Source organism: Akkermansiaceae bacterium, assembly GCA_017798145.1.
Lineage (GTDB): Bacteria > Verrucomicrobiota > Verrucomicrobiia > Verrucomicrobiales > Akkermansiaceae > Luteolibacter.
Window position 1 is genome coordinate 2822425 of the sequence record CP059069.1, and the last position, 461373, is coordinate 3283797.

Sequence of the window (461373 nt, forward strand, 5' to 3'; positions counted from 1 at the left end):
CAGAAGCCCAGATCCCGCAGCCTCTCGCAGGCAGGGCCGGTCAGGCGGCTGATGCGGACATCGCAGTTCAATCCCACCTGGTTCAAGGTAAGTGGCTTTTCCGCTGCAAGTTGAGCCGTGGGTGACATCGCGGGAAAACTCGGTTAATTGAGACTGATTTGCAATAGGAAAATCATATTCCTGGAGAGATCCCGAAGGAGAAAGGTTGTGGAATCCGTGGCAGGCGGCTAAGAAACTGCGCCAGATGAAGTATCCGACGAGATTCCAGCAGAAAACCCTGTGGGGTGCGGCAACCGGCCTTTCCATGCTGGTGCTGGGTTCCTTGCTTGTGGGGCTGGTGTGGCTCATCGGGCAGATCTTCGGCTTCCTCCAGCCGGTGCTGGTGCCGCTGGTGGTCGCTGGCATTATCGCCTACCTGCTGGATCCGGTGGTGCGCATCCTGGAAAAGCGCGGCCTGAGCCGGCTTTGGTCGGTGGTGACGGTCTTCATCGGCATACTCATTGCCGTGACATTGCTCGTCGCCGCCGTGCTGCCTGCCATCCAGGGCGGAAGATCGCTTTTCCGGGATATATTTTCCAAGCCCGTCATCAGCGATGTGGTCGCATCCGGGGACACCGCGCCGACGGCACCGGAGGCCGTGGAGAGCGAGGGGGAGGGGAAACCGGAAGCCGACACGGAAACAGCCAAGGATCTGGCTCCCGCACTCGCCCGCTCGCTGGACAATCTGCGCAAGAAATACCGGGACGGCCCGATCGGCTGGGCGCTGACCGAGGTGGAGCCTTCGGGTGAGCCGATCGCATGGGCGAACGGTGCGCCCGCGCCCGAGTCCCTGGAGTTTTTCTGGCGCACGCGGCTGGGGAAAGCATTGGTGACATACAAGGCGGAGATCCTCGCCTGGCTTTCCGTGGGGTCCACGAAGATCCTCGGCTTCCTGGGGCTGGTGCTGGGGATGATCATGGTGCCGGTCTACCTGTTCTTTTTCCTCAAGGACTCCGCCTCGATCCGCGAGCACTGGCACAGGTACGTGCCGCTCAAGGCATCCCGCTTCAAGACCGAGCTGGTCGAGACCCTCCAGGAAATCAACGGCTACCTCGTCTCCTTCTTCCGCGGGCAGGTGCTTGTCGGCATCATCGACGGGATCCTCGTCGGCCTCGCCCTGTTTTTCTTCGACCTGCCCTACGCCCTGCTCATCGGGGTTTTCATGGCGATCCTCGGCATCATCCCCTACATCGGCAACATCCTCTGCCTCATCCCGGCCTGCATCATCGCCTATCTCCATGCGGAGACGGGCAGCGCACCCTTCGGGCTGCAGCCATGGCCCTACGTCGGCTTCGTGGTGCTGATCTTCGCCGGCGTGCAGCAGATCAACTCCCTGATCACCGCACCGAAGATCGTGGGCGACTCGGTCGGGCTGCATCCGCTGACCGTGATCTTCTCGATGCTGTTCTGGTCGCTGATCCTCGGCGGCTTCGTCGGCGCACTGCTTGCGGTCCCGCTTTCCGCTGCGGTGAAAGTCATTTTCCGCAGGTATTTCTGGGACAAGGCGCTGATGGATGCGGAGACCCGCCCATACGGTGCGTGACGAAAACGTTTTTGGAGAAAGACATGTTTCCACACAGGTGCTACATATCCCCCGATGGCCGCTGACAAAGAGGAAAAACCCAACAAGGAGGACGAGGCGATCACCCAGGCATACGCCAAGACCCGCAAGAGCCTGATCGCCCGCCTCGACAACTGGGAGGACCAGAAAACCTGGGACGAATTCTACCAGACCTACTGGAGGCTCATCTATTCCGTCGCGATCAAGGCCGGCTTGCGCCCCGAGGAAGCCTTCGACTGTGTGCAGGAGACGATCCTTTCCATCGCCAAGCAGAGCAAGAAGAAGCTCTACGATCCCGAGCAAGGCTCCTTCAAGACCTGGCTGATGAATATGACCCGCTGGCGCATCAACGACCAGTTCCGCAAGCGCAAGAAGGACACCGCGATGGTGACTGGGGAATGGGCGGACGACCGCAAGACCGCCGTGATCGACCGCATCGAGGATCCCAACGGGGATGTGCTGGAGAGGCTCTGGGAAGTGGAGTGGAAAAAGGGCATCGCCGATGCCGCCCTCGCCCGGGTCAAGGCCCAGGTCTCGCCGAAGCAATACCAGATCTTCGATTTCTACGTCGTCCGCCAGATGGATGCGGACGAGGTGCAGAAAAAGCTCAACGTCAGCATGGCGCAGGTCTATCTCGCCAAGCACCGCGTCGGCGCCGTGCTGAAAAAGGAACTTGCGAAACTGGAAGATGAGACTGAGTGAAATTTTAAGCTCTGAATTTTAAATCCCAAGGAAGACCGCGAATCCATGCCTCTTTTTGAGGTTTGAAATTTAAGGTTTAAAGTTTTCCCCCCTTATGGCCGCGCCGCACAGGACACATCCCAGCATCCCGGACCACGATGTCCTCCGCAAGATCGGCGGCGGGGCATACGGCGAGGTATGGATGGCGCGGGGCGTCACCGGCGCGATGCGCGCCGTCAAGGTCGTCTACCGCGAGGACTTCGATGACGAGCGCACCTTCGAGCGCGAGTTCGAGGGCATCCTGAAATTCGAGCCGATTTCGCGCGACCACCCCGGCCTGGTCAACATCCTCCACGTCGGACGCAGCCCGGACGGCACCTCTTTCTACTACTACGTCATGGAGCTGGGCGACGATGTCCGCACCGGCCAGGAAATCAACCCCATCGAGTACGAGGCGCGCACCCTGCGCGGCGACGGCAGCGCGGCGGTGCGGCTCGACACCGCACTGTGCATCGATGTCGGCGTACGCCTCGCGGAAGCGCTGGGCCACCTCCATGAGCGCAACCTCGCCCACCGAGACGTGAAGCCCTCCAACGTGATTTTCGTCAACGGCAAGGCGAAGCTCGCCGACATCGGGCTGGTCGCCGCGCGCGACCAGCGCACCTTCGTCGGCACCGAGGGCTTCGTGCCGCCGGAGGGGCCGGGCTCCGCGCAGGCGGATGTCTATTCGCTCGGAAAAGTGCTCTACGAGATCGCCACCGGAAAAGACCGCCTGGATTTTCCGGAGCTGCCCGACGAGCCGCCCACCGGCCTGGAGCGCAGGCGCTGGCTCGAACTCAACAGGATCGTCTGCGACATCTGCGAGCCGCGCATCAGCAAGCGCAGGATCACCACCGCTGCGGGGCTTGCCAGCGCCCTCCACAACCTCCAGCGCGGCAAGCGCCGCCGCCGCGGATTCTCCATCTGGGCCACGACCGCCGTGCTCACCGGCTTCGCCGCATGGGCTTCCTGGATCGCGCTCAAGGACAGCTCGCTGATGCCGTGGAACAAGCCGGCACCGCCCGCCGCGGAGGTGGCGGAAGGCCTGATCCGCGTGGTCACCTCCCCGGAAGGCGCGGAGGTCTTCGACTCGGATGAGACGCTCGTCGGCATCACTCCCACCTCCACGATACGCGCCAAGGTCGGCAGCGAGCTCTCCTATGTGATCCGCAAGAAAGGCTACCGAACGCTCGCCATCACCGCCACGGTGACCGAGGAATCGGTGCGCGAACCCATGCTGGTTTACGGCGAGCTCCAGAATTTTTCCCCACCCGTGCCAGGCGAGAAATGGGAAGATCACCTCGGCGTGACCTACCTTCCCGACGGCGAGGGGCACATCAGCTCCGGCTATGTCGGCGAGAGGATCTGGAAGGATTTCCTGACATCCTCCAAGCGCCCCGCCAACGTGGCCGAATATATCAACGTCACCGAAAACGGGAAACCCCACAAGATCGTCCTGACCTCGGGGCCGGAAATCATCGCTTTCTGCGATTGGGTGCGCGCCGGCGGCATACGCGAAGGCTTCCTGACCACGGATCACGAGGTGACCTCGCTCATCGACCGCTCCTTCTCGGATCCCGCCATGGGCGAAAGGGCCATCCGCGAGCAGCTGCGCCCCTTCCGGACCGTCGTGCGCGAATACAGCTATGGCAGCGTCCAGCTCACCACCGACCCTCCCGGCGCGGAGGTGTACATGAACGGGATCGCGGCCGGGGCGACGGAGCACACCCTCCTCATCCCCAAGGTGAAACCGGGCACCGTGGAGCTGCTCATCGTCCTGGAAGGCTACAAGCCCCTCACCCTCCGCGCCGAGGTCACAGCCGGCCAGAACCTGCCGCTTTCCGCAAAACTCGATAAAAACTCCGGCGCCGTTTTCGGCAAGCCCTGGCAGAATGGCATCGGCATGCGCTTCGAGCCGATGGGGCCCGACCTTCTTGTTTCCACATGGGAAACCCGGGCCAGGGACTACTCGGTCTTTGTCAGGAGAGGGGGTGCGGAAGCGCCCCGGCAGCCGGATTTCGACCAGCAGCCGGATCACCCCGTGATCTATGTTTCCCGCGCGGAAGCCGCCGCGTTCTGCGACTGGCTCACGGAGCGGGAGCGCGCCGAGGAACGAATCGCCCAATCCCACCGCTACCGCCTGCCCACCGATGCCGAGTGGAGCCGCATGGCCGGCCTCGAATTCGAGGTCGGCGAGGGCCCGGGCCAGCGCGATGCGAACAAGCCCAAGCTCTATGCGTGGGGGACGAAATGGCCGCCGCCCGAGGCCTTTGCCAACTACGCGGACTCTTCGGCGGCGGAGCTTCCCGGTGTAAGCGTGGAGCGAGTCATCCCCGGCTACGGCGACGGCCACCCCCGCACGGCGCCGGTGGGCTCTTTCCCACCCAATGAGCTCGGGCTTCACGACATCAGCGGAAACGTCCACGAGTGGGTCTCGGATGACATCTCCACCACCGAGACGAGTTCGCTCGGCGTCGTCCGCGGCGGGGGCTGGAACACCTACGTCCGCGAGAACCTCCTCGTCGGCTGGCGCAACCCGGTGCCATCCTCCGTCCACAGTTCGTACTATGGCTTCCGCATCGTCCTCTCGAAAATCGAGCCGGCGGTCAATCCCCTCGATGTGCCGGAAGCCCCCAAAGACTAGGCAGCATACCGCCGCCGATTTCATCCAACAAAACATCCAATGGTCACAATCAACCTCAGCTACCAGGGCGGCCTCCGCTGCTCCGCCACCCACGCCCCTTCCGGAAACACGATCCAGACCGACGCCCCGCTGGACAACAACGGCAAGGGCGAGGCCTTTTCCCCCACCGATCTCGTCGCCACCGCACTCGGCGCATGCATGGCCACCGTCATGGGCATCGTCGCGGAACGGAAGGGCATCCCCCTGGATGGAATGGAGATCGAGGTGCGCAAGCACATGTCGGAGGACGCGCCGCGCCGCATCGCCAGGCTCGAGGTGGACATACTCATGCCGCTCCCGCAAACCCACCCCGAGCGCAAGCTCCTCGAAAGCGCCGCCCGCGGCTGCCCCGTCCACCACTCCCTCCACCCTGACATCGAGATGGCATTCAACTGGATCTGGGCGTGAAATCCTTGCCTTTGCCCCGGAACCGCGCCACGAATCCCCCGAACATGCACAAAGTCCTCATCATCGGAGCCGGCGGGGTCGGAAGCGTCGTCGCCCACAAATGCGCCATGCTCCCGGAAGTATTCGGCGAGATCACCCTCGCATCCCGCACCCTTTCCAAATGCGACGATATCGCCGCATCCGTGAAAGCCCGCACCGGCCGTGACATCATCACCGCCAAGGTGGATGCCGACAACTCCGATGAAACCGCCGCCCTCATCGCAAAAACCGGAGCAAAACTCCTCATCAACGTCGCCCTCCCATACCAGGATCTCAACCTCATGGACGCTTGCCTCAAAGCAGGCATCCACTACATGGACACCGCGAACTACGAGCCGCTCGATGTCGCGAAGTTCGAGTATTCCTGGCAGTGGGCCTATCAGGAAAAGTTCGAAAAGGCCGGTCTTTCCGCGTTGCTCGGCTCGGGCTTCGATCCCGGCGTCACCAACGTCTTCACCGCCTGGGCGCTGAAGCACCATTTCGACGAGATCCACACGCTCGACATCATCGACGTGAACGGCGGAGACCACGGCCGCGCCTTCGCCACGAATTTCAACCCGGAGATCAACATCCGCGAGGTGACCGCCGAGTGCCGCCACTGGGAGGACGGGAAATTCGTCGAGACCGCCCCGATGTCCAAGCACCAGCCCTTCACCTGCCCGGACGGGGTCGGCACCTACGAGATCTACCGTATGTACCATGAGGAGCTCGAATCCCTTGTGAGGCACATCCCCACGATCAAGCGCGCCCAGTTCTGGATGAGCTTTTCGCAAAACTACATCAACCACCTGCAGGTGCTCCAGAACGTCGGCATGACCCGCATCGACGAGGTGGAATACAACGGCGTGAAAATCGTGCCCCTCCAGTTCCTCAAGGCCGTCCTGCCGAACCCCGGCGATCTCGGCGAGACCACGAAAGGCAAGACCTGCATCGGCAATGTCATCACCGGCGTGAAAGGCGGCCAGCCCAAGGCGATCTACATCTACAACATCTGCGATCACGAGAAATGCTTCGCGGAGGTCGGCTCCCAGGCGATCTCCTACACCACCGGGGTTCCGGCAATGATAGGGGCAAAGCAGATGCTCGAAGGCGGATGGGACAAGCCCGGCGTCTGGAACATCGAGCAGCACGACCCAGATGCCTTCATGGCGGATCTCAACGCCTACGGGCTCCCCTGGCAGTTTGTCGAGCTGTCACCGGAAGACGCCGCGGACTTCCTCGTCGCCTAGGCCCAGGTGCGCTCCGCGCTTGCCGGCGCCCTTGCAATTACATGGTATTGCAAAAAATCAGCGACCGCCCCGAAAATTTCTCTTGTAAGTGGAGGTTCGAACGGCGAAGTTGGGGTCGTGCAAATTTTTAAAAACCTTCTGCTTTTCTCCTCATTACTAGTCGGAGCAGGGTTCGTCCATGGACAGAACACCGTGGTTTTCGAGTTCACCACCGATTCCACGGGGAATTACCGCCAGAATCCTGTCGATGTGACTTTCGATGGCGGCACCTTCGACATGGATGTGCGTGACGGCGAGGCGTTCTTCGATGGTTGCCACTCCTTCCTTTTCTATACCCCAAGCCCGATCTGTCCACTCGGCGCGACAGGATACATCTCGCGTGGAATAGACAACGATCCCCTGCTGCGCGGCCGCGGCCCCTACTTCAGCATCACCGGCATCTCCTCGGCATCCGTGCTCAAGCCCTTCGATGCGAATGCGGCACGCCTCAATTCCGCGCCACCCTCTTTGCTGCCCCGCCCGCTCGGTGGCTTCACGGATCTTAGCCTCAGCGTTTTCTACAACCTCCAGACACCCCTCATCCGCCAATACTTCATATCCCGCTATAGTTTCACCCGCGGATACACCGCTGCGGATCGCAGCCTCTTCGACGGCGAAATCGTGCCAGGCACCTACATTTACAACTTCGCCAGCATCATCAATCCTACCAAACCCGTGGTTCTGACCATCAACCAGTTCCCGAAACTGGACGGTTACCGCAAGATCAACAGCCAGAGGCAGGGCTTGCGTTTCCTCAACCTCACCTACGACGATGGCTTCGCCGTCCTCAATCCCTTCGATCTCAATGTGGTCAGCTGGGAGGGCAACGTGAATAACCTCATCGCCCCAGGCGTAGACAACCTTTTCTTCTCGATCAAACCTCTCGCGGATCCCACCGACCCCCTCTCGGATCCCGTGCAATACGACGGCCAAGGCCCGTTTCTCCCTGATGGGTCGCCCAACCCCACGGTGGCGATCTTCCCCAATTTCGTCGGGTCGAGCGCAAGCCGGGTTCTACTGCCGAGCCCCCTCGACACTAGCTACATCATCCCGCCGAATTTCATCGATCCGGGACAAACCGGCATCATCGACCTGGAGCTTGCGATTTTCCGCCCCACCAGCCCTGTCGCCTACGAGAATTCGACACGCCGTTTCAGGCTCCCCGTGAAAGTAATCAACCCGTTTTTCGGCGCGATCGCAGCCGCATTGCCAGCCAACGCGACTGCCGCCGAGCGGGCTGCGGATTACGACTTCGACGGTGACGGATTCAGCAATTTCGCGGAGTGGACCTTCGGATCGAATCCTGCGGACAGGAACAGCACACCGGGATCCCCAGGGGTCAAGGTGGTCAGCAGCACCGGCACTCCGGCCACCCGCATGGCTGCCGATGAGACATCCTCTTCCGCCCTGCAATACTCCGTGACGAAACTTACGAATCCCGTCCCCAAGCTGAAATACACCATCGAATACAGCAAGGACATGAACACCTGGCAAACGGTCTCCGCAGGCAACCCTTCCTGGGTGGTCACGGAAACCGCGAAGGAGCTGAAAGTCACCGGCTCCGGGACGAACCAGGATGTCGGGGGATTCTTCCGCACCAAGGTCGTTCCGCTCAACTGAACAGGGCAAGCCCCCTGGCTTCCTCACAGACAGGCCGCACCCCATAAGGTCGTGCGGCCTTTCTCATTGGCAACTTTCCCTGCGGCGGATCAGCCGAGGTTCGTGTAGACGTCCTGAACGTCATCATCGTCCTCGATCTTGTCGAGCAGGGCCTCCACATCCTCCATCTGCGCTTCGGTCAGCTCGATGGGTTGGGTGGGCAGGCGCTGCAGTCCGGATTTCGTGGTGGCGATTCCCATCGCCTCGACAGCGGCGTTCAGGCTGTTGAAGGAGGTGTAGTCGCCGATCAATGAAACGATCCCTTCGTCCACCGACATTTCCTCAAGACCTGCGTCGATCAGCTCGAACTCGAGCTCCTCGAGATCCTTGCCTTCCGGAACCGGGAACTCAATGACGGTCTTGCGGTTGAACATGAAGTTCAGCGCACCGCTCGGCACGATCTCGCCGCCGTTTTTCCCGAGGATGACCTTGAGGTTGCCTACGGATCGGTTCGTGTTGTCCGTGGCGCACTCGATGTAGAACAGCGCGCCGTGCGGCCCCTTCGCCTCGTAGGCGACCTCGGTGATGTCCGCGGCATCGTGGCCGGATGCCCGCTTGATTGCGTTCTCGATGTTTTCCTTGGAGAGGTTCGCCGCCTTCGCGTTTTGGATCGCGACACGAAGCGAGGCGTTGGATTCCGGATCCGGCCCGCCGGCCTTGGCGGCTAGGGTGATGGATCTGGATAGCTTCGGGAAAACCTTGGACATCGTCGCCCAGCGCGACTCCTTGGCCCGTCTCCTGCACTCGAACGCCCTGCCCATGATGCCGTGGAAATCAGTTGGTCACGCGCATTGGCATGAGCACGTAGAGGAAGGAGCCGTCGATGCGGAGCACCCCGGGGCTCATCTCGTCGATGAGGTCGAGGTAGACGTTGTCGGTGTCCAGCGCGCGCAGCGGCGCCTGGAGGAACTCCGGGTTGAACGCGATCTGCATGTCCGGGCCGGTGTAACCGACCTCAAGGGTTTCCTGCGCCTCTCCGACATCCGGGGAGTTCGCGGTGACCTCGATCTGGTTTTCCGTGAAGATGAGTTTCACCGAGTTCGACTTGTCGGAGGAGAGCAGGGAGACGCGGCGGGTGGTTTCAAGCAGATGCTCGCGGGAGATGATGACGCGCTCGTTGCTGTCGCCCGGGATGACCTGACGGTAGTTCGGGTAGTTGCCCTCGATGAGCTTGGAGGCGAGGAAGGTATCTCCCACGGTGAAGGAGATCTGGCTGTCGCTGAGCTTCACCTCCACCTCGCCGGAATCCCCGAGCAGGCGCTGGATTTCCGCCACCGCCTTGGAAGGTATGATCACATCCGTCTCGTGGGAGGCGGGGAACTCGAGATCCATGTCCGCCATGGCGAGACGGCGGCCGTCCGTGGCGACGAGGGCGAGCTTGCCCTCGCGGAAGGAAGCGAAGATGCCGTTGAGCACGTAGCGCGTCTCATCCGTGGAGATCGCGAACGCGGTCTTCTTCAGGCCGCTTTTCAGATCCGCCTGCGGGATCCTGAAGGTCTTCGCACCGGCAAAGTCAGGGAGCGGCGGGAACTCGGAATCGCTCAGCCCGATGATCTTGAAAGTGGACGGGCCGCTCTTGATCGTGGCGTAGTTTTTCGCATCGACGCTTACCTCGACCTCGCTGGAAGGGAGTTCCTTGACGATGCTCACGAGGCGCTTGGCGGGAAGCGTGGTCGCGCCTTCCTTGTCGATGGATGCCTCTACCGAGCCGGTGATGCCGACATCAAGGTCGGTTGTGGTGAAAACCAGCCGCCCGTCCTTTGCGACAAGCAGGACGTTCGATAGGATGGGAAGGGTGGTGCGGGAGCTGACGACGTGCTGCACTTTCTGCAAACCTTCTAGGAAAACGTCTTTTGAGATCTTGAACTTCATAGGGAAAAGGCACGGATGCGCTTGCCAAGAGTTTCGGTTTCCAGACCTCATTGGCAAGCCCGCAGTCACGGGAAAACCAAGAATATTCCAGCCCCGGCCACAAGATATGGTGGTGGCGCGGAAATCAGGCACATTTTTTGGGTTTCGGGGCTCATGGCGATTGCCGGAAAATTTCGCCTCGCACCAAGGCCGCGACTGAGGATAGTTTCCCCGCATGAACCGCCTGTTGCCAACGGCACTGCTCCTCCTGCTCCTCACCGCGTTCCGCATCATCGGAAGCGCGTTCCCGGAAACGCTGCCCAATTTCCAGCCGCTCGCAGCCCTCTTCTTCTGCGGTGCACTGCTTGCGAAGGACTGGCGCGCATGGGCCATCCCGCTGGGCGCATGGGCGCTGACCTATCCTGCTCCAGCGTTGATTTCAGGGAACCCCACATACCTGACGCTCGGCGTGATCCTCGTCACCGCGTTCGCCTTCTCCGCCACGTTCCTCATCGGGAAAAAACTTTCCGGGACGGGGATGGCAACCTTGCTTGGCGGCTCGGTGGCGGCCGCGCTCGCCTTCCACCTCATCACCAACGGAGCCGCATGGATGGCCAGTCCACTCTACCCGAAAACCCCCACCGGCCTCTGGCAATCCCTCTGGGCAGGCCCGGCGGGAAGCCCCATCCCGTCATGGGTCTTCCTGCGCAACATGACCTGCGCGAACCTCCTTTTCACCGCGATCTTCCTCTCGGCACGTTTCGCACTTCCGCAAGCGCGCATCTCCGCCACGCAGCCTGCAAGCGCAAGATAATCCTTGCCGCCAAGCGCCGCCGCCTTTACCCAGCCACCGTTCCCAGCCAATCCACAGACACACATGTCAGCCCTCGATTTCGCATCCTCGCCCATCAACCAATCGCTCACCCCCGAGGCGAAAATCGGACTCTACACGAAGATGGTGCGGATCCGCCGCTTCGAGCAGGTGTCCCTCGCCCACTACCAGAAGCCGGGCCGGATGGGTGGTTTCCTGCACCTTTACATCGGCCAGGAGTCGGTAGCCGTCGGCACCCTCTCGCTGTGCGGGGAAAACGACCACAACATCACCGCCTACCGCTGCCACGCCCACGCACTGGCCTCCGGCATGAACATGAACGAGTGCATGGCCGAGCTTTTCGGGAAACAGACCGGCTGCTCCAAGGGCAAGGGCGGCTCGATGCATTTCTTCGCTCCCGACAAGAATTTCTGGGGTGGCCACGGCATTGTCGCCGGCCAGACCCCGCTCGGCCTCGGCCTTGCCTATGGTCTGAAATACCTTGGGAGAAAGGGCGCCGCCCTCTGCTATCTCGGCGATGGCGCGGTGAACCAGGGCGCATACCATGAATCGCTCAACCTCGCCGCGCTCTTCGAACTGCCCGTCATCTATGTCATCGAGAACAACGGATACTCCATGGGCACCTCCCAGAAGCGTTCCTCCGCCTTCACCGGCTGCCTCGCCCAGCGAGCCGAAGGCTACGGCATCGAGTGGGATGTCATCGATGGCTCGGATATCTACGAAGTCCGCGCCAAGACCCAGATCGCCATGGAGCGCGCGAAAAACGAGTCCAAGCCGACCATCCTCGAGATCGACACCTACCGCTACTACGGCCACAGCGTCGCCGATGCGAACGCGCAGAAATACCGCACCCCGGAGGAAATCGAGAACTACAAGAAGAACCACGACCCCATCGCCGTGTTCCGCGCGAAGCTCGTCGCCGAAGGCATCCTCACCGATGAGCAGGCGGATGCCATCAGCAAGGCCGCCAACGCCGAGGCCGCCGAGGCGGTGAAATTCGCCGAGGACGCACCCGTCCCGAACGTCGCGGACATCTCCACGGATGTGTATTGGGAAACCGACAACAACACCGAAGCCTCGAAGATCGGCCACCATTTCTTCGCCTGACCCCAGATTTCCCAGAAATTTTCCCCATCCCAAGACATGCGCACACTCACCTACCGCGAAGCCCTCCGTGAAGGACTTGATGAAGAACTCGCCCGCGACGAAAACGTTGTCATCCTGGGGGAGGAAGTCGCCCAATACAACGGCGCCTACAAGGTCACCCAGGGGCTTTGGGAAAAATGGGGCGACAAGCGCGTCGTCGATACCCCGATCTCCGAGGCGGGCTTCATCGGGATGGGCATCGGCGCGTCCATGCTCGGCGTCCGCCCGGTCATGGAGCTGATGTTCTGGTCCTTCCACTCGGTCGCCTTCGATCAGCTCGTCAACAACGCCGCCTGCGTCCGCTACATGTCCGGCGGCCTCATCAACGTGCCCATCGTCGTCCGCGGCCCGGCCAACGGCGGCACCAATGTCGGCGCGACCCACTCCCACATCCCGGAAGGCCTGTTCGCCGCGTTTCCCGGCCTCAAGGTCTGTGCACCGGCCACCCCCGCCGATGCGAAAGGCCTCATCAAGGCGGCGATCCGCGACAACGACCCGGTCTATTTCATGGAGAACACCCTCCTCTACGGAAACTCCGGTGAGGTGCCCGATCCCTCCGAGGGCGATTTCGTCATCCCGCTCGGGAAAGCCGATCTGAAGCGCGAGGGCAAGGATATCACCCTCATCGCCCACGGCCGCTCCGTCCTCCACTGCCTCGAAGCCGCCGAGACGCTCCAGAAAGAGCATGGCATCAGCGCCGAGGTGCTGGACCTCCGCTCCATCCGCCCGCTCGACGTCGATGCGATCCTCACCTCCGTCGCCAAGACCCACCGCGTGGTCCTCGTCGATGAATCAAAACCCTTCGGCGGCGTATCCGCGATGGTTTCCCATCTCATCCAGGAACACGCCTTCGATGAGCTCGATGCCCCGATCAAACGCGTCTGCACCATCGACGCTCCCGCGATCTACTCCCCACACATCGAGAACGAGCAGCTCCCGAACCCGAAGCGGATCGTCGAGAAGGTGCTTACGATCGTGTGATCAGGCCTCCGCCAACTGGGTTGGCGAATAAATCATCTGGAATGTGCGGATTTAGGAAGGCATTCCCCGGCACTTTTTCGTCCGAAAGAAACACCTCCAAACCCACGCATTTGTATTGATGAAATTTCTGCCCTTCTTTCTCGCCGCCGCCCTCACCGCTTCCGCTGCGGAGAAGAAACCGAACATCCTGCTGCTTTTCGCCGATGACCTCGGCTGCTACGCCTCGGCCTATGCGGATCCGTCGCATCCGTCACCAAACGATCTCGTCAGCACCCCCGTTTTCGACCGCATCGCAAAGGAAGGTGCGCGTTTCCAAAACGCTTTCGTCTCCGCTCCTTCGTGCACACCTTCACGCGGTGCGCTCTACACCGGGCGGCACTTCTTCCGCAACGGCTCGTTCTCGCAGCTCCATGGCAGATGGGAAAAGGGAGCCCCCGATCCGAGCGAGGCGATCGTGGGCATGCCGGAAATGCTGGCACGCGGTGGATATCATATCGGCTGGAGCCACAAATGGCACATCCCCGAGCGGCTGATGCGCGGCAAGGAGCGCCAATATTCCCCGCACGGAAACCGGATCAGCACCTTCTCCCAGAACGTCACGAGAAACCCGGGATCGCGCGACGGGATCTTCACGGCCGTGCGCGGCAATTTCCAGGCCTTCCTCGCCGACCGGAAAGACGGCCAGCCGTTCTTCTACTCCTTCAACCCCACCAACACCCACCGCGATTGGGTGCGAGGCTCCGGGAAAAAACTGTGGGGCATCGATCCAGACAAGCTCAAGGGCAAGCTCCCGCCTTTCCTCCCCGACAACGAGGTGGTCCGCGAGGATTACGCCGATTACCTCGGCGAGGTCATGGCTTTCGACCAGGCCTGCGGCGCGATCATCGATGAACTGGAGCGGATGGGCGAGTTGGACAACACCATTGTCGCGATCAGCGGCGACCACGGCATCCCAGGCTTCCCGCGCGGAAAATGCAATGTCCACGATTACGGCTCCCGCGTCCTGCTGTCGATGCGCTGGCCCGAACACATCGCCGCGGGCCGCGTGGTGAAAACCCCGGTATCGCTCATCGATCTTGCGCCGACTTTCCTCGCCGCCGCCGCGACGGAATCCCCCGACGATCCCGACGGCCAGAATCTCCTTCCGGCGCTTTCCCCGGAAGGCACCGAAAAGGATCTGCGCGGCTGGGCGCTCATCGGGCGCGAAGTCCACGTCGGCAGCGCCCGCGAGGGATATCTCCCTTACCCTGTCCGCGCCCTGCGCACGCCGGATTTCCTCTACGTGAAAAATTTCAAGCCCGACCGCTGGCCCATGGGCGATCCGGCGGCAGCGGCGGGCGATGCCATGCCCGACGCCGACACCCTGCGGAACACCCGCGCCGCCTACGCGGACATCGACGCCTCTCCGACCAAGACCTGGCTGATCCACAACCGCGACGCGGAAGGCCTCGATCTCGTACTCCGGCAGGCATGGGAAAAACGCCCGGCGGAAGAGCTCTACGATCTTGGAAAAGACCCCCACCAGATCAACAATCTAGCGGGCGACCCGGGATATGCAGGGACGCTCGGGAAACTCCGCGATCAGCTCATGGCCGAGCTGGCAAAAGACAAGGATCCGCGGCTTACGGATGCCTTCGACAAGCCGCCCTACCTGGACAAGACGCGGAAGTAGCTCACTTCGTTCCGGGAAGCTTGGCGCCGGTTTTTTCGAACCACGCCAGCAAGTCATCGAGAAGCTCGTCGCGCTTGGCGGTGTTTTCGTTGGAGAGGTTGTTCCGCTCGCCGATGTCCTCGCTGAGGTTGTAGAGTTCGACCGCATCGTTGGAGGCGAGTTTTTCGCGCCCGCCGTCGAGCAGCCATTCCTCGTGATAGAGGTGCAGCTTCCAGTCGCCCTTGCGGATCACGCTGACGGGGCGGGTGCGGAAGACTTCGTCACGGCCTCTCGTCACCGGTCTGTCGAGATAGCCGGGGAAATGCCAGAAGATCGCGCCGCGCTCCAGTTCCCCGCCTGCGCAAAGGGCTTTGAGGCTCTCTCCGTCCAGGATCTTCCCTTCGGGGATTTCTGCGCCTGCGGCATCGGCGAAGGTGGGAAAGAGGTCGATGTTCAGGACAGGCACCGAGGTTTTGCTCCCCGGCTTCGTCACCCCGGGCCAGCGGACGATGAAGGGCTCGCGGATGCCGCCTTCGTAGTAGCAGCCTTTGTTGCCCCTCAGAGGTTCCTGGGATGACTGGCCCGTTCCTCCGTTGTCCGAGGTGAAAACCACGATCGTGTTGTCGGCGATGCCGAGCTCATCGAGCTTGTCTAGAAGGATGCCCACTCCCTCATCCAGATCCTTGGTGCAGGCCGCGTAGAGCGGATCGCTGTGTTGCTTGCCGGGTGCCTTTTCCTTGAAATGCCCGAAGGTCTCCTTCTTTGACTCAAGCGCGGTGTGGATCGCGTGGTGAGACATGTATGCGAAGAACGGCTTCCCTGCCTTCGCGCTCTTTTCCATGAACTCCGAAGCCTCGCGCGCCATCGAGAAAATACCCTTCGGATCTTCCTGTATCTTTCCTTTCGAGTCGTTCGGGCTCTTTCCTTTCGCGGAGTCGTAGTAAACCCCGAATCCCTGCTCCGTGGGTTTGCAGCCTTCGGGGCCGGTGAGGTGCCACTTTCCGAAGATCGCAGTTGCATAGCCGGCGGATTGGAGGGCATCCGCCAGCGAGAACTCCTTGGCGGGGATTCCGGATTTGTTAGGCACCGGCACGAGCCGCATCAGGTTCTTCGGCCCGCGATCCGTGCTCTTCACCGCGTATACGTCGTGCCGGGGAGTATATTGGCCGGAGATCAGGCAGGCGCGGGACGGTTGGCAGTTTCCCGCAGCGGAGTAGCCGTCGGTGAAGGTCATCCCGGATTTCGCGAGGGCGTCGATGCGCGGGGTCTCGTAGAAATCGGTGCCTTGGTATCCCACGTCCTTCCAGCCGAGGTCGTCGGCGAAGATGAAGAGGATGTTGGGCTTATCCGCGCAGTTCGCGGCGGAAACCAGGGCGATGGCGAGCAGAATGGTCTTCACGGGTTCGGATGGTTCCAGAGGCGGTGGGGGTCGTCGAGCCGTTTCATCTCGGAAAGTAGCAGGGCTTCCATTTCCGCGAGTTTGGCGGCGTGTTCGGGGCTTTCGGCGAGGTCGGTGAGTTTTGGGTCGCCCTTGCCGTGCTCGGGGAGGAATTCGTTGGGGTTTTCGGCGAGGTTGAAGAGTTGTGTCTCGCGGACTTTGCCATCGAGGACATCATATTTGATGAGTTTCCAATCGCCCTTTTTCACACATCGCATCCCGGGCTTGGTGCCGCCGCAATAGGTTCCGTAGAGGGTTTCGCGGACGGCTTGTTTTTCGCCGGTGAGGACGGTCTTGAAGGATAGCCCCTCGCTAGTTTCCGGGGCGGGGATGCCGGCGAGGTCGCAGAGGGTGGCGAGGGTGTCGAGCAGGTAGATGTTGCCGGGTGCGCGGCCTTGTCTCACCCCGGGGCCCATGACGAGGTAGGGGACGCGGAAGGTGTGCTCGTAGAGGTTCTGTTTCCCCTGCAGGCCGTGGCGGCCGATGGCCATGCCGTGGTCGGCGGTGTAGATGACATAGGTGTTTTCCAGCTCGCCCATGGCCTCCAGCTTGTCGAGCACGCGGCCGATCTGGATGTCGATGTTTTCCGAACAGGCGAACTCGCGGCCGATCTCGTTGCGGATGGTGCGCTCGTCGCGGTTTTCCCAGACACCGGAGACGGAGACCTCATCGCGCAGGCCGGGATGGCCATGGGGGAAGGGGTGTTCCGCCAGCCAATTGACGGGCAGGGCGGGCTGCTTCGAATTCGCGGCGGGGAGGGATTTCTTGTCGGTGTGGTTGGTGGCTCCGTATTTTTCCAGGAGCGGCGGGGTGCCGTCGCGGACATCGTGGGGGTGGGAGAATCCGTAGTAGATGAGGAAAGGTTTTTTGGCCTCCTGTTTCTCGCGGCCGGCGAGGTAGTCCATGACCCGGTCGCCGTGCCACTCGCTGCCGCTCTCGGCGGTGCCGCCGCGCTTGGTGGCGTCGTTGCGGATCTGGAATCTCCTGTTGGCCGGCTCGTAGGAGTTGCCCTGCTTGCAGGTGCGGACAGTCTCGTACCCGGCATTGTTGAAAACGACGGGGAGGGTGGATTCCTCGATGCCCTTCGGGATGAGGCCGTCGGTTTTCTTTTTCCCCGCTGCGCGGGGGATGTGCCAGACGGTGCGGCCGGTCATGATCATGGTGCGCGATGGCATGCAGACGGCTCCGGACCAGGATCCCATCTGGTGGGCGGCATCGAGCACCATGCCCTCGCGGGCGATGCGGTCGATGTTGGGGGTTTCGAGGATGGATTCCGGATCGTAGGCCCTGAGGTCGAAGGGCGACTGATCATCGACGAGGATGAAGAGGAAATTGGGCTTCTCCGGCGCTGCGGAAAGGCCGGGGAGCGAGAGGGCAAGTGAGGCCAGGCAAGCGGGAAGGGTTTTCATGGGAATGGATACTTCGGGGCGGAGGTGGTTTTAGCAAGGTTGTCCGTGGATGCGCTTCCCGGCGTTCCTTTGCTATAACATGGGTTGGAATACACCTATGGTTACGACCGAAAAATCACCTCCATTGGGGAATTCCGCAGGCATCATCCTGCCCAAGGAGCTTTTGGAGAAACTCCTGGTTTCCAAGGGGGGATGTGCTGACCGTCACCGAGACGCCCGTTGGGATCAAACTGAGTCCATTTGACCGGGATTTCGCCACGTCGATGTCGGTGGCCGAGGAGATCATGCGTGAGGAAAGGGATGTGTTGAGGAAACTCGCGCAGTGAAAACTCCGCCCTTGGATTTCGAACCGAAATGGATCACTCCTGCAATTACCCTCGCCGCCGGTGAGATCACGGAGGAGGAGTTCAAGGCCTGGCTACGCGAAACCCCGCCAGTTCCTGAGCGTTTTCCGATCATCCCCCTTTGACAATCCCCCGCCCTCGCCCCACGCTGCCGCCGAAAGCACTTTTCCAGAAATATCATGTCCTACGATCTCATTGTCATTGGTGGCGGCCCGGCCGGTTATGTTGCAGCAATCCGCGCGGCCCAGCACGGGAAAAAAGTCGCCTGCGTCGAAGCGGACCGCGCAGGCGGAACCTGCCTGAACTGGGGCTGCATCCCGACCAAGGCGCTGCTAAAGAACGCCGAGCTCTATCAGACGCTCATGCACAAGGCCGGCGAGATGGGGCTCCAGATCCAGGGGCTTTCCTATGACTGGAGCACTGTCGTCGGGCGTTCGCGCAAGGTTTCCGACAAGCTCGCGGGCGGCATCGAGTTCCTGTTCAAGAAGAACAAGGTCGATTACATCAAGGGTCACGGCTCCATCGAGGGCGAGGGCAAGGTGGGAGTGAAAGCCGCCGACGGCTCCACGCAGACCCTCGAGGGCGCGAACATCATCATCGCCACCGGCTGCAAATCCCGCCCGCTGCCGCCGCTTCCTTTCAACGGGAAATCGGTGATCGGCTCGAAGGAGGCGATGGTGCTCGCCGAGCAGCCGAAGGAGATGATCATCATCGGCGCGGGCGCGATCGGCGTCGAGTTCGCCTACATCTACAACGCCTTCGGCACCAAGGTCACGCTTGTCGAGATGCTGCCCAACGTCCTCCCCGTGGAGGACACGGAGGTCGGCGAGGCGCTTGAGAAATCCCTCACCAAACAGGGCATCCGCTGCCTCGTGAACACGAAGGTCACCGCCACCAAGGATCTCGGCGACCGCGTCGAGATCACCGTCGAGGGGCCGAAGGAGAACGGGACGATTTCCGCCGATGTCTGCCTCGTCGCGATCGGCATCCAGCCCGTCCTTCCCGGCGGCGTCCAGCCGGAGCTCACCGAGCGCGGCTACATCAAGATCGGCGACCGATACGAGACCAATCTCCCGGGCGTCTATGCGATCGGCGATATCAACGGCCCGCCGTGGCTCGCCCACGTCGCTTCCTTCGAGGCGTTCCAGTGCGTCGACGGCCTTTTCGTGGACGGCCACAAGCCGCGCAAGGTCACCAATTTCCCTGGCTGCACCTACTGCCACCCGCAGGTCGCCTCGGTTGGAAAAACGGAACGCGCACTCAAGGAGGAGGGTGTCGAATATGTCGTCGGGAAAATCCCCTTCGTCGCGATCGGCAAGGCGGTCGCCGCGGGCGAGACAGATGGCTTTGCGAAGCTCCTCTACGGCAAGAAGCACGGCGAGTTGCTCGGCGCGCACATCATCGGCGATAACGCCACCGAGCTCATCGCCGAGATGGGGCTGGCCCTCGACCAGGAGCTGACCATCGACGAGATCCACGCGACCATCCACGCCCACCCGACCATGTCGGAGGTGATCCACGAGGCCACCCTCGCGGCGGAAGGCCACGCGATCCATTTCTGATCAGGAGACGATGCCCTCCGCCGTCTCCTGCTTCAGCCGGAGCTGGCCGCAGGCGGCGTCGATGTCGTGGCCTTTCTCGATGCGGAGGGTGGCGGTGACGCCGGCGTTTTTCAGGACATCCTGGAAGGCGCGGCAGTGGGAGAGGGCGGGGCGCTCCCATTCGAGGCCTTCGACGGTGTTGTAGGGGATCAGGTTCACCTTTGCGCCGATATTGCGGGCGTGGCGGGCGAGGATGGCGGCCTGGGTGAGGTCGTCGTTGACGCCCTTGATGAGGATGTATTCGAGGGTGAGTTTTTGTTTTTTGGTGGAGTTCCAATGGGCGAGCGCATCCATCAGCTCGGCCACGGGATATTTTTTATTCACCGGCATGATGCGGTTCCGGACTTCGTCGGTGGCTCCGTGGAAGGAAATGGCGAGGCGGATCTGCTGGGGGTGATCGGCGAGTTTCCTGATCTGCGGGGCGAGGCCGGAGGTGGAGATGGTCAGGTGACGTGCGCCAAGGTGGAGGGTTTCCGGGCCGGTGATGAGGGCGATGGCCTGCATTAGGTTTTCGAAGTTCGCCATCGGTTCGCCCATGCCCATGAAGACGAGGCTGTCCACGCGCTCGCCGGAGATCTGCTCGGCGGCGAGGACTTGGCCTGCGATTTCCGCGGCATCGAGGTTCCGCGTGTAGCCGGCGAGTCCTGAGGCGCAGAATTTGCAGCCGTAGGCGCAGCCGACCTGTGAGGACACGCAGAGGGTGCGGCGGTCGGATTTCTCGCCGTAGAGCGCAGGGTTCGCGGGGATGAGGACGGACTCGATGTAGCGCCCGTCGTGGAGGCGGAAGAGAAACTTCCGCGTGGTGTCCTCGCTGCCCTGGGTCTTGGCGTGGGCGAGGGCGGTGATGCGGAAGGAGGCGGCGAGCTTTTCCCGCAACGGGGCGGGGAGGTTGGTCATTTCATCGTATGATATGACCTTTTTTTTCCACACCCAATCGAGGATCTGCTTCGCCCGGAAGGCTGGCTCTCCCTGCTCTGCAAGCCATGTGGAGAGTGTCTCCGTGGAGACGCCAGGAAGGGCGGGTAGAGGGGCGGCGGTCATGGACACGGGGAAGCCTGTCACCTGCGCAAAGCGGAGTCGAACCGGAAATCGGCGCGGCGGCGGCTTCAGGAGTCCGCGAACCGCGTTTCAACGATCTCCTTCGAGACCATTTTTTCCGCCTCGAACACGAATTTCCCGAGCAGGCTTTTCCCGCCGAGAACGAGCGGCAACCAATGGATGTCGTCCTCCCACATCCTTGCGTATGGGATGTCACCCAGCGGCACCCACAGGGGGGCGGCCTCTTCCGTTTCCGTCGGAGTCCCGGAGAAATCGCCGCCTATGAATACGTGGCAGAGGATGCTCGGGTAATCGGACATCTGGAACCACAGCTCGGCCACCTTGCGCGCTTCCCTGACGGAAATGTGGAGCTCTTCCTCCGTCTCCCGCACCGCGCATTGCAGCGGCGTCTCGCCCGGATCGATCTTGCCGCCGGGGCCGTTTACCTTGCCTGCACCGTGGCCGCGTTTTTTTTCGATGAGCAGGATCTCGCCTCCCCGCACGACGAACATCAGCGTCGCCGCGATCTCGCCCCGCCAGCCTGTCCAATCGAATCCGCTCACAGCCGTGAACCCTGCGTGAAATGCGGGGCTTGTCCAGCCGTGGCTTGCGCGGCATCCGATGCAAAAACGCAATTTGATTAGAGTTATTTGAATGTCACATGACGGTGAACATATGGAGACTCCTGATTTTTCCGATGGTTCACATAATCCGCAACACGTTGATTTTCATGGGATTGCGAATCCTGGATCCGGCATTCCGTAATTTCCGGAAATTCAGCAAAAGCTAAGCAGGCGGGATGAACTGGCCAGGTTTCTGCATTTGGACACTAGTTGTGCGGTTGCACTAGTAATCACCCCCCACCCCCTACCCCCCATGAAACACCTAGCCATCATTACGGCTGCTGTCGCAGCATCCGCCGGATTTGCCTCCGCGCAATCAACGATAGTTCAGACCAAGTCATTCAGCGGAGTGCCCGATTTCTCGGAGCCACTTCTTTTCAATAAATACAACGGCCTGGCGTCGAACCTGCTCAACGTCAACATCAGCTACTCGCTGACCATCGTGGGCGGCCAGTTTGTCATGGACAATGATGCGAACAGCCCTGCGTCCGTCACCGCGAACTTCGGAGCGACGCTTGACGCCACCTCCACCGATGTCCAGCTGCGCGACAACACCTTCAATCTCATCGTTGACGATGTCGCCGCCCTGAACACCGGAACATTCAACCTGGCTCCAAACCAAGGAGACGGACTCAACGATTACGATCCGACCGGCCCGGACGGTGCGATCCTTGTTGGCACGACCCAGACGAAGACCGGAAACGGCGATGTGGCCGCTATGTTCCTCGGCGGTTACGTCGGGACGAACCAGTTCACCGTCAATGCGATCGCCAAGCAGGTCGCCAGCCTGACCTCGAACAGCGGTGTCGAGACGGCGACGACCCCGGTCAGTGCCAGGGGCTTCGTCACCGTGACATACACGGTCGTGCCGGAGCCCAGCTCGTCCGCACTCGCCGGCCTCGCGGCACTCGGCCTGGCTTTCCGCCGCCGCCGCGCATGACGGTAAGGTAATGAATCACCCCCCATGAAGGCCCGTGGCTCCCTGGAGCTGCGGGCTTTTTCATTTTCAGGAAAGTCCGCCGGGGCTTGCGGCGTATACATTCCACCGCCACCCCCGGAATCTAACACCCGCAAAGACCTTGGCCTGCATACTCAGAATCACCGCCCTCATGCTCGCCGCAGCCAGTGCGCGCGGCGATGATTCCTACCGCGATCTGATCGAGCCGCTGCTTGTCAGCTATTGCTTCGATTGCCATGGAGACGGCTCCCGCGAGGGCGACTTCCGCATGGATGCCTTCAAGGATCTGGGAACCCATCTCGCCGATACCAAGCACTGGATCCCGGTCTGGCGGAACCTCCGTTCCCAGATCATGCCGCCCTCCGATGAGGCGCAGCCCTCCGCCGAAGAGAAGAAACAACTCCTCTCATGGATCGAGTCCAGCGTATTCAAGCTCGATCCGGAAAACCCCGATCCCGGCCGCGTCACGATACGCCGCCTGAACCGCAACGAATACCGCTACGCGATCCTAGACCTCCTCGGCGTCGAGTTCGACACCACGGAGGCGTTTCCGCCGGACGACACCGGGTATGGCTTCGACAACATCGGCGATGTCCTTTCCGTTTCCCCGCTGCTCATGGAGAAATATCTCACCGTTGCCGAGGAAATCATGAACCTTGCCCTTCCCGACGATGCCTCCGCGCAGGTGCCGCGCACCGATTTCCTGGCCAGCGATTTCAAGCACCCTTCCATCCCGCCGACATGGGCGCCGTTCTCCGATGCCGCGGAATTCACCCTCCGGGTGCCCGTGGAGTGGCCGGGGAAATACCAGATCACGCTCCAGTATTCGATCCAGGGCGCCACCGAGGCGACCACTCAGGAGGCCATCCTGGAAATCACGGCAAACGGCAAGCCGCTGGAAAAAGCCACCCTAGGATGGGACCAGCGCCGCAGCATAGATCTCGGCGCGGAGGCGAAATTCGACAAGGGCACCCGCGAGATCAAGGTTTCCCTAAAACCCGCACAAGCCCCAGCCGAAGGCGAGGAAGCACTCTACCTCTCCATCCAGCGCCTCATCCTGCAGGGGCCGCTCGACGGATCGCGCAAGGAATACTCCAAAGGCCACCGCATGATCTTCGTCGATGGCCCGCCAGCTGAGAAAGACCCCGCGGCGAAGAACGCCTACGCGCGCAAGATCATGCGCTCGTTCGTCTCACGGGCTTTCCGCCGCCCCATCGTGGAAAGCGACATCGACCGTCTGGTGACCATCGTCAACGAGATCGACAAGCTCCCCGGAAAAACCTTCCAGGACGGCATCAAGCAGGCGATCGCCACCTGCCTCGCCTCCCCCCGTTTCCTCTTCCGCGCCGAGATCCAGCCGGAGCCGAACAACCCGGCAAAGGTCGTCCCGCTCGACGAATACGCCCTCGCCTCGCGCCTCTCGTTTTTTCTCTGGTCCTCCGTCCCCGATGACGAACTGCTTTCCCTCGCCTACAACAAGAAACTCCGGCAGAACCTCCGCCAACAGGTCGGGCGCATGCTCAAGGACCCCCGCTCAGAGAGGCTTACGGAAAACTTTGTCGGCCAGTGGCTGCAGGCGCGGGATGTGACCACGGTCGCCGTTTCCGCACCCACCATCCTGGGCGTGGAAAACAACTTCGAGGCGGCGAAGGCATTCGATCCCCGCCTCCGCGATGACATGCGCAAGGAAACCTACGCGCTCTTCGATTTCATCCTCCGCAACGATCGTCCGGTCGAGGAACTCATTTCCGCACGTTACTCCTTCCTCAATGAGCGGCTCGCGAAATTCTACGGAATCAAGGGCGTGAAGGGCGAGGAATTCAAACCCATCGACCTGACGGAGCACCCGGAGCGCGGCGGCCTGCTGACCCAGGGCACCTTCCTCATCGTCACCTCGAACCCCACCCGCACCTCTCCGGTCAAGCGCGGCCTCTTCGTCCTCGACAACCTGCTCGGCACACCGCCGCCACCGCCGCCACCGGACGTCCCGGAGCTGGAGGATGCCAAGGATGCCGGGAAAAACGGCAAACCCACAATGCGCGAGATGATGGAGATCCACCGCGAAGATCCCGATTGCCGCGGCTGCCATGCCCGCATGGATCCCATCGGGCTGGGGCTGGAAAACTTCGATGCCCTCGGGCGCTTCCGGAAAATGGAGAATGGCAAGCCCATCGACACCGCCGGGGAACTCATCACCGGAGAGGAATTCGCGAATGTCGCCACCCTCAAGGAAATCCTAGCCGACAGGCGCAGGCAGGATCTTTACCGCACCGTTTCGGAGAAACTCCTCACCTACGCCATCGGCCGCGGCGTGGAGTACTATGACTCCACAACCATCACCCTGCTCGTCGATCATTTGGAAAAGCACGATGGCAAGCTCGTTGAACTCATCCACGCCATCACCACCTCCGCACCCTTCCAGATGCGCAGGGGCGATGAGTGATCGGAAGTTTTCACAGGGCTTGCTTGACCGTCGTGCAGGTTGGGGGCTAGAACCGCCCGGTTTTTCGCCAGCCGCCTATGAACATCCACGAATACCAAGCCAAGGAGCTCTTCGACCGTTTCCAAGTCCCCAGCCCGAAAGGGAAAGTCGCATCCAGCCCGGAGGAAGCCGCCGACGCTGCGAAGGAATTCGCCGGGGCGAAGCTGGTCATCAAGGCGCAGGTGCATGCCGGCGGGCGCGGAAAAGGCCATTTCAAGAACGGCTTCCAGGGCGGGGTTCACCTCATCGAAAGCCCGGAGCAGGCGGCGGAGTACGCCGGGAAAATGCTCAACGAGACCCTTGTCACGGTCCAGACGGGCGAGGCGGGTCGGGTTGTGCGGAAAGTGATGATCGCCGAGGCGGTGGACATCACCCATGAGTATTACCTCGCCATCCTGATGGACCGCGCCAGCAACGGCCCGGTCATCGTGGCTTCCACGGAAGGCGGCATGAGCATCGAGGATGTCGCCCACGACACCCCTGAGAAGATTTTCCGCCAGGCGGTCCACCCGCTGCTCGGCCTCCAGGCATACGAGATCCGCAAGATTTCCGCCGAGCTCGGCCTCGAGGGAGACATCGCCAAGCAGTTCGGAAAGCTCCTCAGGAATCTCTACAAGCTCTTCATCGACTGCGATTGCTCGATGCTCGAGATCAATCCTCTCGTCACCACCCCCGACGGCCGGGTGCTGGCGCTCGACGCGAAGTTCGGTTTCGACGACAACGCGCTCTACCGCCATCCGGACATCGTCGCGATGCGCGACAAGGAAGAGGAGGATCCGCGTGAGGTCGCCGCTTCCGAATACGACCTCAACTACATCGGCCTCGACGGCAACATCGCCTGCCTCGTCAACGGAGCCGGACTTGCGATGGCCACCATGGACATCATCAAGCACTACGGCGGCGAGCCGGCCAACTTCCTCGACGTAGGCGGCGGCGCCAGCAAGGAGCAGGTCACCGCAGCGTTCAAGATCATCCTCGGTGATCCGAACGTCAAAGGCATCCTGATCAACATCTTCGGCGGCATCATGGACTGCAATGTCATTGCCGAGGGCGTGATCGCCGCAGCCAAGGAAACCGGCCTTCCCATCCCCCTCGTCGTCCGCCTTGAGGGCAACAACGTCGAGGCAGGCAAGGCCACCCTCGCCGCCTCCGGCCTCGATATCGTAGCCGCCTCCACCATGGCGGACGGAGCGGAGAAGATCGTCAAGGCGGTCGGCTGATCCCTGAAAACCCAAAACTGAAAACTAGCAAACTTTTCCCATGGCCATCCTCATCGACGAAAACACCAAAGTCCTCGTGCAGGGCATCACCGGCAGCTTCGGAGCCCGCCACGCGCAACTTTCCCTCGACTACGGCACCAAGCTTGTCGCTGGTGTCACCCCCGGAAAGGGCGGACAAAAGTTCTCAAGCATCGTGCCGATCTTCGACACCGTCTCCCAGGCGGTGAACGAAACCGGTGCAACCGCCTCCGCCATTTTCGTCCCGCCCCCGTTCGCCGCAGACGCGATCCTTGAAGCGATGGACGCCGGAGTGGAGCTCATCGTCTGCATCACCGAGGGCATTCCGGTCATGGACATGATGAAGGTCAAGGAAGCCCTCAAAGGCTCGAAATCCCGCCTCGTCGGCCCCAATTGCCCGGGTCTCGTAACCCCCGGCCGCGGCGAGAAAAGCCACGGCGGCTGCCGCATCGGCATCGCTCCTGGATACATCCACAAGCGCGGCAATGTCGGTGTCGTCTCCCGCTCCGGAACGCTCACCTACGAGGCGGTTTTCCAGCTCACGCAAATGGGCTACGGCCAGAGTACTTGCGTCGGCATCGGCGGTGACCCGATCAACGGCACCAACCATCTCGACGTGCTGAAAATGTTCAACGAGGATCCCGAAACCGAAGCCATCATCATGATCGGCGAGATCGGCGGCAATGCCGAGGCCGAAGCCGCCCGCTGGGCGAAGGACAACTGCAAGAAGCCGATCGCCGGTTTCATCGCAGGCGCCACCGCACCTCCCGGCCGCCGCATGGGCCACGCCGGAGCCATCGTCGGAGGCGAGGAAGACACCGCCGAAGCAAAGAAGAAGATCCTCGCCGAGTGCGGCATCACCGTCGCGGAAACGCCAAGCGACATGGCCACCGCCCTGATGCAAGCCTGGGGCAAGTGATCTGGCGCCGCAGGCTCTGGACTGCTGGGATCCTTCATTCCCAGCTCTCTGGAGGCGGTGGGATCAGCGGAGACCCCAAGAACAACCGAAGCGCACCCAAAAAGCTGGGGATAAGAACCCCAGCAGTCCAAAGCATCGGGTTACCGATGCGGTCTATGTCTTGAAATCCCTCGTCTGGAACGCGAGCCAGCCGATGGTGAAGAGCGATGCATTGAGCCCGATCAGGAACGCGTAGCTTTCCACGATCTTCGGCCATGAGATGTGCTGCTCCATCAGGAACACCCATGCACTCATCCGCCAGGTGACGAAGTAGCTTTCGTAGGGTTTGAAGAAAGGGAAACCCTGCAGGATCATGTCCACGAACAGGATGGTCAGAGTGATGATCGTCGCGGCGGCGGGTTTGATCCGGAAACAGGAGAACATGAACGCGATCGAGGAAAGCGTGATCATGCTGATGCCGATGCCGCCCGCCGAAAGCGCGAGCCTGCCCGCCCCCTCCCACCAGTCCGGATACGCGGCGAAGACTTTCATCTTCGGCTCCATCACGAACAGCCCGCCTTCCCAGCCCACCGCCGCCACCGCCATCGCGTAGCCGCTGACGCCGACGAAGAACACGAAGCTGAACGTGTAGAGGCAGACGGCCGTGTATTTCACCAGCAGCAGCCGCAGCCGCGTGATGGGCCGGGCGAAGACCATGCGCAGGTTCCCGTCCTCGTTCTCCTTCGCCACGATGTCCCCCGCCACCAGCGCGAAATAGATCGAGCCGAGCAGGAACATGCTCAGCAGCATGATCGTGAACGTGATCGTCAGCGAGCTGTAGTAGGTGCCGAACTCCAGCCCGTTCCGCTCCACCAGGTTGCGCATGTGCCGCTGGCTCGCATCCAGCTTGTAGACGAAAAGGATCACCGCCTCCATCACCACGAACGCGCCGTAGCCCATCCACGTCCGCGGCCGGGCGAAAAGCTTGCGGAGCTCGCCCCTGAGTTGTTGGAGAAATGTCATCCGCCCCTTTCATAAGCCGGAATCGCCGCCGCGCCACAGATTTTCATCGGAAGAATCAGGCAGGGACGGCAATCCTTGCCGTCCATATCAAGCGGAGCTTTGCACGGCAGGCAAGCGGGTGAATGGATCCGGCCGCCATATATGGACTTTTAGGGATAAAAGTCCCTGCCTGAAAAAGAGAACGCCCCGTCCCGCGTGGCAGGATGGGGCGTTTGGGAAAACCGGGATCCGGAAATTACCTGCGGCGGCGGAGCAGGAGAAGAGCGCCGAGACCGCCCAAGACTGCTGCGGAGGGCTCAGGGACGACGGGTGTTACATCGGCGTAGGTCGCACCGACGCGGATTTCATCGTAGCGATTCCCCGCAGTTAGGTTCTGTATGCCGAGTGTGTCGAACTTGCTTTGATCGACAATGCCTGTGGCGGTAGAGGCAACGGCACCCAAAGCAAGGCCAGTGCCTGGAAGATATAGGGTGACGGTGTCGTTATCGAGCGCAGTGGCTCCCCATTGGGCGTGACCTACAATGAAATAAGTGCCTGCAGCTTGGGTTGCTTGGGTGCCCACAACCGTGTTAGCGGGCGTGCCGTTTAGATTGCTGCCAATCGCTAAGTTGTCTTCCCATAGGGCGGCATGGAACAACTCAGTGCTTCCGAGTGCGAAACCAATCCCCTGAGTGGTATCTTCCCCTACTCCGGGAGCATCCAAAGCGCCATTCGACGGACCAATCCCATTGTTGGTCAGAGCCATATAAGTTCGATTGTTGATACTGGTCACCTCAAGAATGAGGCTGAACCACAGGTCACCGCCATTCACCAGAAGACCGCTGAAAGCTGTGCTTGCTGTGATGCCTATTTCGGCTTTTGACCATCCGGAGCCAGCATTCGAGGAATCGCCGGCAGTCGCCAAACCGCCATAAGTCATACCTGTGTTCTTGGTATAGCCACCCCCGGCAGTCCAGTTCCCAGAGAGACCTGTCCCGCCGGGGTTTCCTGTCAGAGAGGTATCGGCATCAGGGAAAGTGAAAGATTCATAAATCACCGCACCCTGGAGGACGGACGGCGCGAGGCCGGTGAGGAGGATTGAAGCGGCTAGAGCCTTTCGGGATGCATTTCTTTTCATAGTAACAGTTTGTTGGGGTCTCGTGATCCGAGGGTATTTCGGGAAACGCCCCGAACGGTGTCCATTAGCGCCCGGGATTCGTTCGGATGCAAAACACTTTCGCCTCGCCAACCACAACACATTCCGACAGGTTCGGTGCATGGGGAATTTGCGAATACTCTCCGCCTCCCAGCAGGTGGCGGAGCACTTGCGCTCGGAACTCCTGTCCGGGAGGTGGACGGGAGCCATGCCGGGCGAGGATAAGCTGATCGCGCAGTTGGGAGCTGGGCGCGCCACGGTGAAGGCGGCCTTGCGCCAGTTGGAAGATGAAGGCCTGTTGATCCCGCAAGGGGCTGGGCGGAGGCGCAGGGTTGTGCTCCCAAAAGTCGTGACGCCAGCTCCCTCGCTGCGGGTGGCCCTACTAAACTACGAGCCGCTTGATGATATCCCCGGATACACAACCGAGCTCATGCATCTTTTGGTGGAGGCGGGCCACAGCGCGTATTTCTCCGGGAAGTCGCTATCGGAACTCAGGATGGACTTGGGGCGCATCGTCCGGCATATGGAGGAAACGGACGCAGATGCCTGGGTTGTTACCTCCGGTTCTCGTGAGCTGCTGGAGTGGCTAGCAAGCGGAAAAACCCCGGCCTTTGCGATGTTCGGACGGCGGGGCGACCTCCCAATGGCGGCAGCCGGCCCCGACAAGCCTCCGGCCTACGTCGCGGTCACGCGGCGGCTGATCGAGCTCGGGCACAGGCGGATCGTGCTAATCGCACGCAAGGAACGGCGTTTTCCGAAGCCGGGGGCGAGCGAGCGCGCTTTTCTCGCCACCCTCAAGGCCAACGGGATCCCGACCGGCACTTACAACCTGCCGGATTGGGAAGAGAACCCGGAGGGATTCCATGAACTTCTGCGGCAGCTCTTCGAACGCACGCCCCCCACCGCACTCTTCATCGACCAAGCGCCGTTCTTTTTCGCCGTGCGGCAGTTCCTGTTGAGCCGGAGCCTGCGGGTGCCGGAGGATGTCTCACTGGTTTGTGCAGACGCCGACCCTTATTTCCACTGGAACAAGCCGAGCATTTCCCACATCCGCTGGGACTCGCGCCCGGTGGTGCGGCGCATCGTGCGCTGGGCGGACAACGTGGCGCGGGGCAAGGCGGATATCCGCCAGAGCCGGACTAGGGCGGAGTTCGTCGAGGGCGGAACGATCGGGCCGGCGAGGAGATGAAAAAACGCCCCGTCCCGCGTGGCAGGATGGGGCGTTTGGGAAATCAGGTTTCCGGAAACTTACCTGCGGCGGCGGAGCAGGAGAAGTGTGCCGAGTCCTCCGAGGAAGGCTGCGGAAGGCTCGGGGATCGGGGACACGTCGGCGTAACTGGCACCGACGCGAATCTCATCGTAGCGGACGTAGTTGGCCCCATTTATAAAACCTAAGAGGTCAAGGCCGCTCTGATCAGCGATTACGCCGCTGGAGATTGAGACGGGAGCGCCGAGTACGAGGTCCGTTCCCGGCATGTAGAGAGAGACAGTATCATTGTCAGTCGAGGTTGCTCCCCATTGAACACGACCTACGAGAAAGTAGGTATTAGACATACTACCAGACAAACCTGTGTTTAGCGTCGTTGTTACATTGTTGTCTGGCGCAAAGTTAAAGTTGCTTCCGACGTTGCCGTTCAAATCATCAGACCAAACGTTGGCATAGAAGGTTTCATTTGCAGCGAGACCAAAGCCGATCCCGACACCGCCCGTGTTGAGATCTCCGTTGGCTGCAGCAAGGCCGATGTCTGTAAGTGCGAAAATGGACCGGTTGTTGTCAGAATTAAACTCCATGATCATGCTGAACCACAGCTCAGCGCTGTTGGCGAGAAGGGCGCTGTATGCTGCACTGGAGGTGGCTCCAATCTGTGCACTTTGCCAGCCACCGTTGACGCGTGAGGAATCACCCGAAGTTTCCAGACTGCCATAGGTCATCGGCGTGCTCTCTATCCAGCCGCCACCAGCAGTCCAATTCCCGGAGAGTCCCGTTCCGCCGGGATTTCCTGTGAGGGAAGTATCCGCATCAGGGAATGTGAAGGATTCATAGATCACCGCCGCTCCCTGTAGGGCGGGCGGCGCGAGGCCGGTGAGAAGGATGGCTGCGGCTAGTGCCGTTCTGGATGCGATTGTTTTCATATCAGATATGCGGTTGGGGGTCGGCCTGATCGAAGGGCTTTCCCGCCTGGCTGCCAATGATCTTCCCTCTTGCCAACCACAACCATTTCCTAGAGGTTCATCCCATGGCCAATTTGCGGATTTTCACGGCCTCCCAGCAAGTGGCGGAGCATCTGCGCTCGGAGATCATTTCCGCGACGTGGGCGGGGGCCATGCCGGGCGAGGACAGCCTGATCGCGCGGCTTGGGGTTGGGCGCGCCACCGTGCAGGCCGCCGTGCGCCAGCTTGAGGGGGAGGGGCTGCTGGTTCCCCAAGGCGCGGGAAAGCGCCGGCTCATCGTCCCGCCGGAAAACCAGGCCCCGCCGGCCATGCGGATCGCGATCCTGCTCTACGATCCGGACGAGAGGAAGGTCGACTACCTGCAGGAACTCAAGCAACTGCTCGGCGAGGCCGGGCACACCGCCTTTTTCGCCCCGAAAACCCTGGTCGAGCTGGGGATGAAGGTGGAAAGGGTGGGAAACCTGGTCAAGGCAACCGGAGCGGATGCATGGGTGGTGGTGGCCGGCTCGCAGCCCGTCTTGGAATGGTTTGCTGCCCAACCCCTTCCGGTGTTCGGGCTTCACGGGCGGATCGTGCACGTGCCGATCGCCAGCACGGGCGTGAAGAGAATACCCGTCCTGAAAACGGTGGTGCGCCGCCTGGTCTCGCTCGGCCACCGGCGGATCGTGATGATCGCGCGCGAGGAGCGCCGCAAGCCCATGCCCGGTTTCGTGGAGCAGGCTTTCCTGGATGAACTCGTGGCGCAGGGCGTGCCCACCGGCCCCTACAACCTTCCGGATTGGGAGGATACGCCGGCGGGATACGGGCGTTTGCTCGATTCGCTTTTCCTCCACACCCCGCCCACCGCCCTCCTGATGGATGGCACCCCGATCACCGTCGCGACCCTGCAACATTTGGCGGAGCGCGGCATCGTTGTGCCCCGGGACGTTTCCCTGATCTGCGGGGATCCCGATCCCGCTTATGCCTTCTGTGATCCGGTCATTTCCCACTTCAGCTACGACAGCCGCCCCATGATACGCCGCATCGTCCGCTGGGCGGAAAATATCGCCCACGGAAAGGACGACCGGCGAAAAAGTGCGACCCTGGCGAAATTCGTCGAAGGCGGGACGATAGGCCCGGCGAAGGGGTGAATGGGGAGAAGGATGCCTCCGGCTCCTTTGCAGAGGACCGGGTAATGGGTTCGCGTGGGTTGTGGAGAGGAGCCGGAGGCGTCCTTCTCCATATTGGTATCAGTTCGGGCTCCCCTGGCCGTTGAGGATTTCCATATAGACATCCTCCAGCGAGCGGCGGACGCGGGCGAAGGAGCGGACGCGGACACCGGATTTGACGAGATTTTCGACTGCGACCGCCGGATCGACATGGGCGGGCAGGGAAATCCTTTCGCCGTCGAGAAACGCCCCGCCAAGGGCTTCGATCACCGGCAGCGCGTGCTGCGGCGGATCGAGTGTGACCTGATAGATCGGGATGTCGTCCGTGAAATTTTTCACCGAACCCTCGAAGACGCGCTTGCCCTCGCGGAGGATGGCGACGCGGTCGCACATGAGCTCGACCTCGGCGAGGAGGTGGGAGTTGAAGAGGACGGTCATGCCGCGCTCCTCGCGGAGGCTGAGGATGAAGTCGCGGAACCACTTGATGCCCTCGGGGTCGAGGCCGTCGGTGGGCTCGTCTAACAGAAGCAATTCAGGCTCCGGCAGCAAAGCCTGTGCGAGGGCGAGGCGCTGGCGCATGCCGTGGCTGTAGGTGCGGACTTTGGAGGTGATGCGTTTCGTGAGGCCGACGCGCTCCACGACCTCCCGCGCCGCCTTTTGATCGAAGCCGCCGGAGTAGCCCATCAGGATGCGGAGGTTTTCCCAGCCGCTCATGTAGTCGTAGAAAGCGGGCGCCTCGAAGATCGCGCCGACCTTCGCCAGCGCCTTGCTGCGGTTCCGCTGGACGGAGACGCCGTCGATGAAAACCTCGCCGCCGTCCGGCGCGACCATGCCGAGGATGATCCCGAGCGAGGTGCTTTTGCCCGCGCCGTTGTGGCCTAAGAGCCCGTAGATCTCGCCCTTTTCCAGGCGGAACGACACGTCTTTCAACGCCGGCTTGCCTCCGAATTTCTTGATGAGCCCGCGCGCTTCCAGCATATCAGTTGTTCCCGCTTCCCGTCACGAAACGGGCTTTGTTAGAGCTGCTTGAATCGGCGTAGAGAAAATTCGTCCCGCCGGGGTGCCAGCTTTCCTTGTCGCTGACGAGTGGCACGGAATGCGGCCTGCCCTCGATGCCGAAAAACGAAACCTCGCTGATGAGCAGGCCGTTCTGTGTCACGTTCCAGTTGTAGCTGGATCCGGATTTTTCGAACTCCTCCTTGTCCGCCGGGCAGCGGAAAACATCCGGGCTGCCTACGTAATCGAGCAGCACGGTTTCCAGCGCCGGCTCCGGGGAGTCCTTGCTTGCGCGCCCCAGCGCAAGAATGGGCAGGCGGTTTTGGTTGTCCGCAAGGTAGCCCTGAAGGCCGATGCCGATTTGCCTGAGATTCCCCAGGCAGGAGGCTTCGCGGCTTTTTCCCATCATGGAAATGGTCAGCGGATAGGCGATCCCGCCGATCACCGCGATGATTGCGATGACGATGAGCATCTCCACGAGGCTGAAGCCAGGGACGGGCGGCATTCCGATACCCGGCCGAACCGGCCATTCCCCAACGCGCCGGGCAGAAGAATGCAGCCCCTCCATGGAAGATTCTGTCATCGCGGCTCTCCGAAATCGTTGCCCCTCAGACCCTGCATCACCTCGTTCATCGCCTGCATGAGCGGCGCGAGGTCGAGCTTCGTGTCGGCGCTGGCCTTGTCGAAATAGGCGCGCATGCCCTCCTGGCTGATTTTTGCGAGCAGATCGCCGTCCATTTCCTCCGCACGCCTCATCTCCTCCTCGGTGCGGCCTTCCTGGATTTCCTTCAAACCCTGCTCGACGAACCGCTTGCGCTGTTTCTCGGGCATCTGGTCCAGCGCCTCCATGAATCGCCCCATCGACTCCACGATGGTCAGGTCGATGAAGAGGTTTTTTTCCTTGGTGCTGAGTTTGCTGAAAAATTGCTCCCCGGTCCGGCTTTCCCGGTTTTTCTGGCGTTCCTTGAAGTCCAGCCGGTTCACCATTTCCGCCACGCGCCGTATCTCCTCCTCACGCCGCTTTGCCTCCGCGCCGGTTCCGGGGTTCTCCGACCAATCCGCCAGTTTCAGCTCCCGGACTTCCCGGTCGAGCCGCTCCGCGGTGATTTTTTTCGAGGAAGCAAAAGACCGCACCGCGAAGACAAGTGCCCAGACCAGCGCCAGCATCGCCAGCCCCTTGAATATGACAGCCTTCTTCGCGTTCACGGGCGGACACTAGACGCAGTCCGGCTCCGCGCAAGTGGCATAGGGAAAATTTCCCCTCGACCGGCCAAGCTTTACGCATTTTCCTGAGCCATGCTTCTTCCCATCGTCCAATACGGCGATCCCATCCTCCGCAAGCAGTGCAAGCCCGTAGGCGACACCGGCCCCGCGCTGCGCGAACTCGTGGGCAACATGCTCGAAACTATGGCGGAGGCGAACGGCGTCGGCCTGGCTGCGCCCCAGATCGGCGAGGATCTGCAGCTCGCCGTGATCGACGTATCACACGATCCGGAATGCGTTTCCTACCTGAAGGTCAACGGCGAGGATGCGGAAATCGCAGACATCATGCCGCTGGTTTTCATCAATCCCACGCTCGAATACGGCCAGGAAAAGGAGATGGAATACGAGGGCTGCCTGAGCATCCGGAACATTCGCTGCGAAGTCAGGCGTCCTGCGGAGGTCAAGGCGACGCTCCCTCAGATCGATGGATCCACCCTCGTCATCGAGACAGACGGCCTGCTGGCCCGCGCCTTGCAACATGAGATCGACCACCTCAACGGCATTCTCTTCGTGGACAGGCTCTCCGCCGTGGGCAAAGTCAGCGTGAGAAACAGGTTGAAGCGCCTCCTTGCCGGGCAGGACTCCTGAGGCGCCCACAGCTTATTTTTTGGAATCACAGTCTTATCAGCTCGACATTCAGCATATTCAAAGCTTTTCTTCGCTTGGATAGTCTTGCACATACCCAAGCATAGCCCCCATACGACCATGAGCACGCCCCGCGGAATTTTCGAAACCTTCCCGAACCAGTCACCACCTCCCGGTGCCCCGCCAAGCTCGCCCTTCGCGATCGCCTCCGAGGCCAGCGCCACCCCGGCTCCCAGTCCTTTTGCGCCAGCCGCGAGCCCTGCAGCCCGGAAAGAATCGCCGTTTTCCGTGGTCGGCGACGAGATCCCGCATGACAGCCAGAAGACGATACGCCTGCCGGAACGCCGCAAGTCCAACGACAGCCCTTTTCAGATCTCCGAGCCGCAAGGCTTCGGCTTCGAGGCGCCCGATGCCGCACCACAGGCATTGAGGGCGACACCCTTCGAAAGAGCCCCAGTCCAACAGCCGGCCCCTCTGCAGGCGTCACCTTTCCAGATGGAGCAGCCGCCAGCCCCGGTTCAGCCGGCAGCGCCCGCCAATCCCTTCGGCGGATGGCCTCAGGCCGGATTCGCCCCACAGAACCCCGTTCCGGCTCAGCAGCCAGCGGCTCCAGCTCCAGCTCCGCAGGCAGCGCCTTCGGGTGATTCCGCGAATTCCGACTCCTATTCCATCAGGCAGCTTGAGCTCCGCGCCATCTTCGGCGTGGATCGGGAAATGACCAAGGAGGAGATCATCCAGCGCTCCCGCTCGCTTCCCGGCATCCGCCAGATCGCGCGCGTGAGCGAGCAGGACATCGCCGCCGTGGACGCGCTCAAGCAGGTGATTTCCAACCTCGGTTTTGGCAACGGATCCCTCAAGCTTTACTCCGGCTCCGTGCCCATCGAGTTCATCCGCGAGGGTGGAATCCTGCTCGCAGTCCAGACCGATGGCGGCTTTGCCCCGGGTGTCCGCGAAACGCTCATGCTTGTCGCCCGCGAGCTGGGCAGATAGATCCGCCAAAGCGCTGCCCAAGAAAAACCCCCTGATCCACGGATCAGGGGGTCTTTGAAAAACAGGGAAGCGGGACGGGCTCCCGCTTCCAGGCCGACCCGGATTAGGGCGCGACGATCTCCAGCAGCTCTACGTCGAAGCAGAGCATCCCACCGGGACGGCCTGAGCCCTCCTGTTTCGGGCCGTAGGCGAGGCCTTCGGGGATCCAGAAGCGGCGTTTCTCGCCGACGACCATGAGCTGTACACCCTCCGTCCAGCCCGGAATGACCCCGCCGAGCGGGAACTCGGCCGGCTCGCCGCGGGTCACGGAGCTATCGAACATTTTGCCGTCGGTTTCCCAGCCGCTGTAATGCACTTTCACTGTGTCGGAGGCCTTCGGGTTCACCTTGCCTTCGCCAGCCTTTAGCACCTTGGAAGCGAGGCCGCTCTCGGTCTTCTTCGCATCCGCCGGTGCGGCTGCCACGTCTTCCGGCACGGGCGGAGCCGGGACGGGTGCCTTGAAAGAGACGAGCTCGATGTCCGCGACGATGAAGCCGCCGGGAATGTTCGCCTCGGGAAGCCAGCAGGTGCGCTGCTCGCCGGGGGTCATCGCGCCGAGGAGTTCACCGAGTTCAGGCGGGAGCTTGTCGAGCGGTGCGCTGGGTGGAGCGGGCTGGGAACGCGTATCCTGCACGGCTTGGCCTTCCATGGTCTTTCCCGTGAAATGGAAGGTAACGATGCTGTCTGCGGCGGGCTTTTCGCCCTCCCCTTTCTTGTTGAGCCTGTAGGCAACTCCCGAAGCGGTTTTTTCCGTGTCCTCCGGAGGTTTCGGAGCGGTCTTGATTCCAAGCAGCTCCACATCGAAAACCAGCATCCCCCCCGGACGCCCGCTACCCTCCACCACCGGGCCATAGGCCAGTTCCTCGGGGATCCAGAAGCGGCGCTTCTCGCCCTCGACCATGAGCTGGAGGCCTTCCGTCCAGCCCTTGATCACGCCTCCCAGCGGGAAGCTCGCGGGTTGCCCGCGCTCCACGGAGCTGTCGAACTGCTTTCCATCCGTGGTCCAGCCGGTGTAGTGGACGGTCACGGTATCGGCGGCCGCAGGCTTCGCGGCGCCGGTCCCGGCTTTGAGGACTTTGGAGGCCAGTCCGCTTGCTGTCTTTTCGGCATCGGCGGGCGGGGCGGCTACATCGGAGGGCACTTCGGGCATCTTGTTTTCTGGTTGGGCAGCATCCGCTGCGGGGGCTTTCGCGTCCGGAGTCTCCTCGGAACGAGCTATGGTGGCGGCCGACGCAAGCAAGGCGGCGGTCATGAGGGGTGTGAGGATACGGACTTTCATGGAAGGCAGGAGCATCCACGTGAAAAGCCGCATGTCAATCATCGGACTCGCATCCCGGCTCCTAGAAAACGCTCTCCGCAAGGATCACGACCTCCCGGAAGGGCAGATCCGCAAGCATCCCATACCCGTCGTGCCGGTAAAGCCGCGCGCGCATCGAGGCCGGGCTGGACATCCCGCAGAGGAAACGTGCCATTTGCCGTGGCGTGCCGAGCGATGCCAGGTTTTCCCGGCGCAGCGAGCGTATCGCCTCAAGCTCCGCATCCTTGGCCTTGCGCGGCTTGCTGCGTTTGAGCTTCACCGGCGGTACGCCCCGGCAGCGGTCGCAATGGCCGCATGGCTCCTCCATCTTTTCGCCGAAGTGCTTGAGCAAAACCCCTGTCAGGCAGCCCTTGCCGGAGGAAAGCGCGAGGACCTGGGAAAGCCTCTTGAGATCGCTTGCCTCCCGCGCCCTGAAGCCCTCCGCCAGCCTTTCCGCGAGGGCGGGCAGATCGCCCGGGGTTTTCTTGATCCGGTATGCCTGCCGCCAGTTCGATTTCTTCAGGGAAACATCCCCGGCGGACTCCAGCTCGGCGATCAATTCCCGCAGTTTTCCCCTGGTTATCCCGATCCGATCCGCCGTCCCCGCGATATTCACCGCATGCCATTTCCACTCCGCATCCAGCCCCTCGAAAACCCCCTCCAGCCTCTTCCTTTCCCGCGCCGTGCGCCCCGCCATGAGTTTCGCCATCGGTCGCGTCAGCCTTATCCGGTAGTTGTCGAAAAAACTGCCGCGCGCCTCCAGGATCCCATCCATTTCCAGATAGGCGAGCGTCGTCGAAATCACAGTCTGGCGGATGTCGCAAGTGGTCGCGAGATCATACAGGGAGACATCGAACTCGCCGCCGATCCTGAGCACCCGGCCTAGCAGGTTCTCCACCGCCCGCCCGCTTGGCGTATCGGAGAAAATGAAATTCTCCAGCACAGTGAGGTCGTCCCCGCAGGCCAGCCACTCGCACACGGCGGGCTTGCCGTCGCGCCCGGCCCGCCCGATCTCCTGGGTGTATCCTTCCTGGCTTTTCGGCATGTTGTAATGGATCACCGTGCGGATGTCCGCCTTGTCCACGCCCATCCCGAAGGCGATCGTCGCCACCACCGCATCGACTTCCCCGCCCATGAACTGCTCCTGGATCTCGCGCCTCAGCTCGCTGCGCAAACCCGCGTGATACGCCCGCGCCGAGTGCCCGTTTTTCGCAAGGAAGGTCGCCACCTCCTCCGCCGTCTCCTGCCGCGTGACATAGACGATGCCAGGTTTCCCCCATTTCCCCAGCCGGTCTAACAGCAATGCCTTCCGCTCCCCAGCCGCACACGGCGTGATGCGCAGGTCGAGGTTCGCGCGATGGAAACTGAGCTTCACCGCATCCGGCCTGGCGATCCCGAACCGCTTCCGTATTTCCGCCTCAACCTTGGGGGTTGCCGTTGCGGTCAGCGCGAGGATGCGCTTCACCTTGAGCTGCCTGCAGGTCTTGCCGAGCTTCAGGTAGTCCGGCCGGAAATTATGCCCCCATTCGGAAATGCAATGCGCCTCGTCCACCGCGATCATCGAGAGAGGCACACCTTTGAGCAGCTTGCGGAACTCCGCGTTGCCCAATTTCTCCGGCGAGACATAAAGCAGTTTCAGCTCCCCGCCCAGCAGCCTGCCTGTCACCTCCCGGTATTCTTCGGCGCCCAACGTCGAGTCCAACCGCGCCGCCGCGATCCCCTTTGCCACCAGCCCGTCCACCTGATCCTTCATCAGCGCCAGCAGCGGGGAAACGACCAGCGCCGTCCCCTCCAGCATCAGCGCCGGGAGCTGGTAGCAGAGGGATTTCCCCCCGCCCGTCGGGAAAACCGCCAGTGCCGCCCGCCCGGCCATGAGGATATCCACGATCTCCTTTTGCCCGCTCCGCAGCCCATCGAACCCGAAAACCTCCAGCAGCACATCCTTCACCGGGGGAATTCTCCTCATCCTCTCCATCTGCGTCCATCCTGTTTATCCGGCGAAATGCTGAGTCCTCCAGTCCGCCTGTGTCCGCTTCGCCCCCGTTGCGGTTAAAATTCTTCCCTCTGCCCCACCTGCAAGCTCAACATGCGAGGCACCGTAACCTTCGTACCCATGAAAACATCCCTGCTTCTCGGCCTCATCTCCGCCGCATCCCTCCTCGCCAGGGAGCCCGCAAAACCATCTGCGGATCTAACAGCCGTCACCACGGAAATGGCCGCCGCCGCCAACGCCTTCCTCTCCTCCCTCGGTGAGGCCCAGGCGAAGAAAGCCCGCTTTCCATTTGAGTCCGACCAGCGCGAGGCATGGGGCTTCGTGCCGCGCGCGCGCAAAGGTGTCCCGCTCGAAGATCTCGATGAAAAACAGACCGCCCACGTCCGCACGCTCCTCAAGACCGCCCTCAGCGATCCCGGCCTTGGCAAGGTCGATGCGATCATGGCGCTCGAAGCCTTCCTTGCGGAGATCGAGAAACGCCCCGACTTCCGCAATCCCAAGGCCTATTTCACCTCCGTCTTCGGTGAGCCAAAAGCCGGCGGAACCTGGGGCTGGCGCTTCGAGGGGCACCACCTATCGCTCAACTACACGATCGCCGACGGCAAGGCCGTTTCCGTCACCCCGTCCTTCTTCGCCACCAACCCCGGCGAGGTCATGATAGACCACCCGATGAAAGGCACCCGCCCCCTCGCCGCCGAGGAAGACCTCGCCCGAGCCCTGGCCACCACCCTCAGGGAAACCGGCAAGCAAGTCGTCTTCTCCGAGAAACCTCCCGGAGAAATCCTCACCGCCGAGGACCGCAAGGCGAAACAGCTCGACCCTGTCGGTGTCATTGCAACGGAAATGACCGCCGCCCAACAGGCCGCGCTCAAGGAACTCATCGCCGAGTTCGCGAACCGCCACCGCAAGGAGCTCGCCGAAGCCGATCTCGCCAAAATCCTGGCCGATATGGATAAGCTCCGCTTCGGCTGGGCCGGCGGCCTCAAGCGCGGCGAGCCCTACTACTACCGCATCCAAGGTACTACGTTCCTAGTGGAAGTCGCAAACGTCCAGAACAACGGCAACCACGTCCACGCCACCTGGCGCGACCAATCCAACGACTTCGGCAACGATCTCCTTGGCGATCACGTCGGACACGACCATTGAGCGCCAATCTCCATTTCCTGCGCGACCTCCCGCCTGCCCGGGAGCCAAATTTCTGGGAGCATTCCCCCGGCCTTTTTCTCGCCTGGAATGAATTCGGAGACCCCTCCGGGAATCCCGTCTTCTACTACCACGGCTGGCCGAGCTCCCGCCTGCAGGCGCGGCTGGCGCACCACCTCGCGGCGGAGCGCGGGCTGCGAGTCATCGCGATGGACAGGCCGGGTCTCGGGAGATCGACGCTTGTCCGTGAACGCAAGCTGGAGGACTGGCCCGATCTCATGGCTCGCTTCGCGGATCATCTGGGGATCGGAAAATTCGGCCAAATCGGTGTCTCCGGAGGTGGCCCGTATGTGCTTGCCTGCGCGGCGATGATCCCTCAGCGGCTGACCGCCTCCGCCGTGCTCGCAGGCATGGTGCCATTGCCCCTGACCGGCATCGGAGCAAAGGGGCTGCACCCGCTCTACCGCGCCCTCATCCCGCTGCGGAAGGCGCCGGCGCCGTTTTTCACCGCAGGCTTCCGCATCGCATCACTGGCAGCGAAATGCAGGCCGGATGCGCTGCCGATGTCCCTGCTCCTGCGCAGCCTCGCGGCGGAAGACAGGGAGATCATCCTCCGTGATCCGGAGATTTGGCCGGTGCTTGCGAAAAGTTTCACCGAGGGCGTCTGCGGCCTCTCCGGCGGGCAGGGCGTGATGACCGATTCGGAAGTCTACCTCCGCAAGCCCGCCATCAAACCCGAGGAAATTCGCCACCCGATCCGCTACTGGCATGGTGCGGATGACAGGAATATCCCCGCCGCCCTTGTGCGCGATCTGGTCTCGAAAATGCCCGCCGCCGCCCTTGATGTCGTCGATGGCCTGGGGCATTTTTCGCTCGCCATGCTCCGCGCCGGATCGGCCCTGGACCACATTGCGGAAACATCCACCCCATGAGCGAAGAACCGGAAGAGGAATGGGTCGATGTCGGCAAATACTCCTCGCTCGATGAGGCGCACGAGCACGCGCTCGTCGCCCTCGCCATGGGGGAGGCGATCCGCGTCGAGCACGGCGACGAGCCGGGCGGATACGATGTGCGGGCCGAGCCATCCGCAGCCCCGAAGGTTTCCGAGGAGCTCAAGGCATACGAAGAGGAATCCCGCACCGGGGAGGCCTTGCCGCTGCTCCCCTCCAACTGGGGTGCCCACCCCGCCGGGGCACTCCATTTCCTCGTTTGGGCCGCCACCCTCCTCCTCGTCTTCCGTTCCCAGTCCATCGATCCGACCATCTCCGACCGCTTCGCCTCCTCGAGCCGGGCTCTCATCGGCAACGGCGAGTGGTGGCGGCCCTTCACCGCGCTCTTCCTCCATGGCGACGGGCCACACATCGCCGGGAACCTGGCCAGCGGCGCGGTGTTCGGGATGCTCGTCTCGAAATCCCTCGGGCCGTGGAAAGGCTGGTCCATGATCCTGCTGGCGGGCACCGCCGGGAATGCGATCACCTCATGGATCCTGTGGCCTGTGGATTTCCGTTCGCTTGGCGCATCGACCGCCGTATTCGGTGCGCTCGGCATCCTGTCCGGGATCGGCATCGTGGAGAATTCCCGCGAAAAAATCCGCATGCCATGGCTCCGGGTCATCGCCCCGTTGCTGGCCGGTTTCGTCCTGCTCGGCTGGCTCGGTGGTGCGGCGCCGGGCGAGGGAGTCGATGTCTTCGGGCATGTCTTCGGCTTCTGCGCCGGAGTGCTCGCCGGAGTGATCTGCCGTTGGGGAGGCTGACCGCACTTACATCCTGAAATCCTCGCCGAGGTAGTGCTTGCGGGCGATGGGGTCGTTGACGAGCTCCGAGGACGGGCCTTCCAGGATGACGCGGCCATCGTGGATGAGGAAGGCGCGGTCCGTGATCGAGAGGGTCTCGCGTACGGAGTGGTCCGTGATGAGGATTGCGAGGCCGTCCTTTTCGCGCAGCTCGCGGACGATGCGCTGGATGTCCTCGACGGCGAGCGGATCGATGCCGGCGAAGGGCTCGTCGAGCATGAGCACACGGGGATCCGAGCAAAGCGAACGGGCGATGGCGAGGCGGCGTTTCTCTCCGCCGGAAAGGGTGATGGCGAGGGATTTGGCGAGCTTGGTGATGCCGAAGCGGGCCAGGAGATCGTGGGCCCGCTCTTTCTGGTCCGAGCGGGAGAGTCCGGGGCGGGTCTCAAGGATGGCGAGGAGGTTGTCGAGGACGGAGAGCTTGCGGAACACGGATTCCTCCTGGGGGAGATAGCCGAGGCCGAGGCGTGCGCGGCGGTGCATGGGCAGCTTGGAAATGTCCTGGCCGTTGAGATGGACGGTGCCGCCCTCCGCCGGGATGAGCCCGGCGATCATGTAGAAGGAGGTGGTTTTCCCCGCGCCGTTGGGCCCCATGAGGCCGACGATTTCCCTGGGGCGCACGGTGACGCAGACGCCATCGACGACGGCGCGCCCGCCGTAGGTTTTACGCAGGCCTTGGGCGGAGAGGACGGCGTTGGCGGTGTCTGTGCAGGTGGAGCCGGGATCGTGGATCATGGATGGAACGTCAAATTCGAAGCTGTATGCCACAAGGAGGGGGCTAGCGGCCTTTCAGGTTCAGGTTGCCGCCCATCTGCCAGTTGCCCTGGGTGGAGAAGGAGCCGTCGTTGAGGAGGCGGAGGGTGAGGTTCGGCTCCATGGCGCGGGCGAAATACGTGCCCTGTTTGACCCATGGGTAGCCGCCATGGATGATGATTTCCCCGCTGGGGATGTCGTAGGTCAGCACCCTGCCGCTGGCTTGGACGGCGTCTTTCCCGCCGACCGATTTCTGGTTGAGGAGTACGGCACCCTCTGCGATGAGCTTTTTCACATCGCCGAAGTTCCCCACGCCGGCTGCTGGCTTCTTCGGGGCTTTTGGATCCGCGGTTTTCTTGTCGAAGAAGACCTTGAGCTGATCCGCTCCCTTGAGATCGAAGCGGGGGTCTTTGACCACGACGTTTTTCAGATAAACCAGGACGCCCTCGTCGGCATCGAAATACATGCCGCCATCGCAGGTGATGAGGGTGTCATCGGGGGATGGCTTGATTTCCAGCGGTGCGGCTTCCGGGGATTTCCCTGGCTCTTCGGCGGCGCTTGTTTCCAGGCCGCTGTTGTTGATGAATGCGGTGGCCGCAGCGCCGGCTTTTTCGCCGCTGCCGATGTCTGCCGCGAGGGTGCCTGCGGAGGCGGCGTTGAGCGCATCCGCCTCAGGTTTCATGGATTTCGCCTGCTCCTTGATGGCTGCCACTTCCTCCTCGGAAACGAAGGGCGGCGGCAGGGCGATGAGCGGGGAGGGAGCGAGGCAGAGAGCGATGAGTGCGGCGCGTGAGAGCGGGTTTGCGTTCATGGTGGTGGTGGGCGGGGCTGAGATCCAGGTGTTTGCCGGGCCGCGGAGGAAGCCCTCGCCATCCTGGAAGGCGTAGGCGAGGCCGCTGCCGCGGGCGATGAGGCGGTCGTTGGTGATTTCCACCTCTTCCTCGGCGGTGAGGAGCGATTTCACCTGATCGAAGAGGGCGCTCCTGAGCTTGACTTTGCCGCGCAGGCTGCGGTCCGGGTTGTAGAAACGGATGAGGACGTTCTCGCCCTTGACCAGCTCGGGGTTGACGAGGGTCATGGTCTCGGTGAGCAGGTCTCCGGAGAGGTTGCGCTGCGAATCGTAGCGGGGGAGTAGGACACCCTTGAGCACGCTACCGTCCGGGAGCAGGGAAACCGGGTTTTTCCTGCCTTCGGGGGAAGGTTCCGCAGCGCAGAGCGCGGGAGCGGCGAGCAGCAGGATGGAAAGGAGGCGCGGCAATGGATGCGGGTGTGTGAGGTTCCGGTGTTAGGGCTTCAGAAGACAATATCCATTGCTGGCGTGCAGACAATCGCAATATCCACCCGTTCGTGGAAGACGTGGCGATCTTCGATCGCCGCCATTTCCCCCATTGCCTTGATACCCTTCATGTAATCAATATTGCTCTCCATCAAATTTTCTTGCGATTGCACAGCGTTGGCATCACTCCGAGAGGAGCAACTCTGGCCTGCATCCCGGACGACTTGGCCAGGGGACTGGAAGCCGAGTCGAAGAAGACCCACTTCACGAAATCGGAGGTCGCCCGCAGGCGCCTGATCGCGGCGGGCTCGCAACCCAATCAAACGGCCTCCGGATTTGATCTGATCGCGGACTTGGCCGGAACTTCGAGGCGGCCAGACCGATGAGCCGTAAGCGTCCTAAATTCATCCCCCTGGCGTTGCTCCGGCGTAGCGGTGGGGGGCGCGGGCGGTCAGGCGACTTGCTCGGCTTCGGCTTTCGTTTCGGCCTTGGCTTTGCGCTCGGCGGCGATTCGGGCCGGGGTTAGCGCGGAGGCTTGCTCGGGGGTGGCATCGTGAGGCAGCCGCTTGAGGACTTCGACAAGGTAATCCTCGGGATCGAGGCCTTGGGCGCGGCAGTTGGCCAGCAGGGTGTAGATTAGGGCGTTGTTTTCCCCGGCCTCGAGACTGCCGAAGAACATCCAGTTTTTCATGCCCAGCTTGGTGGGGCGGATCATGTTCTCGACGAGGTTGGTGTCGAGCTCGAGCGCTCCGTCCTCGAAGCAGACGAGGATCTTGTGCCACTGGTTGAGGGTGTAGTTGATGGCTTGAGCCACATCGCTGCCGGGGAGGTGCCGCTGGCGTTCCGCGAGGACGAAGCGGTGGAGCTTATCGGCGATGGGGGCGGCTGCGGGCGCGGCGTATGAGTTCGCGGCAGGCGGGTGGCGCGGCGGTCTGGCGGGTTTGCTTTTCGATGTGATAGATGCGCTGGATGTATAGCAGGATGGGGACGGTGACTTCGGGTGTGGCTTTGCCGAGGTCGGTGAACTTGCGGCGGGTGTGGGCGAGGCAGCCGGCGTGGCGGAGGCCATGTTTTTTCGCTACGGTGTCGTAAACTCCGTAGCCGTCGGTATGCATGCCGCCTTGGTAGGCTATGGTGTTGGTGACCTCGTCGTAGCCGAGGAAGTCTAACAGGCAGTCGGCTCCGCGCCCGGCGTGCCAGTCGAAGTAACATGTGCCCGTGGCGTTGTCGCGGTATACCCAGAGGCGCCCTTCGCGGGTGGAGCCGTGGCCGGGATCGAGATAGTCGATGGGTGTTTCATCGATCTGCAGTTCGCCGGCGAGAAGGAGTTCGGCTTTGATCGCCCGGCCGATGGGGGCGAGGTGGCGGGCGGTGGCGTGGGTCCAGGTGTTGAGGGTTTGCCGCCTGATGTCGATGTCGTGCCGTCGTCGGAAGCGCTGGGACTGCCGGTAGTGGGGAAGGTGGTCTTCGTATTTGTCGGCGATGATCTGGGCGGCGAGCGCGGGAGCCAAAAGGGTGCCGGGGATGCTGGGAAGCGGGGCGGGTGCGATGAGCGGCGGGCGGGCTTTCTCGGTTTTGTGGACGAACTTTTTGCGAACGGTGCGACGCCAGAACATCTCGGCTTTGGTGACGTCGAGTTCGTCGTGGTGCTCCTCGCCGATCTGCTGCCATGCGTCAGGGTTGGCGAGGACTTCATCGGGGATGATTTCCTTTTCGATGAGGATCAGGAGGTTCCTGGGGAAACGCTCGGCTTTGGTGCGGCGGTTTTTTGGGGCATTTGGTTTTTCCTCCTCCGGTGCGGATGTTTCGCCGCTTGTTTCCGGAAGAGGCTCGGGCTTTCCCAGAACCATTTCATCGAAGAGGAGCTGGAGCTGGGCGGGGTCAAGCTTCTCGCTGCTGGAGCCGAAGAGGCGTTGCTGGAGTCCGGCGATGATCCTGTCTTTGCGGGCGAGTTCGGCTTTGAGGTGGGTGTTTTCGGCCTTGAGTGACGCGATCTCCCTTTCCATTTCACCGAAGCGAAGGAGCAGGGTTTCGAGATCCGTTGGAATGCCATTATCCACTAGATTCCTAGTAGCAATAAGCGTGCCTGAAATGGTCTGGGGGCGGATTTTTTCCGAAGATTATTCCGGGCGCTCATACCATGGCTTGAAGGCGGCTCCGCGAAGATCCACGCCGTTGATGAGAAGCTGCAAAGCCTCGGCGTGGAGCTTGATGCGGCGCTGGCCCGGCTCGCTGGGAACCGGCCAGCTGAAACGGCCTTTCTCCAGTCGTTTGGCCGCGACCCATGTGCCGGTGCCATCGAAATAGAGGATTTTCAGGCGGTTGCGGCGCTTGTTGGTGAAGACGAAAAGGAAGTCCCGTGCTGCCGGAGTGCCCTGGAGATGGTCGGAGGCGAGTTGCTGGAGGCCGTTGAAGGATTTGCGCATGTCGCAGGGATCGAGGGCGAGGAAGACCTTGAGGGAGTTGGCAGTGAGGTTCAGCACGGGCGGCCTCCTTTCGCGGCGAGGTGGTCGCGGAACGCGGCGATGAAGTCGGCGGCGAGCGGGACGGCATCGCGATCTTCGAGCAGAAGCGAGAGACCCTCGGAGAACTCGATGACCAGGCGCGGTCGGAGCTGGCGTGGGAACTCGACTTCGACGAAACGAGCATCGGTGCATTTCAGAGGCTGCGGATAGCCGGGATCGGAACTGGACATGGCGGCCAGTGTGGCAGACCAAGGGGATTACGATAGGGGGTGGATTTTGGGACGCTTACGAAGCATCGCCCTACGGAATTCACGGATATTGTAGAGATGATTCAGTGCTCAAAAACCTACTGGCACTCAACTTCCAGTTCTTCCCGAATCACAAATCTTTATGCGCAATAGTATAATTATGATTCTTCAACATCATTGTCACGCCCCTCGTTTCCGCTTAATAATTCTAGCGATCAGCCATGCCAGTAAAGCAAAAGCTGTAACGACGATAAACACCCAAAATCTTCCGTTGGAACTTTCTTTTGTGGATTTGCCGCTGGGAATCAGGAAATCCTTTGCCTTCCGCACCTTCATTTCCAAGTACTTTTGCTTGAGATATTCCACCGTGTCCCTGTCCTGTTCTTTCTCTTCCCTTTCCAGTTGATCCACTTTGTCGAAAGCAAGCGGTTGGGCGGCAGGGTCGAAATTTGGAATTTGTGCAAGAATCGCATCAGATTCAGCCATTGGTATAAAATATCGTGGAAAGGATCGGCTTGCTGGTTCCAGCGTCTTGGGACTAGCAAGAACTGCATACCGCCCCTTAGCTTCGGTACGTTTGTCAAATATGTCTTCCCTACTGATAATGAGGAGGTGATGAGCATGATATTCCCGCGAAATACTCGAGTCGGCTCGGATTGCCGGTGCTCCCGGAACTAATGCCAGCGAATTGGCGCCTTTCATGTAATTTACATCTATCGCCATTTTTCCAGATTTGATGAGACTGATTCCTATGAAATCGTCCCATACTTTCGGAAAGTCATCACCATTCTTAGGGCTAAACTCATAGGATAACTGCAACGCCAAATCCGAACATACCGCGAAACCGTTCGCTCCTTCTTGTGCGAAGGAGGAAAGCGACATAAATGCCGTGACGAATCCAATTATCAACCAACGATACAATCTCATTTTGACCAGCTTTTGTTATTTCTAAACCGGAAAACCGAGGTTGCGGAAAAGACTTCAATCTCGGGCCTAGTAGGATCTGCCACTCCGCCGCCCCTCATCAGTCCTTTCTCAGCATGATGAATTTCTCCGTCCTGAGTTCCGGGTTGATGCCCGATTTCGTGTGCGGCCACTGCTATGATATAGTTTTTAAGATCCTCCCGTGCCTCATTTCCGATTACGGGATTGGCACCAGCGGCCGCAATTCTGAATGAGTTATCAAACCATTCCCGGCAGTTTTCAACATACACAACCGCCTGTTCAATGCCATTTATTGGTGTGGTCGCGCCATCGGTTGGTATCTCGAATTTGGGATCATCATCCTCATGAATGTTAAATTGGTATGCAGTCGTGAGTGGTGCTATCCAAAAGCTCTTGGTTTCGACAAGTTCCCTAGCATTCGAAGTGACTGACTGAACTTCTGGAAGCAATGGATCATGGACTTTAAAAGGAACCGTTTTCGTTTTGTTATAGGATCCTGAATCGATAATTTCGATGAACGAGGTAGAGAATAGTTTTCTCATGAATCCTTCCTCGGCTACGGCTAGATCGTTGCGGGGAAGTGGCGGTTCTGTCAGCCCGTAACCATCATCGTCGTAGAGCCGGAAGCTTGTCCCGTTGGGAATATTCGCATGATTTCCGGAGATACTCAGGTGATAGGTGCCCGTTAGACCACCTACAAGTTTGGATTCGATAACAGACTGTGTGGCGTTTTGAAAAATAATGCGTGAGTTCTCCAGATTGGCAAAACTCGAGAAGTCTTTTACGGGAGAAATAACGAGCCATGTATCATTGCCGTTCGTATGCGCGAAGCTGTTCGTAATTCCAGGAATTCCTACTTCTGATTCGAAGTAGTTCTCCTTGAAGCCGGATGGGTCGTCGCCGATTGCCAGCATCGAATCATTCTCCACCCACAGCCTTCGCCAGACGGTAAGTGATTCGGATGCTATTATTTCGCCCGTCTGTGCGGATTCTAATCCGATGTATGTTGGAAGCGTAGAATTGGATGTTTGGACTTCGGAGTAACCCTGTGCGTCTTCGACGGAAAGGACTGCTCGGTAATTATCGCCGGGCTGCATGCCGACTCGGTAGTCGAACTCCGCGCGTCCGTTGACGTTAAATGCCTTGTCGGAGGTGTTGTTCCCCCACTTGTTCTGTGTGTTGTCCCAGAAGTGGCCCGATTTGGCGGTGTGAAGGAAGTCGTTGGGATGGTTGTCGTCCCCGGCTTTGCCATTTGTGTCGATGACGGAATTCTCTCCTTCTACATCCATGTCGAAAACCTCGTCCGTGCTGTCGTCGATGTCGAAGGATTTGACGTAGCATTCGATGCCTTTGAGGCCTTCGGTGGCTACGAGACGGAGCTTGTGACGAATTTGGTTGTCGTGAGGGTTCTTGCGGCCGGGGAAGATGCGTTTGCCTTTCTCTGTGTGCGTCCAGGGGTCGATGTGTGTGTCGAGGTTGTCGAATCCTTCGATTTCCTCCCAGACGAGTTTGGGCGCTACAATGGCGACGCGCCGGTTTTCATAATTCGCTTCGAACTCGGGCTGGGTGGCGGCCACGTCCTGCCTGCCTATTCCCGTAAGGGGGGTGTTGGGGTCGTTGGTGCCGGTGGCGGGGTCATAGGACTCGATGAATTTCCCGAGGTAGGCGGTCTGGGGCTGGATCTTGAGCGTGTAGTCGTAGTCCGGCCCTTTGCCGGGGGCGTTTGGGTCATAGCCGCTGCTGCCTTGGGTGCTGCTCTGCCAGTCGATCTGGAAGGTGTAGGTCTCTCCCTTATGGAAGATGCTTCTAGGAAGTTCAAGGTAGGAGCCGTGCCCTCCGGAGCGGTGGGTATGGAAGCGGAATTCGTCCCCGGTCAAGGGGTCGATACGGAATATATTGAGGTTGTAGTCCTCGCTGTCGCTGCCGCTCTGGTCGCCGACGCCAAGCAGTATCGTGACGCGTTTATCGGTAGCCAGGGGCTGTCCGTTGTCCCTGTCGTCAGACGGGTTGGAACCGTTGGTGATTTCCGCCCCGTCGGTAGTGCCGTCGCCGTCCGTGTCGTCGAGAGTGGGATCGGAGGCGAAGCTGAATTCCTGGAAGTTGGTGGCACCGTCGATGTCGGGGTCGCCGCTGCCGCCGTTGTCTCCGGTTGCGACGAGTGGATTCAGGTTGTGAGCGACTTCCCAGCCGTCGGGGAGGAGGTCGCCGTCGGTGTCGGGGTGGGCTATATCGGTTTGGTGGGTGTTCTGCTCGTCGAGGTCGGAGAGGCCGTCGCCATCGGTGTCGCGGACGGTGTTTTCCCAGACGAAGGGGGAGGTGATGAAACCGTATTCACCGTGTTCGCGGGTGTTGTCCTTGTCGAAGTCGTTCCAGATCTCGGTGTTGTTCTCGCTGACGTCCCAGAGGCCATCGTTGTCGATGTCTTCGTGGAAAAGGTCAAGCGACTCGGTTCCGTTGAGAGGACGAGACCAGATGCGGATACGGTCAAAGGTGCCGAGCGCCTGGTTCTGTGGGAGGCTGGGAGCCATGCGCCCGAAGGTATTCCAATCGTAGTTGTAGTCGGTGGGCGAAGTCGGGGCGGTTTTGGTGAGCGGGATGTTGAGCCATGTGACGCTTTGGTTATCGAGGCCGGGCATGATGGTGCCGTCGATGTAGAGGGTGTATTTCCCGGCGGTGCGGACGATGGTGTAGTGGTGCCATTTCCCGTCATCCGCTGTGCCGAGGGGACGGGTGAAGCTTTTCCCGATGATGCTGCTGTGGGGGGCGCCACCGCTGGTGTTCCATGTGTATGCGCCAAGGTAGAATTCCTCTTCGGTGGCGTTTTTTCGTCGGACGGCCAGCGTGTTACTGGCGATGCTGCTTTGCGAGGGCCTGCAATCGCTGAGGCTCCAGAGGCATTTGTGGATCGTGTTGCCGTTTTTTATGCTGTCTTTCTGGAAGCGGTGCCAGAAGGAGAGGGTGAAGGAGTTGGTAATGCCCGTAAAAACCTTGCCGTCGCCGAACACGGACTTGTCGGCGAGCGGGAGGCCGTGGGAAACGAAGCCGCGCCGCGCGAAAAAGGGCTGGCCGCTGAGGGAGAATGGGACGAGGACAGGCCATGCGGGGGTGATGCCAGGTGCGCGATTCTCGGAGCGAGCCTCGTTCTTCCCGAACAGGTTTGCGATGGGCATGGAGGCTTCCTCGAATGTCCAGTTTGCCTTGAGGCCGACCATGAGTCCTGCGGTTTCAAGGCCAAGCCCATCAGGATCGGCTACGGTCCCGGAGTCTTTCGGCGCAGCGTCGATGCCATCGGGGATCCCGTCGCGGTCGGTGTCGGGCGAGAAAGGGTCGAGGGTGAGTTCGTTTTCCTCCCAGTCGCTGAGTGTGTCGCCGTCCGAATCCGTGTCACCGATAACGATGCGCATGAAGACTTTCGCGGGTATGGTGCCGTCGGCGTAAATGTTCTCGGACTCAAAGGTCTGCGCCACGCCGCTGCCCAGAAACACTTCGGAAGCGGGTGACCAGTCCACGAGGTTTTCCGAAATGGCCACCTGGTAGGTTTTTCCGGCGATGGTGGGCCAGGTAAGGGTGACGATGGGCGGGTCGATCACCACCGGCGGCGGGCCCGATGGCGTGATCGGGCCGGGCGAAAAAGGATTTTCGGGTGGGGGCGAAGCCGGGGCTGCGGAGGCCTCGCTTTCCTCGAATGTGCCGGGGGTGTATGAGATTTCTGGGCGTACGAGGCCGACGGGCACGCTGCCGTCATTGGGATCGGTTCCGGCGGTGGACTCTTGGAGGTTCGTCCAGCCGTCCAGATCGGGATCGGCGGCGGGGGCTTGATCGGCGGGCGGATTGGGGCCGATGAGGAAGCCGTATTTCGTTTCCCACAAGTCTGAGAGACCATCAGTATCGGTGTCGATCAGTGCGTGTGCGGCGGGAGAAATCAAAAGCCAGAGTCCGGCTGCCAGAGGGAAAGAGAGGCGCTTCATTGCGCGTCTCCTTCGGCTGGGGTTGGGAGAGGCGTCTCGGCGATGCGGTAGCGGATGATGAGATCCTTTGGCTGGGGCGGGTTGGCGAGGAGTTCGGCTGCCTTGGCTTTGGCGGCGCGCTCGCGCCCAAGGTGGGCGGCGGCTAGTTTCGCTCCCTCGGTGGCATAGATCTTGTGTAGCGAGTCGATGAGAACGAGCGCTTCGGCAGGGAGGTTCTTCTGGTCAGGGATGAATGCGGGGGCAGTTCCGGAAAATTGCGGAGCCTCCTCCGCAGGGAATTCTTCGTTGCCGATCCCCATGATGAAGCAATGGGGTTGCCCGTCGGTTCCGAGGAAAGTGGAGATACCCGAGAAATGGTTGAAATCGACGTTCGACCAGCCAGAGCATTCGATGCTCGCGCCATCTTCCCTGCAGTGAACCCAGCGCACAGATGTCAGTGAACCCGCATAGACACTGGCCGAAAGCAAGGTGAGGTAGGTGGGGGCGGTGGGGGCGGCGTCCTGCGTTTCCCCTGCCGGGACGGCTGGAGCAGGAGACGGTTTGACGGAGATTACGGGCTTCACCGGGTCGTTGGGATCAAGCGCGAGGCGCTGAACCGTGATGTCGCGCCCTCCCTGTCGGGTGACGGTGGTTTCCTCCACGTCCGCCGGGCGTAACGCGACGCGGATTTCGGGGGCTATTGCCTCGCTGCCGTCTGGTGGTTCGGTGAGAAGGGCGGGTTGCTGCTGGGCATTCGTAACTGAAAGCGAGGCGACAAGCGCAATGAGAGGGAGAGGAAACTTTTTCATATTTGCTGGGGTTTCCTTCCAGGTGGACGGGGAGTTAGAAAGTCGTACACAGACGACTGCAACGGCCTTTAGCCGTTCCCCGGAGGCAACGGCCTGGACATTCGCCGCCGCCTCCCCGGCCTTTCGGTCGGTTTGGCGGCATCGTTGCGGTCGATGCCGACCGCTGTGTATGGCTTTCTAAAACCCGTCCCCTAGTGAGGACATCCAGACCATGAAACAAATGCAACGGCCATGGCAAGCAGAAATCACGAATGTAGAAATCACGAACGTAAGAAGACCGCGCAACACGAAGGGTAGAACGGGGGTTGATTTGGCGGCGGGGCGGAGCAATGCTGGCGGGCATGAAACCGAAGCTTGGGGAGATGGCACCGGATTTCCGGGCGACTGTGGTTGACGGGGAAAATGAAACAGAGCTTTCCCTCGCGGATCTTCGCGGGGAGACAGTGGTGCTGGTTTTCTACCCCAAAGACAATACGCCGGGCTGCACGATACAGGCGTGCTCGCTGCGGGATCATTGGGATGAGATCAAGGGCAAGGCGCGGGTTTTCGGAGTGAGCGCGGATAGTGTTGCGAGCCACCGGAAGTTCATTGCGAAGAGGGATTTGCCCTACCCGCTCATCGCGGATGTGGACAAGGCGATCGCGGAGGCATACGGGGTGTGGGTGCAGAAATCGATGATGGGAAAAAAATTCATGGGGGTAGAGCGGAGCACTTTCGTGATCGCCCCGGATGGAAAAATCGCGGCGGTGCTGGAGAAGGTCTCGCCGCTGAAGCACACAGCACTGCTTTCTGAAATCCTCGGATGAGCGCAAAAACGAAGCGAGGGGAGCATCCGCACATCGGGCTAGCCGTGCTGGCGGCGGGCGGGATGGCGCTGGGTCTTTGCGCCGGCCTCCAGTTCCTTGGTCTCGCGGCTCGGCTCGATGGGCTGGCCGGCCGGATGTTTTTGCCAACTGGCATGGCAGAACCTCCGCGCCCGCTGGATCCCATGGTTTCCTGGCTTTTTACGGCGGCCTTCGCCTTCGCCCTGCCCGCCGTGATCCTGAATGTTCCGGGGCTCTGGAGAAGGCTGGTGGTCTGGGGCGTCTGCATCGCCCTCACCATCGCGTGGGGGCCGGTGCTGGTTCTCGCAGCGCACAAGCCGCAGATCGGGGTGGCCTTGGTGGCCGTCCTGTGGTCGGGTTTCTGCGCGATGTTCTACACCACGAACCATGTCCTGCCGGCTGACCGGGAGGAATCAACCATACAACCCAAGGAAGATGGCACGCGCTGATTTCCCCGCGCCGGTCAGGGCGCTTGTCGATGAGCTCAAGCGGCTGCCGGGGATAGGCCCGCGCAGTGCGGAGCGGATGGCGGTGTGGTTGTTGCAGCACAAGAAAGCGGATCCGACCGCGCTGGCCGGGGCGCTGGTCTGCGCCCATGAGGCGATCATCCCCTGCCCGGTGTGCGGTTTCTTCGCCACCCGCGAGGGCTGCGGGATCTGCGACGACACGAAGCGCGACGGCACGCTGCTGTGCGTCATCGAGCAGGCGACGGATGTGTTGCCGCTGGAGCGCGCCGGGGTGTTCAAGGGGCGCTACCACTGCCTCGGCGGGAAGCTCTCGCCGCTGGACCGTGTTTCCCCGGAGGATCTTCACATCCCGGAGCTGATGCGGCGTGTGGAGCAGAGCGACGGGCAGATGGAAATCATCCTCGCGCTCGGCGCGGATGTGGAGGGCGAGGCGACCTCGAACTACCTGGCCGACATGCTGCGGGGAAAATCAGCAAGGGTGACGCGCATCGCGCAGGGGCTTCCTGCGGGGGGCGGGCTGGAGCACGCCGATGAGCTTACGCTGATACGGGCTCTGCAGGGGCGGCGGGATTTCTAGCCTTCGCGGCCGGCGAACAAGCCCCTTGCCCGCGCCGGTGCCCGGCACCGACAAGATCGTGATGTCTTTGAAACCCAATCTTGCGGCCGCCTGCGCCTGTTTGGCCGCGCCCGCATTTTCCTCCGCCGCAGCCATCCCATGTCCGCTCGATGCGCTGGTGGAGACTCCCGGGAACTGGAAGATGAAGCCGACGGTGCATTGGGTCAGGGATCGGGGGGTGCCTGCCTTCTGCCCCACCAGCTCGCGAGTATGCTGCCTATGATGCAGTGGAAAAAGGCGGAAATCGCGCAGGGCGCGGCGGCCAGCATGGTGAAATGGGTGTTTGCGAGGCTGGAGCCGAGGCCGGAGTTCTGCATGCCGACCTCGATGCATACGGTGCGGCATTCCTTTTCAGGGAATCCGAAGAGCCGCGCCCAGAGGTAGCCGAGGCCGAAGCCGAAGGCATGGAGGGCGAAAACGGCTGGCAGAAGAACATTCCAATGCTCGATGATCGAGGGCTTGGTCTTGCCGACGACGGCGGAGACGATGAGCACGATGACCAGCACCGAGACGACGGGTGAAACGTTTTTCACGGGCGCGAGCCATTTGCCGAGATACCTGTTGAGCAGCAGGCCGACAAGGATGGGCAGCAGGACGATGGCAACCATGGATACGATCATCGGCCCGGCCTCGATGCGGAGGATGGCGGAGGCGTAGGCTTTTGTAAGGAACGGGGTGAGGCCGACGGCGAGGAAGGTGGAGCACATGGTCATCAGCACGCTCAGTGCGAGGTTGCCACGGGCGAGGTAGGTGACGACGTTGGAGGCGGTGCCACCGGGGCAGCAGCTCACCAGGATGATGCCGAGTTGAACTGGTCCCGGCAGGCCGGAGAGCGAGGCGACCGTCCAGCCGGCGAGGGGCATGATCACGAATTGCGCGGCGACCCCCAGGGCGATCCAGCGTGGCGTTTTCAGGCACTCGCGGAAGTCTGCGAAGGATAGCGTCATGCCCATCCCGAGCATGATGACGCCGAGCCCTGCGGAAATGAGGGAGATTCCCGTTCCCGGGATATCGCCGAGGAACCAGGTGAAGTGGCCGGGTGCGAACCACGCCCATGCCACGCCTACGAGTGTCCAGAGCCAGAAAAGGTTCACCGCGCGGGATGCCATGCGGCGATTATTGGCGGAGTCCATCCGCGATGGCGACACTAATGCGGAGCCATGCCTGTGGCCGGATTCCTGAGTGTGCAGCATCGCCGGGGAAGCCGGCCACAGGCACGGCTCCCCATCAGCTTGGCTGCGGTGGATGGACGATGATGCGCGCCTCCGGGTTGTTGTGGATGTAGGCGTAGGCCCAGCCGAGCAGCACGGAAAGCTTGTTGCGGAAGCCGATGAGGAAAAGGATATGGACGAGCAGCCAGGCGATCCATGCGATGAAGCCGTTCATGGCGATCTTGCCGCTTTTCATCACCGCCGCGTTTTTCCCGATGATGGCCATCATCCCCTTGTCGGTGTAGCGGAAAAGCGGGCGCAAGCCGTGCTTTTTTTCCGCGAACCTCGTTCTCTCAAGCCGCAGCTCCTCCTTGAGCAATAGCGCGATGTGCGCACCCATCTGCGTGGCGGCGGGCGCGACACCCGGGACGAATCTATCGTCCTTGTCGCGCATGTTGGTCAGATCCCCGGCCACGAAGATGTCCGGATGTCCGGGAATGGAGAGATCGAGGTTTGGGGTCACGCGGCCGGACCGGTCGGTCTCCACGCCGAGATCCTTGGTCAGCGGGTTCGCGGCGATCCCCGCCGCCCAGACGATGGCCTCGGCCTCGATGGGGCTGCCGTTGTTGAGGATCAGCTTGCCTTTCTGCACGTCGGTGACGCGGGTCTCGTTGCGCACCTCGACGCCAAGTTTCTGCAAGCGGGCTTTCGCATAGTCGGATTGCCACGGATCGTAATGCTCCAGGATTTTGGGCGAGTTCTCGATGAGGATCACGCGCAGCTTGCTGGTGTCGATGCGCCGGAAGTTCGATTTCAGCGAGCGGTGGATCAGATCCGCACAAGCCCCAGCCAGCTCCACCCCGGTCGGGCCGCCGCCGACGATGGCTATCGTCATCAGCCGCTCGCGCTCGGCGTAGTCCTTGGTGAGTTCCGCGCGCTCGAGGTTGGAGAGGATCTTGCGCCGGATGTCCTGTGCGTCGGCGAGGGTTTTGAGGCCAAGCGAGTTTTCCTCCCAGTGGTTGTTCCCGAAAAACCCTGTTTTCGCGCCGGCGGCGAGAACGAGGTAATCGAAGCGATGCAGCTCCCCTGATTTTCCGGTGACGGTTTTGTCCGCAGGGGAGATGGCTGTCACCTCGTCCATCAGGACGGTCACGTTCTTCGCGTTGTGGAGGATCTGGCGGATCGAGCGGGCGATGTCCGGCGCGGCCAGCGAGGCGGTTGCGACCTGGTAAAGGAGGGGCTGGAAAAGGTGATGGTTGGTCCGGTCGAGCAGGGTGACCTCGAAGCGCTCGTCGTTGGCGAGCCTGCGCGCGCATTCAAGCCCCGCGAAGCCGCCCCCGATGATGAGCACCTTGCGGGGTGCCGTCTGTCCAGGCGGCTGTGTCGTGCCGGTTTTGTTTGTCATGGCGGAGTCTGGCACCCTTTGACACCCAGGGCAAACCGGGCTTGTGAATTTTTTCACAAGGGGACGACGGCCGCTGATCGGCTCCAGAGCCGGCAAAACCTTTGGGATTTGCCTTCGTGCCGATCAACCCGCGCAATGCATCAAGATCCGACCCATGTGGTAAAATGTGGTAAAATATGGTTCTATGTGGTAAAATGCTTGGTTCGGCGGGTTATTTGCATAGCCTACCCACCCATGAAAGCCCTCCGATACCATTTCCTTCTCGCTTGCCTGCTTTCGACGGCCTTTGCCGCGACTCCGCCGAACATCGTCTTCATCCTCGCCGATGACCTCGGCATCACCGATGTGAACGCCTACGCCCGTCACTTCACCGGCGCGGAAAACAGCAACCTCTTTTACGAGACCCCGAACATCGACCGCCTCGTCGCGGACGGGATCGCCTTTTCCCAGGCCTACTCGAACCAGCTTTGCACGCCCACACGGGCGGCGATCCTCAGCGGGCGGATCGCCTCGACCCTTGGGGTGACCACCGCCACGCCGCCCACCAGGACATGGTTCAACCAAGGCCTGCCGGTGCCGGAAGGCGGGCACCCGCACGACGCCTTCGCACACAAGGACCAGATCAAGATCCCGCAGGCATGGATCAACGGCCACTCGAACACCGCCCTCGACCCAACCCTGGACACGCTGCCGAAGGTGCTGAAAAACCACCATTCCGCCTTCCTCGGGAAATGGCATCTGGGCGGCCACGGTGCAGCGGCTGTGCAACCCGCCGCCCACGGTTTCACCGAGATCGCCTACGCGGACATGGGCGGCTCTACCTATTTCGACTGGGCGAAAGTCTGGGACGAGCGCAAATCGCCCTTTCCCAAAATGCCCGGGAAATACCGGATCGGCAAGGCGGGTGCGCCCACCGACCGCAGCTACCTGACCGATGACCTATCCCTGCGCGCCTGCGATTTCATCCGCTCCCGCGCCGGGAACAAGGAGCCCTTCCTGCTCTACTACTGCCCCTTCGCCGTCCACACGCCCATCGTGGCGCCGGAGGAAACCGTCGCCCATTTCAAGGCCAAGCCGCAGCTCGGCCACCTCGGGCACGGCAACGCCACCTACGCCGCGATGCTCAAACACCTCGACGACTCCATCGGCGAAGTCCGCAAGACCCTTGAGGAAACCGGCATCGCGGAAAACACCCTGATCGTTTTCACATCCGACAATGGCGGTGTCGAATACACCGCTCCCGCCGCCACCGACAACCAGCCCTTCACCGGCGGCAAGGCCTGCCTCTACGAGGGCGGCATCCGGGTGCCGAGCATTTGGTATCTGCCCGGCCGCTTCGAGGGAGGGAAATGGTGCGACCAGGTGGCCGATTGCACCGACTTCCTGCCCACCCTTGCGGCGATCACCGGAAACACCGCTCCGGATGGCATCGATGGGAGAAACATCCTCCCGCTGCTGGAAGATCCCGCCGCAAAAGCCGCGCCGCGCACGCTCTTCTGGCACTACCCGTTCAATGTGATTGTCATCGATCCCAAGCACGGCACGCCGCTCGCCCCGCACTCCGCGATCCGCGAGGGCGATATGAAACTCATCTGGAACTGGCATGGGAAACTCAGCCTCTACGACATCGCCGCAGACCCCTTCGAGACCAAGGATCTCGCCACCGGAAAGGCGGATCTAACCAAGCAGCTCCATGGCAAGCTCAAGGCATGGCTCAGGGAAAACGTCGGCGACCTCTACTGGCCGCAACCCGCTCCAGGCTACGATCCGAAGGCACCCGGCACGGCGTTCCCCTTCGCGGATCTGAGGTGAGCCTGATGGGGAAAAAAGATATCACCCCTCCTTCGGCTTCGTTGCGAATTTCTCGCCGCGCAGCACCCGGACATCGGTGATCCATGCGATCAGCGAGTAGTTCTCGAAATATTTCTCGGAAAGCTCCTCGACGATGGCCTCGCCGGTTTCCACCGAGACGATGGATTCGATTTTGAGGTTCGGCCCCTCCCAGTCGCTGGCGCGGACTCCGCGAGAGCCTTCGCCGTCGGTGCGGGTTACGGTGAAGCCTGTGCAGGAGTGGCGCCGGAGTATGGCGATGACCTTTTCCTTGAGCAGACCCTCGGTGACGACGGTGACGAGTTTCATCGGTGTGGTCGATTTCATGGGCCTGCGAAGTATTGTGCGGTCTTGAGGAAAATGGGGATGCCGATGGAGAGATTGAAGGGGAATGTGACGCCGAGGGCGAGCGTAAGGTAGATGCCGGGGCTAGCCTGCGGAAGTGCGATGCGGACGGCGGCGGGCGCGGCGATGTAGGAGGCGCTGCCGACCATGGCTCCGAAGACCGCACATCCGCCAGGCGTCATGCCGACCCAGCCCGCGGAGATCGTGGCGATGACCCCGTGGAGCAGCGGCAGCAAGCAGCCGACGAGGATGAGGCGCCATCCCGCGCTTTTCAGGTCCTTGATGCGGCCCGCGGCGACGATTCCCAGCTCCAGCAGGAACAGGCAGAGGACGCCCTTGAAGGGGTCGATGAAGAACGGCTTAACGCCCTCGATCTTGTCCGCGCCACAGGCCGCGCCGATGACGAGGCCGCCTATCATCAGGAAGATGCTCTTGCCGGTGATGATCTCGTGGAGGGCGGATTTGATCCCGCCCGCCTTGGTCTGGCGGGCGAGCAGCAGGCCGACGATGATGCCTGGCACCTCAAGCACCGCGACGAGGGCGGGCAGGTATCCGTTCGCAGGGATGCCTGCGAGCTTCACCGCCTCAAGGGCGGCAACGAAGGTGACGGCGGAGACGGAGCCGTAATGGGCGGCGCTTGCGGCGGCATCGATGCGGTTGAGGCGGCCAAGTCTCGTCAGGAAAAGGAAGGCGACGAGCGGCGTGAGGGTGCCGAGGGCGAGGGTCAGCAGCACTGGTCCCACCAGATCCAAGGGCGGTGTCTCGGAAAGGGATACGCCGCCTTTCAGCCCGATTGCGAAAAGGAGGTAGATGGAGAGGCCTTGGTAGATCGCGCTGGGGATTTCCAGATCGCTGCGCACGGCGCGGGCTATGATGCCTAGGAGGAAAGCGAGGACGACGGGTGAGACCAGGTTTTGAATGAGGAGATCCATTTGGCGTGAGGACGATGGCTACGGCCGCAGGCCGGGGACGGGGAATGCTTGCGGCCCGGGAAGGAAAGCCAGGTCAGCTCAGGATATCGAGCAGCTCGCCGATGGTGTGCTTGTTCTCAAGCGGGTGGTGCAGGCGCTTCCTAGGATTGATCGTATAGGTGTTCCTGCGGCCGTCCTTGGTGATCTTGACGGCCTTGTCCTCGACTAGCTCGACGAGGATTCGCTGGACGGCGCGCTGTGTTATGCCCACTTCCTCCGCCAGATCGCGGATCCGCGAATTCGGATCGCGCGAGAGGCAGACGAGGATATGGAAATGGTTGGTCAGGAAGGTCCAATGCGGAGTGTTACCCACTGTCATCCCCGCATTCAATCGTCCTGCTGATTCCATGGCAATAGGCGTGTTGCGTTTTTTTCGCAAAGGCTGATGGGATGACGAACCCTACGGGCGGCGCGCTCAGGGAAGCATGGTCACCTTGCCGGTCGCAAGGGAATAGACCCCGCCGACGATCTTGATCTTGCCTTCCTTTTCGAGGTTCGCGAGCGTTTCGGAACGCTTGCGGATGTCTTCGACGGTGAGTGCGGCGTTCTTCTCGATGACTTCGTTCACGAACTCGGTGTTCTTTGAGCTGCGGTCACCGGCATGACCCTCAACCTTTTCCATGGCCGGCTCGATCTGGGCGAGGAGTTCGGTGAGGTTGCCCATTTTCACATGGTCGCAGGCGCCCTTGACGGCACCGCAGGCATCGTGGCCGACGACCATGATGACCTTCACCCCGCCGACAACGGCCGCGAACTCCATGGAGCCGAGCTGCTCGGTGGTCTCGATGTTCCCGGCAACGCGGCCGACGAAGAGATCGCCGATGCCTTGGTTGAATACCTGCTCGACGGGGACGCGGGAGTCCACGCAGGAGAGGATGTAGGCCTTGGGAAACTGGCCTGCCACGGCCGCATCGCGTCGGGCCTTGACGTTAGGGTCGGCGGTTTTCCCGGCGACGTACGCCTCATTTCCAGCAACGAGTTCCGCGAGGACGGAATCCGGGGTGAGAGTCTTCTGGGACTCCGCATTTGGCTGCATGGTCGGCTCTGCGTGGAGAAGGGCTGCGGAGGCAATTGCGGTGATGGTGATGATTGCTGTTCTAGTTTTCATGGTTTGTTTTCGTGTCGTTTGTTTGCCGCTTTTTCCGGGACGAGGGGATTATTCGCGCGAATTCAGAAACACGCAACTGATTTCGTGCATTATTCTGCATAACTTTTCCGGCTAGGCTGCTGCCATGGGATTTTGCGCCAATGGATGTTGAAGGATCATGCTGGCTCTGTAAGGATTCCAGCCATGCTCCGACCAAGGAAAAAATACACCGTCTGCGATCTACGGAAGCTAAAGGGCAAGCGCTGCCTGACACACATCCATGTGAAATCCCCGGAGGAGGCGGCTGCGGCCGAGGCGGCGGGGATTGACCTGATGAGCTGCAGCTTCGATTCCCCGGAATCCCAGGCGCGCCTGCCGCTTCTTGTGGCCGCCGCGCCGGACAGTTTCCTCTCCTGCGCCACCCCGCACGGCATGGCCTCGCCCGAGGAGGCGATCCGGATCGGCTTCCGTGCATTGGAGGCCGGTGCCAGCTCTGTGTATTGCTCGGCCAGCCCCCTCGTCATCGAGGCGATGGCTCGCGAGCGGATCCCGGTGGTGGGGCATCTGGGCATGGTGCCGAGGCATGTGACATGGACGAACTACCGGGCGATCGGCAAGACGGCGGACGAGGCGAAACAGCTATACTCGCAGATGAAGGACCTGGAGAACGCCGGAGCCTACGCGGCGGAGATCGAGTGCGTGCCTCACCAGCTCGCGAGCTTCCTCTGCTCGCGGACCAAGATGATACTGATGTCGCTCGGATCGGGCAGCGGCTGCGACACTCAGTTTCTGTTTTCCGATGACATCCTCGGGGAATACGAGGAGCGGCTACCTCGCCATGCGAAAGCCTATCGAAATTTCCTGGAGGAAAACCGCAGGTTACAAAAGGAGAGGATCGCCGCCTTCGGGGAATACGCCGCAGATGTGAAGGAAGGGCGTTTCCCGGAGTCGGGGAATCTAGTGGAAATGGATGCGGCTGTGTTGGAGGAGTTGCGGGCTTCAGTGGGGTGAAGTTCGGTGTTCCCTTTTCGGCTGCGCCCTGCTTCCATCCGCGCCGGATGCACATACGATTCACGGAACAGGAGCTGACGACGCTCGTTGAGATGCTCAGCCTGGCGGCGAACGTGGCCTCGTGGAACCAGAAGGAGTCAGCAGACGCGAAGCTTTCCGAATACGAGGCGTTCGAGAGCAAGATGCTGGAGAAGGCCGCCCACAGCGGGTTGGGGGCCATGATCGAGTTCGACCAGGAATCCCAGCGCTTCCGGGTGAGGAAAGAGGTCGAGGAAAAGCTGTTCTACCACGAATGCTACGAGGAGTTCCGCAACGAGAGCTTCTGGGACGAGCTGACCGTGCGCCTGGCAGACCGGGATCTCGCCAAATCCATAGGCCAGAAAGCATGGGAGGCGATGAGCGAGGAGCAGCGCCGGGCGAAGACCGTTTCCTCGGAAAAACGCTATTGGGAGGAGTTTTCAAAGAACGGCATCGAACGGGTGATCGTGATGACCCCGCCGGGCGAGGGCTGAAATCCCGCTGAAATTTGATCTTCCGTTTGACAAAGCAGGCCGAATGCGGCTAATCCTGCCGCCCGCCAAGCCCGTGGCGGTTTGGGAAACGGCAGTGTAGCTCAGTGGTAGAGCAGAGGACTCATAAGCCTTTGGTCGGCGGTTCAAATCCGCCCACTGCCACCATTTCCCGAAGCGGGGGCGATGGTGAGCGCGGCATCAGTTCGCTGCGGAAAGCTTGAGGACGCCGACGTAGGGGAGGTTGCGGTATTTCCCCTTGTAGTCGAGTCCGTAGCCGACGACGAACTCGTCGCCGATGCGGAATCCGACGTAATCCGCCTCCACTTCCTCGGCGCGTTGCTTGTCCTTTGCCAGAAGCACCCCGGTGTGGACGGCGGCTGCGCCTTCCTCTTCGAGACGTTTCGCGACGGCGGCGAGGGTGCGGCCGGTGTCGAGGATGTCGTCGAGCAGCAGGATGTGCTTGCCTTGGACCTCCGGGAAATGGCGATCCAGGAAATCCACCTGCCCGGAGCTTTCGAGGCCGCCGTGGTAGCTCGCGACATTGAGGCACTCGATGGAGAGTTCGCGCTCGATGCGGCGCAGCAGGTCGGCGGCGAAGACCAGGGCGCCCTTCAGCAGGATGATGACAACGATGGGACCTGGCGGGAAATCGCGCTCGATCTCCTTCGCCATGGAATCGAGACGGCGCTCGATGACCTCCTCATCCACCAGGACGCGTTCGATGTCGTTCTTCATGTGAGAGGATTGGCGGCGGGTGGGCTCCCCGCCAAGCGGGAAATCATTTTGCGGAAGTTGACCGCGCCGCAGCCACGGGTTAGCGGCTGTGCGTGGAAGCATGGTCAGGAGCTATCGGGTTGCCTTTGCTGGGCGCGGCGCTGCATCCGGTGCTCGGCGCGATGATCCAGCGGGCGACGAAGCAGGGAGTGAGGTTGTCCGTGGTGCTAGGCTTCGCCAACCTGCTGACGCTGGCGGTTTTCTCCGCCTACCTGAAGCCGGATTTTTCCACCCCGCTCCGCCTCCAGGATGGCCTTGCCGTGCTCAACGGCCTGCTTTTTTTCTGGGGACAGTGGTTTTCCATCCAATCCGTGCGCAAGGGGGATCTCGTGGTCCATTCCTCAACGCTGGGCTTCAAGGTGCTGATCGTGGCCACGCTTTCCGCGAGCGTCGGACTGGAAAAGGCCGGGCCGGGCCTGATCGGCGGGGCCGTGCTCGCGGCCTTCGCCGTTTACCTGGTGGCCGGTGCGACGGCTGAGCGGCTCAAGGCGAACCGCACGACCCTGTGGATGACGCTGGTCGCCTGCGTGTTCTTCGCCACCAACGATTTCCTGACCGGATGGAAGAGCCATGAGATCGGCGGGGCGAGGTGGCTGATCATGATGATGATCACCACGGGGACGCTCTCCATCGGGATGCTGGCGCACAGCTGGCGGGATGTGGGGAAAGTGGTTTCCGACAGGCAAAGCGCGTTGCCGGTGATCGGTGCGGGGCTGGCGCTGGGTGTCCAGGCGCTGCTGGTGAACCTCGCCTTCAGTTGGTTCCGCGAGCCTGCGCTCAGCAACATCGCCTACAGCACGCGCGGTGTGATGGCGGTGTTCTTCGTCTGGGCGATCGTGAAGAAATGCAAGGAGCCGCTGGGTGGCAGGCAGCTGTTAGGGGCTGCGCTGATGGTCGTGGCGCTGACGCTGGTGCTGGTGTGAATCGCCGAGCGAATCCAGCGCTCCGCTATCGCCCTTTCGCCCACGAATCGCGCAGCGCGACGGTGCGGTTGAAGACGGGTTTCACGCCGGGGACGTGATCCTTGGAATCGGTGACGAAGTAGCCGTTGCGCTCAAACTGGAAGGGGGTTCCGGGGGCTTCGTCGGCCAATGAGGCTTCGGCTTTGGCGGTGATGGTTTGCACCGATTCCGGGTTGAGGACGGTCAGGAAACCGCCTTCCGCCGCATCCGGATCCTCGACGGTGAAGAGGCGATCGTAGAGGCGGACTTCCGCATCCACGGCGGTTGCGGCATCGACCCAATGGATCGCCGCCTTGCAGACCACACCTTCCGGGGAGTCTTTTCCGGTGGTGTCCGGCAGGAGCTTCGTGCGGACGAGGGTGATCTCGCCTGCATCGTTTTTCTCGAAGCCTGTGCACTGGATGATGGGGCCGCCTCGGAGGCGGACGTATCTGTCCGGGGCGAGGCGGAAATACTTTTTCTCGGGGATCTCCTGGAAGTCCTCGCGCTCGATGAAGATTTCGGAAGAGAAGGAGACTTCTCTTTCGCCGAAGGATTCGTCCTGCGGGTGGTTGGGGATTGCGGCGGTTGGCGTAGGTTCTTCGGAGAAGTTTTCGATGACAACTTTCAACGGATCCAGAACGGCCATGCGGCGCGGTGCCGTGGCGTTGAGGTGGTCTCGGATGTCGTGCTCAAGCAAGGCGACATCGGTGGTGCCATTGTATTTCGTGATGCCGATGCGCTTGCAGAAATGGCGGATCGCCTCGGGCGGGTAGCCGCGGCGGCGGATGCCGGAGATGGTGGGCAGGCGGGGGTCGTCCCAGCCGGAGACATGGCCTTCCTGGACCAGTTGCAGCAGCTTGCGCTTGCTCATGATCGTGTAGGTCAGGCTGAGGCGGGCGAACTCGATCTGGCGCGGGGTGGAGGGGACGGGGCAGTTCTCGATGAACCAGTCGTAGAGCGGGCGGTGGTTCTCGAACTCGAGGGTGCAGAGCGAGTGGGTGATGTGCTCCAGCGCGTCCTCCAGCGGGTGGGCGAAATCATACATCGGGTAGATGCACCAGTCGCTGCCGGTGTTGTGGTGGTGCGCGTGCATGATGCGATACATGACGGGGTCGCGCATGTTCATGTTTGAGGAGGTCAGGCCGATCTTCGCGCGGAGGACGGCTTCGCCTTCCTTGAATCCTCCGGAGCGCATCTTTTCAAAAAGGGCGAGATTCTCCTCAACGGAGCGGTCACGGTATTTCGAGGGGGTGCCGGGGGTCTGTACGTTGCCGCGGTGGAGCTTGATTTCCTCGGGGCTTTCCTCATCGACGTATGCGAGGCCGTTCTTGATCAGGTGGACGGCGCAATCGTGGAAAAAACCGAAGTAGTCGGATGCGAAATAGAGATCCTTGCCCCAGTCGAAGCCGAGCCATTTCACGTCCTCCTTGATGCTTTCTACGTATTCGGTTTCCTCCTTCTCGGGATTCGTGTCGTCGAAGCGGAGGTGGCATTTCGCACCTGGATGCTCCTGGGCGATGCCGAAGTTCAGGCAGATGGATTTCGCGTGGCCGAGGTGGAGATAGCCGTTCGGCTCCGGCGGGAAACGGGTGATGGTGGTCTCGTGTTTTCCGGAGGAGAGGTCGGCGGCGATGATTTCGCGGATGAAATCGAGTTTGGGTGAGTCGGACATGGGAAGAAGTGGCTGGTGCCGAGTGAGCGGTGATCAGTGGAAGAAATCAACCACGGATGAACGCGGATGAACACGGATCGGATTCTTTGCATGGGGAAAGTTCAAGGTAAGACGAGCCCGCCAAGGCCGGCGCACGATCATTTTGAGAGCTCCGCGAAAGCACCCGGGTGTGTTTGAAAACCGTGCCGGATCAGGGAGTTCATTCCGGGATCACGAAAGCGCCGGGGATGCCGGTGTTGAGGCTGGCGAGTTGCAGGCCGTGCTTTTCGGCGAGGGCGAGGAGGTGGGCGTCGGTGGTGTGTTTGAAACTCTTGCACCAGGCGGGGAAGTCCCGGCGGGAGGAGAGATCGTCGGAGAGGAAGCGGTGGAGTTTTCCCAGATGTTTTATCATTTCTTTCAGGTTCTCAACCGAGGTTTCGACCGAGGCGGCTCCTTCGGAGCGCTGGACTGAGACCCGGACGAACCCTGTTTCCGGCATGGCAGAGGTGTAGATGAGACATTCTTGACTCGCAATCACATACCGCAGCCAGATTGCCGTGCGTTTGTGAAGAGGGTGATCCTTCCAGCCCCTTTGCAAAGCCGAGCGATGCCATTTCCCAAGCCCTCCGCAAAGGGGCTGGAAGCACCCTTCTCCCCATTGGCAGGGAATACGATTTTTTCCTGCCAAATGCAGCTCTCGGGATGCGAAACTCCCATCACCTTGCAAGCTCCTCCAGCAATGCCTGATTCAGTCTGATCCCGGCTTCGAAGTTTTCGATGGGGAAATTCTCGTTGGGCGAGTGGATCTGCGCGTCGGCGAGAGCGAGGCCGAGCAGGAGGGTGTCGGTGCCGAGGATGTCGCGGAACGCCTGGACGATGGGGATGGAGCCGCCTTCGCGGATGAGCATGGGCTCGCCGGGGAAGGTGCGCTTGAGGGCGCGCTGAGCTGCCTTTCCGAAATCGGAATGCGGATCGCAGGCGTAGGGTTTGCCGTCGTGGCCGATCTCGATCTCCAGTTTCACGCCGGGCGGACAGTGTTTTTCGAGGTGGGCTTTCAGTTGGGCGAGAATCGTTTTCGGATTCTGGTCCGGAACGAGGCGCAGGGAGACTTTCACGAAGGCTTCCGCGGGGATCACGGTCTTGGAGCCCTCGCCCTGGTAGCCGCCGCCGATGCCGTTGACCTCGGCGGTGGGACGTGTGCCGACGCGCTCCGCCGAGCTGTAGCCGGGCTCGCCGAAGAGGGAAGGGGAGCCGGTGACTTTGAGGAAATCCTCATCGGCCACGCCGGGAACCTTCGCCCACATTTCGCGCTCCCACGCTTCGATGGGGCGGACATCGTCGTAGAATCCCTCGATGGCGACGGTTCCGTCCGGGAGATGCAATGAGGCGACGAGGCGGGCAATGGCGGTGGCAGGGTTTGCGACGGCTCCGCCGAAGAGACCGGAGTGGAGGTCGCGGGCCGGGCCGGTGAGTTTCACCTCGGCGCAGGCGATGCCGCGAAGGCCGTAGCCGAGGGTGCCGGTGTTCGGCGCGACCATTCCGGTGTCGGAGATCGCGATGATGTCGCACTTGAGTTCCTCGCGGTGCTTCTCAAGGAACGGTGCGAGGTTTCCGGAACCGATTTCTTCTTCGCCTTCGAACAGGAGGATGATGTTGACCGGGAGATCGCCTTTCTCCGCCATCGTTTTTTCGACTCCGAGTATGTGGGCGAGCATCTGGCCCTTGTTGTCGGTGGCTCCGCGCGCCCAGATTTTCCCGTCTCGGATCTCGGGGGCGAAAGGGGGGCTGTCCCAGAGGTTCAGGGGATCGACAGGCTGGACATCGTAGTGGCCGTAGATCAGGACGGTTTTCCTTTCCGGCTTATGGGCGTTGCGTGCGACCACTATGGGGTTGCCCGGGGTTTCGTGGAGCTTGGCATCGAGCCCTGCGGCGGAGAGTTTCCCAATGATCCAATCGGCGCAGGCCAGGACATCGCCCTTGTGCTTCGAATCGGTGGAGACGCTGGGGAAGGAGAGGAAGGTGAAGAGGTCTTTGAGTTCCGGGGTCATGGTGGTCAGAAATTTTTGTCGTAGGGGGTATCGCCGAGCACCCAGTTCTCCGCAAGGACGGAAGATATCCGGAATTGCCTCGGGCCGCCATCAGGATGGGCGCGGATGGCGAGCGTGGCGCGGTGGACTTCTTCTTCGGCGCTGAGGATTTTCCGCATCGCCCTGTCCTGGGGGGAATCGCGCTTCGCGTAGGCGTAGATGATATCCTTCACATCCGGGGAGACCAGCGCGTATGCCTGCCATATCCTGTCATCGGAGTAGATCCCGTTGTAGTAGGTGTCGCTGGCGATGAAAACGCGTACGACGGATTCCGGGGAGGCGCGCCCGAGGATCACGGGCCATTCCGGAACGGATTTGCGGAGATAGGAGCGGAGGTCGATGCGCCATTTCCCGTCCGGGCACGGGACGAGCTGGGCGAGGCGGTTGGTGGTGCGCTCGCCTGTCTGCATGGTCACGACGACTTCGGCGATGGATATGCCGTTGGCGAATTTCTGTCCGAGCCATGACATGTCAACGATGCTGCCCTCGGCTTCAGCGATGGTTCGCAGGTTGCGTGCCGCCTGTGCGGCGTCGGTGCCCTCGCCTAGGATGAAGAGCCGTTCTGCGGAGGCGATGTCTCTGTTGGAAAGTGCGGCAGCCACGATAGCCAGTGCGTCCTCGCGCTCCAGAGCAGGCTGATTGACGGTTTTGCCTTCCGCGAAGGCATCGGCGAGGTATCCGGATGCTTCGCCCATGAGTGCGGCTTCGGCGGCGAGGCGGGATTTTTCCCGGTAGTGCCGGACAAGCAGTATCACCATGGTGGTTAGCAATGCGAAGGCGGCAAGGAGCGTCCACAGGAGGGCGGTGCGGTTCGACTGCGCCTTTTGCTTGCTGCGCTTGCGCAGCCTGCCCCTGCCCCTGACTGCGGACTGCGGCGATCTCGTGACTTTCCCCAGGTTCGGAGCCGCGCCGAAGCTGCGCTCTTCTGCGCTGTTCTTGGCACGGCTGAAATTCCTGTCAGTCATGGGCGGGAGGAGGCCCGGTTCAGCGTGGCGTGAGTGTCACCCGCAGCGGATCGTAATGATCCGACGGGCTGAAGAGCCAGCCGGGGTTGCGGTCCACGACCTCGTATCCCGTCAGCATGAAAACGGGGAGGAACTGGTTGCTGTTCGGGTCGTATCCCGTCTCGCCGGTGTAGTTGCCGCGGATGCGGTATTCGTAGTTGTTGTCGAAGCCATAGCGCGCCCCCGGCGATCCGTTTTCGGGGAGGCGGTCGGGGCTGAGTTTCCTGTCCTCGCGGAAAAGCACGAGCTTTGCGGAGGAGGCGGACTGGCGCGGCTTGCGGAGGTAGCCCCAGAAACGTGTTTTCTCGACGTAGTAGCGGCGCCCGTAGAAGAAATCGCCGGTTGGCTCGTTGGCAATGGCGGCATTGCGCTCCTCAACGCTTGGGCCGCCCATGTTCGGCGGGCCGCCCGTCCCGCCTGTGCCAAGGGAGCCCGCACATTGGCAGAGCACGAGGCAGGTGGCGGAAAGCAAAGCCCATTTCAAGTTCGACATGTGCGTGTTCTTGCCATGTCGCGCAGGATACGGCAAGAGCTTATGGAGAAAGGCGGGCCTTGTGGGCCAGTCTTCCGCAATGGGTTTTTGGGAGGCCCTTCTCCCATGGTTGTCAGCGGGAGAGGATGTCATCCACTCCCCTTGAGCAACCGCGGGCGGCGGCTTCCGCATCGCGGCCAAGGAGCAGGAAATCCCTCTCGCCATGGCTGATGGCGATGTCCTGGGTGCGGATCGCGGAGACGGTGTCCAGGTTTGCGAGGTCGATGATCTCCAGGTAGCCGGGCTGGCCATCGGCGGCGGGGCGGCCGGTGTGGACATCGAGGATGCGCACGGCTGTCCATGGGGGGCCCCGGTGGGCCGTTTCGCCTGGCCATGCGTAGAACTGGGAGAACAGCTCGGTCATGCCGTATTCGTTGAGGATGCGGTGTCCCGGGATGCCGAAGTGGGCGGAGAGACGGGCGCGGACTTCTGCGGGGGCGTAGGATTTCCGCAGGCCTTTGCTGCCGCCGGTTTCGAAAATCCATGAGCCTTCCGGGAGGGTGAGCGGGAGCATTTCCTCGCAGGCTTTCAGGAGGGCGATGGAGGTGCCGAGGAGGGCTGCGGGTTTCTGCGGGCGGAAACCCTCCAACTGGAATTTGCCTTCGGAATCGACCAACCAGAAGCTGGCCGGTAGGACGGCATTCCTGTCGAGAATCCCGAACATGCGGACCAGCGAGGAGTGGGGTGTGTCGGCAGGGCGCTGGGCGAAGAAATATCGGTTATCCAGCGCAGGCAATTTCGCCTCCCGCCAGCCTCCGAGCACCGAGGCTTCGTAGAGATCGAGGCTGCGGAATTCGTGCCTGCCCTTGACCTCCCGGGTGGTGCCCGAGGTGAGGAAATGGCCGGACACTTCGCTTCCGGGAAAGCAGCGGAGCGGTATGTCCGGTAGCTTGAACACATCCGTCGGCAAGGCGGGGATCTCACGCCATGAAGGGACGTTCTGCGGGGATTTCCCGAGGGCTTCGCAGTAGTTCCGGTAAGGTATGTTCGCCGAAAACTGATGGGCGAAGACCTCCAGCGCCATTTCCGCGAAATCGCCCTCGCCGCCGCGCATCCAGTCCAGCAGGCGTGACCGCAGCAGACCCATGGCTCAGTGGCTGGCGTGATGGATCGCGAGGAGCTTGATGAGAAGATCCTCGATGAACTCCAGGGGGATCTGGTTCGGGCCATCGGAGAGGGCGTTGGCGGGATCCGAATGGACTTCCATGAACAGGCCTTCCAGTCCGGTGGCGACGGCCGCGCGGGCGAGGACGGGCGCGAGCTCGCCATCGCCGCCGGTCGCGCCGCCCAGGCCGCCGGGGCGCTGGACGGAATGGGTGGCATCGAAAATGACCGGAATGCCCTCCTTGCGCATCAGGTAGAGCGAGCGCATGTCCACCACGAGGTTGTTGTAGCCGAAGGTCGTGCCGCGCTCGGTGATGAGGAAGCGCTCGCAGCCGAAGCTGCGCATCTTGTCTGCGATGTTCACCGTATCGAGCGGCGCGAGGAACTGGCCCTTCTTCACGTTCACCACGCGGCCTGTCTTTGCGGCGGCCTCGAGGAGGTCGGTCTGGCGGCAGAGAAAGGCGGGGATCTGGAGGAGATCGATGTGCTCGGCTGCGATCTCCGCCTGTTCCGCCGTGTGGATGTCGGTGGTGACCGGGACTTTCAGTTCCCTGGAAATTTCCCCGAGGATGCGGCAGCCCTCATGGATGCCCGGGCCGCGGAATGAATTCACCGAGGTGCGGTTCGCCTTGTCGAAGGAGGCCTTGAAAACGAAGGGGATGCCGGTGCGTTCGGCGATTTCCTTCAGCGAGCGCGCCATCTCCCAGGCGAAGGCCTCGTTTTCCAGGGCGCAGGGGCCCAGGATGAAAAACGGCATGGGGCCGCCGACGGGGACGTTGGCGATCTGGAAGGGCGAAAAGCGTTTCATGATTCGGATTCGTTGAGGGCGGTCTTGTAGAGCGGGATGAGGTTTTTGAGAGCCATTTCGAGCAGCTTCTCCTCGGTTTCGGTCAGGTTTCCGGCGGTTTTCCTTTTCAGCATCCCGAGGGAGTCGATCACGGATTTCGCGGCACGGAGGTTGACGGATTTCTCGCCGGTCTGCGGGCTGGGGATCTGGCCGAGGAAAAGCCCGGCATTCTGCGCCTGCATCAGGACGAAATCGTTGAAGCGGTGATCGGCTTCGGGCAGGTGGGGCATGGATGAGGTTTGCCAGTCCGGGAAGGAAGATGCAAGAGCGGAGACGGCGGCCTATGATCTTGACTCCGCGCGCCGCCAGGCCGCACGCTAAGGACATGCCAAACGCCAAGCACTACGTCGGACTGGACATCGGCGGTTCAACCATCAAGTCGGTCATCATCGATGCGGCGGGCGAGCAGGTGGGCGGGATCGTGGAGGTCAAGAGCCTGGTGAAAAACGGCTTCGGGGCGACCTTCGGGCAGCTGGACATCGCCATCGCCGAGCTTTGCGGAAGTGCCGGGATCACGGCGGGGGACATCGGCGGCATCGGCCTGGATGTGCCCGCGCCATCCTCGGACGGAGTGATCTGGGGCAGGGCGAACCTCGGCGAGGATTGGGTCGGCACCGACATCTGCGCGGAGCTCAGGCGGCGCACCGGCATCCCGGTGCACATGACCAACGATTGCAACGCGGCGGCCATCGGCGAATACGCGATCCGCAACAAGCACATCGGCGGTCTGCTGCTCGTCGCGCCCGGCACCGGCCTGGGCGGGGGCTTCGTGCTCCCGGGCGGCCAGCTCTACGAAGGTGCCAACGGCCTCGCGCTCGAGGTCGGCCACATCTCCGTGCCTCACCGCGAGGACGACGGTAAGCTGCCGGACTGCACCTGTGGACTGACCGGCTGCATGGAGGCATGGGTCTCCCTCGTCGCCCTGCGCAGGCGGCTGGCCATGGAACTCGCAAAGCCGGAATGGGAATTCCACGATCTCAACAGCTCCTCCGGAAGCATCGAGGAAAAGGCCTTCCAGCTCCGCACCCTTGCGGAGGACGGCGATGCCCTCGCGATCCATCTTTTCAGGCAGCAGGGCCACATCCTCGGATACGGCATCGCGGATCTCGTGCGTATCCTGGATCCCGGCCTCGTCGTTCTCGGGGGCGGCCTTGCGGAGGCGAAGTTCCGGGACCGCTTCATGGACTGGGTCAAGGAGGGCTTCTCGGACCGCGCATGGTCGGTCTATCGCCACAGCCCAATCGAGCCGGAGAAGGCGACCACCGTCTTCGAGTGGGCGGAGGGTGGCGATGCCGCCGCATCGATCGGAATGGCCTACACCGCCCGCGAGCTCTTCGCATAAAGCGCCATGTTCCTGGTTTCCATCGAAGCGTTGCAAAACAACGCGCGCATCCTGCGGGAAACGGCCGATGCGGCGGGCTGCAGGGTCGTGCTGGCACAGAAAGGTTTCTCCTGCTGGAAGGCCTATCCCTACATCAGCGGGGATCTCGACGGTTGCTGCGCCTCCGGCCTCTGGGAGGCGACGCTGGCCCGCGACCATTTCGGGAAACACATTGTCACCTATTCGCCCGCCTACGACGAGGCGGACATCGCTGGACTGCTGGAATTCACCCATCATCTCGATTTCAACTCGCTCTCCCAGTGGTTCCGCTTCCGCGAAACGATTTTCGCCCACCCCCGCTTCATCGCCGGGGAAGTGCAGTGCGGCCTGCGGATCAACCCGGAGCACTCCACCGGCCAGACGCCGATCTACGACCCCTGCGTGCCCGGCTCCCGCCTAGGGATCACGGCAGATCAGCTCGAGGGCGCAGACCTAACAGGTATTTCCGGCCTGCATTTCCATACCCTCTGCGAGCAGGACTCCCCGGATCTCGAAAGCACACTCAAGGCCGTCGATGAAAAATTCGGCCACCTCCTGGGCAGCCCGCAGCTCACCTACCTGAACATGGGCGGCGGCCATTGGATTACGAAACCATTCTACGACCGCGATCTCCTCATCCGTCTCGTGAAGGAAACGCAGCAGAAATACGACGTCGAGGTCTGGCTCGAGCCCGGTGAGGCCGCCGCAATCCATTCCGGCGTGCTGCGGGCCACCGTGATGGATGTCTTCGAATCCGCCGGCCACAGGCTCGCAATCCTCGATGTCTCCGCCACAGCCCACATGCCGGATGTCATCGAAATGCCCTACCGGCCGGATGTTTTTCTCGTCGATCCGGCGGTTGCCGAGCCATGCCCTCCGCCAGCAGTCCTTCTGGACGGTGAAAACTATCATCTCGCAGGCAACCCGGATGAACCGCATTTCACCGATACCCCACATCATGTCTTCCGCCTCGGCGGGCCGACATGCCTTGCGGGCGATGTGATCGGCGATTACTCCTTTCCCCGCGCGCTAGTAGCGGGCGACATCCTCGTCTTCGACGACATGGCGCACTACACGATGGTCAAGACCACCACCTTCAACGGCGTGAAACACCCGCCCATCGCCCTGCTCCACCCTGACGGCCGAATCGAGACAATCCGCGAATTCACCTATGCGGATTTCCGCGACAGGCTCTCGTGACATTTCCAAAATCCACCCCACCGTCATCCATGCTCAGGGTCACACTCCTCGCCGCCTTCCTCGCCGCGCCGGTCCAGGCGCAGATTTATGCCGATTTCACCGTCAGCAGCGGCGGCAATCCGCTCGGCACGTTCCGCGTCCTGCTGGAGCACGCGAAAGCCCCGCGAACCTGCGCGAACTTCATTGGCCTCGCATCCGGCAGAAGGCCATGGGTGGATGTGAGAACCGGTGCCGTCCGCACCAACAGGCCCTACTACGACGGCCTGACCTTTCACCGCCTCATCCACAGCTTCGTCATCCAGGGCGGCTCCCCCAACGGCCAGGGCACGGACGGGCCGGGTTACTCCATCCTCGACGAATACCATCCCGACCTCAGGCACTCCTCCCAATACGTCCTCTCCATGGCCAAGGCCGGCTCACCGAACACCGGCGGCTCCCAGTTTTTCATCACGCTGCGCGCTACCCCGGAGCTCGACAACAAGCACTCGGTCTTCGGAACCGTCATTTCCGGCACGGAAATCATCGACGGATTCAAGAATCCCGCGAATTTCCCGGTAGGGGCCGGCGACAAGCCAAGCACCCCCATCACCATGGATTCGGTCGTCATCAGCGGCCCGGGCTACGCGGGCTTCGACATCAGCGCGCCCGGGCTGCGGCTTCCGCATCTCGCCGAGAACAGGATCGCCATCACCCGCGATGCGGCGCTGCAGACGATGACCGCCGTATTCGACCGCAAGCCGCAGACCGAGTACCGTGCATTCGGATCGCCGGATCTGGTCGCATGGGCGGACCACGGGATCGTCCTGAGCATGGATGGGGAAAATGCCTTCCAGCTCACCGTGGATTCCCGTCCGGAGCCAAGCTATTTCCTGAGGGTGCCCGCCGTGAACTACGGCGATGTCCCAAACGCCCCCGCGGATCTGGGTGATGGCGGGAAAACCGTTCGCATCCGCTTCGGCGGCGGCGATTTCCTGGACATCTCCCCCAATGGCAGCGGCGGCGGAACATGGGCTGACAACGCAGGCGGAACAGGGACCATCTCGCAGACATCATGGACCGACAGCGCACCGGACACCGGCGTTTTCTCGGTCAGCAACTCCAGCGCCTTTTTCATCCCGCTCGGGGATTTCAGGACAACGCTCCTCAACTACCCCGGGCCGGGAGAAAACATCAACCTGGCAACCTGGCTCTCCTTCCACACCCCTACATCCGGCTGGACTGAGGAAATCGGCAACGGTCCGGTGAACCGTTTCGCCTTCGAGATCCTTGCGCAGTGAGATGCCCGCCGCAGCCGGGATATATTAGTCGTTGCATGGCCGCGCCCGCGCACCTAGATTGCCCTTGGAACAACCAATTCAAATTATGGGACCTATCGGAATGCCAGAACTGATCATGATCTTTGTCGTGGTCCTGCTCCTGTTCGGGGCGAAGAAACTCCCGGAGCTGGCGCGGGGAGTCGGCAAGAGCATGGGCGAGTTCAAGAAAGCGCGAGAGGAATTCGAGCGTGAGATCACGCGTTCCGAGGACGAGGTCAGGCGCGAGGACAAGCCCAAGGACACCCGGGTGAAGCCCGCCGCCGACAAAGAGACCCACGACGCCTGAACCCTGCGGCCGGATGCCGGAACCGGGGGCTGGGTGATTTCCCGATGGCATGAAAAAGGCCAAAAGCTTCGCGCCTTTCATCACGCTGGTGCTGTCGGCCGCCCTTGTGGCCGCATCGGCGCACTGGATCCGCAAGGCGGAAACCCCTCCCTGGGGTGATGCCAAGGCCGAGTCTAGCGCTGCGGCAGACCAACCGGCAAGGATAAGCCAAGCCCCGCCCGAGGGCGATTTCCAGCCCTTCACCTTCGTAAGCTACAATGTGAAAAACTGGCTCGCCTCCACCCAGACGCCGGAGAAATCGCCGGAGGCCAAGGAGGCGGTGATAAGCCTGCTTGCAAGCGACTCCCCCGATGTGGTCGGCCTCTGCGAGATCGGCGGCATGGAGGATCTGAAGGAGATCCAATCCATGCTTGCGGCGGAGGGCGTGGATCTGCCCCATATCCACCATACCGGCGGGGTCGATCCCGTCCGCCATCTCGCCTTGCTGTCCCGCCTTCCCATCGTCGCCACGGCGAAACCGGATCCCCGCATCCCCGGCACCGGTCGCTCCATGCAACGCGGCATCCTCGATGCCACCGTCCGGATCGCTGGCCGGGACATCCGTTTCATCGGCCTTCACCTGAAGTCCAAGCGCAGCGTCCAGGAATTCGACGAGGCGCTGCTGCGCGTCCAGGAAGCGGGCCATGCCAGGAGGCACATCGATTCCATCCTCGCGGAAAACCCGGATGCGATGCTCGTCGCCTACGGGGATTTCAACGACACCACGCGCAGCCTTTCGACGCGGACGATCTGCGGCGGATATCGCACTCCCGGCTATCTCAGCCCCGTGCACGTGAAGGACAGCCGGGGCGAGACCTGGACGCACCGCTACGCGGTGGAGGACAGCTACACGAGGATCGACTACGTGACGGTGTCCGCCGCACTCAGGCGGCATGTGAAATCCGCCACCTCCCGCATCATCGACGATGGCCCGTGGGAGGCCGCCTCCGACCACCGTCCGGTTCTTGTCCGCTTCGAGTGATTCAATCGCCGATGAAGCCCTCGCTGACCTCCTCGTCCTCGTCGATCGGGATGGCCCGGAGGATTTCATCCGGCTCCCCAAGGATTTCCTCCTCCTCCTCGATGGGGATGGCCTTGAGGACTTCATCGCCCCCGTCTCCCGCTGCCTCATCGCCCTCCGGCACCACGATGACGGCTTTCATCGGCGGGGCGATGATCTCTTTGATGTCATCCTCAAGCGGCTCGAAGAAGCTCCTCACCATCGGCGCGGCCATGCGCCCGCCGGAAACGGTTTGACCCGGCTTGCCCTCATAGAGGACAGCGAAGGCGTAGCGCGGATTGTCATGCGGCAGGAAGCCGGCGAACCACGCGAGCCGCTGGTTGAGCCGCGGCGGCCCCCACTGGGCGGTGCCGGTCTTCCCCGCGAGGGTCGTGTAGGTGAGGTTTCCGCTTCTGCCGGTGCCATAGCCTTTGCCCACCACATCCCTCATCCCGTCGCGGACGATCGCCACGGCCATCTCGTCCACGCCGAGCCAGTTCCTGCGCTCCGGGGTCATCGCCTTGGTCACGCGCCCGCGGGAATCCTGTATTTGGCTGACGAGGGAAAGCTTTGGCAGCGCCCCGCCGTTGCCTATCCCCGCCATCATCTGCGCCACCTGCAGGGGCGAGGCGAGCAGGCTGCCCTGGCCGATGGACATGTTCGCGGTGTCTCCGTCGAGAATGCGGCGGCCTTCGTTCTTGAGCATCCAGTCATTGGTCGGCACCAGCCCCGGGGTCTCGCCGATGAGCGGCAGGCCGCTCCTGTCCCCCATGCCAAGCCGCCGCGCCAGCCCGAGGAAAACCCCCGGCCCGGTGTCGATGCCGACCTGGTAGAACCAGGTGTTGCACGACCGCGCGATCGCCCGCTTCACATCGATGGGCCCTTCCGGGGTTTTCGACCAGTTGCGGAAGGTGTGGTTGCCGATGCGGATCGAGGCGGGGGAATTGACCGTGGAAAACTCCGTGACCGTTCCGGCGTTGAGCGCCGCGAGGGCGACGACGGGCTTGAAGGCGGATGCGGGAGGATAGGCGGATTGGAAGGCACGCCCGAAGAGCGGATTGCCCGGCGCCTCTTGCAGCGCGGTGTATGCCTCGGTGCTGATGCCGGGAATGAAGGCGTTTAGGTCAAAGGTGGGCCGCGAGGCCATCACCAGCACCTCGCCGGTGACGGCGTCGATCACCACGAAGGCTCCGCGCTCGCAGCCCTTGGCGAGGACTTTTTCGGCCAGTTTCTGCCACTTGAGGTTGAGCGTCGTGACTATGGTGCCGCCAGGTACGGGGCGTTTCGACTGTTCCTCGAGGAGCTTGTTTCCGTTCTCATCGAAGAGCAGGCGCTTGGTGCCGGGCTGGCCGGAAAGCTCGCGGTCGAAGATTTTCTCAAGCCCGGCGCGCCCCTCGCTTTCCTCCCAGAGCGGCTCATTGTAATTGATCGGGCCGGTGGGAAGCTTGCCGACCATGCCGGTGTAGCCGAGGATGTGGGCGGCGAGGCCTTTCTCCGGGTAGATCCTGCGGTAAACAGGATGCAGCACCAGACCGGAAACGAGCCGGGATTCGATGGCCTTTGCCTCTTCCGCGCCAAGCTGGCTGCTGACGTAGAGCGGGAGCCAGCGGCGGTGGCGGTAGTGATCGTAGAGCTCGTCATCGCTCTTGTTCGAAAAGCCTTTCACCGCCCCCTCCAATCCGGCGAGGCGGCTGCGCGCCCAATCGACAACGTATTGCCTGTCCACATCCTGGAACTGCTCGAACTGGAGCGCCACCTGGTAGGCCACCTCGTTCTGCACGATGGGCTCGCCGCTGCGATCCACGATCTGACCCCTGGGGGCGGGGATTTTCAGGGTGATCGTCCTCGCGTCCTTGCGGGTGAGGATGGATCCCTCGTCGGCGGAACGGGGGCGTCCCGCATCAGCGGGGGTAGCCGCAGGCAGATCCGATTTCACCGGTTCCACGGCGACCGATTCGAGGTTCTGGGCAGAAACGGAGCAAGCAAACAACAGGCTTGTCATCAGGTGTGCCGTGGCTCCGTGCATTCCGGAGCCTATCCGGCGCTCCTTGCCATGGCAACCTCGCAATGCGCCGGGGACGATTCACCTCCCGGAGGGCGACGGAAGGTTGGGAAGCGCAGATTGCTAAGGATTTGCTGAATGTCGGGAATAATTATTTTCCAGGAAGACCTCGATACAAGGAGAGTGCGATGGATTTCGCAAGTGACTCATTATCAGTGCCCTGTGATATCATCCGTGAAGACTCGGTGGATGAAATCACCTTACGTAATCGCGTAATATGATCAGGAAATATTGAGTTTCAGGGAAATCCAGCCATTTTGGAAACGTGCCTGCGGGCACCCGCTGTCACCCACGGCGGCAAGACTGTTCACCCCCCACCCCCAACAAACGTGCAAGAGATCGTGAAAACGACCACTCCACCCATCCCCGCCCGGGGATGCCTGGGATTGCGAAATTGCAAGGGGATCAGGGGAAGCTGCTGATTTCCCCCCGGAAGCACCGGAATGACCCCGGATGAGCCTATCTCCCCCCTATGGTTCACCCTCCCCCCGATCCGGGGTCATTCCCCTTTCCCGGAGTGCCTGAGGGCCACCCGCTCAGTCCGCGCGGATCTCGCGCCGCCCTGCCTGGATGACATTGAGCAAGTGGTTGGCAATGGCCTCCATGTGGTTGTTCAGGTCGATGAAGATCATTTCCGTCTGCACCGCCGCACCTTCCTGCATCCGCTTCGCCGCTGCCTTGTTGTTGCGCTTGCGCAGTCGGTCCACCCGTCCCTCGATCTCGTGGGCGCGCTCGTAGGTGGTGCCGTCGATGCCGGTGAGCGAGTTCCTGGCGACATCGAGGAGCATCCTCACCTGCGCACCGCTGGAAATGAGCTCCTCGTGCTGGATCTCCGAAAAATCCCGGCCCTTCTCATATTTCCTCTGCACCACCTTGACCATGCGGTAGATCCGGTCGGTGGCCTCCTCAAGCTCGGCGACGACGCGGAGGCTCGAGGTGATGCGCATGGCGTTTCCCGAGCCGATCTCATGGGTGGAGCACTGGATGAGGTAGCTGGTGATGTCATGCAGCATGTCATCGCAGGTGTCCTCCATCGCCTTGAGCTCCGCCACTCGGGCCGAAAGGTCTTCCGTCGGCCGGTTGAAAACCTCCACCATGCCATCGAACATCTCGGAGGTCAGGGCAGCCATCCGCTTGATCGCGCCGTCGGCCTCCGCGAGGCTCAGCTCGCCGATGTCCACGAGGGAGCTGCCGATGTAGCGGAGCTTGGCCACGGTGCCGGCCTTCCCTTCCTTCACCCACCATGTCACCAGGCGGGCGATCTGCGGGACGAACCACACAAGCAGCAGGATGTTGGCGAGGTTGAAGGTGCTGTGGAAAATGGCCGTCGAGAAGGCGATCTCCGAAGATGACATGCTCTTGTTGGCGGAGCGGAGGGCATATGGCAGGTCATCGGCCAGCGACCACACGAGGGAGGTGAACGGATAGAACAGCGCAAGGCACCATATCACGCCGATGACATTGAAGGAGAAGTGCGCCCGCGCCGCGCGTTTGGCGTTCGTGTTCGCGCCTGCGGAGGCGAGCCAGGCGGTGACCGTGGTGCCGATGTTCTCGCCGAGCACGATCGCCGCCGAGCACCGGAAGACCCCCAGCGGATCGACCGCCACATCGCCGAACCAGCCGTTGAGGGCGCAGGTGATGGTGATCGCCATCGCCGCCGATGAGGACTGGACGATCAGGGTAAGGAGTATCCCCGCAACCATGAACAGGATCACCGAGCCGAAGCCGTGGCCGCCGAGCATGCTGATGATGTTCTCGATGGAGTGCGCCATGCCCGGATCGGTCTCAAGCATGGCCTTGAGATCCGGCACGGAATCCTTGAGAAGCCCAAGCCCGAGGAACACCAGGCCGAAGCCGATGGCCGCCTCACCCCAGTTCCTGGCCTTGTCCTTGCCGATGAAAAAGAGCGGCAGGCCGATACCTATCATCGGCAGCGCGATCTTGGAGACGGCGAACTTCCCGATCAGGGCGACGATCCAGGCCGTGGTTGTGGTGCCGAGGTTCGCGCCCATGATGACCCCGATCGCCTGGATGAGCGTCAGCAGCCCGGCGTTGACAAAGGAGACCACGAGCACCGTCGAGGCGGAGGACGACTGGACCAGTGTGGTCGTCACGAAACCGGTCATGACGCCCCGGAAGCGGGTGCTTGTCATCCCGGAAAGCGCCGCCCGCATCCTGTCCCCCGCGACCTTCTGCACCCCTTCCGACATGATTTTCATGCCGTAGAGGAAGATGCCGAGGGATCCGAGAACCTGCAGCAGCGCAACGGCGGACGACCAGATGGATATGGATGAAAGGAACATTCGTGTGACGAATTCGTCACCATCAGGGGCTTTACGGCGAGAAAAAAATCCTAACCGCCCCCGGCCGCAGGCTCAGCCGTCGGTGAGCCGTACGCCGGGGATCAACCGCGCGACAGCTCCACCAGCACCGCTTTCTGGGCATGGAGCCGGTTCTCGGCCTGCTGGAAAATCACATCGGCATGGCGTTCCAGGGTTTCCTCGCTGATTTCCTTGCCCCGGTAGGCGGGCAGGCAATGCAGCACGATGTGGCCTTGCGCCGCGTCGGCAAGGAGGGCGGAATTGAGCTGGAATCCGGAGAATTCCGCCTCCTTTTCCTTCTGGTCCTCCTGCCCCATGGAGAGCCAGACATCGGTGTTGATCACGTCCGCCCCCTTCACCGCCTCGGCGGGATCCTCGCTGATATCCACCAGATCGCAGTCCAGCTGCGCGAGGAAATCCGCAGGCGGATGGCAGGACTTCGGCGAGGCCACATGGAGGCGGAAATTGAGTTTTTTCGCCGCCCACATCCAGGAGCGGGTCATGTTCGAGTAACCATCGCCGATGAAGGCGAAGGTCTTGCCCTCCCAGCCACCCAGCTTTTCCTGCACGGTGAGCAGGTCGGCGAGGATCTGGCAGGGATGCTCGTCGTCGGTCAGTGCGTTGATCGTGGGGATGCCGGAAAACTTCGCGAAATCGACAACGTCGGACTGCGCGAAGGTGCGGATGATCGCTCCGTGCACCATGCGGCCGAGGACGCGGGCGGTGTCCTTGATCGGCTCGCCCCTGCCGAGCTGGATGTCATTTCCGGAGAGAAACATCGGGAAGCCGCCCAATTCGCGCACGCCGACCTCGAAGGAGACGCGCGTACGGGTGGATGATTTGGTGAAAATCATCGCCCATGTCTGGCCTGCCAGTGGCTGGGAGGAATGCCCGCCGCGCTCTGCTTTCAGCCCCGCGGCCTCGTTGACCAGGATCGCGATCTCGGCGGCGCTGAGTTCCTCGATGGAAAGGAGATGTTTCATGGTTCGGTTGGTTCAGTATTGGGAAAGCACATCCCTGACGATGGCGAGCGCCTCATCGACTTCCGCATCTGTCACATTGAGCGGCGGCAGCAGCCGGAAGGTTTCCGGGCCTGCGGGGACGGTGATCAGGCCTTTGGCCATCAAGGACTTGACGAGATTCAGGGCGGCGGTTTCCCCATCCCCGGTCGGGATGAGTTTCGCATCCAGGCCCACGCCGATAAGCAATCCCAGCCCGCGGACTTCCGTGACCACCGGCAGGTCCCATGAGGTGATTGCGGAGCGGATGCGCTCGCCCTGGCGAATCGCGTTCCCGGCCAGATCCTTTTCCCGGATTTCCCGGAGCACTTCCAGCGCCGCCGCGCAGACCAGCGGATTGCCCCCATAGGTCGAGCCATGCGAGCCCGGCCCCATGAGGGAGGAGATCTTTGTGCCTGTTCCATCGGCCGCCCGGTCGCTGAGCCAGAACGCCCCGATGGGCACGCCGCCGCCCATGCCCTTGGCCCAGGAAATCCCGTCCGGGACGATCTCCGGGGCATTGACCCGCCATGCCATCGCCTCGCCGCAGCGGCCGAAGCCGGCCTGCACCTCATCGAACATCAGCAGCAGATCGTGCTTTTTGCAGAGTGCATCGAGCGCCGCGAGGAACTCCGCCGAGGCGACATGCACACCGCCCTCGCCCTGCACCGGCTCTAGCAGGAAGCCGACGGTTTCGTCCCGCACCGCGCTTCCGAGGGCGGCGATGTCGTTGTAAGGCAGATAGCGGAAGCCCGGCAGCATGGGGTCGAAGCCCTGCTGGATCTTCGCCTGGCCTGTCGCGGCCATGCTTCCGAGCGTCCTGCCGTGGAAGGATTGCTGGAAGGTGATGACCTCGAAACGCGGCTTCCCATCGGCCTGCGGCCTGAGATGGCCATAGCGGCGTGCCGACTTGATCAGTCCGTCGTTGGCCTCGGCGCCGGAGTTCGAGAAGAAAATCTTGCCTGGCAGCTTGATGTGCCCCAGGTTCATCTCCTCGGCAAGAAGGCCTTGGTTTTCGGTGAGATACAGGTTGGAGACATGCATCAGCCTGCCTGCCTGGTCGCGGATCGCACCGACGATGCGCGGATGGCAATGACCCAGCGAGCAGACCGCGATGCCCATGCAGAAATCGAGATATCCGCGCCCCTTGTCATCGCGGACACGCGCTCCCTGCCCCTCGACAAGCGTCAGCGGGAAGCGCCCGTAGGTGGCCATGACATGTTCGTTGAAAAGCTCGGTTGTGTTCATTGCTGGTCCCGGGTTTCCACCGGAAAGGGGCGGAGACTAGCGGTGATGGGCAAAATAGCAAACCACTTTCGCTGCGGGTGACTGCGGGCAAAATCGCCCCCTCCGGGGGCTCGTTGCCGCGACCGCAACGGAAACCATCGTTCGGGATTGCGGTGGCGCGGGTTTGTCACCAGCTTCTGCGGCATGCTTGAAAGCCGGGATGCAGCGAAAAGGGAAGCCCCATGGATGGCTGGGCTGCACGCCGCGCGCGCCAACCTGCTCCCCGGCCTCATCCTCCAGGGCATCATGCTCGGCCTGCTGATCGCCTACTACTTCTACCCGCCGACCACCCGCTGGCTCAACCTGCTCGCCGCGCTCAAGGGCGAGTGGGGCTACGCCTACTCCGCCATCGCCTCGGTCATCGCCGGCGCACTGATCCCGGAAACCATGCGCGTCCTCGTCCTCCAGAAAGGCCGGGCGCTCCGCGCAAACGCCGCCAACCTCGTTTTCACCATCCCCTTCTGGTGCATGATGGGTCTCATCGTCGATGCGTTCTACCGGGGCCAGGCGCTCGTCTTCGGCGCGCAGCCCAGCTTCCGGGTGGTCGCCGCTAAAGCCCTTGTCGATCAGCTCCTCTACGCCCCCTTCGTTTCCGTGCCTTTGACCTGCTGGCTCTATGATTGGAAAAACTCCGGCTACCGCCTCCACGGTTTGCGGCGCTTCTTCTCGGCCGCATACTGCCGGGATGTGATGGTTCCCGTGCTCTTTGCGAACTGGAGCGTGTGGATCCCCGTCGTCTGCATCCTCTACTCGCTGCCCTCTCTCCTTCAGATCCCTCTTTTCGCACTTGCGGTTTCTCTCTGGGTCATCATCTACACTTGGATCAGCGAGCAGCGCACGCCGGCGCGGTCGCCCCTTCCCTGACGCAAATCAACGAGATTCATCCGCATTTCCACCGTCAAATGTAACCCCGCAGCGAAAGAAATTGCGCCAAGCCCATGTAGTTCCCACGCTGCCCATACATACTTCGCATTCCCCACCCCTTATTTCCGCAATGAACATGACCCCTCGGATCTTCACCCGGCTCGGCCTGACGGCTCTCCTGGCGTTTTCCCAACCCTGCCTGGCCGCCGAGGAAATCACCTACCCTGGCGAGGCCTTCGCCAAGCTCGACACCTTCGAGGGGCTCAACCTTGAGGATGCGGACAAGCTTTTCGCCAAGGCCGACTACAAGGGCGCCTACGCAGCCTACAAGGCCTACTCCTTCGAGTTCGCGAAGAGCAAAGCCCTGCCCTACGTCCTCCTCCGCATGGGCCGCTGCCTCCACAAGCTGGAGAAGCGCAACGCCGCGATCACCGCCTATCAGGATGTGGTCGATTATTTCCCGGACGATGTCCGCAACGCGGCCGCCGCCCTATATCACATCGGCGAGTGCCATGGCGAAAACGGCGAGGAAGCCAAGCAGACCGCCACCTGGGCGCGCATGGTCAAGGACGACGGTTACGTCACCCAGCCGAATTCCGGCACCGCCCTCACCTTCCTCGGCACGGCCATGGAGAAGCTCGGGAAATTCGACGAGGCCGCGCAATACCACTGGCGCACCGCCGTCGCCTTCCTCAAAACCAACCCCAAGGCCGCCCAATCCGCACGCGCCGCCGTCCTCGCGCACCACGCCCTGCGCAGCCCGAACCATGACAAGCTCGCGGAATTCTACATCGCCGCCAGCGGCTTCGACGGCCAGGGCCGCGATACCGGCAAGCCGGAGGAGGACGCACGCTATTGGTCCGCCGTTTTCGACACGATCCTCAGGGCTTCCGGCGAGTCCCAGCTCCGCGAAAAAGCCGCCGTCTATTGGGGCGCGAAATTCGGAGACCGCCTCCCGGACAACGACCCCCTCCGCAAGCAGTGGGCCGATGTGCAGGCGGTCCACGAAAAGGACCGGGCAAGCTGGCTCGCGCGGATGGAAAAGCAGTTCGCCAGCAAGCCGGCCACACTCGACCGTGTGCTGCAGTGGTGCGAGTGGTTCAAGCCGGATCCCGACATGCGCTCGAAATTTTTCGCGAAGCAGTCCGCACCGTTCCTGGCCGCCCTGAAAACACCGGAGAAAATGGCCCTCATGAACCGGCTGCGCCAGCCGCTCGACATGCACGCGGAGGCGCAGACCGTGATGCGCTCGGTGCGCACCGACGGCATGACCGACGAGGAGTTCAAGGACTACGCGATGTTCCTCGCCAACTACCAGCCGGAGGAAGAGGTGCTGCGCCTCATCTCACGGATGAAGGACAGGCTCTTCGCCACCAAGGCGCGCTACGACTACTACATTTCCCGTAGCTCCCGCAACCCTCCCTACATGGAGAAAGCCCTGGCCGAGATCCCGGAGCTCCTGAAATCCCCGAAATACGCGGAAGGCCTGCCCATCATCCAGGCACGGCTGTTGCAAAACCTCGGCCGCCACGAGGAGGCCATCAAGGCCTACAACGCCGCCAACGTGCAGCCGGAATCGACCTGGGGCGTCGCAGATTCCCAGACAGCGCTCAAGCAATACGACCAGGCGGTCAAGACCGTCAAGGAGCTGGAGGCCGTCGGCGGCGCCGTCGCCGCGAGAGCCAGCCTCAAGGCCGCCGATATCTACCGCATCTCCGGCGACAAGGGCCGCGAGGTCACCCAGCTCCGCCAGGTTCTCAAGCGCTACCCGAAGAGCGGCGAGTCCAGCGAGGCCCACAACCGTCTCGAAAGCTACGGCGTCGCCCTCAGCGGCGGCGAGGCGGAAGCGGAGGACTGAAAACTCACCAACACCAAAGCCCGAATGAAAAACAACTCTGCGATCAAAAACTCCGGCTTAGGCCTCCTATGGGTCTTCGGCTCCCTGGGCATTTCGTCGTTTTCCCCGGCGCAGGAAGAACCCGCCGCCGAGCCCCGCGCCCGCGTCTCCGCCGAGATCGACCGCGAGGCGAAGCATCTCTACGACAAGGCCGTGGAGCTCATGGAATACAAGCAATACGAGCGCGGCCTCGCCATGCTCAACACCGTGGTGCGCGACAACCAGGGCACCCTCCTCGCCCACATGGCTCACATGGCGATGGGCAGGCATTTCCTCGAACAGCGCGACACCAAGGAAGCCCTCGGTCATTTCATGCTGCTCACCCGCCTGCTCGCACCGGTGCCGGGCGAAAAGCAATCGGCGGAAGTCGAGGAGCTTTACCATGAGTCGCTCTTCCAGGCCGGGTTCAGCCAATACCAGGCCGGCCAATATGCCGCCGGTTTCCCGCTCTTCCGACAGCTCACCGAGGTAGCCGGCCGCACGAAATGGGCGAACATGGCCTACTTCTACATCGGCATGAGCCACTACAACCTGAAGAACTGGAACAAGGCCATCGACTCCCTCTCCCTCGTCGGCACCGAGGTCGAGGACGCCTCCGGCGAATCCGGCGACGAGCTGGGCCGCATCGAGATCGGCCAGCGTTTCTACTCCAAGATCGAGGACGCCGACATCCCCATCATGCGCAAGCTCAACATCCCGGTCACCGCCGAGGTGAAGGTCAGCAGCGGCGATTCGGAAACAATCACCGGCGTGGCCGTCCCCGGAAAGCCCAACGAAATGCTCGCTTCCGCGCCCACCATCCTCGGCGATCCCAAGCCCGGCGACGGCGTCCTCCAGATGGTCGGCGGTGACACCCTCACCGTCACCTACATCGACGAGAGCACGCTCGACGGCCAGAAGGGCATCAAGCGCACCGGCCAGGTTCGCGCCGTCAGCACCGGCACGGTCGGGTTTTTCCTCGGAGATTACTCCACCCCGGCCTACATCGCCTACCCCGGCCAGCCGCAGGTCGTCATGCTCCGCGATGCGGATCTCGATAAATCCCCGCAGGCGGAAACCCTCACCCTCACCGTCACCTCCCGCTACAAGGTCGAGGCCAAGGAAGCCGCCGAGTCCGATGAAATGTTAGACATCTTCGCCCTTGAGGATGAGCAAAAGGACGTCTGGAAAGACCGCGACAGCGTCACCGTGCAGCTAACAGAAACTGGCGAAGGCCCACAGATCCGCACCGGAGCATTTGCCGGAAGGATACAGCTCGCACCCATCGCGGATGGCGTTGAGCCGGTTGCCACAGACAACGTCCTGAGCTGCGACGAGCTCGACGAACTTGTCGTCCGCTACACGGATGAAGTGCATCTCTACGGGGATGAACCGCGTGAAAGCGAGGCGAAGATCAAGGTCTCCGGCTCCGTGAACTCCGGCGTCACCGCAGACCAGTACGTCGTTTTCGAGGAGCTCCTGAAAGCCCGCAAAAGCTCGGTCGAGGCGGAAGCGCTCGTCGGCCTCGGAGACATCTACAAGGACATGGGCCTCGACCAGCGCGCCGCCATGCGTGCCAAGGAAGCCCTCGACAAGGTCGATCCAATCATCGTCAACCGCGCCAAGCTCCCCGGTGATCTCGTCGAGGCCGCCTTCAAGCTCAAGTGGGAGGGCGAGCTGCTCAAAGACGATTTCGATGCCGCCACCGCCACCTGCCTCGCCTTCAACCGCCTCTACCCCGAGTCCGTCCTCGCCGACCAGGCGCTCATGACCCTCGGCCGCAGCCTCACCGACAGCGGCGAATACGAACGCGCCGTCGAGGTCTATGGCCGCGTCCTCCAGCTGGAAAATCCCATTTCCGGAGCCGAGGCGCAGTTCCGCATCGGCGAGGCCTTGCAGAAGGAGGCGGAGGAAATCACCGAAGCCTCCGACGAGACAAACAGCAAGTGGGGCAGGGCCGGCCTGAGCAAGGAAACCGCCCTGCAGAACCGCATGAGCGCCTCGATCCAGGCATACCGCAAGACCTACGAGACCTATCCGGAAAGCTCCTTCGCCGCCGAGGCGCTTGGCCGCGTCGTCCGCCACTACGTGGACACCGAGGATTTCGCCCAAGCCGCCGATCTCCTCGAAAGCGTCTTCAACGACTACCCCGACGCCGCCTTCCTCGATGAGATGCTCATGCTCTGGGCCAACGTCGGCTTCCGCATGGGCGACACCGAAACCGCCAAGGCAAAGCTCCAGCAGCTAGTCTTCGACTATCCTTCTAGTGGTTTGGTTGCCGAAGCGCAGAAAAAACTCGCCGGCCTGCAGGCGGAGGCAGGCACGCCAGCAAATACGGAAGGGACAGGGGAATGACGAAACACCCAATGACCAAAACATCCAGGGCTGGTTTGCCAGGAACCGTTGGCCTTGAAGGGCGGGGCTTGGCAGGACTTCGTGCAGCGGCGGCACGGCCCCTCGTTTTCGCGTCGCTATTGCTCACGGCCAACGCATCCTTGGCCGCCGGCTTCGACGAGCAGCGCGCCACCATCTCCGCCTCCCCCGCGACCCAGCCGGAGGCCGCCATCCTATCCCTCCTGAAATCCGGCATCGAGGAAGCCAAGCCGGCCCAAGCCATCGCCGAGGCGGAGAAATGGCTGCGCCAAAACCTTCCGAAAGACGCGATGCTCCTCTTCCACGCCGCACGCGCCGCCGAGCTCAGCGGCGATGCCCCCGGCGCCGCCGCGCTCTACGAACAATTCCTCCGCAAGGCGGATCCAACGGCCACGGAGACCGGCCAGGCCATCATCGCCGTCCACTCGCTTTTCCGCGACCAGCTCAACGATCCCGGCGCCGCCTATTCGTTCAACCGCAGCAACGGCGACCGCCTCGCCACAAACACGACCGCCCGCCAGTTCGACGCATGGTTCCTGAATGAGGCCGCCACCCGCAAGGACGTGATCGCCGTCGCCAACCGCCTCCACGCCATCGCCAAGGCCGGCATCCCCGCCGATCTGTGGGTCACCTCGTACGAGCGCCATTTGCGCTGGCTGCTAGCGGAGTCGGAAGTCTATTGCGAGCAGCCCGGTGTCGCCCCATCCACCGACGAATCCGTTGCCGCCGGCAAGCAGCTCGCCAATGCCGCCATGTCCTTCAACGAGGAGCTTGCCCTGCGCCTCGATTGGGCGGTCTCCGTCCGCGCCTACAACCTCGCAAAAATCGCCGACCAAAACCCCGCACCTCCCCTCGCCGAGGCGAAAGCCCTGCTCGCGAAATTCCCGCACCACGCCGCACTTGTCCAGAACGGCTGGGCTGGCGGTGGCAACGGGCAACACTACCGCAACGACCCCGCGAAATACTGGCCGCACGAATCCGATGCCAAGATGGCTCCCATCGTCGGGGCCGCCGCGAAACTCAACCCCCTCGATCTCGCCGACCTCATGGCCACCTGGCGCAACGGATATTTCAGCGACAGGGTCGTGCGCCCGCTCGCGGTGAAATCGGTGCGCGATTTCCTGGCCGCCAAGCCGGACGCAACCAACTCCCGCACCGGCCTCCTGCTTTCCGAAAAACCATGGAACGAGCTCACCCCCGCCGAGGCCGCCGCACTCGCCCCGAAGTGCGCAGCACTTGCCGATCCGGAAGCGTCCCTCATCCGCGCTGTGGCCGCAGGCGGTGAGGCGAAGGATCTCGAAAAAATGATCGCCGCCCTCCTCGGCCCGGAGTCATGGAGACTGGGAGCCGCCGAGCTGGATGGCCGCTCCGCCGACCAGCTCTGGCACTACGCCGGACGCCCCGGTGCCAACCAGGTGCGCGATGCCAAGATCGCGGAAAGCAAGGCGCTCGCCGCGCAAGTCAAAGCCGCCGCCCTCAAGAAGGATGCCCCCGCGCCGCAGAGGCTCGCTCAGTTCACGAAGCTCTGGGCAGATTACAAATCCCCCCAGCCGAAGATCCCCGCTGTCGTCTCACGCCTCAGGTCCGCCCTGCTCATCACCCCGGAGGCCATGCCGGAATTGCTCAAGGATCGCAGTGTCGACGCCCGGCTCCTTGCCAGGAATGCAATCGCCGAGGGCATCGCCGGGCCGGAAAAAATTTGGACTGATCTCGAGATCGGCAGGATGAACCTTTCCAAATACGAGCCTTGGATCCAGGCGCTCGCCGATCGGCGTGCAGGCCGCAGCTTGAGCGAACTCAAAAAGCGCAATCCTGAGAAATATGTGCCACACCCGCTTGAGCCGGTGTTGCGCGAATCCGTCGCCACCGGGCTCAAGCAGAACAGCCTCGATCCATGGCAGCTGATCGCATGGGTCAACATGCAATACCCGGAGGACAACGCCGCACAGATCTCGCTTGCACAGGAAATCGCGAAATCCCCTGCCTGGAAAACGCTCAACTTCGAGGCCCGCTTCGCCCTGCGCGAGTGGTTCGGGAAATCCGTCGCCTCACCCGGCGAGCTTGGGTGGCTCAGCGCCGCAGACCCGGCGCTGGTTTGCAAGGATCTCCTTGCCCTGACGAAAGAGTCCGATGCTGCCTCCGCCGTCACCGCACTCACCAAGGCGATTGATGGCATCGGGAAATCTCCGATCCGCATGGAGGTGAACGCAGCGCAGCAAATCGCAAGCCTGGACGCAGCCGTTTTCTCCGACCCCAAGGTCTTCGCCTTGATCCTCGGGATTGCGGAATACATCCCGGAAACCAACGAGGGCAATGAGCTGTTCAAGCGCGTCTTCGCACAGGTGCGGGAGCTGCGCGACCCGGTCATGATCCAGCAGACGGCCAGCATCATCTGGCCCTACGTCAGCGAGCGGGAGCCACGTTCTCAGTTCGCGCCCATGACGGAGTTCATCGAATCCCTGATGGATGAGCACCCCAATACGGCCTACGCCCTCGCCCGCAGGGGCGTTGACTCCCTCACCCGCGCCCGCGACAGCTATGGTTTCGAGCCCAGGAAGAATATCACCGGGGTGAAAGCGCAGATGGGCAAGTCGGCCATGCAGCTGGGCTTGGTTACCATCCCGGTCGCGAAGAACCACCCCGCCTATCCGGTTTACCAATCGCAGGGCGATTGGCTGATGGGCAACGAGGACAGCGCATGGGCTCTTCTCGACGAGAACTGGGACTCCTTCCTTCCCGTTTACCGCGAGCTCACCGTCCCCTTCCTGAAGTGGATACTCCAGCGCACGATCTACGGCCGCGACGAGGAGCGGCAGGAAACCCTCATCAAAGCCCTCCTCGGCTGGGCCGGTGAGGCCGGCAGCCCGCTCACCCCGCTTGAAAAAGCGGAGTTCGACATCGCCTACGGTGACATCGCCATGCAGCGCGGCCAGCTCCGCCAAGCTCACGAGATCTACGCCCGTGCCCAGACCAACGAAGCCTATGCGGAGCTTTCCATCCGCCACCAGGCCGCCCTCCGCAAGGCCGCCGCCGAGCGCATCGCCAGGAACTTCGACGGCGCACTCCAGACGCTCAACGACCTCGAGCTCGAGCGCATTCCCGAGATCTGGACCGAGATCCGCTATGCCCGCGCCGAGGTTTATTACGACATGGAGGAATTCGACGACGCCAAGGACGATATCGACTCCATCCTCTCCCGCGAGCCGAACCATGCGGATTCGAAAATCCTGTTGGGTAAAGTCCAGCTCAAGCGCCAGAAACTCATGGAGGCCACCGAGGTCGAGCTTGGCTCCGCCGCCAGCCAGAAGACGCTTTTCCCCGGCGAGAAACTGAAAGTCACCCTCGTCGATCCCACCCTCGCCGTCTCCGGCGCAGGCACCGAGATCGAGGTCGTCGTATGGGCCACCTCCGGCGACAAGGAACAGTTTTTCCTCCGCCAGTTCGGGGACCAGAAAACGAAATTCCGCGGCGAGGTGCCTACCGCCCTCGGCGCCCCCGCGCCCGGCGACAATATCCTCCAGGTCATCGGCGACGACGAGGTCTTCTACGCCTACTCCGAGCGTTTCCGGGAAAAGATGAACAACATCGCGGAGAAACGCGGCGGCCCGATCACGGTTGCCTCGGATGCGATCCTCATGGCCTCCGCGAGAAAACTCCTCACCGAAGCCGAGCAGCGCACCGCCGACATGCAGGCGACGATGGACGCGATCAAGGGCAAGGTGTCCGGCGATGTCACCGCCGCCGCCAGGGCGGAAATGGCGGCCAAGTCGCTGAGCGCCGAGGCGCGCAAGGAAGGCGGCGGCATTTCCGAGGAAGAACTCGGCCGCTACCTGACGGATGTCGCCAAGCCCGGCAACCCCATCCACGTCCGCGTCATCGACCCCGACCGCAGCCGCACCGGGGAAATCGACGAGCTCACGGTCAGCGTCAGCAGTTCCAGCGGCGATTCCGTTTCCCAGGTCACCCTCAGGGAAACGGGCACCCACAGCGGATGGTTCGAGGGCAGCATCCCCACCACCGGCGCGCAGGCACTCGCCTTCGCCAAGGACTCCGAACCGGGCCGCAACCCGAACATGGTCATCAGCCCGGCGGCGGACACCTACCCGGCATGGCGCCCCGTCGCCGGTCAGGAAGCCCCGGATTTCCGCATCGATCTCAACGACAACAGCGCGCTCGGCGAGATGACGATCACCGCCAGGGAAAAGGGAGCCGCCCTGAAATCCTTCATGCTCCAGACCGGCATGAACGACGGCGACATGACAACCGTCGCCGTTTTCCCGAGGGAGATGATCGCCCCGAAAAGCCCATGGGCACCCTCCGTTACCGTGATGAACGACGCGGACTCACATCACAACCGCGACGCCCGGTCGGTTTACGACATCCATGAGATACGCGAGCACATGGAGCGCGGCTGGATCACCCAGAAATTCCCGGCAGGCATCGCCGAAAACGTCGCCGGCCCCTCGCAGGCCATGACCGGATCGATCCCCGGCAAGGTCAAGTGGCAGCGCGAAGGCCGCCACCACAATTCCCACGTGATCTACCGCTTCCGCGGATACTTTTACGAGCGCAGCGATGTGGTTCGGCGCTTCAAGCTTGAGCTCGGCAATTACCAGGTTCCCAAAGGCACCCATCCATCGGTCTCCAATCCCCCCCAATTCATGCTGGCGGTGAACGGCCGCCCGATCACCAACCCGGAAATGCCGAACCGCCTGGAAGGCGAAGCGGAACTCCGCCCCGGCCTCCACTCCTTCGAAATCTGGGCCACCGGATGGGATTGCGCGATCGGGTTCGGGCGCAGCATCAAGCTGCTTGCAAACCTGGAGGACGCCGAAACCCTGGTCGATTGCCCGGACGCGTTCTTCGATCCCACCACTTTCCCCGAGGGCACCCTCGACCAGCGCAACAGCCCGGCCACCATCACCGCAAACGGCGATGGAACCGAATTCAAGGTCGCCTTCGCGCCGGATTCCCGCGCACGCTTGCTGCGCCTGGTGTTCCTCGATAACGAGGGCAAGGTGCCCGCCCTCAACAAGCTGGCCCTCACCAACCCGGAAGGGAAAGCCATCCTGCCGGTTGCAGAGGATTTCGCCGAGCTCAACAAGAACGACACGCTTGAGATGCTCACCGGCGACAAGATCGCCGTCCGCTACGTGGACGACCGTTTTGTCACCAAGGCCAAGGAGCGCCAGGAGCGCTCGCTCAGCGTTTCTTTCACCAACGCCTACGCGGAGTTCGCCGATATGAAGCCGCGCTTCGACAGCCGCCTGGGCGAGGACAAGCCTTACTACGAGAAACTACTACGTTTCCAGTATGACAAGCCCCTCAGCCTCGCCGTCCACGATGCGGACATGGATGTCTCGGTGCAGCCGGACAAGGTCAAGGTGAAGGTCGGTGGCCGCGAGTTCGAGGCCACCGAGACAGGCGACTCCACCGGCGTCTTCGAGCTGGTCGTCACCCCCGTTTCCGGAACGGCGACGGGAAACCAGGTCCAGGTGGCCGAGGGCGGGACCATCACCGCCAGCTACACGGACCAGGAAAACAACCGCCCCGGCGTCCCGACGGAGCGCATCGCCACCATAGCCCATGCCGTTTTCACCGCACCACAGATCAAGCTTTCCCATGCCACCGTAGCACCCGCCGAGGGCGAGGCATGGCGGACCCTCATCCATGGCTTCGAGCGCCGGACTTACATGACTGAAGAGAAACCGGATCTCGCCAGCGAGGCAGTCCGCCCGCGTTGGCTCGTGGAGAACAGGATGGTGGCCTCGTCCCAGCCACCCGAAGGTGGGATCGAGGCGGTGCTTGGCCGCAGGATGTATCTGGAACTCATCGTCCCCCATCTCGCCCTGGGCACTTCATCCGATGTCACGGTCTATGCCCAGGCCGATTCCGGCCGCGCGCGCGCTGCCGCATCAGCCGGAGGCTTCGACATTTCCGTGCCGGGCACCATCGCCCTCACCGCCACGACCGGGCAGCCTTTCGTGACACCCGGGTTATGGAGCGAGGTGCCCTCGCTGGAAATCTACGAGGGCGGCACCGTTGCAAATTCCGCCGAGCCGCAATATGACCGCTTCAAATTGAGCGTTCCGCTCGTCGCCGGCCTGCTGCCGCCCTACGGCGCACTCAGCCACGAGGAACGCAATGAGCTCAGGAAGCAGGCGAAAACCTCCCGCGCCGCAGCCGATGCGCTGGAGCGGGGAACGCAAGGCCTCATCACAAGCGTTGGTGAAAAGATCCATTTCGGTTTCCAATATACGGATGCGGCAGGTGAAAAGCAGTGGCTGACCGCTTCCGCAAAGGTCATCGCGCATCCCGTTTTCGATGTCTTGCAGGAGGATTACCGCTCGCCGATGACCAGCGCCTACGTCGGCGAAAACCTCAACCTCCGCGTCGTCGATCTCGGCGCGGATGTCAGCGATGCGGCCGATACGGTCAGCGTCCTCGTCCAGTCCAAGGCCGGTGAGAAACATCCCGTCGAGCTCCGCGAGAGCGGGCCGCACACCGGCATTTTCAAAGCCGCCTACCAGCTTTCCTATGCCGGTGCGAAGAGGGAAGTGCCCGCCCCAACCGAAGGCGAACCGGCTCCCTACGACGTCCGCCGTGAGGGCTTTCCCGTCGCCTACGGCGATACCGTCGCCGCCCGCTACACGGATGCCAACGGGGTGAAAACCGAAACCGCGATGGTCACCATCAGCAAGGGCGCGGACGGTTCCATCCGGCCTTTCTCCAAAACCTACGACGATGCGGAGATCGCGATGCGCACCCAGTTCTCCCTCGCCGAGGCCTACCTTGAGATGGCCAAGCGCCACCGCCTGCTCGGCCAGACGGAGATGGCGGAAATCGAGTACGCCAGCGCCAAGCAGCTCCTCTCCAAGGCCATGGATCAGTTCACCGATCCGGACACCCGCGCCCATGCCGAGTATCTGTTAGGAAACCTCACCATGGAGGAGGCCGACACCACGGAGGAGGCCGATCTCAAGGAAACCCGCTACCGCGCCGCCCTCTCCCGTTTCCTCAGCGTGACCGGCAGCTACCCGCAGACGCTCCACGCATCCAAGGCGCAATACAGGATCGCCACGCTCTACGAGCGCCTCGGGGAGCCGGATATCGCCGCCCAGGAATACGTCAAGCTCGCCTACAAGTATCCGGACTCCGAATACCTCGCCACCTCCATGGCCCGGCTGGGCAGCCATTTCCTCAAGGCCGCCGCCGCCTACGAGGCGCAGGCCAAGCCGCTGCTCGCCAAGGAGGACGACAAGGACGCGGTGTTCGAGGGCGAGGCCTTGCAGAAAATGGCGGTGCGCGAGTACCTCAAGACCGCCCAGATCTTCGGCCGCCTCCAGGAACGTTTCCCCAGCGACGAACTCGCCGGGCAGGCCGGCCTGCGCTGCGGCCAGGCATACATGCGCGCCGACAAAAAACAGGAAGCCGTCGCCGCCTTCCAGCGCGTCATCGCCGAGGAATCCTACGACGGCCCCGAGATCCGCGCCCAGGCGATCTACTGGACCGGCATGTGCTACCTCGATCTCAGCCAGCAGATGGCCGCCTATTCCTCCTTCAAGCGCCTCACCTACGACTTCCCGGAAAGCAAATGGGCCGCCTACGCCCGCGGCCAGCTTTCCCAGGAAAGCCTGCTCAACCTCGAGAGCAAGCTGGAACTCGAACGATTGGAAAACGAGCAATGATGGGAACCCAAACAACTCCACGCAGGCCAACCACCTCACCCATGCCAGCCCACGGCCATGATCCGAAGATACCGTGCAAGCCGAAAGCTTGCCGCATGATCCGCACAATGCCCCGGCCTGGCGTGCGGAAAACCCTAGGGCTCCTGGCGGCTTCATTGCTCGCCTCCGGCATCGCGGCGGCTTCGCCTCTCGACGACCGGATCGCCGCCTTCAAATCGGCACCCGTCCAGAACGAGTCGGAGGTTGCGGCCATCCTCGACACCGGTCTGAAGGAAAACCGTTCCGCCCTCGCCTTCGCGGCCGCGAAGCCATGGCTCGCGGCGAACCAATCCGATTCCCAGCCACTGCTTTTCGCCGCCGCACAATCCGCGGAGCGGGCGGGCGATTGGCAGGCGGCCGCAAGCTTCTACCGCAAGCTCCTCAAGAATCCCGCGCCCGATGCCGGGATCGCGGCCGAGGCGGTGCCATCCGCTTACCGCCTTCTGATCAATCACCTCGCGGATCCCGAGGCCGCCTACCTTTTCATGAAGGAGGACGGCGCACGGCTGCGTTCCTTCGGGCGGGCACGGCAGTTCGACGAATGGTTCCTCAAACAGGCCGCGGAGCGCGGCGACCTCACCACCTCCGCCAATTTCCTCACGGCGATCTATGAGGACAGCGAAGCGCCCGCCCATCTAGGTGCACTCCTCGCCGAGATTGAGACATTCAACCACGGCGATGAAAAACTCTTCGACGCATTGAAAAAACTTTCCGCCGCAAAACGGACAAGCGCGGAGACGAAAGCCCGCCTTGCCTGGGTGATGGCCACCGTGCCGGCCGCCGCGAAAGTGGCGGAGCTTGTCGGTGCCAAGATCGAAGTGCGCGACGGGATCTACACGGAGCCCCTGAAAGCCGCCGGGGAACTGATCGCACTCATGCCTTACGAAGGCTCCATCCTCGCCGCGAAGGGCTGGATGCATTTCAACGCCGGCGACTCCGGGGTGTTCTCCCGCTTCGTCAACCCGCAGCGCGAGGCCAAGGTCGCGCCCATCCTCGCCGCCCTCGCCGCGATGCCTGTCGAGCAGGGTCGCAAGGTGCTATGGCTGGAGGTCAGGGGCGGGAAGAACCGCAAGGTGAAGGATTTCCTTTTCACGAAGGAAGAGCTTCAGGCGCTCGCGGCAAAGGTGCCGGGCATCATGGATGCCCCGAAGCCGGAGCCCGCCGTAAAGCAACAACCCGTGGTCGCCGACACCACAGGCAGCCGCGAACTACTAGACTTGCCGGAGAATGCCGCCCCGGCCGCCGTGGAGACCGCTTTCAAGGTGGTCATGGATAGGGCGGCAAGCGCGCCAAGCCCGATGGCAGTCAACGGATTGCAAAAGGTCGCCGCGTTGCCGGAATGGTCGCCGCAGGTGCGCGCGATGGTGCTCTCGCTGTTCAGGGAAAACTCCCCGCTCGGCGATTTCCCCACACGGCAGGGCTATGAGCAACTCTCGCTCCGCCTGACCAGGGATTTCCAGGACCAGAAGCAGTGGGGCGCCATCGAGCCCTACGCCGCCGGCCTCTGGCAGGCCGCGCGCAACACCGACGACGACCGCCATTACCGTGGCGCAGACGCCCTCGCGAAATACGCGCAGGCGGCACTGGAAGACGGTGCCCCATCCATCGCCATGACCCTCGCCCGCAGCGGCGTGAAAAGCCGCGCCGGGGTTGTGCTCGCCATGCACACCGCGCCGAACCTCGCACAGATCAACGGGATGCTCCGCCAGGTCGCGGGCAAGGCGGCGGTGGAGGTCGGTGCGGTGGAAATCCCGGTCGATGAAAGCGATCCCGCCTTCCCCATCTATAAATCGAACTCCGAATTCGTGCAGGGCAATACCGACTCCGCATGGGAGCTTTACCTGCAAAATTCCGACAAGCTCCAGCCGGTGCTGCGTGAGCTTTCCGTGGAATACGGTTTCTGGCTGCTCCAGCGCAATACCGAGACGAACCGAACCGACGAGGCCGAGGAGCTGGTGAAGGAGCTGACCATATGGTCGCGCCAGGCGGAAGGCACGTTCAGCATGGAGCAGGAGGCGCGCTTGAAAATCGCATACGCGGATCTCGCATTCCGAAAAGGCGCTTTGCCGACCTCCCGCGCATGGTATCGCAAGGTCGCGGAAGCCGCCGAATACGAGGGCACCGAGATGCAGCTCATCTCCGCGCTCGGCTCGGTCACGGTAGACCGCGTTTCCAAGGATTTCGGCGCAGCCATGACGGAGCTCGACAAGCTCATGCGGATGAAGAACCCGGAATTCCGGATGCGTGTCCGCTACGCCCGCGCGGAGGTTTTCATGGATCAGGAAAGCTATGCGGAGGCGCTCGCCGAGATCGATGACGTCCTGCGCCAGCAGCCGAAACATCCCGATGCCCTCATCCTGCGCGGCAAGATCCAGTATGAGATGCGCAAGCTCGTCGAGGCCAGCGAGATCGAGCTCGGCCCCTCGCAGGACGATACGGTCATCGTCCCCGGTGAGGCGGTCAAAATCAACCTGCGCGACCCCACCCTCAGCGTCTCGGGCATCGGCGCGGATATCGAGGTGGAGATCTGGGCGAAATCCGGCGACAGTGAACGCGTGCTTCTCTATCAGCTCGGCGATAGCAAGGAACGCTTCCGCGCCGAGGTGCCCACCGCCCTCGGCCCGCCGACTCCGGGCGACAAGGTCTTGCAGATCCTCGGCGAGGATGAGATCCGCTTCGGTTACTCCAAGCGCTTCCGCGAGAAAATGGACGATCTTCCCGCCGATCCGGATCTCGCGATCGGCGTTGCATCGGACGCCCACCTTTCGTTTTCCGCAGGCGCCTTCGCCCCGCGCGAAGGCGAGCGCCGCCTCGACATCGAGGAGCTCGGGCTTTCCACCTCGCAGGCCGCTCTCGGCACCCGCGCGGTGCGCCCGGGCAATCCCGTTTACCTCCGCGTCTCCGATCCCGACCGCAGCCTGACCCCCGGCATCGACGAGATCACCGTCAGCCTCCAGGCATCCAGCGGCGATGAGATCCGCCAGCTCGTTCTGAAGGAGACCAACCCCTTCAGCGGCGAGTTCGAGGCCATCGTCCCGACCACCGGCGCGCAGGCGCTGGCCTTCGCATCCGAGAGCGCTCCCGGCCGCGATCCGAACATGGCGATCAGCTCGCAGGACTATCCCGGCTGGCAGGGCGAGGTGGGCGATAAGTTCGCCGCGCGCACCTTCGGGATCGACATGAACGACAATGTACCGCTCGGGAAAATGACCATCGCCACCGGCGGCGAGGGGCAGGGACTGACGCATTTCGTCCTCCAGACATCGATGAACGGCACGGACTGGACAACCCGCTCCCGCTTCCCGAAGGACGCCGCCCCGTGGGATGGACGCCCGCATGTTTCCTCTTTCCCGACCTACCGCGGCGGCATGCCGGTCTCCGATCCGGAAAGCCGCAAGCTGCCGGAGGACTGGGCGGAAATCATGGAGCTCACCTCCGCGCGCGAATCCGTCGCCTATCTGTCCGCAAACGTCACCGGCCTTTCCGCGGAGAACCTTCCCATGGTGGAAACCGGCCACCCCGGATACTCCGGCCTGATCCGTTACCGCGCCCTTTTCTACCAACCCACCGCCGCGATCCGCCGCTTCAAGCTCACCGGCTACCCCGCCGCCAACGCGGAAGGGAAAATCCAGACCATTTTCCTCCTCGATGGGAAACCGGCCGGCGAGGACTCCGAAGACCCGCTATTCATCGAGCGCGAGCTTGCCCCGGGCCTCCACGAGATCCAGGTCTGGCGCCACGAAGGCCGCGACAGCCTTCTCAAGCGCAAGCCCGTCCTGCTTTGCGACGAGCCGGGCAAGGAAGAACTCGTGCCTTGCCCAGATGCGATGTTCGATCCCGGGAAATTTCCCGAAGGCATCCGCGCCATGATCCCACAGCCGGCGGAGATCACGAAATCCGATGCCGGCCTCGATGTCGCCTTCGGGGACAAAACCCAGGCGCGCCTCGTCCGGCTGGTGATCCAGGGCTTCGAGGGCGTAGCCCCGACGATCAGCAAGCTCACCCTGACCAACCGCGAAGGCACCCCCCTCCTGCCTGTCGCGCAGGACTACAAGGCGCTGCGCGAAAACACCCAGCTCGAGGTCTTGCCCGGCGACCAGATCACCGCCCGCTACGAGGATCCCGTCACCGCCACGCCGAGCCGCAACCGCCACGAGCAGCGCCTGACCGTCGCGTTCAACAACGGCGCGATCTCCGCATCTTTCCTCAACTACGAGCTCAACGAGGAGGGCGAGCGCGTGCTCGTGCTTGAGCCGATCCGCCGCTTCCGATTCGACGATGCCATCGGGATCGTCATCGACGATGCGGATCTCGATGGCAGCCCGCAGCGCGACACCATCCAGTTCACCGTCACCTCCAGCGATGGTGCGGTAGCTACTATGGAAGCCGTAGAAACCGAGGAGCATAGCGGCCGGTTCATCGGGCGGGTCTTCCCGGTCGAGGGCGAGCCATCGCGGAATTCCGAGATCAGGATGGCCAAGGGCGGCACGATCACCGCCGTCTATCGGGACATCGAAAACCTCGATCCAGGCATCCCAGCAGACCGCACCGTCACGATCGGCCACGCGCAGTATGCCGTGCCGACCCTCAGCGCCTACGCGGTGGGCGGCGAGGAATTGCCCGCCCCGAAAGCGGAGCCGAAACAGGCCGATGCAACCACCAGGCGCACCCCGGGCCCGGAGATCGTTGTGCCGCGCCGGACTTTGTCCTACACGCATGTGGTCGAGGATATCCACTCCGGCGAGAAAATCGATTCCCTCATCGGCGCACCGCTGCGCTTTGACGTGGTCGTGCCCCACCTCGCCCTCGCGAAGAGCAGCGAGATCCGCGCCTACGTCCAGACGGATGCCGCCCGCAAGGCCGCGAAGCTGGAAGGCACCGGCTTCAACGTCGCCGTTCCCGGCACGCTCAAGCTCACCGGGACTCTCACGGCGGAAGGCGTCGAGGCCCCGCCCGGCTACACGCTCTCCGGCACGCCCACCGCGCCGACCAACGAGCCGCCGCTTGAGGAAGGCCGCTTCTCCTTTTCCGTCCCCCTCATCCTCGGCGATCCGCCGGAGCGCAGCTTCGCCACGAAAGACGCGGAAGATCTCCCGAGCTCCTCCCTCCCCGAAGGCCTCGCGGTCAAGGCCGGCGACATCATCCACGTCGGCTACCCGTGGCAGGACGAGGACAAGGAAGTCCATTGGAAAACCGCCACCTTCACCGTCGGCAGCCACGCTTTCCTCGATGTGATGGAAAACGGCTATGCCGAGATGCTGACCAGCGCCTTCGTCGGCGAGAAAGTCTATCTCCGCCTCATCGCGCCGGGGCTCGACAAGGGCCCGGACCGTGATGTCACCGAGGTTTCGCTGAAAGGCACCGGCGGTGCATCCGCCGGCTACCAGCTAAAGGAAACCGAAGCCCACTCCGGTGTCTTCAAGGGTGTTTTCACCATCAGCTACGCGGATGTGAAACCGCCCGCCAAGCTGCCCCCGGTCGAGCTCAACGGCTTTCCCGTCCGCTACGGGGATGACATCACCGTCTCCTTCGGGGAACAGTCCAGCAAGGTCACCGTGAACAAGGGGGCGGATGGTGCGATCGAGCCGTTCAGCAAGCGCTTCACCGGAGACGAGATGGCCGTGCGCACCGGCTTCACCCTTGCGGAATGCTATTTCGAGCTGGCCAAGAAGCACCGCGAGATGGAGCAGGAAAGCCTCGCCCGCCGCGAGATCGGCCAGGCGCAGAAACTCCTTGCCGAGGCGCTCGCCACCCACCGCGATCCCGAGCTCAAGGCGCAGGCGGAATATCTTTTGGGGAACCTCTCGCAGGAATACGCGGATCTCGCCAAGAACGAGGAATCGAAGCTCCCGCTCTATCAGGATGCGCTTGCCCGTTTCTCGAAAATCCCCGGCGACTACCCGGACACAGAGTTCGCATCCAAGGCCCAGTTCAAGACCGCGCTGGTCTATGAGAAGATGGGCGAGATCGAGAACTCCGTGGAGGAATACGTGAAGCTCGCCTACAAGTATCCCGACGACGAACTGATCCCCACGGTCATGGCTCGCCTCGGCGGATATTTCCAGACCAAGGGCATGGCCTTCAAGAAAATGGGCGATCCGTTCCGCGAGAAGGAGGACGAGGCTTCGCAGGCGGAAGTCCTCAAGTACGACGAGATGAGCTACCCTGAATTCCTCAACGCGGCGATGGTCTTCTCAAAGCTCCAGGAACGTTTCCCGGACGACCCCCTGGCCGGACTCTCCGGCCTCCGGGCGGCACAGAATTTCATGCGCGCCCACCAATATGAAAAAGCCATCCAGGGCTTCCAGCGGGTCGTGGACAAGGAGGATTACGATGACAAGGACGTCCGCTCCCAGGCGCTCTACTGGATGGGGCTCAGCTACGAGCGGACGCCAACGTCTGGCTGGAGAGACAGCGGCCAGAACACCCGCTCCGCCTACGCCCTCTACCGCCGCGTCACCTTCGATTTCCCCGACAGCAAATGGGCGAAATACGCCCGCGGCCGCCTTGCCGATCCGGTCTTTGCCCGCATCATCCAAGAGGAGAACAAGGAGCGCGAACGCATGATCGAGTCCCTCAAGGAAAGCCAAAAGAAACGGAGATGAACGAAATCGAGAAACAGCTCCTGCGCGAAACCGCCGGAAACGCGGAGCCCAAGCTCAGCATACGCAGCTGCGAGGGCATCGACGCCGGCCGCTGGTGGCGCCGCACCCCCCTTTGGCTCTGCGTCACCGGCGCGGACCTCGTCATCCTCGCCGTCGCCCGCCGCCGCCATGCGGAAAAAACCCCGCTCGCCACCTGCACCTCCAGCCATTACAACCATTCCACCGGCGAATTGGTCATCGCCCCCGTGGAAAACCTCCGTTTCAATCGCTTCCGCATGCCTCTCCGCGAGGCGATCCGGCTTTTGGAAATCCTCAACCCGGCCTCATTGGGCCACAAGCTCCAGAACCAATAACCATACCCACACATGTTAGAACAGATACTGAAAGGCGGGCCGCTGATGATCCCGCTGATGCTTTGCAGCATGGTCAGCCTCGCCGTTGTCTATGACCGCTGGATGGCCTTCCGCGAGAACCGCAAGATCGACACGCGGTCGTTGCGCTCCAAGGTTCTCGCCCGCCTCCGCGAAAACAACATCCCTGCCGCGATCACCGAGTGCGAGACCGCACGCGGGCCCATCGCCTCGGTGCTGCTTGCGGGCCTGCGCTCCTACCAGCAGCTCCACGGGAAAAAGGAAAGCTCGGAGACCATGCGCCTTGTCGTCGGGCAGGTGATGGAAGACTACAGCGCCCAGGCGATGAGCGTGGTCAACCGCCGCCTCGATGTCCTCACCATCATCGGGGTCGCCGCACCCCTGCTCGGCATGACCGGCACCGTCACCGGCATGATCGCCTCCTTCGCCGGCCTCGCCGAGGCGGGCAATGTCGGCGGCGGCGGAGCCGTCGCGGACGGCATCGCCGAAGCCCTGGTGACCACCGCCGTCGGCCTCATCGTCGCCCTTACCGCCGTCATCCCCCAAAGCGTCTACAACCGCTGGAGCGACGAGATCGAGCTGGAGATCGAGGAAGCGAACAGCGAGTTCGTGGAGTTCATCCTGACGCATCATTGATGGATCATAAATTTAACCACGGATGACACGGATGACACGGATGACACGGATGACACGGATGACACGGATGATCACGGATGATCACGGATGATCACGGATGATCACGGATCATAAAAGGATTCTGGGTTGTCCTCAAATCTGACATTCAATCCATGCTCACCAACGACAGCGAGATAACCGAACTCATAATCGGCGCAGCGATGAAAATTCTCAACACTCTCAAGTCCGGTCTCGATGAAAAGCTCTATGAACGAGCTCTCATTATAGAGTTAGCCAAGCAAGGCCTCACCTGTGATCAGCAGAAAAACTTCCCTGTTCACTATGATGGACAACACATCGGCACCTTGATCCCAGACCTCGTGGTAAATGAACGGGTCATCGCAGACCCGAAAGTTGTCACCGCCTTCACGGACACCCATATTTCCTAGATGTTAGGCTACTTGAATATCACCGGTCTTAGAACCGCCCTACTCCTCAATTTCAAACACGCCAAACTTCAGATCAAACGCGTCTCTATCTGAACCAACAGTATCCATCCGTGCCCATCCGTGAAATCCGTGGTTAAAAATAACCGCAACCCCAGCCCATGAGAAAGAAATACAGCAAGGAAAAGAAGCATCGCAGCGGCGAGATCCCCACGGGATCTTTCTCCGATATTGCGTTCCTTCTGATCATCTATTTCCTCGTGGCGACGACTCTCGTAAAAGTGAAAACCATCACCGCCGACCTCCCGTCTGGTGAGAAATCCGCACAGACGGAATCCGAAAAAACCCCCATCGTGAACCTGCGCGGCGCTGAAATTTTCCTGAATGACAAGAAGCTAACGATGGACGAGCTGGAGGATCGGCTTGCGGCGCTGGAGCTTGGCGCCAAGGAACCCTCGGATCGGGTTGTGATGCTGGAGTCCGCGAAGGGCACCCCGTACGGAAATTACTTCCAGGCACTCGCCGCGATCAGCGCGAACGAGGGTGTGGTCGCCATCGTGGAGGAGGGGAACTGACCATGAGACGCTCCCGCAAAAAGAGAAGGAAACCAATTCCCGTGCCGATCGCGAGCATGGGCGATATCGCGTTCCTTCTCATCATCTTCTTCCTGGTGTGCAGCGAGGTTTCCAAGGAAAAGAGCAATCTCCAGGTGGAGCTGCCGCTTTCACAGCATGTCGAAAAAATGAAGGCGCAGGTGGTGGCGCGGGTGGCCGTCGATGAAACCGGCGTGATCTATTTCGACGGCGAAGAGGTGGACAGCGCGAAGGACGTGGAGTGGGGCGTGCGGGCTTTGCTGACGAACACCGTCGCCGACGAGCAGAGGCATGTGCAGTTCAAGTGCGACAGCGCCCTGCCCAAGGAAATTTTCGAGCCTGTCATCCAGGCCATCGCCGCGGCCGGCGGCATCATAGAGGCGGTCGGCGAGCTCGACCAATGAACAAGAACCCGAACAATCAATGACAACGACAAAGAGCGAACAAACAACCCCCGCCGAGCTGCTGGAGACCTTCAAGGGACGAAGCCTCAAATCCATCGTGATCTTCACCGTGGCGGTGCACCTCGTGGTGCTGGTCGCGACGAGTGCATCCTACTTTTTCAAATCCGGGGGCGAGGACACCTCGAAGCTCGGCGAGAGCGAGCGGATGGACATCGCGGTGCGCGAGGCCACGGCCTCCCTGCGCGAGATCGCGGAGAAACACGGCGTGAAGGCGCAGGATCTCGGCAGCCGTTTCGCCGACGGGAAACCGAAGCCCGCCGCCTCGCCCGCGCCCGTGGAGGCTCCCGCCGATACGGAACCCGCCGCCCCGGAGCCGGAGAAATCAGCCATCGAGAAGGATATCGAGAAAGTCGAGCCCGGCCCGGCGCTGCCGAGCGTGGAGGACGAGGATCTTTTCAAATAAGCGCCTCGGAAAGCAAGCATGAGCCCCAACATACGAGCAGAGATCCCCGCAGTGAGGGTTGATGAGATCCCTACGGATCCATCCACCTTCAAGGCTCGGCTTGTCAGTGCCGCGGTGCTCATGCTCACCGGGCTTGCCGCCGCCGCATGGGCGTGGGGCCCGGATGTTCTTGCCGCTTTCCTTTCCCGCAACGGCGAGATCGCCATCCTGTTTTCCGGCAACAATACAAGCGCCTCCCTAAATCTCTGCATCCAGTCATTCGGCATTCTCGCCGCCATCTGCGCGGTGGCCGGAGGGATGGGCTTCTGGCGGAACCGCAGCACCTACCACCTGCTCCGCATCGCGCTGCTGGCGGTTTATCTGGTCGTGGCGTTTTACGTTTTCACCGTCTGGCAGGGCGTGTTCGCCATCCTCAGGGAAGAGATCGCTGTCGATGGCTCGAAGCAGGACAAGGCCACCACCATCCTGCTCTGGTGGGGCGCCTGCTGGCCCGCGTTGGCCGTGGCGGGTTATGCCGCATGGTGCCATGTGATGCTCCGCAGCCGCTCGGTGTTCGCCGCCTTTTCCGGGAAGACCGGAGATGCCATGGAGGGCGACCGCTTGCTTGAGGATGTTCGCACCCATGGCCGCGACCCGCGCCACCGCCGCAGCCTCTACGCAAGTATCCTGACCCACCTGCTCATCATCGTCATCATCCCTTACATCCTCAGCCTCGGCGGATGTGTGGAGGCCTACAAGGTGCCTCAGGGCAGCGGAAATCCGGTGGTTGCCATGGTGAAAATGGTGCAGCCGAAGAAGAAAAAGAAGCAGACCCTCACTCTGCGCCCAAACTCAGCGATCATCTTCGACCAGCCGGATCTCGACAACACCGAGGTCGATCAGGTCATGGAGCAGAAAACCCAGGTGACCTACGAGGCATCCGCCAATGCGAAGGCCGGGAAAATGGGCAAGGGCGGCGGCACCAAAGGCGGCTGGCCGGAGGGGATGGAGGATTACAAGATCCGCTTCATCCGCCTTGAGCATTCCGGCGCGGGCTGGGATGACGGCATGGATCAAACCGATGCGGACATCAATTTCCTCCGCGCCTTCGCACAGTCCACAGGCTTCAGGAAAATCGCCAGCAAGGGCGAGAGCCACTCCATCGCCCTCCTGCGGAAGTATCCTGACGACGGCTTCCCTCCCTTCGTCTATCTAACAGGAAACTCCGACATGGGCCGCATCAGCTCCGAGGATGCGAAGACGTTGCGCGAGTATTGCCTGAAAGGAGGGATGCTCATCGCGGATGCGGGCAGTGCGCGTTTCCACCAGTCTTTCCTGCACTTCATGCGCCAGGTGTTCCCGGACAAGCCGCTGCTCGACATCGCCGACGACGACATGATCTATCAGCTCCCCTACGGCTTCCCGGACGGCGCACCCGCCTTCTGGGGCCATGGCGGCAGGCGCGCGCTCGGCGTGAAACACGAAGGCCGCTGGTGCGTCTTCTACCACCCCGGTGATATGAACGACGCATGGAAATCCCAGGGCTACACCGATGTGTCGCCCGAGATGCGCGAGGCCGCCATGAACCTCGGCATCAACCTGGTTTACTACTCCTTCAACCAGTGGAATGACGCGATTTCCAAGAAGAAGAAATGATGAACTGGAACTCCTTCAACATCCTAGGCTACCTCAGCGTGCTCCTCTGGATCGCGATGCCTGTGCTGTGGCTGCTCCACTCCCGGATGCGCCCGCGCCGCTGGCTATGCCACATCGCCCTTCTGTTAGGAATCGCGGCCCTGGTGCTTGCGAAGCTGAATTCCGAAAACCACGTGAACCGCATCCAGCCCGATCGCACCGAGCTGATCGCCGCCAAGGAAGCCGAGCAGGAGGCGAAGCGCCAGGCCGCGATCGACAGCCGTGGCGATGAGGTGGCGGACATCCGCTTCGCCGAGGACGGCGCGGACGATTTCATGGATCGCGCGGGCATGGACGAGGCGGATCTGAAATACATGGACAAGCAACTGGGCAAGCCCGGCGAGCCCGCCTGGAAACAGGGCAAGCGCGAGCGCAGCGGCGGCACGGCGGATGGCGATGATCTCGAAAGCGCGATCGGCGCCAACGAGAAGCGCGAGGATCTCGCCACCGAGGGCTTGGAAGGCGTCGTGGAGGAGGAGCCGATCACGATGAACGCGAAGGATCTCGTTCTGGCCAACCGGCTTGATCTTTTCAACATTAGGGCGATACAGGCCCTGCTGCTCATCGGGATTGCCATCGTCATCGCCGACTACCTCCGCCGCGCGAATTCCTACCGCGAGGCCTACCTGCCGCTGCCGCTTCCCAGCGGTTGGCTGAACTCGCTGACCCCGCAGGAAGCCGTTTTCACAAGGCCGGAGCCTGCCCGCCGCAGCATCATCCAGGAGCTTTCGTGGATGGCGAAACGTGGCGACGCCTTCCTCTACCTCACCGAAGATCCGGCGAAAGCGGCGCAGCTTCCCGACTCGTTCCAAAGCCTCGGGAAAATGGATGTCATCCGCCTCGGCGGGGATATGGAGTTGGGCGACAGCTTTGTTTTCGAGGCGCTCTGGTTCGGACGGAGCTCCTTCGCGGTCGGCTCCGCAACACGCGCCAAGACGATGCTCGGCACTTTCCTCAAAATCCTGGCCGAGCGCCGCGAGACCCGTTCCCGCGTCGCCCAGACCGTCCACATCGTCTGGGATCTCAATGAGCCGGTCCCGGAAAACATTCGCAATGGCTTCGCCACCCTCGGCCGCGATGCCGGCCTGTCTCTCTTCATTTCCAATCCGCCCAGATAAGAAACCTCATCCACCATGAAATCCCTCGCATTCTCCGCCGCCCTTCTAACAGCGATTCTCGCCTTGCCCGCCGCCGCCGAGGAGCGCACCCACACCCAGGAGGAGATGGACGCGCTCCTCAGGGACGGCGACCTTGGCGCCGAGGAAGTGGAGCGCCCGGCAAACCTCCCTGATCTCACCAAGGGCGAGCTCATCCCCCCTGCAAAGAAGAAGGAGCCGAAGCCATGGTATTACGGGCCGACCGGGATCGTGGGATTGATGGTCGGTGATTTCGTAGGGGATCAGATCCAGGTGCAGAGCACGCTCAATGGCTCCCCCGCCCATGGGAAATTCATGTGGGGCGATGTGATCACCGGAATGAACGGGAAAAAGTTCGAGCCCGGCGGGCACCTTGGTATCCTGATTGGCAATGCGATCATCGAGGCCGAGAAAGAGGAGAACGGCGGCAAGATCACCTTCCAGGTTTGGCGCGACAAGAACTACGCCGCGCGCTTCGGCAAGCAGGATGTCGCTGGGGTCGATGTGGACAAGCTCTTCGACGAGGTTCGCGATGACAATTCGCTCTACGACTGGAAGCCCGAGGAGGAGCGCACCAAGGAAGTCACCAAGCTGGGCTTCGACAAGTTTCCCATCGTCCCGGAGACATTCGAGGTGGAGCTGAAGCTGCGCACCATGCCCGCCTACAGCGATACTGCTCCCTACGATTGCCCGAAGACGCAGCAGATCCTCGAGGACGCATGGAAGGTGCTGGAGAAAAAATTCGTCGCAGACCCGAAGGATCCGCGCAGCGGCAAGGGCGGCATCATCGAGGCGATGGCATTGGTCGCATCCGGCAAGCCGGAGCACCGCAAGATCGTGCATGACTGGGTGCGCGGCCCGAACTCGCCATGGCGTCCACCCACGGAGCCCCCCGGAGCGATGTTCGAGCCCGGCTACAAGGGCTACAAGGGCTACCAGAGCTGGCATCATGGTTTCGGCGGGCTCTATTGCGCACTCTATTACGATGCCACCGGCGATGACTTCGTCCTCCCCGCCCTCCGCAAATACGCCATCGACACCGCCATGGGCCAGAGCGGCGGCGGCAGCTGGGGGCACACCTTCGCCTACCCGTCCTTCAACGGCGGCGAGCTGCACAGGATGAACCCCGGATACGGCGCGCTCAACGCCGCCGGGAACCGCTGTTTCTTCCTCATCACACTTGCACAGAAGCTTGGCATCAAGGATCCGGAAATCGATGCCGCCGTGATCCGGGCGCAGAAATTTTTCAGCTCATTCATCGACCAGGGAGCCCTGCCCTACGGCGATCACGGAGCAGCCGGCACCGATGACAGCAACGGCAAGAACACCGGCATCGCCTTCTCCCTGAAACTCCTGGGGGACAAATACGGCGCGAAATATTTCTCGCAGATGTCCACCCACGCCTCCTTCACCCCGCGCGGCGGGCACGCCCACGACTACCACACCCAATGGTCTGCCTGGGGAGCCACGCTGTGCGGCCCCGAGGGGCGCATCGCCGCGGAGCGCAACATGCGCTGGAGCCGCACGCTTGCACGAATGTTCGACGGCAGCTTCGTCTATCACTCGCCCGGCGGCTACAGCGCGCTGCGCGATCCGACCGCCACCCAGGTCTTCAACCAGGCCGTCATTTACAAACAGACCCTCATCACCGGCAAGGACGAGGACAAGGAGCTGTGGACGACCGAGCGCGAGATGAAGCAGTTGCTCACCAGCGCGCGCGGACAGCTCAACGACCCTGCCCTCATCGCGCGTTCCGGAAAGCCATGGCAGGAGCGCAGCACCGATGAGATCTTCGACCTGCTCGACATCTTCTTTCCGAAAGCGCGCGGAGCCTACGCAGATGAACTGGGCAAGCGCTACCAGGCCGGCGAAAAGGAAATCCTGCCCCGACTCGTGGAGTTGCTCGGCAGCGATGAGCCGCGCCTCCGCGAGGGCGCCTGCCGCGGCCTGCTCGCCTGCGGTAATGATGCCGTGTTGGAAAACCTTTCCAAACTCACCAAGCTCCTCGACGACCCCAAGGACTTCGTGCGCATCAGCGCGGTCAATGTGATCTCGAAGAGCACCGAGACCGAGGAAACCCAGCTCGCGATGCTGGAAGCCACGGCCGCGCCGCAGCAGGCGGTCGCGCCAAACAGCGTCCGAAACGCCACCCAAGTTCCGCTTTTCGGCGATGACAGCCCGCTCGCGAAATCGCCCTTCGAGGCCGGCTTCGACGAGGATCTCGTTTACCGCGCCTTGGAAAAACTGATTGAGCTCGATCCCGTCGGCAAGGGTTTCATCGCTTCCAGAAACGGCGTATGGGACAAGGAAACCGTCGTCAGGCTCGCCGGGCCGCTGACCTTCGCGGCCGAGGAGGAACAGATCGGGGACCAGATGTTCGCCAACCGCGCTGCGCCGGCGAGGGAGTTGCTCCGCAAGTTCGGATACCGCGAGGCTTATGAGGCGTCCGCTCACCTGTTGCGCAAAAAGGCGGGCGTACCGCGCGACATCCGCGCCAAGGTCACGTTCAAGGATCCGCTGATCGACCCGCCCATCGTTCTGGGCAGTCCGGGCGCTTTCAGGGACTTTGCGGGCTTCCTCAGAACCGTCCTGACCGACGACCCGAACCTCTCGGTCACGACCAAGGACGAGAGAAACAAATGGGTGGAGGTGACAACCAACCTCGACACGCTCCTTGCCAGGATCGAGGCGGCGAAACCCGTGCCCAATCTACCCAGCATCGCCGATGAGGCGGGCTCGTTTTTTCGGAAAAACCTGGATGCGGCCGACGGCACGGGGGCGAAGCTGAAACTCTGCCGAGCCACCCTCGCCGATCCAGACCGCAAGGATTACTTCCGCAAGATGGCGGCGATGGATTACCTCGCCGAGACCCTCGGGCCGGATGCGTTGGAGGATTTCGCGCCGTATCTGAGCCATCCTTACTGGAGGCTGCGCGAGCACAGCCGCAAGCTAGCCCCCGGACTCGTTGCGGGCAGCGGAAACCTGCTCAACGACCTGTTTGCGAAAACCAAGGATCCGCGCGCCGCCTCCGGCATCCTCGATACGCTCGCGCTCTGCAAGGTGGAGTCCGGCCTTTCCACCGCGAAGCAGGCGATGTCCCACGAAGAGCCGCTTGTCCGCCAATCCGCGATCCGTGCGACCATGGCCCTCGGGGGAAATGCGGTGATCCCGGAAGTCGTCGCCCACCTGAAGGCGTCAACTTCGAAGGAAGACCTGCGCGGCTGCGAGGAAGCGCTCGATCCACTCATCGGCGATCCCGCGTTCGATGCGGCCTTGCGCGACGCTCTGATCGCCATGCTTCCGGATGCCGAGCCATCCGCCCGGCCCATCGCTTACTACCTCATTGCCCGCATCGGCGACGCGCCATCCATCGATGTGCTCAAAAAAGCCGCGCAGACCGACAGCCTAACGGAATTCGAGGAGATTTGCTACGCGCTCTCCTACTCTCCGAGCCGGGCTGCGGACAAGCTCATGCTCGAGCTCGCAGCCACGGACAAGCGCAGCGCGGAGATCGTCGGCGCCCATTCCGTCCGCCGCATGGTCATCGGCCCCAAGGGCTATGGCGATGTCACGGTTGCCGAGAAAATGGATTTCGCCGAGGCGATGCTCAAGCTCGCGCTCGACAGGCAGCTCATCACCCAACTCAGCCACATCCCGGAAGCCCGCGCCATGCGCGCCCTGATGTTCTGCCTTGAAAAGGGAGTGGAAAGCGCCGCCGGGAACCTCATCACCTGCGCCGAGGGCATGGGCAAGCTTTCCCCGGCCGATTCCGAAATCGCCGCCAAGGCGCTTCAGGATGTCATCGAGTACATCGAGGTCACCAGGCTACGGGGAGGCATCCAGGCGCACATGAGCAAGGATGACAAATACGTCGAGTGGAAGGAGCTCCAGGCGCGTGCCGGGAAAGTCCTGCTCAGGATCCACAAACCCGGCGAGGCTCCCATCCCCGAGTTCGACACCCTGGAATTCGAATGAGCGATCGGCGGAGGAAAAGCCCGGCAAGCCAAGCCGGGGACGCCCGACATCAGGTGGCCGCAAGCAGCCTCGCGCCCTCGGCAGGGCGGCTTGCGAAGATTTCCGGAGCGAAGCCGAAGCTCGCCCCGTAGGATTCCGCGAGGGCGGCGGCGATCGCTTCCGCCTTGCCGGCCTCGCAGAGGGTGACGGTGGAGCCCCCGAAGCCGCCGCCAGTCATTCGCGCCCCGATGACCCCATCGATTCCGGAAGCCGTCTCCACGAGATGGTCCAGCTCCGGGCATGAGACCGAGAAGTCGTCGCGAAGGGAGTTGTGGCTTTCATACATGAGGCGTCCGAGTTCCTGGAAATCACCGCCTTTGAGGGCTTCGACCGCGGCCATGGTGCGGGCGATCTCGCCGACGACATGGCGCGAGCGGCGGTAGGTGGTTTCATCCATGTGCCCTTCTGCCGCAACGAGATCCGCCTGGGAAACATCGCGCCAGCTTGGCTTGCCGATGGCGGCCAGCCCGTCCTCGGTGCTTTTCCTGCGGGCTGCATAGCCTCCGTCGGAGAGCTCGTGGGAGACTTTCGTGTTGGAGACGAGGATGGTCAGCGAGGGGTCTGCGAAAGGCACCATTTCCGGCTCGCCGGAGCGGCAGTCGATGAGGATGAGCTGGTCCTCCTTTCCGAAGGCGGATGCGAACTGATCCATGATGCCGCAGGGCACGCCCGCGAAATCATGCTCGGCTTTTTGCGCGAGCAAGGCTTTTTCACGGGTGCCCAAGGTGGTGCCGGTGAGCGCCTCCAGCAGGGTAGCGGCGGCGCACTCAAGCGCGGCGGATGAGGAAAGCCCCGCCCCGCCCGGCAGGCTGGAGACGATGAAGGCATCGAAGCCCGGGATGGCTATGCCGCGCCGGTGGAAACCGTGGATCACGCCACGCAGGTAGTTGGCCCATTTCGGCGAGCCTTTTTGCTGTGCGCCGGATGCCGGGAACACGGCGGGTTCGGAGTCGAAGGCGGTCGCCACCCTTGCCTCGTCGCTCCCGTTCGGCGCGGCGGCGATGAGAACCGTCCGCTCGATGGCGAATGGCAGGACGAAGCCATCGCAGTAATCGATGTGCTCGCCGATGAGGTTCACGCGGCCGGGGGCGGCGGCAAGGATCGTGGCCTCGCAGCCGAAGCGCGAGCGGAGCTCGTTTCTCGCTTCGGAAACGAGCGTGGCGATGGGAGGGTTGGGGGTCAGCATGGGTTCAGCCTGCAAAGGCGGCGTAAATGCCGATGACGACAAGTATCAGAAGGGCGCTGGCGAGTTTCGCCCCCTTCCACGGGGTGAGGTCGATGTCGTTTGAGGTCGAGATCTTCCATGCCTCCGCCCGTGGGGCGACCTTCCCGACGATGAGCAGGAAGATGACGAGGATGGCGAAGACGATACCGATGAAATGGAAGCCGTGGAGGCCTGCGTCCTTCATGGCGGTGTCGAAGGCGGGGACGAAGTATCCGAGCGAGATCATCAGGATCCCGGCGAGCATCGCGATGGAAGCGGCCCATGCGGGGACGCGGGGATGGAGCATCCCGACGACGACGACCGAGAAGATGGGGATGAAGTAGATCGCGTTCATCTTCTGCAGGTATCCGAAGATCGTGTCCTGGCCGGCGAGGAGCGGGGCGCCGACCATCGCGGCGATGGCCACGATCACCACGAACCATTTCGCGGCGCGGACGGTTTGCTTTTCCGTGCCGGATGGATTGAGGACATGCTTGTAGAGGCCGATGGAGAAGAGGGCGGAGGTGCTGTTGAGCGCCGCGTTGAAGGAACTGAGGATGGCTCCGATCATGACCGCCGCGAAAAATCCGGTGAGCGGGCCGGGAAGGAGGTCGCGGACGAGGGTGCCGTATGCCTGGTCGTTGGAAATTCCCTTGCCCGCGTAGAGCTGGAAGGCGACGAGACCCGGGAGAACGAGGTAGAGCGGCCCGAGGAGTTTCAGGGCTCCGGTGAGCAGCACGCCCTTCTGGCCTTCCGCAAGGCTGGATGCGCCGAAGGTGCGCTGGATGATCTGCTGGTTCGTGCACCAGTAGAAGAGGTTTAGCAGGGCGACGCCGGTGAAGAGGGTGGAGAAGGGGACTTCGGAACCCTCGGCACCCATCGAGTTCATGCGTGCGGGCTGGGCTTCCTTGAGCGAGGCCCATCCGGCCGAGATGCCTTCGCCGGCGCCTGCGGCATTGAGGGCGAAATACGCGACGAGCATTCCGCCGACGAGCAGGCCGATGCCGTTGATCGTATCGAGCACGGCGAGCGTGCGCAGGCCGCCGAAGCGGGAGTAGAGCATTCCCATGACACCGATGAGGACGACGGTGCCGCGCAGCAGGGTGGTTTCGTTCTCGATCCCGGTGAGGCCTTTCAGGTCGACGATGCTGATGAGGCCGATCGCGCCCGTGTAGAGGATGAGCGGGATGAGGAGGAAGGTGTAGGCCAGGAGGAAAATGGTGTTGGCGATGGACTGGGTGGTGCGGTCGTAGCGGAGCTCAAGGAACTGCGGGACGGTGGTGATGCCGGTGCGGAGGAAGCGCGGCAGGAAGAAGATCGCCATCAGGACGAGGGCGACGACAGCGACGACCTCCCATGCCATCACGCTCAGGCCGTGGGCGAAGGCGGCGCCGTTCAGGCCGACCATCTGCTCGGTGGAGAGATTGGTCAGCAGCAGGGAGCCGGCGATGATGGGGAAGGTGAGCGAGCGGCCGCCGAGGAAGAAACCTTCCGAGCTTTCCTTTTCATCCTTGCGGGTGATGAACCAGGTGAGGCCTGCCGCGAAGGCGGTGAACAGGATGAGGGAGATAATGGTCATTTTGGGTTTTCGGTTGGTGGGTTGTGGGGATGTTTTTAAGCGTGTATGGCGCTAGGCCGGAAGCACAAACATTGGGAGATCATGAAGGGGTTCAATTTCCCCCCTGTCACTGGATAGGCCGCGAATCCGGAAGTCTTGCGGATTTTCCCGAAGTTTCCGGTTTCCAATCAGGGATTGCCGTCGTTGAATGCCCGCACGTCCCCGACCCATGAGCCAATCCCCACTCCGCATCGCCGTCGGCGCCGATCATGGCGCCTTTGAAATGAAGAACGCCATTGTCGCCAGACTCCGTGAGAGCGGCCATGAGGTGGAGGATTTCGGGACGGACAAGGCGGATTCGGTGGACTACCCGGATTTCGGGAATGCGGTTTCCAGGAATGTTGCGGACGGCACCTTCGATTTCGGCATCCTTGCCTGCACCTCGGGGGTGGGCATGAGCATCGCCGCGAACCGCCATCGCCATGTCCGCGCCGCCAATGTGCGCACGGTTGAGGAGACGGTCATCACCCGCCGGCACAACGATGCGAACATCCTCTGCCTTGCCGGGAAATACACCGATATCCCGACCGCGCAGGAGATGGTGGATGCCTTCCTGGCCACGGAATTCGAGGGTGGCCGCCACGAGAGGCGTGTCTGCAAGTCCTCCGGCAGTGCCATCGCCGTTTCCGATCCCGAGCTCTACGCGGCCATCGTCGGCGAGGAGCACCGCCAGCGGAACCACATCGAGCTCATCGCCTCGGAAAACTTCGCCTCGCCCGCCGTGATGGAGGCGCAGGGCTCGCTGCTGACCAACAAGTACGCCGAGGGTTATCCCGGGAAGCGCTGGTACGGCGGCTGTGAATACGTCGATGTGGCCGAGCAGCTTGCCATCGACCGCGCGAAGCAGCTTTTCGGAGCCGAGCATGCCAACGTCCAGCCGCACTCCGGTTCGCAGGCGAACACCGCGGTGTATTTTTCCGTGCTCAAGCCGGGAGACAAGATTTTCACCATGGATCTCGCCCACGGCGGCCACCTCACCCATGGGCACAAGGCGAACTTTTCCGGCCGTTTCTACGATGTCACCCACTACGGGGTCTCGCCGGAAGACGAGCGAATCGATTACGAGGAGCTGGAAAAGACCGCCCGCGAGCTCAAGCCCGCCCTGATCACCGTGGGAGCCTCCGCCTATTCCCGAGTCATCGATTTCGAGCGCATGGGGAAACTGGCAAAAGAGGTGGGGGCCTACCTTTTCGTGGATATGGCGCACATCGCCGGACTCGTTGCCGCCGGGGTGCATCCATCGCCGGTGCCGCACGCGGATTTCGTCACCTCCACCACCCACAAGTCCCTGCGCGGCCCGCGCGGCGGGATCATCCTCTGCAAGGAGGAGTTCGCGAAGAAAATCGACTCCCAGGTTTTCCCCGGCATCCAGGGTGGGCCGCTGATGCATGTGATCGCCGCGAAGGCCACGTGTTTCCACGAGGCGCTCCAGCCCGGCTTCCGGGAATATCAGGAGCAGGTTGTGAAAAACGCCCGGGCCATCGCCGCGCGCATGACCCACCATGGTTTCCGCATCTGCTCCGGCGGCACCGACAACCACGTGATGCTCGTCGATCTCCGCCCCAAAGGCCTCAACGGGGCGGAAGCCTCGCACGCCCTCGACGAGGCGGGGATCACGGTCAACAAGAACGGGATCCCCTTCGACACGGGCAGCCCGATGAAGCCCAGCGGCATCCGCATCGGCACCCCCGCCGTGACCACACGCGGCATGAAGGAAAAGGATGTCGAGCAGGTGGCCGACTTCATCGCCGAAGCGTTGGCGGATCACACCAACGAAGCCAAGCTGCACGCGATCCGCGACAAGGTTTTTGCCTTCAACCGGGCGTTCCCGCTGCCTTGGTGAGATCCGCGCCTGGCCTGCAAGGGGCGATGGATATGCCCTTTGCGCCCAGGTGATGCCTACTTCGGGTGGGATTTGACGAAATCGATGTTCGCCCTGACCTGGGGGACGTTGTCCTTCCAGTCGTTCTCGTGCTCGATGGAGATGTGGCCGTCGAATTCCTGCTTTTTGAGTTCCTCGAGGCAGGCGGCGACATCGACGACACCTTTGCCGGCGGGGACGACCTCGGAGGCTCCGAAATCGGCCTTGTCCTTGAGGTGGACGCTGACGATGCGGCCGTCGAGGATGCGGAGGCACTCGACGGGCTTGAGGTTGGAGGTGCACCAGTGGCCAAGATCGGCGCAGGCTCCGACGCGCTTGTCGCGGCTCTCGACCACGCCGAGGATGTAGAGCGGGTGCCAGACCTTGTATTTCGGGTTGCTCATGGAGCCGCCGTGCTCGTGGAAGGCGACCTTGATGTCGGTGCGGATGGCGGCCTTTTCCCAGGCGACGATCTGCTCGGTGGATTCGGAACAGACTGCGTAGAGTCCCATTTTCTTGGCGAAATCCATGATTTTATCGACCTCCTCGGCGTTCTGTGCGGGGACGACCCCGTAGTTGACGGCGTGGACGCCGAGGCGCTTGCACTCGGCGAGAAGCTCGTTCATCGCCTCCTCCGGCATGGTGTGGTGGACCTTCACATCGGAGCCGGGCTTGAGCTTCTGGCCGGGGTAGAACTCGATCATGTTGCCACCGGCCTCCTTGGTCTTGGCGATGGCCTCGAAGGCGGTGTAGTTCCGGAACGTGTATGCCTGTGCGCCGATGAACCAGCCTTCCTGGCGGAGGTTTTCCGGGATGGGGTTTGCATGGAGGGTTGCGGAAAGTGCGATGGCGATGGCGGCGATGCGTTTCATGGGATTGTCGAAAGTCTGGAGGTCTGATGTCGGAACGTCAATTGCGGGCGGGAACTTTCAGACGAGGCCGGCGGCAAGGGCTTCCATGGTGTCCGCGATCAGATCTGCGGCGGAGAGGCGGTCGCGGTCATGGTAGCCCCAGGTGACGGCGATGGATTTCATGCCGGCGTTTTTTGCGGTGTCGAGATCCATGGTGGAGTCTCCGATGAGGGTGCAGTGCTGCGGGGAGAGGCAGAGCGCGGCGGCGATTTCGAGGGCTCCGGCGGGGTCGGGCTTGTGGGGGAGTCCTTCGCGGTTTCCGAGGACGGCGGCGAAAGTGTTTTCCGGAAAAAGTTTCGCGACGATCTCGGCGGTGAAGGGGTGGGGCTTGTTGGAAAGGACGGCGAGCGGGATTTGTTCCGCGCGCAGACCGGCGAGGAGCTCCGGGATGCCGGGGTAGGTGGCGGTGCCGGAGGGCCATGTGGCGGCGTAGTCCGCGGCGAAGGCATTCAGGATGGATGCGCGGGTTTCTTCGGGGGTTCCGGGGGTGGCGCGCTGGACGAGCATTTTCGCGCCGTCGCCGATGAACCCTCGGACGGCGGCGTGGCTGTGGCCGGGGAGACCGTGGAGGGAAAGGGAGCGGTTCAGCGAGGCGGCGATGCCGGGGAGCGATTCCACCAGGGTGCCGTCGAGATCAAAGATGATGGCTTTCACTCGGGGGAGGGTAGCACGGATTCCCCCGCTCCGGTCACTTCCATTTGCTTTCTGACTTCGATCGCGATCGCTTCGGCACGTCCGAGGCCGATGTTCCAGCCAGCCCGGAAATATTGGTCTGGAATGTAGTGCCCCAGCGTCACCGGAGCGCCCGGGGGCTTGTCCGGCAGGCGTTCGTCGTTCGAGTAGGTAGCCATCGCCGCATAAAAGCCGGCTTTCCCGAGCTCCCGGGGCAGTCCCGATTTTGCAAGGATCGTATCAGCCATGTTCTGTTCGGCGAGCAAGGTCCCGTCGTGGAGTCCTTGCTTGATCCGTTGTCCGACAGTGGCGGCCAACGCTGTTGCGGCTTCCCCGTCTGGCTTGGGATCTCGGATACGGGATATCCAAAGACTTCCTTTTCTCTCCACAAGGGGCACGGATCCTTTGGTGAGTTTCTTCCCGGATCCGTCCCATGCGAACTCGCATGTCAGGGTAATGTTACTCTTGCTGTGTTTGGTTTCCTTCCATCCGGGGGCGCCTCGGAACGCGGGAAAGCTCGCAAGATTGTATTCCTCGAGCCGGATCGTCACGGTCAGGGTTTTTCCCCGGTGGGTTGGGGCCGCGATCACAAGCGCAAGGATTTCCGCCGCCAAGGTGGCTTCCTGAACGTGAGGAATCCCTATGGTGAAGGAATCACCGGCCTCGGTTCGCCCGACATCGAAGTAATGGGAACCGCCCCCCGCGAGGAACGAGTTCGCTTCCGTGACACCCCGGGATTTGTAGGCGGAGTAGAGCAGTGGGGCGGACCAGGTGCCCAAGGCGAGGGGATCGATTTTTCCGCTTCCCCAGACCGGGAGCAGATGCCAGCCGTGATTTCCGTCGCCTTCGTATTCCATGATGGCAAAGCCGGGCGAAGGTGCCTTCGACTCGCCGTTCCGGGGAACACCTGGGAAAACCACCCATGTGATCCCGCGTGCATCCTCCTCCAGGATCGTTCCGGCCACCTTGGTTGGCTGGACTTCCTTGTCGCCATGATCGGGGTGGGTGACGTATTTCCCCGAATATTTCGCTTCGAGGTGCTTGTCCTCCCTGGCCTCCGCAAGCACCCGGATTTCAAGCGGCCTTTTCGGGGTCCCGCCTGCGCTTCGCACCACGCACCAGAGGGTGGCCGCGAGAACCTGATCCTTCGTGTAGGGGCTGTATCCTGGCGGCTTCCAGGGCTTCACATTCAGGATCACGGGAGTCCCCGGAACATTGGTGGAATCCTCGGGGTTCACCGAGATGCCGAACACGCTGGCAAGATTCTGGTCGAACTCCGAGCCGCCGTCCCATTTCATCGCACCATCTGGGAAAGCCCGGGCTTCGCCGATCATGCGGTGGATGCCGTAGTTGTAGTTGCTGGTCACCCCGACCTTTCCGAGGGGGATGCGGGCAGGATCGGAATCCGCGCCCAGATTGACCGGTTGCTCGATGGTTGCGAGATCGACGTTCGTGGCCATGCCAGCGGTCACCGACAAGCCGGCCATCAGCATGGCGATGGGGGAAAGGCGGGATGCGCTCATGGCACTCCGATACCGGGCATGGCCGAGAGGGCTTTCATCCCGAAAAAAATACTCTTCATCTGCGGCGGGAGCATTTAGCTTCCCGGCGTGGCAAACAAAGCAGAGAAATCGCAGGGCAGTTCCCTATGGAAAGATGCGTGGCACAGGCTGTCCCGGAACAAGCCGGCGCTGGTGAGCCTGGCTTTCCTCGCGCTCATCCTGTTCGCCTGTTTCGTGTTGCCCTTCATGCCTTTCGTGAAAAACCCGACGGTGATCAACCTCTCCAACACGGTGGCGGAGCCCGGCATGCAGCATTGGTTCGGGACGGATCAGCTGGGGCGCGACCTGTTCTCGCGGGTGCTCTACGGCGGGCAGGTCTCGCTGCTTGTCGGGCTGGTGGCGACGGCGGTGGCGGTGCTCATCGGCGTGGTCTATGGGGCGGTCTCAGGCTATGTCGGCGGGATGGTGGATTCCGTGATGATGCGCTTCGTGGACATTCTCTTCGCGCTGCCTTTCCTGGTGCTGGTGATCCTTTTCGCGCTGGTGGCGGACGAGCCTTCCTCGGAGTTCACCACGTGGGTGATCGAGACGACAGGCTGGCCGCGCGACCGGGTGGCGCCGATCACGACGCTCATCCCGCTGTTCATCGCGATCGGTGCGATCGGCTGGCTGACCATTGCGCGCATCGTCAGGGCGCAGGTGATGAGCGTGAAAAAGCTGGAGTTTGTCGAGGCGGCGGTGTCGCTGGGGCTGAGCCGCCCGCGCATCCTGTTCCGCCACATCCTGCCGAACGTGATCGGCCCCATCATCATCTACACGACGCTGGCGGTGCCGGGCATCATGCTTCTGGAAAGCGTGCTGTCCTTCCTGGGGCTCGGGGTGAAGCCGCCGAATTCCTCGTGGGGCATCCTCATCAAGGAGGGGGCGGACAGGATGGAGATCTCGCCCTATCTCCTGCTTTTCCCCTCGCTGTTTTTTGCGACAACGCTGTTTGCGCTGAACTTCCTCGGCGACGGTTTGCGGGATGCCTTGGATCCGAAGTCGTCCAAGGATTGAGCGGGATTCCCGCATGTGGCGGCGCTGACGGAAAATCCACGGTGTTTGTCTTCCTTCCGCTGCCCATTGGGCCTGCGGGCAAAAAAACCTTGGCATGTCTGCCCTGATGAATACGATGGAAGCCCATTTATTAAACCCAAAAAATTCGAAATGCGGAAATCACCCAAGCACCATACCGTTCCCGGCGGAAAAGCAGCCCTTGGCTTCGTGGCAGTTGCCCTTGCCCACGCCGGATTCGCATCCGCCGCGACCACGGTCAACGCAGCGCAGGATTTCACCGTTAGACGCAATACTGGCACTGCCACGGTCGAAGGCGGTCTCCATGCCAAGCAATCAGCTACCAACTCGACGGATCGCTACCTGATGCTTCGTTTTGATTCTTCCATTTTCGGTGCTGGCGTTACTGCGGTTACCTTCCACATCACGGCAAACCCGGACACCGTAACCCAGTTTCAGGGCACCTACGACTACCGGATCTACGGAATTCCGGACTTGACCGCCAACGACGAGTTGGCTGCCGAAAGCGGCTATGACCCCAATTCGGGAGCTGTCTTCGATAACAGCGCAGACATGGTCGATGACACCAAGCTCACTCTCCTCGGTGACGTCACCGGCGTGAATGCCGGGGACACCATCAATTTCAGCAATTCGAATCTTTTGTCGTTCCTCCAAGCCGACACCAATGGTGTCGCGACTCTGGTTTTCACCCGCGTGACGAATGGCGGAAACTCCACCTTCCTTGACCGGAACTCTGCATCCCCGCCAAATCTGGTGATCGAAGCGATCCCAGAACCCGGATCCGCGGCTTTGCTGGGTCTTTCCTGCCTGCTGATTCTGCGCCGGCGCCGTTAGTGCAGCCGCTCTCAAGGCGCGCATTGCCACATGGCGCGGATTGTGACAAAAAACATCCGTGCGAATTTCCGCGATCGGCGATGTTCTGAAGGTTTGGGTCTGGGCGGTCGGCTCGCTGGTCGTAGGGCTGTGGCTGACGCCGGTGGCCTACAACGGCGGCAAGGCGCTTTCCGAGCTTTCCGCGACGAAGGATTTCAGCGGAGTGGTCAACAAGCTGGCGGCGTGGAGCGGCGCGGCGCGGCTGGAGGATTTCTTCAAGGTCTGCTGGCCGGTGGCCGCTCTGGTTTCGCTTTTCCCGCTCATCGAGTGGCTGCGGCTGGGTGGTGGCGGCGCGGTGAAAGGGTCGTGGTCGGTGAGGCTCCCGCACATGGCATCCCACGGGAACGGGGAGGGCCAGGCGATACGCCCGAACCGATGGGGGCCGCTGCAGGGGCTGGTCGGTTTCCTGATGACCTTCGGCGCCTTTGTGCTCATCGGGTATATGATGGTGAGGGCGGGCGCGTTCCGCTGGGAGGCGGATGGCGCGGCATGGCAGAGGGATCTGGTGTTCGACATAGGCTGGACGCTCGCGCTCGCTGCGGTGGTGGAAATCTTTTTCCGCTGCGTGGTGCTCGGGATTTTCCTGCGGGCGATGCGGACAGCCATGGCGATAGGGCTGGCGGCGCTGATGTTCGGCGGGATCCGGTTCATACTGGGTGGCTTCGGGAATGCGGAGGCCTTCGATGGGGAGACGCTTTCCGCAGTGCATCTGACGGGAGTTGTCTTCGGCGGCGGGGATTTCGTTGGGCGGGTTGTGACGGTTCTCATCCCGTGGTTCGCCTTCGGCTGCGTGTTGGGCTGGGCGCGGTGGCGCACGGCATCGGTATGGCTTCCCGGCGGGCTGCTGATGGGCTGGCTGCTGGCTGAACGGATTTTCTCGAAGGCGGCGCATCCGGTTGAGGTCGCCGACAGGGTGGCGGGCTACCTTTTCTCAGGCTCGGTGCAGGCCGGGATCATTCCCCTGATCGGGGTGCTCGCGATGGGCGGGCTGGTGCATCTATTTACCCACGGATCCCGCAATGCCTGCCATTGATTTCCTGGACTGGGTTTATCCGCCTGTCTGCGCGCTGTGCGGGGACGGGCTTTCGCAGGGAAGCGCGCTCTGTGGCGATTGCCGCGAAGGGCTGCCACGGGTTTCGCCGCCCTGCTGCGAGACTTGCAGCGAGCCTTTCCAAGGGCAGATCGACGGGGCTTTCTCCTGCCCGAACTGCAGTGGGCTGTCCTTTCACTTTGAGTTCGCAAGGGCGGCGATGGATAGGTCCGAGGGGACGTTGGAACTGGTTCACCGGCTGAAATACGGCAGGGAAATCCATCTTGCGGGAGAGCTTGGGAGGCTGGCCTGCGCGGCTTTTTCCTCGGACAGGAGGCTGGCCGTGGCGCTGGAAGAAAGGTGGCCGCTGGTGCCGGTGCCGCTACACCGCATGAGGCAGATGGAAAGGCAGTTCAACCAGGCGGAGGAGATTTCCCGCGCGATCTCCATGGAAACGGGGCTGCGGGTGATGCGGCTGCTGAAGCGCGTGCGGAAGACGGAAACCCAGACACGGCTGAGCCGGAGGCAGCGGATGGAGAATCTCAAGGGGGCGTTTGCGATACGGAGAGCTTGGTGGCGGAAAGATCCGGTGGCCTTGCTGGATGCCCCGGGGCTCATCCTGGTGGACGATGTCTTCACTACGGGATCCACCGTAGATGAGTGCGCGAAGGTGCTCAGGAAAGCCGGCGCGCGCCGGGTGGTCGTGGTGACCGTGATGCGGGGGTGAGCGGGCCGTCCCTTTACCGTGGGGCGACCGTGATGTTGCGGAAGTCGATGGCCATCTTCACGCCGGCGTGCACCTGCAGGCCGATGGGGCCCTTGTCTTTCGCTGTGTCCGAGGTGTAGTCCATGACGTGCTTGCCGTTGAGCACGACGCCATATGCATTGCCTTTTACGGTGATTTCCATGGTGTTCCATTCGCCTTCCTTTAGGAGTTCTGCCACGCCCTTGGCCTCGACCGGGTATTTCCCGATCTTGCTGATGTAGGGTGAGGCGGTCATATCCCGTTTCAGTGAACCCGAGATTCCGATCTGGATCTGGTCGGTCTCGTGGCGGAGGAAGACCCCTGAATCGATCCTTCCCTCGAACTTGAATTCGCATTGGAAAACGAAGTCCCCGTATTCCTTTTCCGTCCAGAGGATGGAGCCCTGCTTTTTCTCGTTGCTGGTGCCGGTGAGGATGCCGTCCTTCGCGGCCCAGACTTCGGAGCCTTTGATCTTCCATCCGTCCAGGGATTTTCCGTCGAAGATGGCTTCCGGGGCGGCGTGGGAAATGAGCGTGGCGGCGAGGAGGCAGGCGATGGTTTTCATAGGTTTATTTTACCCGGCGGACGGGCGCTTTGTTTCAGGAAGAAACCGGGTGATGCCAATGCAGGCGGCGAAGCAGATGCCGAGCGCGGCGAGGGGGAGGATGCCGGACTTCAGGTCGCCGCCGATGAACCATGGGTTGAGCGGGGACTCCGGATCGAGCGTCATGGTCATGGAGAATGTTTTCAGGGCGAAGACGAGCCCCGCGTGGATGCCGATGGGCAGCCATAAGGAGAATGTGCGGACGCGGCAGTATGCGAGCAGCAGTCCCAGCAGCGTGAGCGTGGCGAACTCGGTCACGAAGAATGCGGGGTTTGTGAAATGGCCGAGGGTGGAGCCGAGGATCTGGAATCCTGCGTGCCATGCGCGGGGATCGGCGATGATGATGCCATCCGGCGGGCTGAGGAAATGCATGAATGCAAACATCAATGCGCTGCCGATGCAGGCGCTGCGCAGCGAGCAGGCGCGCAGCCAGAGGCCGAGCAGGAGACCCCGGAAAACCAGTTCCTCGATCACGCCTGCTCCAAGTGCGGGCAGAAAGGCTTTGGAGAAAAATTTCCCGATGGAGAGCGCGGCATCCTTCGGGGATGCGGCATCTGTTAGAGCCAGGGCGGTGGCGAGGATTCCGAGGCACATCGCGCCGGTGAGCATGCCGACGGAAAGCTGGGTGAGGCGCTGTGGCCAGCTGAGCTTGCGGAGCTTGTAGTTATCCGCTCCATCTCTTGCGGGGATTTTTTTCACCCTCCGGATCAGGGCCGGCAGAAGGGCGAGGGCAGAGATGAGAAGGGCGCGGCTGAAGAAGCGATCCGGCTTCGCGCGGCCTGCGGAAGCGGCGACTCCCTCAAGGACGGAAGGGTATTCCGCCGTCTCCGCATTGTGGGCGAGGGTTTTGCCTGCATCGTATAGATATGGCATCAGCAGGGCGGCGGCGAACAGCGAAGCGGCAAGCCACAGGATGATCGCACCGGCTTCTGACTTCAGGAAACGCATTTCAGGACGGGGAGGAACCACGGATGGACACGGATCGGATCCCATGGGTAATTGAATTATTTCGTTTGGGCGAAGAGCCAGCGGATCACTTCCTCGTCGCGGTAGGTCTGTGTCCAGGAGTTGTGGCCGACGCCGGGGTATAGGGTGAGCTCCGCCCTGGAACCGGCTTCTTTGAGCGCGTCGAACATGCGCTGGCTGCCGGAAGGGGGGACGATGTTGTCCGCATCGCCATGGAAGATCCGTATGGGCATTTCCTTGAAACGGGCAGCTGTCCTGGGATCGCCGCCGCCGCAGATCGGGATCGCGGCGGCGAACATTTCCGGCTTCCGGGCGATGGCCGCCCATGTGCCGAAACCGCCCATCGACAGGCCGGTGATGTAGATGCGCTTGGGGTCAACGGGATGATTGGCGCAGGTTTCGCCGACGAGTTCCAGCACCGCATCGAGGAGCGGGTTTTCCGCCTTTCCGTCGGCGGGGCTGCTGGGATCGATGCGGTAGGGAGCCCATGTCTTGTCTGCCGGGCACTGCGGTGCGATGAGGAAAATGGCCTGCCCTTGCTTTTCCGCGTTCGCGAGGATTTCGTCCACGCCGTGCTTGAGCTGCGATTTGTTGTCGTTGCCGCGCTCGCCGGAGCCGTGGAGGAAAAGGACGAGCGGGTGGGTTTTTCCCTCCTCGGTTTTTCCCGGTGTGGCGAATCGGTAAAGCACCTCCGTCCCATCCGTGGCCTCGAACGACTTCGGTTCCGGATCGGCGGCGGCATATGCCATGGTGAGCACGAGGGCGGGAAGGGTTTTCATATCGTTTCGCAGCCGAGATACGGCACCAGTGCGGGGGGGATCCTGATTGAACCGTCGGGCTGCTGGCATTGCTCTAACAGAGCGACGTAGAGCCGCGGCAAAGCGGTGCCGGAGCCGTTGAGGGTGTGTGGGAAACGGTTTTTCCCTTCCTTGTCCTTGAAGCGCAGCTTCATCCGGCGCGCCTGGTAATCGCCGAAGCAGGAGCAGGAGGAAACCTCCAGGTATTTCCCGTGGCCGGGTGCCCAGACCTCGATGTCGTAGGTTTTCGCGGAGGACTGGCCGATGTCGCCGGTGCAGAGCTCGATCACGCGGTAGTGCAGGCCTAGCTTTTGCAGGATGCTTTCGGCATCGGCGGTGAGCTGTTCCAAAACCTCAAAACCCGTCTCCGGATCGACCACCTGCACGAGCTCGACCTTGTCGAACTGGTGCATGCGGATGATGCCCTTGTTGTCGCGGCCCGCGGAGCCGGCCTCGCGGCGGAAGCAGGGGGTGTAGGCGACGAGCTTGATCGGCAGGTCGGCCTCCGGGACGATGGTGTCGCGGTAGAGGTTCGTGACGGGAACCTCGGCGGTCGGCGCCAGGAAAAGGGTGTTGCGGCCGTCGCTTTCCGCAGGCTCGGTTCCATACATGTCGTCCTCGAACTTAGGCAGCTGGCCGGTGCCCTCCATGCACTCGCGCAGGACGAGGTGGGGGACATTGACCTCCTCGTAGCCGTTGTCCGACTGGGTGTCTAACAGGAAATTGATCAGCGCCCGCTCCAGCCGTGCGCCTTTTCCGCGATACACCGCGAAGCCGGAGCCGGAGATGCGGATCGCATCGTCCCAGGAAATGAGGCCGTGCCGGGTGGCGAGCTCGACGTGGTCTTTCGGGTCGGAAATGGAGGGCTTGCCGCCCCACTCGCGGACGACGGGGTTCGCCTCCTCGCTGTCTCCGACCGGGCAGGCCTCATGGGGGAGGTTGGGGATGTTGAGCAGCAGGTCGCTCTGCTTCGCGGAGGCCTCCTCGGCGAGGCTGTCGAATTTGGCGATCCCCTCGTTGATTGCGCGCACCTCCGCCTCGATGGCGGAGCTGTCCTCGCCCTTGGATTTCATCATCCCGATCTGCTTGGAGATCGTCTTGCGCTGGTTCTGGAGTTCCTGCTTGGAGGTTTCCGCCGCACGGCGCGATTCGTCGCAAGCAAGCACCTGGTCGATGAGCTTCCAGTGCTCGCCGCCGCGCGCCTTGAGGCGGGTTTTCACGTCGTCCGCCGATTCCCTGATGATCCGTATGTCCAGCATTGCGGGCGGAGTTTCACGGATGGCGGGGCGGGAAAGCAAGGGAAACCCTGAGGCAGCCGCATCACCGCTTCCCCCGCTTCATGTTTTCTGCTATCTATCCACGCATGAATGTTACGGATCTGACGGTTTTGAAAGGCAAGGATCTTGTCGCCGCCCTGGATTTCAGAAAAATCCCCAAAGTCCTCCTCCACGAGCATCTCGATGGCGGGCTGCGGCCGGCGACAGTGATTGAGCTGGCCAGGGAAAACGGATACGACGGCCTGCCGACCTCGGATGCGGGCGAGCTGGCGGCGTGGTTTCACCGAGGAGCGCAGAAGGGAAATCTCCCTGAATACCTGGAAGGCTTCGCCCACACTTCAGGTGTGATGCAGACCAAGGACGCGCTGGGGCGGGTCGCCTACGAGTTCATGGAAGACATGAAAAACGACGGCGTCGTGTATGCGGAAGTCCGCTTCGCGCCGCTGCTCCACACCAATTCCGGACTGACACAGGACGAGGTGGTGCAGGCTGTTCTCGAAGGCTTGCGCCGGGGCGAAAGAGACTTCGGCGTGAAATGGGGGCTCATCATCTGCGCCCTCCGCCACCTGAATACCTCCCTGGAGGCCGCCGAGCTCGCGATCCGCTGGCGCGAGGCGGGCGTGGTCGGCTTCGATCTCGCGGGCGGAGAATCCGGCTTCCCTCCGAAAAAACACATCGATGCCTTCCACGCCATCGAGCGCGCGAATTTCTACATCACCATCCACGCCGGCGAGGCCTACGGGCAGGAGTCGATCTGGCAGGCGCTCCAATACTGCGGCGCTCACCGCCTCGGCCACGCCACCCGGTTGCGCGATGATATCCATATCAACTCCGACGGCACCCTGAAAGCCGGCACCCTCGCCCAATACGTCCTCGACCGCCGCATCCCGTTGGAAATGTGCCTTTACTCAAATCTCCACACCGGCGCCTGCAAGGATCTCGCCGAGCATCCCTTCGGCGTGTTTTTCCGAAACGGCTTCCGCGTCTGCCTCAACACCGACGACCGCCTGATGAGCGACACCACCATGACCAAGGAAACCATCCTCGCCACCGAGCTCTTCGACCTCTCACTCGCCGATCTCGAGCGCCTCAGCATGAACGCGATCAAAAGCGCCTTCGCCCCCTTCGGCGCCCGCACGGACATCATTTTCAACGTGATCAAACCGGGATTCGCGGCATTGCGGGGATGAATGAAAGCTGACACACGTATCTCCGGTCAGGCTTTCAAACTGCGTTGATTCCCTCTCAGGGACTGCCTGGAAATAGCATCCTCATCTCGGCCATCCGCACCACCGCAACGGATTCGCCTTGGCAAACATCCTTGCGATGGGGAAACATCCGGATATGTCCACAACAGCCTATCTCAAGGAACTTTTCGATCTCACCGGCAAAACCGCAGTCGTCATCGGCGGGACCGGCGAACTCTGCGGCACCATGGCCGTCGGCCTCGCCCGCGCGGGGGCAACCGTCGTCCTCGGGGGCCGCATCAAGGAGAAAGCGGAGAAACGCCTCGCGGAGATCGGATCCCACGGCGGCAAGGGTTACTTCGTCCCCGTTGACGTCACCTCCCGCCAGTCGCTCCACGATATGCTCGACACGGTTCTGGAAAAATCCGGAGGCGTGGACATCCTCATCAACGGCGCAGGCACGAACTCGCCCACCCCATTCCTCGAAATCCCCGAGGAGGAATATGCCCGCATTCTCGATACGAACCTCACCGCCATCTTCCGCGCGTGCCAGGTCTTCGGCCAGTATTTCGTCGATGAGATGCGCCCCGCCTCCATCATCAACCTCGGCTCCATCTCCGGCCTGAACCCGCTCTCGCGCGTGTTCACCTACTCCGCCTCCAAGGCGGCGGTCCACAACCTCACCCGCAACCTCGCCCGCGAATGGGCGGACAAGGACATCCGCGTCAACACCCTCGTGCCCGGCTTCTTCCCCGCCGAGCAGAACCGCAAGGTGCTCGACGAATCGCGAGTCCTTGACATCCTCCGCCAGACCCCCGCCTCCCGCTTCGGCAACGCCGAGGAGCTCATCGGTGCCACCCTCCTCCTCGCCTCCGCCAAAGCCGGCTCCTTCATCACCGGCACGGAGTTGATCGTCGATGGTGGTTTCAATGCGATGAGCCTTTGAGGGCATGCGCCCGCACGGGCGGGCCCCTTCGCGCAGAGGTGGCGATTTCGTCACCTCTGCGCTGCTGTTTTCCACCGCTGAAACGGGTTTCTTGGAAGCAGGGTTTCGCGTTGGCTGCCCGCTATCCATGAAAATCGACATCGTTACGGACACCTTTGCGCCGGATGTGAACGGGGTCGCGATGACCCTCGGGCGCCTGTGCGACGGGCTGCGCTTGCGCGGGCACCGCGTCCACGTGATCCGCACGGGCGATGGCAAGCGCGGGGAGACCATCGCCGCATCGATCCCGCTGCCGGGATACAAGGAAGTCCGCGTCGGCCTGCCGGGGCCCTTCAAGCTCCGCAAGAGATGGCTCAAGCGCAGGCCGGATGCGATCTACGTCGCCACGGAAAGCCCGCTGGGGAAATCCGCCGTGAAGGCCGCCAAGGCGCTGGGCATACCCGTCGCGACCGGTTTCCACACGAATTTCCACGAATACATGCAGCGCTACAGCCTCGGCGGCCTGAAGCCGCTCGCGATGGCCTACCTCAGGCGCTTCCATGACCGTGCGGACTGCACGCTCGCCCCATCGCCCGAGCTTGTCGATAAGCTCAAGGCGGAGGGCTTCGGGGCGGTGCATCTGCTGGGGCGCGGGGTGGACACGAAGCTCTTCAATCCCGCGAAACGGTGCGAAACCCTGCGCGGCGGCTGGGGCGCAAGGCCGGGCGCGCCGGTGGCGATGGTCGTCGGGCGGGTTGCGGCGGAGAAAAACCTGGATCTCGCGATGGCGGCGTTTTCGGAAATGCGGGATGCCGTCCCGGACCTGCAATGCGTCGTCGTCGGCGACGGGCCGATCCGCGAGAGGCTCGCCGCAAGGCATCCCTGGGTGCATTTCGCCGGCATGAAGCTCGGCGAGGAACTCGCAAGGCACTATGCCTCGGCGGACATATTGCTTTTCCCGAGCGAGACGGAAACCTTCGGGAACGTCGTTCTCGAAGGGATGGCCAGCGGGCTGGTCACGGTTTCCTACGATTACGCCGCCGCCGCGCGCTTCGTGAAACACGGGGAAAACGGGCTGAAGGCCGAGAAGGGCGATGCGGAGAACTTCATCGCACACGCCAAGGCGGCGCTCGCCATCCGCCACGGCCACGGCCTGCGCACCGCCGCCCGCGAGCTCGCAGAGACGCAGGGCTGGCCGCATGTCGTCGCGGATTTCGAAAAAAGGCTGGAAGAGATCTCCGGAGCAGCGGATCCGGCCCGCAAGCCCTATGTGAAACTCCCGGAAAACGGCAGGCGCGGGAAAGTCCGCCTCCGCACCGTTTTCCTCTCCGACATCCACCTCGGCACGGCCGACAGCAAGGCGGCGGAGGTCGTCGATTTCCTCAAGCAGATCCGCTGCGACAAGCTCGTCCTCAACGGCGACATCATCGACGGCTGGGCGCTCAGGCGCGGCTCGAAATGGCTGCCCCGCCACAGCCGCGTCATCCGGAAAATCCTGAAAATGTCGGAGAAGGACAAGACCGAGGTCATCTACCTTCGCGGCAACCACGATGACATACTTGAGCGCTTCCTTCCGCTCGCCTTCGGCAAGATCCGTTTCGCCAAGGAGCACATCCACAAGGCCGCGAACGCGAAAAGATACCTCGTCGTCCACGGCGACGGCTTCGACAGCGTGTCCACGAACCACAGGTGGCTGGCCTCGCTCGGTGCGGTCGGCTACGACACCCTGCTGCATGTCAACCGATGGTACAACCGCTGGCGCGCCTGGCAGGGAAAGGAATACTTTTCCGTCAGCAAGCGCGTGAAGGCGAAGGTGAAATCCGCAGTCAGTTTCATCGACAAGTACGAGCAGTTGCTCCAGGAGCTCGCCCTCCACAAAAAATGCGACGGCATCATCTGCGGCCATATCCACACCCCCGAGGACAAGCAGGTCGGGGAGATCCACTACCTCAATTCCGGGGACTGGGTGGAGAGCCTCACCGCCATCATCGAGCACCACGACGGGCGCATGGAGCTCGTCGGCTTCGCGGATTTCATGGCGCGCCGCGATCCCGCGGGATCCCCTCAATACCCCGCCTTGGCCGCCATCCCCGCGTACTCCCCGGCAAGCAGCAGCGCATCGCTGCGGCACAGCTGTGTTTCCGGAACCGAGCGGGCGGCGGATGGCAGCGAGAACTGCCGGAAGAACTCGCGGTCGTCGAAGCCGATCCCGGCAGCGTCGTCGATACTAAACCCATAGTAGATCGCGCCTATCCTGGCCCAATGGATCGCGCCCAGGCACATCGGGCAGGGCTGGCCTGTCGTGTAGATCTCGCAGCCGGCCAGGGAAAAATCCGCCTGTTTCGCGCATGCATCGCGGATCGCCACGACCTCGCCGTGAGCCGTCGGGTCATTGGTGGCCAGCACCCTGTTCCAGCCTTCGCCGATGATTTCCCCGTCCCTCACCACCACCGCCCCGAAGGGCCCGCCCTCCCCGCGCAGCATCCCGCCACGCGCCAGCTCGATGGCCTTTCCCATGAATTCCTCTTTCATCGCCGCCCCTGATACCATGCCAGGCCGGGGGTGGATAGATGGAATCGGGTTGGTTTTCCTGAAATTCAGGAAAAGATGACAATCACGGCAGGCTTGCCTTTCTCCGGGGATAACACGATTCTCCGGCATCGCCGCACATTCCCACATCCCCAACCCCTACCGCGCCATCCTGCGCCGGGATATCCCCGAGCCCCTCATCGCCCTGCTCTGCTTCGTCCTCGGGATCTGGATGTGGGATCACTACTTCGGGGAAACGGCGGGCTATGCTCCGGGCACCGAGGAAATCGTGCTCATCCGCATCGACCGCGACATGCAGCTTGCCGAGGCGATGGCGGAAGACCCGCCGCTGCTGCGCTGGCTTGCACACGCGCATGTGCTGGAGGAAGTCGTGCATGACGGCATCAAGTCGCTGGAAATGCTCTCGGAGGAGCAGGTTCTGAGCGAAGAGGCGGCCCGTGCACTGGCGACGCTGCATCTGGAGCGTGATGATGTGATTGTTGCCATCATCCCCGGAGCGGACAGGTTTTCCCGCACTTGGTGGAATCTCAAGCTCGCCTCCTCGGATTTCACATTTCCCCAGGGCGCCCGCACGGAAGCCCTGCGCTCGCGGGCGCTTGCCGTCGGCTCCATCATCTGGGGGCTCGGAGCCATCGGCCTGATCTTCATCCCCTCCGCCATCCGCTGCCTGCGCGGAGCCTTCCGGGAAAAACCCCGCGGCTATGCGGCGGCATGGCAGCCATCGCTGGGCATCACCATTTTCCTTTTGGCCACACTCGCATGGATCGGCTTCAGCATGGTCGTCGAGCTCGGCATCATGCAGTTTTCCGGCATCCACCCGGTGCTGGCCATCCTGCTGGACACCGCCGCCCGCATCCTTCCCACCCTCATCGCCCTCGCCCTGCTTTTCCGCAAAGCCTCCCACATCCCCCGCGCCATCGGCCTGGACGGGCACATCCACCCGCCGCTGCTGCTCGGCCTGTTCTCCCTCCTCGTCCTCACCGACCAACCCCTGCGCTGGGCCCTCGGCAGGTTCACCCCCGCCGATCCCACCGGCGGGCTTTCCTACGCGGATGCCGGGATTTCCGGCCTCATCTTCCTCATCGTCTCCGCCTGCCTCTTCGCACCCATCGCCGAGGAAATCCTTTATCGCGGCATACTCCACCGCTCCCTTGCGAACCGAATCGGCGTCCTCGGTGGCGCCATCATCTCCTCGGCCATTTTCGCCTCGCTTCATTTCTACGATTGGTATGGGCTGGCAAGCGTCGCGATTTTCGGCTTTGTTTGCGCACTTACCTACCAGTCAACCCGCTCCCTGATCGATGTCGTCGCCCTGCACATGCTCTACAACACCTCAATCACCCTCCCGGAGTGGACGATCTACCATGCGCCGTTCTAGAAAAACCCGGTTCCCGGCAATAACGGGCCGACCCGCAGCGTATGGGGGGGCACCCCCGCCGACAGCCTTTTCCCGATGAGCGAGCCCACCCACCAACCGGCCTTCCAGGCTCCCGAGATCGGCGAGGTCGCCCGGCTTTTCCCCGCCTATGACATCCACACCCTCATTGCCTGCGGCGGCATGGGAGCGGTCTATCAGGCCACCCAGCGCTCGCTGGACCGCACTGTCGCCATCAAGATCCTGCCCCGCGAGTTCTCCACGGACTCCGCCTTCCGTGCAGGCTTCGAGGCCGAGGCCAAGGCCATGGCCAAGCTCAACCACCCCAACCTCATCGGCGTCTATGACTTCGGCGAGGCTGGCGGCATGCTCTACATCGTCATGGAGTATGTCGCGGGGAAATCGCTGTTCCACTCCGCCCATGGCTTCGCGGTGGACCAGGCGGAAGCCCTCGCCATCGTCATCGGCGTCTGCGAGGGGCTTGCCAACGCCCATGAGAACGGCGTGCTCCACCGGGATATCAAGCCCTCCAACATCCTCCTCGACGCCAATGCCAACCCGAAGATCGGCGATTTCGGGCTAGCCCGCGCCCTGGAGCGGGAGATCGAGGAGGGGGAGCAGATCTTCGGCACCCCCGGTTACACAGCCCCGGAGGTTCTCACCCCGCCCTACGCCATCGACCAGCGCGCGGACATCTACTCGGTCGGCGTCATGCTCCATGAGCTGCTGACCGGAAAGCTCCCTGATGCCGACCCGCGCCCAACATCCCAGATCTGCGGCTGCAACCAGCGCCTCGACGCCATCATCTTCCGCGCCCTCCACCCGGATCCCAAATACCGCTACGCCTCCGCAGCCGAGCTTGCGGAAGACCTCGGTAAGATCTCAACCTCCCCGTCCCGGGCGCTCCTCACCTCGAACGCCCCTCCCTCCACCGGGAAAGCGCCGGCCGCCCCCGCCCTGCGCCGCCCCGCCCTCGTGCCCGCCAGACCCCCGTCGGCGCTTTCCTCCTCCGGCAATCCCAAAGCCCTCGCAGCACGCCCCGCCCTCGGTGCACAGCGCCCGCTCAGCACCCGACCCGCCACCAAGGTCTCGGCGCAGGAAAGCTACTTCGGCTCCATCATGCTGGGTGTGATCCTTGTTGTCGCGATCATCGTGGCCTTCGCCGTCCTCAGCAAGGACAAGACCCCGCCGGCACCTGCTGCCCCGCCGGCCCCGGAAGCCCCCGTTCTCCCCGGCGAGCCGGCTGCGGCTGCGGATGCGGATGCGGTGAAAGATTCCCCCGCCGATCCCGCCGCCGCACTCAACAGCGCAAAGTCCTCCATCCGCCTCCGCGTCGAGCCCCTTCTCGAGACACACAGGCGCGACCTGGAATCAGACCCCGGCAACAGGGCTTCCCTCGAGGGAAAACTGGATGCCGACCTCAAGTCCCTGGCCGGCATCTATGTCCTTGAGCTCCAGAACCAGATCGAGCAACTCTCGAAAGACGGCAACCAAGCCGCCGTCAACGCCCTCGAGGAGGAAGTCCGCCGAGTCCAGTCCGACCCCGGATACTTCCGCTCCGCCATGCAGAGGTGAGCCTCGCTTGCCCTGTATTATGGCACCCGGGGACGCACTACCCCAAAGCCCATGCGATCATACCCGGACTCAACCGCAATTCTGTAGATCGCCAGGAAATGCCTCGCCGGCGCGTCTGCCGGGATCCTGACGCTGATGTTGGCCGTCCGTCCGAGGTCGTTGATCATTGCGCTTTCTTTTGTCAGAAGGTTCCCCAGATCACGCACGCTCATGACCCCGGCATCTCCATGGATCCACGTGCCATCGCTTGAAAGGCTCACCACCGTCGTCGCATGTCTGTGCCCGGTATTCGAGGCGGCTGGCAAACTGAGCCTCGGATAATTCGTATGGATGCCGGAAAACTGGGAACTCCAGAGGAAGCCCGTGACCGAGATCAGCGTCATTACCATCAGGCATGCCGAAAGACGGAAAGCTTGCATTCATGGGTGAACGCCCGGAGGTGGAAATCTCCTGGGTATCTCAGATGAAATGAATACCGATTGGCCAACAGTCTCCGACAACGAGCCAAACCACATCTTCGTACCCTGAAATTTCTTCTTGTCATTACTGTATTTTCAGATAATTCTGAAAATAAGAAAGGGAATCGCCATGGAACTCAGCGAAAAGACGAAAGGGATCGAGGTGTTTTACGACGGGCGCTGCGGGATGTGCTGCAGCTTCCATGAATGGATCAACCGCCAGGCGAGGGCGCTCGGGATCGCCTTCATCCCGTATCAGGCTGCCGATGCGGAGCAGGTTTTCCCTGGGCTTGGGGCGCTTGATCCGGCGCGGGAAATGGTGGTGCGCACCGATGGTGGGGAAATTTTCCGTGGAGCCGAAGCTTGGGTCTGGTGCCTCTACAGCTGCGCGAAATACCAACAAGCCGCCCGCAAGCTGGGTGGGCCGGGCTTGTTGCCGGTCGCCGTCCGCGCCTGCCGTGTGCTGGCGGCAAACCGCCACTCGCTCAGCAAGGTTTTCTTCCGCCGCAAGGACAAGGCAGTGCGCGCGCAACTCCACAGGATGGAGCCTGTCGGGTGCGTTGGGAATTTCTGTGCAACAAAGTAAGGAACAAACGACATGAACACGATTGAAATGGCACTTCGCGTGGCGGGACTCGCCCTGTGCGGGCTGGTGGTGGCGAATTTCGTAGCCGCGAAACGCTGGGACTACGCCGGGAACCTCACCGGGGCAGACACCATCGTGCGGCAGATTTTCCACGTCCATTGCGCCTACATCGTCGCAATCATCTCCGCCCTGGCACTGCTCTGCCTCGGCTGGCCGCATCTTCTGTTAGGAGATGGGATGGGTCGTGCGCTCTCCGGGTTTTTCGGCCTCTTCTGGGGCAGCCGGGTGATCGTGCAGGTGACCTATTACGACAAAAGCCTGCGCCGCAAGGACAGGGGCTGGGATGTGTTTTTCCTGCTCGTTTTCCTGGCGCTGTCCGCCATCTTCACACTAGCCGCATTCGCATCATGAAAACTCTTTTGGAAATCGGGCTCATGATCGCCGGGTGGTCGCTGGTCATCCTGTGCATAGGCAGTTTCTGGATCCCGAAAGTGCTCTGTTGGCGCGAAAAGCTCGCGGGGCTTACCCCGCTGATGCGGGAGCTGTGGTGGACGTATTCGCTCTATGTCTGGGGCAGCCATGTGTTCTTCGCGGTGCTTGCGCTGGGCTTCGGCGAGTTCCTGATGGGCGGCTCCGGCGCGGCGGTGGCTCTGTGCTGCTTCATGCTGCTGTGGTGGTCGGTGCGGGTGTGGCTGCAGTTCTTCGGGTTCGATTTCGATGAAATCCCGGCCACGCCCGCGAACCGCATCGCCAAAAGCCTGCTGACCCTGCTTTTCATCGGGCTCGTCACACTCTACGCGGGCTTGGTGTGCTGGAATGCGGGATGGCTCGGAGGACTCCCCTGACATGATCTGGGCGCTCCCATTCCTCGTCCTCCTCGGCGTCCTTGCCGGTCCGGTTCTTGCGGAACTGCGGAAGGTCTGGCTGAGGCGGCTGCTCGGATGGATGGTCCTGGTTGCGGCCTTGGCCGGCGCACATCTCGCGCTGAGAGGCAGCGATCCCATCCTGCGCATGACAGGCATCTGCTGCGTCCTGCTCGGCGGGATGAAGGGTCTGGTCTATGCCGAGTGGGCGGGAAAACTCGCGCCGGGGCGCTACCTTGTGTTCGCGCTGCTTTGGTTCGGGATGGATCCGGGCAGCTTCCAAAACCGGCGCGGCGGCCTATCATGGAAGCCGGATGTGTGGGCGGGCTTGGCGCTGATGCTGGCCGGAACGCTGGCTGCATGGCTGGTGTGGGCGACGGGATGGCGGCACATTCTGGTCATGTTCGTCCCGCTCAGCGTGGGCTTCCACTTCGGGGCGCTTCGGGTGCTGAAAGGCGGCTTGCGGGCGGCGGGGTTTTCGGTGCGGACGCTGTTCCCAAATGTCCTCGAAGCACAGGGGCTCGGCGACTTCTGGAGCCGCCGATGGAATGTGGGCTACTCGCAGATGATGCAGCGCCTCATCGGCAGGCCGGTCGAAAAAATCGCCGGCCCGGATGCCGGGCTGATGGCCATTTTCCTCGCATCCGGGCTGTTGCACGAGATGGCGATCACGCTGCCGGTGCAGAGCGGCTACGGCCTGCCGACCCTCTACTTCGCCCTCCACGGACTGCTGGCCTTGGGCGAGAGGAAGCTGGGGCGCCCTTGCGGCAAAATCCCGGCGCTGCTCCTCGTTGCGCTGCCACTCGGCCTGCTGTTCCCGCCCGAGTTCCAAACGGAAGTCATCGCCCGTTGCCTCGGGGTGTTCGACCTGCTGGCGGGAAGCCCTCAGAACGGCTTGTAGATCCCGAGGTAGGCGGCGGCGATGGCGGCGGCAAAGCAAAGCGATAACACGATGAGCGGGTGCAGGATATTTTTCTTCGACAGGACGGGAGCCGCCCCGATGAACAGCCACAGGCCCAGCTTTGCCATCCACCAGTGCTGATCCATGGGCGGTTTTTTGAGCATCGCGAAGCCGATCACGAGGATGAATGCCAGCGAGATGCCGTGCAACGCCGAGGCCGCCTTTTTCTGGCAGCCACCCAGCATGGTGGCACCGAGCGAAGCGAAGAGGGCGAAGGCACCGGCGAGGTGAAGGGTTTTGAGCAATAGCGGATCCATGGTCGGGACGATCCTCTGCTGCGTGGCGGCTGGAATCAAGAGAAACCCGGAAAGGTGAGTTCCGCCCCCGACGTATATGCCCGTGCCAATGAAACGCAAACTCGCATGGATCGGAGCCATCGTATCGGGACTGTACCTGATCACGATCGGGCCGCTGCCATGGCCCGCGATGGACCCGCTGCCGTTCATCGACGAGGCCATCGCCTTGGCCTTTTTCCTGAAATGCACCTCCTCCCTCGGCTACGACATCCGGAAATGGTTGCCATTTTTCGGGAAATCGGCGAAACCCGGCGCCAAGCCGAAGAGCGAGAATCCCAAGGACGTCACCATCGATGTCTAAGCAACCCTTACCCCACATCCCTACGAAATGAGCAACGAAATCGACCTCGACGAACGCCCGGCGAAAACATCGCGCCCCTATTTCCTGACACTCGCCGGCCTCCTGACCATAGGCGGCCTGGTCGCCCTGCCGTTCCTTGCCGGTGAGCCGGATGGCGGGAAAATGCCCGATATGGTGCGTTTCCTGGGGCGCTTCCACCCTGTTATCCTGCACCTTCCCATCGGCATTTTCGTGCTGATCCTCTGCCAGGAATTCGTGGCGATGTTCACCGGGAAAACCCAGCGCAGCATCCTGCCTGCCTTCCTTGGCGCGGCCAGCGCGGTGCTGGCGATGCTTGCCGGATTCCTGCTCTACCAGGGCGGCGGCTTCGAGGGCAGCGAGCTGGTGGAAGACCACCTCTGGGGCGGACTCGGCTTCGCTTGCCTCGCCGTGCTCTCCTTCATCGCCAAGGCATGGAGCGCCGGCCCCGGCTCCTCGCAGGCGTTCTACCGCGTCCTCGTCCTTTCCAGCGTTGGCGTGATGACCTACGCCAGCCACAACGGCGGCTCCATCACCCACGGCGAGGACTACCTGACGAAATACGCCCCCGACCCGATCCGCGAAGCCATAGGCCTGGAGCCGAAGAAGCCAAAGCAGGAGGCCAAGCCGCTCGAAGAGCAGATCGCCTACGCCGACATCGTCCACCCCATCCTTGAGAAGCGCTGCGTGCAGTGCCACAAGGAAGGGAAGTCCAAGGGCAAGTTCCGCATGGACACCTACGAGCTCCTGCTGGCCGGCGGCAAGGAAGGCGACGGCCTGGAGCCGGGCAACGCCGACGACAGCAACATCGTCTATCGCATCGAGCTGCCGGAGGACGATGAGGAGCACATGCCCCCGGATGGGAAGGAAGGCCTCGACGACAACGAGCTGGCCGTCCTGAAATGGTGGATCAACGAAGGCGCCGATCCGGTGAAAACCGTTGCTGAGCTGAACCTCACCGATGAGATCCGCGCCGCCATCGCCAAGATCGTCCCCTCCGCCGCCACATCCGGGGACGCTCCCACCGCCGCCAAGGCGGACACCGCCTCCGCAGATCTCGTCGCCATGGTGGCCAAGCTCAGCGAGGAATTCCCCGGCGGGCTGACCTTCGAGTCCCAGTCCTCCGCGAACCTCACCTTCACCGGCGTTTCCCTGCGGAAAAACCTCACCGACGAGCTATTTGAAAAACTCGCCCCCGTCCTGCCGAAGATGGTCTCCGTGGATCTTTCCGCCTCCTCGGTCACCGACGCCTCCGTGGCGCTGTTGGCCGGGTCTCCGGATCTCAAATTGATACGCCTCGCCGAAACCGGAATCACCGACGCCTCCATCGACACCCTGGTCAAGCTCCAGAACCTGGAGTCCGTTAACCTCTATGGCACCAAGGTCACCGACGAAGGGGTGAAAAAGCTCGCCGCGCTCAAGAACCTCAGGAGCCTCTACCTCTGGCAGACCGCCGTTACCCCCGCCGCCATCGCGGAGCTGCAAAAAGCCCTCCCGGACGCACAGATCATCACGGGCATCTGACAGCCTATGGGCTAACTGCGGCTGACCAGGCCGGACCAGGCCGGACCAGGGCAAGCTGGCGAAATTTCCGCTTGCCATACTGAATTTTCAGTATTTACTGAAACTATGAAAGTTGCCACGACGGACAAGCTGGGACAGGCGAGGGATGAGTTCATCGCCCAATGGGGTGCCTTGGGCACCCAGTGGGGGATCAGCCGGACCATGGCGCAGATCCACGCGCTGCTGATGACCTCGCCGCGCCCGATGTGCACCGACGAGGTGATGGAGGCGCTGGAGGTGAGCCGGGGCAACGCCCACTCGAACCTCAAGGAACTGGTCAACTGGGGCTTGATCCGGATGATTGTGATCCGGGGCGAGCGCCGGGATTTCTACGAGGCGGAGAAGGACGTCTGGCAGATTTTCACCATCATCGCCCGCGAGCGGAAACGCCGGGAGATCGAGCCCGCGCTGGCCATCCTCAACAAGTGTGCGGAGGAGACCAAAGGCCTCAAGGGCGAGGAGGCGAAGGCTTTCCACAACCAGATGAAGCAGCTGGAGGAGTTCGTCGGCTTCGCATCGAAGATGTCGGACCGCATTTCCGGCATGAGGCACGGGCTGGCGCTGCAGCTTGCGAGCAAGATCCTCGGATGAAATTTTTCCCATGAACCCGACAACAGTCATCATCGGCGCGAACGGCTTCCTCGGCCGCTACCTGTGCCGCCACTTCGCACGCAACGGCCGGGAGGTCGTTGCCATCGCCCGCAGCAGGAAAGGATGGAGCGGCGACGGGATGTTCCTTGAGTGGGACGGAGAAACCATGGGGCCATGGGCGCTGGCCCTGGAGGGCGCGGAGCTCGTGATCAACCTGGCGGGGCGCAGCGTGAACTGCCGCTACAACGCGGCCAACAGGGAAGAGATCCTGCGCAGCAGGGTGGCGACGACGGAGCTTGTCGGCAAGGCGGTCGCGCTGTGTCGCGTACCACCCAGGCTGTGGATCAATTCCAGCACCGCCACCTGGTACCGCCATGCGGAGGACAAGCCGCAGGACGAGTGGGAAGGTGTGCGCGGCGAGGGCTTTTCCTGTGATGTGGCCGCCGCCTGGGAGGATGCGTTCTTCGGCGCGAAAGTGCCTGCGGAGACCCGGAAGGTCGCGCTGCGCACCGGCATGGTCCTGGCGAACGAGCCGGATACCGTCTATGATGTCCTCACCGGCCTCACCAACCGCGCCCTCGGCGGCGCAATGGGAAGCGGCAGCCAACGGGTTAGCTGGATCCACATGGACGATTTCCTCCGCGCCGTGGAATTCATCATGCGCGACCCTTTCCTCGACGGCATCATCAACGCCACCGCTCCGGATTTCCCCACCAACCGCGAACTCATGAAATGCTTCCGCGAAACCGTCGGAATACCCATCGGCCTGCCCGCCTCCAAATCCATGCTGGCCATCGGCGCGACGGTCTTGGGAACGGAAACCGAGCTGGTGCTCAAAAGCCGCTGGGCGGAGCCTTTGCGCCTGCGCGAGGCCGGATTCCGCTGGCGCTATCCCGTGGCGGCGGACGCCATCGACGACCTAGAGCGCCGCCGCGGCCTAGCCGGATTCTTCCGCGAGAGCGAACGCCGCAGTGCGGGCGCGAGGGCGTGGCTGCCAGCCACCACCCGCTGAAAAAAACGCCCGGCCACCATGCGGTGGACGGGCGCTTGATGAAACTCGCTCAGCCTATTTCGAGGAGGAAACGTAGCTCGCCTGGCTCGCGCCTTTCTTGAGCTTGGTCTGCTTGATCCAGCTCATCGTGGAGCGGAGCTTCGCGCCGACCTTCTCGATCTGGTGCTGCTCGCCTTCCTTGCGGAGGGCGTTGAATTTCTTGTAGCCGCCCTCGTACTCGGCGATCCACTCCTTGGCGAACTTGCCGCTCTCGATTTCCTTGAGCTGCTTGACCATGCGCTTCTTCACCGAGGCATCGATGATCTTCGGGCCGACGGAGACATCGCCCCACTCGGCGGTCTCGGAGATCGAGAAACGCATGCCCGCGATGCCGGCCTCGTTCATGAGGTCGACGATGAGCTTGAGCTCGTGGAGGCACTCGAAGTATGCCATTTCCGGCTGGAATCCTGCCTCGACGAGAACCTCGAAGCCCGCCTTGACGAGTGCGGAGGCACCGCCGCAGAGGACGACCTGCTCACCGAAAAGGTCGGTGACGGTTTCCTCGCGGAAGTTGGTCTCGAACACACCGGCACGGGTGCATCCGACGCCACGCGCCCATGCGAGCGCGGTGGCCTTGGCTTTTCCGGAAACGTCCTGGTGCACGGCGATCAGGCCGGGAACGCCTTTGCCGTCGACGAACTGCGAGCGCACCGTGTACTTTATCCCTTGGGGGCGACGAGGATGACGTCGATGTCCTTGGGAAGGTCGATGGTCTTGAAGTGAACGGCGAAGCCGTGGGAGAAAAGGAGGGTCTTGCCCTTGGTGAGGTTGGGCGCGATGTCCTTGTTGTAAACGGAAGGGATCACGGTGTCAGGGGTGGCGACGAAGATCACGTCGGCGGCCCTGACGGCATCTGCGGTGTCCATGACCTCGAAGCCGAGTTTCTGGGCGACCTCGCGGGATTTGGATTTCTTGTAAAGGCCGATGACGACTTTCAGGCCGCTGTCCTTGAGGTTGAGCGCGTGGGCGTGGCCTTGTGAGCCGAAGCCGATCACGGCGAGTGTCTTTTTCTTCAGCGAAGTGAGGTTCGCGTCCTTGTTCGTGTAGATCTTGGCAGCCATAACTGGTCGATTAGTGAATTCGTGTTTGCCGGAAACATGCCACCGAGGCTGCAACCGGGCGCACAAGCTGGCTATCGCCCGGCAGGCCGTCAAGCCTCCTCTTGCCCCAAAGTGTTGCCAGCGAAGGGGCGGCGGCTACATTCGCGGCCACGGCATGAAAGCGGAACTTGTGGAACTGATACGCGCCGAGCTGCGCACCCGGCTGGCGCGGCTGGCGAAGGCGGCGATGGACGCCCATGCGGCGGCGACCGATCCCGGCTCGAAGGCGGAGAGCAAATATGACACCCGCAACCTGGAGGAGTCCTACCTTGCCACCGGCCAGGCGCGGCAAGTCAGGGAACTTGGGGAAACCCTCCGAGTCTTCGAGAACCTCCGGCTGAGGGATTTTTCCGGAAACGAGGAGATCGCCGCCGGTGCGCTGGTGGAGGTGGAAAGGGACGGAGCCAAGCTATTGTTCCTGCTCGCCCCGGCTTGCGGTGGTTTGGAAATCGAATCCGAGGGCAGGGAGATCACCTTGCTCAGCCCGGAAAGCCCGCTTTACCGGAACCTGCTCGGGAAGAGGGCGGGGGAGCGCCTCGATGCGCCTCCTTTTTCAGTCCACCGCGTAACCTGATTCCCCGAGCGCAAGCGCGGCGGCCCCGACCGTGCCGGCCTCGTGGCCGAAGGCGGCGGGCAGGATCGCCAGTCCGTCCTTGAAGGGCCCGGAGAGCTGGCGGAGCAGGTGCCCGCGGAACGGGCGGAAGAGGATTTCCCCGGCACGGGCGACGCCGCCGCCAATCACGATGGCCTCCGGGTTGAGCAGCCAGCAGGCATTCATCATCGCCGTCGCGAGCATGCGGGCGATGCCATCCCAGCAAGCCAGCGCCACCGCATCGCCGTGTTTGGCGGCCTCCGCGAGGGCGGCGGGCGAGCAGTCCTCGATGTCCCTTGAAATCCCCGCCGACTGGTACGCTGCCTGGGCATCGCGGGCGATTTCCCGGTTGCCTATGTAGTCCTCCAAGGCACCGAGATTCCCGTAGTGGCCCTTGCGTCCCGCGAAGTCGATGGATGTCTGGCCGATCTCCCCGGCACCGAACCTGGCGCCGCGGACCATCTGGCCATTGGCGATGATGCCGCCGCCCACTCCGGTGCCGAGCGCCACGCAGACGAGGTGGTGCAGGCCTTTGCCCGCGCCGAGTTTCCACTCGGCGTAGGCCATGCAGTTCGCATCGTTGTCCGCCACGACGGGCAGGCCGAGCTTCGCCCCAAGCTCCGCCTTGAGGGGGACATTCTCCCAGCCCCGGACGTTCGTGAGGCCGGCAACGATCCCTTTTTCGAAATCGACAAAACCCGGCATCCCGATCCCCACCGCGCGGATGCCCGGATGGCGGCTGCGCAGATCTGCGACAACCCTCACCATCGTGTCCATCAGCTCTCCGGCAGCGTCGAAGTCCTGCGTCGCGATGGGCGGCGCCTGGTCGATGATCTCATTGCCGCGCACCACCCCCGTTTTCACGCTGGTGCCGCCGAAGTCGATGCCGATCGCAAGGGGTGTGTCGCTCATGGTCGCGCATTCCCTAGGCTGCGGGTTTGGAAAGATCCACCCAAAACGATGGGCGTGGCAGGGTTCCTGCGCCACGATCCTCGCGGACCCGGCACTGACTTCGACATGCTTCATGGACAGGGGGGAAATGCGAGGCCCATTGCGGCGTCCACCGTGGAGACGCCCGCGGAGAACGACGCTGCGACTCCCGCCCACCACCAGAAAGCGGCCGAAGAAGCGGCAGGGTCTCCCGGATCCGATCCCAAAGCCGGCCCGGAACGCTTGCGGGGAAGGATCCTCGCACCGCATCGGATTTCGCCGCAAAGAATCCGGTGATCTCGGCACTTCAGATCCGACAGGTTCCCAGGGTGGCAAGCCTTGGCCTCCGGAAAAAATGCGGAAGCTTGATTTCCACGCGCATTTCCCTAAGTTAGCAACCCGTGTCCCGGATTTCCCCCATGTTCCTGCAAGGGCGGCGCTTGCTTATCTGCGCCATCCTCGCCGTCCTCCCCTCTTGCGACACCCCGGAAAAGCATGCCCTCCGCGAGCTGTCCCGCGCCGGGGTGCAGCCCAGCGGGCGCGCCCTTGTCGATGCTGTTACCGCAGGCCAGGACCAGCATGTCCGCTGGCTCCTGGACGTGGGGGTTCACACCGAGCAGCGCGATGCCGCCGGCCGCCACCCGCTGCGCATCACCGTCGAGCAGGACAGGCCCAGCGTCGCCATCATGCTCCTCGATTCCGGGGCGAACCCGAACTCGAAGACCGCCGATGGCATTTCCGTCCTCGCCGCCGCCATCGCCCGCGACGAGACACCCATCGTCGAGAAGCTCATCGCCATGGGCGCGAACCCGAACGCCCTCATGCCCGGCGGAGAGAAAATCCTCCCCTGGTGCATCCGCAACGGCCGCCTCGCCTTCGTCCGCTCCATGTTCAAGCATGGTGCGGATCCGCACCTCACCGACCACGCCGGAAACCCCTTGCTCCATATCGCCATCCAGGCCGGCCACCGCGATCTCGTCCACACCCTCATCGAAATGGGGGCAGACCCCGGAGCCACAGATCCGCAGGGGCGCGGCGTCCTCGCCTTTGCAGTGAAAAACGGCTGGACTGAAATCCTCCCCGACCTCGCCGCCGCCGGAGCCGATCCAAATCTCCCGTCGCCAGGCGGCCTCACCCTGCTGGAGCAGGCCATTGCGGAGCAAAACACCGGCCTCATCCCCCTCCTCATGCGCATCGGTGCGGATCCCGTCCGCCTGCCGACCTCGCCCGGCGGCGTCACCCCGCTGGAGGCGGCCATCGCCAGCGGCCACCCGCCCACCCTCCGGGCCGTCCTCCGCCCCGGCGAGACGCTCGACGGCCCCGAGTGGGAGCCGGCCGTATGGCTCGCCTACCGCCGCGACAACCGCGACCTCGCAAAAATGCTTTTCCACAAGGGTGCCCGCGCCACCCGCCACCGCGAGAACGGCCTCCTGCTCACCGAGACCGCCGCCCTTGCCGGGGAGATCCCCTGGCTCAAGCTGCTCCTCGATTACGGCCACAGCCCCGGGAAATCCCTTGCCTATGCCTGCGCCCGGGGCGACCGCCTCACCGCCTCCTTCCTCCTGTCCGCCGGCGCATCCGCGGACGTCACACTTTTCCCCAGCCTCGACACCGCCCTATCCCTCGCGATGCGCTCCGGCAACGACGGCATCGCCGCCCTGCTCCTGCGCCACGGCGCAAACGCCAAGCTCCGCCTCCGCGAGGGCCAGAAGCCCCTCCACTTCGCCATCGTCACGGGAAATCCCAACACCGTCCGCGAGCTCCTCGCCGCCGGTGCCGATCCCAACGAGCCCATCGTCACCCCCGTCAGCCAGGCTTTCCTGGATCGCGTGAAATCCAAGGACATGCGCTGGTATCTCACCCGCACCCGCAACGTCACTCCCATCATGCTCGCCGCAAACACCGGCAATCTCGCCACCGCCCGTCACCTCCTCGCCGCCGGCGCGAAGACCAACACCTACACCCGCCCCCACTCCACCTGGCCGCTCAACTTCGCCTCCCGCCGCAGCGATGTCCCCATGATGCGCCTCATCCTCGGCCAGGACCCGGACAAGACCGAGCGCCACATCGTCCTATCCCTCTCCGAGCAGCGCGCCCGCGTCTATGATGCAAAGGGCGAGGAAATCTTCTCCACGAAAGTCTCCTCCGGAAAAAGCGGATACCGCACCCGCCAGGGCGAGTTCGTCATCACCGACAAGCACCGCCACCACAACTCCTCCATCTACGGCTCCTCCATGCCCTACTTCCAGCGCCTCAGCTGCAGCGATTTCGGCTTCCACTACGGCCACGTCCCCGGCTACCCCGCCTCCCACGGCTGCATCCGCCTGCCCATGGACTCCGCCAGGAAACTCTTCGCCATGACCGAAGTCGGCGACACCGTCACCATCAAGCCCTAGCACCCGCAGCCATCACTTCGCCCCGCCGACCTTGATCCGTGCCGGCAACTTCCTGATGCTGATGCCCGCCTTGCCGAGGGCATCCCAGATTTCGAGGAGCCTTTCCAGCGGCAGGCGGCGGTCCGCCTCCAGCTCCAGCTTGCGGCCGGGATTCTGCTTCTGGTAGGCGGTGAGATAGGCACCCAGCAAACCCTCCGGCACTGCCAGGGTGTCGAGGGTGATGTTCCCCTCTGCGTCCACCGCGATGACAGAGCGGGTGTCGGTGATTTTCCCCGAGGGGATTTCCTTCACCGTCGGCAGCTCGATCTCGAGCACCTCGCGGGGTTTCTTGAACGTCGTCGAGACGATGAAAAACACCAGCAGGATGAAGAGGATGTCGATCATCGGGACAATTGGCACCTGGGCCCGGGTGCGCTGGACGCGGTGGAATTCCATCGGTCAGGGGGCGTTGTTGCCGGAACAGGCGGAGACGAAGCCGGTCAGGACGGATTCCATGCGGGCGGTGAGGCGCTCGATGCGGCGGGTGAAATAGCTGTGGGCGATGACGCATGGCACCGCGATGGCGAGGCCGAAGATGGTGGTGTTGAGCGCCTCCGCGATGCCGCGGGCGATGGCGAGGTGGTCGGTGGTTTCGCCGAGACCCTGGAAAATGGTGACCAGGCCGGAGGCGGTGCCTAACAGCCCGAGCAGAGGGGCGACGGTGATCACGACATCAAGCACGCCGATGCCGGCGTGCATCCTCACGACTTCCTCGCGGGCGGAGGCCTCCACGGCGCGGCTGATTTCCCCGGCGGGTCTGCCCTGATGCTTCAGGGCGACCGAGCCGAGGCGGGCGAGGCTGCTGCCGCCGTGCCGGATCTCGGCAACGACCGCCTCCGATTCGCCCGTGAGGATGGCTTCCATTCCGCCCGCAAGGCCGTGGGGGACCGTGCGGGAGCGGGCGAGGGAGAGGGCCTTGAAGCCGATGGCGGTGAGGCCGGCGATGGAGCAGAGGATGAGCGGGTAGATGAAGATGCCGCCCTTTCCGAGGAATTCCAAGGTGGCGGAGGTGGCGCTGATGGCGAGGTGGTGCATTTGGTTCCGTTAGAAGTAGAAATTGAAAATGAGTTCAAGGGCATCGCCGCCCATTTCCTTTTTGACCGCAGGGGGCATCTCCGGGATGGGGGCGTTGCGGATCGAGTTCAGGGTGAAACCTTTCTGCACCTCGCCGGTCTGGTTGTCGCCGACAAACTGCACGCTTTTCACGCGGCCGTCGCTGGACACGAAGAAGCGGACGGTGAGGTAGCCGGGGGTGATGAAATCGCGGTGCCTCACGCAGTTTTTCTGCCACTCCTTTTCCACCGCCCTGCCAATGGCCGACTGGTAGCGGCCCATGGGGGAGTCTGACACATCGAGCGCGCTTTCGCCGTTGCGGGTCAGGTTGCCGCGGATGGCGGTCTTGCTCTGGTTCCCACGGAAGGCGGGATCGTCGATGGGTTTCGGCTTGGGCCTGGGCTTTTCCTTCGCCTCGGATTCGTCCAGCCCCCCTGCAGCGCCGTCGCGCACTTTCATTTCCTCGCGGGGCTTCACGTCCTCGCTTACCAGGCTTTCGGGAACCGGTGTTTCGATGGGGTTGGGGCCGTCCAGGAGTTTTTCCCGGATCGCGGTCTCGGACTTTTCCTCCTCGCCGGGGGTGGGGGACGTTTCGCCCTTGGGCGTTTCCGCAGGCGGCTGGGTGTCCGGACTCAATGGTGTGGGCGGGGCATCCGGTGGGGCGATGGGGCGGGCGGCGGTGTCGAGCCTGCCGTCCTGGTAGGTGCTTTGCGTGGTCTCGATCTCATCTTCCCTCGGCTCACGCCCGGCCTGGGACGGCATGTCGGGCGCGGTGGCATCCGGCGTGCGGTCGCTGGTGGCACGGGTGTTGCGCTCACCGATGTAGCGGCGGCTGGCTGGCGGCTCCGCGCTTTCCTGCTGCGGGGCGGTGCGGACAACTTCCGGCGCCGCTTCGACCGTTTCCTCCGGCGGCAGCTCCGGCACCGCCTCGCGCCTGATCATTTCGGGGAAAATGCTGATCGTCTGCTCCGGGGGCGGCGCGGCGGCAACCGTTTTCCTGCGCTCGATCTCGGCGCGGACCGCCTCGATGCTGATCCATGTGAGGAGCAGGCCGTTGAGCAGGACGGAGACGCAGAGAGCCACCGCCCAGAGGCGGGCTTCGTCCCCGTTCGGTCGTGCAAACGCGCTGGCCACGGGGAGATATTGCCCCAATTCGCCGTGGGCGCAATGTTTCGCTTGGCTCCCCTCACATGGGGAGCTTGCGCCCTGCGATCTGGGCCGCGAGCCAGGCTTCGTTTTCCCATGGCACGCGGTGCCCGGAGTCCGGGGCGATGGCGAGCTGGAAATTTCCCGAAAGCGCTGAGGCCTCTTCGGCGATGGCGCGGAATTTCACGTCGTTCTCCCCGGCGACCCATAGGGTGGGGGTCTTGATTGCCGGCAACCTGTCCCAGAGGGGCTGCTGGTTGCCCAACGACCAATCGACGAAGCTGCGGGCGATCTCGCGACGGCGCTGGATGAGCTTCGCGTCCTCGCGACTGTCCCTCATCGCTCCGCCGAGCATGGGCTGGGCATTCCATTCCCTGAGGAAATCCTGCCACGGAAGCGTCAGCGCCTGGGTGGCCCGGAGGGTGTCAGAGGAACGGCGGGCGACGGCCTCGGAGGGATCGCGCAGTCCGGGGTTTGCGGATATGATGACGGCCGCATCCCATGGGCCGCCCTCGATCAGTGCGTTTAGGGCGAGGCGGCCGCCCATCGAGTAGCCGATGAGGATGCGGTGAGCAGCCCTAGCGATTTCGCCATCCGCCTCGGCGTTCAGGCGCCTGCCGAATTCCGGCATCGGCACACTCTCGCACTCAAGGAAGCGCCAGAGATCGACGGCGCGGGTGGAAATGCCGGAGGCGGAGAGCGCCTTGGCCATGCCCCGCCAATCCGAGGCCGCGCCGACCGCTCCGTGAAGGCACCAACATTCCACGGGCGCAAGGCTTTCGTCCCTTGCCTTGGCCTTGGCATCAAGGCGTTCGTCGGCCTGTTTCGATGTCTGGATCACTTAGTAAGGGTTGGGATTGGCCGGTGCCCCGGCCTCGGTTTCAGGTGCATCGGGCTGTCCCTGGGCTTGCTTCGCTTTCTCGATGACCTCGGAAAATTTCCGTAAATCCTCCTCGGGCAGCAGCCCCCTGAGCTTGTCCGGATCGATGGCGGAAAAGTAAATCACCGCGGCCACCGAGGCCGTGGCGACCAGTATGACGAGCCAATAAAGGATGGCTAGAACCCAACCGAGCGGATCCATTTTTTTACCGATCGCGTATCCCGGAGGGCAGGCAAAAGTCCGGTAATAGACCCAGATGCCGAGAAACGGCACGAACAGGCCGAGGAACCACCAGCGTGTCATGCCGAGGTTCTGAAAGCGCTTCAGGGTCACAGAAATGGACAGGACAAACGGCACCAGGATCAGCCCCAATGGCAGCAAACCCATGATCTCCGCGGAAACCTTGCCCTCCAGCAAAGGCATTCCAAATCCGATGCCCAGCCCCCACAGCACAGGGAAGACATAGCAGAAAAAGAAAAACGCCCCCCGCCCGGCACCCGGCCTCTTGCCCATGGCCCTCTCCATGTCTTCGGGCGTGTCCCCCGAGACGTATCCGGTGAAATTCCCGGAAGACACCTTCGCTTCCTCGGCGGCCTTCGCGGCGTCGTTCTTCTCGAAAAGCCCATCCAACTCGCCTGCGGGGATCCAGTCCTCCATGCCGTTTTTCCAGACCATGTCGAGCCGGGGGTTCAGCTCGCCGCGCTCCACCTCGAACTTCAGGTCGTCGATCGATACAGGGCCGAACTGCCTGCCTTCATGGGTGACGAACCATTCCTTCGCCGCATCAGCATTATCCATGCGTGCGTCGTTAGCAAATGAGGCTTGTCATGTCAACCTGTGGCAAGCCCGGGGCGGCGCACCTGGATTCGCCCCAAGCCAAGGGTATGGATTGGCCGCATGTGTCCGGACAGGCAACCCAAGGGCTTTCGAATCATGCAGGAGGTGGAATGCACGGCAGAAAGGGATTTCAAAGAAAAGATATGCCCAAGCTGCTAGGCGGGCAAAAAATCAAAAAAAAGCTTGCCGAGCCCACTCCCGCTGGACGATAAATGGTCACCTCAAGGCGGGCATAGCTTAGTGGTAAAGCGCTATCCTTCCAAGTTAGACATGCGGGTTCGATTCCCGCTGCCCGCTCCATGACTCCCAGAAAACCAATCTAGAAACCGATCATACCATGAAAAAAATACTCTCATCCATTCTGATGGTGGCCGCTGTCGGCATGATTTCCGCACAAGCCCAGAACGATTGCACGGATTCAGTCCAGGCTGTGAAAGACGCCATTGCCGCGGACAAGGACAACGTTCTCAAAATCGTCGCTTCCGAAACCGAAGTGAATCCGGATTGCGCATGCGAAATCGTGAAACAGGCCATCGTATCATCGAAGGCATCGAAAATCACGGTTGGTGAGATCGTGAAATCCGCTGCCGGGGCAGCACCGGATCGCCTTGACCTGATCGTCCAGTGTGCGACCGCAGCCGCTCCCGATGCTTCCGCTAACATCCAGGCCGCAGCCGCCTCGGTTCGCGGCGGCCTCACAACCACAGGTTCCAATCCGCTTGACTTCCCGGGTGATGGCACTGAGCCGGTCGGCCCGCAGCCCGGCACGGATGGCGGCAACTCCATTCTTCGCCCAGGCCCGCAGCTGGACAATCCTCCGGCGATTGATGCCCCAGTGATCACCGAGCCAAGCCCTCCCACCACCACCACTTCCAACACCTGAAGCCACCATTCACCCTTCTGAACGTTCACCCACAGACACACTTATGAAATCAAAACTCATTATCAGCACCATCTCAGCCGCTGCGGCCGCCGCGGCAAGCGCAGGCGGTCTCTACATCCCCAACGATGCGGAAACCTCGGTTCCGATCGCATGGAGCGTTGGAGTTGACGCCATCTGGGACGACAACACCACCCCCGGCCTTGCTGGCTTCGATGGTGACGAATCCTTCTCCCTCAACCCATTCGTCGGCGTATCATTCGTCAGCGTGACTCCGCAGACAACCTTGGACGTCTATGCCAGGCTCGGTGTGATCTACTACATCGACGATGCTCCCGCAATGAACGATGACACCTTCGGCCAAGCTCGTGTCGGCGTGAACCTCACCCACCGTTTCAATGAGCGCCTGCGCTTCACCAGCCGCAATTTCCTGGCCTATGAGCTAGAGCCGGATCTCGCTCAGGGTTTCGCCTCCAACCGAGTGAACAGCGAGTATCTCTACTGGCAGACAGACAACTCCATCGGCTATCGCTGGACGGAACGTTTCGCAACATACACCGGTTTCCAACTCACAGGGCTGGAGTACGACAACATACCGGATGGTGATCGATTCACATGGACCGCTTACAACCAGTTCCGTTATCAGCTCAGCCCCCAATCGGTGCTCACGGCGTCCTATCGCTACTCTGAAACTGACGGAAGCGGGCGTGCATCCGACTCCACCAACCAATACCTGCTCATGGGTATCGAGCACCGCTTCAGCCCGAACACGATCCTGATCGCCAACGCCGGTGCCCAGCTTCGCGATGTAAGCGGCCCGGGCGGCAGCAACTCGACCAACCCTTACCTTGAGCTGGCTCTCCGCTCACAAGTGAACACCCAGTTCAGCATCAGGGGCTTTGTGCGCTATGGTGCTGAGGACTATGACACAGTGGTCGCACTCCCAGCCATCGTGGAATACGACGAAAGGCTCACCTTGCGTGTAGGTGTCTCGGGCGAATACCAGCTTTCCCCGTCACTCTCACTGTTCGGTGGAGTCGATCTGATCACCACCTCCTACGAAAGCGGCCGCCTCATTCCCGGACCTGGTGGAGCGCCTGATGCTGATGAGACGCTTGTGAATGCCTACATCGGGGCATCCCTCAAGTTTACGGAGTATCTCTACGGCACGCTTTCCTACAACTTCACCAACGCAGACAGCGATGTTGTCAATCGTAGCTACGACCGCAACCGCATCAGTCTCGGCCTTCGTGCGGAATTCTGATTCAGTTGCCCGGGTTGCTTTGGCTATCCCAGCCTTGCAACCACCACCAAAATCTAAGGCTCCCGCGATGTTCGGCATTGCGGGAGCTTTTTTCTACGAGTAACATTTCTCCTCAAATCCCATATCCCATAGTTATGAATCCTTCCCAGCAACAGAACGAGGCTTCGCTGCACGCAGTCGATTATTGGCAGGTCATCAAAAACCGCTACGGGGTCATCCTGCTCACCCTGCTCCTCGTTTTCATGACCGCATCCGTCATCACCTACGTGATGCCCAAGAAATACGAGAGCTACGCCACGATAGAGGTCAAGCCCCGTGAAAGGATGATCGACCCCCTCGGCGGTGCGCTCAGGACGAGCGGCCCCACCATGACCCCTCAGTTCTTCGGGACGGAATTCGAGAAGATCAAGAGCCGGAACGCGCTCACCAGGGTCATCGACAAGCTTGATCTGGTGAACAAATGGGGAATCGACCGCGAGACCGTGCTGCGCATCCTGAAGGGCATCGTCAACACCCAGAACATCCGGGGAACGGACCTCATTTCCATCACCGTGCGCCACACCAGCAAGGAGGATGCCAGGGATATCACCGCAGAGGTGGCAAGCGCCTACAGGGATTACCGGAACGAACTCGAGACGAAAACCGCAGACAAGGGCATCAACGAACTCAAGAAAGCGGTTCGTGAGCAGGAGGACAAGGTGGAGGAAAGGAGAAAGGTTCTCACAACCATCAGCCGCACAAAGAAAATCATCTACCGCGGCGATGCCTCCTTCGGCAACCAGGGAGGTTTGGACGAAGATATTGAGGCGAATTACGCAGCCCAAAGGTTCAATGAACTGGAGGGGGAGAAAATGCAGTTGGAAACGCAGATCCAGAGCCTTCTCAAGTATGACAGCGAACAACTCCTCGTTTACGCGGCGGGGCTTGATCTGCCTGACAACATCATTAAGACCCTCTATCCCCAGTATCTTGATCTCAAGCGGCAGATCGATGGGCTGAAGGCCAGCGGGCTCGGCGACCGCCACCCCACCATCATCTCGCAGAATCTCATCCTGGAACGGACGAAGGAAGACCTCAACGAAGGTGTGGTGAATCTGAGAACAAGGCTCCAGGGACAGCTTGAAATGTCCAAGGAGCGCCTTGAATCTGCAAAACTCAAGAAGCAGGAATCCAAAAGCGAGGCTCTTGAGCGCAACATCGACACCAATGACTATGTCGACGCAAAGCGTGACTACGAAAGCGACCTTGGCCTCCTTGAGCAGATGAAGCTCCAGCTCACGAACCAGGAAATCATCCAAGGTGCGCCGAGCGAAACGATCCTGATCCACGACGAACCGGTGATTTCGGATGCACCCGTCAGCCCCAACGTGACCCTCAACCTTGTCCTGGGTGCCGTCGTCGGGCTGGTGTTCGGCGTAGGCATCGCGTTCTTCCTTGAGTATCTCGACACCTCCGTGAAGAGCCTCGAGGATGTCGAAAGGTATCTGCAGGTTCCGGTTCTTGCCGTCATTCCCAAGGATGTCGGGGTTCTCCACAAGCAGAACGGCATGAGCCCGGATGCCGAGGCCTACCGAATCCTGCGCACCAACATCGAGTTCAACCGCAAGAATCCTGAGGACAATGCCATTACGGTGGTCTCCGGCGGTGCGGGAGAGGGTAAATCCACAACCTTGGTGAACCTGGCGTACATCTGCGCACAAGGCGGTTACACCACACTCATGATCGACGCGGACTTGCGCAGACCCCGCCTTCACACCTTCTTTGATATCAACAACTCCGTCGGCTTGACCAATTTCCTCACCACTGAGCTGATGCTCGAGGATGTGATCCTGCAGACACCGGTCGATAATCTCTACTTCATGCCTTCCGGCATCCTCCCTGCAGATGCCGCCGGCATCCTGAACTCCCGCCGCATGTCGGAACTCATCCAGGACGTGAAACAGCGTTTCGATCTCGTCCTCGTTGATAGCCCGCCAATCCTCGGCGTGAGCGATGCGTCGGTTCTCGCAAGCGAGGTGGATCTCACGATGATCGTTGTCCAGCACCGCAAACTGCCGCGCAACATGCTGCTCCGAGTCAAGCAGGCGGTCGAGAACGTGGGAGGCCACGTGATCGGCGTCGTCCTGAACAATGTTGATGTCCGCAGCGACAGCCAGTATCAGTATTACACCAGTTATTACACCTACTATGCCCCTGCCGAATCACAGATCGGGCCTGCCGTCGGGATCACAGCAGCGGCTGCCCAGCAGCAGGCGACCGCCAGTGATGCCGGATCGAAAGAAAGCGACTTGTATTGACCGAATTTCCGGATACCGTGACAGATGTCATCGATAGCTGCTGCTATCCCATCCATACCCCCATTGAAACCATGAAAACCATTTCATTAAGAAGCATTGTCACCTGCCTGTTCGGGTTCATCGCATTGGCTGCGCCGACCCTTGCGCAAATCGAGGCCGGCACATCCGTGCAGATTACCATCATGGGCGTCCCCGTCGAAGAGAAGGGTAAGATCGATGCAATGTATCCGGTTTCGGAATCTGGCACTGTGAACCTCCCCTTTATTGGCACCGTTCGTGCCGCAGGTATGCGCCCGGAGACGCTTGCCGCCAGCATACAGAGCGCCTACAAGTCGGCACAGATCTACAACAATCCGACAATCCAGGTGATTTCCACACGTGAAGGTGCGGGCGTCCAGGAGCAGATGGTGCACGTTGGCGGCCAGGTTCGCCGCACCGGACCGGTCAACTACCAGAAGAATCTGACGATTTACCAAGCCGTGCAGGCAGCCGGCGGTGCCACAGAGTTCGGTAGCCTGCGTCGCGTTAAGCTCTACCGCAACGGCAAGACCCAAACCTACGATCTCACCAACCCCCAGTTCATGCGGGTTCCGCTTGAGCCTGACGATACCCTTGAGGTGCCCCAGAAAGATTGGCTTGGGCGTTGATGCCGACCGGTCTAGCAACCATCGGCTCCCGTAGGCTTCATACCACTTTCCCATGATCCCAAGGGCTTTGCTGTCTGCAACTTTGCTTGTTGTGGCCGCAACCGTCTCTTTTGGGGACGCCATACCGGCGGACCTGCTCGGCGGATTGAGCTCCGAGGAGTTCCAGGTCCGGGAGAAGGCGCAGGAAGACCTCCTCGGCTGGGCCAGGGAAAAGCCTGATGTGAGGGCGGCATCCCTTGCCGATCTCCCGAAAAACGAGGATCCGGAGATCCGCAAGCGCTCCCATGAGATACTCAGGGCGCTAAGTGACGATGACTATATGACCGAAGGGCAAGGTTACCTCGGCATCATGATGGGCGAGGAAATACTCAACGGGGCAGCGGGTGAAAAGCCGGCCGCTGCCATCAGGATCAGCTACGTGATGAAAGAAAGTCCGGCCTCCGCAGCGGGCCTCAAGGTTGGCGATCTGATCCTGTCCTTGGATGGGAAATCATGGCCTGCCGAGGGGGCGCTGGATGCTTTCATGCAATCCGTTGCCGCCAAAAAACCTTTGGTGAATGTCGTTCTGAAAGTTAGGAGAGGTGCGGGTGAGCCTATCGAGATCACGGTGAAACTAGGGAAACGCCCGGTTCCCGATCTACGGGATGCCACTGGCGATCTCCAGTTGCTCGACAAGCGTGCCAGGGAAGAGCATTTCGGTGCCTGGCTGGAGCGGCTGCAGTAAACAAACGGTAAATCCGGCACCTATAGCCATATCTTCCGGATTTCCTCCGGTTCAAGAATTTCCCACTGTCCGGAAGCTAGGGAATTCGCCGAAAAATCTCCGATGGAAATCCGTATCAGCCGCAAAGTGGGGTGACCGGCGGCTGCGGTCATCCTCCTGACCTGCCGGTTTTTCCCTTCGCAGAGGGTGATGGACAACCATGTGTCCGGGATTTCGCGGCGAACCCTGACCGGTGGATCCCTGGGCGGGATATCCGGCTGCGGGACCAGCGCCTCTGCCCTGCATGGCAGGCAACGGTGCCCCTGTATGACGATGCCGCCCCCACGGAGCTTGTCGAGTGCGGCCTCGTCAGGAATTCCCTCGACCTGCGCATGGTATGTCCTTGGATGGGCGTTGGCAGGGTCTAACAGCCGCGAGTTCATGCCGGACTGGTCGGAAAGCAGGAGCAATCCCTCGGAGTCCATGTCGAGCCTTCCCAAGGGATAGACGCCGCCGGGGAACCCGAATTCGGCAAGTGTCTTTTGTCCCGGACGGTCTGGCGTGAATTGGCAGAGCACGCCGTAGGGCTTGTGGAATGCAATGACCACGTCGGGGATATTCCTTCAAGAAAAAGGCTCCGCCGCAACAACGGTGGAGCCTCTGGGAAAGGGCTTGGTGGTTCAGGCGAGTGCGAGAAGCTTCGCCTTGAGCTGTTCCTTGGTCACGCTGGCTCCCACGATCTGGTCTTTCACCTCACCGTTCTTGAAAAAGAGCAAGAGAGGGATGGATCTCACGTTGTATTTGACCGCCAGGTCACGTGCCTCATCGACGTTCACCTTGCCGATCTTGGCCTGTCCTTCGAGTTCCGCCGAGAGCTGGTCTAGCACCGGCCCTATCATCTTGCAGGGGCCGCACCATTCCGCCCAGAAGTCCACGAGGACGGGCTGGTCTGATTCGATGACTTCGGAATTGAAATTGGATTCTGTGAGGTTGGTTGCCATGCGTGCAATCTGGAACCCCTCCTGCAATACGTCAAGGCCGGTGAAAAAAAACCTCCGCCCATTCTCCTGAGTCAAGGAAAAGGGCGGAGGTGATGAAGGGGTGTCTGCGGTGATTTACTGAGGCGGAAGGTTCGCGCCGAGATAGGCGAGGTAAAGCACAGCTGCTCCGATGAGTGTGTTGATGATTCCTAGTATCATGGGTATCCGTGTTGTTGGGGTTGCCTATTCAAGGAGGAGGGACCAGTCGTCCTTGCGGTCGTTGTCCTCCGCACCGATCCAGATGCTTGAGATCTTGAGCTGGAGACTGAGCACGATGATCGCCGCGACGAGGCCTACCCCGGCAAGGATCTTTGAGAATGTGCCTGCACCGGTTTCATCCTCGGGCTCTTCCATGGTGGAGAGCGTGGGCTTCTGGGTGGCGGCGGCGGAGGTCGGGCTGAGGGGCTTTGTCGGAGGATTGAGCGCAACAGTGGCTTTTGGAAGGGCCACCGTGGGGGCGCCGGCTCCTGGGCCGCCTGGCAGCGGTGCGTTGGCGGTCTTGAGGGCGATGGTCGGGGCGCCTACGGGCGCGTTGGTTGTCGCCAGCTTGATCGTCGGGGCACCTGCGGTGGGTGGCGTTGCGGTGCGAAGAGGTATGGTCGGGGCGGGAACGGGTGCCTTGGGTGCCGTCGGTGCGCCGGATGGTGGCAGGGTGGCGGTCGGAGGTTTTGGAGCCGTCGGCGTGGGTGGCATCGGGGGCTTGATGGTCGGCGCAGGGCTTGTCGGAAGGGCGGCGGACGGGACAGCGGGCGGTGCATCTGCCGCCTTGAGGGTCACACGGACGGTTTCCTTTTTCAGCGGCACGCTGGAAGTCTGCTTGGAGGGGGTCTTGTTTTCGTTTTCGCTCATGCGCTTTGGTTTTATTGCTAGCTGGCAAAGTAAGGCGATTTCGCCACGGCCTGTCAAACACGCATCTCGGGATTCAGGCAAAAATCCGTTCGAACATCCAGAATATGCCTGCGAGCGCAACGAAAACCGATCCGCCTAGCTGGATTTGCCGAGTCCATTTCCGCAGCGGCCACAGGATCAGGAAGGCTACGGCAAGCACAGTTACCTGCGCGAGCTCCACCCCGACATTGAATCCGATCAGGGGGAGTGCGAGCTGGCTTCCGCCGAGGTTGCCTATCTTGTCCCGCAGCATGCTGGCAAAGCCCATGCCGTGCAGGAGACCGAACCCGAAGACCAGGAAAAGCCGGGAAACCTTCAATTCGCGGAGAATGAGGTTTTCGATGCCGATCCACGCGATGCTGGCTGCAATTAGGATTTCAACCACCCGCGAAGGGAGCGAGATGAACCCGAATATCGCCAGTGCCAGGGTTATCGAGTGCGCGAGGGTGAACAGGAGCGATTGCCCCATCAGCGGTTTCCAGCGGGGTGCCAGCAGAAACAGGCCCAGTATGAAAAGGAGGTGATCGAGTCCTTCCGGCACCCGGAAGCTTGAAATCGCGCCGAAAAAGTCGTGGGCGATGACGTGGCCAAAACCATTGTAGATCCAGTTTTCGGCCTGTTTGCCTCGGCTGGGCGTTGAGGAGGATTGCGCCCCCTCACCGGCCTCGACGGTCAGCAGGGTTTGCGACATGCCCGATGAAATGGGAAACAGTCCCTTGAGATCGCCCCCTTCCTCGATGATGACGATCAGCTCGGAGTTGAGGTCATCGTGCCAAGCTGCGCCGAACCGACCCGGGCCGGGAAGGGCTGGAGTGGTGATCTCCGCCCTCATCAGTGCCCAGCCACCCTCTTCGGGCGGCAGCTCCAGCGGATCCTTTTCGAAATCCGGGAAGCGGATCTCCCATGGGATTTCCCTTTCGTTGTAGCTGAGGGTTAGGAGCTTCCGCATCGTTGCCTCGGCCGTATCCGTGATCCGCTTGTGGGCGGCGGGCGGCGCGGCCATGACATCGGCCCGGAACATCGGCGGTGCCCCTTCCACACCGCGCGATTCAGGCATCATGTAGGCGATGTCGAGCAGCCCTTCGAGTTTCCATGTTCCATCCGTCCGGAGAAATTCGAGTTCCACGGTATCCACCTGGTGGGCGGATGCCGTGAACATGCCCGAAAGGGCGAGGGCTGCGCTGAGGAGGGTGCGGGCAATCATGGGCGGGCCGGTGCTGGCGTTTGAAAAAGGCGCTAGAGCGCGAATTCACCGTCATCATCCACGCCGTGCCAGCCCAGGCGGCCGAAGGCGCGGTAGATGGATTGGACGAACTCACCGTCCTCCTCACCCTCCGCGTGCTCGATGGTGGCCGAGGAGCTGAGCCCCCTGTTAGACTCGATGCTGATCACCGAGTTGTAGCCGTCGAGGTAGATCCAGTCGCCCCATGCCTTGGATTCGAGGCGGGGATCGAAGTGTTCTTTCCGCAGCGAATCGAGGACTTCGGTGAGTGTGCTGGGGGCGGATTTGTCGGAGAGTTGGAGAAGGGTTTCCATGCGAGGGGATAGGCTGCGGGAAGTCTAGCCCATGCGCTTGCCAGGGTCTAGGGGGAAGTGAAAACGCGCATCATGCAAGCGAAAGGTTGCGCCATTCGGACAGAGAGCCATGCTAGCCGCCGTATCGAACCTCACAAACCCTCCATGAAAATTTCCAGGCGATTTCTCATCAGGCTTTCCCCGCTCCTCTTCTGGCAGGGTTCCGCGGTGCGCATCCTCGCAGCCAGCGGCGAACCCCAATTGCCATTCGGCAAGGGCCACCCCGAGCTCGATTCCCTTGCGGCAGGGGAGTGGTGGAAGAAAAAGCCGCAGGGGAAAAACCCGCCTCCGCCGATGAAGGTGCCGCGCGATGAGGTGGTTGCCTTCGCGCTCTACACGGCGGATCGCGGAGCGCTGAAGATGACCGCCCAGCTCTATCCGCTCATGCCGGATGAGGCGCGGGAGGCGAGGCTGGAGTTCGAGCGGGATGGGAAATGGGTGGAGGCCGCAAGGGCGGAAGTGCTTTTCCCGGGATGGAGCGCACACTTCCGCATCGATGGATGGGATGACAGCAAGGACGTGAGATACCGCGTCCGCCACGGCCAGGAAGCGATGTTCGAGGGCACCGTCCGCAAAGACCCCAAGGACAAGGCGGAGATCGTCGTCGCCAACATGTCGTGCAACTCCAGCCGCACCACCGGCCTGCGCCCGGAAATCGTCGGGCACCTTCTTCATCACGATCCCGACCTGCTCTTCTTCGCCGGCGACCAGACCTACCGCCACACCGAGCACACGGCGGGCTGGATCGAGTTCGGCCTTCAGTTCCGCGATCTCATGCGCGACCGACCTACGATCTGCATCCCGGACGACCACGACGTCGGCCACCCGAACCTGTGGGGGGCCGGTGGCAAAAAATCCGAGCGTCCCGACGGTGCGGACGGCGGATATTTCTACCCGCCCGCATACGTGAACATGGTGCAGCGCCAGCAATCATGGAACCTCCCCGATGCCGTCGATCCGGCTCCCGTGGACCAGGGTATCGGCGTCTATTTCACGAGGCTCCGCGTAGGTGGGGTCGATTTCGCGATCCTTGAGGACAGGAAATTCAAATCCGCACCCATGGGCAACATCCCGAAGATGGGGCCGCGCCCGGACCACATCAACGATCCCTCTTACGATCCGAAATCCATCGATCTCCCCGGACTCCAGCTGCTCGGGGAGCGTCAGGAAAAATTCCTCCGCGAGTGGGGGCAGGACTGGGCGGGAGCTACGATGAAAGCAGTAATTTCACAGACCGCGTTCTGCGGCGCCGTTCACATGCACGGATCGAGGGGCGGCCGCCTGCTCGCCGATCTCGATTGCAACGGCTGGCCGCAGACCCCGCGCAAACGCGCGCTTGAGGAAATCCGCCGCTGCCGCGCCGTCCATCTCTGCGGCGACCAGCATCTCGCGGTGGTCGCGAAACACGGCATCGACAGTTTCGGCGACGGCCCCTACTCCTTCACCAGCCCCGCCCTTGTGAACACGATCTACGGCCGCTGGTGGCACCCGCTTGATGAGAAGGCCGGCCCGAATCCGATGGAGGGCAGCCCGCTGCCGTGGACCGGGGACTTCAGGGATGGCCTCGGTAACATGATCTCCATGATGGCCTATGCGAATCCGACCAAGGTTTCGGATGAGAAACAGCGTGCCGATGGATACGGCGTGGTGCGTTTCAACAAGCGGGCGGACACCGTCACCTTCGAGTGCTGGCCGCGTTTCTCCGATGCGAAGGCCGGCGCGGAAGGCCAGTTCCCCGGCTGGCCGGTCACCGTTTCCATGGAGAAAAACGACGGGCGCAAGGTCGCTGGCTACCTGCCGGAGCTCGTCTTCGAAGGTGCCGATGATCCCGTGGTGCAGGTCGTCTCCGACGAAAGCGGGGAGATCCTCTACACCGTCCGCGCGCGCGGGGGGCGCTTGCTCCCGCATGTTTTCGCAGCGGGGAGATACACGGTGAAAACCGGCCGCAACAAACCGGATGGCCAAACCCTCACGGGTATCCCATCCTCTCCGGACAAGCCTTCGGAAAAGAAACCCATAAAGATCCAATAGAATGAGAAACCAACCGATACTCACCGCACTCGTCGCCGCATTGTTCGCTGGAAGCGCGCTCGCCGCCCCCGGAAAACCCAATGTCATCGTCCTCTACGCGGACGATTGGCGCTTCGACACCCTCGGCTGTGCCGGTAACCCCGTCGTCAAGACCCCGAACCTCGATGCGCTCGCAGCCAAGGGCGTGCGTTTCACCCAGAACTGCGTCACCACCGCCATATGCGGGGTCAGCCGCGCCACCCTCTTCACCGGTCAGTGGATGTCGCGCCATGGCAACACCGCCTTCAATCCCTTCGAAACGCCGTGGAACGAAACCTACCCCGGCATCCTGCGCGACAACGGCTACTGGACCGGCCACGTCGGCAAGTGGCACAACGGCAAGTTCCCCGCGAAGAACTTCGACTTCGGCCGCTCTTACTCCGGCAGGCACTGGATGAAGCAGGAGGATGGCACCATGATCCACGTCACGCAGAAGAACGAGAACGACTCGCTCGAGTTCCTCCGCACCCGCCCCAAGGACAAGCCCTTCTGCCTCACCGTCGCCTTCTTCGCCACCCACGCCGAGGACTCCAACCCCAAGCAATTCCTCCCCCAGCCGCAGAGCATGTCGCTTTACAACGACATAGACATCCCCGTCCCACCCAACGCGACGCAGGATTCCTGGGAGCGCCTGCCCGATTTTTTCGACGAGAAAAACGAAGGCCGCAACCGCTGGCACTGGCGCTTCGACACCCCGGAGAAATACCAGGAGATGATGAAGAACTACTACCGCCTCGCTTCCGAGGTGGACGCCACCTGCGGGAAAATCATCGCCGAGCTCAAGAAGGAGGGCATCTATGACAACACCCTGGTGATTTTCACCACCGACAACGGCTACTACCACGCCGAGCACGGCCTCGCCGACAAATGGTATCCTCACCAGGAAAGCATCCGCGTGCCCCTCATCATCGACGATCCCCGCATGCCAGCCAATGCCCGCGGAACCGTGGACAACAATTTCACCCTCAGCGCCGATCTCGCACCCACCATCCTCGCCTTCGCGGGAATGGAGATCCCCAAGGGCATGCAGGGCCGCGACATCAGCGAGCTGTATGTCTCCGCGGTCGGCGCCGAGGGCTGGCGGGACGAGTTCTTCTATGAGCACGCCACGCTCAAGGACAAGACCTTCATCCCCGCCTCCGAGGCGCTTGTCAGGAAGGACTGGAAATACTTCTACTGGCCCGAGCACGGGGTTGAGCAGCTCTTCCACATCACGGAAGACCCCCGCGAAGAGAACGATCTTGCCAAGGATCCCGCCCAGAAAGATCGCCTTGCTGAAATGCGCAGCCGCTTCGCGGAGCTCAAGCAGGCGGCGAAATGAAGATGTCCGGTGCGGTCCTTCCCTGCTCCTGTCCGGCCTGGGGTCATCCTATCAGTCGGGCGGGGATGGGCCGGGTCTCGTGTTGCAGCATCCCCCAAACGATTGGGAGAATAACAGCGCGGGCGACCCCGGATGCTGCCCCCCCGTCCAAAGGCTTCGCGCAGGGGCCGCCCTTCTTGCGGGGCGGCCCCTGATCCGGCCCCAGTGCGGCTCCCCTTGCTCATTAAAGGCTTGTGCCCGGGTGGGTGGCAAACTAACTCAAGCCCATGGCTACCGAAACCACACTCATCCTCTTCAAGCCCGATGCCGTTGCGAAAAACCTCACCGGTGAGGTTCTCGCCCGTTTCCAGAAGGAGGGCTTCCTCGTGCGCGGCATCAAGATGATGTCCCTCAGCGACGAGATCCTCGCAGAGCACTACTCGCACATCGCCGACAAGCCGTTCTTCCCATCCGTCCGCAGCTTCATGCAGGCAACGCCCGTGATCGCCCTCGCCCTCGAAGGCGATGAGGTCATCACCCGCGTCCGCGACCTGCTCGGGCCGACCGATTCCATGGTCGCCGCCCCCGGCACGATCCGCGGCGATTTCGGCTTCAAGGACGCCGATGCGAAGATGCGCAACGTCTGCCACGCCTCCGACTCCCCGGAGGCCGCCGCCGCGGAGGTCAAGCGCTTCTTCAAGGACGGCGAGATCTTTTCCTACTGATAGGCAGCAACGGCCATACCCGGATGCTTGGGCTTTTCCCTTGTCCTGCACTCCCTGGAGGCGAAGCCCACCCGGCACGAGCTGCGCTTGGAGTTCCAGCGTCTCGGAGCGAAGGGCTGGTTGCCGATTGGGTTTGAATCTTGGGAAACATGCCGCACCTTCGCCGCATGTCAGATCATCCATCCACCCTTTCCCCCGAGGAATCCCTCTACGGCATTTGCCTCCTCGCCGCCTTTGCGGATCGCAGCGCCTCGGAGGCGGAGCGCCAGGAGCTCAAGCAGATCGGCGAGAGCATCCTGCCGCCGGAGATGCATCCCGCCGCCCTCTATCAGAAGGTGCTGCTGCGCAAGATCGATGCCACCTCGGCTGCGGCCGGTCTTGATTCCCAGGAATGGCGGCAGCTCGCCTACGAGATGGCCGTCTGCGTCTGTGAGGCGGACGGCCAGACCTGCCCCGAGGAAAAGGAGTTCCTCCGCCAGCTCGGAAAGGAACTCAAGCTGGATTCCGCCCGGACGGAAACCACCCTCATGGAAGCGGACGCCTTGGCCGCCGCGCCCATCGCCGCCATCGCAACGGAACAGCTGCCCGTCATCGCCCCACCCTTCCCATCCGGCCCGGCGCAGGCGGAGGTCGATTCGCTGGTGCTGCGTTTTTCCATTCTCAACGCCGCCCTCGAGCTGCTGCCCGAGACCCTTTCCACCATGGCCATCGTCCCGCTCCAGATGAAGCTCGTCCACTCGGTAGGGAAACTCCATGGGGTGGATCTCGACCGCAGGCACATCGGGGAATTCATCGCCGCCGCAGGGATCGGCGCGACCTCGCAGATCGTCGAGGGTTTCGCGCGGAAGCTGCTCGGCGGCCTTGCCGGCGGCCTCGGGAAGAAGATGCTTGGCAAGACCGCAGGCTCGCTTGGCAAGACCGCCGTGAACCAGATCACAAGCTCCGCATTCTCCTTCGGCAGCACCTATGCCATCGGGCACCTTGCACAACGCTATTACGGGAACGGCCGCTCCTGGGCCGGCCTGAACCCGAAGCAGGCCGCAGAAAGCCTGCGCAACGAGGCGCAGAACCTCCACACCCTACACCTCCCGCAGATCCGTGAGCAGGCGGCGAACCTCGATCTCGGAAAGGTCATGGCCATGGTGCGCGGACAGTGAAACGGCATCCAATCCGCCGTTGCCCGCGGCTCCGGACGGAAACCACGCCAGCCACCGTGTGGGGCATCCTTTCTTACCCTTTCCCTTTCGCCGGCCGGCTCCGTATGCTCATCGGGGTACGGATTCCCCCCCACCCGCTTCCACAGGGCCGAAACGAGTTTTGGTTCGTAAAACGGCGGATGCCAATCATCCTGAAGCCAGCCCGCCTCTTCCCCGAAAGTCGAAATCTAGAGATTGAATTCTGAAAGCCATGTTTTTCCTCACCACCGCCATCGATTACACCAACGGCTCACCCCACATCGGCCATGCCTACGAGAAAGTCCTCGCCGATGTCATCGCCCGCTACCGCCGCCTTGCCGGGGAGGATGTGTTTTTCCTGACGGGCGTGGATCAGCACGGCCAGAAAGTCCAGCAGACAGCCGAAAAGGAAGGCGTTTCCCCTGCGGATTACGTAAAAACCGTCACCGCCCGTTTCTCCGCGCTGTGGGAGAAAATCGGCGTCCATTACGATGGCTGGGCGGAGACCACCGACGCTCGCCACATCGCCTGCGTGCAGTCCATCCTCACTGACCTCCATTCCAAGGACCAGATCTACAAGAAGACCTACAAGGGCTTCTACTCCGTCCGCCAAGAGCAGTTCCTCACGGACCGCGACCGCAACGAGGCCGGCGATTTCGGCCCGGAGTGGGGAGAGGTCACCGAGATCGAGGAGGAAAACTACTACTTCAAGCTCTCCGACCACACCCCGTGGCTGCGCGATTTCCTGGAGAGATCGGATGACACCATCCTGCCTGCGTTCCGAAAATCCGAGTTGCTCAACGCCCTCGACAAGAACACCGGGGCGGATCTCTGCATCTCCCGCCCCAAGGAGCGCCTCACCTGGGGCATCGAGATCCCCTTCGACCCGGATTTCGTCACCTACGTCTGGTTCGACGCGCTGATCAACTACATCTCCTTCGCCGGCTTCACCCCGGATGCCAGCCTGCCGGATTTCCACGGCATCTGGACAGGCCGCCCCGTCCACATCATCGGCAAGGACATCCTCGTCCCCGCCCACGGCATCTACTGGCTGGCCATGCTCCGCGCCCTCGGCTTTGCGGATGGGCGGATGCCGCAGCTCCTCGTCCACGGCTGGTGGAACCGCAGCGGCGAGAAAATGTCAAAGTCCCTCGGCAACATCGTCGATCCCTCGGAGCTCGCCGATACCTTTGGCACCGATGCCCTCCGCTACTATCTTGTCCGCGACATCCACACCGGCAGGGACGCGAACTTCGATGTCGAGCGCCTCGTGATGCTTTTCAACACCGAGCTGGCCAACGACCTCGGCAACCTCTGCAACCGCGCCGTGAAAATGAGCGTCCTCTACGCGGAGGGCGTAATCACCCCCGGCGGCCCGCCCGCCGATGACGATACCGCCCTCCAGCAATCCCTCGCAGACAACACCGCCGGCTACCGGAAGGCGATGGACAACCACGAGGTCTCCATCGCCCTGGAGGCCATCAACCGCCACGTTGTCCACTGCAACCAATACATCGATCGACTCAAGCCCTGGGAGCTCAACAAGTCCCCGGAAAACAAGCCCCGCATCGCCACCGTGCTAAACCACCTCGCTGAGTCCGTGGCGCATTGCGCCGTCCTGCTCTCACCCGTCCTCCCGGAGGCCGCCGCAAAACTCGCCGAGCAGGTCAAGCTTCCCATGCTCACCGGCATCCGGCTCGACGACCTGAGGTGGGGCCTCATCCCGGACGGCCACCAGGTCGAGCTGCCCTCCCCGGTTTTCCCAAGGATCGCCTTCAAGCCTGAGTAGAGGCGAAGTCAAAGCGGCAGAGTCTGCCTCTTCCCGTAGGTCAGGCTGCGCCACAGCCATTCCATCGGGCCGTAGCGGAAACGCTTGAGCCAGAGAACGCTGAACGCCACCTGCACGGCGAAGACCAGCAGCGCAATCCCCAGCGTCCCCAGCCTGCCCATGCCGCCGCCGAGGCCGAATCCGTAGCCGTAGAAAATCGTGGTCGCGATGAGGGATTGCGCCAGATAATTGGTCAGCGCCATCCGCCCGACTGCGGCGAGGGGAGGCAGCAAAACGGATGAGGGCCGCCGCTCGATCCACAGCACGATCCCCGCAATGTATGCCGCCGTCAGCACCGGCCCGAAGACCGAGATGATCGCCATCCCGATGAACATCAGCCCGTAGCTTTCCCCGGCCGAACCGCTCATCATCGCCCAAGCACCCAGGAAATTCGCGGCCAGCCCCACCGCTCCGCACAGCACCAGGATTTTCGCAAGGAGGTGACGGTTTTCCGCCACCGCGGTGATGATCCTTTCCCGTCCCGCAACCATCCCGATGAGAAACAGCCCGAGGAAGGATGGAGCGTAGAACCCTACCGTTAGAATGGTGAAAACCAGTTCCCTGAGCCGATACGAAACCGCATCCGCGTAATCCCCGGTCACGAAGGCTCGGACCATTTCGCTCCTTTCCTGCTCTGTTTCCTGCATGTCGGCGGAGAGCTCCGGAATGCCAAGGAACAGCAGCCCCATCAGCAGGATCAGCAGGGCGGGCAGGAGGATGAGGGCCGCCGCCCAAACCATGGCCGTCACGGCCTTGCGCTTGCGGAACAGCAAAAGCGCGAAACCGCAAACCGCGTAGGGCAGCAGCACATCGCCATCCCAGAGCAGTATCCCATGCGCCAGCCCGAGACCCAGGAGGATGAACAGCCGGCGGCGGTAAACGGCCGTGTGGTCAAGCCCCCGCGCCTCAGCCCTGTCCATCTGGAGCGCGAACCCGAGGCCGAAAAGAATTGAGAAAAGCGGATAGGATTTCCCCTCGACGAGGAACGCGCAAATCCAGTCAGTCACGCGATCCGCAGGACTCAGCCAGAAGCAGCCCCTCAGCCCGCTTTGCTCCAGCGGGTAGCTGAAGTGAAGGATGTTCACGGCTAGGATCCCCAGCAGCGCCAGCCCCCGAAGGACATCCAGGGAGGCGATGCGTTCCCCGGCCGCCACCGGAGCGAGCGGCTTGCCGTAATGTTCCGGCAAGGGCGGCGGCGACGCCCTGGGCGTCGCGATTTCCGGAAAGGGGGGTGGGTTCATGGAGGTGGGCATTTCCCGAACGCCCTTACCACTTCCCGAACTTGCCCTTGAAATCCGGGTTCCTCGCGGGGCAGTGGGCTTTTGTTTCCGCGAGGAAGGAATCGATCCGGGCGCTGAGTTTGGCGACGGTCTCCGGCTCCTTTGCGGCGAGGTCGGTTTTCTCGCCGGGATCCGCCGTGAGGTCGAAAAGCTCCGTGCGCTCGGGCCAGAGCCAGCGGATGAGTTTCCATTTGCCCTGGCGGATCGCGGTGCCGGGGGAGCCACCCTGATTTCCCCAGTGCGGGTAGTGCCAGATCATCGGGCGACCGGTCGGCGCTGCGTCCGGCGTTTCAAGGAACGGCAGGAAGGAGGTGCCGTCGAGGTGCTGCTCCGGGAGCGCAGGGAGGCCGGTGGCGGCGAGGATGGTCGGATAGTAATCGGTGGAATACACCGGCTCGGAAGAGGTTTTCCCGCCGTGGCCGGTGGCTGGGTTGCGCACAAGGACGGGGACGCGGATGCCGCCCTCGTAGAGCCAGCCTTTTCCGGCGCGGTAGGGCAGGTTCGTGGTCGGCGAACCCTCGGAGGTGGAGAGGCCGCCGTTGTCGGAGGTGAAGACGACCAGGGTGTTTTCCGCAAGCCCCTCCGCCTCCAGCGTGTCGAGCACCTCTCCCACTGCGGAATCCATGGTCTCTATCATCGCCGCATAGACCGCGTGGGAGTGGACCGTGCGGTTTTGCCTGGGCGGCTCGGGGGAGAACTCATCGCCCAGGCCCAGCGCTTCGCGCTTCGCCCGGTATTTTTTCACCAAAGCCTCCGGTGCCATCAGCGGTGTATGGACGGCGTAGAAGGAGAGATACGCAAGGAAGGGCTTTTCCTTGTTCGCCCTGATGAAATCCGCCGTCTCCCGCCCGAGCCTCCCGGTCAGGTGCTCGCCGGGTGGCCCGTCCTTGATCTGCGGGTTCCCGTAGGGTGAGAAATACTTTTTCCCGCCGTAGGGACCACCGCCCTCGGCACCGCCGATGTTGATATCGAAGCCATGGTCCTGAGGGTAATTCCCTTCGTGGCCGAGATGCCATTTCCCGGCGAAAAAGGTGGCGTAGCCGTGCCCTTTGAGCGCCTGCGCCAAGGTCACGGTGCCATCGGGAAGCCTGCCGAGGTAAGGCGCGGGCCAGAGCGGATACTTGCCCCGGGCGCCGAATTTCCTGTTGGCTTGCTTGAAATCCCGCACCGGATCGTAGTCCTGCGGGATCGCGTCGAGGAACTCGTTGGGCGCGCCGAAATAGTTCGTGTTGCTGGTGCGTGCCGGATTTCGCCCTGTCATGATCGCAGAGCGCGTTGGCGAGCAGACGGGGCAGCTCGCGTAGCCGTTGGCGAAATTCACCGCGGTTTTCGCAAACTTCGCGAGGTTCGGGGTCTCGTAGAACGGATCGGAGCCGTCGAGGTTCACATCCGTCACGCCCAGGTCATCGACGAGGAAGAAGACGACGTTGCGGGGCTTGTCTGCGGCATGCAGCAGCGGGGCGATGAGCATGGATGCGAGCAGGGCTTTCATTTCCGCGAATCCTGCCGGAAACAGGGCCCGTGTCAAAGGTGTAAGGCCTGAGCAGGGTGCAAGCCGGATTTCCCATCGCTGAATTTCCTTGAAAATGCGCCGCCCATTCCCCATACCGTCCCCCGCATCCACGCGATTTTCCCCAACGGAGGGGTGGTAGAGTGGTCGATTGCGCCAGTCTTGAAAACTGGAGAGCCGAAAGGTTCCGTGGGTTCGAATCCCACCCCCTCCGCCCCCTTATTCCATAATGGTTTCACCCAACAGGAAGGGCTCGCTTATACCGCCACTTATACCAGCGGACAAAAAATGGCAAATTGTCGGCGGGTCTTCTAATGCGGATTTGTTGCGTTATCGGATGGGGGCTCTAAGGCGGATCGCGCCAGTATGTTGTCGGCTCGATAGGCCGGAATCACTTCCCCCTCGACACTACCAAAGCATTCGGACACTTTTGATCGATGAGACGATTAACGCCCCTGGTAATCATAGGCACCTTAATTCCCTCGCTTCTCGCTGATACGTGGCACTCACCAGACGGTCGCACGATCGAAGCGACCGGGCTAGCATGGAACCGGAGTGGCGTGATATTGAAACGGGATGATAACCAAAAAGAGCTTGAAATCCCGTTCGGCAACATCATCCCTGACGATGTGAAGAGAGCGCTCCAATCGCTCCCTTTCCGAACGAATGACGATGTGCGGGTCTCGGCCAAGACAATGGTTGTAAGTAGCTCAGCGCAGGAACGAGACACTGGTGACTACGTCGCTAGTGTCCGACTCTATAGTTACGACGGCTACAACCTAAACGGCACAGCCACCATTTCTCCAATCACTGAGAGTTATCGAAAGTCCGGACGGGTCGTTGAGGTGGAATTGAAATCGATTCGCGGAGATGGCCATGTCGGACTTGAATTCTACGCCGTAAGAGGCAGCGGCAACGATAAGACAATTTACCACTCGCAGTGCTCAGTGGTTGAATTCCGCCAACTCGGGAGCAAAGCCCGCTTCTCAGCACCCGAAACAGAGAATCTCAATGGTTGGGTGGTAATTGTGCGAAGTCCAAACACGGGCAAGATCATTGACATCGAATCGTCGATGTCACACCTAGAAAAATTCGTTAGCGGGCAGCTTCCCGAGATTGCCAAAATCAACTTGCATGAAGCCGAATTGCGAGAAGAGGTGTTAAAATCGCTGAAGATTCCTACCAATAGCGCCGCCACCGCGAAAGCGACTCCCGAGGTAGCAGGCGACGGAGTGCCAGAGGGGAAACTACAGCAAGTTCGCAAGGCTGCTGAGCAGGGTGATGCAGATTCGCAATTCTTATTGGGTTTTTACTACACTAAAGGCGAAGGAGTGCCGGAGGACAAGGTTGAGGCTGTGAAGTGGTATCGAAGAGCTGCTGAGCAGGGAGGCGCAGGTGGGCAATACGCCTTGGGTGTCTGCTATAGCGAAGGCGAAGGAGTGCCGGAGGACAAGGTTGAGGCTGTGAAGTGGTATCGTAGAGCTGCGGAGCAGGGTGATGCAGATGCGCAATACGAGTTGGGGTTTTGCTATAGTGAAGGCGTAGGAGTGCAGGAGGACAAGGTCATCGGTTACATGTGGTTCAACCTAGCAAGTGCGCAGGGTGATGCTGATGCTAAGGAATCAAAAAATACCCTCACTGACCGCATGACGAAAGAGCAGATCACTGAGGCACAGAAGCTCAGCCGTGAGTGGATGGAGAAGCACCAGAAGTGATCCGGCTGCCGCCGCCGACGAGGAGCATCACGACCGGGAGCAAGAGCTGCGAACATCACGGAACGGGAGATTGCCCTTGCCCGTCGCTGGCACCGGGAGGGGCTGCTATCGGCTGCGGGACTCGCTGCGGTGGGGAGCTAGGGTAGCCCGCCAGCGCAACCGTCTTGCGCTTCCGGTAACTACGAACCTTTTTGAACTTGGATATTACTTGCAGTTTTTCCGACTTGGCCGGAGCGGGGGGGGGCAGGATTGCCGGGGGATTTTGAGGCGATGTGCATCCTCTACAGCTCACCGCCACCGTGATATTGTCTTGTTGGATGTAGCTCCTCAGGAACGCCTCCTTCCTGACAAGATTTAACAAGCACTATGATGACTATTAAAATAGGAATTCCAATAATTGATAATCCTAATAACGTATCCTTAAAATCTTTCATAATCTTGGGTAGCCAGTGTGAATTTGCCTTTTCACCTGAAGTGGAGAATACAGCGGAGAGGCAGTATGGGAAGGGAAAATGGGGTTGCCGGGGAGCATCGGAGCGAAGGAGGCTGGTACCCCCCTAGCGGATTTTTACGGGTGCAAACATCCTATATATGCCCCCCTACAAAAAATTTACTCTCACGCGAAGATCCCAAAGCCTGTTCGGTGGTTGCGCAGGTGTGTGTGTGTGTGCGTGGTCGTCGCGCTTCTGGGGAGCTTGGGGAGCATTGGACTCATTTTGCGGCTTTTCCTTCACGAGAGAGAGTGAGGGGGATTTACCGCATTTCACTAGATATCCTCCCCAAGCTCCCCGGATCGGGCGACCCCCAGCCCTACCCAGACGGGGGTGCCGTTGTTTTTGCTCCGTACGTGTCCATGCTCTTCGATGCGCCGGATGAGCCTGCGGGCGCAGAGCTGGTATCTCGGCAGTATGCCCTCCCGTGCGCACCATTGGCCGTATCTCTGGAATATGGAGGTGGTGGGGGTGCGTGTCCCCGGTGTCTCGACGGTGCAGTCGGCGAGAAACTGCCCGATGACATCTTCCTCGCGGCGGTAATCCTCAGTAGCTCGACGGACGCATCCCGGCGTGGTCAGCCCATGCCGCTGCCACACCGCGCAACCCGACAACGCCCAGTTGAGAATCCCCGGCATTTCCCCGGCCAGCTTCTCGACAAGTGCCGGATCTTTTTTTTCGTCGGCGATGCGGACGGTGAAAGGGACAAGGCGCAACCGTCTCCAGATTCCTTGATCGGTGCCGCGAACGGTCGGCTTATGGTTTCCGCTGATCCAGAATTTATGGGTGGGAGCGAAGTCAAAGAACTCCTTGTGAAGAAAACGAGCGGTGATGGTGTCGCCGCCTGTCAGAGCCTTGATGCGCGACTCAGCGAACGCGCTCCCCTCATCGAGTTCGGCGGCGATGGCGAGACGGCATCCGGCGAGACGGGCAACGTCATTTGTGGCAGACGAGTTGCGGTCGCGGGTGAAGAGCGATTCGGGCGCGGTCTGGCCGTAGTCGCCGACGAGCCGCTTGATCGTTTCGCTGAAAACACCTTTCCCGTTGCATCCAGTCCCGTGGAGGAAAAATAGGCATTGCTCCCGACATAGTCCCGTGAGGGAGTAGCCGACGGCGGCTTGCAGATATTCCGCAAGCTCCCGGTCGCCTGCCGTCACGGTGTCGATGAAATCCAGCCATCGCGGACACTCCGCCCCGGCAACGTAGGGTGTGCCGATTGACTTCGTGATGAGCTGCCGACGATCCGGCGCAACGGGTGATCCGGTGCGGAGGTCAATCACTCCATTGGGGGTGCCGACGAGCCAAGGATCGGAGTCGAGTTCGGTTACGCGGACGGTCATGCCCAGGATCGACTTCGCCATTTCCAAACCGCTGCGCACCTTGTCGTTGTTGGTGCATTTCAGGGCGTATTTCGCCAACTCCTCGCGCACCTTGAAATCATCGTGCCGGAACGCTTGCGCCCCAAGTTCCCGCATTGTGGCGATGAAGAGCCGGACAACTTCGCCAGAAGTATCCGGCAACCATCGCGCCCCATCCCAGACGAGCCATTGACCGGACTCCGCAACGTGCCGGACGTTGCTCCCATACATGGCCTGAAACCGTTCCGCGTTGCCTGCGTCGGAGTTGGCGAAACGGGAAAGCTCAAGAGCGAGTCCCTGCTGTGCTAGGTCGGATTCCGGCGATGCGGATGGTATTGGCTCGCCAATTAAGGATTCGATGGGTGCCAGTCCCAAAAGCTCAGGCGGTGTTTTCCATGCCGTGTTCATTGTTCAGATCCTTTCGCGCTAGGGTCAAAGAAATAGACTTCCTGCCGCCGCTTCTTGTCGTGCCTCCATCCTTGGGGGAGTCGGACAAACTGCGAGAGCCGCCACGTCGCCGGGTCAGCCCCAAGAGACACTGCATAGCGGAAGAAATAGGCGGTGATGTTCCCGGTGATCCCTCGGCAGTCCCACCACGCATGGAGCGATTTACCGCCGGATGAGAGAGCAATGACGAGCGGAGCAAACTCCTTCAAGTGCCAGATGATCGCGGCCTGTTCGTCGGAGGTGCCGGAATCAAACTCGGTGACGAGGTAATGACGCTCCCCTGTGTTGTCGAGGGTGTGCGCGGATGGTTTTCCATCTTTCTTTCGCTTGCCTGTTAGAGCCGACATAGGCGATGGGACAATCAGGGACATTTCCGCAAGTTTCCCACGAAATGATTCCCGTGGTTCCGTGCTGAATTTCGCATTGTTCCGCCCGACGCATAGGAGCGGGTTGCCGGGGAAGAGTTCATCGGCGATAAACTCCGCATTGGTGGAATCCGGTGTGCAGACAATCGGTGACTCGCTCCGCAGGTCGGCGAGCGTGAACCCCCGTGTGATAATTTCGGCGCGGGCAGCTTCATTCACCGCAGGGAATTTCGGAGCGGGTTTTGATGCGGTGCGGGTGCCTCCTGTGGGTCGCCATGCGCATTCTCTGGACGCTGCGATTGCATCGGCGATTTCCGACGCTGGAACGTGCCGCCCGCACCCATCCGTGACGGCGGCGAGTAGGTCGGCAATGTCGTCTTCGGAGCGGTGCGCGTGGAGCTGGCGGGCGATCTTGAAGAGCCATTGGTGAACTCCCTCGCCATGACTCGGCGGTGATGCGATCATGTCGCGGATGAACTGCGGCAATGCCCGATTCCCGGCTTGTGATTCAAGGGTGGCGCTCATCGTGCCCCTCCTTCATCAAAAATGCAGGGGACGGGAATCATCGAAACGATAATTTTATCGGGCAGGGTCTTTCCTGCCAACAAACCTTCCGGATCAACTCCGCAGAGAAACAGGTTCTCTAAATGCCTGGCCAGCATCCGAATAGCTGATACTGAAGGATGAGGTTTGGATAAATCACTTGCGGAGAGTAGGAGGAAATCACGTGAGGCTAGGATTGCTTGGCACTTGAGCGCCGAAGTTACGTTGGGCAATACTTTCTCGATCTCAATGAGATACGGCTTCACGTCAAAGGGTTCGGTTCTATATCTAGGTGTCATATTTTGGGATTCGTTTAGGTTGAATCCCGCGCTCCATTGGCCTATCGTCTCGGCAACTTCCAATCGCCTTCCTAGACAAGCCCCGTTCGCGCGGGTTTTGTCGTTATTGGGCGATGGGTTGTTCTGCGTAGCTGTCGAGCCATGCGATCACAGAGGCACGGCTCACGAGCCTAATGCCCCGAGTCGCCCCTCTTTTTTTTATGCACGCAGTAGCGATTTTTCCGCCCGCCGTGTCCAGATGGGCGTAAATTGTCGAGCGGCTGCATGACGCTATTGCGCAGGCCGCTGGGATTCTCACCCAGTCGCTTTGAAGTTGTGGGGCTTGGTTATTCTTCCCGCGTGTGCGGGGAGCAGTCGTTTTCGTTTTTGTGTGTGCAGGTTGCATGACACACAAACTAAAACATCGCAGGACGGCTACAGCTATTCGCTCAGGGGTCTAAAAAAAGTGACCGCTCTTGATTAACCCTACCCCCGTGATTGATCGATCACTTCCTTCAAACCCGCATCATCCCAAAAATTGGAACGTAGCAATTTACCTCCATTCCCATCCTTCTTGGACAATCGCTCGTAGATTTCAGGGTACCGTTTTTCCAATTCCCGCTCAACTTGCCGCTTCGTGGGTTTCTGCCACTTCACTTTGTCTGACACAACATCCTGCCACCTCTCTTCATCATCCTTGCTCGGCCATCCGCCTTCCGGGATCGTCAACTCGTTCGCAATGTATCGCGCAAGGATCGCGCCTTTTGCGGGCGGTTTTAACTCCAGTGCGGCTTTCAGTATTTTCTTCCCCTTTTCCCCCTCTCGCAAAGCGCGGGTAATCACGCGAATGGCATCCTCGGGCGGTAGATCCACCTCCTCGAAATTCTCACGGCATAACAAGCGGTCTGGGAAAGCTTGTCGTGAGTATGGCAGGCACCGTAAAGACCTACTCTTATGGATTTCCTCTAGGGCGAAATAGACGGAAGCGACGCTCAGCGGTTCGCCGTCTTTCTCGAAGATCAACTTTCTCCCATCCATCGCCGCCCGATTAAGACCCTGTCGCGTCTCCGGGTCTAGATGGTTGCTCTTACTCATGTTCGTGATGGTTCATTTTGTGGATTGAATTTTCAGGGCGTTTCTCTCGGGCGTGTTTCCGGCTTTCATTTCGCGCCTCCGATCACGGAAGGGAGGGCGGCGATTCCTTGGCGCAGAGCATCGCCGCCAACGCTCACGTAGCCTTGGTGAACCGCTGCGGAATCGTGGCCGATAAGCTCCATCACAGCCGACGGCGCAACGCCCGCCTCATGGAGCATGGACGCGGCGGTTGCCCGCAGTGAGTGGAAAGAGAGGGTGCTTTCGCCGCGTTTGGAATCGCGGCCTTTCCCCTTGCTCTGATGGGAAGCCGATTCCCGAAGGCCAGCGTCAACAAGGATGCGGGCGAACTGGTTTGAGAGAGTCCCCACCCGCCCTTCCTGAGCTTCCACGATGGCGTTGGTTTCCGGGTGCAAGTGAAGGTCGCCGCTGATCGGGCGGGGCAACTCGGAAAGCTCGCGCTGCAAGTCCGGATGCATTGGCAATGAGAGCTTCTTGCCTGTCTTCACGGTTTCGATTTGGAAGGTGCCTTTGTCCAGGTCGAAGCTGTCCCAGCGAATGCGGGCGATGTCACCAAGCCTCTGCCCGGTGTAGAAGGCGATCAAGACCATGGAACGCCATTCCCCGGTGCAATGCTCAAGCAACTTCTGAACCTCGGCCACGGTGAAAGGCCGACGTTTCACCGATACCCCTTTCTTCACGGGGCGGACGAATTCCGTCGGGTCGTCCACGATGAGGCTGCGATCCCGCGCATCCTTGAAGACCATCCGCAGAACCTTGATGAGCTTGTTCGCGGTGGCGGGTGCCTTGTTCTTGGAAAGATCGTCGCGGAAGTTTTCCACATCCTCCCGCGTCACCATGGCAATGTCGTTTTCCGCCTTCTCGCCAAGGAAGGCAATGAACGCGTCCCCGGCCTGCTTGTAGGTGGTTGCGGTCGCGGGGGAGACGGTGGGTTGCCTTGCCTTCCTCCAACGCTCAAGATGGGCGCTCATGGTGACAACGGCCATGTCCTGCCCGGTGATGGACTTGTGAAGCTCGGAGATCACCCGGCGCACCTGTTGCGCCGTCCTCATGCGATTGGCGGCGGCTTCGAATTCGTCGGCAATGCGCAGAGCCTTTTTTCGGTTCGCTTCGGTGGCGGGCAGGGCGGTGGAGCGGTTGCAACGCTTGCCTGTGATGTCGCGGAAGCCCGCAAGCCAGTTGGAGGTGTTTCGGTTTTTGAATATGAAGGCCATGGGGTCGGTTTGGTTATACCCTCACTTATACCAAAGCCGAGGAAGTCCGTCAACGTCCATTCTCGTTTTTCTATGCAGGGTAAAGCCTAGCGCGGATTTCCTGACACGTCGAAAAACGTTTTTGGGGTTCCGTGGGTTCGAATCCCACCCCCTCCGCCACGCCCGCACCCCTGCTGGCAGGGGTGCGGGCGTGGCGTCTCAGGGCGGGGGAAAGGGTCTTGTTTTTAGGTGCCCGGCGATGGTGTGGCAGTAAGTTAGGCCGTTGCCCGCTGGTGGTGGGGGATTTCATGCGACCCTTATGGGAAGGACTTCGGGCAATCCGCCCTAGCCATCGCAACTCCTTAATCCGCTTACCAGATGGGCGTGATTGCTGTCGCCGCCTGAGCGGGTATTTCGCGCCGCGATAACTGCCGCGCATACTCTCCTGGCGGCACCCCATAGATCCGCCGAAACTCCCTACGGAATCCTCCCCCCTCGCAAAACCCGAGTCGCTCCCCCACCTCCTGCATATCCATCCCCCCACCAAGCAATCGCCTCGCCACCACCATCCTCTCCCACCGCAACCACAACTTCGGAGGCAACCCCACATCCCTGCCGAACACCTCATGCACATATCTTTCCGAGTGCCCCAGCGCCTCCGAAAGCTCCCCCACCCGGTAACCGCATTGCAACGCCAGCCTCTCCAAATAAACCGGAGACCGCCTGTCCGGAAACAGAACCACCCACATGGAATCGCCGCGCACAATCCTCATACGGGCGCACCAACTATCAGCCGGACGAAAGCGCGGCAAGATCATTCCAACGGATCCATCACGTGCTTATTTTGACACGGCAAAATATCAGAGATGGCAGAACAAGCCTCCGAATTGGAACGCTCTGGCATGTTGCCAAAGGCACGACATCCGCATTGCATGGTAAGCGATCATAGAGCCGTCCATTCAATGACCACGCCACACCTTCCAGCATCTCTGTCAGCCCACCTGGGGGGGGAGCGGGCACTTTTGGAACAAGGACGGCATGGAAGCCGACGAGATCCAGAAGGACACCGGCCACGGATGGCAGTTCCTCGTCATGGACACCCGCCCCAACTACACCGCCCCTTGCCCACTCTAACACCAAAGGAAATACCGCACAATCCACACCAATGACTCCCAGCGCATCGGTCAGTTGAGCAACGTCGCGGGGATCAGCGTGGGGGCGTGAGATAAATCCCCTCAAACAAACCGGAATAACATGAACAACAGACATATCATCGGAACCCTCGCGGCATTCATTCTTTACCCCCTCGTCTTATCATCCTGCGGCACGGTCTCTTCCGTGTCCGATGCCGTCGAAGTGGGCATCACGAGGGTCGTGGCTGATCCGAGATCCTTCCGCAACAAGGATGAGGTGGTCAGGGTGGATATCCGGACAAGCTCCAGAAGTTCTACAAAAATGCTCAGCACGTCCGCTACTGCTGCAATCGCATCTTATGTGGCGGGTGAAGTCATCCAAGGGGCGGAGAAAGCGACGAAGAATTTCTCGATCACTTATTCCGGAACTGAACTCGGCTACCCGCTCAACGGGCTAGAGGGTTTCACCGTCACTAGGGAGATATCCACATCCACGGGTGCTACGCAAGCGTCCGTCCTGGATTTCGAGGTCAAGCGTTTCGGTAGTACGAACTACCATTACATCGAGATGCTGTCCGCGAAAGTGATGTATGCAAAATCCGCCACGCCTTGGTGGAAAGGCACATTGGATCTCGTCGTTGACATAGACATTTCCTCCCCGTCCGCCGGCAAGAATAATGCGACGCTGATTATAGATGCAGACCAAATGGTCGCGAAAGGGATCAAGGTCGGGGGCGACACGGTTTTCTCTCCGCGTGGCAATCTGAAATCCGGGCTTTTTGAATTACCCAAGGACAGCAAGCCGTTTTTCATCAAGGTGAGCGTGCAGGAGATGTCGGATTTCTCGAAGATTGCCGAGAAAGGCAACAAGCTGATTGGAGAGAAGAAGGCGGATTGGCAGAAGAAACTCGAAAGTGCCCTTGGCGGTGAATGAGGCTCATTGGCAAGACCCCCACGACCATCGCAGCCCGTGGCGTCGCCCCGGTATGGATACGGAGAGTCGTATTGAGCGCTATCGGCGAGAGCCATACTTGAGGGCTCACACGCCGCCCGGCAGTGCGCATCCAGCGCCCCGTTCTCCTCGAGGAGGGCGGTGATGCGGCGGTTGTGGTGGGTGAATTGCTCGGACTCGCCGGGGGTCAGCGGGTGGTGGAGGAGGGTTTGCTCGCGGTAGCTGAGCCGCTTCTTTAGAACCTGGTAGCCGCCTAGGGTGCAGTTCCAGACTTCCTCGGGGACGTCCTTCCAGCGTGTGGTGGCGATGAGGTGGATGTCGAGGAAGCCTTGCCTCTTGTGCCAGTGGTGGTTTTGCCGGGGCCGGGCACGGTGACTTACGGTACCCGGAAAGTACGACTTTCACCCGGTTCCATGCTTGGATCTTGCACCATCGTCCCGGAGGAAAGTCCTCGCACATCGACAATCCGATTGTTGTATGGGCTGAAGACAAACCCGGCCTTTCCGGGAACAGCCTTTGCGACCGGATAGGTGTCATCCGGTTCATCGACTTCCAATGAGTCGCTATCGGTGTGCCTGCTTTTAACAGTCTCCGCTTTTTCGCTTTCAAGCCATTCTTGGATGCGTTGGGAAGTGGAGGGATTGTAAAGCAATGTGGATTGCCATCTTGCTGCAGCTTCCTCCGGTAGGTTCCGTCCAATCCATTTGTAGAATTCCACGCATTCCTCCGGATTGACCCGCGAAGCTATGTGAATACGGGACAATGCGCTGATCTCCTCTGCATCCAGCCGGACATTATTCCAAAACTCCATCACGTTCTTGAGAGAAAGGTCTCCCGAATCGTTTCTGCCAAAAACCAGATTGCTTAGAACTGCCGCATGGTCATCAGGGGCAAATGCTTCACCTGCGGAGGTTTTCCGCCATGATCGGAGTGCCGTTAGAAAAGCCTGCCGTTGTTCCGGGGTCAAATCCCTGCGTGCAATCAGACCGGACACCCCGGAACCGGAATCGGAAAACCATTTCAGTGCGAGCGAAGGGTCTCCGATGACGGCTCCCGCGATCAAAGCGCGCTCAAATCCGGCCTTTTGTTCTTCCGTTATCACTTCGAGGTTTGCATCTAACCACCCCTTGGCTCGCGCGGAATCAAGCTCCGCCCAGGTTTCCATGATTTCGGCCGCAAAATCACCGCGATATGATTGAGCTTTCACCGCGATCGATATCTCCAGTGCGTCCTGAGGATGGGATTTCGAAAGCCGCTCCAATGTGAACACAAGGAGTGATGCCCGTACGCCATCTTCGATCTCGGTGGCCGCCCGGAGTTCCTCGATAACGACCTTCAACTGCTTGCCGCTGAGGCTCTGGACTCGCTCGGATTCGAGCAGGATGCGACGCCGTTTCAGATCGGCGGGATAGTCATCGGGAAACGGGAGTTCCCTCGCGTAGGAAACAAGCGCGGTTGCAGCTTCGTTGGCGATTGCCATGGGATCCGGTCGGCGGTTGCGGGCAGGCTTTACCGCTACGCCGGGAGCACGTTGATCCACCATCCAGCCGTCCGCCCGCGCCCGTGACACGAGTTTTTCCTGTTGGTCCCGTAGCTCCCGCGTGTGGAGATGGTTGCGCCAGCCAATCACGGCCAGCGAAATGAGCAGGAGGGGAGTGAGATAGATGGGAACCCGCATGGCGTTCACTTACTTGAATTTCTTAAGATATTTTTCCCGGAGCGCACCGTCCGTGAGATGCTCCGCGAGTTCCCGGGCGAGTGGAAGTTCTTCATCGGTCGGATCCCGATCCAACAGAGGTAGCAGTATCTTGTCGTCCCCGCTTGAACGGTGGTATTTCAGGGCAAGCCCATAGTTTTCCTGGGAAACGCTGTATCCACCCGCCAAAGCCAACCCGGTTGCCTCTTCCACGATCTCCGGCTCGATACCCGCCGCCCATTCCCGGAATCGTATAATCCAGTCAGGGAGTTTTCGCTCCCAACCCCGATCACTCTGATCCCCTGCAGAACCCGCCCACCCGGCGGCGAAAATGCATGCTTTGCGTTCCCCCTTGCTGGCATTGATCCGTTCCATGTAGCCCGATACCTCGGCCATCGTAAAAGGTGCGCCGTCACCGTCGGACCAGTTCATGATCGGCCAAGTGATCGCCTCGGGTGCGTGCTTGCGGACGGCATCCGCCCAGGCGATCTGGCTGGCCTCGGGCATTGCTCGATTCGAAAGCGACCGCAGTGCTTCGAGTCGCCGCTTGGGTGGGATTACTTCCAACAGACGGCTCGCCGTTCCGGGGGAGGAGGCGAGAAACGGATGGAACGATTCTTCAAAAAAGCCGTAGGAGAGGCTTTTCATTTTCCCCACATTCTCCGCAAGCCAGGGAAGAGCCTCCTCCTGATTGGCATCCATCCACTTCTTGAAATATCGACCCATTGTCCATTTCCAGTTCCCGGTATGCATCACTGGCAGGAAACGCTCCAGCGCCATCCTGGCGCCACCCTTGAGATAAATCTCCTCACCGAAGCGCTCCTCAAGCAGCTCTCTGTCGTCTTTGCCCAAACGAACGGTAGCGATTTCATCCAGCGCGGCGTTGATCTGATCCAGATCCATCGCGCTGAAACGCTCTTGCAAGCGTGGGTAAGGATCGAGCCCGCCGGAGCGCACGCTAGCCCTGAGCTGCCGGGCCACTTCCGCCCAATCCACCGGTATGCTGTCGAGCGCAGTAGTGATCTTGACGGGCGCTAGTAGGTTGGGGACCGCCCCGGCAGGCCCCTTGGCCAGTTGGCTTGCCATGCGGGCATTGCTCTCTTCCAGTTGGGAGATGGACACTAGCTGGGTGGCCAGCCAGATCCCTCCTGCCACCAGGACACCGGCGGGGATCAGTGGGGAGGTCGCTTTCATCGCAATGGCGGCCGGAAAAAACGCACCGCCGGTCGTAGTCGAGGAAATGGCCTTGGCGGCGATGCCCTGTGCGGCGGGTATTGCAGCCTGGGCGTCGGAGGCAAACCCGGCGGCCAGCACGCCGGCGAGCGTCCCACCCGCCCGGCTACCGCGCCGGACCAGTTTTTCGCGCAACCGCTCTGTGGCGCGGTCGATCCGCTTTTGTGCCGCCGCGGTGGTGATGTCGAGCATCCCGGCAACCTCTCTCACGCTGAGCGCACGGTAAAAGCGCAGCAGCAATGCCTCGCGGTCTTTATCGCCAAGTTCGGCGAGAGCCGAGTCGAGCACCGGTTGGATTTCTCTCCAGGACTCATCGGGTGTATCGGCGTTGGGTTCCATGACGGATTGGAAACGTTCGAGCTTACGGGACTCGCGGCGCCTCTTGTCGATCAGATCGCGGGTGGTCCTCACTGAGGTGACGTGCAACCAACCCGCCAACGAAGCATGATTGACAAGCGAGGGAGCCTTGCGTGCGAGAAGGATGAAGACCAGCTGCGAAGCATCTGCGGCAAGCGCTCCGTCGCCGCAGGTGCGCCGGGCCGCCATGTGAACCAGATTGCCGTAGCGGCCGACCAACGCGTGAAAAGCGGTCTCGGATCTTTGGCCGCTCCAAGCAGCCAGCAATTCGGAATCGGATGCAGTGGAAACGTTCATCTTCTAATACAATATGGGACCCAGACCGGCTGTCCGGACATAAAATTCACCGGGAGGATCAAACTCCTTTTTGCCGTCTCGGATCCCATGGCTAGTCCCACCTGAGCTTTACGTCGTCCGACGAGTCCGCTCCCATGAACTCGTCCCATTCTTCATCCTCGCGCTCCTTCTCCCTGCGTGCTTTCCAAACCTCGTTATAGTTCGAACCTCCGGCGAGCAGGGCGCGGCGGTGCGCGGATCCGTGGCTCATGCCCTCGGCGATCGCCTGCTTGTAAGCCTCATCATAAGACCGCTCGTAGGGTGAGCCATCGACCATATCTTTCAGGTAGATATTGCAGGCGCCCAGGCCGATAAGAGAAAGGGCCACACTGGTAGATCTGAGGACTTTCACTGTCTGCTACCCTATCGGAAGCAGCGGATACGGGTAGGACCATCTTTGTTCACTGACTGCAAGGAATTTGCTTTCGCGGGTGGCTCCCGAAGCAGCGGCCGGGCCGAACCTGAGGGCGATGGAAAGGGGGGTGTCCGAAGAGAATCTGGTGTGTTTCGGCCGGGGGGGCTGGATAGGCCCTTTTCAGACCCGCCCGATTGGATCCGCCCCTTGATTCGGGGCACTAATCTGATGGGGGTGTGACCGATGGGAAGAATTCCGCCACCTCAGCCGCCGCAGGGATGATGGACATGAATGCTTTACCGCGGGCCAGGGTGTGTGGAAAGTCCCGCCATGGACATGCGCGAATATGAGATCAGGGGTGCGAAGTACGTGGCGAGGACGCCGCGTGAGGAGGATTTTGCGGCGATGATAGCCCTGCACGAGCGCTGCTTCCCGGGCATGATGGAGGAGGACGAGGCATGGCGCGAGGACCAGCTCCGCTCGCAGCTCCAGGTTTTCGCGGACGGGCAGGTGGTGATGGAGAGGGATGGGGAAATCATCGCGGCTTCCGCCAGCCTGATCGTGACCCTCGGGCTCGATCCGCTGCGCCGCCACACCTACTACGGGATCACCGACGACGGCTATTTCTTCAACCACGACCCGCAGGGCGACACCCTCTACGGGGCCGAGATCTATGTGGATCCCTCGGAGCGCGGGCAGGGGATAGGTGCGGTCATGTATGCGATACGCAGGGAGCTTTGCAAGCGGCTGAACCTGCGCCGCATCCTCGCGGGCGGCAGGCTCTCGAACTACGAGAATTTCAGCGACCGCTACACGCCGGAGGAATATGTGTATGCGGTGCAGGACGGGCTTGCGAAGGATCCGGTGCTGGGCTTCCAGCTCAAGGAGGGCTTCGTGGTGCGCGATGTGATGCCCAATTACATCCGCGATCCGAAGAGCCGGAATTATGCCTCGCTCATCGAGTGGCTCAACCCGGACTACCAGCGCAGCGAGGGCGAGGACAGGAAGGTGCGCGTCGCCTGCGTGCAATACCAGATGCGCAGGATCTCGGATTTCGATGAGTTCGCGGCGCAGGTGCGTTATTTCGTGGAGACGGCCGGGGAGGACTACGGCGCGGATTACGTGCTGTTCCCGGAGTTTTTCTCCGTGCAACTGCTCTCCGCAATGCAGCCCTACGGCTCGCGCGAGGGCATCAGGAAACTCGCCGCGCTCACGGACAGGTTCCGCGACCTGATGTCCACGCTGGCACGCGAGCAGGGGCTGCACCTCATCGCGGGATCGCACCCGGTCTTGCAGGAGGATGGCCGCCTGCAGAACGAGGCGATGGTTTTCCGCCCCGACGGGACATTCGTTTCCCAGCCCAAGCTGCACATCACGCCGAGCGAAACGACCTGGTGGGGCATCACCGGCGGCAACGAGCTGTTGGTGATCCAGACTCCGCTGGCGAAAATCGGCATCCTGATCTGCTATGACGTGGAGTTCCCCGAGGCGGCGAGGTATCTCGCCGAGCAGGGGGTGGAAATCCTTTTCGTGCCCTACTGCACGGACAACCGCCAAGGCTACCTGCGTGTCACGAAATGCGCCGCGGCTCGGGCGATCGAGAACCAGATCTATGTGGTGACGGCCGGGGTGGTCGGGAATTTGCCGGACGTCCCCGCCATGGACATCCACTACGGGCGGGCGGCGGTTTACACCCCTTCGGACTTCGAGTTCGCCCGCGATGGCATCCAGGCGGAGGCGGATCCGAACGTCGAGACGATGCTGGTGACGGATCTCGACATCAACGACCTCTACCGCTCCCGCGAGGCCGGCTCCGTCACCCCGCTCATGGACAGGCGGCGCGACCTTTTCGAGCTCAAGGTGAACCTGGGCGGGGAGGGGAAACCCCAGCCCTGAGCATCAGTCCGCCGCCTTGGGGCTGCGCGGCCAGGTGATCTTGTTCTCGTCGTTGGGCAGGGTCTTTTTCTTCCAGGCGTTCGCGAGATCCGGGCGCTGCTGGGAAAAGACGCAAAAGACATGCTCGGCGAAGCCGGATCCGGCTTCCGAGTAGATGTTGAAAGCCGTATCCAGCCCCAGGTCGCGGAGCTGCTTCACCTCGTCGTCGAATTTCCCGGTGGCGGTGACCACGCCCTCGAAGTTATGGCGTTTCAAGGTGCGGGCAGCCTGGATGTTCGAGGAATGTTTCGGCATCGCCAGCACCACCAGGTCGATGTTTTCGCGGACACGGACGCGCTCCCAGAAGTCCGAGTCCGTCGCATCCGCAAGGTGGACATTGCGGTCTGCAAGGCGGTGGATCTCCACCGCCGCCGGATCGCGGTCGAAGCCGATCACCTGGCCGGGGAAACGCGCACCGAGGCTCTGGTAGGCGGACAGCCCCATGCGACCCATGCCGAAGATGGCGATGCGTTCGCCATTGGTCCGGATGGGGAGGTCGCCGGGGTGGCGGCCCCTTGTCTCGAAGCGTTTCAGGAAATCGCTGATGGGATCGTAGAGTTCCTCCGCGCGGCGGCTCAGGGGTGAGATGAGCAGGATGCTGAACGAAAGCGCCATCGCCATCGCCACCAGCCATTCGGAGGAAAGCCAGCCCTTGCCTACGGCGAGGGCGATGACGATGAGTCCGAACTCGCTGTAGGTGGAGAGCGTGAGCCCGGCCATCCATGAGGTGCGGGCGCGGAGGCGGAAGCGGGTGAGGATCCCGAAAAACGCCAGCCCCTTGAGCGGCAGCAGGGCGATGAGGAAAAGCGCCCAAAGCAGCCCCTGGGTGGTCATCGAGCCCTCCAGCCCGATCTGGAGGAAAAATCCGACGAGCAGCAGGTCTGTGATCCCCATCAGCGACTTGCTGACTTCCTTCGCCTTCGGGTGGGAGCCGACAAGCACGCCCACGAAAAGCGCACCGAGATCCGCCTTGAGCCCGACGCTCTCAAAGCCTTTCGCACCGAGCACCAGCGCAAGGAAAAGCCCGCACAGCGTGACCATTTCGCCGTGACCCGAGCGGCCGATCAGTGCGCCCAGCCATTTCCTGCCGAAGAGCAGCGCGGCGAGCAGGGCGAGCGACCAGATGGAGGGGATCTTGCCGGTGGAGAAGGTCAGGAAAAGCACCGCCAGGATGTCCTGCATGATGAGGATGCCGATGGCGGCGCGCCCGTGCATCGCCCCCATGTCGCCGCTTTCCGTGAGGCTTTTCACCGCGAAGACGGTGCTGGAAAAACTCAGCGCGAAGGCCAGCAGGAGCGCCGTCCGCCAATCCATCCCCACAGCCTGCCCTGCGAAAGTCCCCACGCCGAGCAAGGCCAGCGCAAAGACAAGCACCACCGAGAGCGTGTGCAGGGATGTCCCGGCCCAGATCTCCGGCTGGGCGAGGGTGCGGACACGCAGCTTCACCCCGATGGTGAAGAGCATCAGGGTCACACCAAGCTCCGCGATCGTGCCGAGTGTCTCACCGTAAATGCCCGAAGGCTTGCAGCACGAAGCCGGACACCAGGAAGCCGACAAGCGGCGGCAGCCGCAGCTGTTGCGCTAGCAGCCCGAAGAAAAACGCCACGGCAAGCAGAAGTGCATCCATCCGCCGGAAGGGAAAGCCATCCGCGTGCCCATTGGGAGCATTTTTCCGGGAAAGGCCCTTTGCCAAGCCGCCCGGAGTGGCACGGCGCGGATCCGCCCCAACACGGTTCCCCTGAAAAATCCGGCGCCCATCCCCGTATCCCTAGCCCTCTGCCCTGTCGGGGCACTCCGCATCCCATGACCCCCTCCGCCCGCTTGCTTTTCCCCGCGATCCTGTTCGCGCCGGGCATTTCCCTTGCCGCCATCAATCCGGGCGAATCCGGATTCCGGGAAACGGTCGCGCCTTTCCTGGAAAAAAACTGCGTCGCCTGCCACGGCGCCGAGAAAAAGAAGGGCAAGGTCACCCTCCACGACATCCACGGAGACCTCGCCACGGGCGGGGGGCTGGATCGCTGGGAGGACGTGCTCGACATGTTGGAAAGCGGCGAGATGCCGCCGGAGGACGAGCCGCAGCCCTCCGATGGGGAGCGCGCGGCGGTGGTCGCATGGATCGAGGCCGGCCTGCGCAGCGCGACCGCAAAACCCGTGGCCGTGGAATCCGCCCCCACCGCGCGGCGGCTTACGAACTTCGAATACGGGAACACAATGGCAGACCTGCTAGGATTCCGCCTCAACCTGATCGACGACCTGCCACAGGATCCGGTCAAACCCTACGTTTCCAACAACACCGCCGAGTTCATGCTGCTCGGGCCGGAGCAGATCGACAAATACCTCGCCGCCGCCCGCCGCGCGATGGCCAGCGCGATCGTCGATGCGGAAAAGCCCGAGGTTTTCAAGACCCGCCAGGAGTGGGATGGGACGGGGGCGGAAAAGGGCTCTGGCAACGATGAGGTGGCTCTCTGGAGTCCGGGCAGCCGCGGATCGCCCGGTCTCGGCATGGGCTTGCGGGGCTTTCCGAAAACAGGCGAATTCCGCGTCCGCGTCCAGGCATCCGCGATCCTGCCGGAAGGCATCGGGGAGATGCCGCTACGGCTCGTGATGGGCTACAACCTCAACGAGAACCAGTCCACCCTGTTGATGGAGCCCATCGGCACCGCCCTGCTGCGGAATTTCCCGGACGACCCGAAGATCTTCGAGTTCACCGGGCGCATCGAGAACTTCCCGCCCAGGCCGGTGAAAGACAGGAGAACCGGTGAGGTCACCGACACGATGACGATCACCGCGCAGAACCTCTACGACGACGGGACACTCAACGATGAGAACCGCTTTCTCCACTGGCCGCGCCGGATGGAGATGCCGCGCGCGGTGGTGAGCTGGATCGAGTTCGAGGGGCCGCTGACCGGCACCTGGCCGCCGGAACACCACAGGCAGATCCTGTTCGACTCCACCCTGCGCGAGACCGATCCGGACGCCTACGTGCGGGAGGTGCTCAGGCGCTTCCTCTCTCGCGCCTTCCGCCGCCCCGCAAGCGTCGAGGAAATCGACCGCTTCGTGCAGATCTACGCACTGCTCAGGCCGGAGCTCGGGACGCTGGAAGCCACCATGCGCGAAACGCTTTCCATGGTGCTGATCACGCCTCAGTTCCTGCTGCACACCGTGGCGGACGGCAAGCTGGTCACGCAGCAATACGAACTGGCCTCCGCGCTGTCCTATTTCCTCTGGGGCAGCATGCCGGACGAAACCCTGCTGGGACTCGCCGCACAGGGGAAACTGGATGACGAGGCGGTGATCGCGGAGCAGGTGCGGCGTTTGCTCGCCGACGGGCGCTCGGAAGCTTTCGTGCGCAATTTCACGATCCAGTGGATGAGCCTTGATAAAATGAAAACCGTCCCGATCAACCGGGATCTCTTTCCGCGCTTTCTCTACTACGTCCCGGCCGGCGAGCGGGCGGGGACAGAGGAGCCATACCGCCCCACGATACGCGACCACATGACCGACGAGACGGTGCACTTCGTCGCCGAGGTCATCCGCCGCAACGCCAGTGCGCTCGACTTCGTCCATTCCGATTACGCGATGCTCAACCAGCCGCTGGCCGCCCACTACGGGGTCGAGGGAGTGGAGGGCAACTGGTTCCGCCCTGTGCCATTGAAACCGGAGCACCACCTCGGCGGCTTGCTCACCCATGGTTCCGTCCTTGTCGGCAACGGCACCGGCTCCGCCCCGCACCCGATCTACCGCGCCGTCTGGCTGCGCGAGGCCATTCTCGGCGACGAGGTCGCGCCGCCCCCCGCCGATATCCCGTCCCTCACCGATACCGCCGGCGAGTCCGCCGAGCACGCCCTGAGCATCAAGGACCTGCTCGCCCGGCACCGCACCCAGGAAAGCTGCAACGACTGCCACGCGCGCCTCGATCCGTGGGGCATCCCTTTCGAGCAATACAACGCCATCGGCCAATACCAGCCCATGGTGCCCAAGGACGGCGTCCGGGTGAGGGGTTTTCAGAAAGAGCAGGACATGGATCTCAAGGGCTACCGGGAATACCTGGATTCGATCTGCACCGTTGAGGTCGATGCCACCGCCCGCGTCCCCTACGGCCCGGAGGTCACGGACATGTCCGGCCTCAAGCAATTCCTCATCAAGGAGCGCAAGGACGATGTGGCCAGGAACGTGCTGCGCCGCCTGCTGACCTACGGCATCGGCCGCGAACTCGGGGTCCGAGATCGCTTCGCGGTTGAGAAAATTCTCACGAAATCCAAGCAAAGCGGCTACCCCATGCAGGACATGATCGTCGCGATCTGCCAAAGCCCCGTCTTCCGGGGCGCCAACCAATAAGAATACCATGAAACACAAATCCTGGCACCTGAACCGCCGCGAACTCCTCAAGGGCGGCGGCATCGCCCTCGCCCTCCCATTCCTCAACGGCATGGGCCGTGCGCTCGGCGCGACCACCGCCACAGCCGCCCGGGCCATGCCCAAGCGCATGCTGGTCAGCTACTTCGCCTACGGTGCCTACATGCCGGACAGCCCCACCGGAGTGCCCTCCGACAAACCCCACCACGATTGGAACTGGTTCCCCTGCAAGGAGGCCGGCCCGCTCACTTTCAACAAATCCTCCGCGCCCTTCGCCGGGCTCAAGGACGACATCTCCTACCTCCGCGGACTCGATCACAAGGGCGGCTGGGCCCTGGGCGGGCACAGCTCCGGAGATGTCTTCGCCACCGGCGCCGATATGGTGGGGACACAGAAAACCAACGCCATCTCCATCGACCAGGTCGCTGCCGAGGCACAGGGCCACAACACCCGCTACCCATCCCTTGTCCTCGGCACGGAGGGCGGGACCGGCTCCTACGGCAGGTCGAAGACCCTCTCGCACCGTGGCCCGGGCAGCCCCATCCCCACCCTCAACAAACCGCAGGAAATTTTCAACGGCCTTTTCAACCCATACGCCGGGAAAGGCGTCGAGCAGGTCCGCGCTGGCCTCAAGCGCGATGCCAGCATCCTCGATCTGCTCGGTGAAAACAGCCGCAGCTTCAGGAACCGCCTCGGCCACGAGGATCAGGGCAAGGTAGAGGAATACCTCGATTCCATCCGCGCCCTCGAGAAGCGCGTCGAGCGCACCAGCGAATGGACCCACCAGCCGCTCGCAAAAGTCGATACGAAAGGCCTGAACCTCGAGGTCTCCCACAAGGATCCGCAGGAATACATCCGCTGCATGTACGACCTCGTCTATCTCGCCTTCCAGACGGATTCCACCCGCTTTGCCACCCTCATGCTGGAGAGCGAAAGCTCCAATGACAGCGAGATGTGGAACTACGCCACCTACGCCCTCGGCTACAAGGGCGCCACCCACGACATCGCCCACAAGCGCCCCGACGGTTTCTCCGGCCTCTGGGACAAATGGCGCGCCGAGCAGCACGCCTATTTCCTCCAGCGCCTCCGCGACACCCCGGAAGGCGATGGCAACATGCTCGACCGCACCTGCGTCCTCTGGGGTTCCTCCCACCCGCACGCCTCCCACTCCACCCGGAACTACCCGCTCCAGCTCGCGGGCGGTAGCAAGCTCGGCTTCCGGCATGGCAACCTCCATGACTTCAGCGGCGACAAGAATGTGCCGATGTCCAACCTCTTCGTCTCCATGCTCAACGCCGTCGATGTCCCCGTGAAAAGCTTCGCCGACAGCACCGGGGAAATGACCGTCCTGCGCGCATGAAACGCCTCGCGATCGCATTCCTCGCCCTGCTCCTGCCCTCCGCCGCAGCGCCACCGCGTGTGCTCATCCTGGGGGACAGCATATACATGCAGCCTTCCCAGCAGGCGGCGAACCTGCTCAAGGGCATCGTTGAGATCGTCCGCCCAAACAACCCCGAGGCCTTCAATACCACCACAGCTCTCGCCAGCCTCGACGAATTGCTGGGCGACGGGAAATGGGATCTCATCCATTTCAACTACGGCCTCGGCGATCTCGTCCACCGCGCCCCCGGCATGAAATCCTTCCGCGTCATGCCCCGGAAAGCAGGCGGCATCCCCGCCACCGGCCCCGCCGAATACGAAGCGAAGCTCACCGCCATCGTGGAACGCCTGAAGTCCACCCGCGCAAAACTCGTTTGGGCCAGCACCACCCCCATCCGCGGCGGCTCGAACGGCCTCTACGAACCCGGCTCAGAGGTCGCCTATAACGCCATCGCCGCCAAGGTCATGGCCGCACACTCCATCCCGGTGAACGACATGCACGCCTCGGTCTCCGCGATGCTCGACAAGGAAAAGCAGGCAGCCCCCGCCGATCCGTACAGCCTCGGGAAAAACGTTTCCATCCACCCGCCGCTCGTCAGAGCCATCTGTCTTTCGCTCGCCCTGCCCATCCCGCCCGGCGCGGACACCCGGCCGGAGCCGCTCGGCAGGCGCTGAAGATCCCGGGCTGGGGAAGGCGCGGCGGGCAGCCAGGGCTGGCGCCGCGCCAGCAGAGTCCTAGTAGGATCCCGCGGGTGGGGGCGCCTGGATCGATCCGTTTTCGATTTGCGCGGCAACCCCGATGCCGGACATTACCTGGCCGACGATTGCAAGGACGATGCAGGCGCTCCAGATCATCATGATCTTCTTGGTGCCGAGGGTGCCGGTTTTCATCCAGCCCCAGATGAACGCCCACAGGCTGCAGAGAATCCCGAGGATTCCGATCAGCGGCTTTTCGTTTTGGAACATCTTGATGAGAACCATGATCCAGCAAACGATAGCGCCGATGACCGCTACGGCGAGCAAGGCGAAGCCCAGGATTATGAGGAGTTGTGACATGATGGTGGTTTCGTTTTGGTTTGATAAGTCTGGAAACGGAAAAACCTTTTCCGTTTCCACCGTCTCATTACCAGAGTCCGGACCATCGGGTCAAGCCATAGATCGCCAGCCCTCCGCCAAACCATGCCGCCCAGCGCGTCCGTTCCTCGAAACGCCCGAGCTTTCCCACAAAAACCCCGCGCCACGGTTGCGGCAGCGCCACCCCGAAGCCAACCACCGCCCAGAACACCGCAAACACCGGGCCGAAGGGATTCAGGCGCCAGACATCCGCGAAGTCACCCCGCAGGAAGGCAAAGCATGAGCGTGTCATCCCGCAGCCCGGGCAGGGCTTTCCGGTCAGTTGCAGGAAGGGGCAGGGCAGCGGATTCCACCCGAGGGCGGCGATCAGGAAATAGAGCAGCCCGCCACCGAGCATGGCCAGCCCCAGCCGCCGCTCCCGCACCAGGTGCGCCGCGAGTTCCCAGCGGCCACCGCCCGTTTCCGATTTGTCAGGGCTGCCAGCCATTCCGTTTGGATTGTTTCCCCCCCCCGCCTGCTCAATCCTTCCGCGTAAGCTCCACAAAGACATCCTCCAGCGTGGCCTCGTGGCGGAAGAGGGAGCGCAGCGGCCAGTTGTTGTGCGCGGCGATGGTTGAAATGGATTGGCGGGTGTCCGTGCCGGAATCCGACCAGAGGGTGCAGCGGATCCAGCCGTCCCCGAGTTCCTCGGCGGTGACCTTTTTCACGTTGGGCAGATCCGAGAGGATAGGCAGGGCGGTCTCGGCGGCGGCTTCCAGCTCCACCTGCACGCGCCCTGCGGCGCGCATCTCGGAGATGAGGTTCTGCGGGGTGTCGGCGGCCTTGATTTTCCCCCCGTCGATGATGATGACACGGTTGGCGATCATTTCCACCTCGCTGAGGATGTGGGTGGAAATGAGTACCGTATGGTTGAGCGAGAGGTGCTTGATGAGCTCGCGGATCTGGCGGATCTGGATGGGGTCGAGTCCGTTGGTCGGCTCGTCGAGGATGAGCAGGTCGGGCTGGTGCACCAGCGCGTCGGCGAGCCCGACCCGCTGTCGGTAGCCCTTCGAGAGGGTTTTGATCATTTTCCTGCGGACCCCCTCCAGCCCGCAGGTGTCGATCACATGGGAGACCCGGCGGCGGGCGTCGGAATTGGAAAGCCCCTTGATGCGGGCGCGGAAGGAGAGGTATTCGCGGACCCGCATGTCATCGTAGAGCGGCACGTTCTCCGGCATGTAGCCGATGCGTTTCCGCGCCTCGATGGATTGGCGGAAGATATCGAAATCCGCGATGCGGGCGGAGCCGCCGGATGGGGGCAGGTAGCCGGTGAGCATCCGCAGCGTGGTGGTTTTCCCGGCCCCGTTCGGCCCCAGGAAACCTACGATCTCACCGCGCGCCACGGAGAATGAGACATCACGGACGGCGAGGTGGCGGCCGTAGCGCTTGGAGAGGTTGGTGGCTTCGATCATGGGCTGGCGGGTGGATGGATATTTCCACCCCGCAAAGGTTGACGCAAGCCTGCGAGACCATTAACTACTCCCTGCGCGCAGCCGGGCGGGGGAGATTTCCTCAGCCCACTCACGCCCCCAAGGCAAAAAAGCACATGAATTCATCGGTTTCGGCACGGCTCAACGCGGATCTCCTCGACGAAAAATACGCCCTTTGGTGCGAGGACGCTCGCTCGGTGGAGGCGACGTGGTCTGCGTTCTTCGAGGGCTTCGAGCTGGGCGTCTCGCAGGCGAAGGCCAAGGGCGAGCCGCAGGAGTCGGGCACACAGCCGCAGACAGTGGCCGACCTGGAGTTCAACGGCAAGGTCGTCGGCCTGGTCTATAACTACCGCACGCTCGGCCACACCCAGGCGCAGATCAACCCGCTCGACAACAAGCCGGAGGTCAACCCCCGCCTGTCCCTGAGCGAATACAATTTCACCGAGGCGGAGATGGAGCGCGAGGCCTCGAACCCCTTCTTCTTCCGCGGCGCGAAGATGAAACTGCGCAACATGGTCGCAGCGCTCAAGGCCACCTACTCGGGCAAGATCGGCTTCGAGTTCATGCACATCCACAACACCACCGTGCGCCACTGGGTGCGCGAGCGGATCGAGCAGCACGGCTCGAAGGGTGCGGAGAAAACCATGGAGATGCAGGTGAAATCACTGCGCTGGCTGCTTGAGGCGGAGTCCTTCGAGAATTTTCTCGCGAAGAAATTCCTCGGTGAGAAACGCTTCTCGCTGGAGGGCGGCGAGGGCGCGATGGTCGTGCTCAACGCCATTTTGGAGACCTGCCCGAAGCAGGGCGTGCTGGAGATCGAGATGGGCATGGCCCACCGCGGCCGCCTCAACGTGCTGGCGAATTTCGTCCGCAAATCCCTCACCACCCTGCTCTACGAATTCACCCCGGACTACGAGCCCGGCCTCGTCGCGGGCGATGGCGACGTGAAATACCACCTCGGCTACGAGAGCGTCCGCGAGTTCCCCGAGGGCAACGTCCGCGTCAGCCTCGCCGCGAACCCGAGCCACCTTGAGGCGGTCAACGCCGTGGTCGAAGGCAAGGCCCGCGCCCGCCAGCGCGTGATCGGCGACGACGGCGTATCCACCGACCGCAAGCGCGTCCTTCCCATCCTCATCCACGGCGACGCCGCATTCGCGGGCCAGGGCTCGGTCGCGGAGGTGCTGAACCTTTCCCAGCTCCCCGGATACCGCACCGGCGGGACGATCCACCTCATCATCAACAACCAGATCGGCTTCACCACGATGCCTGCCGACGCCCGCTCCTCCGCCTACGCGACGGACGTCGCGAAAATGATCGAGGCTCCCATCCTCCACGTCAACGGCGAGGAACCCATGGAGCTTTTCTGGGCCGCGAAATTCGCCCTGGAGTTCCGCCAGAAGTTCGGCCGCGACATCGTGATCGACATGTATTGCTACCGCCGCCAAGGCCACAATGAGGCGGATCAGGCGGCCTTCACCCAGCCGCTTGTGGCGAAGCACATCGCCGCCCGCGAGACCTTCGGGCAGGTTTACAAGCGCCAGCTCGTCACCGACGGCGTGCTCTCCCAGGCGGATGCCGACGCCCTTGAGCAGGCGATCTGGGATCGGCTTGAGGAAGGCCACAGGAAAATGGTCGAGATGAGCGAGGCGGGTGACCGCACGGTGTTCAGCGGATCGACGGCCATCATCCAGCCGCCCTACACCCACGCACAGGTGCCCACCGGCATCACCCGAGAGCGCCTCCAGCACATCGGGAAAACCCTCACCACCGTCCCGGAAACCTTCCACCTCAACCCCACGCTCGAGAAGCGCTTCATCCCGCGCCGCGTGGAAGCCCTCCAGAACGCCGGCCCCTTCGATTGGGCTTTTGCGGAATCGCTTGCCTTCGGCTCTCTGCTCATGGAGGGCTCGCCAGTCCGCCTTTCCGGCCAGGACTGCCGCCGCGGAACCTTCTCCCAGCGCCATGCGGTGTTCTACGATTACGAGACGCGCGAGCGCTACATCCCGCTGGACAACCTCGCCCCGGACCAGGCGAAATTCTGCGTCTATAACTCCCTGCTCTCCGAGTTCGCGGTGCTTGGTTTCGACTACGGATACTCGCTCTCCTACCCCAGCATGCTGCTGATGTGGGAGGCGCAGTTCGGGGATTTCTCCAACGGCGCCCAGGTCATCATCGACCAGTTCATTTCTTCCGCCGAATCGAAATGGCAGACCCCGTCCGATCTCGTCATGCTCCTCCCCCACGGCTACGAGGGCATGGGCCCGGAGCACTCCAGCGCCCGGCTCGAGCGTTTCCTCCAGCTCTGCGCGGAGCAAAACATGATCGTCGGGAACTTCACCACCCCGGCCCAATACTTCCACGCACTGCGCCGCCAGAAGCACCGCGATTTCCGCAAGCCGCTCATCCTGATGACCCCGAAAAGCCTGCTCGGAAGGCCGGAGGCCGTTTCGGCCGAAGCCGATTTCCTCGAGGGCACCTGCTTCCAGGAAATCCTCCCGGACATCATGGCGTTTGAGAACCCCGCCGATGTGAAACGCATTGTCTTCTGCTCAGGAAAGGTTTTCTACGACCTCGCCGCCCACCGCAAGGAAGCGGGCATCACAGACACCGCGATCATCCGCATCGAGCAGCTCTACCCCTTCCACGGCGAGCTCGTCTCCGCCCTCGCGAGCCAGTTCCCGGAGGTTTCCGGATTCGTCTGGTGCCAGGAGGAGCCGCAGAACATGGGCGCATACAGCTACATCGCGCCGCGCCTCCAGGAAACCCTCGGCACCGCCGTCCGATACGCAGGCCGCAAGCCCGGCTCCAGCCCTGCCGCCGGCTCCAAGGCGATGCATTACCGCGAGCAGAAAGCCCTGCTCACCAAAGCCTTCGAGATCTGATTTCCCCCTCAACCGAATTCCAACATGGCCATCGACATCAAAGTGCCCGCCGCCGGCGAATCCATCACCTCCGCGAACATCGCGAAGTGGTACAAGAACAACGGGGACTCCGTCAAAAAGGGCGAGCCGCTCGCCAGCCTGGAAACCGACAAGGTCTCCAACGAGCTTGAGGCCGAGGCCGACGGTGTGCTCGAAATCATCGTCCAGGAAGGCGAGGAGGTCGCGATCGGCACGGTGATCGGGAAACTCGAAAGCTCCGGTGCCACCGCCCCTGCCGCCGAGGAAAAGCCCGCCGCACCGGCATCCGGAAAAAAAGATGCTGCGGAGTATCAGTCCGCCGCCGAATCCGCCCCATCCGGCAGCCCCGTTGACATCGCCGTCCCCGCGGCCGGCGAATCCATCACTTCCGCCAATGTCGCCGCATGGCGCAAGAAGGACGGGGATCATGTCGAGAAAGGCGAGATCCTCGTCACCCTGGAAACCGACAAGGTTTCCAACGAACTCGAAGCCCCCGTCGCAGGCACCCTCCGCATCCTCATCCCGGAAGGCGAGGAGGTCGCCATCGGCAAGGTCATCGCCCGCATCGATCCCGGAGCGGCGAAGGAAAGTGCAGCTCCGGTCCCGGCACCCGCCGCAGCCCCGGAAAAGCCGGCCGCCGCCGAAACCCCTCGCCCCAAACCTGATCTTGCCGTCATCTCCGCGCCCGCCGCCGTGGAAAAACCCTCCGCACCCGTCACCGAAGGCCGCACCACGCGCAAAAAGATGTCGATGCTGCGCCGCAAGATCGCGACCCATCTCGTCAACGCCCAGCAGACCGCCGCCATCCTCACCACCTTCAACGAGGTCGATATGACCGCCGTCATGGAGCTCCGCAAAAGCGTGCAGGAGGATTTCCTCAAGAAGCACGGCGTGAAGCTCGGCTTCATGTCCTTTTTCGTGAAAGCCGTCACCCAGGCGCTCAAGGACGTGCCCTCCATCAACGCCCGCATCGATGGCACGGATGTGATCGAGAACCACTTCTACGACATCGGCGTCGCCATCGGCACCGACAAAGGCCTCATCGTCCCCGTGCTCCGCGATTGCGACGGGAAATCCTTCGCCCGCATCGAGCAGGACATCCTCGACTACGCGAAAAAGGGCAAGGAAGGCAAAATCGCCATCGAGGATCTCCAGGGCGGCGTCTTCACGATCTCGAACGGCGGCACCTACGGCTCGCTACTCAGCACGCCCATCCTCAACCCGCCCCAGAGCGGCATCCTCGGCATGCACACGATCCAGCAGCGTCCCGTCGCCCTCAACGGCCAGGTCGTCATCCGCCCGATGATGTATCTCGCCCTCAGCTACGACCACCGAATCGTGGATGGAAAAGAGGCTGTCACCTTCCTCATCCGCATCAAGGACGCCCTGGAAGCACCGCACCGGCTGATGCTGGAGATGTGATGCCGCGTCAGCAGATCCTGCAAATGCGCCCCCCCATTCCCAGCTTGCCCCTTGCGGGCATGCGGGGAAGACTTCCGGCCAGCCCTTGAAGAAATTCCTGCCATACTACCGCCACCTTCTGGAAGTGAAGTGGCACTTCCTCATCGGGGTTTTCGCCGGCCTGGTCTATGCCGCCGCATCCGGCGCGGGGCTGCCGCTGATGACCAAGGTCGTCTTCCCGGTGCTTTTCAACGAGGGCGGCGGGGAATCGGAATGGTATCTCGACTGGCTCGCCTCCAGGCTCGGGGCGCTCTCGCGCGACGAACTGCTCATCTACACCTGCCTATGGATCCCCGGGGTTTTCCTGGTGCGGGCGCTGGCCGGCTATGCCAACGCGTATTTCATCCAGCACGTCGGCATGCGGGTGGTGGAGTCGATCCGCACCGACCTCTTCGTCAAGCTCCAGGGGCTGCCGCTCGCCTTCTTCAGGCGCAACAAGTCCGGCGACCTGCTGGCGCGGCTGATGAACGACACCCAGATGCTCCAGGGTGTCATCGCGCAGGCGTCGAGCGACCTCATCAAGCAGCCCGCGACGCTGCTCTTCGCGCTAGGCGCGGTGGGCGTGCTCGCCTACCATGATACCGCAGTTTCTTCATCGCCCTCATCGCGCTGCTGACGGTGCCGCTGTGCATCGTGCTGATACGCTCCGCGGGCAAAAAGCTCACGCGGCGCGCGACGGCGCTGCAGGAGCGGGGGGGGGATCTCACCGCATCGCTTTCCGAGAGCCTCCAGTCCGCGCTGGAGATCCGCGCCTACAACCTCCAGGAGCCGTAACGCGGCTTTCCGCAAGAAGGTGGCGGAGATCTTCCGGCTCGGCATGAAGGTGGTGAAATACCGCCAGCTCATCTCGCCCTCCATCGAGGTGGTCGCCGCGGCGGGCTTCGCGGCGGCGCTCTACTTCGGCGTGCGCGCGGGGATGACCCTCGAGGGCTTCCTGGCCCTGGGGATGGCGCTCTACATGTCCTACGAGCCGATCAAGAAGCTCGGCAACATCCACTCCCTCTTCCAGCAGGGCAAGGCCTCGGTGGACCGGATCGAACACATCCTGCACTGCGACGACGCGATCGCGAACCCGGCCGACCCGCGGCCCTGCCCGTCCCCGCGGGAGGGGATCTCCTTCCACGGGGTCACCTTCGCCTACGGCGAGCACCCCGTGCTCCATGAGGTGAGCCTGGAGATCCCGGCCGGGCAGGTCGTGGCGCTGGTCGGCCCGAGCGGCGCGGGCAAGACGACCTTCGCGCACCTGGTGCCGCGCTTCTACGATCCGCAGCAAGGCGAGATCCGTCTCGATGGCATCCCGATCCGGGATTTCCTCAAGCACGACCTTCGCGACCGGATCGCCGTCGTCCGCAGGATGCCTGCCGCTGTTCCTCGGGGCCTGGAGGAGAACATCCGGATCGGGAAAACGGAAGCCAGCCGCGCCGAGATCGAGGCGGCGGCGAAAAAGGCCTACGCGCACGATTTCATCATGGCCCAGCCGGAAGGCTACGAGACCCAGGTGGGCGAGCGCGGGGACCTGCTGTCCGGCGGGCAGAGGCAGCGCATCGCCATCGCCCGGGCCTTCCTGAAGGACGCGCCCATCCTGATCCTCGACGAGGCGACGAGCGCGCTGGACACGGAGAGCGAGGCGGCCGTCCAGCAGGCGCTCGCGGAGCTGGTGAAAGGCCGCACCACGCTGATCATCGCGCACCGCTTCAGCACGATCCGCATCGCCGACCGGATCCTTGTTTTCAAGGAAGGGCGCATCGTCAGCGACGGCAGCCATGAGGAGCTGCGCGACCTCGACCCGACCTACCAGGCGATGGTCGGCGGGGAGCTGAGGTGATCAGCCGCCTTCCGGCAGTCCGGGTGGAGTGCCGAAGCCGATCATCCGGGATAATTTCCCCCTGAAACGGTTGCGGAAAACTGTTTCACGAAATATGGTTCCTGCATGACACATTCAAAATGGCTCTTCGGTTACGCCGCGTTCCTCTTTCTCTGCGGCCTGGCAGGCTACCTGTCGAATCCGGCGGCGGCCAAGACCGCGCTGATTTCCGGCTCTGTTTTCGGGGCGCTTTCGGCCATCTGGGGCTTCCTCCTGCTCAAGGGCCTGGGCTTCGCGAAGTGGGCCGCGCTCGCCACCACCCTCCTGCTCTGTGCGGTATTCTCATGGCGATCCTTCGCCAGCTGGCAGAAATTCGCCGATGGCGAACCCAAAGCCTTCGCCGCATCGCTCATCACCCTCATGCTCATCGGCTCTCTCGCGACCGCCGCAAGGCTCGTCGTAAAGAAAGCCTAGCCGTTATCGCAATTGTGATTGCAGGGATTCCTGGCGATCCGATCAATTCTCGTCGCTCCGGAAAATAGTGCGTTGTATTCGGCACCGGTCATCCATCCTCTTGAGTCGCACAGAATCCCTGCCTACTTCTCCCCAAGCACCTCCAGCATCGCACCCGCAGCGACGACCCCGAAGGTGGCGGTGACGTGGGTGGCGGTGCCGTAGCCGGTGGCGCAGTTGAGGCGCATGTCGGCGTCTTCGGGGCGGGCGCAGGAAACCTCCCCGTCGCTGCCGGGATAGACGGGGGATTCGTCGGAAAAAACGGCCGGGATGCCCATGGGTTCCGGCTTCGAGCCCATCGGGACGGGCGGGAAACCATGATCCTTGCGGAGGGTTTTGCGGAGCTGGTGGAGGAGGGCGTCCTTGCCGCAGAATGCCAGGTCGCGCACCGAGATCCTTGTCGCATCGCGCTTGCCGCCGGCTCCGCCGCAGGTGACGAGGGGTAGGCCGCGCCGCTTGCATTCCGCGATGAGCAAGGCCTTGTGTTTCATTGAGTCGATCGCATCGATCACACCGTCCACCCCGCCGCCGAGCACTTGCTCCACGGAGCGTTCAGTGAAAAAACCTTCGATCACCTCGAGTTCGCAGGCGGGGTTGATCGCCCGCACCCGCTCGGCCATGGCTGCGGTTTTCTGACGGCCGATCTGGCCGTCCATCGCGTGGAGCTGCCGGTTGACGTTGGTGATGCAGATTTCATCGAGATCCACCATGCGGATTTTCCCGATACCGGATCGCGCCAGCGCCTCGACGGTCCACGATCCCACCCCGCCGATCCCGACGACGACGACCCGCGCCGCCACGAAGTTCTGCAGCGCACGCACCCCGTAGAGCCGCGCGATCCCTCCGAAACGGTCTTTGGTTGCCTCGCTCAACATCGCGGGAGAGTTTCCGGGCTGGCTCGTCACCTGGCAAGGCAACAAGGAGGGGCGGTATGCCCGGCGATTTCACCACGCACCTGGCCACTGGATGCAGCCCCTCCTTGACCCGCCGCCCCACAGGCTTCATATCCATCCCATGCCGGAAATCCTCATCACGCTCGGTGATCCCGCCGGGATAGGCCCGGAAGTCATCGATGCCGCCCTGGCTTCCGGCAAGCTTCCCGGAGGCTTCGATTTCCGTGTGATCGGGGACAGGTCCGCAGGGGTGCCGGGCAGGCCGACCCGTGAGTCCGCGCAGGCCGCGCTTGATGCTCTCCATGAAAGTGTCCGCCTTCTCCGGGAAACGGATGCCGCCGCCGTAGTCACTGGGCCGGTCTCCAAGGAGGGTTTGCAATCCGTCGGATTTCCCTTTCCCGGCCAGACGGAATTTTATGCGGACGCGTTCGGCTGCGAAGACTACGGGATGCTGCTCACCGGCCCGACCCTTACCGTCGGCCTGGCGACAATCCACAATTCACTCGCCGATGTGCCGCGGCTTCTTACGGAGAAGGCCATCATCCGGATCGGCTGCCTGACGGCGGATTTCCTGCGGAAAAAAGGCATGAGATCACCGCACATCGCTGTCTGCGGGCTCAATCCCCACGCCGGGGAGAACGGAGCCTTCGGCAGCGAGGAAAAGGCCGTCATTGTGCCCGCCGTCGCCGCGCTCAATGCGACAGGCCTCGCCGCCTTCACCGGGCCGCATGTGCCGGATGCGATTTTCCGCGATGCGGCGCAGGGGAAATTCGATGCCGTCCTGGCGATGTATCACGACCAGGGGCTGATCCCGTTAAAGTTGTTAGATTTCGACGAGGCGGTGAACGCCACCCTTGGCCTGCCCAAGCCCCGCACCAGCCCGGATCATGGCACCGCCTTTTCCATCGCCGGGAAAGGCCATGCGACCCCCGACTCCATGATCGCCGCGATCCGCCTGGCCTGCGCCCTGGCCTGATTCCTTGAATTCCAAATGGTAGGGCTGATCCGGCCGAGGCCGAAGCGTCCCGGCCATGGATGAAATCCTTGCGAAACCTCCACCCTTGCGGAAACGGAGCAAAGGAGTATCTTGGCCACATCGCGATGCGTTGTTTCTCAGTCATATTGTTTGCGGCCATGTCTGCGGTTCTGCCGCTGGCTGGTGTGCAGCGATATTTCTGCACCATGAACATGGAGTTTGTGCAGGGTGCGGATGACTGCCCGGCGGAGCCGAAAAGCTGCTGTGCGAAAAAGGAAAAGCACAAGCCCACGGAACCGGATTGCATGGCTTCCGCAAAGCTCCTGCCCAATGCCGACAAGCATACCCCCATCCATATCCCTTCCGCAGATGGCGTTTGGGAAACGATCCCTGTGACATTCCAGGACTCCATGCCGACCCGCCTCGCCGGGCCTGTGTATGTGGAAACAGAGCGTGCCCCTCCGGATCGGTCGGGCTTGTACGCCGATTTCCGGCGGCTGTTGATTTGAAGGTCGGAGGCTGGACTCACGCCCGGCGCTGTCCGCTGTGGCATTTCCGTTCCCCGGGAAATTTCCCGCGACCTTCAAACACCAGAAAACCATGTCAACCACAGGCCCATCCATCGGCCATATCCTTGAAACCAGCGAAGCTCCGAAATCCGCCAAGGCGCGGCTTGGTGCATGGCTGTTGCCGCTTGCCGTCATTCTGGGTTTTGCCCTGCTCTTCGCTGTCCTTTTCCGCGACCGCCTGCTGCCGGCCAAAGCCGTGCGGGTTTTTCCCGCCGTCGCAATCGCTGAGCAGGGAGAGGCTCCCGCGAAGGAAACTTCCGCCGGCAAGCTCCTGTTCCAGGCATCCGGATGGATCGAGCCGGACCCGCTGCCGATCAAGGCGACCGCCCTCACCGATGGCATCGTCGAGGAAGTCCATGTGCTGGAGGGCGAGCTAGTGAAAAAAGGCGATCCGCTCGCCAGCCTGATCGGAGTCGACACCCGCATCGAGCGCGACCTGATGGCGGCGAAGCTGGAGGATCTCAAGGCATCCTTCGACGCGCATTGCGTCGGCACGCAGATCCAGCTGAAAAAGATGGATGCGGGGAAAGCCGCGCTGGCCATCGCACAGGCCGATGCCGACGAGGCGGCGGACAAGCTCGCCCGCTATGAAAGGATCAGCGAAGGCGCCATCACCCAGGATGAGCGGATCGCTATCCGCTACGACCACACCCGCAAGCTTGCGGAAGTGGATGCCGCAAAGGCGCGGATCGGCGAGATCGCAGAGAACCTTAACAGGATCGCCTACGAGGTGCTCGCGCTGCAATCGCGGATCAGGGGCGCGGAACATGATCTGGAGAAGGCCGAGCTTGCCCACAGCCGCACCAAGATCACCGCACCGGTGGATGGGCGGGTGCTTGCCCTGATGGCCTCGCCGGGACAGAAAAAAATGGTCGGCATGGATGAGGAGGACAGCGCAACGGTCGCGGTGCTCTACGATCCCGATCACCTCCAGGTGCGGGTCGATGTGCCGCTGGCGGACGCGGCGGGGCTGAGCGTCGGCCAGCGCGCGAAGATCCGCTGCAACCTCCTCCCGGACCAGGTTTTCGAGGGCGAGGTCACGCGCATCGAGGGAGCCGCCGACCTCCAGCGCAACACCCTCCAGGCCAAAGTCCGGATAGAGAGCCCCAGCGAAAAGATGCGCCCGGAAATGCTCTCACGGGTCGAGTTTTTCGAGACATCCCTCTCCGGTGGAAATGCGGCGGGAGGCCCCGAGATCTCCGTCTATGTCCCGGCGGCGGCGGTTTCCGGTGGCTCCGTCTGGATCTGTGACGCCGATTCCCTGCGCGCGGAGAAACGCCCCGTCACCACCGGCGCAACGCGCGAAAACCTGGTCCGCATCAGCGAGGGTGTCCGCCCCGGCGAGTGGGTGGTGTCCGACCCCGCAGGGCTGGAACCCGGCCAACGCCTCAAACCCCTTTTCCAAGAAAAACCATGATCTCCTGCAGAGACATCACGAAATCCTACCGCAAGGGCGCGAACCTCGTCACGCCCCTCGAAAAGCTGAACCTGGAAGTCCCGCAGGGCGAGTTCCTCGCGCTCATGGGCCCGTCCGGATCGGGGAAAACCACCCTGCTCAACCTGATCTCCGGCATCGACACCCCCAGCTCCGGCTCGCTGGAAATCAACGGCGAGGACATCACCGGATTTTCCAGGAAACGGCTCACCAAATGGCGCTCGGAAAACGTCGGCTACATCTTCCAGCTCTACCACCTGATCCCTGTCCTGACAGCCTTCGAGAACGTCGAGCTGCCGCTGCTCATCACCTCCATGAGCCGGGCGGAGAGGAGGAAAAAGGTCGCTGCCGTGCTCGATCTGGTCGGCCTTGCGGATCGCTCCGACCACACGCCGGCCGAGCTTTCCGGCGGGCAGGAACAGAGGGTTGCCATCGCGCGGGCGCTGGTGGCAAACCCCGCCCTGCTGGTCGCGGACGAGCCGACCGGCGACCTCGACCGCGAGTCCGCCACGCACATCCTCGATCTGCTGCACACACTTGCGCGGGATCACGGCAAGACCATCGTCATGGTGACGCACGATGCCCGCGCCGCCGCCGCCGCAGACCGCACGTTGCACCTTGAGAAAGGCAAGCTCCTCACCGAAGACCCTAACAGGACACCCGCATGACCGCGCTATTGCAACTCGCCCTGAAACAGCTCGCCCGCCACCGCCTGCGGACGGCGCTGACCGTGCTCGGCGTCGCGTCCGGCATGTTCCTTTTCACCTCCGTGGAGACCTTGCAGCGGTCGCTGGGAGCGGCCACCGAGGAGACGGCGGCGGATACCACGCTGGTGGTGTACCGCGAGAACCGCTTCTGCCCCATGGCCAGCCAGCTGCCCGAGCATTACGCCGATGAGATCCGGCAAATCCCGAACGTCCGCGAGGTCATTCCCATCAAGATCATCGTGAACAACTGCGGGGCCAGCCTGGATGTCATCACCTTCCGCGGCGTCCCCGAAGGCCTGCTCACCAAGTTCGCGCCCGAGATCGAGGTCTTCGACGGCTCGGCGGCGGAGTGGTCGAAGCGCAGTGACGCCGCCTTGCTCGGCGAGCAGTTCGCGAAACGCCGCGGGCTCAAGCCGGGCGACAAGTTCGATGCGGTGGGCATCACGGTTTACGTCGCGGGCATCATCCGCTCGCCCTTTCCGCAGGACAACAACGTCGCCTACGTCCACCTCGATTTCCTCCAGCAGGCATCGCGCACCGGGCTGGGGATCGTCACGCAATTCAATGTGCGGGTCGAGAAATCGGCCGACCTGAAACCGGTGGCGGAGGCCATCGACGCCCGTTTCAAATCCGACCAGCAGCCGACCAACACCCGCCCGGAGAAAGCCTTTTTCGCGGAAACCGCAGGCCAACTCATCGAGTTGATCGGCTTCACCCGCTGGCTGGGATTGGGCGCGGTGCTGGCGGTCATCGCCCTCGTGGCAAATTCCATCCTGCTCATGGTGCGCAGCCGCGTGAAGGAGAACGCCGTGCTCCGCACCATCGGCTACCCCGGCCGTGCGATCATGTTCCTGGTTCTCAGCGAGGGCGGGATGCTCGGGCTCGCGGGCGGCATCGCAGGGGCGGGCTTGGCATGGGTTTTCCTGCGCTGGCAGAGCTTCACCATGGGCAGCGAGGGGCACACCCTCGCCGTCCTGCCGGAGCTTTCCACCGTCCTTTTCGCGAGCGGCGCGGCCCTGGTGCTGGGCGTGGTGGCTTCGCTCCATCCGGCCATCGTCGCCATCCGCCAACCCATCGTGAAATCACTTAGGTCATGAAATAGAATCTTCCTTGAGGATTGAATTCTGAAAGTTGAGTTTTAATGCTGCCACTATCATACGCCCTGCGGAATCTTTTCCGCGACAAGTCCCGGCTCGTGCAGACGGTGGGCGGGTCCGCGCTTGTGGTGCTGCTCATCATGGCGGCGACGGCGCTGAACGGCGGGATGGCGAGAACCCTTTCCGCCTCCGGCTCGCCGCACAACGCGATCCTGCTGGGTGCGGGCAGCGAGGAAAGCATCCAGCGCAGCGAGGTCAGCGCTTTGTTAGGCGGCATCGCCGAGGCATCGATCCCCGGCGTTTCCACGATACTCGGCAAGCCCGCCGTTTCCCCTGAGATCCACTACATGACATTTTTGGAAACGCCCGCCGGCGGGAAAGGGCAGGGGCTTTTCCGTGGCGTGACTCCCAAGGCGCTGCTGGTGCATCCCGAAGTGCGCATCACCAGCGGCACTTTTCCCGGAGCGGGCGAGGTCATGCTCGGCAGGCTCGCATGGCGCAAGCTCGGCCTTCCCGCGGAAAGCCTGATGCCCGGTTCCAAGGTCATCATCGACGGCGCGGAGCTCACCGTCTCCGGCATCTTCGCCGCCCCCGGCACCGTCATGGAATCCGAAATCTGGGCTGCCATCGGCGATCTCCATATGCTCGCCCAGCGCGAGACCGTCTCCTGTGTGGTGATGAAAATGGAAACCCTGAGGGATTTCGCGGAAGCCGAGCTTTTCAGCCAGCAGCGGCTCGACCTGGAGCTCACGGCGATGCGGGAAAGCGATTACTATGCGGCGCTCAGCGATTTCTACCGCCCGCTGCGCATCATGACCTGGATCACCGCCGGGCTCGTCGCCGCCGGGGCGGTCTTCGGCGGATTCAACACCCTCTATGCAGCCTTCGCCTCCCGCATCCGCGAGCTGGCCACGCTCCAAGCCATCGGCTTCGGGCGGGCGGCGGTGTTTTTCAGCCTCGTGCAGGAAAGCCTCGTCGCATGCCTCGCCGGCACCCTGCTCGCCTCCGTGCTCGCCATCTTCCTTCTGGATGGCTTGACGATTCCCTTTTCCATCGGCGCGTTCACGCTTACCGTTTCACCGGCGGTGGCGGTTGTCGGCCTTGTGGCCGGCACGCTGCTCGGCGTCATCGGCTCCATCCCGCCCGCCATACGCTGCCTCCAGCCATCATTGCCGAAAGCCCTGCGATCATAACCTAGCAAGGAGGGGCCGCATCCTGCGGCCCCTCCCTGGGAAAAACAAAACCAAGACCATGAAAACCACAATCACGCTATCCGCCATCCTCGCCGCGCTCGCATTCAGCGCCTGCAAGGAATCCGCAACCACCGCCACATCCGAGCAAGCCATCGCCCCCGATCCCGTCCTGGAGAGATTCTTCACCGATGAACCCATCGCGGATGCCCGGCAGATCACCGCCGTGAGAGCCACCGTCAAGCCTGGCGACGGGATCACCCTCACCGGCCTGGTGATGGGCAGGACAAAAGTCTTCGTCGATGGCCGCGCATCCTTCGTTCTCGGCGACAGGACGACACTCACCCCATGCAGCGACATGGGCGAGGACGACCACTGCCCGACACCCTGGGATGCCTGCTGCGACTCCAAGGAAGACCTCCTCAACGGCATCGCCTCCATCCAGATCGTCGGCGAGGACGGTCGCGTCCTTTCCGGAAACATCAAAGGCACGAAAGGCCTCAAGGAACTCAGCAAGGTGACTGTGACAGGCACCGTCGCCGAGCAATCGACCGCCGATTCCCTCATCGTCAACGCGACCAAGATCCACGTTGGCGAGCCATAGTTCTCACCGGCCCACCAGGCCTGCGAGTTGCCGGACTGCCTCCCGGTGCGATTCCGTTTTCAGTGCCTGGTCGGATTGTTCGAGTGCGAGGGAGGAATGCCGCCTGGCTGCGGCGGTGAGCTCCCCGTGCCCGAGGCGCGCCAGCACGGCCAGGCATTTCTGGACCCGCACCCCGACTTCGAAAATCGCCGCCCCGTCGCGGCTGATCGCGGTGAAGGCATCGTCGAGCAGATCCTCGGGATCGAGGGCGGCCACCTCCACGTTGGGATACTTCACTTCATCGGTTTCGCTGCGCAGCTTGCTCCACGTCTCCACCAGGCGGATCTGGATGCCGAGCACGGCGATGGCCGTGCCGGGGTCGTTGACGGCGGGTGAAAGCGCCCGGCCGGCGATTTCCGAAAGGATGATCATGCCGAAGCGCGGATCGCTCACCACGCGGCGGGCATCGCCGATGTTGAAACAATCATGGATGAGCGAAGAGGTCTCCTCGTCGGGCATTTCCCCGCCGCTGATGACGACGAGCGAATCATGCGGATCGACGAACGCACCGGGGCGCTCGAGGATGTGGATGTTGCCGCCGATTTTTTCCGCGATGCGGTCAAGCTCGGCGACGTTGATGCTCTGCACATACCCGATCTTGCTCGCCTTGATGCGCGTTCCGGATGGTGCATCGCCTTCCGCCTTTGCCGCTCCAAGGGTGCCCATCGCCTCGGGGGAGCAAAATGCCTCGCGGCAGGCTTCCTCGACTCGCTCCAGCGTGTCGCCCATGCGCCCGAGCTTCGAGACCCGGTCCACCCAGCGGACGAAGGACACAAGCACCCAGCCTACCATGAACGCATATCCGACGAAGAGCAGTGCGCGCCCGCCCTGGCCGTAGTTTGCGATGCTGATGGCGACCAGGGCGACGATGGCGTAGATGAAGGCGGAGAGGAAACTGGTGAGGGCGTTCTGCGAGGTGCTGTCCTGCATCACGATCCGCGTCGCGCGAGGCGTCGCCGTGGAGGCCACGCTGGCGAAGGCGCTGACCATCGCCGCGACGGAGAAGGTCGCCACCGTGAGCATGGTGGAAGCCATGATCCCGAGCAGGTTGATGAGGATGTCGCGCTTCACCTCTATCCACAATTCCCCGGGCATCCACGTCGAGCAGAGGTAGGCGATGCTGACCCAGGCCGAAGCGGCCACTCCCATGATGGACGGCTTCACCCAGAGGCTGGAGCGGAGCTCGCTGAGCAGATATTCGGCCTTGGTCATATCTTCATTCCAGCGGCTTTCCGGCAAGATACAAGTCGGCTGTGGAAAGTATCCGGTTGCATGGCCGACTGGGTCTGATGGAGTGGGCGGCGGCAATGAATGCGGCCAAGGAAAAATGCTCGGACTCCCTGCTACGGCGCATGCTGGTTCGGCTGGGCATCTGGCTGGCGCTTGGGCTTGGGCTGCTTTACGGGGTGGTTGTCTGGTGGTGCGCGGGCGAGATCGCTGAGCCATCGCGCAGGCCGCTCAGCCCGGCCCAGTCCGCCCTTCTCGACGGAACTGAAAAGGCCGGCTTCACCGTGACGAAATTCGTTTCCGGAAACGGGATGCCATGCCTTGTCTGCACGCCCGTCGCCACTCCGGATTTCACCCAGCGCGCCAAGACCATACGCGCACAGATCGCGCAAAAAGGCATCGCACTGAAGCCGTCCGGGGAAACCATCGGCACACTGGTGATCCTGCACGGGCGCTCCGGGATGAAGGAAGACTACCTGCCTGTCGCCGAGCGATATTGCGCGATCGGCTTCCGTTGCATCATTCCCGATCTTCCCGGCCATGGGGCGCACCCCGACCGCTTCGCCACCTACGGGGTCAGCGAGGGGGATATGGTTCTGGATTGCTATCGTGAGGCTGCCGAAGAACTCGGTTTCCCCATGCAGCCCTGCGCCGTCCTCGGCCAGTCGATGGGCGGCTCCGTGGCCGTCCATGCCGCAGCGCTGCCGGATTCGCCGTTCGGCGCCATGGTTGTCGTCGCCACCTTCGACAAGCTCGAGACGGTGATCCGCAGCCAGGCGGGGAATCTGTTAGGTTCCGTGCTCGGCGCGGCGGTAAGTGCTCCGGCGGATGTCGTTTTCGGATGGAAAACGGGTGTGCGGATTTCCGACATCAAGCCCGTGGACAAAGCGGAGAAAATCACGATCCCCACGATGGTCGTCCACGGCGATGCGGACATCTCGGTGCCAACGGCCGCCGGGCGGGAGCTCTACGCCGCATTTCCCGATGCCACGGAAAAGCAATGGCTCAGCGTGCCGGGCGCCGCCCACAACAACGTCCTGGTAACCGACTTCCCTCTCTACGCCGCGATGGGCGAATGGCTGCTCACGCACCTTCCAGCCGCCCGACCCGCATCCGCTCCGCGATGAGCAGCGCCCTGAAGCGCGCGTAGTCCTCTTCCTGCGTGCCGGAAAGCAGCCGGTAGGTGTAAAGCGGCCAGTGGCGCATCTCCTCCAGCGCGTTTTTCATGCGCAGGGCGATGACCTCCGCCGAGTCCGTCCCCCTCCCGGAGAGGCGCGTCATGAGTTCCTGCTCGCCTGGAGGCATCACGAAAAGATCCACCGCGGCCAGGCGGATCGCAGGCTCGGCGCATGCCCGCACCAGCGCCGCCCCCTGGACATCCAGATCCATCACCACATCCTCACCCTGCGCCAGCCGCCCCGTCACCTCGGACTTGAGCGTGCCATAGAGATTCCCGTGCACCTCCGCGCTCTCGAGGAAATCCCCCGCATCGCGCCTCACCACGAATTCCTCCCGGCTCAGGAAATGGTAGTCCCGCCCGTCCACCTCTCCCGGCCTTGCGGCGCGCGTCGTGCATGAGGTCGAGTAGCTCGCCTCGCCCTCGTCGGCGAGCCGCCTGCAAAGCGTGGTTTTTCCGGAGCCGGATGGGCCGGAGACGACAAGAAGGATTCCAGTGCGGCGGGGCATGGCATGAGGCTGCATGGAAAACCCGGGATTCAAAATCCAAAATTCAGGCAAGATTTCCCAAGGCCTCAGGTGTGGCCGGAAGGCAGCCCCGAACGGGTGCATTGCCGCAGGGCGACCCTGCGGAATTTTCAGATGGCCAGGGCGAGCATCTTGTGTGCGGGCAAACGGGCTCCCCGTGGTTGACGCGGAATGCGGTACGAGGAAGACGCCGGACGATACGGAACCCAAGAGGCGTTCACAGGCCGCATGCGCATATTTTCCAAGCCAGATTCAAGGTGACATCCCTGATTTCTGCGAATCGCTTGAAATGGCCGCATCATCCCATCGTTCCCTGCCTTGGCGCTTGGCTCACCCCCACTCGCACAGCCCGTTGATGTAAGCCGCCGATCCATCCCGCAGCCAGCCGTCGAGCTGGGCGGGGTCTTTGAGCTGCTGTCCCCGCAGTCTTGGCACGACAAGGTATCCGCAGGTGATGCCGGGGAGCACGCTCATGTCGCCCCAGATTTTCTCAAACTGGGTGACGGGAAAAACGTCCTCCTGGCCGTGGCCCCAGCGTTTTTTCACGTCTTTCAGGGTGACATACGTAGGGAGCTGGGAGGCGAGCTTGCGGATGGCCACGGTGATTTTCCCCTCGTCCTCGGCGAGGATGTCGGCGCGGGTGAGGCCGAGGCGGGTGAGAAGCTGGTCGATGTCGATCCAGCAGCTCAGGGTGTTGTAGTAGCGGAGGGCGAACTCGTCCTCCTCGTTTGGCATGGCGAGTCCTTCGACGAGGCGCACCTGGCCGTTGACGCGGGCGAGGCCGCCGCCCCTGTCCTCGAGCCGGCGGGAAATGACCTCGAAGGTGAGTGTCGCGCCGCTCTCAAGGTGAGCGCCCAACAGCGTGGGGTCGAGATCCGCCCCGAGGGTGTCGATGTTGTGCAGGAACAGCGTTTCCAGGCCGGGCCGTTCGCGCAGCAGCGACGCCAATGTGCCGTTGCGGAGCATGTTGGGAAGCTCGAAGAAGTGGCCGACCGGATGAAGGCACTGGAGCGGGAGGTTATCGGTGTAGTCGCTGCCCTCGCCTGCAGAGTTCGCCCAGCCGATGAGGGCGGTGCGCAGGGAGTCGCGGACTTTCTGCTGCTGCGCGTCGAGCATCTGCTGGGGCATTTCCTCCCAGGCGAAGCGAAGGTCGCGCTCCATCGGGACCATCCGCAGGCCGACCGATTTCCCCCTCGAAAGCAACAGCGGCCCCGGGTAGCAGTAGTCCGCGACATGGCGGAGGAAAGACTCGGTGGGGGTGTGGGTGAGGTAGCTGGTGGTGAAGATGTGCGGCACTGTCGCGCCGGATTCGGCGGAAACGCGCCGGCTCTTGGCAAGGTGGGTCTCGATGAAGGTGCGGTGTTTCCCGCCGAGCTTGGCAAAGGGGTTGAGCGCCTTGCAAACGCCCGCGCCCTGCGTCCAGCGGCTGCCCGCCCCGGCGGCGAGGCTGATGACGGCGACTCTGCCGTCCCTCAACGCGGCGCTGCCGATTTTTTTCAGGGCATCGTTTCCTCCGGAGGAGAAATCCCGCACATCGCCGGGCTGCACGTCCTCGATGACGGAGCTGTTAGGCAGGCGGTTCTGGGCGAGGCCGATGCGCCCGTTCTGGAGATCCTGGCGGATTTTCTCGTGCAGCTCGGGATCGAAGCCGTTTTCCGCGAGAAGGTTTTTCAGGGACCTGCGGGAGGATGCCCCGGCCTCGCTGCGCGGCAGGAAGGAATCGAACAGATCCTGCACCAATCCGCCGAAAGCAGCGTCACTGCGGGAAGCGGCTGCGAGGCAATCGAGTTCCGCACGCGCACCGGATGGCAGGCTGCGCGGATCCTGGCGGAGCGTCGCGGGAAGATGGAGCTTGTAATAGCGCGGCGGGAGGAGGGCGGATTTCCCGGTGAGCGTTTCCGAAAAGGTGCCGTGCGGGTTGATCGCGAAATCATAGACCACCGGCTCCATCGCGAAGGGCAGTGCGTCCTGCAGGCGGGCTTTCGCCTCCGACATGATGCGCTGCATCGCGACCTGTGCCCCGGCCTTCCGCTCCGGCGCGAAGATGAATCCCATCCCCCCGCCGGACATCCCGCCGAGCATCCAGAAGCCCCAGAAATCATCGCCGAACTCCGCTTCCGCCGCCGCGATGAGCTGCTCGGTGTAGAGCGTGGTCGCCCAAGGGATGATCGCCTGGATGGGGCCACGGAAATTCTCGGTGGTAATGGCCCCGAGCTTGCGGATGTCGCCCTCGCTGAGTGCGCCGATGACCTTTTCCAGGAGATCGAGCGCTTCCTGCCGCGCAACCCATTCCCCCGAGCCGCGCAGCAAGTATTTTTCCGTCACCATCTCCAGGATGGGGCCGACGTTCTGGGCCATGCCGCCATGCACCAGCACCAGCGAGTCCTGGAGCGCGGTGCGGGCGCTTTCCGGGATCTCCTCCGTGGTGAACACCTTGTGTGTGGGCATCAGGCGGCCGCGCGAGATGCCGTGTTCCGGATCGGTTTCCCCGGCGATGGCTCCCTCGATCAGCTTGATCCCCGGCCAGACGCCGCCGGAATCCTGCCAGCCGCCGCCCGAGCCGCCGATCCACTCGCCCAGGATGGCGCGGGCCAGGACGATGCGGCGTTCGCTTTCCAGCAGCTCTCCGGTGATCGATGCCGTCTGCCCGGTCGCCCTCATGCAGGCGCTGATGAGCGCTGCGAGGAGATTGGTGGAAACGGCGAGCCGCGATCCTTTCGGGATGTCGTTGACGCTGGAAACCAGTTCGACCCCCAGGCCCGGGCCTACGAGTTTCTCCAACAGCGCTTGCAGTGTCTGGCCGGAGCCTTCGATGCCGGGAGGCACCACGCCGCTGGCGATGACAGCCGCCTTGAGCAGGCCGAGATGGTCTTTGGCGAAATCGAACACATCACCCAAGGAGTTGATCTCGGCGGTGGCGTTGAGGTCGATGCTGGTGAGCCGGATGACCGGCTTCTCGATCACACGCAGGTAAGCCTCCACGGGCGGGCGCGGCTTCGCATCGCGGCCATGGACGCCGAGATCGACGGATACGTTGATGACTCGCGCCCCTTCCGGGAAATCCATGCCGAGGAAAAAGATGTCGGACCACGCCGAGTGCGTGAGATCCATGCGCACCGGGGTCGTTTCACGGAGGATGGGGAAGGTTCCGTTCTCCGATGCTTGTAGTAGTTCCTTGCGGAAACGCAGCGGATGGTCGGCTGGATGGCCCATGCGGAACATCCAGCGGTTTCCATCGACGGAGCGGACGCTGGAGCGCACCTGGTCGGCGAGCGTCTGGAAGGCGAGCGAGTGGTAGGCGGAGGACAGGGAGGAGCAGAGCGCATCGCCCGCGCCCTGTTCGGATTGGGCTTCGAGGAATTCCTCGATGGCCTCCTCGAAGCGGCGTTGCAGGAGATGTTGGAAACCCGCGAAAGGGATGCTGCCCGCAGGCTTTCCCGCAAGCAGTGGCGGCAGGTGGAAGCGGTGGATCGCGTAGAGGAAAAACAGCGAGCGGACACGGTGGTAGAGGTTCCCGCTGTGTTGGCGGAAAGCTTCCAGCTCCGAGCAAGCCTGCAGCAACCCTTCTGCGGAAAGCCCCCAGCAAAGGGATTCGAGCGGGGTGTCCCTCTGTTCCGCCTCATCCGAGACGATGGCATTTACGAAAGGCGAACTCATGCGGGGCGGCTGCTGGTTGCGAGGAGTTCTAGCAGGGAGACAAGCACGCCGTCGCGCTGCGGGCCGTCCAGGGCGAGGGCGAGCTGGGCGATGAGCATGCCGTTCTGCTCGTCGAGGTTGAAGCGCCGCCCGGCGATCTCGTAGGCGAGGCAGCGCTCCGATTTCGCGAGCTCGCGCAGCGCCGGCGAGACCCCCTTTTCCGCGCCTCCGAGGATCTCCAGGAATTTCGGGCTGAGCGCGTGCATCCCGAAGAAGCACAGGTATTGCGCGGCGCGCAGGCCGGGGATGGTCAGGTGCTGCTCGGCAAGGGTCGGGCTGGGCTTCTCGATGACGTTGCGGATTTCATAGAGTCCCGCCGACTGGGGCACTTTCACCCCGCCGACCGCACCGTAGAGCGGCAGCTTGCTCTCATGTGTCGCCTGCACGGCGGAGACGGAGCAGCCGTTTCTCTCCGCCATCGCAAGGAGCTGCGAGACGCACGAGCTTTCCGTATGGCTGAGGTAAAGGTGATCGCTGACCATCAGCAGGAAGGGGTCGCCGCCGATGAAACCCGTGGCCTGCAAAATCGCATCCCCGTAGCCCGAGGGCTCCGACTGCTCGATGAAAACGACCTGCTCCTCATGCGGGCCGGCGGCTTTCCGGTAGGCTTCCGTATCCCCGGCGGCGACGACCACCGCCGCGGATCCGATGCCGGCGGTGAAAACCTCGTCGAGCAGTACCTGGAGGGCGGTTTGCGATGTGCCGGAGCGGCTGGTGACCGCCTGGAGCGGAAGGAGGCGCTGGTCTGGGCCGGCTGCGGTGATGACTGCCTTGCGGATTTTCATGGGAGTGCGGGAAGACTCTGCCAGAAAGATCTCCGGGCGGAAGGAGGAAAAACCCTTCGCCGGAATTCGGAACACAACTACAATTTGACCATGCCAGTCCTCGTCACCGCATTCGGCCCCTTCGGCGGCAGGGAGCGTAACGCTTCCATGCTCGCCCTCATGGAGCTGAGGAAAATGATGCCGGAGATCCGGACCCGCATCCTTCCTGTCGATGCCGTGCTCGCTCCCTCGCGGCTGCGGCAGGCGCTGCGCGAGATTCGTCCGGATGCTCTCATCATGCTCGGCGAGGCGGCGGGGAGCGACGCGATCCGGCTTGAGGGGACGGCATGGAACGAAAAGGATTTCCGGATCCCCGACATAGCTGGCCGCATGCCCACGGGTGTTCCAATCCGCCCAGGCGCGCCCGCATCCATGCCATCGACCCTGCCGCTGCGCGAAATCCACCAATGCCTGGCGGATGCCGGGCAGCCGGTCACCCATTCCCAGGATCCCGGGCGTTATCTCTGCAACCAGCTTTTTTTCAGCGCGATGGATTTCCTGAAGACAAATGCGCTCCGCATCCCGGCGGGCTTCATCCACCTGCCCCTGGAGGGCGAGCTGCCAAGCACGAAGGCGGCGGAGGCCATCGCGGAGGCCATCAGGCGGAGTGATGCGAGGTAGCCTGAAAAGGCTGGACTTATTAGCTGATATTGATATTCCATCTGCATGACATTTCTGGTGCTCTTTTGCGGCGTAGCAGCCGTTTGCCTGAGTTCATGCGATCACATCGATGCCGTCGGCGACAAGGTCAACGAGCTGAAAGATGTCCGAAAGCAGAGCAGCCAGGGTGTCGAGGGCATGGACATAAAGGCCATTGTCAGTGGGGCGCAAAATGCCGGCCCGACCGTGCAGGATATCGGCGAGGTGGATTTCCAAACCTTCATCTCCCAGCCCGGCAGGCTCAATGTGGTGGATTTCCACGCCGATTGGTGCGGCCCCTGCAAGCAGCTTGCACCGGTGCTCTCGGGTGTCATCGAGACGAACTCAACGGTCGCGCGCCTCGGCAAGCTCAATGTGGATCATGCCCGCGAGCTTTCGCGGGAGCAGGGTGTCACCAGCATCCCGGATGTCCGGTTTTATGTTGACGGGAAGCTTGTCCACAAGTTCGTCGGCGGCGAATCCAAGGAAACCCTGGAAACCCTGATCGCCACGCATTCCGCAAACATCAGCCCTGCCGGTGGAGGTGGGGATGCCATCCCCGGCCGCCCCCGTCCACCGAACGCGAAGCACATCGAGGAAGCGATGAAGCCCATGGAAAAGGAATGGCTGCCTCCGGGTATGATCAAGAAGTGATGCGGGCTGGCTAGCCAAGCAGCTCGCGGATCATCGATGCATCAAGCTTGCGGACAATGTCCGCATCCGCGAGCAGTCCATCGGCAAGCTTGGCCTTCTCGATCTGGAGGCGGTGGATGCGCTCCTCGACGGTGTCCTGGCAGAGGAGCTTGTGGACGAAGACCGGCTTGTCCTGGCCGATGCGGTAGGCGCGGTCGGTGGCCTGGGCTTCGGCGGCGGGGTTCCACCAGGGATCGTAGTGGATCACGGTGTCGGCGGCGGTGAGGTTCAGGCCGGTGCCGCCGGCCTTGAGGGAAATAAGGAAGACGGGGAATTTCCCGGATTGGAAATCCTCGACAAGCTTCCCGCGATCCTTGGAGCCGCCGGTGAGCTTCAGGTGGGGGACCTTGGTTTTCACCAGATGATCCTCGATGAGCGAGAGCATGGTGGTGAATTGGGAAAAAATGAGGATGCGGCGGCCTTCCTCGATCAGTGTTTCGAGAAGCTCCGCGAGGAAATCGAGCTTCGCGGAGCTCTTCACGCCGTCGGCGAAATCGGGGGGGAGCAGGCGCGGGTCGCAGCAGATCTGGCGTAGCTTGAGGAGGGCGTCGAGGAAGACGATCTGGGATTGCTCGATGCCGCGCGCGGCGATGGCCTCGCGGACGCGCTTGTCCATGGTGGCGCGGACGGTTTCGTAGAGATCCTTCTGGTCGGAGTGGAGCTCGACAAGATGGACCATGATCGTTTTCGGCGGCAGTTCCTTGGCGACCTGGTCTTTCGTTCTCCTCAGGACTAGTGGAGCGATGCGTTTTTTCAGAAGGGCGTTCTTGTCCGCATCGCCCTCCTCCTCGATGGGCTTGCGGAAGTTTTTCTGGAAGGTGTCCTCCGTTCCGAGGTAGCCCGGGATGAGGAAATGCATCAGGCTCCACAGCTCGCCGAGGTGGTTCTCGATGGGCGTTCCCGAAAGGCAGAGCCGATGCCTTGCGACGACCCTGCACGCGGCCTGCGAGACCTTGGCGCGGGGGTTCTTGATGTACTGCGCCTCGTCGAGCGCCATGATATGATACTGGTAACCTAGTAGTCTCTCGATGTCGCGCTGCAGCAGGGCGAAGGAGGTGATGACCAGATCGGCGTGGGGGATGGAGCGGTAGTATTTCCTGCGATCCGCGCCGTTGAGGACAAGGACGCGCAGACCGGGCGCGAACTTGACCGCCTCCGCCCGCCAGTTTGGCACCACGGAGGTCGGCGCGATGACGAGCGAGGGCAAGCCGCCGCTGCGGCCGCTTGCCTTCTCCGCCATCAGGTGCGCTAGGGTCTGTAGCGTTTTGCCGAGACCCATGTCATCTGCGAGGATGCCGTGGAGTCCGTGGCGGGCGAGGAACTGCATCCAGCGGAAGCCGTCCTTCTGGTAGTCGCGCAGGGTGGCCTGGAGTTCCGGGGGCTCATCCAGTTCCTCGACCTTGGAGAAATTCTCCAGCCTCTTCTTGAGCTTCGCGAGGCCTTTGGGTGTCTCGATCCCAAGCCCTTCCAATCCACCGAGTGCCGCCGCATCCAGCGCATGGACGCGGACTTTCCCGAAGGATTTCGGATCCACCAGCGCGGAGAGGTGGTGAAGGATCCTTCGCACCCGGCCGATGGGCAGCTTGAGCGCATCGCCGTTGGAAAGAGGCGCGTATACGAAGCCGCCGTTCGGGCGGTCGAGTGTTTCCTCGAGGAAATCCTGTTTCAGCAAGCCCGCGAGGATGGGCATGAGGTCGTGGCGCACCCCGTCCACATCGAAGCCCACCGAGAGGCTGAACCATCCGCCGTCGGAAAAGTCCCCCTCGTATCCATCCTCACCTTGCGAAATTTTCGTATGCCATTTCTCCGGATCCGCCTCGTGGACCTGGTGTCCGACGCCATCGCCGAAGCTCACCTTCCAGCCCATCGCCCCCAGCTCGGCCACGGTCTCGCCGCGGAACTGGTGCCAGAAGGCATCGACAGGCACGCGGCCGGGGTCGGGAAACCACTTGTCGCTGCCCTCATCCGCACGCACCGAGCGCGATTTCATGCTGAGCAAAAATCGCCACGCCGGGTTTGACATCATCGAGGAAAGCCCGGTCTCGCGGAGCTGCCGGATGGCGCGCATTTCCGCCGGGGTCTTGCCTCCTTCGCCTGCATCGGAAAGTGGTTTCCGCAGGTTCCCATAGCTGACAAAAGCCTCACCGAAAATCCACTCCTCCGGCTCCTTCTCTCCGAGCGACTGCAGCAAAAGCTTCGTCGCCCGATCCACCTCGCCCTTCCGCACCGCCAGCTCGAACACGGCCTCCGGAGCATCCTCACCCTCTCGCCCGATCTCCCCCTCACCCGATCCTCTTTCCCCAAGGGCAACTTCGACCGCCTCCACCGCGGTCCTCCCGAACAGCCTTCCCAGGCGCTTCTCCTTCGCCATCTTCCCCACCATCGCGAAACCGTGTTCACAGAACGCACCGACATCGCAGGAGCAGCTTGTCTCGAAAGCCATGCCGCCACCCTCCTCCCAAAACGTCGCCTCCACTTCCTCCCCGAACACCTCCGCCTTCGCCTGGATCTCTTCCTCGCCTTCCAGCCTCAGCCCCTTCACCTTGGAAACCGCCCGCGCCCCGACTCCCCGCACCTCCTCGTCAAACCGCTCCACCCAGCTCTCGGCGGCCAAATACTCTTCCAATTTTCCGACCATTTCCAAACAGCCGGGAATCTGAGGGAATCGGAGTTGCTTTGCAAGCGGGGCGAGGCATGAAGCATGATTTGTGAAATATCCTCTGCCAAAGAGATGGAAGCGCAGGGAACTCCGGCACCAGACTTCTCACAGCTTGCACGGCAGTTGTCCCGATATCCCGGTCCACCGTGAGCTGGCACCCGATGCCCATGGATCCTTGCACCGTGCGGAAAATCGTTTCCATTTATTGCCGACACGATCCCGCCAGCATGATTTCACTTCAGGAAGCCGACCGCCACACCCTTGAGCAATTCTGTCTTCGGATCCAGGATATACAGAACAAGCGACAACTCGAAGACTTCACCATCAATATCATTCCTCCCTTTCTCGGTGCCGAGTTCGCCAGCTGGAACGAACACGACGAGGCGATGTTCCTGACCCGGGTCGCAACATCGACCTCCCACAGCCATCTCGTAAAGCCCCTGATCGGCGCTCTGAACCAAACCCTGCCAACCCACCCCCTTTTCCCCAAATATCTGGATCTTTCCACCGGGAAAGTCCGTTACGTTGATACCGTTGACCGCACCCGCGACCATATCGATGACGATTCTTACCGCGCCCTGCCATTCTATCTCCGCGTTGCCTCTCGCCTGAGGATCGAAGACCAGCTGCTGATGCATATCTTCGTCGAGGAAAGTGCGGGGATCCTCGTCACCTTTCACTCCTCCCGCAAATTCACCCGCAGACAGCAACTTCTTGCCACCATCCTGCGCAGCCACCTGGTGACGCGGCTCTATGCGATCCAACGCCAGTCGCAGAAACGATCCCAGCTTGCCGGCGAAATCTCATCCCACCTCACCTCCCGGCTCACCCCCCGTGAAATTGAAATCCTACGGCTCATCTGCCGCGGCCATGGCAATCAGGAAATCGCCCAATCGCTGGAGATCTCCAAGCGAACCGCCGACAAACACGCTTCGAACATACTCCGCAAACTCAACGCGTCCTCCCGTTTCCAGATCATCGCGCGCTTCGGCCACTGGCTCCAGGCGCCTTGATACGCAGATGCGTGGCAATGCCTGGTCGGGCGTACGCATACTTACCCATTTACCCGGCAGGCGTTGATTCAGATGATTGGGGGATAACGTCGCACCATGAAAACGATATCCGCTCTGATAATCCTCGCCGCCATTGCCTGCCCGGTCCCTGCCGAAGTCGTCACCGTCCGGCTTCGGGGGCAAGTCAGCGGCGTCACCGACCCGGACAATTCCCTGAACGACACTGCCCGTGCCGGCGACCCTGCGCTCATATCCATCACCTACGACCGCAACGCACCCCCCAATCCGAACCCCCAGAATACCGCCGCCGGTTTCTCCACGCAGGTCAATCTCGGACTGGATCTCAAGGTCCTGACCTCAGGCGGCCCCTCTTGGTCTCTGACTTCCGCGAACGCCCCCGAGATCACCCTCACCCTCGAGAATAACAGCATCCCCACCACCGGCACCCGCGACGACTCGCTTTACCTCACACCCCAGACACTAACCCGTCCCGTTCGCTTCACCTTCGCCGGCCAGATCGTCTCAAACGTATCGTCCTTGCCCACTGTTTCCGAGCTTTCCTTCGCCAGCTTGATCACTGCCCAGGCTAGCAACGAGCTTGGCGATACGGTCTTCTTCGTCTTCGACCGTTTCACCTTTCACGGCTTCCCCGCCGTCTCCACTCCGGTCACCGCGATCGGGCCGCTCAATTTCTCGATCACCGGCTCCGAGTCATCCCGTACTGCCTCCTTCAACATTCCTTTCACCTCGCCCGGAGCCTTTCACCGTGTCGAATTCTCCGATGACCTGGTGAACTGGACTCCCCTGGTCCTAATCGAAGGAAATGGCTTCCAGCGTAACTTCTCGACTTTCCTCGGATCTCTCCCATCCCGATTCTTCCGCATCGCCGACAACTGGACCGAGTTTGACCAAATCAACTCAAACCCGCCCTGAGACAAAAACGATCCGGCCGTTTCGTGCCTTTCCTCACCCTCACTTTCTCTCAAGCAGCGCCCGCATGAGATAGGACAGGTTCAGGCTCAACACCACGCACGGGGCCATCTCGACGCAATTTGCCCGACAATATGAGATTTTCTTCGGCATCTGATGAGGGGATTCCCAAGTTTTTGGTTGTTTGCAGGGCGGAAAACGGGACATTCGCGACCAGATGAGCGAACTAACGGACGGAGCGGCGGTGCGTATCCTGTTTCTCGGCGATATCGTGGGCGAGCCGGGTCGGAAGGCGGTGATCGGCGCACTGCAGGAAATCAGGAAACAGCACTCGATCGATTTCGTGATCGCGAACGGCGAGAACGCCGCAGGGGGGCGGGGGATCACGCCGAGGATCGCCATCGACCTGCTTAGGGCGGGGGTTGCGGTCATAACGACCGGCGACCATGTCTGGGACCAGCAGGAGATCGTCGATTATTTCCCAACCGAGCCGCGGCTGTTGCGCCCCGTGAATTATCCGCAGGGCACGCCGGGTGCGGGGAGCGTGGTGCTGGAGACTTCCAAAGGGAAGATAGCGGTCGTCCAGGCTCAGGGGCGCAGCTTCATGCAGCCGCCTTTGGAAAACCCCTTTCTCGCAGTCGAGGCGGAGGTGGCGAGGCTCAGGGCGGACGGGCTCAGGGTTATCGTGCTTGATTTCCATGCGGAGACAACCTCGGAGAAAATCGCGATGGGCCGGATGCTCGACGGCAGCGTCTCACTGGTCGTCGGCACCCACACCCATGTCCAGACAGCGGATGAAACGGTTTTCCCGGGCGGCACCGGATACCTGACGGATGCGGGGATGTGTGGTCCGGTGGAATCGGTGCTTGGGCGCTGCGTGGAATCGGTGGTCTGGCGTTTCCGCTCCGGGATGCCCACCCGTTTTCCGGTCGCGAAAGGGGATGTGAAACTCTGCGGGGTGATTGTCTCGGCGGAAATATCCAGCGGGCGCTGTGTGGATATCGAAAGGTTTATCCTGCAAATCGGCGAGAATGAGACAGAAACAGCCGGTTGAGCCGCCTGCAAAGCCGCAAAACACGGGGATTTCGGGAAAGTGACAAAAAGACCATATTTTTTTTGACAGGTCGGGGCGAATTGATAATGTCCGCCCGCTCTTCCCCACATGCAGTCAGGGGTGCCGCGCCCGGTCTTGGGTCAAACTGGACAGGTCGCGGTTCTTTTGTCGGCAGGAAGGTCGGGCGAACAACAATCCAGTCTGCTCGTGTAGCTCAGGGGTAGAGCGCATCCTTGGTAAGGATGAGGTCGGCGGTTCAATTCCGCCCACGAGCTCCAGGAACCACACGAACATCTCCCAAACATCTCAGCGAAACCACAACGAAAATGGCCAAGGAACAATTCAAACGCAACAAGCCGCACGTAAACATCGGCACCATCGGTCACGTCGACCACGGCAAAACCACACTCACCGCAGCGATCACGAACACGCTCGCCGAAAAGGGCTTTTGTGAGAAAAAGTCCTACGCGGACATCGACGCTGCCCCTGAGGAGCGCGAGCGCGGCATCACCATCAACACCGCACACGTTGAGTATGAGACGGACAAGCGCCACTACGCCCACGTCGATTGCCCCGGCCACGCCGACTACGTGAAGAACATGATCACCGGTGCCGCCCAGATGGACGGAGCCATCCTCGTGTGCTCGGCAGCAGACGGCCCGATGCCACAGACCCGCGAGCACATCCTGCTCGCCCGCCAGGTCGGTGTCCCGGCCCTCGTGGTGTTCATGAACAAGGTTGACCTTGTCGATGACGCCGAACTTCTTGAACTCGTCGAGATGGAGATCCGCGATCTCCTTTCCTCCTACGACTTCCCGGGCGATGATATCCCTATCGTTGCAGGCTCCGCCACCAAGGCCCTTGCCGGCGACCCGGAGCAGATGGCCAACGTCATCAAGCTCATGGATGCCGTCGATTCCTACATCCCCGAGCCTGAGCGTCCGATCGACAAGACCTTCCTCATGCCCATCGAGGACGTGTTCTCGATCGAAGGCCGTGGAACGGTCTGCACCGGCCGTGTCGAGCGTGGCATCATCAAGAAGATGGAGGAAGTCGAGATCGTCGGCATCCGCGACACCCAGAAGACAACCGTCACGGACATCGAGATGTTCCGCAAGCTGCTCGACGAAGGACGTGCAGGCGACAACGTCGGCCTTCTCGTCCGCGGCCTCAAGAAGAACGACGTCGAGCGCGGCCAGGTCATGGCCAAGCCCGGCACCGTCAAGGGCCACACGATCTTCAAATCCGAGATCTACGTCCTTTCCAAGGAAGAGGGCGGCCGCCACACCCCGTTCTTCTCGAACTACCGTCCGCAGTTCTACTTCCGCACGACCGACGTGACCGGCAGCATCAAGCTCCCCGAGGGAGTCGAAATGGTGATGCCAGGTGACAACATCGGCCTTGAGGTCGAGCTCATCAACCCAATCGCCATGGAGCCAACAATGCGCTTCGCCATCCGCGAAGGTGGCCGCACTGTCGGAGCCGGCCGCGTGGGTGAGATCATCAAATAAGTCAAACCAACGGCCGCACAGGGAAACCCGTTTCCCTGTCAGCCAGGCACTTGGGGCACCCCGCCAAACGGGGTGCCCCTAAGTCGCCTCAAACACCCACAACTTTCCAACCCAAAACGCGTCAGTAGTTCAATTGGTAGAGCGTCGGTCTCCAAAACCGAATGTTGGGGGTTCGAGTCCCTCCTGGCGTGCCACTTTCCGTTACCCTTCCACAGCGAATGAATTTCCTTGAATATCTCAAGCTCGGCGACAGTTGGATCACTTCGGGGATCGTTTATGCGGTCTCCCTGGTTCTCATCTTCCTGCTCGTCCGCAACCTTGCCCGTGTCTCCACCTTCATCGGCGAGGTCAAGGGTGAGCTGCGCAAGGCCAGCTGGCCGTGGGACTCCGATCCGAAGGCCAAAGGTTTCAGGAAATACAAGGAGCTCGTGGATTCCACGATCGTCGTCCTCATCGCCGTGATCCTGCTCGCAGGTTTCGTCCAGTTCTGGGACTTCATCCAGGTTCTCATCGTCGGTTTCCTCACCGAAATCTTCCGCTAATCTTCACCCTCCCAAGCCAGCCTCCCATGCCCAACGCCAAAGATTACAAAGACCAGTGGTACGTCGTCCAAGTCCTTTCGGGCATGGAGGGCAAGGTGCGCGAGCGCATCGCCCGCCAGGTCGAAGCCGAGGAAATGCAGGACTACATCCGCGAGGTTCTCGTCCCCACCGAAGTGGTTTCGGAGATCAAGCGCGGCAAGAAAACCGAGACCAAGAAGAAATTCTTCCCCGGTTACATCATCGTGAACATGTATCTCGCCGATGAGAACAACCAGCTCGTGGAGAAGACCTGGTTCTTCATCAAGGAGATGGAAGGTGTCATCGGTTTCGCCGGCACCAAGGACAGGCCCGCACCGATGCGCCCACGCGAGGTCGAGGCGATGCTCTCCCAGATCCAGGAGCGCGAGGAAACCGTCCGTCCGGCGATCTCCTTCGAGGTCGGCGATACCGTCAAGGTCGCCGACGGCCCGTTCCAATCCCAGAACGGCGTTGTCGAGGAAATCGACCCCGAGCGTGGCAAGCTGCGCGTCGCCGTCGATATCTTCGGCCGCACCACACCCGTCGAGCTAGAATACTGGCAGGTCGAGCGCGAGTGAGTTTCATTTCGGCATTTTAGTTTTCAGAATTTCAGCATTTACCAAATAACATCATGGCCAAGGAAGTCGTCAAAATCATCAAACTCCAGATTCAGGCTGGAGCCGCCAACCCATCACCACCAGTAGGCCCCGCACTCGGCCAGGCCGGTGTCAACATCATGGGTTTCTGCAAGGAATTCAACGCCGCGACCCAGTCGCAGGCCGGTGATGTGCTTCCGTGCGTGATCTCGGTCTACAAGGACAAGTCCTTCACCTTCATCACCAAGCGTCCGCCCGCAGGCAACCTCCTCAAGAAAGCCGCCGGCCTCGCATCCGGTTCCGGTGAGCCGAACAAGAAAAAGGTCGGCAAGATCACCAAGGCCCAGCTCATGGAAGTCGTCAACATCAAGATGCCCGACCTCAACACCAAGGATCCCGAAGCCGCAGCCCGCATCCTCGCCGGCACCGCCCGCCAGATGGGCCTTGAGGTCGAAGGCATGTAACAGAATCTCAGCCCCGTGTCAAAACGGGGCACCCCGCAAGAGGGTGGGTACCCAATCCCATCCGCCATCACTGCAAACCAACAAACACAATGTCCAAAACACGCAGCAAACGCTACCGGAAAGCCGCCGAACTGGTGGGCGCCGGAAAATCCTACTCCCTCGCGGATGCCATCAGCACCGTGAAGAAACTCCCGGCGCCGAAATTCACGCCGACAGTCACCCTGTCTTTCCGACTCGGCGTTGACCCACGGAAAAGCGACCAGATGGTCCGCGGCTCCGTCTCGCTCCCGCACGGGACCGGAAAAAACGTACGCGTCGTCGTCTTCGCCCAGGGTGCAGCTGCGGAAGCAGCCCTTGCCGCCGGTGCCGAGCACGTCGGATACGAGGATCTCATCAAGAAAGTCCAGGAAGGCTTCGTCGATTTCGACTCCGCCATCGCGACCCCCGATGCCATGGCCGAAGTCCGCAAGATCGCCCGTGTCCTCGGCCCGCGCGGCCTGATGCCGAACCCCAAGACCGGAACCGTCACCGATGACGTCGCGAAAGCCGTCAAGGAGGTAAAGGCCGGCCGCATCGACTACAAGCTCGACAAGAACGGCAACGTCTCCGGTGCGATCGGCAAGGCCGATTTCGACGAGAAGCAGCTCGAGGACAACGCCCGCGCGTTCCTTGAGAGCGTCGTCCGTGCCAAGCCCGCCTCCGCAAAGGGCAACTTCGTCCAGGCCGTGACCCTCGCCGCTTCCATGCTTCCCGGCCTGCCGCTGGAAGCCTCCGCCTACACCGCAAAGGCAACCGCATAACCCCAGCACGCAACCAACATGAATCCTGACAAGCAAATCATCATCAACGGCCTGCTGGCGCGCGTCAACGACTCGCCCTACGTCATCGTCATCGACTACACCGGCCTCACCGTCCCGCAATTCAGCGAGCTCCGCAACCGCCTCGCCGACAACGGCGGGAAGTGCACCGTCGCGAAGAACAGCTACATGCGCAAGGCTCTCACCGAAGCCGGGCTTCCCGACATCGGCGCGGATCTTGTTGGCCAGACGGCTTTCGTCACCGGCGATTCCGAGGTCTTTTCCGCAGCCAAGATCCTCAAGAACTTCGAGAAGGAATTCAAGAAGCCCGAGATGAAGGTCGGAATCCTCGGCCAGGATGTCCTCGACACCGACAAGCTCAAGGCACTTGCAGACATCCCGTCGCGCGAAGCCGTCCTTTCGCAGCTCCTCGGCCTCATCAACGAGCCTGCCACACGCATCGCCCGCATCCTCCTCGAGAAATTCGATCCGGAGCGCGAGCACTTCAAATCGGGCGGCGCCGAAGAGCCTGCCGAAGCCGAGGCACCAGCACCCGCAGCGGAAACGCCCGCCGAAGGGGCACCTGCCGCCGAATAACAAACAATCTGAACGGAAGGCCTGTCGCGTCTCCACGCAATGGCCGGATTAACAATGGTACCTCGTCGGTTTCCCAGCAGGGAAATTGAAATCTCCGGGAGCTCCCGGGGGCGACGACACCGCAACGGAGATAAACACATGTCAAATATTGCAAACCTCGTAGAAGAACTCGGCAAGCTCACCGTCCTGGAAGCTGTCGATCTCGTGAAACAACTCGAAGAAACCTGGGGCGTCTCCGCCGCAGCAGCCGTCGCAGCCGGTCCGGCCGCAGCCGGCCCTGCCGAAGCCGTTGAGGAGAAGACGGAATTCAACGTCGTCATCACCGACTGCGGAGCCAACAAGATCGCCGTCATCAAGGCGGTGCGCGAAGTTGCTCCCGGACTCGGTCTTGCCGACGCCAAGAAACTCGTCGAATCCGCACCTGCCAACATCCTCGAAGGTGTTGCGAAGGATGCTGCCGAAGCCGCCAAGAAGAAACTCGAGGAAGCCGGCGCCAAGATCGAGCTCAAGTAATCCGCAAGGAAATTTCACCCGGGGCGGGATGTTTCCCGCCCCGGGCAATTCGCACTCTCCCCGTTTTCATAATCAATTTGAAATCCCGCAATCGACGCGTGATACTACCACACCCCGCAGTGTTTCGCGTCGCTTTCGCTCATTTGTCCTCTCCGTCCATCTCCTGAAACCAATCCGCCCGCGCTTTCAAAAGGCTCGGGCTCAAACTCGTAACACTAGCACCGCACCACCATGGCTGAACGTCTCTATTTCGGTAAATTTGAAGAGGTCATCGACCCACCCAACCTCATTGAAGTCCAGAGCAGGTCTTACGACGAGTTCCTCCAGAAGGATGTCTCTCCCGGCGACCGCTCCGACACCGGCCTCCAGGCGGTTTTCCGCGAGGTTTTCCCGATCAAGTCCTACGACGAGGCCATCGAGCTCGATTTCGTCTCCTATGACATCGAGGATCCGAAGATCACCTCGCTCGATTCCCTCCGCAACAGCGAGTCCTTCTCCGCCGCACTCTACGTCACCTTCAAGCTGAAGGACGAGACCGGCACCAAGAAAGAGCGCGTTTACATGGGCGAGCTCCCGATGATGACCCGCCGCGGCACCTTCATCATCAACGGCGCGGAGCGCGTCATCGTTTCCCAGCTCCACCGCTCTCCCGGCATTTGCTTCGAGACATCCCAGCACTTGAACGGGAAAATGCTCCACAGCTTCCGCATCATCCCCGACCGCGGGTCATGGCTCGAAGTCCAGTTCGATACGAACGACCTTCTCTACGTTTACCTCGACCGCCGCCGCCGCCGCCGCAAGTTCCTTGCGACGACTTTCCTGCGCGTCCTCGGCTACCCGACGGACCGCGACATCGTCAGCCACTTCTACTCGATCGAAAACCTCGCCCTCAACAGCAAGATCGACGAGGCGGAACTCGGCCACAAGGTGCCCTTCGAGGATATCCTCGACGGCGAGCTGGTCATCGCGAAGGCCTACGAGCCCCTCACCGCAGGCATCGTCAAGCAGCTCACCGCGCTCGGCCAGAAGAAGCTTGAGGTCATCGACGGACGCGAGGATGAAATCCTCCTCAAATCCCTCCGCAAGGACCCTGCGAAAGACGAGGAATCCGCACTCAAGGACATCTACCGCAAGCTCCGTCCCGGCGATCCTCCGACGGCTTCCAACGCCCGCGCCCTGCTCAAGCGCCTGTTCTTCGACGCGAAGAAATACGACCTCACCCGCGTCGGCCGCTACAAGATCAACCAGAAGCTCGGCATCGGCGTCGATTCCGACGAACGCATCATGGTGCCAGAGGATTTCCTCGCAGCCGTCCGCTACATCCTGAAGCTCAAGAAGGGCGAGGGTGTCATCGACGACATCGATCACCTCGGTTCCCGCCGCGTGCGTGCCGTCGGCGAACTTCTTGCCAACCAGTGCCGCGTCGGCCTCGCCCGCACGGAGCGCCTCGTCAAGGAGCGCATGACCCTTTTCGATGTGAACATCGAAGGCATGACCCCGCAGAAGCTCATCAACCCGAAGGCGCTTTCCGCCGTCGTGCGTGATTTCTTCGGCCGATCCCAGCTTTCCCAGTTCATGGACCAGACCAACCCCCTGGCTGAGCTGACCCACAAGCGCCGCCTCTCCGCCCTCGGGCCGGGCGGTCTGAACCGCGACCGCGCAGGCTTCGAAGTCCGCGACGTCCATCCTTCCCACTACGGCCGCATCTGCCCGATCGAAACCCCGGAAGGCCCGAACATCGGCCTGATCAACTCGATGTGCACCTACGCACGGATCAACGAGTTCGGTTTCATCGAAACCCCTTACCGCAAGGTCAAAAAGGGCAAGGTCACCAACGAGATCGAATACCTCACCGCCGACCAGGAGGAAAACTACCTCATCGCCCAGGCATCCAACGTGATCACCAAGGCAGGTCTCTTCGAGCAGGAGCGCATTGATGCGCGTGAGCGCGGCGAGTTCATCGAGTCCACCCCGGACGCGGTGCACTACATGGACGTTTCGCCGAAACAGCTCGTCTCCGTGGCCGCCGGTCTCATCCCATTCCTTGAGCACGATGACGCCAACCGCGCGCTCATGGGATCGAACATGCAGCGCCAGGGTGTGCCGCTCCTCGTTTCCGAGTCGCCGCTGGTCGGCACCGGCCTGGAAGGCAAGGCTGCCCGCGACTCCCGTGCGGTGGTTGTTGCCGAGGCGGATGGCATCGTCGCTTCCGCCACTGCGGAAATCATCATCACCACCGCCGACGGCAAGCTTCCCGTTTCCGACGAGAAGTTCCTCAGCGATCCTGAAGCCGTGAAAACGAACGTGGCCAAGGGCATTTTCGCCTACCCGCTGCGCAAGTTCATGCGCTCCAACGCAGGCACCTGCATCAACCAGAAGCCCATTGTCAAAGCAGGCCAGAAGATCAAGAAGGGTGCCGTCCTGGCCGACGGCCCCAACACGGAGGACGGCGAACTCGCTATCGGCCGCAACGTGCTGGTCGCCTTCATGCCATGGAACGGCTACAACTTCGAGGATGCCATCGTCATCTCGGAACGCGTGGTCAAGGACGATATCTACACCTCCATCCACATCTCCGAATTCGATGTCGCCGCCCGCGACACCAAGCTCGGCCCCGAGGAAATCACCCGCGACATCCCGAACGTCGGTGAGGAAGCCCTGCGGAACCTCGACCACGACGGCATCATCCGCATCGGTGCGGAAGTGAAGCCCGGCGACATCCTCGTCGGAAAAATCACCCCGAAATCCGAAACGGAACTCGCCCCTGAGGAGCGCCTCCTGCGCGCAATCTTCGGCGAGAAGGCCGCCGACGTGAAAGACACCTCCCTGCGCGTGCCATCCGGCTGCACCGGAATCGTACAGGATGTCCGCGTTTCCTCGCACGGGCTTGCCAAGCGCCGCGCCGAGAAGGTCGATCCCGTGGAGCTCAAGAAGCATCTCAAGAAGATCAACGACGAGCACAAGAAAAAGGCCGACAAGCTAACCGACGACCTCACGGAAAAACTCTCCGACATCCTGCTCGGCGAGAAGATCCCGCTCGACGTGGTCAACGCGCAGTCCGGCGAGATCATCATCCCAGCGAACCGCAAGATCACCAAGACACTGCTCCGCAAGCTCGCATCCGTCCACGATCACATCGAGATCGACCCATCGCCGATCCGCAACAAGATCGTCGAGATCATCAACTCCTTCGAGAGCCGTTTCCAGGAGCTCGACACAGACCGCGAACGCAAGCTCGACCAGCTCGAGTCCGGCGACGACGTCGATCCCGGCGTCATCAAGGAGGTCAAGGTCTTCATCGCCGCCAAGCGCAAGCTTTCCGTCGGTGACAAGATGGCCGGCCGCCACGGAAACAAGGGCGTTGTCGCCACCATCGTCCCGGAAGAGGACATGCCTTACCTGCACGACGGCACTCCCGTTGACATCTGCCTCAACCCGCTCGGCGTGCCTTCCCGGATGAACGTCGGACAGGTTCTCGAGACCCATCTCGGCGTCGCCGCGAAAGCCCTCGGATTCAAGGTTGCCACCCCGATTTTCGACGGCATCAAGGAAGACATCATCTGGAATTTCATGTCCGAGGCGAAGAAAGTCGATGGTGTGAAAATGATCGGGGGCGGCGAGAAAGCCCGCGCCCGCAAGCCTAACGAACCGGAAACCCCAGGCTACACCTGGATCGGCGACGGCAAGGACGGCAGCACCGCCGGAAAATCCACCCTATATGACGGCCGCACCGGGGAGGCCTTCCACAACCCGATTGTTGTCGGCATGATCTACATGCTCAAGCTCGGGCACCTTGTCGCGGACAAGATCCACGCCCGTGCCGTCGGTCCCTACTCGCTCGTCACCCAGCAGCCGCTCGGGGGCAAGGCGCAATACGGTGGCCAGCGCTTCGGGGAAATGGAGGTCTGGGCGCTCGAAGCCTACGGCGCCGCCTATACCCTCCAGGAAATCCTCACCGTCAAGTCCGACGACGTCCAGGGCCGCACCCGCATCTACGAGGCGATCGTCAAGGGCGACAACAATCTCGAGGCCGGCACCCCGGAATCGTTCAACGTCCTCATCAAGGAAATGCAATCCCTCGGCCTCGACGTCCGTCCCGGACGCCAAGGCCAGTCCAGCCACGGCTCGCCGTTGGCCGGCGGCGGGGTCGATGACTTCTCCCTCGATGACCTCACCCTCTGATCCGAAACGCGAAACCAACCTAACACCTAGAATCATTACCTACCATGAGTGTCGATAACAACCTTCGCGAAATCTTTGGCGTGGACGAGCGTCCCGAAGCCTTTGACCAGGTCTCCATCACCGTTGCCTCCCCGGAAATCATCCGGTCGTGGTCCAAGGGTGAGGTGAAGAACCCGGAAACCATCAACTACCGCACCTTCAAGCCCGAAAAGGGCGGCCTCTTCTGCGAGCGCATCTTCGGGCCGACCCGTGACTGGGAGTGCGCCTGCGGAAAATACAAGCGGATCAAGCACAAGGGCGTCGTCTGCGACCGCTGCGGAGTCGAAGTGACCCTGAGCCGCGTCCGCCGCGAGCGCATGGGCCACATCGAGCTTGCCGTGCCGGTCTCACACATCTGGTTCTACAAGTGCATGCCTTCGCGCATCGGCCTGATGCTCGACATGAGCGCGCGCCAGCTTGAGCGCGTCATTTATTACGAGGACTACGTCGTCACCGACCAGGGCAACACAGCCCTCGAGGTCGGCCAGCTCCTCACCGAAGTGGAACTCCGCGAGGCGGAAGACACCTACGGCGACGGATCCTTCAAGGCGATGATGGGCGCTGAGGCCATCATGGAACTGCTCAAGCAGATCGACCTCGCGAAACTCGCCGTCGAGCTCGAGGAGGAACTCGGCACGACCAAGTCCAAGCAGAACAAGAAGAAGCTCTCCAAGCGACTCAAGATCACCCAGGGCTTCGCGGCTTCCAAGACGCGTCCCGAGTGGATGATCCAACTGGTCCTCCCCGTCATTCCGCCGGATCTTCGTCCTCTCGTCCCTCTCGAAGGAGGCCGTTTCGCCACCTCCGACCTGAACGACCTCTATCGCCGCGTCATCAACCGCAACAACCGCCTCAAGAACCTGCTTCTTCTCAAAACCCCGGAAGTCATCATCCGGAACGAGAAGCGCATGCTCCAGGAAGCCGTCGATGCGCTCTTCGACAACGGCCGCCACGGCCGTGCCGTCACCGGCGCAGGCAACCGCCCGCTCAAATCCCTCAGCGACATGCTCAAGGGCAAGGGCGGCCGTTTCCGCCAGAACCTTCTCGGAAAACGCGTCGATTACTCCGGCCGTTCCGTCATCGTCATCGGCCCCGACCTCAAGCTCGGCCAGTGCGGTCTTCCCAAGAAGATGGCGCTCACCCTGTTCGAACCGTTCATCATCCGCCGCCTGAAGGAACTTGGCTACTGCCACACCGTCCGCTCGGCCAAGAAGATGATCGACCGCAAGACCACCGAGGTCTGGGACATCCTCGCGGAAGTCACCAAGGGGCACCCGATCCTGCTGAACCGCGCACCGACGCTTCACCGCCTTTCGATCCAGGCCTTCGAGCCGAAGCTCATCGAGGGCTCCGCCATCCGCGTCCACCCGCTCGTATGCACCGCTTACAACGCGGACTTCGACGGAGACCAGATGGCTGTCCACGTCCCGCTTTCCGTGGAAGCGCAGATGGAGTGCCGCCAGCTGATGCTTGCGCCTAACAACATCTTCTCGCCCGCATCCGGCCGCCCGATCACGGTACCTTCCCAGGACATCATCCTTGGCACCTACTACCTCACCTGGGCCGGCATCCGCACCCAGGCGGACCGCGAAAAACAGGAGCACCTGCCGCTTTTCGAGAACTCTTCGGAAGTCGAGTTCGCCATCGCTTCGAGGAAAATCGACTACCATTCCTGGATCCGCATCCGCAACCAGGATTATGGCAAGAAGACCCACTACGGCGAGTCGGATCTCAAGATCATCGAGACCACCCCGGGCCGTGTCCGTTTCAACGAGATCTGGCCGGATGAGATCGGTTTCTACAATAAGACCGTCGGCAAGAAGCAGATCGGCGACATCATCTGGCGTTGCACCCAGGTGTCCGGCAAGAAGAAGACCGTGGAGGTTCTCGACAAGCTCAAGTCGCTCGGTTTCATGGAAGCCATGCGTTCCGGCATCTCCATCGGTATCGTCGACATGCTCATCCCCGAGGAAAAGCCGGAGGTCATCGCCAACGCCTACGCCGAGGTTGAGAAGGTCTCCAAGCAATACCGCAACGGTGTCATCACCAACGGCGAGCGCTACCAGAAGGTCGTTGACATCTGGACCCAGGCCACCGACACCATCGCCAACGCGCTCTACCGCAAGATCGAGCACAACGAAGGCAAAAAGAAGGCATCGCCGCTCTTCATGATGGTCGATTCCGGCGCGCGGGGCAACAAGTCCCAGATCAAGCAGCTCGGCGGCATGCGCGGCCTGATGGCCAAGCCCTCCGGCGAGATCATCGAACGCCCGATCATTTCCAACTTCCGCGAAGGCCTCTCGGTGCTGGAGTATTTCATCTCCACCCACGGCGCCCGCAAGGGTCTCTCCGACACCGCCCTGAAAACGGCGGACTCCGGATACATGACCCGCAAGCTCGTGGACGTCGCCCAGGATGTGATCGTTTTCCAACAGGACTGCGGCACCGCCAATGGCATCTCCGTCGAGGCGATCTACGACGGCGACGAGGAAGTCGCATCCCTCTCCACCCGCATCTACGGCCGCGTTTCCTGCGAGAAGGTCAAGGATCCGATCTCCGGCAAGGTGATCGTGAAAGCCGATGACGTCATTTCCGAGAGCCAGGCGAACGAGCTTGAGAAAATCGGCCACGAGAAGCTCAAGATCCGTTCCGTCCTCACCTGCGAGGCGGACCGCGGCTGCTGCGCGAATTGCTACGGCCTCAACCTCGCGACCGGCCTGCCGGTCAAGATCGGTGAGGCGGTCGGCATCATCGCCGCCCAGTCCATCGGTGAGCCGGGAACCCAGCTCACGATGCGTACCTTCCACGTCGGCGGTGTCGCCTCCGCGACATTCAAGCAGCCGACGATCAAGGCGAAGAACAGCGGACGCCTTGTTTATAAGGATCTCCGCGTCGTCCAGGACTCTGATGGGAATTGGGTCGCACTCAACAAGAACGGCTCCGTCTCCATCCGTGACAAGGGTGGCCTCGAGCTGGAAAGCCACAACATCATCATCGGTTCCGTCATCAAGGTGAAGGACGGCGAGGATGCCAAGAAGAACGACATCATCGTCGAATGGGATCCATACAACGTGCCGATTCTCACCGAGAAACCGGGTAAGGTTGAGTTTCGCGACATGATCCTCGGCATCACCGTTGCGGCGGAGGTGGACAAGGAAACCGGGAAGAAGGGAACCATGGTCACCGAGCACAAGGAAGACCTCCACCCGCAGGTTTGCATCACGGATCCGAAGACCGGCGAGGTCATCATCAGCTATTCCATCCCCGTCGGGGCCCACCTTTCCGTAAAGGAAGGCGAGAAGGTCACCGGGGGAACTCAGCTCGCCAAGACCCCGCGGAAAGTCGCGCGCACCAAGGACATCACCGGTGGTCTGCCACGGGTTGCCGAGCTTTTCGAAGCCCGCAAGCCCAAGGAAGCCTGTGTCATCTCCAAAATCGAGGGCGAGGTCTCCTTCGGGAACAACGTCCGCGGCAAGAAAAAGGTCGTAGTCACCGATCCGGTCACCGGCGAAGGCGTCGATCACCTCGTGCCGATGGGCAAGCACATCATCGTCACCGAAGGTGACAAGGTGAAGCGCGGCGACCAGATCACCGAAGGCCCCGTGTCTCCGGAGGATCTCCTCGAAGCCTGCGGCGCGACCGAACTCCAGGAACACCTTGTCAACGAAGTGCAGTCCGTTTACCGCGTCCAAGGCGTGGAAATCAACGACAAGCACATCGAGGTCATCGTGCGCCAGATGCTCCGCAAGGTGAAGATCACCGAGCCGGGCGATGCCGACCAGTTCCTCTGGGGCGACCAGGTCGAGCGCACCACCTTCAAGAAGGTCAACGCCGAGATCATCGCCAACGGCGGCAAGCCTGCCGAAGGCGAGCCTGTCCTCCTCGGTATCACCAAGGCATCCCTCGAGACCGATTCGTTCATCTCCGCCGCATCCTTCCAGGACACCACCCGTGTCCTCACGGAAGCCGCGACCCTCGGACGCATCGACTACCTCACCGGGTTCAAGGAAAACGTCATCATGGGTCACCTCATCCCCGCCGGAACCGGCTTCCATCACCACCGTGATTCGGAATTCGAGTTCACCGTCGAGGAACCGGAGCCAGTCGTCGAAGAGCAAGAAGTGCTCGATGACGAAGAAGACGTCGTCTCGGCGTAAGCCAACTGAAATTCACAAGACCCCGGCCCGTCGCGAGATGGCCGGGGTTTTTCGTTCCACCGGGGAAGGGTGAGCCGGCACGTGATGCTCAGCTCGCCGGGTGGTTGGAAAACATCTTGTGCAGGCCGGCCGCACCGTGGGCCACAGCGGCAACGCCCAGGATAGGAAACCAGGAATCCCAGCCGATCGGAGCTGAACCGAAGAGCTTGTTCATGAATGGAGTGTAGGTGAAAAGCAGCTGGAAGACCATCATCACGGCGGATCCGCCGAGCAGCCAGGGGTTGGTGAAAAGGCCGATCGCAAAGGTGGAGCGGGTGAAGCTGCGGCAGTTGTAGAGATAAAACAGCTCAACCATCACGAAGACGTTGACCGCCACCGTGCGCGCCTCCGCCAATGTGGAGCCCCGTCCTGTTTCCCAGAAAAACAGGCCGAAGCAGCCGGCCAGCATGATCAGGGACACGATGAGGATGCGGGCCTGGAGCATGCCCGTCAGGATGGCGGAACGGGGATCGCGCGGAGGGCGGCTCATTGTCCCTGCCTCCTTGGGCTCGAAGACGAGCATGAGCCCCAGAAGGACGGCGGTGGTCATGTTGATCCAAAGGATCTGGACCGGCAGGATGGGCAGCGTCACGCCAAGGACGACGGCGGCGAGGATGACCAGGCCTTCCCCGAAATTGGTCGGCAGGGTCCAGACGATGAATTTCGTCAGGTTGTCAAAGATGCCGCGGCCTTCCTCCACCGCCGCCTCGATGGAGGCGAAGTTGTCATCCGTCAGGATCATGTCGGCGGCCTCCTTGGATACGTCGGTTCCGGAGATCCCCATCGCGATGCCGATGTCCGCCTGCCGGAGGGCGGGGGCGTCGTTGACGCCGTCTCCCGTCATGGCGACGATGTGTCCCCGGGATTGCAGCGCCCTGACAAGGCGGAGCTTCTGCTCGGGGCCGACCCTTGCGAAAACCACCGCCCTCTCGGCGGCATCCGCCAGCCCGGCGTCGGGGAGCGTTGCCAGCTCGCGCCCGGTGAGCGCGACGACATCGCTATCCAGGCCGATTTGCGTGGCGATGGCTTTCGCCGTCAGGGCGTGGTCGCCGGTGATCATTTTGACGGAGATCCCGGCCGCATGGCATTTGGAGATGGCCGCGATGGCCTCAGGACGCGGGGGATCGAGTTTTCCCTGCAGCCCGAGGAAGGTGAGGCCATCGGCGACGTGGCCGTGCTCGAGCCCGTCATGGGAATGGTGCATTTCACGCCGTGCGAATGCCAATACGCGGAGACCGCGGGAGGCCATCATTTCCGCCATCTTGACGATGGATCCGGCGTCGAGGGAATCCAGCTCCCCGGAGGCCCCGAGAGAATGGGAGCAGCGTTCGAGGAGGGTTTCCACGGCTCCCTTGATGTAGATCACCTTCGGCCCGCCGGTGGCTCCGTGGAGGGTGGCCATGTATTGGTACTCCGACTCGAAGGGAATGGTCTCGATGCGGGGGAGGCGGCGGTTGATCTCGCTCTCCGAGATTCCCGCTTTCCGCGCGGAGACGATCAGGGCGGCTTCGGTGGGATCCCCCTCGGCGATATGGCTGCCGTGGTCCGCGCGGATGACCCTCGAGTCGTTGCAAAGTATCCCCGCGCCGAAGGTTTCCAGGAGAGCCTCGTTTTCCCCGACGACCACAGGCCTGCGTTCGAAGTGGACTTCGCCATCGGGGTCGTAGCCGCTGCCAGTGACGTGGTGGAGGATGCCTCCGGCGAACACTTCCTGGACCGTCATCTGGTTCTGGGTGAGGGTGCCGGTCTTGTCCGAGCAGATGACGGTGGTGCTGCCGAGTGTCTCCACGGCGGGGAGCTTGCGGATGATCGCCTGCCGCTTCGCCATCCGCGAAACCCCGATGGCCAGCGTGATGGTGACCGCGGCGGGAAGCCCTTCCGGAATGGCTCCCACGGCAAGGGCGACGGCGGCGAGAAACATGGAAACCCACGACTCGCCGCGCAGCAGGCCGACCAGGAAGGTGAGCGCGGCGAGGCCGAGGATGACGAAAAGAAGGATCCGGCTGAAAGCGGCGATCTTGCGGGTGAGGGGGGTTTGCAGGACGTCGGCCTTTTTCATCATGTCGGCGATCAAGCCCATCTGGGTGAGGTCTCCCGTGGCATACACGACACCCTCGCCCTGCCCGAAAATGACGAGGGTTCCAGTGAAGGCGAGGTTGGCCCGATCCGCGAGGACAGTGTCCGCGGGAAGGGTGTGGGCCTGCTTTTGCGTGGGAACGGATTCTCCGGTGAGCGCGGCTTCCTCGATGCGCAGGTTGCGCTGCCTCAGCAGCCGCAGATCGGCAGGGACCTTGTCGCCGGATTGAAGGAACACGATGTCACCGGGCACGAGTTCGGTGGACGGGAGGCGGACTTTCATCCCATCCCGTTTCACGAAAACGTCTGTGTGTACCATTTTCGTGAGAGCCTCGATGGCCTTGCCGGCCTTCGCCTCCTGGACGAACCCGATGACCGCGTTCACGAGTACGACGCCGAAGATGACGGAGGCGTCGACCCATTCCCGCAAGCCTGCGGTGATCGCGGCCGCGGCCAGGAGGATGTAGATGAGAGGTTGGTGGAACTGCTGGAGGAAGCGGAACCATGCGGCCACCGGCTTCCGAGCCGTCATCTGGTTCGGCCCGGATTCCGCGGCACGGCGGGCTGCCTCATCGTTGGATAGCCCTGTCTGGTGGGAGGAGCGCAAGAGGCCGAGCGCCTCCTCGGGTGAAAGGGCATGCCATTTCGTCTCGGCGGGATTTTTCATGTCGGTTCTTTTTTTCCCGGGGCGATCCGGGATCCGGGCCGTGGTCACGGGGCGAATCCGGCGGGCAGGGACTCGCCTTTCAGGAAAGTGGCGCAGTTCCCGACCGTGACGCGGGCGATTTCCGCAAGCGCTTCCTTGGTGAGGAATGCCTGATGGGCGGTGATTAGGACGCTGGGAAACGTGATGAGCCGGGCCAGCTCGTCATCCTGCAACACCATGCCCGAATGATCCTCGAAGAAGATGCCCTCCTCTTCCTCATAAACGTCCAGCGCGGCGCCACCGAGGTGCCCCGATTTCAGTGCCCCTATCAGGGCGCTTGTATCGACCAGTTTGCCGCGGCTCGTGTTGACCAGGTAGGCGCCGGGTTTCATCGAGCGGATCGCGGAGGCATCGATCAGATGATGGGTCGCGGGAGTCAGCGGCAGGTGCAGGCTGATCACGTCGCTGGTCTCCAGCAAGGCTTTCGCCGCTGTGTATTCGATCCCGTGCACCGCGGCCCATTCCGGCGCGGGCAACATGTCATTGGCGAGGACGCGGCAACCGAAGCCGCGGAAAATCTGTGCCGTGATGCGGCCGATCTTGCCGGTGCCGATGATGCCGACGGTCTTGCCATGGAGATCGAAACCGACGAGTCCGCTGAGGGAGAAATTCTGCTCGCGGACACGGTTGTATGCGCGGTGGATCTTCCGGTTGAGGGCGAGGAGGAGCGCAACGGTGTGCTCCGCCACGGCATGGGGCGAGTAGCTCGGAACCCTGATCACGGTGACGCCGAGCTCGTCGGCGGCGGCGAGATCCACGTTGTTGAATCCGGCGCAGCGCAAGGCCACGAGCCCGACTCCCCCGGCGGAGAGAAGCTCCAGGCAGCGCCGGTTCACGATGTCGTTGACGAACACGCAAACCGCCTGTGCGCCCGCGGCGGAGGAAGCGGTCTCGCCGGAGAGGCGGAAATCATGGTAACGGATCGTCATCCCGTTTCCCCGCGCCTCAGGCTCGAAGTGGGTTCTGTCGTAGGGCTTGGTATCGTAGAAAGCTATTTCCATCATCACAGGTATGGTCGGCTTCCCAACATAGCATTGCCGAGCTTGGGGGGAAGCCCATAACCCCGCTTGATCACACTTCGTGGCGGGCTCCCCATCCCTGCGATCCCGGGGCGGATGGCGTGGCCGGGGAGCTTTCTGCGCATGGCTTCCGGATATCCCCGCACCGTTCCCCGACGCCGATGATTTCCTGCAACTGCACGTTTGACAGGTAGGGCGCTCCTGCTAGCCTGCCGCGCCCGCTCCAAGGCAATGGAATCATTTTTCCACAAGCAAGCCAGGTGGCGGCACCAACCCGACAATACCAAACAAGATGGCAACCAAGAAGAAAACCGCCGCCAGCAAACCGGCCGCGAAGAAATCCGCAGCGAAAGCAAAGAGCTCCGCAAAAGCTACGAAGTACGTTTACACCTGGGGCGCAGGCAAGGCCGACGGCCACGGCAAGATGAAGGAGCTGCTTGGCGGCAAAGGCGCGAACCTCGCCGAGATGACCCTCATCGGTCTTCCGGTTCCCGCGGGCTTCACCATCACCACCGAGGTCTGCACCTACTACTACGACCATAAGAAAACCTACCCGAAAGTCCTCCGCTCCCAGATGGAAGCAGGCGTGGCCAACATGGAAAAAATCATGGGCTACAAGTTCGGCGACGACAAAGGCTTCCCTCTTCTTCTCGCGGTCCGCTCCGGCGCGCGCGACTCCATGCCCGGCATGATGGACACCGTCCTCAACCTCGGCCTCAATGACAAGACCGTCGCCGCTCTCGCGAAGGCCACCAGCAACGAGCGTTTCGCATGGGACTGCTACCGCCGTTTCATCCAGATGTATGGCGACGTCGTTCTCGGCGTGCAGAAGCTTCCCTCCGAAGACCACGAGCCATTCGAGCACGCCATCGAGTCTTTCAAGCATGAGAAGTATGGGAAAGACATCGTCGATTCCGAGCTGACTGCTGAGGACAACAAGGAGATGGTCGCCATCTTCAAGAAGCTCGTGCTCGACCGCACCGGAAAAGGTTTCCCGGAAGATCCATGGGAGCAGCTCGAGGGTGCAGCAGGTGCCGTCTTCAGCTCGTGGATGAACGACCGCGCGATCGTCTATCGCCGCAAATACGGCATCCCCGCCGCGTGGGGCACCGCCGTCAACGTCCAGGCCATGGTCTTCGGAAACACCGGCAAGAACTCCGGCTCCGGAGTTGCCTTCACCCGCAACCCCGCCAACGGCGAAAACGTTCTCTACGGTGAGTTCCTCGTCAACGCACAGGGTGAGGATGTCGTCGCCGGTGTCCGCACCCCGGATGCCGTCGCAGGCATGGCCAAGGCGCTCCCCGGCGCGTTCAAGGATCTGATGAAAGTCCGCGCCATCCTTGAAAAACATTTCCGCGATGTGCAGGACGTCGAGTTCACGATCCAGGAAGGCAAGCTTTTCATGCTCCAGACCCGGAACGGCAAGCGCACCGCCGCCGCCGCGCTCAAGTTCGCCGCCGACATGGTGAAGGAAAAGCTCATCGACTGGCAGACCGCCGTCCTGCGCAACCCCGCCGACCAGCTCGACGCGCTCCTCGCCCCGGTCTTCGACATCGCCGAGACCAAGAAGGCGACCATCATCGCCAAGGGTCTGCCCGCCGGCCCGGGTGCCGCTTCCGGGAAAGTTTATCTCAATGCGGATCGCGCAGAGGCTGCCGCCCAACGTGGTGAGAAAGTTCTCCTCGTCCGCGTGGAGACATCCCCGGAAGACCTTCGCGGGATGATTGCTGCGGAAGGCATCCTCACCTCGCGTGGCGGTGTTTCCTCGCACGCGGCTCTCGTCGCCCGCCAGATGGGCAAGGTCTGCGTCTGCGGCGCCTCCGGTGTCGAGGTGGATTACGAAAAGAAAACCGTCAAGGCTGGCGGCCTCACCTTCAAGGAGGGCGACTACCTCTCCATCGACGGAACCGCAGGAACAGTCTATGCTGGTGAGCTCGCCACCGAGCCATCCGAGATCATCACCGGTCTCATCTACAATAAGAAGGCCTCCCAGGGCACCGAGAAGTTCAAGAACTTCGTCCAGCTCATGGACTGGTGCTCCCAGGCAACCCGCATGGGCGTCCGCACCAACGCCGACACCCCGGAGCAGGTCAAGAACGCCGTCGCATTCGGCGCGGAAGGCATCGGCCTCACCCGTACCGAGCACATGTTCTTCGAGGGCGACCGCATCGACGCGATGCGCGAGATGATCCTCGCCACCAACGAGCCAGCCCGCAAAAAGGCGCTCAAGAAGCTCCTCCCGCACCAGCGCAAGGACTTCTTCGGCATCTTCAAGGCGCTGGAAGGCAAGCCCGCCACGATCCGCCTCCTGGATCCGCCGCTCCACGAGTTCCTCCCGCACTCCAAGGAGCAGCAGATGGATCTCGCCCGCAAGCTCGGTGTCCGCGTCGAGGAGATCATGCAGCGCGTGCACGACCTCCACGAGTTCAACCCGATGCTTGGTCACCGTGGCTGCCGTCTTGCCATTTCCTATCCGGAAATCGCCGAGATGCAGGCACAGGCGATCTTCGAGGCCGCCGCGATGTGCGTTTCCAAAGGCATCCCGGTGAAGCCCGAGGTGATGGTTCCGCTCGTCGGCTACGCCCGCGAGCTGGAGCTTCAGGTGGAGATCATCCACCGAGTCGCCAAGGAGGTGAAGGCCGCCAAGGGCGTGAAGTTCGACTATCTCGTCGGCACGATGATCGAGGTGCCCCGTGGTTGCGTCACCGCAGATGAGATCGCGCAGCACGCGGAGTTCTTCTCCTTCGGCACGAACGACCTCACCCAGACCGCACTCGGCGTCAGCCGGGACGACATGGGCTCGTTCCTCAACAGCTACCAGGAAAACGACATCTATCCGAAGAACCCCTTCGCCTCGCTCGACACCACAGGAGTTGGCCATCTCATGGAGATCGCCGTCGCCAAAGGCCGCTCGACCAAGAAAAACATCAAGCTCGGCATCTGCGGTGAGCACGGTGGCGATCCGGATTCGGTGACCTTCTGCCACAAGCTCGGCCTCGCCTACGTTTCCTGCTCGCCGTACCGCGTGCCCGTCGCCCGCCTCGCCGCCGCCCAGGCAGCGATCAACGACGGCACCGCCCCCAAGGCGCCCGCCAAGAAGAAGGCCAAGAAAAAGCCAGCCAAGAAGGCCGCGAAGAAAAGCTAAGCCTGGCGGCGGGTTTCAGCCGCCATGCCATATCGGAAGCCACAAGCCGCGTCGGAGCAATCCGGCGCGGCTTTTTGCGCAATGAAAGGAAGAGGGATGCCTGGCGGCTCTGTTCCCGGCTGGCATGAACCTAAGCCATGAGCGCCTCGATCTCATCGGCCTCTATGGGGATGCCGGCCATGAGGTCGGTGTTTCCGGTTTCGCCGATGAGATAGTCGTTCTCCAGGCGGACGCCGAGCTTTTCCTCGGGGATGTAGATGCCGGGCTCGATGGTGAAGACCATGCCGGGGGCGACGGGTGTGTGGGCGGGGGAGACGTCGTGGACGTCGATGCCGAGATGGTGGGAGACGCCGTGCATGAAATACTTTTTCACCAGCGGCTTGGTCTCGTCCTGGACGGCTGCTTCCTCCGCGGTGAAGAGGCCGAGGGCTATGAGTTCCTTCTCCATCTGCGCGACGCACTGTTTCTGGTATTCCGGCATGAGGATGCCGGGGCGGAGTATTGAATTCCCGAAGCGAAGCATGCGCAGGACGGCGTTGTAAACGTCGCGCTGGCGGTCGGTGAACTTGCCATTTGCCGGGATGGTGCGGGTCATGTCCGCATTCCACCCGCCGTATTCCGCGGCAACGTCCATGAGAAGGAGTTCGCCGTCCTTCAGCTCGCAGTCATTTTCCACATAGTGGAGACATAGGGCGTTGCCACCCGCTGCAATGATGGGGTTGTAGGCGAAGCCACGCGAGCCGCGGCGGGTGAACTCGTGGATGTATTCCGCCTCGACCTCCCATTCGCCGACTCCGGGTTTCACGAAGCCGAGGATGCGGCGGAATCCTGCTTCGGTGATGTCGCAGGCTTCCTGAAGGAAGGCGATTTCCTCGGCGGACTTGATGGTGCGGAGCTTGTAGATCAGCGGGGAGAGGCGGCCGTAGCTGTGCAGCGGGAAGCGCTCGCGGCACTGTTTTACGAAACGGGCGTTGCGCGTCTCGATGGGGACTGCGCAGCGAGGGTGCTCGTTGGTGGGGATGAAAAAGCCATCGGCCTGGACGGAGAGGTTGGCCAGGGTTTGGTCGAAGCTGCCGTTCCACTCGATTCGGGCGATGCCGGTGCGTTCCTTGGCCTGATCCTTGGTCAGCTTCGCACCCTCCCAGATGGCGATGGTTTCGTTGGTCTCGCGGAGGAAGAGGATTTCCCTGTCCTTGGGCTCCTTCGCATCCGGGTAGAGGATGAGGATGGTGTCCTCCTGCATGACGCCGGTGAGGTAGAACAGATCGCTGCTCTGCTCGAAGGTGTGCTGGGCGTCGGCGTTGGTGGGGTAGATGTCGTTCGAGTGGATCACCGCGATGGAATTGGGCGCGAGGAGGGCGGCGAGGTTTTTCCTGTTTGAGACGAAGAGCGATGGATCGGGTAGGCGCGTGCGCATGGCGGGAAAGCTAGATGGCAAATCCCGATTGCCAACCACCAAAAAGGGCGCGTGCATGCGCTGAGGGGTTCAGTCCTGGTTGGCTTCCATTTCCGCATCGGTGGGTGTGGCGGTGGGGATGCCTTTTTCCGGGACTTCCATGCCTGCGATCCATGCGATCGCGTTCAGCACGACCCTGCGCTGGCTGTCGCTCTGCCAGTTCTTGTGGAAATGCCCGCCGGTGAAGCCGAAGCCGCGTCCACCGCCATTCGGGTCAGGACGCTGGAAGGCCCACATGACGTGCTGCGGCTGCCTGTCCTCCAGGACCGCCTTGCGGACATCCGGGTTCCCGGAGTGCGGGCCGTCCTTGCGTTTGAGGGTTTCCGAAGGTGGGAGGGCGGAGAGGATGGGGGTGACCCCTTCCATGTCCTTGCGGAAGCGCATGTGGTAGTACCATTCGTCGTTGATGTTGAAATCGGCGACTCCGTTGGCGATGGGGTGGGACGGCATTTTGAAGGAGGCGTCCCAGTGCGGGTTCACCGACCAATGGGTCTCGAAGAAGCCGCCTATGGCATCGAGGAAAGTGTCGCCAGGCTCCCCTTTCGGGATCTCGACGGCGTAGTGGATGCAGCCGATGCCGACGCCCGCCTCGGCGAGTGCGCGGAGTTTTTCCAGGCGCAGCAGGGCGGGATGTTTCGGCCCGCCATCCGAGTAGATGACGACGGCGGAGGCTCCGTTGAAGACCGACTCATCGGCGGGCCAGCCGTTTTCGACGACGACCGTCTCGAAGCCGAGGCCGGATTTTTCCAGGTGATCGGCGAGCAGCATGGAGCCGGCGCGGTGCTCGTGCTGGCCGCGCCCGTGGCTGGGCTTGCCGGCGATGAAGACGATCTTTCGGGTGGCGGCTGCGGGTGAGGTTTCCTCCGCAGTGGACCTGATCCATAGGATGGCGCTGGCGAGTCCTAACAGGCAGGCGAGCAGCAGGGGGCTTGTTTTTCTCATGCTGCGGGATCATACGGACGGGTGGCGGCAAAGCTATCGCGGCTTGCAATGGGGAGGTGCCGCGGACAGGTTGCGGCGGAGAAACGAAATGCAATTCCTGGATAGAGAAACGACATCACTGAAAATCTGCGGCGTCACCCTGCAAGGAGATGCGGAGGGGCTTGCGGAGCTCGGCGTGGATGCGCTGGGCTTCAATTTCTGGCCGCAGTCGAAACGCTATCTGGATCCGCGGAAAGGGGGCTGGGCGAAGGGGCTGGCGGGAAAGATCCTTCGGGTCGGTGTTTTCGTGAACGAGGCGAGCGACCTGCCATACCGGCTGTATGGCGATGGCATGATCGATGTGGTGCAGCTTCACGGCGATGAGTCGCCGGAAACGGTGGGTGGTTTCGCGATGTCGGGCATCCCGGTGATCAAGGCTGTGGGTGTGAAGGGCGCGGCGGACATCGCGGGAGCAGGCGGATACGGGGCGGATGCGGTGTTGCTCGATGCGCACGCGCCGCTGGTGTTCGGTGGCACCGGGGAGGTGTTCGACTGGGGTTTGGCGCTGGCCTTCAGGGACCGGTTTCCGGAGATCCCGATGATCCTCGCCGGGGCATCGCGCCCGGCTAATGCGCGGCAGGCTGTCACCCAGGTGAAACCTGCGGCGGTGGATGTGGCATCGGGTGCGGAGAGTGCGCCTGGGGTGAAGGATTTCGGGAAGGTGGAGGCGCTGCTGGCGGCATGCAGGGCATGATCGCGGACTCGCACTGCCATCTCGCGTCATCGCGTTTTTCCAATGAGGAACGCGGTGCCATAATACAGCGGGCGGTCGATGCGGGCGTGCACCGGATGGTCACGCTCTCGACCTGCCTGGAGGATGTCGGGAAAAACCTGGAACTCGCCAGCGATCCTAGGGTGCTGGCGACGGTTGGCATCCATCCCTGCGATGTCCACAATGCCCCCGACGATGCGGTGGAACAGCTCTCGGCCCATACCGCCGATCCCCGGGTGTGTGCGGTCGGCGAGACCGGACTGGATTATTTCCATCCGGCTCCGGATGGCTGGGATGAGGAAAGCTATCGCCGGAGGCAAAGGGATTTCCTGGAAAGGCATTTCGAGCTGGCCGCATCCGCCGGGCTGAATGTGGTGATCCACACCCGCGACAAGGAGGGCAGCGGATCGTTCGGGGATGCGCTCGCTATCTATAGGCGGCACTCTGCCCGGGTGCGGGCGGTTTTCCACTGTTTCATCTCGGAGTGGGATCTGGCGGAAAAGGTGATCGCCGAGGGCGGGCTGGTTTCCTTCGGTGGAGTGGCGACATTCAAGAATGCGGCGCTGGCCAAGGACGCGGTCAGGCGCGCACCGGCGGGAAGCTTCATGCTGGAGACCGATTCGCCATACCTCGCCCCCGAGCCTGTGCGCGGGAAGCGCAACGAACCGGCCTTCGTGATGCATGTCGCGCAGGCGGTGGCGGCGATGCGCGGGGAGAGCCTGAAGCAACTCGCGGCGCACACCGGGGCGGCGTGCGGAAGGTTTTTCCGCGGGTTGAATGAATCCGCTTGAATAAAATCCTCCACGGCAATCGTTTCTGTGTGTATTGACATCCGTAAACCGCTACGGTTCCCGAACACGAAATCCCCAGTTATGAAAAACGCACCACTGCTTGCCTTGGCCGCCCTCTCCGCAACCCTCGCCTCATGCTCCCCCCAAGGCGGCGGCGGCGAGGACTACGACGTATCCAACCCATACGCCGCCCCCGATTACGGCGATGACACAGGCACGCCCTTCGACACCTCCGATGTGAACCCCGCCTACGACGCACCCGCCGTGTACGAGGATACCACGCCGGCCGCCAGCCCCGCACCCGCACCCGCCGCGAGTGCGACCGTCCACACCGTCGTGCGCGGGGATTCGCTCTGGAAGATCGGCAGGCAATACGGGGTGACCGTGGATGCGATCAAGCAGGCCAACGGCCTGACCAAGGACACCGCCGTGCTCGGTGCGAAGCTCAAGATCCCAGCCCGCTGATCCCATGCCCCTCCGTTCGGCTCTCGCTGGCATCCCGCTATGCGCCGCATTGCTCTGCGCCCAGCCCGAGCCGTCTGCGGAAACCCCGATGACCCCCAGGGAGGATGCCGTCGAGCAACTCCTCTCGGAAAGGGAATCGCCCGAAGCCCTCGAAAAGGCGGCGGCCGCGGCGCGCGCACTCGGCGTATCCGAACAGGCCATCCTTGAGGCGCGCTTCCTCTTCCACGTCGACCGTGCCGAGGATGCCGAAATCGCCGCGCTCCTGCCACAGTTCCTTGCGCTCAAGGACAAGTTCAGCCTGACGGACTCCGAGATCTTCGGCAGCGCGGATGACTGGCTGGCGGTCACCGAATACGTGCAGGCGCTCGCCGCCCTGGAGAAGGGCGACAAGGACGGTTTCAAGAAACACATCACGGAGGCCTTCTGGCTCAGCCCGAGGCAAGGTGCGGCCTTCGCACCCCACATCGACCGCATCCGCCTCATGGATGCGATGAAGGCGGTGAGGGTCGATTTCGGGAAAGGCTACACCGACACGCTGACGGGAAAGCCCACGGATTTCGGCACGATCCTCGGAACAAGGAAAGGGATGCTGCTCCACTTCTGGTCCCCATGGAGCAGGGAGTGCGAGGCTACCCTGGCCGACTTCCTCATCACCGCGGAACACCTGGCCGCGAATGATGTCGCCGTCGCGTCCGTCCTTCCCGAGACCTCGGACAAAGTCATCGCGGATGCCAGGGCGATGCTCGCCGCGACCGGCAAGAAACTCCAGGGGGCATGGATCGTGGACACGGTGAAAAACCCCCTCAGCGCGAAGCTCAGGGTGCAGAGCGTCCCCGCCGTAGTGCTGGTCTCGCCGGACGGCCGCATCCTTTTCAACGGCCATCCGACGGACGGCGAGTTCTGGGAGGCGCTGGAAAGGATCAATCCGGAGATCGCCCGCCCCGAGATGCGCGCCGAGGATTGAATACTATGAATCTAGTAATACTGCGAATCCAGTAACAGGGGGCTTCGCGGTGCGGGAACGGGACGAGAAATTTATTTAGGAATTCCGTAATTTATCTTGACGGAAACATGAAATACTAGTTTTCTCGTAACCAAGAGAAGCAAGCGCCCAATGGTAACGCCATCCCATCCATCGAACCTCGAGCTCCAGGCGCTCTCCGTGCTCTGGCACGAAGGGCCATCTACGGTGAACGTAGTGCATGGGGCCCTGCCAGACGGCAGGGAGCGGGCCTACACGACGGTGCTCTCCGTGATGCAGAGCCTGGAGCGCAAGAAGCTCGTGAGGCGCATCCGATCCGGCAGGGCGCACACCTACGAGCCCGCCTATTCCCAGGAAGTCATCGTGCGCCGCGCCATGGACGACTTCATCACGAACGCTTTTGGAGGACGCCTCGGTGAGGCTGTTCTCGCTACCCTCTCCGCCGGTACATTGACACCGGAAGAGAAAACAAACATCGAACGCGAACTCCAACGACACAAAACCATGGCTGCAAAAAAAACAGTAAAGAAGGCCGCGGCCAAACCCGCGAAGAAAACCGCCAAGAAAGTTGCCAAGAAGGCGCCGGCCAAAAAAGCCGCACCCAAGAAGGCAGTGAAAAAGGCGGCCAAGAAAGCACCCGCTAAGAAAGCCCCGGCCAAGAAAGCCGCGGTGAAGAAGGCTCCGGCCAAGAAAGCGGCAAAGAAGGTGGCGAAAAGCGCCAAGAAGGTAGCGAAGAAGGCGGCGAAGAAAGTCGTGGCCAAGAAAGCGCCTGCCAAGAAGGCCGCCGCCAAGAAGGCACCGGCAAAAAAGGCACCGGCCAAGAAGGCACCGGCAAAAAAGGCCGCTAAGAAGAAATAACCATACCACCGCAAACAGCACAGACTGCCCTCCGGGGCACAAAAGGCTGTTCGCGTTGTTCCTGATGTTTCGAAACAAAAGCGGGAAGCCTATGGCTTCCCGCTTTTTGCTTCCATGCCCGCCGGGATGTGTTTTGCTGCGCGCATGAAATACCACGCCGCATGGATCGTTGCCCTCTTCCTTTGCGCAGGCCCGGCGAGTGCGGGTGGCAACAAGGGGGAGCCAGCGAAGGTCTCGTTCCACATCGAGACGGAGGGCACGGACAACCCGAAGATGATCTTCCCGCACGGGGTCATGGGCAAGCAGCGGTTTTTCCGGAGGATCCCGGAGATCACCTCGAAGGACTTCGCGGCGTTTTCGCCCTTCCCTGCGGAAGACCAGGCATCCTACGGAGCCATGTTCCAGCTCAAGGGTAACGCCGCGAAACGCTTCGCGGCCGTGACCAACGCGAACCAGGGAAAATGGCTGGTGTGCCTCGCCTTCGGAAAGATCATCGACGGAGTTGTCATCGACGCACCCGTCGATGACGGGATCATCGTGGTCTGGAGGAACTTTTCCATCAAGGAGATCGAGCAGCTCGACGAAACACTGCCAAGGATAGCGGCAAGGAAAGACTGAAACCGTGATGAAAAGCCAGACCCTTGCAACCTGGGCCGCGCTCAGCTTTGCCGTTTGCGCGGAGCCTCTTGTTCTCTCGCTGCCCACGGAGAACGCGCACCTCTTCAGCGGCGAGCCCGAGAAATTCTACATGTATGTGGACCGCATCTTCGAGGGGGAGACCAGCAAGCCATGGGAAGGCGGCTCCTTCGGATACGTCCGGTCGCCGGTCCGTGTGGGCGGGAACGTGGTGATGAGCCGGTTTCACGAAGGGATAGACATCGCCCCGGTGCGGCGCGACAAGGCGGGCAACCCCCTGGATCTCGTGATGGCCATCGCGGCTGGGGAGGTCGCCCACACCAGCCTGGTGTCGGGCCGCAGCAACTACGGCAAGTATGTGGTCGTCGCCCACGATTGGGAAAACTCGAAGGTGTATTCCCTCTACGCGCACCTTGCGGAAATCACGGCCAAGGTGGGTGATCCCGTCAAGGCGGGTTCCGTCCTCGGGCGCATGGGTTACACCGGAGCTGGTCTGAACCGCACCAGGGCGCATGTCCACCTTGAGCTGGGCCTGCTGATGTCGATGAATTACCAATCATGGCACAACGAGAATTTCGGCAGCGCCAACTACCACGGCAATTTCAACGGCATGAACATCGCGGGTGTCGATGTGGCGGGGTTTTTCCTGGCGCACAGGGAGAACCCGGAACTCAGGTTCAGCGAGTTCGTCCTGGGCCGTCCGGTGCAGTTCAAGGTGAGGGTGCCGGCCGGTCCCGCCGAGCCCGAGTTCCTCCAGCGCTACCCGTGGATGCGGCGCGAGGGTGCGTCGGTTCCGGTTTCTTGGGAGATCGGCTTCGCGGCGACAGGGCATGTGGTTTCCTTCACCCCGTCCGCAAGCCCGGTGGAGGCTCCGGTCGTCTCCCATCTCAGGCCATCGGAAATTCCGCAACGCTGGCTGACCCGCGGGCTGCTCACAGGCGAGGGCGCGAACACCACGCTCTCTGCGGGCGGCAGGGGCCTGGTCTCGCTGGTGATGGACAGCTTCCCCATCGCGGAGCCGGCTTCCCGGCTCTGAGTTTCCCGCCCCGCAAGGCAATCGGCGCTTCCAAAGGCGGCAGGCTGCATGCATGCTTGCCGCGAGTGAAATGCATCCTCACATGCCTTCTATTGGGTTTCGCCCACGCATCAGCCCATGCGGCCGGGCCGGGCGAGGCCGCCCTGGATTTCCTGGAAAAGGTGAGGGAGGGCGGGCTGAACCTCGAACCCGGCGGTGACACCGCGCTTCAGCCAGGCACTGCGCAAGGCAAGCTCAGGTCAATACGCAAGGGGATCGAGAGGCTGGACGAGGATCTGGGCGGGGCTGTGCTGGAGCTCGGCGAGGTGATGGAGGACGACGGCTTTGCCGCAGTGATCGTGCGCAAACCCGCGTTGTTCGATTCCTCGGAAATGCAGGTCTATCCGGTGGCGCTGGTGAAGGTCGGCGCAGCATGGCTGCCAGCCCCCGTGCTCGCATCCTATGAGAATGCCGTCGCCGCCTATACGCTGCCGATCCGGGAAAAGCTTTCGCGTCTCGAGGGCTGGATGATGGAAAAACGGGTCACCGATCTCGGCGGGATGATGGCGGATTCCACATTGCGCATGAGACAGCGCATCCGTGAGAGCATCGTCGGAGAGCACCTGGAGGGGGATGATCTCGGTACGATCTCGCAGGCTTTCCTGGATGCCTGCGCCGCGAAGGACAGGGCGGCGATCCTCGGTTTCCTGGGCGGCCTTTCGGATCCGTTTCCGCAGGATTGGCCGGCGCGCCTCGCCGCATCTCGGCATGCCGTCGAATCGCGGGGAGCCTGGCGCCTGCTGGCGGATCCCGAGGTGGTGCGCATCCCGCTCTTTGAGGAGAGGGATGGGAAGAGCGGCATGCTGACCATCGCCTGCCTCGATCCGTCCATGCCAGGGTTCCCCGGAACCATGGGCAGGATACGGCTGCTTTTCATCGATGTCGAAAAGGACGGCTCCGGCCAATGGCGGCTGGAACTGCCTTCCTCGCTGCTTTCGGGGAATGCGGACTTTTCCGAGGACGGGGATGATCTTGATGCGGACCTGATGGATCTTTTCCCCAAGCGGCTGCGCGAGCTCGATCCGGCCATCCATGCACCCGGCGCGCGCGAAGCGGCGGATGGCGTGATGGCCTCGCTGAAGTCCGGGACCCTCCGCGAGACGCTGAGGCGAGTGGACTTCGGCAGACAGGGAAAGGAAGGCCGGATCGCCTGCTCCGATGCGGCCAAGCTGTGGTGGAAGGTTCACGGGTCCGGCGCGCTGCGCATGCCGCTGGAGCTGGGCTTCCGGGAAGAGGGGGACTCCGCCGCCGCCGTGTTCCAATGGTTTTCCGTGGCGGATCCGGACCGCTTCGAGCCGGTCACCCTATTTTTCAGGAAATCCGCGGATGGCTGGTTGTGGTGCCCCGGCATCGTCCCTTCGGATGGCATGGAGGATCATCGGGCCCTTTCGGAATGGGCGAAGGCGGGCGAAGGCGGATGGCGGAAGTCCTGGCGCACCGAGCTGATGAAGTCCGGCACCCCCCTCGGTAGCATCGATTTCGGGCGTGTGGCCAGCGATGAGGAGATCCGCAGCGTTCTGGCGGATTGGATGGGCGCCCTGGAGAGCAAGGACATTCGTCGGGCGCTTTCGCTTTCCGCATGGCTCGGCAGGGAAGGGGAGATCCCCATGAAAGCCTTGCGTAACCTAAGCTATGACCTTTCGTCGTACAAGGAAGGTTCATGGAAACCCGGTGCGATCCACCGCTCCGCATCGTGGGCGGCGGCTACGCTACGGCAGGCTGATGGGGATAAGGCACGCCATGCCTTCATTCCCATCGTGGTGACCGCTGCGGGTGCCCGGCTGCTTCCGGAAATCGACCTGTTTTCGGAAGATACGCGGACAAGGAATTTCCTCAACGAAACCTCTTTCGAGAGATTGGGGAGATTCGTCGGAAAAGACAGGCTGGAGGAACTCAGGGCGCTGTTCGATGGGTTTAAAAAAGCTTCGATCGAATGAAGCAAGTGGATCTATTGAAAATAAATTAGCTGAAAACATCAATTCAGCTTGAACTTTTTTAAAAAAACGTCAGCCTGGTCTCTGCCAACCCCCCAAACATGATGACCAACCCATCCAAGAACCGTTGCAGATCCAGACTCCATGCAAGTCGTTGCCCCAGGGGAATGACGCTGCTTGAACTCACCGTAGTCATCCTTGTCCTGCTATCGCTCATTTCCATTCTTTTCGTTGGGGCGCAGGCGTGGAAGAGGGGATCTGACAGGACTCTGTGCATCATCAACATCCAGAATGTCCAGAAAGGCGTTAGGAGTTTCTCAAACATGTATGGCTACAGCCCCGGCCAGAATGTCGCAGGGCTGCAGATGAGGGTTGTCGGCCTTGGGAGATTCGTGGAAAAAACCCCGACCTGCCCCTCCTCCGGGAATTACACCTACGGCGGCGCCTTCGGGATCGATACCATCCCACCCGTCGGCGAGCTTTACCTCGGCTGCTCGCTTTCCTCCTCCGGCGGCCACATCCCGTCGGATTACGCCGATTGGTGATCGCCGCCCCCAGCCCTTCCGGGATTTCTGAATCGACAAGAGGTTGATGTGTGGCAATTTACAGGCGACATAGTCACCTCACCGACGCTAACACATCATGATCACCCCTTGGCTCCGCAACGCGACCCTCGCAATCGGCATCGTCGCCCTCTCCAACCCGGCCTGCGCCCAGCAGCAGGCGGATTTCAACGAGGTGGGTCGGCAGATGGCCATCATGCTCCAGAACAGCCACTTCGCACGGCTTCCGTACAATGCGGAGCTGAGCGGCAAGTTTTTCGACGATTACCTCAAGGATCTGGATTTCCAGAAACTGTATTTCACGCAGCAGGATGTGGACGGTTTCCGAAACAAGTACGGGGAGCGGCTGCACACCCTTTTGCTGCAGGGCAACAGCATGGAACCGGCCACCGAGATCTATGCCCTATACAGGCAGCGTGTCGGGGAGCGGGTTGCGCTTGCGCAGGAATTGCTGGCAGGGGAGTTCGATTTCACCGGCCAGGACAGCGTGATGATGTCACGCAAGGACGCCGCGTGGCCCGCCGACGAGGCGGAGGCTGAGTTGATCTGGACGCGCCAGATCAAGGAGGCCGTTCTGTCGGAAACGCTGCGCCGCGAGCTGATCACGAAGATGGCCAATGAGCAGGGCAAGCCGGATCCCGGTGCGGACGACATGGATCCGCGCAAGAAAGTCTCCCTCCGGTACAAGCGCCTCCTCGCGAGCATCAATGACGCGGACGACGAGGATGTCGCGAACTATTTCCTCAGCGCCGTCGCCCGCGCCTACGATCCGCACACGGATTACATGAGCTACCGGGAGATGAACCGTTTCAAGGGCGACATGAAGAACGAGCTCGTCGGAATCGGCGCCCTCCTGCAGGCGGAAGAGGACGGTGCGACCATCATCAAGGGCATCGTTGTCGGCGGCCCGGCGGACAAGCAGGGTTCCCTGAAGCTCAACGACCGAGTCGTCGGCGTGGACACGGTGAACAGCGGCACGGCGGAGGGCATGACGGACATCATGTTCATGCCCATCGACAAGGTGGTCGAGCTCATCCGCGGCAAGCAGGGCACCGAGGTTGGGCTCAAGGTGGAGCCTTCCGGAGGCGCCCCGGGAGCAACCAAGATCGTCGTCATAGAGCGCGACAAGGTGGAGCTGAAGGACGAGCAGGCCAGCGGCGAACTCATTGAGATGAAAAACGCAAAGGGAGAGGTTCGCAGGATCGGCGTCATCACGCTGCCTTCCTTCTACGCGGATTTCGACGAGGGTCTGACACGCTGCTCGGTGGATGTGGAGCGCATCCTCATGCGCCTGATGGAGGGTAAGATGGACGGCCTGATCTTCGACCTGCGCAACAACGGCGGGGGATCGCTCGAGGAAGTGCGCAGGATGACTGGCTTCTTCGTGCCGGCAGGCCCGGTGGTGCAGGTGAAGAATACGCTCGGCCAGGTGCAGGTGAAGGATTCCGACGGCGGCAAGCCCATCTACGGCGGCCCCATGGTGGTGATGATCGACAAGAGCAGCGCCTCCGCCAGCGAGATCCTTGCCGGCGCCCTGCAGGATTACAACCGCGCGGTCGTCGTCGGGGATTCCTCGACCTTCGGCAAGGGAACCGTGCAGCAGCCGATGGACATCGGCAGGATGCTGCCGCTCTTCGCCGTCCGCGACAAGGCGGGCTTCCTCAAGGTGACGATCCAGAAGTTCTACCGCCCGTCCGGTTCCTCGACGCAGATGGATGGGGTGGTGCCCAACATCACCTTGCCGAGCATCATGGACGCGATCGACATCGGCGAGGCGCATCTGGAGAACGCCCTGCCGCACGACAGGATCAGGCCGGCGGCTGACTTCAGGGCGCTGGATCCGCAGGCGCTTTTCCTGCCCAGGCTGAAGGAGCTCAGCCAAGAGCGTGTCGCCGCGTGCCGGGACTTCACCTACGTGATCGAGGACGTGATCAAGGCCAAGGAGCGTATCAAGGAAAACACGGTGTCGCTCAACAAGGCAGCCCGTGAGAAGGAATTGGCGGAGGCGGATGTCCAGAAGAAGGAGCGCAATGCGGAGCGTCTTGCGCGGTTCGCGGAGATTTCCGCCCAGGACGAAAAACGGCTGACCTTCTACAAGCTCACCCTGGACGACCTGGAGAAGGGTGCGGATTTGAAGGCCTATGACCCGTCCAAGGAAAACGCGGATTACATGCGCCGCGCCGTGGATGCGACAGACAGCCTCGACGACACGCCGAAGTGGCCGTCCGGCCTGAACCCGGAGAAGCGCGAGGCGATGCACATCCTCCGGGATCTTGTCGATGAGACGGAAAAGGCGAAGATGGTCGGCCTGCTCAAGGGCGATGCCAGGGAGCGCTGATGTCTGCAATCCCGGGACAGCTTGCCGAGATCAGGGAAAGGATCTCCTCCGCTTGCCGGGACGCGGGGCGTGATCCGGGCTCCGCCCGGCTTGTCGCGGTTTCAAAGACCTTTCCTGTGGAGGATATCCGCGTTGCCGCAGAAGCGGGGCAATGCGCTTTCGGCGAGAGCAGGCTGCAGGAGGCGGAGGCCAAGATCCCCTCGTTCCCTGCGGATCTTGAATGGCATTTCATCGGCAGGGTGCAGCGTAACAAGGTGCGCAAGATCCTGCCCCTTTTCCAATATATACATGCGGTGGATTCCCTGAGGCTGGCCACGTACATCGATGGCGTGGCGGCGGATCTCGGGCTGCGTCCCAAGGTTTTCCTTCAGGTCGATCAGGCGGGGGAGGAATCCAAGGGCGGCTTCGCAGCCGGGGCGCTTCGCGCGGATTTCCCGGCGATCATGGCACTGCGCAACATCGATGTCGTGGGCTTGATGTCCATCCCGCCCGCTGCTGGCCGTGCGGAGGATTCAAGGCACTGGTTCCGCGGGCTGCGCGAGTTGAGGGACGGGCTAGAATCCTCGTTTTCCGCAAAGCTGCCTTTCCTGAGCATGGGCATGAGCGGTGATTTCCCGGTGGCGGTGGAGGAGGGGGCCACGCATGTACGGGTCGGCTCCGCGATTTTCGGAAAGAGGGAGCACAAGGTGGAGGGGGAGCTTGGATGACATGACCATGAAAAACCTGCGGAATGCATGTGTGATCGGCGAGGAGCTAGCGCTCGCTTTCAGCGATGGGAGCGAGATGTACCTGTCCCTTGCGATGATGAGGAGAGCCTGCCCTTGCGCCCAGTGCCAGGGAGAGCCGGATGCCATGGGACGGGTGAGGCGGCCCGTTGTCGAGCATGGCGCTGGGGCTTTCTCGCTGAAGCGCTTTGAGCTTGTCGGCGGCTATGGCCTGCAGCTTTTCTGGGCCGACGGCCACGGCACCGGCATCTATAGCATCGCGTATCTCGATAAGCTGGCTGCGATGGACTGATTGCAGGCTTTGCCATGGAAAGAAAAAACCCCGGCAAATCCACATGGGATGAGCGGGGTCAGGGTATCCCGTGGTGGGGATATTGTCAGGTTACTCCTCCGGAGGAGTGACCGCCTCAAGGGCTTTCTTTGCTGCCTCAGCGGCATCCGCACCGGCTTCCTCGGCTGCGTCAACGGCACCTTCGACGGCGCCTTCAACGGCACCGGAAGCGGCATCGGACGCATCGTCCTTGGCCTCTTCGACGGCTTCCGCGGCGCTGTCAGCGGCGCCTTCGGCGGCTTCGCCCGCTTCTGCTGCGGCTTCCTTGACTTCTTCCGCAGCGGTATCGGCCATTTCTTTGACTCCCTCGGCAACCTTGTCGGCACCCGAGGACATTTCTTCCGTGACGGTTGGTTTCTCGCATGATGCGAGCGCGAATACGAGTGGTAGTGCAATGGCTGCACTGATGATGTTTGCTTTCATGATGTTTCTTGGTTTAGGTGGCGGGCAAGATGCCCCTACCACCGAAAACACTGACACCTTGGCTGGAGGAGTCAAAGGAATCCGTCATTTTTACGGCATCCGCTACCTGCGCAGCTGTCCCTCGATACGCTCTATCCTCTCCCGCAGGCCTGGCTGTTTCGCGATCTCGGAGGCCACTTTCTTGCAGGCGTGGATGACCGTGCCGTGATCCCTGCCGCCGAAGGATTCGCCGATCTCCACCAGGGAGCTGTGGGTCATGCTGCGGCTCAGATACATGGCGATCTGGCGCGGGAAGGCGATGCTGGCGGGGCGGCGCCGTGAGATCATGTCCGCCATGCGGACGTCGAAGGTTTCCGCAACGGCTCGCTGGATGCCGTCGATGGTCACCTGGCGGCTGGCCTCCTCCTGGATGAAATCGCGCAACAGGTGCTCCACTTTCTGCACGGAGACGCTTTCCCCGGCGAGCGAGGCGAAGGTGGCCACGCGGACGAGGGCACCCTCGAGGCGGCGCACGTTGGAGCGGATCTTTTCGGCGAGGAACTCGATCACGGAATCATCCACGGTGACCTTCCACTCGAGCGATTTCTTTTTCAGGATGGCCATGCGCGTCTCGAGTTGCGGCGGCTGGAGCTCGACGGCGAGGCCGCACTCGAAGCGCGAGATGAGCCGCGGCTCGATGCTCTTGATCTCGCAGGCGGGGCGGTCGCTTGTCAGGACGACCTGGTTGCGGCCGTCGAGCAGGGTGTTGAAGGTGTGGAAGAACTCCTCCTGCGAGCGCTCCTTGCCGGCGAGGAACTGGACGTCGTCGATGAGAAGGACGTCTGAGCTGCGATAGCGCCTGCGGAACTTCTCGATGTCTCCCTTGCGGATGGCCTCGATGAACTCGTTGGTGAATCTCTCGCAGGTGAGATAGATGACACGGGCGTCGGGACGGCGGCGGAGGATTTCCCGGCCTATGGCGTGCATCAGGTGGGTCTTGCCGAGTCCGGAGCCACCGTGGATGAAGAGCGGGTTGTAACCGACGCTTTTTTTCGCAGCCACCGCCTCGCAGGCCGCGTGTGCGAACTGGCTGTTGCTTCCCACGACGAAGCTTGCAAAGGAGTATTCCGGGTTGAGGCCGGCCGCTTTGGCCCGCTTGTCGAGAATATCGCCGGGCAGCTCCGTACGGACTTGTGGTGCGGATGAGCGGTGTTCGGACACGTGGTTTTCCGCAGCGCCTTCGGCATGCTCCGCGACCTCGATCCCGATGCGGTGGATCCCTTCCTGGGCGACACCGGCTGCGCAAAGCAGCTCCGGCATGTAGTTGGTCTCGATCCAGACCTGGTGGATCTCGCCGGGGACGATGACCGTGCCGCGCCCGTTCTCCGAGCCGCCCCAAGAGGCCGCGCCGAACCAGCGCTGGAAGGCATCCGCCCCGATGGATTTGCGCAATGCTGCGGAAATCGTTTCCCATTCACCCCCATCATGGATCGCCCCGCGCCCGGCTGTTTGCGGCTGCGTGACGGCAGGGATGTGTCCCTCTTCTTCCAGTGGTGTTTGTTTCATGTTCTTCTTCAGGCGTTGCATTCCTGCGTCTCCCACCCACGGGTTCCGCGAATGCAACGGTCCGGCAAAGATGGGGGGTGATGAGCCGCTCCGGAATTCTTTTTGGGGCGGCTCTAACAGGCAGGGGTTTCCCGCCGCATTCCACAAGCGTTCCACGGGATGATTTTTTTAAAACTTGACCCGAAGTTTGGTAAGCTTTTCCGAAGCAAAGATGCCTTCTATCAGTTGGTTCTTTGCGTAAGCCCTTGAAAAGCAAGGGAAGCGGATGTGACGGCTCTGTCACCGGAATTCCATCGGTCTGTGCCCGCCGAGAGGAAGCATGCCGCAGAGGAACGTGATGGCCGCATTGAGCGGATAGAACCATGGGAAAGCGATGCCGGGGCGGAAGGAGGAAAGAGTGTCCGCAAGGTGCCCAAGCCCGACGGCGGAGAGGATCTGACCTAGCTCCGGCCGCATCCAGGCTACGATGAGGACCGAGGCGGCAACGCCGACAAACAGGCCCCTGACGCTCCTCCGGCCCGGCAGGATTGCGGCAAGCAGCACACCTAGCAAAGGCCCGTAGGTGTAGGCGACCATGCCGAAGGCGAGGTCGATGAGGTTCTTGTTCTCGCTCTGTGCGTAGCCGCCGGCCAGCAGGATCGCCACGCCGGAAAGGATCAGCGCCCAGATCACCACGGCCATGCGCGATCGGAAAACCATCCGTTTCCCGTCCGCCTCATGCTCCAGTCTCTCGCGCCCGTAGATGGCGGAAAGCGATGTCTGCGAAAGTGCGGCCAGAACGGAGTCCAGGCTTGAGATCGCGGCCGCGAAGGCACCCGCGAGGATGAGCCCGGTGATGCCCGGCGGCAGCACCGTGGTGATCCAGACGGGGAATACGAAGTTCGGGTTCTCCGCGAATTTCAACGCCTCATCAGGGGACAATCCCTTGACCGCATACCATGCGAAAAGCCCGGAACCCACGGCCAGCATCAGCAGGGTTGTCAGCAGGGAGACACTGCTCCAGACCACCGCCTTGCGCGCATCCTTTTCAGAGCCGCAGCAGAAGATGCGCTGGGCGTTGAGCTGGTCCGTGCCGAAGGCGGCGAAGTTCTGGAACGGCATCGCGACCACACCCACCCAGAAGGTGTAGTGCAGCAGGGGGCTGTCCCAAGGGAAGGTGAAATCGAAGATCCTGAGCTTGTCTACGGAGCCGTCCGGCCCGGCCGCGGAGTTGATTTGCCAGATCGTATCCATGCCCAGGTTGCCGACCAGCCAGCCGAAGGCCAGCAGGCCGCCGAAAATGAAAACGCCGAACTGGATGACATCCGTCCAGATGACGGTGCGCATCCCGCCTAACAGGGTCCACACCACTGCGAACGCGCCGATGGAGAGGATGCACGCCTCGGTGGAAAGGCCGGTGACGGTTTCCAAAATGAGAGCCGTGACAAGAACCCTGACGCTCTGCCCGAGGATGGCTCCCAGCGAGAAGAGCCCCGTGACAAGCCGTTTCACGCCCTCTCCGAGGCGGGCGCCCATGTAGTCGTAGGGGCTGTAGATCTCCTCCTTGAAATACAGCGGCACCAGCCAGTATCCGACCGCGAAGCGCGCGATGATGGAGCCGATCCCCCATTGCAGGTATGTCCAGTCGCCGTTGAGCGCGAAGACCCCGCCCGGGACGCCGATGAAAGTCAGCGCGCTGATCTCGGTGGCGATCATCGAGCCGCTCACCGCCCACCACGGAAGCGACCTGCCGCCGAGGAAGAAGTCGCGGATCGTCGCGTTCTTTCCGCTGAGCGCATGGCCGATCCAGGTGGTCAGCAGCATGTAGCAAAGCACCACTCCCCAATCCAGCCCCGTGAAATGCGTTTCGATCGCGCCGATGAACATGGGCTGAGGCTATCCTTCCATGATGCACATCCAAGTTTCAAATTGGCCGCCGCACATCCAATGTGAAGAGGGGATCCGCAACCGTTTTTCGGAGGATGGGGAAATGGCTGGGGATGCGATCCCATTTTCCATATTCCTTTGCCACCCTTTTCGTTTCCCATGCGCTCCCGCCCCGCGTTAAATCATCCGCATGGAAGAAAAGCCGGACATCCCGATCATCGTTCAGAACGATCCGTGGCTGGAGCCACAAACCGAGGCGATCAACCGCCGAACCCGCCGCTTCGAGGATGCACTCGCCGAGATTCGGGAAAAGTCCGGCTCGCTCTCCGCCCATGCCCGCGGCCACAAGTTCAGCGGCATCCATTTCAAGGCTGCGGAGAACCAATGGACGGTGCGGGAATGGGCTCCCGAGGCGAAAGCCGTTTCCCTTATCGGTGATTTCAACCACTGGAACCGCGGAGCGAACCCGATGCAGAAAAAGGACGGCGGCATCTGGGAGCTGAAACTCCCCGCTGAGACCCTCGCCCACGGAGAAAAAGTGAAGCTCCACATCCACGGCGCCGACGATTCGCTCCGCGACCGGCTCCCGGCCACGATCACGCGCGCTGTGCAGGATCCCCTCACCCACGATTACTCCGGCCAGATCTGGAACCCGCCGGAGCCTTACGTTTGGAAAAACGAGTTCGATCCCTCGACCGTCACCGCGCCTTTCATCTACGAGAGCCACACCGGCATGGCGGGCGAGGAGCCGCGCGTCCACACCTACCGCGAGTTCGCCGACGAGGTGTTGCCCCGCGTCAAAAAGGCCGGCTACAACACGATCCAGCTCATGGCCGTCCAGGAACACCCCTACTACGGCTCTTTCGGCTACCATGTGTCCTCGTTCTTCGCCGCCTGCTCGCGCTTCGGCACCCCGGAGGATCTGAAATACCTCGTCGATACGGCGCACGGCATGGGCATCGCCATGATCCTCGACATCGTCCATTCCCACTCGGTCAAAAACATGTCGGAGGGGCTCAACGATTTCGACGGCTCCGGCCACCAATATTTCCACTCCGGAGGAAAAGGCGATCATCCGCAGTGGGACTCGAAATGCTTCGACTACGGCCGCCCGGAGGTGAAGCAGTTCCTGCTCTCCAACGTACGCTTCTGGCTGGAGGAATACCGCTTCGACGGCTTCCGCTTCGACGGCATCACCTCGATGCTCTACCACTCCCACGGCAACCGCGCCTTCGGCTCCTACGACGACTACTTCGGCGACGACGCGGACGAAGAGGCCATCCTTTACCTGAAACTCGCCAACGAGCTCATTTCCGAGATCAGGCCCGGCGCCATCGTCGTCGCCGAGGACATGTCCGGGATGCCCGGCCTTTGCCGCCCGAATTCCGAGGGCGGCGTCGGTTTCAGCCACCGCCTCGCGATGGGCATACCGGACCATTGGATCAAGCTCCTCAAGCACAGCCGCGACGAGGACTGGAACCTCGACGAACTCTGGGGCGTCCTCACCAACCGCCGCCACGGCGAGGCCACCATCGCCTACGCGGAAAGCCACGACCAGGCGCTCGTCGGCGACAAGACCCTCGCCTTCTGGCTGATGGACAAGGAGATGTACTGGCACATGGGCAAGGACGACAAGCATCCTGTCATCGAGCGCGGCATCGCCCTCCACAAGATCATCCGCCTGCTCACCATGGCCTTCGGCGGCGAGGGCTGGCTGTCCTTCATGGGCAACGAATTCGGCCACCCAGAGTGGCTCGATTTCCCCCGCGAGGGCAACGGCTGGTCCTACCACTACTGCCGCCGCCAGTGGTCGCTGTTAGATAACCCGGCCCTGAAATACCATTGGCTCGCCGAGTGGGACCGCGACCTCGTCAATCTCGCCAAGGAGCGCAAGCTCCTAGAATCGGCTCCCGCCCAGCTGCTCCACGTCGACCATGAAAACAAGATCCTCGTCGCCGAGCGCGCGAACCTCATCTTCGTCATCAACCTGTCCCCGGACAAATCGCCCTTCGGCTACCCCATCAGCCCCTACCGCAAGGAAACCCACAAGCTACTCCTCGATTCCGACCAGGCGAAATTCGGCGGCCACGCCCGCATCGATCACTCCGCGGATTATCCAATCGACGGGGACGGGCCTATGAAGATCTACGCGACATCGAGAACCGCGCTGGTCTTCGGGTAAGCCCCAAGGAGGGGTTGCATCCTGCTGCCCGACACCCCGAGACACCTTCGGTGACGCCCTGCCGCTCTCACACCGGGGTCGGCCAGGGGAACGGTTCCCGTAAAAACTTACCGCGCAACAAATCAGCCCGCTTGCCTATCCGGGGGAAATCGGGCCATATAGCACCCATGGAATGGAAAGGCAGGCAAGGCAGCAGGAACGTTGAGGATGCGCGCGGCAGCTCCGGCGGCGGGGGGATGCGCGGCGGCGGGATGGGTATGGGATTGCTCTCCCTCATCGGGCGGAAATTCGGGATCAAGGGAATCCTGATCGCGGGGATCGCTTTCCTGCTGCTGTGGAAAATGGGGATCGTGGATCTCAATATGTTGATGGGAGGCAGCCCAGTGGCCTCGTCCCCGGCGCAGATCAGCCCGCAGGAGCAGGAGAGGTTCGAGTTCGCGAAAGTGGTTCTGGCGGACACCGAGAAGGTCTGGAAAGAGGAGTTTTCCCGGATCGGCAAGACCTACCGCGAGCCGGTGATGCAGGTTTACCGGGAGCGAACACACACCGCCTGCGGGGCCGGAAGCGCGGAGATGGGCCCCTTCTATTGCCCGGGCGACATGAAGGTTTACATCGACCTCGGATTTTACGACGAGCTCGCAAAGACCTTCCAGGCGCCGGGGGATTTCGCCCAGGCGTATGTCATCGCGCACGAAGTGGGGCACCATGTCCAGAAATTGCTGGGATACTCGGAGATGGTCGCCGCGAAACGCGGGCAAGCGGATTACAACGAATGGTCCGTGCGGCTGGAACTGCAGGCGGATTTCCTGGCAGGCGTCTGGGCACACCACAACAGCGAATACCTGGAGAAGGGCGACATCGAGGAGGCGATGCGCGCTGCAAACGCGATCGGCGACGATGCGATCCAGAAAAAGATGCAGGGCCGCGTGGTGCCTCATTCCTTCACCCATGGCACTTCGGAGCAGCGCATGCGCTGGTTCAACAAGGGGCTGAGGAGCGGGAAGATCGAGGACGGGGACACCTTTTCCATGCCGTATTCCCAGCTATAGCGCCATTTCCTTGGTTGCAGAGTTGGCATCCCTGATGCATGAGGTGGCACGCACATGTCCGCCACATCCTCCTTCCTGCCACGCCACCTCGGGCCCAACGATGCCGAGACCTCCGCAATGCTCGAAACCGTTGGGCACGGCACACTCGACGAGCTGATTTCGGAAGCCGTTCCCGGCGGGATCCGCATGGACGGGGCGATGGATCTGCCCGAGCCGCTTTCCGAGACCGAGGCGCTGGCATGGCTGCGGGCATGGATGGGGCAGAACGCGGTGCTCAAAAGCTTCATCGGCCAGGGGTATCACGGGACAATCACGCCGGGGGTCATCCAGCGGAACATCCTGGAAAACCCCGGCTGGTACACCGCCTACACGCCCTACCAGGCGGAGATCGCGCAGGGGCGGCTGGAGGCCTTGCTGAATTTCCAGACCATGGTCACGGATCTCACCGGGCTCGATGTCTCCAACGCCTCGCTGCTCGACGAAGGCACGGCCGCCGCAGAGGCGGTTTCGCTGGCGCTCTCCGGCAAGCCGAACGGAAAGGCCATTTTCATTTCCGACCGCTGCCATCCGCAGACGGTCGACGTGGTGAAAACCCGCTGCGAGCCGCTCGGAATCGCGGTGACGGTGGGGGATTGGCAAGCCTACGACCCCACTGCAGCGGAAGGCCTGTTTGCGGTCATCGTGCAATACCCGGACACACGGGGCCGCATCGATGACTTCACCGGATTTTTCTCGCAAGCATCGGCAGCCGGCGCGGTGACGATCTGCGCGGCGGATCTGATGGCGCTCACCTTGCTCAAACCACCGGGCGAATTCGGCGCGGACATCTGCGTCGGCTCCTCCCAGCGCTTCGGCGTGCCCCTCGGTTTCGGCGGGCCGCATGCGGGCTTCATGGCCTGCAAGGACGCGTTGAAACGCAAGATGCCCGGCCGCCTGATCGGGGTATCCATCGATGCCCAGGGCAAGCCCGCCTACCGCCTATCGCTCCAGACCCGCGAGCAGCACATCCGCCGCGACAAGGCGACCTCCAACATCTGCACCGCGCAGGTGCTCCTCGCGGTGATGGCCTCGATGTACGCGGTCTATCACGGCCCGGAGGGGTTGAAGGCGATCGCCTCAGGGATCCATTCGCAGGCGCTGAAGCTGAGATCCGCGCTCCTTGCCGGTGGATACGCGGTCGAGGAAGGCGCGTTTTTCGATACGCTCGTGGTGGAGACGGAAAAGGCTAAGGCACTCGTGGATGAGGCGCCCGAGCATGGTTTCAACCTGCGTTTCATCGACGCATCGCACGTCGGCATCGCGCTTGATGAGACCGCGATGAACCGCGATCTCTGGGCGATCTGCAAGCTCTTCGATGTTTCCCCGGTGGATGCGGCGGACGGCAAGGGATGGGATGCGTCCTTCGGCCGTAGCTCGAAATTCCTAACAGCCCCGGCATTCAATGCCTACCATTCCGAGACGGAGATGCTGCGCTACATCAAGCGCCTTGAATCGAGAGACCTGGCGCTCAACGAGTCGATGATCGCGCTGGGCTCCTGCACCATGAAGCTCAACGCGACATCGGAAATGATCCCGCTGAGCTGGCCGGAGGTTTCGTCGATCCATCCCTTTGCCCCGAAATCGCAGACCAAGGGCTACATCGAGATGCTCACGCAGCTGGAGAACTGGCTGGCGGAGATCACCGGCTTCGCCGCCGTTTCGCTCCAGCCGAACGCAGGCTCGCAGGGCGAATACGCGGGCCTGCTCGCCATCCGCCGCTACCACGAGTCGCGCGGCGAGGGTCACCGCAACATCTGCCTGATCCCCGTTTCCGCCCACGGCACCAACCCCGCCTCGGCCGTGATGTGCGGGATGAAGGTTGTCGGCGTGAAATGCGATGCGAGCGGCAACATCGACATGGCGGATCTCATTTCCCAGACGGAAGCCCACCGCGCCAACCTCTCCGCGCTGATGGTCACATACCCATCCACGCACGGGGTCTTCGAGGAAACGATACGAGAGATCACCAACATCATCCACGACGCGGGCGGCCAGGTTTACATGGATGGAGCGAACATGAACGCCCAGGTCGGCCTGACTTCGCCCGGCCTGATCGGGGCGGATGTCTGCCACCTCAATCTCCACAAGACCTTCTGCATCCCCCACGGCGGCGGCGGCCCGGGTGTGGGCCCCATCGGGGTTGCGCCGCAGCTTGTGCCTTTCCTTCCGGGGCATTTCGCGCTCGATGAAAAATCCCATGCCGTCTGCTCCGCACCCTATGGCAGCGCGTCGATCAATGTCATTTCATGGATGTATATCGCCATGATGGGCGCGGCCGGTTTGAAGGCCGCCACGGAAATCGCCATCCTCAACGCGAACTACATCGCCAAGCGCCTTGAGAAATGTTTCCCCATCCTCTACACCGGGAAAACCGGGTTGGTGGCGCACGAGTGCATCATCGACTGCCGCCCGCTCGCCGAGAAATCAGGAGTGACCGTGGAGGACATCGCCAAGCGCCTGATGGATTACGGCTACCATGCGCCGACCATGTCCTGGCCCGTCACCGGGACGCTGATGATCGAGCCGACGGAGTCGGAATCGAAGGTCGAGCTGGACCGTTTCTGCGATGCGATGGTTTCCATCCACGGCGAGATCCAGGACATCATCGATGGGAAATCCGATGCGACCGACAATCCGCTCAAGAACGCCCCGCACACCACCGGCGTCATTTGTGGAAACGACTGGCCGCACGCCTACACCCGCGAGCAGGCGGCCTTCCCGCTGCCCTACCTCCGCACCCACAAGTTCTGGCCCGCCGTCTCCCGCATCGACAACGTCCATGGCGACAGGAACCTCGTCTGCACCTGCGACTCCGTGGAGGCGTACGCGCAGGGCTGAGATTTCATGGAGGAAAACCGAGCAGAACCCGGAAAGCGGCGCTGGCCCGGGCTGGTGTTGGGCTTCTTTGTTCCCGGATTCGGGCTGTTCAGGGCAGGGCTGCCGCTCCGGGCGGTGGTTTGGCTGTTTGGCCTGATCCTACTGAATTTCATGGTGGCGGTGAGCTTGGCATGGGCGGCGGTGCCGGTTTGGTTTGCTGTGCTTGGAGTGGTAATCATGGTCTGCGCACATGTTTGGATGCTTTGTGACGGATTCCGCCCCGGTAGTATGGGTTGGCGGCTTTGGCTGCTTTTCATCGGCCTTTTCGCGGTTCTCTTGGTGATCCCATCGCCGGTTGCGGCGGTTGCCGGATCCTTCAGGGTCTCCACCGGTGCGATGGAGCCGACCCTGCGTGGTTCGGACTCCTCAACCGGGGCCGACCATGTGGTCGTTGACTGCCTGAGCTACCGGTTTGCTCCGCCCGAAAGGGGAGACCTGCTGGTTTTTTCCACAGCCGATATCAGCGGATTGCATCAGTTCACAGGGAGCGCTCCGGGCACCGTCTACATAAAGAGGCTGGTGGGGATGCCGGGCGAGACGATACGGATTGAGGATGGGAAAGTGTTTGCGGACGGCCAACCGCTGATGGAGGCGGATGGGATCCCTCCATTCGTTTATCGGAATCCGATGGGTGCGCTTCCTGTCGCGATGAAAGATGGCGTGGATCTCGTGATTGGTGCGGATGAGTATTTCGTCCTCGGCGACAACACCTCGAACAGCCTGGACAGCCGTTACTGGGGTGGTGTTCCGAAATCCTCTGTTCTTGGAAAGGTGACCATGATCTACCACCCGTTTTCGAGGGCAGGGAGGCTGGCTGAGGACTGATGTGTCCCAATCACCGGGCGGGAGGTCTCTTGCAACACCCGCAGCCCTGTTTCCGTGAAAGATTCCGTTCCACGAAGCCATATACTTCCCAGCAAACAAGCCCTTGAAGAAAAATCCAGCCATCCGCCTCCAGATCCTTGTCCTCGGCCTCTCCACCTGCCTGCTCTGTGCGGAAGGCGAGGTTGCGGAGCCAGGCCACTCCCACCAGGGCGAGTCCTTCAACGAGGGCCCGCGCCAGTCCTATGGCCTGATCGGTAGGACGGGCGATGTGACGATCCCGATCCAGACCGGCTGGGAGCAAGGGCAGGGATACTTCGACCAAGGGCTGGGGCAGCTCCACGGTTTCTGGTACTATGAGGCGGAGCGTTCGTTCCGCCAGATCGCCGCCCATGATCCCGATTGCGCGATGGCTTACTGGGGCATGGCGATGGCGAACACGGAGAATCCGGAACGCGCCAAGGGTTTCATCGAGAAGGCGGAAGCGCGCCGCGAAAACGCAGGGCCGCATGGGCGGGCTTACATTGCGGCATTGGCGAATTTCCTCGATGGGAAACCGGCCGACGAGAAGGCGCGGAGACAGGAGATGATACGCGACCTTGAAAACCTGGTGCATGATTTTCCGGATGACATCGAGGCGAAGGCATTCCTCGCGGGGACGATCTGGCAATTTTCCTACAAGCCGCCGCAGATCCCCATCACCAGCCATGAGGCTGTGGATGCGCTGTTGCAGCAGGTGCTGGCGGTCAAGCCGATGCACCCGGCGCACCATTACCGCATCCACCTGTGGGACAAGAGGAAGCCGGAGCGGGCGTTGGACTCCGCGGCCAAGCTCGGCTTCACCGCGCCGGCCATCGCCCACATGTGGCACATGCCGGGGCACATCTATTCGAACCTGCACCGCTATGAGGATGCCGCATGGCACCAGCAGGCATCCGCCCGGGTGGATCACGCGCAGATGGCGGAGCACCGCCTGCTGCCGGACCAGATCCACAACTACGCCCACAACAACGAATGGCTGGCGCGAAACTGGATGAACCTCGGCAACCGCGAGGCTGCCATCGGGATGGCGAAATCGCTTCTCGCCAATCCGCGCCACCCGAAGTTCAACTCGCTGGAAGGCAAGGCGCACTCGTATCGCTACGGGCGGATGCGGCTCATCGAGTTCCTGGAAAGCTTCGAGCTGTGGGAAGAGGCGCTCGAACTCGCCTCCGGAGAATGGCTGGAGCCGCTGGATCTGCCTGAGCACGAGATCCCACGGCTGCGCCTGATCGCCCTCGCGAATTTCAAGCTGGGGAAAAAGGACGGCCTGGCAGCCGCTCTAACGGGTTTCGACCGGCTTTCGGAACTCGCGAAGAAGGAGCACAGGACGGCGCAGGAGGAGGCCAGGAAAAAAGCGGAGGCGGAAAAAAGGAAGCCGGATGAAATCGACAAGCTCGCCAAGGACGCGGGAAGGGCGCCGGGGCAGCAGATGGATCGCCTCAAGAAACTGCGCACCGAGGCGGAGGCCTGGCTTGCGGCGCTGGATGGCGATAAGGATGAAGCACTCGGTGCGCTCGCGGCGAGCACGCGCCCAAAGCACGCCGTCGCCCTCGATTACATGGCGCTGGGGGAGCTCGAGAAAGCTGACGGCATAAGCAAGGGGGAGGCGGGCGGCGACAAGCGGCTCGCCCTCCCGCTCGCGGCGAGGGTGGAGATCCTGGCCCGGCTGGAGAGTACGGAAGAGCTGCGCGAGACCTTTGGGAAATTGCGAGCGGTTTCCTCACAGATCGATCTTGCGGCCCCTCCGTTCGCGCGGCTTTCGCCCATCGCCCGGAGCCTCGGGTATCCGGATGACTGGCGGCTGCCCTATGTGCCTGCCGCGGATTTCGGGGCGCGCCCGGATGTCGCCCCCCTCGGGCCGCTGCATTGGGAGCCGTCCGTTGCACCCGGCTTCGTGTTACCTGATCAGAAGGGCGAAGCGGTCGCCCTGGAGTCCCGCCGGGGCAAGCCCTTGGTCCTCATATTCTATCTCGGCTACGGATGCCTGCATTGCTCGGATCAGCTCAATGCGATCGCCGGACGCATCGGCGAATTCACGGCGGCAGGGCTGCCGGTTCTGGCCATCAGCACGGACAGCGTCGCGGAGCTCGCGAAGTCCCAGGAAAACTATTCGGAAGGCGGCGGGGCTTTCCCGTTCCCGCTCCTAGCCGATGCGGAAAAGGGTGCTTTCAAGGCCTATGGAGCGCATGACGACTTCGAGGGAAAGGCCCTGCACGGCACCTTCCTCATCGATCCCGAGGGCAAGATCCTCTGGGCTGACATCGCGGCGGATCCCTTCATGGACCTGGATTTCCTGATCAAGGAATCCCTGCGCCTCTTGCGGCTCCATGCGAAGGGCTAGCTCACATCCTTGCTGACAAGATGGCTTCCGCGCGTAAGGTCGCGGCGGTGTCCGGCTCCCATGATCTGAATTTCCCCGAGGGCTTCCTCTTCGGCACGGCGAACGCCGACCACCAGGTGGAGGCGCATGATCCCTTGCACGAGGATGTATGGGATCTGTGGGAACGCTGCCAGGGGCTGACGCCGCGCGGGAAGGCCACGGATTTCTGGAACCGCTACGAGGAGGACATCGCGGCGGCGGCGGCGATGGGCTGCAAGCTGTTCCGCTTCTCCGTGGCGTGGGCGCGGGTGGAGCCTGAGAACGGGGCGTTCGATGCGGATGCCCTCGCGCACTATGCCAAGCTCGCCGATTGCGTCCGCAGCCGCGGCATGAAGGTGATGCTCACCCTGCACCATTTCGTCTGGCCGGTGTGGCTGGAGCGCGATCACGGGGGGATGATCGGAGCGGGATTCCCTGATCTTTTCGCTAGGTATGCGGACAAGGTTGCGGAGGCTTTCGGGGAGAAAATCGATTGGTGGATCACCTTCAACGAGCCGAGCCAGCTGACCTTCGGCTACATCAAGCCGTGGTGGCAGAGCCGCTATTACATGCCGCCGGGACTGCCGCGCGGATCGCATGTGGACGCGGAGGCGGAGGCTGTCGGGAAACTGGTGCCCAACCTATTCCTCGCCCACGCCCGGGCGCGTGCGGCGATCAGGGCGCGGCGGCCGGAGGCACAGGTCGGAGTCAATCCGCTGGTGACAGGCTTCCCCACCTGGCTGCAGATGCTGCTCGATTGGGGAGCCTGTCACCGGGGCATGGCGGAGGCGCTATTCAAGTTCACGACAAAGGGGGCGCTGGTCAGCGAGCGCGGTGACGTGGATCTGGTGATCGGCGGGATCACGATGGGGGATGAGACGCGCTTTGAGGCGAGCGATCCCTACCTGCGCACCGGCAAGGCGGTGCTGGTGCGCGATGGATACGGAGGTGGCGGGCTTGCCTCGCTTGCCGGGAAAAGGGTGGGGGTGATCGCGATCGGAAACCAGCCGCAGGCATGGAAGCGCGACCTGCCTGCGGATGCCCGCAAGCAGCTTTTCCGGGACTACGATGAAGCCCGTAGTTCGCTGGGCAGGGGTGAGGTGGACGCGCTTTACGGGGATGCCTTTTTCCTCTGCCCTCCGGAGCTGGAGAACCGCAGCCGCTTCCGTTTCCTGGAGACCTGCCTGAGCGAGGAGCACTACGTCGTGCTCGCGCCACACGGCCATGCCCGGCTGTTGGATCAGGTCGATCTCGCGATCCGGGATTTTCTCGATGACCTCCAGGGTTACTGCGATGTTTCATGGCTTTCCGAGCCGAAGGAAATCATCGGCAGCCCGCCGCGCCCCGTTTCCCTCCACGAGGTCTTTTCCGGCACCGACAGCCTCTCCGAAAACCTCACCTCGGCCCGCAGCCTGCGGCGCATCCGGCGCAGGGGGGAAATCCGCATCGGCATACGCACCGACGCCCCGGGTCTCTCCGAGCAATGCACCTCGGAGGGGCTGGAGCTGCGCCTTGCCCGCCGCATCGCCGCCCGGCTCTTCGGCGATGGTTCTCGGCTGCACATCGTTCCCATAGCCCCCGGCGATCGTTTCGGCGAGCTGGAGTCCAAATCGAGCTGGTTGAACTGGGCATGGCGTTTCTGGGGCACCACCTGCCTGATCGCGAACTCGAACTGGTGGTATCTCGGCATGGCCGGGAAACTCGCCCGGGAGCTGTGTCCGGAGGAGGCGGTCGGTGGGCAGGACTTCATCGGCCTCGATTACTACTGGGGGCTGCCGACACACCGCCTGCACCGCTTCCGGCTGTTGGAGGACGCAGCCCACGGGCGTTTCCTGCGCGCCCCGGTCTGGCCTCGCGGGCTTTTCCACGCGCTCAGGCGCTTCCACCGATGGTTCCCCGGAAAGGATCTGCTGGTAGTGGAAAACGGCTGCCCGCCCTCGGCTGGCGGAGTTTCCCGCAGCGATTACATGCGGGCGCATCTAACGGAAGTGTCGCGTGCCATTTCCGCAGGCATCCCCGTCCGCGCCTTCAACTGGTGGTCCATCACCTCCAACCGCGAGTGGGGGCACCCCTTCGATCCCAACACCGACTTCGGCCTGCTCCACGTCGATCTCGAAGGGGATGAGGGCCTGACCCGCAGGCCAAGCGCAGAGGCGGATCTTTACCGGCGCATCATCGCTGGGGGGGTGCGCTGATCATTTGTCGTCCGGGATGCCGCCGGACTCCATCTGTTCCTTGTACCAGACATGGTAGGGGCGGGTCTTGGACATGGGGGCACCCTCGTTGACCATCAGCGGCCGAGCCTCCCTCCAGAATGTTTCGTAGGCCTCCAGCATTTCCGACGCGATCTCGGCTTGCTCACCGATGACGTTCACCATCTGGCCGGGATCCCTCGAAAGGTCGTATAGCGCATCCCTTCCCACCATGCGGAATTTCGCATTGCGTATGGCGAAGTTCTCCCACTTGGATTTGTCTGGGTCCGCGCCCGTCGGCCAGCGCCCCGTGTGCGTGAAAAGGAAGCGATCCGGCCATGCGGCCTTGTCTTCCCCAAGTAGCGGCCAGAAATCACGCCCCTCCACCTGCTTTTCCGGGAATCCGACGCCTGCGATCCCTGCAAGCGTGGGCAGGATGTCGATGTGAGCGACCACTTCGTTCACCTTTTTCCCGGCCACCGTGTGCCCGTCCCAGCGCATGAAAAACGGCACCCGCACACCGCCCTCATCGGTGCTGCCCTTGTAGCCTTTCATTCCGGCATTGTAGCCCTTGAGTTCCTTGCCGTCCTTGTCTTCGCCAAGCACCGCCCCCTCATCGCCCACTTTTCCCGCCATGCCGTTGTCACTCATGAAAATGAACACCGTTTCCTTCCACAGATCCCACTCGTCCATCTTCGCCATGAGCTTGCCGAGGTTGTCGTCGATGTTCTCGATCATTCCGAAAAACCCCGCCTGCTGGCTGTTGAAGCCCATCTCGGTGAAACGTTTCCTCGATGACTCCGGAGCGATGTACGGGGCGTGCGGCGCGTTGGTGGAGATGTAGGCGAAGAACGGTGCGTCCGTGTCTTTCACCGCCGAGATCCAGCCCGTCGCCTTGTCGAAAAACACATCGGTGCAGAAGCCCTTGGTTTTCACGAACCTGCCGTTGTGGCGGATCACCGGATCGAAATACCTGTTCTTAGGTGCATCCGCACAGGAGCAGTCATAGGCCTGCCCGATCCCGCCCGCGCCGTGGATGAACACCTCGTCGAAGCCGCGGCTTCCCGGCTGGTATTCCTCCTCGTCGCCGAGGTGCCATTTCCCGAAAATCCCGCTCTTGTAACCCGCCTTCGCGAGCACCTGCGGCAGGGTCACGGTCGAAAGAGCCATCCTTTCCCGCTCTAGGATCGTGTGGGTGATCCCGTTCTTCATCGGGTGCCGCCCTGACATGATCGCCGCCCGCGTCGGCGAGCAGGTCGGGCTGACGAGAAACCGGTCGAAGGACGTTCCCGTGTCATGGAGCTTGTCCATGTTCGGCGTCCTGATCCATGGATGCCCGTGCGCACCAACCGGCGCGTAGCCTTGGTCATCGGTGATCACCAAGATGATGTTCGGAGCCTTTCCGAACAGCGCCGTCGAGAACAAAGCGGAGAGTAGGAGGTTTCGTAGCATCACGCATGCTTGCACCCTCCAGCCCTTCCGCCAAGGGCTTTTCGTTTGACCCGCCGGGGATTTGATCCACCATCCCGTGCCTGCTATCAGGGGCTTTCTCCTGCCATCCCGCCATGCTCCGACTTTCATTCATCTTCTTATTCCTGTCCCTCCCCGTCCGGGCCCAGGACGCCGATGCGAACATCATTGAGCTTCGGGAAATCATTTCCAGGATCGTCGATGTCCAGGCTTTGGAATCCGGCGAGCGCCTCGCCTGGGAGGCCAGGAAAGCGGAAATGGCCGCCCTGCTCGAACTCCATCGCAAGGAAATCGCCCTATTGGATGAGGAACTCGCCGAAGCCGGAAAGTCCGCACCCGGCCACGACAGCTCCACCGAATCCATCAGGTACGAGATCGAGGATCTGAAAAACACCCGCCGCCTCGCCTCCGAAGCCGTTGCCCGCAACGTCCCTCGTGCGCTCTCCATCTCCGCCAGTCTCCCCGCACCACTTCTCAGGGAAGTCGATCCGGAGCTAGCCGCCCTGCGCACATGGAAGCCCTCCGGCGACCCCCGCGAAGCGCTCAGCTCCATCCTTTCGCTGATCGGCAAGTCTCAGCAATTCAACCGCCGCTTCACCCGCTCCACGGAAACCATAGCTGGCCGCGAAGCCGAAATCCTCTATCTCGGGCTCGGCTGCGCGTTCTATGCGGACGGCAAGGGCAGCGGCGGCATCGGCCGACCCGGACCCAGCGGATGGACATGGGAGGCGCGTCCGGCCTTGTTCCCCCAGATCCGCTCCGCTTTCGCCAGCCTCGATAAGAAAAGCCCCCCTGTGATGGTCGAGCTACCGCTGGAAATCAGATGAACCCATGCAGCGCTGGCTTTGGTCGGCGTGAATCCCTCCCACTCCAATCTCCCTCTTCAGATCCGTGCCCGTCCGTCTCCATCCGTGGTTCCTATTCTTACTCCTCCTGGCATATCCAGCAGAAGCCCAGACCACCGTCCCCGCCGCCCTCGAAACCGCGAAGTCCGATCTCGCAACAGCCCTCTCCGCCCTGGAAAAAACCCGCACCGCAATTGCGGCGGAGAAACCCGCCCTATCCTCGGATTTCCAGAAAACCGAACTCGAGCTCCGCGAAAAGCGCCGCCTCGCCCGCATCGCGAGGCTCTCGAAGGAAGACCGCGCCGAAGAGCTCCGCCAGCTCCAGCGCGACCTCTCCACCCGCAGCAAGGACGCTGCGTATCTCGCCGGGCTCCTCAAGGACCACGCCCTGAAAACCACCGCCGTCGCCTCGCCCGGCGCACCGCTGCTTGAAATCCCACCCGATATCCTCGCTGCCGAAGCCGGAGTTCCCGCCCAAGCCCTTGCCGACCGCCTCATCATCCTCGACGCCTCCCTGACACGCCTCGAAGCCCTCCTCGGCGGCTCCACCGCACTCGGCCAGGCATCCGATCCCGACGGCGAAATCCTGCCAGGCACTTTCGCCGCCATAGGCCCGGCATCCTATTTCCTGTCCGAAGACAAAACCATCGGCGGGGATGTCATCGCTTCGAAATCCGGCGGCAACCCGCGCTTCGTCCCCGGCTCCGCGGATGCCATCGCAACCCTCATTTCCGGAAAGGAAGCGACCCTTCCCGTCGATCCCACCGGCGGCGATGCCCGTATCCTCTCGGAGATCAGCGGCGGCCCGCTCGATCTCATCCGCAAGGGCGGGCTGTGGATCTGGCCCATCATGTTCCTGGCGCTGCTCTCGCTCGTCTTCGGCCTCATCAAGCTCGCCCGCTTCGCCCGCCTCCGCGAGCCCCGCGACCCGTGGGTCAAGGCCATCCTCGCCGCCCTCCGCAGCGGCGACCGCGACAAGGCGCAGCAGCTCGCCGCCTCCCAGAACCACCCCGCCGCCGCTGTCATGGAAAAGCTCATTGCCGTTTCCGAAAACCCGGCCGACCTTATCGAGGAAACGCTCTACGAGCAGCTCATGGGCGTGCAGGCAAACGCCTCGTCCATGCTACCGGTCATCGCCATCACCGCCGCCACCGCGCCGCTGCTCGGCCTGCTCGGCACCGTCTCCGGCATGATCGCCACCTTCAACCTCATCACCGTCTTCGGCTCCGGCGATCCCAAGCCCCTCGCCGGCGGCATCTCCGAAGCGCTCATCACCACCCTATTCGGACTGGTCGTCGCCATCCCCGCCCTCATCCTCCACGCCTTCCTCGCCCGCCGCGCGCAGGGCATCGTCCAGACCACAGAGCGCCTCGGCCTTTCCTTCATCAACGGCCTCAGGGCAAAATGAATTCCATCAATCCAACCACAGAGACGCGGAGAACACGGAGCCCACATCCCATCATCAGTCACGAAACCACGCCCCTGTGCCCGCCGTGCTAAAAAACCGGCATCCCAAGGGATTTCGAACATAGCGTTTTGAAAACAGCCATCCAGCAAACCCTCCACGAAGGCGGCATCACTCTCTACGCGCTGCTCGCCCTCGCGATCGCGATCTACGCCACCCTCTACGGCGTATGGCGCCACCTCGCTGCATCCCGGAAACTGGCCTTCTCTGACGGCGCTTCCCCTGCCGAAACCCACCGCCAATACGCCGCCTGCGAGCTCGATGAAATGGCATGGGTCGAGCGCCGCCTGCCCTTCCTCGCCATCCTCATCTCCACCGCCCCCCTGCTTGGCCTGCTCGGCACCGTCGCCGGGATGCTCATCACCTTCTCCGGCATGGCCTCGGGCAGCAACGCCCCCCTCGACACCATCTCCACCGGCATCTCCAGGGCCCTCGTCACCACCCAGGCCGGACTCGTCATCGCCATCCCCGCCGCCTTCCTCCTCGCCCTCCTGAAACGCCGCGCCGAAACCACCCACCTCGAGATGCAGCGGCAGCTGCACACACAGCTCGCCGCAAATTCGCAACCTTCCCTGAAAACCGAAACCTTGCACCTAGCAAACTGATGCGAAGATTCCGCCACACCACCAACCCCGAGAACCAGGGCGGCATCGACATCTCCCCGCTCATCGATGTCGTCTTCCTGCTGCTGATTTTCTTCATCGTCACCACCGTCTTCATCAAGGAAACCGGGGTCACCGTCTCCAAGCCCCGCGCCGCCAGCTCCGAAGACCTGGACCGCCAGGCCATCCTCCTCGCCGTCACCGCCGAAGGCCGTGTCTGGCAAGGTGGCCGCGAGATCGGCCACGACGGCGTCCGCGCAGTCGTCTCCGCCCTTCTGGAGGAAACCCCGGACACAGCGGTCATCATCCGCGCCGATGCCGCGGCCCCCACCGAGGACACCGTCCGCGTCATCGACTCCGCAAAGCTCGCAGGCGCCGATTCCGTCTCCCTGGCCACCGAGCGGTGAACCCCAAAATTCCAAGCTTTAAACCCCAAGAAGATGGCTCCGCGCTCCAACCCTTTCATTTCTCCGCTATTCGCCCTACCCTTCACAACCCAAGCCTCTTCGTTGGGGTTTAAGGTTTGAAATTTAACGTTTGAATCTCCGCTCCACCATCACCGGCATCGCCGCCTCCGCCATCCTTCTGGCGGTGTTGGGGATCGCGCGCCTGTTCACGGTCCAGGCGGACATTCCGGATCTCACTGTCCGCGATGTGGAGACCGTGGTTTTCGAGCCCCCACCGCCACCGCCGCCTGCGGAGGAAACCCCGGACACGCCTCCGCCACCTCCGGCGCTCACGGAAGTGAGTGCCATTCCCGATCCCACCCGCATTCCCGTCCCGCTCGCGGAAGTGCCCATGGATATCACCGCACCCGTCGAGGATTTCTTCACCGACCCGGCACCCGCAGCCCTCCCGGCCCCGCCGAAGCCATCACCGCCCAGGCAGCGTGCCGTCTCGGAGCAATTATTCAGGAAGGAGGAAAACTACCGGAAGGCCCCACCCGTTGAAAAATCGCACTACAGCACCGGCGAACTCGACGGCACCCCGCGCCTGCTCCGCCACGGCTCGGCCCCCTTCCCATCGGATCTCGCCCGCAAAGGCGTCAGCCGCGGCACCGTCACCTTCGAGGTCGAGCTCTCCACCTCGGGCACCGTCAGCATCCGCAGCGTCGTCTCCGCCACCCACCGGGAACTCGTCGCGCCCGCCCGCCGCATCGCTTCCGGAGCCCGCTTCACCCCGCCCAGTAAAGATGGCCGACCGGTCAAAGCCATCATGCGCTGGCCCATCGTGATTGAGAAATGAAAGAAATGCCGGGTGATCAGTCATCAGTGAGCAGTGCCAGTCCTATGAAACCTTTCCCAAACATCCGCGTTAATCCGTGTTCATCCGCGGTTCTCTTTCTCGTTACCACATCCCTAGTATTTGCTGCCGAGCCTCTGCCCCTTTCCACCTCCTACTGGAAAGATCCCGCCTTCCTGAGATCCTTCAACGGCTCGTACCGCATCGAGGCGCGCATCGAGCCATCCGTCACCACGGAGGAACGCGGCCTGCTCGTGGAAATCCAGACCCTCATGGCGGCGGGAAAACGCAACGCGGCGCTGGAGAGGCTTTCCACCTCCCCGCTCACCAAAAACTCCGCCGCCCTCACCTTCAACCTCGGCAACCTCCATTTCGAAACCGGCGATATCGAAAAGGCCATCGAAGCCTACCAATCCGCGCTCAACGCCTACCCCTCCTTCCGCCGCGCCCACCAGAACCTCGCCCTCGCCCTCGTCCGCGGGAACAAGCTACCCGAAGCCCTCACCCATCTAACAGAAGCCATCCGCCTCGGGGATTCCAGCGGCAGCACCTACGGGCTATTGGGCTATTGCCGCCTCGCTAGGGAGGAATACGCCAGCGCCCTCCAGGCATACCGCCTCGCACAGGTCACCGAGCCTGATGTGCCGGAATGGAGCGCAGGCATCGCCCAATGCCTCCAATACCTCGACCAGAAACAGGAAGCTGTCGCCCTTCTCGACGAGGTCATCCGCAAGCGCCCGCTCGAAAGCTCCTACTCCGTCCTCCAGGCAAACATCCTGCTGGAACTCAGCAACCCCGAAGCCGCCGTGAAAGCCCTCGAGCTCCCCCACCGCCTCGGCCTCCTCGATCCCGACGCCACACTCCTCCTCGCCGATCTCCACCTCCGCGCCGACCGCAGCGAGGCCGCAGCGAAAACCGTCGCCGCCGCATTTTCCGGGGAGAAAAAACCCGGTGAACCCGCAATCCTCCGCATCATTTCCACAGCCTCCTCCCAGTCCGATTGGCCTCTCGTAAAAGACCTTTTCGAAAAAGCGAAGCAGGAAAAACCAACCCGCCCCCTCCGCCTCGCCACTGCCCGTTATCTCATCGCTTCCGGGGAAAATCCCGCCGCCGGAGCCGAAGAACTCGCCAAACTCCTCCAAGAAGACCCCACCGACGGCCAAACCCTCCTCGCCCTCGCGAAACACCAAGCCACCTCCGGCCAACCCGATTCCGCCCAGCTTCTCCTTGAGCGCGCCGCCACGGATCCCGCCACCGCCTACGAAGCCCACATCGAGCTAGCCCGCCTCCACGTCTCCCAATCCCGCTACGCAGACGCCCTCAAGGCCATCGATTCCGCCCTAGCCCTGAATCCCACCGAAGACCTCCGCACCTACCGCGAAGCCCTCCACAACACACTCTCCGCCTCCGAATAATCCCAATTCCCCCCGATTTCTCCCAAATTGGGATTTCGATTCGCGCGCTCTCTTTCCCCGACTATGGGAACCTGAAGAGTTGGGTTCCAAAACGCCTTGCAAACGCATCCGGCCGATGCAGCCTATCTCCGTGGCAATCTTCCGCAGCGGCAATTTTCGTCTCCTCTACCTCCTGGCGCTGCTCCAGTTGGTTGGGGGGCCGATCATGTTGCTGCAGGTATCGCTGTTTTCCAAGCTCGTGATCCAAGAGGCACCCCGCGTGGGCCTCCTCCAGGCGGTTTCCTTCGCATGGGATTCACCTGAATTCAGGGATGCCCTTGCCGACGCTTCGGTGCCTTGGAAAAACGCGGCGGGAACCACCTCGAAGGAGGACAAGGCAAAGCCGGATTGCCCCGCCGCGCACGACCTTCCATGGAATGCGGATCCGCGGCCATGTCCCGATGATCCCGCCGTCTGCGGGGTGCTGGGTTATTTCCGCATCTGGACGCCGCAGTGGCCGCACGCCCCGCCCGGGCCGCCGCCACGGATGGCATGAAACGCGCGGCCTCCCGCCGCACCAGCAACGAACCCCGCGATTCCGCATTGGGTTCCCGCGCGCACCCATGGTTGGCGTGCGTCCCATCCCTGAACGTTTCAAACACATCCATTTCCAACATGAAGACCAAATTTTACGCACCAATTCTCATCACCATCGTCACGGCGAACCTCCCCGCACAGGAAGAGCCCATCGGGCTGCTCTCGACGCTTGTCGTGAAAGGCAAGTCCGACAGCCTGATCGGCGAGGCCGGCACCGCCTCCTTCGGCACCACGAACTATGAGGAGCTCCGCGAACGCCCCTACCTGCGGCGCGGCGAACTCCTGGAGGTCGTGCCCGGCGTCATCATCACCCAGCACTCCGGCGACGGGAAGGCGAACCAGTATTTCGTCCGTGGCTTCAACCTCGACCACGGCACGGATTTCTCCATCGCGATGGACGGGCAGCCGGTGAACTTCGTCACCCACGCCCACGGCCAGGGCTACGCGGATCTCAATCCCCTCATCCCGGAGCTCGTCGAGAGCGTGGATTACTGGAAAGGGCCGTTCACCGGCCACCTCGGCGATCTCAGTACGGCGGGCGGCGCGAGGTTCAATTTCTTCGACACCCTGCCGCAGGGCATCGCCACGCTTGAGGTCGGCGAGCACAAATTTTTCCGCGGCCTCATCGCGGACACCATAGACCTCTCACGGTCGGGCGACCGCGAAGGCCTGACATACGCATTCGAATACAACCACTACGACGGCCCTTGGGAGCGGGAGGGCAACTCGCAGCGCATCAATGCGTTCCTGAAATATTTCAAGGAAAGCGGCCGGGACAGCTTCAGCCTCACGGCGATGGCGTACGATGCGGAGTGGGACTCCACCGACCAGATCCCGCGCCGACTCATCGAAAGCGGCGGGATTGGCCGCCTCGGGAATTTCGACAACAGCGTCCGCGGCGATTCCAGCCGCTACAGCCTCATGGGCGAGTGGAAGCGCGATGAGACCAACGGCAAGACCCACGCCGATTTCTACGTCGGCAGATACGACCTGGACCTGTTTTCGAATTTCACCTACTTCCTAAGCGATCCGGCTAACGGCGACCAGTTCGAACAGGAGGACGGGCGCTGGTTCCTCGGCGGCGAGGTAAACCGCATGTGGGAGTATGGGAACGGCAGCACCTTCACCGTCGGGTTGCAGACCCGGCATGACTTCATGGACGGCATCGGCCTCTACAACACAGCCGCCACAAACCGCCTCGGTGCGGTGCGCGTCGATGATGTTTACCAGGGCAGCGCCGGCATCTACGCAGCCGCCGACCACAGCGTCAACGACTGGCTCCGCGTCCAGCCCTCACTGCGGGCGGACGGCTTCCATTTCGATGTGGACAGCGACAACCCCGCGAACTCCGGTGCCGAGACGGACGGGATCATCAGCCCCAAGCTGAACCTGATCTTCGGCCCATGGGCGGATACGGAGTTCTACGCCAGCGCTGGCTTCGGCTTCCACTCGAACGATGCGCGCGGCACCACACTCAGCATCGATCCGGTGACAGGCCTGCCCGCCGATCCCGCCGATCCGCTGGTTCGCACCTACGGCTTCGAGCTCGGTGCGCGGACGGAGGCAGTCGGAAACGTGGTCAGCGCGCTCTCCATCTTCTACCTGCACAGCGATTCCGAGCTGATCTACGTCGGGGATGCTGGCGCCGCAGAGGCGGGCCCCGCGACGGAGCGCTTCGGCATCGAGTGGGCGACGTATTGGAAGCCCAACGAATGGCTCACGTTCGACAACGAGCTAACTCTGAGCGAGGGCAGGCTGCTCGGCGTCGGCGGGGACGATGAGATCCCGGGTGCCGTCCCGATCACCATGAGCACCGGCGTGACCTTCGGCGAGGACGAGGGCTTCTACGGCACCCTGCGCTCCCGCTATTTCAGCCCGCGCCCCCTCGTCGAGGACGGCAGCGTGGAGTCGCGCGCAAGCTGGCAGCTCAACGGCCGCCTCGGCTACCGCAAGGACAACTGGCAGATCGCCCTCGACGTGCTGAACATCCTCGGGCGCAAGGACAACGACATCGAATACTTCTACGAATCCCAGCTACCCGGCGAGCTGGCGGGCGTCGAGGACATCCACCTCCACCCCGCCGAACCGCGCACGTTCCGGATCTCCTTCACGAGATATTTCTGATGGGAATGGCAAACCGCCAGCCGGATGGCCTATGTGCTTCCCGGCGGGCGGAAATCCATGCATGGTTTCCGGGCAGACATGCCCCGCATCCCCATCGCCATGCTGATCCTCGCTTCCGCGGGTGCCGTTGCGCCCGCGTATTTCGCCTTGGGCTTCACCCACATCATCCCCCATGGCCCGGATCACATCCTTTTCATCCTCGCACTGTTTTTCCTGACTCGGAAACCCGCGGACCTGCTCTTCCAGCTCACCTTGTTCACCCTCGCCCACTCGCTCACCCTCGGCCTATCGCTCTACGGATTCATCGGCCTGCCGGAGGCGTTTGTGGAAACGGCCATCGCCCTGAGCATCGTTTTCGTAGCGGGGGAAAACCTCTGCAGGGAATCGCTCAGCCCGTGGCGTCCGTGGGTCGTCTTTGCCTCAGGACTTGTCCACGGCCTGGGTTTTGCAAACCACTTCCCCGCCATCCCCAGATCCGCCGGCGATTTCCTCCCCGCCATGTTCGGCTTCAACCTGGGCATCGAGTTCGGCCAGATCGCCGTCGTAGGCATCGCCTACGCCGCGGTCGCCGCCTGGTGGAAGCACGCCAGCTACCGCAACCGCATCGCAAGACCCGCTTCCGCAATCATCGCCCTCTCCGGCCTGTATTGGGCAGCCGTGGCATTCTGACCGGCCTCCTGGCCCATGCATCCAAAGAAAACCTTGCCAGCATAAAGATATGGAAACGCCACCACCCATGCTCCCACAAGCCCCCCCGCCGCCAAGCGCCCGCTCGCAGGGCGACGAGCAACTCTGGATCGTCTTCTGCCACATCTCCCTCCTTCTGGGCATCGGGATCATACTCCCATTGGTCGTATACCTGGTGAAAAAGGACGAATCCCCACGCATCACCCACCACGCCAGGGAAGCTCTCAATTTCCATATTTCCGTCCTGATCTACTCGGTGGTCTGCGCGATCACCTGCATCGGCATCCCGCTCGTTCCCTTCATCGGCATCGCCGCCATGGTGCTATCCATCATCGCGGCGGTGAAAGCCTCGGATCCCTTCCCATACCGCTACCCCCTCACCCTGCGGCTGGTGAACTGACCTGGGGAAAGCCTCCATCACCCCCGTAGCCATTTTTCGGGGACAGAATTCGCCGCGCCGAGGAGTGAGCCGACGACGGCTCCGCGGTGGCAGTTATCGCCGCCGCACATGGCGTTGGCGATGATGCCGGCGTCGAAATCGTCATGGTATTTCCACGCGAGGTAGAGCGAAGCGGGCATGGACTCGGCGATGTAACAGGCAGGGCTAAAGCGCTGGCCGATGACGTAGGTGTCCGGCTGCTCAGACCATTTCTCCGCCTTGGTTCCTGAGATCCAGTCACCGGCTTCCTTTTGGATGGCTTCGCGGAGAGGCATGCCTTCGCGGATGCGGAAAATGAGCCGAGCCAGAGTGTCCGCCGCGCGGAGGACGTTCTGGTGGGCGTGGGTGAGGCCTACGTGTTCTTTCACGGCGGCACGGAGTTCGGGGAGATCGAGTTCGCGAAGCACGAAACAAAGGGTGGGGACCTGCGCGAGGCCGCCGATGTGTTCGTCCTTGATCGAGCATTTTCGGGGTGGTTTTCCATTTGCGTAATGGGTGAAAAATCCACGGTGATATTCCTCGAGATAGGTGTCGCGGTGAGACCCCGGGGTGAGCATGAAATCGATGTAGTGCGCGAGCCACTCGTCGGGATCGTATCCGCCGTTTCGTCCGCAGAGGCGCACTAGCTCTGTGGCGAGCTGGAAGTTCAGGGTGTTTTCCCCAGCCTTGAGGAACTGGTGGTAATGGATGCCGCGCTGTCCCCAGTATTGCGCCTGGTCGTGGAGGATCTCGCCTTTCTCGTTGGGTGAGGTGTATTGGGAACGCCAGAGGATGGAGCCGGTGTGCGGGTTCTTCGGGGCGAGGTAGGAGGTGACCTCGCCGTATTCCGATTTCAGCGCTTCGCGGTCATAGTACCAGTGTACGGGCATGGCGAGGGCGTCGGCGATGAGGGAGCCGAGGTAGGCGTTTTGGAAGGTTGTTTCAGGCATGGTTTTGGGGTCGGCAGTTGGGAGATCTATCGCCACAGAGTTGCAGAGGTACGCTTTGGTTGGGGGATTTTGACCACGGAGCACCCTGAAGGGCATGAAGGCACGGAGGACACAGAGGTTTTGGTTTCGTATCTCTACCTTTCGGAGGACTGGCTCTGTGTTCTCCGTGCTCTCTGTGGTTTGACTCGTTTCATTTCAAATATCGGGGAAGAGATCGTTTTCGCGATGAGGTGCCAGTGATGCGTGGATTTTGGGAAGGGCGTCCTTCAGTTTGAAGAAGCCTGCGGTGGCGCGCGGCCAGAGGAGCCTGTCCCAGCTGCGGATGAAAATGTGCGTTATTGCGGGGACGGGATGGCTTTCCATGAAATCGCGTGTATGACCGACGGTGGGCTTGGAAATGACGATCGAGTCCAGTTTCTCCGCGCTGATCCAATCGTTTACGGAGCTCTGGAACGGGCCGTCGAGGCGGGTGCCTTGGGTGCGGTTCAAGGTGTCGTTGATTGCGCCGTCGAGGAATGCGGTGACGAGCTTTGTCGTTTTCAACGCGTCTGGCAGGTAGGCGGCGGTGGCGTGGATTTCACCGATTTCCTCGGGTGGCGGGGCGAGATCTTCGGGAAACATGAGATGGCCGATGCGACCCTGTGGCTTCGGGTTCGGAGGAAGATGCAGGGCTTGTCTTTCGAAGGATCGATCCGCCGGGATGGGCGAGGCTGATTCGTCGAGTTGGCCGGCGGGATTGAACCTGCCGTTGGTGAATTTTTCGATGTTTGAGGCGCGGGCGAGGTAGTGCTTTCCGGGAGTGTGAAGGCCTGCGACCCAACGCCATGACAGCGTGTTCGCCGCAGGGTCGCCGTCTAGCAGGTGGCGTAGGAAAAAATCCGCGCCGAGCTGCCATGGGAGCTTCAAAGTGAAGATCCAGATCGAGGCGAACCACATCCGCGCGTGGTTGTGGATATAGCCGGTTTCGACCAACTCCCTTGCCCAGTGGTCAAAGCAGGCTATCCCGGTGTTCCCGGAAATCGCCGTATCATACTCATCCGATTTTTCGTGTTCCTCGATAGAGGAAAGGTAGTGGCTCCAAACATCCGGCCGCATCTCCAGCCAGCCTTTCCAATAGGTTCGCCACGCGATCTCCTGCAGGAACTTTTCCGCAGAGCGTGCGCTGTGGTTTTGTAGAACGGCGCGTGTGCATTCCTCCTCGGTGACGAGGCGCGTGCGGATGTATGGGGACAGCTGAGAAACGCCATCGTGTTTCCTGATGCCGAGATCGAAGTTCCTGCGGCCTGCGTATTTCGAGGCGAGCGGGACGAACTGCTCCAGCCGTTCGAGCGCGGCGGATCGTGTGGGAATCATGGTGGCGGGCACCCCGGAAATTCGCGTGCGATCGGGTACAGGCAACAGGAGATTTTCCCAAGGCGCTATTGCGGGGGAAATCCCCTCCGGATCATTTCTCAGGCGCTGTGGTGGAAAGCACCTCGATGAGGTAGCGGAGTTCCTCGGCGGCTTCCTCCGTATCCTCCACAGTCTGGGAAATTTCCGCCAGCACGGCCTCCCGGAAGCTTGCCCGCAGCCGGTGGATCGCCACTTTCAGAGCTCCGGTGGTCATGCCGAGCGAGGCGGCGGCTTCGGCCTGGGAGAGGTTCCCGGTCTCTCCGATGAGCCAGGCCTTCAAGACTTCGAAATGGGCTTTCTTGCCCGCCCTTTCTAATGTGGTTTGGACGGCTTCCAGGCTGCGATCCATGATGGCGAGTGCCCATTGGCGGTCAAAATAGCTGTCCGGAACCGCTGCCGAGGGATCGGGGATCTGCCAACCGGGCGAAGTTTCCGGTCCGCCCGAATCAATCGACTCGACCACCACACCACCGCCGCGCTTCAGGCGTGCCTCGTTGCGTTTCGTCTCGGTGAGGAAATTTTTGAGCGCACCTAACAGGTAGGAACGGAAGCGGCCTTTCTCAGGGTTCGCCTTGTTCATCCCCGGCCTTGAAAGCAGTCGGCTGATGAATTCCTGGGTGATTTCCCGACTTTGGTCTTCGCTGCGACCCTCACGGCGGAGGAATTTGAAAACCGGCGTCCAGTAGGCTTCGCAAAGCTCACCGAGCGCGGCCTTCGCCTCAGGTGCATCCCCGCTTGCCCGCATGACCATCGTCCAGCGTGTGGTGAAAAACGCAGCGGATCCGCCGGGATGTTCTTTGCTGTTCATTGGATATCCGATCGTGGCTGAGTTCCCGGCGATCAGGCTGAATGCTGGTTGATGCTGTTGATCGTGCTGGTGATGGTTCGATACAAGAGGATGAAGATGATGAGGTCGGCAATGCCTATCAAGGTCGCGATCCCAGGAATGAAGCCAACGATAAAGGAGAGCACAAAAAGGATGCCATAAGTCACCGCCAAGCCGTGCACATTCGTAACGTGGGATCTGCCGATGCCCCTTTGCCATGCAGTGAGGCTCTCGGCCAGCTTGGGCCAAGTCACGAAAGCCCAATAGAAGTTGTAGAACGGAACGAAGAGGAATCCTACGGCACTGGCAGGGGAGATAGCCCTGAAGTTTTCCGGAATGGCTTTCCAACACCTGTAATGGAGTATGCAGCAGAACACAATTGATGGAATGCCGATCGCCATGACAATGAGGGACATCGCCATCTTTTCGTCCGAACGACGCAGCTCCCCTGCCAGTGTCATCCCATCCATGACAAGCGCCGCAATGAAGGTGAGGACGTAGAGGATGATCGTCGCTTTCAACGGGATCGGACGCCATGGAGTGTTGGATTCCGGCGGCGGAGTCGCAGAAGGTTCGCCCGAGGCGGGCGGACGAAGCGGTGGCGGCTCATTCCCACCGGAAGCTTTTGGCGCAACAGGCTTTGATCCAGTGATCGCCTCGACCCCCGTCTTCACCTCGCCGACGTTCTGGAAACGGGCCTTCCTATCCTTTTCCAAGGCTCGCATGACAATCTCGTCGATGCGCGGATCCATAGGCGACCTCTCGGAAGGCGGCGCGAACCGCCCGATGGGCAGCTCCCGCGTGAGCAGTTCGTAGAAAACGACACCTAGCGAATAGATGTCGGCGCGCTGATCGATGTCGCCCGGTGTCTCGATTTGCTCGGGAGCCATGTAGTGGGGGCTGCCCAGTGCATAGCCGGGCATGGTCAGGGTGTAATCGTCCCGCTCATCCATGCCCACCAGTTTTGCGATCCCGAAATCCGCGATTTTCACCCGGCCGCGGGAATCGAGGAGGATGTTCTCCGGCTTGATGTCACGGTGCAAAACGCCTTCCTCGTGCGCAAATTTCAGGGCGGAGCAAACATCCTGGACGAGAGCGAGCGATTCCGCCGGGGTGAAGCTGGCCGCCCGCATGGCTTGGCGTAGGTTGACCCCCTCGACATATTCCATGAGGAGGAAACAGAAGGGGCCCTTGGAGCCGAAATCGAAGACCGTGACGATGTTCGGATGGTTGAGCCGGGCGAGAACGCGCGCCTCGCGGTTGAAGCGCTCCTCGAACGCCGGATCCTCAGCAAGATCGTGGGAGAGGATTTTCAATGCGACGAGCCTGTCGAGTTTCGGTTGGCGCACTTTGTAAACGGCACCCATTCCGCCGGCTCCGATCAGTTCGAGGATTTCCAGTTCGGGGAAGTGAGCCGCCACTTCCGCGACGGATGGCGGTGAGCTATTTGACCGGTGCGAACGGGCAACCGGAGTGGCGGACATTCCGGAAAAGACGCATTTCGGGCATAGCTTTTGCGGTGCGTCCTCGGGGATGGGGGCTCCGCATTTCGGGCAGTTGGATTCAGGTAGGTCGTTCATGTCAAAGATTCCTGAGCCGTTTCCGGGGCGAGGTTACAAAAGAACATTAGATTCACCGGCTATAGCGGTCGAATCCAAAGTTCCGGCGGTTGTTTTCAGGGGGACTTACAAGGCGATCAAGATCGTGGCAATAGAATCGCAAATGAACGCGAATCCTGGGCTTATTGATGGTGTTTGGTGAAGTCAGTCAATCCGCCCAGGGCGAGCCCTGGCTTACAAGCTTGTCCCTGCGTGCAAGCCACGTATTGCGCCAGCCTTTGAACGGCGTTGATCCCGGTGGGGAAAAGCCGATCCGGGCGGTGGCTGAATTTTCTGGAGACATCATATCTGTCACTTAGGGTGATTGCCATGAAGGTTCTGCTCTCTTTTTTACTTCTGCTTACGATCGCCTCAGCAGACGAGCGCCCGCTTCCCAAGGTGAAGCACATGATCGACACACACATCCACCTCTACGATCCAACCCGGGAAGACGGTATCCCTTGGCCGCCGAAGGATGATGAAGTGTTGTACAAACCGCATCTCCCCGAGGAATTCAAGGAAGTCTCAAAACCCACGGGTCTCACAGGCGTGATCATTGTCGAGGCCAGCGACCGCCCCGAAGACAACCGTTGGGTGCTCGATCTTGTGAAGGGCGACGACTATTTCATCGGGTTTGTCGGGAACATTGATCCCTACGCGGATGACTTCGCCGGGCAGCTGGCTGATCTTCGAAAGGATCCGCGAGTCGTAGGAATCCGCGCACGCAACGGCCAGGAGAAGAAGGCGATCGACTATGCCGACCCGAAGTTCCTCGCCAGCATGCGCGAGCTTGCGAAAAACGAGCTCAGTGTCGATATCCTCGTCAATGGGGGCGGGGTGGAGGCGGTTAAGCAAGTCGATCATCTCGCGCGCGCCATTCCCGAACTGCATATCATCGTAGATCATGTCCTTGGCTACGACTTCGACGGCAAGGCTGCCAATCCGGAGTGGGTCGCGGCTGTCGAGAAGCTTGCCGAAAACAAGAACGTCTGGTGCAAGGTTTCCGGTCTCTATCAGCGCAGCATCCCGCAGCCCGCGCCCCACACGCTGGATCACTATCGCAGTGTGCTCGATGTCCTCTGGAAAAACCTTGGGGAGGAGCGGCTTATCTTCGGCAGCAACTGGCCGTGCACGAAGAACAGTGGCGACTATGCCAGCGTCGTGAAACTGGTGAACGAATACTTTTCCGCCAAAGGGCAGGAAGCCTGTGAACGCTATTTCTGGAAAAACGCAGCCGAGGCCTACCGGCTGAAGCTCGATTGAGTTTCCGAACGAGAATCAATACTATCTCCCATAAGGCCGTGCTGCCCCGCTCCATCCTCGCTTTCCTCGCTCTCTCCATCCAGATCGGGACCGGAGCGGACAGGCCGAACATCCTTTTCTGTTTATCCGATGATCAATCCTACCCGCATGCCAGCGCCTACGGCGAACCTGTGATCCAGACGCCGGTCTTTGACAGGGTTGCCCGCGAAGGGGTTCTGTTCACAAATGCGTATTGCGGATCCCCGTCGTGCACGCCATCGCGCGGCACGATCCTCGCAGGCCAGGATGTCTGGCGTCTCGGGCAGGGAGGGCAACTGTTCGGAACCCTTTCCGCTGAATATCCGCTCTACTCCGATCTGTTGGCCAAGGCGGGCTATCATGTGGGATTTATCGATAAGGGTTGGGCACCGGGCAACGTGCAGGTAGGCGGTCGCACCTCCAATCCCGCGGGGGAGAAGTTCAAGGATTTTGACGAGTTTCTCGATAATGCCGAGGAGGGGCAACCATGGTGTTTCTGGTTTGGCAGCACCGATCCGCACCGTGGCTATGAAAAAGGCAGTGGCATCCGTTCCGGAATGGATCCAGGGAAGGTGAAAGTGCCCGCTGTCTTTCCAGATACACCTGAGGTGCGCAGCGATCTCTGCGACTACTTTTTCGAGATCCAACGCTTCGATCAGAAAGTCGGGGAGATCCTGGATCGAGTTGCGAAGGCTGGTCAGCTTGGGAACACATTGGTCGTGATCACCAGTGACAACGGAATGCCGTTTCCTCGCGCCAAAGCAAACATGTATGACCTGGGAACCCGAATGCCGCTGGCCATACGTTGGCCGAAGCGTGTGCCCGGCGGGCGGGCGGTCGATGACTTCGTGAGTTTGATCGACCTGGCGCCGACCTTTCTGGAAGCTTCAGGTCTCGATGTTCCCGAAACAATGAACGGTCGCAGTCTCCTGGGTCTGTTAGAACCGGAAAAATCCGGTGTTGTTGAACCGGATCGAGATGCCGTTTTCAGTGGCCGTGAGCGCCATGCATGGTGCCGCGTCGAGGGTGCGGGCTATCCGATGCGGATGATCAGGACGCGTGATTTCCTCTACATCCGGAACTACGAACCTGACCGTTGGCCTGCGGGGGACTATCGTGTCGTCACCAACGAAGGTCAGTATGGGGATGTCGATGCATCTCCTACAAAGACGATCATGCTCGGACGGAAAGAAATTGATCCCGGTTTGTTCGATCTTTCGTTTGGCAAGCGTCCAGGCGAAGAACTCTACGACTGCCGGAGCGATCCATACCAAATCCACAACCTTGCGTCTGACCCGGCCAAAAATGAGACCTTGCTCAAGCTAAGGGAAAGGCTGACAGCGCATTTGAAGACGACTGGTGATCCGCGTGAGACTTCGGGCAATTCCCCTTGGGACGCCTGGCCTTACTATGGGAGAAAATGGGCGCCATTGCCTGAAAACGCAGACTAGGCCATCAACTCCGCCAGCGGTCCGCCTAGGTCGAGATGTTTGAGCTTGGAGTCTAGTTGTCCGAAGCTATCGGGAGCCTCCATTCCGGCTGCGTGCATGAAGGACAGGTAGAGGTTGGCGATGTCCTGTGGCCCGGCTTCCTCATATTTCGGATATTCGATGTAGCGTCCCATTTTCAGTTTGCCTGCCATCCCGCCGAGCAGGACGAAGGGCCAGTCGGCCATGCCGCCGTGGTGGTCGCCGCCGGCGCAGGACATGTAAACGATGAGGGTATTGTCCAGCATCGTTCCATTCCCCTCCGGGATACGATCGAGCTTTCGCGCCATTTCCTTGATGCCCTTGAGATGTAGTTTCTCCACCGCAGCCCTTGCTTCGAATCCGGTCATGCCGTTGGTGGCCTTGCCGTCCTGAAGGTGACCGAGATTGTGCACGGAATTGGTGATGCCGAGTTCCGTGTATTGCACGCCCAAGGTATCGGGACGGAGGGTGATCACATTCGTCAGGCCGGTGACGAGCGAGGAAGTGGCCAACTCGAAGTAGGATTCGATCCGGTGCTTCGGCTTCATGGAATCGTAGAGATCCGTCGGCTTTGGGGCGAACTTCCGGATCCTGTCGCTCAATGCGGCTTTCTTCCTTTCGATGTCCTGGATGGACTCGAACGAATCGAGATAAAGGGCGAACCTTTCCTTGTCTTCACCGGAGAGCTGTTTCTGGATCCGCCGGGCGTCGTCCGTCAGGAAATCCATGAGATTCCCGTTCAGCGCCAGCTTGCTTTCGAGCTGGGCCTGCGTGCCTGTCGAGGCTCCGAACAATTCGACAAAGGCCTTGCGTGGCGAGGATTGGAATGGAACGGGAACCCCTGCCTTGTATGCGGAGATATTGGGGTAGCAGTAGCTTTCATCCAGTCCCATCCCGCCTTCAAGCAGCCGCCCGTTGGTTGCCAGCCCATACATCGGGTAGGGGCCGGTCGAGAGATGCTGGCCCAGCATGCAATCGATGGTGGGAGCCACAGCGACTTTCTCGGAGTTGTGGCACGAAAGGGCACCGTAGCCGGTGGTATGGTTCCCGCTGAAGCCTTCGCCGGAAAGGCTCTGGATTACCGTCATGCGATCCTTGAACTCATTGAGCAGCTCCAGTTTTTCCGGGAGCGCGTGATCGGCGAGCGAAACATCGACCAAGGGCCCGAGGCGCCGGGCCTTGTTGCCCAGTTTGCTTCCTTCGGTGGCACTGACGAAATGGTTCTCAAGCCCTTCTGGAACCATGTTGAACTTGTCTATGCCTGAGGATTTGACCACAAAGACGAATCGCTTTGGCAGGGCGCTCTCGACTCCCGCTGACTGCGCATGGAGGGACCGGATGAACGGAGCCATGGCAAGGGATGCTCCGCCGAGGGAGAGCCCTTTGAGAAATTCGCGTCGTTTCTGATACATGTTGATTCGTTGGTAAGCTTCTTATCGGCGATAAAGAAATGAATCGGAACTGAGTAAGGAAACCACCAATTCCTTGAAACTGCCATCACTATCCATATAGGCCTTCTCAGCCTCGACCAGTGTCCTGGAGTCGCTGAGCATTTCATTCCGGCCCATGAAGTAGCGGAATAGGTGACGGATGAACGACTGGCGCACGCGCTGCGATTTCCCGAGGCGATGGAGCATCTCCACGGCGTTTTCCACGTCCCCATCGACACCCGCTTCACCGGTGCCAGCAATGGTTCCGGTCGCATCGACTTTGCGGGCCGTGAGCTTTCCGTCTTCCAGCAAGCGTTCAAACGTCGCGTCTCTCCTCGTGACGATTTTCCCGTCTTCCCCGAAAAAATCCTCCGTCCGGTAGCGGCCCCAGTCATCAAACATCTCGAAGGTCTCGCCCAGGGGATTGATCTTGTGATGGCAGTTCCAGCAGCGCTCTTCCCTCAGCAAGCCCATGCGTTCCCGCAGGGTCTGGTGGGGATCGACCGGAACCTTGGCATCGACGTCCGGGGGGACGTCCTGGAGTTTGCCGGCAAGGAGTTTCTCATACACCCAGATCCCGCGGTGGATGGGATCGTTCCCGTCGTTCACCGACCAGGCGGCGAGCCATGCGGGATGAGTGAGCAGTCCGGCACGTTGCTCGGAAGGCATTTCAAATGGCTGCTCGATGGGCCAGTTCCACTTCTGGGGCTCATTGCGCTTTGATTCCGGCAGGTTGTAGGGAGTGATGTAAATCAGATCCCCGATCCCGTGGGAGCGGTTCGAAAATGGAAACTCGGGATGAGGATTGATCCCCGCCTCCAATGCCGTCTTGAACTTCCGGACCTTGCTTTCCGCCTTCTCCCGAGCATCGGCAAGTTGTTTTTTCCGGTGCTCCGAATCATTCAGCCGTGGCGGAGCCTTGTCCAGCTGCTCGCGCTTCAGGGTTACCTGAGCTTCGACGTATCCCGGATCGAGGACTTCGGCGATCTGCTGTTCGTAGAATTCCCGCGCGTAGCCGTTGTCTCCCGGATGGGCGACGAAGTAGTCGTTGGTGGTGAGCAATTCGGCGATGACGTCCTTATCCTTTCTGAGGATATGCTCGATCAGCATTCGTGCGTCGTTCATCAGCAGAGCGGTGTTCCACTGGGGGATTGCCTCGAGACGTTTCCGTTCATCGTCCTTGAACACATCCCCCGCGCGGTCGAATCCGAAAAACTGTTCGAAGAAGCGCATGATGCGGGGAACCTTGCGGTTGCTCCACGGGCCTTCTCCCAGTTGCTCATCCAGCATCTGCCTCACCACGTTGGCAGCGTCTTCCTTGTTGTTCAGCTTCCCGTTTTGGTAGGCGTCCCAGATCGGCTTCGATCGTTCCGGCAATTCATCGGTTAGGGCGTAGGTCAGCGTATAAACCATTTCCTCGGGAGAGAGATGGCGTCGACCGTGTTCGTCGACCCCGCCCAAACCGAATTCCATGCGGTAGACTGCTTCCGGGTTGAGGAAGATCGCTTTGATCATCGTCTTCAGGCCTGCGAGTTTTCCTCCCAACTTGATGTTCTCCTTCAGGAACGCGAGATACTTTGCCTGTTCCGCTTCGATTGGCATGCGCCCAATGATACGGCGGAATTCCTGCTCCACCGTCCTGGCGAGAATCTCATCCGTGGGCATCGGCTCTTCGTCGGCGAAGATCTTGAAATCACCTTTCTTCTCCCGCTCTTCAAGAAACTGTTCCGCATTGATCAGAACCATCTGGACCGTGCTCCGATCCGCTGTGGACGTCGCTGCGTAGTCACGGATTCCCTTTTCCGGGGTTACGTAGGTGAACGGGCTGCGGGCTTTGCCAAATCCCCTCCGGTCAAAAATCTCGGGACTGTAGCGCCACAGGCGGGAAGGCGAATACGGAGGGGTGTCGATTTCCCCGGAGAATAGTTTTTCATGGCTCACCCAGTTTCCGTATTCCGGGGCGAGGAGTTTCTGGCGGTAGGCCTCACCTTGGTCGGCGTCCTTTAGATTTCCCTCAATCCATTCGATGATTCGGTTCCGCTCTGCGGTTTCCGGCTGCTCTTCCTCCTCGGGAGGCATGTCCTCACTGGTGAGCTGGTCGAGGACATCAATCCACCGGTCTGCCGTGTCGGCATCGCTGAAATCAAAGCCGATATCATGCAGGGTGACCTTTCCCTTTTTCTTCTCAGTTCCGTGGCATTGGACGCAGTGGCTCTCCAAGAATGGCCGGGCGGGATTTGTGCTTTGGGCGAAGGCTGTCGCAAGGGATCCAAGCACAGAGAGCAAGCATGTCAGTCCGGGAGCATGCCGAGATTTGAGCATCCCCTTTAGACGGATGTTTTGACCGAATCTTTCATGCATGGATGGGGATAGGATGATGTGATGACAAACCCTCCGAAATGCCCGGCGGGGTTGCATACATAGCCCGCAGGTGGCAATCTCGCTGCGATGTCCGATTCGATCCGTGCTGACAAATGGTTGTGGGCAACGCGTTTTTTCAAGACCCGCGCGCTGGCGGGTGAGATTCTCGCCGACGGCAAGGTGAGGCGGAACGGGCATGTGCTCAAGCGCGCCTCCTCAATACAGGTTGGCGACGAGTTGCAGATCCCTTTCGTCGAGGGGCCGGGTTTCCGCGAGATCCTTGTGAAGGGTGTCATCGCGAAACGGGTCGGCGCACCCGAGGCGCAGGCCTGCTACGAGGACAGGACGAAGCCCGAAGTTTACGAGGCACTGAAAAGCTGGCAGATCGCGAAGCAGGAGGCTGCGAAAGGAAGACCGACGAAAAAGGACAGGCGCGCGATTGACCAGATCAAGGCTGCGTGGGAGTGGGACACCTGATGTTTATCGGATGGCGGATAACTCCAGGAGCCGTATCATCGCCCTAACCATGAGCCTTCCCGCCTCCGTCCGTTTGTCCGATGCCGCTCCGTCGTATCCCGTTTTCGAAATAGATCATCCGACCTGCGTGGCTCGCGTGGCTCTGCACGGCGCGCATGTGATGTCGTGGAAGCCCGTTGATGAGGATGAGGTCCTGTATCTTAGTCCGGATGCCGTTTACAAGGAGGGGAAGGCGATCCGCGGCGGGATCCCGGTCTGCTGGCCGTGGTTCAATGCGCACCCAACGAATCCGGAAATGCCGTCGCATGGCATTGCCAGGACGAGGTTCTGGGAGTTGGTGGAGGCAGGGGAGAGTGGGGAAGGGGTGGATTTGAAATTTGAGATGAGCGAGGGGATCTGGCATGCAACATTGACCGTGAAGGCAGGAGCGGAGCTGGAGGTGATGTTGGAAACGCGGAATCCGAACGAGATCCCCATCGTGGTTTCCGGCGCATTGCATTCCTATTTCGCGGTCTCGGATATCGAGCAGGTGCGGGTCGTGAACCTGGAGGGGGCGGACTACCTGGATACCGTTGGCACGCCCACCATGCGAAAGCAGACGGTGGCGCTTGGATTCGGAAGTGAGGTGGATTCGATCTACGATAGTTCTAGTAGTATTCTCCTTGTCGATGATCTTTCCGGGAGAACAATCCTCATCGAGAAAAGCGGCAGCCCCTCCACGGTGGTCTGGAATCCCTGGGTGGAGAAAGCCGCCGCGTTCGGGGATTTGCCGGATGACGGGTATCGGAAATTCTGCTGCATCGAGGCGGCAATTGCGAACGACCGGGCGGTGATCGTGATGCCCGGTGAAACCCACGTGCTGAGCACGCGGATCAGCGTCGAGGAGTGATCACTCGGCTTTTTCCAATGCTTCGAGCAGAAGCTCGGCGGCTTTCTTGGCTGAGGCCGGGTTCTGTCCGGTAACCAGGCGGCCGTCGCGGACGGCGTTCTCAGAAAAGTCCTCTGCTGTTTCGACCGTGGCTCCGGCCTTTTCAAAGGAGTCCTGGAGCAGGAAGGGCACGGTTTCGCTCAGCTTCACGGCGCTCTCTTCCGAGTTGGTGAACACCGCGGTCTTCTTCCCGGCGATGAGGAGTTTGCCATCGGAAAGCTTCACGTTCACCAGTGCCGCCGGGCCGTGGCAGACCGCGCCGACTGATCCGTTGTCTTCGTAAATGCTTACGGTGACCTTTTTCAACGATTCGGAATCGGGGAAATCCCACATCGCGCCGTGGCCACCGGCGAAGAAGATCGCGCCGTATGCCTTGGTGTCGACTTCGGAGAGGGCGATCGTCTTCTCGACGCCGGGCTTCTTCTCGTCCCCGTTGCCGAATTTTTTCCAGAACGAGGCGTTCGCCTCATCCTTGAGATCGAAGCTCTTGGGATCAAGCGGGGCGAAGCCGCCCTTGGGGCTGGCCAGTGTGACGGGGTTTCCGTTTTCCGTGAAAACCTCATAGGGATGCGCAGCTTCGGAGAGGAAGAAGCCCGTGAGTTTCCCGGAGTCGCCCAGTTTTGCGTGGTTGGTGAGAACCAGGAGAATAGGCGCTTCTTCCATTGCGCAAGATGTTGCGGCAAGGAGGAGTGAGAGAAACAAGGTTTTCATCCCAGCCAATAGCCCGCGATGGAAAAAAGGCAAGGATGCGAATCAGTTGGCATTGGCGACGATGCGGATGAAGCCTCTCGGACTGGCGCTGACCGGGACGGTGGAGCGGTAGGTGACTCGCTCGAAGCCGTTTCCGAGATCCTCGGGAAGACCGGATTCGACCGCAGGAACGGGGGCGGTGCGGAACATATCGGCCGAGCTTTCCGCGCCCATGGTGTAGCCGGATACCCCGCTGCGGCGGACGATGGAGATGGTCTGGTAGGACTCCCCGTTCAGGGAAACGAATCCCACGGGGGTGGGTAGGGTGGACGAACCGGTGGGGTTGGTGCCGGCGATGAACTCGAGGAGGTTCGGGACGCCGTCGTCATCCGCGTCGTCGGTGGGTCCGGCTTTGTCGATGGGGATTCCGTTCTGGGAGGCCCAGTTTTCGAAGCCCGTCTGAGGGACGGCGACGGCTCTTGCTCCGCCGCCTTGGTCGGTGACGGCGGCGGTGCGGCTTAGGATCGAGCCTGTGGAATCGCTGAGGAGGACGGAGTAGTTTCCTGCGAGATTGGCGAATTCCGAGAAGGCCAGGTTGAGGGAAGGGCCGGTCGCTCCGGGGATGTTCGTTCCGTTTTTCCTCCACTGATAGGAAAGGGGAAAAGAGCCGGTGGCGCCGACCGAGAGACTGACGGGGCGGCCTGCGATAATGGTTTGGTCAAGTGGCTCGGAGACGATGGCGATGGAGGCTGGAGTATTGGGTGTGTTGAGCTGGGTGGAGTCCGTTCCGAAGATGCCTGCCGTGTTGTGGGGTTGGGAGGGGATGGGTCTGTGCTCGAAAGTCATCGGGTAGTTGAAGGCGTAGGTTTTGATGAGTTTCCGGCCTCCGTTTTCGCTGAACTGGTAGGCTTTGTGGATGTTGCTGCCCTGCTCGCGGGCGATGAAAATGAGCCGCCCGTCATCGAGTTGGTGGAAGTTCCAGCCGCTGAGATTGTATTGGGTCAGCGGGGTGCTGCTCAAGGCTCCGCCCCGGGTGAAACGCCAGAGTGCCGTGCCGAAGCTGCTATTGAAATTAAAGCGCTCGCCGGCGACGAGGAGATCGCCGTTTTGTGCGATGGCGAGGCCGGTGATGTTCCAGCTGATGTTGGCACCGCGCGAGACTTGGAAGAACGCGGTGTCCGTGGAGCCGTCCGCGTAGGCTTTGTGGATCGCGGGGCGGGTGGGATTCGGCACGCCGAGGATGACTCCGCCATCGGTATCATCCCAGAGGAGGCTGGGGACAGCTAGGGAAGTGTCCGCGAGGGTGAAGGTGGTATCCACGGTGCCGTCCGCATTGAGCCGAGCGAGACGGTGTGTCGAGTGGCCTGCGATGGTATCGAAGTCGCCTGCGATCCAGATGTAGTTTCTGGTGAAGATGAGTTTTGGGAAAATGTTCACCTGGGAGCCGCTTTTAAAGACAGGATAGAACTCGGCGGCGGAGGCATCGCCGCGCATGACGGAGAAGCCGCTATCCTGCAAGGAGCTGACGTTCGGAATTTTCGCGCGCATCAGGAGGAAATCTCCATTGGGCATTTTGTAGCTGTCTCCGCCGTAGCCGCTGATGGGCGAGACCCAGTTCCTATCCTCCACGCCGCTGGTCGAGTCGTAACGCCTCCAGCCGGAGTTATAGCGGATGTTGGTATTGTCCGGGAGGTCGATGCGGGTGGTGTTTTCCTTTTTCCGCTCGCGTGCGGGTGCTGTGGGATTTTCTATGAGGGCAGGGTCGGGAAATTCGAGGGAGATCGTGACGACAGCCGGAGTGCTGGTGATGGAGCCGCCTGCGGTGGTGATGACACAGTCGTAGGAGGCTGCGTCCGCAGGGGCGAGGTTCGAAAGGGTGAGAGAGGCGGTGGTTGCGCCGGAGATGGCGGTGCCGTTTTTCCTCCACTGGTATGAGGTGATGGTGCCGGTGGCTACTACTGAGATTTTTTCCTCAAATCCTGGAAACGTATCGATGCGCGGAGTCGGCTGGGTGGTGATTGTCGCGAGGGCGGGGAGGACGACACTCGCAGGGACGGTGAATGCCTCGTCGTTTCCGGAAATGGCGCGGAGGGTGTATTTCCCGGCATCGAATCCGTTGAGGTCGGTGATGTTGAGTGTGGGGGTGGTGGCTCCCGAGATGCGGCTGTCGTTTCTCAACGGAGTGCCGGAGCGAAACCACTGGTAGGTGAGATTGCTGCCTGCGAAGGAGCCAGTGAGGGTGAGGGTGCCGCCTACGGAAACGACCGGAGCGGTGGGTGAGGAAACGAGGAAGGGCAGCGGCTGGCTGGCGATGCGGGACTGGAGGGATTCCCCCGATTCCGTGAGGAAAACGACGCTCGGACCGATGTTTGCGAGGCCGAGATAATTCTGGCCGAAGCGATCACCCTCAGATGTCCAGGTGATCAGATCCCGCGAGGTGATGAAGGCGGTGGGAGAAGTGGTGCCAGCCGGCGAACCGCCGATGTACCATTTCCCGGCGACGCGGTCGATGAAGTTGAAATTGCCAACGCTTGGGTGGACCATCGTCCAGGTGATTCCGTCCGGTGAAGTGGCAACGGAAGAGTTTGTGCGGAGTGCGACAAACTGTCCGGCGTGGAATTCTAAATCGCGGATGTTTTGGCTAACATCGGGGGCCCAGGTGCGGCCTCCGTCCGTGGAGCGCCGAATTCTTCCTTGTGATTGGATTGTAAGCCAGATGCCGTTTCCGAAAATGACTTTGGAGAAGCTGGGCTTGGTAGTGTCCTTGGCGAAAACTTCCGTCCAGTTGATCCCATCACTGGATCGGATGAGGAAATTCTGGTCACCCACGGCCACATAGCCGTCATCCCCGGAGGCGATGTGGCGGAGGGTATTGGGGCCGCTGAATACGCCGGTCCATGTCAGTCCGTCTCCGGAGCGGGCGATTCCACCGGGATTATTCAGTGAGCCGGTGAGACCGTAGAAGCCATCCCTTCCCCTGAAGGCCGCGACCACTCCTGAGTTGCTCCCCTCCCAGTTGATCCCGTCATAGGTGACTGCGGTGCCGCTGCTGCCAGCCACGAGGATGACGCCGTTTGCGGAGGTGATGGTTTTACTGAAACTGCCGCCCGGGATGACGGGCGGGCGGGTGCCTTCCCAAGTTGTTAGATCCGTGGAAGTGCGGAAGCTGTCTGCGAAAACCACGCGTCCGTTTCCGACGGCGATGTCGTAGCCTTTTCCGGGAGAGCCGGGGATGACCGTCCAGTTCAGGCCGTCCGTGGAAGTATAGTCGGAGGTGTGGCCGCTGGCGATGAAACGGGTGCCATCCGAGATGACGGAGGTGATCGTGGATGGTGCCACGACTTCCGTCGCGCCGGAGCCGTCGTTGCTGGTGAAGCGAAATCCGCCTCCGTTCCCTGCGCCACCTGCGGAGACATAGACGCCGTTGAGATATGCGATGTGGAGGAGGGTCTTATTCGGCGAGACTGTAACAGGTGCCGTGAAAGTCGATGCGTCCGTGGAGGTGATGATGCGTGCACCAAGGGTTCCGAGACGGTTCCCCATGTAAAAGAATCGGCCGTTGACGAAATCGATGCCTGACCAGCCGACGTTGAAATCGGAAGTGCCCTCAACCGTCCAGGCGATTCCGTCGGTTGATTTCAGGGTGAGATTGGAAAGGCCGGCTGCGGCAAAGACCCCGTTTCCGAAGGCGACCCCATGAATGTTCAGTGCGGAGCTGAATGCGCTGCGGGGGTAGGTGGTGAGGGTCCAGTTCACCGCATCCGTGGAGTGCAGGATGGTGGCGGAATCTCCTACTGCTACGAAGCGCCCGTTTCCGAAAGTGACGTCTCTCAGATCCCGCGTCGTCGGGGAGATGGGAGAAGTCCAGTTCAGCCCATCGGTGGAAACGTAGATGATGCCGGACTGGCCGACCTGGACGAATTTTCCGTTTCCGTAGGCGATGCCCCGCATGATGCCGGGAGGGAGGGCGGGGAGGGAGCGTTTCTGATCGAGCTGGAATTCCCCGACCGGGGTGCCGGAGGGGGTTCCGGTGGAAAGTGTCAGGGCGAGCCGGGTGTTCACGTTCACGCCATTGCCCTGGGGGACGGAGGCCGTGGCGCTGATCACCCCGCCGGTGAGGGTGCCGGTGGTGAAATTGAAGACGCTGGGCGAAAAGGTGATGGCTCCGGCGTTGTCCACGGTGCCGGTTAGAGATCCGCCGAAGAGCTCGAAGTTGCCCGCATTGTCGATGGAGGCGGCGGTGCGGCTGGGGAACTCAGGGGTGGAGGCGGCTCCGGAGACGGAGGTGAAAATCTCGCCTTCGTATTGTCCGACGAATTGCGCCTGGGCAAATGCCTCGGATGCGCAAAAAAATGTGAGGATAAGGACGAACGTTCGGGAGATAAGCTTGCTCATGGGGAACTCAGGATAAAGGTTTTCAGCGGAAACGACAATCCCCTGAACAGGCGATACGCTCTAGCTGATTCTGCGATAGGCCTGGCAAAAGCCTTTTGAAGAATCGACCGGCCGCGGCTCTAGATGCTCGCCAGGGCTTCGCCGAAGACTGTCAACGTGTCGTCGAGATCCGCCTCAGTGTGGGCGAGTGAGAGGAAGCCGGTTTCGTAGGGGGAGGGGGCGATGTAGACGCCTCTTTCCAGGCAGGCCCAGAAGAACTTTTTGAAGAGGGCGAGATCCTGTTTCATCACGTCATCGACGTTGACGATCTCGCGGTCGGTGAAGAACAGGCAGAACATGGAGCCGACCCGGTTGATGCTGTGGGGGATGCCTTTTCCCGTCATCAGCGAGCGGAGGCCGGTTTCGAAATGAAGGCCGAGCTGGTCGAGGCGGGCGAAGCCGTCGGGGGTGCCCGATGAAAGCTCGTGGAGCTGGGCGAGCCCGGCGGCCATGGCGAGGGGATTCCCGGAAAGGGTGCCCGCCTGATAGACCGGGCCGATCGGCGCGACCATGTCCATGACATCCGCGCGGCCGCCGAAGGCACCGACCGGGAGGCCGCCGCCGATGACTTTGCCGAAGCAGGAAAGATCCGGGGTGAGGTTTTCGAGTCCCTGCACGCCCGCCTTGCCGAGGCGGAAGCCGGTCATGACCTCGTCGAAAATGAGGAGGGCTCCGTATTTCTTGGTGATTGAGGAAAGCAGTTCCAGGTATCCGGGTTTCGGGAAAACCAGGCCCGCGTTGGCGGGGTAGGACTCGACGATGATTGCGGCGATTTCCTCGCCCTTTTCCTCGAAGAGTTTCTTGAGGGATTCGGGGTCGTTGTAGGAGAGGACGATGGTTTTTTCCGCGAAGGCTTTGGGCACGCCTGCGGAATCGGGTTCGCCGTGGGTGAGTGCGCCGGATCCTGCGGCGACGAGCAGGGAATCGGAGTGGCCGTGGTAGCAGCCGTCGAATTTCACGATGTAGTCGCGCTTGGTGAAACCGCGGGCGAGGCGGATCGCGGACATCGTGGCCTCGGTGCCGGAAGAGGTCATGCGGACTTTCTCAACCGACGGCACCCACTCGCAGATCGTCTTCGCCATATCGACCTCGTAGGGATTTGGGATACCGAAGGAAATCCCGTCCTTGGCGACCTGATGGATCGTTTTGGTGATCGCGACCGGGGCGTGGCCGAGGATGTTCGGCCCCCAGGAACCGATGTAGTCGATGTAGGTCTTGCCGTCGATGTCGGTGATGCGGCAGCCCTTGGCACGGCGGACGAAAAAGGGTTCTCCATCGACGTTCTTAAAAGCGCGGACGGGGGAGTTCACGCCTCCTGGGATGTATTCCTTGGCGACGGCGAAAAGTTTGCTTGAGAGATTTGGCACGCCGGGACTTTCAGTTCAAACGCTGTGATTCTCAAGGGCGGAGATTTCCCCAAATTGCTTGCATCGATGTGGTCATTCCTTGCCGGATCCCACAGCCGCCTCGAATTGGCAGCTGACCTCCACTGCACTCAGCGGTCGATCCCAGAGCGAAATCTCGTCCACCCAGCCGGTGAATGGATTGAACGTTTCCCGCTGATCGAGGCTCGGTTTACCAAACCGGACGTAGCGGCCCCTGAAATTCCCCTCCCTGATCGTGCGCGGCTGCGCGTCATGCCCGACAAGGACTCCGTCGATGAAAAGATCAACGGAAGATGGTTCCCAGCTGGCAACGACATAGTGCCAAATCCCGTCGTTGATTTGTCTCGGGGACACCAGGTTCACGCTCGTGTCTCCGTTCCTCATCTCGAAAATGACCTGGCCGGACGGGTCCATGCGCGTATGCAGGATTGCCTCGAATGGCGTATCCGAGGTTTCGTTGCCTTGACCCGCGAGCCAGAGAACCTCGCCCTTGGTGATCGCGCCCGGTTCGCGGCGGATCCAGAACGAAACGGCTCCCTCGCGTTGGCTGATCCCATGCATTCCCTCCAGGCCGATGATTACCGAGCGGTTGGGATCACCTTCCATGTATACCGATCTGTTGCCCGCCGGGAGTCCCGGGAAGCCGTCCTCGGGCTTTACCCCTGGCTCAAGGGGGCGCACCGCCTGGCTTTGTGAAGCGGAAGGGCTCCCCGCGACCATGTTGGAATAGCTTCCTTTCACCGGCTGATCCAGCGTCCAGTATCCGATCGGCGCTTGGCCGAAAACGGTCGTCCTGTAATTCGCCGGCTGCTTCAGGAGATCCGGCAATGTAGGGAAAGGGTCGGGTGCCATGGCGATCTCCTCCACAACATCCTTGGAGCGGTATGCGAATGCCTTCCCGGCTTCCCTGAGCGTGGAAACCTTCTTGCCACTCCTCGCAGCGATCACCTCGATCTGCCCGTCAACAAGGTGGACTTCGGTCGGGCCGCCCGTTGGCACGCGCACTCCGAAGCGTGTCCCTATGTCCCGGACCAGGAGTCCTTTCGCACCGACCTCGAACGGTTTTCCGGATTTGGCTGTATCGATCCAAAGCCAACCGCTTTGCAATTGCGGGCGATGCAGCTTCGGGAAAGAAACGGTCGCCGGGCCCTGCACCACCAGCAGATCGCCGGTCTCTGTTTCCAGCCTCAGGGTTCCGGAAAGGACACGGAGCGTGGAGCCCTCCGAGACCCCACCGATATTTCCTCCTGATTCCTGGGGCACGTCGTCCACGCTCCAGCGAGTGCCGGAGGTGACAGCAGTGGAGAATTTGGCGGGATCGGGCCGCGCAACGGCGATCAGGGCGGCAATGACGGCCGCGATCGTCACAAGCGCCGCCGCCGCCATCACCGAGCGCTGGAAGACGCGGCGTGCCTGGGAGGCCGATTCCACAAAGGGCAGAAGGCCGCGTTCGTGAAGCTTGGCCGCTTCCATCCGGAGAACCGCAGACTGTTGGAAATACTCCAGGTAAGCCCGCCTTGCTGCTGGCGATTTGCCCAGCAATGCGGTCAGTTCCTCGGAACGGGATGAGTCCAATGTGTCTTCCTCCAGATCCTCCAGCGCCCGCCAAAGTTCGGACACGTCGATCCGGCCGTTTTTTTCAAAACGGTCGCTCATGACATTGCCCTCCCCAATCCGACCTTCCTCTTCACGCAGACCCGCAGTGCCATTCGGATGCGGTGCAGGCTGCCTTTGAGGTTCACCGCCTTTCGCCCCAGCTCCTCGGCCGCACTCTGCAGGCTGAAGCCGTCGAAGTAGCAGCGGAGAATCAGGCTGCGGTCATCAGGGCGCAGCTGCTGGATGCATTGCCTGAGGGCTGCGTGCCTTGGATCGTCCGCGCCGTGGCAAACCTCAGCGGCCTCGTCGATCAGCAGGTTCAGCGTTTCCTCCGGCACGCTCAAGACCTTGCGGCGTTTCTGGTCACGCCACAGGGCCATCACCTTGAACTTCGCCACCGAAAACATCCACGCCTTGAAATTCGTCCCAAGCTCGAACTCCCCGCGCTTTTTCCAAAGGGAAGTGTTCACCTCCTGCACCACATCGTCCGCTTCCGGGTGCCCCGGCAGAAGCGCCAGCACAAAGGCATGCAGCGCCGTCTGGTGGTTGACGACCAGCTGGACGAAGGTTTCTTCGATGTCGGGGGCTTCCTCCATGGGGTTGGTTTCTGCTTATAAGATACCGCGAAACGCCGGAAAGTTGGGCGGTTTCCACCTTTCAGAGGCAGAGACTCGGGCAGTCAGCTCCCCGTAGAAACGAAAAAAGTGGAAAAACAGCCCAACCCGGAGCGGCTCAAGCGGAATTCATTAGCAGTCCGGCTTTACTCGGCAGCGAGAAGCCTTCCAGAAATATCGAAAAACAAGACCTATGAAGAAACAAAACGCGCTTATCATTTCCTCCGCCCTCTTTGGGCTTCTCGCAATCCCCGCCCATGCGGCCACGATCGCGAACTGGAAGGTTCTTGTCGGTGCGAACAGTCCCGCGATCTCAGGCGCTAACACCGACAGCCCGGTCTTCGGAGGCGTGAGTCCGGTCAACCAGATGGACGCCGCGCAAACTGCCGGTCGGTTCGGCACCGTCGCAACTCCCGCATCCGTCACGCTCGCGGTGGGTGAAACGCTTACCGTGTCGTTCAACGTCACGCTCACGGGCGGGTTGGATGTGCTCAACCATTACCGCTTCGGTGTTTTCGATGATGGCGGTCAGTTCGCCGCGTCGTCTGAGTCGAACTGGGCAGGCGGTTGGTTGCATAGCACCGGCAATGGATTGTATCAGGGCAACACAGGTGGTTCGTTCGCCAGCAATAGCGGCACCACACCTAACAACGCCGCTTTGCTTTCCAACACCGACCTGAGTGCCGCAGGTGCAATCGCCGGAGATTCAGCCGCTACTTATCTCTGGACGATGGCAATCACCAGAGGCTCGGCGACAAGCGTGGATCTTTCCGCAAGTTTTGTGGGTGGCGATGGAGCCTACAGCAATTCCTACGCCCAGAATGGCCAAGCCACCTCGCTGTTCACCTATACGGCCGTTGGGATCCTCACATCAGGCGCCACCGACCTCGATCAGCTTTCGATTTCCAATGCGCAATACAGCGTCGTCCCCGAGCCATCCTCCGCCCTTCTCGGCGGCTTGGGAGTGTTGCTTCTCCTGCGCCGCCGCAGGGCCTGAGGCATACCCGATTGAACGAGGTCTGGTGATCTCGCGTTTTTTCGGATGCAAGGCAGGCGGAGTTCATGCAGGCTCGCCCTTGATGAAGGTCTTTGCCCCGCTTGTTGCTTCCTTGTTTGCCATCCCGCAACTGTGCTGCGCCGAACGCGCCGAGCATGCAGGTTGCTACGCGGATTGGAGTGAAAAGGAGCTGACCATCGGCAATGCGCTCGTCGAGCGGAAATGGACGATCAAGGACGGGCTGCTCACTGCGGTGTCTTTCAAGGACAAGGCAAGCGGCTAGAATGGCTGCGTAGCCCCAGTCGCAAGCCGGCCGCCTCATCCCGGCGGAGATGTGGCTGAAAAACGGACACTCACCTTCACATCGTAGTCAGGAAAGCTCAGCCGCGGGCGAGGCGGATCGCGGACATCGTCGCCTCGGTGTCGGAGGAGGTCATACGGACTTTTTCAACCGATGGCACCCACTCGCAGATCGTCTTCGCCATATCGACCTCGTAGGGATTCGGGATGCCGAAGGAGATGCCATCCTTGGCGACCTGATGGATCGTATTGGTGATCGCGACCGGAGCATGGCCGAGGATGTTCGGCCCCCAGGAACCGATGTAGTCGATGTAGGTTTTCCCGTCGATGTCGGTGATGCGACAGCCCTTGGCACGGCGGACGAAGAAGGGCTCGCCATCCACGTTTTTGAAGGCGCGGACGGGGGAGTTCACGCCGCCGGGGATGTGTTGCTTGGCGACGGCGAAAAGTTTGGAGGAAAGGCTTGGCATCTGCGGGCAACCTTAGATTTCAAAATCCAAACTTCAAGGAAGAGTGGGTTCGCATTTCGATCCGGCGGGATGTGGTCAAGGCTGTGACCACGTGCCCCGGCCGCCCTGATGCCCCCAGCCGTCCCGGCCGGTGCATCACGGGGCCGGCGCTCGGAAAGCGGGAATTCGTTAGGTTGACTGCCGAGCAGGGCCGGTTACAATGGCTGCTTACATGACACGCATTTTGATATTCGCCGCCCTGCTGCTCTGCCCTACCATGGAAGTCTGGGGGCAGCTCGCGACAGCGCTGAACCTCAACAAGAAAACCTACGTGGCCGGGGAGCCGGTGATCGCGGAAATCATCATCACCAACCACAGCGGGCGCGAGCTCACGCTCGCATCCACCCGCCAGCTGCCATGGCTGGCTTTCGTGGTGACGAAGTCGAACGGAAACACGGTGACCACCCGCAAGCTCAACGCATTCGGGGCCATGAAGATCAAGGTCGGCGAGTCCCTCGCGAAGCGTGTGGATCTCACGGAATACTTCCTCCTCAACAGCCAGGGGAACTTCGCGGTCTCCGCGGTTGTCAGGGATCCGAGCGGCGGCATCCAGGGCACTTCGACGAACAGGGTGCTCTTCAACCTCACCCCGGGACGTACCTACTGGTCCCAGAAAGTCGGCGTGAAAAGCGATCTCGGCGGAGGCACACGCGAGATCAAGCTGCTCACCTTTTCCAACGGGCAGACAACCCAGCTCTATGCCCAGGTGATGGATGGGCGCACGGGCCTGCCGATCAGCACCTTCCCCCTTGGCGATGCGCTCATGCTGCGCAAACCCATGGTCACCGTGGACGGGGCGCAGCGCATGCATGTCATGTTCCTCGCCACCCCCTCGGCATGGCTTCACTGCCAGGTCAGCGCCGACGGGAAACTGGTGGCAAGGGACATCCACCAGCGGGCATCCCAGGGGGATCCCGTTCTCATGGCCTATGGTGATGGCTCCGTGAAGGTGGTCAACAGCGTCCCCTACGATGCCAAGGCCGCCGAAGAGGAGCGCGCCAAGATCCGGAAGGCAACCGACCGACCGGACATCTCCTTCGAGTGAGTCGGCGCAGTCGATTTTTTGTTTTCGGCTTTACAGAATTCAAAAAATTTGTCAATAAATCTTAATAATCTTTGAAATCAAACAAATCATGAAGGCTCTCCTGAACGCAATTCTCCTGGGGCTGCTCTTTTCCACGGGCGCCAGTGCATACAATTTCCGCACCGTGATCATAGATCCCGGGCACGGGGGGCACGACAAGGGGGGGCAATGGGGGCGGGTGTATGAGAAGCACCTGGCGCTCGACACCTCGATCCGGCTGGAGTCCCATCTGAAGAAAATGGGCTACAACACGGTGCTGACTCGCCGCAGCGACTACTTCGTTTCCCTGCCGGGGCGCATGACCTTCGCCAACAAATACAGGAACGCGATATTCATCAGCATCCACTACAACTACACCTGGAAGCAGCATGTCAGCGGCATCGAGACCTTCTACCACACCCAGGAAAGCTACAAGCTTGCGAAGGATGTGCACCGCGGCGTGATGAGCCGGGTGAAAGTGACGGATCGCGGAGTGAAATACGCGCGCTACTATGTGATCCGGCACTGCAAGCTGCCTTCCATCCTTGTTGAGGGCGGATTCGTGAGCAACTCGAACGAGCGCAGCCGCATGAAAACCGCATGGTTCCGCGATGCCATCGCCAGGGGCATCGCCGACGGCGTGCAGAGCTTCCGCAGGGGCGGTTGAGCTGCCTGCCCTGCGTGAGGGGTTGCGGGACGGGAAATTGCACGTCGCGCCCACGATTCGGACACTGTCCGCAGGCAGAACAGGGCTGTGCATCGCCACTGCAGGCGTGATTTCGAAATCATGGTCCCTTTGCCAAGGCGCAAAAAAACCGCCACCCTGTTTTCCAAGGCGACGGTTGTTTTGAACTTGTGGTCGGAAGGATCAGTTCACCGCGACAGCGGAGGAACCGGTTTCTCCCGTGCGGATGCGGATGGCTTCCTCGACGTTGGAGATGAAGACCTTGCCATCACCGATCTTGCCGGTGTTTGCGCTCTTGACGATGGCCTCGGCGACCCCGTCGGCCTGCGCGTCGTCAACGACGATCTCGATCTTCACCTTGGGGAGGAAATCGACGGTGTATTCGGAGCCGCGGTAGATCTCTGTGTGGCCTTTCTGGCGGCCGAAACCCTTGACTTCGGTGACGGTCATCCCTTGGACTCCGACCTCTGCGAGGGCTTCCTTGACTTCTTCCAGCTTGAACGGTTTGATGATTGCTTCGATTTTTTTCATGATTCGGCGGATTGGTGGATGATATTGAGCAAGAGGCGTGCCAAGTTCATTGGGCAGTCGGAAACTTTCTCTTCGGGGATGTTTAGCAGCTGGAGTATCGTCATGCCAGTGGAATTCCGGGGATCGCGGGAAATTTTTCCCGGATGGCATTGCACTAACCTGAAAAGTGCGCCAGCTTCCCGCCGTATCAGTAACCAACTCCAAGACACATGAAGAAACTATTCTCAGCACTCACATCCGTCGCACTTTTCCAGATCGCCTTCGCCCAGGACGCGAAGATTGAGATCACCGGGAACGACCAGATGCAGTACAGCATCAAGGCATTCGAGGTTACGGAAGGCCAGAAGGTGGTGCTCTCCTTCAAGCACATCGGCCAGCTACCCGCAGCCGCCATGGGCCACAACGTGGTGATCCTCGCTGCGGACACGGCGGTTCCCGCCTTCGCCACGAAGTGCGCGCCGGCACGGGAAACCGGCTTCATCCCCCAGGACGAGGAATCGAAGAAGCAGATCATCGCCCACACCAAGATGCTTGGCGGCGGCGAGTCTGACGAGATCACCTTCACCGCTCCCGCTCCCGGGAATTATCCTTTCATCTGCTCCTTCCCCGGCCACTTTGCCATCATGCAGGGCGTGATGACAGTGAAGGCCAAGTAATCGGCAACGCCGCTCCGAACATAGTCCGGCAGGCCATCCGCCTTGCCGGGCTTTTTTTGCGTTCTGCCTGCGCTCAGCGGGCCATGATCACGACCGCGTGCTCATCGTAGCGCGCACGGGTGGAGGTCTGGCTGTGGATGTAGTCGAGGATGGCTTTCACGGGGACATTCTTCAACTGCATGGAAATGCGGGAGTCGGCGAGCCTGCCCTTTGGATCCTCGATCACGAAGTTCGGAGCGATCTTGCCATCCGTGGCTTTTTCCATGGCCAGGGAAAGCGCCTGGATGGCCTCCTGCACCGTGGCATCCTCAAGCTGATAGACCGGGATCATCACCCCGCCTATCTTGGTTTCCGTGGCCGCGGATCGGATCGAGCCGGCCTTGATCCTGACCTGCCCGGCGCGGTAGCGGGCATTTGCGTGTCCCGGCATGAGGCCGAGGGCTGTGTGGTAGGCGGCGCTTGCGGTGGACGGATCGCCCGCCTTTTCCGCAGCGAGGCCTTTTTGGTAGTAGGCCTCCGCCTGCTCGGCGGCTGTTTGGGCGAAGGCCCCTGATGCGGTGAACGCGACGGCGGTGAGGACAACGAGGGTTTTCATGGTGTCCCAAACTAAGCCGGATTTTCCCGTTTGGCGAGGATGGAGTTTGCCTTGAGATTGCCAGGGCTGCATCAGGTTGTCGTTGTGGATCACTCCGCCAGCAGCTTGCGGAAATAGGAGATGGTTGGGTCTAGGCCGTCCTCCAGGCTGACCCTGGGCTCCCAGCCGAGTGCATCCCGCGCGAGGGTGATGTCCGGGCGGCGCTGTTTCGGATCGTCGCCGGGGAGGGGATGGAAGCTGAGCCTTGATTTCCCGCCGACCTTTTTGAGGACGAGCTCCGCCAGTTCCAGCATGGTGAACTCCCCGGGATTGCCGATGTTCACCGGGCCGGTGATGCCTTCCTTTTCCATCAGGCGGACGAAACCCTCGATGAGGTCGTCCACGTAGCAGAAAGAGCGGGTCTGGGTGCCATCGCCGTAAATTGTCAGATCCTCGCCCTTGAGCGCCTGGACGATGAAGTTGGAAACCACCCGCCCGTCGTCCGGCAGCATGCGCGGGCCGTAGGTGTTGAAGATGCGCACTACGCGGATATCGACCCCGTTCTGGCGATGGTAATCGAAGAACAGGGTTTCCGCGCAGCGTTTCCCCTCGTCGTAGCAGGCGCGGATGCCGATGGGGTTGACGGAGCCCTTGTAGGACTCCGGCTGGGGATGGACTTCCGGATCGCCATACACCTCGGAGGTGGATGCCTGGAAGGCGCGCGCGCCGATGCGCTTCGCAAGACCCAGTGTGTGGATGGCGCCGAGCACCGAGGTCTTGATCGTCTTGATTGGATTATGCTGGTAGTGCGGCGGGGAGGCCGGACAGGCGAGGTTGTAGATCCGGTCCACCTCGAACTTGAACGGCTCCGTGACATCATGGCGGATGAGCTCAAAATACGGGTTGGAAAGCAGGTGGGCGATGTTGCGTTTCCGGCCGGTGAAATAGTTGTCGAGGCAGATGACCTCGTTGCCCTCGTTGAGCAGGCGTTCGCAGAGATGGGAGCCAAGGAATCCGGCTCCGCCGGTGATGAGGATTCGCATACCAGCTATCTAAACGCGAAACCCGGGACGTGAAACCCTAATTTGGGAGCTTCGCTGCGCTTGACCGTGGGGAGGGGGTGGCGGCATGGTTTCTGGAATGAGGATTTTGACGGGTTTGCAGCCGAGCGGGAAACTGCACGTGGGCAATTATTTCGGTGCGATGAAGCCGGCGGTGGAGCTGCAGGGGCAGGGCGAGTGCTTTTATTTCATCGCGGACTACCATGCGATGACTTCGGGACGCGATGGGGCGGCGCTGCGGGAAAATGTGAGGGAGCTGGCGATTGACTTCCTGGCGTGCGGCCTGGATCCGGAGAAGTCGGTTTTCTTCCGCCAGAGCGCCGTGCCTGAGGTGAACGAGCTGGCTTGGATCCTCTCCACGGTCTGCCCGATGCCGCTTTTGAACAAGTGCCACTCTTACAAGGACAAGGTCGCGCAGGGGATTTCCCCGAACCATGCGCTGTTCGCCTACCCGGTGCTGATGGCGGCTGACATCCTGCTCTATGACTCGAACAAGGTGCCGGTCGGAAAGGATCAGAAGCAGCATCTCGAAGTGACGCGCAGCCTGGCGACGAAGCTGAACGAAACCTACGGCGAGGGCACGGCGGTGATGCCGGATGCGATCATCAAGGAGGAAACCGAGCTGGTGATCGGCACGGACGGGCGGAAGATGAGCAAGAGCTACAACAATACGCTTCCCATCTTAGGGGACGAAAAGCCGCTGAAGAAGCTGGTGATGAAAATCGTGACGGATTCGACCCCGGTGGAGGATCCGAAGCCGACCGAGAACTCGACGGTGATCGCCCTCTACAAGCTTTTCGCAAGCGAGCCCGAGCTGGCGAAGATGATCGCGGACCATGAGAGCGGCGGCTTCGGCTATGGTGATTTCAAGAAGCGTCTGGCGGATGCGTATTGGGATTACTTTGAAGACATGAGGAAACGCCGGGACGAGATCCTTGCGGAGCCGGGGTATGTGGATGAGGTGTTGAAAAAAGGTGCGGAGCGTGCCCGCGAGGAGTCGGCAAAGGTGCTGGGCCGGATCAAGAAGGCCGTGGGATTGGCGTGATTTGATTCAGGACTGCGCCGAATTTCTGCTTAACTGCGCGTTTCCTCTCAACTCATGGATTTCTCATAATCCGCCAAGCAATGTGGGAGCCTGATAAAAGGCATGAAACCCACACGTCCGCTGATACTCGCTCCCCTGCTCTGCCCGCACGCCCGTGCGGAGATCGAGAACCTACCGATGCGCTGGGATTACAGCTATCAGCTGTATGATGAGGATGACGACCGGATCCGGGTGGAATCCCATTATTTGCGCGGCCAGGTCGATTTCAACGACGAGACCTCATTCCGTTTCCAATATCTAAACGATGCGATCAGCGGCGCATCGCCGACGGGAGCGTTGCCGGGCAGTTTGCAGCCGTTCCTTTCAAAGCTTGATGATGTGCGGACGGGGTTGCTTGGGGCGATTTCCCGGCAGTTCGGCGACCACCGGGTGGAGGTGGAGTTTTCGCGCAGCGAGGAGGACGACTACGTATCGAGAGGCATAGCGGTCAGCGATGTGCTGGAGCTGAACCAGAAGAACACAACCTTGACCTACGGGCTCAACTTTCTCGATGACGATGTCGCGGTGCGCGGTTCCGCGGACAGGAAAAAATACACTTACGATTTGTTCACCGGGGTCAGCCAGATCATCGACAAGAACACGGTTGTTTCCTGCAACCTGACGCTGGGCTTCAGCGACGGGTTCCTGAGCGATCCGTACAAGATCGTCCAGCGTACGGAAACGCTCACTTTCCCCGACGGGCTCGGTGGTTTCATCAGCATCCCTGTGGACAACATCTACCGCGAAAACAGGCCGGGGAGCCGTTTCCGGCAGGTATTGCAGTTCGAGGGGAAACACTATTTCGAAGCGGCGGACGGGGCGCTCGACGGGATCCTCAGGTTCTCGAACGACGACTTCGGGGTGTTTTCCCAGACCCTGCAGCTGGAGTGGCGGCAACAGGTCGGAGAGAGTCTCCAGCTGATCCCCTTCTTCCGGTATTACCACCAGTCGGCGGCGGATTTTTTCGTCCGTTCCCTGGATGGCCTGCCGATCGGAACCCCTGCCGCCAATCCGAATGGAAGCGGCCCGAACTACTCGGCGGACTACCGGCTGTCTTCTTTCGATGCGGTTAGCGCGGGGCTCAAGGTGAGATACAGGTTCAACGACATGTTTTCGGCCAACGCGACCTACGAGCGATATGTGATGAGCGGAAGTGGCGGCGGCGCAAACGTCTCACCGGGACAGGCCTATCCAAGCGCGGATATCTGGACGTTCGGGCTGAGCGCGGAGTTTTAGGAAACGGAAAACATGGAAACGGCACTACCATTGCAGGCGAACGAAGCGGGAATCCGGCACCTGGGATTCCTGGCGATGGGAACTGCATGTTCGGTAAAGTTCCGGCTGGAAGATGACCGGAAGGCGCTGGAATTCGGAGCGGATGTGCTGGGGTGGATCGCGGGGTTTGAGGCGAAGTTTTCGAGATACAGGGAGGATTCGGTGGTTTCGAAAATCAATGCGGCGGCCGGGGAACGGTGGGTGGGGATCGATGACGAGACCTCGCACATGCTGGATCTTGCCTCGAGTCTGAACAGGCGGACGAAGGGGATCCTGGATCCGACCTTGCTGCCCGTGCAACTGGTTTGGGATTGGCGGAAAGCCAGGGAACGTTTGCCGGAAACCAGCGAGATTGAAAATGCACTGGCGCTGACAGGCTGGGGGAAAGTGGAGCGGCGTGCGGGTGCTGTGTATTTGCCGGAGCGTGGGATGGGCTTGGATTTCGGAGGTTTCGGTAAGGAATACGCGGTGGATTTTGTGGCGAGGATGGCGGCGGAGCGTGGGATCCAGGATGCATTGATCGATCTGGGACGGGATATTTTCGCGATGGGGGGAAACGGGAAACAACCGTTCTGGCACGTCGGTATCGAGGACGGGAAAAAACCGGGAAATTGTTGGGGCGGGCTGGCGGTGAGTGGACGGGCGGTTTCCGCATCAGGCGACTACGCGAGGTATTTCACCCATGAGGGGAAACGCTACGGGCATATCCTCGATCCGCGGACGGGCTGGCCGGTGGACAACGGGATGCGGGCGGTGACGGTGGTCGCCGGATCATGCCTGGAAGCCGGTGCATACAGCACGGCAGTCTATGTCCTGGGGGCTGAAGAGGGGGTGGAGTTGGCGGGGTTTGTGAGGGATGTGGAAGTCTGTGCGCAAACGGAAAGCGGTATCGGGGGCACAAGGAATTTCGGGAAATGGCTCATCAAAGCCGCATAACAAAAAGTAAAACCATGAAAACAAGAACATTGATCGCGTTGTTTGGGATCGGGCTGCTTGCGCAGAGCGCAATGGCTCTGGAGTCAGGACAGAAAATGCCTGCGTTGAAAGGCCTGCTGCCCGGGGCGTCGATCCCGGGGACATCGGGGAAAGTGGTGTTGGTGGATTTCTGGGCATCGTGGTGCGGGCCTTGCAAACAGTCCTTCCCCGCACTGAACCGGCTGAACGACAAGTATGCGGGCAAAGGCCTGGTGATTCTCGCGATAAGCGTGGATGAGAAGGAGGAGGACTACAAAAAATTCGCCTCGAAAATGGGCGCGAAGTTTCCCCTTTTCCACGATGGGGCACACAAGGCGGCGGAGAAGTTCGCCCCGCCTTCCATGCCCACGAGCTACATCATCGACCGGAAAGGCGTCGTCCGGCACGTTCACACCGGGTTCAACGGGAAGAAAACCGAAGCGGAATACATGGCGGAAATCGAAGCCCTGCTGTGAAAGTCAAAACAATGAAAAATCAAATTCTCATCATTTCTACTATAAGTGTAGTATTTTTGGCGTCCTGTACGCCGCAACTCGTGCGGGTGAAGCCGTACGAACGCGGGAACCTTGCCCGCGAGATCATGTCCGGCGATCTGGACCCGCTGCAGAGGGCGATGACGGAGCATGCCTATTTCTCAAGGGAGGCATCGTCCGGTGGCGGTGGTGTCGGTGGCGGAGGCTGCGGGTGTAACTAGAAAAAAATGGAATTATGACGATCAGGAAACGATTGAAACTTTTGTGCTCCAGGGCCGGATCTTTGCTGCTCATGCTGCAGAAGTCCCCATTGGTGCAGTGGATATTGCCCGAGGCGCAGCTTGCGGGTCGCGCCGGATTGGGCGAGCTCACGAAGTGGACAGCGGCCACTTTCGCAGGGCTCGGCGCTTATGACACGGTTGCGGGTGCATCCGTGGTGAAACAGGTGACGCCGACCCCCAATTCGGCGACAGTGACCACAGCGGTGGATTCCCCGCTCTCCTTCGTATTCCAGGTGACGGGAAATGAAAGCCCGCCGGAGAGCTGGCAGATCGTCGGCGCTTTGCCTGGCGGGCTCACGCATGCGAATTCGGTGGGATCCAATTTCGACAGCATCTCCGGCATTCCGACGGCATCAGGTAGTTTCCCCATCACGATCAAGGCGTGGGAATTTGCCGGAAACACGGGGAATGTGATTTCCAACAGTTTCACAATTGTTGTAGGAACGGCGATTATCACCGGCCACCCGCAGTCCACCACCGTGCCCAGCGGCAGTACGGCTAGCCTGACGGTCACCGGCTCCGGATCAGGGCTCACATACCAATGGTATTCCGGGGTTTCCCCGAACGTGTCCGCACCGATCAGCAATGCGACCTCGGCCACTTACAATACGCCGGCTTTGACAACGGAAAGCAGCTTCTGGGTCAGGGTTACGAGATCAGGTGTGATCGCGAATTCGAAAACCGCAGTCGTGGGAATACAGGCGACCGCGATGCCCCCTGTGATCGACACCCAGCCATCCGGTGTTTCGATCGATGCAGGCCAGACAGCAATGTTGAATGTCGTTGCAAGCGGAACTTCGCCGACCTACCAATGGTATCGCGGGTTGAAAGGTGACACCTCCAATCCTGTTTCGCTGGCTACGAATGCGACATTTTCCACCCCGGTGCTATCCGCGACGACGAGTTACTGGGTGCGGGTGACGGATGGGGGCCTGTCCGTGGATTCCGGAACGGCGGAAGTCACCGTTTTGCCCGCGATTGAGAGCTGGGGGAAATCGGCCTTTACCATGGCGCAACTGATGGATCCCCTTGTCTCCGGCAACGGCGCCGATCCGGATGCGGACGGGCTCACCAATGAGCAGGAATTCATAGCGGGAACCCCGCCGACCGGAGGCAGGCCGGGCGTGCCGTTCGATATGGCGCGTGTTTCCGGGCAGATCCAGCTCAGCTTCGTTGCCACCGCCGCATCGGGTGCGGGATACTTCGGGAAGACCCGCCACTATGCGATCGAGGAGAAGGCCGACCTTGGCGCTTCGGCTTGGATTCCTGTGGCCGGGTTCGAGGATATCGCTGGAGCCGGACAGACCGTGACACACAGCGTTTCCCCCGGCGCGACACCGGACTTTTTCCGCGTGAAAGTGTGGCTTACCCCGTAGCGGAAGGCATCGTGGATATGCCGCTCATCTGATTTCCCGGAAGTCCGTTTCCAGGAAGATTTCCAGGATTGCCTCCCGTTCCTCCTTGGTCGCGATTGCGAGGGTTGTGGAAATTGCGTCAGCCACCGTGGCTGTGGGTGCGGTTACCACAATGGTGCTGTCGGGGCGGGTATTTGCGCCATCGGAAGGGCGGAAAATGTGATGGTGGCGACCCTCCGGATCGAAGGTGTAACCGCTGCCGGAGGACACCGCGAGGGCGCGGGCGTGGGGTAGGGCGATGGTTTCTCCGGTGGTGGACAGCCCAACCTTCCAGGTTTTCCCATTGGCAGCGGTGCCGAGCGCGGCGTATTCCCCGATGTTCACCAGGGCGTTGCGGACTCCGTTCCTTTTCAGCGCGGCGATGATCTCATCGGTGGCGTAGCCTTGAGCGATGCCGTTCAGCGTGATCCCCATGCCGGGCTCGGCGAAGGTGATGTTTTTTTCGTCGGCCATGACTTTGCGGTAATCGACAAGGGCGAGGGTTTTCTCCCATGAATCCCGCATGGCCTCCCTTTCGCCGAAGCCCGCGTCCTTCCACTCCTGCCGCCAGTCCCAGAGGGGCTGGACGGTGATGTCGAAAACGCCTCCGGTTTTCTTCCCGTACTCAAGCGCGGTGCGGACGAGCTTGAGGAATTCCGGATGCGGGTTTTCCAGTTTGCCGTCGCGGTTGAGGCGGGAGATTGCGGATTCGGGATCGTAGAGGCTGAAAAGCGATTCGATCACGCGCAGGCGCAGGGCGCATTTCGCGGAGAGATCGTGGAAAGAGGCTGCGGAAATCCCGTGAACCTGGAAATGGACTTCGGTGCCAAATGCGATGTCCGTGAAGGTGAACGGATTTTCACGGCGGCGGCACGATGCCAAGGAAGCCGCGCCTAGAAGGGTGATGGCGCGGCGGCGGTTCATTTCGCGCGGCGGCGGGTGCGGAAGAAGAGGACGAAACCGGTGGCGGATAATATCAGCACGCCGATGACCGTCAGGTCGTAGATCCATTTCCCGATGGTTCCGAAGAAACGCCCGGAATGGATGTCGAGGATCACGCGATCGAGCGGGATGCCATCGCCGGAGAAGGCGGTTGCCCACTGTTTCCGATCGGCGGCGGAAGGAGTGGCGATGGCCGACCATGTGACCTCCTGTCCTGCGGGGGCTGGGGCGAAATCGAGCAGGTTCGCGTCGCCCGTGAAAATCCCCGACTCGGTTTCAAGCGTTAGCGCAAGGTCTTGCGTGCGACCGGCCCGGATGATGGGTGACTCGGGCAGGGTGGGCGGGCCGAGGGTTTCGATCAGCTCCCCATCCAGGCCGAAGTAATGGACGGCCGAGCCGGTGACCACGGCGGTGCCATCCCGGAGCGGCACCGCGCCGACGAGAGGCGAACTGTCATCGACGCTTTTTTCCCGGAAAAAAAGCTGCCCGTCCCAGCTCGCGGCGTGGGCTTTCCCGTCGATGCCGAAGGCTTCCGGCTCGCCATCGAGCGTCATCCCGTAGCGTGCCTGGATCCATCCGGCGGTGGTGTGGCGGTTGCTGAGACCGAGATCGACCGTGTGGTTGAGGATGAGTCCGGTGACACAGACGACGGTGAGCGGCAGCAGCAGGGCCATGCCCAGCACCCGGTGGGAGCCGCGTGTCCATGTCCTGATGATGCCGGATCTCGCCACGGTGTCAGACGATGGAGTCGAAATACAGGGCCAGCCGCGCGAGCTTGGTGACGGCTCGCACGGAAAGGGTCGCGCCGGCGACGTTTTTCACCTCGGCGGAAAGCCGGTCGCCGCTTTTCAGCGAGGCGTTGGAGAACTGCTTTGTGAAAAACGGCTTGCTCACTTCCCAGCCGTGGCTCTCGCGGTAGATGAGGATTTCCACGGATTTGATCCGCCCGTTTTCCACCAGGAAACCCGTGGTGATGGGCTGGGTCTTGCCTATCTCCTCAAGGATCCAGACGCTGCGCGAGCCCTGCTTCCAGTAGCGGACGCGGGACTCGGGGTAGTTGTGCGCCATGATGCCCTTGGCGCGGGACTTCACATCGCCGCTGAGGGACAGGATGGAGGTGGATGGGATTTTCCCGCCGAAGGCGCCCTTGATGAAATCCGACGGCTGTTTGTAAACACGCTCCTCGCCATGCACCCAGGCGGCAAGCGCCAGAGTGAGGGCGAGGATTTTCACCGGTTGCTTCATGGCAGGGGATCAGAATGCGTAGCCGACGCCGAAGTTGAGGACGTTCTGGTCACCCCGGCCGTTGGCCCTATCCTCGTGCACCCAGTCGGCCTTTACCACTGTGTTTTCCGTGGGCCAGAAATTCACTCCGGCCTGGTATTCCGTCTGGCCGCCGGGTGCATCCTCGTTTTCGAAATACAGGTAGCGGGTGAACAGGCCGAGCGCCATGCCGTTTTCGAAGGTCCATTTGTAGGAAGGCTCGATGTAGGCCCCGTATTGGTTGTCGATGTCCGAGCCGGGCACGGCAACCCCGCCGATTGCGGTGTTGCCGCTGATGTCCCAGTTGGCGACAAGCCCCCGCAGGCCGAAGCCACCGTTGGTGTAGATGAAGTGGGCGGTGGTGAGGATCGCGCTGTTGTCCTCGCGGCCGACGCTCACGTCATCCTGGTACTGGATGCCGGCGGCGAGCTCCAAGCCGTTGATGCCGGTGTAGCGGACACGTGCGGTGGCCGCCGTGCCGAGGCTGTCGTAGGTGTTTTTCTTCTGGCGCCCGTTGCGCAGGTCCGGGCCGTGCCGGTTGAAATCCCTGTCATCCACCTGGAGCCCGCGATGGACAGCCAAGTCCCATTGCAGGCCGCTGTCGTAATCCTTGCGCAGCAGGAAACCGAGCTCCGTCCAGGTGGAGGGGATGATCTCCGTCTCGACGCGGTTGCGCTCCACCCCGTAGAATGTGGTCGGCTCATGGATCTCATTGGTGATGCCTAGCGGCACCAGCAGCAATCCGCCCTGGAGATGGTAGTCGTTTTCCAGGTCATACTCGAAGTAGGCCTGCTCCAGCTCCCAGACGAGATCCGTGCCGGGGTCGTTCGAATAGAGGTGCTCCAGCTCGATTTCGGAGACGAAGCGGAAGCGGCTGCTGAACTCATAGGCGGTGAAAAGCACGAGGCGGTGGATGTCGAACTTGTCGCTCACATCGCCGGTGTTGAAGTGGGCCTCGCCGTATGAGCCGAAGCTGAAGCGGTCGTACCAGGCCAGATCCTGCGGCTTGGAAAACGCGGAGTCGATGTCATCGGCGGAAAGCACGCCGCCCTCTGCGATACGCTCGCGGAAGGTGTGTGCGGGGGCGGTTTGGGCGGCGGCGAGGCAGAGCGCCACTGCGGCTGCGAGACGTGTCTTGCGGGTGGTTCGGTCGGATTTCATTCTGTCGGTGGATGCTTCTGCTTGCGCAGAACAGGGATAAATTTAATGAGATTCATTCTCATTAGCAAGTGATATTTTTCGAAAAGATTCCGGCGCTTTCGGAGAAATAGCACCGGGCGGTTGGTTTGTTTTGGGAAGCGCTGGATCATGCGCAAGATGGGGATCAAAGATTGAACGTTTCCCGGCCGCCGCTGCGTATCCAATGCTCGTTGATAACTTCCATGAAAAAACTGATCCCACTGCTCGCCGCGATTTTTTTGACCCTCCTGCCCGCTCCCGGTGAGGAGAAGCCGAACGTCATCCTGATCATTTCCGACGACCAGGGCTTCCCCGACTACGGCTTCATGGGCAGCGAGGCGGTCTCGACGCCGAACCTCGACCGCATGGCCTCGGAAAGCCTTGTCTACACCCGCGGCTACGTGATGCCGGTCTGCTCGCCCTCCCTGGCGACCTTGCTGACCGGAAAAATGCCGCACGAGCACGGGATCACCGGCAACGACCTTTCCGGCGGGAGATCCAAGCCCGGCCACCGCGAGGCGCTGAGGAGCCAGCTGCTCGGCAATTCCGTGATCCTTCCGAAGGCCGTCACCGCGTCTGGATACCTCACCTTCCAGACCGGCAAGATCTGGAATATGACTTACGAGCAGGCCGGTTTCACCCACGGCATGACAGGCACCGCAGGCCGCCACGGAGACGCGGGCCTGGACATCGGGCGCAAAGGAATGAAGCCGATCTATGATTTCATCGAGACCGCAAGGAAGGCGGAAAAACCCTTCTTCATCTGGCATGCGCCCTTCCTGCCTCATACCCCGCACAATCCTCCGGAGGAAATTTTCGCGAAATACAAGGGCAAGGGCCCGACCGCCGCCGCCGAGAAATATTATGCGATGGTCGAGTGGTTCGATAACACCTGCGGAGAGCTGGATTCCTACCTTGAAAGCAACGGGCTCAAGGAAAACACCGTCATCCTCTATCTGGCGGACAACGGCTGGGACGCGGCATACGCCCATGCGAGGATAGGGGCCAAGCTCTCGCCCTACGAGCTGGGCATCCGCACCCCGATGTTCGTCCGCTGGCCGGGCAAGGTGAAGCCGCAGCGCGATGACGAGACCCTGGCTCACATCATCGATTTCGTGCCAACCATCCTGGACATCACCGGAGCCAAGGATCCCGGCGATCTGCCGGGGCTCAGGCTCACTGACACGGTTGCGATGAAGGCACGCAAGTCGGTCTTCGTGGAGTCCTACACGCACGACATCGCCGAACTGGGATCTCCCGGAAAAAGCCTGGTCGCCAATGTCGCGATCGATGGCTGGTGGAAGCTCATCGTACCCGGGCCGGTGAAGCCCGATCGGCCGTTCGCCGGCGTCCCCGCCGAGATCTCGCTTTTTGACCTCAAGGCGGATCCGCTGGAGACAAAGAACCTCGCGGCGGAGAACCCGGAGGTGGTGGAGCGGCTCAAGGGGCTGCTCAAGGCGCAGTGGGAGGTGGAGTGAAAAACGAACCGCGATCGTCAAATCACGCACCTCTCAATCGAGCTTCGGCTTGAGGGGTGGGGGCTTGGGCGGTGAGGGTTGGCCGGGCTTCGCGGGAGGAGCCGGCTCGAGGCAGTGGATTTCCGGCTCCTCGATGCGCATGGTGAACTTGGTGTTGCCGTTGATCTCCCATCCTGCGGCGATGTTGGCCTTGTCGGCGAGGCGGCGCGCCTCCAGATAGGTGTCGAAGGAATCGGTGGCGACCTGGAAGAGCAGGACGGCGCGGAAATCGCCGAGGATGGTTGCGGCGGCTTTCGAGTAGGGGCTGCCGGGTGTGGCGAGCTGGTCGGTGGGCGTGCCGCCGTTGACAAGATCCGGGCTGATCGAGAGCTGCAGGCGGTAGGACTTGGGGTTGGCGATGATCTCGATTTTCTGGCCGCGGAAATTCCCCCAGTCGTAGTCCTTGAAAAACGCCGCGATCTTCTGGCCGTCGTAGATGAAACGGTCGGCCTTGCCCTTGATCTTGATGCGCCTGTGGAGCCAATCGTTGCGGCGTTTGGAGAATTCCTGGGTGAAGACCTTCATGACCGCATTCGGGTCGATGACGTGGATGCGCCCCTTGATCGCCATGGCGTGGTATTTCGTGGCATCGTCCGGGATGGGGCGGCTGTTTGGGATGTTGACGACCGTGGGTGTGTCGGCGGCGGGAGCGGGGATGCTATCGAGCAAGCCCTCCACCCTGGCGATCTCGGTTTGGATGGTTCCGGTAATCTTGCTCTCCTTCTCGCGCTCCGCCTTCACGGTGGCCTCGATCTCGCGCAGTTTTTCGAGATCGGCGAGGGCGGCCTTGTTTTCCTCCAGGCTTTTTTCCAAAAGGGCGAGCTGGCGTTTCTCCTCCTCGATGCGGGCGGGGGATGGCGCGTCCTGTTTCATCGCGGCCTCCAGTTTTTTCTCCTGCTCCCGCTGTAGTGTGATCTGCTCCTTCATCGCGGCAATCATCTCCGGGGTGGCGGGGATCATGTCATCGAGAAACTGCTGCACCTTCTGGCTGACATCCGCCTGCACGAGAATGAGAACGAGGATCAGCACCGCCACCACGTTGGTGAGGGCGTCCATGAGGGAATCAAGGTTGATCCCGCCTCCGGAGTCTGTCTGTCGTCTGCGTGCCACGGTTTATTTCTGGAACAGGGAGAGGTCTATCTTGCCGTCGTTGGGCACGGGGAGCTTGCCGGTGAGGACTTCGTATTTCGATTCCGCCCAGCCGGCCGCCCAGTTGTAGGAGCCCGCACCGGATTTGCGGATGAGGAAGAGTACCATGGAGTCGCGGGTGGATTTCACCTCGTCGAGGAATGAGTTGTAGACGGGGCTCTTGGTGATCGCTGCCTGCGAGATGGTCTTCGGCGCGCCTTCCCCGGTGAGCAGGACGATGCCTGTGGAGTTGCACTCGACGAAGAAGAGCCTGCTGGCAGCGCGGATGCCGGTGCCGCCGGGGCGGATCTGCACGGACTCGACCTTCTCCGGCGGGTTCCTGCGCAGCGCGAGCTCGGCCTTGAGTTCCTCCAATTGCTTGTTGAGCGGCGGGCGCTCCTTCTTGAGGGCGGCGATTTCCTCGCGCATCACCTCGATGGTTTTCTGGAGCTGTTCGTCGGTCTTTGCGGGATCCTTCGATGCCTCAGCGATCTGGGATTTGAGGATGATCTTGCGATCCTCCAGCTTTGCGAGCTGGGCGGAGGTGGCCTTGTCGCGCTCGAGGTCTTTCTGCAGTTTGGCGATGCTGGCCTCAAGTGTCTTGGATGCCTTGGTAAGCTCTCGGTTCTCCACGGCGCGCGCCTTTTCCTCCTCGGTGCGGCCGACGTCCTCGATCTGCTTCACCTGCATGGAGACGCTGATCATGAGCGTGAGGATCCCGATGAGGCATGCGAGGATGCTCATGAATGGAAACAGGGAAACCCCTTCCCCGCTGTTATTTCGGCGCTTTGGCATGGGATTTCAACCACGGATGGTCACGGATGGTCACGTATCTGATTCTGGTTTCCTTATCTTCCAAAAAAACCCTTTTTCCGTTTCGCCTCATCAGGGATCTTGTTCTGGCCGAGATCGCGCAGCGCCTGGTTGATGAGGTCGATGCCACCGGCGATCCTTCCGAAGGTCTTTTCGAGCTCCAGGTGGGATTTGATGAAGACCTCGCCGCTGGTTTCGGAGAGTTTTTTCACGGCCTCGGTGAAGGACTGCTCGACGACCTTCTGGTTCGCATCGAGACGCTTCTCGAGCGCGGCGCCGCTTTCCTTGAGCTGGCGGGTGGATTCGTTGAGGTTGATCAGGAAGGTCTCGTGGGCGCGGGCGAGGGAGGCGACGAGCTGAGGGATGCTGTCGGCCTGCTCGACGAGGAGCTCGCTGGCGGCGTGGCGGCTGTCGTTGAGCTTGGGCAGGAGTTTCTCGGTGCAGAAGGCATCGATGAGGGTGAGTGTCTCGTCCTCCTTTTTCTGCACGGCGGCCAGCGGGAAGCTCATCAGCATGGAGAGGATGAGGCCGAGCAAGGTGGTGTCGAAGGCGACGCCGAGGCCGCCGGTGAGGCTGTTGATCGAGGCCTTGAGCGCCTCGGGATCTGCGGTGTCGCCCATCGCCAGCGAACCGACGGCGACGGAAAGCCCCATCACCGTGCCTATGAATCCGAGGATGGGGATGGCCCAGAGGAATACCTTGAGGAGGGAGTAGGAGCCGCTTGAGCGGTTCGCATCGATGTCCGACTGGGTGGACAGGAAAGCGGCGACCTCGCCGTTGTCGGTGCGCGCCTCGAAGAGTTCGAGCGCCTTGCGGATGCGGTTTACGAAGAGGCTGTCACGCAGGGAGAGCGGTGCCTTGTAGATGTTGTCGATGAAATCGCCGACGTTGTCGCGGTGGATTTCCGTGCCGATGCGGGCGGGGAAAAGATCTAACAAGGTGGCGCGTTCCTGGTGCTTGTTCTTTTTCAGTTTCATCCAGAGGATGGTCATGCCCCAGACGAAGAGGAAGGTTTCCGCGTAGTTGACCCAGCCGCGTTTCAGGAAAATGTCGCCCAGCTTGGTGCCGAGGAGGGGGAACATGATCCCGAGCACGCAGATGGTGAGCGCGACCCCGATGCCGAGGCTTTTCCAGAAATCCACGTTGGCATGGTCTTTCTCGTCCCAGCCGTGGCGCTGCGGGCGCCTTCCGGGCATGACCGCAGCGGTGGCGGATGGCTCGGGTGCTGCGGGAACCTGGAGGCGACCGCCGCAGGCGGGGCACTGGACGGTCTGGCCGGCGTGTTCGGGCGAGGCATCAAGCTCGGTTTTGCAATGGGGGCACGGGACTAACATGATTGTACGGGTTTATGCCAGGGAGGAGGGACATCTCACTTCTGTCCGGATATGAATCCCCGCATCGCCGGACTTTGCCAGCAGATAATGAATCCGGCTTTCGATGGGTGTGGGGTTCCCCGTTGCAGCATGCAGCCGTGGCGCAAGGGGCGGCGGTCATTCTGCCCCTGGATGCGAATGGGGATCGGAAGGCTACGCTGGTGTGCCCGGGTTGCCGGGCAGCAGGGTGCAGCCCCCATGGGCTCCCGCTTGCGCGATCCGGCGGTGATGCCTCACAAGGCGGGGCTTTCCCGGAGAAACAATCTCTCACCCCCTGTGCTGCGATGGCCTGCGACCCATCCATTTCAGGAAGGTGTTGGAGAAGGTGTAGGGGTTGCTGTAGCCCACGGCGCGGCATACTGTTTCGACTTTTTCGCCGGTGGTGGCGAGCATCCTCGCGGCGTGCTGCATCCGGATGAAGGTGACCTGCTGCATGGGGCTGCGGCCGAGTTCCTTTGCGCAGATGCGGCGCAGGTGCTCCGGGCTGACGAAGACGGCATCCGCCAGTTCGGAGAGGCTCCATTTTCTGGCAGGTGCGCCCTCGACGGTTTTCCAGAGCTTCCAAAGGCGGCGGTCACTGCGGTGCGGCTGGGCGAAACGCATGACATATCCCTGGATCAGATCGGTCCAGAGATTCTTCGCGGCGGGAGTGGCCTCGGCGGACGACTCGGCATGGAGGCCCTCGATGGCCCGCTGGAGCGGCACTCCGTGGTATTTCCCGAAGACCGGCGAATCGGCGGAGACGACGGGATTCCGCTCGCGAGATTCGGAGTACCGAACCCATGCGAATTTCCACGGCTTGCCGGTCTCGCAGTGTATGGAGTTCATGACGAAGGGCGGCAGCAGGCAGGCATGGCCTGCGGAGACGGTGCGCCAGCCGCCGTCGCTGAGGACTTTCCCGGAGCCCTCGGTGCAGGCGATGAGAAAGGTGCCGGATTGGTCGTGGCGCACGATCTTGAAAGGCTTCCTCGCATCCATCACCCCGACATGGGCGATGTCATGCCGCGCAAGCTCGCCGCTGCGCGGCGATGCGCCGAACCATGCGGGCGGATCTCCCAAAGCACCTAGAACCGCACGGAACGAGGTGCCCGCGCCGAGGATGTGGATGTCCCCGATTTCCGATGCCCCTGTTTTATCCGCTGCCATGGATTGCCATTGAAGCCCGGAAGCGGGCAAATGCACGCAGGGAAAACGCCTGTCATGTGGAATTTCGATATGCGCATGTGTTTGGGTCGTGCTTGTCCGTGGGCGGAATCTGCGCAAGCTGTCCGGAACATGGTCAGGCACTTTGGCGTATTCAAGTTTCACCCCGACGTCGATGCTACCCGCATCGGCGCATGTTTTTCCGCAATGGAAGGCATGTGCGGGAAAATCGACGGCCTGCTCACCTTCGAGCATGGCCCCTATCAGAGCGACGAGGGGCTCAATGACGGGTTCACCCACGGTTTCATCATGACCTTTGACAGCGCGGCCAGCCGCGATGCGTATCTGCCTCACCCGATTCACGAGGCGGTCAAGGACATCGTTGTCCCTTGCCTGGAACGGGTTATCGTTTTCGACTTCGCGGTGCAACCCAAGACCCTGCCCACATGAAACATATCCTGCTAACCTTCGCCCTCACCCTGCCGCTGGCCGCCGCACCGGTCTCCCTTTTCGATGGGAAAACCCTCGAAGGCTGGGACATCCCGGCGGCGGAGAAAAAATGGTGGAAGGTCGAGGACGGGAAGATTGTCGGCGGTTCGCTGGAGCAAAAGGTGCCGAAAAACACCTTCCTTTCCCACAGCAAGTCCTACGCGGACTTCGACCTGCGCTTCAAGGTGAAGCTCACCAAAAAGGAAGGCTTCGCGAACTCCGGTATCCAGGTGCGCAGCCTCCGCAAGGCGGACGACCACATGTCCGGCTACCAGGTGGACGCCGGCATCGGCTACTGGGGCACGATCTGGGACGAGCACCGGAGAAACAAGAAGATCGCAGTCCCGGTGGACGAGGCCGCGCTGAAAGCCGTCGTGAAGGACTGGGACTGGAACGAATACCGAATCCTCTGCGAGGGGCCGCGCATTCGCACCTGGATCAACGGCGTGCTCGCCATCGATTACCTGGAGCAAGACCCGAAGATCCCGCTCGACGGCCTCATCGGCATGCAGGCGCACAGCGGCGGGAAATTCCTCGTCGAGTTCAAGGACATCATGATCGAGGAACTCGCCGCCAAACCCGCCTTCCAGGGTGCCGCCGAGCCAAACAGAATACCTATTGAAGGAGCCAAGCCGCGCACCCCGCAGGAACAGCAAGCCGCTTTCCACCTGCCGCCCGGTTTCGAAATCGAACTCGTCGCCGCCGAAGATCCCGCCGTCCCCGCAGGGAAATTCATCTCCGTCTATTTCGACCAGCGAGGCCGCATGTGGACGCATACCGCTCTCGAATATCCCGTCGATGCGAATGAGAACGCCAGCGTCGCCGACGCCCTCTACGCCAGCAAGGCGAAGGACAAGATCCTCATCTACAACCGTGAGTCGGTTTTCGGCAAACCTCTGCCCGCCGATGGACTCAAGCCCGACCATGTCTTCGCCGACGGCCTCGCGATCCCTTTGGGCATCCTGCCATGGGGCGATGGCTCGAAGTGCTACGCCCAGCACGGCCGTGACATCGTCCTGCTAACAGATACGGACGGCGACAGCGTCTCCGACAAGCGCGAGGTCATCCTCGAAGGTTTCGGCGTGCAGGACTCGCACCTTTTCCCCCACCAGTTCACCCGCGCTCCCGGCGGCTGGATCTGGATGGCGCAGGGCGCTTTCAACTACAGCAAGGTGAAACGCCCGCAGGATCCGCCGGAAGCGGCCATCCAGTTCGACCAGACCCGCATGGCGCGCTTCCGCCCGGATGGCAGCGAGTTCGAGATCACCTCCAACGGCCCCTGCAACATCTGGGGCCTGGCGATGGATCGCAACGGCGAAACCTTCATCCAGGAAGCCAACGACTTCGGCTACGGCGTTATGCCCTTCCACGAATACGCCAACTACCCCGGCTGCTCGAACGGCCAGTGGAAAAGCTACGCGCCGGAGTTCCCCGGAACCTTCGTGAAACAGCGCTTCGGCGGCACCGGCCTCAGCGGTCTCGCGCTCACCGATGCCGAGGGTGCCTATCCCGCTCCCTACGGCAACCTCATGCTCGTCGCCAATCCCATCACCGGTCGCCTCAACACCGTCACGATGCGGCGCGACCAACCCTCGCCCGACCACTATCTCACCGACTGGCAGTTCGACAAGATCGCGGACTTCCTGAGCTGCGACGACCCGTGGTTCCGCCCCGTCGCCCTCACCCTCGGTCCGGACGGCTGCGTTTACATCGTCGATTGGTACAACAAGATCATCAGCCACAACGAGGTGCCGCGCACCCACCCGGATCGCGACAAGCTCCGCGGCCGCATATGGCGCATCAAACACAAGGAGCAGAAAAAGTTCGAGGTGCCGGACTTCACCAAGCTCGACGATGACGCGTTGGAAGCGCTCCTGAAATCCCCCTCGCTCGCGCAGACCCACATCGCCGCGCAAGCCCTCGCCGACCGCAAGGTCACCGCCAAAGACCTCACCCATGTCCCGGCCCTGATGGCCCACACGCCGGATTTGGCACAGCTCCAGACATCATCCGCCTCACCCGATAAAAGCGTCCGCCGCGAAACCGCGCGCGCGCTCGCGGAAACGGAAACATTTTCCTCCCTGCTCATCCGCCTCCGCAATGATCCCGACAAAAACGTCCGCCGCGAGGCCATCACCAGCATCGGCTACTGGCTCGGGAAAACAGCGGACAAAAGCCCCTTTTTCCAGATCCTGCTCAACCACGAACTCACCGCCATCAACTCACCGACCGGCCCCAGCACCCGCAAAGGCACGATCCTAGTCCGCGAAGCCTACGACCGCGAATTCGAACGCTATGTCGTGCGCCTTCTGCTCGAGCGCCACCCCGCCGAGCTCGCCGCCTTTCTCGCCACGGACGCAGCGAAAGCCCTGCCCGCCGAGAGCTTCCTGTTAGGTGCGCTGGCCCTGCCGTCTGCGCAAGCCGCGCCGCTCGTCGCTTCGACACTCGGGAAATTAAAGCGCGCGCCGAACCCGCAGGAAGTCCTGCTCATCGTGCAAGCCATCGACCAACCCGGCGTCGCGGATATCCTGAAAGCCAACCTCAGGAACCCGGCCTCCAGCCAGGCGATCATCGACGCCCTGCTCGCCAACAAAAGCCGCATCTCGCCGGAGCGCATCGAGTCGCTCATCGCGGAGCCCGTCGATCAACTCCTCCAAGGCAACGCCGACGACCTCAGGCGTGGTGTGGAACTCAGCGCCGCCTTCGGCCTGAAAAACACAGCGGATCGCCTCCACAGGATCGCCCTCGATTCCTCCGACAACGCGCTCCGCATCGCCGCGCTCGATGCCCTCGGCGCGCAGCAGAACGCCAATCCCGTTCCCCTCGCCGCACTGCTCGGGAAAAACAACCAGGAGCTCAGCCTCGCCACGCTCCGCGCCCTCGCCAATTCCCGCGTGAAGGATGCCGAAATCGCCACCATAGCCGGCCTGCCCCAAGTCCCCGCACAGTTCCGCGCTCAGGTCATCGAGATCCTCAGCTCGCACAAAAGCGGAGCCTCCGCCCTCGTCGCCGCCAGCCTCGCGCAAAAGCTCAAACCCGAAGACCTCAGCGCCATCGCACTGAACCGCTTGCAAACCGTCCTCGGCAACGACCCGGAACTCGGGAAACTCCTCGCCCGGCTCGGCGACAAATTCCGGCCCGTCCTCCAGCTCAACGGCAAGGGCAACGCCCTCATCCCCACCGGCATCACACTCAAGGGAGCATTCACCATCGAGGCATGGGTGAAACTCAACCCCGGCATCGACAACAACGACAGCCTCGGCGGCGCACCCGAACTGCTCGATATCAACTTCGCCGGCGAACAACTCCGCGTCTATGGCGGCGGCAAACTGGGCGACGCCGTCATCGCGAAAAAGAAGATCGTGGCCGACATGTGGACACACGTCGCCGTTACCCGCGATGCCTCCGGGGCATTCAAGCTCTACCTCAACGGCGAACTCGACAACGCCGCATCGAAACCAATCCCCCACGACGTGACGGCTTACCGCATCGGCTGGAGCACGCCGAAGAACGGCACCCAAGGCCAGTTCGCCGAATACCGCATCTGGAGCCGCGAGCGCAGCGGAGGTGAAATCCGCGCCCACTTCGACCGCAGCATCCCCGGCGGCGAAAGCGCCCTGGTCTTCAACGGAACCAACGACCAAGGCTGGGGTAAAACCAACCCCGCCGCCGCATTGGTCCGCACGCTCGACCTGCCGCCGGTCATGAGCGAGGCGCAGGCGAAAACCTTCGACGAAAAATACCGGCACTACCTCGCCCTCGCCAAATCCCCCGGCGATCCCGTGGCAGGAAAAGCCCTCTCCGCCCTTTGCAGCGCCTGCCACCAGATCGGCAGCACCGGCGGCACCATCGGGCCGAACCTCAGCTCCGTCGGTGCCATGGGACCGGAGGCCATCATCCGCAACATCCTCACCCCCAACGCCGCCATCGAACCCGGCTACCGCATCTTCCGCGTCACCCTCAAGGACGGCTCGCTCCTGGATTCCTTCTTCGTCAGCGAGGACAAAAACGCCGTGGTCGTCCGCCAAATGGGTGCCGAAGACCGCCGCATCGAACGCAAGGACATCGCCTCCACCCAATTCCTCCGCCAAAGCCTCATGCCCGAAGGCCTCATCGACGCCCTCAGCGACCAGCAGCGTAAGGATCTGCTCTCGTATCTGATGTCTCTGAAATGAGCATTCGCCGGGTCTTGGGCATTAAGTCAAGGGCGGTTTCGCCTGGTCGCGCAACGCATGGAGGGGCGGATCAGAAATCCGCCCCAGCCCGTGAGGTGACGATGGGGTGAGCGGACGCACGGATCATCGGCTTTCCATGGGCATCGGCGGATTCCGATACGCCGCTCCTTGAACGAATTCACGAAGCCATGCATTTTACGATCAGCGAAAATCCAAGCTCGAACTCTCACAGGAAACCGCGAATCGAGCTTGATCAGGTCAAATACCCACCACGGAGAACGCGGAGAACACAGAGATCTATGTGGCAAACCCAGATCCCGAAGGATTGGCTCCGTGTCCTCTGGGGTAAAAAACCGCAATCTTATCGGGTTTTCGATCCCTGGTTTGATCGCGGTGCGTCAGCCCCTCCGCGTTTCCCCTTCCTTTCATCCACCCGAAACAGACATGTCGGCCGGGGGATGACCTAGGATTCAGGAAATCTCAAAGTTCCTTCTTGGCTCGCGGCGGAAGAACTTCTAAAAATGCGTCATGAATACGTTGGAAGAACTACGTACAGCCGGGTCGCCTTTGCACCTGATACACGACCGGTCGTGTATCACCCCCCAAACCCGACCGGTCGTTCAATAGAACTGTTCGCCACAAAACATGAAACACAAAAAACCAACACCGCTGTTGTGCTTTAAACTCAAATTTCTAGTGCTAGGCCTCATGCTGTCCACATCAAGCCAGTTGTTGGCTTCGATCGCCGACAGTATGGCCGTGGCGAGGCTCTACAAGGGTGTCACTATCGAGCTCCAGTTAAGGGAAAGAACAACACCTTATTCGGAAAGAGAACTGAGAGATGCAAGATACGTTAAAACGTACATTGAAGGCTACGTAGATGGAATGGGACTTAACGATGAATCGGCGCGTTACTCAATGGTGGACGAGATTAAGGACTTTCTAGACAAGCATCCTCCAGAGCGTGGCACAGACCTAAGGTCTGTGATGTCCAAAGTCAGCGAAATTTACAAATCCAAGCATCCTGATTGGAATAAGCAGAAAAGAGTCGACAAGGCGGAGATGGCGACGCCGAGGAAGCCGTCTGATTGAATTTGAGCTTCACACCGGCGACGCCATTCCATAACGTCTGCTACAAAACTATGAAAATTACAATTTCCTTGGTTACTTCTATGGTCCTTCTTTCACTGGCCAATGGTGCGGAGTTCCCATGGAAGGAGAATCAGACTACCGAAGTAATAGATGTTGGAAGCATCCTTAGGATGAAGTCTTTGAAGAGAATCTCAGTATCGGATTTCTTGGCTTCTCGACCCCCGGCATCTAAAGATGTGTATAGAGCGTATTTTGTTCAGTTGGACGAGCGTGGCAAAGTCGTTGCGAATCGGAACAGAATAGTGGGATTCGATAATGGCAGTTTCAGAATACTACAGCCTGAACGAGAGCCGTTCTTTCAACTCGATAAGAATTTTCGAGTAGTCTATTTATACAGAAGGCCATTTAGGGAAGGAGGGGCGAAGTGATCCGTTCCCTATTTCAATTATTTTTGCCTTAACGTTTGAGGGTGGATGGAGATTAAACCAAGCAGAACAAGTCGCAGATGGCGACGCCGAGGAAGCCGTCTGATCAAAATGGAAGTTGACCTCGGCGCCGCCATTCCTTAGACGGACGCCAAAGAAATGAAAAAATCTCTTACCATCACACTCGCCTTGCTGATTGGGTTGTGCGCAGGATGGTGGGTAGGGCGTCACTCCACTGATTACCCCACTGATCGCTCGTTTAGAAGAGGACACTCTTCCCTCTCAATAACCGGCGGAAGCGGCAACTTTCCAAAAGAGGCCTTCACGATGGTGAATTTCGAATTACCACAGAAGATCGACGAACTGGTGCATGAGGTCGCCAGGCTTGACCATTTCGTAGTGGTGATCCCTAAGGTTTCGGGATATCAAGTCGAGACTTTCGCTCCTTCAGATTCTCCTATTTGGAAGGATAAGATTAACAAAGCGCTTTCGGAATGGATCCGCCAGCGAATGACTGATGTTCAAAACGAAACTCAAGAAGCCGAACAAGCCATCGCTCCGAGCCGCTCATTGCCACCTTATTTGAATCCAGCATCCTCCGTTCGCGGTTCGGAGGACTAAATCGTTAGGCTAAAAATATGCACGGTCGCATCACAGGAGGAGTTCTCACGCTTTTTGCGGCATATTCGATCTTCTTTGGTTATGTCAGCTACGCAGTGAACAAAGACACGTTGAACACAGGAACTTCATTGCCGATGTTCTTCTTTTTTCCTGCGATTCTTCTGATCGGATCTTCCAGCCTTTTATTCGCGTCGTTTAGAGGTCGGAGACCAGAGGTTATTACGAAGATTTGGAGGCTGTTCGGAGCACCGGTTGCGATACTTTCATGCGGTTCGATAATCTTTCCGATTTGGATTTTCAGCCAAGGTTACATAATGATGTATGAAGACTGGATCGCTCATGGTATGCCCGACAAGGCTACGGACGCCAATATGGGCATGATGATTTTTTGCTTTCTGACTGTGATTGCGTCCATAATTCCGCTAGTGTGCGCAGCGATTCGGCACATCAAGTAAGCCTAACAAGGCGTCGCTCTCAACACCTGCCCCGCCGCGAGTTCAATCCGCCATGACCATTCAACCCTCAACCCACAGTCGAAGCCTTGCCCCCGGGCAGTTGTGAGAGGACTTCGACGTTAGCCTCAGAACTCCCACCAAATATCCGAAAATGCAAACAAGACTATTAACCATCCTTGGTACCCTCGCGGTGCTGTTTTCACCTGACGCATCCGCGCAACAAGGCAAGCCGGCCCCGCATCCAGAAGCTGAGAAAGCCATGGGGAAGATCGTCCTTAAGAAGGACTTCGGCGAGAATCTCAAGTTCCACTCTCGGGAAGTCGTTACGATGCTGCAAAACGACCGCGTTCCGGGACTGAACGGATTGATGTTCATGAAATGGAAGGGAGATGAACCCGGGGTCGAGGTCATGGCTTCCGTGCAATGGTTCGAGGAGAAGGACGATTTGCTCAAGTTTTATTCGCTGACAACGAAGGGAAAGGACTACAAATTAGGGGAGATAGATGGCACAGCTCTCTGGATGATCGGCGATAACGGCTATTCGTGGACCGATGGCGAACATTTCCTAGTGAGCCTGGTGGGATCGCCCCGACCTCCCCTGGAGATGGTCAAGGCCTGGCTGTCCATGATTGGCAGCAAGGTTGCGGAGATCGGAAGGGAGGCGTAAAAGAAACCGGCACCCGTAGAGAAGCCCGAAGAATAGGCTGACTAGGCGTCGATCCTAACGCCTGCCCCGCTGCGAGTTCAAGCCATCATGACCATTCAACCTTCAAGGCACAGTCGAAAGTGCGCTCCCGGTCAGGGGTGCATGGCCTTTGACGTTCCAAATCCGCTATTCGGCTAAGCGTCTTCCATGACTGGGTGCTGACAAGTGTCTTGTTACGTCATTGGGAAAGCCCCAGTCTGATGCTGATGGAGCGAACCGCAGCTTTAAGAGAATCATCCTTGGTTTCATCGGAGCCACCGGCACCGCGATCTTTGCCTTCTTCTTCGCGCTGACATTTCACACGCCGGAATGGGTGGAGGATTTCGCCGCCGGTTTCATAGAAGGAAGTGGCGGAGCGGGTGGACGCGGCCATCGATTCCGTGCAGCCGCCCGCCGCTGACTCCGCCCTGTCCCGCGATCTCGACTGCGAATGCCACGACAAATGGGCGCAATGACTCAAGGACGGGACAAGCACGCGGATGCGGCGGATTGTGGGCTGCTTGGGAAGGGCTGCGCAACCGGAAGCCACCACCGGGGTTTTCATGGGTATCATGAAAACGATCACACTCCTTTTCGCCACCGGCCTGATTTTCCTCGCCAACTCCAAGGCTACGGAAACCCCGAAGCCCTTGCTCCAGGTTTCCGCCAAGAAACAGGTTCTTGGCACGGATCGCGATTCGTTCGGCAAAGCCGTGCGCAACAACCAGAAAACCATCACCCTGCGGGTCACGCTCTTCAACACCAGCGGGAAAGCCGTCGCTGAATCCGTGCTGGCCGGAAACGCCCTGATTTCGCGCGCGGGGGAGTTCAAGGAGGGAATCGCCAGGGAATCGCTGGGCACGGTCAAGGTTCCGGCGATGAAACCGAACGAGAAGCTCACGCTCGATCTCGGGGAGATCACGCTCAGCGAGGTGGAGTGGGGCAAACGCAAATTCGAGGAAAGCCTCGAGGAATGGCAGGTGACTTGCAGCCAGGGCGAGGTGGAGATCGGCAAGGCCGAGAGCAGCGACCGCTATGCGCTGCTCTCCAAGGACGCGGCGACATCCGATCCCCAGAGAAAAGGCCGCTTGAATCCCGACCCAAGAAGGTTCCCGAGGCGTTGAAGGTGACATGCGGGAAGTTCTCGATCATGGCGCTGGCTTCCCCTACATTCCCGTCACGGAATGACCCTCAAGGAACTCGGCTGGACCACTCAACTCGAAGATGCCTTCGCGCCCTATCGCGAAAAGGGCTGGGTTCCCGCACGCCTGATCCGTGAGACATCGATCAATTTCTCCGCCTTCCTCGACGGCGGCGAGGAGATCCACTGCATACTCTGCGGGCGGCTTTGGAACGCGGCGGAAGTGGATTCCGACCTGCCCGCCGTCGGCGATTGGGTGGCGATCGAGGAGGGCAACGACGACAACCCGCATGTCATCCGCGCACAGCTCCCGCGCCGGACCGTGTTCTCCCGAAAAATGCCGGGAAACAGCAGCCAGGCCCAGGTGATCGGCGCGAACATCGACATCGTCACGGTCGTCACCGACGCTGGACCCGATTACAATCTCCGCCGGATGGAGCGGTATCTCACGCTGATCCACAAGAGCGGTGCCAAGCCGGTGGTGCTGCTCAACAAGTCCGACCTGTTCAGCAAGTCGGAGCTCAGGCGGGCGGCCTCGGAAATCTCCGCCCTGTCCCCGGACGCGAGCATCCACATCACCTCGGCGCTCAAGGGCGAGGGCTTGAAGGCGATACTCTCCCACCTCGCGCCGGGAATCACGATGTGCATCGTAGGTTCCAGCGGGGTCGGGAAATCCACTCTCGTGAACCAGCTTTACGGTGAGGAATGGCAATGGGTGAGCGAGGTGAACGAGACCACCGGCAAGGGTCGCCACACCACCACCTGCCGCGAGCTCGTCCCGCTCGGTAGCGGCGGCATGCTGATTGACAATCCGGGGATGCGCGAGATCCAGATGTGGACGGATGAGTTCACGCTCCGCAGCAGCTTCGAGGACATCGCGAGGCTCACCGACGAGTGCAAATTTTCCGACTGCAGCCATGAGAAGGATGCCGGTTGCGCGATCCGGGCCGCAGTGGAGAAAGGTTTGCTAGACCCCTCGCGCTACGAGTCTTTCCTGAACCTCGAAACCGAGATCGAGGCCTTGCGCAAGCGCGCGAAGAAGCGCCAGATGGCCACCGAGCGCTGGTTCAAGCGCAACCACCGGGTCAAGGCGCGCAACCTCGACGACCGCATCCAGCTCGAGAAGGACGAGCGCGGTGAGACCTGACCCACCGTTTTTCCCGCTATCGCAGCCGTCACCGTAAGCTTATCATACGGGCATGAACTGGGTGCACTGGTCTTTGCTGTCGGCGTTTTTCGCGGGTCTCACGGCGGTGCTGGCCAAGGCCGGGGTTGCGGGGATCGATTCGAACCTGGCGACGGCCGTGCGGACGACGGTGGTCGTCTTCATCGTCTGGGGCATCGCGTTCGCCCTCGCAAAGCCTTCGGAGATGGCGGGCTTTTCCGGCAGGGCATGGATGTTCCTCGCCTTCTCCGGTGTGGCGACCGGGTTGTCGTGGCTCTGCTACTTCCGCGCCCTTCAGCTAGGCGAGGCGGCGAAGGTCGCGCCCTTGGACAAGCTCAGCGTGGTGTTCGTGCTTTTGCTCGCGGCGCTTTTCCTGAAAGAGAAAATCGGCTTGCAGCAGATGCTGGGCGGGGCGCTGATCATCGCCGGGGCGGTGGTGCTGGCGTGGAAAAAACACTGAACGCCGCCAACCGATTTCATCCGATGGAAACCATATATGTATGCGGCGCGACGGCGGTGGGGAAAACCTCCCGTGCGCTCCAGCTCGCCCGGGAACTGGGCGGCGAGATCGTCAACGGCGACGCCTTCCAGCTTTTCCGTGGGATCGAAGTGCTTGGCGCAGCTCCCTCGGCGGAGGAACGGTCGCAGGCGCCCCATCACCTCTTCGGAGTCCTTGGGGCGGGGGCAAGCTGCGATGCGGGGCGCTACGCGGAGATGGCCGCCGGGGTGGTTTCCGCAATCCATGCCCGTGGGAAAACTGCAATCGTAGTAGGTGGCTCCGGGCTGTATCTGAAATTCCTCACCCACGGAGCCTCGCCGCTGCCGCGCGGCGACAAGGCGTTGCGCGAGGAGCTTGATGCAAGGCCGTTGGAGGAGATTTTCGAAGAGCTGGAAAGGCTGGATCCCGTGGAAGCCGCACAGGTGGACCGGCACAACCCGCGCTATGTTTCACGGGCGCTGGAGATCTGTCTGCTGAGCGGAAAAAAGGTTTCCGAACTCCGCGACAGCTGGGTGGAGAAAACACGGCAAATCGAATCCGGCCTGAAAGGCGAATGGCTGATCCGCAGCCGCGAGGATCTGCACAGCAGGATCGCACTGCGAACACGACAGATGCTTTCCGGAGGGGCCATCGGCGAGGTCGCCGCGCTCGGAGGGGTTAGCGGGAGCTGGGAGAAAGCGATCGGCGTGAAGGAGATCCGGCGCCTCCTTGCCGGGGAGATTTCCGAAAGCGAATGCGAGGAGCTCATCATCTTCGCCACCCGCCAGTATGCGAAGCGCCAGGAAACATGGTTCCGCCGCGAGAAGTGGCTGGAGCGGGTGCAGCTTTGATCCGCCGCCGCTTTTGTATTCTTATTCCGTTATCCATCATCAGGCACACGAACACCGCTTGCCGCACATCGCGTGAATGAAAAGCGGTGATGCCACCGCATTCAAAAGCTTCGCGCCCACTTTTCCCCAGGGAAGGGATCCGCACTGAGGCGGAGCTCGACCTCCGAGGCGGGGAACGCCTTTGGGCCTGCCACGGAAAGCGCGAAGGCGGCTCCGGCGCCGAGTGTGCCGAGGATCGCGAGCGCGAAGATCCCGGAACGCGGGCATGGCGTGAGCATCCGCACGACCCGGCGCTGAAGCGAAGACGGGTTCGCCATCGCGAGCGCGAGCGGCGCGTGAAGCTGTTTGTCCGCCACGCCGCAGAGCAGGCGGGCGTAGGTTTTGGCGTCCGTGCCTTCGCGGACGACCGCCTCGTCGCAGGCGAACTCGCACTGTAGATGGAAACGGTTCGCCATCCAGTGCGCCAGCGGGTTCCACCATAGGGCGGCACGGGCGAGCTCTGCGCAGAGCCTCCACAGGGGATCGCGGCGTTCGTGGTGGGAAAGCTCGTGGCGCAGCACGATGCCGCGCTCCGATGCGTTCCAATCAGCCCAGCCCTGCGGCACGAACACCGCCTTGCGGAGCACTCCCGAAGCCACCGGGCCGCGCAGGCCGTCGACCTCAAGGATCTGCACCCCATCGATCACATCCACCATGACGGAACGGTTCCGCCAACGGGCGAGTCCCGCCGCCGCGATCGCTAGTCTCGCGAGAAAGATCGCGGATCCGGCCACCCAGACTGCGATGAGAATTTTTCCCCAAGGGAAATGTGCCACAGATGGGTTCGCAGCGGGCAGCAGGCCGACTTTCGGCAGGGACGCCGCCATCACGGGCAGGAGCGCCATGAGGATCAGCAGGAACAGGGTGAGCCGCGGATCGCGCGCGGCGTCCCTCCGCCCGGCCAGCAGCACCAGCCCGGCGGCGATCAGGGAAAAGGCGAGGGTCGCGATCATGTCCGTTGCGTTTGTGTCAGGTTCATCCGGCGTCGTCGATCAGTTTCCTGATCCGCGCGATCTCGTCCTTGGAAAGTTTCTGGTCCTGCGGATCGAGCAGGGAGGCGACGAGCTTCTCCGGGCTGCCTTCGAAAAACGTGGCCATGAGCTGCTTGAGCGCCGTCCGCTTCGCTTTCTTTTCCGGCACAGCCGCGCTGTAAACGTAGCGGCGCGAATCCTTCGAATGCGTGACCAGTTCCTTCTGCTCCAGCGTTGCCAGCAGCGCCCGCACCGCCGAATAGCTCGGCGGATCCGGCAGCTCCTCCATCACCTCCTCCGCCGTGCATTTGCCCTTGCGGAAAAGGATGTCCATCACCTGCCTCTCGCGGCGGGTGAGCTGGCCGCTCTCGAATCGTTTCACGTGCGAAGCTTACGAAATGCTGGAAAAACCGCAAATAAAATTGACAGCCCCGCTCCGAAATGCTGCTTTTCCAGCACTATGAATCCGAAACCGCTGTCAGTGTTGGGGGTGATGTTTGTCGCCATCGTCGTGAATTCGTGTGCTCCGAATTTCCAGCCGCCCCTGCCCTCGGCCGACTTGCTTGCCGGTGAGTCGGATGCAAGCAAGATCGTATGGAACAAGCCTGTTCCCGGGCGCCCCGGCCTCGCCACCGGCTGGGGCGACGAGAAGAAGTCGGAAATGGGCTACGTTTCCTTCGAGCGCGCCTCTTCAAAGCCAGCCGGAACGGATGTGATTTTCTACAACACCCCCGAAGGCATCGATGCGATGTCGAATTCCAAGAGTCGGGTCGGTGCGCTGCAGAGAGCGTCGGGGAGCATGGTGGAGTGGGGCATCAAGGGTGGCTCCGGATACCTGCCATCTTACAAGGAATACGGTCATGGCCGCCGCCTCGTCGCGGGGAAAAAGGGCAGCAGCTATACCATCGTGGTGAAAAACCGTTGCAAAAGCTCGCTGGAAATCGTCGCGAGCGTGGACGGGCTGGATGTCATGGACGGGAAAACGGCATCCTTTTCCAAGCGCGGCTATATCATTGATCCGGGCGAAGCAGTGGAGATAGGTGGTTTCCGCACCAGCCGACACAGGGTGGCTGCCTTCGAGTTCTCCGGCGTCTCCGACTCCTACGCGAACCTCAGGCACGGCGACACCCGGAATATCGGCGTCATCGGCATTGCCGTGTTTACGCAAAAGGGCGTGGATCCATGGAGATGGAGCTCCGGCGAAGTGCACCGCCGCAACAGCGCAAGCCCTTTTGCGGAGGCACCGTGAATGGCGGCGGATTTCATCCGCCCTGCCGAAATGTAACCGTCGCAAGGCATGGGGGATGAAATTTGCCCTGGGCCATCCGGTATGGCAGCGCGCCATTGCATGTCGCTATCGCTCCTTCTGGATCGCCGCCACGCTCCGGGCTTGCATGAGCAGCCGATAGGGGCGATGGAAGGGGCATGGATCGCTGGTTCCTGATCGCTGCAACCGTCCTCGCCGCCATGGCGGGGGTGCGCGGGCTGCTGGTTTTGGGGCATGGCCGCAAGAGCCCCTGGACGGTCTGGTGGATGATAGGCGTGCTGCTCTGCCAGCTCGGCTATCTCTCGGTGCGCGGTGAAATGAGGGGCGCCTGCCCGCTGCGCAGCATCGCGGAGATCTCTGTTTTCCTCGCTTGGTCGCTGACGCTTTTCTACCTCCTCATCGGGCCTGCATTCCGGATTTCCCTGCTGGGGGTTTTCACAGCGCCTGCGGTGGCGCTTTTCCAGGGATTCGCGCTGATCCCGGGGAAGCTCGACCCATCCCCGGCGAGGGTTTTGGGAACGACGGCATGGGGTGAAACACATTCGGCGATGTCGGTTCTCGCCTACGGTGCGCTGGCCCTGGCGGCGGTGGCCGGGGTGATGTTCCTGGTGCTCGACCACCAGCTCAAGGAGCACCACCTCAAGGGCGGGCTGTTCCGGTTCCTGCCTCCGGTGCGCGATCTCTTGGTTTCCCTGGAGCGGCTGCTCTGGCTGGGCATGGCGCTGCTCACCATCGGGCTCATCGCCGGGATCATGATGCCGCACGAGACAGGCGGCGCATGGAAACATGTGTTTGTCGCAAGCGGGGTATGGGCAGCCTACGTCGCGCTGATGGCGGTGAAACGGGTGCGGGGCATCACCGGGCGCAGGTTTGCACTGGGCGCGGTCGCCCTTTTCGTCCTTTCACTCGGGGTATTCGCTTTTGTCTGATGGAACTCGTCTGCCTGGGATTGAATCACAAGACGGCACCGGTTGAGGTGCGCGAGCGCTTCGCCGTTGGCACGACACGGCTTGGCGAAGCTTCGCGGAACCTGCTGGAAATGGCCGGAGCGCCGGAGGGAGTCGTCATATCGACCTGCAACCGGACGGAGTTTTACCTTGCGGCCAATGATGCGTCGGAAGCGATGAAGCGCCTTGAACTGTGCCTTGCGGAAAAGGTGCACGGCCACGAGGAACCGTTCTACCGCCACGAGAAAGCGGAGGCCGCGCGGCACCTCTGCAAGGTGGTCAGCGGGCTGGACTCGATGTTGCTCGGGGAGACGGAAATCTTCGGCCAGGTGAAGCAGGCCTACCATGCCGCGCATGAAGCCAAAGCCACCGGCCCGGTGCTCAACAGGCTTTTCCAGAAGGTGTTCAGCGTGGGGAAAAAAGTCCGCACCCAGACCTCGATCCAGGAGGGCTCGACCTCGATCGGCAACGTGGCGGTGGAGCTTGCGGAAAAGATTTTCGGCCACCTCAAGGACAGCGAGGTGATGGTGCTCGGGGCGGGCGAGATGAGCCGGCTGACGGCGCAGGCGCTCGTCTCGCGCGGCGCGAAGTCGGTCATCGTAGCCAACCGGACGCATGACCGCGCCGTCGAGCTGGCGGCGGAGATGAAGGGCCGTGCCGTGCGCTTCGACGACTGGCTGGACGTTTTGAAAAACGTCGATGTCGTCATCTCATCGACAGGTGCCCCGCATACGATCATCCACTCACATGAGATCGAGTCGGTGCGGCGGGCGCGGAAATTCAGGCCGCTTTTCCTGATTGATATCGCCGTACCGCGCGACATCGAGCACTCCGCGGGCGAGATCGAGGAAGTATATCTCTACGACATCGATGCGCTGGAGCAGCTCGCCGAGGAGGCGAAGACCCGCCGTGTGAAACAGATCGAGGAATGTGAGAAAATCATCGAGGCGGAGCTGAGGAAACTGGTGTGAGGGCGACAGCCTTTTGAGTGCTGGGAGGATCACCGCTTTAGTATTCTTAGGCCGGGTTCGGTGGAAACCTTACGTGCCTGCATTCAAGCTAGCCCCGTGAAACAAAAGCGGTGATCCTCCCCTCACCCAAAAGCCGATGAACCCCGCCCTCGAAACAATCGCCCTCGCGCTGCGGGAGCATCCCGCCGCACCGGGCGCCGTGCTTTTCCTCGGTGCGGAGCCGCATCCGGATCTTCCCGATCTCACCGCATGGCAGCCGCTCAAGCCGCTTGCGGATGCGTGCACGGCGGCGGGGATGTCCCTCACGGATGAGCCTCGCGGGCAATTCCCCTACGTGCTTTTCCTGCCGGGGAAATCGAAAGCCGAAGTCCTGGCCGGTTTCGCACGCGCCCATGGCTTGCTTGCGCCGGGCGGCAGGCTGATCGTGGGCTTGGCAAACACCGCCGGAGCATCCCGCTTCGAGAAAGAGCTCTCCCGTGCCGCGCCACTGCTCTTCACCGTTTCCAAAAACAAGTGCCGCGCCTTTGCCATCGGCAACGAAACCCCGTGGGACTCCGGCGCGCTCGCGGAATGGCGGGAACTCTCCCATCCCCGCGCCATCCCAGGCACGGATTTCATCACCGCCCCGGGTGTTTTCAGCGCGGAGCACATCGATCCAGGCTCCCTTCTGCTCGCGGAAAAACTGCCGCCATCCCTCTATGGCTGCATCGCGGATCTCGGTGCCGGGTGGGGCTACCTCAGCACGATGGCCTTGGAAAAAGCCCCGAAGATATCCCGCATAGACCTATACGAGGCCGATGCCCGCGCCCTCGCCTGCGCCCGGAAGAATGTCCGGGGGAAGGCCTCTTTCCATTGGCACGATGTCACCACCGGCATCCCGGGGAAATACGACCACATCCTCATGAACCCGCCCTTCCACACCGGCCAGTCCAAGGATGTGGATCTCGGCAAGGCCTTTCTAACAACCGCGGCGGCCTCCCTGAAGCGCGGCGGCACCATCCATCTCGTCGCGAACCGCCAGCTACCCTACGAGGCGCATCTGGCCGCCCTCGGCCTGCGCTCCCGCATCATTGCGGAAGACCATGCCTTCAAAGTGATCTTTTCTTCGTAATTGTCGGGATTTTGGGGGTTCCCGCACCGCCAGAGTGGGGTTGACGGCTTACCCGTAGCATGCACAATCCCGCCGCCGCGCCCGGAAACGCCGTCTGCGGCCAACCAAGCAAACATATGACAACCATCGCAATCAACGGATTCGGCCGCATCGGACGCCTTGTCTTCCGGGCACTCGTCGAGCAAGGCCACCTCGGCACCACATTCAAAGTCGCCGCAGTCGGTGACATCGTCCCGGCCGACAACCTCGCCTACCTCCTCAAATACGACTCCACCCAAGGCAAGTTCGCCGGTGAGGTCTCCTCCAAGAAATCCTCCCCTGAGCTTGAGGAAGACGACATCATCGTGGTCAACGGCCACGAGATCAAGGTCGTCTCCGCCCGCACTCCGGACGGCCTGCCATGGAAAGAGCTCGGCGTCGATGTCGTCATCGAGTCCACCGGCCTCTTCACCGCCGCTGAAAAAGCACAGGGCCACATCACCGCCGGAGCGAAAAAAGTCATCATCTCCGCTCCCGCGCAAGGCGAGGACGGCACCTTCGTCCAGGGCGTCAACGACCACCTCTACGATCCAGCGAAGCACCACATCATCTCCAACGCGAGCTGCACCACCAACTGCCTCGCCCCAATCGTGCACGTCCTCCTCAAGGAAGGTTTCGGAATCGCCGAAGGCCTGATGACCACGGTCCACTCCTACACCGCCACACAGAAGACCGTGGACGGCCGTCCAAGAAAGAATTGGAAAGGCGGACGCTCCGCTGCGATCAACATCATCCCTTCCACCACCGGAGCCGCCAAGGCTGTCGCACTCGTTTGCCCGGAAGTGAAAGGCAAGCTCACCGGCATGGCGTTCCGCGTCCCGACCCCGACCGTCTCCGCAGTCGACCTCACGGTGAAGACCGTGAAGGAAACCTCCCTCGCCGAGATCAAGGCAGCTCTCAAGAAGGCGTCCGAGACCTACCTCAAGGGCATCCTCGCCTACACGGACGACGAGGTGGTTTCCACCGACTTCATCCACGACGCGCATTCCTCGATCTTCGACGCAGGCTCCTCCATCGAGCTCAACAGCACCTTCTTCAAGCTCATCAGCTGGTATGACAACGAGTGGGGCTACTCCAACCGCGTCATCGACCTCCTTGACGACGTTGTCAAGAAGGGCATCTAACGGGAAGCCGCGCTTCCAGGCGGCTTCTTCAATGGATTTCACCGGCGGGCTGTGTGCGAACGCAGCCCGCCTTTTTCATTCCCAGGTCACTTCTTCTTTTTCCACTTCGGCTTTTCGGCCGGCGGCCCGGTGATGCCGGGGCCGAACACCGGATCGGTCAGCCCGCTGTTCCAGGCGGCACGGCGCTTCTCCAGATCGGCGAGAATGGTCGGCTCGGAGCCCGAGATGTCTTCCTTTTCCCCGATGTCCTTGTCGAGGTCGAACAGCAGGGGCTTCTCGCCCTTGGCCGGAATCACGAGCTTGTGGGCACCACCGCGAACGGCGAAGGCATGTTGCTGGATCTTGCGCAGGTAGATCGTGTCGTGCGCCGGGGCGGTTTCCTTGCCGGTCAGGAAGGGCACGAGATCGACGCCGTCGAGCGGGCGTGAGGGATCTGCCTTGGCACCGGATGCGGCGGCGATGGTGGCGAAGATATCGAGGGAGGAGACGGGTTTCCCATAGGTTTTCCCCTTGGGCAGTTTTGACGGCCATTTCACCGCGAAGGGGACGCGGAAGCCCCCTTCCCAGACACTGGATTTGTGCCCTCGCAGGGGAAAGTTGTTGGAGGCGTTTTCGGTCGGGCCGCCGTTGTCGGAGAGGAAGAAAACGATGGTGTCCTCCTCCAGGCCGTTTGCCTTGATCTCGGCGAGAAGACGGCCAACGCCGTCGTCCAACGCGCTGACCATCGCCGCGTAGGTTCGGCGCTTCGGATCCGCGATGCCCTTGAACCGGTTGAGGTATTTCTCCGTCGCCTGCAGCGGGCCGTGGGGGGCGTTGTAGGCGAGGTAGAGGAAGAAGGGCTTGTCCTTGTTTCGTTTCACGAAACCGACCGCTTCGTCGGAAAACGCGTCGGTGAGGTATTTTCCCGGCTTCTCAGGAATGTCGCCGCGCAGCATCCAGAGGCGGTAGCTGTCCGCCTCGTTCTTCGCCTTGGCAGGATCGCTGATCGTATGTTCACCGACAAGGTAGCGACTGCCGCCGCCGGGGATGCCGTAAAACTCATCGAAGCCGCGCTTCAGCGGCAGGAGATCCGGGTGTGCGCCGAGGTGCCATTTGCCGATGATGCCGCTGTGATAGCCAGCCTTCCCAAGCGCGTCGGCGAGTGTCGTTTCGCTCAAGGCAATCCCTTCACCGGGATCCCCCGGCAGCCAGCGTGTGTTGTGCTCGAAGCCGAAACGCTGGGGGTAGCGCCCGGTCATCAGCCCGGCGCGGCTCGGCGCGCAGACGGAGAAGGTGACGTAGGCGCTGGTGCAGCGCACGCCCTCCGAGGCGATGGAGTCGATGTGCGGCGTCGGGATGTCCTTGCAGCCGTTGAAGCCCACGTCCCGGTAGCCGAGGTCATCGGCAAGGATCACGACAAGATTCGGCTGGCTGGCGTGGAGGTTGGCGGCGAGAAACGGGACAAGTAGTGCGGCGAAATGCGGGTTCATCGGGTTTTCGGATTCATTGGGTTTTCATAGGGTTCTTTTTTGATCGCACGGTTCATGATGGAGCATCATATTTCCGCTCAAATTGTGCATGCCGCGATTCATGGCATCTCACGGTGATCTCGATTTTTTTTGATGGGAAAAACGCATTTCGACGGGCGGCGATCTATCCGCTCCGAAGGCTCGCTCACGGAGACGTTTGCCCGGCAGCGAGGCTTGCGATTTCCGCCTCGGAGAGCATGCGGTCGAAAATGGCCAGCTCATCGATGTTTCCGATCAGGCCGCGTTCGAGGAACTCGGGCGGGCGGTGCGGGGAATCGGAGCGGCCGATGTAGAGGTGGTCGAAGTCGATGGGGATCGCGGGAATGCATTGGCGGGCGACCGGGTTCCCGTCGAGGTAAAGGACGGCCTCGCCCGAATTTCGGGCAAGGGCTACGTGGTGCCAGAATTTCGGGCGCATCAGGCGGTTCCCGAAAATCTCGGTGCCGCCGTCCCATGCTGGCTTGTCGCGGAACACTGCATAGAGGCCGGTGCCTTGGAGGCCGGATTGCTCGAAGGAGGCGTAGGCCTTGAAAAGGAGCTGGTTGCCGCGCGGCTGGGCGGGATCCTCAGTCCAGCGGCTGCTGGCGAAGAGCGTGTAGTTCTGCAGCCAGTCGAGCTGGACGAACATGGCCACGGTGAAATCTCCGCCGAGGCTGCGTGGTGTCGTTTCGGCGGTGACAAAGGCGCCGTTGTTTTTCTGGTATTTCAGGCGGCCGGAGTGATTGCCTCCGGTTTCGGTATCGATGGAGACATCTCCGAAAGCGATGATCTCCGGGCGGCCGTGGATCTCGTTTTCGACCTTTTGGCCCTTCATGCAGGAGAACCGCCAGTAATCGGTTGGGCCGAGGGCGAGTACGTCGGTGGGGTAGGAAGGCTTGAGTGCGAGGATGGGCTTGGGCGGGACTTTGAGTTCCAGGTAGTCGGTCGCCTTGTCAGCGAGAGGTTCCATGCTGCGCTGGGAGGGTGAGATTCTCACGGATTCCCCGGCGTTCACGCGGTGGGTGGCGGAGGTCTGGCGGAGGCCGTTGAGGAAGGAGACATCGGCCATGCCCTCGAACACGCGGCAACTGCCGGTGCCGTCCGCGTTGACGGTGGTGACGAATTCGGTGCCGAGATCGAGCACTTCGAAGGCGCGGGACTCCATCACGAAACCCTCGGCCCCTTCCGGGACGAGTACGCGGGCTTGCCCCTTTTCCACAAAGACCCTGTTCGGGCTGACGATGGTCGCCCTGAAAGGCGCGGTGAAGGTGATGGAGACGCCGGTAAGCGTCTGGATGCCGAGCCAGCCGTTTTCCTGGGCGATTTTCCCGGAGGGGAGGAAGGAGCCATCGTGCATGGCAGCGTCCGCTGGCGTGCGTCCTTCGGAGCCGGTGACGACCGCGATGGGATGTGGGGCTTGCGGGAGTGCATGCGCCACGGTGGGCGGGCGCGGCGGGATTGGCCTGGAAAGATGTAGGGAAACCACCAGCGCGACGGAGGCGGCAATCCCGAGGGCCACGTAGCGGATGATTCTCCCCTTGGAGAAATGCGGGCGCCCTCCATTCCCCTGGATCCGCGCCATGGTTTCTCCCTCGAAGTCGCCCTCTTCGGCCTGAGCATCCGCGAACTCCCCGAAAACATCCATCCAGCGCGGCTCCGGCTCTGCAGCGGCGGAGAGCGCACCGTTGATGGCAAGCTGTGCGGCGAACTCGCGGCGCAGCTCCGGGTCTGCATCCAGGGCGGCGAGCATTTCCGCCATTTCCGCCTCCGGCGCATCGCCATCGAGCCAAGCGCCAAGTAGCCCCAGAAGTGTCTCTTCGGATGTCATGGCAGGCGTTGGGCGACGCAGTCCCTGAGGTTGTTGTTGGCGCGCAGGCTGATCATGTAGAGGGCGTTGCGGGTGATGTTGAGCGTGTCCGCGATCGCTTGTCCCGCCTCGCCCCTGAGACGGGCGCGGACGACCCGGCGCATCCGCTCCGGCAGCTTCTCCACGCAATCCATCAGAGCGGCGATGCGCTCCGCCGTGCGGGTCTCTTCCACCTCATCGAGGTCTGCCCCGATGCGGGTGAGGCATTCCTCGCGGAAGCGCTCGTGGGCGGATTGGCGGCGGTCGCTGGTGCGGAAATGCATGAGCACCCGGTTTTTCGCAATCCCGATAAGCCATGCCTCGAAGGATTTTGATGTATCGAACTTATCCAGCCCCTTGTAGGCGGAGATGAAAACCTGCTGGGCGATATCCTCCGCATCCGCCCTGTTCTGGACACGGGAATGGACGAAAGCGCGCACCTGCAGGCCGAACTCGCGGACGAGCTGCGAAAAATCACGGGCTTTCCCGGATCTCACAGCTTTGATCAGCCGGTTGATTTCGTCTTTCTCCATCTCGATGTGATATGCCTTTGGGCGGGAAATCTCACAAATGCGGCAGAGGAAGTCAAATCAGCCGCCCCGTTCGCAGCCCGATTGACGGGGCCGCTGAATCCCGGCAACCTGCGGCCCGCCATGTCCGCCGCCCCGCAATCCCGCGCCATCCAGCTCGACGGCCTCCGTGCCCTCGCGATGCTGGGAATCTGCTGGGATCATTGGGTCCCGGAGGCATGGAATTTCGGCCTGCCTTACGAGATCGGGCTGTATTTTTTCCTCGTTCTCACAGGGTATTTCATTACCGGCTCCCTGCTGCGCGTCCGGGACCGGGCGGAGGCCAAGGGTGGGAAATGGCGCTGGCAGGCGTGGAAGGATTTCCAGTGGCGGCGGGGGCTGCGCATCATCGCGCCGTACTACGTCGCGCTCGGGATCATCTTCGTTTTCCTCGCCCCGAAGCTCTGGCCGCACCTTCATTGGTATTTGCTTTACCTGACCAACTTCCACATCGCCCTGATCGGCGAGTGGCCGCCCGGCACCTCCCATTTCTGGTCCATCGCGATCCAGCAGCAGTTTTACCTTTTCTGGCCGGCGGTGATCTGGCTGACGCCAAAGCGCTTCCTGCCGCTGGCGATGATCCTCTTCGCGGGCATTGCGCCGCTCTCCCGGTATTTCGAACACCTGTTCATGCCGCCCTTCGTCTGGCCCGGGAAAATCAGCTGGGGCGTGCTCGACTTTTTCGGGATCGGCGGGCTGATGGCACTGCTCATCCACCGCGGCTTCCCGCTTTCCAGCCGGATCTGGAAAATCCTCATGGTCACCTGCTGCGGGGCGTATCTCGTCTTCGAGTTCGGCCCCCGCTTCGGCCTGCCGCCGAACCGCATCGGCCCGTTCTATGCGTCCATCCTCTCGGTGGGTCTCTGCGGTGTCATCGCCACCGCCTCCCTTGGCTGGCAGAACATCGCCGGGAGATTTCTGGAAACCGCCTTCCTCCAGAAAGTCGGCCTGCTGTCCTACGGGGTCTACCTCTACCACAACCTTGCTCCCATCATCCTCGGCAAAACCCTGTCCTTCCTGTGGATGGGGCCTTACGCGGACAGCGTTCCACAGGCCGCGTTGCGCGTGGCGTGCTTCGGCCTGCTGACCTGGGCGATGACCATGGCCTCGTGGAAATACCTGGAAACCCCGCTGAACAGGCGGCGGGCGAAGGGGCGCGGAGATGCAGGAGCCAGGGATTAGTGGGCAGGAGCCAGGGTGTGGAAAAAAGACCCCGCAGCCTCATGCGATCTGATCCGAGGATCGCAGCAGGATGTCGCTGACCTCCACGTGCGGTGGAGCCGTGAGTATGGTCATGATGCAGTGGGCGACATCCTCAGGGCGCAGCATTGTCATCCCGGCGCGGGTTTTTGAGAGGGTTTCCTCGCGACCGCGGAAGTAGTTTTCCAGCAGGGGTGTGTCCACGAAGCCCGGCGAGACGCAGGCGACCTGCACGCGGGATCGGAGTGCCTTTAGCTCGGAGCGCAGCGAGTCGGTGATGGCGCGGACGGCGAATTTCGTGGGCGCGTAGAATCCGCCGGAGGGCGGCACGCGGTGGCCGGACATGGAGGAGACATTGACGATGCGGCCGCCGGTTTTCGGGAAATGTTTCAGTGCGAGCTGGCTGCAGAGGGAGAGGGCAAGGACGTTGACCCGCCACATTTCCTCCCAGTCGGCAGGATTGCCATCGGTGATGCGCGAGAGGTAGGCGGTGCCGGCGCAGTTGACCAGCCCGTCGATTTTCCCCAGCCCCTGGAAGATCGCGGAGATATCCTCCCGCGAGGTCAGGTCGGCCTTGATGGGGGATACATCGGGATTGAGTGCGTTGGGGCGGCGCGTGACACCGAGCACGTCCGCGCCATGCGCGAGCAGCTGCCCGCAGAGTGCCGCGCCGATGCCGCTCGATGCGCCGGTGACCAGGAAGGTTTTGCCTTTCAGGGGGATCATGGAGAAAACTTTAAACTCGAAATGACAAGCTCCAGGCCAGACTCAGTGGTCGCGGCTGAAGAGCGATTCCAGATCAGGAAGGTCGGCTGCGGTGCGGGCGGGCTGGGAGGAGACGATCTTGCCGTCATGGAAAACGAAGGCGCCGGGCATCTGCAGGCCGTCGCCCGCGAGGTGGCCGATGCCGCAGCCTTTGAACACGGCGATCATCCCGCGCCACCAGACATGTGGGCCGAAGAGTTCCAGGAAGCCGCCTTTGCCGAGGCCGAAGGCGCGGTAGAGCTCGCAGCGCGGATCCGCGATGCGCGGGATGTCGGAATTTTCCCCCAGGTAGGAGGTTTCCTGGCCGGACTGGAGCATGTGCACGAGGACGAGGGTGGCGTTGTTGCGTTTCGCCTGATGCTCCAGATCCTGGAGGCCGCGCAGGATCTGGCGCGTGAATGTACAGCCGAAGTGGCGCAGGAAAACGAGCACGAGAGGGCGTTCCGCAGAGGCCTCGGCAAGGGTCTGACCGTTGGAGAGCTGGTAGGTGGCGGCCGCCTCCGCGACGGAGTAAGGCTGCGACCGCGAGAGCGGGATGCCGGTGTGCGCCCGGAGTGTTGCCCACAGGATCGCGCCGAAGGGCACCAGCCAGAGAAGATCGTCGAGGGGCAGGAATGCCAGGGATGCGGCGGGAAGGTCGCCGGAGTAGGCGGCCAGCGAGACGATGAGCGTGGCGGCGATGCATTTGGCAAATCCCAGCAATACGATGAGCCAGTGCCGGATGGGATCGCCCGCAGCGATGAGGAGGGCGAAGCCGACCGCCCCGGAGATGATCCCGAGCACCCGCCAGAGCATGGGGTGGTTGGGGTGTGGGATGCCGAGCACGTCGAAGGCATGGAAGGGCCAGAGGTTGACCCATACGGCGAAGAGTATGTGGTAGGCGCCTGCGAGCACCAGACTGGTCCGCATCCAGTCCGTGTTGCGGCATTTCCCTCCGAGGCAGTTCATCGTCATGGCGCAGCGTAAGGGCAAAGCCCCGCGCTGCAACGGGAGATTTCCGGGAGATTCCCATCAGCAACCCGCAGGGAATGTCTCACCCTTGCGGCTCAGATTTTTTCAGGAATGCATTGCCCCCGTGATCCGCGCTTGATCGAAGTCATACGGGGTCATTTCCAAAATGACTTCCGCACCGTCCGCCAGCTCCGCCATTTCATCGGTGAGTTTTTTGGAAAGGTGGCCGAGGACGACCTTGCCGTTCATCAGCTCCACGCGGTAGAGGATCTCGCCCTTGCGTTCGAGGATGGTTCCGGTGGTTTCGATGGCGGTTTCGGACATGGCGTGGAGTTTCAGCCGAGATCGCGCCAGCGAACAAGCCCGGCCAACGGCATTTCGCCATCCGGGTGCCAGGAAATCCCCGGTTCCTGGGATTCCCCTGCGGCACAGATGCGCGGCGGGGAAATGGCTTCCAAACGATCCGTTTCGGTGAGCGGCTCGACCACGGCGGTGGATAGGAACGGGGTCTCCGGACCCATCGATTCGCGTGTCAGATCCTGCGGCATGGGCGCCACGCGTACGAATCCGCTGCCCGGCCCGGATCGCAGGGATGTGTTCCGCGCATCCCATACCACGGTCCAGTGCGCCGATCCCTCGCTCTCCCACATCCGCAGGTCATCGCCGTTGGCGATGCGGAATCTCGACAGCTCGCGCTCGTTGCGGACTCCGCCGGCCTCCGACAGGGAGGGGGAGAGGGAGGGGCGCCCCCAGGCTTCCAGGGCGGCGGCGAGTTTTTCGCAGAACGCCTCGCCATCCCCTTCCACATAGATCATCTGCACGGAGAGGCAGCCGCGCTGGCCGTGGCGCATGATGTCCTCCGCGAGGTCTGCGGCGAGGCCGGGGCGGTCTCGGAAAACGAAGGCCGCGCTCAGCTTCGGCCCGTGCTCGATGATGCGGGTTTCCGGCGATAGCCAATCGCGGAAAAAGGCGATGGTTTCCGCCCCGCCGTAAATGACCGCGGTTTCCGGTTTTTTCCAAGTTTCCGGCAGCTTACGGCGGATCTGCAGGGACGGCACGGAGGCCGCCCATTCCCCGAACTCGGGCAGGCCGCCGGAGGGAATTTTCACCCACGATTCGCAACCGATCAGGATGGCGCGAAATACGGATTGGAAGGCGGCGTGGGGGGTGTTGCCGCTCACCACATGCAGCACCGGGCTGCGCGGGACGACCTTGGAACCATCGCACCATTGCTCCAGCCGACGGTGATCGCCGAGTTCCTCATCGAGCCATCGGATCAAGGATTTTTCATCGTACGCGCCGATCCATGCTTCCAGGATTTCCCGCTGGGAGACAAGGAAGGCGATACGCTCCTGAAGGGTTTTCATGCCCCGTACCCCCACGGATTGAAAAGACGTCTGCCTGTTTTCTCGAAATCCGTCACGTTGCGTGTCGCGACAGTGAGCCCATGGACTTTCGCGGTGGCTGCGATGAGGATTTCCCGATACCATTCCCCAAGCCTTGCGGCGAACCCAGGATCGCTTGCGATCAACATGCTCGCACCATAGCGGATCTCGCTCAGCGTGATGACGCCGGCGAATGCCATGGTGCCGCCCTCCGCTTGCTGCCATTGCACGACCGCCCCGTCGCCGCTGAATGCATGCATCCGGGTCTTCGCCGGCGATTTCTGCGAAGGTTTTGAGATTTCTCTTTCGATGATCTCCGCCACCCATGCGTAAAGGAATTTCGATTCGTCCATAGCACGGTGGCACGATTGCACGGGATATGCAAGGATGCTGGTTTCAGAGCCCTTTGTCGGTGACGGCGCCTTCGCTCGCGCTGGTGACCAGCTTCGCGTATTTCGCGAGGACACCATATTTGTAGCGCGGCTCCGGGCGAACCCATTTCGCCTTCCTGGCCGCGATTTCGGCATCGGGAAGGTTCACGGAAATCCGGTTCTCGACGGCGTTGATCTCGATCTCGTCGCCATCCTCGAGGATGCCGATGGTGCCGCCTTCGAAGGCTTCCGGGGTGATGTGGCCGACGACGAATCCGTGGCTGCCGCCGGAGAAGCGGCCGTCGGTGATGAGGGCGACGTCCTTGCCGAGCCCCATGCCCATCACGGCGGAGGTGGGGCCGAGCATTTCGCGCATGCCGGGGCCGCCTTTGGGGCCTTCGTAGCGTATGACGATCACGTTCCCTTTCTCGATCTTCTTGGCGAGGATGGCGGTCATGGCTTCCGGCTCGGAATTGAAGACGCGGGCTTTGCCTTTGAAGGTTTCGCCTTCCTTGCCGGAAATTTTCGCGACCGATCCGCCTTCGGCGAGGTTTCCGTAGAGGATGCGGAGGTGGCTGTCTTTTTTGAGCGGGTTGTTGACCGGGCGGATGATCTGTTGGTCGGCGGGGTAGTTGATGGGGGATTTCTCAAGGTTCTCGCGCATGGTGCGGCCGGTGACGGTCATGCAATCGCCGTGGAGGAGGCCGGCTTCGAGAAGCATTTTCATGAGCGGTACGGTGCCGCCGATGCGGACGAGATCGGCCATGGCGTATTTGCCGGAGGGCTTGAGATCGGCGAGGACGGGGGTCTTTTTGCCGATGCGCTCGAAGTCGTCGAGGGTGATCTCCACTCCGGCGGAGTGCGCCATGGCGGGGATGTGGAGGCAGGCGTTGGTGGAGCCGCCGAGGGCGATAAGGACGGTGATCGCGTTTTCGAAAGCCTCTTTCGTCATGATGTCGCGGGGCTTGATGCCGAGCTTGATGAGATTGAGGACGGCGGCGCCGGCATCGAAGCAGTCGCGCATCTTGTCATCGGAAATCGCGGCCTGGGCGGAGCTGTTAGGCAACGACATGCCGAGTGCTTCGATCGCGCTGGCCATGGTGTTCGCGGTGTACATCCCGCCGCAGGAACCGGGGCCGGGGATGGCGCATGACTCGACGTGCTCCAGCTCCTCATCGGTGAACTCGCCGTTCGCGTGTTTTCCAACCGCTTCGAAAACGGAGACGATATCGAGATCTTTTTCCTCGCCCTTTATCTTGCCGCAGCCGGGCAAAATCGTGCCGCCGTAGACGAAGACGGCGGGTCGGTTCATGCGGCCCATGGTCATGACGCAGGCGGGCATGTTCTTGTCGCAGCCGCCGATGGCGACGAAGCCGTCCATGCCTTCGCAGCCGACGACCGTCTCGATGGAGTCCGCGATCACCTCGCGGGAGACGAGGGAGTATTTCATCCCCTCGGTGCCCATGGAGATGCCGTCGGAGATGGTGATGGTGTTGAAAATGATGCCCTTACCGCCTGCGGCATCGACGCCTTTCTTGGACTCGATGGCGAGCTTGTCGATATGGATGTTGCAGGGAGTGACCTCGCTCCATGTCGATGCGACGCCGATCTGTGGCTTGGCGAAATCGTCTTTTTTGAAGCCGACCGCATAAAGCATCGCGCGGCTCGGCGCGCGGTCGGGTCCATCGAGCATCAGGCTGGAAAAGGGGCGGTCTTGGTCGTTCATCGGGCAGGGATGATTCAGCAACCCGTGCCCGTTTGCAACCCGGTTCCGCAGGCTGTTTTACAGCGCTTCAGCGGCAGTATCCGCCGCCGTAGCCACCGTAGCCACCGTAGCCACCGCCGTAACCGCCGCCGTAACCGCCGCCGTAACCGCCGCCGTAACCGCCGCCGTAACCGCCGCCGTAACCGCCGCCGTAACCGCCGCCGTAGCCGCCATGGTATCCGTCATGATGGGAGTCGTTGTCGTCCGCGAGCGCGTAGCCGACCAGGCCTGCCGCGGCGACGCTCATCAAGGCGACGCCGGGATCAACCGTTTGCCTCGGGTGGCCGTAGGCATCGTAGCTCGTGGTGCAACTAGCCCCGAGTGCGGCACATGCGATGAGGGAGGCGAAGCGGATAAGCCTGAACTGTGTTTTCATTTCAGTGGTTGTGACGCGGCGGGGGGGAAACTATTCATGGCTCTTCCGGAAAATATTTGCCGGCATGCGGAATTACAGCTGCCCGCACAAGGATCCCCCGTGGATGCCGGGCGAAGCAGTCCCTGGAAAAATCCCTGCCCGATGAAAAATCGTCTTTACAAAAAGCGGTGAACCCCTAATTTCCGCGCCCCGTCACCTCGCTGGCGGCTCCAACACCAACCGATTTCCAGCCATGAGAGTCCTTTCATCCCTCGCTTCCGCCAAACGCCGCCACGCCGACTGCCAGGTCGTGAGCCGCAAGGGCACCAATTACGTCATCTGCAAGACCAACCCCAAGTTCAAGGCACGCCAGGGTGCGACCAAGGGAACCCGTCTTTCCAAGAAGGGCGTCAAATAGTTTTCCTGCACCTGTTTTCATAGTTTTTCAAGGTTTGGGTGGCGATCCGAAAGGGCCGCCACCTTTTTTGTGCCTTGCTGCCGGATTTCACTCCCCACTGCCCGCAGCGGAGATGAGGGCATCCACGGTAAGCTCCAGAAAGGAACCCGGCAGGCCGGAGTATTCGATTTTTCCGGCGGCATCCAGGACCAGCACCGCAGGACGCGAGGCGACCCTGTATTCGGCGGCCAGCTTGTCGCTGGGATCGATGATGTTGTTCCAACGGATCGAGCCGTCCGCCTGAAGGGCGCGGATGCGGTCGAGCGACTCCGGGGTGACTCCGAGGACGGCCACCGGCTTGCCCTCGTATTTCACGGCTAGGTTGTTGGTCAGCCCGATGATCTTGTCGGTTTCCGGGGATTTTGCATCCCAGAAAAGCAGGATGACCGTCTTGCCCTTGAAGTCCGAGAGGCGGATTTCTCGCCCCGCGACATCGGTGCCGGAGAGTTCGGGGGCGATGCGGCCTTTTGAGAGGAAACGGATGACGTAAAGCTCGTCGGTGGCGATGTCCGCCACGCTGCTTGCCCCGATTTTCTGATCCGATGCCTGGATGATGGCGGTGCGCAAGTAGGTGAGGCGCTTGGCCATCACTTCCGGAGCATCACCGAGGTTTTTGAGCAGCATGGATGCGCCGAGGGCGGCGATCCCCTGGGTCGGCTCGTCGGGATTCCCGGTAATGACTTTTTCCAGAATGCCCAATGCCTGGGGATCGCCGCTCTCCGCCAGGGCGATGCAGAACGGGCCGATGCCGGGCTTGGCGATGTGGTTTTCGGAAAAGGCGGCGAGGATGCGCTGGCGCTCTGCGGGGAAGGCCGGCTGGGGACTTCCATCCGCGCCGGGGGCGGTGAGATTTCGGGTGAGATCCATGAACCAGGCAGCGTGGGGGATGACCCACTCTTCCTTGAGGGAAGGCGCGATGTCCGCCCAGAGATCCTTGGCCGCTTTTTGCGGGTCGGGTCGGCTGGCCATGAGTTCCTGTTTTTCGGAAGGCGTTGCGGCAAGCTTGTATTTCAGGGCCCAGGTCTCTGCGGAAAGCTCATAGCCGCGCCGGATCCGCTCCGCCGTCTCCGGTGTGGCGTGGGCGTGGGCGGCAAGGAAAAGGGCGGAAACGGCGAGGGGCTTGAGCATGGTGGGAAAAGTTTTGCAGCGCAGGCTTCCGGCAAGCGCCGTGGCGAGTATTGCGTGTATTGCGGATTCTTCAATCACTCATGCGCGGTGCAGCAGCATGACGGCCTCCGCGCCTGGTTTCCCGGATTTCCTGCATCGAATTCGCCTCGGGAGATTCCCGTTCACGGCACCGGAGCATGGCCGAGTGATGGCCTGACGCTTCCGCAAGCCAAGCCCGCCGGAACCCCGCTCAATCCCGGTGCAATATGCTTTTCACCATCTCCATCGGCCCGCAGGAGGGGAGCTCGGACATGGCTTCCTCGATGCGCGGGTTGATCTTGTGTTCGACGGTCTCTACGGCGACGCGGATTGCGTTGCGGACGGCGAGGCCGGTGGAGGAGCCGTGGGCGATGATGACCACCCCGTTGACCCCGAGGAGGGGGCTGCCGCCGTAGGTTTCGTAGGAACTCTTCGCCTTGAGCGCCTTGAAGGCGCCCTGGGCGAGGACTGCTCCGGCCATGCGCAAGGGGGTTTCCTTGATCTCCGTCTTCAGCCATTTGGAAACGGCCTTTGCGGTGGCCTCGACGCTCTTGAGGACGATGTTGCCGACGAAGCCGTCGCAGAGGACGATGTCGAGCTTGGTTTCGAAAAGGTCGTGGCCCTCGACGTTGCCGACGAAGTTGATGCCCGGCGTGGCCTTGAGGCGTTTGAAGGTTTCCTTGGTGAAGGTGGTGCCTTTCTCGTCCTCCTCGCCGTTGGACATGAGGCCGACGCGGGGTTCCTTCACGCCGAGGACATATTTCGCGTAGGCGGTGCCCATGATCGCGTAGGCGACGAGGTGCTCGGGCTTGGATTCCGGGTTGGCGCCGGCATCGAGGATGTTGCAGATGCCGTGTTCGTTGGGCAGCGGGGAGGCGATGCCGGCGCGATCCACGCCTTTCAGGCAGCGCAGCTTGAGGGTGGCGGCGGCGACGGCGGCTCCGGTGTTGCCTGCGGAGACGAAGGCGTCCGCCTTCCCGTCCTTGACCAGATCCATGGCCACGCTGATCGAGGAAAGTTTCTTGCGGCGGACGGATTTCGCGCCCGGCTCGGCCATGCCGATGACTTCCGGCGCATGGACGATGCTGACCCGCGGGTCCTTGAGGTTCAGACCGTGCAAAGCGGCTTCCTTGCGCAGGATGTTTTCCTCGCCGACGAGAAAAAGGTGCCCGAGCTTGGGCAGGTTTTTCAACGCCTCGGCGGCGCCTACGAGGTTGATCTGTGGGGCGTTGTCGCCGCCCATGGCATCAAGTGCTACCTTCATGGAAATGCGGATGGGTTAATCGGTATCAGGTATGGAATCCCGTACGAAGAAAAAACCCGCGCCGGGAAGCCAGCGGGGGTTCTTGCGGGATTCCCTGCGGGGAAGCCAAATCAGAATGCCTCCACTTCGAGGACTTTGCGTCCGCGATAGGTGCCACAGGAAGGGCAGGCGATGTGAGAAGGCTTGGCGGCTCCGCAATCGGAACAGGCGCTGAAGACGGGAGCCTTCCAGCGGTTTGCGCCGCGGCGCATTTTCTGGCGGCTCTTGGATTGACGGCGTTTTGGTACGGCCATGGTCGTGTGTGTTTAGGATTGATCGTTGAGACCCGTGAGGTCGTTGAGGGCGGACCATCGGTCGTCGCCCTCGCTGCGGGGGGCGATGGATAGACCATCCCCGCCGGGTTTGTCCACTGCTAAATAACGCGAATCGATCTCGCATGGTTCAGGGACATCCCCCTCGTCGCAACGGGGATCCGTTGGGAACTCGATGAGGATCTCCTCGCGCAGCGCCTCGGCGAGGTCGGTTCGCCCGGAATGGCCGATTTCCACGGAAACGGCGGCGTTCGGCAGGCGTATGGTTTTGACGAAGGGTTTCAGGGTGACCACGCATGTGAACTCGAAGGGTGCGGAGACGCTGCCGGTGGCCAGCAGCTCGGATTCGAACCTCTGCACCCAGAGATCATATGCCAGCGGCCCAACGGACAGCGCATCGCCCTTCGGGAGGTCGAAGAGCGAGCCGTCGAGTTCCCCGGAAAAGGCTTTGCCTTCCTCGGGGAGGGTTGCCAGGTCGATGATAAGGGACTTTTCCATGTGTGTGATCGTAAAATCCAACGGCAAAAACTCAAACCCTAAGAAAAGGGTTTTTTGCGGGCTCTGTGGACGGGGGGCGTGAGGCAGCGGCTTGGAAAGCCGCGCCCCATGGGTTTCACTCGGCGCGGGAGAGGCGGTTCAGGCCGCGCTGGAGCAGGGCGCTGTCCACCATGGTGGAGATTTCCTCATCGAGATAGACGGTGAAATTCTCCTCCAGGAACTCGATGGAGTGGAGGTTGTCGGTGTTGGGTTTTCCGAAGGCGTCGATGAGGGTCTTCATGCTGTCGATCTCGATGCCGTTGACCTTTTTCACGATGAGGTTGCGCAGGCCTTCGTAGCCGACCGTGGCGGGTGTGGGGATGGAGCCGCTGAGGAAAATGACGCGCTTGGCGTTTTCCTCGTATTTCTCGGGGTTTTCGTAGGCGTCGAGGAGGTTGAGAGGGGCGCGGGAAGACCAGTCCTTGCCGAATGCCTCCAGCACGGGGCGGCTGAGTTCCTGGAAGATGAAGCCGCCCTTGACGAGGAAATTGGGCGCGCGGTCGAAGCGGTAGTCGGGCACGAGGCGGTCTTCCGGCTCCTCGCGCGCCAGGGTGGCCGTGATTTCGAGGGGCTCACCGTCGCGGAGGATGCCGAGCTGGATGGCATCGCCGGTGGAGCTTTCGCCGCGGACGATGTGTCCCCAGAAGACGGAGCCGTAGTGGGGGTGCTGGTAGTATCCGCGCTTGTCGATGTGGTGGCCGGCCGCGCTGAGGAGCACGTCGCCTTGTTTCACCCCGGCGAGATCGGCGGCGGCGCCCTTGCGGACCGTGCCGATGTAGAGGCCGCCCTGCTCCGGGGTGAGCCTGAGGAATTTCCGGAACGATGGGTCTTCGGTGCGCGAGACGGAGATGCCCAAGGAAGGGAAGCCGTCGTAGCCGCCGTCCTTCACGTTGGCGAGGAAATGGGAGATGACATCGATGGAGAGGACATCGGAGATCTGGTCGTCGGAATCGTAACTGAGGAGGATGCCGACCAGCGCCCCATCGCGCAGCACGGGCAGGGAGAAACTGCTGGCCGCGCCCTGCATGGAGGCTTTCACCAGGTAGGTAAGGAAACTCTGGTTGGGCAGGAAGCTGGCAACCACATCGACGGATTGGAGAGTGCCGTTGGTGAGCAGCGAAGTGCCGTTGTCCTCGACCTGGAAAATCTGCATGGCCGAACCGATCGAGGGCGGCTCCGCGAGGGTGAGGGGCTTGGTGCCAGCGAAGAAGCTTTCCCTTTCCTCCTCGGATTTCACGGTGAGCAGGGCGAGGTTCGCCTCATAATCGACGGCGATGATTTCCGCCTGGGCGGTCTTGGCCCCATCCGGAGATTCCAGCTCCAGGTAGGTGGAGTCCGCGACCATTTCGCCGGTGGTCAGAATTTGCCCTGGGGCGACGATGGCACCGAGGGAGCGGAGGTTCCGGGGGGGTGTTTTCTCCCATGGCTGGCCGGGGTTCCAGGATTGGCTGGTGGAGTTGATGCGGATGACCGACTCGGTGAGGGAGGCGGGTTCGGTTACAGGTGCGGCCTCTGCGGTCTGGGCCGGCTCGGATTTCAGGGGCGGCGGGCCATCGCAGGATGCGGCGATGAGGCAGAGGGAGAGGGTGATCAGGTGTTTCATGGGGAAAATCATTTCAGGCCGAGGACGTCCTGCATGTCGTAGAGGCCGGGCGGCTTGCCTTCCAGCCAGAGGGCGGCGCGGACGGCTCCGCTGGCGAAAGTCATGCGGGAGGAGGCCTTGTGGGTCAGCTCGACGCGCTCTCCGTCCGCCGCGAACATTACCGTGTGGTCGCCCACGACATCGCCGCCGCGCAGGGTGTGCATCCCGATTTCCCGCTCCTTGCGCGGGCCGATGTTGCCGAAGCGGCCGTGGGCGATGTCGTCCCTGTAGGAAGTGCCGGTCTCCTCGTTGAGGATTTCAAGAAGCCGCCGCGCCGTGCCGGATGGGGCGTCGATCTTGTGGCGGTGGTGCATTTCCGTCACCTCGATGTCGAAGGTGTCCTGTTTCAGGATGCGTGCGGCCTGCTGGGTCAGCCAGAAAAGGGTGTTCACGCCGACTGAGAAATTCGGGGCGTGGACGATGGGGATTTCCTTTGATGATGCCTGTATGGCCTCAAGCTCCGCATCGGTGTGGCCGGTGGTGCCCATGACCAGAGCGACCTTGTTGCGGACTGCAGCCTCGACGAGGCTGGTGGAGAACGAGTGGACGGTGAAATCGATGATGCACTTCGCCGCCTTGACGGCCGCGTCGAGGTCTTCGCCCGCGTCGTGGGTTGCGGCGATTTCGGTTTCCGGGTTCGCCAGGGTGGCCTCGGCGACTGCCAGGCCCATGCGGCCGGACTTGCCTGTGATGAGAATGGGAAGCATGCGCGCGGATGTTGGGGCCGCTTTGCGGAAATGGAAATGGGAATTTTCCGGCAAGCTGCGATGTAAGATAAATCCGCCGGTGTCGGTAAATGTCAGGTGCGCTGTGTTTTTGCAACAATGCTGGCGGCGGGTGCCTGTGCTTCCGCCTATCAGGAAACATCACCTTTCGGCAAGGCGAGGGAGATCCTGGAGCTGAATTGTGTCGAATGCCACACCCCGGAGGAGGCGAAGGGCGGGCTGGTCATGACGACCGCAGCGGAGATGAAAGGCACCGGTGATTCCGGAAAGGCGCTGGTTCCGGGGAATCTAAAGGCGTCCGGCATTTACGTGCGCATCACCCTCCCGGCCGACGACACCGACCGCATGCCGCCGAAAAAGCACGGCGGGCCGCTTTCCGCCGAGGATGCCGAGATATTGAAGGCCTGGATCGAATCAGGTGCCGAGTGGCCGGAAGGGGAAACCCTCCACCCCCGCGCCAAGACCGCCCTCCCGCGTTGGGACGCACCCGCCGATCCGGCCATCGTCTCCATCGAGGCGTTTCCGAAAAACATCAGCCTGGAGACCGAGGCTGATTACCACCGAGTGATCGTCATTGCACGGATGAGGGACGCATCGACCCACGACATCACCCGCCAGGCCAGGCTTTCCCTCGCCGATGCGGCTTTCGCGAAACTCGATGAAAACCTCCTCACCCCCAAGGCCAACGGGGAAACGAAACTGAAGATCGAATACCGCGGGCTTGCCACGGAGGTCTCCGTGAAGGTCAAGGATGCGCAGAAGCCCCGCCCCATTTCCTTCCAGCTCGATGTCATGCCGGTTCTCACCGCCGCCGGCTGCAACACCGGCTCCTGCCACGGCTCCGCACGCGGGCAGGATGGCTTCCACCTCAGCCTCTATGGCTTCGATCCCAAGGGAGACCACTTCCGCCTGACCTCGGAAATGGCAGGCCGCCGCGTGAACCTCGCACTCCCCGAGGAATCCCTGCTTATCACCAAGGCCACCGGTGCCGTGCCTCACACAGGCGGCAAACTGATGAAGCCGGCCAGCCCGTTTCACGAAACCCTCGTCCAATGGATCCGGGACGGCGCGAAGTATGACGAGGACGGGATCCCGCAGCCAACCGGCATCGAGATCCGCCCGGCGGAGGTGGTGATGACCGGCAAGGACATTGCGATCCCTTTCACCGTCCGTGCCAGCTATTCGGATGGCTCCGACCGCGATGTCACCACGCTCACCGCATTTTCCAGCTCGAATGACAACTCCGTGAAAATCGACACGGCCACCGGCATGGCTAACTCCGCCGAGCGCGGCGAGGCGTTTCTGTTAGGCCGTTTCCACACCTTCACGGAAGGCTCGCAGGCCATCGTCGTCCCGGCCGATCTCAAATACGAGCGACCTGAATTCAAGCCCTTCAACTACATCGACAACCACGTCGCCGAGAAGCTTAACAAGCTCCGCATCGTCCCATCCGGACTCGCTTCCGATGAAGCCTTCCTCCGCCGCGCTTTCCTCGATGTCGTAGGCCTGCCGCCCAGCCCGGAGGAGCGGGGAAAATTCCTGGCGGACAGCCGCCCGGACAAGCGCGGCAGGCTCATCGATGACCTGTTGGAACGAAAGGAATTCACCGAGATGTGGGTGATGAAATGGGCGGAGCTGATGCAGATACGCACGATCCCGAACGGCCAGAACACAGTCTCCTACAAGGCCGCTCTGAACTATTACGATTGGCTCCGCGAGCGCATCGCCGGCAACATGCCTTTCAATCAGCTCGTCGCCGAGTTGCTCGCTGCGAAGGGTGGCACCTTCTCCAGCCCTGCCACGAATTTTTTCCAGATGGAGCCGGATGTCCTCAAGCTCACCGAGAACGTCGCGCAGATTTTCATGGGCACCCGCATCCAGTGCGCCCAGTGCCACAACCACCCCTTCGACCGCTGGACGATGGACGACTACTACAGCTTCGCCGCGTTCTTCGCACAGGTGAAACGTAAGCCCGCCGAGGATCCGCGCGAGCGGGTGGTCTTCGATGGGGGAGGGGAGATCAAGCACCCCGTTTCCAAGGTCGATATGGTTCCGAAATTCCTCGGCGGCTCACAGCCGGAGATCAAGGGGAAGAGCCGCCGCGAATCCCTTGCTTCATGGCTCGCTTCCCCGGAGAACCCGTGGTTCGCTCGGAACATCGTGAACATCGTCTGGGATCATTACATGGGCGTCGGCATCGTCGATCCGGTCGATGACATGCGCGTCTCCAACCCTCCCTCCAACCCCGAGCTGCTGGATGAGCTTGCGGAGAGATTCGTCTCCTACAACTACGACTTCAGGAAGCTGGTGCGCGACATCTGCACCTCCCGCACCTACCAGCTTTCCACCGAGACAAACGCCACCAACGGTGAGGACACCCGGAATTTCTCCAAGGCGATGATACGCCGCGTCCGCGCCGAAGTGCTGCTCGACAGCATCTCACAGGTCACCAACACCACGGAGAAATACAAGGGTCTGCCCAAGGGTGCCCGCGCCGTCCAGATCGCCGATGGCAATACCTCGAACTATTTCCTCACCACCTTCGGCCGCGCCACCCGTGCCACCGTCTGCTCCTGCGAGGTGAAGATGGAGCCGAACCTTTCCCAAGCCCTGCATCTAATCAACGGCGACACCGTCCACCAGCGCATCCGGCAAGGAAACATTGTCCAAGAGATGCTGGAGGCGAAAAAGCAGCCGGCGGAAATCATCGAAGCCCTTTATCTGAGGGCGCTCAGCCGGAGCCCCACCGCGCAGGAAAAAGGAAAGCTGCTTGCCGCCGTCGCGGAAGGCGCGAACCCGAACGAACAGCGCAACATACTGGAGGACATTTTCTGGGCGCTGCTGAACTCGAAGGAGTTCATCTTCAATCATTGAAGCGTTTCAAGATCCACCCATGCGCATTCCCTTGCTTTTCGTTGCCATCGCACTCGCCGGCACTTTGGTTGCGGGCCAGGAAAAGCCGAACATCCTGCTGATCATCGCGGACGACTGCACCTACTCCGACCTCGGGATCTACGGCGGGCAGGCGAAGACCCCGCACCTCGCGAAGCTCGCCTCCGAGGGCATGATTTTCAGCAAGTGCTACCAGGCCGCGCCGATGTGCTCGCCGACCCGGCACTGCCTTTACACAGGGCTGTATCCTGTGAAATCCGGCGCGTATCCAAACCATACCCGGGCGTATGGATGGGTGAAAAGCATCGCCCACCATCTGCAGTCTGCTGGCTATGCGACGCACCTTTCCGGAAAAACACACATCGCGCCCAAGAGCGTTTTCCCATTCCACTACAGCGGCGTGGACAACAATCCGGATCCCTCCGTTTTCTCGGAAGTTATCGAATCCAGCGGGAAGTCCGGCAAGCCTTTCCTTTTCATCGCCGCCTCGAACGAACCCCACACACCTTGGAACAAGGGCGATCCCTCCGCCTATCCGCCCGCCTCCCTGAAACTGCCCCCAGTCCTCGTCGGTTCGCCGAAGACCCGCGAGGGTTTCTCGAAATACCTCGCGGAGATCACCTACTTCGACTCGCAGGTCGGAGAGCTGTTAGATAGGCTGGACAGATCGCCTCTGAGCGACAACACGCTCGTCATCGTCCTCAGCGAGCAGGGCAACAGCCTGCCCTTCGCGAAATGGACCTGCTACGACGTCGGCTTGCACAGCGGTTGCGTGATCCGCTGGCCCGGGAAAGTGAAGCCGGGCAGCAGGAGCGATGCGCTGATCGAATATGTTGACGTCGTGCCGACGTTTCTCGAAGCCGCAGGGATCCCCCGCCCGGAAATCCTAGATGGCCGGAGTTTTCTCCCGGTGCTGGAAGGCGGGACAGATACCCACAAGAAATACGCCTTTGGCCTCCAGACAACGCGCGGAATCAACAACGGCAGCGACCACTACGCGATCCGCAGCGCGAACGACGGTCGCTACCGCTACATCCGAAACCTCACGCCGGAGCAGCTTTTCCTGAATACCATGATGGAGGATCCCATTTTCAAGGAATGGGAAAAAATGGCGGGGGCTGGCGACGAAAATGCGAAAAAGCTCGTCCACGATTACCGCCACCGCCCCGCCGAGGAACTCTATGACACAACCTCGGATCCTTGGAACCGGAAGAACCTCATCGACGACAAATCCCTCGCCGGGATCCGCGACGGCCTCAGCTCCGCCCTGGATGGGTGGATGAAGCAGCAGGGCGACGAGGGCAACGCCACCGAAATGAAAGCCTTCGATCATATGCCGCGCAAAGGGAAGGAATAGCAGCCGATTTCCCCGCTTGTCCGCCCGCCGAACCCGCCTCACTCTCTCCCGAGTGAAAGCCCCGCTCCTGTTCCTTTTCGCATCCACGCTGTTCGCCTCCGCCGAGTCCCCGTGGATCCCCCTTTTCAATGGCAAGGATCTCTCCGGCTGGACGCCGAAGATCCGCCACCACCCGCTTGGTGAAAACTTCGCAAACACCTTCACCGTCGAGGACGGCGTCATCAAGGCCTCCTACGATGGATATAGTAAATTCGACAAGCAGTTCGGCCACCTCTACTCGGACATCTCGTATTCCCATTACATCCTGCGCATGGAATATCGCTTCGAAGGGAAAGCGATGGCCGACGCCCCGCCCTACGTGAACCTCAATAGCGGGGTCATGATCCACTCGCAGTCCCCGCAGAGCATGGGGCTCGACCAGGCGTTTCCGGTCAGCATCGAGTTCCAGTTCCTCGCCGACGAGGGAAAGGGACCGCGCTCCACCGGCAATATCTGCACCCCTGGCACGAATGTCGTGATGGATGGAAAACTCATCACCGAGCACATCATCGAGTCCACCGCGCCGACCTTTCCCGCCGGGGAGTGGGTGAAGGTGGAGATCGAGGTGAGGGGCAGCGAGGAAATCATACACCGCGTCAACGGCAAGGAAGTCCTCCGCTACCAGAAACCCCAGCTTGATCCCGAGAACCGGGTTGAATCAGCGGAGGCGCTCTTCGCCGCCGGATCACCGAAGATCCTCTCATACGGCCACATCGCCCTGCAGGCCGAAGGGCAGCCGGTTTGGTTCCGCAACATCGAGCTGAAATCGCTGGAACCCGCCGAATAGCCTTTCACCGAAAACTCCCATGATCGCCAGAATCCTCGCATCCCTCGCCCTTTTTTCGCCCGCCTTCGCGGCAAAGCCAAATGTCCTTTTCATCTGCGTCGATGACCTCCGCCCGGAGCTGAAATCGCTCGGTGCGGATTACATTCATTCCCCGGCGATGGATTCCCTGGTGGAAAGCGGACGCGCCTTCACCCGCCACTATGTCCAGGCTCCCACCTGCGGGGCCTCCCGCTACGCCCTGCTCACCGGGAAATACGCAACCAACGGTGCGCAACGGAACAACGGTGCACTGGAAAGCACGGCCAAGGACGCAGACAACAGGCCGTTTTCCATGCCGAGGCAGTTCCGAGAAAACGGCTACCAAACCGTCTCCATCGGCAAGGTCTCGCACTATCCCGGAGGCCTCGGCGGAAAGGGTTGGAACGATCCCGCGAAGGTCGAAATGCCCGGCGCATGGGATCTCAGCATGATGCCCGCCGGGCCATGGAAGACCCCGGAGAAAGCCATGCACGGATATGCAGGCGGCGTGCCGCGCGGCGCCGGCACACCGGTCAGCGAGCACAAGGAGGGCGATGACATGACCTACACCGATGGCTGGATCACCCGCGAGGCTCTCAAGCAGATGGACGGGCTTGCCAAAATGGATCAGCCGTTTTTCCTCGCGGTCGGCATTATGAAGCCGCACCTGCCCTTCGCATGCCCCAAGTCCTACCTCGATCTCTACAAGGATGTGAAGCTCTCCCCCATCCCGCACCCGCAGAAACCCGAAGGCCTTTCCACCTGGCACTCCAGCGGAGAGTTCCGCCGCTATGCCAGCGGCGGGCGCGATGCATGGAAAGACGCCGAATTCGCAGATGAGCTCCGTCTCTCCTACGCCGCCTGTGTTTCCTATGCCGATGCCCAGGTCGCCCAGCTTCTCGCGAATCTCGACAAGCTCGGCATCCGCGAGAACACCATCGTCGTCCTCTGGGGCGACCACGGCTGGCATCTCGGCGAGCATGCGGTCTGGGGGAAACACACGCTTTTCGAGGAGTCGCTACATGCTCCGCTGGTGATCCGCGTGCCAGGTATGAAAATACCCGGCAAGCGCTGCGGGGCGATTGTGGAAACCGTCGATATCTATCCGACCCTCTGTGAGCTCGCGCGTGTGCCTGTTCCCGAAGGATTGTCAGGTGAATCTTTGGTCGGGCAGCTCGACGATCCTTCCCAGATAGGTGGGGCGGCTGTTTCCTACTGGGGAAACGCCGAAACGATTCGATTGGAACGTCTCCGTCTCATTCGGCACAAAGGCAAAAACGGTGCCGCCGAGTTCGAGCTCTACGAGCACGGCAGTGAAAATGGCGAAACTGAGAATATCGCAGACAAGCACCCCGATCTCGTCGCCGAGCTCAGCGCGGAGATCGACGAGAAGCTGAAGTAGCGGGATTTACCGCTTCTGGCAGATCGGGCACCAGTAGGTCGCGCGTTGGCCGAGGACGCAGTGGGAGATCGCCGTCCCGCAGATCCGGCAAGGCTCGCCTTTGCGGTCGTAGACGAACAGCCTCTGCTTGAAATATCCCGGCTCGCCATCGGAATTCAGGAAATCCCGAAGCGTCGTCCCGCCCTGGGTGATGGATTCCGCAAGCACTTTCCTGATCGCCGCCACCAGCTTCTCTGCTTTCGGTTTCGATAGTTTGTCAGCGGGTAGCTTCGGGTGGATGCCCGCCCGGAAAAGGCTCTCGGAGGCATAGATGTTCCCCACGCCCACCACGGTCTTCGCGTCCATCACCGCCACTTTCACCGGGATGGTCTTCCTCCGCAGCGCGGCGTGCAGGTGCTTCCCCGTAAACCCCTCCTCCAAGGGCTCCGGCCCCAGTCCCGCGAGCAGGGGATGTGTCGGGATCCCAGCCGTTGGTATCCGCATCACCAGACCGAACCTCCGCGGATCGTGGTAACGGAGCTGCAAGCCATTCGATAGCGTGATGCCGATGTGGTCGTGCTTTTTCCAACCCTCCCCCGGCGGGATCACGCGCAGGCTGCCGGACATGCCCAGGTGCACCAGCAGCGTCGAGCCTTCGTCGGTTTCCAGGAGCAGGTATTTCGATCTCCGCCCCACGGAAATGAACAAGGCCCCCTCAAGCCCCGGCAGATGCGGGGAAACCGGCCACCGCAGATCCCACCGCCGCACGATCACCTCCGCAATCCCCGCCCCGACCACATGCGGCTCGATTCCCTTCCGCGTCGTCTCGACCTCTGGCAACTCCGGCATGGGCGGAAACTATCCCCGCAAGGCCGGAGCGCAAGCGTTCCGGCAAAAGCCGTATTGATGTGCGCCCGCTGATGCCTAGTCTCCACGGCAGATGATCACGCAGGCATTCATACTGGGCGCGGGGCTGGGCACGCGGCTTCGCCCGCTCACGGACCTGTTGCCCAAACCGATGGTTCCGCTTTTCCACAAGCCGCTGGCGATGTGGGCGGTGGAGGCTTGCGAGGCGGTGGGCTGCCATCGGTTTGCGATCAACACCCATCACCTGCCGGAAAAATGGGAAGGCTTCGGCGAAGGGCGCGACATGACCTTTTTCCACGAACCAATCCTGCTGGAGACCGGTGGCGGCCTGAGGAACATCGGGCCTTGGGTCGATGAGGGGAGCCTGCTGATCCACAACGGCGACATTTTCTCTTCCATGGATCTTCGCAAGCTGGTGGAAGCCCACGAGGCAAGCGGCGACGAGGCCACTCTGGCACTGCGTTCCTGCGGCGGGGAGAAACGGATCTCATTGGGGGAGGGCGGACGGGTGGTGGATGTTCGCAGCGAGGTGCGCGGCCTGCCCGGAACCCATGTGTTCACAGGGGTTTACTGCGTGACAAAGGATTTCCTGAAACGCATCCCTCCGGGCAAGATCATCGCGGTGATCCCGGCTTTCCAGGAGCTTGTTCGCGAAGGGAAAATCGGTGCCGTCGTGCTCGACGAAGGCGAATGGATGGATCTCGGCGATGTGGGAAGCTATCTCGCCGCGCACCGTGATCTGGCACTGGAGCAACCGGTGCATCCGGAGGCCATCATTGGTGACGGCGCCTTGCTCGAAAACAGCCTGATCGGCAAGGGCGCGGTCATCGGGAAGGGCGCGAGGGTGACGGATTCCGTCGTGTGGCCCGAGGCTATCGTTCCCGATGGAGTGGTGGTTCGGGGAGAGGTCGTTCTGAGCTAGAAGCTCGCATTTTGCTCATTTGTGCCCCGTTTCAGGCGAGATGTGACGTTTCCCTCATCCGGGGAAAAGCCAGCGCAACTCCCGGGCAAGCCTGAGGGGATGGCGGCGCTGGCGAAGGCGGGCGCTTCCGTGGAAAGCCCCTCCCCCCCCGTTGCGATCAGAATTCCTCGTCCATCAGCTTCTCCCTGCGTTCGCGGACGAGGCGGACGACGAGCGCGGTCCAGCCCGTCTGGTGGGATGCGCCGAGGCCTTCGCCGGTCTCGCCGTGGAAGTATTCGTGGAAAAGGATGAGATCCTTCCAATGGGGGTCGTCCGAATAGCGTTTCGAGACCTCCGTGTCGCCGTAGCAAGGGCGGTAGCCGTCCTTGTTTTTCGTGAAGAGGGAGATCAGCCGGTCGCAGATGTCGATGGCGATCTCGCGCAGGGTGCATTGCTGCCCGGAGCCTGTCGGATACTCCATAGTGAATGAATCCCCGTAGAAGTAGTGGTAGCGCTCGAGCGCCTCGATGAGGATGAAATTCGTCGGAAACCAGATCGGGCCGCGCCAATTCGAGTTCCCTCCGAACATGTCGGTCGTCGCCTCGCCCGGGGTGTATTGCACCTGATGGGTGGATCCGGCGTATTGGAACACGAAGGGGTGGTCTCCGTGCGCCTTGGAAAGCGAGCGGATGCCGAAATCGGAGAGGAATTCCTTGGGATCGAGCATATAGGCGAGGCTCTGGCGGAGGCGCTCCTCGGAGGGGATGGCGAGCAGAACGCGGCCGGAGGATTTCTTGCCCGGCACGCGGTTGGCGGTGACATACTTCAGCAGCTCCGGCTTGTTGACGAGGAACCAGTCCATGCGCTTCCGGAAGCCGGGGAGGGCGTCGATGGTTTTCTGCTTCAGCACGGTGACGGCGGAAAGCGGCAGCAGCCCGACGAGGGAGCGGATGCGCAGCGGGATGGGCGGCTCGTCGCCGATGATGAGCTGGTCGTAGTAGAAATTGTCCTGCACATCCCAGAGGCCGTTTCCTCCGAGGGAATTGATCGCGTCGCAGATGTTGACGAAGTGCTCGAAAAACTTGGAGGCGATGTCCTCGTAGGCGGGCTTGGTGAGGGCCAGTTCGAGCGAGATCGCGAGCATGGTCAGGCAGTAGAAACCCATCCATGCGGTGCCGTCCGCCTGTTGCAGGTAGCCGCCGCCGGGGAGGGCGTGGGAGCGGTCGAAGACCCCGATGTTGTCCAGCCCGAGGAAGCCGCCGCCGAAGACATGGCGGCCGTCGAGGTCTTTCCGGTTCACCCACCAGGTGAAATTCAGCAGCAGTTTCTGGAAGGCCTTCTCGAGGAAAAGGAGGTCGCGCTCGCCCTTCCGGTCCGCGATCTTATAGACCCGCCAGACGGCCCAGGCATGGACGGGGGGGTTGACGTCGGAGAAATTCCATTCGTAGGCGGGCAGTTGTCCGTTGGGGTGCATGTACCACTCGCGCAGCAGGAGCAGGAGCTGGTGCTTGGAGAAGGCGGAATCGACCGCGCAGAAGGGCAGCATGTGGAAGGCGGTGTCCCATGCGGCGAACCATGGGTATTCCCACTTGTCCGGCATGGAGAGGATGTTCTTGGCATGGAAATGCTGCCAATCGTGGTTGCGCCCGGTGAGGCGGGCTGCGGGGGGGTTGGGCATCTCCTTGTCGCCCTTGAGCCATGTTTCCACATCGTAGTGGAAAAACTGTTTCGTCCACAGCAGGCTGCCATATCCTTGGCGGCAGATCAGCCTTTCCTCGTCGGAAATACCCTTCGGGATGACGCCTTCGTAGAATTCATCGGCCTCGCGGATCCGCTCCGCGAAGGTCTCGTCGAGGTGCCAGAGGCCTTCGAGCCCGTTGTCCTCATCGACGTGGTGCAGGCGGCAGCAGACGGTGACGGTCTCGCCTGCCGGGATGTCGAAAACGAAATGCGCGGCGGCCTTGGTGCCGGCCGGCTTCGGCGAGACCGCTTTTTTCTCTTTCTGGATGATGTGGCGGTGGAAGGCGTCCTTGGTGTGGGGGGAGGCGTTCTTCATGTCGCCGAGCGCCTCGTGGTTGGTTTCGTTTTCCGTGAACAGCCACTTCGCCTTCACGCCGGATACCTCGGGCGCGATGTGGAAGCGGAAATTCCCCAGGGTTCCGTGCTTGATGGAGAGCGATTTCCCGTCGAGGCGGATGTTGGGTTTTTCCAGGGGCGCCTCGATGTCGGTGCCCCAGCTCCATGTGTTGCGCAGCCAGACGGTGGGCAGCACATGCAAGGGTGCGGCGAGAGGGCCGCGGTTGGTCACGGTGATGCGCCAGAGGATGTCCTGCGGGCTGCGCTTCGCCGTTTCCTGCAAGACATCGAAGTAGCGGTTGCCATCGAACATCCCCATGTCCGCCAGCTCCAGCTCCGGGCCGAGGCGGCCGAGGCGCTCGTTCTCCAGCCGGATGTCGGTGTAGGGGAACTTGTCCTGCGGGTATTTGTAGAGGGCTTTCGTGTAGGAGTGGGTGGGGGTGGAATCGAGGTAGAAGTAGCATTCCTTCACGTCCTCGCCGTGGTTGCCTTCGTTGCCGCCGAGGCCGAAGAGGCGCTCCTTGAGGATGGAGTCCTTGCCGTTCCAGAGTGCGGGGGCGAAGCAGAGGCGGCAGCCGCGGTCGCACCAGCCCTGCAGGCCGTCCTCGCCCCAGCGGTAGGCGCGCTTGCGTGCCTGGTCATGCGGGAAGGCGGCCCAGGAGTTGCCGTGGTCCGAGTAATCCTCGCGCACCGTGCCCCATTGCCGCTCGCTCAGATACGGCCCCCAGCGTTTCCAGTTCTTGCTGCGGTCGTGATCCTCGGAAAGCCTGTTTTTCTCCTCTTCCATGAAATTCCGGGGGGAGGAATAGCAGCTTCCGTGCGAAACACGAAGGCTTTCGTGATCACTCCCCGCCTTGACTCGGCATGATGGGGGAATCCCAGCCCGCGAGATCGGAGGGTTTCACGCCCTTGGCGTGGCCGCCGAAGGAGAATTTGTTCGGCAGGTAGGGGCCGACGAAGGCAATGTCGAGATCCGGTTTGATGGCGTTCTCCATACCGAGCGCCCAGAGGGTTCCGTTGAGGATCAGGCGGCGGTAGTTCTCATCCAGGATGTCCTGGGAGGCGCCCTGGGTGGAGTGGAAGACACGGTTTTCCTTGCCGTCCTTGCTTTTGTAATGCCGCGTCCAGGTGGAGGGCATGGGTGGCTTTTTGGAATCGGCTTCCGCCTTGGGATCCATCGAGACGAGCGGCTGGGAGTTGGTCAGCACGGTGAAGTCCGGGCCGGGCTTGCCGACGTAGCCGCCTGCGTGGGTGAAGGCGTTGTCGCCCACTCCGCTGAGGATGGAGTGATCCTTTTGCTGCGGGACGATCTGGATGCGGGTGCCCTGCTTGTGGTTCGTGCCGTAGTGGCCGACCCAGGTGTTGCCGAGGATCTGGTGGCCGAAGCCGTTCTCGTAGCCTTCGGCCTTCGATCTGAAATCGTACTTCGCGTAGGGCGAGCCGCCGGGGATCTTGAAGGCGTGCGAGGAAGTCCGCAGCCCGACGACGGGGCCGCCTTTTTCCAGGTAGGCCTGGATGTGCGCCATCTCGGCTTCCGGCGGGTTGAGGAAGCGGGCGAAGATGAAGAACAGGTCGGCATCCTTGAGTGCGGCGAGGCCGGAGACATTCGATGAACCGGCCTCGATGAAGCCGTCCTTGTCCACGCCGAAAACGACCGTGCATTTGAAGCCGTGGCGCTTCGCGAGGATGCGTGCGAGCGCCGGGCAGGTTTCCTCTGCTCGGTATTCGTGGTCGCTGGCGAGGAAGACGATGTGTTTGCCGAGCCCGGGGCCGGCCTCGCCTTCGAAGACGATGGAGGTATCGGCCTGGGCGAAGCCGCAGAGGAGGGCGAGCGGGATTAGGATGTTTTTCATGGCGTGGGTGTGTTCGCTGGGGTTTGACTGGGTTTCGGCTTTATCGGCGGTTCGCCGGGGTTGTCGCGATTTCCGAACTCGCGGGCCCCTTCTCATTTCATCGGGTGATCTTTGAGGAGTTCCTCGGGTTTCCAGAATATGCTGCGCTCGCTGGTGGCGGCGCGGACTTTCCTCACGGTCTCCGGTTTCACGGGGGCTGCCTTGTTGCCCCATGAGTTACGGACGTAGGTTAGGACTGCGGCGGCTTCCCTGTCGTCGAGCAATGCGCCGAAGGCGGTCATCGGCGGGACTCCTTTGGTCGGATCATAGGCTTTCCCGTTCACCTCGATTTTGCCCCACAGGCCGTGGAGTATGATCTTGGCAAGCCTTTCCTCATCACCTGTGACCCACTCTGTGCCGACGAGCGGGGGATAGACGGGATCCATTCCCATCCCGTTCGGCTGGTGGCAGGTGGCGCAATGGGCGTCCCGGTGGAAGACCTCGCCGCCGAGCTTGTAGGCTTCGGCATCTGTTCCGGCCAGGTGGGCTGGGACTTCGATTCTCACCGTTTCCTCCACCTCGTCGATCTGGGTTTGCATCTTGCCTTTGGTGGGATCCGCACGGCCCCAGAAATGTTTCACGGTTGCCGCAGCGATGCGGGCGTGCTGTTCGGGGGATTCGAGCAGTGCATCGAGCAGATCGGTGTTCCGCACATGGCTGCGCTGGAAAAGCCATAGGGCTTCGAGGAGCGGCAGCGCGTCCTCGGCTTTCTCCGGGTCGAACTGTTTCACCCATTCCCCCAGGGCGGCGATGACCTCTGCGGAGTCGTGTTCACCCAGCTCGATGCGGGTGCGGTGGCGGACGCCATCGATGGGGTGGGCGAGGTTGTTGAGCAGCGCGGCGACGGGCTGTGCGTCGATGTCCACGGGATCCTGCAGCGGCCTTTGCTTGTTGATCATGCGGTAGATGCGGCCGTGCTTCTTGTCGCGGTAGGGATCGCGGATGTTGTGCTGCATGTGGCCGATGATGATGTTCTGCCAGTCGGCAACGTAGAGTGCGCCGTCGGCTCCGAAGATGGCATCGGTGGGGCGGAAGTTCTTGTCATCGCTGTAAAAGAAGCTGTCGGTCGGGGTGCCCCAGATCTCGCCGGGCTTGAATTCGTTTTTCCCGTCCTTGAACCCGTCGCGGTGGAGTTCGTAGCGCTTGATGCCGAGGTAACCGATGGTGTTGCAGACGAGGAAGTCCTGTTGCAGCTCATCGGGGAAATTTGAGCTGGAGACGATCTCGTCGGCCGGGACGGGACGAACCTCCTTGTTGACGAGCGGGAACATCTTGAAGCCGTTCCCGTCAGGGCGCACCTGGAAGGAGCGGCCGCCGGTGCCGTCGTTTGCGAACATGTAGCCCCAGCGGTCGAAGCTGGTGCCGTGGGGGTTGGGGCTGTTGCCGGCGTGGAAGGTGATCGTGTATTGGACGGGGTCAAAGCGGTACATCCCGGAAGCGGTGGAGGAAAGGGATGGCCCCCACGGGTGCTCAAAGTTGTTCTGGAGGAAAATCCCGCTCTGCCAGTAAAGCGCCCCGTCCGGGCCGATGACGAAGTTGTTTGCGGAGTGGTGGGTGTCCGCCGAGCCGATGCCCTGCACCAGCACGATGCGGATGTCCGCCTTGTCGTCGCCATCCGTGTCCTTCAGGAAAAGGATGTCCGGCTGGGAGGCGACGATGACCCCGCCGTTCCAGAACTCGAAGCCGAGGGGGTTGTGGACCTTTGCGAACTCGATGGCCTTGTCCGCTACGCCGTCCCGGTTTTCATCGGGCAGGATCAGGAGGCTGTCGTTCATTTCCTTGAGCGGCTCCCATTTCGGGTAGGTGTTCCAGCAGGCAGCCCAGAGGCGGCCTTTCGAATCGACCTGCATCTGAACGGGGTTTGCGAGGCCGGGGAACATTTTCTCATCCGCGAAAAGGTTTACCGCGAAGCCCTCGGGCATGTGCATTTTGGAGATCGCCTCCTTTCCGTCCATGTATTCCTTGCTGCCTTCCTTCTGGGCGCTGGAGCTTTTGCTGCCGCCGCCGACGTTGGAGATCACCTCGATGGGGGCGGGCACGTTCGAGTCATCCACCCTGAAATCCTTGCCCTGCGCCACGGCCCAGATCTTGGGGTCGCGGTTGGCGGTCATTACGTCGAGCATCACGAGCTCGTGCTGTAGCACCTCGGCGTTGCTCTGGCCGTTGACGAATTTCAGGCCGGAACGCCCGCCCCAGATGTCATTGCCGTCAGTGGCGCGGTAGCGGTTGTGCCAGTGCCAGTCCTTGTCCATGACCGCCTGGCGGAGGGGTTCCAGCGCAGGGGTGGCCTTGGTTTCCTTTCCGGAAAGGGCGGAGGCGATCACCTCCCCGAGCCTGCGGTTGCCCTCGGGCAGGAGGTGGACGCCGTTGAGAGTGAGGGGTGCGTCCGTTTTTTCGTAGATTCCCAGGGTTGCGGAAAAGAGATCCACGAAAGCGACTTTTTTCTCATCGGCCACCTGATGGATTGCGCCGGTGTAGAGTGCGAGGTTGACGTTGTTGGCACGGCCGTCCGGAAGGATGGGAGTGTTGAGGTTTTCGTGGGCGATGGGGGAGAACAGGACGAAGCGCGGGGCGGATTCGCCGTTGAACTTGATCCCGCGGTATTTGTCGATCATCGCGCCGAGGTCGGCCTTGAATTTGGAGAGGCCGGCCTCGCCCGCGAACGACTCGTTGTAACCGAAGAGGACGAAAACCACGTCGGCCTTGCAGAGGGTGAGGTATTCCTCAGGGGAGGCGAAGCCCTTGTTGCGGGGGCGTGAGGTCACGGTGTCGCCGGTGAAGGCCAGGTTGCGGAAGGCGAGGTTCTGGTCGGGCAGGGCTGCCTGGATCGCGGTTTCCACCCAGCCGTCGTGCTGCATCCGGTCGGCGAGGCCGTTCCCGATCAGGCAGACGGTATCGCCCTTTTGCAGGGGAAGCTGGGCGGAGGCGGGGAGGATGGCGAGGGCCAGGGAAATGGCGGCGAGGCGGGTCTGGTATCTCATGGGCAAACCAAGTAAACGTGATTTGCGTGGGTGACATTGCAAGGAATTCAAGGTCGCCGCCGCTTTCATGGAGCAGGCTTTCGCGATATTCCGTTCGACAGGGCCAAGGCCAGCCGCCAAAATCACCGCATGGTTCTGTGTTCCTTCCCCCGTCCGGCAATTTTTTGTGCATCGCTGGTTTTGAGTTCCCTGGTTGGCATTTCGTCCGCCGGCGAGGTGCAGCCCCTGTCCAAGGAGCTCGCCGCCGAATACAAGCTCGACTCCGCCTTTTTCAAAAAAGGCACCATGGTGCAGGACATACTCATCGCCACTTCCGATAAGGTGACGGATTACACGCATCTGGAGGCGGCGTATCTTTTCGAGAGGATGATGACGGACCTGAGGCCGGACATCGCGCAGCGGATCCGCGACAACAAGGTGCTGTGCATCCTCGTGGCGCATGACGAGCTGACATCCGATGTGCCGCAGTTCAGAAGCGAAAAGACCGGCAAGGAGCTGGATTTCTACAACTGGCGGCAACGCGGTTTCCTGAGCAAGGTGGATGACCGCTACGTGGTGTTTTTCGCCGAGGAGGACGTGATGGAATACGAGGGCGGGATGCAGATCGAGAGCATCCTGATCCACGAGTTCGGCCATGTGATCCATGGCGCGGGCTTCGACGAGGCGCTGACGAAGCGCTGGACGGAGACCTTCGAGAACGCCAAGGCAAAGGGGCTCTACAACGACGGGTATGCCGCGCAGCGATTCCGCAGGGTGGAGGGCAAGGAGCCCGTGCTTCTCCTCGATGCGCTGGTGAAGGCCTTCCCCGCCCAGTCCCCCGAGCTTTTGAAACAATGTCTCGATGGCGGCGATATCCTCGTGAACGGCGAGCCGACGACCTCCGCAGCCAAGGTCACGGGCGATGACCAGGTGCTCATTGTCTTCGGCGGGGAAAAGGACTGCTACGCATCCAAGAACCGGGCTGAGTATTTCGCCGAGGGTGTGCAGGCATGGTATGACACCAACCGCACCATGGACCACGACCACAACCACATCCACACCCGCGCCCAGCTCAAGACATACGATCCGATGCTTGCGGACTTCCTCAAGGAAATCCTCGGTGACAACGAGTGGCGCTTCGTCTCCCCCCGCGAGCGCGCCGGGAAAGATCATCTCAAGGGTTACGATCCCGCGAAATCCCCGGTGGTGGAGGATTTGCCGCACATCAAGACCGCCGGCCTGGATTATTATGACGAATATTGGTCTGGATATTGGAAGCGGCTCAGCGACAAATACGCGGCGGTCCAGTGACCCGTTTCCCATTTCCAACATGAGCAAATCCCTTTCCTTCGCCGTCATAGGCTGCGGTTCGCGCGGCCGCACCTACATGCGGATCGCCCGCCAGCTCGGGCACCGCATCGTCGCCATCTCTGACACCTCCGAATCCGCGCTGGCCGTGATGAAAGAGATTGCCGGGGAGAACGACCCGCAGGAATTCGCGAGCGGCGAGGAGCTGCTGGCCACCGGGAAACGTCTCGCGGATGTCGCGCTGGTCAGCACGCAGGACGCGCAGCATTTCGGCCACGCCTCCGCCGCCTTGCGGCTCGGCTACGATGTCCTCCTCGAAAAGCCTGCCGCGCAGAGTTCCGAGGAGTGCGAGGAACTGGCGCGCATAGCCAAGGAAAACAACTGCAAGCTCATCCTCTGCTTCGTGCTGCGATACACCCCTTTCTACCGCACGATCAAGGGCGTCATCGACGCAGGGAAGATCGGCGACATCGTCACGATCCAGGCCTCTGAGGGAGTCGGACCGTTCCATAACGTGCATTCGTACGTTCGGGGGAAATGGTCGGTGACAGCCGAGTCCACGCCGATGATCATAGCGAAATGCTCGCACGACACGGATCTTCTGGCATGGTTCGCAGGCTCGCGCGCCGTTTCGGTGACTAGCCACGAGGACACCTCCCATTTCCGCCCGGACAAGGCACCCGAGGGAGCGACCGACCGCTGCACTGACGGTTGCCCGCATGTCGGGATATGCAGTTGGGATGCCCACCGCTACCTGACAGACCAGCGCAACTGGGTGCGGCATGTCCGCCCGGACGCCGCCACAATGGACGATGCGGCGGTGCTCGATTGGATCAAGACCAGCAAATGGGGCCGCTGCGCCTACCGCTGCGATCACGACACGCCGGATCATCAGGTGGTCGGGGTGCATTTCGAGAACGGCATCACCGCCGACCTCACCATGACCGCGTTCGACACCGGGCGCTGGATCCGCATCTATGGGACGGCAGGGGTTCTCGAAGCCTGGTCGGAAGGCATGGGCGGCGATGGGGAGCCATCGATCCAGCTCCGGCCGCACGGTGGCCAACCGCAATGCATCGCTGTGCAGAGCCAGGATTCCGGGGATTACCATGGCCACGGCGGTGGGGATTTCGGGCTGATCCACTCGCTCCCCGAGCTGCTTGCGGACGGCTCGCAGGATTTCATCGAAGGCCACCGCATCGGTTTCGCTGCGGATCTCGCCGCAAAGGAAAACCGGGTGGTGTCGCCCTGATGCCAATTGTTGGGACGCATGGGGCTTGACTCTGGCTTGGCCTCCGGCAGGTCATGGAACTCTTCGGTGCGGTCCCTTCCGCGGATGGGATGATGCCCCGGCACATGATCCGTGCCGCACATTCGCAGAGGCCGCAGCACGCGACGGGCCTGGCAACGAAAGGGGAGCGTTTCACTTGAACGAGCCATGACCGAATTGGGGAGTGCCATGGAATCGCGATCCGCCTATGCTGGCGGCAACGCCGAACATGAAAACGATCGTCACCGTCGTCAGCACCCTGATGAAGAACCGCACCAGCCGGATCAACCTGCTCGCCCTGCTCAAGCTGCTCGGTGTCCTTTTCCTGCTGATCGGTGCCTACAGCATCGTCTTCCACTACCTGATGGAACGCGAGGGACAGCACCACAGCTGGATCACCGGTGTCTATTGGACGCTCACGGTCATGTCCACGCTTGGCTTCGGGGACATCACCTTCGAGTCGGATGCCGGGCGGCTGTTCTCCATCGTCGTGCTGGTTTCCGGTGTCCTTTTCCTGCTGGTGATCCTGCCCTTCACCTTCATCGAGTTTTTCTATGCCCCATGGATGAAGGCGCAGGAAAGCGCCAACGCACCCGTCGAGCTGCCGCCCGGCACCTCCGGACACGTGATCCTCACGAACTACGGCCCCGTCTCCGCGATGCTGATCCGGATGCTCGCGGAAAACGACATCCGCTACGTCGTGCTGGTGCCCACCATCGCCCAGGCGCTGGAACTGCGCGAGCAGAACGTGCCCATCGTCGTGGGCGACCCGACGGATACGGACACCTACCGCCGCATCGGCATCGAGCGCGCCGCGATGGTTGTCACGACGCTTGGCGACATCATGAACACCAACGTCACCTTCACGGTGAGGGAGCTCTCCGAAAACGTGCCCATCGTGGCTTCCGCGACGGCCAAGCAGAGTTGCGACGCGCTGGAGTTGGCGGGTGTCACCCATATCCTGCGGCTTGAGGAAATGATGGGGCAGGCGCTCGCGCGGCGTGTCATCGGCAATGACGCCGCCGCCCACCTGATCGGCGATCTGGACGGCTTGCTCATCGCCGAGGCGAGCCCCGCCAAAACGCCCTTGGTTGGCAAAACCATCGCCGAGAGCGGGCTGCGCGCCGAGAGCGGTGTGACGGTGGTCGGGATCTGGGTGCATGGCCATTTCGAGCCGGTCGATCCAACCACGAAAATCGGCGTCCACACGGTCCTGGTGCTCGCCGGGGCACAAAGCCACTTCGACAGATACAACGAGATCTATGGGCGGCAACGGGATGGGGAGAAGCGCAGCAGCGTGGTCATCGCCGGCGGCGGGCGGGTCGGCAGGGCCACATCGAGGGCTCTCACCGATGCGGGCATCCCATCGGTCATCATCGAGAAATTGCCGGAGCGGGTGGCCGGCATCGATAACGCCATCGTCGGCGATGCCTCGGACTTCGATGTCCTCGTGAAAGCCGGGCTGCAGGAGGCGGGCTCGGTGATCGTCACGACGCATGACGACGACATCAACGTGTTCCTCACGATTTTCTACCGCCGCCTCCGCCACGGCATCCAGATCATCAGCCGCTGCACCCACGAATCGAAGGCCAAGCGGCTCCACCGCGCCGGTGCCGACCTGACGCTCTCCTATGCCTCGATGGGAGCGAACACGATCTTCAACCACCTGCGCGGCAGCGATACCGTGCTGCTCGCGGAGGGCATCACCATTTTCCGTGCGAAAGTCCCGTCCTCACTCGCCAACAAGTCGCTGGCGGAATCCGCGGTGCGCTCGCGGACGGGATGCTCCATCATCGCGGTCGAGCGGGACGGGGATCGCGAGATCAATCCGGATCCCTTCGAGGATCTTCCGGACGACGGCGAGCTGGTATTGATCGGCTCGCTGGATGCGGAGAAAAAGTTCCGCGAGGTCTTCAAGAGCTCGGCGGAAGGGTGATGCGCATTCTGCCACCTACCTCATTTCCAACAAAGCCTCGGCGAAGGCCTTGCCGATCTGCGCGAAGAATTTGGCGGAGCCCCAGTAATGGAAGGCCTGGTTTGAGATGCCGTTGTCCAGCAGGAACAGCTCGTCCTTGCTCAGGGTCTTCTCGACCTTCGCCCGCATCTCCGCATCCAGCTCGGATTGTTTCTTCTTCCAGTCACCGCCGCCCTTCTGCAGCTCCTTGATCGCCTTCAGCCTGTCGGCAAATTCCTTTTTGGCTTCACCCTCCTTCGCCCGGACGTCGTCCAGTTCCGCAGGCCAGTATTCGTGGGTGAAGACGTTGGTGACATTGCCCTTGAATTCATCCGTCTCTGCCGGTGCTGCCATGGCCTGGCGGAACGCCACACTGCCATTTTCCCCACCCACACCCATGACACCGATCACGAAGGGAAGCGCTGGAGCGGAGAGATCCTTGCGGACGTCGCGGATGAAGCAGGAGAGCAGGCGGCTGTATTCGGAGTAATCCTTGTCCTTGCCGGATCCCCCCTTCGGATAGGGGCCGACCATGTCGTTGAATCCCTGGAACCAGACGAAACCGGCCAGCTCGAAGCCCTGCTTCGCATCGTAGCCAGGATAGGCTTGCTTGGGGTCGGCAAGGACTTCCTTCACGTGCTCGATGAGGAGATTGTAGTATCTGCCTGCGCCCTCACCCGCTTTCTCCCGCACTTGTTCATCGGCGATCTCGCCGCCGCTCGGTGGGCGGAAATCGACCATCAGGCTCTTGCCGCCCCACGCGTCCTTGATGAGCAGGATGGGTTCGTTGAGCGCCTTGTTCATGTAGATCCCGAAGGTCAGCTCGGGGCCGATCTTTCCCGTCCCGACATGGTGCTGGCTGCCATATCCTGCGGTCAGTTGCCCGGACTTTTTCCCCACCGGATTCCCACCGAAATCGCCGTAGGAATAGGCGATCCACACATCGTCGATCACCTTGGGCTTGCCATCCGCGCCGACCATTTCCCTGTGGATGTCCGTCGTCTTCGGATCCTTCGCGATCGCCGGGAAAGTCCGGGTCTGCGCGTGCCCCTCCATGTTCGACTGCCCGCAAAGGATGAAGACCTTGAGGGGCTTGGCATCGGCCATGGAGGCGAGCAAAGGGATGAGGATGGCGGCGAAGCGGAAGTTCTTTCTCATTTTCCTGCGGGATCTCAGGGTTGTTTCCCTGGGCGGCATCACGCCATGAACTGCTTGATGGCACCGGTCTGATCCAGCTTCTTGCGCGCCATTTCGAGGTCGAGGTCGCCGTAGTGCTCCATCGGGTTTCCGTGGGCGTTGAGGAGGGTGGTGTACCAGTTGCCGAGGGTCTTGTGGCCTTCGTTGCCGAGGTAGGGCAGGCGGATGTAGCGGCCGGCGATGTCGAGGTTGCAGTTGCGGCCGGACATGATGATGAAGGGGGATTCCGTGCCGATGCCGTGGTGGGTTTCGCCGTTTTCCGGGAAATACATGACCATGGTGTTGTCGAACATCGTGCCGTTGCCCTCGGGGGTGGCCTTGAGTTTCTCGACGATCGTCTTCACCTGGTTCATGTGGCTGATGCGGATCTGCTCGCGGGTCATCCAGGCGGGGACTCCGCCGAAGGCCTCGTCGTGGCCGAGCGGGTGGATGCCGACGCGATCCGTCTCGTTGCCGGGCAGGCCGGTGATGGGGGTGCCGAGGTCGTCGATGGTGTAGGTGACGACGTTGGTCAGGCCGGCTTTCATGGCGGCGATGAGCACGTCTGTCATGGCTGCCTGTTTCTCGGGTGTGCTGGCGTTTTCGCCGCCGTCGGCATGGACGGGATCGAGTGTGGGCAGGAACTTGGCGAGGGTTCCGGAAATGCCGATGAGCTTCTTGTTACGCTCGCGGATCTTGTCGATGGATTCCACCTGCGCCTCCTGGCGTTTCACCTCGTGGCCCTTGAAGCCGCTCTCCTTCAGACCTTCCTTGCCCTGGAGGAAGGCGAGCATATCGTTGTCGGAATTGACGGCATCCGGGTTGAGGACGGATTTGAAAAGCTCGCTGCGGGCGGTGTCGGGATCCGCGTAGCAGTAGTTGCGTGTCTGCGGGGCGGGTGCCGAGTAACCGGAAACAATGCCGGTGCGGCCATCCGCGAAGGACAGCTCGACGTGGCCGAAGGGCGAGGGGAAAAGCTTGGCGAGTTCGAAATCGATCGTCGTCCGCTTGATGGCGCTGAGGGTGTTGCGGTTGGATTTGAAACAGCCCATCACGGAGGAGAAGGAGTAATGGACGTTCTCGCTCATCTTGGCGGAGAGCCCCTGGAGGATGGTCATGTTCTCCTTGTGGTCGTCGAGACCGCGCAGCCACTTGGGCAGCTCGTGCTTGCTGAGATCCGCCTCGAAGGGCTGCTTCGCGTCATCGAGCGCCTTGTCCTTGGCCGAGAAATTCATGAGCGCGCTTTCGAGCGGGCGGAGGCCGCTGGATTTGCGGATGAAGATGAAGCGTTTCGGGATGCCCGCGCCCGCACCGCTTGGCGCGGCAAAGAGCTGGTTGAAGGACGGTGCAAGGGACATGGCACCGGCTCCGAGCGCCGAGGTTTTGAGGAAATTTCTTCTGCTGAACATAGGTCTAGTTTTCTGCTGGTTTGCGGTAAATGAAGGAATCCGAGGTCAATAGTGATACAATTGCGGCATCAAAGCTACCACCATTGTTTACGTAAGCCTGCTCGGCATCGATCAGGGTTTTCGAATCGGAAAGGAATTCGTTGCGGCCCATGAAGTAGCGGAAGGCATGGCGGATGAAGGATTGGCGCACCCGGCGCGATTTGGAAAGGCGCTCCGCGAGATCGACGGCACCCACGAGATCCCCGTCCAACGAAGGGTCTTCGGTGCCGGCGAGATGTCCCGAGGAATCGACCGGAAGGGTCTTGTAAATATCGCGGAGATCCAGCAGGTGGTTGCGGTCTTTCGCCTCGTCGGGTCGTTTGGTGACCAGGTGTTCGGGATATTCCAGATACTCCTCGGTGCGGAACCGGCCGAAGTCGTCGTACATCTCGAAGGTGTTGCCTAGAGGGTTCATCTTTTCATGGCAGTGCCAGCAGGACTTGGTTTCCGTGGCCATGGCAAGGCGGTCGCGCAGGGTTTTGTTGTGATCCTCCGGAATCACCGCATCCACCGTGATCGGCACGTCAGGGATGGTGCCGGCCAAAAGTTTCTCGCGCACGAACTTGCCGCGGTGCACGGGATCGGTCTCGGTGTTGAAAGCGTGGGCGAGGAGCCAGGCGGGATGGGTCAGCATGCCCTTGCGGTTGGGGACTTTCGCCGGCTGGGTGGCCGACCAGTTCCAGTTGTCCTTGCTGTAGCCCCACAGCATCGCGACGTTTTCGCCGGGCATGAAATCGGAGCCGTAACCCCGATACATGTCGAAGGGCGCGGCGTCCTTCTGGCCCTTGTCGAGACGGGCGGTGATGGAAGTCATGGATTTCTTGAAGAGCTTCAGGCCGTCGCCCGAGCGGTTCCCTGATTTGAGATTGTCCGGGTTGATGTTGCGCATTGGGTTCTTGCGGAGGAAATCCGTGTGCTCGGCCAGCTCCTTGTAACCGAAGTTTTTCCAATCCTTGTCCTTGAAGTATGCGTAGATGCGCTTGATCAGGTCGGAGTCTGCCGTCATTGCCTCGTTGTCACCGTCATGGAACACGTAGAATTCCTCGGTGCCGATCAGCTCTTCGAACACGTTTTTGTCTTTCTCAAGAATGTATTCCACGATCCGGTCGGCCTCGTTGACCACGCGGTTGGTCGCCTGGTCCAGGCGGTCGCCGCCGAAGCGTTTCTCGTCCTTGAAAATCTCCAGCGCCTTGGGATAGCCGAAGAACTCGCGGAAAAACCGCAGCTCGCGGATGGGCATGTCCGTGGTGTTCTCGGCCCAGCTTTTGTCCTCCAGGATGGGGTCGATGAGCGACCGCACATCGCGCCTGGCGAGCAGGCGCTCGACCTCGCGCTTGTAGTCCTCGCGGGTGTTGAGGCGGCCGCTTGTTGCTGCGGCCACCAGTTCCGCGTCCGGACTCTGGTCGGTCAGGGCGTAGGCGATGGCGTAGCTGGCGTCACGGGGTGACATCATGCGGCGTCCGTGCTCGTCCGGTTCGCCTGCACCCAGCTCGTTGCGGTAGGCGAATTCGGTGGAAAGCAGGAAGGTCTGGATCAGCTTCTGCACCGCCTTGCGACGGCCGAGCTTTTCGACGTACGATTGTGTCAGCGCGACGTATTCGGAGGTTTCCGCAGGCGTGGGTTCGCGCTCGAGGATCAGCCCGGAAAGCTGGCCGGCCAGTGCGGTGAGTGTCTCGGGGCTTGGCGGGCCGGCGTCTTTGCGCTGCTGGGCAAAGGACTGCTCCCAGTCGGTGACGCACTCGTCGATGAGGGTGTTATAACGGTCGCCCTTCTTGCGGTGTTGCTGGATGGAAGCACGAATCACCGCCATTTCCTCATCGGCGAGTGGCGTGTATTCGATCTTCTTGTGCCTCCTGAGCTGTTCCTGGGCGATCCCGCGGAAGTCCGAAACATACTCCCTGAGAATTGCCATGCGACTCTGGATCGTGCGCTCGTGGTCGCCGCGGTAGAACCAGACACGCTCGAAGTAACCACGTAACTCGTCGTCGCTCATTTGTGAGAGATTGGGATCGGTCAGGGTGTGATAGACGAGCGGAGCCGCGCCCAGTTTCTCCAGCATGCCCGTCGAGACGCCCATCGGTGCCTTCTTGTATTTCTCGCCCTCCTTGAGTTCAGGCAGCGGCTGGAGCACGACGGGCACGAAGGTGGGCAGCATGGACTCATTCCGGTCACCGTAGATCTCTTCGCAGATCCGCTCGATGTGGCTTTCAAGGAATGCGCGGCGTGCGGTGATGGTGGCCGCATGGGCTTCCTCCATCGCGATGATTTCCATGGCCGCAGGCAGGTATTTGCCCTTGCTCTTGGGCACCTGGACGTCGGTGATGTATTCGGACACGGCCTGCGCGTTGGTCAGCATGCTGGAGAGGTGGCCGCCGGTGAGATCCTCGTTCGCGTAGTAGCGCACGCCGATGGTCTTGGGCAGGAGGAAGGGGTTGGCGAGCGAGACTTCCTGCAACCTCTTGCTGCCGACCACTTCAAACCGCTTCTTGCCCCGGTTCGCCATGGTCTTCTTCTCAAGGATGCGCTGGAACTTGGCGTTGAAGATGAACTCGCTGATCAGCCAGCGGCGGTCGGTGGTGTAGGCGGGCACATCCTTGTATTCGCCGGAGAAGAGCTTTTCGTGGTCGATGTAGTTGCCGTATTCGGGCTTCTGCAGCTTGCCTTCGAGGGTAGAGGCATTGTGGTTTCCAAGCTCTGCGGAAATGACCGCAAGGATCGCTTTCCGCTCGGCCTCATCCGGCTGCCGCTTGTTCTTGGGCGGCATGTGCTGGAAATAGATCTGTTCCTGGACTCGGTTCAGGAGATCCAGGCGCTTCTGGGTGTCAAGGCTTCCGATGTCGTCGAGCTGGATGTCGCCTTTCTGGGAGTCCTCGTCGTGGCAGTTGTAGCAATAGCGGTCAAGGATCGCTTCCGCGTTTTCAGGCACGGTGAAAGCGGCCGCCGCTTTGTTCCCCTCCGCCCATCCGGTGCTGATGGATGCGGTGATGGCAGTGGCGATGAATGCTGATGCTCTCATTGGGATGACCGGAACGAAACCAAGCGCATGCCGCGCGAACGCGACTTCAGGTAGCTGGGATGCGGCAGGATACGCCTACCCGTCCCACCTCTTATCATCCCCCGGAAAATCATTTTTCCACCCGGAGTTATGCTCCGCGGGGAAAAGGGACCCATTTCCGGAAACGCCCGGCAAAAGGATTTGGAAAGGTTCCCGTTTTCCCCTAGTATCCACCTCATGTCGAAAATCGGAACGATGATGGTAGCGGCGACCCTGATGATGGGTTCGGCGGGTGCCTTGAAGGCGGAAATCGCGGTCAAGGACGGGGAGAAAATCGCCTTCATGGGGGACTCCATCACCCAGGCAGGGGCGAAGCCCGGCGGGTATGTGTCCCTTGTGATCAGCGGTCTGGAGGCGAACGGAATCAAGACAACCGCCATCCCGGCCGGCATCAGCGGCCACAAGTCCAACCAGATGCTCGCCCGCCTCGAGAAGGATGTGCTTTCCAAGAAGCCCGACTGGATGACGCTCAGCTGCGGCGTGAACGATGTCTGGCACGGCGCAAAGGGTGTCCCTCTCGATGAATACAAGGAAAACATCACCAAGATCGTCGATCAGTGCCAGGCCGCTGGTATCAAGGTCATGATCCTGACCTCCACCATGATCAAGGAGGACGCGGCCAACGATCTGAACCAGAAACTGGTACCCTACAACGCTTTCCTGATCGAGCTCGCCAAGGAAAGGAAATGCCTCCTTGCCGACCTGAATGCGGCCATGCAGGCGCAGCTCACCGCCGCCGGTGCCGACCGCAAGGGCAATCTCCTCACCCGCGACGGGGTCCACATGAATCCCGCCGGGAACCAGATGATGGCCGTCGGTGTGCTCAGGGGCTTCGGCCTCGATGAGGCTCAGATCGCCAAGGCCGGCGAGGCATGGGCGGCTGCCGGGAAATGACATGCATCCGCATACCCCGCCCCGATTCCAAACCCTCAGCCCTTGACTCCATGAAGGCCAGGCTCCGTCTCTCCCTCATCCCGTTTTTCCTTATGATACAGGGCGCCTCCGCCGTCATGGAACGCGGCGAGTACCCCTGGGGCACGGATCTCCGCAGCTACTACGACGAGGAAATGGCCAAGGAACTCGGCGGCATCAAATGGCTGCTCAACCTCGGCCCAACCGGCATCCGCGCCCGGATTTATCCCGACAAACCCGAGGTGCTCGTGGTCAAATACGTTTTCCAGGATGCGAAATCCCCAGCCAAGGGCCTGGTGGAAGCGGAGGATGTCATCGCCGGGGCCAACGGGAAAAAATTCAGCACCCCCCACCGTTTTGGCAGGAATCTGCCCGGCGGGGGCGGCTGGGACGGCCCCATGCTGGAGCTTGCCGGGCACATCGAGGACAGCCAGGGCAAGGACGGCCTGCTGTCCCTCACGGTATGGCCCAAGGGCGAGAAAAGCGGGCAGAAAGAGGTGAAAATCCAGCTCCGCCAGGTCGGGCGCTTCGCCGAGACATTTCCCTACAACTGCAAGCGCTCCGAAATGATGCTTGAGGAGCTCTGCGATTTCATGGTGATGGATTACAAGTCCGGGAACTGGAAAAAGGAGAACTCCTTCGGCGGCGGCCCGCACGGCCACGCCCACCAGCTGCTCGCACTCATGGCGAGCGGGATCCCGAAGTACGACAGGATCATCGACAGCGCCGTTTCCGGATACTACGGGAAAACCTATGACCCCGGCGGAGGCGGCTTCCAGATGTGGAACTGGGGCTTCGATGGCATCGTGATGGGCGAGCAATACCTCCTCACCAAGGATAGGAAACTGCTCTCGGCGATGGAATCGCTCGCCGCAGCCATGCCCCAGGGCTGCCACAACGGGAACGGGATCTACACCCACCGCTCGGAGATCAACCTCCGCGTCACCGGGCGCAAGCCCTACGCATCCATCGCCGCCATTTCCGGCCTGCAGATGCTGGGCATGAGCCTCTTCAAGGAAGCCGGCCTGCCCTACGACGAGCGCCTCCACCACAACATCCACCAGCACTACCTCAACAGCACCTCGCCAGAGGCTGTCAACATCGCCTACGCCTTCGGAAACGCCGACAAGCTCAACGACAGCGACATAGCACACCGCCACGCAATCATCAAACTCAAGGATCCCAAGAAAGGCCTCAGCGGCAGGGGCCCCGGCTATGTCTGCCCGACGGGCATGGATGGCATCGGCGAGTATGAGATCGTCTGGCCGACCAAGGCGGATCCGCGCTGGAAGCCGACGGATTGGCTGGAAAAGGAAGCCGCCACGAACATACTCACCGAGCACTCCGGCGATGGCCCGGACATCCGCAGGGTGGACCGCAACAACCCGCGCTACAAATTCGCCCCGGAGCCGACCAAGCCCTACAAGACCACGAGAACCGGCACCCACCTCGCACCGGTAGGCATGGGGGCTCTGTCCCATCTCATCGGCGGCAACGAAACCTCATGGAATTACCTCGGCACCCACGCGGCCAACACCTGTGTGCTGGGCCCCGGCAACGGTTTCGACGGCCACGCCGCATCCAACCTGCACGCTTTCTGGAGCGTGCTCGGGGCGGCGCGCAGCGACCAGCCGGAGAAGCTCCGCGGGTATTTCGACATGATGAAAACCTTCCTGATCCTCTCGGAAACGCACAACGGAGGCCTGATCCTCCAGCCCTGGGGGCGGGACAGGCCGGATTGCAACTCGGACACATCCTACGGTCCCCGCATCCTGCCGACGGCCACCGGTGCCATCCTCCTTTCCCTCGGAAAGCAGCGGCTGCGCATCACCGGCGCCGGTGGCGGGGCGGGTGCCCGGAGGCCGACATCCGGGCTTGCTCCGCCGGTCAGGAAGGCGCGTCCGATCTCTGCGGAAAACATAGCCCTGCTGGATGATTCCCTGCTCAAGGCGCTTGCGGAGCTCAATCATTCCGGGAGCCTCAAGCCCATCCCCGTCCGCATCACCAAGGCAAGGGCCGATGTCTGGCTTGCCAAGGTGGAAAGCAACTGGCAGCTGACATTCCAGGCCCTCCAGGGCGAGAAGCGGGCATCGTTCAACTTTGCAGAGCTGGCCTCCGGAGACCGCGCCGCCCTTGCCGCCCTCGCCGCAGGCTACCGTGCCGATGACAGGGAAGCCCAGGCCATGGCCGGCCTCTACGCGGAGATCTCCGGAGACACCAGTACCGCAGACATGTTCTTTGCAAAGGCCGGCGAGGAAACCGTCTCGGCTCTTGATGCGATCTTCGAGTAGTTCCCCCGCCTGCATCCCGCCCCGTCACCGAATTATGGATTCCATCCGCCGCCTGCCTGCCTATCCTCACATCCCATGAAAACAAAAACCTCTGTCCCTCTCCTCGCGCTATCCCTTGCCCTGCTCGCCCCCGCAGGGGCGGAAACCCCGGGCGAGAAGATCTACCAGAAAGGGTTTCTCACCAAGGGGGAAGCCCTGGAATCCATCGAGCTGCCGGAGGGCTACGGCCTGGAGCTGATCCTCAGCGAGCCGGAGGTGGAGGAGCCGGTGATGTGCGCATGGGACGGCAACGGAGCCATGTACGTTGTGCAGATGCGGACCTACATGCAGGATGCGGATGCCACCGGCGAGCAGGAGCCGAAAAGCCGCATCACCAAACACGTGGATACGGATGGCGACGGGAAATACGACAAACATAGTATCTTTGCCGACAACCTCCTGCTGCCCCGCTTCGTCCTGCCGCTCGACGACAGGGTCATGGTCGGCGTCACCAATACCCTCGATCTCTGGACATACCGGGACAGCACTGGCGACGGCGTGGCGGACGAGAAGGTGAAGGTGTTCGAAGGCGGCAAGCGCGGCGGCAACATGGAGCACCAGCCCAGCGGCCTGATGTGGGGCTTGGACAACTGGCTCTACCTCACCTACGAGGCCAAGCGCTACCGTTTCACCGACGGCAGGCTGGAGGTCCAGAACCTGCCCAAGGGCAACGGCCAGTGGGGCCTGTCCCAGGACAACTGGGGGCGGCTCTATTACTCCCGCGCGGGCGGTGAGATACCTGCGGAAGGATACCAGCGGCCGCCTGTCTACGGCCCGATGGAGCTCCAGGGCCAGGAGGAAACGGGATTCCGCACCGTCAACCCCATCGCCGAGGTGCCGGATGTCCAGGGCGGCCCCCGCCGTGTCGGCCCGAACGGCGGGCTGAATGTTTTCACCGGAGTCGCCGGCCAATCCGTTTTCCGGGGCGACCGCCTTCCGGATGAGATGCGGGGCAACCTTTTCATCCCGGAGCCGGTGGGTCGCCTCATCCGCCGCGTCCAGGTGGATCGCACGGATGCCAAGACCGTCCTGCGCAACGCCGATCCCGGCACGGAATTCATCCGCACCCGCGATGTGAATTTCCGCCCCGTGTGGACAGCCACCACGCCGGACGGGCGGATGGCCATCGTGGACATGCACCGCGGAATCATCCAGCAGGGGAACTGGACGCAGCCGAAAAGCTACCTGCGCGGCATCATCGACAAGTGGGGCTTGGCGGAAAACATCGGCAATGGCCGCATCTACCGCCTGGTCCACAGGGATTCCAAGCCAGGCCCGCAGCCCAAGATGCTCGGCGAATCCACCGCCGCCCTCCTCGCCCATCTCTCACACCCCAACGGCTGGTGGCGCGACACCGCACAGAAACTCATCATCCTCCGCGATGACCGCGAGACGGTGGTTCCCGCTCTCGAGAAAATTGTCCGCGAGGGCGGATCCGAGTTCGGCCGCCTCCACGCGCTCTGGACTTTGGAAGGGATAGGGAAACTCGAGCCATCGCTCATCGCCGCCGCGCTGAAGGATCAGTCCTCCATCGTGCGCACTTCCGCAGTGCGGGTAGCGGAGCCGTTCATGGCGGCGGAGGAAGAAACCGTGGTCGCGGCGCTGCAAGGGTCGTTTCCCGACGACATGGAAATGGCCGTCCAATACCTCAATTCCCTCCAGGCGAGCGGCACCACGAATCCGGCGCTTGTCGCCGTGGGCGCAAATATCGTTGCGAATCATGGCGATTCCGAAGTGGTGAAAGCCATGCTGCAGGCCAAGGGTGCCGCCGCGAACGATGCGCTGCTGGCCGCCGCCCAGAAACAGCGCGGAGAGCGCTTCGCGCAATCCATGCAGCGCGGCAAGGTGATCTATGAACAACTCTGCTTCGCCTGCCACGGAGCCGACGGGAAAGGTGCGCCCATGGTAGGCAAGCCGGGCGAGAAACTCGCCCCATCCTTCGTGGGGACGCCCCGCGTGACAGGCACCGGTGCCAGTGCGGTTCGCGCTATCCTCCACGGCCTTTCCGGTAATGTGGACGGGAAGGAATACGAAGGTCTCATGGTGCCGATGGCATCCAACGACGACCAATGGATCGCCGATGCCACCACCTACATCCGCAACAGCTTCGGGAACTCCGCCCCGGAAATTTCCGCCGAATTCGTGGCAGCCCTCCGCAAGCGGCACAGCGACCGCAATACTCCCTGGACGGTGGCCGAGCTTGAGGAACTGGAGCCACCCGCCCTCGCCTACAGCAAGGACTGGAAGCTCAGCGCAAGCCACAACGCCAGCGATCTGAAGGCCGCCTTCGACGGCGACCCGTCGTCTCGCTACACCACGGGGAAATCAATGGATCCGGGCATGTGGATCCAGGTCGAGCTGCCCGCCAAGACCCTGGTTTCAGGAGTGACCCTCGATGCGCGCGGCTCCAACGGCGATTTCCCGCGGGGCTACGCCGTGCAGCTTTCCGACGACGGCAAGGCCTGGGGCGAGCCGGTTGCGAAAGGGAAAGGGGAAAACGCCCTGCTGGAGATTTCCTTCCCACCCACCGGGGCGAAGTTCCTCCGCATTTCCCAGACCGGCAAGCACAGGCTCTACTGGTCCATCCACGAGATGGGGATCATGGGGAAAAAGCCGTAGGCAGGGATCCTTGCATCCCCATGGAGGCCTGTCCTGTTGCCTGTTTTTCCGGCAACTTGCGATGGCATTTGATCCCGGGTTGGCGGGTAGCCCCCCTTGGTGCTGGGGCGGGTTTGCGGGCGGCGGGAAACCGGGCCTACGGCCAGTGGGTCAGGGATTTCAGCAGGGAAAGGCGTGCTTCGATCTCCCCGCGGGTGAGGTGGGCGAGGCGGTTTGCGGAGAAGGCCTCGCAGGTGAAGGAGGCGACGACCGAGCCGTAAACGATGGCCTGGCGGATATCATCGAAGGAGAACTCGGATTTCCCTGTGGAGGCTAGGTGTCCTGCAAGGGCGCCGAGGAACGAGTCGCCGGCGCCTGTGGGATCGGCGACTTCGGTGAGGGGAAATGCAGCGCAGCGGAACAGGTCGAAGTTGCCATCCAGGAGGGTGAACTCGGTTGGCGGGGCTCCCTCGGGGTGGAGCGAGAACAGGATGGCTCCGAATTCGCCGAGCTTGATGATCACATTCCGGGGGCCCTTTGCCAGGAGGCGTTGGCCGGCGACGATGAGATTGGAGGTTTTGCAGAAATCACGGGCTTCGGATTCGTTGATGACGAGGAGGTCGATCTTCTGGAGCACCTTGTGAAGGTCGTCGTTTGCGATGGTGATCCAGAGATCCATCGTGTCGGCGGCGATGAAGGGCTTTTCGGCGGTGAGCTGATCCATCATCTGGAGCTGGTTGAGCGGATGCATGTTGGCGAGGACGACGATGGGAGCGGCGGCGGCCCCGGCGGGGACTTTCGGGGTCCAATCCTCGAGGACGTTGACGGCGACGGCAAGGGTGTCGCGGTCGTTCATGTTCTCATGGTAGGAGCCCGTCCATGAGAAGGTGTCGCCCTCGGAGCGCTCCAGGCCATCTGCGGAGATGCCTTTGGATGCGAAGAGATCGAGGTGCTCCTGGGGGAAGTCCTTGCCAATGATGCCGACGAGGTGGACGGGCGAGGTGAAGTAGGATGCGGCGAAGCCGGTGAAGGATGCGGAGCCGCCGAGGAGGTTTTTCCCTTCGGCGGTGGGGGTCTTGATGTTGTCGATGGCGATGGATCCGCCGATTAGGATTGGGGTGGTGCTGGTGGGCATGGCGGGGGGTGTAATCGGTCAAAGGTCAAAGGTCAAAGGTCAAAGGTCGGGGGCTGTTTGGTTATGGTGCTTCTGTGTTCCGGTTTTTCGGAAATGGTGGTTGAAGGGGCTGGCGGGAGGTGATGGATTGGTTGTGATGAGAATTTCATGTGCGCGCAGGTTGTTTCCGATGGTTTTGGCGATGTTCTCGGCTTTGCCGGCAAGTGCGGAGGATGCCCCGGGGAAAAAGCTGGTCATCATTGCCGGGAAGCCGAGCCATCCGCCGGGAATGCATGAGTTCAATGCGGGCAGCCTGTTGCTGAAGAAATGCCTCGCGGGGGCGAAGGGGCTGGAGGTGGAGGTTCACAACAACCACTGGGTGCGCGACGACAGCGTGCTGGAGACGGCGGATGCGGTGGTGATCTATTCCGATGGCGGCGCAGGGCATCCCGCGCTGCAGGGCAACCACAGGGAGCTCCTCCAGAAGCTCGTGGACCGTGGCGGCGGCATGATGATGATGCACTTCGCCGTGGAGTGCCCGAAAGAAGGGCCAAGCGGTGAGATGTTCCGCGAATGGATAGGCGGGGCCTATGAGAACGGCTTTTCCTGCAACCCGATCTGGGAGGCGGATTACAAATCCTTCCCGGTGCATCCGGTGGCGCGCGGGATCAAGCCGTTCAGGATTGAGGACGAGTGGTATTTCTCGATCCGTTTCGCCGAGGGCATGAAGGGCGTGACCCCGCTGCTGGTGGCGACGCCGAGCGACGAAACGCGCGACGGTCCCTATGTGCATCCCAAGGGGCCGTATCCGCACATCCAGGCGCGGAAGGGCGAGGAAGAGACGATGATGTGGTGCAAGGAACGCGGTGACGGAGGGCGCGGTGTGGGCTTCACGGGCGGGCATTTCCACCGCAACTGGGCGGATGACAATTTCCGCAAGATCGTGCTCAATGCGATGCTTTGGATCTGCAAGATGGAGGTTCCCGAAAGCGGGGTGGAGTCGACCGTGACCGAGGAGGACATGGCGGCGAACCTCGATGAGAAAGGCAAGAGGAAATAGGTGGCCATGGGCGGCGGGAAAGGAATGCTGCTCGGGATGCCGGAGCGTTGGGATGAAGCTTGTTTCGCGGTGCCTGCGGTGCGTGCCCTGGTGAAATCCGGGCTTGCGGGTGGGATGGCCTGCCGGGAGGAACAGGCGGATTTCTGGAAGACTGTGTGCAGCCTTCCGCAATTCCATTTTTCCAGGAAAACCTCGGCAGGTGCGCTTGCGGGGAAATTCGGGGCGGGCTGGGAAGCTTCCGTGGTCTGGGAATGTGGGGTGGCCGCAAAGGCATTTGCGAAAGCGAAGCTTGCCCGCAGGCTGGGTCCGGCGGGGAAGGTGCTGGCGAAGCTGCTGACGCATCCGTTGGGGCTTGCAGAGGGTGCCACGGAGCACCGGGTGCGGATGTACATGAAGTCCTGCGAGGAAATGGGTGTTTCAGTGGACAGGCCGGAGTATTTCGTGGCCGCACCGCTGGGGATACCTGCGGCACCTGCCACGGTGCTGCTATGCCCGGGATCCGACTACGGCCCCAGCCACGAGTGGCCGCTTGACCGCTGGCAGGAGCTTGCGGAGGCCTTGTTGGAGCAGGGCAAACGGGTGACCGTGGCAGGGGTTGTCGGCGGGCGCGGGCTGGGGAAGATCCTGGCCGGTAGGTTGGGCGGGGAGGTTGAGTTTTTCCATGCCTCCCCGCTGGGGGCGGCGTTGCCCCTGCTGGCGGTGCACCAGCTTGTCATATCGGCCGATGGATCGTTGCCCCATCTGGCGGCGCATGCGGGATCGACCTGCGTGACCCTTTTCGGCCCGAACGATGCGGCCTGGAAGCGGCCGCTGGGCAAGCGGCACCTGGTGGTGAGGCGTCATGTGGAATGCGCGCCTTGCCTTTCCGCGAAATGTTCCATGGACGGGAGATGCCAGGGAGAGCTGGAGGTGGCGAGGGTGCTGGCCGCAATTTCGGAGTCCAAATTCTGAGGAGGAACTTAACTAAACGTTGTTAAATTCAAATCATTGTGTAGCATCCGAAGCCATGAATACGGGCTTTTTGAAAGCATTGCTGTGCATGCAATTGCTGCTTGTCGGCAAAGCCATCGCCTGGACCCCCGGCACCTACCCGGCACCCAGCCGGAATCTCACGGTTGACAGGCAATCCCGCAACGATGTCCTGTCATTCTGGCACGGTGTTTACCAGGCGTCCGAGGGTTTCCAAGGCCGGATGGGCTGGACAGGCTCCTATGCGACCACGCCCGGCTCGGAAGGGACCATCAGCCCGGCTTTCATCGCGGACACGGAGCGGCGCCTGAACTTTTACCGCGCCCTGGCGGGCGTCCCCGCAAACGCCACGCTCAACACCGCTTCCCTGGTGAACATCCAGCCCGGCGATGCGCACAAGCCGGACGCAAGCACCACCAAAGCCCTGGCGGTGCAGCGCGCCGCACACATGATCGCGGTCAATTACAACACAACGACAAGGACGAACCCGGCCTATTCGCACAACCCGCCGACCGATGCCATCCTATGGGACGCTTCCCGCTGGAATGCCATGTTCAACGGAAACATCACGCAGGGTTTCCATGGGCCTGACGCCATCACCGGATATGTGACGGAAAACGCCGCCACCGGAGTGGGCACCGAGAACTCCATCGCCGCGCACCGCCGCTGGATCCTGAGAGCCGCCTCCACCAATTTCGCCACCGGCGATGTGCCTGGTTTCAACAGGTTCGACGACTCCGGTGCGAGCCGCATCCTCCCGTCCAACGTGCTCTATGTGATACAGAACCCGGATGAGAACGCCACCGTGGCAGCCGCCTTCACCGCCTATCCACCCGCAGGCTTTTTCCCCTCGCCGCTGAATACGAAATTCTGGTCGCTCACCCGCCAGGGGGCGAATTTCTCGGCAGCGACAGTGACCGTATCCGTGGTGGGCGGTGCCACGGTAGCCGCCGTGAAGCAGCCGGTTTCAAGCGGTGCGGGGGACCCCACCATTGTCTGGCAAATGCCTGCTGCGGATGCCGCCACATCGTTCCCGGCGGACAAGACCTACCAAGTGACCGTCTCCGGGATCACCGGCACAGGCGTCCCCGCAAGCCACAGCTATCAGGTGACTATGGTGAACCCTGATATCCTGGCTTCCGACCAATCCCTTGCAGGCACGGACTCGCCGAATCCAAGTTTCCCGGCGAGCTACACCTTCACCCCTCCCCCGCATGCGGAGGCACTTCGGGTCAACACCTACCGGCAGATCCCGGCGACCTGGACGGAGAATGCGGAGGCAGCCACGGCCAGCCTCATCACGGACGGCACCGCAGCATCCTATCCGCTCCTGTTCACCGTTGCCTCCGGGGATACGAATTTCAAGCCGATCTCCGGTGCACGTTCCTTCCGCCTGGCGCATCCCACGGAATACGACCTCACCGTGCGCGGCGTGCCCGAGCAGACGTTCCGTATCGATCGGAAAATGCTGCCCAGGGTGGGTGCGGCACTCTCCCTGAAATACAAGCTCGGCTTCATCGGCACGAACAGCCGCTTCGCCATCGAAATGTCCGACAACGGCGGAGCCACCTGGACGGCCCTGGAAACCATTCCGGGCAACGACAATGCCAGCACCCAGACTGCCGCGACAAGCGTCTCCTACCCCTTGCCGCTATCCGCCTCGCCCCTGAGCTTCCGCTTCCGGCTCTACGCGATCAATAGCAGCAGCGGCTATGTTTTCGCGGAAGACATCTTTCCCAACCGTGCCACTGGCGTATTCATCGACGACATCACGGTGACCAACTGCGATCTCCTCGATCCCCGCATGTCCAACGATCTTCCCGCCGGGGCCGCGAGCTTCACCCTGGACTCCACCACGCGCGGCGGCGATATGGCGGTTGGCGAGCAATGGCAGCTCGCCCTTCAGACCAAGCTTGGAAATCGCTGGTTCCCCGACGGCCCGCTGAAAAGCATCGTGGCGTCTTCCGTGGTGCCCGCCACCCCTTACGAGCAGTGGTTGGCGGAAAACCCGGGTGTCACCGGAGGTTTCGCAGACGATGACGATGGGGACGGCTTGCGCAACGGGGTGGAGTTCGCCTTTTTCAGCGATCCACGCGCGAACACCCCGGATCCGACGGAGGTGCTTGCCCCCGTCGGCGGTTCCACGGTCGCGCTGCGCCGCCCTCTCGCCATGGCAAGGGCGGGCGCGGTCTATGAAGCCCAATGCTCCGAGACGCTCGACGGCGGCTGGTCTTCAGAAAATGTCACCGTGACGATCGCCGGCGGTTTCATCACCGCCACGGCACCGCGGCCACCCTCGGGAAAATGCTTCCTGCGTTGGAAAATCACGGCCCAATCATTGCCGTGAATCGGGTTTGGCTTGCGGTGACGGGCTTTGCGATTAGTTTGCCGACCTTATGAGTGCTACAAAAGCTATCGAAAACATCAAGCCCTCCTCGGTGGATGCCATCGCCGCGAACCTCAACCAGGTGCTTGCCGATTCCTACGGGCTTCTCGGCCAGCTCCACATCGCACACTGGAATGTGGAAGGGACGGATTTCCTCGCCCTGCACCAGATGTTCCAGGCGCAATACGAAGAACTCTTCGTGGCGATCGACGACATTGCGGAGCGCACACGCGCAATCGGCAGGTATTCGGAAGGCGGGCTGAAACGCTTGGCGGAAATGTCCAATGTCAGCGAGGCGCCCTCCGCGGCGGCGGCGTCTTCCAAGGAATTCGTCTCATCCGTCCTCATGGCGAACGAGGTGGTCATCGAGGCCGCGGTGAAAGCCCGCAAGGTTGCAGCCGAGGCAGGCGATGCGGAAACCGAGGATCTTCTCATCGGGCGCATCGGTGTGCATCAGAAAGCAGTCTGGTTCCTCAACAGTTACCTGAAATAACGCGACCCCGCCTCACTTGGTTTCCTCAAAGCCCTTTGCCTTGCAGAGGGCTTTTTTCGTGTTCGCGACACGTCCGCACTTGCGGCAATAGAACTTCGGGTCGCGGATGATCGCAAACAAGCGCTCGGGTTGTTCCTCCAGCTCCTTCTTTGACCAATCGCAGATCGTTTTCGCCATGTGGAGATAGTAGACGTATTGAGAATAATTCGCAATAGCATTTGACGGAATAAGAAGGCCCGTTCATTTTCAGGGGGTGATGGTTTCGACAAAACAAGCTCCTGCCGAGAAGCAACCCGGGAATCTTGCCATCCCTAGCTTATCGCCGCTGATCGGCTGGATCGATAGGGAGCTTGCGGACACCTTCGGAACGGCGCATGGACGGGGAGGGGATACCTTGCTGAAGCTGCGCAGGGAGTTTTCCCGGAACTGCCTGAACTCCGCGATCGGAGGCTTCTACCGGCTCTTGCCAAGGCTGGAGCGGAACCACTTTCTCCTCAGCTACCGCATTCGCCGTTGGATTTCGCTGAATTATGAGATCACCGTATCCGATCCCCTGGAAAGGGTGCCTGCGGAAAGGTTGTCCATCCGCCAAGGAGACAGGGCTCTGGCGGACCACCGCGGGGATTTCGCGCAGCGGGGCATCGCGGCTGCTGATGTGCGCATGCAGGTCGTGGTGCGCTGAGACCCCTCTATTCCGGGTAGCGGATGTCGGGAATCTTGCCTTTCCAGAGGCCATTCTCAGGATCGAGGAGGTGAAGTCCGCCGCCGATGAGGGCTTCGCCTTTGCTGTTGATGTTCAGGACGGTGACGGATCTATCCAATCGCAGGACAACGGCTTTTCTGTCGAAGGGCTTGGGATCGAATTTCTTTGTGCCGGGAATCAATGGGGCGAAGGCGATGGGTAGGGCCGGATGATCGTCCCGTGAAATGTTGGCGATGTAGGCGAAGGCACACTCACCTTTTTCCAAGAGATGTCCGGGGCTGATATCGCCATCGGGTTTTCTCGCTCCGTCAACCTTGGCGTAGAAGATTTGCTCGGAATCAGAGAGTTGTGCGGCGAAGAGCTGGCGGAAGAGGGCGTTGGAGGAGGTGCCGGAGAGATTGGTTTTTGATGGGTGCTTTTCTCTGACGAGGGCTGCGGTTTCGTCGCTGGGGAAACTTCCGTATTCCGCGTTGAAGTCCATGAGTGGGTAATAGAGCTGGCCGAGGTTGGAGATGGCCTGGGCTTGGACGGGATTCTTCTTGCTGCGAATGATCTCTGTGATCGGTTCTTCGATCGATGGTTGATCGTCTTCGGGCATGGGTTTTTGCTGTGGGAAGACGGCGACCGAAGATCGCCGCTACAGTAGCTTCGCCCGGAGCAGGTCGGTGACCTGTTTCGGGTTGGGCTTGGTGGGGGCGGCTTTCATGACTTTTCCGGTGAGGAAGTTGAGGAGCTTTTCGTTGCCGGCTTTGATGGCTTCGACTTCGGTGGGGTTTTCGGCGATGGCGGTGTCGACTAGGGCTTCGAGATCGCCGGCGGAGGTGGGTTTGAAGCCCAGGTCGTCGGCGATGTCTTTCGGGGCTTTTTCCGGGGAGGCGAAGAGGGCGGTGAAGACTTCCTTGGCTTGGTTCGGGGCGAGGGTGCCGTCTTCGACTAGGACGAGGAGGTCGCGGAGTTTCTCCGGGGGGACGGGGCAATCGGCGATGGTGATGGATTGCTCGTTGAGGGTGCCGAGGAGGTTGTTGATGAGGAAGTTCGCGGTCTTTTTGGCGGGGATGGCCGGGTCTGCGGTGGCTTCGAAATAGCTGGCGAGGTGGCTGTCGGCGGTGAGGACGGCGGCGTCGTAGGGGGTGAGGCCGAAGTCGTTTTCGTAGCGGGCGATTCTTTCCAAACGCGGCTCGGGGACGAGGGGGCGGACGGTTTCTAACAGAGGAGCGGTGGCGATGGGGAGGAGGTCGGGGCAGGGGAAGTAGCGGTAGTCGTGGGCGTCTTCCTTGGTGCGCATGAGCTGGGTCTCGCCGAGGTCGTCGTTCCAGCGGCGGGTGGATTGGATCTGGGGATGCCCGGCGTCGAGTTCCTCGGTCTGGCGGGCGATCTCGTGGTGGATGGAGCGGCGGATGGCGGAGAAGGAATTGAGGTTTTTCAGCTCAACCTTCGCGCCGAGGGGATCGGATTCGTTTTTGCGGAGGGAGATGTTCACGTCGCAGCGGAGATTGCCTTTTTCGAGGTCGGCGTCGGAGGTGTTGCAGGAATGGAGAACCATCTGCAGGGAGCGGAGGTAGGCGAAGGCTTCCTCGGCGGATTCGAGATCCGGCTCGGTGACGATCTCCATGAGGGGGGTTCCGGCGCGGTTGAAGTCGATGAGGGAGGTGGTGGCGAGGTGGGTGGATTTCGCGACGTCTTCTTCGAGGTGGATGCGGTTGAGGCGGACGACCTTGTTCGGGGTCTTGATGTCTTTTCTCGCGTCGGTTGGGTAGCAATCGTCGAAGAGGGGAACGCCGCCGCCGAGGCAGAGGGGAAAATCCATCTGGGTGGTCTGGTAGTTTTTCGGCATGTCCGGATAGAAATAATTTTTCCGGTCCCAGCGGGAAAATTCCGGTGAGCAGCAGCCGAGGGCGAGGCCGGTGAGGAGGGTTTTCTCAATGGCGCGCTTGTTGAGGACGGGCAGTGCGCCGGGGTAGCCGAGGCAGACGGGGCAGGTGTTCGTGTTCGGGTCGTCGCCGAAGGAGGTGCGGCAGGCGCAGAACATCTTGGTGTCGGTGTTGACCTGGGCGTGGACTTCGAGGCCGATGGTAACTAGGTAGGACATGGGAGAGAGTGGGAAGTGCCGAGTGAGAAGTGATCAGTGAGAAGAGAAGATTCCTAGCCGAGGTTTTCGATGCGGAAGACTACGGGTTGGGAGTTTACGCAGTCGAGGGATTCGATTTCGGCGAGGGCTGCAGTCAATTTTCCAAAGGGGCAGGAGTGGAGTAGGAAGACCATGTCGACGAATTCGGCGTCGGGGTTGGAGGAATCGACGGGGGAGTGGGTGCCGGAAATGCCGATCCTGTGGTTGGCGATGACGGTGGCGATCTCGGCGACTACGCCGGGGCGGTCGGTGACGTCGAAGCGGACGTAGTAGGCGGTGCTGGTTTCCTCGATGGGGACGAGGGTGCCGGTTTCCCGGTAGGGGAGGAAACCGCGGTGGCGGGCGGTGTGGGCGAGGTCGCGGGCGGCTTCGACGAGGTCGGCGACGACCGAGGAGGCGGTGGGGCCTTGTCCGGCTCCGCGGCCGTAGAAGAGGGATTCGCCTGCGGCGTCGGCGTTGACGGAGACGGCGTTGAAGACCCCGTTGACGGAGGCGAGGATGTGTTTCTGGGAAATGAAGGATGGCTGGACGCGGAGCTCGACGGAGCCGCCATCGCGTTCGCGGACGACGGCGAGAAGCTTGATGACATAGCCGAGGGATTTCGCGAACTGGATGTCGGTGGGGCGGACTTGCTCGATACCGGTGACGTAGATGCTGGCGGGATCGATTGGGAAACCGTAGGCGAGGGTGGCGAGGAGGATGGCCTTGTGGGCGGCGTCCCAGCCGTTGACGTCGAGGGCGGGATCAGCCTCTGCGTAGCCGAGATCCTGGGCTTCCTGGAGGGCGGTCGGGTAATCGATGCCGCGCAGGGTCATCTGCTCGAGGATGTAGTTCGAGGTGCCGTTGATGATGCCGGTGAAGGAGTGAATCTGGTTGCCGATGAAGGAATCCTGGACGGTTTTGACGATGGGGATCCCCCCGGCGATGGCTGCCTCAAAGAAGATGGGTGTTTCCATTTTCCGGGAAATGGCGAAGAGCTCGACCCCGCGCTCGGCGAGGAGTGCCTTGTTGCCGGTAACGACTGGTTTTTTCGCGAGGAGGGCGGAGGCGACGATTTCGAAGGCGTCGGTGGTGCCGCCGATCAGCTCCACGACGATGTCCACGGAGGGATCGTTGACGAGTTCGTGCCAGTCGGTGGTGAGGATTTCCGCAGGGACGGCGGAGGTGGTGGCGCGGGTCTTGTTGGGGTCGCGGACGAGGATTTTCGTGATGTGGAGGGAAACGCCTTTGGCGGTGCGGTCGGAGATGAGATCGCCGTTTTTTGCTATCGTGTTCCATACGCCGGAGCCGACGGTGCCGAAGCCCGCCAAGCCGATCCCCAATGTTTTGCAGTTGCTCACGCGGGCAGGCTGGATCTTTGAATCCCAAACTTCAAACTTCAAAACCGGGGGAAAGAAAACGCCCGAGGGAATCCCCGGGCGATTTGATGCACCGCGGGACGCGGTTTTCACGGCCTGCCCCGGGAGGGGGCAGTTACGGCTGTTTGGATATGGAGTCGCGCATCCCGGTGTCGGATTTGATGTTTTCCATGCGGTAGTAGTCCATGACGCCGAGGTTGCCGGAGCGGAAGGCTTCGGCGAGGGCGAGGGGGACCTGGGCTTCGGCCTCGACGACCTTGGCTTTCATTTCCGCGACGCGGGCGATCATTTCCTGCTCGAGGGCGACGGCGGCGGCGCGGCGGATTTCGGCTTCGGCCTGGGCCATGTTCTTGTTCGCCTCGGCCTGGGCTTCCTGGAGCTGGGCGCCGACGTTCTCGCCGACATCGACGTCCGCGATGTCGATGGAGAGGATCTCGAAGGCGGTGCCGACATCGAGGCCGCGGGCGAGGACGACCTTGGAGATGGAGTCGGGGCTTTCGAGGACGACCTTGTAGGATTCGGCGGAGCCGATGGTGGTGACGATGCCCTCGCCGACGCGGGCGATAATGGTTTCCTCCTTCGCGCCGCCGACGAAGCGGTCGAGGTTGGTGCGGACGGTGACGCGGGCACGGACCTTGACCTGGATCCCGTCCTTGGAGACGCCATCGATGGTGGTTCGGCCGGAGGAGGGTGCGGGGCAGTCGATGACTTTCGGGTCAACGGAAGTCCGGACGGCCTCGACGACGGATTTTTCGGAACCCTTGGTTGCGAGGTCGATGGCACAGGCACGATCCCAGTTGAGGTTGATGCCGGCTTTCATGGCGGCGATGAGTGCCTGGATGGTGGGGAGGACGTTTCCTCCGGCGAGGTAGTGGGCTTCGATTTCGTTGATGTCGATCTCGATTCCGGCCTTTTTGGCGGTGATGCGGCTATCGACGATGGGGCCGTATGGCACCTGGCGGAGTCGCATGGCGATGAGATCCGAGAAGCCGACGTATGCCCCGGCCAGCCATGCGCGCAGCCAGACGCTGAAGAATGAGAGGATTATGAAGGCGGCGATGAGGCCGACGATGCCGAGGATGATGAGCAGGATGGTGGTGAGGTCTAACATGGGAGGTTTAGGTTCTGGTTCTTACGATGAGCTGGAATGAATTCACGGACACGATCTCAAGGATGGTGCCCTGCGGGATCTGGCCGGATTGGGAAACGGCTTCGTAGCGCTTCCCGCCGACCATCACATATCCGCTGGGCGAGAGCACTGTGATGGATTCCGCGTCCTTGCCAATCAAATCCCGCGCCTCGGAGCCGATTGCCGAGGAGGTTGCGGAAATCTCGTCGTCGAGGAAGAAGCGGCGACCGAACTTCGTGTTCGGGAGGATCTTGAACTGGACGTAGAAAAGGGTGATGGCGGCGAGGATCGTGATGGCGATGGCGATCATCCCTTCCGTGGGGCCGAGTATGACGAAGGAAACGATGCAGCCGGTGAAAAGCGAGACCCCTCCGACAATGCCGAGGATGCCGCCGGGGATCATCACCTCCGCGGCGAGCAGGAGCAGTCCGAGGGTGAAGAGGAGGATGATGAGCGTCATAAAGATTCAAACTTAAAACTCAGACTCTAGGGAGGAAATTGCTCAGCCGATCACCTCGACCTTTAGCTCGAACTCGGTTTTTTCCATGACCCGGACGGCGGTGCCGGGGTCTGCGGTGCCGAGGGCGAGGCGGGCGTCGTAACGTTTTCCTGCGATCTCAATCTGTCCCGAGGGGTATAGTGCGGTGATGGCATGGCCTTGGGCGCCGATGAGGGATGGCTCCGAGCGGGCGGCGGAGGATTGGGTGGTTTCGCCGCCGATGGCGGATTGGAGAACCATTTTTCCCCACAGGCCGCCGCTGGGCATGAAGCGCAGGAGCGCCGCGAAGAGCGCGATGGATCCGGCTGTGCCGATGATGAGGTTGGTGAGGGGTTTCACGAGGAAACCGGAGTCCCATGCGATGGGTTGGTCCGGCCAGATGTCCGACATGCCCCAGAGAAGGGAGCCGAGCATCATGATGGCACCTGGGATGGCGAGCATGAAGAAGCCGGGGATGAAAAACAGGTCGATGAGGACGAGCGCGAAGCCGATGAAGAAGAACAAGGCCGGCTCGTGCCCGGAGAGACCGGCGGCGTAGTGGCCGAAAAAGACGATGGCGAGGATGATGCCCCCGCCGATGCCGAAAATGCCGAAGCCGGGGGTCTTGAACTCCAGGTAGATGAGGAGGAGCCCGGCGGCGAGGAGCAGGGGTGCCCATGCCGTGAGGTATTGGGCGAGCCGCTCCGACCATGAGACCTCCAGTTTTGTGACCGAGTGGTTTCCCTCGCCGAAAAGCGTGTTCAGCAATGAGTCGAGGTTCGGCTCGATTCCGGCGGCGAGGAGGGGCCTTGGCGGGTCGCCGTATTCCTTCATGGCCTCGGTGGCGGTGAGGGTGAGGAGTTCCTTTTTCGGTTTGATGATCTCATCGCCGAATTTCAGCTCGTAGTTCGCGTCGATCATGGCGGAGATGGCCTTGGCGCGGTTTTCCTCATCCCCGGACATGGCGCGGACGCGGGCTTTCAGGTAGGAGACGATCTTTTGTTTCATCGTCTCGTCGATGTCGGCCCCGGCTCCTGAGACGGGAGCGGCCGCACCGATGATCGCGGTGGGGGCGAAATAGATTTCGCTGGTTCCTGCCGAAATGAGCGCTCCGGCGGAGATGGCCTCTGTGTTGACGTAGGTGATGACTTTTCCGGGGAATTTGTCGATGGCCTTGAGCATGTCGAAGGTGACATCGAGGCGGCCGCCGGGGGTCTCCATGTCGAGGATCACCGTGTTTGCTCCCTGCTCGATGGCAGTCTTCAGGCCGCGGCGGAGGATGTAGAGTTCAGGCGGGGCGATCTGGTCGCGGATGGGGATGACGACGACCTTGGTCGGTTCCGCTTTCCCCGTTTCCTGCGCGGGCAGGGTTGCGGGGAAGAGGGCGGAGAGCGCGAGAAGGAGGCGGAGTGTTCTGGTCATGACAGTGGAGGCTTACATGTCGCCCGGCGTGAAGCCCATGACAATGTCGAACTTCGCGGCCAGCTCGCCGGCCTTGCTTTCCGGAATGGGTGTGAAATCGCGGATGATGGATTCCCGCTGTTTTGCGTCTTTCACTCTAGAGAGAAGGCCGTCCTTCTCGTTCTTCGGCTCGCCCTTGATGTAGAGCTGGGTGGTCCATTTGTCCCTACCCTTCATTTTCACCGCGAAATGGATGTGCGGGGTGCGGCCGGGATATGAGACGGGTTTGACTGTGCGGAAATAATACTCGCCGCTGGTGCCGGTGAGGAAGCGCCCGAAGCCCTGGAAGTTCGCATCTCGCTTCTCCGCGCCGTTGCTGCCCTTGTGGAGATAGACGCCGTGGTGATCCACCTGCCAGATTTCGACGAGGGCGTTGCGGATTGGCTCGCCCGAGGGGCCGAGGATGCGGCCGCTGAGGTGGGTGACCTGGCCGAGGGAGGGCTTTAGCCCGTCGTTGACGATGATGAGGTCGTTGTCGGTGTCGAGCGGGAGATCGACGGGGTAGAAGGGCCCCTCACCTTGTCTCGGGGTCTGGGTAAGGGCTTCCGCGAATGCGCCGGGGATCCACAGCCCGGCGGCTCCGAGGGCGAAATTGCGGACGAAGGCGCGGCGGGTTGGATTGGATAGGTGCATGGGATGTTTGCGGATCGGTTGAAAGGTAGGGTGTTGGCGCACGAAATCAACACCCCATCCAGCGTGTCCTCGCTCTCCCTTGCAGAGGAGCGGTTTCTCTGCATGATGGGGGTGTGGAGGGGGTACTCAAAAAAGCATTGGTCAAGGCACCGGGCGCGGCGCTGAAAGAGCATTTCGGCTTCTCCAAATTCCTCGACGGCCAGGAGGAGGTGATTTCCGAGATCGTTTCCGGAAAGGACGGGCTGGTGGTGATGCCGACGGGCGGGGGGAAATCCCTGTGTTTCCAGATCCCGGCGCTGTGTTTTCCTGGCGTGACCCTGGTGATTTCCCCGCTGATCGCTTTGATGAAGGATCAGGTGGATGCGCTGCAGGCGCGCGGGATCGCGGCGACGCTGATCAACTCCACCCTGTCCTGGCCGGAGCAGAAGGAGCGGCTCGACGGGATGAAGCGCGGGGATTTCAAGCTGGTGTATGTCGCTCCGGAAAGGTTCCGGGCGGAGAGTTTCCTGCGGGCGCTGGAGGGGGTGGAGATCTCGCTGTTTGCGATTGATGAGGCGCACTGCCTTTCGCAGTGGGGGCATGATTTCAGGCCGGATTACATGCGCCTGGGGAAGGCCTTGGAGAAAATCGGCAGGCCGCAGTGCGTTGCGCTGACCGCGACAGCGACCCCGGTGGTCAGGGAAGACATCCTGAAAGTGCTCGGTCTGCGGGAGCCCTTCGAGCGGGTAAGCGGTTTCTCAAGGCCCAACCTTTCGCTTGGGATCACGGCGGTGGACAAGGCGGCGCAGAAGGACGAGCGGATCAGGGCGGTCATCTCCGCCCACAAGACCGGCATCATCTACTGCGCGACGCGGAAGAAGGTGGATCTGGTTTCCGAAACGCTGGCCAGCTGGGGGGTGAAATGCGTTTCCTACCACGGCGGTATGGGAGATGCGGAGCGGGTGAAGGCGCAGGAGATTTTCATTTCCAAGAAAGTCGATATCGCGGTGGCCACGAACGCGTTCGGGATGGGCATCGACCGGGGGGATGTGCGTTTCGTGATCCATTACGAGATCCCGGGGAGCGTCGAGGCATACTACCAGGAGGCTGGGCGCGCCGGGCGGGATGGGGAGGCGGCGGTGTGTGAGCTATTGTTCAACTATGCGGATACCCGCACCCAAGAGTTTTTCATCGACGGGGCGAACCCTTCCGCGACGACAGTTAGGCAGATCTATCAGTATCTGCTCAACGAAGCGGACGATAACCACGAGGTTTTCCGGACGCTGGAGGACATCGCGGAGCACGCGGATGTGAAAAACTCGATGGCCGTAGGCAGTGCGCTGACCATCCTCGCGCGGGGGCGTTTCATCGAGAGATTCGATGTGAAGGCGAAGCGGATGCGGGGCACGCGATTGCTGAAGCCGGAGCTTTTGGTGCGGGACATGAAGCTTGATGAGGAGGCGATGGAGGCCAAGGACGCCCGCGACCGCGAGAAGCTCAAGGCGATGGTGGAGATGTGCTACGCGCGCACCTGCCGCCAGCAGTGGATCCTGCAATATTTTGGCGAGGCCGATGCGGCGACCTGCGGCAACTGTGACATGTGCCGGGACAGGAGCGCGGGAGATTTCCGGAAGCCCACGGCGGAGGAAGGGATGATGGTGAAAAAGGCGCTTGCAGGGGTTGCGCGGATGTCGCGGAAGCGCGGCGGCGGCTGGGAGGGCATCTATGGGAAAGGACGCATCATACAGATGCTCTCCGGCAGCAAGTCCCAGGAAATCCTCAACAACCGCCTCGACCAGCTCACCACCTACGGCATCCTCGCCGACAAGACCACGGGCTACCTCAACGGCCTTTTCCGTTCCATGGCGGAGGAGGGGCTGGTCATCACCCAGACCGGCGAGTATCCCCTGATGACCCTTTCGGACAAGGGTGAGGCGGTCATGCTGGGGAAAGCCACCTTCGAGCTGCGCTGGCCGGACGAGGTGGCCAAGCCGCAGGGCCTGGAGGCACAGGATTTCGACCCGCAGCTATACGCCATGCTCAAGGATCTGCGCTTCAAGCTCGCGAAAAAGCACGGGGTGCCGCAATACATCGTTTTCTCCAACAAGGTGCTTGAGGCGCTCACCCGATACATGCCCCCGGATGTGGGGCATGCGCTCGCCGTGCCGGGCATAGGCGAGGGCAAGGCGCAGACCTACCTGCCGCCTTTCCTGGAAATGATCCGCACCTACCGTGCCATGCGGTGACTATTCCTCGACGATGATCGCGCGCTTCGGCGGTTCGGGTTGGGCGGTTGCCACGGACTTCTCCTCCGTCTCCGCAGCGTCCTGCGGCGCGGGCGCGGGCTCCGGTGCTGCGGCCTGCTGGATTGGAGGGGCGGGCGGGGCGGTTGGGGCGGGCGGTGAAAGCTGGTCATCGAGCCTCTTGTACACCTCCATCCCCCCGAAAACCAGCCCGCCGGTGATCAGGGCCATCCACACCGCGGCCATCGCCCCGCCACCCGAGCTTTTCTCCTTCGGCTTCTCGCGGATGACGGGGGCGGAATCGGTTTCCGAGAGGTCGATGAAAGACTCAACGGCCTCTGAGTCGATCAGCGTAGTCGGCACAAGGTCTTCGATCCACTGGCTGACATCCAGGTTGAGATAGTCGCCGTATTGCCGGAGGAAGCTGCGGGCATAGAGCGGGCTGGTGAAGAACCCGAAGTCATCGGCCTCCAGCGCCTCGACGACGGCACGGGGCAACCGGGCGCGATACACTGCGTCATCCACGGTGATTTCGGCGGATTCGCGTGCGCTGCGCAGGATTTTGCCGAGGCTTTCTTCCGTCATCGTTCTGCGATGAAAGCTTATCCCGCGCCATCTTGCAACCCGCCCGGCGGCAGTCCCCGAAATTTCCGCCAAGATGCGCCGTTCCCGCAGAAATGGCCGCCGCCCGCTATTGACCTTGACGCTTCCGGAGCCTGCGGGCTTTATCGGCGCGACATTTCCACCACCACCATGACCAAGATAAAAACTTTCCCGGCGCGTGCCAGGTTGACATCACGCATCGCTCTCTTCGCACTGGCGCTTTTCGCCGCATTCGCAGGCCAGCTCCATGCCCAGGATTTCGAGGGGAAAAACATCACGGAAGTGGCCATCCGCTACCGCGGCGCCAAGACAGTCGATGAAGCCCGCATCCGCAACCTCATGTCCACCAAGGCCGGCTCCCAATACCGCGCCGAGCGCCTTGACAACGACATCAAGACCCTCTTCGAGTCCGGCCTGATCGATGACGTGCGTTTCCTCGCGGAGTCCGTCGGCGGCGGTGTCCGGGTCATCGCGGATGTCCTCACCCGCCCGGCGGTCAACGGTGTCGGATTCGTCGGCAACACGATCTTCTCGGACCAGAAACTGGCCAAGGAAACCAAGCTGAAATCCGGCGGAGCCATGGGCGACGCGGAAATCCTGGAAGCCCGCCGCAACATCGAGAAATACTACCAGGGCTACGGCTACCCCGATGTGCTTGTCAGCCACCGCACCCAGGCCACCGGCCAGCCGGGTCTGTCCGACCTGATCTTCGTGATCGACGAAGGGGCGAAAAACGAGGTCCGCAAGATCCGCTTCGAGGGCAACAGCGTCTTCACCTCCAAGGAACTGCGCAAGGAAATGAAGACCAAGCCCAAGGGCTGGTTCTCCTGGCTCACCAAGTCCGGCCGCTTCGAGTCCTACCAACTCGACGAGGATCTCGATGCCGTCCTCGATTACTACCGTGACAGGGGATACCTCCGCGCCAGCAGCCCCGGCATCCGCCGCGATCCCGTCGGCGATGGCCGGGTCGATCTCGTGGTTCCCATCAACGAGGGCGAGAAATACACCGTTGACGGTGTCAGCTTCGGCAGGATGACCGTTTTCAAGGCCGAGGAACTCTATCCCTCCATGAAACTCGTCGGCGGTGATGCCTATTCCTCCTCGGAAATGCGCGACGACATCAAGACGATCCGCAGCTTCTACGGCTCGCGCGGCTACGCGGATGCCGTGGTTTCCCCCGACATCAAGGATGCCGGCCCGAACAAGGTGACGATCAAATACCAGGTTTCCGAAGGCTCCCGCTACAAGGTGGGCAAGGTCAACATCCAGGGCAACACCAAGACCAAGGACAAGGTCATCCGCCGCGAGGTGCCGCTCAAGCCCGGAGACTGGTTCAACACCGTCGAGCTGGAAACCACCAAGGCACGCCTCGAGAACCTCCAATACTTCGGAAGCGTCGAGGCCAGCGGCACGCCCGGCGGCGGCGGCTACCGCGATGTCGATATCCTCGTCGAGGAGCGAAACACCGGCTCCGTCGGCGTCGGCATAGGCTTCAGCACGGATGCGAACATCGTGGGCTTCCTCAGCCTTGAGCAGACAAACTTCGACCTGTTCAACCCATGGGCATTCACCGGCGGCGGCCAGCGCTTCGGGATGAATCTGCGCCTCGGAACCGAGCAAACCGATTTCAGCGTCTCGCTCGTGGAGCCTTGGTTCCTTGACAGGCGCCTTTCCCTCGGCGGCGAGCTGTTCTTCCGCCAGAACCAGTTCTTCAGCGACGTGTACGAGCAGACCAACGCGGGCGGTGCGATCTATGTCCGCAAGCCGCTAACCGAGAAATCCTCGCTCAAGCTTGAATACCGCCTGGAGCAGGTCGGGATCGATGTGGATGCTGGAGCCACCGCATTCTTCAAGGCAAACGTGACGGACGGTGATTTCATCCGCAGCGCGGTGACAGCCAGCTACCTCTACGACAACCGCGATAGCACCATCGAGCCCCGCAAGGGCGAGCGCTTTGATATCTCCCTCGGCATGGCCGGGGGGATCTTCGGCGGCGATGTGGATATCATCAATTTCTCCGCCCTGGGATCGAAATACTGGAACCTCAAATGGGACACCATCCTCTCCGTCAACGGCGAACTCGCCTTCGTGGACGCCATCAACGGCACCGTCCCCGTCTTTGACCGCCTCTTCCTCGGCGGCGGGCGCACCATGCGCGGCTTCGAGTTCCGCGACATCGGCGGCCCAAGGGATAACGGTGCAGGCGGCTCCGGCGAGGTCGTCGGCGGCCAGTCGCTGGGCTTCCTCAGCGTCGAATACACCGTGCCCATCATCGATACGGTTCGCGCCGCCGTGTTCTATGACATCGGCTTTGTGAACGACGGCTCATGGGATCTCTCCCCGGGCGACGTATACAGCGACATCGGCCTCGGTTTCCGCCTCAAGCTGCCGATCAGCCCCATCCCCCTCGCCCTGGACTACGCCGTGCCTGTCAGTTCCCCGGACAATGCCGCAGACAAGGGTGGCCAGTTCAACTTCTACCTCAACTACGAGTACTAGGCCTTCGCATGAAGGGCTTCCAAAAGACGGGATGGCCTTACGGCCATCCCGTTTTTCATTTCCGCCGTCTTTCCGAGGCCTCCTGTTTTTCCCTCGCCCGTTTCAGGGATGCCAGGCTGACACGCGGCCTGAGAAGATATTTCCCGCACAGGTAGCCCGCCAGCGACCCGCCGAAATGACAAGCATGGCTGATCTGGAAAAGCCCGGCGAGATGACCCTCGGAAAGCTGCCTTCCCCATCCGGCCAGCGGGCCCGTTGACAGATCCGGATGGAGCAGGGCGAGGATGAGGTTCGTCAGGATGACGCCCAGGCCTATGGATTTTCCGCTCAGGAAAAGTGGCAGGAACCTTGATTCCGGCGAGAGCGTGGTGAGCAGGACAAGGAAGCCGAAGCAGATGGAAGAGGCTCCCACCAGGATGGGTGCATCGGCACCCGGGAGCGCTGGAGTGAGAAGCATGAAAAACACAGCTCCGGCCAATGCAGAGGATAGCGCCAGCAGCCAGAACGTCCGCTTCGGCACGATGTGCTCAAGCTTTGGCCCGAGGAGGATGAGGCAGGCGGCGTTGGCCAGGAGATGCGGCCAGTTTCCATGGATCAGCGCGTGGGAAATGGGCTGCCAGAAGGAGCCGGAGAGAAAATCCCTTGCTGTCAGGCCGAGGTGATGCTGGGCGAGCGAGAGCTTGCCCGCCATCGGGTCAAGCAGATCCCATACGACGGGAACCGCCTGCACCAGGACCAGCATCCGCACCAGCGTCCATGTGGCCTGCGCATTCCGCATCTGCCGCAGGCTCCTGCCGATGCGGCCGGAGTTGCCGCCCATCTCCTTGTCGGTTTCCGGGCTGACGGGCGGGATCATAAGAAAAATCCTAAACTTTACATTCCAAGGCCTAACTAGGAGGGCAGGTGGGAAACTCCCCTTTTGAGAGCGTAAGATTTAGGGTTCAAGGTTTCCCCTACTCCTGGTGCCTGGCTCGCGGCTCGCGCTTGGCGATGGTTTCCGCACCTGGTGAGGTGACGAAGGGGCCGCCCTCCAGCGGTGCGACGCCGGTGAAGGCGACATCCGGCATGTCGGTGGGGCGGCCGGCGAGGGGGAAATCCTTTCTCAAGGGGAAGAACGGGTAGCCCTCCCACATGAGGATGCGTTTCAGGTTTGGGTGATCGGAAAATGGGATGCCCATCATGTCCCAGACCTCGCGCTCATGCCAGTCCGCAGCTTCCCAGAGGGGGGTGGCGGTGGGGACGGACTCATCCTCGGAGACCTTGGCCTTCAGGCGCAGATGGCGGCTGTCGTCCAGGGATGCGAGCTCATAGACGACCTCGAAGCGCGGATCCTCGCCGAAGTGGTCGAGCGAGGAAATGTCCAGCAGCAGCTCGTAGCCGAGCGTCTCCTTGCAGAGCGTCAGGGCTTTCGGAAGGGCTTCCAGGCTGAGGTTCAGGGTGTTCTCGCCGCGGAATTCGTTTTCGGAAAGGATGCCTTCCCCCAGCGCTTCGCGCAGGGCGGGAATGTCGGATTCGAGGACGGCGGACATGGTGGGGAAGAGATTTGAACCGCAAAGGCGCGAAGGCGAAAGCTGTTTTTTGGTGCTTGGGGTTTGGGATCTGAGTTTTGGATTTCAGGCGTTCTCTTCGAAGAAGGTGCGCTTCTGGTCTTCGGTGGAGTGCTCCAGTTCGATTTTCTCCTGGAGTTTCATGAGACCCTCGATGAGCGCTTCGGGCCGCGGAGGACAGCCGGAGATGTAAACGTCCACGGGGATGAGCTGGTCGATGCCCTGGAGCACTGCGTAGGAACGGTACATGCCGCCGGAGGAGGCGCAGGCACCCATGGCGATGCACCATTTCGGCTCCGGCATCTGGTCCCAGACCCGTTTCACGGCGAGCGCCATCTTGTAGGTCACGGTTCCGGCCACGATCATCACATCCGCCTGGCGCGGCGAAAAGCGCATCACCTCCATGCCGAAGCGCGAGATGTCGAAGCGCGACGAGGCTGTCGCCATCAGCTCGATCGCGCAGCATGCCAAACCCATCGGCATGGGCCAGAGCGAGTTCTTGCGCATCCAGTTGATCGCCGCATCGACTCGGGTGAAGATGATGTTGCCCTCGATCTTGGAATCGTAGGCGGCGTGGGTGGATAGGGTTTCGAGCGTTTCCATGGGGAGACTGGTTGCGCAGGCACGATGGGGCGGGGGGAGGGATGTCTCAAGTGGATTGTGAATTTTTTCACAAGCGGGCGCTTCAGTTTTCCGCCCATTTGATCCTTATGCCCTGTTGCTCCTGCGGGTTGCCCTTCTTTTCGAGGAAATCCCGGAACGCTGCGAGTTCCTCTGCCGTGCCACGGATTTCCACCGCATCGGGAGCCGTAACCTGGAAATGGTTGTCGCGGGCTTTCACCTGCGCCGTGCCTGTGATGGCGGCGACCTCGCCGAAGAATTTGTTTCCCTCGATGCGAACGCCCTTCGCCCGGTCGAAGGAGAAGGTGCCTTTCTGGCCGGGGGCGAGGACGAAGGTGTTATCCCGGATCAGGGTGTTCACGGGTGCCTTGCCTCCCCACTCGCCGAACTGGATCAGGTCGGTGTCCATCCTCGGGTCGGCCTTTTTCGGGATGATGATGAGGTTGTCCCGGATGATGGAGTCCTGGGTGGTTTCCCCGGTGATGGAGAAAGTGGGGGAGAAATAATGCTTCTCGCCGCCGGTGGTGCGGCTGCCGTCGTTGATGCTGAGGTTGTGCCGGACGATGGAGCCACGGTTCCAGGCATTGTGGACGAGCCAGCCGTGATTCTTGATTCCCGGCGAGCACATGAGCATGAAACCGCCCTCGTTGCCGTGGCCGTAGTTGTAGCGGTAGGTGGTGTTGTTGCAATTGTAGTCGCAATCGAATGCCTGCGCGTCGATCCAAGCCTTGTGGCCGCTGACCTCGTTGAACTGCAGGATGGTGTTGTCGCAGGAAAACGGCCAGATGCCGGCGGCGGCTCCGCCCTCCTCGCCGTAGCGGGGGCAATCCCGCATGGTATTCCACTCGACGAGCGCGCCATCGCAGTAGGAGGGGACGATGCCATCCCCGCCGACGCCTTCGATGAGGTTGTTGCGGATCACGACACCTGTGGAAGGGTTCCAGTGCGGGCGGAACTGTCCGCCGCGGACGAGGATGCCGTTGCGCGAGCAGTGCCGGATGTGGCAGTTCTCGATCAGGACACCGTCGAAACGGACGGGCTTGTCCGTTGTTACGTCGAGCTGGATGGCGGCTCCGGAGAAATGGGTTTTCGCGAGCGCCCCGTTCACATCGTGGACATAGAGATCCGCGATGACGATGTGCCGCGCCACGGGCGGGCTTTCGTTCTTCACCTGGATGCCGAAGCGCCCCTGCTTGCGGGTGGGGCCGGAGTTGGTGAGCTCAAGGCCGCGGACTTCGATGCCATGCACATTTTCCAGGAAAACGGCGGCGGCGACCTTGCCATTGCCGTCGATGCGCGGGCGGCTTCCCTCGCCGTAGCCGGCAACCTTCACCGGTGCTTCCGGAGTGCCGCCGCCTTTGAGGCTGAGCTGGCCGCTCCACCTTTCGCCGGCCTTGAAAAGCAGGCGGTCTCCGGGTTTCAAGTCAACGGAGGAGGCTTTCCCGAGGCTCCGCCATGCCTGCTCCGGAGAGGTTCCGGCAGCCGCATCGTCCCCGTTGCTGGCATCGAAGTGGTAGTCCGCAGCCCGCGCCACTGCGGCAAGGAACAGGGTGCATGAAAGGGCTGTCAAAAATGGATTCATTCGTCCGGGCTGATCGCGCGCAGATCCCCGCGTCCAGCACAAGGCATATTCCTCTCCGGCACCCATCTAACACGAAACCGCCAGGCCGGACGGGAATGTGCTCCTGTCAGCCGTCCGATCTCATCTCCGGCTCGGAGTGCCACTCATGGGAAATGTCCCGCATGAGCAGGGCATGATCCAGGGCGATGCTTCCGGGAGGGAATATCGAGGGGTCATCGTAAAACGAGGATGCCGCCCGCAGCACTTCGAGCGGCGAGACTTTCCAGCCGCTGGCTTTCAGCAGCAGCCCGTCGAGCCTGCAGGAATCCGGCCGCGCCGAGTATCCGATGCATCCCGCCTCAAAGAACTCCGATGCTTCCGTTAGCGATGCAAAGACAGATGTGCCGGGGAAATCGCAGGAACCCCTGAGTTCGAGATCCACGAGCGGCGTGGCATCACCCGCGTCCACCCGCAGCGAGATGTTCCCATCGCGGTCGATTGCCCGGAATTCGGAAAAATGATGGACTCCGGGAAACAGCCTCCCACCCGCCAGGGAATTCAGGCGCGAACCGGTATCGCGGCGCGGCACGAAGACTCCCTCGCGCGCCTCACCGTCATCGCCCTCCCATTCCACCGCGATGCGGTGCGCCGAGTTCTCGCTGGAAATCCCCAGGAACCCCGGCAAGCCCTTGGGGCGGATCTCCTCAAGGCGGATCAGGCAAATCCCCGCAATGGCATGGCCGCGCACCAGCTTGGGACGGAACCTGGAAGGAACAAGTGCTGCCGCGATATCCGGGGAAACCCTGTAATTCAGAAGGATGCGTCGCCTGATGATGCCACTGATCGCGGGGATTCTCATGGATCGGGCACGGGCTTGAGCAGGTATCCGGCCACCCAGCCTTCGTCCCCGGCCTTGTTGCGGCACCAGTGCCAGCCGTGAACCTGCCGGAGCGATGTCACCTCGTCCCCTCGCGTCAGCTTGAGCACCGTAGGGTCGAAGTCCTCCAACGCCGCCCAGCGGTCTTCGCCGAGGGGCTCGAGGATTTCCGCAGGCACATACCCGCTGCACTCATCCGCATCACTCGCCCAGATCCAGCCGGGCCAAGTGGTGTCCGCCGGGCCGCTGGTCACTTGCTGGCCGGCGCTGAGATGGAGGGCGCGGGTGTTGCGCTCCTCGTAATCCGCATTGGCGGTGAAATTCGATTCTCCGGCTGGCATGTCACTCGGCTCCCACGGTTTCCGCATCGGGCTCCGGCTCCCCGTCCGGGCGCGAGGTGTCGAAGACAAGCTCCTCGGAGCCTTCCTTGCGGCTGACGCAGACCATGTCGCCGGTTTTCACCGACCCGCGCAGCAATGCCTCCGCGAGCGGATCCTCCAGGTAGCGCTCGACGGCGCGGCGCATGGGGCGCGCCCCGTAGTTCGGATCGAAGCCTTTTTCGGAAAGAAGATCCCGCGCCTCGGCGGCCAGGGTGAGGTCGATTTCCTTTTCCTTGAGCCGCTTGACGAGCTTGGAAACCTCCAGATCCACGATCTGGTTGAGATCCTTTTTCTCGAGCATGTGGAAAACCACCAGATCGTCGAGGCGGTTCAGGAACTCCGGTTTGAAGTAGCGCTTGGACTCCTCCATGATCTTTTCCTTCATCCCCTCGAAGTCGGATTCATCGGCGTTCATCGCGCCGAAGCCGAGCGAGGTCTGGCGCTTGATCGTGGAGGCGCCGACGTTCGAGGTCATGATGATGATCGTGTTGCGGAAGTCGATCTTCCTGCCCAGTGAGTCCGTGACCGTGCCATCCTCCAGAATCTGGAGGAGCAGGTTCATCACATCGGGGTGGGCTTTCTCGACCTCGTCGAAGAGGACGACGGAATACGGGCGGCGGCGGACGGCTTCGGAAAGCTGGCCTCCCTCCTCATAGCCGACGTATCCCGGAGGCGAGCCGATCAGGCGGCTGGCGGTGAATTTCTCCATGTATTCCGACATGTCGATCTGGATGAGCGCCTCGGCATCGCCGAACATGAACTCCGCGAGATTGCGCGCGAGATATGTTTTCCCGACACCGGTGGGGCCGAGGAAAAGGAAGGAGCCGATGGGGCGCTTCGGATCCTTGAGATCTGCGCGGGAGCGGCGGAGGGCTTTCGAGATGGCAACAACCGCCTCGTCCTGGCCGATGACCCGACCCTTGAGCTCTTCCTCCATTTTCAGGAGTTTTTCGGTCTCCTTTTGCTCCATGCGCTGGAGGGGCACGCCGGTCCATTTCGAGACGACGGCCATGATGTCCTCGTCATCGACGGTGACGACCTTCTCCTCGGAGGAGGCGCGCCATGCCTTGAGGGTTTCCTCGAGGTTTTTCTTGGCGTTCTTCTCATCATCGCGGAGGGCTGCGGCGCGCTCGAAATCCTGCTCCGAGATGGCCTCCACTTTTTCCTTGGTGATTTTCACGATCGTTTCCTCGATCTCCTTGATCGCGGGGGGGCGTGTCATCGTGCCGATGCGGGCGCGGGCGCCGGCCTCGTCGAGAACATCGATGGCCTTGTCCGGGAGGAACCGGGCGGTGAGGTAGCGCGAGGTGAGCTTCACCGAGGCCTCAATGGCCTCCTGGGTGAACTCCGCCTTGTGGTGGGTCTCGTACTTGTCGCGCAGCCCCTGGAGGATCAGGATCGCATCCTCGACAGAAGGCTCATCGACCTTGACCTGCTGGAAGCGGCGCTCCAGGGCGGAATCCTTCTCGATGTATTTCCTGTATTCGTTGAGGGTGGTCGCCCCGACGCACTGCAGCTCGGAGCGGCTGAGGGCGGGCTTGATGATGTTCGAGGCGTCCATTGCGCCCTCTGCGGATCCCGCGCCGACGATGGTGTGGAGCTCGTCGATGAAAAGGATGACGTTCCTCACCTTGCGGATCTCGTCCATCACCGCCTTGATGCGCTCCTCGAACTGGCCGCGGTATTTCGTACCCGCGACCATCAGTGCGAGATCGAGGGTGATGACCCTTTTGTCGCGGAGCAGCTCCGGCACGTTGCCGGTGACGATTTCCTGGGCGAGGCCTTCGACAATCGCCGTTTTCCCGACACCGGCCTCGCCGATGAGGACGGGGTTGTTCTTGGTGCGGCGGCAGAGGATCTGGATCACGCGCTCGATCTCGCTCTCGCGGCCGATGACGGGATCGAGCATGCCTTCCTTGGCCATCTTGGTCAGGTCTCGACCGAAGGCCTTGAGCGCAGGGGTCTTGGTTTTCCCTTCGCCCTGCTCGTTGCCGCCATCGGCGGGCGGGCTGCTCTCGTCCTCAAAAACGCTCAGATCATCGTCATCGTCGTCGTCGTCCTCGTCGAGGTCATCGGGGGAGAAATTCGGATCGATCTCCGCGAGGATTTCGTTGCGGGTGCGCTGGATGTCCACATCCAGGCGTTTGAGCACGCGGGCGGCGACACCCTCGCCCTCCCGGAGCAGGCCAAGCAGGAGATGCTCGGTGCCGACATAGGAATGGTTGAGCGCCTTCGCCTCCTTGTTGGCCAGGGCGAGCACCTTTTTCACGCGCGGGGTGTAAGGGATATTCCCGGTGGTCTTCTGCGGCGGGCCGGAGCCGACCTCATTCTCCACTTCCATGCGCACCGCCTCGAGCTGCAGCCCCATGCGCTCCAGGACGTTCACGGCGACGCCCTGGCCCAGCTTGATGAGGCCGAGCAGGAGGTGCTCCGTGCCTACGTATGCGTGGTTGAAGCGATCCGCCTCCTTGCGTGCGAGCGCCAATACCTGCTGTGCCCTTGGTGTGAAATTATTCATGCTTTGTCTTGGTTGCCGCCTTCGGGGAAGCGGTCGTTTTCGTCTTTGCCTTCGATATGGTTATCAGGGGATTGGAGGGATTGCAAACGGGAGCGCATGATTTCCGCGCGGATGCGGTCCCGGCTCTCCGGGGAAAGCCTGGTGCCGGCATGGAGCTGCAGGTGCGCCTGTTGGATGTCCATCAGCAGGGTGTCGCACAAATTCACCGTGCCGGCGGGGAAGATGCCAAGGTTGCCGCCCAGGCGCAGCAGGGAGAGGAGGTTGAGCGCTTCCTTGGACTCGATGAGGTGGGCGTGGCGCAGGATGCCGTAAGCCCGGCCTATCTTGTCGGAAACCATCCCTGGATCGTCCTCCATCAGTTTCTCCCGGGCGTTCTGCTCATGCCCGGCGACCTGGGAAATCACCCTGTCAAGCCTCTCGATGATCGCATCCTCGCGCTCGCCCAGGGTGGATTGGTTGGAAATCTGGTAGAGATTGCCCAGCGATTCCGTGCCCTCGCCGTATAGCCCCCGCACCGCCAGCCCGATCTTGTTCACCGCCTGCAGCACCGGGCCGATCTGATCGCTGAGGACAAGGCCGGGGAGATGGAGCATGGCGGAGGCGCGCAGGCCGGTGCCGAGGTTCGTCGGGCAGGTGGTCAGGTAGCCGAGGCCGGGATCGAATGCGAATTCGAGTTCCTTCTCCAGCTCGCTGTCGAGATCATCCAAAGCCCGGTAAGCTTCCTTGAGGCGCAGGCCGGGATGGATGGCCTGCATGCGGAGGTGATCCTCCTCGTTGAGCATGATGGAAAAACTCTGGCGCCGCTCGATGACCGCAGCGGAGCCCTCGCCCTTCGCCGCATGCTCGCGGGAAATGAGATGGCGCTCGACGAGCACCTGCTTCTGCACCTGGGTCAGATCCCCCAGCTCGCGCGAAAAGGCATCCTTCATCGCCGGCAATCCCTCGATGGCAGGCCTGAGTATCGCGAGTGTTTCCGCCCTGTCTCCCTTTTTCGCCCAGCCTGGAAACGGATGCCCGCGCAGGTTCCTGGCAAGCCGGATGCGGGAGGTGACCACGGCGCTGGCCTCCGCCTGCACGCCTGTCATCCAGTCCGCCGGGTGGCGCACCAAGGTGGAGAAGCGCATCATTTCGACACCTCCTCCAGGGTGCGGATTTCATCGCGGATGTCCGCCGCCGCCTCGTAGCTCTCGGTGGCGATGGCCTGCTCCAGCCGGATGCGGAGATCGTCGAGCTTCTGGTTGCGGAAATGGCTTTCCATCAGGCCTTTCGGCACCTTGCCCACATGGCTCATTCCCTTGTGCATCCCGCGCAGCATGGGGTTCAGCTCCTCGGAGAAAAACCGGTAGCATTCGCCGCAGCCGAACCTGCGGACTTTCTGGAAATCACCGAAGCCGAAGCCGCAAGCCGGGCAATTCCTGTCGCTTCCCGCAGCTTTCTCACTGCGTTTTGCGGGGTTGCCGCCCGGCAGCTGATCGAAGTTCCCAAGCAGCATGTCGGCGAGGGAGAATCCCGTCGGATCCGTCACGCCGCGCTCCTTCGCGCAGCCATCGCACAGGCAGACCTTTTTCATCTGCCCCTCGGCGAGCTGCGTGAGGAACACGGTCGCCTTGCTGTCGCAATAGTCGCACTTCATGGTCTGGGCAAATCTAGCACATCATGCAAACGGTGTCCCGGTGTTCATTGCAAGCCGATGGAATTCTTCCAGGAATTTCTTCGTGAGCTCGCCCGGCTTGCCATCGCCGATGACGCGCCTGTCCAGGGATACGACCGGTATCACCTCGGCCGCCGTACCTGTCAAAAAGCATTCGTCCGCGATGAAGATATCATAGCGGGTGAGCGAGCGCTCCACCACCTTCACGCCCAGCTTGGCGGCGATTTCGAGGATCACCGCCCGCGTGATCCCGTCGAGGGCGCCGTCGGAAATGAGCGGCGTATGCAGCTCGCCCTTCTTGATCAGGAAAAGGTTGTCGCCCGTGCACTCCGCCACGTAGCCCTGCTCGTTTAGCATCACCGCCTCGAGAGCGCCTCCCTGGATCGCCTCCACCTTCGCCATGATGTTGTTTAGGTAGTTCAGGCTTTTCACCTGGGGCATCAGCGCGGCGGGTGCGGGGCGACGCGTTGCGCAGGTGATGATCGCCAGCCCGTTGCGGTAATGCTCCTCCGGGTAAAGCTTGATCGTTGATGCGATGATGAACATCGAGGGCTTCGGGCAGAGATACGGGTTGAGCCCAAGCTCCCCGGCGCCGCGAGTCACCACCAGCCGGATGTAACCGTCGGTCAGCCCGTTGGCCGCCACCGTCTGGCAGGTGTACCGGCAGATTTCCTCCTGCGTCCACGGCATGTTCAGCAGGATCGCCTTGGCCGAATCGAAGAGCCTGTGGATGTGTTCTTCCAGCCGGAAGACCCTGCCGTTGTAAAAACGGATGCCCTCGAAAATTCCGTCGCCATACAGCAACCCATGGTCGAAAACCGAAATTTTCGCCTCACTCTCATCCACCAATGTTCCGTCCAGCCAGATCTTCATATGTTTCGACACGCAAATCCTAGGCTTACTCCGGGAAGATTAAAGCGGAAATCCGGAAATCCGGAAATCCGGAACGGGAGCGGCTTCCTTCCCATCTGCTCCGGATCCGAAGTTGCGATCAGGAAAAGGATGTCCACATTGCCGGCAGGAAGGTGGACTTCTGCGGGAAATATGGATCCGTCCCGGATCGCGCCAATTTCCGCGGCCGGCTTGGCGAATGGTCCGGGAGCATGCGATGGCGCAGAGCCTGATGGGATCGCTGCCTCCCCATCCACCTGATTTTAGTTTCCCGCCGCCATGCCGCCTGCTTAGATTCCACCCGTGTTCCAGATAGTTTTCAACGAGATCAGTGCTGCGGAGATTTCCGCCTTGGATACCCTAGAGCAGCTTGAGCTGCTGGAGGAGTTCCGTGTGACCGAAAAGGATCTCAACGATGCGGGCTGCGACAAATTCGCAAGGTTCGAGCGCAATGGCCATGTCATCCACCGCTTCCGCGCGAAGGAATACAGGTTCTACTTCGAGGTGAAGGACGGGGCGGTCATCGTACATCGCGTGCTGCACAAGGGGACGTTTTCCGATTTCCTGTTCCGCTCGAAGATGCCCCTCGGTGAGGACGAGGCGCTGGCAGGCTCCAAGCATTTCTGGAAACTCATCGACGAAGGCCGAAATGCGAAGAGGGTCTAACCCTGCCTCCCGGCAGCCCTATTGACTTTCCACCCCATCCCTGCTTCAACAGCCGCCCCATGTCCGACCGCAAGACCCTAGACGAGCGCGCCCAGATGACCGACCTCGAGCGCGTGCGCCACTCCAGCGCGCACGTGATGGCCACCGCCATCCTCCGCATCTGGCCCAACGCGCAGTTCGCCTACGGCCCGCCGATCGAGAACGGTTTCTACTACGATTTCGAGATGTCTCACCGCATCACGCCGGATGATTTCGAGAAAATCGAGGCGGAGATGAGGAAGATCGCCAAGGAGAACCAGAAGTTCGAATACAAGGCGATCTCCCGCGAGGAAGCCAAGGCGATGGCGGAATCCGGACGCCTCGGCGGACTCACCGAGCGCCCGGGAAACCCCTCCCGCTTCAAGCTCGACCTCATCGACAAGATCCCCGAAGGCGAGCAGATCTCCTGTTTCCAGAACGGCGATTTCATCGACCTCTGCGCCGGCCCCCACGTCGGCTACACCTCGAAGTGCAAGAACGTGAAGCTGATGTCGGTCTCCTCGTCCTTCTACCTGGGCGATGAGTCGAAGGGCCAGCTCCAGCGCCTCTACGGAACCGCCTTCGAGAACAAGGAGGAACTGGAGACCCACCTGGAGCGCCTTGAGGAGGCGAAGAAGCGCGACCACCGCCGCCTCGGCCGCGAGCTCGGCCTTTTCCACATCGATGAAGCCGTCGGCCAAGGCCTGATCCTCTGGAAACCGAAAGGCGCCCTCGTCCGCCGCGCGCTCCAGGAATTCATCACCGCCGAACTCGACAAGCAGGGCTACTCCCAGGTCTTCACCCCGCACATCGGAAAGCTCGACCTCTACCGCACCTCCGGCCATTTCCCCTACTATCAGGAAAGCCAGTACGCCCCCATCCCGGAGCGCGACACGCTGGAGAAACTCGGCGACGAGGACGCCACCTGTTCCACCCTCATCAACGGCCTGAACGAGGGAACCTACGAAGGTTACCTGCTCAAGCCGATGAACTGCCCGCACCACATCAAGATCTTCGCGAGCGACCACCACTCCTACCGCGACCTCCCCGTCCGGCTCGCCGAGTTCGGCACGGTCTATCGCTGGGAGCAGTCCGGCGAGCTCGGCGGCATGACCCGCGTCCGCGGCTTCACCCAGGACGACGCCCACCTTTTCTGCACTCCGGATCAGGTCGCCGAGGAGGTCAAAGGCTGCCTCGACCTCGTGAAAAAGGTGCTCAGCACGCTCGGCATGAACGACTACCGCGTCCGCCTCTCCCTCCGCGATCCGGAGTCCGACAAATACGTCGGCTCCCCGGAGAACTGGGACAAGGCAGAGGCCGCACTCCGCGATGCCGTCATCCACCTCGGCGTCGATTACACCGAGGAAATCGGCGAAGCCGCCTTCTACGGCCCGAAGATCGATTTCGTGGTGAAAGACGTCATCGGCCGCGACTGGCAGCTCGGCACGGTTCAGGTCGATTACAACCTGCCTGTCCGCTTCAAGCTCTCCTACGTCGGCGAGGACAACAAGCCGCACATCCCTGTCATGATCCACCGCGCACCGTTCGGCTCGCTGGAGCGGTTCACCGGCCTGCTCATCGAGCACTTTGAGGGGAAATTCCCCACCTGGCTCGCCCCGGAGCAAGTCCGCATCCTTCCCATTTCCGACAAGACCATGGACGAGGCCAACGCCCTTGCCGCCAAGCTCGCCGATCTCGGCGTGCGCTGCTCGGTGGACCGCTCTTCCGACAAGGTTGGCGCGAAAATCCGCAACGCCCGCATGGAACGCATCCCGAACATGGCGATCCTCGGCCAAAAGGAGGTCGAGGATGGCACCGTCTCCGTCCGCATCCGCGGCGAGGAACAGCCGCTGACAAAAACCACCCAGCAGTTCATCGAAGACCTGCTTGCTGAGATCGCGCAGCGGAGCCTCTGAGGTGGCGGCGGATTGCCTCCGCAACTCCGTGTGCGCGGGCGAATGGGATCTTGGAAATGCTCGTGGAAGGATTATGCTTTTCCGGCAAACCCGAAACCTTGCATCTATGAAAGTCCGGATCCCCGCACTGATCGTTTTTCCATGGCTCCTTGTCACATGGGTTATGGCCGTGGATGTCAGGGTTTTCACGGACACCACCGGCAGGGAGATCACCGCAGAGCTGCAGGTGGTGATGGATGGGAGGATCACCGTGAAAAGGATAGACGGGAGGGTTTTCACCATACCGCTCGATACCTTGAGCGAGGAGGACAGGGAGTTTTGCAGGGACTGGGAAAAGCGCCATGCGGGCGAGATGAGGGAAATTGCGGAGAAAGAGGCTGCGGCCAGGCTTGCGGTTCAGAGACGCGCCCAGATCGTCGCCTTCTGCAAGGCGAACTTGGGCAGGCAGGTGGGCAACGGGGAATGCTGGACGCTTGCCAACGAGGCCTTCAAGGCCACCGGAGCCGAGCGGCCCAAGGGACAGGGAAGGGTCTGGGGAAAACCCGTGGACTTCGGCAAGGAGCCGCTCGAACCGGGCGATATCGTCGAGTTCGAGGCGGCGCAGATCACCGGCTACGGCACCACCGGGCCCAACCATACGGCGGTGGTGGTGAAGGGCGGCCGGCGCGGGCAATGCACGGTCGCAGAGCAGAACTGGGGCGGCGTGAAGAAGGTGCGCGAAACCCCGCTGGACCTCGGCAAGCTCGTTTCCGGCAAGGTGATGGCCTACAGGCCGGAGTGACCTAGTTCCCGAGGAAGACGAATTCCTCGGCCAGGCGGTTGAGCGAGCGGCGTGCAACCGGCATGAGCTCCGCGAGTTCCCCGAGCAGCCGGCGGGGGATTTTCCCGCAGGCATACGGGTTGTTTGCGGCACACTCGAACGAGCGGCGGGCGAAGGATTCATAGAACGCCAGGTCCGGTGCGCCGCTGCGTTCGTTGCGCTTGCTGATGAATGAGGGAAACAGCCCGGTGAGCACCAGGAACTGGTTGCCCGCCGCCACCTGGAGATGGAATTTCATCTTGTCCTGTGCGGTGGAAATGACAGCAAGGAAATCCGAGGCGTGGGTGTAGCCGCGCGCGATATCCTGCAGGGGGTTGTCCGCATGGACGCCGATGCGTGCCGCCAGCACCGCCGACACGTAGTCCGCGATGTCGGGATTGCTAATGTCCGCCTGCATGAAGGCGTGCCGCACGAGGACATAGAAATAGAAATCAGGGGATACCCGCAGGGCGGAGGGGGAATCGATCGTGCTGCGGAAAACCTCCTTGAGATCGAGCATTTCACGCAGTGCGTCGGGATCGTCCCAGAGCTTGGCCATGCAGGCGCGGTGCTGCCCTCCGGCAAGGACTTCGGTGAGGAAATCAAAGTCGGCTCCGGTGAACCGATCACGGCTTGCGGCAATCCACGTTCCCAACATAGTTATGCCATTACCAAAATCCCTGTCGCTTTGGCTAGATAAATAGTAAGGAAATGTGAAATGAATTTCTCCGTCACGATGCCTCTCCATCATTCCAACAGCTTCAGCCTTCGGCACTGGCGTAGCCAGTCGGCCTCCAACTCGGCGTTGGTCGCCTCCGCCGCACCCGCGCGCGCGATGGTGACGAGGAAGCGCTTCGGGTCGGCAAAGGCCGGTGCGTGTGCCTGGACGTAGCTGCGCAGGCGGCGTCGGATCAGGTTGCGGTCGTGGGCTTTCTTCGCGGCGCGCTTGCTGGTGATGAAGGCGGGGCGGATTCCGGGAAGCGAGGGATCCCCCAGGGTGCTTACAATGACAAACCGGCCTGCTTTCGCGTGGCCGGTTTTCCTGATGCGGACGAAGTCTTCCGCCTGGCTTATGCTGCTGGAGCGTGGGAGTTTCATGCGGGAATGCCCTCAGAAGCCCTATGCTGCGGACACTTGTCCGCGCTCCGAATCAACGCCCGTGCTGGGTGATGTGGCGCTTGAAGTGCAGCTCTGCTCCCTTGGGGATCAGGCGCTTGCGGCCTTTCTGGCGGCGGCGCTTGATGCAATCGCGGCCTGCTTTCGTTGCCATGCGGGCGCGGAAACCGTGCTGCTGTTTGCGGGTGCGTTTGGTCGGCTGGTAAGTGCGGAAGCTCATGGCGGTGGTCGTTGAAAGTTGCGGGCCTGCGTAGGCGCGGGGGCGGGACTTTAGGAATCCGGAGCCGCTTGTCAATGCGGCAATGCGCTGTTTTTTGCGAAAATTTGCGCCTTGTCGCGGCGTTGCGGGCTTGGTTGCCTGTGTTTCCGCCATGGCAGCCCCGCAAAACACGATCGCTCTTGTCTACGACTACGACCAGACGCTGAGCCCGAAATACATGCAGGACGATGTCCTTTTCCCGAAGTTCGGGATTGATCCGGCGCAGTTCTGGCAAAAATGCAACGGCCTGGTGGAGGGACAGAAATGGGACGGCGAGCTGGCCTACATGAAATGCCTGCTCGACTACCTGGGCATGGACCGTGTGACAAACACGATGCTCTCCGAACTCGGCGCCGGGCTGACGTTTTTCCCAGGGCTTCCTGAGCTTTTCGAATCCCTGCCCAAGGCCGCCCTTCGCCCGGAGCATGAGCTGGCCGGCGTGAAGGTGGAGCACTACATCATTTCCTCCGGGCTCAAGGCGCTGCTCGACGGCTCCCGGCTCAAGCCCTACGTGAAGGAAATGTTCGGCTGCGAGTTCGGCGAGGACGCGGAAGGGCTGATCAGTTTTCCGAAACGGGTGATCTCACACACGACCAAGACCCAGTTCCTTTTCCGCATCAACAAGGGCATGCTGCGCTACGACCAGGATGTGAACGACCACATGCCTGCCGAGCAGCGCCCCATCCCCTTCGAGAACATGGTCTACGTCGGCGACGGGCCGACCGACGTGCCCTGCTTCACTGTCGTCAACCGCAACGGCGGACACGGCATCGCGGTTTACAATCCGGAGGACAAGAGCGGGCGCTCGTTCCGGAAATGCTTCGACCTCTCCACCCATGCAGGCCGGGTGAAACACATCGCCCCCGCCGATTACCGCGAGGGCTCCCACCTCTGGCTGCTGCTCAAGCAGATGGTCACGGAAACCGCCGACCGCATCCTCCGCCGCCGCATTGAGGAGCGGGACAACGCCACGGTCGCCGCACCGACTTTTTGAAAGATCATGTCGGAAAAAAATCACTTTCATTTCACGGGCATCTGCGGGACGGCGATGGGGGCGGTTGCCGCTGCGATGAAGCGGCGCGGATTCGTGGTCACGGGCAGCGATACGAATGTCTATCCGCCGATGTCCGACTTCCTGCGCGGCGAGGGGATAGCCATTTCCGAAGGATACAGTGAGGATAACATCCCCGCCGGCACCGATGTCGTGGTGATCGGCAACGCGATCTCGCGAGGCAACCCCGAGGCCGAGGCCGCGCTCGACCGCAAGCTTCTCTACCACTCGCTTCCGGAGGTCATGAAAGACCATTTCCTGCGCGGGAAACGGAACTTCGTGGTCAGCGGCACCCATGGGAAAACGACGACCTCCTCAATGCTGGCGTGGCTGTTCCGCCATGCCGGGCGCGATCCCGGTTTCATGATCGGCGGGCTTCCGAAAAACCTCGGCTGCGGGGCGCATTTCCCCGATTCCGGGATCAATGTGCTGGAGGGCGACGAATATGACACCGCCTTTTTCGACAAGCGCTCAAAGTTCCTCCACTACCTTCCCGAGTGTGTGGTGGTGAACAATATCGAGTTTGACCACGCGGACATCTACAACAACGTCGAGGAGATCAAGCTGAGCTTCAAACGGCTGCTCAACGTCGTTCCGAGGAGCGGCATTGCCTTCGTGAACGGCGATGAGAAAAACTGCCTCGATGTCGCGGAAAAAGCACCCTGCCCGGTAACGACCGTCGGGCTGGGGGAAACCAACACCCTCCGCATCTCGGATGTCGCATACGAACCGTCCGGCAGCTCTTTCACACTCGCCGGGGAGCGCTATTCCCTCCCGATGACAGGCGAGTTCAATGTCCGCAATGCGGCGATGGCTGTCTCGGCGGCCGTCTTCGGCGGCCTTTCCCCGGATGAGATCCGCGAAGCCCTGCTTGCGTTTGGCGGTGTCGCCCGCCGCCAGGAACTCAAGGGCGAGAAGAACGGGATCAGGGTTATCGACGATTTCGCCCACCACCCCACCGCCATCCGTCTGGCCGTCCATAGCATACGCCAGAAATATCCGGACTCACGCCTTTGGGTCCTCTTCGAGCCGCGCTCCAACACCACTCGACGCGCCGTGTTCCAGAAAGAACTCGCCGAAGCCCTTGCGCTCGCGGATTTCGCCGTCGTCGCCGCCATCCCGGATCTCCACAAGATCCCGGAGAACGACCGGCTTGATCCGGTCCGGCTCTCCGCCGACATCGCCGCGATGGGCGGGAAGGGTTACTATCTCGCCGACAACGCGGCCATCATCGCCGAAGTGAAAAAGGACGCCAAGCCCGGCGACGTCGTCGCCGTGCTCTCCAATGGTGGCTTCGGCGGCATTCACAAGCAGCTCCTTGAGGAACTCTAGGCGATTGTTCGCTTTACAATCCCGCTCCCCTCGCGCAATTTTCCCGCCCCCCGCACAAGGAGAGGTGGTCGAGTGGTCTATGGCACCTGATTCGAAATCAGACGTAGTGTAACAGCTACCGTGGGTTCAAATCCCACCCTCTCCGCCAGTTCTCGCCACTTCCCAAGACTTCCCGCCATTTCCCACCGCCTGCCACCCGGTAAATGTGCATCACTTGGGTAGGGATGCAGATGAATTGGCTTTGATGACGGGTGAATGGAACCCTGCTTCGACAGGGTGCCGCTAAAATGGCGATCCTGTTGTCTGAAAAACGCGCGGTGCGACAAGCGTAGGCAAAAATGGTGAACCGACCTTACAGATGGATAGTTGCCCTGATCTTCTCCGGAGCAATTGCCAATGCAAATGCCGAGGCAACGGCTCAGGAGAAGTCGCCAACTGAATTCAGAAATCGTGTAAACGCACTGTTCCAGGCTGAATCGGGAAAGCCCTTGGTGCGCGCCAAGAAGCAGCCGCCGCTGCGTGCCGGAAGCGGCAACTACACGCGCGCCTATTCCTACTCCATCGTCGGCTACGCCGCGCGGTGCTTCTACCTCGGCGAGATGCTCGATGAAGCCAACGCCGCCCTGGTCGAGAACGCCCAACACTATCTCGACAACCCCAAGGACATCATCGACCGCGACAGTTTCCACTGGCACGCGGACATCGTCATGCGCCTGATCGAAATGTATGGCCCGAACGGCAAAGTCCACGCCGGACGCCTCACCGCCGCGACCGAGACCGCCTGCCTGAAGCCGATCTGGATCTACGTCAAAACGAGTGCGAAACACAACAAGCCGGATCACGCCACGACGAAGACCTGGGAATTTCACAGCACCGAGAACCATCACGCCATGGATTTCACCACACAGTGGCACTTCTCCAGGATCGCGAGAAACAAGCCCGAGTACCGGGAGCTGAAACTCGATGGCGGCTCCACACTCGAGCAGTATTACCGCGCATGGAACGAATACATCGTCGTCTATTGCCGCGAGCGGGCCAAAAAGGGCGTGTGCATCGAGATCATGTGCTCCGGTTACAATGCCGTCTGGCTCAAGGGATTCCTCAATTTCCGCGATTTCGGCGACCCGGAGGTGCGCCGCTCCGCGGAAATGCTGCTCGACCTCTACTGGGCCTACTGGTCTCAGGAGCAGCTCCACGGAGTGGAAGGCGGCGGCAAAACCCGCATCCGCAACGTGAACGGCTTCAAACATGGCACCCATGGCATCCCCTCCCTCGGCTGGTATTATTTCGGCATCGGCTCGCAGAACAAGGACGCCACCGGAGAGCTCGACGCCTTGCTCAGCGACTACGAGCCGCCGGAGGTGGTCGCGGAAATCGCTCGCGCCTCCCGCGCGGACGGCCCTTATGAAATCCGCCAGCGCGCCCAGGGGCTTGGCGAACAGGGCGTCGGCGAGGCCGTGATGTCGGATACCATGGCGCCCAACAAATTCCGCACCGATGGCGGCGGCATCGTCCGCTACAGCTACTGCGATCCGGCCTTCACCATCGGCACGCTCATGACCGAGGCGCGGCCCCTGAAAGACTGGGTCCACATCAGCGCCCAAAGCCGCTGGCAGGGTGTTGTCTTCGCGGATAGCCCCGGCGCCCGTATCGTCCCCGTCGTCCGCCCGGCGGGCAAGGCGCGCGACGTGCTCAACGGCCACTGGTCGGTGCAGAGCAAGGGCAGCCTGATCACCCAAAAGCTCAAAGGCCACAAGGCCGGCGGTGCCATGATCGTCTGGATCTCGGAGGAAGGCATCGGTGAACCCGTGCGCGACGGCGATCTGGTTTTCGTCGAGACAAAAGGAGCCTACGCCGCCATCCGCGTGGTCGGCAGCGAATTCGAACTCTCGGAAAAGGAAGTGTCGAACCCATCGATCGAGGGTCCCATACGTATCGCTCCTCCGGGTAGGACGATCCTGCCAAAAGACGACTTCGCCCCCGTCATTCTCGAAGTCATGGCCAAGGAAGATTTCAAAACCTTCGACGACTTCAAGACCAAGGTGAAGGCCGGTAAACCGGAAATGAAAGGCGCGCTGCTGGTTTACAAAACCGTTTACGGTGACAGCATCACCTTCGACACCAGCCAGAAAAAAACGCCGACCATCAACGCAAAGCCGGTCGATTACAGCCCGCCGAAAGTTCTCGAAAGCCCCTTCCTCAATGCCGACTACGACAAGGGCGTGGTGACCATCCAAAAAGGAGAGCAGAAGAAAATTCTCGATTTCACGCGATGAGAAATCATTTCCCAAGAAATGCCCTGGTCTTGCTGCTTGCGATGTTTGCTTCGCCAGCATATGCCGAGTCCGATCAGGATGCCGCCGGGCGGACCGCCTTCCAACAGGCGGACGACCGCCCTTGGCAGGAAGTCTTCGCCGACGACGGCACGGGGGATTGGAAAGGCAAATGGTTTCTCGACGGCAAAGTTGGCAAGGTGACCAATGGGCCGGAGGGCATGACCCTGACCGCCGGACCCGAGTTCGGCAACGACGCGCATCACATGGTGCTCTGGACACGCGAGAGCTTCGAGGGGGACATCAAGATCGAGTATGACTTCACCCGGCTCGACGAGGAACGGCGCTGCGTGACCATCCTCTACATCCAGGCCACCGGCAGCGGCAGGGATGCCTTCGGCAAGGACATCGCCACCTGGAACGATCTGCGCAAGGTTCCTGCCATGAGCACCTACTACGACAACATGAATTCCTATCATCTCAGCTATGCCGCTTTCGGGAACTCGGGAAATGATCGGTCTTCCTACATACGCGGCCGCCGATACATGCCACACAGCACCGGGTTGAAGGGCACGGAACTGGTGCCCGACTACCGCTTCGATTCACTTTTCGCGTCGGGGGTGAAGCATCATATCATGGTCATCAAGCGGAGCCGCGACATCCATCTCCGGATTGAAAATCCCGACGGGATCCGCTACTGCCACCTGCACAACGCGAAGCTGCCTGTGATCACCGATGGAAGGATTGGCCTGAGACACATGTTCACCCGCTCGGCCCTTTACCGGAACTTCCGGGTCTCGACGCCGCTGAACTAGGTCTGATTGTGACTACGCAGGAGAATGAATCCCATTTACCATGCGGCTTCGGAAAGCCCTTGATCCGACTCGCCAATCTGGCAGAGGTGTGACGGATGGACAGGAATCTGACCAGCGAAGCCAGCCACCGGATTAGCGGGAGGCCGGTTCCTGTTGGTCTGGTTTCAAATCCATCTACCCATCCGGGACATAATGGCGGTTTTCCCGACGGATTTGACGGCAGCCAAGAGGAGCAGTCAGGCCGTCCAACTCCGGCTACGCCTCCGGTTCTGACAAAGAGACGTGTCGATGCCTGTCATTCTGGACAACCCGGAAAATCCAGTGACCCAAAGAATCCTATGAAATCAATAGATTATCCACCATGTCAGGGCTACCCAGCCCATCCGCCATCGAGGACTTCGTCCAGAGGCACAGGTGGTGCGATTCCACGGATGCGCATCAAGCGTTGAGGATCTTTTTCACGGCAGGTGCGCGCAGGCGGTGAGGCTCCGGGAGGCTGGAGCCGAGGAGCGGGCGGCAGTAGTTCAGGAAATCCTGGGTCACGCCATTGCCTTCCTCGTTGATGAAGTTGTCCGGCATGTGGCGGGTCTTGCCTGCCACCTTCGAGATGTCCACCAGTTCGTAGTCCACCGAGTAGTCCAGCACCGGGCGCTTGATCGCGACCGAGCCATCAACGTTGTCCCACATGGCGAACTGCACGGCCTTCTCGCCGACCTCGCGCGCCTCGCGGGCGTCGCGGTCCGACTGGATGCCCATGAAGGAGCGCTGGAGGTAGCCGAAGGTATCGGAGCGGACACGCTTGATCCTGAGTCCGTCGCGGATCGTGTCCGCGAGGAGGTCGCCGAGTGCGCCGGTGCCGGAGAGCTGGACGTTGCCGTGGGAGTCGCGCTCCTCCTTGCCGAGCAGTTTCACGATCATCGGCGTGCCGTCGGGATCGGAAATGCCCTCCGAGACGGCGATGGTGCACATGCCGTATTTCGAATAGACCCGATCCACGTCGGCGAGGAGTTGCTCGGTCTTGAAATGGCGCTCGGGCACATAAACAAGGTGCGGGCCGTCGTTGTAATACTTTTGTGCCAGCGCGGAGGCGGCGGTGAGGAAGCCGGCGTGGCGGCCCATGATGCAGCCGATGTAAACGCCCTGCAGGGCCCGGTTGTCGAGGTTCACGCCCATGAACGCCTGCGCCACGAAGCGCGCCGCCGAGCCGAAGCCCGGGCAGTGGTCGTTTTCCATCAGGTCGTTGTCGATGGTTTTCGGGATATGGATGGCTCGCAGCTCGTAGCCTTCCGCGTTTGCCTGTTCGTTGACGATGCGGACGGTGTCGGAGGAATCGTTTCCGCCGACGTAGAAGAAGTAACGGATGTCGTGGGCTTTCATCACCTCGAACATGCGGGCGCAGTATTCCTCGTCGGGCTTGTCGCGGGTGGAAAGGAGTCCGGAAGACGGGGTGCCTGCGACCTGTTCGAGGTTGTGGGTGGTCTCGCGGGTGAGATCGACGAAGTTCTCGTTGATGATGCCGGAAACGCCGTGCACGGCCCCGTAGATCGAGGTTACCTGGGAGAATTTCCGGGCTTCGAGGGCGACGCCGACGATGCTCTGGTTGATCACAGGGGTGGGGCCGCCGCCCTGGGCGACGAGAACTTTTCCTTCAAGACGGTTGCTCATACGGGCGGGAGGATTTGTGTTTCGGGGGCGCTGGGCAAGGACTTTTCCTGGTGGATGAAGGTCGAACATCGAACATTGAACATTGAAGGTCGAATGTGGAGGATCGCTGTGTGGAAGCTTGTCCGTATCTGCCGCATTGGGAACCCGGAACGCGGAAAGCGCATGGGCTGGGGCGTGGTGGGGATTTCTACCTGGATGCGCTCACTTTTGCGCAGGGGCATTGGCTGGAGGGCAAACCTGCGCAGGCGATCCTGCAGCTCAACCGTGCGTTCTCGGCGGACATTTCCGGAAATGATCCGATCCTGGAAACCTGGCCGTGGCCCTATGCGGCGCTGGAGTGGATGTTGGAACAGGCGGCGGATGGGCGCTGCGGTTTTCTCGGGAACCCGGTCCGGCATTTCCAGCACCTCGCCACGCGGATGAGCGGCCCGCGGAGGGAGGTCCGGATTGTGCGGGCATGGAAATGTTTCCACATCGCCCGGCGTGTGCTCGATGGCAAGGGGGGCTTTCCGTTGGATGGGAGGCAGATCGCGCGCGAGGGGATTTTCATCCCGGGAAATGATCACGGATTTCCACCCCGCCCCACTTGACCGGCTCGGGTGGAACGGTAATCTGCGAGCGCCTTCAGATTGCCTCTCTCCATGAAACACGTTCTCACCCTTTGTGCATTGTATGCCACCTCGTTCGGTGCCCATGCGGAATTGCCATCCTCCGGGTTTCGGGCGGTGCAAGGTGGCGCTTCGCCGGACGGGCGGTGGCTGGTCTGCGTGCTGGATTCCTCGGGTGTGGAATTCGTGGATGAACTGCCGGGGCCGAACCACTCGGCCTATCTCGTCGATCTCGGAAAGATGGCGGTGGCGGCGAAAATCCCGCAAGCTGAGACCCTTGGCAGTTATCACGGCTGGCCCGAGACGAACGTGAAGGCGAAGTGGTTTCCCGATTCGAAGTCCGTTTCCATCAGCTGGAGGGTGGCGCGGGTGAGCCATGATTTACGGATTCCCGAGGTTTCGCAAACCGGTGAGATGCAAGCGGTCGTGTTGCCCCAACCCGGCGATGAGGGCACGATTTCCGCTCGGCTCAAGGCGCATTCGAATTGCGGTGTCCATATGGATTCGGTGACTGCGAAGGGGGAGATTGTCGTGGTGTATCATGGTTTCCATCCCAAGGACGAGGCTTTCTGGGAAACCGAGGAAGGGATGACGTTTGATCGCAACCGGATCGAGGTGGTATACGCGAAGGATGGCGGGGAGTGGAGAATCACGGGCATAGGCAGCCCCGGAATCCATGGTGAGCCAGCCCCCGGGTGATGAAGGAGAGGAGAGATGTAACCCTCCGCGACGGCACGCCCGGATACGTCCGTCCTATCGTTCCGTCGGATCGGGCGGCTCTTGCGGCGGCGCTGGAGGATCTCGCGCCGGACAGCCGGATGCGGCGTTTCCTTTTCGACAAGACCTCGCTTTCCGAGCGGGAGCTCGCCCGCTTATCCAATCCCGACGGCATCGACCACATCGCCTACGGGCTGGCGGTGGATCTGGAGGGCGAGTTCACGCCCATCGCCGTCGCGCGGTGTTTCCGGGATCATGAGGACAGGACGCTGGCGGAGATCGCGGTGGTCACGGCGGACGCCTGGCAAGGCAAAGGTGCGGGTGCTGAACTCATGCGCTCCCTCTCCGCCGCGGCTTACGGCGTGGGGGTGAGAAAGTGGTTGGTGCCGATGTTTGCCGACAATACCGGGATGCGGAGCTTACTGGACGGCTTCGCAAAGAGACTTTCCGAGCGCGATCTCGGCGGCGGGATCGTGGAGATGGTTTATCGGATCAGGGAGCCGTCGGTTTAGGCGCGGTTCTTTTTCAGGAAGCCGACGCTGCCCAGGATCGCGAGGGTGGCGAGGATGATGATGCCGATGGTGCCGGGAAGGCCTTTTGCGGAGAGAACCCAGATGGAACCTGCGGTGGCGATGCCGGTGGCGATCACCATCAGGACGTTCCAGCGGACGCGGCGCGCCCCGACGGGCATGTCCGCGCCGAGGAGGGTTTTGGAGTTCATCATCAGGAGGAAGGTGAAGTAGGCGATGGGGATCATGGAGCCGCCGATGACGGAGGTGGGGACGGCGAGGGCGGCGCGGGCATCCGGGTTGCCCCAGAGGAAAGCCCCCGCAAAACCGCCGAGGCCGGAGATGGCGCAGCCGAGGAGGTGGATGTTTCGGTTGCCGGGCTTGCCGAGCATTTCGGTCAGGGCGAAGCCGTTCATCAGCATGAGGACGATGATGGTGGAAAGCGCCATGCCCATCACACCCAGGCCGAAGACCTTCTGGGCGATGCCCGGGCCGGTGAGGGGCTGGAGGGTAGTGGCGAGCTGGATGTTGCCGCGCTGGGCGAGCATGGCTCCCATGGCGCGGTCTGCCTCCGGCAACGCTGCGACGGCGGCGGGGATGGCGGCGGCTTTTTCAGCGGCTGGCAGTTCGGCGGTGGCTGCAAGCACGGCCGGATGGGTCTTGAAGGCGGCATGGTAGCTGTTGGCGGCCGCAGGGATGGGGGTGCCGTCGGCGTTGAGGATATCGCCGGTTTTCGCGTGGAAGGCGGCGGCGGCGGCGATAACGATGCAGGAGGTGGCCAGCACGAAGGGGACGATGAGGCCGATGGAAAGGTCAAAGATGGCGAGACCGCGCTCGCGGCGGCCCCATTTCCTGCGGAGCATGGAGTAGGGGAGGAGGAAGGTCATGTTGATGCCCACGGCGGTGCCGAAGGCGGTGATGATGATGTCGCGCTGGCTGCTGACGATGGCACCGGTCCAATATTGGGCGAACTCGCCTGTCGCGGCGATGGGGGCGATGTAGTCCTTGGCGGGGTTGTAGAGGTCGCTGACGCGCGGGAGCATGCCATTGAAGATTTCACCCCAGCTGATGGCTCCGGAAAACGTGAGTACGCCCACGACGAGGAAGAAGGCGATCACGATGAGGCCGACCATGGCCTTGAGGACGTTCTCGAAAACTTTCACGCCCTTGCTACCGGATTCATAGGCGAAGTTGATGCCCATGCCGACGACGAAGAAGAGCACGGCGATGGCGATGGTGGAGCCTGTGGATGTGCCGAGGAAAGGGAAGATGTTCTGCTGCATCGCGCCGATGCCGAGGCTGAACTGAGGCATGGCCCAGACGATGTTCGCCATGAGGGTGGCGATAACCCATGCCCATGCGAGGACGGGGGAGACGTGGGATTTGATTGACTCGAAGGGGCGGCGGCCGGTGGAGAGGGTGACGTAGCCGATGGCGGAGAGCATGATCACGCCGAGGATCATGGCGAGCGGCTGGAGCCACATGAGTTGGTAGCCGGAGATGATGCCGACGTAGAGGGCACCGGCCAGGGAGCCGCCGCCAAGGGTGATCGCGCCTTGCAGCCAGCCGGGGCCGGAGAGCTTGGTGTAGATGGCGGCTTTGCCGAGCGGGCCTTTGGTTTCGGCAAGGTCGAGGAGTTCTGATTCTGATTTGGTGACCTGGGTTTTCATGTTTCGCTGGGGGGAGATTGGAGATTGCAGGCGATTATGGAAGGATTTTAACCAAAGGCGGCGCGGAGGTTTGCCATGCTTTCTGCGGCGAGGGTGTCCGGGGGGATGTTTGTATCGAAGACCTCGACGGAAACCCATTTGTCGTAGCGTCCCCTGATGAGTTCGGCGGCGATGGGCGGGAAATCGACATCGCCCATGCCGGGGCCGCGGAGGTTGGGGTCGTTCGCGTGGAAGTGGGCGGCCCAGGGGAGGGATTCGCGGACGGTTTCCGGGATGGGTTTGCTGTCGGCGGCCATGGCCTTGACATCGAGGTGGAGTCGGACTTGCGGTGAATCGATTTTTTCTAACAGCGCGATGGTCTCGGCGGCGGTGTTGATGAAATTCGTTTCCGAGGGTCCGAGGAATTCGAAGGCGACGGTGACGCCCGCCGCCGCGAGGTGGGGGGAGAGGCGCTGGAAAAAGTCGATGAAGCGCGCCTCGGCATCCGGGCGCGACCATCCGGGAGCTAACGTGCGCTGCTGGGGGCTGCCCCAGACCATGATATTCCCGCCCATGGCGGAGCAGGTTTCGGCGAGGTGGCGGGCGTAATCGAAGGTGCGCTGTAGGACGGCGGGGTGGGGATCGGTGAGGTGGTAGCCTTCGGTTTTGGCGAGCAGCCAGTGGAGGCCGACCATTTCGAGGCCGTGGTCGCGGACGATGGCTCCGTATTTTTCCGCTTCTGTGTGGGTGAGTGTTTCGGGATTTCCGAGGGTGAAGGGGGCGACCTCAAGGCCGGTGTAGCCGTGGCGTGCGGCCTTGGCGCAGCTACCGGGAAAATCGTGGTCGCGGAAAGTTTCGTTGCAGATTGCGAATTTCATGTGAGGCTGGGGTTCTGGGGGCAGGGGAACCACGGATGAACGCGGCTCGGGTTCCCGATTCTCAGTTGCCCCGGTGCTTTTTGAAGATCGCGAGGGTGCGGTCGCGCTCGGCCTTGTGATCGACGCAGGGTAGGGGATAGCCGGGGGCGAGGGGGTTGCCATTTTCCGGAGGGGATTGGAATTTCTTCGGATCGACCCCGGCGAGCTCCGGCACCCAGCGCTTGATGTATTTCCCCACGGGATCGTGCTTCGCGGTCTGGGACCATGGGTTCTGGATGCGAAAATAAGGGGCGGCATCAGCCCCGGTGCCGGCGGACCATTGCCAGCCGCCGTTGTTGGAGGCGATCTCTCCGTCCGTTAGGTGCTGCATGAAGTGGGACTCGCCGAGTTTCCAGTCGATGTGCAGGTCCTTTGTGAGGAACATGGCGGTGATCATGCGGACGCGGTTGTGCATGAATCCGGTTTTGAGGAGCTGGCGCATCCCGGCATCGACGATGGGGAAGCCGGTCTCGCCGCGTTTCCACTTGTCGAAATTCCCGCCGGGTTCCACCCACGGCAGGCCTTTCCAGTCCTCGTTGAACTCGTGGTCGAGGACGTGGGGAAAGTGGTGGAGTATGGCGAAGTAGAACTCGCGCCAGGCGAGTTCCTTGATGTAGGTGGCGATCGATTCGCGTGGGACGCCGCGCGCCTCCTTGTATTCGTCGTTCACCTTCGCATACAGGGTGCGGATGGAGATGAGGCCGTAGCGGAGATCCTGGGATAGGCGGGAGGTGCCGTCCTCGGAGGGGATGTCGCGCAGATCCTGGTAGCTGCGGATGATCTTCGAAACGGCGCGATCCATCCGCTGGCGGGCAGCGCGTTCGCCGGGTTCGGGGAGGTCTGCGGTGGGTCTTTCCAGTCCCCAGTGGGCGACGGTGGGAAGCTCCAGGGAGGGGATGCCTGCCGGGGTGTTGAGCGCTTCCGGTTTCGGGTAAGGTGTGGGCTTATCTCGCTCGATCCAGTTCCGGTAATAAGGTGTGAAGACCTTGTAGGGGGTTTCCGACTGGGTAAGGATTTCGGCAGGTGTGTGGAGGGAGGCGTCGTCGTGTCCTGTGCAGCGGATGCCGAGTTCTTCGCAGAGTCCGATGAGCTTTTCCTCAACGCGTTTGCCGAATGGGTCTGGGTCGCGGTTGAAATGGATGGCTTCGGCTCCGGTTTCCCCGATGAGTTTGCGTATTTCGGTAACGGCATCGCCGCAGCGGATGATGAGGCGGCCTTGCAGCGTTTCGAGGTTCCTTGAGAGCGATGCGAGGCATCCGCAGAGGAAGTGCTGACGATTTGAGCCGGTCCAGTGATGCGAGCTTTTCCAATCGCTGAGGACATAGACCGGGATCACCGGGTTGCCCTTCGAGGCGTGATGGAGGGCGGTGTTGTCGGCGATGCGGAGATCGCGGCGGAACCAATGGATGACCGGAGGCATGGGCGACGAAAGCACCGTTTCGCGCCGGGCAAAACGAAAATCAGCGGGAGTGGATCAGACTTTCGCCAGAAAGGCGGAACACTTCTTGATCGTGGCGGGGCTGAGCTTCCCGTTGACCAGTTTGCCGCCCTCGAGGATGGCTTTCAGATCGGAAAGAGCGGCCTCTGCGGCGACGAGGGATTTTTTGCCACCTCCGAATTTCTTGTCGGGAAAATACTTGGTGAATGTGGTGCCGTAGCGGCTGATGCAGAGACGCCAGCCCTCGAATGCCGCATTTTCGTACGTAAAGCGGGTAAGGTTTTTCTTAGATTTCATTTTCTATGGGGGAAAACTGAGTCCCCATAAAACCCTGCGGAACAGGTGAATCCAAGCATATTTCTCAGTACGCTCAGTAAAACGTGAAGAAATCGCGGTTTTTTGCAGAAAAAGCATTGCAACAAGGCCGCCGAAGCATTTTCTTCGCCCCCCGCGAGGTAAAGATAATCGAACAGCCGTTGGTCCTCTGGTCGCGAAAGCGCCCGGCTCGCGAGAGGGAAACCCGGCAACCTACAACAAACATGTCAGCCACCACACTTGCTCGTTTCGAGCTTCCGAACCGCCTCGTCCGCAACGAGGACACAGCCACAGACACTTACGCGCAATTCGTCGCGGAGCCCTTTGAGCGCGGCTACGGCCACACCATCGGGAACACCCTGCGCCGCGTCCTGCTCTCCTCGCTTGAAGGCGCGTCCATCACATCCGTGCGCATCGCCGGTGTGCAACACGAGTTTTCCAGCCTTCCCGGCGTGGTCGAGGATGTCACGGACATCGTCCTGAACCTCAAGAAGGTGAAATTCTCGCACAACGACAAGGAGCCCCGCATCCTTTCCATCAAGGTGGAGAAGGACGGCGTCATCACCGCCGGCGACATCCAGGGCGACAACATCTACGATGTGGTCAACAAGGACCAGGTCATCTGCACCCTCGACAAGAAGGTGAAGTTCGATTGCGAATTCGAGGTCCGCGTAGGTCGCGGCTTCTCCACCGGGGATGAGAACAAGCGCAAGGACCAGCCCATCGGCGTGATCGCGATCGATTCGATCTTCTCGCCTGTCACCCGCGTCAAATACAGCGTGGACACCACCCGCGTCGGCCAGATGACCGATTACGACAAGCTCACCCTCGACATCTGGACGGACGGCCGCATCACCCCGCAGGACGCGCTCCTCCAGGCTTCCGCGATCCTCCGCCACCACCTCGATGTCTTCGTCAATTACGATGAGAACGCCGTCGATTTCGAAGAGGCACCTGCCGAATCCAGCGAGGAGAACGCGGCGCTCAAGAAGCTCCTCAACATGTCCGTCAACGAGATCGAGCTCTCCGTCCGTGCGGCGAACTGCCTGAACAACGCGAACATCACCTCCGTCGGCCAGCTGGCGATGAAGTCGGAAGCCGAGATGCTGAAATACCGCAACTTCGGGAAAAAATCCCTCAACGAGATCAAGGACAAGCTCGTCGAGCTCGGCCTCGGCCTCGGCATGTCCTTCGAGCCTGCCTTGCTCGCCGGCGGTTCCGTCGCATCGCGCGGAACACGCCTCGGCGCGGAGGATGAGGCACCCGTCGGACTCGCCGATCTCATCGCACAAAACCTCGACGAATAAGACCACCCAACCGAAACAACCAACCGATGAGACATCGCCGCAACACCACCAAGCTCAAACGCAGCGCCCCGCACCGCAAATCGCTGCTCGCAAACCTCGCCTGCAGCCTGATCGAGCACGGGCGCATCAGGACCACTTTCGGAAAGGCAAAGGCGCTTCGCCCTGTCGCCGAGAAGCTGGTCACCCAAGCCAAGCGCAACGACCTGCACTCACGCCGCCTCGCCATCGCATTCCTTCGCCAGAAGGATGCCGTGAAGAAGCTGTTCGATGAGGTCGCTCCGAACACCGGAGACCGTCCGGGCGGATATTGCCGCATCACCAAGCTCGGCCAACGCATGACCGACGCCGCACCGATGGCCATCATCGAATGGGTCGATCTGCCGGCGCTCGATGCGGAGGACGAGATCGAGGAAGTGGCCGCCGAGGAAACCCCGAAGCCTGCCAAGAAGGCCGCCAAGAAAACGGCGGACAAGAAGGAAGAGGAGCCAGCCTCAGCGGAGTAAGCCATCCGATTGCCCGAAAAATCACAAAGCCCTCCTGTGGAAACACAGGGGGGCTTTTTCGTGGGGGGAGCCGTGATTTGGAAATCTCGGATTCTCATGAATCTGCCATCATGAAAATCGACGCGGCGAGGCAAACCGCGATCAAGAACCAGAAGGCCGCCTCGGCCGGGTTGAAGGTTTCGATCGCATCGGAAGCGCTCACTTCATCTTCTTCACGATCTGTTTCCTGAACAGCGGGAGGAACTCGCGCTCGATGTATTCGTGGGCGGCTTGCAGGCCTTCGGCGCGGTGGATTTCCCCGATCCGCGCCTCGACGCTGGTGGGGTTTCCGAAGGCGCTGAGGAATTCGTTGGAGGTGAGGTGGGTGAACCAGATGCCGTCCATGCAGCCGCGCTCGCGCAGCACGAATTCTCGGGCGAAGAGGGCGAGCACCGCATCGCCGATCCATGCCGCCTCGCGCTCGATCTTGAGGAGTTCGTTGCGTGTCACGCGGCGAGTGTGATGTGGCGGCAACTAGCGGGCTAGCTTTTCCATGCGCTCGCGGCGGATTCTTTCGCGCAGCCTGTCCTCGGACTCCGCATCCCAGTATCCTGGCTGCAACTCGAGGAAAACGGAGGTGTAGGGCAGTGCCGTGGGCGTGCGAATCACCAGCACGTCGTAGCTTTGGTTCGCGGATTCCAGCAGGGTGATGAGGGATTGCTGGTCGAGCTCCGTCGGTTCATGGCCGTGGAGCGACTCGGCGATCTGGTGGCGCATTTGGTCGATGCCCGGCGCGAAATCGTTTTCCACGGCGCGCATTTCCCGGGTGAGATAGACCTTTGGACGGACGTTCTGGGTGCGCTCCAGGGCGTTGAGCACGTAATCGACAACCTCTGGCACCTCCGCGTCCGCGTTTACCTGGCGCACACCCACACGGCTGTGGGCCGGGAAGGATGCCTCGGAAACAACGATCCAGTTCCGGTAGCCGAGCTGGTTCACCTGGCTGTTGACGGAACCCCTCCAGTCCCCGGCGTCCCCCATCGAGCCGCAGCCAGGAATCATCACGGAGATGATTGGTGCGAGCAGAATTCCGAAGGATTTCACGTGTGCGATGATAGGCGGAATGGCAGCCGGTGTCAACGGACGGAGAGAGGGCTTGTCCGGATGGCCGGATCAGAGATCGCGGTGCGAGCCGTCGCAGAAAGGTGGGTTCTTGGTGGCCTTGCACTGGCAGAGGCTGAGGGCGGATTTCTCCGCGACCTCGAATTTCCGTGGCTGTATGCCGCTGCCCTTGTGGGAGCCGTCGCAGAAAGGGGTGTGGCTTGTTTTCCCGCAGGCGCACCAGAAATACGCACCGGGCTCCAGATCCAGCCTGATGGGTCTTTTCTCGGTTGGCACTGGATCTTCCGGCATGGTTCAGCGTGTTTCGTTTTGGTTCCCGGCTATCATTTCACGGGAAATGTCCGCCGCCTTGCCGGTGACGGGAACAGCGCTGCGCGTCTGCTGGTGGTAGCGCTCCGTGGGAACCTCGTGGATGTAGGTCACACCTAGCCAAGCAATCAGGATGGCGGAGGATGCACCTATGAAACTGCGGATATTCATGCGATCGGCGGGATGGGGTGGGAAGCGCTGTGCTTATGCCAAGGAACCTCCTGGAAGCCAACCAAAATCGGAAATATTGATATTTTAGGTTAATTGATGAATTCCGGCTTGCGGGATGAGGCTTGCCGGGACATCGAAGGGGCGTGGCACCCGCAGCAATCCTCTTCGATTTCGACGGGATACTTGTGGACACCGAGTGGGCCATCTACCAGGCGTGGCTGAGGACGTTCCGGGCTCACGGCCAGGATCTGCCGCTTTCCCTCTATACGCGCTGCATCGGTTCCGATTTCGATGCGTGGTCCCCGAAGACGTATCTGGAGGATCTGACCAAGCTGGGCTTCGACTGGCTGGAGATGGATGCGGCGAGGCAGTTGGAAATCCGTGCCGAACTCGAGCAGGAAGGTGCGATGGAGGGGGTGCTGGAGTTGTTGGTGGAACTCCGGGAAAAAGCGGTCCCGGCGGCTGTTGTTTCCAGTTCCTCCCATTTTTGGGTGGACGGATGGTTGGAAAAGCTTGGCCTCGGAGGTTTTTTCAGGGATGTGGTCTGCAAGGGCGATGCCCCCCGCATCAAGCCCGCTCCGGACCTTTATCTCGAGGCCGCGCGCAGATTGGGTGTGGCTGCGGCGGATTGCCTGGTGATCGAGGATTCCCTCAACGGCCTGATTTCGGCAAAAACCGCGGGGATGGCGGCATGGATTGTGCCAAACCGAGTGACCGCAGACCTCGATTTCTCTCAGGCGGACAGGGTCTTGCCCGATTTCGCGACGCTGCGAAGCGTGCTTTTCGAACGCTAGAGCCCTGGCGGGTGGCGCATGACATGCCCCTTGCCCGGGCGGGTGCGGGTGTGCCAGCGTGGACCCGACCGGTCGGCTCCCCAGCCGGTGTCGAGGCGCAAGCCGGCGACAGTCATGAAAACATGGCCGTTGCGGCAGTAGATGGTGATCCAGTCACCGGCCCCTTTCTTGCCGTATTCGAAGTAACCCTTCGAGGTGAGGGATCCGCGCAGCAGCCCAGCCTCCCTGAGCACATAGGATACCGTGCCGGAGCAATCGTAGCCGCTGTCATTGTGCTTGGCGTGCCCACCGCCCCACTTGTAGGGCATGCGCTGGAGCCTGTTGCCTGCGGCGATGGCCCTTTTTACGGCGGCAGGTGCGTTGCGCGGCGCGTAAGCGACTCCGTTCTTGATCATCGCTGTGCGACCATGCTCGAAGCGGTAGGAAACCGGCTGTCTCGCCTTCACCTGGCTGGAGCAGGAAGACAAGGCACCGACAAGTGGCATCAACAGCAGGGCTGGCAGGAAAAAGCGTTTCATAGGGCGTATTTTACGAAATTAGTTAATTTTTCCAAACTATTTTTTAAAATCCATCGGGATTTTCGTTTTCAAGGGCTTCCGAGAAAGCGCGGATCGCATTGGCGCGATGGCTGAGTTGGGATTTCACCCCTGCCCCCAGATCCGCCATCGTCAGATCGTGCCCGTCGGGGATGAAGAGCGGATCGTAGCCGAATCCGCCGTTACCGGATGGTCTTTCTGCGATTTTCCCCTCGACCACCCCGAGGTAAACGCCCATTTCCTGCCCGCCCTTGGCAAGCACAAGGGTGCAGCGGAACCTTGCGCTGCGTTCGGCCTTGCCTTGCATTTCGCGCATCAGGCGCTGGTTGTTGAGGGCATGGTTGCCTTCCTCACCGCCGTAGCTGGAGGACCAGACTCCGGGGGCGCCGCCGAGGGCGTCCACCTCCAGGCCGGAATCGTCGGCCAGCACCCAGCCATCGGTGCGGCGGCTGATTCCCAGGGCCTTGAGCCTTGCGTTTTCGAGAAACGTGGTGCCGGTTTCCTCGATTTCCGGGAGATCGGGAAATGCGGTGACATCCAGCACCTCAAAGCGGCCGCCGATGATGTGGCGGATCTCCGCGGTCTTGTGGGGGTTGCGGGTGGCGAGGATGAGCCTTGGGAGCTGGGGCATGGGCTATGGATTTCAGTTTTTCCGGGGCTTTGCCAAGAAATTTAGAATAAAACCCCGCCCGGAGCCGCCTACCATGAAGATATGAAAGCCATAACCCACCTAGCCGCCGTCGCATTCGGCGTAGCCGCCCTCGCCTCAACCGCATTCGCATCCGCCCCGGAAGGCTGGGAAACGGATGTCGAAGCAGCCATCGCCCTTGCCAAGAAAGACGGGAAATCCGTCTTGCTGGAGTTCACCGGCTCCGACTGGTGCCCTCCTTGCATCATGATGGGCAAGAAGGTTTTCTCCAAGCCGGAGTTCGTCAAGGCGGCCTCGAAGGACTTCGTGCTCGTGCATCTCGACTTCCCGAAGGGCGACAAGGAGCTTGCCGAGAAGAACCAGCCGCATGCCGACAAATACGAGATCGAGGGCTTCCCGACGGTGATCCTGCTCGACAGCGAAGGCAAGGAATTCACCCGGTTCTTCGCCTCCCAGTATCCGGACATCGACAAATTCCTCGCCCATCTCAAAGACTCCCTCGAAAAGAAAGACCTGGACTAAACGAACATGAAACACTTCCTCATCGCACTCACATCCGTAGCCGTGCTTGCAGCATCCGCCATCGCCGGTGAATCCGCCTGGCTCACCGACTACGAGGCCGCCAAGAAGCAGGCGAAGGCCGAGAACAAACCGATCTTCATCAACTTCACCGGCACCGACTGGTGCGGATGGTGCATCAAGCTGGAAAAGGAGGTTTTCTCCAAAAAGGAATTCCAGGATTACGCCAAGGAGCATCTCGTCCTGATGGAGGTGGATTTCCCGAACAAGAAGCGGCAGACGCCGGAGGTGAAAGCCCAGAACAAGAAACTCGACAAGGAGTTCGGCATCGAGGGCTACCCGACCTTGTTTCTGCTGGATGCCGATGGCAAAAAGCTCACCGATGACATCGGTTACCGCGAAGGTGGTCCGGCGGCCTACGTGGCCCACCTGAAGGAGCTTTTGAAAAAGTGATCCCCACGGCGATTTTCAGGAACCCTGCCCGCGATTCCCGCAGGCAGGGTTTTTCTTTTCATCCGGCGGGCGGTGCGGCAACTTTCCCACCCTCCGCCGCCCACCATGTCCGAAACACGCAAACCTTTCCCCTTCGACGAATTCGAGCCCAAGTGGCAATCGCGCTGGGATGCCGAGAAAACCTTCCGCACGCCCAATCCCGGCGAGGAGGGCTTCGATGCCTCCAAGCCGAAGTATTACGTCCTCGACATGTTCCCCTACCCGAGCGGCGCGGGCCTCCACGTCGGCCACCCGGAAGGCTACACCGCCACCGACATCATCGGGCGCTACAAGCGGATGAACGGATTCAGCGTCCTCCACCCCATGGGCTACGATTCCTTCGGGCTGCCCGCCGAGCAATACGCGATCAAGACCGGCCAGCATCCGGCAATCACCACCGCCGCGAACATCGAGACCTTCCGCCGCCAGCTCAAATCACTTGGCTTCGCCTATGACTGGGATCGCGAGATCGCCACCACCGATCCGGAATACGTGCGCTGGACCCAGTGGATTTTCCTCCAGATCTACAATTCCTATTTCTGCGAGGAAACCAACAAGGCGAAGCCCATTTCCGAGCTCGAGGCGAAAGGATGGAGCCGGGAGGAAATCGACAATGTTCGCCTCGCCTTCGTGGCCGACACGCCGGTCTGGTGGTCGCCGGATCTCGGCACCGTCCTCGCCAACGAGGAGGTCGAGGAATGGAAGGCGAAAGGCCACACCGTCGAGCGCCGCCCGCTGCGCCAATGGATGCTGCGCATCACCAAATACGCCCAGCGCCTCATCGACGAACTCGATACGCTCGACTGGCCCGAGGGAATCAAGCTGCTTCAGAAAAACTGGATCGGCAGGAGCGAAGGGGCGACCGTCAAATTTCAAATTTCGAATTTCAACTCCCAAGTGGAGGTGTTCACGACGCGGCCCGATACGCTTTTCGGTGCGACATACATGGTTCTCGCTCCCGAGCATCCGTTTGTTTCGGAAATCACCACGGAGGAAAACAAGGTGGCGGTGGAGGCTTATCAGAAAGCCTGTTCAGCGAAGTCGGATCTCGATCGCGGCGACCTCAACAAGGACAAGTCCGGCGTTTTCACCGGTGCCTACGCGGTCAATCCGGTCAACAACCAGGAAATCCCGATCTGGATCGCGGACTACGTGATGATGGGTTACGGCACCGGCGCGATCATGGCCGTGCCCGCGCATGACGAGCGGGATTTTGAGTTCGCGCAACGTTTCGATCTGCCGGTCATCCAGGTGGTGAAACCGTCGGATGATTCCGACTGGCAGGGTTACACGGCTCCCGGAACCGCCATCAACTCCGGCTTCCTCGACGGCCTGCCCACCGCCGAGGCCAAGGCCAAGATGATCGCCTGGCTCGTCGAGAACGAGAAGGGCAAGCGCAAGATCCAGTTCAAGCTCCGCGACTGGCTGTTCTCCCGCCAGCGCTATTGGGGCGAGCCGTTTCCCATCGTCTGGAAGGACGGCCTGCATTCCGCCGTGGCCGATGAGGAGCTACCTTTGCTCGCGCCGCCGCTCGACGATTACAAACCCAGCGGCTCACCGGAACCCATCCTCTCGAAAGCCCGCGAATGGGTCGAGCTTCCCGACGGTTTCACCCGCGAGACCAACACCATGCCGCAGTGGGCGGGTTCCTGCTGGTATTACCTCCGCTACTGCGATCCTGGTAATTCCGACCGTTTCATCTCGAAGGACGCCGAGCGATACTGGTCGGATGAGAAACCGGGAATGGTCGATCTCTACGTCGGCGGCACCGAGCATGCGGTGCTGCATCTCCTCTATGCGCGTTTCTGGCACAAGGTGCTCTTCGATCTCGGCCACGTCCGCACTCCGGAGCCGTTCCAGAAGCTCGTCAACCAAGGCCTGATCCTCGGCGAGGACGGGCAGAAGATGTCCAAGTCCCGCGGCAACGTGGTCAATCCCGACGATGTGGTGAAGGAATACGGCGCGGATTCCCTGCGCCTCTACGAAATGTTCATGGGGCCGCTGGAGCAGGTGAAGCCATGGCAGATGAAAGGCGTGGAGGGCGTCTCGCGCTTCCTCGCCCGCGTCTGGCGCCTGGCCGTCACCGAGGAGGGCGGGGTTTCCGGGAAAATCCAGGACGCGCCGTGCACCGACAAGGAGCTGCTCCGCGTCGTCCACGAGACGATCAGGAAGGTCGGCGAGGACATCGAGAAACTCAGTTTCAACACCGCGATCTCGCAGATGATGATCTGCACCAACGCCTTCACGCAGGCGGGCGCGGTGCCGCTGAAGGAGTTCACGGATTTCCTGAAAATCCTCAATCCCTTCGCCCCGCACCTCAGCGAGGAGATCCATTCCCGCATCGGCGGCAAAGGCCTGCTTTCCGAGACCGAATGGCCGGCTTACGACGACCAAGCCCTGATCCGCACCGAGTGCGAACTCGTCGTGCAGGTCAACGGCAAGCTCCGCGACCGTATCTGGATGGCCATGGATGCGCCCGAAGAAACCGCCAAGGAACTCGCCTTCTCATCGCCGAAAATCAAGGAGCACACCGATGGCAAGATGATCCGCAAGGTGATCTACGTCCCCGGCAAGATCATGAACCTGGTGGTTGGATAGGTGCCGCCTGCTGCGGTTATTCGACACCGATGCGGTAGAAGCGTTTCGGATCGCCTGGTGCGGGGCTGTGGCTGAATTCGACGGGCGCTCCGTTGCCCGGTTTGGCATCGCCGATCTGTAACCATTCGTCCTCTTTCAGCGATGTGCTTGTCCACAGGCGATAGGTTTTTCCGGATATGCCATCCACGGTGAGAGTGATCTCGCCACCGGATCTCACCAGCGAAGAGATGCGGAATTGCGAAGCGGCATCCAGCGGATCGGTGCCTGCGGTATCCTCCGTTGCGTTGGTTACGCCATCGCCGTCCTCGTCGCCGTCTGAGGATAGGAGCTTCACGGGTGCACTTGCCGGGCTGGACGGCCCGGTGATGCCTGCTGTGCTGGTGGCGGTTGCGGCGGCTGTCAGGTTGTCCCCAATGTTTCCGGTGAGCGTGACGGATGCGATGCCGGCCTGCACGGAGCCGTTCACGGTGAAGAAATCAACCGCATCGTCCCCGGTGAAAGCGGAGGTGCCCCAGGTGAAGGTGGCGCTGCTGCCGATCGCGTAGGCCGCCGCGGAGACCGGGGTGTCCGGCGCGGGCGGCGGGGTGACATCGTAGAGTTTCAGATACTGCGCCTCGTAGGGTGCGGTGTCCCACGCGCCTGCCGTGGTCGGGACTTTTTTCAAGTTCACCGTGAAGCCGCCGCTCTTGAGTGCGCTGCCGGTGATGCCGCCGCCCCATTGCCATGCATCGCGGCGCCCGGTGATGGCGGGAGGCCGGATGTACGCCGCGATGTTGCGCACGTTGTAGGTGCGCGTGTCCTTGATCCCCAGCAAGGTCGCCAGCCCGGCGGGGATCTTGAAATTGTCCGGCTGGTCGTTGGAACGGTCGAGGTTCGCGAAGGCAAGGACAACATCCTTGGACGCGGGGGAAGCGCCGGGTTGCTCGTACTTCGCCACGCTGAAAATCTGGTTGTTGGAGCCGTCACCGTTCAGGAACCAGCGGTTGGAGGAACGCAAGGCCGCGCTGAGGCTGCGCGCCGCGTTGATGCCGGAATAGACATGGAAGAGCTGGTCGTTCCCGAAATCCGTATCCGACCACAGCGGCATCATCGAATTGTAGGTTTTGAAATGCGGGATGTATTTCCCGAAGTTTTTTTCCATCAGGTCGTACCCGAAAAAGGTCGAGATCCCGAGTTCCTGGCCGGGGAAGATCATCGGCGCGCCGTCGTTGGTGGAGAAGATCGCAAAGCGGGCCGCCGCGTCCCATGGGTTCGCATAGTTGTCCTCGTCGTGGGAAACGGTATTGAGAAGCACAAGCCCTTGGCCGAAGGCCGAACGCCGGGTTTCGAACATGGAGACGAAGTCATTCCTGTTCGAGGCGCCTTTCGCGGCGAAGAGGATGTTCTCGTTGAGGATGTCGAAGTGGCGGTTCGAGCGGTAGGGCGGGGCGCCGCCGTCAAGCGTCTCCGCCATGAAAACGAAACTCCACTTGTAGCTGCGGGCGACGTTGATGATGTATTCCCAGCATTGGGGGGGGAGCCCCTGGCCGAAGTCGCAGCGCAGGCCGTCGATGCCCCGGGCGTCCCATGCATAGCGGGCCGCCGCATCGCCATCGCCCGGAAGGCTGTTGCGGTTCTGGTTGGCGGGTCGTGTTTTCTCCAGCCAGTAAGGGGCGTATTGCGCAAAGTATTTCCATGTCGCGCGCGTGAAGGCATCAAAACTGCCGCCGTCCGTGCCGTTGAATGCGTAGGACGTGGTATCCAGCCAATCCCCTTCGTTGTTGTAGTTGTTGTTCTCGGAGCCGTCCTGGGCGCCGACCAACGCCGCGTAACGCCCGAAATAGATGTCGAGCACATCCAGCCATTTGCCGAAGTCGTTGCGGTCGGGTGCGGATGCGACGTTGTTGTTGAAAAAATCGTTGTAGCTGTTGGCCCGAAGGCGGTAGTCGCCTTTCCGGGAAAACACCCTGAGCTCGCGGTCATGGATCAGGTCGGTCTTCGACCATCCGGTGGCACCCTGCGCCGCCATCCAGGAGATGTTCGGGTTCCCGCCCTGCGTCGCGATGCCGGGCTCGCCCAGCTCGACATCCCATGCGGTGTGGTTGAAGGCGGCGTCCGGCATGATGTTGATCCCTGCGCCGTCGGCATCGGTCACGAAATTCTTGAAAGCTTGCATCGCGTTGTCGCGGTTCGTCTGGCTGCCGACATCGGCGATATTCGATGGATCGCCGGCGAAGGTGGCGGACATGCGGGGGTCGATTTCCCAGAAATTTTTCACCGCGTAGGGGCTGCCGAGGGCGAAGGGATAGTTCACGTCCTCCGAAGGGCTGCCGCCGTTCCATCTCCAGGTGGTGGCGCCCGCACCGGGGGACCGCGCGTTGATGTTCGCCGCGCTTTCGTGGCGGCCTTCCCAGCCGTACGGGTGGTAGGGCTGGAACCAGAGCCAGTTCACCCCGAGAGCCTGCGCGTAGCCGAGGTTCCAGTTGTTGACACGCCCTCCGGCGGTGTGGATGGCCCCGGCGCGGTCGGAGAGATCCTCGAAGGTGCTGCGCTGCGAAAATTGGGTGCCGGATGCCTCGATGTTGAGTGTGTTCACCTCGTACAAGCGGATCTCGCGTGCGGTGACCGGCGAGACAACGATGGCATGGTCGCGTTTCCCGCCGGAACCCGTGTTCGCGTAGTAGCGGTAGGTGCCCGGGGCATCGCCGTTCAGCCGGTAGCGGGCGGTGAGCCGGTAGGCGCCGGTCTTCGATGCCTGGAGCGTGATCTGGTATCCGCCCGATACGAGGGCCATGGTATGCGCCTTGTAGTAGTGGGTGTCATCCCCGGCGGCGATCGTGTTGCCGTTCGGCGGGAGGATGCCGTCCTCGATGCCATCGCCGTTTGCGTCATCATCCGCGCGGTCGCGGCGGTCGAGGTTTGTGAAAACCTCGGCGGATTCGACGTTCGTCACCTGCGGATCGAAGAAGACAGTGATGGGTATGGAGTCTCCGGCAACCTCATCGACAAAGAGATGGGTGGTCGTGTAATCCGCCTCCACCTCGCCGCCCGCGCGGGTCGTCGAGTTGGCGCTGATTTTCAGCGTGGCGGCGGACAGCGATGGCGCTGCAAGCATGAGTGCCGCGGCGATGATTTTCGGATTCATGGTTCAGTTCGTGGATGGGGCGATTTCAAGGCGGTAGAAACGCCTCGTCTGGTTGGCGGATGGTGCGGGATCGATGCGCTTGTATGCGGGATCGGCGGGCAGACCGAAGGTGTTGAGGGCTGGGGTGATTTCCGTCCATGACTGCGGCTCGAGCGTGGCGGACTGCCAGATGCGGTACAGGCGGTTCGGTATCGTGGGGAATTCGATCTCCACCGATCCGCTCGTGATGCGGGTTAGCTTGAGCGTAGGGAGCTGCTCCGCGTCCGATAGCCGTGGGTTCATCCCGAAGAGCCATTCGCGGTAGTTGCTCACGCCGTCCTTATCGGGATCTCCGTTCGGGCCGTTGTCGATATCGGTGGAGCCGTCGTCGGAGCTGCTCAGGTTGTAGGTTGTTTCCCAATCGTCGGGGAGCATGTCCATGTCGGCATCGGTGAGGGTGGAATCGAGCTCCAGCGCGAAGCTGAACGTGCCCGTTCCCTCAAGCTCCACCTGCTCGGTCTGCGGCTGGTTGCGCATCCGGATCGTATCCGGGAGGAAAGGGATGCCCGCGGAGGGCGATGCATCGATGGCCTGTGGGTTGACCGATGCCCCCGAGAGTCCGACTCCTGAGGTCACGATCGCCGCGCCGACGGAATGGGAGAGCGAGGTGTTGCGGATTTCCTTGCGTCCACCCGAAGGAGCCGGGGAAACGAGGTTTGCCTGGCCGTTGACCAAGAGATCCTCAAGATGCGGGGAAAGGCCGAAGCGGACGAAGAGTTTCGTAATCCCACCGCCCAGCTGGTAGCTTGCCGTCAGCTTGCCTGTGGCATCCGATAGTGTGACCGTTTTTGCGATTTTCCCGTCCGCCGTCGTGAAGGTCCATCCGTTCGCGCCGGAGGCTGTGGCGGTGTAGAGGCTGTTCACGTAGTTGGAGTTCGGCCCGGCGGCGAACCAGTCCTTGAAGGCGGATGTGCGGCGCGCGCCGGTGTTGCCGAGGCCGTCGTCGTTGGAGGTGCCTTCCTCCTCGGTTTCCCTGTCGTTGTAGGAGAGGAAATTCCCGACCACCTGATAGACGTCGCCAGTGCCGGGTGTGCGCACCCATGCCGCCGTCATGCGCCCTCCCAGCGCCTCGAACACGGCGAAAGTGCGCGGGTTTTTCAGGACGTATTCAGGCTCACCGTCGAGATCGACATCCACGGATTCCGCGACCGCTGCCGCAGGTGGTGCCGCCGCCCATGCCTGGACTGAGGAGTAGATCGCGGCGAAGCGGATCTGGGGCTGGCTGCGGGTGGAGAGCGGTGAGAGCGTGTTGTAGTCGGTATCCGGAGAGGTGTAGACGCCGGTGCTGTATTTCGTCAGGTCGTTGTTGCGCTGGTTGTGGAAAGCGGTCAGCAAGGTGGATGTGTGAGCGGTGGCGCGGGCAAGGAACATGGCCGATTGGGTTCCTGAGTCGCCATTGAGGGCAGCAACCGCATTCCAACTGAGATCGGCGAGCTTCCCGTCACCCAGCGTCTGCATGCCGTAGGCCATGCCTGCGGGGAGCGGCACGCCGGTGCGGATCGAGAAGCGCTTGTCGATCAAGCCTTCCTCGCGTCCTGGCTGGCCGAGATACCAGTTGTCATAATTTTCCTGGGTCGCGTGGTCGATGTAGTCCTGGGAAACTTTCGGCAGGGACGGGGAGCCCCGGTCGATGGCGGTCCATTGGTCACCCACGCCATCGCGGTTGATATCGATTTCCTGGTCGACAATCTGTTCCGGCGTGACGATGCGGATCCAAGGGTGGTTTGCGGCCCAGCGGAGGTTCCTGTCGTATGCGGCGGCGTTGTCGAAGTTTCCGAACTCATCCCAGAAGTTCTGGATGACGAGCACCTGATCCTGGGTGCCGCTGCGCGCCTTGCGGAGGAAGAGATTCCGCCATGGGCCGGGGAAGCCGTTGTCGAGGTTCTGGTAGCGGTAGCTGCCGGCCTGGTCGTTGATGACGAAGCATTCCACGCCGTGGTAGCGGTTGAGGCGGTAGCCATCGTCGGAAAGCGCGGTGTTGCGTCCCTGCCAGCGGAAGAGGTGGCGCATCTGGTCGATAAACGTGTAAGTGTATCCCATCGCGGAAATCCGCTGGAACACGCTGCCGTCCGCGACGCGCTCCGGATTCCAGAACACGCGGTTCGACGGCAGATCTCCGTAGATACGGTTCAGGACGTCATCGGCGAGGAGCTTGTTGTCCAGATTGTAGGCGTTGGAGAAATACGCGATCATGTGGTCGCTGAAGGTCGTGCCGAGCAGGCCGATGTTCCCCGCCTGGATCTGTCCGCCGATGCGCCCGTTGAAAGCCGGGCCGTCGCGCCATGGCCTGTTTGCGGCGGGATCGACAGACGCCCACTCGATCGCGGTGGCGAGCGTCGGGGTGAGGTGGAGGGTGAGAGGCTTCGCGAAAGCCTCGTGCGCATCGATGAGGCGGTGGTATCCGGAAGCCTGGCCGTTGTTGATGAGGCGCTGGGTTTCGGCTCCGGGCAAAACCGGCTGGTTCCCGTGGGTGAGGAGGATCATTTTCGCGGATTTCCTCTGGTCCGGATAGAGGCCGTTGCCGTCCGCGCCAATCCAGTTGAAGAGCCTTCCGTTGGCCGCGATGTTTTGCTGGGCGGCGAATTCGTCGTCGTTGAGGAAATCGTCCGTGATGCTGTCGCGGAGGTCGTTGCGGCCGCCGATGTCTCCTGCTCCCGCGCCGTTAGGGCCGCTGTTGTTGGTGCCGTCGCGCGTGGTGAAGACCTGGAAGTTGAGTTTCGTGGAGCCGTTCCATCCCGAATCCAACAAAGCCTTCCTACTGATGGAAAACTCCACCGCATCGAGATCCGCATTGTAGTAGGATTTCCCGAAACCGTCGGGCGTGTTCTGGTCGCGCACCTCGACGCCGTTCGCGCCTGTGAGAGCCTCGTTGATGGTGGTGGAATTCACCCCGGGGTTGCGATCCACATACACGCGGCCCACGTTTGTCTGGTAGCATGCGACGACAGCCTCCCATTTCATCTGGGTGAGGATGTCCACCTGATCGGGGAGAGCGGATTCGCCCGAGTTCGGGTTGCCCGTGTCGATGACGACGTAGATGTCCAGGTTGCCCTCCTCGGCCTGCGGGCGGAGGTCGTACATATCGAGGCGGAAGTAGAAATTCCCGTCGGCACCGCCATCGCGGGCGTAGAAGGCCACGATATCGCGTGAGCTGTCGAATCCGTCGTAGGCGCGATAGATATCCCCGCTCTGGCTGTTGTTTCCGGCTCCGTGGTATTCGTCGAAGCTGATGAGATCCTCCAGGGTCCAGTCGGTGAACGCGTTGTCGTTGACCGCGTTGCCCCGGACAACCTGTTCGCCCGTCCCGATCACGATGCTGTTGGCGACTGGTGTGCCCGCCGAGTCGTCGAGGAGCGGCTTGGTGCCGTTCTGAAGTTCCTGGATGTTGGTGAAACCGTCGCCGTCGGGATCGCCGATTGCGCCCATCTCGGGGTTGCCAGCTCCGCCGGTGCGCATGTTGTAGGTGCCGTTGTCGAGGGGATCGAGCCCGCTGGTTTCCTCGAAGCCATCGGGCAGGCCGTCACCATCGGTGTCCGCGTTGAGCGGATCCGTCTCCGACCAGATCACGCGGGGCCATCCGGTGTTGGGGTAATCGAGGAGCAGCTTCGCGCGGTTGACTGCGCGGGATTTCGCGCCCGGAAGGTTCGCGCCGATCAGGTAGGCGGCATTCGCCGTTTCGCTGAGGTCGAAGGGGGTTCTATCGCCGTTTTCAGCGAGTAACTCGAGATCGATGAGTCCGTTGGCATTGGCGTCCTCCTTGCTGTCGGAAAGGCCGTCGAGGTCGGTGTCGGCGGAGTTGGGATCGGTTTCCATGAAGACCCCGTTGAGCGGGACTGCGGAGCGATCGACGCGTGAGGTGTTGTACACCGTCGTCGGGGAAGCGAGGTAGGATGTCGCGTTTCCGCCCGCATCGACGAGCGCGATGTCGACCCGGCCGTTGCGGTTGAGATCTTCGCGCCCGTCGTCAAGGCCGTCGTCGTCGGTATCGGCCTTCGAGGGGTCGGTCATCGAGCCGCCGAGCTGGTCGGTACGGGAGCGGTTGAGGTTGAAGCGCGGGTGTGAGGAGTTGTCGGTGGTGTTGAAAATGGGCGGATCCACATCGGCGACGAAGTTCCTGAAGCCGTCCCCATCGGTGTCGGTGTCGGTGTTCGTGCCGGGTGAATAGGTGCCGCCGAGGCCGGACTCCAAGCCATCCGGAAGGAGGTCATCGTCGGTGTCGGGGCTTACGGGATTGGTCATCCCGAAGATTCTCCAGACATGCACATCGCCGTTGTTCCATGTTTCCGAGTTCGACTCGGGAAGGTTTTTCCGAGTCAGCTCGTCGAGATCCGCGAGGCCGTCGTCATCGTCGTCGAGGTCGTTGGGATCCTCCTCCACGATCTGCCGGACGACGACGGTGACGTTGCGCCGCGCCGATGCGCTGACTGCGCCGTCAATCTCAAGATAGGCGTCGGCACGGATCCGGTATTCCCCGGCGTCGATCCCAGCCCAATCGAAAACCCAGATTTTCTTGGAACCGGATGCTTCCTGCTGTGTCAGGGTGATGGTGCCACCGCCCATTTCCACAACGACCTTCACATCCACCACACGCTCATCGGTCTCCACCTTGATTGCGGTCGAGCGCTGGGCCGGGGTCGGGTTTGGCACGGCGGGCAGGACGACTTCGTAGGGTCTTCCGTCGCTGCCGATTGCGGCCGGTTCGGTGATTGCGATGTAGGGGCGTTGGCTGATCGCCGCTTTCACGGTGCGCGCCGCCTGCAAGACCTGCGACGCCCGCGTGTGGGTCACGGTGATCAGGTGCTCGAAATCAGGGCGGCCGTTGTAAAGGTTGGGGAGCGGGAAGGAGAGGGCGTGGTAGTCGTCCGTCTCATTGCGCACGATGGAGTAGAGGGACCGGTCCTGGGGCACGCCGCCATCGGCGGAGCCGCTCTCGGTGCTTGCGAGGGTGATGAGGAATTCGTTGATGAGCTGCTCGTCGGAAACGCCATCGCCGAGGGATTTCGAGAAATAGGCCTTCATCACATAGCCTTCGGCGACCAGCTCACCGTCGGATTGCGGGAATGCGACGAAAAGCCTCGTGACCGGCCCGGCGGTGTTGACGTTGCGGATCAGGGTGGTGTAGTGGCCTTCGACATCGGAGAGCGATTGGCTGGTGGAGGAAGAGACCTCCTTGAGGCGCACCTTGATCTGAGCGTTGCCGGCTGCGGGGATGTTGCGGTAGTCGAAGCGCCATTCCAGCGGGTAGGCCTCCGAAGTGTTGTTAGGTTGCACCGAGGTCGCGCGCGCCCATGACTCGGCGAGGTTCGCATCCCAGATCCCGTTGCCGTTGAGATCCTCGTAGGGTTCGCCGCTGTCGCGCACGCCGTTGCGGTTGGCATCCGTGAACGGCTCGAAGCCCGGGCCGTTGCCGTTGATCGCGCGGGTCTGGGAATCGTCGTTCGCCATGTCCGTATCGACGATCTGGTACCAGACCTCCGTCACGCTGCGATCCGTCCGCACCACCGCACCATAGGTCTGCTGGTTCAGGTTGTCGTTTTCCGAAGGGAAAACGATCTCGCCCGCCGGGCGTTGCGCATCGTAGTAAAAGGTCTGCCGGTAGGTGTTGTAGATGGGAGCCTTGCCGAGGCGGTTGAGGAACGCCCGGGCGCTGACCATGTGGAAGCCCTCATCGAGACCGGTCTGCATGTCCCATGCCCAGGAGTTGTAGCTTGTGTTCGGATCCTGTTTCCTTGCGTAGTCGTTGTGTGGGAAAAACTGCACCTGGGTGGCGTCGAAGCCGTCGATCTCGAACACGGTGGTCATGCCGCTGAGCTTGGCATGGGAGCCGGAGTCGGAGGGGAACCACGAGGGCGCGCCTTCCTTGGAAATACCGATCTTGTATTTGAATGTCGCACCGTTGTCGGGCTTTGGGACGCTGGCGCTCATCCACCAGTCGTTGGCACCGGCGTTGTGGCTGTATGACATTTCCGTGACCTTGGTGGTGCCGACACCCTCGCCGCCTGAGCCTTCCGGGTTCGTGCCGTCGGAGGTGTGATACACAAACATGCGGAAGCCGAGACCCACGGGATTCGGATTCGCCCAAAGTGAGATCTGCGCGCCGTCCTCGGAGTATTGCAAGGGTGCGTTTCCACCAGGCCAACCTCCCGCCGGAGTGCCTCCGACGACGGCTTCCGGATCGTGATATAGGAATGAGGCGACGTCTCCGCCCTCGGTTCCGAAGTTGTTCACCGCGCCGCTCTGCGCTATGGCGAAGCCGGGCGTGCCGATTGCCTTCCCGTATGTCTCCGCACCCGGCGAGCCGATCTTGCAGCGAGCGGAGTCTTTTGCCGCGAATTTTTCCGCGTGGATCCGTTTCGAGAAATTCGCCTGCTCGTAACCCATGAACACGTCGTCCGAGATGGCGGGAGGGTTGTCGCGTTTTGCGGGATCGCCGCCAACACCGTTGAGGTCGATGCCGCCATTGAGCTTGATGAGCACGTTTTCGGCGGAGCCATCGGCGCGGACGGCGAATTTGAGATCCGTGCCGTTCCTTACACGCGGAACATCGATGCTGTAGCTGAAATCGGCGCCATCCGCGTCGGGAAGGCCGAGGGGATTAAAACCCGGATCGCCGTCGGGGCCGTCCTTCCGGGTCACTGTCACGGTTTCCGCAGGAAGCCCGCCTTCGTAGATCGAGATCGCCTTGCCTCCGCCCTGGGTCCAGTCGCGTGCGGGATCGGGGTTTTTCCAGGAGAACACATAATAGCCGCCCGATGGGACGATGACCCCGTTTTGCAAGCCGATGTTGGAGGAAACCAGGCCGCGCCCGCCGCCGGCATCGCCGAGACGGATGAAGAAACCGTTCATCGAATCCCCGTTTGCAGCGGCACCGCGGGCGTATTGCCAGAGATAGGCGTTGGGCGGGAAGCTGGTCGAGAAATCCTGCCCGACGCCGTTCGCGAAGTTGTCGTTGACCATGACCAGCGCGGTTGCGCCATCGCCGTCTGTCATGCCGCCGTTGGAGCGCTTGTCGATGCGTTCGTAGGCCACGAGATCGGCACTGCTCCACGCACCCTTCTGGTAGCCGCGCGCGAAGTTTTGGTGGATTTTCATCAGGTTGGGAAGGCGGCCGTCGGCGTATTGGCCGAGGAAGGCGGTGTTCGAGTGGCGGGGAAAGGCGCCGCCGCTCTGGCTGAGGGTTTCCGCATGGTAGTTGCCGTCCGTGTAGACCAGCGGCAGGCCGGCGCGGGTGAAATAGAAGGCGTGTTGGAGCTCGCGCCGCGCCGCGAAATCGCTGTCGTGGCTCTGTGCGTGGGTGACGGCGATCGCCGCAGGGAAACCGCCCGAGCCTTCCTGGTCGTAGCCCTGCAGGCCGGACGAAGGGTTTCCGAGGAGGTTATTGAAATTGCTGCGCAGGTCGTTGTCCACGAGCCGCTGGCCGCGGTCGATGTAACCGCCGTAACCGGGGGGCTGGCCGAGGTGCTCGCCGAAGAGCATCGCATCGTCACGCGCCTTTTCCGTATCGAAGAGGGTGTCGCGGTGGTTCGACCAATCGCTGAAGCCGCGCGAGAGGTTGAACTGTTCCTGCGCCTGTCCGGTGTAGCCGTAGCTGCTGCTGTCCGCCCCCGCGCCGGTAGCCCCGAAGAAATCATCGCGGACGTGCTTCACCGCATCGAGGCGCAGCCCGTCGGCTTTCGTCCGATCCATTTTCCAGCGCACCGCCCGGTGGAGCATTTCCTCCACATACTCGGAGTAGTATTCCGCATTCGCCGCGAGGAACTGCGGCGTTAGCCCGTTGCCCGGGCCGAAGCCGACATACTGCCCCTGCCCGGCAGAGTGCCTCTGTCCGCCGGATGTGGGGCGGTAGCAGTAGTAGCCGGGGTTTTGCGGGTGGCGCAGAAAGCTGATCTTACGGATCGTGTCGCCCTCGTTTCGCCCGAAGTTGTTGTTCCAGATGCCGGGTTCCTGGGCGATGTCGATGAGATCGGAAAGCCCGAGATATTGCACCTGCCAGGCGTCCCCCCAGTTGCGGGTGTTATCCCATTTCCGGAAAAAGCCCTCCTCCGTCTGGCGGAGGTGGAAATCCTCCGGCACAAAGCCAGGATACGTGTCGATGGGGGTCGATTCGTTGAAGCCCGGGATATCGAACGCATTGTGGTTCATGATGTTGTCGAAATACACGCGTATCCCGAATCGGTGCGCCGCCTTCATCAGGCTCAGCAACTCCTCCTCAGTGCCGTATCGCGTCCGTTTCGAGCCGCGCTGATCCTTTGATCCGAGGTCGAAACGATCCCACAGGTCGTAGCCCACGGACAGGCCGCCGCTTCCCTTCGTTGGCGGCGGCAGCCAGAGCGATTGGTATCCCGCTTCCGCGAGTTCAGGCATCTTCCGCTCGATCTCTTTCCACGAGGTATTGAAATACTGTAACATTGCTTCCGCTGTCGCAATGCGGGTCAGCATGAAAAAAAAGACGAGGGAGCGGAAGGGGATGGGTTTCATGGAGCGAATACCGGAATAACGGCGTGATTATTTTCCGGGGGAAATGCAGTCGTCAAATTTCACATGCACCTTGTTTTTTGCAAGGAGTTTGCATGGTATTCGTTCACCTGCCGCCCGCCCGTGGCAAGCCTTCGCGCGCGCTGGTATGCAATGCCCAAAGGCTTGCTTGGACTTTTGGCGATTTTCCCACTATTGTTTGGGTCATGGAACCGACCCATTGCCCATCGCGAAAAAAACGCGCCTTCACTCTCGTGGAGTTGCTGATCGTGATCGCGATCCTTCTTGTGCTCGCGCTGCTCGCAACGGTGGGTTTGAGGCGCTTCGCCGAGAATGGGAAAAAAGTCCAGGCCCTGGCACAGTTCCGTGATTTCGGGATCGCGATGGCGATGTTTGAGGGGGATTACAGGAAGCCTCCCATCCCAAGCAGTAAGCGGGACACCGGATGGGACACGATCTACGGTGATCCAGGCGGCAACTACACGAACCAGTTCCTGATTTCCGCACTCGCGGGCGATGACAAGGACTACCCCTATGGCGGTGAGAATTTCTCTTCCAAGGAGGTGAACCCGCGCAACGAATCCTACATCAATTTCCCATTCGCCCCGAACAACAAGCTGGGTGTTGGCAAGGATGGAAAACTCTACGATCCATGGGGGCGCGAGGTCATGGTGGCGATCAACGGCTTCAAGTCGAACAATCCGGACGACCAGCTCGTCGATTTCAACAACGGTCGGAACGACCGCAGGCTGCATACCTGGGGGCTTGCCGAATACAAGGAGACGAAGCCGAGGGAGCAGTCCTACGTCTTCTGGTCCTACGGCAAGGATGGGAAGAAGGGGAATGCATCCAATGGCAACCAGACGGTCGTGCCCCTTGCAGGGTCTGACGATGTGATTTCCTGGTGAGGCATATTTCCCGGAAAACAAAAAACCCGGAAGGCAGGGTGCCATCCGGGTTAGGGAAACCATGGCCAAATGCGTCAATTCAGGCGGCGGCGCAGGAGAAGTGCGGTGCCGAGAAGGCCGAGCGCCAAGCTCGTGGGCTCCGGAACGACGGTGAAGGAGGCTTTGAAATTGTTCGACGAGTTGTTGTTGTTGATCGTCGCAGCGGCATCCGTAGCGTTGGTGGAGATCTGGGAGAAGACCTCCAATGTGTAG

The 461373-nt window shown here is 61.7% G+C and carries 388 protein-coding genes, 6 tRNA genes and 6 pseudogenes (2 of these 400 cut by a window edge); 218 read left to right on the forward strand and 182 right to left on the reverse strand.

The features are described from left to right. Positions 1 to 128, reverse strand: the 5' portion of a protein-coding gene (locus HZ994_12015; GenBank protein QTN33013.1) for a ferrous iron transport protein A. The gene continues 121 nt to the left of window position 1, outside the view; the window shows 128 of its 249 coding nt (coding positions 1–128); it begins with the start codon at positions 126 to 128; its stop codon lies off the left edge, out of view. A 116-nt stretch (positions 129 to 244) separates the two neighbouring features. Between HZ994_12015 and HZ994_12020 the strand changes: the two genes are divergently transcribed. The 6 genes from HZ994_12020 to HZ994_12045 all read left to right on the forward strand — a co-directional run bounded on the left by HZ994_12020 (position 245) and on the right by HZ994_12045 (position 8338). Beyond that, positions 245 to 1582 carry an AI-2E family transporter gene (locus HZ994_12020; protein QTN33014.1) on the forward strand — a complete coding sequence of 446 codons (1338 nt, stop codon included), beginning with the start codon at positions 245 to 247 and terminating at the stop codon, positions 1580 to 1582. A 54-nt stretch (positions 1583 to 1636) separates the two neighbouring features. Continuing rightward, positions 1637 to 2302: a sigma-70 family RNA polymerase sigma factor gene (locus tag HZ994_12025; protein ID QTN33015.1), complete on the forward strand. Its 666-nt coding sequence runs from the start codon at positions 1637 to 1639 to the stop codon at positions 2300 to 2302. A gap of 94 nt (positions 2303 to 2396) precedes the next feature. After that, entirely contained in the window at positions 2397 to 4964 is a 2568-nt protein-coding gene (locus HZ994_12030) for an SUMF1/EgtB/PvdO family nonheme iron enzyme (protein QTN33016.1), read from the forward strand. A gap of 39 nt (positions 4965 to 5003) precedes the next feature. After that, the gene (locus tag HZ994_12035) at positions 5004 to 5411 is read left to right on the forward strand and encodes an OsmC family protein (protein ID QTN33017.1); all 408 of its coding nucleotides are present in this window, start codon (positions 5004 to 5006) and stop codon (positions 5409 to 5411) included. A gap of 44 nt (positions 5412 to 5455) precedes the next feature. Continuing rightward, a complete protein-coding gene (locus tag HZ994_12040) occupies positions 5456 to 6679 on the forward strand; it encodes a saccharopine dehydrogenase family protein (GenBank protein QTN33018.1) in 1224 nt (407 codons plus the stop codon). 192 nt (positions 6680 to 6871) lie between these two features. Then, a complete protein-coding gene (locus tag HZ994_12045) occupies positions 6872 to 8338 on the forward strand; it encodes a hypothetical protein (GenBank protein QTN33019.1) in 1467 nt (488 codons plus the stop codon). 89 nt (positions 8339 to 8427) lie between these two features. Here HZ994_12045 and HZ994_12050 read toward each other — a convergent pair whose 3' ends face one another. After that, positions 8428 to 9138, reverse strand: a complete 711-nt coding sequence (locus tag HZ994_12050) for a YebC/PmpR family DNA-binding transcriptional regulator (GenBank protein ID QTN33020.1) — start codon at positions 9136 to 9138, stop codon at positions 8428 to 8430. 13 nt (positions 9139 to 9151) lie between these two features. Next, the gene (gene dnaN / locus HZ994_12055) at positions 9152 to 10249 is read right to left on the reverse strand and encodes a DNA polymerase III subunit beta (GenBank protein QTN33021.1); all 1098 of its coding nucleotides are present in this window, start codon (positions 10247 to 10249) and stop codon (positions 9152 to 9154) included. A gap of 214 nt (positions 10250 to 10463) precedes the next feature. Here dnaN and HZ994_12060 point away from each other — a divergent pair, with 214 nt between their 5' ends. From HZ994_12060 to HZ994_12075, 4 genes are all read left to right on the forward strand, one after another. After that, positions 10464 to 11042 (forward strand): hypothetical protein, encoded by a 579-nt coding sequence (locus HZ994_12060; protein ID QTN33022.1) that lies wholly within the window; start codon positions 10464 to 10466, stop codon positions 11040 to 11042. 63 nt (positions 11043 to 11105) lie between these two features. Further along, positions 11106 to 12167 carry a pyruvate dehydrogenase (acetyl-transferring) E1 component subunit alpha gene (locus HZ994_12065; protein ID QTN33023.1) on the forward strand — a complete coding sequence of 354 codons (1062 nt, stop codon included), beginning with the start codon at positions 11106 to 11108 and terminating at the stop codon, positions 12165 to 12167. Positions 12168 to 12203: 36 nt separating this feature from the next. After that, complete coding sequence (locus tag HZ994_12070) at positions 12204 to 13187, forward strand: alpha-ketoacid dehydrogenase subunit beta (protein QTN33024.1); 984 nt, start codon at positions 12204 to 12206, stop codon at positions 13185 to 13187. 118 nt (positions 13188 to 13305) lie between these two features. Next, on the forward strand, positions 13306 to 14859 hold the full coding sequence (locus HZ994_12075) for a sulfatase (protein QTN33025.1): 1554 nt from the start codon (positions 13306 to 13308) through the stop codon (positions 14857 to 14859). 1 nt (position 14860) lies between these two features. On the opposite strand, the gene HZ994_12080 is transcribed toward HZ994_12075, so the two are convergent. Beyond that, on the reverse strand, positions 14861 to 16255 hold the full coding sequence (locus HZ994_12080) for a sulfatase (GenBank protein ID QTN34387.1): 1395 nt from the start codon (positions 16253 to 16255) through the stop codon (positions 14861 to 14863). After that, entirely contained in the window at positions 16234 to 17685 is a 1452-nt protein-coding gene (locus HZ994_12085) for a sulfatase-like hydrolase/transferase (GenBank protein ID QTN33026.1), read from the reverse strand. Before HZ994_12085 ends, HZ994_12080 begins: the two co-directional genes overlap by 22 nt. 97 nt (positions 17686 to 17782) lie before the next feature. Here HZ994_12085 and HZ994_12090 point away from each other — a divergent pair. The 3 genes and pseudogenes from HZ994_12090 (at position 17783) to lpdA (ending at position 19591) form a co-directional block, all read left to right on the forward strand. After that, a pseudogene (locus HZ994_12090) lies at positions 17783 to 18011 on the forward strand (AbrB/MazE/SpoVT family DNA-binding domain-containing protein). Next, a complete protein-coding gene (locus tag HZ994_12095; protein ID QTN33027.1) occupies positions 18008 to 18154 on the forward strand; it encodes a hypothetical protein in 147 nt (48 codons plus the stop codon). The pseudogene HZ994_12090 and the gene HZ994_12095 overlap by 4 nt, the downstream one beginning before the upstream one ends. A 54-nt stretch (positions 18155 to 18208) precedes the next feature. Further along, positions 18209 to 19591: a dihydrolipoyl dehydrogenase gene (lpdA, locus tag HZ994_12100; protein QTN33028.1), complete on the forward strand. Its 1383-nt coding sequence runs from the start codon at positions 18209 to 18211 to the stop codon at positions 19589 to 19591. Here lpdA and rlmN read toward each other — a convergent pair whose 3' ends face one another. Both rlmN and HZ994_12110 read right to left on the reverse strand, forming a co-directional pair. Next, complete coding sequence (gene rlmN / locus HZ994_12105; GenBank protein QTN33029.1) at positions 19592 to 20671, reverse strand: 23S rRNA (adenine(2503)-C(2))-methyltransferase RlmN; 1080 nt, start codon at positions 20669 to 20671, stop codon at positions 19592 to 19594. 65 nt (positions 20672 to 20736) lie between these two features. Then, positions 20737 to 21180: an 8-oxo-dGTP diphosphatase gene (locus HZ994_12110; protein QTN34388.1), complete on the reverse strand. Its 444-nt coding sequence runs from the start codon at positions 21178 to 21180 to the stop codon at positions 20737 to 20739. A 364-nt stretch (positions 21181 to 21544) separates the two neighbouring features. On the opposite strand from HZ994_12110, the gene HZ994_12115 reads away from it, so the two are divergent. From HZ994_12115 to sucD, 4 genes are all read left to right on the forward strand, one after another. After that, a complete protein-coding gene (locus HZ994_12115; GenBank protein QTN34389.1) occupies positions 21545 to 22231 on the forward strand; it encodes a choice-of-anchor E domain-containing protein in 687 nt (228 codons plus the stop codon). A gap of 169 nt (positions 22232 to 22400) precedes the next feature. Further along, complete coding sequence (locus HZ994_12120; protein ID QTN34390.1) at positions 22401 to 24692, forward strand: DUF1592 domain-containing protein; 2292 nt, start codon at positions 22401 to 22403, stop codon at positions 24690 to 24692. A 77-nt stretch (positions 24693 to 24769) separates the two neighbouring features. Next, positions 24770 to 25951, forward strand: coding sequence for an ADP-forming succinate--CoA ligase subunit beta (gene sucC, locus HZ994_12125; protein ID QTN33030.1), 1182 nt, complete (start codon positions 24770 to 24772; stop codon positions 25949 to 25951). Between the two features lie 40 nt (positions 25952 to 25991). Then, positions 25992 to 26888, forward strand: coding sequence for a succinate--CoA ligase subunit alpha (gene sucD / locus HZ994_12130; GenBank protein QTN33031.1), 897 nt, complete (start codon positions 25992 to 25994; stop codon positions 26886 to 26888). A gap of 153 nt (positions 26889 to 27041) precedes the next feature. On the opposite strand, the gene HZ994_12135 is transcribed toward sucD, so the two are convergent. Continuing rightward, complete coding sequence (locus tag HZ994_12135; protein ID QTN33032.1) at positions 27042 to 27890, reverse strand: ABC transporter permease; 849 nt, start codon at positions 27888 to 27890, stop codon at positions 27042 to 27044. Between the two features lie 235 nt (positions 27891 to 28125). Next, a complete protein-coding gene (locus tag HZ994_12140; GenBank protein QTN33033.1) occupies positions 28126 to 29007 on the reverse strand; it encodes a hypothetical protein in 882 nt (293 codons plus the stop codon). A gap of 139 nt (positions 29008 to 29146) precedes the next feature. Here HZ994_12140 and HZ994_12145 point away from each other — a divergent pair, with 139 nt between their 5' ends. Next, positions 29147 to 30214 carry a substrate-binding domain-containing protein gene (locus tag HZ994_12145; protein ID QTN33034.1) on the forward strand — a complete coding sequence of 356 codons (1068 nt, stop codon included), beginning with the start codon at positions 29147 to 29149 and terminating at the stop codon, positions 30212 to 30214. Between the two features lie 59 nt (positions 30215 to 30273). Here HZ994_12145 and HZ994_12150 read toward each other — a convergent pair whose 3' ends face one another. Continuing rightward, positions 30274 to 31158, reverse strand: coding sequence for a hypothetical protein (locus HZ994_12150; protein QTN33035.1), 885 nt, complete (start codon positions 31156 to 31158; stop codon positions 30274 to 30276). 104 nt (positions 31159 to 31262) lie between these two features. Here HZ994_12150 and HZ994_12155 point away from each other — a divergent pair, with 104 nt between their 5' ends. After that, entirely contained in the window at positions 31263 to 32327 is a 1065-nt protein-coding gene (locus HZ994_12155; protein ID QTN33036.1) for a substrate-binding domain-containing protein, read from the forward strand. A gap of 99 nt (positions 32328 to 32426) precedes the next feature. On the opposite strand, the gene HZ994_12160 is transcribed toward HZ994_12155, so the two are convergent. From HZ994_12160 to HZ994_12170, 3 genes are all read right to left on the reverse strand, one after another. Next, positions 32427 to 33323 carry an ABC transporter ATP-binding protein gene (locus tag HZ994_12160; protein ID QTN33037.1) on the reverse strand — a complete coding sequence of 299 codons (897 nt, stop codon included), beginning with the start codon at positions 33321 to 33323 and terminating at the stop codon, positions 32427 to 32429. 1 nt (position 33324) lies between these two features. After that, positions 33325 to 33846, reverse strand: a complete 522-nt coding sequence (locus HZ994_12165) for a prepilin-type N-terminal cleavage/methylation domain-containing protein (GenBank protein QTN33038.1) — start codon at positions 33844 to 33846, stop codon at positions 33325 to 33327. 74 nt (positions 33847 to 33920) lie between these two features. Further along, on the reverse strand, positions 33921 to 34547 hold the full coding sequence (locus tag HZ994_12170; protein ID QTN33039.1) for a hypothetical protein: 627 nt from the start codon (positions 34545 to 34547) through the stop codon (positions 33921 to 33923). 90 nt (positions 34548 to 34637) lie between these two features. On the opposite strand from HZ994_12170, the gene def reads away from it, so the two are divergent. Continuing rightward, the gene (gene def, locus HZ994_12175; protein QTN33040.1) at positions 34638 to 35192 is read left to right on the forward strand and encodes a peptide deformylase; all 555 of its coding nucleotides are present in this window, start codon (positions 34638 to 34640) and stop codon (positions 35190 to 35192) included. Between the two features lie 117 nt (positions 35193 to 35309). Continuing rightward, positions 35310 to 36179: a hypothetical protein gene (locus HZ994_12180; protein QTN33041.1), complete on the forward strand. Its 870-nt coding sequence runs from the start codon at positions 35310 to 35312 to the stop codon at positions 36177 to 36179. Between the two features lie 103 nt (positions 36180 to 36282). Here HZ994_12180 and HZ994_12185 read toward each other — a convergent pair whose 3' ends face one another. Next, positions 36283 to 37368, reverse strand: a complete 1086-nt coding sequence (locus HZ994_12185) for an FKBP-type peptidyl-prolyl cis-trans isomerase (GenBank protein ID QTN34391.1) — start codon at positions 37366 to 37368, stop codon at positions 36283 to 36285. Between the two features lie 190 nt (positions 37369 to 37558). Next, positions 37559 to 39481 carry a RecQ family ATP-dependent DNA helicase gene (locus HZ994_12190; protein QTN33042.1) on the reverse strand — a complete coding sequence of 641 codons (1923 nt, stop codon included), beginning with the start codon at positions 39479 to 39481 and terminating at the stop codon, positions 37559 to 37561. Positions 39482 to 39628: 147 nt separating this feature from the next. Here HZ994_12190 and HZ994_12195 point away from each other — a divergent pair, with 147 nt between their 5' ends. The 3 genes from HZ994_12195 to HZ994_12205 are packed head-to-tail and all read left to right on the forward strand — an operon-like array spanning position 39629 to position 42404. Next, positions 39629 to 40654, forward strand: coding sequence for a DUF3500 domain-containing protein (locus tag HZ994_12195; GenBank protein ID QTN33043.1), 1026 nt, complete (start codon positions 39629 to 39631; stop codon positions 40652 to 40654). Then, on the forward strand, positions 40651 to 41583 hold the full coding sequence (locus HZ994_12200) for an alpha/beta hydrolase (GenBank protein ID QTN33044.1): 933 nt from the start codon (positions 40651 to 40653) through the stop codon (positions 41581 to 41583). The genes HZ994_12195 and HZ994_12200 overlap by 4 nt, the downstream gene beginning before the upstream one ends. Then, positions 41580 to 42404, forward strand: a complete 825-nt coding sequence (locus HZ994_12205; protein QTN33045.1) for a rhomboid family intramembrane serine protease — start codon at positions 41580 to 41582, stop codon at positions 42402 to 42404. Before HZ994_12200 ends, HZ994_12205 begins: the two co-directional genes overlap by 4 nt. Positions 42405 to 42410: 6 nt before the next feature. On the opposite strand, the gene lptB is transcribed toward HZ994_12205, so the two are convergent. The 8 genes from lptB to HZ994_12245 all read right to left on the reverse strand — a co-directional run bounded on the left by lptB (position 42411) and on the right by HZ994_12245 (position 52886). Beyond that, positions 42411 to 43178 carry an LPS export ABC transporter ATP-binding protein gene (gene lptB, locus HZ994_12210; GenBank protein QTN33046.1) on the reverse strand — a complete coding sequence of 256 codons (768 nt, stop codon included), beginning with the start codon at positions 43176 to 43178 and terminating at the stop codon, positions 42411 to 42413. Between the two features lie 43 nt (positions 43179 to 43221). Next, complete coding sequence (locus HZ994_12215) at positions 43222 to 44454, reverse strand: hypothetical protein (protein QTN33047.1); 1233 nt, start codon at positions 44452 to 44454, stop codon at positions 43222 to 43224. Between the two features lie 469 nt (positions 44455 to 44923). Beyond that, positions 44924 to 45541 carry a transposase gene (locus tag HZ994_12220; protein ID QTN33048.1) on the reverse strand — a complete coding sequence of 206 codons (618 nt, stop codon included), beginning with the start codon at positions 45539 to 45541 and terminating at the stop codon, positions 44924 to 44926. A gap of 1051 nt (positions 45542 to 46592) precedes the next feature. Then, on the reverse strand, positions 46593 to 46955 hold the full coding sequence (tnpB, locus tag HZ994_12225; protein ID QTN33049.1) for an IS66 family insertion sequence element accessory protein TnpB: 363 nt from the start codon (positions 46953 to 46955) through the stop codon (positions 46593 to 46595). Next, positions 46949 to 47167, reverse strand: a complete 219-nt coding sequence (locus HZ994_12230) for a hypothetical protein (GenBank protein ID QTN33050.1) — start codon at positions 47165 to 47167, stop codon at positions 46949 to 46951. The genes tnpB and HZ994_12230 overlap by 7 nt, the downstream gene beginning before the upstream one ends. Positions 47168 to 47365: 198 nt before the next feature. Next, positions 47366 to 48112, reverse strand: a complete 747-nt coding sequence (locus HZ994_12235; protein ID QTN33051.1) for a hypothetical protein — start codon at positions 48110 to 48112, stop codon at positions 47366 to 47368. After that, positions 48109 to 52098, reverse strand: coding sequence for a hypothetical protein (locus HZ994_12240; protein QTN33052.1), 3990 nt, complete (start codon positions 52096 to 52098; stop codon positions 48109 to 48111). Before HZ994_12240 ends, HZ994_12235 begins: the two co-directional genes overlap by 4 nt. Beyond that, on the reverse strand, positions 52095 to 52886 hold the full coding sequence (locus HZ994_12245) for a hypothetical protein (protein ID QTN33053.1): 792 nt from the start codon (positions 52884 to 52886) through the stop codon (positions 52095 to 52097). The genes HZ994_12240 and HZ994_12245 overlap by 4 nt, the downstream gene beginning before the upstream one ends. 341 nt (positions 52887 to 53227) lie before the next feature. On the opposite strand from HZ994_12245, the gene HZ994_12250 reads away from it, so the two are divergent. The 3 genes from HZ994_12250 to recR are packed head-to-tail and all read left to right on the forward strand — an operon-like array spanning position 53228 to position 54754. Then, on the forward strand, positions 53228 to 53692 hold the full coding sequence (locus tag HZ994_12250) for a peroxiredoxin (protein QTN33054.1): 465 nt from the start codon (positions 53228 to 53230) through the stop codon (positions 53690 to 53692). Then, a complete protein-coding gene (locus HZ994_12255; protein ID QTN33055.1) occupies positions 53689 to 54159 on the forward strand; it encodes a hypothetical protein in 471 nt (156 codons plus the stop codon). The genes HZ994_12250 and HZ994_12255 overlap by 4 nt, the downstream gene beginning before the upstream one ends. Continuing rightward, positions 54146 to 54754: a recombination protein RecR gene (gene recR, locus HZ994_12260; GenBank protein QTN33056.1), complete on the forward strand. Its 609-nt coding sequence runs from the start codon at positions 54146 to 54148 to the stop codon at positions 54752 to 54754. Before HZ994_12255 ends, recR begins: the two co-directional genes overlap by 14 nt. 203 nt (positions 54755 to 54957) lie before the next feature. Here the strand turns inward: recR and HZ994_12265 are convergent, their stop codons facing one another. Then, complete coding sequence (locus tag HZ994_12265) at positions 54958 to 55902, reverse strand: bile acid:sodium symporter family protein (GenBank protein ID QTN33057.1); 945 nt, start codon at positions 55900 to 55902, stop codon at positions 54958 to 54960. A gap of 118 nt (positions 55903 to 56020) precedes the next feature. Next, positions 56021 to 57349 carry an NAD(P)/FAD-dependent oxidoreductase gene (locus tag HZ994_12270; protein QTN33058.1) on the reverse strand — a complete coding sequence of 443 codons (1329 nt, stop codon included), beginning with the start codon at positions 57347 to 57349 and terminating at the stop codon, positions 56021 to 56023. A 234-nt stretch (positions 57350 to 57583) separates the two neighbouring features. Here HZ994_12270 and HZ994_12275 point away from each other — a divergent pair, with 234 nt between their 5' ends. Beyond that, a complete protein-coding gene (locus HZ994_12275; GenBank protein QTN33059.1) occupies positions 57584 to 59161 on the forward strand; it encodes a sulfatase in 1578 nt (525 codons plus the stop codon). Between the two features lie 21 nt (positions 59162 to 59182). Here the strand turns inward: HZ994_12275 and HZ994_12280 are convergent, their stop codons facing one another. The 4 genes from HZ994_12280 to HZ994_12295 all read right to left on the reverse strand — a co-directional run bounded on the left by HZ994_12280 (position 59183) and on the right by HZ994_12295 (position 61603). Further along, the gene (locus HZ994_12280) at positions 59183 to 59506 is read right to left on the reverse strand and encodes a transcriptional regulator (protein ID QTN33060.1); all 324 of its coding nucleotides are present in this window, start codon (positions 59504 to 59506) and stop codon (positions 59183 to 59185) included. Further along, a complete protein-coding gene (locus tag HZ994_12285; protein QTN33061.1) occupies positions 59503 to 60456 on the reverse strand; it encodes a sodium-dependent bicarbonate transport family permease in 954 nt (317 codons plus the stop codon). Before HZ994_12285 ends, HZ994_12280 begins: the two co-directional genes overlap by 4 nt. Before the next feature lie 73 nt (positions 60457 to 60529). Continuing rightward, a complete protein-coding gene (locus HZ994_12290) occupies positions 60530 to 60814 on the reverse strand; it encodes a winged helix-turn-helix domain-containing protein (protein QTN34392.1) in 285 nt (94 codons plus the stop codon). A 96-nt stretch (positions 60815 to 60910) separates the two neighbouring features. After that, positions 60911 to 61603: a carbonic anhydrase gene (locus HZ994_12295; GenBank protein ID QTN33062.1), complete on the reverse strand. Its 693-nt coding sequence runs from the start codon at positions 61601 to 61603 to the stop codon at positions 60911 to 60913. A gap of 183 nt (positions 61604 to 61786) precedes the next feature. Between HZ994_12295 and HZ994_12300 the strand changes: the two genes are divergently transcribed. The 3 genes from HZ994_12300 to HZ994_12310 all read left to right on the forward strand — a co-directional run bounded on the left by HZ994_12300 (position 61787) and on the right by HZ994_12310 (position 63270). Beyond that, positions 61787 to 62593 carry a 3-methyl-2-oxobutanoate hydroxymethyltransferase gene (locus HZ994_12300; GenBank protein QTN33063.1) on the forward strand — a complete coding sequence of 269 codons (807 nt, stop codon included), beginning with the start codon at positions 61787 to 61789 and terminating at the stop codon, positions 62591 to 62593. Between the two features lie 47 nt (positions 62594 to 62640). Continuing rightward, the gene (locus HZ994_12305; GenBank protein QTN33064.1) at positions 62641 to 63105 is read left to right on the forward strand and encodes a hypothetical protein; all 465 of its coding nucleotides are present in this window, start codon (positions 62641 to 62643) and stop codon (positions 63103 to 63105) included. Between the two features lie 90 nt (positions 63106 to 63195). After that, a tRNA-Met gene (locus tag HZ994_12310) sits at positions 63196 to 63270 on the forward strand. Between the two features lie 33 nt (positions 63271 to 63303). Here HZ994_12310 and hpt read toward each other — a convergent pair. Next, a complete protein-coding gene (gene hpt, locus HZ994_12315; protein ID QTN33065.1) occupies positions 63304 to 63840 on the reverse strand; it encodes a hypoxanthine phosphoribosyltransferase in 537 nt (178 codons plus the stop codon). A 92-nt stretch (positions 63841 to 63932) separates the two neighbouring features. Here hpt and HZ994_12320 point away from each other — a divergent pair, with 92 nt between their 5' ends. Next, the gene (locus tag HZ994_12320) at positions 63933 to 64802 is read left to right on the forward strand and encodes a hypothetical protein (protein ID QTN33066.1); all 870 of its coding nucleotides are present in this window, start codon (positions 63933 to 63935) and stop codon (positions 64800 to 64802) included. A gap of 25 nt (positions 64803 to 64827) precedes the next feature. On the opposite strand, the gene HZ994_12325 is transcribed toward HZ994_12320, so the two are convergent. The 8 genes from HZ994_12325 to HZ994_12360 all read right to left on the reverse strand — a co-directional run bounded on the left by HZ994_12325 (position 64828) and on the right by HZ994_12360 (position 72278). Continuing rightward, positions 64828 to 66495: a glutamine--tRNA ligase/YqeY domain fusion protein gene (locus tag HZ994_12325; GenBank protein ID QTN33067.1), complete on the reverse strand. Its 1668-nt coding sequence runs from the start codon at positions 66493 to 66495 to the stop codon at positions 64828 to 64830. A 199-nt stretch (positions 66496 to 66694) separates the two neighbouring features. Beyond that, positions 66695 to 66973, reverse strand: coding sequence for a hypothetical protein (locus HZ994_12330; protein ID QTN33068.1), 279 nt, complete (start codon positions 66971 to 66973; stop codon positions 66695 to 66697). A 217-nt stretch (positions 66974 to 67190) separates the two neighbouring features. Further along, positions 67191 to 68522: a dipeptidase gene (locus HZ994_12335; GenBank protein ID QTN33069.1), complete on the reverse strand. Its 1332-nt coding sequence runs from the start codon at positions 68520 to 68522 to the stop codon at positions 67191 to 67193. 5 nt (positions 68523 to 68527) lie between these two features. Then, positions 68528 to 69526: a hypothetical protein gene (locus HZ994_12340; protein QTN33070.1), complete on the reverse strand. Its 999-nt coding sequence runs from the start codon at positions 69524 to 69526 to the stop codon at positions 68528 to 68530. Between the two features lie 19 nt (positions 69527 to 69545). Beyond that, positions 69546 to 69959 carry a hypothetical protein gene (locus HZ994_12345; protein QTN34393.1) on the reverse strand — a complete coding sequence of 138 codons (414 nt, stop codon included), beginning with the start codon at positions 69957 to 69959 and terminating at the stop codon, positions 69546 to 69548. Positions 69960 to 70170: 211 nt separating this feature from the next. Further along, entirely contained in the window at positions 70171 to 71184 is a 1014-nt protein-coding gene (locus HZ994_12350; GenBank protein ID QTN33071.1) for a hypothetical protein, read from the reverse strand. A gap of 3 nt (positions 71185 to 71187) precedes the next feature. Then, positions 71188 to 72009 (reverse strand): 3-deoxy-8-phosphooctulonate synthase, encoded by an 822-nt coding sequence (gene kdsA / locus HZ994_12355; GenBank protein ID QTN33072.1) that lies wholly within the window; start codon positions 72007 to 72009, stop codon positions 71188 to 71190. After that, the gene (locus HZ994_12360; GenBank protein QTN33073.1) at positions 72006 to 72278 is read right to left on the reverse strand and encodes a DUF1844 domain-containing protein; all 273 of its coding nucleotides are present in this window, start codon (positions 72276 to 72278) and stop codon (positions 72006 to 72008) included. The genes kdsA and HZ994_12360 overlap by 4 nt, the downstream gene beginning before the upstream one ends. A gap of 95 nt (positions 72279 to 72373) precedes the next feature. Here HZ994_12360 and HZ994_12365 point away from each other — a divergent pair, with 95 nt between their 5' ends. The 5 genes from HZ994_12365 to HZ994_12385 all read left to right on the forward strand — a co-directional run bounded on the left by HZ994_12365 (position 72374) and on the right by HZ994_12385 (position 77231). Then, on the forward strand, positions 72374 to 73390 hold the full coding sequence (locus HZ994_12365) for an ROK family protein (protein QTN33074.1): 1017 nt from the start codon (positions 72374 to 72376) through the stop codon (positions 73388 to 73390). Between the two features lie 6 nt (positions 73391 to 73396). Next, the gene (nspC, locus tag HZ994_12370; GenBank protein ID QTN33075.1) at positions 73397 to 74608 is read left to right on the forward strand and encodes a carboxynorspermidine decarboxylase; all 1212 of its coding nucleotides are present in this window, start codon (positions 73397 to 73399) and stop codon (positions 74606 to 74608) included. Positions 74609 to 74637: 29 nt separating this feature from the next. Continuing rightward, positions 74638 to 75885, forward strand: a complete 1248-nt coding sequence (locus tag HZ994_12375) for a peptidylprolyl isomerase (GenBank protein QTN33076.1) — start codon at positions 74638 to 74640, stop codon at positions 75883 to 75885. Positions 75886 to 75970: 85 nt separating this feature from the next. Further along, entirely contained in the window at positions 75971 to 76210 is a 240-nt protein-coding gene (locus HZ994_12380; GenBank protein QTN33077.1) for a twin-arginine translocase TatA/TatE family subunit, read from the forward strand. Between the two features lie 49 nt (positions 76211 to 76259). Then, complete coding sequence (locus HZ994_12385; GenBank protein QTN33078.1) at positions 76260 to 77231, forward strand: hypothetical protein; 972 nt, start codon at positions 76260 to 76262, stop codon at positions 77229 to 77231. A gap of 1 nt (position 77232) precedes the next feature. Here the strand turns inward: HZ994_12385 and HZ994_12390 are convergent, their stop codons facing one another. From HZ994_12390 to HZ994_12405, 4 genes are all read right to left on the reverse strand, one after another. Continuing rightward, on the reverse strand, positions 77233 to 79275 hold the full coding sequence (locus tag HZ994_12390) for a hypothetical protein (GenBank protein QTN33079.1): 2043 nt from the start codon (positions 79273 to 79275) through the stop codon (positions 77233 to 77235). A gap of 572 nt (positions 79276 to 79847) precedes the next feature. Continuing rightward, on the reverse strand, positions 79848 to 81614 hold the full coding sequence (locus tag HZ994_12395; protein QTN33080.1) for a Na/Pi cotransporter family protein: 1767 nt from the start codon (positions 81612 to 81614) through the stop codon (positions 79848 to 79850). Positions 81615 to 81715: 101 nt separating this feature from the next. Next, positions 81716 to 82615 (reverse strand): ornithine carbamoyltransferase, encoded by a 900-nt coding sequence (gene argF, locus HZ994_12400; GenBank protein ID QTN33081.1) that lies wholly within the window; start codon positions 82613 to 82615, stop codon positions 81716 to 81718. Between the two features lie 12 nt (positions 82616 to 82627). Next, positions 82628 to 83878, reverse strand: coding sequence for an acetylornithine transaminase (locus HZ994_12405; GenBank protein QTN33082.1), 1251 nt, complete (start codon positions 83876 to 83878; stop codon positions 82628 to 82630). Between the two features lie 183 nt (positions 83879 to 84061). On the opposite strand from HZ994_12405, the gene HZ994_12410 reads away from it, so the two are divergent. From HZ994_12410 to HZ994_12475, 14 genes and pseudogenes are all read left to right on the forward strand, one after another. After that, complete coding sequence (locus tag HZ994_12410; protein ID QTN33083.1) at positions 84062 to 84781, forward strand: hypothetical protein; 720 nt, start codon at positions 84062 to 84064, stop codon at positions 84779 to 84781. Between the two features lie 130 nt (positions 84782 to 84911). After that, complete coding sequence (locus HZ994_12415; GenBank protein QTN33084.1) at positions 84912 to 86639, forward strand: tetratricopeptide repeat protein; 1728 nt, start codon at positions 84912 to 84914, stop codon at positions 86637 to 86639. A gap of 24 nt (positions 86640 to 86663) precedes the next feature. Beyond that, entirely contained in the window at positions 86664 to 89012 is a 2349-nt protein-coding gene (locus tag HZ994_12420) for a tetratricopeptide repeat protein (protein QTN33085.1), read from the forward strand. 119 nt (positions 89013 to 89131) lie between these two features. After that, entirely contained in the window at positions 89132 to 96718 is a 7587-nt protein-coding gene (gene bamD, locus HZ994_12425; GenBank protein ID QTN33086.1) for an outer membrane protein assembly factor BamD, read from the forward strand. Between the two features lie 95 nt (positions 96719 to 96813). Beyond that, positions 96814 to 103362: a tetratricopeptide repeat protein gene (locus HZ994_12430; protein QTN33087.1), complete on the forward strand. Its 6549-nt coding sequence runs from the start codon at positions 96814 to 96816 to the stop codon at positions 103360 to 103362. Continuing rightward, the gene (locus tag HZ994_12435) at positions 103359 to 103715 is read left to right on the forward strand and encodes a hypothetical protein (GenBank protein QTN33088.1); all 357 of its coding nucleotides are present in this window, start codon (positions 103359 to 103361) and stop codon (positions 103713 to 103715) included. The genes HZ994_12430 and HZ994_12435 overlap by 4 nt, the downstream gene beginning before the upstream one ends. Positions 103716 to 103727: 12 nt before the next feature. Further along, positions 103728 to 104369: a MotA/TolQ/ExbB proton channel family protein gene (locus tag HZ994_12440; protein ID QTN33089.1), complete on the forward strand. Its 642-nt coding sequence runs from the start codon at positions 103728 to 103730 to the stop codon at positions 104367 to 104369. A 152-nt stretch (positions 104370 to 104521) separates the two neighbouring features. Then, positions 104522 to 104890: pseudogene (locus HZ994_12445) on the forward strand (GxxExxY protein). Between the two features lie 65 nt (positions 104891 to 104955). Beyond that, the gene (locus tag HZ994_12450) at positions 104956 to 105369 is read left to right on the forward strand and encodes a biopolymer transporter ExbD (GenBank protein ID QTN33090.1); all 414 of its coding nucleotides are present in this window, start codon (positions 104956 to 104958) and stop codon (positions 105367 to 105369) included. A 41-nt stretch (positions 105370 to 105410) separates the two neighbouring features. After that, positions 105411 to 105791 carry a biopolymer transporter ExbD gene (locus HZ994_12455; protein QTN33091.1) on the forward strand — a complete coding sequence of 127 codons (381 nt, stop codon included), beginning with the start codon at positions 105411 to 105413 and terminating at the stop codon, positions 105789 to 105791. A 19-nt stretch (positions 105792 to 105810) separates the two neighbouring features. Continuing rightward, on the forward strand, positions 105811 to 106254 hold the full coding sequence (locus tag HZ994_12460; protein QTN33092.1) for a hypothetical protein: 444 nt from the start codon (positions 105811 to 105813) through the stop codon (positions 106252 to 106254). An 18-nt stretch (positions 106255 to 106272) separates the two neighbouring features. Beyond that, positions 106273 to 107889: a DUF4159 domain-containing protein gene (locus HZ994_12465; protein QTN33093.1), complete on the forward strand. Its 1617-nt coding sequence runs from the start codon at positions 106273 to 106275 to the stop codon at positions 107887 to 107889. Further along, entirely contained in the window at positions 107886 to 109046 is a 1161-nt protein-coding gene (locus HZ994_12470) for a hypothetical protein (protein ID QTN33094.1), read from the forward strand. The genes HZ994_12465 and HZ994_12470 overlap by 4 nt, the downstream gene beginning before the upstream one ends. 15 nt (positions 109047 to 109061) lie before the next feature. Beyond that, a complete protein-coding gene (locus tag HZ994_12475) occupies positions 109062 to 113039 on the forward strand; it encodes a HEAT repeat domain-containing protein (GenBank protein ID QTN33095.1) in 3978 nt (1325 codons plus the stop codon). Positions 113040 to 113088: 49 nt separating this feature from the next. On the opposite strand, the gene galK is transcribed toward HZ994_12475, so the two are convergent. Together galK and HZ994_12485 are read right to left on the reverse strand one after the other, a co-directional pair. Then, positions 113089 to 114264: a galactokinase gene (gene galK / locus HZ994_12480; GenBank protein ID QTN33096.1), complete on the reverse strand. Its 1176-nt coding sequence runs from the start codon at positions 114262 to 114264 to the stop codon at positions 113089 to 113091. 4 nt (positions 114265 to 114268) lie between these two features. Beyond that, the gene (locus HZ994_12485; protein ID QTN33097.1) at positions 114269 to 115861 is read right to left on the reverse strand and encodes a solute:sodium symporter family transporter; all 1593 of its coding nucleotides are present in this window, start codon (positions 115859 to 115861) and stop codon (positions 114269 to 114271) included. Between the two features lie 208 nt (positions 115862 to 116069). On the opposite strand from HZ994_12485, the gene HZ994_12490 reads away from it, so the two are divergent. Next, positions 116070 to 117743 carry a serine hydroxymethyltransferase gene (locus HZ994_12490; protein QTN33098.1) on the forward strand — a complete coding sequence of 558 codons (1674 nt, stop codon included), beginning with the start codon at positions 116070 to 116072 and terminating at the stop codon, positions 117741 to 117743. A 56-nt stretch (positions 117744 to 117799) separates the two neighbouring features. Here HZ994_12490 and HZ994_12495 read toward each other — a convergent pair whose 3' ends face one another. The 3 genes from HZ994_12495 to HZ994_12505 all read right to left on the reverse strand — a co-directional run bounded on the left by HZ994_12495 (position 117800) and on the right by HZ994_12505 (position 120867). Then, positions 117800 to 118609, reverse strand: a complete 810-nt coding sequence (locus tag HZ994_12495) for a sugar phosphate isomerase/epimerase (GenBank protein ID QTN34394.1) — start codon at positions 118607 to 118609, stop codon at positions 117800 to 117802. 81 nt (positions 118610 to 118690) lie between these two features. Further along, positions 118691 to 119326, reverse strand: coding sequence for an HAD-IA family hydrolase (locus tag HZ994_12500; GenBank protein ID QTN33099.1), 636 nt, complete (start codon positions 119324 to 119326; stop codon positions 118691 to 118693). Then, positions 119323 to 120867 carry a hypothetical protein gene (locus HZ994_12505; GenBank protein ID QTN33100.1) on the reverse strand — a complete coding sequence of 515 codons (1545 nt, stop codon included), beginning with the start codon at positions 120865 to 120867 and terminating at the stop codon, positions 119323 to 119325. Before HZ994_12505 ends, HZ994_12500 begins: the two co-directional genes overlap by 4 nt. Before the next feature lie 87 nt (positions 120868 to 120954). On the opposite strand from HZ994_12505, the gene HZ994_12510 reads away from it, so the two are divergent. Genes HZ994_12510 through HZ994_12525 form a run of 4 tightly spaced genes read left to right on the forward strand, consistent with a single transcriptional unit; the run spans position 120955 to position 124550 of the window. Then, positions 120955 to 121902, forward strand: coding sequence for an ABC transporter permease (locus HZ994_12510; GenBank protein ID QTN33101.1), 948 nt, complete (start codon positions 120955 to 120957; stop codon positions 121900 to 121902). 45 nt (positions 121903 to 121947) lie between these two features. Further along, positions 121948 to 122754, forward strand: a complete 807-nt coding sequence (locus HZ994_12515; protein ID QTN33102.1) for a PEP-CTERM sorting domain-containing protein — start codon at positions 121948 to 121950, stop codon at positions 122752 to 122754. Positions 122755 to 122812: 58 nt separating this feature from the next. Then, positions 122813 to 123826 carry a hypothetical protein gene (locus tag HZ994_12520; GenBank protein ID QTN33103.1) on the forward strand — a complete coding sequence of 338 codons (1014 nt, stop codon included), beginning with the start codon at positions 122813 to 122815 and terminating at the stop codon, positions 123824 to 123826. Beyond that, complete coding sequence (locus HZ994_12525) at positions 123813 to 124550, forward strand: ComF family protein (protein ID QTN33104.1); 738 nt, start codon at positions 123813 to 123815, stop codon at positions 124548 to 124550. The genes HZ994_12520 and HZ994_12525 overlap by 14 nt, the downstream gene beginning before the upstream one ends. Before the next feature lie 13 nt (positions 124551 to 124563). Here HZ994_12525 and HZ994_12530 read toward each other — a convergent pair whose 3' ends face one another. The 4 genes from HZ994_12530 to serS are packed head-to-tail and all read right to left on the reverse strand — an operon-like array spanning position 124564 to position 128194. Further along, positions 124564 to 125133, reverse strand: coding sequence for a DUF1080 domain-containing protein (locus tag HZ994_12530; GenBank protein ID QTN33105.1), 570 nt, complete (start codon positions 125131 to 125133; stop codon positions 124564 to 124566). Between the two features lie 9 nt (positions 125134 to 125142). Beyond that, positions 125143 to 126120: a CPBP family intramembrane metalloprotease gene (locus HZ994_12535; GenBank protein ID QTN33106.1), complete on the reverse strand. Its 978-nt coding sequence runs from the start codon at positions 126118 to 126120 to the stop codon at positions 125143 to 125145. A gap of 56 nt (positions 126121 to 126176) precedes the next feature. Continuing rightward, positions 126177 to 126917: a prolyl oligopeptidase family serine peptidase gene (locus HZ994_12540; GenBank protein ID QTN33107.1), complete on the reverse strand. Its 741-nt coding sequence runs from the start codon at positions 126915 to 126917 to the stop codon at positions 126177 to 126179. Beyond that, positions 126914 to 128194 carry a serine--tRNA ligase gene (gene serS, locus HZ994_12545; GenBank protein QTN33108.1) on the reverse strand — a complete coding sequence of 427 codons (1281 nt, stop codon included), beginning with the start codon at positions 128192 to 128194 and terminating at the stop codon, positions 126914 to 126916. The genes HZ994_12540 and serS overlap by 4 nt, the downstream gene beginning before the upstream one ends. 104 nt (positions 128195 to 128298) lie before the next feature. Between serS and HZ994_12550 the strand changes: the two genes are divergently transcribed. From HZ994_12550 to HZ994_12570, 5 genes and pseudogenes are all read left to right on the forward strand, one after another. Next, positions 128299 to 129402: an adenosine deaminase gene (locus tag HZ994_12550; protein ID QTN33109.1), complete on the forward strand. Its 1104-nt coding sequence runs from the start codon at positions 128299 to 128301 to the stop codon at positions 129400 to 129402. Between the two features lie 154 nt (positions 129403 to 129556). Continuing rightward, the gene (locus tag HZ994_12555) at positions 129557 to 130345 is read left to right on the forward strand and encodes an SDR family oxidoreductase (GenBank protein QTN33110.1); all 789 of its coding nucleotides are present in this window, start codon (positions 129557 to 129559) and stop codon (positions 130343 to 130345) included. 4 nt (positions 130346 to 130349) lie between these two features. Continuing rightward, positions 130350 to 130991, forward strand: a pseudogene (locus tag HZ994_12560) (glycosyltransferase). Between the two features lie 72 nt (positions 130992 to 131063). Beyond that, positions 131064 to 131459, forward strand: a pseudogene (locus HZ994_12565) (glycosyltransferase). A 135-nt stretch (positions 131460 to 131594) separates the two neighbouring features. Next, positions 131595 to 132359 (forward strand): annotated as a pseudogene (locus HZ994_12570) (UDP-2,3-diacylglucosamine diphosphatase). Between the two features lie 29 nt (positions 132360 to 132388). On the opposite strand, the gene HZ994_12575 reads toward HZ994_12570, so the two are convergent. Further along, positions 132389 to 132856, reverse strand: a complete 468-nt coding sequence (locus HZ994_12575; protein ID QTN33111.1) for a nucleoside deaminase — start codon at positions 132854 to 132856, stop codon at positions 132389 to 132391. Between the two features lie 229 nt (positions 132857 to 133085). Between HZ994_12575 and HZ994_12580 the strand changes: the two genes are divergently transcribed. Then, the gene (locus tag HZ994_12580) at positions 133086 to 134252 is read left to right on the forward strand and encodes a CPBP family intramembrane metalloprotease (protein QTN33112.1); all 1167 of its coding nucleotides are present in this window, start codon (positions 133086 to 133088) and stop codon (positions 134250 to 134252) included. 75 nt (positions 134253 to 134327) lie between these two features. Next, positions 134328 to 135824 (forward strand): serine/threonine protein kinase, encoded by a 1497-nt coding sequence (locus HZ994_12585; GenBank protein QTN33113.1) that lies wholly within the window; start codon positions 134328 to 134330, stop codon positions 135822 to 135824. Between the two features lie 17 nt (positions 135825 to 135841). On the opposite strand, the gene HZ994_12590 is transcribed toward HZ994_12585, so the two are convergent. Continuing rightward, the gene (locus HZ994_12590) at positions 135842 to 136207 is read right to left on the reverse strand and encodes a hypothetical protein (GenBank protein ID QTN33114.1); all 366 of its coding nucleotides are present in this window, start codon (positions 136205 to 136207) and stop codon (positions 135842 to 135844) included. Between the two features lie 205 nt (positions 136208 to 136412). Between HZ994_12590 and HZ994_12595 the strand changes: the two genes are divergently transcribed. Genes HZ994_12595 through HZ994_12610 form a run of 4 tightly spaced genes read left to right on the forward strand, consistent with a single transcriptional unit; the run spans position 136413 to position 138632 of the window. Further along, positions 136413 to 136868 carry a DUF393 domain-containing protein gene (locus HZ994_12595; protein ID QTN33115.1) on the forward strand — a complete coding sequence of 152 codons (456 nt, stop codon included), beginning with the start codon at positions 136413 to 136415 and terminating at the stop codon, positions 136866 to 136868. A 12-nt stretch (positions 136869 to 136880) separates the two neighbouring features. After that, the gene (locus HZ994_12600) at positions 136881 to 137279 is read left to right on the forward strand and encodes a hypothetical protein (GenBank protein QTN33116.1); all 399 of its coding nucleotides are present in this window, start codon (positions 136881 to 136883) and stop codon (positions 137277 to 137279) included. Then, complete coding sequence (locus HZ994_12605; GenBank protein QTN33117.1) at positions 137276 to 137713, forward strand: hypothetical protein; 438 nt, start codon at positions 137276 to 137278, stop codon at positions 137711 to 137713. Before HZ994_12600 ends, HZ994_12605 begins: the two co-directional genes overlap by 4 nt. A 1-nt stretch (position 137714) precedes the next feature. Next, the gene (locus HZ994_12610) at positions 137715 to 138632 is read left to right on the forward strand and encodes a hypothetical protein (protein QTN33118.1); all 918 of its coding nucleotides are present in this window, start codon (positions 137715 to 137717) and stop codon (positions 138630 to 138632) included. Here the strand turns inward: HZ994_12610 and HZ994_12615 are convergent. Continuing rightward, complete coding sequence (locus HZ994_12615) at positions 138617 to 138949, reverse strand: hypothetical protein (protein ID QTN33119.1); 333 nt, start codon at positions 138947 to 138949, stop codon at positions 138617 to 138619. The genes HZ994_12610 and HZ994_12615 overlap by 16 nt on opposite strands. A gap of 88 nt (positions 138950 to 139037) precedes the next feature. On the opposite strand from HZ994_12615, the gene HZ994_12620 reads away from it, so the two are divergent. The 4 genes from HZ994_12620 (at position 139038) to HZ994_12635 (ending at position 142473) form a co-directional block, all read left to right on the forward strand. Further along, positions 139038 to 139289 carry a hypothetical protein gene (locus HZ994_12620; GenBank protein ID QTN33120.1) on the forward strand — a complete coding sequence of 84 codons (252 nt, stop codon included), beginning with the start codon at positions 139038 to 139040 and terminating at the stop codon, positions 139287 to 139289. A gap of 27 nt (positions 139290 to 139316) precedes the next feature. Further along, the gene (locus HZ994_12625) at positions 139317 to 140831 is read left to right on the forward strand and encodes a hypothetical protein (GenBank protein QTN33121.1); all 1515 of its coding nucleotides are present in this window, start codon (positions 139317 to 139319) and stop codon (positions 140829 to 140831) included. Positions 140832 to 140936: 105 nt separating this feature from the next. Then, positions 140937 to 141461: a transcriptional regulator gene (locus HZ994_12630; GenBank protein QTN33122.1), complete on the forward strand. Its 525-nt coding sequence runs from the start codon at positions 140937 to 140939 to the stop codon at positions 141459 to 141461. 10 nt (positions 141462 to 141471) lie between these two features. Further along, on the forward strand, positions 141472 to 142473 hold the full coding sequence (locus HZ994_12635) for a TIGR01777 family protein (GenBank protein ID QTN33123.1): 1002 nt from the start codon (positions 141472 to 141474) through the stop codon (positions 142471 to 142473). A gap of 54 nt (positions 142474 to 142527) precedes the next feature. Here HZ994_12635 and ilvC read toward each other — a convergent pair. After that, positions 142528 to 143573, reverse strand: a pseudogene (ilvC, locus tag HZ994_12640) (ketol-acid reductoisomerase). 154 nt (positions 143574 to 143727) lie between these two features. On the opposite strand from ilvC, the gene HZ994_12645 reads away from it, so the two are divergent. Then, positions 143728 to 144186: a transcription elongation factor GreAB gene (locus tag HZ994_12645; protein ID QTN33124.1), complete on the forward strand. Its 459-nt coding sequence runs from the start codon at positions 143728 to 143730 to the stop codon at positions 144184 to 144186. Here HZ994_12645 and HZ994_12650 read toward each other — a convergent pair. Further along, positions 144166 to 145116 carry an ROK family protein gene (locus HZ994_12650; GenBank protein ID QTN33125.1) on the reverse strand — a complete coding sequence of 317 codons (951 nt, stop codon included), beginning with the start codon at positions 145114 to 145116 and terminating at the stop codon, positions 144166 to 144168. The two genes, HZ994_12645 and HZ994_12650, sit on opposite strands and share 21 nt — an antisense overlap. Positions 145117 to 145535: 419 nt before the next feature. Between HZ994_12650 and HZ994_12655 the strand changes: the two genes are divergently transcribed. Beyond that, positions 145536 to 147530 (forward strand): ankyrin repeat domain-containing protein, encoded by a 1995-nt coding sequence (locus HZ994_12655; GenBank protein QTN33126.1) that lies wholly within the window; start codon positions 145536 to 145538, stop codon positions 147528 to 147530. Positions 147531 to 147542: 12 nt separating this feature from the next. On the opposite strand, the gene HZ994_12660 is transcribed toward HZ994_12655, so the two are convergent. Genes HZ994_12660 through HZ994_12680 form a run of 5 tightly spaced genes read right to left on the reverse strand, consistent with a single transcriptional unit; the run spans position 147543 to position 151446 of the window. Continuing rightward, positions 147543 to 147965: a biopolymer transporter ExbD gene (locus tag HZ994_12660; GenBank protein ID QTN33127.1), complete on the reverse strand. Its 423-nt coding sequence runs from the start codon at positions 147963 to 147965 to the stop codon at positions 147543 to 147545. A 3-nt stretch (positions 147966 to 147968) separates the two neighbouring features. Next, a complete protein-coding gene (locus tag HZ994_12665) occupies positions 147969 to 148604 on the reverse strand; it encodes a MotA/TolQ/ExbB proton channel family protein (protein ID QTN33128.1) in 636 nt (211 codons plus the stop codon). A gap of 9 nt (positions 148605 to 148613) precedes the next feature. Beyond that, positions 148614 to 149756 carry a hypothetical protein gene (locus tag HZ994_12670; protein QTN33129.1) on the reverse strand — a complete coding sequence of 381 codons (1143 nt, stop codon included), beginning with the start codon at positions 149754 to 149756 and terminating at the stop codon, positions 148614 to 148616. Positions 149757 to 149808: 52 nt separating this feature from the next. Further along, entirely contained in the window at positions 149809 to 150609 is an 801-nt protein-coding gene (locus HZ994_12675) for an alpha/beta fold hydrolase (GenBank protein QTN33130.1), read from the reverse strand. Next, positions 150610 to 151446 carry a DUF4339 domain-containing protein gene (locus HZ994_12680; protein QTN33131.1) on the reverse strand — a complete coding sequence of 279 codons (837 nt, stop codon included), beginning with the start codon at positions 151444 to 151446 and terminating at the stop codon, positions 150610 to 150612. Between the two features lie 265 nt (positions 151447 to 151711). On the opposite strand from HZ994_12680, the gene HZ994_12685 reads away from it, so the two are divergent. The 6 genes from HZ994_12685 (at position 151712) to HZ994_12710 (ending at position 157297) form a co-directional block, all read left to right on the forward strand. Next, a tRNA-Gly gene (locus tag HZ994_12685) sits at positions 151712 to 151785 on the forward strand. 37 nt (positions 151786 to 151822) lie between these two features. Then, entirely contained in the window at positions 151823 to 152368 is a 546-nt protein-coding gene (locus HZ994_12690) for a hypothetical protein (protein QTN33132.1), read from the forward strand. A gap of 43 nt (positions 152369 to 152411) precedes the next feature. Then, complete coding sequence (locus tag HZ994_12695; GenBank protein QTN33133.1) at positions 152412 to 153629, forward strand: hypothetical protein; 1218 nt, start codon at positions 152412 to 152414, stop codon at positions 153627 to 153629. A gap of 134 nt (positions 153630 to 153763) precedes the next feature. Further along, positions 153764 to 155926 (forward strand): polysaccharide biosynthesis tyrosine autokinase, encoded by a 2163-nt coding sequence (locus HZ994_12700; GenBank protein ID QTN33134.1) that lies wholly within the window; start codon positions 153764 to 153766, stop codon positions 155924 to 155926. Between the two features lie 71 nt (positions 155927 to 155997). Next, on the forward strand, positions 155998 to 156573 hold the full coding sequence (locus HZ994_12705) for a polysaccharide biosynthesis/export family protein (GenBank protein ID QTN33135.1): 576 nt from the start codon (positions 155998 to 156000) through the stop codon (positions 156571 to 156573). Positions 156574 to 156625: 52 nt separating this feature from the next. Continuing rightward, a complete protein-coding gene (locus tag HZ994_12710) occupies positions 156626 to 157297 on the forward strand; it encodes a serine protease (protein QTN33136.1) in 672 nt (223 codons plus the stop codon). Positions 157298 to 157317: 20 nt separating this feature from the next. Here the strand turns inward: HZ994_12710 and HZ994_12715 are convergent, their stop codons facing one another. The 5 genes from HZ994_12715 to HZ994_12735 form a co-directional block, all read right to left on the reverse strand. Beyond that, on the reverse strand, positions 157318 to 157884 hold the full coding sequence (locus HZ994_12715; protein QTN33137.1) for a pseudouridine synthase: 567 nt from the start codon (positions 157882 to 157884) through the stop codon (positions 157318 to 157320). Positions 157885 to 157956: 72 nt separating this feature from the next. Next, the gene (trxA, locus tag HZ994_12720; GenBank protein ID QTN33138.1) at positions 157957 to 158277 is read right to left on the reverse strand and encodes a thioredoxin; all 321 of its coding nucleotides are present in this window, start codon (positions 158275 to 158277) and stop codon (positions 157957 to 157959) included. A gap of 222 nt (positions 158278 to 158499) precedes the next feature. Further along, a complete protein-coding gene (locus HZ994_12725) occupies positions 158500 to 159165 on the reverse strand; it encodes a hypothetical protein (protein QTN33139.1) in 666 nt (221 codons plus the stop codon). A 73-nt stretch (positions 159166 to 159238) separates the two neighbouring features. Beyond that, positions 159239 to 160408: a HupE/UreJ family protein gene (locus HZ994_12730; protein ID QTN33140.1), complete on the reverse strand. Its 1170-nt coding sequence runs from the start codon at positions 160406 to 160408 to the stop codon at positions 159239 to 159241. Positions 160409 to 160440: 32 nt separating this feature from the next. Continuing rightward, entirely contained in the window at positions 160441 to 160740 is a 300-nt protein-coding gene (locus HZ994_12735) for a hypothetical protein (protein ID QTN33141.1), read from the reverse strand. Between the two features lie 144 nt (positions 160741 to 160884). Here HZ994_12735 and HZ994_12740 point away from each other — a divergent pair, with 144 nt between their 5' ends. The 5 genes from HZ994_12740 (at position 160885) to HZ994_12760 (ending at position 167838) form a co-directional block, all read left to right on the forward strand. Continuing rightward, on the forward strand, positions 160885 to 162810 hold the full coding sequence (locus HZ994_12740; GenBank protein ID QTN33142.1) for a metallophosphoesterase: 1926 nt from the start codon (positions 160885 to 160887) through the stop codon (positions 162808 to 162810). Between the two features lies 1 nt (position 162811). Further along, complete coding sequence (locus tag HZ994_12745; GenBank protein ID QTN33143.1) at positions 162812 to 164170, forward strand: sulfatase; 1359 nt, start codon at positions 162812 to 162814, stop codon at positions 164168 to 164170. A 266-nt stretch (positions 164171 to 164436) separates the two neighbouring features. Next, the gene (gene ndk / locus HZ994_12750) at positions 164437 to 164874 is read left to right on the forward strand and encodes a nucleoside-diphosphate kinase (protein QTN33144.1); all 438 of its coding nucleotides are present in this window, start codon (positions 164437 to 164439) and stop codon (positions 164872 to 164874) included. A gap of 167 nt (positions 164875 to 165041) precedes the next feature. Then, positions 165042 to 166031 carry a TerB family tellurite resistance protein gene (locus HZ994_12755; GenBank protein QTN33145.1) on the forward strand — a complete coding sequence of 330 codons (990 nt, stop codon included), beginning with the start codon at positions 165042 to 165044 and terminating at the stop codon, positions 166029 to 166031. 250 nt (positions 166032 to 166281) lie between these two features. Next, a complete protein-coding gene (locus HZ994_12760; GenBank protein ID QTN33146.1) occupies positions 166282 to 167838 on the forward strand; it encodes a methionine--tRNA ligase in 1557 nt (518 codons plus the stop codon). Positions 167839 to 167846: 8 nt separating this feature from the next. Here the strand turns inward: HZ994_12760 and HZ994_12765 are convergent, their stop codons facing one another. Both HZ994_12765 and HZ994_12770 read right to left on the reverse strand, forming a co-directional pair. After that, positions 167847 to 169118 (reverse strand): DUF418 domain-containing protein, encoded by a 1272-nt coding sequence (locus HZ994_12765; protein QTN33147.1) that lies wholly within the window; start codon positions 169116 to 169118, stop codon positions 167847 to 167849. A gap of 25 nt (positions 169119 to 169143) precedes the next feature. Then, positions 169144 to 170649 carry a sulfatase gene (locus HZ994_12770; GenBank protein QTN33148.1) on the reverse strand — a complete coding sequence of 502 codons (1506 nt, stop codon included), beginning with the start codon at positions 170647 to 170649 and terminating at the stop codon, positions 169144 to 169146. A 147-nt stretch (positions 170650 to 170796) separates the two neighbouring features. Here HZ994_12770 and HZ994_12775 point away from each other — a divergent pair. Further along, positions 170797 to 170881: transfer RNA gene (locus HZ994_12775), tRNA-Ser, on the forward strand. 223 nt (positions 170882 to 171104) lie between these two features. Next, positions 171105 to 172382, forward strand: a complete 1278-nt coding sequence (locus tag HZ994_12780; GenBank protein QTN33149.1) for a sel1 repeat family protein — start codon at positions 171105 to 171107, stop codon at positions 172380 to 172382. Between the two features lie 281 nt (positions 172383 to 172663). On the opposite strand, the gene HZ994_12785 is transcribed toward HZ994_12780, so the two are convergent. From HZ994_12785 to HZ994_12815, 7 genes are all read right to left on the reverse strand, one after another. After that, the gene (locus HZ994_12785; GenBank protein ID QTN33150.1) at positions 172664 to 172816 is read right to left on the reverse strand and encodes a hypothetical protein; all 153 of its coding nucleotides are present in this window, start codon (positions 172814 to 172816) and stop codon (positions 172664 to 172666) included. Between the two features lie 332 nt (positions 172817 to 173148). After that, the gene (locus HZ994_12790; protein ID QTN33151.1) at positions 173149 to 174639 is read right to left on the reverse strand and encodes a hypothetical protein; all 1491 of its coding nucleotides are present in this window, start codon (positions 174637 to 174639) and stop codon (positions 173149 to 173151) included. Then, positions 174636 to 175568 (reverse strand): hypothetical protein, encoded by a 933-nt coding sequence (locus tag HZ994_12795; GenBank protein QTN33152.1) that lies wholly within the window; start codon positions 175566 to 175568, stop codon positions 174636 to 174638. The genes HZ994_12790 and HZ994_12795 overlap by 4 nt, the downstream gene beginning before the upstream one ends. Beyond that, entirely contained in the window at positions 175565 to 175852 is a 288-nt protein-coding gene (locus tag HZ994_12800; protein QTN33153.1) for a hypothetical protein, read from the reverse strand. Before HZ994_12800 ends, HZ994_12795 begins: the two co-directional genes overlap by 4 nt. 498 nt (positions 175853 to 176350) lie before the next feature. After that, entirely contained in the window at positions 176351 to 176959 is a 609-nt protein-coding gene (locus tag HZ994_12805) for a hypothetical protein (GenBank protein QTN33154.1), read from the reverse strand. 65 nt (positions 176960 to 177024) lie between these two features. Next, positions 177025 to 178191, reverse strand: coding sequence for a tyrosine-type recombinase/integrase (locus HZ994_12810; GenBank protein ID QTN33155.1), 1167 nt, complete (start codon positions 178189 to 178191; stop codon positions 177025 to 177027). A gap of 350 nt (positions 178192 to 178541) precedes the next feature. Continuing rightward, the gene (locus HZ994_12815; protein ID QTN33156.1) at positions 178542 to 178943 is read right to left on the reverse strand and encodes an AraC family transcriptional regulator; all 402 of its coding nucleotides are present in this window, start codon (positions 178941 to 178943) and stop codon (positions 178542 to 178544) included. Between the two features lie 481 nt (positions 178944 to 179424). Between HZ994_12815 and HZ994_12820 the strand changes: the two genes are divergently transcribed. Continuing rightward, positions 179425 to 180237, forward strand: a complete 813-nt coding sequence (locus HZ994_12820; protein QTN33157.1) for a hypothetical protein — start codon at positions 179425 to 179427, stop codon at positions 180235 to 180237. Between the two features lie 394 nt (positions 180238 to 180631). On the opposite strand, the gene HZ994_12825 is transcribed toward HZ994_12820, so the two are convergent. From HZ994_12825 to HZ994_12835, 3 genes are all read right to left on the reverse strand, one after another. Next, positions 180632 to 181933, reverse strand: coding sequence for a hypothetical protein (locus HZ994_12825; GenBank protein QTN33158.1), 1302 nt, complete (start codon positions 181931 to 181933; stop codon positions 180632 to 180634). A 9-nt stretch (positions 181934 to 181942) separates the two neighbouring features. Beyond that, positions 181943 to 183760 carry an RNA polymerase sigma factor gene (locus HZ994_12830; GenBank protein ID QTN33159.1) on the reverse strand — a complete coding sequence of 606 codons (1818 nt, stop codon included), beginning with the start codon at positions 183758 to 183760 and terminating at the stop codon, positions 181943 to 181945. Positions 183761 to 183929: 169 nt separating this feature from the next. Further along, the gene (locus tag HZ994_12835) at positions 183930 to 184205 is read right to left on the reverse strand and encodes a hypothetical protein (protein ID QTN33160.1); all 276 of its coding nucleotides are present in this window, start codon (positions 184203 to 184205) and stop codon (positions 183930 to 183932) included. 357 nt (positions 184206 to 184562) lie between these two features. Between HZ994_12835 and HZ994_12840 the strand changes: the two genes are divergently transcribed. Next, positions 184563 to 186128, forward strand: a complete 1566-nt coding sequence (locus tag HZ994_12840; protein ID QTN33161.1) for a GNAT family N-acetyltransferase — start codon at positions 184563 to 184565, stop codon at positions 186126 to 186128. A gap of 3 nt (positions 186129 to 186131) precedes the next feature. On the opposite strand, the gene HZ994_12845 is transcribed toward HZ994_12840, so the two are convergent. After that, a complete protein-coding gene (locus tag HZ994_12845) occupies positions 186132 to 187631 on the reverse strand; it encodes a cation:proton antiporter (protein ID QTN33162.1) in 1500 nt (499 codons plus the stop codon). Between the two features lie 339 nt (positions 187632 to 187970). Between HZ994_12845 and HZ994_12850 the strand changes: the two genes are divergently transcribed. Genes HZ994_12850 through HZ994_12860 form a run of 3 tightly spaced genes read left to right on the forward strand, consistent with a single transcriptional unit; the run spans position 187971 to position 192578 of the window. Beyond that, a complete protein-coding gene (locus tag HZ994_12850; GenBank protein QTN33163.1) occupies positions 187971 to 190505 on the forward strand; it encodes a DUF1592 domain-containing protein in 2535 nt (844 codons plus the stop codon). Between the two features lie 7 nt (positions 190506 to 190512). After that, positions 190513 to 191883, forward strand: coding sequence for a DUF1552 domain-containing protein (locus tag HZ994_12855; GenBank protein ID QTN33164.1), 1371 nt, complete (start codon positions 190513 to 190515; stop codon positions 191881 to 191883). Further along, complete coding sequence (locus HZ994_12860) at positions 191880 to 192578, forward strand: SGNH/GDSL hydrolase family protein (protein ID QTN33165.1); 699 nt, start codon at positions 191880 to 191882, stop codon at positions 192576 to 192578. Before HZ994_12855 ends, HZ994_12860 begins: the two co-directional genes overlap by 4 nt. 60 nt (positions 192579 to 192638) lie before the next feature. Here the strand turns inward: HZ994_12860 and HZ994_12865 are convergent, their stop codons facing one another. From HZ994_12865 to HZ994_12875, 3 genes are all read right to left on the reverse strand, one after another. Beyond that, a complete protein-coding gene (locus tag HZ994_12865) occupies positions 192639 to 192959 on the reverse strand; it encodes a hypothetical protein (protein QTN33166.1) in 321 nt (106 codons plus the stop codon). A 67-nt stretch (positions 192960 to 193026) separates the two neighbouring features. Further along, on the reverse strand, positions 193027 to 193464 hold the full coding sequence (locus HZ994_12870) for a DUF2752 domain-containing protein (protein QTN33167.1): 438 nt from the start codon (positions 193462 to 193464) through the stop codon (positions 193027 to 193029). A 31-nt stretch (positions 193465 to 193495) separates the two neighbouring features. Beyond that, positions 193496 to 194428: an ABC transporter ATP-binding protein gene (locus HZ994_12875; protein ID QTN33168.1), complete on the reverse strand. Its 933-nt coding sequence runs from the start codon at positions 194426 to 194428 to the stop codon at positions 193496 to 193498. Positions 194429 to 194562: 134 nt separating this feature from the next. On the opposite strand from HZ994_12875, the gene HZ994_12880 reads away from it, so the two are divergent. From HZ994_12880 to HZ994_12905, 6 genes are all read left to right on the forward strand, one after another. Further along, a complete protein-coding gene (locus tag HZ994_12880; protein ID QTN33169.1) occupies positions 194563 to 197328 on the forward strand; it encodes a 2-oxoglutarate dehydrogenase E1 component in 2766 nt (921 codons plus the stop codon). 24 nt (positions 197329 to 197352) lie between these two features. Continuing rightward, complete coding sequence (gene sucB, locus HZ994_12885) at positions 197353 to 198768, forward strand: dihydrolipoyllysine-residue succinyltransferase (GenBank protein ID QTN33170.1); 1416 nt, start codon at positions 197353 to 197355, stop codon at positions 198766 to 198768. 85 nt (positions 198769 to 198853) lie between these two features. Further along, on the forward strand, positions 198854 to 199423 hold the full coding sequence (locus tag HZ994_12890) for a hypothetical protein (protein ID QTN33171.1): 570 nt from the start codon (positions 198854 to 198856) through the stop codon (positions 199421 to 199423). Between the two features lie 2 nt (positions 199424 to 199425). Next, positions 199426 to 199581 carry a hypothetical protein gene (locus HZ994_12895; GenBank protein ID QTN33172.1) on the forward strand — a complete coding sequence of 52 codons (156 nt, stop codon included), beginning with the start codon at positions 199426 to 199428 and terminating at the stop codon, positions 199579 to 199581. Positions 199582 to 199600: 19 nt separating this feature from the next. Then, positions 199601 to 200632 (forward strand): ATP-binding cassette domain-containing protein, encoded by a 1032-nt coding sequence (locus HZ994_12900; GenBank protein ID QTN33173.1) that lies wholly within the window; start codon positions 199601 to 199603, stop codon positions 200630 to 200632. A gap of 105 nt (positions 200633 to 200737) precedes the next feature. Continuing rightward, positions 200738 to 201085 carry a hypothetical protein gene (locus HZ994_12905; GenBank protein QTN33174.1) on the forward strand — a complete coding sequence of 116 codons (348 nt, stop codon included), beginning with the start codon at positions 200738 to 200740 and terminating at the stop codon, positions 201083 to 201085. 122 nt (positions 201086 to 201207) lie between these two features. Here the strand turns inward: HZ994_12905 and HZ994_12910 are convergent, their stop codons facing one another. Next, a complete protein-coding gene (locus tag HZ994_12910) occupies positions 201208 to 201999 on the reverse strand; it encodes a tRNA threonylcarbamoyladenosine dehydratase (protein ID QTN33175.1) in 792 nt (263 codons plus the stop codon). 139 nt (positions 202000 to 202138) lie between these two features. Here HZ994_12910 and pdxA point away from each other — a divergent pair, with 139 nt between their 5' ends. From pdxA to HZ994_12945, 7 genes are all read left to right on the forward strand, one after another. Next, entirely contained in the window at positions 202139 to 202993 is an 855-nt protein-coding gene (gene pdxA, locus HZ994_12915; GenBank protein QTN33176.1) for a 4-hydroxythreonine-4-phosphate dehydrogenase PdxA, read from the forward strand. Between the two features lie 158 nt (positions 202994 to 203151). Next, a complete protein-coding gene (locus tag HZ994_12920) occupies positions 203152 to 203502 on the forward strand; it encodes a hypothetical protein (protein QTN33177.1) in 351 nt (116 codons plus the stop codon). Positions 203503 to 203593: 91 nt separating this feature from the next. Beyond that, entirely contained in the window at positions 203594 to 204979 is a 1386-nt protein-coding gene (locus HZ994_12925; GenBank protein ID QTN33178.1) for an efflux RND transporter periplasmic adaptor subunit, read from the forward strand. Beyond that, the gene (locus HZ994_12930; protein QTN33179.1) at positions 204976 to 205665 is read left to right on the forward strand and encodes an ABC transporter ATP-binding protein; all 690 of its coding nucleotides are present in this window, start codon (positions 204976 to 204978) and stop codon (positions 205663 to 205665) included. The genes HZ994_12925 and HZ994_12930 overlap by 4 nt, the downstream gene beginning before the upstream one ends. Next, positions 205662 to 206801: an ABC transporter permease gene (locus HZ994_12935; GenBank protein ID QTN33180.1), complete on the forward strand. Its 1140-nt coding sequence runs from the start codon at positions 205662 to 205664 to the stop codon at positions 206799 to 206801. The genes HZ994_12930 and HZ994_12935 overlap by 4 nt, the downstream gene beginning before the upstream one ends. A 44-nt stretch (positions 206802 to 206845) precedes the next feature. After that, positions 206846 to 207994, forward strand: a complete 1149-nt coding sequence (locus HZ994_12940; protein ID QTN33181.1) for an ABC transporter permease — start codon at positions 206846 to 206848, stop codon at positions 207992 to 207994. 58 nt (positions 207995 to 208052) lie between these two features. Next, complete coding sequence (locus tag HZ994_12945; GenBank protein ID QTN33182.1) at positions 208053 to 208595, forward strand: hypothetical protein; 543 nt, start codon at positions 208053 to 208055, stop codon at positions 208593 to 208595. Positions 208596 to 208598: 3 nt separating this feature from the next. Here the strand turns inward: HZ994_12945 and HZ994_12950 are convergent, their stop codons facing one another. Beyond that, the gene (locus tag HZ994_12950; protein ID QTN33183.1) at positions 208599 to 209846 is read right to left on the reverse strand and encodes a DUF2254 domain-containing protein; all 1248 of its coding nucleotides are present in this window, start codon (positions 209844 to 209846) and stop codon (positions 208599 to 208601) included. A gap of 56 nt (positions 209847 to 209902) precedes the next feature. Here HZ994_12950 and HZ994_12955 point away from each other — a divergent pair, with 56 nt between their 5' ends. Further along, positions 209903 to 210988, forward strand: a complete 1086-nt coding sequence (locus HZ994_12955; GenBank protein QTN33184.1) for an alpha/beta fold hydrolase — start codon at positions 209903 to 209905, stop codon at positions 210986 to 210988. Here HZ994_12955 and gmk read toward each other — a convergent pair. The 3 genes from gmk to HZ994_12970 form a co-directional block, all read right to left on the reverse strand. Then, positions 210945 to 211547 (reverse strand): guanylate kinase, encoded by a 603-nt coding sequence (gene gmk, locus HZ994_12960; GenBank protein ID QTN33185.1) that lies wholly within the window; start codon positions 211545 to 211547, stop codon positions 210945 to 210947. The genes HZ994_12955 and gmk overlap by 44 nt on opposite strands. A gap of 348 nt (positions 211548 to 211895) precedes the next feature. Beyond that, a complete protein-coding gene (locus HZ994_12965) occupies positions 211896 to 215222 on the reverse strand; it encodes a UTP--glucose-1-phosphate uridylyltransferase (protein ID QTN33186.1) in 3327 nt (1108 codons plus the stop codon). Then, positions 215219 to 216046: a UTP--glucose-1-phosphate uridylyltransferase gene (locus HZ994_12970; GenBank protein QTN33187.1), complete on the reverse strand. Its 828-nt coding sequence runs from the start codon at positions 216044 to 216046 to the stop codon at positions 215219 to 215221. The genes HZ994_12965 and HZ994_12970 overlap by 4 nt, the downstream gene beginning before the upstream one ends. Positions 216047 to 216136: 90 nt before the next feature. Between HZ994_12970 and HZ994_12975 the strand changes: the two genes are divergently transcribed. Beyond that, entirely contained in the window at positions 216137 to 216706 is a 570-nt protein-coding gene (locus HZ994_12975) for a pyroglutamyl-peptidase I (GenBank protein ID QTN33188.1), read from the forward strand. A gap of 45 nt (positions 216707 to 216751) precedes the next feature. Beyond that, a complete protein-coding gene (locus HZ994_12980) occupies positions 216752 to 217378 on the forward strand; it encodes a thioredoxin family protein (protein ID QTN33189.1) in 627 nt (208 codons plus the stop codon). Between the two features lie 10 nt (positions 217379 to 217388). Here the strand turns inward: HZ994_12980 and HZ994_12985 are convergent, their stop codons facing one another. Next, positions 217389 to 220055, reverse strand: coding sequence for a DEAD/DEAH box helicase (locus HZ994_12985; protein ID QTN33190.1), 2667 nt, complete (start codon positions 220053 to 220055; stop codon positions 217389 to 217391). A 248-nt stretch (positions 220056 to 220303) separates the two neighbouring features. On the opposite strand from HZ994_12985, the gene HZ994_12990 reads away from it, so the two are divergent. From HZ994_12990 to rpoC, 14 genes are all read left to right on the forward strand, one after another. Further along, the gene (locus HZ994_12990; protein QTN33191.1) at positions 220304 to 221089 is read left to right on the forward strand and encodes a helix-turn-helix transcriptional regulator; all 786 of its coding nucleotides are present in this window, start codon (positions 220304 to 220306) and stop codon (positions 221087 to 221089) included. 96 nt (positions 221090 to 221185) lie between these two features. Next, positions 221186 to 222022 carry a hypothetical protein gene (locus HZ994_12995; protein QTN33192.1) on the forward strand — a complete coding sequence of 279 codons (837 nt, stop codon included), beginning with the start codon at positions 221186 to 221188 and terminating at the stop codon, positions 222020 to 222022. Between the two features lie 214 nt (positions 222023 to 222236). Beyond that, positions 222237 to 223073: a TIGR00282 family metallophosphoesterase gene (locus HZ994_13000; GenBank protein QTN33193.1), complete on the forward strand. Its 837-nt coding sequence runs from the start codon at positions 222237 to 222239 to the stop codon at positions 223071 to 223073. 203 nt (positions 223074 to 223276) lie between these two features. Continuing rightward, positions 223277 to 223351: transfer RNA gene (locus HZ994_13005), tRNA-Thr, on the forward strand. Between the two features lie 48 nt (positions 223352 to 223399). Then, on the forward strand, positions 223400 to 224584 hold the full coding sequence (tuf, locus tag HZ994_13010) for an elongation factor Tu (GenBank protein QTN33194.1): 1185 nt from the start codon (positions 223400 to 223402) through the stop codon (positions 224582 to 224584). A gap of 118 nt (positions 224585 to 224702) precedes the next feature. Beyond that, a tRNA-Trp gene (locus tag HZ994_13015) sits at positions 224703 to 224778 on the forward strand. Between the two features lie 108 nt (positions 224779 to 224886). After that, on the forward strand, positions 224887 to 225126 hold the full coding sequence (locus tag HZ994_13020; protein ID QTN34395.1) for a preprotein translocase subunit SecE: 240 nt from the start codon (positions 224887 to 224889) through the stop codon (positions 225124 to 225126). A gap of 26 nt (positions 225127 to 225152) precedes the next feature. Continuing rightward, a complete protein-coding gene (gene nusG / locus HZ994_13025) occupies positions 225153 to 225722 on the forward strand; it encodes a transcription termination/antitermination factor NusG (protein QTN33195.1) in 570 nt (189 codons plus the stop codon). A 53-nt stretch (positions 225723 to 225775) separates the two neighbouring features. Beyond that, on the forward strand, positions 225776 to 226204 hold the full coding sequence (gene rplK, locus HZ994_13030) for a 50S ribosomal protein L11 (GenBank protein QTN33196.1): 429 nt from the start codon (positions 225776 to 225778) through the stop codon (positions 226202 to 226204). Positions 226205 to 226293: 89 nt separating this feature from the next. After that, positions 226294 to 227004, forward strand: coding sequence for a 50S ribosomal protein L1 (locus HZ994_13035; protein QTN33197.1), 711 nt, complete (start codon positions 226294 to 226296; stop codon positions 227002 to 227004). An 18-nt stretch (positions 227005 to 227022) separates the two neighbouring features. Next, positions 227023 to 227598, forward strand: a complete 576-nt coding sequence (locus tag HZ994_13040; GenBank protein ID QTN33198.1) for a 50S ribosomal protein L10 — start codon at positions 227023 to 227025, stop codon at positions 227596 to 227598. A gap of 138 nt (positions 227599 to 227736) precedes the next feature. Beyond that, positions 227737 to 228111, forward strand: coding sequence for a 50S ribosomal protein L7/L12 (gene rplL, locus HZ994_13045; GenBank protein QTN33199.1), 375 nt, complete (start codon positions 227737 to 227739; stop codon positions 228109 to 228111). Positions 228112 to 228342: 231 nt separating this feature from the next. Beyond that, positions 228343 to 232293, forward strand: coding sequence for a DNA-directed RNA polymerase subunit beta (rpoB, locus tag HZ994_13050; protein ID QTN33200.1), 3951 nt, complete (start codon positions 228343 to 228345; stop codon positions 232291 to 232293). 44 nt (positions 232294 to 232337) lie between these two features. Next, positions 232338 to 236489 carry a DNA-directed RNA polymerase subunit beta' gene (gene rpoC, locus HZ994_13055; protein QTN33201.1) on the forward strand — a complete coding sequence of 1384 codons (4152 nt, stop codon included), beginning with the start codon at positions 232338 to 232340 and terminating at the stop codon, positions 236487 to 236489. 88 nt (positions 236490 to 236577) lie between these two features. Here rpoC and HZ994_13060 read toward each other — a convergent pair whose 3' ends face one another. Next, on the reverse strand, positions 236578 to 239271 hold the full coding sequence (locus HZ994_13060; protein QTN33202.1) for a cation-transporting P-type ATPase: 2694 nt from the start codon (positions 239269 to 239271) through the stop codon (positions 236578 to 236580). A gap of 44 nt (positions 239272 to 239315) precedes the next feature. Continuing rightward, a complete protein-coding gene (locus tag HZ994_13065) occupies positions 239316 to 240311 on the reverse strand; it encodes a 2-hydroxyacid dehydrogenase (GenBank protein ID QTN34396.1) in 996 nt (331 codons plus the stop codon). Positions 240312 to 240621: 310 nt separating this feature from the next. Here HZ994_13065 and HZ994_13070 point away from each other — a divergent pair, with 310 nt between their 5' ends. Further along, the gene (locus HZ994_13070; protein QTN33203.1) at positions 240622 to 243474 is read left to right on the forward strand and encodes a pyruvate, phosphate dikinase; all 2853 of its coding nucleotides are present in this window, start codon (positions 240622 to 240624) and stop codon (positions 243472 to 243474) included. Positions 243475 to 243604: 130 nt separating this feature from the next. Here the strand turns inward: HZ994_13070 and HZ994_13075 are convergent, their stop codons facing one another. Together HZ994_13075 and HZ994_13080 are read right to left on the reverse strand one after the other, a co-directional pair. After that, a complete protein-coding gene (locus HZ994_13075; protein QTN33204.1) occupies positions 243605 to 244891 on the reverse strand; it encodes an aminopeptidase P N-terminal domain-containing protein in 1287 nt (428 codons plus the stop codon). A gap of 69 nt (positions 244892 to 244960) precedes the next feature. Continuing rightward, complete coding sequence (locus tag HZ994_13080; GenBank protein ID QTN33205.1) at positions 244961 to 245872, reverse strand: ThuA domain-containing protein; 912 nt, start codon at positions 245870 to 245872, stop codon at positions 244961 to 244963. Positions 245873 to 245960: 88 nt separating this feature from the next. Here HZ994_13080 and HZ994_13085 point away from each other — a divergent pair, with 88 nt between their 5' ends. The 12 genes from HZ994_13085 to HZ994_13140 all read left to right on the forward strand — a co-directional run bounded on the left by HZ994_13085 (position 245961) and on the right by HZ994_13140 (position 257282). Beyond that, positions 245961 to 246605: a phosphoribosylanthranilate isomerase gene (locus HZ994_13085; GenBank protein ID QTN33206.1), complete on the forward strand. Its 645-nt coding sequence runs from the start codon at positions 245961 to 245963 to the stop codon at positions 246603 to 246605. Then, positions 246602 to 247414 (forward strand): TatD family hydrolase, encoded by an 813-nt coding sequence (locus HZ994_13090; GenBank protein QTN33207.1) that lies wholly within the window; start codon positions 246602 to 246604, stop codon positions 247412 to 247414. The genes HZ994_13085 and HZ994_13090 overlap by 4 nt, the downstream gene beginning before the upstream one ends. Positions 247415 to 247495: 81 nt before the next feature. Then, positions 247496 to 247879, forward strand: a complete 384-nt coding sequence (locus HZ994_13095; GenBank protein QTN33208.1) for a LysM peptidoglycan-binding domain-containing protein — start codon at positions 247496 to 247498, stop codon at positions 247877 to 247879. Positions 247880 to 247883: 4 nt separating this feature from the next. Then, positions 247884 to 248843, forward strand: a complete 960-nt coding sequence (locus HZ994_13100) for a hypothetical protein (GenBank protein QTN33209.1) — start codon at positions 247884 to 247886, stop codon at positions 248841 to 248843. 150 nt (positions 248844 to 248993) lie between these two features. Continuing rightward, positions 248994 to 249719: a BlaI/MecI/CopY family transcriptional regulator gene (locus HZ994_13105; protein ID QTN33210.1), complete on the forward strand. Its 726-nt coding sequence runs from the start codon at positions 248994 to 248996 to the stop codon at positions 249717 to 249719. A 144-nt stretch (positions 249720 to 249863) separates the two neighbouring features. Further along, complete coding sequence (locus HZ994_13110; protein ID QTN33211.1) at positions 249864 to 250337, forward strand: hypothetical protein; 474 nt, start codon at positions 249864 to 249866, stop codon at positions 250335 to 250337. Positions 250338 to 250341: 4 nt separating this feature from the next. Further along, complete coding sequence (locus tag HZ994_13115; protein QTN33212.1) at positions 250342 to 251391, forward strand: M23 family metallopeptidase; 1050 nt, start codon at positions 250342 to 250344, stop codon at positions 251389 to 251391. A 65-nt stretch (positions 251392 to 251456) separates the two neighbouring features. Continuing rightward, on the forward strand, positions 251457 to 253367 hold the full coding sequence (locus tag HZ994_13120; protein ID QTN33213.1) for a hypothetical protein: 1911 nt from the start codon (positions 251457 to 251459) through the stop codon (positions 253365 to 253367). Between the two features lie 164 nt (positions 253368 to 253531). Continuing rightward, complete coding sequence (locus tag HZ994_13125; GenBank protein ID QTN33214.1) at positions 253532 to 253909, forward strand: hypothetical protein; 378 nt, start codon at positions 253532 to 253534, stop codon at positions 253907 to 253909. Between the two features lie 97 nt (positions 253910 to 254006). Continuing rightward, a complete protein-coding gene (locus HZ994_13130; protein ID QTN33215.1) occupies positions 254007 to 256265 on the forward strand; it encodes a carboxy terminal-processing peptidase in 2259 nt (752 codons plus the stop codon). Continuing rightward, positions 256265 to 256972, forward strand: a complete 708-nt coding sequence (locus HZ994_13135; protein ID QTN33216.1) for a YggS family pyridoxal phosphate-dependent enzyme — start codon at positions 256265 to 256267, stop codon at positions 256970 to 256972. Before HZ994_13130 ends, HZ994_13135 begins: the two co-directional genes overlap by 1 nt. Before the next feature lies 1 nt (position 256973). Then, a complete protein-coding gene (locus HZ994_13140) occupies positions 256974 to 257282 on the forward strand; it encodes a DUF971 domain-containing protein (GenBank protein ID QTN33217.1) in 309 nt (102 codons plus the stop codon). Positions 257283 to 257372: 90 nt separating this feature from the next. Here the strand turns inward: HZ994_13140 and HZ994_13145 are convergent, their stop codons facing one another. The 3 genes from HZ994_13145 to HZ994_13155 form a co-directional block, all read right to left on the reverse strand. Next, on the reverse strand, positions 257373 to 257744 hold the full coding sequence (locus HZ994_13145) for a hypothetical protein (GenBank protein QTN33218.1): 372 nt from the start codon (positions 257742 to 257744) through the stop codon (positions 257373 to 257375). 102 nt (positions 257745 to 257846) lie between these two features. After that, the gene (gene dnaA, locus HZ994_13150) at positions 257847 to 259289 is read right to left on the reverse strand and encodes a chromosomal replication initiator protein DnaA (protein ID QTN33219.1); all 1443 of its coding nucleotides are present in this window, start codon (positions 259287 to 259289) and stop codon (positions 257847 to 257849) included. A 279-nt stretch (positions 259290 to 259568) separates the two neighbouring features. Further along, the gene (locus tag HZ994_13155; GenBank protein QTN33220.1) at positions 259569 to 261155 is read right to left on the reverse strand and encodes a sodium/solute symporter; all 1587 of its coding nucleotides are present in this window, start codon (positions 261153 to 261155) and stop codon (positions 259569 to 259571) included. Positions 261156 to 261345: 190 nt separating this feature from the next. Here HZ994_13155 and HZ994_13160 point away from each other — a divergent pair, with 190 nt between their 5' ends. The 6 genes from HZ994_13160 (at position 261346) to HZ994_13185 (ending at position 272720) form a co-directional block, all read left to right on the forward strand. Then, positions 261346 to 263337: an alpha amylase C-terminal domain-containing protein gene (locus HZ994_13160; protein ID QTN33221.1), complete on the forward strand. Its 1992-nt coding sequence runs from the start codon at positions 261346 to 261348 to the stop codon at positions 263335 to 263337. 167 nt (positions 263338 to 263504) lie between these two features. Further along, entirely contained in the window at positions 263505 to 264386 is an 882-nt protein-coding gene (locus tag HZ994_13165; protein QTN33222.1) for a neutral zinc metallopeptidase, read from the forward strand. A 54-nt stretch (positions 264387 to 264440) separates the two neighbouring features. Next, entirely contained in the window at positions 264441 to 267263 is a 2823-nt protein-coding gene (gene gcvP / locus HZ994_13170; protein QTN33223.1) for an aminomethyl-transferring glycine dehydrogenase, read from the forward strand. A 6-nt stretch (positions 267264 to 267269) separates the two neighbouring features. Further along, positions 267270 to 268127, forward strand: coding sequence for a signal peptidase I (lepB, locus tag HZ994_13175; protein QTN33224.1), 858 nt, complete (start codon positions 267270 to 267272; stop codon positions 268125 to 268127). Positions 268128 to 268230: 103 nt separating this feature from the next. After that, entirely contained in the window at positions 268231 to 270507 is a 2277-nt protein-coding gene (locus HZ994_13180) for a redoxin domain-containing protein (GenBank protein ID QTN33225.1), read from the forward strand. 20 nt (positions 270508 to 270527) lie between these two features. Further along, positions 270528 to 272720, forward strand: a complete 2193-nt coding sequence (locus HZ994_13185) for a family 1 glycosylhydrolase (GenBank protein QTN33226.1) — start codon at positions 270528 to 270530, stop codon at positions 272718 to 272720. On the opposite strand, the gene HZ994_13190 is transcribed toward HZ994_13185, so the two are convergent. Beyond that, positions 272721 to 274169 carry an arylsulfatase gene (locus tag HZ994_13190; GenBank protein QTN33227.1) on the reverse strand — a complete coding sequence of 483 codons (1449 nt, stop codon included), beginning with the start codon at positions 274167 to 274169 and terminating at the stop codon, positions 272721 to 272723. A 113-nt stretch (positions 274170 to 274282) separates the two neighbouring features. On the opposite strand from HZ994_13190, the gene HZ994_13195 reads away from it, so the two are divergent. The 10 genes from HZ994_13195 (at position 274283) to HZ994_13240 (ending at position 283543) form a co-directional block, all read left to right on the forward strand. Beyond that, the gene (locus tag HZ994_13195; protein QTN33228.1) at positions 274283 to 275014 is read left to right on the forward strand and encodes a DUF3450 family protein; all 732 of its coding nucleotides are present in this window, start codon (positions 274283 to 274285) and stop codon (positions 275012 to 275014) included. 868 nt (positions 275015 to 275882) lie between these two features. Further along, positions 275883 to 276440 (forward strand): MotA/TolQ/ExbB proton channel family protein, encoded by a 558-nt coding sequence (locus HZ994_13200; GenBank protein ID QTN34397.1) that lies wholly within the window; start codon positions 275883 to 275885, stop codon positions 276438 to 276440. 128 nt (positions 276441 to 276568) lie between these two features. Continuing rightward, positions 276569 to 277102 (forward strand): MotA/TolQ/ExbB proton channel family protein, encoded by a 534-nt coding sequence (locus tag HZ994_13205; GenBank protein ID QTN33229.1) that lies wholly within the window; start codon positions 276569 to 276571, stop codon positions 277100 to 277102. Beyond that, a complete protein-coding gene (locus HZ994_13210) occupies positions 277102 to 277506 on the forward strand; it encodes a biopolymer transporter ExbD (GenBank protein ID QTN33230.1) in 405 nt (134 codons plus the stop codon). The genes HZ994_13205 and HZ994_13210 overlap by 1 nt, the downstream gene beginning before the upstream one ends. Before the next feature lie 130 nt (positions 277507 to 277636). Continuing rightward, positions 277637 to 278344, forward strand: coding sequence for an energy transducer TonB (locus HZ994_13215; protein QTN33231.1), 708 nt, complete (start codon positions 277637 to 277639; stop codon positions 278342 to 278344). Positions 278345 to 278388: 44 nt separating this feature from the next. Beyond that, on the forward strand, positions 278389 to 279756 hold the full coding sequence (locus HZ994_13220; GenBank protein QTN33232.1) for a tetratricopeptide repeat protein: 1368 nt from the start codon (positions 278389 to 278391) through the stop codon (positions 279754 to 279756). A 130-nt stretch (positions 279757 to 279886) separates the two neighbouring features. Then, positions 279887 to 280291 carry a hypothetical protein gene (locus HZ994_13225; GenBank protein ID QTN33233.1) on the forward strand — a complete coding sequence of 135 codons (405 nt, stop codon included), beginning with the start codon at positions 279887 to 279889 and terminating at the stop codon, positions 280289 to 280291. Positions 280292 to 280410: 119 nt separating this feature from the next. Then, positions 280411 to 282456, forward strand: coding sequence for a TonB-dependent receptor plug domain-containing protein (locus HZ994_13230; GenBank protein QTN33234.1), 2046 nt, complete (start codon positions 280411 to 280413; stop codon positions 282454 to 282456). Between the two features lie 78 nt (positions 282457 to 282534). Continuing rightward, positions 282535 to 283125: a HupE/UreJ family protein gene (locus tag HZ994_13235; GenBank protein ID QTN33235.1), complete on the forward strand. Its 591-nt coding sequence runs from the start codon at positions 282535 to 282537 to the stop codon at positions 283123 to 283125. A 67-nt stretch (positions 283126 to 283192) separates the two neighbouring features. Further along, positions 283193 to 283543 (forward strand): DUF4870 domain-containing protein, encoded by a 351-nt coding sequence (locus HZ994_13240; GenBank protein ID QTN33236.1) that lies wholly within the window; start codon positions 283193 to 283195, stop codon positions 283541 to 283543. Positions 283544 to 283560: 17 nt separating this feature from the next. Here HZ994_13240 and HZ994_13245 read toward each other — a convergent pair whose 3' ends face one another. The 4 genes from HZ994_13245 to HZ994_13260 form a co-directional block, all read right to left on the reverse strand. Next, positions 283561 to 284511, reverse strand: coding sequence for an ADP-ribosylglycohydrolase family protein (locus HZ994_13245; GenBank protein QTN33237.1), 951 nt, complete (start codon positions 284509 to 284511; stop codon positions 283561 to 283563). A gap of 195 nt (positions 284512 to 284706) precedes the next feature. Then, positions 284707 to 285885 (reverse strand): hypothetical protein, encoded by a 1179-nt coding sequence (locus tag HZ994_13250; protein QTN34398.1) that lies wholly within the window; start codon positions 285883 to 285885, stop codon positions 284707 to 284709. A 70-nt stretch (positions 285886 to 285955) separates the two neighbouring features. Further along, on the reverse strand, positions 285956 to 286711 hold the full coding sequence (locus HZ994_13255; protein QTN33238.1) for a sigma-70 family RNA polymerase sigma factor: 756 nt from the start codon (positions 286709 to 286711) through the stop codon (positions 285956 to 285958). A gap of 32 nt (positions 286712 to 286743) precedes the next feature. Then, positions 286744 to 288309, reverse strand: coding sequence for a protein kinase (locus HZ994_13260; GenBank protein ID QTN33239.1), 1566 nt, complete (start codon positions 288307 to 288309; stop codon positions 286744 to 286746). Between the two features lie 348 nt (positions 288310 to 288657). Here HZ994_13260 and HZ994_13265 point away from each other — a divergent pair, with 348 nt between their 5' ends. Beyond that, complete coding sequence (locus HZ994_13265; GenBank protein QTN33240.1) at positions 288658 to 289590, forward strand: amidohydrolase family protein; 933 nt, start codon at positions 288658 to 288660, stop codon at positions 289588 to 289590. Positions 289591 to 289613: 23 nt separating this feature from the next. After that, entirely contained in the window at positions 289614 to 291059 is a 1446-nt protein-coding gene (locus HZ994_13270) for a sulfatase (GenBank protein QTN34399.1), read from the forward strand. Here the strand turns inward: HZ994_13270 and HZ994_13275 are convergent. Then, positions 291056 to 292489: a DUF1552 domain-containing protein gene (locus HZ994_13275; GenBank protein ID QTN33241.1), complete on the reverse strand. Its 1434-nt coding sequence runs from the start codon at positions 292487 to 292489 to the stop codon at positions 291056 to 291058. The genes HZ994_13270 and HZ994_13275 overlap by 4 nt on opposite strands. 21 nt (positions 292490 to 292510) lie before the next feature. Then, positions 292511 to 294727: a DUF1588 domain-containing protein gene (locus HZ994_13280; protein ID QTN33242.1), complete on the reverse strand. Its 2217-nt coding sequence runs from the start codon at positions 294725 to 294727 to the stop codon at positions 292511 to 292513. A 228-nt stretch (positions 294728 to 294955) separates the two neighbouring features. Between HZ994_13280 and HZ994_13285 the strand changes: the two genes are divergently transcribed. Together HZ994_13285 and HZ994_13290 are read left to right on the forward strand one after the other, a co-directional pair. Then, on the forward strand, positions 294956 to 295345 hold the full coding sequence (locus tag HZ994_13285) for an RNA-binding S4 domain-containing protein (protein ID QTN33243.1): 390 nt from the start codon (positions 294956 to 294958) through the stop codon (positions 295343 to 295345). Between the two features lie 49 nt (positions 295346 to 295394). Further along, positions 295395 to 296234 carry a D-hexose-6-phosphate mutarotase gene (locus HZ994_13290; GenBank protein QTN33244.1) on the forward strand — a complete coding sequence of 280 codons (840 nt, stop codon included), beginning with the start codon at positions 295395 to 295397 and terminating at the stop codon, positions 296232 to 296234. Here the strand turns inward: HZ994_13290 and HZ994_13295 are convergent, their stop codons facing one another. The 5 genes from HZ994_13295 to HZ994_13315 form a co-directional block, all read right to left on the reverse strand. Beyond that, the gene (locus HZ994_13295) at positions 296235 to 296936 is read right to left on the reverse strand and encodes a type 1 glutamine amidotransferase domain-containing protein (GenBank protein QTN33245.1); all 702 of its coding nucleotides are present in this window, start codon (positions 296934 to 296936) and stop codon (positions 296235 to 296237) included. It lies immediately after the preceding gene. 90 nt (positions 296937 to 297026) lie between these two features. Beyond that, a complete protein-coding gene (locus HZ994_13300) occupies positions 297027 to 301358 on the reverse strand; it encodes a hypothetical protein (GenBank protein QTN33246.1) in 4332 nt (1443 codons plus the stop codon). Between the two features lie 119 nt (positions 301359 to 301477). After that, positions 301478 to 302764 (reverse strand): glutamate-1-semialdehyde 2,1-aminomutase, encoded by a 1287-nt coding sequence (gene hemL, locus HZ994_13305; protein QTN33247.1) that lies wholly within the window; start codon positions 302762 to 302764, stop codon positions 301478 to 301480. 72 nt (positions 302765 to 302836) lie between these two features. Continuing rightward, positions 302837 to 304438, reverse strand: a complete 1602-nt coding sequence (locus tag HZ994_13310; GenBank protein ID QTN33248.1) for a FecR domain-containing protein — start codon at positions 304436 to 304438, stop codon at positions 302837 to 302839. Next, the gene (locus tag HZ994_13315; GenBank protein ID QTN33249.1) at positions 304435 to 304974 is read right to left on the reverse strand and encodes a sigma-70 family RNA polymerase sigma factor; all 540 of its coding nucleotides are present in this window, start codon (positions 304972 to 304974) and stop codon (positions 304435 to 304437) included. The genes HZ994_13310 and HZ994_13315 overlap by 4 nt, the downstream gene beginning before the upstream one ends. 211 nt (positions 304975 to 305185) lie before the next feature. Between HZ994_13315 and HZ994_13320 the strand changes: the two genes are divergently transcribed. Together HZ994_13320 and HZ994_13325 are read left to right on the forward strand one after the other, a co-directional pair. Beyond that, the gene (locus HZ994_13320) at positions 305186 to 305989 is read left to right on the forward strand and encodes a hypothetical protein (protein QTN33250.1); all 804 of its coding nucleotides are present in this window, start codon (positions 305186 to 305188) and stop codon (positions 305987 to 305989) included. Positions 305990 to 306071: 82 nt separating this feature from the next. After that, positions 306072 to 306272 carry a hypothetical protein gene (locus HZ994_13325; protein ID QTN33251.1) on the forward strand — a complete coding sequence of 67 codons (201 nt, stop codon included), beginning with the start codon at positions 306072 to 306074 and terminating at the stop codon, positions 306270 to 306272. Positions 306273 to 306369: 97 nt separating this feature from the next. On the opposite strand, the gene HZ994_13330 is transcribed toward HZ994_13325, so the two are convergent. Beyond that, the gene (locus HZ994_13330; protein ID QTN33252.1) at positions 306370 to 306759 is read right to left on the reverse strand and encodes an aminotransferase class III-fold pyridoxal phosphate-dependent enzyme; all 390 of its coding nucleotides are present in this window, start codon (positions 306757 to 306759) and stop codon (positions 306370 to 306372) included. 211 nt (positions 306760 to 306970) lie between these two features. Here HZ994_13330 and HZ994_13335 point away from each other — a divergent pair, with 211 nt between their 5' ends. Further along, positions 306971 to 307843: a hypothetical protein gene (locus tag HZ994_13335; GenBank protein ID QTN33253.1), complete on the forward strand. Its 873-nt coding sequence runs from the start codon at positions 306971 to 306973 to the stop codon at positions 307841 to 307843. A gap of 88 nt (positions 307844 to 307931) precedes the next feature. Further along, positions 307932 to 308528 carry an N-acetylmuramoyl-L-alanine amidase gene (locus HZ994_13340; GenBank protein ID QTN33254.1) on the forward strand — a complete coding sequence of 199 codons (597 nt, stop codon included), beginning with the start codon at positions 307932 to 307934 and terminating at the stop codon, positions 308526 to 308528. Positions 308529 to 308729: 201 nt separating this feature from the next. On the opposite strand, the gene HZ994_13345 is transcribed toward HZ994_13340, so the two are convergent. Continuing rightward, positions 308730 to 309077: a P-II family nitrogen regulator gene (locus HZ994_13345; protein QTN33255.1), complete on the reverse strand. Its 348-nt coding sequence runs from the start codon at positions 309075 to 309077 to the stop codon at positions 308730 to 308732. Between the two features lie 209 nt (positions 309078 to 309286). On the opposite strand from HZ994_13345, the gene HZ994_13350 reads away from it, so the two are divergent. Beyond that, entirely contained in the window at positions 309287 to 309733 is a 447-nt protein-coding gene (locus HZ994_13350) for a cupredoxin domain-containing protein (GenBank protein ID QTN33256.1), read from the forward strand. Between the two features lie 73 nt (positions 309734 to 309806). Here the strand turns inward: HZ994_13350 and HZ994_13355 are convergent, their stop codons facing one another. Both HZ994_13355 and HZ994_13360 read right to left on the reverse strand, forming a co-directional pair. After that, positions 309807 to 310328, reverse strand: coding sequence for a hypothetical protein (locus HZ994_13355; GenBank protein QTN33257.1), 522 nt, complete (start codon positions 310326 to 310328; stop codon positions 309807 to 309809). Positions 310329 to 310417: 89 nt separating this feature from the next. Then, the gene (locus HZ994_13360; GenBank protein QTN33258.1) at positions 310418 to 311350 is read right to left on the reverse strand and encodes an SDR family oxidoreductase; all 933 of its coding nucleotides are present in this window, start codon (positions 311348 to 311350) and stop codon (positions 310418 to 310420) included. A gap of 97 nt (positions 311351 to 311447) precedes the next feature. On the opposite strand from HZ994_13360, the gene trpS reads away from it, so the two are divergent. The 6 genes from trpS (at position 311448) to HZ994_13390 (ending at position 316832) form a co-directional block, all read left to right on the forward strand. After that, complete coding sequence (gene trpS / locus HZ994_13365; GenBank protein QTN33259.1) at positions 311448 to 312413, forward strand: tryptophan--tRNA ligase; 966 nt, start codon at positions 311448 to 311450, stop codon at positions 312411 to 312413. A gap of 102 nt (positions 312414 to 312515) precedes the next feature. Beyond that, on the forward strand, positions 312516 to 313688 hold the full coding sequence (locus HZ994_13370; protein QTN33260.1) for a DUF3570 domain-containing protein: 1173 nt from the start codon (positions 312516 to 312518) through the stop codon (positions 313686 to 313688). A gap of 12 nt (positions 313689 to 313700) precedes the next feature. Continuing rightward, on the forward strand, positions 313701 to 314663 hold the full coding sequence (locus HZ994_13375) for an FAD:protein FMN transferase (GenBank protein ID QTN33261.1): 963 nt from the start codon (positions 313701 to 313703) through the stop codon (positions 314661 to 314663). 14 nt (positions 314664 to 314677) lie between these two features. Continuing rightward, positions 314678 to 315157 carry a TlpA family protein disulfide reductase gene (locus HZ994_13380; protein ID QTN33262.1) on the forward strand — a complete coding sequence of 160 codons (480 nt, stop codon included), beginning with the start codon at positions 314678 to 314680 and terminating at the stop codon, positions 315155 to 315157. Between the two features lie 11 nt (positions 315158 to 315168). Next, positions 315169 to 315396, forward strand: a complete 228-nt coding sequence (locus HZ994_13385; GenBank protein QTN34400.1) for a DUF4266 domain-containing protein — start codon at positions 315169 to 315171, stop codon at positions 315394 to 315396. Between the two features lie 71 nt (positions 315397 to 315467). After that, complete coding sequence (locus tag HZ994_13390; protein QTN33263.1) at positions 315468 to 316832, forward strand: immunoglobulin domain-containing protein; 1365 nt, start codon at positions 315468 to 315470, stop codon at positions 316830 to 316832. 24 nt (positions 316833 to 316856) lie between these two features. Here the strand turns inward: HZ994_13390 and HZ994_13395 are convergent, their stop codons facing one another. The 4 genes from HZ994_13395 to HZ994_13410 are packed head-to-tail and all read right to left on the reverse strand — an operon-like array spanning position 316857 to position 320216. Then, positions 316857 to 317774, reverse strand: a complete 918-nt coding sequence (locus HZ994_13395) for an FAD:protein FMN transferase (GenBank protein ID QTN33264.1) — start codon at positions 317772 to 317774, stop codon at positions 316857 to 316859. Next, complete coding sequence (locus HZ994_13400) at positions 317771 to 318523, reverse strand: PepSY domain-containing protein (GenBank protein ID QTN33265.1); 753 nt, start codon at positions 318521 to 318523, stop codon at positions 317771 to 317773. The genes HZ994_13395 and HZ994_13400 overlap by 4 nt, the downstream gene beginning before the upstream one ends. Positions 318524 to 318527: 4 nt before the next feature. Further along, the gene (locus HZ994_13405) at positions 318528 to 319037 is read right to left on the reverse strand and encodes an FMN-binding protein (GenBank protein ID QTN33266.1); all 510 of its coding nucleotides are present in this window, start codon (positions 319035 to 319037) and stop codon (positions 318528 to 318530) included. Positions 319038 to 319046: 9 nt separating this feature from the next. Further along, positions 319047 to 320216, reverse strand: coding sequence for a porin (locus HZ994_13410; protein ID QTN33267.1), 1170 nt, complete (start codon positions 320214 to 320216; stop codon positions 319047 to 319049). A gap of 221 nt (positions 320217 to 320437) precedes the next feature. On the opposite strand from HZ994_13410, the gene HZ994_13415 reads away from it, so the two are divergent. After that, a complete protein-coding gene (locus tag HZ994_13415; GenBank protein QTN33268.1) occupies positions 320438 to 321712 on the forward strand; it encodes a sulfatase-like hydrolase/transferase in 1275 nt (424 codons plus the stop codon). Between the two features lie 33 nt (positions 321713 to 321745). On the opposite strand, the gene HZ994_13420 is transcribed toward HZ994_13415, so the two are convergent. From HZ994_13420 to HZ994_13435, 4 genes are all read right to left on the reverse strand, one after another. Continuing rightward, positions 321746 to 322861, reverse strand: a complete 1116-nt coding sequence (locus tag HZ994_13420) for a hypothetical protein (protein QTN33269.1) — start codon at positions 322859 to 322861, stop codon at positions 321746 to 321748. 3 nt (positions 322862 to 322864) lie between these two features. Further along, positions 322865 to 323623, reverse strand: coding sequence for a hypothetical protein (locus HZ994_13425; protein QTN33270.1), 759 nt, complete (start codon positions 323621 to 323623; stop codon positions 322865 to 322867). Between the two features lie 104 nt (positions 323624 to 323727). Then, the gene (locus HZ994_13430) at positions 323728 to 325026 is read right to left on the reverse strand and encodes a MotA/TolQ/ExbB proton channel family protein (protein ID QTN33271.1); all 1299 of its coding nucleotides are present in this window, start codon (positions 325024 to 325026) and stop codon (positions 323728 to 323730) included. A gap of 306 nt (positions 325027 to 325332) precedes the next feature. Next, positions 325333 to 326211, reverse strand: a complete 879-nt coding sequence (locus HZ994_13435) for an AraC family transcriptional regulator (GenBank protein ID QTN33272.1) — start codon at positions 326209 to 326211, stop codon at positions 325333 to 325335. Positions 326212 to 326340: 129 nt separating this feature from the next. Between HZ994_13435 and HZ994_13440 the strand changes: the two genes are divergently transcribed. The 5 genes from HZ994_13440 (at position 326341) to HZ994_13460 (ending at position 334132) form a co-directional block, all read left to right on the forward strand. Beyond that, positions 326341 to 326658: a Dabb family protein gene (locus tag HZ994_13440; GenBank protein QTN33273.1), complete on the forward strand. Its 318-nt coding sequence runs from the start codon at positions 326341 to 326343 to the stop codon at positions 326656 to 326658. Further along, on the forward strand, positions 326655 to 330872 hold the full coding sequence (locus tag HZ994_13445; GenBank protein ID QTN33274.1) for a DUF1080 domain-containing protein: 4218 nt from the start codon (positions 326655 to 326657) through the stop codon (positions 330870 to 330872). Before HZ994_13440 ends, HZ994_13445 begins: the two co-directional genes overlap by 4 nt. Positions 330873 to 331517: 645 nt before the next feature. Continuing rightward, positions 331518 to 331964, forward strand: a complete 447-nt coding sequence (locus tag HZ994_13450) for a hypothetical protein (protein QTN33275.1) — start codon at positions 331518 to 331520, stop codon at positions 331962 to 331964. Between the two features lie 584 nt (positions 331965 to 332548). After that, a complete protein-coding gene (locus HZ994_13455) occupies positions 332549 to 333010 on the forward strand; it encodes a hypothetical protein (GenBank protein QTN33276.1) in 462 nt (153 codons plus the stop codon). Between the two features lie 606 nt (positions 333011 to 333616). Then, positions 333617 to 334132, forward strand: a complete 516-nt coding sequence (locus tag HZ994_13460; GenBank protein ID QTN33277.1) for a hypothetical protein — start codon at positions 333617 to 333619, stop codon at positions 334130 to 334132. 217 nt (positions 334133 to 334349) lie between these two features. Here the strand turns inward: HZ994_13460 and HZ994_13465 are convergent, their stop codons facing one another. Next, positions 334350 to 334544, reverse strand: coding sequence for a hypothetical protein (locus HZ994_13465; protein QTN33278.1), 195 nt, complete (start codon positions 334542 to 334544; stop codon positions 334350 to 334352). Between the two features lie 178 nt (positions 334545 to 334722). On the opposite strand from HZ994_13465, the gene HZ994_13470 reads away from it, so the two are divergent. From HZ994_13470 to miaA, 4 genes are read left to right on the forward strand one after another with little or no spacing between them, the layout of a single operon-like run. Then, complete coding sequence (locus HZ994_13470; GenBank protein ID QTN33279.1) at positions 334723 to 335274, forward strand: hypothetical protein; 552 nt, start codon at positions 334723 to 334725, stop codon at positions 335272 to 335274. 60 nt (positions 335275 to 335334) lie between these two features. Continuing rightward, entirely contained in the window at positions 335335 to 336438 is a 1104-nt protein-coding gene (gene rsgA / locus HZ994_13475) for a ribosome small subunit-dependent GTPase A (protein QTN33280.1), read from the forward strand. A 52-nt stretch (positions 336439 to 336490) separates the two neighbouring features. Continuing rightward, a complete protein-coding gene (locus HZ994_13480) occupies positions 336491 to 336916 on the forward strand; it encodes an EamA family transporter (protein ID QTN33281.1) in 426 nt (141 codons plus the stop codon). A gap of 23 nt (positions 336917 to 336939) precedes the next feature. Then, positions 336940 to 337785, forward strand: a complete 846-nt coding sequence (miaA, locus tag HZ994_13485) for a tRNA (adenosine(37)-N6)-dimethylallyltransferase MiaA (protein ID QTN33282.1) — start codon at positions 336940 to 336942, stop codon at positions 337783 to 337785. A 101-nt stretch (positions 337786 to 337886) separates the two neighbouring features. Here the strand turns inward: miaA and HZ994_13490 are convergent, their stop codons facing one another. Together HZ994_13490 and HZ994_13495 are read right to left on the reverse strand one after the other, a co-directional pair. After that, positions 337887 to 338777, reverse strand: coding sequence for a M56 family metallopeptidase (locus HZ994_13490; GenBank protein ID QTN33283.1), 891 nt, complete (start codon positions 338775 to 338777; stop codon positions 337887 to 337889). Between the two features lie 22 nt (positions 338778 to 338799). Then, positions 338800 to 339129 carry a BlaI/MecI/CopY family transcriptional regulator gene (locus HZ994_13495; GenBank protein QTN34401.1) on the reverse strand — a complete coding sequence of 110 codons (330 nt, stop codon included), beginning with the start codon at positions 339127 to 339129 and terminating at the stop codon, positions 338800 to 338802. A gap of 126 nt (positions 339130 to 339255) precedes the next feature. On the opposite strand from HZ994_13495, the gene HZ994_13500 reads away from it, so the two are divergent. The 5 genes from HZ994_13500 to gap all read left to right on the forward strand — a co-directional run bounded on the left by HZ994_13500 (position 339256) and on the right by gap (position 344254). Then, positions 339256 to 340044, forward strand: a complete 789-nt coding sequence (locus HZ994_13500) for a hypothetical protein (GenBank protein QTN33284.1) — start codon at positions 339256 to 339258, stop codon at positions 340042 to 340044. Positions 340045 to 340220: 176 nt separating this feature from the next. Next, positions 340221 to 340991, forward strand: a complete 771-nt coding sequence (ccsA, locus tag HZ994_13505; protein QTN33285.1) for a cytochrome c biogenesis protein CcsA — start codon at positions 340221 to 340223, stop codon at positions 340989 to 340991. Further along, positions 340991 to 341980, forward strand: a complete 990-nt coding sequence (locus HZ994_13510; GenBank protein ID QTN33286.1) for a glutamyl-tRNA reductase — start codon at positions 340991 to 340993, stop codon at positions 341978 to 341980. Before ccsA ends, HZ994_13510 begins: the two co-directional genes overlap by 1 nt. A 136-nt stretch (positions 341981 to 342116) precedes the next feature. After that, complete coding sequence (locus tag HZ994_13515; GenBank protein ID QTN33287.1) at positions 342117 to 343091, forward strand: class I SAM-dependent methyltransferase; 975 nt, start codon at positions 342117 to 342119, stop codon at positions 343089 to 343091. Between the two features lie 116 nt (positions 343092 to 343207). Continuing rightward, positions 343208 to 344254 (forward strand): type I glyceraldehyde-3-phosphate dehydrogenase, encoded by a 1047-nt coding sequence (gap, locus tag HZ994_13520; protein QTN33288.1) that lies wholly within the window; start codon positions 343208 to 343210, stop codon positions 344252 to 344254. Positions 344255 to 344340: 86 nt separating this feature from the next. Here the strand turns inward: gap and HZ994_13525 are convergent, their stop codons facing one another. The 3 genes from HZ994_13525 to HZ994_13535 form a co-directional block, all read right to left on the reverse strand. After that, positions 344341 to 345723: a sulfatase-like hydrolase/transferase gene (locus HZ994_13525; protein QTN33289.1), complete on the reverse strand. Its 1383-nt coding sequence runs from the start codon at positions 345721 to 345723 to the stop codon at positions 344341 to 344343. A 184-nt stretch (positions 345724 to 345907) separates the two neighbouring features. Then, positions 345908 to 347569 (reverse strand): hypothetical protein, encoded by a 1662-nt coding sequence (locus HZ994_13530; GenBank protein ID QTN33290.1) that lies wholly within the window; start codon positions 347567 to 347569, stop codon positions 345908 to 345910. After that, positions 347566 to 348120, reverse strand: coding sequence for a sigma-70 family RNA polymerase sigma factor (locus HZ994_13535; protein QTN33291.1), 555 nt, complete (start codon positions 348118 to 348120; stop codon positions 347566 to 347568). The genes HZ994_13530 and HZ994_13535 overlap by 4 nt, the downstream gene beginning before the upstream one ends. Before the next feature lie 120 nt (positions 348121 to 348240). On the opposite strand from HZ994_13535, the gene HZ994_13540 reads away from it, so the two are divergent. After that, on the forward strand, positions 348241 to 349338 hold the full coding sequence (locus HZ994_13540; protein ID QTN33292.1) for an acyltransferase: 1098 nt from the start codon (positions 348241 to 348243) through the stop codon (positions 349336 to 349338). Positions 349339 to 349377: 39 nt separating this feature from the next. Here the strand turns inward: HZ994_13540 and HZ994_13545 are convergent, their stop codons facing one another. From HZ994_13545 to HZ994_13575, 7 genes are all read right to left on the reverse strand, one after another. After that, positions 349378 to 350082, reverse strand: a complete 705-nt coding sequence (locus tag HZ994_13545; GenBank protein ID QTN33293.1) for an SDR family NAD(P)-dependent oxidoreductase — start codon at positions 350080 to 350082, stop codon at positions 349378 to 349380. A gap of 42 nt (positions 350083 to 350124) precedes the next feature. Continuing rightward, positions 350125 to 351075 (reverse strand): redoxin domain-containing protein, encoded by a 951-nt coding sequence (locus HZ994_13550; protein QTN33294.1) that lies wholly within the window; start codon positions 351073 to 351075, stop codon positions 350125 to 350127. 102 nt (positions 351076 to 351177) lie between these two features. Further along, positions 351178 to 351396 carry a translation initiation factor IF-1 gene (infA, locus tag HZ994_13555; protein ID QTN33295.1) on the reverse strand — a complete coding sequence of 73 codons (219 nt, stop codon included), beginning with the start codon at positions 351394 to 351396 and terminating at the stop codon, positions 351178 to 351180. Positions 351397 to 351407: 11 nt separating this feature from the next. Then, the gene (locus HZ994_13560) at positions 351408 to 352439 is read right to left on the reverse strand and encodes a hypothetical protein (GenBank protein ID QTN33296.1); all 1032 of its coding nucleotides are present in this window, start codon (positions 352437 to 352439) and stop codon (positions 351408 to 351410) included. Next, positions 352436 to 352810, reverse strand: a complete 375-nt coding sequence (locus HZ994_13565) for a hypothetical protein (protein QTN33297.1) — start codon at positions 352808 to 352810, stop codon at positions 352436 to 352438. The genes HZ994_13560 and HZ994_13565 overlap by 4 nt, the downstream gene beginning before the upstream one ends. Positions 352811 to 352853: 43 nt before the next feature. Further along, on the reverse strand, positions 352854 to 354554 hold the full coding sequence (ilvD, locus tag HZ994_13570; GenBank protein QTN33298.1) for a dihydroxy-acid dehydratase: 1701 nt from the start codon (positions 354552 to 354554) through the stop codon (positions 352854 to 352856). Positions 354555 to 354621: 67 nt separating this feature from the next. Next, a complete protein-coding gene (locus tag HZ994_13575) occupies positions 354622 to 354969 on the reverse strand; it encodes a hypothetical protein (protein QTN33299.1) in 348 nt (115 codons plus the stop codon). A 232-nt stretch (positions 354970 to 355201) separates the two neighbouring features. Between HZ994_13575 and rpmJ the strand changes: the two genes are divergently transcribed. Beyond that, positions 355202 to 355366, forward strand: coding sequence for a 50S ribosomal protein L36 (gene rpmJ / locus HZ994_13580; GenBank protein ID QTN33300.1), 165 nt, complete (start codon positions 355202 to 355204; stop codon positions 355364 to 355366). Between the two features lie 87 nt (positions 355367 to 355453). Here rpmJ and HZ994_13585 read toward each other — a convergent pair whose 3' ends face one another. From HZ994_13585 to HZ994_13610, 6 genes are all read right to left on the reverse strand, one after another. Next, entirely contained in the window at positions 355454 to 356533 is a 1080-nt protein-coding gene (locus HZ994_13585; GenBank protein ID QTN33301.1) for a redoxin domain-containing protein, read from the reverse strand. Between the two features lie 229 nt (positions 356534 to 356762). Next, positions 356763 to 357815, reverse strand: coding sequence for a phosphate acyltransferase PlsX (gene plsX, locus HZ994_13590; GenBank protein QTN33302.1), 1053 nt, complete (start codon positions 357813 to 357815; stop codon positions 356763 to 356765). Positions 357816 to 357925: 110 nt separating this feature from the next. After that, positions 357926 to 358108: a 50S ribosomal protein L32 gene (gene rpmF, locus HZ994_13595; protein QTN33303.1), complete on the reverse strand. Its 183-nt coding sequence runs from the start codon at positions 358106 to 358108 to the stop codon at positions 357926 to 357928. A gap of 12 nt (positions 358109 to 358120) precedes the next feature. Beyond that, positions 358121 to 358624, reverse strand: a complete 504-nt coding sequence (locus HZ994_13600) for a hypothetical protein (protein ID QTN33304.1) — start codon at positions 358622 to 358624, stop codon at positions 358121 to 358123. A gap of 115 nt (positions 358625 to 358739) precedes the next feature. Next, positions 358740 to 360266: a PDZ domain-containing protein gene (locus tag HZ994_13605; GenBank protein ID QTN33305.1), complete on the reverse strand. Its 1527-nt coding sequence runs from the start codon at positions 360264 to 360266 to the stop codon at positions 358740 to 358742. A gap of 8 nt (positions 360267 to 360274) precedes the next feature. After that, positions 360275 to 361012 (reverse strand): 4-hydroxy-tetrahydrodipicolinate reductase, encoded by a 738-nt coding sequence (locus HZ994_13610; GenBank protein QTN33306.1) that lies wholly within the window; start codon positions 361010 to 361012, stop codon positions 360275 to 360277. A 96-nt stretch (positions 361013 to 361108) separates the two neighbouring features. Between HZ994_13610 and HZ994_13615 the strand changes: the two genes are divergently transcribed. From HZ994_13615 to HZ994_13630, 4 genes are all read left to right on the forward strand, one after another. Then, entirely contained in the window at positions 361109 to 363904 is a 2796-nt protein-coding gene (locus tag HZ994_13615) for a DUF1549 domain-containing protein (protein ID QTN33307.1), read from the forward strand. Positions 363905 to 363923: 19 nt separating this feature from the next. Continuing rightward, on the forward strand, positions 363924 to 365279 hold the full coding sequence (locus tag HZ994_13620) for a sulfatase (GenBank protein QTN33308.1): 1356 nt from the start codon (positions 363924 to 363926) through the stop codon (positions 365277 to 365279). 67 nt (positions 365280 to 365346) lie between these two features. After that, positions 365347 to 366105: a DUF1080 domain-containing protein gene (locus HZ994_13625; protein ID QTN34402.1), complete on the forward strand. Its 759-nt coding sequence runs from the start codon at positions 365347 to 365349 to the stop codon at positions 366103 to 366105. A 19-nt stretch (positions 366106 to 366124) separates the two neighbouring features. Then, positions 366125 to 367525, forward strand: a complete 1401-nt coding sequence (locus HZ994_13630) for a sulfatase (protein QTN33309.1) — start codon at positions 366125 to 366127, stop codon at positions 367523 to 367525. A 6-nt stretch (positions 367526 to 367531) separates the two neighbouring features. Here the strand turns inward: HZ994_13630 and mutM are convergent, their stop codons facing one another. Further along, positions 367532 to 368353: a bifunctional DNA-formamidopyrimidine glycosylase/DNA-(apurinic or apyrimidinic site) lyase gene (mutM, locus tag HZ994_13635; protein ID QTN33310.1), complete on the reverse strand. Its 822-nt coding sequence runs from the start codon at positions 368351 to 368353 to the stop codon at positions 367532 to 367534. A 91-nt stretch (positions 368354 to 368444) separates the two neighbouring features. Between mutM and HZ994_13640 the strand changes: the two genes are divergently transcribed. Beyond that, complete coding sequence (locus HZ994_13640; GenBank protein ID QTN33311.1) at positions 368445 to 369293, forward strand: NDP-sugar synthase; 849 nt, start codon at positions 368445 to 368447, stop codon at positions 369291 to 369293. Positions 369294 to 369450: 157 nt separating this feature from the next. On the opposite strand, the gene HZ994_13645 is transcribed toward HZ994_13640, so the two are convergent. From HZ994_13645 to HZ994_13655, 3 genes are all read right to left on the reverse strand, one after another. After that, positions 369451 to 372135, reverse strand: coding sequence for a glucosidase (locus tag HZ994_13645; protein QTN33312.1), 2685 nt, complete (start codon positions 372133 to 372135; stop codon positions 369451 to 369453). 55 nt (positions 372136 to 372190) lie between these two features. Next, on the reverse strand, positions 372191 to 373201 hold the full coding sequence (locus HZ994_13650; protein QTN33313.1) for a ThuA domain-containing protein: 1011 nt from the start codon (positions 373199 to 373201) through the stop codon (positions 372191 to 372193). A gap of 92 nt (positions 373202 to 373293) precedes the next feature. Beyond that, a complete protein-coding gene (locus tag HZ994_13655; GenBank protein QTN33314.1) occupies positions 373294 to 376221 on the reverse strand; it encodes a c-type cytochrome in 2928 nt (975 codons plus the stop codon). A 180-nt stretch (positions 376222 to 376401) separates the two neighbouring features. Here HZ994_13655 and HZ994_13660 point away from each other — a divergent pair, with 180 nt between their 5' ends. The 3 genes from HZ994_13660 to HZ994_13670 all read left to right on the forward strand — a co-directional run bounded on the left by HZ994_13660 (position 376402) and on the right by HZ994_13670 (position 380714). Then, positions 376402 to 377511, forward strand: a complete 1110-nt coding sequence (locus tag HZ994_13660) for a hypothetical protein (GenBank protein ID QTN33315.1) — start codon at positions 376402 to 376404, stop codon at positions 377509 to 377511. Positions 377512 to 377530: 19 nt separating this feature from the next. Continuing rightward, complete coding sequence (locus tag HZ994_13665) at positions 377531 to 378760, forward strand: Gfo/Idh/MocA family oxidoreductase (GenBank protein QTN33316.1); 1230 nt, start codon at positions 377531 to 377533, stop codon at positions 378758 to 378760. Between the two features lie 247 nt (positions 378761 to 379007). After that, complete coding sequence (locus HZ994_13670; protein QTN33317.1) at positions 379008 to 380714, forward strand: potassium channel protein; 1707 nt, start codon at positions 379008 to 379010, stop codon at positions 380712 to 380714. A 15-nt stretch (positions 380715 to 380729) separates the two neighbouring features. On the opposite strand, the gene HZ994_13675 is transcribed toward HZ994_13670, so the two are convergent. The 3 genes from HZ994_13675 to HZ994_13685 form a co-directional block, all read right to left on the reverse strand. Continuing rightward, positions 380730 to 381839: a hypothetical protein gene (locus HZ994_13675; protein ID QTN34403.1), complete on the reverse strand. Its 1110-nt coding sequence runs from the start codon at positions 381837 to 381839 to the stop codon at positions 380730 to 380732. A gap of 89 nt (positions 381840 to 381928) precedes the next feature. After that, the gene (locus HZ994_13680; protein QTN34404.1) at positions 381929 to 383317 is read right to left on the reverse strand and encodes a DUF1552 domain-containing protein; all 1389 of its coding nucleotides are present in this window, start codon (positions 383315 to 383317) and stop codon (positions 381929 to 381931) included. A 4-nt stretch (positions 383318 to 383321) separates the two neighbouring features. Next, a complete protein-coding gene (locus tag HZ994_13685) occupies positions 383322 to 386372 on the reverse strand; it encodes a DUF1588 domain-containing protein (protein QTN33318.1) in 3051 nt (1016 codons plus the stop codon). 216 nt (positions 386373 to 386588) lie between these two features. Between HZ994_13685 and HZ994_13690 the strand changes: the two genes are divergently transcribed. The 3 genes from HZ994_13690 (at position 386589) to HZ994_13700 (ending at position 392272) form a co-directional block, all read left to right on the forward strand. Beyond that, positions 386589 to 387305, forward strand: a complete 717-nt coding sequence (locus HZ994_13690; GenBank protein QTN33319.1) for an SGNH/GDSL hydrolase family protein — start codon at positions 386589 to 386591, stop codon at positions 387303 to 387305. A 50-nt stretch (positions 387306 to 387355) separates the two neighbouring features. After that, the gene (locus tag HZ994_13695) at positions 387356 to 389614 is read left to right on the forward strand and encodes a hypothetical protein (GenBank protein QTN33320.1); all 2259 of its coding nucleotides are present in this window, start codon (positions 387356 to 387358) and stop codon (positions 389612 to 389614) included. Positions 389615 to 389689: 75 nt separating this feature from the next. Continuing rightward, positions 389690 to 392272: a discoidin domain-containing protein gene (locus tag HZ994_13700; protein QTN33321.1), complete on the forward strand. Its 2583-nt coding sequence runs from the start codon at positions 389690 to 389692 to the stop codon at positions 392270 to 392272. A 136-nt stretch (positions 392273 to 392408) separates the two neighbouring features. On the opposite strand, the gene HZ994_13705 is transcribed toward HZ994_13700, so the two are convergent. Then, positions 392409 to 393386, reverse strand: coding sequence for a carbohydrate kinase (locus HZ994_13705; protein ID QTN33322.1), 978 nt, complete (start codon positions 393384 to 393386; stop codon positions 392409 to 392411). A gap of 136 nt (positions 393387 to 393522) precedes the next feature. Between HZ994_13705 and HZ994_13710 the strand changes: the two genes are divergently transcribed. The 4 genes from HZ994_13710 to HZ994_13725 are packed head-to-tail and all read left to right on the forward strand — an operon-like array spanning position 393523 to position 398273. Then, complete coding sequence (locus HZ994_13710) at positions 393523 to 394425, forward strand: ThuA domain-containing protein (protein ID QTN33323.1); 903 nt, start codon at positions 393523 to 393525, stop codon at positions 394423 to 394425. Positions 394426 to 394431: 6 nt separating this feature from the next. After that, entirely contained in the window at positions 394432 to 395376 is a 945-nt protein-coding gene (locus HZ994_13715; protein QTN33324.1) for a hypothetical protein, read from the forward strand. Between the two features lie 55 nt (positions 395377 to 395431). Beyond that, a complete protein-coding gene (locus tag HZ994_13720) occupies positions 395432 to 397741 on the forward strand; it encodes a hypothetical protein (protein QTN33325.1) in 2310 nt (769 codons plus the stop codon). 49 nt (positions 397742 to 397790) lie between these two features. After that, on the forward strand, positions 397791 to 398273 hold the full coding sequence (locus HZ994_13725) for a DNA starvation/stationary phase protection protein (GenBank protein ID QTN33326.1): 483 nt from the start codon (positions 397791 to 397793) through the stop codon (positions 398271 to 398273). A 12-nt stretch (positions 398274 to 398285) separates the two neighbouring features. Here the strand turns inward: HZ994_13725 and HZ994_13730 are convergent, their stop codons facing one another. Further along, positions 398286 to 398450 (reverse strand): hypothetical protein, encoded by a 165-nt coding sequence (locus tag HZ994_13730; protein QTN33327.1) that lies wholly within the window; start codon positions 398448 to 398450, stop codon positions 398286 to 398288. Between the two features lie 79 nt (positions 398451 to 398529). Here HZ994_13730 and HZ994_13735 point away from each other — a divergent pair, with 79 nt between their 5' ends. Beyond that, on the forward strand, positions 398530 to 398955 hold the full coding sequence (locus HZ994_13735) for a hypothetical protein (protein ID QTN33328.1): 426 nt from the start codon (positions 398530 to 398532) through the stop codon (positions 398953 to 398955). 7 nt (positions 398956 to 398962) lie between these two features. Here HZ994_13735 and HZ994_13740 read toward each other — a convergent pair whose 3' ends face one another. The 7 genes from HZ994_13740 to HZ994_13770 form a co-directional block, all read right to left on the reverse strand. Continuing rightward, the gene (locus HZ994_13740; protein ID QTN33329.1) at positions 398963 to 399574 is read right to left on the reverse strand and encodes a hypothetical protein; all 612 of its coding nucleotides are present in this window, start codon (positions 399572 to 399574) and stop codon (positions 398963 to 398965) included. Between the two features lie 39 nt (positions 399575 to 399613). Beyond that, the gene (gene gatB / locus HZ994_13745; GenBank protein QTN33330.1) at positions 399614 to 401065 is read right to left on the reverse strand and encodes an Asp-tRNA(Asn)/Glu-tRNA(Gln) amidotransferase subunit GatB; all 1452 of its coding nucleotides are present in this window, start codon (positions 401063 to 401065) and stop codon (positions 399614 to 399616) included. Positions 401066 to 401118: 53 nt separating this feature from the next. Continuing rightward, complete coding sequence (locus HZ994_13750) at positions 401119 to 402444, reverse strand: homoserine dehydrogenase (protein QTN33331.1); 1326 nt, start codon at positions 402442 to 402444, stop codon at positions 401119 to 401121. Between the two features lie 133 nt (positions 402445 to 402577). Further along, a complete protein-coding gene (gene floA, locus HZ994_13755) occupies positions 402578 to 403573 on the reverse strand; it encodes a flotillin-like protein FloA (GenBank protein QTN33332.1) in 996 nt (331 codons plus the stop codon). A gap of 7 nt (positions 403574 to 403580) precedes the next feature. Then, positions 403581 to 404051, reverse strand: coding sequence for an NfeD family protein (locus HZ994_13760; GenBank protein ID QTN33333.1), 471 nt, complete (start codon positions 404049 to 404051; stop codon positions 403581 to 403583). 42 nt (positions 404052 to 404093) lie between these two features. After that, positions 404094 to 405491, reverse strand: a complete 1398-nt coding sequence (locus HZ994_13765; protein ID QTN33334.1) for a hypothetical protein — start codon at positions 405489 to 405491, stop codon at positions 404094 to 404096. Between the two features lie 12 nt (positions 405492 to 405503). Beyond that, positions 405504 to 406163, reverse strand: coding sequence for an intradiol ring-cleavage dioxygenase (locus tag HZ994_13770; protein ID QTN33335.1), 660 nt, complete (start codon positions 406161 to 406163; stop codon positions 405504 to 405506). Between the two features lie 113 nt (positions 406164 to 406276). Between HZ994_13770 and HZ994_13775 the strand changes: the two genes are divergently transcribed. After that, on the forward strand, positions 406277 to 408388 hold the full coding sequence (locus HZ994_13775) for an ATP-dependent DNA helicase RecQ (protein ID QTN33336.1): 2112 nt from the start codon (positions 406277 to 406279) through the stop codon (positions 408386 to 408388). Here the strand turns inward: HZ994_13775 and HZ994_13780 are convergent, their stop codons facing one another. Next, entirely contained in the window at positions 408389 to 408970 is a 582-nt protein-coding gene (locus HZ994_13780) for a helix-turn-helix domain-containing protein (protein QTN33337.1), read from the reverse strand. Positions 408971 to 409138: 168 nt separating this feature from the next. Here HZ994_13780 and bamA point away from each other — a divergent pair, with 168 nt between their 5' ends. Further along, complete coding sequence (gene bamA / locus HZ994_13785; protein ID QTN33338.1) at positions 409139 to 411487, forward strand: outer membrane protein assembly factor BamA; 2349 nt, start codon at positions 409139 to 409141, stop codon at positions 411485 to 411487. A 55-nt stretch (positions 411488 to 411542) separates the two neighbouring features. Here the strand turns inward: bamA and HZ994_13790 are convergent, their stop codons facing one another. The 10 genes from HZ994_13790 to ilvE form a co-directional block, all read right to left on the reverse strand. Further along, positions 411543 to 412343, reverse strand: a complete 801-nt coding sequence (locus HZ994_13790; GenBank protein ID QTN33339.1) for a rhomboid family intramembrane serine protease — start codon at positions 412341 to 412343, stop codon at positions 411543 to 411545. Positions 412344 to 412440: 97 nt separating this feature from the next. Beyond that, positions 412441 to 413016: an NADH-quinone oxidoreductase subunit C gene (locus HZ994_13795; protein ID QTN33340.1), complete on the reverse strand. Its 576-nt coding sequence runs from the start codon at positions 413014 to 413016 to the stop codon at positions 412441 to 412443. A gap of 84 nt (positions 413017 to 413100) precedes the next feature. Further along, positions 413101 to 413637, reverse strand: coding sequence for an NADH-quinone oxidoreductase subunit NuoB (nuoB, locus tag HZ994_13800; GenBank protein ID QTN33341.1), 537 nt, complete (start codon positions 413635 to 413637; stop codon positions 413101 to 413103). An 82-nt stretch (positions 413638 to 413719) separates the two neighbouring features. Further along, complete coding sequence (locus tag HZ994_13805) at positions 413720 to 415225, reverse strand: right-handed parallel beta-helix repeat-containing protein (GenBank protein ID QTN33342.1); 1506 nt, start codon at positions 415223 to 415225, stop codon at positions 413720 to 413722. Positions 415226 to 415343: 118 nt separating this feature from the next. Then, positions 415344 to 416075 carry a DUF2071 domain-containing protein gene (locus tag HZ994_13810; protein QTN33343.1) on the reverse strand — a complete coding sequence of 244 codons (732 nt, stop codon included), beginning with the start codon at positions 416073 to 416075 and terminating at the stop codon, positions 415344 to 415346. After that, entirely contained in the window at positions 416072 to 416434 is a 363-nt protein-coding gene (locus tag HZ994_13815) for a hypothetical protein (protein QTN33344.1), read from the reverse strand. Before HZ994_13815 ends, HZ994_13810 begins: the two co-directional genes overlap by 4 nt. Position 416435: 1 nt before the next feature. Next, positions 416436 to 418991 (reverse strand): ATP-dependent Clp protease ATP-binding subunit, encoded by a 2556-nt coding sequence (locus HZ994_13820; GenBank protein ID QTN33345.1) that lies wholly within the window; start codon positions 418989 to 418991, stop codon positions 416436 to 416438. Continuing rightward, positions 418988 to 420118: a protein arginine kinase gene (locus HZ994_13825; protein ID QTN33346.1), complete on the reverse strand. Its 1131-nt coding sequence runs from the start codon at positions 420116 to 420118 to the stop codon at positions 418988 to 418990. Before HZ994_13825 ends, HZ994_13820 begins: the two co-directional genes overlap by 4 nt. Then, positions 420115 to 420624 (reverse strand): UvrB/UvrC motif-containing protein, encoded by a 510-nt coding sequence (locus HZ994_13830; GenBank protein ID QTN33347.1) that lies wholly within the window; start codon positions 420622 to 420624, stop codon positions 420115 to 420117. Before HZ994_13830 ends, HZ994_13825 begins: the two co-directional genes overlap by 4 nt. Before the next feature lie 21 nt (positions 420625 to 420645). Continuing rightward, positions 420646 to 421515 carry a branched-chain-amino-acid transaminase gene (ilvE, locus tag HZ994_13835; protein QTN33348.1) on the reverse strand — a complete coding sequence of 290 codons (870 nt, stop codon included), beginning with the start codon at positions 421513 to 421515 and terminating at the stop codon, positions 420646 to 420648. A 321-nt stretch (positions 421516 to 421836) separates the two neighbouring features. On the opposite strand from ilvE, the gene HZ994_13840 reads away from it, so the two are divergent. The 3 genes from HZ994_13840 (at position 421837) to HZ994_13850 (ending at position 424914) form a co-directional block, all read left to right on the forward strand. Beyond that, entirely contained in the window at positions 421837 to 422199 is a 363-nt protein-coding gene (locus tag HZ994_13840; protein QTN33349.1) for a hypothetical protein, read from the forward strand. Positions 422200 to 422258: 59 nt separating this feature from the next. Further along, positions 422259 to 424133 (forward strand): threonine--tRNA ligase, encoded by a 1875-nt coding sequence (locus HZ994_13845; GenBank protein QTN33350.1) that lies wholly within the window; start codon positions 422259 to 422261, stop codon positions 424131 to 424133. Between the two features lie 106 nt (positions 424134 to 424239). Then, on the forward strand, positions 424240 to 424914 hold the full coding sequence (locus tag HZ994_13850; protein ID QTN33351.1) for a CHAP domain-containing protein: 675 nt from the start codon (positions 424240 to 424242) through the stop codon (positions 424912 to 424914). 1 nt (position 424915) lies between these two features. Here HZ994_13850 and HZ994_13855 read toward each other — a convergent pair whose 3' ends face one another. The 3 genes from HZ994_13855 to rpmH form a co-directional block, all read right to left on the reverse strand. Next, positions 424916 to 425590 (reverse strand): hypothetical protein, encoded by a 675-nt coding sequence (locus HZ994_13855; protein QTN33352.1) that lies wholly within the window; start codon positions 425588 to 425590, stop codon positions 424916 to 424918. An 89-nt stretch (positions 425591 to 425679) separates the two neighbouring features. Then, positions 425680 to 426030: a ribonuclease P protein component gene (gene rnpA / locus HZ994_13860; GenBank protein QTN33353.1), complete on the reverse strand. Its 351-nt coding sequence runs from the start codon at positions 426028 to 426030 to the stop codon at positions 425680 to 425682. Between the two features lie 52 nt (positions 426031 to 426082). Next, complete coding sequence (gene rpmH / locus HZ994_13865; protein ID QTN33354.1) at positions 426083 to 426268, reverse strand: 50S ribosomal protein L34; 186 nt, start codon at positions 426266 to 426268, stop codon at positions 426083 to 426085. Positions 426269 to 426419: 151 nt separating this feature from the next. Between rpmH and HZ994_13870 the strand changes: the two genes are divergently transcribed. The 5 genes from HZ994_13870 to HZ994_13890 all read left to right on the forward strand — a co-directional run bounded on the left by HZ994_13870 (position 426420) and on the right by HZ994_13890 (position 431778). After that, positions 426420 to 427301, forward strand: a complete 882-nt coding sequence (locus HZ994_13870) for a haloacid dehalogenase-like hydrolase (GenBank protein ID QTN33355.1) — start codon at positions 426420 to 426422, stop codon at positions 427299 to 427301. Between the two features lie 6 nt (positions 427302 to 427307). Next, positions 427308 to 428690, forward strand: a complete 1383-nt coding sequence (mpl, locus tag HZ994_13875) for a UDP-N-acetylmuramate:L-alanyl-gamma-D-glutamyl-meso-diaminopimelate ligase (GenBank protein ID QTN33356.1) — start codon at positions 427308 to 427310, stop codon at positions 428688 to 428690. A gap of 58 nt (positions 428691 to 428748) precedes the next feature. Beyond that, positions 428749 to 428838: transfer RNA gene (locus HZ994_13880), tRNA-Ser, on the forward strand. A gap of 343 nt (positions 428839 to 429181) precedes the next feature. Further along, positions 429182 to 430966, forward strand: a complete 1785-nt coding sequence (locus HZ994_13885) for a hypothetical protein (protein QTN33357.1) — start codon at positions 429182 to 429184, stop codon at positions 430964 to 430966. Then, positions 430963 to 431778, forward strand: coding sequence for a DUF1961 family protein (locus HZ994_13890; protein QTN33358.1), 816 nt, complete (start codon positions 430963 to 430965; stop codon positions 431776 to 431778). The genes HZ994_13885 and HZ994_13890 overlap by 4 nt, the downstream gene beginning before the upstream one ends. Positions 431779 to 432216: 438 nt before the next feature. Here HZ994_13890 and HZ994_13895 read toward each other — a convergent pair whose 3' ends face one another. Continuing rightward, a complete protein-coding gene (locus tag HZ994_13895; protein QTN33359.1) occupies positions 432217 to 433443 on the reverse strand; it encodes a 6-phosphofructokinase in 1227 nt (408 codons plus the stop codon). Between the two features lie 95 nt (positions 433444 to 433538). Here HZ994_13895 and HZ994_13900 point away from each other — a divergent pair, with 95 nt between their 5' ends. Genes HZ994_13900 through HZ994_13910 form a run of 3 tightly spaced genes read left to right on the forward strand, consistent with a single transcriptional unit; the run spans position 433539 to position 435280 of the window. Then, on the forward strand, positions 433539 to 434033 hold the full coding sequence (locus HZ994_13900; GenBank protein QTN33360.1) for a hypothetical protein: 495 nt from the start codon (positions 433539 to 433541) through the stop codon (positions 434031 to 434033). A gap of 51 nt (positions 434034 to 434084) precedes the next feature. Further along, a complete protein-coding gene (locus HZ994_13905) occupies positions 434085 to 434750 on the forward strand; it encodes a hypothetical protein (protein QTN33361.1) in 666 nt (221 codons plus the stop codon). After that, complete coding sequence (locus HZ994_13910) at positions 434750 to 435280, forward strand: GNAT family N-acetyltransferase (GenBank protein ID QTN33362.1); 531 nt, start codon at positions 434750 to 434752, stop codon at positions 435278 to 435280. Before HZ994_13905 ends, HZ994_13910 begins: the two co-directional genes overlap by 1 nt. Here HZ994_13910 and HZ994_13915 read toward each other — a convergent pair. From HZ994_13915 to HZ994_13930, 4 genes are all read right to left on the reverse strand, one after another. Further along, the gene (locus tag HZ994_13915; GenBank protein QTN33363.1) at positions 435277 to 436947 is read right to left on the reverse strand and encodes a divalent metal cation transporter; all 1671 of its coding nucleotides are present in this window, start codon (positions 436945 to 436947) and stop codon (positions 435277 to 435279) included. The two genes, HZ994_13910 and HZ994_13915, sit on opposite strands and share 4 nt — an antisense overlap. 47 nt (positions 436948 to 436994) lie before the next feature. Then, positions 436995 to 437804, reverse strand: coding sequence for a sugar phosphate isomerase/epimerase (locus HZ994_13920; protein ID QTN33364.1), 810 nt, complete (start codon positions 437802 to 437804; stop codon positions 436995 to 436997). Positions 437805 to 437865: 61 nt separating this feature from the next. After that, positions 437866 to 439263 carry a deoxyribodipyrimidine photo-lyase gene (locus tag HZ994_13925; GenBank protein QTN33365.1) on the reverse strand — a complete coding sequence of 466 codons (1398 nt, stop codon included), beginning with the start codon at positions 439261 to 439263 and terminating at the stop codon, positions 437866 to 437868. A 54-nt stretch (positions 439264 to 439317) separates the two neighbouring features. Further along, positions 439318 to 439578, reverse strand: coding sequence for a hypothetical protein (locus HZ994_13930; protein QTN33366.1), 261 nt, complete (start codon positions 439576 to 439578; stop codon positions 439318 to 439320). Between the two features lie 242 nt (positions 439579 to 439820). On the opposite strand from HZ994_13930, the gene HZ994_13935 reads away from it, so the two are divergent. Both HZ994_13935 and rplQ read left to right on the forward strand, forming a co-directional pair. Then, entirely contained in the window at positions 439821 to 440903 is a 1083-nt protein-coding gene (locus HZ994_13935; GenBank protein ID QTN33367.1) for a DNA-directed RNA polymerase subunit alpha, read from the forward strand. Between the two features lie 26 nt (positions 440904 to 440929). Then, on the forward strand, positions 440930 to 441406 hold the full coding sequence (gene rplQ / locus HZ994_13940; protein ID QTN33368.1) for a 50S ribosomal protein L17: 477 nt from the start codon (positions 440930 to 440932) through the stop codon (positions 441404 to 441406). A 198-nt stretch (positions 441407 to 441604) separates the two neighbouring features. Here the strand turns inward: rplQ and HZ994_13945 are convergent, their stop codons facing one another. The 4 genes from HZ994_13945 to HZ994_13960 all read right to left on the reverse strand — a co-directional run bounded on the left by HZ994_13945 (position 441605) and on the right by HZ994_13960 (position 442987). Next, the gene (locus HZ994_13945; GenBank protein ID QTN33369.1) at positions 441605 to 441895 is read right to left on the reverse strand and encodes a hypothetical protein; all 291 of its coding nucleotides are present in this window, start codon (positions 441893 to 441895) and stop codon (positions 441605 to 441607) included. A gap of 24 nt (positions 441896 to 441919) precedes the next feature. Then, a complete protein-coding gene (locus HZ994_13950) occupies positions 441920 to 442489 on the reverse strand; it encodes a hypothetical protein (GenBank protein ID QTN33370.1) in 570 nt (189 codons plus the stop codon). A gap of 69 nt (positions 442490 to 442558) precedes the next feature. Then, a complete protein-coding gene (locus HZ994_13955) occupies positions 442559 to 442798 on the reverse strand; it encodes a CDGSH iron-sulfur domain-containing protein (GenBank protein QTN33371.1) in 240 nt (79 codons plus the stop codon). 3 nt (positions 442799 to 442801) lie between these two features. After that, entirely contained in the window at positions 442802 to 442987 is a 186-nt protein-coding gene (locus tag HZ994_13960) for a hypothetical protein (GenBank protein ID QTN33372.1), read from the reverse strand. Between the two features lie 143 nt (positions 442988 to 443130). Here HZ994_13960 and HZ994_13965 point away from each other — a divergent pair, with 143 nt between their 5' ends. After that, on the forward strand, positions 443131 to 443781 hold the full coding sequence (locus HZ994_13965; GenBank protein QTN33373.1) for an HAD family phosphatase: 651 nt from the start codon (positions 443131 to 443133) through the stop codon (positions 443779 to 443781). On the opposite strand, the gene HZ994_13970 is transcribed toward HZ994_13965, so the two are convergent. Beyond that, positions 443778 to 444299, reverse strand: a complete 522-nt coding sequence (locus HZ994_13970; GenBank protein ID QTN33374.1) for a C40 family peptidase — start codon at positions 444297 to 444299, stop codon at positions 443778 to 443780. The two genes, HZ994_13965 and HZ994_13970, sit on opposite strands and share 4 nt — an antisense overlap. Positions 444300 to 444342: 43 nt before the next feature. Continuing rightward, positions 444343 to 444948 carry an RdgB/HAM1 family non-canonical purine NTP pyrophosphatase gene (gene rdgB / locus HZ994_13975; GenBank protein QTN33375.1) on the reverse strand — a complete coding sequence of 202 codons (606 nt, stop codon included), beginning with the start codon at positions 444946 to 444948 and terminating at the stop codon, positions 444343 to 444345. Positions 444949 to 445029: 81 nt separating this feature from the next. Between rdgB and HZ994_13980 the strand changes: the two genes are divergently transcribed. The 3 genes from HZ994_13980 (at position 445030) to HZ994_13990 (ending at position 448575) form a co-directional block, all read left to right on the forward strand. After that, a complete protein-coding gene (locus HZ994_13980) occupies positions 445030 to 445488 on the forward strand; it encodes a thioredoxin family protein (protein QTN33376.1) in 459 nt (152 codons plus the stop codon). A 6-nt stretch (positions 445489 to 445494) separates the two neighbouring features. After that, entirely contained in the window at positions 445495 to 445938 is a 444-nt protein-coding gene (locus tag HZ994_13985) for a thioredoxin family protein (protein ID QTN33377.1), read from the forward strand. 105 nt (positions 445939 to 446043) lie between these two features. Beyond that, on the forward strand, positions 446044 to 448575 hold the full coding sequence (locus HZ994_13990; GenBank protein ID QTN33378.1) for a leucine--tRNA ligase: 2532 nt from the start codon (positions 446044 to 446046) through the stop codon (positions 448573 to 448575). 16 nt (positions 448576 to 448591) lie between these two features. Here HZ994_13990 and HZ994_13995 read toward each other — a convergent pair whose 3' ends face one another. Both HZ994_13995 and HZ994_14000 read right to left on the reverse strand, forming a co-directional pair. Further along, on the reverse strand, positions 448592 to 451699 hold the full coding sequence (locus HZ994_13995) for a hypothetical protein (protein ID QTN33379.1): 3108 nt from the start codon (positions 451697 to 451699) through the stop codon (positions 448592 to 448594). Positions 451700 to 451702: 3 nt separating this feature from the next. Continuing rightward, the gene (locus HZ994_14000) at positions 451703 to 460216 is read right to left on the reverse strand and encodes a hypothetical protein (GenBank protein ID QTN33380.1); all 8514 of its coding nucleotides are present in this window, start codon (positions 460214 to 460216) and stop codon (positions 451703 to 451705) included. A gap of 203 nt (positions 460217 to 460419) precedes the next feature. On the opposite strand from HZ994_14000, the gene HZ994_14005 reads away from it, so the two are divergent. Beyond that, positions 460420 to 461121, forward strand: coding sequence for a prepilin-type N-terminal cleavage/methylation domain-containing protein (locus tag HZ994_14005; GenBank protein QTN33381.1), 702 nt, complete (start codon positions 460420 to 460422; stop codon positions 461119 to 461121). A 74-nt stretch (positions 461122 to 461195) separates the two neighbouring features. Here HZ994_14005 and HZ994_14010 read toward each other — a convergent pair whose 3' ends face one another. After that, on the reverse strand, positions 461196 to 461373 hold the 3' portion of the coding sequence (locus HZ994_14010) for a hypothetical protein (protein ID QTN33382.1). The gene runs 449 nt beyond the window's last position; only the last 178 of its 627 coding nucleotides appear in the window; its start codon lies beyond the right edge, outside the window — the gene reads right to left on this strand; it ends in the stop codon at positions 461196 to 461198.

Coding starts and splice junctions, on each gene's coding strand:
- HZ994_12020 (QTN33014.1), top strand. CDS start 245: ATGAAGTATCCGACGAGATTCCAGCAGAAAACCCTGTGGGGTGCGGCA.
- HZ994_12025 (QTN33015.1), top strand. CDS start 1,637: ATGGCCGCTGACAAAGAGGAAAAACCCAACAAGGAGGACGAGGCGATC.
- HZ994_12030 (QTN33016.1), top strand. CDS start 2,397: ATGGCCGCGCCGCACAGGACACATCCCAGCATCCCGGACCACGATGTC.
- HZ994_12035 (QTN33017.1), top strand. CDS start 5,004: ATGGTCACAATCAACCTCAGCTACCAGGGCGGCCTCCGCTGCTCCGCC.
- HZ994_12040 (QTN33018.1), top strand. CDS start 5,456: ATGCACAAAGTCCTCATCATCGGAGCCGGCGGGGTCGGAAGCGTCGTC.
- HZ994_12050 (QTN33020.1), bottom strand. CDS start 9,138: ATGGGCAGGGCGTTCGAGTGCAGGAGACGGGCCAAGGAGTCGCGCTGG.
- dnaN (QTN33021.1), bottom strand. CDS start 10,249: ATGAAGTTCAAGATCTCAAAAGACGTTTTCCTAGAAGGTTTGCAGAAA.
- HZ994_12060 (QTN33022.1), top strand. CDS start 10,464: ATGAACCGCCTGTTGCCAACGGCACTGCTCCTCCTGCTCCTCACCGCG.
- HZ994_12065 (QTN33023.1), top strand. CDS start 11,106: ATGTCAGCCCTCGATTTCGCATCCTCGCCCATCAACCAATCGCTCACC.
- HZ994_12070 (QTN33024.1), top strand. CDS start 12,204: ATGCGCACACTCACCTACCGCGAAGCCCTCCGTGAAGGACTTGATGAA.
- HZ994_12075 (QTN33025.1), top strand. CDS start 13,306: ATGAAATTTCTGCCCTTCTTTCTCGCCGCCGCCCTCACCGCTTCCGCT.
- HZ994_12085 (QTN33026.1), bottom strand. CDS start 17,685: ATGAAAACCCTTCCCGCTTGCCTGGCCTCACTTGCCCTCTCGCTCCCC.
- lpdA (QTN33028.1), top strand. CDS start 18,209: ATGTCCTACGATCTCATTGTCATTGGTGGCGGCCCGGCCGGTTATGTT.
- rlmN (QTN33029.1), bottom strand. CDS start 20,671: ATGACCGCCGCCCCTCTACCCGCCCTTCCTGGCGTCTCCACGGAGACA.
- HZ994_12110 (QTN34388.1), bottom strand. CDS start 21,180: ATGTTCGTCGTGCGGGGAGGCGAGATCCTGCTCATCGAAAAAAAACGC.
- HZ994_12115 (QTN34389.1), top strand. CDS start 21,545: ATGAAACACCTAGCCATCATTACGGCTGCTGTCGCAGCATCCGCCGGA.
- HZ994_12120 (QTN34390.1), top strand. CDS start 22,401: ATGCTCGCCGCAGCCAGTGCGCGCGGCGATGATTCCTACCGCGATCTG.
- sucC (QTN33030.1), top strand. CDS start 24,770: ATGAACATCCACGAATACCAAGCCAAGGAGCTCTTCGACCGTTTCCAA.
- sucD (QTN33031.1), top strand. CDS start 25,992: ATGGCCATCCTCATCGACGAAAACACCAAAGTCCTCGTGCAGGGCATC.
- HZ994_12135 (QTN33032.1), bottom strand. CDS start 27,890: ATGACATTTCTCCAACAACTCAGGGGCGAGCTCCGCAAGCTTTTCGCC.
- HZ994_12140 (QTN33033.1), bottom strand. CDS start 29,007: ATGAAAAGAAATGCATCCCGAAAGGCTCTAGCCGCTTCAATCCTCCTC.
- HZ994_12145 (QTN33034.1), top strand. CDS start 29,147: ATGGGGAATTTGCGAATACTCTCCGCCTCCCAGCAGGTGGCGGAGCAC.
- HZ994_12150 (QTN33035.1), bottom strand. CDS start 31,158: ATGAAAACAATCGCATCCAGAACGGCACTAGCCGCAGCCATCCTTCTC.
- HZ994_12155 (QTN33036.1), top strand. CDS start 31,263: ATGGCCAATTTGCGGATTTTCACGGCCTCCCAGCAAGTGGCGGAGCAT.
- HZ994_12160 (QTN33037.1), bottom strand. CDS start 33,323: ATGCTGGAAGCGCGCGGGCTCATCAAGAAATTCGGAGGCAAGCCGGCG.
- HZ994_12165 (QTN33038.1), bottom strand. CDS start 33,846: ATGCCGCCCGTCCCTGGCTTCAGCCTCGTGGAGATGCTCATCGTCATC.
- def (QTN33040.1), top strand. CDS start 34,638: ATGCTTCTTCCCATCGTCCAATACGGCGATCCCATCCTCCGCAAGCAG.
- HZ994_12180 (QTN33041.1), top strand. CDS start 35,310: ATGAGCACGCCCCGCGGAATTTTCGAAACCTTCCCGAACCAGTCACCA.
- HZ994_12185 (QTN34391.1), bottom strand. CDS start 37,368: ATGCCCGAAGTGCCCTCCGATGTAGCCGCCCCGCCCGCCGATGCCGAA.
- HZ994_12190 (QTN33042.1), bottom strand. CDS start 39,481: ATGAGGAGAATTCCCCCGGTGAAGGATGTGCTGCTGGAGGTTTTCGGG.
- HZ994_12195 (QTN33043.1), top strand. CDS start 39,629: ATGAAAACATCCCTGCTTCTCGGCCTCATCTCCGCCGCATCCCTCCTC.
- HZ994_12205 (QTN33045.1), top strand. CDS start 41,580: ATGAGCGAAGAACCGGAAGAGGAATGGGTCGATGTCGGCAAATACTCC.
- lptB (QTN33046.1), bottom strand. CDS start 43,178: ATGATCCACGATCCCGGCTCCACCTGCACAGACACCGCCAACGCCGTC.
- HZ994_12220 (QTN33048.1), bottom strand. CDS start 45,541: ATGGCCTCCGCCACGCCGGCTGCCTCGCCCACACCCGCCGCAAGTTCA.
- HZ994_12230 (QTN33050.1), bottom strand. CDS start 47,167: ATGTCCAGTTCCGATCCCGGCTATCCGCAGCCTCTGAAATGCACCGAT.
- HZ994_12235 (QTN33051.1), bottom strand. CDS start 48,112: ATGAGATTGTATCGTTGGTTGATAATTGGATTCGTCACGGCATTTATG.
- HZ994_12240 (QTN33052.1), bottom strand. CDS start 52,098: ATGAAGCGCCTCTCTTTCCCTCTGGCAGCCGGACTCTGGCTTTTGATT.
- HZ994_12245 (QTN33053.1), bottom strand. CDS start 52,886: ATGAAAAAGTTTCCTCTCCCTCTCATTGCGCTTGTCGCCTCGCTTTCA.
- HZ994_12250 (QTN33054.1), top strand. CDS start 53,228: ATGAAACCGAAGCTTGGGGAGATGGCACCGGATTTCCGGGCGACTGTG.
- HZ994_12255 (QTN33055.1), top strand. CDS start 53,689: ATGAGCGCAAAAACGAAGCGAGGGGAGCATCCGCACATCGGGCTAGCC.
- recR (QTN33056.1), top strand. CDS start 54,146: ATGGCACGCGCTGATTTCCCCGCGCCGGTCAGGGCGCTTGTCGATGAG.
- HZ994_12265 (QTN33057.1), bottom strand. CDS start 55,902: ATGGCATCCCGCGCGGTGAACCTTTTCTGGCTCTGGACACTCGTAGGC.
- HZ994_12270 (QTN33058.1), bottom strand. CDS start 57,349: ATGACAAACAAAACCGGCACGACACAGCCGCCTGGACAGACGGCACCC.
- HZ994_12275 (QTN33059.1), top strand. CDS start 57,584: ATGAAAGCCCTCCGATACCATTTCCTTCTCGCTTGCCTGCTTTCGACG.
- HZ994_12280 (QTN33060.1), bottom strand. CDS start 59,506: ATGAAATCGACCACACCGATGAAACTCGTCACCGTCGTCACCGAGGGT.
- HZ994_12285 (QTN33061.1), bottom strand. CDS start 60,456: ATGGATCTCCTCATTCAAAACCTGGTCTCACCCGTCGTCCTCGCTTTC.
- HZ994_12290 (QTN34392.1), bottom strand. CDS start 60,814: ATGACAGTGGGTAACACTCCGCATTGGACCTTCCTGACCAACCATTTC.
- HZ994_12295 (QTN33062.1), bottom strand. CDS start 61,603: ATGAAAACTAGAACAGCAATCATCACCATCACCGCAATTGCCTCCGCA.
- HZ994_12300 (QTN33063.1), top strand. CDS start 61,787: ATGCTCCGACCAAGGAAAAAATACACCGTCTGCGATCTACGGAAGCTA.
- HZ994_12305 (QTN33064.1), top strand. CDS start 62,641: ATGCACATACGATTCACGGAACAGGAGCTGACGACGCTCGTTGAGATG.
- hpt (QTN33065.1), bottom strand. CDS start 63,840: ATGAAGAACGACATCGAACGCGTCCTGGTGGATGAGGAGGTCATCGAG.
- HZ994_12325 (QTN33067.1), bottom strand. CDS start 66,495: ATGTCCGACTCACCCAAACTCGATTTCATCCGCGAAATCATCGCCGCC.
- HZ994_12330 (QTN33068.1), bottom strand. CDS start 66,973: ATGCCGGAAACAGGGTTCGTCCGGGTCTCAGTCCAGCGCTCCGAAGGA.
- HZ994_12335 (QTN33069.1), bottom strand. CDS start 68,522: ATGACCCCGGAACTCAAAGACCTCTTCACCTTCCTCTCCTTCCCCAGC.
- HZ994_12340 (QTN33070.1), bottom strand. CDS start 69,526: ATGACTGACAGGAATTTCAGCCGTGCCAAGAACAGCGCAGAAGAGCGC.
- HZ994_12345 (QTN34393.1), bottom strand. CDS start 69,959: ATGGGCGGCCCAAGCGTTGAGGAGCGCAATGCCGCCATTGCCAACGAG.
- HZ994_12350 (QTN33071.1), bottom strand. CDS start 71,184: ATGGGTCTGCTGCGGTCACGCCTGCTGGACTGGATGCGCGGCGGCGAG.
- kdsA (QTN33072.1), bottom strand. CDS start 72,009: ATGAAACGCTTTTCGCCCTTCCAGATCGCCAACGTCCCCGTCGGCGGC.
- HZ994_12360 (QTN33073.1), bottom strand. CDS start 72,278: ATGCCCCACCTGCCCGAAGCCGATCACCGCTTCAACGATTTCGTCCTG.
- HZ994_12365 (QTN33074.1), top strand. CDS start 72,374: ATGCCAAACGCCAAGCACTACGTCGGACTGGACATCGGCGGTTCAACC.
- nspC (QTN33075.1), top strand. CDS start 73,397: ATGTTCCTGGTTTCCATCGAAGCGTTGCAAAACAACGCGCGCATCCTG.
- HZ994_12375 (QTN33076.1), top strand. CDS start 74,638: ATGCTCAGGGTCACACTCCTCGCCGCCTTCCTCGCCGCGCCGGTCCAG.
- HZ994_12380 (QTN33077.1), top strand. CDS start 75,971: ATGGGACCTATCGGAATGCCAGAACTGATCATGATCTTTGTCGTGGTC.
- HZ994_12385 (QTN33078.1), top strand. CDS start 76,260: ATGAAAAAGGCCAAAAGCTTCGCGCCTTTCATCACGCTGGTGCTGTCG.
- HZ994_12390 (QTN33079.1), bottom strand. CDS start 79,275: ATGCACGGAGCCACGGCACACCTGATGACAAGCCTGTTGTTTGCTTGC.
- HZ994_12395 (QTN33080.1), bottom strand. CDS start 81,614: ATGTTCCTTTCATCCATATCCATCTGGTCGTCCGCCGTTGCGCTGCTG.
- argF (QTN33081.1), bottom strand. CDS start 82,615: ATGAAACATCTCCTTTCCATCGAGGAACTCAGCGCCGCCGAGATCGCG.
- HZ994_12405 (QTN33082.1), bottom strand. CDS start 83,878: ATGAACACAACCGAGCTTTTCAACGAACATGTCATGGCCACCTACGGG.
- HZ994_12410 (QTN33083.1), top strand. CDS start 84,062: ATGCTTGAAAGCCGGGATGCAGCGAAAAGGGAAGCCCCATGGATGGCT.
- HZ994_12415 (QTN33084.1), top strand. CDS start 84,912: ATGAACATGACCCCTCGGATCTTCACCCGGCTCGGCCTGACGGCTCTC.
- HZ994_12420 (QTN33085.1), top strand. CDS start 86,664: ATGAAAAACAACTCTGCGATCAAAAACTCCGGCTTAGGCCTCCTATGG.
- HZ994_12430 (QTN33087.1), top strand. CDS start 96,814: ATGATCCGCACAATGCCCCGGCCTGGCGTGCGGAAAACCCTAGGGCTC.
- HZ994_12435 (QTN33088.1), top strand. CDS start 103,359: ATGAACGAAATCGAGAAACAGCTCCTGCGCGAAACCGCCGGAAACGCG.
- HZ994_12440 (QTN33089.1), top strand. CDS start 103,728: ATGTTAGAACAGATACTGAAAGGCGGGCCGCTGATGATCCCGCTGATG.
- HZ994_12450 (QTN33090.1), top strand. CDS start 104,956: ATGAGAAAGAAATACAGCAAGGAAAAGAAGCATCGCAGCGGCGAGATC.
- HZ994_12460 (QTN33092.1), top strand. CDS start 105,811: ATGACAACGACAAAGAGCGAACAAACAACCCCCGCCGAGCTGCTGGAG.
- HZ994_12465 (QTN33093.1), top strand. CDS start 106,273: ATGAGCCCCAACATACGAGCAGAGATCCCCGCAGTGAGGGTTGATGAG.
- HZ994_12470 (QTN33094.1), top strand. CDS start 107,886: ATGATGAACTGGAACTCCTTCAACATCCTAGGCTACCTCAGCGTGCTC.
- HZ994_12475 (QTN33095.1), top strand. CDS start 109,062: ATGAAATCCCTCGCATTCTCCGCCGCCCTTCTAACAGCGATTCTCGCC.
- galK (QTN33096.1), bottom strand. CDS start 114,264: ATGCTGACCCCCAACCCTCCCATCGCCACGCTCGTTTCCGAAGCGAGA.
- HZ994_12485 (QTN33097.1), bottom strand. CDS start 115,861: ATGACCATTATCTCCCTCATCCTGTTCACCGCCTTCGCGGCAGGCCTC.
- HZ994_12490 (QTN33098.1), top strand. CDS start 116,070: ATGAGCCAATCCCCACTCCGCATCGCCGTCGGCGCCGATCATGGCGCC.
- HZ994_12505 (QTN33100.1), bottom strand. CDS start 120,867: ATGAGCGCATCCCGCCTTTCCCCCATCGCCATGCTGATGGCCGGCTTG.
- HZ994_12525 (QTN33104.1), top strand. CDS start 123,813: ATGCCTGCCATTGATTTCCTGGACTGGGTTTATCCGCCTGTCTGCGCG.
- HZ994_12530 (QTN33105.1), bottom strand. CDS start 125,133: ATGAAAACCATCGCCTGCCTCCTCGCCGCCACGCTCATTTCCCACGCC.
- HZ994_12535 (QTN33106.1), bottom strand. CDS start 126,120: ATGCGTTTCCTGAAGTCAGAAGCCGGTGCGATCATCCTGTGGCTTGCC.
- HZ994_12540 (QTN33107.1), bottom strand. CDS start 126,917: ATGAAAACCCTTCCCGCCCTCGTGCTCACCATGGCATATGCCGCCGCC.
- serS (QTN33108.1), bottom strand. CDS start 128,194: ATGCTGGACATACGGATCATCAGGGAATCGGCGGACGACGTGAAAACC.
- HZ994_12550 (QTN33109.1), top strand. CDS start 128,299: ATGAATGTTACGGATCTGACGGTTTTGAAAGGCAAGGATCTTGTCGCC.
- HZ994_12555 (QTN33110.1), top strand. CDS start 129,557: ATGTCCACAACAGCCTATCTCAAGGAACTTTTCGATCTCACCGGCAAA.
- HZ994_12575 (QTN33111.1), bottom strand. CDS start 132,856: ATGAAAGAGGAATTCATGGGAAAGGCCATCGAGCTGGCGCGTGGCGGG.
- HZ994_12580 (QTN33112.1), top strand. CDS start 133,086: ATGTGGGATCACTACTTCGGGGAAACGGCGGGCTATGCTCCGGGCACC.
- HZ994_12585 (QTN33113.1), top strand. CDS start 134,328: ATGAGCGAGCCCACCCACCAACCGGCCTTCCAGGCTCCCGAGATCGGC.
- HZ994_12590 (QTN33114.1), bottom strand. CDS start 136,207: ATGACGCTGATCTCGGTCACGGGCTTCCTCTGGAGTTCCCAGTTTTCC.
- HZ994_12595 (QTN33115.1), top strand. CDS start 136,413: ATGGAACTCAGCGAAAAGACGAAAGGGATCGAGGTGTTTTACGACGGG.
- HZ994_12600 (QTN33116.1), top strand. CDS start 136,881: ATGAACACGATTGAAATGGCACTTCGCGTGGCGGGACTCGCCCTGTGC.
- HZ994_12605 (QTN33117.1), top strand. CDS start 137,276: ATGAAAACTCTTTTGGAAATCGGGCTCATGATCGCCGGGTGGTCGCTG.
- HZ994_12610 (QTN33118.1), top strand. CDS start 137,715: ATGATCTGGGCGCTCCCATTCCTCGTCCTCCTCGGCGTCCTTGCCGGT.
- HZ994_12615 (QTN33119.1), bottom strand. CDS start 138,949: ATGGATCCGCTATTGCTCAAAACCCTTCACCTCGCCGGTGCCTTCGCC.
- HZ994_12620 (QTN33120.1), top strand. CDS start 139,038: ATGAAACGCAAACTCGCATGGATCGGAGCCATCGTATCGGGACTGTAC.
- HZ994_12625 (QTN33121.1), top strand. CDS start 139,317: ATGAGCAACGAAATCGACCTCGACGAACGCCCGGCGAAAACATCGCGC.
- HZ994_12630 (QTN33122.1), top strand. CDS start 140,937: ATGAAAGTTGCCACGACGGACAAGCTGGGACAGGCGAGGGATGAGTTC.
- HZ994_12635 (QTN33123.1), top strand. CDS start 141,472: ATGAACCCGACAACAGTCATCATCGGCGCGAACGGCTTCCTCGGCCGC.
- HZ994_12645 (QTN33124.1), top strand. CDS start 143,728: ATGAAAGCGGAACTTGTGGAACTGATACGCGCCGAGCTGCGCACCCGG.
- HZ994_12650 (QTN33125.1), bottom strand. CDS start 145,116: ATGAGCGACACACCCCTTGCGATCGGCATCGACTTCGGCGGCACCAGC.
- HZ994_12660 (QTN33127.1), bottom strand. CDS start 147,965: ATGGAATTCCACCGCGTCCAGCGCACCCGGGCCCAGGTGCCAATTGTC.
- HZ994_12665 (QTN33128.1), bottom strand. CDS start 148,604: ATGCACCACCTCGCCATCAGCGCCACCTCCGCCACCTTGGAATTCCTC.
- HZ994_12680 (QTN33131.1), bottom strand. CDS start 151,446: ATGGATAATGCTGATGCGGCGAAGGAATGGTTCGTCACCCATGAAGGC.
- HZ994_12690 (QTN33132.1), top strand. CDS start 151,823: ATGAAAAAAATACTCTCATCCATTCTGATGGTGGCCGCTGTCGGCATG.
- HZ994_12695 (QTN33133.1), top strand. CDS start 152,412: ATGAAATCAAAACTCATTATCAGCACCATCTCAGCCGCTGCGGCCGCC.
- HZ994_12700 (QTN33134.1), top strand. CDS start 153,764: ATGAATCCTTCCCAGCAACAGAACGAGGCTTCGCTGCACGCAGTCGAT.
- HZ994_12705 (QTN33135.1), top strand. CDS start 155,998: ATGAAAACCATTTCATTAAGAAGCATTGTCACCTGCCTGTTCGGGTTC.
- HZ994_12710 (QTN33136.1), top strand. CDS start 156,626: ATGATCCCAAGGGCTTTGCTGTCTGCAACTTTGCTTGTTGTGGCCGCA.
- trxA (QTN33138.1), bottom strand. CDS start 158,277: ATGGCAACCAACCTCACAGAATCCAATTTCAATTCCGAAGTCATCGAA.
- HZ994_12725 (QTN33139.1), bottom strand. CDS start 159,165: ATGAGCGAAAACGAAAACAAGACCCCCTCCAAGCAGACTTCCAGCGTG.
- HZ994_12730 (QTN33140.1), bottom strand. CDS start 160,408: ATGATTGCCCGCACCCTCCTCAGCGCAGCCCTCGCCCTTTCGGGCATG.
- HZ994_12735 (QTN33141.1), bottom strand. CDS start 160,740: ATGGAAACCCTTCTCCAACTCTCCGACAAATCCGCCCCCAGCACACTC.
- HZ994_12740 (QTN33142.1), top strand. CDS start 160,885: ATGAAAATTTCCAGGCGATTTCTCATCAGGCTTTCCCCGCTCCTCTTC.
- HZ994_12745 (QTN33143.1), top strand. CDS start 162,812: ATGAGAAACCAACCGATACTCACCGCACTCGTCGCCGCATTGTTCGCT.
- ndk (QTN33144.1), top strand. CDS start 164,437: ATGGCTACCGAAACCACACTCATCCTCTTCAAGCCCGATGCCGTTGCG.
- HZ994_12755 (QTN33145.1), top strand. CDS start 165,042: ATGTCAGATCATCCATCCACCCTTTCCCCCGAGGAATCCCTCTACGGC.
- HZ994_12760 (QTN33146.1), top strand. CDS start 166,282: ATGTTTTTCCTCACCACCGCCATCGATTACACCAACGGCTCACCCCAC.
- HZ994_12765 (QTN33147.1), bottom strand. CDS start 169,118: ATGAACCCACCCCCCTTTCCGGAAATCGCGACGCCCAGGGCGTCGCCG.
- HZ994_12770 (QTN33148.1), bottom strand. CDS start 170,649: ATGAAAGCCCTGCTCGCATCCATGCTCATCGCCCCGCTGCTGCATGCC.
- HZ994_12780 (QTN33149.1), top strand. CDS start 171,105: ATGAGACGATTAACGCCCCTGGTAATCATAGGCACCTTAATTCCCTCG.
- HZ994_12785 (QTN33150.1), bottom strand. CDS start 172,816: ATGAAAGATTTTAAGGATACGTTATTAGGATTATCAATTATTGGAATT.
- HZ994_12790 (QTN33151.1), bottom strand. CDS start 174,639: ATGAACACGGCATGGAAAACACCGCCTGAGCTTTTGGGACTGGCACCC.
- HZ994_12795 (QTN33152.1), bottom strand. CDS start 175,568: ATGAGCGCCACCCTTGAATCACAAGCCGGGAATCGGGCATTGCCGCAG.
- HZ994_12805 (QTN33154.1), bottom strand. CDS start 176,959: ATGAGTAAGAGCAACCATCTAGACCCGGAGACGCGACAGGGTCTTAAT.
- HZ994_12810 (QTN33155.1), bottom strand. CDS start 178,191: ATGGCCTTCATATTCAAAAACCGAAACACCTCCAACTGGCTTGCGGGC.
- HZ994_12815 (QTN33156.1), bottom strand. CDS start 178,943: ATGAGGATTGTGCGCGGCGATTCCATGTGGGTGGTTCTGTTTCCGGAC.
- HZ994_12820 (QTN33157.1), top strand. CDS start 179,425: ATGAACAACAGACATATCATCGGAACCCTCGCGGCATTCATTCTTTAC.
- HZ994_12825 (QTN33158.1), bottom strand. CDS start 181,933: ATGCGGGTTCCCATCTATCTCACTCCCCTCCTGCTCATTTCGCTGGCC.
- HZ994_12840 (QTN33161.1), top strand. CDS start 184,563: ATGGACATGCGCGAATATGAGATCAGGGGTGCGAAGTACGTGGCGAGG.
- HZ994_12845 (QTN33162.1), bottom strand. CDS start 187,631: ATGCTCTTCACCATCGGGGTGAAGCTGCGTGTCCGCACCCTCGCCCAG.
- HZ994_12850 (QTN33163.1), top strand. CDS start 187,971: ATGACCCCCTCCGCCCGCTTGCTTTTCCCCGCGATCCTGTTCGCGCCG.
- HZ994_12855 (QTN33164.1), top strand. CDS start 190,513: ATGAAACACAAATCCTGGCACCTGAACCGCCGCGAACTCCTCAAGGGC.
- HZ994_12860 (QTN33165.1), top strand. CDS start 191,880: ATGAAACGCCTCGCGATCGCATTCCTCGCCCTGCTCCTGCCCTCCGCC.
- HZ994_12865 (QTN33166.1), bottom strand. CDS start 192,959: ATGTCACAACTCCTCATAATCCTGGGCTTCGCCTTGCTCGCCGTAGCG.
- HZ994_12870 (QTN33167.1), bottom strand. CDS start 193,464: ATGGCTGGCAGCCCTGACAAATCGGAAACGGGCGGTGGCCGCTGGGAA.
- HZ994_12875 (QTN33168.1), bottom strand. CDS start 194,428: ATGATCGAAGCCACCAACCTCTCCAAGCGCTACGGCCGCCACCTCGCC.
- HZ994_12880 (QTN33169.1), top strand. CDS start 194,563: ATGAATTCATCGGTTTCGGCACGGCTCAACGCGGATCTCCTCGACGAA.
- sucB (QTN33170.1), top strand. CDS start 197,353: ATGGCCATCGACATCAAAGTGCCCGCCGCCGGCGAATCCATCACCTCC.
- HZ994_12905 (QTN33174.1), top strand. CDS start 200,738: ATGACACATTCAAAATGGCTCTTCGGTTACGCCGCGTTCCTCTTTCTC.
- HZ994_12910 (QTN33175.1), bottom strand. CDS start 201,999: ATGTTGAGCGAGGCAACCAAAGACCGTTTCGGAGGGATCGCGCGGCTC.
- pdxA (QTN33176.1), top strand. CDS start 202,139: ATGCCGGAAATCCTCATCACGCTCGGTGATCCCGCCGGGATAGGCCCG.
- HZ994_12920 (QTN33177.1), top strand. CDS start 203,152: ATGTCTGCGGTTCTGCCGCTGGCTGGTGTGCAGCGATATTTCTGCACC.
- HZ994_12925 (QTN33178.1), top strand. CDS start 203,594: ATGTCAACCACAGGCCCATCCATCGGCCATATCCTTGAAACCAGCGAA.
- HZ994_12930 (QTN33179.1), top strand. CDS start 204,976: ATGATCTCCTGCAGAGACATCACGAAATCCTACCGCAAGGGCGCGAAC.
- HZ994_12935 (QTN33180.1), top strand. CDS start 205,662: ATGACCGCGCTATTGCAACTCGCCCTGAAACAGCTCGCCCGCCACCGC.
- HZ994_12940 (QTN33181.1), top strand. CDS start 206,846: ATGCTGCCACTATCATACGCCCTGCGGAATCTTTTCCGCGACAAGTCC.
- HZ994_12945 (QTN33182.1), top strand. CDS start 208,053: ATGAAAACCACAATCACGCTATCCGCCATCCTCGCCGCGCTCGCATTC.
- HZ994_12950 (QTN33183.1), bottom strand. CDS start 209,846: ATGACCAAGGCCGAATATCTGCTCAGCGAGCTCCGCTCCAGCCTCTGG.
- gmk (QTN33185.1), bottom strand. CDS start 211,547: ATGCCCCGCCGCACTGGAATCCTTCTTGTCGTCTCCGGCCCATCCGGC.
- HZ994_12965 (QTN33186.1), bottom strand. CDS start 215,222: ATGAGTTCGCCTTTCGTAAATGCCATCGTCTCGGATGAGGCGGAACAG.
- HZ994_12970 (QTN33187.1), bottom strand. CDS start 216,046: ATGAAAATCCGCAAGGCAGTCATCACCGCAGCCGGCCCAGACCAGCGC.
- HZ994_12975 (QTN33188.1), top strand. CDS start 216,137: ATGCCAGTCCTCGTCACCGCATTCGGCCCCTTCGGCGGCAGGGAGCGT.
- HZ994_12980 (QTN33189.1), top strand. CDS start 216,752: ATGACATTTCTGGTGCTCTTTTGCGGCGTAGCAGCCGTTTGCCTGAGT.
- HZ994_12985 (QTN33190.1), bottom strand. CDS start 220,055: ATGGTCGGAAAATTGGAAGAGTATTTGGCCGCCGAGAGCTGGGTGGAG.
- HZ994_12990 (QTN33191.1), top strand. CDS start 220,304: ATGATTTCACTTCAGGAAGCCGACCGCCACACCCTTGAGCAATTCTGT.
- HZ994_12995 (QTN33192.1), top strand. CDS start 221,186: ATGAAAACGATATCCGCTCTGATAATCCTCGCCGCCATTGCCTGCCCG.
- HZ994_13000 (QTN33193.1), top strand. CDS start 222,237: ATGAGCGAACTAACGGACGGAGCGGCGGTGCGTATCCTGTTTCTCGGC.
- tuf (QTN33194.1), top strand. CDS start 223,400: ATGGCCAAGGAACAATTCAAACGCAACAAGCCGCACGTAAACATCGGC.
- nusG (QTN33195.1), top strand. CDS start 225,153: ATGCCCAACGCCAAAGATTACAAAGACCAGTGGTACGTCGTCCAAGTC.
- rplK (QTN33196.1), top strand. CDS start 225,776: ATGGCCAAGGAAGTCGTCAAAATCATCAAACTCCAGATTCAGGCTGGA.
- HZ994_13035 (QTN33197.1), top strand. CDS start 226,294: ATGTCCAAAACACGCAGCAAACGCTACCGGAAAGCCGCCGAACTGGTG.
- HZ994_13040 (QTN33198.1), top strand. CDS start 227,023: ATGAATCCTGACAAGCAAATCATCATCAACGGCCTGCTGGCGCGCGTC.
- rplL (QTN33199.1), top strand. CDS start 227,737: ATGTCAAATATTGCAAACCTCGTAGAAGAACTCGGCAAGCTCACCGTC.
- rpoB (QTN33200.1), top strand. CDS start 228,343: ATGGCTGAACGTCTCTATTTCGGTAAATTTGAAGAGGTCATCGACCCA.
- rpoC (QTN33201.1), top strand. CDS start 232,338: ATGAGTGTCGATAACAACCTTCGCGAAATCTTTGGCGTGGACGAGCGT.
- HZ994_13060 (QTN33202.1), bottom strand. CDS start 239,271: ATGAAAAATCCCGCCGAGACGAAATGGCATGCCCTTTCACCCGAGGAG.
- HZ994_13065 (QTN34396.1), bottom strand. CDS start 240,311: ATGGAAATAGCTTTCTACGATACCAAGCCCTACGACAGAACCCACTTC.
- HZ994_13070 (QTN33203.1), top strand. CDS start 240,622: ATGGCAACCAAGAAGAAAACCGCCGCCAGCAAACCGGCCGCGAAGAAA.
- HZ994_13075 (QTN33204.1), bottom strand. CDS start 244,891: ATGCGCACGCGCCTACCCGATCCATCGCTCTTCGTCTCAAACAGGAAA.
- HZ994_13080 (QTN33205.1), bottom strand. CDS start 245,872: ATGAGAAAAACAAGCCCCCTGCTGCTCGCCTGCCTGTTAGGACTCGCC.
- HZ994_13085 (QTN33206.1), top strand. CDS start 245,961: ATGCAATTCCTGGATAGAGAAACGACATCACTGAAAATCTGCGGCGTC.
- HZ994_13090 (QTN33207.1), top strand. CDS start 246,602: ATGATCGCGGACTCGCACTGCCATCTCGCGTCATCGCGTTTTTCCAAT.
- HZ994_13095 (QTN33208.1), top strand. CDS start 247,496: ATGAAAAACGCACCACTGCTTGCCTTGGCCGCCCTCTCCGCAACCCTC.
- HZ994_13100 (QTN33209.1), top strand. CDS start 247,884: ATGCCCCTCCGTTCGGCTCTCGCTGGCATCCCGCTATGCGCCGCATTG.
- HZ994_13105 (QTN33210.1), top strand. CDS start 248,994: ATGGTAACGCCATCCCATCCATCGAACCTCGAGCTCCAGGCGCTCTCC.
- HZ994_13110 (QTN33211.1), top strand. CDS start 249,864: ATGAAATACCACGCCGCATGGATCGTTGCCCTCTTCCTTTGCGCAGGC.
- HZ994_13125 (QTN33214.1), top strand. CDS start 253,532: ATGACGCTGCTTGAACTCACCGTAGTCATCCTTGTCCTGCTATCGCTC.
- HZ994_13130 (QTN33215.1), top strand. CDS start 254,007: ATGATCACCCCTTGGCTCCGCAACGCGACCCTCGCAATCGGCATCGTC.
- HZ994_13135 (QTN33216.1), top strand. CDS start 256,265: ATGTCTGCAATCCCGGGACAGCTTGCCGAGATCAGGGAAAGGATCTCC.
- HZ994_13140 (QTN33217.1), top strand. CDS start 256,974: ATGACCATGAAAAACCTGCGGAATGCATGTGTGATCGGCGAGGAGCTA.
- HZ994_13145 (QTN33218.1), bottom strand. CDS start 257,744: ATGAAAGCAAACATCATCAGTGCAGCCATTGCACTACCACTCGTATTC.
- dnaA (QTN33219.1), bottom strand. CDS start 259,289: ATGAAACAAACACCACTGGAAGAAGAGGGACACATCCCTGCCGTCACG.
- HZ994_13155 (QTN33220.1), bottom strand. CDS start 261,155: ATGTTCATCGGCGCGATCGAAACGCATTTCACGGGGCTGGATTGGGGA.
- HZ994_13160 (QTN33221.1), top strand. CDS start 261,346: ATGGAAGAAAAGCCGGACATCCCGATCATCGTTCAGAACGATCCGTGG.
- HZ994_13165 (QTN33222.1), top strand. CDS start 263,505: ATGGAATGGAAAGGCAGGCAAGGCAGCAGGAACGTTGAGGATGCGCGC.
- gcvP (QTN33223.1), top strand. CDS start 264,441: ATGTCCGCCACATCCTCCTTCCTGCCACGCCACCTCGGGCCCAACGAT.
- lepB (QTN33224.1), top strand. CDS start 267,270: ATGGAGGAAAACCGAGCAGAACCCGGAAAGCGGCGCTGGCCCGGGCTG.
- HZ994_13185 (QTN33226.1), top strand. CDS start 270,528: ATGGCTTCCGCGCGTAAGGTCGCGGCGGTGTCCGGCTCCCATGATCTG.
- HZ994_13190 (QTN33227.1), bottom strand. CDS start 274,169: ATGCTACGAAACCTCCTACTCTCCGCTTTGTTCTCGACGGCGCTGTTC.
- HZ994_13195 (QTN33228.1), top strand. CDS start 274,283: ATGCTCCGACTTTCATTCATCTTCTTATTCCTGTCCCTCCCCGTCCGG.
- HZ994_13200 (QTN34397.1), top strand. CDS start 275,883: ATGTTCCTGGCGCTGCTCTCGCTCGTCTTCGGCCTCATCAAGCTCGCC.
- HZ994_13210 (QTN33230.1), top strand. CDS start 277,102: ATGCGAAGATTCCGCCACACCACCAACCCCGAGAACCAGGGCGGCATC.
- HZ994_13220 (QTN33232.1), top strand. CDS start 278,389: ATGAAACCTTTCCCAAACATCCGCGTTAATCCGTGTTCATCCGCGGTT.
- HZ994_13230 (QTN33234.1), top strand. CDS start 280,411: ATGAAGACCAAATTTTACGCACCAATTCTCATCACCATCGTCACGGCG.
- HZ994_13235 (QTN33235.1), top strand. CDS start 282,535: ATGCCCCGCATCCCCATCGCCATGCTGATCCTCGCTTCCGCGGGTGCC.
- HZ994_13240 (QTN33236.1), top strand. CDS start 283,193: ATGCTCCCACAAGCCCCCCCGCCGCCAAGCGCCCGCTCGCAGGGCGAC.
- HZ994_13245 (QTN33237.1), bottom strand. CDS start 284,511: ATGCCTGAAACAACCTTCCAAAACGCCTACCTCGGCTCCCTCATCGCC.
- HZ994_13255 (QTN33238.1), bottom strand. CDS start 286,711: ATGAACAGCAAAGAACATCCCGGCGGATCCGCTGCGTTTTTCACCACA.
- HZ994_13260 (QTN33239.1), bottom strand. CDS start 288,309: ATGAACGACCTACCTGAATCCAACTGCCCGAAATGCGGAGCCCCCATC.
- HZ994_13265 (QTN33240.1), top strand. CDS start 288,658: ATGAAGGTTCTGCTCTCTTTTTTACTTCTGCTTACGATCGCCTCAGCA.
- HZ994_13275 (QTN33241.1), bottom strand. CDS start 292,489: ATGTATCAGAAACGACGCGAATTTCTCAAAGGGCTCTCCCTCGGCGGA.
- HZ994_13285 (QTN33243.1), top strand. CDS start 294,956: ATGTCCGATTCGATCCGTGCTGACAAATGGTTGTGGGCAACGCGTTTT.
- HZ994_13290 (QTN33244.1), top strand. CDS start 295,395: ATGAGCCTTCCCGCCTCCGTCCGTTTGTCCGATGCCGCTCCGTCGTAT.
- HZ994_13295 (QTN33245.1), bottom strand. CDS start 296,936: ATGGAAGAAGCGCCTATTCTCCTGGTTCTCACCAACCACGCAAAACTG.
- HZ994_13300 (QTN33246.1), bottom strand. CDS start 301,358: ATGAGCAAGCTTATCTCCCGAACGTTCGTCCTTATCCTCACATTTTTT.
- HZ994_13310 (QTN33248.1), bottom strand. CDS start 304,438: ATGAGCGACCGTTTTGAAAAAAACGGCCGGATCGACGTGTCCGAACTT.
- HZ994_13315 (QTN33249.1), bottom strand. CDS start 304,974: ATGGAGGAAGCCCCCGACATCGAAGAAACCTTCGTCCAGCTGGTCGTC.
- HZ994_13320 (QTN33250.1), top strand. CDS start 305,186: ATGAAGAAACAAAACGCGCTTATCATTTCCTCCGCCCTCTTTGGGCTT.
- HZ994_13325 (QTN33251.1), top strand. CDS start 306,072: ATGAAGGTCTTTGCCCCGCTTGTTGCTTCCTTGTTTGCCATCCCGCAA.
- HZ994_13330 (QTN33252.1), bottom strand. CDS start 306,759: ATGCCAAGCCTTTCCTCCAAACTTTTCGCCGTCGCCAAGCAACACATC.
- HZ994_13335 (QTN33253.1), top strand. CDS start 306,971: ATGACACGCATTTTGATATTCGCCGCCCTGCTGCTCTGCCCTACCATG.
- HZ994_13340 (QTN33254.1), top strand. CDS start 307,932: ATGAAGGCTCTCCTGAACGCAATTCTCCTGGGGCTGCTCTTTTCCACG.
- HZ994_13345 (QTN33255.1), bottom strand. CDS start 309,077: ATGAAAAAAATCGAAGCAATCATCAAACCGTTCAAGCTGGAAGAAGTC.
- HZ994_13350 (QTN33256.1), top strand. CDS start 309,287: ATGAAGAAACTATTCTCAGCACTCACATCCGTCGCACTTTTCCAGATC.
- HZ994_13355 (QTN33257.1), bottom strand. CDS start 310,328: ATGAAAACCCTCGTTGTCCTCACCGCCGTCGCGTTCACCGCATCAGGG.
- HZ994_13360 (QTN33258.1), bottom strand. CDS start 311,350: ATGCGAATCCTCATCACCGGCGGAGCCGGATTCCTTGGCTCCCATCTC.
- trpS (QTN33259.1), top strand. CDS start 311,448: ATGAGGATTTTGACGGGTTTGCAGCCGAGCGGGAAACTGCACGTGGGC.
- HZ994_13370 (QTN33260.1), top strand. CDS start 312,516: ATGAAACCCACACGTCCGCTGATACTCGCTCCCCTGCTCTGCCCGCAC.
- HZ994_13375 (QTN33261.1), top strand. CDS start 313,701: ATGGAAACGGCACTACCATTGCAGGCGAACGAAGCGGGAATCCGGCAC.
- HZ994_13380 (QTN33262.1), top strand. CDS start 314,678: ATGAAAACAAGAACATTGATCGCGTTGTTTGGGATCGGGCTGCTTGCG.
- HZ994_13385 (QTN34400.1), top strand. CDS start 315,169: ATGAAAAATCAAATTCTCATCATTTCTACTATAAGTGTAGTATTTTTG.
- HZ994_13390 (QTN33263.1), top strand. CDS start 315,468: ATGCTGCAGAAGTCCCCATTGGTGCAGTGGATATTGCCCGAGGCGCAG.
- HZ994_13395 (QTN33264.1), bottom strand. CDS start 317,774: ATGAACCGCCGCCGCGCCATCACCCTTCTAGGCGCGGCTTCCTTGGCA.
- HZ994_13405 (QTN33266.1), bottom strand. CDS start 319,037: ATGAAGCAACCGGTGAAAATCCTCGCCCTCACTCTGGCGCTTGCCGCC.
- HZ994_13410 (QTN33267.1), bottom strand. CDS start 320,216: ATGAAATCCGACCGAACCACCCGCAAGACACGTCTCGCAGCCGCAGTG.
- HZ994_13415 (QTN33268.1), top strand. CDS start 320,438: ATGAAAAAACTGATCCCACTGCTCGCCGCGATTTTTTTGACCCTCCTG.
- HZ994_13425 (QTN33270.1), bottom strand. CDS start 323,623: ATGAGCATCCTCGCATGCCTCATCGGGATCCTCACGCTCATGATCAGC.
- HZ994_13430 (QTN33271.1), bottom strand. CDS start 325,026: ATGTTAGTCCCGTGCCCCCATTGCAAAACCGAGCTTGATGCCTCGCCC.
- HZ994_13435 (QTN33272.1), bottom strand. CDS start 326,211: ATGGCAGCGGATAAAACAGGGGCATCGGAAATCGGGGACATCCACATC.
- HZ994_13440 (QTN33273.1), top strand. CDS start 326,341: ATGGTCAGGCACTTTGGCGTATTCAAGTTTCACCCCGACGTCGATGCT.
- HZ994_13445 (QTN33274.1), top strand. CDS start 326,655: ATGAAACATATCCTGCTAACCTTCGCCCTCACCCTGCCGCTGGCCGCC.
- HZ994_13450 (QTN33275.1), top strand. CDS start 331,518: ATGAAACACAAAAAACCAACACCGCTGTTGTGCTTTAAACTCAAATTT.
- HZ994_13455 (QTN33276.1), top strand. CDS start 332,549: ATGAAAAAATCTCTTACCATCACACTCGCCTTGCTGATTGGGTTGTGC.
- HZ994_13460 (QTN33277.1), top strand. CDS start 333,617: ATGCAAACAAGACTATTAACCATCCTTGGTACCCTCGCGGTGCTGTTT.
- HZ994_13465 (QTN33278.1), bottom strand. CDS start 334,544: ATGGCCGCGTCCACCCGCTCCGCCACTTCCTTCTATGAAACCGGCGGC.
- HZ994_13470 (QTN33279.1), top strand. CDS start 334,723: ATGAAAACGATCACACTCCTTTTCGCCACCGGCCTGATTTTCCTCGCC.
- rsgA (QTN33280.1), top strand. CDS start 335,335: ATGACCCTCAAGGAACTCGGCTGGACCACTCAACTCGAAGATGCCTTC.
- HZ994_13480 (QTN33281.1), top strand. CDS start 336,491: ATGAACTGGGTGCACTGGTCTTTGCTGTCGGCGTTTTTCGCGGGTCTC.
- miaA (QTN33282.1), top strand. CDS start 336,940: ATGGAAACCATATATGTATGCGGCGCGACGGCGGTGGGGAAAACCTCC.
- HZ994_13490 (QTN33283.1), bottom strand. CDS start 338,777: ATGATCGCGACCCTCGCCTTTTCCCTGATCGCCGCCGGGCTGGTGCTG.
- HZ994_13495 (QTN34401.1), bottom strand. CDS start 339,129: ATGGACATCCTTTTCCGCAAGGGCAAATGCACGGCGGAGGAGGTGATG.
- HZ994_13500 (QTN33284.1), top strand. CDS start 339,256: ATGAATCCGAAACCGCTGTCAGTGTTGGGGGTGATGTTTGTCGCCATC.
- ccsA (QTN33285.1), top strand. CDS start 340,221: ATGGATCGCTGGTTCCTGATCGCTGCAACCGTCCTCGCCGCCATGGCG.
- HZ994_13510 (QTN33286.1), top strand. CDS start 340,991: ATGGAACTCGTCTGCCTGGGATTGAATCACAAGACGGCACCGGTTGAG.
- HZ994_13515 (QTN33287.1), top strand. CDS start 342,117: ATGAACCCCGCCCTCGAAACAATCGCCCTCGCGCTGCGGGAGCATCCC.
- gap (QTN33288.1), top strand. CDS start 343,208: ATGACAACCATCGCAATCAACGGATTCGGCCGCATCGGACGCCTTGTC.
- HZ994_13525 (QTN33289.1), bottom strand. CDS start 345,723: ATGAACCCGCATTTCGCCGCACTACTTGTCCCGTTTCTCGCCGCCAAC.
- HZ994_13530 (QTN33290.1), bottom strand. CDS start 347,569: ATGACATCCGAAGAGACACTTCTGGGGCTACTTGGCGCTTGGCTCGAT.
- HZ994_13535 (QTN33291.1), bottom strand. CDS start 348,120: ATGGAGAAAGACGAAATCAACCGGCTGATCAAAGCTGTGAGATCCGGG.
- HZ994_13540 (QTN33292.1), top strand. CDS start 348,241: ATGTCCGCCGCCCCGCAATCCCGCGCCATCCAGCTCGACGGCCTCCGT.
- HZ994_13545 (QTN33293.1), bottom strand. CDS start 350,082: ATGATCCCCCTGAAAGGCAAAACCTTCCTGGTCACCGGCGCATCGAGC.
- HZ994_13550 (QTN33294.1), bottom strand. CDS start 351,075: ATGACGATGAACTGCCTCGGAGGGAAATGCCGCAACACGGACTGGATG.
- infA (QTN33295.1), bottom strand. CDS start 351,396: ATGTCCGAAACCGCCATCGAAACCACCGGAACCATCCTCGAACGCAAG.
- HZ994_13560 (QTN33296.1), bottom strand. CDS start 352,439: ATGAAAACCCTTCAGGAGCGTATCGCCTTCCTTGTCTCCCAGCGGGAA.
- HZ994_13565 (QTN33297.1), bottom strand. CDS start 352,810: ATGGACGAATCGAAATTCCTTTACGCATGGGTGGCGGAGATCATCGAA.
- ilvD (QTN33298.1), bottom strand. CDS start 354,554: ATGAACGACCAAGACCGCCCCTTTTCCAGCCTGATGCTCGATGGACCC.
- HZ994_13575 (QTN33299.1), bottom strand. CDS start 354,969: ATGAAAACACAGTTCAGGCTTATCCGCTTCGCCTCCCTCATCGCATGT.
- rpmJ (QTN33300.1), top strand. CDS start 355,202: ATGAGAGTCCTTTCATCCCTCGCTTCCGCCAAACGCCGCCACGCCGAC.
- HZ994_13585 (QTN33301.1), bottom strand. CDS start 356,533: ATGCTCAAGCCCCTCGCCGTTTCCGCCCTTTTCCTTGCCGCCCACGCC.
- plsX (QTN33302.1), bottom strand. CDS start 357,815: ATGAAGGTAGCACTTGATGCCATGGGCGGCGACAACGCCCCACAGATC.
- rpmF (QTN33303.1), bottom strand. CDS start 358,108: ATGGCCGTACCAAAACGCCGTCAATCCAAGAGCCGCCAGAAAATGCGC.
- HZ994_13600 (QTN33304.1), bottom strand. CDS start 358,624: ATGGAAAAGTCCCTTATCATCGACCTGGCAACCCTCCCCGAGGAAGGC.
- HZ994_13605 (QTN33305.1), bottom strand. CDS start 360,266: ATGAAACACCTGATCACCCTCTCCCTCTGCCTCATCGCCGCATCCTGC.
- HZ994_13610 (QTN33306.1), bottom strand. CDS start 361,012: ATGCTTCCCATTCTCATCACAGGCAAGTCCGGCCGCATGGGCCTGGCA.
- HZ994_13620 (QTN33308.1), top strand. CDS start 363,924: ATGCGCATTCCCTTGCTTTTCGTTGCCATCGCACTCGCCGGCACTTTG.
- HZ994_13630 (QTN33309.1), top strand. CDS start 366,125: ATGATCGCCAGAATCCTCGCATCCCTCGCCCTTTTTTCGCCCGCCTTC.
- mutM (QTN33310.1), bottom strand. CDS start 368,353: ATGCCGGAGTTGCCAGAGGTCGAGACGACGCGGAAGGGAATCGAGCCG.
- HZ994_13640 (QTN33311.1), top strand. CDS start 368,445: ATGATCACGCAGGCATTCATACTGGGCGCGGGGCTGGGCACGCGGCTT.
- HZ994_13645 (QTN33312.1), bottom strand. CDS start 372,135: ATGGAAGAGGAGAAAAACAGGCTTTCCGAGGATCACGACCGCAGCAAG.
- HZ994_13650 (QTN33313.1), bottom strand. CDS start 373,201: ATGAAAAACATCCTAATCCCGCTCGCCCTCCTCTGCGGCTTCGCCCAG.
- HZ994_13655 (QTN33314.1), bottom strand. CDS start 376,221: ATGAGATACCAGACCCGCCTCGCCGCCATTTCCCTGGCCCTCGCCATC.
- HZ994_13665 (QTN33316.1), top strand. CDS start 377,531: ATGAGCAAATCCCTTTCCTTCGCCGTCATAGGCTGCGGTTCGCGCGGC.
- HZ994_13670 (QTN33317.1), top strand. CDS start 379,008: ATGAAAACGATCGTCACCGTCGTCAGCACCCTGATGAAGAACCGCACC.
- HZ994_13675 (QTN34403.1), bottom strand. CDS start 381,839: ATGGCCGATGCCAAGCCCCTCAAGGTCTTCATCCTTTGCGGGCAGTCG.
- HZ994_13680 (QTN34404.1), bottom strand. CDS start 383,317: ATGTTCAGCAGAAGAAATTTCCTCAAAACCTCGGCGCTCGGAGCCGGT.
- HZ994_13685 (QTN33318.1), bottom strand. CDS start 386,372: ATGAGAGCATCAGCATTCATCGCCACTGCCATCACCGCATCCATCAGC.
- HZ994_13690 (QTN33319.1), top strand. CDS start 386,589: ATGTCGAAAATCGGAACGATGATGGTAGCGGCGACCCTGATGATGGGT.
- HZ994_13695 (QTN33320.1), top strand. CDS start 387,356: ATGAAGGCCAGGCTCCGTCTCTCCCTCATCCCGTTTTTCCTTATGATA.
- HZ994_13700 (QTN33321.1), top strand. CDS start 389,690: ATGAAAACAAAAACCTCTGTCCCTCTCCTCGCGCTATCCCTTGCCCTG.
- HZ994_13705 (QTN33322.1), bottom strand. CDS start 393,386: ATGCCCACCAGCACCACCCCAATCCTAATCGGCGGATCCATCGCCATC.
- HZ994_13710 (QTN33323.1), top strand. CDS start 393,523: ATGAGAATTTCATGTGCGCGCAGGTTGTTTCCGATGGTTTTGGCGATG.
- HZ994_13715 (QTN33324.1), top strand. CDS start 394,432: ATGGGCGGCGGGAAAGGAATGCTGCTCGGGATGCCGGAGCGTTGGGAT.
- HZ994_13720 (QTN33325.1), top strand. CDS start 395,432: ATGAATACGGGCTTTTTGAAAGCATTGCTGTGCATGCAATTGCTGCTT.
- HZ994_13725 (QTN33326.1), top strand. CDS start 397,791: ATGAGTGCTACAAAAGCTATCGAAAACATCAAGCCCTCCTCGGTGGAT.
- HZ994_13730 (QTN33327.1), bottom strand. CDS start 398,450: ATGGCGAAAACGATCTGCGATTGGTCAAAGAAGGAGCTGGAGGAACAA.
- HZ994_13735 (QTN33328.1), top strand. CDS start 398,530: ATGGTTTCGACAAAACAAGCTCCTGCCGAGAAGCAACCCGGGAATCTT.
- HZ994_13740 (QTN33329.1), bottom strand. CDS start 399,574: ATGCCCGAAGACGATCAACCATCGATCGAAGAACCGATCACAGAGATC.
- gatB (QTN33330.1), bottom strand. CDS start 401,065: ATGTCCTACCTAGTTACCATCGGCCTCGAAGTCCACGCCCAGGTCAAC.
- floA (QTN33332.1), bottom strand. CDS start 403,573: ATGTTAGACCTCACCACCATCCTGCTCATCATCCTCGGCATCGTCGGC.
- HZ994_13760 (QTN33333.1), bottom strand. CDS start 404,051: ATGACGCTCATCATCCTCCTCTTCACCCTCGGACTGCTCCTGCTCGCC.
- HZ994_13765 (QTN33334.1), bottom strand. CDS start 405,491: ATGACCAGAACACTCCGCCTCCTTCTCGCGCTCTCCGCCCTCTTCCCC.
- HZ994_13770 (QTN33335.1), bottom strand. CDS start 406,163: ATGCACCTATCCAATCCAACCCGCCGCGCCTTCGTCCGCAATTTCGCC.
- HZ994_13780 (QTN33337.1), bottom strand. CDS start 408,970: ATGACGGAAGAAAGCCTCGGCAAAATCCTGCGCAGCGCACGCGAATCC.
- bamA (QTN33338.1), top strand. CDS start 409,139: ATGACCAAGATAAAAACTTTCCCGGCGCGTGCCAGGTTGACATCACGC.
- HZ994_13790 (QTN33339.1), bottom strand. CDS start 412,343: ATGATCCCGCCCGTCAGCCCGGAAACCGACAAGGAGATGGGCGGCAAC.
- HZ994_13795 (QTN33340.1), bottom strand. CDS start 413,016: ATGTCCGCCGTCCTCGAATCCGACATTCCCGCCCTGCGCGAAGCGCTG.
- nuoB (QTN33341.1), bottom strand. CDS start 413,637: ATGGAAACGCTCGAAACCCTATCCACCCACGCCGCCTACGATTCCAAG.
- HZ994_13810 (QTN33343.1), bottom strand. CDS start 416,075: ATGAGAATCCCCGCGATCAGTGGCATCATCAGGCGACGCATCCTTCTG.
- HZ994_13815 (QTN33344.1), bottom strand. CDS start 416,434: ATGCCAGCCGGAGAATCGAATTTCACCGCCAATGCGGATTACGAGGAG.
- HZ994_13820 (QTN33345.1), bottom strand. CDS start 418,991: ATGAATAATTTCACACCAAGGGCACAGCAGGTATTGGCGCTCGCACGC.
- HZ994_13825 (QTN33346.1), bottom strand. CDS start 420,118: ATGATGCGCTTCTCCACCTTGGTGCGCCACCCGGCGGACTGGATGACA.
- HZ994_13830 (QTN33347.1), bottom strand. CDS start 420,624: ATGAAGTGCGACTATTGCGACAGCAAGGCGACCGTGTTCCTCACGCAG.
- ilvE (QTN33348.1), bottom strand. CDS start 421,515: ATGAAGATCTGGCTGGACGGAACATTGGTGGATGAGAGTGAGGCGAAA.
- HZ994_13845 (QTN33350.1), top strand. CDS start 422,259: ATGTCCGACCGCAAGACCCTAGACGAGCGCGCCCAGATGACCGACCTC.
- HZ994_13850 (QTN33351.1), top strand. CDS start 424,240: ATGAAAGTCCGGATCCCCGCACTGATCGTTTTTCCATGGCTCCTTGTC.
- HZ994_13855 (QTN33352.1), bottom strand. CDS start 425,590: ATGTTGGGAACGTGGATTGCCGCAAGCCGTGATCGGTTCACCGGAGCC.
- rnpA (QTN33353.1), bottom strand. CDS start 426,030: ATGAAACTCCCACGCTCCAGCAGCATAAGCCAGGCGGAAGACTTCGTC.
- rpmH (QTN33354.1), bottom strand. CDS start 426,268: ATGAGCTTCCGCACTTACCAGCCGACCAAACGCACCCGCAAACAGCAG.
- HZ994_13870 (QTN33355.1), top strand. CDS start 426,420: ATGGCAGCCCCGCAAAACACGATCGCTCTTGTCTACGACTACGACCAG.
- mpl (QTN33356.1), top strand. CDS start 427,308: ATGTCGGAAAAAAATCACTTTCATTTCACGGGCATCTGCGGGACGGCG.
- HZ994_13890 (QTN33358.1), top strand. CDS start 430,963: ATGAGAAATCATTTCCCAAGAAATGCCCTGGTCTTGCTGCTTGCGATG.
- HZ994_13895 (QTN33359.1), bottom strand. CDS start 433,443: ATGAGCAACCGTCTTGAAGGAAAAGTTCTCGTCGCCCAGGGCGGCGGC.
- HZ994_13905 (QTN33361.1), top strand. CDS start 434,085: ATGAAACACGTTCTCACCCTTTGTGCATTGTATGCCACCTCGTTCGGT.
- HZ994_13910 (QTN33362.1), top strand. CDS start 434,750: ATGAAGGAGAGGAGAGATGTAACCCTCCGCGACGGCACGCCCGGATAC.
- HZ994_13915 (QTN33363.1), bottom strand. CDS start 436,947: ATGAAAACCCAGGTCACCAAATCAGAATCAGAACTCCTCGACCTTGCC.
- HZ994_13920 (QTN33364.1), bottom strand. CDS start 437,804: ATGAAATTCGCAATCTGCAACGAAACTTTCCGCGACCACGATTTTCCC.
- HZ994_13925 (QTN33365.1), bottom strand. CDS start 439,263: ATGCCTCCGGTCATCCATTGGTTCCGCCGCGATCTCCGCATCGCCGAC.
- HZ994_13930 (QTN33366.1), bottom strand. CDS start 439,578: ATGAAATCTAAGAAAAACCTTACCCGCTTTACGTACGAAAATGCGGCA.
- HZ994_13935 (QTN33367.1), top strand. CDS start 439,821: ATGTCAGCCACCACACTTGCTCGTTTCGAGCTTCCGAACCGCCTCGTC.
- rplQ (QTN33368.1), top strand. CDS start 440,930: ATGAGACATCGCCGCAACACCACCAAGCTCAAACGCAGCGCCCCGCAC.
- HZ994_13955 (QTN33371.1), bottom strand. CDS start 442,798: ATGCCGGAAGATCCAGTGCCAACCGAGAAAAGACCCATCAGGCTGGAT.
- HZ994_13960 (QTN33372.1), bottom strand. CDS start 442,987: ATGAATATCCGCAGTTTCATAGGTGCATCCTCCGCCATCCTGATTGCT.
- HZ994_13970 (QTN33374.1), bottom strand. CDS start 444,299: ATGAAACGCTTTTTCCTGCCAGCCCTGCTGTTGATGCCACTTGTCGGT.
- rdgB (QTN33375.1), bottom strand. CDS start 444,948: ATGCCCCAGCTCCCAAGGCTCATCCTCGCCACCCGCAACCCCCACAAG.
- HZ994_13980 (QTN33376.1), top strand. CDS start 445,030: ATGAAAGCCATAACCCACCTAGCCGCCGTCGCATTCGGCGTAGCCGCC.
- HZ994_13985 (QTN33377.1), top strand. CDS start 445,495: ATGAAACACTTCCTCATCGCACTCACATCCGTAGCCGTGCTTGCAGCA.
- HZ994_13990 (QTN33378.1), top strand. CDS start 446,044: ATGTCCGAAACACGCAAACCTTTCCCCTTCGACGAATTCGAGCCCAAG.
- HZ994_13995 (QTN33379.1), bottom strand. CDS start 451,699: ATGAATCCGAAAATCATCGCCGCGGCACTCATGCTTGCAGCGCCATCG.
- HZ994_14000 (QTN33380.1), bottom strand. CDS start 460,216: ATGAAACCCATCCCCTTCCGCTCCCTCGTCTTTTTTTTCATGCTGACC.
- HZ994_14005 (QTN33381.1), top strand. CDS start 460,420: ATGGAACCGACCCATTGCCCATCGCGAAAAAAACGCGCCTTCACTCTC.